Here is a 453,730-nt window from a genome sequence, read left to right as displayed (position 1 = left end):
TGTGGATTTAGGTATTATGGACGGAAGGGATTGGTTCGGTTTCAATATGCCATTCTATTATTTCTTCGATCATGGTGCCCAAATGGCAGGTGTTATTCAATGGCAGCATTTGCCAGTTGCCATTATAACAATGATTATTGTTATGTTTACAGTAATTATTGATTCAACTGGTACTTTTTTAGCTACGGCAGATATTGTAGGCAAAAAAAAAATAACTCAAAAAGAGTTTGCTAGAGGAATTGCAGCAGATGGTCTTTCATCAGTTATTGGCGGAAGCTTTAACTCATTACCCTATACTGCTTTTGCAGAAAACTTGGGATTGATTGCTTTAACTGGTGTTAAATCAAGGTGGGTAGTTGTTACAGCAGGTGGTATCTTAGTTGTCTTAGGTTCAATGCCGAAGCTGGCAGCTTTTGTGGAATCCATTCCTGTATTTGTAATTGGTGGAGCAGCATTTGTAATGTTTGCTACTGTTACAGGCGATGGTATCCGTATTTTGAAACAAGTAGATTTTGATAAAAACCATGGTAATATTTTAATTGTTTCTATTTCTTTAGGAATGGCACTTTTACCTTTGACAGGTAATTTGATTGTACCAAGTGCAACATTGGCTGCAACTAAAGAAGTTGTCTATAGACCATTCTTTGGTCTTTTATCAATGGGTGCTAATGGTGTAATCGATTTGAGTCCTATCTTGAGTTCTGGTATTTTTTAGCAGCAATGACAGCTGTTATTTTAAATCTTTTTTTAATGGTATTGCAAAAAAGGATGCTTATATTACATGGGAAGAATCACCTAAAAAAAGAAAATCTTCAATAAAATTAAGGTGGAAAAGGAGTAGAGAATAATGGAAAAATTAATAACTGTGTTAATGGAATGCATTGAAGCTGGAGGAGATGGCGAACGAGCAGCTAAAGAGACAAGAGAGTGGATTAATCAAGGTACTAATCCAATGAATATTATTAATAATGCCATATTACATTTAATGGATGATATAGGCGAAAGATTTTCTCGGTTGGATTTATTTCTTCCTGATTTGGTATCAGCAGCAGAAGTTGCAAAAGGGGTTAAGGATGAAGTTGCCATTGTGCTAAAGGAAAGAAATATTGTTACTGAAAAAATTGGAACGATTGTGATGGGTAAAGTTAAAGGGGATGTTCATGATATTGGGAAAAATATTGTAGCCACTTTACTTGAAGTTAATGGCTTTGATGTTGTTGATTTAGGCAATGATGTTGATCCCTATTTATTTATTGAAACTGCTCGTAAAGAAAAAGCTGAATTAATAGGTATGTCTTCTTTACTAACGACTTCTATGCTTTACATGAAAGAGACTATTGAAGGTTTAGAAGGATTAGGTCTTCATGGGAATATAAAAGTTATTGTAGGCGGTGGACCTGTATCCCATGACTGGGCGATGTCTATAGGTGCCGATGGTTACAGTGCAGATGCCAATGATGCTGTAAGTGCATGTATGGAACTACTTAATAAAGGAGGAAGTAATTATGAAAAGTAATGTGCGCTTATTAGATGTTTTAGATCGTGCTGAAGAAGGTCCTATAATGGACGAAAAAGAGTTTGATAAATTGGTTTCAAAAACAACTCGTGAAATATTAAAAAAATATGAGCTTAAATATAATAACGAAGATGCCATTTTAATGGATGATAATTTAGCGGATCGCTTTTTTAAAGCAGGATTAGAAATGGCGGAAATTCTAGGTATCTATTGCACATCAACTCATAGAAGAATGCTTTTTGCTAAGGAAGAAATTTTAGAGGCTCTTAAATGGACACTTAACCAAGTTACAGTTGGTTCTGGCCTAGACGCTACAACTATTGTGAAAAGAAGACCAGAAGATACAATCATATCTAAGAATGTTAGGGGTCCTTTTGGTACTCCCATTCCAGAAAAGCTTTACTCAGAGGTTATGGAAAGTTATATTAAGGAACCCATTATTGATACTGTTGTTGGTGGGAATTTAGAATTAGTTCATGGCAGACAACCTAAAACAAGTTCTCCTTGGGAAGTTTTACTCGCTTGGAGAGAAATTGAACTGTCAAAAGCAGCCGCTCAAAGAGCTGGTAGGCCGGGGAATTGGTTTTGGTGTTGTAGAAAACGCTGTTACTGAAATAGGTGAACTTTCAGGCACTTCTTTTGGAGGTTTTCCACAGGAAGATTGGCATCATGTCTGTTTTGTTAGTGAACTAAAAACCAATTATGGTCTTTTAATAAAAATTATTGCTCATTTAGTTAGAACGGGTTGCGTGATTCATAGTTTCTATAACCACCCTATCTTAGGCGGACATGCTGGTGGAGCAGATGGTGTAGCATTAATGGCTATTACGGGAGAAATTTTAGCTTGTGTTGTTAATATGGCCACAACTTTTTCTATGTGTCCAACTCATCCATTTTATAATTGTGATACTGCCCCAGAATTAGTTTGGGCCATTAGTACAGCACAACAAGCACTTAATAGAAATACGAACTTATTAACTACAGTGATGACATCACCTGTTTCAGGTCCATTAACGGAATCTTTGTTGTATGAATGTGCAACTCAAGCTACTAATGCTACTGTATCTGGTGCAGCTCGAATTGATGGTGTTCGTTCGGCAGTAGGGGTGAATTTAGCACATTGTAGTGGTTTAGAGGCTAGATTTAATGCTGAAATTGCTCACGCAGCTACTGGAATGACTAGAAAAGATGCTAATGAGTTTATTAAAATATTTCAAAGTAAATACGTGCCATTAATTGCTAAGAGTCCCATTGGAAAGCCATTCCAAGATGTTTATGATACTGTGAAAATAAAACCATTGCCTGTGTGGCAAGAAATGTACGAAAAGGTTAAAGAAGATATTAAAAGTTTAGGATTTCCATTAAAGTAAATTTATCAATTATAAGAGGATTTATCAGTTGATAAATCCTCTTATAAAAATAAATATAGTAAATACTAAATAGTGATTTTCTTTTGACTTATGTTTGGAAATAGGATACAATTTTATAAGAAATAACATGCTTTAAAAGGAGTTTACTATGATTAAAATATTAGCAGATAGTTCAGCTGATTATCCAGTGGATATGAAAGTTAGTTGTCTTGTAACAACCCTTCCTTTAATGATTAATTTCGGAGGTGAGACCTATCGAGATAAAGTTGACTTAACTGCAGATGATTTTTATGAAAAGATTAAGACCTCATCAGTTATGCCAAAGACTGCTCAAGTCTCAGAGAATGATTATAAAGAGGCTATGATAAAAATGCTTGATAGCAATGATGATGAGATTATAGTAATTACCTTAGCAGGGGCATTAAGTGGCACTTACAATTCTGCTGTAAAAGCAGCAGATGCTGTTGATAAAAAGAGAATTCATGTTATCGATGGCAGTGTTACAATGTTAAATTGTGTTCTTGTTGTGAAAGCGGTTGAATTAATAGAGGCAGGTAAAAATACCAAACAAGTGATAAAAGAGATTAAGGATACAATTCGTAATCAACATGCCGTATTTAGTGTTTATGATTTAGATTTTTTAAAAAGAGGTGGCAGAATAAGCTTCGTTCAAAGCGTAGTAGGAGGAATGCTTAATATTAAACCTATCCTGACTTTAACAAATGAACGAGGTTTGACATCTATTGACAAAGCCAAAGGGGACAAGCAATTAATTAAAAAACTTATTAAGTATGCCAAAGAAGGACGAAACAAGAAAAATCCGCTAATGCTGGTATATGCGGGAAAAGATATTTTACCTAAAGCTTTGGCGTTTCAAAAAGAACTAGAAGAAGCATTAGGTGAAAAAGTTGAGTTTTTCACAGAAGTGGGTGCTGTAATTGGAACCCATACAGGACCTGGTTTATTAGGTGTCGGTTATTAATAGAAATAAAACAGGCGATAAAAGAAGAGAAAGGCTTTAACCCTTTCTCTTTCTTTTGTATAATGAAGGTTAGGAATAAGATAAAATAAATATGAGGTGATCAAATGAAAATAACAGGCAATGCAGTTATCGCTCAAGGCGGTGGACCTACTGCTGTTATTAATCAATCGTTAGTAGGTGCTGTTTTGGAAATGCAACAGCACAGTGAAATTACAGGAATTTATGGAGCCCTTCATGGTGTAAAAGGAATAATTGATGAGGATTTTATTGATTTATCTTTTGAAACACCTGGCAATCTAGAGGCTGTAGCCAATACTCCATGTTCTGCATTATTTTCTACAAGGGATAAACCTAATGCAGAATATTGCGAACAAATATTTAAAGTATTTAAAAAGTATAATATTCGTTATTTTTTCTATATTGGTGGAAATGATTCATCTGATACTGTACGGATTGTTAATGAATATGCTGAAAAAGAGGACTATGATTTTAGAGCTTTTCATATTCCTAAAACAATTGATAATGATTTAGAATTAAATGATCACACTCCAGGGTATGGTTCAGCAGCTAAATTTGTTGCAGAAGCATTTATGGGTGCTAATTTAGAAACTAAAGCATTACCAGGTATTTATATTGGTGTTGTTATGGGCAGACATGCTGGCTTTTTAACTGCAGCAGCGGCTTTAGGAAGAACTTTGCCAGATGATGGACCGCATTTAGTTTATATGCCTGAAAGAGCTTTTGATATTGATGAATTTTTAAAGGATGTTAAGGTTGTATATGAGCGATTAGGTCGTTGCCTAATTGCTGTATCTGAAGGTATAATTGATAAAGAAGGAACACTAATAGCAGCTAAGCTTAAAGAAAATGTTACCCGTGATGCCCATGGTAATATTGAGTTAGCTGGTGGCGAACTAGGTGAAATGCTTTCAAAAAAAATAAAAGAAACCCTTCACATTAGTAGAGTAAGGGCGGATACATTTGGTTATCTTCAAAGAAGCTTTGCTGGTACTGTATCTGTAACAGATCAGATTGAAGCTAGAGAAGCAGGTGCTAAAGCTGTTATTTATGGCGTTAGTGGACACTATAAGAGTGGTTCAATTATTATCAAAAGAGTGGGAGATTACGATGTTGCTTATGAGTTAACTGATTTGGCTAATATTGCAGCTAAAACCCGTCATATGCCTGATTCCTATATTACAAAAGAAGGCAATCAGGTTACAGGAGCATTTATGAAATATGGCTTTCCATTACTTGGTTCTACATTTAAAAAGACTGCTACTTTAAAAGCTCAAAAAGTAGATAAGATAAAATAAGAAGTTGGTTTGAAAAAGGTTATTCCAGAAGACTGGAATAACCTTTTTTATGGAATAAGCAATTCAAATACTCATAGAAAATGCTTGTTTCATAAGAATAGTAATGGTACAATGGTAAAGGAATGCGAGAGTGGCGGAATGGCAGACGCGCACGCTTGAGGGGCGTGTGGGAGACCGTGTGGGTTCGACTCCCATCTCTCGCACCATAAAAGGGGATCAGTAAAATTACTGATCCCCTTTTTCTTATTTGACACTCTTATTGACACTTTATTCTATTTTAGTTGATCATATAGATGAAGTCTTTTAATTTTATCTATGTCTTTTTGCATGAAGATAGTACTTTTTACATATTCTTTTTGGGTAAAAAATGGATCAGAATGTCCAAGTCTAGTTTGAACCCCTTTTAACCCAATTAGATTATGTTCTTCAGCTAAGATAGTAGCATTCGTGTGTCCTTATACTATGAAAAGATAAATTACTATCTAAACCTAGTTTTTTAATTCTATAAAGAAATGCTTTGGAAATGTTTGATGGGTTTTGCATTTTTCCATCTTCGCGTGGAAAAACAAATTAACTTTTATTGGAATTCATCAAATTTACAATTATATCTAACAACTCATTAGATATAATTAAATTTCTTTTTGAATCAATTGTTTTTAAATTACCAAGAACTAAACCTGCTCTTGTTCTTTGAACACCTTGTCTAACTTTGATTATTTTATTATTTATGTCTACACAGCTTTTCTTTAATCCAGCTAATTCACCTTCACGCATTCCGGTTTCCCAAGCAGTGATAAGAAGTGCATAAAAATTTTATTTTTACTTTTTGTCACATCTTTAAGAATATTAATAAAATCTTGATCATTTCTAAAAATCACTTTTTCAGTTTTAATTGCTTTAGTACGTCTAACTTTTTCAATTGGATTATTTTCTAAAAACCCAGTGTACAAAGCTTCTTTTAATATTCTATTTATTTGACTATAAATAATTTGCAAGCTTCGTTCTGAAAGCCCTTTAGTTGTTCCATAGTTAAGTATTTGGTTTATATGGTTAGGTTTAATGATATCGACATTAGCTAAAATTAAAAATAATAGATTAAAATAAATCGGCAAAATGCCGGTTTGTTTTTTATTTAGGGAGGAAATTAATGTTATGAAAACAGCAAAACTAATTGGAACAATATTTTACTTTGTTTTAATGATAATAACAGGGATAGTTCTTTTTTATTATATTAAAGGAAACATATTTAAATGGATTGTCTAATGATATATATGTATGGAATAATCGCTTATATAGCTTTAACAATAGTAATTTATTATTACTTTATTGGATTATTTAAAAATAGAAAAATTCCCTCACTACCAGTAGAAAAATTTGGGGAAAATGTTGTTATTCCTTTAAAATCAAAAGAAAAACAACATGGGGATGCATGGTTTGTACCTGAAGAGGATTTTGAAAGACATTTTAAAAAATCAGAACTATTAAATGAAGATGGAGAAATTGAAGTTGGAGGAATAGTTTTTCATGTGAAAAAGGGCGAAGAGATTAAAGATACTGTTTATACAGTTGATGACGATATTCATACACTGATACTTGGAGCCACTCGATCAGGAAAGACAAGAGGACTTATTTTACAATTAATTATTAACCAAGCAATGGCCGGAGAGAATATAATCTGTTCTGATCCTAAAGGAGAATTATTTTTATACACATATCCATTTTTAAATAAAAAGGGTTATAATGTATTAACAATTAATTTAAAAGAACCGCTAAAATCCCATCATTATAATTACATGAATGATATTAACCAAGCAATTGAAAAAGGCGATATGAACTCAGCGCAGAAATTAACATCAACTCTAGTAAATATTCTAAAACCAAAGCAAGAAAAGGAATCAGATCCATTTTGGAGAAATGGAGAAGTATCTGTATTAAATACCACAATATTAACCATAGCCAAATATGCATCACCTGAATGCAAAAATTTATATAACGTGTTTTTATTTATTGCACAAATGGCCGAATATGTTTATCCTAGCAAAGCTAATAGCCCTATCTATGGCGGTGAGTTTTATAAAAGACTACCTGTCGGAGATCCATTAAGAACTGTTTTTGCTGTAGTTAATAATGAAAAGGATGATTACAAAAAACCTTCTTTTCCTCAGCGCTAGGAACACTGCAAAAATTCATAGATTTAGAAATTGCTGAAATGACAAGCAAACATGATACTGATATATCAAAAGTGGCAAAAGAAAAAACAGCTCTATTTTTAATTGTTCCTGATGAGGATTCAACAAACTACCCACTGGTAACTTTATTTCTAAAGCAGGCCTATATGAATTTAGTTAAAACAGCTGATCTAGAATATGGTGGAGGACTTCCAATACGTATTAATTTTAATCTTGAAGAATTTGGAAACTTTCCGGCAGTGCCAGACTTTGATAAAGCTTTAACAGTAGGGTGGTGGTAGAGGTATGCGTTTTAACTTAATTATACAAGGTTTTAATCAACTTAAAGCATTATATGGTGAAGATACAATGAATACTATTAAAGATAACTGTTTGTTTTGTATTTACTTAGCTTTAACCAATGATACAACCTTAAAAGAATTAAGTAGTCGTTTATGTACATATACTACAGAATCGGTTTCAATTGGCGACAGTTATCAAGTAGAGGCTGGAAGTCAAAAAGCATGAAGTGGATCAGCTTCAATTAATACATCCTTAATGAAACGCTCCTTATTGCTTCCAGAAGAAATAGGGAAATTAAGTTCACCAGATAGACTAGCTATTATGAGGGGACTAGATCCAATGATAGTTAGATTGCCTGATATCTCAACTATGCAAGGAAATAAATGGTTAGGATTAGGTGATAAAGAACATAATAAAAAAATACAACTAGAAAGAAACACCTGCGAATCATTAAAGGCACTTGGAATTGAAAAGAAAGAGATTAATTTATCTGTCTGGGACTTCTTAAAAAACATAAATAAGATAACTATGAAGAATTATTTGATGATGCCCTAGGACTTAATATTGATACCTCGAAAGTAGAATTTTCAGAAGAAGAAGGACTAGGTGATAAAATGAATGAACTCCTTAAAGAATTAGAAAAGGAAGCTGAAAAATAACGGTGGAAGATTTACTGGATTGATATCAGTACAATAATCACTCTAAAAATCGAAGGCAATAAAAACATAATAAATGCTTGACAAAAATATTTTTATATAATAAAATAATCATTTAACTAAATAAACAAATACAATCATAATGAAATGAAAAGGAACTGACTTTATGAATACTGAAATGGTGTTTAGCATATTCATAAAAAATCAGCAATTATTTAGGGTGAAGAAAAAGATTAAATTAATAAATCACAAGTGAGAGTTATTTCGCTTGTGATTTTTTTATTGTATAGTTTCAGGCAAGGTGATGTTAAACTGAATTTACAAAATATAAAAATATAATTCAAGGAGAAGGGTAAAATGAAAAAATAGGAAAATGTTAATGGGTGTTATAGGTGTAATGGCATTAAGTATAGGCTTAATGTATGGGGAGGTTCTGATGTAAAAGCCCTCTCTTCTAATATTGAGGGAAAGATTCCTGCTGGGGAATATTATATAATTTCACTTCAATCAGGTAAAGCATTAGATGCTGCAAACAATACCCTGTTGCAACCAGCCATTCAGTGGGGTTTCCATGGAAGTGCTTTACAACAATGGGAGTTAATAGACAAGGGGAACTACTATCTAATCAAGTCAGTTGCCTTTGGTAATGTGCTTCATACTATGGATGGCAGTAAGAATAACGGAGCTACTATTATGCGGTATACAAATTTTAATGGCGCCAATGCTGCTCAAAAATGGACCTTAGAGAAAGCAGGCTATAACGCCTTTGAAATTAAAAATGTATGGTCAGGAAAGTATTTGGATTTAAGCGGAAGCTCTTATGCAAATGGTGGAACAATGGCACAATGGGATAGAAATTTTAAAGACAATCAAAAATGGTTGTTCTATCCAGTATCTAACTAGAAAGCTAAGGGGTGTGAAAGATGTTTAAAGAAAAAAGAAATCTAATAAAATTATGTCTGTCCTTTGTTATTATGTTTAGTTTAATATTTAATTCAAGTATAATTCCTTTGCCTATCGATCGCTATATTAAAGCAACAGAAGCTGTTGGTTTAAATGATGTACCAGAAACAGCACCTTTAGAGATGACAGAAGAAGCACCACCAACTTCTGAAATGACAGATATGAATAGTTTAGAGGGAGAGGAAATTGTTGCTGATTCCATGGAGAAAGAATCTCCAATTATTGAAGAAGTAGAAGATTTAAGAGAAACCTCTGTTAAGCATTTTAGGAAAGATGATGGTACCCTTGTGGCTGAAATCTATCCTTATGCTGTCCATTATGATGCGAATAAAAATGAGGAAGAAGGAGCTAAAGATCCTTTAGCTAGGGCTACCGCTCTCGAAACTGAAAATGAAATAAAAAAATTAGCTGAATTCAATATACCTGAGGAAGCAAAAGATGCTATTCCAGATGATAAACCAGCTCTTGAAATCCATCCAGAGTCTGTGCCATTACCCGATGATTATGTAGCAAAAGATTATGAATCTACTGAAAATAAGCCTGTAATGAAGGAGATTAACAACAACTTAATAGATGGTACAGACGGGGAAATTAAGGAAGGTGTATTAAAGAACACAGAAAATGCCTTAAATGTTTCCTTTGCCAAAAATGCCAGTGATGAAAAGTTACTTAAAGTTAAGGATGGAAAATTTGGTTTTAGTTTTAGATTGTTTGAGCCTGGTTTTACCAGTTCAGATATTTTAGAGAATCATGAAACGGAGTCTGATCAAAAAATAGAAGCCGAAGTACCAGCATTACTAAGCATTACTAACTGGACATATACTAAAAAAGTAGACAGGAAAAAGTGAAACATGTTTTAAATAAGTAGACACATAAGAAAGGATAAAATTATGAATAATTACAAGAAATACGATGAAGAATTTAAAAAAAGTATTGTTAATTTACACCAAAACGGTAAAACTCAATCCCAACTTTCTAAAGAATATGGTGTCTCCATGTCTGCTTTACACAAGTGGATTAAACTTTATTCTCAGGTTAGAATTGATGATGATACTATTCTAACCGCTAAGCAGATTAAGGATCTTCAAAAGCGTAATGCTCGACTCTAGGAGGAAAATATCATTTTAAAAAAAGCAATTGCCATATTCACGCCTCACTCAGACAAAGATTAATGGCTGTTCATACCCTTCGTTTTCAGCACGCTATCTCTTTTCTTTGTCATGTCCTTAAAGTGAACCGCAGCTCCTATTACAAATACTTTTCGGAAAAACTTTCTCCTAGAACTATTGAGAATTAAAAACTCCGTCAGCTTATTCTCGGAGATTTGTCATCTTACTAAGAGACGTATTGGCCCATCTAAGATTAAGGCTCTTCTTTCCTATGACTATGGCATCAACATCAGTATTGGTAGAGCGAGCCGCCTGATGACTGACATGAATCTTCCTAAAATGCCTACTATCAAACTTCGGTTTATTCATCCGAGGTCTATTCCCAATTTTGATTGCCCTAACTACCTAAATCAAAATTTTAATGTTCCTCAGCCCAATCAAGTCTGGGCTAGTGACATTACCTATATTAATTTAAATGCCTCTTTTGCTTATCTCTGTGTTATTATGGATTTATTTTCTCGTAAAATTATTGCTTGGAAGCTCTCTCTTAAAATTGATACTTCTCTTGTTAAGGATACTTTTATCAAAGCCTTTTATTCTCAAAAACCTTCTACTTCTCTTATTTTTCATTCTGACAGAGGTTCCTAATATACTTCTTTTATCTTTAGAAAGCTCCTTGATTCTTTTGGTATCATTCAATCTTTTTCTAAGCTTTCTCATCCTTGGGACAATGCTGTCGTTGAGTCCTTTTTAAATATATGAAAAAAGAAGAAATTCTTCGTAGGTCTTTTTCTTCCTTTGCTCAAATTAAGCTTTCCTGCTTTGAACACATTGAGGGCTTCTACAACCCCCTATACGTCCCCACTCTGCTAATAACATTCTTTCTCCTAATTCCAAAGAAGACTATTTTTTCACTTCTATTAAAACTTAATTTCACTTTTTCTATCTACTCTATTGACATTCTTCCAAAAATCAATTAAAGATAGGGAATCATTAACGGAAAAAGAATATGTGTATGATGATAAATGGAAGGATTTGTTAGTTAAGTATGATGGAGAAACATTAACTTATGATGAAATTGGCAATGTTTTAGTTTTTGGTAACAAAGAACATATTCGGAAACAAGGAAGACGCCTAGCTTCTTTTAAGCAGGATAATCAATCGACAGTATACAATTATGATGCAGATGGAATTAGAACAAGCAAAAAAGTTGATTCTGAAGTTACGGAATATGCAACTTCAAATGGAGAAGTTGTTGGACAAAAAACTAATAATTCAATAATAATCTTTAATAGAGGCTATACAGGAGATCTAATTTCTATGGTGAAAGATGGTGATACCTATCATTACAAGTTAAATGCTCAGAATGATGTAGAAGGTATTCTTGACAATAATGGAAAAGAAGTAGTATCTTATGTCTATGATAGTTGGGGGAATATAAAGGAAATTAGCGGGGAATTAAAAGATACTATTGGGATTGAGAACCCACTTAGATATCGCTCTTATTTTTATGATGAGGAATCCGGATATTATTATTTACAACAAAGGTATTATAATCCTGAAATAGGTAGATTTATTAATGGAGATGTTTATGTAAATACTGGCGAAGGTGCATTCGATTCTAATATGTTTGCCTATTGTGGTAATAATCCTATTAATAATATTGATCGTGAGGGTAAGTTTTTTAATTGGTTAGGCCAAATGATTGAGAAGTGGTGGTTGAGCATATGGAAGTTACCACCAAATGAATATCAAAAACCTGCTAGTGTATCAAATAAAATTGATGTAAGAACAAGTGGAACAACTTATGACCCTATTAGTTTTGACTGCTATGGTACAGCTACTGGTAGACAAACTAGATATGATCTTAATAAAACTGGTAAGAGTTTCATTAATTCTATAGAAGATGATATTGGTAGTTCGAATATTTCGCTTCAAGATGATTTGGCAAAGTTGAAAAACTTGATTCTAGTTTATATAATAAAGTTATTGCAAAAAGAAATGAGCATAGATATCATTTTATTGTCCAAATTGACGGTATTTGGTATAGTAAAAGTGGTGCTGGGAATTTAACAGTAAATTTAGAATCTAGTGTTGCAGAAGCAAAATATTGGACGATTGATGGAAAAGGTAATCTTACTGGACCTTCAGATGATCCATTTGCTTTTGGCTTTTTTGGGGACGATGGATATGGCACAAAAGATACTTATTATTTTGGAATAAAAAAAGATTGGTAAAATTTCTTATGTTGGAATCATAAGAATAATTTACTAACAAGAGAAATAATGCTAGTTTTTAAACGTATTGGTAGTTAGCTTAATGATTGATAATTACTTATGGAATTGTATAGACAATTGTTTTAATTTTAAGAAGTGAAAAGAGAATTCTATCAAACTCTTTAACAATTGTAATTACAGTTATCTGTAAGATTTTAAGGCGTACTAATTTCTAGTAATTATATTATCGTTGACTCTTTAGTGAGTTGAAAACCAATCCTATAAGTTCTTGTTTTAGTATGTTTTATTTAATAGGATTGATTCCTTTCTATTCTATATTCAAATTGGCTAAACAAAGATACATTGTTATAAAAATTCTGATTATTAAGGAGGAGAAAAAATGAAAAAATATTTTGGATTTTTAAATGATAATAGAAAAATAATTTTAATTTCATTTATTTTCAATATGCTAGTTATTCTAATTAGCCGTTTATATTCGTTTTTATACTATAATGAAGTAAATAACTGGTTAATAGCTGTTCTTTTAATTTTTGCAATAACTGTTTTTTCTTTCATATTAAAAAGGTATTTGAATAAAAAATACCATCTCAATTGAAAATTTGTTTTGATAAAAAGTATCATATATATATTTTGCATTACAATATGTATTATTTTCGCATCGCTTTTTGTAAATATAACTATGATTATCCCTTTGACAGTCAGATCAGGTTATCCATTATTTTATTATTACGCTGTAATGTTGTTTTTACTATTATTCGTATTATTAATTTTCCCAATTGTATTTTCACTTGGATTTATGTTTGTTTTCAATAAGGCCAACTATAGAAAATCTCTAAAAATAACATTACAAAAAGTCTATGCTATCATAATAGTAGACATGCTTCTTTTTATCTTGTTAATTATCCTTCCAACATGTTTATCTATTATTTTAGGTTCAGTGCTAACATTTGTATTTAAAATAGTATTAGGTTTCATTGCTAGTATTTTAATTATTTTTCCATATTATGTTATCTTGAGTGCTTGGGAGTATCTAGAATGAAACAAATTTATTAGAAGTGAATAGAATTCTACTTAAAAGATTAAAAGTACAATTCTCAATCAATATATATATTTACTAAAAGCTGTAGTTGACGGCTTTGGATCAGCTATACTTTTGAATAAAATAACTGGGGAAGAAAAATTGCTTCAAATATAAATGGTAAAAGTATTTCAAGAAACATTTATGATTCTGTTTATCATAATATGCTATCTTCAACCTATGGCAATGGTACTGTAATTGATTTTTTTTACGATAAAAAGGATAGTTTAAAAATTGAAGTTTATAATATATAAGTAAGAAAGGATTGGTAAAGGCTAATCATAAGAGGAGTTTTCCCGTGAAGGCAATTGCAGGAATTTAAATATTAATTTTTATTTTAGTTTAATTTAATTAGTATTCCGATATTTCATAAATTAGCAATAGGTTATCTTGAAATGAATGGAATGTCTAATACTGCTCGAAGTTTTGGAGTGATTCCAGATGATATTATTATTTTAATGAAAAAGTCATTCAGGAAAAAAGCCAATTTGATTTTTATCAATAATGAGACTAGGCAAATGCCTAGTTGAGGTAAAAGCATTTACCAAAAGCAATATAGATATAGAAAAATACGTAGCAAAAAAGAAAGAATTTCTAAAAACAATATAGAATATGATAGATATTTTGTTACGAAAAAATCATTTAAAGAGTTTAATGACAATTTGTTAACTGATGGATTTATTTTAGCAGAATGTTACCTTGTTATACATACAGCAAGATAAGTAAAGGAGTATATTATTATATTGTCGTTGAAATTGATTTTATTTATTGTGATATGTATTCTTGTCATATCCATAAAAACAGATGACTGCATATCAAAAAGTTTATCCAAAATGCTAAATGTTTTTACAAATCATTTATTAGAATAATAGAAATCCCTTTCAGAGTGTCAAGATGTTTAATGACACTCTGAATGACACTTTAGAAAACAAAATAAAAGAAAAAGAAAGAAAATAAAATATGCAAATTAGCCATTTAATTATGTGTTTAGCTTGTAAATAGCTAGCTTTATGGCTTTGAGGGGCGTGTGAGTAACATTATGTGGGTTCAAGTCCCATCTCTCGCACCAAGAGGGTTTCGGTAATTTTATTGGAATCCTTTTTTAGTGCTTTGATGACTAGTTTGACGACCAAAAAATATTAAAAAAATAAGAGAGCAATAAATATTTTATTGATGCAGCCTTTTTTTGATTTTTAACAGTTTCCTTTATATAGTAGCAATCTGAGACAGCAATGTCTCCATGACCCAGTCTCTGTTTTATTTCCCTACTGCTAATATTGTTCTCGGCCATGATTGTTGCATTAGTTTTTCTAAGAGAGTGGAAGGTGGCCCTAGGATTTAAACCAAGACTGTCTCTAGCTGTTTTAAATTCTGTGTGAAAGGTTAGTTTTCAAAAGTTCATGTCCATTTAAGTATAACCCTTCCACGTTCTCACTCTTTTTTAGTATATATTAAAAGATGGTAGACGCAATCTTTTTGTGTCTACCATCTTTATATCACTTCAGATTGAGTTTCTCTAGGCTTTTTTCTAATGCAAATCGCTTGTGCCGCATTGAATATTCTTTTATTAAAAGGTATACTAGATTAACATATAAATATTTATTAAGGAGGAAGAACAAATGGAATTCATGACATTAAAAAATGGCAAAAATGCCCTCAATTGGCTTAGGAATATGGAAAAACTGTGATGATACTACTCGGATAGTTAGAGATGCTATAGAATTAGGTTATCGTTATATTGACACAGCAGCATTTTATTTTAATGAAGCTGAAGTTGGAGCGGGTATTAATGAATGTAGTATAGCTAGAGAAGAGATATTTTTAACTACAAAAGTGTGGAATGATGATCAGGGTTATGATAAGACACTTAAAGCTTTCGAAACATCGTTAAAAAAGTTAAATTTTAATTATGTAGATTTATATTTAGTACATTGGCCAAAACCTCATAGTAGTGACACATGGAAAGCCTTAGAAAAGCTCTACAGCGAAGGTCTTGTTAAGGCTATTGGCGTAGCTAATTTTTAGGTTCATCATTTGCATGAGTTAATGAAAACAGCTAAAATTATGCCAATGGTTAATCAAATAGAATTTCATCCTCGACTAGTTCAAAAAGAATTACTAAATTTTTGTAATAATGAAGATATTATTTTAACTGGTTGGGCGCCACTCATGCAGGGTCATGGATTTGAAATTCCTTTATTTCAGGAAATAGGTGAAAAGTATAAGCGTTGCATTTCTCAAATTCTTTTGCGTTGGGCTCATCAAATGGGCGTTATCCCCGTTCCGAAAACGGTTCATGAAAGTCGCTTAATTGAGAATTTAGAGATCTTTGATTTCCAGATTGAAGAAGCTGATATGAAGAGAATTGCTACTTTAAACGACAATCATCGTTTTGGGCCTGATCCAGATAATTTCGATTTTTAACTGGAGTAAACCTAAGAGCATTATGAATTAGAATAAAAGGGAATGTCTCAAAATAGTAAAAATTTGAGACACCCTCTTTTTATGTGTTTTATCAAAGCAGCTAAATCTCAGCACTTTGATTTAAGTGTTGCTTTATTATTGAGTTTTATAGAATCTTCTCATTAAAAAGTACCAAATCCAATAGATGTTATTGCATATATTTCAAATCTTTTGCAAAGCTATTTGTAAAATTTCTAAGCACATTGACTTATTCGCCTAACAACATTTTTTAGCTACCTCTTGAAGATATAATCAGTATCCAAGTTGTTAAAGGGACTTTAGTTACGAGCGGTTATATACAGTTCACTATAACTGGAGGAATTGAAGCAACAAAGGTATTATGAATGCAGCTAGAGATGAGAACACAATTATGTATACAAAAAAACATAATGATTTAGTGGGAAAAATAAAGCAGAAATTGGAAGAGCTGATGACTTGTAAAAAAAGTAATGTTACATCTGGAACAGTCAGTGTTGCTGATGAAATTAGAAAATACAAACTTTTATGCGACGAAGGAATTATCACTGAAGATGAGTTTGATGCTAAAAAGAAACAGTTGTTAGGTTAGTCAGAGCAAGAATAGTAAAAAGCCTAGGGGAGTGATTTCTCTAGGCTCTTTTTTGTTGTATAATTGGTTGATATATTATTGAATTATTTTTCAAATCAAGATATATTTTATTATAAGCTTATTTTATAGGGGCAAGCGAAAAGTATAAATAAATTTTACTAAAAAAGCATTGACATATTACAACAACAAATGTAATATAAAATAATAGAATATAAAGGCGACCCATAAATATTTTGTAAGAAATATTAGTAAGGAGATGAATTATGATGAAGAAAAAGATAATTATTATTTTATTGTTAGGTTTTGTATTTGAATTGGGAATGCTAGGGACACCGTTGAGAGCAGGAATAGCTGGTATTGGGGAAACGACTGTAAATGCTGAATTTCAACCTGATAAGTTAACGTTGGATTCAGTTCCTAAAATTTTTTCTTTTAAACCGATACCATTGACATTATATCCTGATATAATTCCCTTAGGCGAAAATGATACATATCAAATGATTGTTACTGATAATAGGGGAACGGATAGTGGGTACAATGTAACAGTTCAAGCTGAAAAAATGAGAACAAAAGAAGGTATTGCTTTAAGTGGTAATAATATTAAAATAGCTAATCCTAATGCAAATCCAGTAAAAAATAATGTTCCTAATGCAAAAAACCAGGTGTTAGCGACTCTCTTTATGTAGATGCTGTTGATTTAAATGGAAAGTCATTTCCAACAGTTGTGCAAAAAGCTGCAGCAAAAACTAAGGAGGGATTACTTGGTTGGTCAACAATTTGGAATGGTAGTAATATTAGTTTAAACGTGAATCCAGGTGAAGCTGTTATGGGAGCTTATCAAACTAAAATCATTTGGACTTTAAATGATATTCCGATTAATGAATAATTTCTTTATTTTTAGTGAAAGGTTATTGTGGAGAGTTTGACGAAGAAGATAATAATCTATTTAAGTTTGATTTTGTGTATATTTGGAATAATGACAATAACTATTTCTAGTGATGTTAAAGGTGACGAAACTGCATTTTTGTGGAAGCAGTATTACCAAGCAATCAAAGAAATTCTAAGGTTTCATATTTTGATTTAAATATTTCACCTAATTTCGAGCAAACGCTAGAATTAAAAATTCACAATAAAACGAATAAAACTATTTATTTGGAGTGTCATGTTACTGATGCATGGACTACAATGAATGGTGTTGTTGATTATTCTATGTCAGATTGTAAAAAAGATAGTACACAAAATGCTCGCTATCAGATATTTTAGTATTTGAATCAAATGAAATAGAAATACCTGCAAATGAAGATTATATATTAAAAGCTAAGCTGACAGTGCCAAATAATGTAGCTGAAGGTGTAATACTTGGGGGAATGCAAATTGGTGAGAAGGAAAGTGCATTAGAAGATTTTAATACAAATCAAGTTTTCAATTCTTATGCTTTTATTAAAGGTGTTAAACTTGTAAATGGAAATATTCCTGAACCAGAATTGGAAATAAGTAATGCAGTAGCAAATCAGTTTTTGAGAAAACCTGTTGTTACGATTAACGTTCAGAATACAAGAGCTACATTAATTAGTAACATGAGTATTAAGGCTGAATTTCGCAAGGAAAATTTTTCTCAGATTATTCAAGAATATCAAAAAGATGATTTAGAAATGGCACCTAATAGTAATGTTGATTTGCCTATATATTGGAACGAAGAAACTATAGAGCCGGGTATGTATACACTTTATGTTATAGCTGAATGTGGATCTAAAAAATGGGAAAAGGAACTTGCATTTACTGTTAATTCTATTACTTCAGAGAATATTAAAAATACAGAAGGAGTGAAAGAGAATTCATCTGTTGGATATGTAATTATTGGTTTACTTATAATTATAAGTTTATTTTTAGTATATATCATAATAATAAGGAAGAAAAGGAATTTTAAGTAAGGTTAATGATTTTAATAAGTAAACTAATTAAAAGAATTAGTAGAAGTGAGCTTTTGTGTTTGTGCAGCACTTGTCTTTTTAGTTGTAATTATTTCTTTTTTCATTGCAATGTATACTATATAAACAAAAAGAACAAATGTTATATGCCATGATATGATGTGAAACTATATGGCCAATGGACAAGATGGTGGTAATTGATAAAAAACTATTTATAAAAGTAATATTTAATATTGCTATTAAGTAGTAATTAAAATGATACTACGCTATCCAACTTTTAAATTTTAATAAATTTTTCATGGTAATACTCCCTAGGTAATGAGCTTGAGGAGTTTGACTATACAGATAAGCGACAAGCAAAAGAGTTAAATTAATTTCTAGCTCTTATTTTAGGCTTATTAACTAAATATTTTTACACCTATTTAAACGCATATCGCTTATCATTATTGACAGACAAACATAAATTATGATATGACGCATTGGTACAATATATTAACAAAAATGACAGTATTGATTTTAGGAAGAAGGTGAAATCATGAAAAGTAAGACTATTTCTGTGTCAAAGAAAGCTATTATTATAAGAATATTATTAATAACTATTTTATTAACTAGCTTAAGTTTAATCCAAAATAGCTTCTTAAAAGCAGAAGATGTAACTATTACTAATGGTCAAGTTACTTTTGCACAACAATTCCCTAATTCTCATACTGCAGAGGTTGTTGCAAATCAATTTGGGAAAACTGTTAATGATTTGATGGATAGTAATGTGTTAAATACTACATTTTGTGATTTTAATTCTCAAGGCTTAACAGATATTACAGGTATAGATATTTTAACTAATTTACAAAGTTTTTCTAACTTCTACAACTCTGCCTACAATTTTTACAGGCAAGCTCTCAACCTTTTCATAACTATAAAAGATTGGTTCAAAATCAACTATGTTCAATGGAATGGGTGTAATACCAGTTTTATCTATTTTAATTTTCTTAACAGTCCTTTCATTACCATTAATTATTGCAATGTTGTGAGGTGAATCTTTTTATATTTAGCTAAGCCGCCCGACTATTAAGACAGTAATAATGCTAATTATCCCTAAAAAAATTCCAACAATAGCTAAAGCTTTACTATCTTTCTTTTTAGCAATTGAAGTAACACCTAATATTATAGCCAGTATAGCTACAATAATACCTAGAACAAATGCTGAAATAGTTATGGTACTACCCAAATACTAAAAAATAGGTTGGCTGTATACTAGTCATTCCAAAACAGAAACTTCCAAGATCGATCAAATCTTAATTTTTTGTTTTTTGCATTTTATATCTTCTCCTTAAAACTTTACTTTCAATCCTCTTACCTCATCAATAACTATTCTTTAACAAAAATAGGAACGGTCAAACTGACTGGATGGTTTGAAAGACCAATACCAGCATAACCCACTGCATATCCAGTAAATTCATCACCGACTTCTATATCTTTCCAGTTTATGATATTTTTGTACAATGTTGTTTCAAATCCTCCGTTCCCCTTATTTTTTTGCATTGCGAGAATGTCTACGGAATCATAATTAGAAGAATGGATTTTTAGAATTTTGAACTGGAGTTTCATTTTTTAGGTTATTAGTATTTAACATAGAGTATTCTTCAAGATCATCGTACGCAATGGAGACTTTTTCTGACTTTTTACAGAGATTTTCCTATTCTTCGTAAGACTCATTTGTACCTGCAATATAATTATCTAACCCAGATTTGTAGTCAGTTTTTTTCACAGCCAACAAGTGATAAAGCTATTAAAACACCTAATAATATAACAATCTTTTTCATTTTATATTCCTCCTAATATAATTATATTTACAAAGTTTTTCTAACTTCCTCAACTCTACCTACAATTTGAACTGGCAGACTTTTAGCCTTTTCACAACTGTAAAAGATTGGTTCAAAATCAATCATATTTAATGGGATGAGTATAATGCCAGTTTCATCTATTTTGATTTTCTTAATTGTTTTATCATTGCCATTGACAATTGCAATTCCTGTTTCTCCGTTTTCAAAAGAAGGTTGTTTTCTTACAATTAACATATCACCATCTTCAATCTTAGGGTACATGCTATTACTAAATGCTTTTAATGCGAAGTATTCTCTGTTTTTACTCATTGCTTCCCAGCCAATAATTTTTCATGGGCTTCAATGGATATTCCTGTGGCTATTCTTCCTAAAGCTGGAATTTTGCTGCATCCTGCAATTTCAGATAGTTTTATTTGTGATAAATCCTCGTCAATCAGCAATGCTCTTATTTTTTATCACCTTTAAAAGCATTCTAAAAAAATGTGGAGAATTAACATTAATTGCAGTGGTAGATTTTGCACTCATGAAACTCAACATAAATCCAGGTACTGTTGGTCATGCTAGAGAAGTGGATATAACTTATGCCAAGTTAGCAAATGCCATAGCAAGACTAGGGGTGGAGATTATTTGTTTTAAAAGATGGTAATGATGAAAATACTGATTTATCAGTACCTGTCAATGAGGCTAATAGGTATGGCAAACCTTGGTTGCTTGTTAGTATACATGCAAATGAAGGAGGGGGCACTGGATATTTATACAAAATACTGGAGTAATAGTCCTACAGCAAGCTTAGGTCATGCAGTATACAATGCCTGTTCATCAGTAGCAAGCAAGAATGGATTAGCTAATAGGGGATTAAAAGCAGGAGACTTATATGTGTTGAGAGAAACGAATAATAGAACAGTATTGTTGGAGCTTGGATTTGTAGATAATAAAAAAGGATGCAGATTTAATGTCGAATGCTTCTTATAGAGCCGAGGCTTGTGAGTAGTTGGCAAGCGCTTTGATGCGTGAAAGAAGGCTGGTCAATTAATTAAGGAGCCTGTGGCACCTAAACATGAACCGCCTAAACCGACACCATAGCTATTCCTTTGTCAGCGCAGGTAGAAGAATTGTATATACTTCCAGATGGCTCATATATCTTGAAAAATCTAACTTCAGGAACGGTTATGGACTGTTCAAAGTCTAGGAATGTAGTGCATGGATGGGAAGAAAATGAGAGTGGAAGACAGATATTGAACTGGGCTAATGTTACTGAACACTGGACTACAACAAATGATGGTAAGAGAAAGTATTAGGCTTGCCAGAACCGTCTTTTAGAGAGGGAACACAATTCATATTTTGGAAAGAGGAACATGATAACCCTAGACAACAAGTTTGTACATAAGTATAGAGGAATGACAGACGGCTCCTATGTCCATATTCTTGATATAGGAGTCCTTTTTATTATGCAAGAATTTTATAAACCGATTGGGCAGGCAACAAAGCACAGTCCACATGAATTTTTACGATTATGAGTTTTAATGTATGCACTTCTCATTTTATTACAAAGGAAATAATCGATTAGATCATGACGAAGAGAATTAATATTCCACATATTACCTGTGAGGGCATGACAAGGACAAGCATTAATGCATTTAAAGCAGTCCTTTGGGCATTGACTTTCTAAGATTGGTGTACTGATAGGTAAATCACAATTGACCAAAACGGCAGACAGCCTAACACGTGGACCATATTTATTTATAATGAGGATATCATTTTTACCAATCCAACCTAAACTGGCATTTACAGCTGCATATTTAAAGGAAAAAGGTGCAAGAAGTGTTTCTTCACTTGATTGAGCAATAGGCGGGAATTCATATTGTACTTTGAACGAGTCAAAAAGAGTCTTTAAATTGTTGTTTATATTGTCAATGGTTTTGCGTGTTTCATTAATTAGTTTTTCGAAGTGCTTTTCAGAGTAGGAATTTAAAGTTAAAGATATTGAATGTGGTACAGCTAATACAATATAACTTTTGTATTGATCTTTATAATCGCTAAATGATGTGTGGGAAAATCCAAATAAAACATCTGGGTAACTATTACAAATTTTTATTAATTCACTATGTAGAGTATTCATAATTATCGGTCCAATCGCAAATAATTTTTATTTAGATTATATCATGGATTGTATTTGTAGCAAAGTATAGAAGGAGAGCAATTTATGGAAAGATAAAGCAGGACATAGGAAAAATTATAAGAAAGTTGTGTGCACAAAAAGGTGTAGAGATACTAGAAGCAAATGCCTGTCCAGATCATATCTATATTGCTGGTGAGTATCCCGCCGAAGCTGAGTGTATCTCAATTCATGGGTTATCTAAAGGGAAAAACATCCTTGATGATATTCGATCGTTATGCCAATTTAAAATATAAGTATGGCAGTCGAAAATAGGGGTATTACATAGACACAGTGGAACGGATTGAGGAATATATCCGGAATCAAATTCAAGAAGATATAGTGAGCGATTAGTTAAGTATCAAAGAATTTATAGATCTGTTTGGCCTAGAAAAAAGCTAGAGCCCCTCCCTTCAGGGGCAATCTGAAATGGCAAAGCAGTTGACGGACTTATTCAGAGTATCTTTTTAGACATTTTGCGGGCAAAATGCCCTTATAGGGCTAGTGCATACCACGCGTTTTACGTGTGGTTATGATTGTTTTTTGACTTAATCTTCAAGTGTTTTTTGAATTGTTTAATTTCTTTTTTGCTACCAAACATGTTGTTAATTTTTTCTTGTTCTAACTGTCGCGAATTCAAATGGGCATAAAGGGTTTCTCTTTGCAACTTTTGATAGTTTGCAAGCCGTTCTTTCGATAGAGTGCCATTGGCAATGGCTTCCTTTACTTTGCATTGTGGTTCATTTGTATGGGTGCAGTCATTAAATTTACATTGACCACTCAAGGATTCAATATCTTCAAAAGCTTTGGGAAGATTACTGTTATAAAGTTGCAATTCCCGCATTCCTGGTGTGTCAATAACAATACCACCATTGGGGAGTAGAAGTAGTTGGCGATGAGTGGTAGTATGGCGCCCTTTATCATCAGATTCCCGAATATTTTTTGTCGCCAACAAGCTTTTACCTAGCAAGGTATTAATTAATGTGGATTTTCCTACGCCAGAGGAACCAATAAAAGCACCTGTCTTTTCATTTTTAAAATAATCTTTTAAGTAGCAGTAGCCGTCATTATCTAGTGCTGAAAAAGCAACAATATCTACGCCTATAGCAACACTTTTAACTTCTGCAATTTTATTTTCTAAATCCTTACATAAATCTGACTTTGTCAATATTATTACAGGCATTGCTCCGCTATCCCACACTAATGAGAGGTATCTTTCCATGCGTCTTAAATTGAAGTTGGCATTTAGTGACATACAAAGGAATACTAAATCAATATTCGTTGCAATCACTTGTTTTCTATTAGTTGAGCCAGGTTCTTTTCTAGCTAAAATACTTTTTCGACTAAGTATATGGTTGATAATACCATTTCCTCCCTGATTGTGGTTTCTATCAATCATTACCCAGTCTCCGACTGCTGGAAAAGACTCAGAATTCTGTGCATTATGGATAAGCTTCCCAGATACTTGTGCAATTATCTCATTTTTTTCGCTCATTACCTTGTAAAGGCTACAATGTTGTTCTGTCACTCGAGCGAGATACATATTGTTATAAAGTGTGCTTTCTTGTTTCAAGCAGTCAGTAAGACCATATTCTTTTAATTTTAAATAGTTCATTTTTCCTCCAATGTTAATAGTAAGTCCATATTGGAGGGAGATTGATTTATTTAATTTTCAATGCCCTCCAGGAGCTTTACAATTGGCAGTTCTGTTTTATTCATCATCAAATCAAATTCTTTCTTAGATATAATAGATTAATTATAGCATGTAGTAGTGAAGATACAAAATAAATCTAGGAGACTTGAGTTGTAGAGCAATTTAATGTGAGAATAGTGTTGTGTTACATATATTTATATGCTACAATAGTATAAAGGTATCCATTTTATATCAATATTTCTACTATTAGAAAGACGGGTTAGAAGAGTGATCCAAATAATAGTGGAGGTAGTTAATATGGAAGATAAAAATTTAAAATGTTCTGATTGTGGCGCTGATTTTGTTTTTACTCAAGGCGAACAAGAGTTTTACGCTGAAAAAGGTTTTACAAACGAACCTAAGCGTTGCCCAGATTGCAGAAGACTGAACAAACAAAGACGTAACAATTACAACGGTTAATAATTGAAAATAAAGAGAGCGAAAGCTCTCTTTATTTGTTGGGAATAAGTCTGTGAGATAGACTTTATTAATTGGATATGTTAAAATTAATAAAATTTATGATGGAGGTTTGCTATGTTATTATTCGCTATTATTTTTATTACTGCAGCATTATTATTTTACACAGTTGGTGTATGGAGTGAACGTATTCAAAAAGTTCTAAAACCTTGGTATGTGGTCGTTTTTGGCTAGGTTTGTCTTGTGATACTACAGGGACCTTCTTATGTCTTTTATTGCAAATGAAAATGAAGGATTTAGTGGCATTCACGGTACAACAGGCGTTTTAGCTATTGTTTTAATGATTATTCATGCTGTATGGGCAACCTATGTTATTAAGAAAAACAATCAAAATTTCATAAGCTTAGTATAATTGTATGGCTAGTTTGGTTAATCCCTTATAGTATAGGTGGTTTCTATGGGAATGGGCATGTAAGATACTTTATAGAGGATTTTAATCAGAATATTGAGGATATTTTTAAAGGAGTATTTACAGAAATTTTTTCCTTTGTATTTATATAGTCCTTCTCAAATTGATGACTCTGTGGCTACTGAAGGTAAAGATGGTATTTATGCATTATTTCCTGTGCCAGAACTTTCAATGGGTTTATCGTAGGCTCAGGAAGTGACTCGGAAAATTAGAAAAAAATTCTAAAGCGAATTGCTTCTATTCTTAAAATTGATAATCTTGAAAGCTATATAATTTTCGAAGAATTGTGATGATATCAAAAAAGTTTAGAGATAACCATGCAATGCGTATAATGGCGATTGTTTTGGTTTAAAGCCAACATTACTTCAAAGCAATTGTTATAGACCTAAAAATAATTATTCCTATTTAGATAATTTATATTTCTCTGGTAGTTCTGTTTATTCCGGAGCAGTTGTTTCTATAGCTATTATATCAAGTACGACTAGCAGCGGAGGAATTATTAAGAGACTTTGTAGAATAAGTAAGTTAAAAGAACACTTCAAAATTGAAGTGTTCTTTGTTATTCTAAGTTGAAATATTTGTGTTTCTCTAAGATGGCTAATAGTTCATTTTCTGATAAAAGACCATTGTAATATTGTCCGTTTATTTCCACTGTTGGTATGTCTGTAATGTGTGGGTTTCTATTACTTTTGAAGTCTAGTTTTTCATAGGCATTAATAAAATCTTCTTCATTAACGAGTTTCTCCAACACAACGAGTTTCTCCAACACGAGAGACATTAGATAACAGAATGGTCATATTAAGTCACTATAAAGTTTTACTTTAATCATTATTTTCTCCAATCTAATTACTTATATTTTGTATGCAATTTAGCTAATGAATTGAAAATATTTCACTAAAGACAATATCAGTTGCATATTATTTTGGAAGTTATTATTGCTTGATGGCATATTGTTAAAAAATCTTTTTTGTAATTAGTTGGTTAATAAAGTAATAGGGGTCACCATTAAAGAAAATAATAAAAAATAGGGATAGTAAAATACCAATACAGCTGATTACTGTACCTCCTATAGCCAATCCACCTTGTTTTTTAACAATCCCTACTATGCCGAATATTAGACCTAACAATGATAAAGGGATTCCAAGTGTAAGATAGCCAAGAAAAAAGCCGAGAATGCCTAAAATTAAGCTGGCTGTAGAAAAACCAAATCTTGAATTATTATTTTTATTATGTTTATTCTCATTATGATTTGTGTGTTTGTTTTCCATAACACTGTCTCCTTTAGTCTATTTAAATGAGTCTAACTTATTATAACATATTCTTATAATAATAAATATTTTAAGGGTTAATTCACAATACTGTTTTTATCTTAAAATTATGAATATTTATTAAAACATGGTAAAATAAGAGGCATATTATGAATAGTTGTATAATTGAAGGAGACGTGAAAATGGCAATATTTGATAAGGATGCTTCCATTTATGATGCATGGTTTGATATGAAGCTTGGAAAATATGCTGATGTTGTAGAAACAGCAATTGCTTTTGATTTACTTAAACCTCAAAAAGGGATGCGGATACTGGATGTGGGATGTGGTACTGGAAACTTTTCAATAAAATTAGCTAAATTAGGTTGTGAGGTTACAGGTATTGATGTGTCGGAGGAAATGTTAAAAAAGCTAAAGATAATGCAGCTAAAGAGCATGTAAAAATTACATTTATTAACAAGGATATTTTAGAGCTTTCATTTAAAGATGCTTTTGATAGTGTTTGCTCAAATACAGTTCTTGAGTTTATGCAGGATAAAGAAACGGCAATTTCTTTAATGTTAGAAAGTGTAAAAAAAAGGGCCAGTTGTTTTTGGAACCATTAACAAAGATAGCTCGTGGTTTGATTTTTATGAAGAAGAATTGAAAAAAAGAAAGTAGTTTTTTTGCAATTTTTAAATATGCCACTTTTATCTCTGAGAAAGAAATGGAAAGAATTTGTAAGGATAATCTTGAAACAATAAGGAAGGGACTATTTATTCCCCCAAATATTGATGAATCTTTGCTTGATATAAACAATTTAGAAGAAAAAATTAATGGAGAAAGAGGCGGTTATATATGCGGATTATGGAGAAAGTGATTTCAGCGGAATTAAACTTTTCATCTATTGATTCTAAAGATTATTTGAAAGATATAGAGTCTGTTTTAGAGTTAATTAAGGACAGTGAATTAGAATATTCAATCGGTGTTATGTCTACAACAGTATTTGGTTCAAAAAATAAAATAATTGGATTGATTGACACTATTTATGAAAGCATGGATGAGCAATGTGGTTTTAGTTTCCATATTAATATTTCAAATTTATGTTTATCATGTGCTTCTGATAAGGGATAACAGGGAGGTTTCACAATGGAAATTAAAATGTTTGAAAAGAAGTATAAAGATGAAGTTATTCGTTTGATTTTAAAAATTCAAAATTCAGAATACCAAATGGGTTTGACCTTAGAAGAACAAAAAGATTTGTTAGATATTTATAATAATTACTTGGCAAATGGCTGTTTTTATATAGCAGTGGATAGTGAAGATCATGTGATTGGGACTGTGGGATTACAAATTAAGGATAATAGAGGTGTTTTTAGACGCTTTTTTATTATGAAGTCCTACCGAAAAGTTGGCATTGGTGGAATTCTTTACGGTAAAATATTAGAATTCGCTAGTCGCAATAAGTTGGATTAAATTATCATTAGTGCCCCTGATGAAGCAAAAGAATCCTATAATTTTTATATTAGAAATGGTTTTAGAGCTGTAGGGTTTGAAGATGTTTCCATAACCCTTAATCATCCCTATAAGGATGGTAGTATTTTTATTTTAGATTTAACTGATAAATGAAATAGAAGACTTTGGAATTAATCCAAAGTCTTCTATTTCATTTACAATGTATCATTTGCAAAAAAAATAAGGAAGTATCACCACTGGCTCCTCTAATTTTAATTGATTTTTTGTTGCATTTGAATTATTTAATTCACTACTAAAACCGCTGATTTTTTTATTATCAATGGATAATTTACCACTGACTATATCACTGTTAATATGGTAATCTTTTTCGCTACCTTCAATATTAAAAAGCTTTGTGTTGCCACTCACCATGTCAATATCCAAAGTATTAAATAATAATTTATCACCTATTAAATCACCAGAGGCAGAACTAAATTTAATTGCTTTAGCTTTTATATTGTTTTTGTAACATTACCACTAACAGAATTTATATTTAGGGAATCTGCTTCAATATTACTCAATACTTTGTCTCCATTGACTGATGATAATGTTAAGTTTGTTGTTCCGATATTTGTCAGTTTTATATTACCGCTTGCTACATCTAGAGCAAGGTCATTGGCTTTAACATTTTCAATAGAAATATCACCACTTGCTGTTCTGATTTTAATATTGTTTAGATTAGAATCTTTTGACAATGTTAATTCAACGTAAATCTTTTCTGTTCCGTTTTGTGTTGGAAAATTCATGAAACCTGAAATATCAACAAGAAATAAGCGCCACTTTTCTTGTTCTTTCATAGTTAGAGTATTGCCATCAATTTTTGAAGTGATTTTATCATCTTTAAAATAGCTGTACTTTAAGCTACCATTTTCATTAGTTCCTTCCTTGATTATTAAGTTTTTAGAAGCTAAGGCAATATCAATATCTTGAACTTGTTTTTTTGTAAATGACAAACTTTCTTCTTTATAATTACCAGCTCTATAGGGAGACAGAACATTATTTCCAAAAAAACTAAGCTGGTTAAAAGTAGTAGAAAACCAGTAATTGTTATAATAAGGGCAATAAAAGCAGCTTTTCTAATTGGTTTTTTCCATAATTAAGTTCCTTTCATTTTTTATTTTTAGAGTATTATTTAGAGTATTAATAGTAATTTGCATAAGAAAACTAGTTTACAATTAATTTGTTTTGTTTTTTATCTTTTCTTTTTATTGCACTGCTTAATTTATTACCTAAAAATGCAAAGAGCTTAATAGCCAAGTGAACTAATTTTACTAAAGCTGGTAATAGCAATATGCCAAGACCAAAGTTAATTAATGCCGGTGCAAATAAGGCTAGGCCATAGCCAGGTGCAATGACTAATGCTTGAACGGCTGTGACGATTAGGCCAATTGATGTAATCAGTAAAGCAATGGATGAAGCTAAGAAAGCAACAAGTATTGCGACAATTAGCAAAATAAATGCAAGTGCTAAAACAAATACGAAAATTACTAATGGAATAGTTAATGGTACGCTAAATAAGGCTAGTAATGCAATCAGCACTTTAAAACCGTTTGATAATGTAGGCTTTTCTTTTGCTTCAGTAAAAACCTTTTCTTTATCATAGTTTTCAAGTAGTTGTTCAGCAAGAGAGTCAATTGATCCAATTGCATTGATAACTTCCGCTTCTATCTGTCCAGCTTCAACAGCATCAGAAATATATTCATCATAGTAGAAGATCATTTTGTATTGTTCTTTTTTAGGAATTGATGTAATCTTTTGTTTTAAATTTTCTAAAAATACTTCTTTATTCATAAGGGCCTCCCTTCTCTAAAATATAGTCCATAATATGCGTTATATGCTCTGCTTCTTTTTTAAATTCATTTAGTTTTTTATTTCCAGTTGCTGTTAGTTGATAATATTTTCTCAGTCGGCCATTGTATTCTTTCGAATAAGTAGAAACTAGTTTTTTGTCTTCTAAGCGCCGTAAAACTGGATAAAGGGTTGATTCAGATGTTTTTATTAAAGGGGTTATCTCCTGAATAATCTTATAGCCATATGAATCTGCTTTTTTTAAATTAGCCAACACACATGTTTCGAGAAACCCTTTTTTAAGTTGATTATCCATATTGATTCTCCTTCCTAGACAATAGTATATAATGCATAGTATTATAAAGTCAATAGTATTGTTGATGATTTTCTAAAAGTTTCTTACATTATTGAAAGAAATATGGTAAAAAGTTGTCTTGTAGCACTGCTTTAGGAATGTTACAATGTATGATAGGTTGTTATTATTTACATAAATAACGTAGTATTTTATTTAGTATAAAAGAAATGGGGAATTGGAGAATGGTTGAAGTCCATTATCTATATCATGAATTTATTATGGGTAAATTGAAGGTGCCTATTTTACATGATATTAATTTCAAAATCGAACCAGGGGAATTTGTTTCTCTTTGTGGATCTTCTGGGTCGGGCAAATCTACTTTATTAAATTTGATTGCAGGTCTCATGAAGCCTACAAAAGGCGATATTTTTATTAATAGTAGTAAAATAAGCTCGATGTCTGAAAAAGAATTATGTTATTTTAGGCAGAAAATATTGGCTTTATTTTTCAATCCTATAATTTAATGAGTTATTTAACAGCAAAAGAGAATGTTGAGTTACCTCTTATTTTTTTAGGGATGGGGAAAAAAGAAAGAATGGAAAAAGCTGAAGCAACATTGGAGATTGTTGGCTTGAAAGACCGTATGAATCATAAGCCAACAGAGCTAAGTGGTGATCAACAACAAAGAGTTTCCATAGCTAGAGCATTAGCAGCTGATCCACCTGTAATTTTAGCAGATGAGCCTACAGGAAATTTAGATAGTAAGATTGGTAAGGATGTTTTAAGTCTTTTGAAAAAATTAATAAAGAGCAAAATACAACATTTTTAATTGTGTTACCCACGATAATGATTTAGCATCTGAATGTGACCGTATTTTTAATATGAGAGACGGTTATTTGTTAGGGGGGTGTTGAGCGTTGAAAGTAATAGAAAATGTTAAAATTGCTAGAAGAAATTTAAAAAAAGAAAAGGTAGAACCTTTTTAACAGCGCTTGGGGTAATAATTGGTATTGGTGCTGTTTTAACAATTATTTCATTGAGTACAGGTCTTCAAGATATTAATAAAGAAGCTTTCTCTAAAATGGGAGATATTAAGAGTATTACAGTAATGCCTTCTATGGCAATTAATAAGGTTGATTTAACAAAAAATGGTGTTAAAGAAAAAGATTTAGATTTGTCTCAGCTGTCTGGAGTTGTTGCTGTTTTGCTAAATATTCAATTAGCTGGCAGTGCTCGTCTTGGATTTAGTTACTATGAATCTAGTAGTAGTATTCTTGGCTATTTTAGAGACAAAGAAGCTAAATATGAATTTGATTTGTTAAGAGGACATTTACCAGAAAGAAACAATGAAATCTTAATTGGTGAAGAAGCTAATAAATCCTTTGAATTTACTCAAAGTGGAGAGCGACTAGAGGATTCGGGAAAAGATACAACAACGTTACCTTCTTCTTTTGATTTTATTGGAAGAAAGGTGACATTAACACAAGAAGAAAGTGTTAAGTCAAAAGAAGGGGAAAATCAACAAAGAGAAAATGCTCAAACCTTTACAGTTGTTGGTGTTTTAAAAAAATGATAGTGTAATGAATATGGGTTCTGGCTCAGGACCTAAAGTTTATATGATGAGCGATAGGGTTGAAGAACTAAACAATTGGTATAGCCAACTGGTTACACAAGAAAAAGATGGTGAAAAAACTTATGCTTCAGTTAATGTAAAAGTTGCTAATGAACAAGATGTTGATAGGGTTTCGAATGAAATTAAAACTATGGGTTATCAGGTTTTTTCTTTAAATAGCATTATTGAGCAATTTAACATGATGTTTTCTGCTGTCAAGGTTATTCTTGGTGGTATTGCTGCCATTGCTTTATTAGTTGCAACGATTAATATTATGAATACAGTGTATATGTCGGTTTTAGAAAGAAATAAGGAGATTGGTGTTATGAAGGTATTAGGAGCGCCTATTTCTGCAATAAGACAAATGTTCTTATGTGAAGCTGGATTTATTGTTTTTACTGGTGGTTTAATTGGAATAATACTAGGTGAGATTTTCACTTATGTACTTGGAGGTCTTTTAGAGAGTAACATTTCTGGTACAGGAGATCCAATTGCATTTCCATTTAAATTTGATCCAACATTAATTATTGGTTTATTAGTTATATCAACAGTTATTGGTATGATTGCAGGATTTTTACCAGCTAATAAAGCTGCTAGAATCAGTCCTTTAGAGGCAATTCGAAATGAGTAATAAGGGGAGAAAAACAGTGAGTAGAGATAAAGGTTCAGTAAAAAATAAAATTTGGTTTAGAATTCTAATTGCCGTTGTGGTTATTGGTGTTTTTAGTGGAGTAGGTTACTTAGCAGCAAATGTTCTATTAAAAAATAATCAACAAGCAGAAGTTGTTGCCCCTGTTAAACCTCAAAATGGGATTCCAGTAGAAATTGGAAGTGTATCAAAAACAATTAATGTGACAGGTAATTTATTACCTGCTCAACAGGAATCTATTTCCGCAGAAAATGGCGCTACAATTGACAAGGTATATTATGGGGTGGGAGATAGAATTGAAAAAGGTTGGAAAGTGATTGATATGACAACTGATGGAACAAAAAGCAATGTTACCAATGCAAGTAATCCTATCCAACAAAATAGCTCAGAGAAGGAATCTGTAACATTAAGAACTCATATTAATGGTAAAGTAGAAGAAGTTAATGTAATAAGCAAACAAGTAGTGACAGATGTTACAAAACCAGCTATACTTATAATAGATGATTCACCTTATACATTACGAACAACTATTAATGAAACAGATATTGTTAGTGTATTTTCTAATCAAACAGCTAATATAAGACTAAAAGCATTTCCGGATAGAGTTTTTACCGGCAAAGTAAAGCAAGTAGATGGAACTGGAACAGTTGGTACAAATGGTAAAACTTCTTATGATGTACAAATTGTCTTGGATGAAGTAGACTCTGATTTTAAAACGGGTATGACGGGCGAAGCTGATCTTTTTGCTGCTAATGTAGAGAATGTGCTCCGCTTACCATTGAATTCCATTGTCTTAACGGGTAATGGCAAAGGTGAGTTAATATAGTTGATGAAGCTGGCGCACTAGTAACAAAAGAAGTATCTGTAGGTACCGTTGGTAACGACTTTGTAGAGATTACTGAGGGATTAGTTGGAGGACAAGAAGTTTTTGTAGAAAAAGCTGAAAAAACGCAAATGAAATGGTGATGGTTTTTTAATAATCCATTAATAGATAAACGAGTAGCAAAAGCAGATTGATTAGTTTCAATCTGCTTTTATTTGAAGTGGGTGGTGTTTAAATGTTGTTTAAAAATGTTTTGAGGAGTATTTTAAAAAGAAAAGCACAGTTTATAAGTTTGATTGTTTTATTTTTTTATCTGTAGTTTTATTTGTTGTATTTAATACAACATCTTTTGTTTTAGGTAATGCTACAAATAATTACTTGAATGAAGAAAAAGTTGAAGATTTTATTTTTTCGCCTGTTCTTAATTCTCAAGGATTTAGCCTTGATAAAATTAGTGAAAAATATGGTTTTATCTATGAGGCCAGACAGGAAAAAGAATTGACTTTAAAGTTAATGGCCAAGATTTTGTTGTGCTAGCAGCAACTCCTAATGAGCACATTAGTAAGCCTTACTTACAAAAAAGGACGTTTACCAGAAAATGAACAAGAAATTTCTGTTGAAGAAACATTCGCAAATTTTAATAATATTGTAATTGGAGAGCATTACAGTATTGATGGTGTGGAAGTATAATGTGGTAGGATTTGCTTATATTTCTGACTACCTTTATCCTGTTTTTAACCCATCAGAGTTAGTGTATGGCTATAAGACTCAAACTGTTGCGTATATGACTGCAGATGGGCTAATGCGTGTCAATGGTATAGAATCAAAATACTACTTAGGACTGTTTAATAATAATGTAAATACTGCTGAAATTCAAAAAACAATGGAAGAGGATCTTTTCTTTGCAAATATTAGTTTTAGAGATAATCTATTAAGAATCAGTGGTGCTACATTAAAAATTCAATCAACAGGTGACATGGCTTATATTTTTATTACTTTTGTGTTAATTCTAACAGGATTTTTTATTAGTTTTAGTTACTAAAAAAAGAATTAATTTAGAAAGAAAGCAGATTGGTGTTTTAAAAGCTATGGGTTATTCTAGCAATAAAATTGCTAAAAGTTATATTATCTATGGAGCTAGTGTTGGATTTATTGGGTCATCATTAGGTGTTCTTATTGGTTACTTAGCCTATCCATCAATGATGAGCATTTATGCTCAGTTCTATAATATTCTTTTTAAAAATCAATCGCCAAATATGGTAATTTTATTTGGACTAATTATAGCAATTACCTTAATATTAGCCTTAGTAACATATTTCTTTGCTTTATCTATGAGTAAAAAGCTCCTTTGCGACTTCTTTATGATGTGGAAAGTATGGAGATAAGTTGGATTAGTAAAGGGGTTCATAAAATAACCAACAAGCTTTCTTTTAAAGGCCGTTTTAAGTATAATACAGCAAGTCGCTCAATTAGCAGAATAGCAGGGGTTTTCTTTGGGGTATTCAGTGCAGGTTTATTAATTATGTTATTTTTTGTAGGTACTACTATGGTTAATAGTTTAATTAATGAGGGTATTAAAGGCGCTAACTATAATTACGAGACTATTTATAGAACCAATATTGCTGAAAATCAATTGCCTTTGCAACAAGGATATGAACCTTTTCTTGTTTTAAATGCTGATCCTATTAAAATAACTAGACAGGGAAAAGATGTGCCTATTCCTTCATTGGTAGGGAATTCTTCTACAACAGAACGTCAAGTATTTGGATTGCAAGCTAATAGCCAACGCCTTGTTTTAGAAGATTTTGATGGAAATTCCTTAAATTATCTACTGACAAATGGGGTTGTAATAACCAAGAACTTTGCTATTACATATGGTTTGGAAATTGGAGATTTATTGACATTTTCACTTACAAGTTTAGATTAAACTGTAAAAAAGAAGTAACTTTACCTATTGAAAACGTATACGATAATTATTTGTCTCAGAATATATACTATGATAAAGATAAAATTAATAGTATAATGGAGTATAGTACAGGCACTTATAATGGGAAATATAGTATGGAACCTACTAGTGATAGCGAGGCTTCATATGTACTTATCTCTGCTGGAAAAACTACAAACGCTAATTTGGCTAACTATTTATCGTTAGCCAATCAGATGATGGGTGTCGTTATTTTCATTGCAGCTCTAATTGCTTTCATTGTAATATTTGTTGTTTCGAATTTAATTGTAGATGAAAATAAAAAAGTTATTTCACTTTTAAAGGTTTTAGGCTACAAAAATAAAGAAATGTCTTCTATGCTTATGAATGCGTATACTCCTATTGTAATCGTTGCTTATTTATTGTCTATTTGGTTAGGCTACTATTCATTTCAATGGCTTATTGTATATACAACACAGACTTTAGGTATGGCTTTTCCAGTTTCAGTAAATATTTGGCAAATACTGGGAGGATTAATACTGGTGTTGGTGATTTATCGTTTAGCCTTATTTTTTCCCAAGAGACATTTAAATAGGATATCATTATCTTAATCCTTAAAAGAGTATGAATAGGAGGATAGAATTTATGAGTTTAATTGAATTGCATAATGTTACTAAAGTATATAAAGTAGGCGAAATAGAAACCTATTTTCCAATTATTCCGATAATCAGTTGACACATTTTAGAAGAGATACTATTGGTTTTATTTTTCAATCCTACCATCTTTTACTTAATCTTAGTGTATATGAAAATATTGAAGTAGGCTCAAATTTATCAAAAGAAAAAGTTGATATTGATGCTATTTTAAAATCAGTTGAAATGTATGAAGAACGCAATAAATTTCCTTATCAGTTAAGTGGCGGACAACAACAGAGAGTTTCTATTGCCAGAGCCTTAGCGAAAAACCTAAAGTGCTTTTTTGTGATGAGCCTACAGGAGCTCTAGATGAAGAAATGGGTAAAAAAGTCCTTTCTATTCTTCAAAATGTAAATAAAGAATTCGGTACTACTATTTTAATTATTACTCATAATCCAGCAATTAGTGCGTTAGGTAATCAAGTTATTCATATGAATAGTGGTAGGATTGCAAAAGAGGAAAACAATCAAGTAATATTAAATACAGAAGATATAAAGTGGGCATAATTAGGAGTACAGAATGTTAAATGTTAATTAAAAATGTTTTAAGGGATGCTTTCAAAAAGAAAGTGCAATTTTACTAGGCGTAGTTTTGCTACTCAGCCTTTCTATTGCTATTTTTGTTGGTTTCAATATGAACTCTGATAGTATTAGAAATACAAGTGAATCCTATAGAGAAAATCAACAGGTGGCTGATTTAATATTCTACCCTAATTTAATTTTAACTGAAGATGAAATTAAGGAGATTGCTACCCAGTATCAGATTAATCCAATTGAATTAACTTCAATGCCTTTTAGCGAATTGATTTTAAAATATAATATAGATTTAAAGCCATATAGTGAGAAAAGAGCAGCTGAATTGGGAAAAGAATATGGTTTTAATTTTGAGTTAAGAAAAGAAGTTGAAACCGCTTTTAAAAAAGAAGGTGAAACATTTAATATTAAGGGCATTGAAATTAATAAGAATATTAATATTCCCTATTTAATGGATGGCCGTTTACCAGAAACTGGAACTGAAATTACTCTAACTGATTTATTTGCTGAAGCCAATAATCTAACAGTAGGGTCAAAGATTGAGATTAATGGTGTTAATTATACTGTTGTTGGATTAGCTTATGCACCCAACTATATATATCCTATTATTTCTATGAAAAGCCCCCTCTATGATTATAAAACTAAATCGGCAGCCTACTTAACAGAAGAGGGCATTAATACTTTCAAAGGGGATAAAGTTAGTTTCTTTATAGGTCATTTTATTGATGGCATTCCGTCAACAGATGTTTTAAAAGAAATGAAAAATGATGAAGCATTTAAATTTATTGCACTAGGAAGTGAAATTATTACTATAAGTTCAGTTGATTTAGAGATTAAAGCGGATAAAGTTATTTCTAATGTTTTTGTTACTTTTCTATTACTGATTACAGCTATAATAATTGTGTTAATAGTGCGGAAACGAATTAATGGCGAACGAAAACAAATTGGTGTTTTAAAAGCTTTAGGATATAGCCCATTTAAAATTGCCAATAGTTATTTAGTTTATCCAATTATTATTTCAATTACAGGATCAGTTATAGGTATAATTTTTGGTTACTTACTCTACCCGTATTTACTTAATTTTTACAGGGGTTATTTTAATATACCTTTTGTTAAGGAACCTCTTAATATTTACTATGTAATTATGGTAGTAAGTATTCCATTAATTGCTCTAGTTTTACTCACTTATTTATCCTGTATACAATTAATTAATAAAAACCTTTAGAGCTATTAACAGAGGGCAATCATCTTAAGGTTAACAGGTTTAGCAGATTGATTAATAAAATACTTAAACCCTTACCATTTAAAAGTAGATTTAAATACTCATTAGCATTTCGCTCTATAGGAAAGCTATTTGCTGTAGCCGTTGCTATTTTCAGTGTAGGTATTTTAATTACATTTAGTTTTATTGTTGCTACAATGTTTACCAAGGCTGTAGATGATACATTTCAAGGTTCTAATTTCAATTATGAAGTGACTTATAACCAAAAGGTCAATAAAGATAAGGTAATCCTAAAAGCTGGGGAAGAACCTATTACTAAAAGCAATTTAAAACCTGTTTTACTTACTCGAGGGAGTGAAGAAAGAATAATTGAAGTTCCTGATATTGAGACCCAAACTAAAAAACAGTTTATTACAGGCATTTTACCTGAAGGAGAATTGTTGGTCCTTAAAAATAGTAAGGGTGAGCCCTTAAATGGTTATCTTAAAGAAGGGCTAGTCATTAATGAAATGTATCAAATGCTCTATGATATTAAAATTGGGGATGCATTATCATTTGTAGTAGAGGTTAATGATAATACGGAAATTATTGAAATACCTGTTGTGGGCATAAATGCTTAATTTAATGGTCCTATTATCTACTATGATAAAGATAGAGTTAATGATATCCTCGGATTTGATGCTGATATTTTCAATGGAAAATATACATTGGATTATCCTAGTTCTGATGAAGACTCCTTAATTAAATCAGTTTTTAACATTGATGATTTAAAAGAGAATATGATTATTTTTATAAATATTACACAGCAAGTTGTGTTGGTCTTTGTAATTGTGGGCTCTGTGATTGCTGTAGCCATACTGATTATTATTTCTAATTTGGTTATTGAATAGAATAAAAGGATTATTTCCTTAATGAAAGTTCTAGGATATGAAGAAAAAGAAATTTCATCTATTCTATTAAATATATATACACCTATAGTAGTAGTTGTCTACTTCCTTTCAGTTGTAGCTGGTATATTTCTACTAAAAGGTTTGATGAGCTATTTAGCAAAAGTAATGAGTATTGCTTTTCCTGTGTCTATTACTTGGATTCAAGTAGTTATTGGTTTAGTTATACTGCTAATTGTTTATTTCGCTTGTCTATTCATTTCTAGAAGAAACTTAAGAAGAATATCTTTATCTGAAGCATTGAAGCAGGAATAGGAATTCTGCAAATGGAAATGACATTGCTGAAAATTGCAATATAGAGAATAATATAAGATTGGATGGGTTGCAAAATGAATATTAAAGACAGCCAAAGAAGAAAAGCTACGATTAAAGAAGTTGCAAAACGAGCAGGAGTTTCTGTTGCGACAGTCTCTAGAGTATTAAACAACCAGGAAGTAGTTAAAGAAGACAAAAAACAAAGAATATTAGAGGTGATTGCAGAATTAAATTATGTGCCTAATCCAGCTGCTCGTTCCCTAGGGAAAAAGCAGCTATATAAAGTTGCGGTTGTGGTACCTAATATTGTTAACTCTGCACTGGCGGAAGTAATTAGAGGGATTTTTGAAACATTATATGCAAATAAAATAGATATGATTTTATTTAATTCTAATGAAAATCCAGAAGTGGAAAAGAAGACTTTTTTAAGTTTATCGGATAAATTAGTAGAAGGGGCAATTTTTGTTGCTCAGTGTGGTTCTTTATTAGATTTTTCACAATTAGCAAGACGAATGCCTGTTGCTATAGTTGAACGTGCAGAAAAAACCAATACAGTTGATAAGTTTGAAATTGATGATTATGATGCTATGGATCAAATAGTTGATCATTTATATGCTTTAGATCATCGTAAAATTGCTCATATTTCAGGACTTCCCTATAGCTATAATTCTCAGTTAAGAACAGATGCTTTTCGCTTTGCATTGGAAAAGAAAAAATTACCAGTTATGGATAATTATTTTATTAACACAAGCTTTACTATTACTGGTGGTGCGGAAGGATTTAATCAGCTTTTGGAAAGAGGCGATGATTTTACGGCTGTAGTCTGTAGCTCTGACTTAATTGCGTTAGGTGCTGTATCCAGTGCTATTAGAGCAGGTTATACAATTGGTGAAAATATGTCAATAGTAGGCTATGATGGGTTCCCAGAAACAGAGCATATTTATCCAGCGGTCACAACAATTAATTATCCAGGATACCAAATAGGTGCGTTGGCAGCTGAAGCTATTATGGATAAATTTGAGAGAGGTAGTAAAATACCACCTAAGAGAATGACCCTCAAAGCAGAATTAGTTGTGAGAGAGACTACAGGAACAAATAAAGGAAAACGAAAATAAAGTTGTAGGAGAATGGTGCAGAGTATGGACAGAGGTATAGGCTTTTTAGGCTTTTTCAGCTTTTATTCGGAGGCGGGAGCCTTCTTTATGGTTTTGGAACATTAGGATTTTATATTTTGACTAATCCAGATATTTTACCAGTTGAATCATTGCCAGCTGTATGGAAGGATTTTTTAAATAATCCACTATTGAAATTTTTTTCAATGCCGTATTTAGCTCCGTATTTTTTCTAATTGGATTAATAGCAATTGTTGCAGGCATATTAATACTATTTATGGGCTATCAATTAAATAAGGCAACTAAATTATATTCTGGGATTTTTTCAGTAGAACAAAATATATGGAGTAATCGCGTAATGAATATTTTCTTATTATTTGCTTTCCTTTCTAGTGTGGTTTATTTACTACGTGGAATAGCCATACAGTTAGGAGGTCTATAGAATGAATGCTAAAGATTATTAAGAAAACACCATTGATTATGGTTCTTGTTATATTTTCTAATGTAGCTTTTACTTATATGAGAAGCCAAGAAGCTTTCTTTTTAGAGCGACAACTGCCAATTAATTCTCCTTATGCTGTTTCTCCCTATTTATTAATTATTGTGCTGTTAATAATTTTTGTGATTAGTTGGTATTTATCCTATTCAGCATTAATTGATTGTAAAATAGCTGTTGTTGCTATGGAAAATGGCAATGGAGTTAAGGAGTCTGTTGATAATCAAGATAAGTCATTCAGGTATTTGCGAAAGTTCTTTTTTATACAAGCATTTACATTTTTCTTTACACTGGTAGGCACAGAATTTTTTGTTTCTCTATTAGAATCAGTGGGAAATGTTTTTAACAAGGGTTGATAAATATAATCACTTGAAAATGATGGGCTTATTTATGTAAATAGAATAAGATATAATATGGAAAGAATTAATTCTTTCCATATTTTTCAGATGAAAAAGAAGCTGAATTCATGTATAATAGTTTATATATATTTAGATAAAGTATGAAGAATTACGCATAGTAACTTTTAAAAATAAAGGAGTGATATGAATGGGAAAATTTTTTGGAACAGATGGAATTAGAGGGATTGCCAATAAAGATTTAACACCTGAAATGGCTTTTAAACTTGGTCGTGCAGTTGCACACGTATTAGCAAGTGATTATGAAGATCCTGTAATTACAATTGGAAAAGACACTCGTATTTCTGGTGACATGTTAGAGTCAGCTTTGGCAGCAGGAATTTGTTCTCGTGGTGTAAGTGTTTATCATCTAGGTGTATTACCAACACCAGGAATTGCTTATTTAACACGACATTTGAAAGCTCAAGCAGGTGCTGTGATTTCTGCCAGTCATAATCCGATGCAGGATAATGGAATTAAATTTTTTAATCAATATGGATTTAAGTTATCAGATGAAATTGAAGCAGAAATTGAATCTTATTTATTAAATGATGAAGAAGATATTATGCCAAGACCAACTGGTAAAGATGTAGGTCATCTTATTTATTTACATAAAGGCAAAGGTATTTACGAAGCTTATTTAAAAAAAATATTCAATGATACTTTAGAGGGACTGAATATAGTTGTAGACAATGCTAATGGAGCTGCATCAAATGTAATGCCTAATATTTTAAGATCATTAGAACCTGCTTCTCTCATTTCTATTTCTGATGAACCTAATGGCATAAATATTAATGAGGACTGTGGCTCTACCCATATGGAAAACTTAAGAGATCGTGTTATTCAATGTAAAGCGGATATTGGAATTGCCCATGATGGTGATGCTGATCGAATGCTTGCTGTTGATGAGCTAGGTAGAGTAGTAGACGGAGATCAAATTATGGCAATTTGCGCTGGCTACTTAAAGGAAAAAGGCGAACTTAAAAATAATCTCCTTGTTGGTACAGTTATGAGTAATTTAGGATTGCGTAAGTTTTGTGAAGAAAGAGATATTGATTACTCAGCCACAGGCGTTGGGGATCGCTATGTACTAGAGGAAATGGTTAAAAGAGATGCAATCCTTGGCGGCGAACAATCCGGCCATATTATTTTTAAAGAATACAATACAACTGGTGATGGCTTATTAACTGCTTTAATGTTAATGAAAGTCATGAAAGAGAAAAAGCAAAAACTATCAACATTGGCGGACCAAATGAAAATCTATCCTCAAACACTGAGAAATGTTAAAGTAGCTAATAAAGAGGAAGCCTTAAATAATGTAGCCTTTAAAAAAGCAATAGAGGAAGCTGGTAAAACACTTGAGAATAGGAGTCGTATTTTAGTAAGACCATCTGGTACAGAATCTCTCATTCGCATTATGGCCGAAGGTGAAAACTTAGAAGAAATAGAGAGTATTGTAAAAGATTTAGCAAAAATAATTCAATAGTTTAGAACATATTACAAATATTTTTACATCTATTGTAATAGATAGTTAGATAAACTATAATGAGATTAAATAAAAATTGAATAGTAAAATTTTCAGTTTAAGGGAAAACGGTGTGAACCCGTTTCAGCCTCCGCTGCTGTAAGCATTGATGAAGTCTAATAAAACCACTGTTCTATTTGGAATGGGAAGGTAGATGAAAGATGATATGTAAGCCAGAAGACATACTGAAGATTATGCAATAAAATAATATTTAGGAAGGAGGTATTGTTGCAGTGAAGTGTAATTTTTTAAGGGTATAAAGTATACAATTTACACAATGTCACTTAAGCAAAAACCTCTTTTCATTTGAAAAGAGGTTTTTTATTTAGCTAATTTAAGGAGGATAAAATGAAAAAACACTATCAGAAAGAATTTGTATATTTTTATCAATTACCCTAGCATTATTTTTATTTTTACCAGGGAGTAATGTGTCAGCAATGCATATTATGGAAGGCTATCTTTCACCTGTATGGTGTATTAGTTGGTTTGCCTTATGTATTCCATTTATTGTAGCAGGATTTTTCTATTAAGCGTTCTTTGCAAGAAAACAGGAAGAATATTACATTATTGGCAATATCAGGAGCATTTATGTTTGTTTTATCAGCATTAAAGCTTCCTTCAGTTACAGGTAGTTGCTCTCATCCAACAGGAGTAGGTGTAGGATCTGTCATATTTGGACCATCAGCTATGTCTATTTTAGGCACTATTGTCCTTTTATTTCAAGCCTTTTTATTAGTTCATGGTGGTTTGACAACTTTAGGTGCTAATGTTTTTTCCATGGCTATAGTAGGACCATTTGTTGCTTACGGTGTCTATAAGCTTGTGAGGAAGCTCGGTGGCGGGTTTATAGGTATAGGTGTATTCTTCGCTGCTTTTGCTGGTGATTTGGCTACTTATGTAGTAACGTCATTGCAATTGGCGCTAGCTTTTCCAGATCCAACAGCTGGTTTTTTATTTTCATTAGGAAAATTTATGGGGATTTTTGCTTTAACGCAAATACCTATTGCAGTTTGTGAAGGCCTTTTAACAGTAGTGATTTTTAATTTATTGGCAAAATATAGCAATAAAGAATTAAAAGCATTAGGCTTAGTGCAGGAGTAGAAAAATGAAATTATGGTTAAAAAATACTTTGCTAATTTTGACAACAATTTTAATATGTTTAGTGCCTTTATTAGTTTTAAATAATAGTGCTTTTGAAGGAGCTGATGGTTTAGCTGAAGAAGCTATAATTGAAGTCAATCCAGATTATGAAGTTTGGTTTGAGCCAATTATTGAACCTGCTAGTGGAGAAATAGAATCTCTATTATTTGCCTTACAGGCAGCAATTGGCGCTGGTGTAATTGGCTATATAATTGGCAATATGGTGGGTCGACATAAAAAAGAAAAGGATGTTGAGTGATTAAAATGTTAGGAATAGATAAATACGCCTATGAATCTAAAATGTTAAGAGTTAACCCTCAGTTGAAGGTTTGTATTTGTCTTGTATTCTTAGTATTAGCTATTGGGTTTTCTTCTTTCATAGTTAGCCTTCTAACCTTGGCGACTATGATTTACATAACCTTATTTAAAGGTGGGATGAAGGGGAAAATTTATTTCCCTCTTTTCCTCATTCCAATGACTTTTTTGCTGATTGGTACATTAACCATTATGTTTACTCAAATTCCTTTTGGTTCACCTTATTTAGTAGGTGGTGTTATTGGTGGTAATGTATATGGTTTCACAGTAGATTCTTTGTTATCTGGTTTAAATTTAATCTTAAAATCTTTAGCTGCTTTAAGTGCTATATATTTTTTAGCATTGACGACTCCGTTAAAAGATATCTTATTCGTATTAAAAAAATGGAGAATTTCTTCTATTGTTATTGAGTTAATGGAATTTTAATGGAATTAATATATCGTTTTATTTTTATTGTTTATAGTGAATCCCAAAAAATTTATGTGGCTCAAGCTTCAAGAATGGGCTATAACACTTTTAGAAATAGTATAAAATCTTTAGGTACTTTAGGGAGTATGTTATTTCTAAGAGGATTTAAGCGCTCAGATAGGATTTTAATGCTCTAGAGTCTAGAGGCTATACAGGTAATATGGTTTTATTAGTAGGTGAATATGAAAGTAGTGGTCAGTCTTATATTTATTATATTTTCTGGGTTATTATAATCATTAGCGTTGGCTTAGTAGAGAAGGAATATTATTATGGTGGTTTTAGAAGCGCATGACTTAAATTATACATATGGTGAAGAAAAAGCCTTAGATAATGTAAATATTAAAGTAAATGAAGGAGAGATTACTTGCTTATTAGGTAGTAATGGGGCTGGGAAATCAACTTTATTTCTTAATCTTAATGGTATTTTAAGACCTGACTCTGGAGAGGTTTTTCTAAATGGACTGCCTATGAACTACAGTAAAAAAGCCATTAAAGATTTGAGAAGAAACATAGGTATTGTTTTTCAGGATCCCGATGATCAACTTTTTTCAGCCAGTGTGAGGAAAGATATTTCTTTTGGAGCTATGAATTTAGGACTAGATGAAGAGGAAGTAAAAATGGCCCGATACCTTCATTGGAGAATCAATTTTACTACAGCTATGATACTGTTGGAAAAATTATAGATGAAAGCCTAAAGGTTGGGGTTTCATCATTTATGTTATTTGGAATTCCCCTAAAAAAAGACAGCATAGGAACAGAGGCATATAAAGAAGATGGCATAATTCAAAATACTTTAAGAACAATAAAAGGGTTTTATGGAGATTCAGTTAATTTAATTTCAGATGTTTGCTTGTGTGAATATACAGATCATGGTCATTGTGGTATTATCCAAAAATCAAAATGTTGATAATGATGCTACTTTAGAGGTGTTATCTAGAGTAGCTCTTTCTCATGCTCAAGCGGGAGCGGATATAGTTGCGCCATTCGGATATGATGGATGGTCGTATTAAAGTACTCCGAGCTGACTTAGATAAACATGGTTTTAAAGAGTTGCCAATTTTAGCTTATACTGCAAAATACAATTCAGGTTTTTATTGTCCTTTTAGAGAGGCTGCTAAGTCTATGCCTTCCTTTGGTAATAGAAAAACTTATCAAATGGATTACCACAACAGTCGGGAAGCTTTAAAGGAGGTTCAAATGGATATAGAGGAAGGTGCAGATATGGTTATGGTTAAGCCTGCTCTTTCCTATTTAGATGTTATACGAGAAGTAAAAAATAATACAAATGTTCCAGTGGCTGCTTATAGTGTAAGTGGAGAATATGCTTTAATAAAAGCTGGGGCTGCAGCAGGGTTAGTAGATGAATATAGCTTAATGCGTGAAACAGCAACGAATATTTTTCGTAGTGGTGCTGATATTTTAATTTCTTATTATAGTAAGGAGTTGACTGAAGCCGTGAGAAAAGGAGATATTGGATAATGCTTAACAATAGAAATAAAGCACTGTTTATAGAAAGCCAGAAAGTCATGCCAGGTGGCTTTAATAGTCCTGTCAGAGCTTTTACCAATATGGATAGAGAACCACTTTTATTGAAAAAGCCTAAGGGGCTTATATTTATGATGCTAATGGAGAAAAGTATCTAGATTATGTTTTAAGTTGGGGTCCCATGATTTTAGGTCATCGTAATAAAATTGTTTAGGAAGCTGTTAGTCTGCAACTAAAAAAAGGACTATCTTTTGGAGCTCCTACAGCTCTTGAAGTTGAAATGTCTGAATTAATTAATTATTGAAATGGTGCCCAATATAGAAATGGTTCGCATGGTAAATAGTGGTACTGAAGCGGTTATGTCAAGTTTAAGACTAGCTAGAGGGTATACTGGTAAAAAGAAAATAATTAAATTTAAAGGCTGTGTTATCATGGCCATTGTGATAGTATGCTTGTAAAAGCAGGCTCAGGTCTTTTAACAGGAGGTATACCAAGTAGTTCTGGGGTACCAGAAGCTGTTACAAAGGATACATTTGAGGGGGGATTGCACCTACAATGATTTTGACAGTGCAAGAGCCCTATTTGAAGAGTATAGAAACGATATTGCAGCTATTATAGTGGAGCCTGTTGCCGCTAACATGGGAGTCGTATTGCCTAAAGTAGGTTCTTTAGAAAATCTTAGGTCTATTTGCAATAAGTAAGGTGCATTGCTTATTTTTGATGAAGTTATTACTGGCTTTCGTTTAGGAAAAGGAGGGGCTCAATCCTATTACAATGTAGTTGCAGATATAGTGGTTTTAGGAAAAATTATTGGTGGCGGGATGCCTGTTGGTGCCTACGGTGCTTCAAAGGAAAATTATGAAGGGGATTGCGCCATTGGGTTCCGTTTATCAAGCAGGGACTCTTTCGGGGAATCCTATTGCTATGACTGCAGGCTTAGCGCAACTGCATATTTTAAATGAAAATCCCCATATTTATGATAATTTAAATCTGTCAGGAACATTGTTAGGCAATGGGCTGAAAAGCCTAGGGGAAAGATATCAGATGAATATCTGTGTTAATCAGGTGGGTTCTTTAGTAGGTTTATTTTTATTGAAAGAACCACTTAATGAAGTAAGTGATTACAGTTATGTAGAAAAAGTGACAGTGTACTTTTTAAAAATTTATTTAAATTTTTATTAGATTATAAAATTAATATTGCGCCGTCGCCATTTGAAGCTATTTTTATTAATAATAGTCATAGCGAAAAAGATATTGAACATACAATAGGTGTTATTGAAATGTTTCTTGAAAAGATTAAGGAGGAAATTTAATTATGAAGGGCATTTTAATTATTGCTCATGGCAGTAGAGCCAAAGATACAGATAATACTTTACTGACTATAGCGGAAGGTGTAAAAAAATTTGCCAGAGGCTATGATTGAAACTGCATTTATGGAGTTTTCAGATTCGAATTTAGAAGCTGGATTAGATGCTTTAGTTACTAAAGGGGCTACAGAAATAGCTGTTGTTCCCTATTTCTTATTTAAGGGGATTCACATTAGAGAAGATATTCCCCAAGCTATTGGGGAATATCTAAAAAACCATGAAGGTGTGCAGGTTTTTATGAGTAATACACTTGGTGAAGATTCACGATTAGCAGATATTTTAACAGATAGAGTCAAGGAAGTAATGTAGGTTATGAAATGAAAAAACTATATTTAATTGGCTGTGGCATGGGGAATCCAGATTATTTGACAGTTAAAGCAAAACATTTAATTAAAGAATGTAATTGTCTTTATGGAACTCCCCGTTTAAAAGAAAATTTAAGTGAGTTAAATAACAATATCCAAATAGTTTCAGTAGGTGATTTAGTAGATTTAATAAAAGCGACCCCTGAAGAAAATATTGGGGTTTTACTTTCAGGCGATACAGGTTTTTTAGTTTAGCTAAAAGACTTGAAAAAGAATTTTCTAAAGTAATGATTGTAGAGAAGGTTGTGGGTATTAATTGCCTTCAGTATTTAATGAGTAAGACTAACTTAAGTTATGAAACAATTAAAATAGTGAGCTTACATGGAAGAGATAAGAGTATTTTAGGCGCTGTAAGTTATTCACCATGTACTTTTATTCTAAAAAGGGGACAGCACAAAGGACATACTATTTGTCAATCATTAGTTGAAGCTGGATTGGGACAGGTTATGGTTACAATTGGTGAGAATTTATCTTTAGAAGATGAAAGAATTATTGCAGGAACAGCAGAAGATTTGTCAAAATTTATTTTTTCAGATTTAACGGTTCTTTTAATTGAAAATCCCCAATATGTTAATAAGGATATTAATTTTAATGATGAAGATTTTAAAAGAGATTCTGTGGCTATAACTAAAGAAAATATTCGTCTAATTACGTTAGGAAAATTACAAATTAAGCCAAAGGATATTATTTGGGATATTGGTACAGGTACTGGGTCAATGGCTATTGAAATGGCAAAAAGCTTATGATGGTATGGTTTACGGTGTAGAAAAATAAGCTGGCCTATGATTTAAGTTTTGAGAACAAAAAGAATTTAGGGATTTATAATTTAGAAGTTTTTGAAGGGGAGGCTACGGAAGTAACTAAGGGTTTTCCTGTTCCTGATAAAGTTTTTATTGGGGGAAGCGGTAATACTTTAAATAATATTGTAAAAATTGCTATTGAGAAAAATCCTCGAGTAAGTATTTGCATTAATGCTATAACATTAGAAACTTTAAATGAAGGTGCCACTACTCTGGAGACATTGGGCTTGGAAGTGGAAGTTGTTCAAGTTTTGGTCAACAAGGGAAACAAAAAAGGGCGTTATCATTTAATGATGAGCGAGAATCCAGTTTATATAATAACAGGAAAGAAGGTCTGAAAATGGATAAAATTGAAATTGTTAAGCCTATGGCCATAGAAGAAGAGAGCTTTAGAATTATTGATAAAGAATTAGAAGATGCAGGGATTATTTTAGAGAAGGACAAAGCTCCCATTATTGTTGTGGGCAATGCGCCTGCTGCCCTTTTGTCTCTTTATGAACTTATTAGGGCAAAAAAATTAACCCTGCTTTAATTGTGGGGGGCTTCTGTTGGCTTTGTCAATGTTGTGGAATCTAAAGAATTGATTATTGAAGCTGATGTACCTGTTATTGTTGCAAGAGGCAGAAAGGGAGGCGGAAACGTTGCTGCTGCCATTGTTAATGCCCTTTTATACACTGCCTATCCTCGTAATTAATTGAGAAAGAAAACTGAATAGTTTAAAATGCTAGCAAATGCCACCCATAGAAAATAGGGTCCCGTTAGCCACATGGCAACTCTTAAATTTTTCATAAAATAGAGTTGAAGAATTAAGAGTAAAATTCATAATACTGTAATATCAATTACAGATAATAGCATCATTTTTCCTGAAAAGAAAAATGTAGACCAGAAGAAGTTTAAAATAAATTGAACAATAAATAGTGTGAACATAATTTTCTTCTGCTTTTTACTGTATGTTTCAAGATTTTATAAAGAGCCAACACCCATGAGTATGTATAGGACAACCCATACAGGGCCAAAAAGCCATCCAGGAGGCGCTAAAAGCTAGGAAGATTGGGGGGTGTTGGTTGTTCCCTTCCTCATAATATGCTCTAGCATTGACAGCGAAAATTCCAGATAGCATTCCTAAAATGAGTATTCCTAATGTGGAAAACCAAAATGTTTTATCTTTAAGCATTTTTATAGTCTCACATCCTTTCTAGTATATATAATATCATATATAGGGATGGGAGAACAATATATTAATCATGCAAACTTTTTTCCAGTTAACTATTAAAATAAGTATTCACTTATTTCAATAATAAAGCTTTTTATTCAAAAAAGTTATCAAATTATGGTTGACAAGTGCCTCTATTTTTTATACAATTACTATTGCACGATAGGGGAGGGGCGATTAGCTCAGCCGGGAGAGCGCTTGCCTTACAAGCAAGATGTCGGCGGTTCGATCCCGTCATCGCCCACCATATGTGTATATTTATATAAGTCTGCGGAAGTGGCTCAGTGGTAGAGCATCTCCTTGCCAAGGAGAGGGTCGCGGGTTCGAATCCCGTCTTTCGCTCCATTATTCCTGCCTGAGTGGTGGAATAGGTAGACACACAGGACTTAAAATCCTGCGGAGGTCAAAACTCCGTGCCGGTTCGATTCCGGCCTTAGGCACCATTTAAATAAGGTTTCTAGCGATTTGCTGGGAATCTTTTTATTTGTCTGACGGTAAAACTGACGGTAATTAAATTGATTTGATAAAGTTGATATTGGCGACTTTGCTCTCAAGGGTATCCTCTTTTTGAATATATGTATCTGTAGTGAAAGTAGCACTTCCATGTCCTAATCTCAATTGAATTGCTTTTAAAGGCACCTCATTCGAAGTCGATAGCAAAGTGGCATGGGTGTGTCTTAGTGATTTAAGAGTAACTTTTATGTTTAATATTTTACACGTCCTTGCAAACCTGCGTGAAACTTCCTCTAAATCAAGAAAAGAACCTTTATCATTAGAAAATATGTAGACGCTGTTTGAGGTCTTGCTAAATGCACTCAGCTTATGCAAAAGTTCAATAGGTAGTTTATATCTCTTTTACTATTGAAACTCTTTGTGCATTCAATTTTTGTACCAGATTTAGGCCTTTTAATTGCCTGATGTATTTTGAGAGTCGACTTCTTTAAGTCGATTGATTTTTTCATCAAAGCACAAACTTCCTGGGGTCTTATTCTAGAAGCTAGCATTGTTCTATAAATCAATTTGTATTTTAATTCTTTTTCACAATCAATTATCTTCTTGAAATCTTCTAAAGAAATTATTTCTACAGATGTTGTAGCTTTTTTGGCTTTTTAATCGATTGAATAGGAAAATACTGTATAAAGCCCATGAATAATGGTATAATGCAAGTAATAAAAGGGGCAAAGTTGATACACGAGTGGCTCGCATCCACGTGTCAGTATGTCTGCAATAAGAGAAGCCGGGTACGCCACACCGGTAGTCCATTTTTTATAAAGCCTATTATAATCAGCAGCGCAGAAAAGACTGCGTAAACCTCCAAAGTTGATTAAAATATAAAAAGATAATGGAGGTTTTGTTATGGGAAAAGCAAGGGAAAAGATAATAGTAAATTTAGGGAAATAATAGGAGAAGAAAAAATGGCATATAAACTAAATCAATTACAATTCGCACAAATAATACTACGATTGGAATAAAACAAATAGACGAAATCTGGAGAGATATTTCAAGCGGAAAATTACCCATACTATTCGACGGTGCACAGCAATTTTTGCAAGGCATATCTCCTGTTTCAAAATATAGTAATTATGAAAGCAATGAAAAAGGCTCTTATGACTTTAGTATTATGGCTGTAAAATCAGATTTTTTTCATGGGTTAGAACAGGCGGTAAGTACAGGGGAGTATAAGAAATATGATGTCTCTGATAATGACATGGTTGCAGCTGCTAAAAAAGCATGGAGCATAGTTTGGAATGAACAGAAAGAAGGTACTATTAAAAGAGCGTTTTCAGTGGATTATGAAAGTACTGTACCTGCTGAATATACTAAAGATGGATTAGCACGTTGCTATTTATATATAGCTATAAAATGAGTTTTTGAGGTTAATTCAAGTATAGAAGTTTCAGATGCCTTTTAAATTCTTCTTGGTGGCATATGGTTTACAGAATCTTGTGGATGGAATACAGAAGCAGATGGCAGTGTGGATTACAGTGGGATTTTAATAAAACAACAATGCTAGGTTATGATACAACCTTATATGCCCAATGGCAACAAAATAAGCATACAGTAAGCTTTAATGGAACATCAGGACAAGGAATAATGAACCTTATTACCCTTATTGAAAGAGAAAGTCAAAATTTACCAAAAAATGAATTTTTAAGTGATGAAAATACTTTTATAGGTTGGTCAACACAAGAAGATGGAAATATAGAGTATACTGATGAAGCACTATTTACAATGGGAACAAGTGATGTTACTTTGTATGCGGTATGGGAAAAAATTGACATAACATATACATTAGCTTGGAAGAATGTCAATAGAGTAGATAGAAAAAGTGAAATTAAGTTTTAATAGAAGTGAAAAAATAGTCTTCTTTGGAATTAGGAGAAAGAATGTTATTAGCAGAGTGGGGACGTATAGGGGGTTGTAGAAGCCCTCAATGTGTTCAAAGCAGGAAAGCTTAATTTGAGCAAAGGAAGAAAAAGACCTACGAAGAATTTCTTCTTTTTTCATATATTTAAAAAGGACTCAACGACAGCATTGTCCCAAGGATGAGAAAGCTTAGAAAAAGATTGAATGATACCAAAAGAATCAAGGAGCTTTCTAAAGATAAAAGAAGTATATTAGGAACCTCTGTCAGAATGAAAAATAAGAGAAGTAGAAGGTTTTTGAGAATAAAAGGCTTTGATAAAAGTATCCTTAACAAGAGAAGTATCAATTTTAAGAGAGAGCTTCCAAGCAATAATTTTACGAGAAAATAAATCCATAATAACACAGAGATAAGCAAAAGAGGCATTTAAATTAATATAGGTAATGTCACTAGCCCAGACTTGATTGGGCTGAGGAACATTAAAATTTTGATTTAGGTAGTTAGGGCAATCAAAATTGGGAATAGACCTCGGATGAATAAACCGAAGTTTGATAGTAGGCATTTTAGGAAGATTCATGTCAGTCATCAGGCGGCTCGCTCTACCAATACTGATGTTGATGCCATAGTCATAGGAAAGAAGAGCCTTAATCTTAGATGGGCCAATACGTCTCTTAGTAAGATGACAAATCTCCGAGAATAAGCTGACGGAGTTTTTAATTCTCAATAGTTCTAGGAGAAAGTTTTTCCGAAAAGTATTTGTAATAGGAGCTGCGGTTCACTTTAAGGACATGACAAAGAAAAGAGATAGCGTGCTGAAAACGAAGGGTATGAACAGCCATTAATCTTTGTCTGAGTGAGGCGTGAATATGGCAATTGCTTTTTTTAAAATGATATTTTCCTCCTAGAGTCGAGCATTACGCTTTTGAAGATCCTTAATCTGCTTAGCGGTTAGAATAGTATCATCATCAATTCTAACCTGAGAATAAAGTTTAATCCACTTGTGTAAAGCAGACATGGAGACACCATATTCTTTAGAAAGTTGGGATTGAGTTTTACCGTTTTGGTGTAAATTAACAATACTTTTTTTAAATTCTTCATCGTATTTCTTGTAATTATTCATAATTTTATCCTTTCTTATGTGTCTACTTATTTAAAACATGTTTCACTTTTTCCTGTCTACTTTTTTAGTATATGTCCAAGATTGAGAGAAATCCGAGATAGTATAAGGAATCAAAATGATTAAAAATATTACATATACAATTACAAAAAGTAGACGTCGACGTAACCTCGGTGTACAGGTTTCAAATGATGGCAGTGTTTTGGTTTCAGCTCCTTCTTTTTTAAACCAAAAAGAAATTAATGCCTATTTGCTGGAACAAGAGGATTGGATTGAAAGCCAATTAACTATTATTGAAAAGCGGAAAAAAGAAGAAGCAGAATTTATAAAGGAAAATGCTTTTTATTATCTTGGAGATGGCTATGAAAAAGCATATATCAAAGCGTTAAAAAAGAGGGTATTGAAGTTGGAGCTACAAGAGTGACTATTTATCTAAAAGATAGATCCAATGAAAAATTGGCTTTGGAAAAATTTTATAGAGCAAAGGGTGTTGAATGGATTGAGAAAATGAAAGAAAAATGGTATCCTCTATTTGAAAAAAGCCGATTTCTATTAAAATGAGAAGACAAAAATCTGTTTGGGGGACCTGTACACCTACAGGGTTAATTCATTTAAATATTCAGTTGATGAAAGGACCCATTGAAGTTTTTGAATATGTTTTTGTTCACGAAATGTGTCATTTAATTGAAGCCAATCATAGACTGGTTTTTTGGAAGGCTGTGGAAGGATTTATGCCTGATTATAAGCTGAAAAGAGAATGGTTAAAAACTAACGGACATCTCCTTTTTCTTTAAAGAAGAGAATGTTTATGGTAAAATAGAAGTAAGTTAGGTGGAGAGAATGAATGTTATTGCCATAGGGGCAGATATTGTCAAAGTTAGTAGAATGAAACCCTATTTAGAACGCCAATCTTTAAGAAATAAAACATTTACGGAAAAGGAACTGAGGTATGCTTTGAAACATCAGGATCCTCTTCCTTTTTTAGCTGCAAGATTTGCAGTTAAAGAAAGTGTTTTAAAGGTGCTGAAAAAGGGCTCTATAAAATTGCTTAATGAAATTGAAGTCTTAAAGGATGAAGATGAAAGTCCTTTTATTTTGCTTCGTGGTCTTTGTAAAGAAATAATGGAAGAAAAAAATATTAAGGAATGGCAGGTTTCTATTAGTCACGAAAGAGGCTACGCTATTGCCTTTGTAATAGGAGGTGCCTAATGGAAGCCATCAGTAACAAAGCCATGGGACAGTTAGATAATGAGATGATTGAATCCTATGGTATACCTTCAATGGTATTAATGGAAGAAGCAGCATTGAGAGTTGTTGAGGCTATTTGCGAGAGAATCAACCTTAAAAACCAAAAAGTTATCATTTTAGCTGGTTCAGGAAATAATGGGGGAGATGGTATTGCTATTGCCCGTTTATTACATACGTTAGGAATAGAGGTTTCCTGTTATGTATCTGGCAATGCTAAAATTGTAAGTGAAGAGTGTCAGCTACAAAAGGCCATAGCAATGAAAATGAATATTCCTTTTTACAGCTATAATCAGTTAGAAGGTTTTGGAGAAAAGCATTTCAATCAAGGGACTGTTTTTATTGATGGTTTGTTTGGGACTGGTTTTAAGGGCAGTTTAAGTGAAAGTGAAGCTGTTTTAATTGAACAAATTAATAATAGGGAAGGGTTTAAAGTTGCAGTTGATATCCCTTCAGGAATCAATGGAAATACTGGAAAAGGTGATTTATTTTTTGAAAGTGATTTGACAGTTACTTTTGCATATCCTAAATGGGCTCATATCTTAAGTGATAATTTAGGAGAGGTTTTAGTGGGTAAGATTTCTTTTGACCCAAATTTAAAACCACCGGAGACTCATGTTCTTTCTTATTTAAAGAAAAGAGAAGTTAAAAAATATTTTCTAAAGAGAAAATTAAACACTCATAAAGGTACCTATGGTCATATTGGTATTTTAGGAGGGGCTAAAACAATGGTTGGAGCCTCATTAATGGCAGGTAAAAGTGCTTTAAAAACTGGCGGTGGTTTAGTTACCCTTTGGGTGGAAGAAGAGGCGTTAACAAGTGCTCTTGGTAGAGAACCTGAGCTTATGTTATCTTCTTGGCAAAATTTTTTAAATAAAAAAACAGATGTTGTTGTTATTGGTCCTGGTTTAGGCGATTGTCTAGATTTTGATTTAAGAGCGCCTTTATTATTATATGATGGACCTGTTTTAATTGATGCAGATGGTCTTCATTTATTAAAACAAGGTATTATTAAAAGACAGTGGATAAGGGGACCTTTAGTGGTTACGCCTCATCCAAAAGAAATGGCATTTTTAATGGATTTCGATGTTGAATCAGTTAATGCCAGTCGAATAGCCGTTACTAAAGAATGTAGTAGAGTTTGGGATTGTGTAACAGTTTTAAAAGGCAACAAAACAATTATTACAGATGGTAATTCAGTGACTGTTAATTTAACTGGTAATCCTGGAATGGCAACGGCAGGTAGCGGTGATGTTTTATCAGGAATTATTGGCAGTTTAATTGCTCAAGGACTGGAAGCCTATGAAGGGGCACGGGTAGGGGCTTTTCTTCATGGACTAAGTGGTGATTATGGTGCTCAAGATTTAGGTGAGTTTTCTCTATCAGCCTTAGATATTATTGATTATTTACCTAATGCAATTAAGGCTATTTGTGAGATAAAAGATGATAATAAATTATTAGAGAAAATAAAGGAGTAAATGTAGAATGCGTGCTGTTTGGGCAGAAATAGATTTAAATAGTGTAGAACATAATGTGAGGGAAATAAAGAAAATATTAGCTCCTTCTGTAGGGATTATGGCTATTATTAAAGCCAATGGATATGGTCATGGCGCCAGCCCATTGAGTTTCGCTATAGAAAATGATGTGGATGGGTTTGGTGTAGCATTAATGGGGGAAGGTATTGCCTTAAGAGAAGGTGGTATTGGCAAACCCATTTTAGTTTTAGGCTATACAGATGAAATGGAGTATCCTTGGCTAATTGAAAACAATATTACCCAAACAATTTTTACTTTAGAACAAGCTATAGCCCTTAATAATATTGGTAAAAAAATGAATAAAAAAGGGAAGGTTCATTTGAAAATTGAAACAGGTATGAATCGTCTAGGTTTTTCTGATAATAAAGAGACTATTAAGGCTATTGAAGAAATGAAAAGTTTAGAATACTTAGAAGTGGAAGGAATTTTTTCCCATATGGCTAATGGTGGTTGCGAGGATTTAAGCTATAGCCAAAAACAGCTAGAACGTTTTAAGATTTTTGCTGAACAACTAGAAGCAATTTTAGAAAAACCCCTTACAAAGCATTTAGCTAATAGTGCTACTTTAATAGAAATGCCAGAAACTCATTTTCAAATGGTTAGAGCTGGGATTTTACTGTATGGCTCCTTTTCAACGAATCATTCCTATGCGAATAAGCTGAAATTAAAAAAACCTTTAACTTTAAAGGGCAAGATTGTTCAAATTAAAACTATGGAAAAAGGAGAGCCTATAAGTTATGAAGGCACTTTTGTAACAGAAAGAAAAACTAAAGTTGCTGTTTTACCTATTGGTTATGCTGATGGTATTTCAAGGCAACTATCGAACAAAGGCTGTTTTTTAGTTCATGGACAGAAAGCTAAAATTATTGGTAATGTTTGTATGGATCAATTAATGCTAGATGTTACAGATATTCCTAATGTAAAAGTAAAAGATGAGGTTATTCTTTATGGAGAGGATAATCCTGTTGAAACTTTTGCCGATATTTTAGGAACTATACCTTATGAAGTTTATTGTTCAATTAGTGAGAGAATTCCTAGAGTTTATATGAGAAAATAGAGGTTAAAATGATTAGTATTGAAGGTGAAATTTGGGTAAATCCCCAAAAAATTCTTGAAAATGGAGTTCTATTAATTGAAAATGGAAAAATTATTGCAGTGGGAGAAAGCTTGGTAATTCCAAGTCATTGCAGGCGTTATCTGTATGAAAATGGAGAGCAAATTTTACCAGGCTTTGTTGATCCCCATACTCATTTGGGTTTATATGAAGAGGTCTATAGTAGAGAGCTTTTAAATGAAGGGACTAACTTAGTGACTCCTTGGATTGAAGCCCATTATGGTATTCGATATTTTGATATGGGGTTTAAAGAAGCGCTTCATACCGGCGGTGTTACCACTGTAGGTGTTTTACCTGGTAGTTCAAATATTATTTCAGGGGTAGGCTGTGTTGTTAAGACAGGTGGCAAAAACCCTTTAATGAAAAAGCATGAGGGTTTAAAAATTAGTTTAGGTGATAATATATTAACTTGTCATTCTCAGAGGATTCAAACAAAAATGGCAATTGGAAGTATTTTAAATAATACTTTTAGCCAAGTTGCAAGTGGTGTCATGAAAGAAGGGGACGCCTTTATTGCGAAAGCTTTAAAAGGTGAATTAAAGGTACGGGTTCATTGCCATAGAGAAGAAGATATTAGAATTGCTTTAGATTTGAAAGAAGAATTTAACTTAGATATGGTCATTGAACATGGTACGGAAGGTCATTATTTAATTGATGAAATTAAGAATAGTAATGTTTCTTTTGTTGGAGGTCCCTTTTTTATCGGGCGTCCAAAAGTGGAAATGGCTAATTTAAATAGACAGTTACTGACAAAATTGAAAGACCATTCAGTTGAAGTATCTTTTATGACTGACTACCCATCCAATCCACCAGAAATGTTGAAAATTGCTTTATTGGAAGTTATTAAGCATGGTATTTCACCAATGGATGCTTTCGAGATGATTACATGCTCTGCTGCACAAATTTTAGGTGTTGAGGAACAAGTTGGCTCATTAGATGTTGGTAAAGATGGGGATGTGGTTATACATAGTCAGTCACCATTTGAGTACAATAGCTTTGTTAAAGATGTATTTATTAAAGGAGAAAAAATAGAGTGGACAGAAAACTACTATTAAGCCATTCTTCTGAGGAAACTATTTTATTAGGAGAACAAATAGGTAGACAATTAAAAAAAGGTACTGTTCTTGAATTAATAGGAGATTTAGGAGCTGGTAAAACCAATTTATCAAAAGGACTGGCTCTTGGCTTAGGTTCCAAGGATATGGTAACAAGTCCAACTTTTTCTCTGATGCAAATATATAGTGGTGATTCAATGCCAATTTATCATATTGATGGTTATCGTTTAGAAAATGAGGAAGCAGCCTATATGAGTGGTTTAGAAGATGCTTTTATGGGAGACGGCATTGCTATAGTGGAATGGGGCGATGTTGTACGTACACTATATGATGGTAATATTATTGAAGTTGAGATTAAAAAACTTAATGAAACAGAAAGAGAAATAGAAATAAGAGGGGATATTGATGGTTTTTCTTGGGATTGAAAGTAGCACAGATGTTGCTAGTGTTGCTTTAGTGAATGAATATGGTGTTATTGGCGAAATAACCTATACTATAAAAAAAGGTCATTCTACACAATTAATGCCTATGGTAATTCAGCTGCTGGAAGTAAGTGGTTATTCGTTAAAAACTATTAATGGTATTGGGGTTTCAGTGGGACCAGGGTCCTTTACTGGTATGAGAATTGGCATAACTTTAGCAAATATGCTTGCATATGCCAATAACTTACCCATAGTTGGGATTTCTTCTTTAAAAGCAATTGCCTACAATGGAAAAGGATTAGCTGATTATGTTTGTCCTTTAATATACAGTAGAAAAGAAGAGGTTTATGGTGCTTTATTCAATAGTAAATTAGAACTGCTAATGCATGAGCAAGTTATTTCTATTGAAAGTTTTATTAATAATTTACCTAAAGAACCTATTTTGCTTTTAGGTGATGGTTTTACAAAGTATGCTTCATTTTTTCAGGAAAAAAAGGTGCCTTTAATTAATTGCAATTCTGAAATTGGAATTCCAAAAGGATCTTCTGTAGCTTTCCTAGCTCTGGAATCCTTTGAAAATGGTGAAGCGGATAATCCTTTTACTTTAAAACCCGAGTACTTTAGGCCCTCAGAAGCTGAGATTCAATGGGAGCAAAAACATGGATGTAATCATTAAGCCCTTAGAAGAAGAACATTTAAATAATATTCTGGTTGTTGAGAATAATGCTTTTTCAACGCCTTGGTCTAAAGAGGCATTTAGAGATGAATTGGCTAATGATTTAGCTCACTATTTGGTAGCAGAAATAGATTCAAAGGCTGTTGGGTATTTTGGTATCTGGTATATTCTCAATGAGGGACATATTACCAATGTTGCTGTCCACAGTGACTATAGAGGTCAAGGAATAGGCAAAAAACTTTTAGAGTATGGCTTGAGACAAACCACTGAAAATGGTATTGATGCTGTTACATTAGAAGTGAGAACCAGTAATGAAGCGGCCATTGGGCTTTATACACAGTTTGGTTTCAAAGCTGCTGGTAAACGAAAAGATTATTATACAAATCCAGTTGAAGATGGCTTTGTTTTTTGGTTAAAATTAAGGGAGGCAAAGGAAAGGGATGCTTAAGAGTTTTGCTCAATACTATAAACCCCATTTAGGTTTATTTTTTTTGGATATGGTTTGTGCATTGTTAATTGCAGTTACTGATTTGATTTTTCCTCAGGGAAGCCGTTACGTAATTGATACAATTATTTCTGACAGAAATATTAATTTATTGATTATATTTGCTGTGATATTTTTAGTGCTTTATGGATTACGTTTTCTCCTTGAGTATATTGTGACTTATTTTGGTCATGTATTAGGTGTTCGCATTGAGTATGATATGCGAAAAAAGTTATTTTCACATATGCAGCGTTTTTCATTTAGATTTTTTGATGAGACTAAAATTGGTCAAATCATGTCTCGAATTGTCAATGACTTAAATGAAATAACGGAATTGGCTCATCATGGACCAGAAGACGTATTTATATCTATAATAACTTTAGTAGGTTCATTTATTCTTTTATTATTTGTAAATGTACCATTAACATTGATTATTTTTGCAATAATTCCTATTATGATTTGGTTTACTATAAAAATTAATACAAAAATAAAAAAGAACTTTAGAAGTATTAGGAAAATCATTGGCAATGTTAATAGTCAGATTGAAGAAAGTTTACTTGGAATCCGAGTAGTTCAATCCTTTACAAATGAAGAATACGAAAAAGAAAAGTTTGATAAAGGCAATCAATTTTTTAGAGATTTAAGAACGGAAGGCTTTAGATTACTAGGTTTGTTATCTGGAAGCATAACATTTTTTGCAGGTATTTTAACATTGACAAGTACAGTTTTAGGCGGTCTTTTTGTTATTAATGGTGCTATTACTATAGGGGATTTAGTTGCTTATATTATGTATATGAGTATTATGATTCAGCCTATTAAAAGAATTACTTTTTTTGCTGAAATCTATCAAAAAGGAATGGCGGGATATCATCGTTATGTTGAAATGATGGAAATTGAACCTGAAATCGAAGATAAACCTGATGCTATTTTATGGGAAAATCCTCAAGGTAAAGTATCCTTTAAATATGTATCATTTAGATATTCTGATGAAGGAGATTATGTTTTAAATCATATTAATCTTGAGGTTAAAGCAGGTGAAACCATTGCCTTAGTGGGGCCTAGTGGCGTTGGTAAAACTACTTTATGTCAGTTAATCCCTCGTTTTTATGAAATTAACGAAGGAGCAATATTAGTAGATGATCTTTCCATTCAAGATATTAAGATGGATTCCTTAAGGCAGCATATTGGCGTAGTTGCTCAAGATGTATTTTTATTTTCTGGTACAATTAAAGAAAATATTAAATATGGGAATCTTGAAGCTGAGGATAGTGCAATTGTAAAAGCTGCTAAGCTTGCATATATCCATGACTTTATTCTTTCTTTAGATGACGGTTATGATACCTATATTGGTGAAAGAGGGATTAAATTATCTGGAGGCCAAAAACAAAGACTCGCTATTGCGAGAATGTTTTTGAAAAATCCAGCAATCCTTATTTTTGATGAGGCTACATCAGCTCTTGATAACAGAAGTGAAAAAGTTGTTCAAGCTTCAATGGAAATACTCAGTAAGGGGCGCACAACTTTTATTATTGCTCATCGATTAAGTACAATTAGAAAAGCCAATAGAATTGTAGTACTGACAGAAAAAGGTATTGAAGAAGTTGGTAATCACAATGAATTAATGAAAAAACAAGGTGCTTATTATGGGCTCTATCAAGCTGCTTTTGAAAGCTAAATAAATTAATATAAATTCCATAAGCATATTGAATATAAATTCAATAATGTTATAATTGAAGAAAAAATAAAGATGAAATTAAGTCACCTGACGAATTAAAAGAAATAGTTGTCAGTCCAGTTGCTGAGACGCCTATTTAAGTCAAAGCAACTTTAATGGAACCAAGGAGCATTGTAGAAACAATTGACTGGAAGAATGTCAATAGAGTAGATAGAAAAAGTGAAATTAAGTTTTAATAGAAGTGAAAAAATAGTCTTCTTTGGAATTAGGAGAAAGAATGTTATTAGCAGAGTGGGGACGTATAGGGGGTTGTAGAAGCCCTCAATGTGTTCAAAGCAGGAAAGCTTAATTTGAGCAAAGGAAGAAAAAGACCTACGAAGAATTTCTTCTTTTTTCATATATTTAAAAAGGACTCAACGACAGCATTGTCCCAAGGATGAGAAAGCTTAGAAAAAGATTGAATGATACCAAAAGAATCAAGGAGCTTTCTAAAGATAAAAGAAGTATATTAGGAACCTCTGTCAGAATGAAAAATAAGAGAAGTAGAAGGTTTTTGAGAATAAAAGGCTTTGATAAAAGTATCCTTAACAAGAGAAGTATCAATTTTAAGAGAGAGCTTCCAAGCAATAATTTTACGAGAAAATAAATCCATAATAACACAGAGATAAGCAAAAGAGGCATTTAAATTAATATAGGTAATGTCACTAGCCCAGACTTGATTGGGCTGAGGAACATTAAAATTTTGATTTAGGTAGTTAGGGCAATCAAAATTGGGAATAGACCTCGGATGAATAAACCGAAGTTTGATAGTAGGCATTTTAGGAAGATTCATGTCAGTCATCAGGCGGCTCGCTCTACCAATACTGATGTTGATGCCATAGTCATAGGAAAGAAGAGCCTTAATCTTAGATGGGCCAATACGTCTCTTAGTAAGATGACAAATCTCCGAGAATAAGCTGACGGAGTTTTTAATTCTCAATAGTTCTAGGAGAAAGTTTTTCCGAAAAGTATTTGTAATAGGAGCTGCGGTTCACTTTAAGGACATGACAAAGAAAAGAGATAGCGTGCTGAAAACGAAGGGTATGAACAGCCATTAATCTTTGTCTGAGTGAGGCGTGAATATGGCAATTGCTTTTTTTAAAATGATATTTTCCTCCTAGAGTCGAGCATTACGCTTTTGAAGATCCTTAATCTGCTTAGCGGTTAGAATAGTATCATCATCAATTCTAACCTGAGAATAAAGTTTAATCCACTTGTGTAAAGCAGACATGGAGACACCATATTCTTTAGAAAGTTGGGATTGAGTTTTACCGTTTTGGTGTAAATTAACAATACTTTTTTTAAATTCTTCATCGTATTTCTTGTAATTATTCATAATTTTATCCTTTCTTATGTGTCTACTTATTTAAAACATGTTTCACTTTTTCCTGTCTACTTTTTTAGTATATGTCCAGTTTGAATATTGAAACTATGACTGATGAAGAAGCTATATAAGCAATAACAAAAAGCTATAAGTATTTATATAGACCTATTGCAGTTAGTAATACAGGTCATGTTGCTTTTGGTTTTAATGCAAAAAAATATGAAGAAATATTTTAGGAGAGAAAAAATGGATTTAATGGTAGTTTGGTTAGTTGTTATAATATCAACACTATTAATTGAGGTTATTACCCTTAACTTAGGGACTATTTGTTTTACATTTGGTGGTGTAACAGCCATAATTTTTATGCTTTAGGTTTTATCTTACTATACAGCTTATGGCTTTTATTATTGTCAGTGGTCTTTGCTTTGTTCTGTTAAGATCTATGGCTAAAAAAGCATTAACTAGAAAACGTGTGAAAACCAATGCAGATTCAGTAATTGGGGAAATAGCTGTTGTAACTGAAACTATTAAAAGCAATGAACAAGGGACTGTAAAAGTCCAAGGTAAAGAGTGGTCCGCTATTACTAAAGGTGAAAATATTACTTTTAAAATAGGGTCAGAGGTTAAAGTTATTGCTATTGAAGGTGTTAAATTATTGGTTCAAGATTGAAGGGAGAAAAAAATGATTTTATTTATTGTTCTAGCTGTTTTACTGTTGCTAATTTTAATTCTTAATGTGAAAATTGTACCGCAATCCAGATCCTATGTTATTGAGAGATTAGGTCGTTATAATGCTACTTGGGAGACTGGTCTTCATATTAAAATTCCTATTTTAGATCGAATTTCAAAAAAAGTTTCATTAAAGGAACAAGTTGTTGATTTTCCACCCCAACCTGTTATTACAAAGGATAATGTAACCATTCAAATTGACAACGACAACAACATTGCGTAATATTATTGGTGATTTAGAATTAGACCAATCTCTAACAAGCCGTGATGTTATTAACTCTAAAATGAGAATTATTTTAGATGAGGCTACTGATGTTTGGGGTGTTAAAGTAAATCGTGTGGAGCTAAAAAATATTTTGCCACCTGTCGGATATCCGGAATGCAATGGAAAAGCAGATGAGAGCTGAAGTTGAAAAAGAAAGTACAATTCTTAAGGCAGAAGCTCAAAGGGAAGCTGCTATAAGAGAGGCTGAAGGTGAGGCTCAAGCAATTTTAACTATTAATGAAGCTACTGCAAAAGGAATGCGTATGATTAAAGGGTGTTAATGCTGATGGACCTCTCCTTGCTATTAAATCTATGGAAGCTTTAACAAAGGTAGCTGACGGTAGATCTACAAAAATTATTATTCCTAGTGAACTCCAAAATATGGCTGGTTTAGTAACGACTATTGGTGAACTTTTAAAAGATGATAAAAAAAGAAATAGATTTGCTAATAAAAGAGGAAGTTACAGAATCGAGTAATTAATTTTTCAAATGATAATTGAGTAAACATCCTTACTTTATATAAAGTAAGGATGTTTTAAAGTGAGGTTTAAAGTGGTAGTTGTAATTGATAATTATGATTCTTTTACCTATAACATTGTGCAGTATTTAAAAATATTGGGGGCAGAAGTATCTGTATATAGAAATAATGAGATTACACTTAAAGTGTTAAAATCGTTACCAATGACTCATCTAATAATATCACCTGGACCTAAAACCCCAAAGGAAGCAGGTGTTACACTTGAGGCAATAGGGTGTTTTAAAACAAAGGTGCCTATATTAGGGGTCTGTTTAGGGCATCAGGCAATCTGTCAATATTTTGGTGGTTCTTTGAAAGAAGGGAATCCAGTTCATGGTAAGGTTGGATTAGTTCATCATAATGGTGAAAGTTTATTTAAAAACTTAAAGAATCCTTTAGAATTAACGCGATATCATTCTCTTTCTGTCAGTAGAGAGACTTTTCCATAGGATTTAGAAATAACAGGAACTCTTGAGGATGGTACCATCATGGCTATTTCTCATAAAACATTACCTTTGTATGGGGTGCAGTTTCATCCTGAAGCTATTTTAACAGAGGGCGGTCTTTCTTTATTTTCAGAATTTTTATAAAAGGTGGTAATGAGGGTCATGAATAGCATAAAGGTTAATTCATTTCTGACAACTGAAGCAGTTTTTTTATTGCTTCAAAATCATAAAGGATTTACATTTTTAGATAGTAGTTTAGCCAATAGTAATTTAGGGAGTATTCTTTTATGGGTGTTGAACCTTTTTTAACAGTTGCTTCTGATGGAGAAGGAACCATTTTAAAAGGAGTTGAGGAAGGTTATATCGATGAAAAACCTTATTTGATTTTGAGAAAACTATTGAAAAATATAAACGGACTTCTATTGGGGTGTTGCCTTTTGAAACGGGATGTATCGGCTATGTTTCTTATAATATGGGGAAAGCAAAGGACGTTCAGTACAAGAGTACAAAAGATTGTGTGGATTTGCCTCATTTATATTTTCAGTTTTATGATGTTATTTTATCTTATAATCATCAAAAAGAAGAATGGTTAATTTCTTGGGATGATTTATTTGAGAATAGCAAAGAGAAAGTATTGGCATTAAAAAGGGTGTTGGAGGAAGGACAGGAAATGAGGACGCCTATTTTAGACTAAATTATTGATTTTGACATTAAAAGCGATTTTAATAAGAGGGACTATAAAAAGCAAATAGAAAGAATCAGAGATTATATTTATAAGGGTGATGTTTATCAGGTGAATATGAGCAGGCAGCTTTCAGGAAGGACTTCATTAACAACTGGAGAATTATATTTGAGACTGAGAGAAACAAATAAAGCTCCTTTTTGTGCCTATATTCCAGTGAGGAATGGTTTTATTTTAAGTTCATCTCCAAGAGCGGTTTATGGAGGGGCGAAAAGGACTTTTAAGAACTCGCCCAATTAAGGGTACAATGCCTAGAGGGAAAACTGTTTTAGAAGATGAAATCTTAAAAAGCACTTTATTAAATAGTGAAAAAGATAGAGCGGAATTACTGATGATTGTTGATTTAGAAAGAAATGATTTGGGTATTATTTGTGAAACTGACAGTGTATCTGTGCCAGAACTTTTTATCATTGAGACTTATGAAACAGTCCATCATTTAGTGGCAACAGTTGAAGGTCAACTAAAAGATGGTTATGATGTAATTCATGTTTTGGAACATACTTTTCCAGGGGGTTCCATATATTGCTAAATTTAGAAAAAATCATTTAGATTTAAAATATCAATATAAAACAGTAGCTTATAAGGAGCAATTAGCTGCCCTTAGTGAGGCTAGAAAAGAAGGTTTTTTGAGACCCTTATTTTAAATAATCTGAGTCAAATAACAAGTGGTGCTATTTCCAATATATTTTGTTTGATTAATGGACAATGGTTTACACCTAAAATTTCTGCTGGGGTTTTAGGTGGGATAGTGCGGCAAGCACTTCGCCCTATCTTAAATTGGCAAGAAAGCACAATTAATTTGAAATTGTTAGAAGAAAGTGAAGCTATCCTAATATCTAATTCTCTATTGGGTATCTTGCCAGTTAAGGGGTTAAAAAGTGAAAAAGTAGAGATGAAAAAAAGGATGTATAGTGCTATAATGGAACAGTATAATAATTTAGTAATGGAGTCGTTAAGTGAAAATTGGTAATAGTGATTTTAACTTTCAAAAGAGAACGTATTACATGGGGATTTTAAATATGACACCAGATTCTTTTTCTGATGGTGGACTATATAATGAGGAGGAAAAGGCTGTTGCTCATAGTATGCTTTTAGAAAAAGAGGGTGCTGATATTTTAGATATTGGTTGTGAATCAACACGCCCTGGTTTTACAGTTGTTGAAGAGGCTGAAGAAATCAAGCGTTTGACAGGTTCTTTGAAGAAGATTTTAAAGTCAGTCAGTATTCCTATTTCTATTGATACTTACAAGGGAAAAGTAGCCGAAAAAGCCTTAGAACTCGGAGCCCATATGATTAATGATATTACAGGTTTGTGGCATGATCCTTATTTAAGCAAAGTGGTTGCTTATTATGGGGTGCCAATTTGTATTATGGTTAATAGACGTTTAATTAAATCTAGCGGAGATGTATTTAAGGATATAGCTATTTTTCTTAAAAAATCATTTTCCATTATCAAAAAAGCTGGCATTAAAGAAGAACAAATAATAATTGATCCTGGTATTGGATTTGGTTATTCTATAGATGAAAATTTTAAAATATTAGGAGCTCTTGAAAAAATGAAAGAAAGATATCCTTATCCAATATTACTAGGTACTTCGCGAAAAGGTATGATTTGGAAGACCCTTAATATAAAACCCAAGGACAGTGTTAATGGTACCTTAGCAACAACTGCTATTGGTATTCTGAAAGGTGCCAATATTATCAGAGTTCATGATATCAGAGAAAATAGAGAATGCGGTATCATTGCCGATTGTATAAGAAAATTACAGTAAGGAGACACCCGTGAAAAAAATTGTTTTAAAGGACCTAAAGTTTTATGGCTATCATGGTGCTTTTGAATTTGAACAAACTTATGGACAACGTTTTTTAGTAAATGTTGAGATGTATGGTGATTTACATGAGGCAAAGGATAGTAATAACTTAGAATACACTGTAAACTATGTTGAAGTATATGATTTAATTAAAGAGATTATGGAGGGTAAACCATTTAATTTATTAGAGGCATTGACGAGTCACATAGGACAATCTATAATTAAAACTCAGCCACTTGTTCAAAAAGTAGTTGTAGAGGTCAAGAAACCAGAAATACCTATTCCAGCTGTATGTGATTATTTTAGTGTAATAGTTACTACTAAAAGAGAAGTCACTGCTTATATTGCTTTAGGGAGTAATAAAGGTGATAAAAAAGGTTACCTTGATTCAGCGGTAAGACAATTACAATTTCATCCTCAAATCGATGTTGAAAAAATGAGTTCATATTATGTAACTGATCCAGTTGGTTATTTGGATCAAGATGAATTTTTAAATAGAGTTATTGAAATTAAGACTAGTTTAACACCTAATAAGTTACTTGAATATTGCCAGCATATTGAAACTAATTTATTTAGGGAAAGAATGATTCGTTTTGGTCCTAGAACAATTGATTTAGATGTTTTGCTTTATAATGAATATAAATCAGAAGATCCAATTTTAACGATTCCCCATCCTAGAATGTTAGAACGATCTTTTGTAATGATGCCTTTAAATGAGATTGCGCCTGATATTTTGATTAAAGGTAAAACTGTTAATAGCTATGTCCAAAAAATGGATCAATCTGGTATTAAAAAATATGAAGAAGAATAAGGGGGCCTATTTTATGAATGAAACAAGAGTCGATGTCAAAGTCGGAAAAGAATTTGAAGAATTAAATACTTTTTTAACATTTCATCAGTTTCCGTTTAAGTTAGGTGAAGAAAAAACATTTGATGTAGAAAAACTAGCAGAAGTAAAAGATCAATTTCTTCTAATTGAAAATGATAAGATAGAAGAATTTAAAGTGCTTTATTGCATTTTTAAAGATTTAAAAGCTAATTCAGGGGTTATTGAAGACAAGCCTGTGACAGAAAAAAGACCCATGGGTGATGATACTGCTTTGCGCTTAGTTAAAGAGGAGTTATTGTTAGCAGGCATAGAAGATTTAGAGGCGAAGCAAGAAGAGGAGAGCCCTTTTCAATTTAGGAAAGAGGAAGAAAAAGAAAATCAAGATAAGCCTTTAGAAGAAGCCTTTTATGATAAAAAGGGTAAGAAAAAGAAAAAAGAGAAGAAACAAAAAACAGCAAAGAAAGAGCGTAGCACTGGTTTTAAGGTGTTCCTTTTATTAATATGGATTATTATAGTAGTGATTTTAGCATTGATGTTTGTTTTAATTCGATAGGAGGTATATCATGAGTGATTGGCAATCAAGTTATGCAAAATGGCTGCAGGACCCAGGGATTTCTTCAGAGGATGTTGAAACATTAAAAGCCATGAGTGAAGAGGAAATTAAAGAGAATTTTTATGAGGATTTAGCATTTGGAACGGCTGGAATACGTGGTATAAGGGGTTTGGGAACTAATAGAATCAATAAATATGCCATTCGTAAAGTTACTCAAGGATACTGTGATTTTTTAATAGATACTATTCCTGATGCCAGGGCAAAAGGCGTTGCTATCGCTTATGATACTAGGCATATGTCTAGAGCATTTGCTGAAGAAGCAGCAAATGTATTCAGTGGTAATGGCATTTTAGTTTATTTATTTTCAACAATTCGTTCAACCCCTGAGCTTTCTTTTGCAATACGCTATTTAAAAGCTGCAGGTGGGTTAGTGTTAACTGCTAGCCATAATCCCCGAGAATATAATGGCTATAAAGTATACAATGAAACAGGTTGTCAGTTATCTACAGGGGAAACAGAACAACTAGTAGAAAAAATTAATAGAATTAAAACTTTTGATAAAGTTTTAATTGATGAAGAGGGTAGACGTATTCGTTTACTGACAAATGAATTAGAAACAGCTTATTTAAATCAAATTGAAAAATTGGCTTTAAATCCTTTCAATAAGGATTTAAGCATAATGTATAGTCCTTTACATGGCGTAGGCTTAAGTCCTATGAAAAAGCTTTTAGAGCAAGTTGGAGCTACTTTCAATCTTGTAGATGAACAGTGTATTCCAGATGGTGACTTTCCAACAGCCCAAAAACCCAATCCGGAAGAGCCAGAAGCCTTAAATTTAATTGTTGAAGAAGGTAAAAAGCACAAGTCCGAATTATTATTAGCAACAGATCCAGATGCTGACCGGCTTGGTGTAATGGTTTTACATCAAGGGGATTATATTTATTTAACAGGCAATCAAATTGGCGGTTTGTTAACAGAGTATATTTTAAAGCATAGAGAATATGATGCTAAAAATAGTTATTTGTTAACATCAATTGTGACCTCTAAATTCGGTGCTACCATTGCTAAGAGTTATGGTGTTGACACTGTAATTACTTTTACTGGTTTTAAAAATCTAGGTAAAAAAATGGAAGAGTTTTTAAATGAAGGTAAAGATGTTTTATTTACTTATGAAGAGAGCATAGGCTATTTGCCTGAGACCTTTATTAGAGATAAAGATGGCATCAGTACAAGCTTTTTAGTTGCCGAAATGGCTGGCGCTTTGAAAAAAGAAGGTAAAACATTAGTAGATCAGCTAAAAAGTCTTTATGAGAAACATGGTTATTTTAAGGAAAAACAAGTTTCATACACCTTAAAAGGCATTGAAGGACTTGAGGCAATTAGAAGCATTATGGCAGATTTAAGAGAGAGTGGACTAGGTCAGGGTCCAAAGGGTTTTAAATTAAAAGAGACAGTAGACTATTTAGAAACAACTATTGATTCTGATTATACTAACTTATTGTATTATACATTTGAAGATGGTTCTTGGATAGGTGTTAGACCTTCAGGAACAGAACCTAAATTGAAGCTTTACATCAATATTATGGCAGACAAACCAGGACAAGCAGATGCTAAATGTTCTATTCTTGAAAAATGGTTTAAGGAGAGAATTAGTAAATGGCTAGTTTAAAAAATACCGTTATTAGAGAGCAAACAACTTTAGGCTTATTATTTAAATGGTGATTTAAATGCTCTATTACTGGTTACTCGGAATGATGATTTTTTTTAAAACATAAAAGTTTTTCTTTTACCTGCTTTTTTGTCAGGTGATACGGCAGAGGCAGATCGCTTGCGAATTTTAGATATTTTTTGCAAATCTAAAGTCCTTAGATGTAAGGATTTTAGAACCTTTATTTTATGATAAAAATCCTTATATAAATAGAGGAATCCTAATGGTCCTTGCTAATATAGGGAGTGATGTAGCCTTAGAAATGATTTTGGATTTTGCTGCTTCTAATGAAGGCAGAATTCTTAAAAGGGAGCTTTTTGGAGAGGCTATTGGATTAATGTTAGGGCATAAGTCATGTCTAGAAACTGTTTTAAAAAGAAAAATTTCGGCTGACGAATCCCATTAGAGGATATTTAGCTGGCATGGGCTTTAAAACCGCCTAAAAATGAGGTTCTAAGTATTTATCCAGCACATGATTATTGGGCATTACTCTGTAAGGAAAATGGCTATGATTATCAGGAGTTTAAATACCATATACAATCTATGGCTGGAAAGAAATTTTAGAAAATGACTGTCATCTTCAATAGAAATATGAGATAATAGTATAAACGAAAAGAGGGATTAAATGATTGACTTTTCTTTTGAATTGTTTTCCAAGAATAAAAAATGTTTTATTTGTCAGAGAAAAACAACTGATTTTATTTGTCAATTGTGTAATAGAAACTTAAAAAGGTACCAGAGTCTTAGGGGAGTTAGTGGTTATTGTCACTACCATTTATACTTTCCATCGCCATATACAGGTGGATGTAAAGATTTAGTACACCGATTAAAGTATAGGGGAAAGACTTATTTAGCACAAAAAATGGCTTATATAATGCTTTCTTTTTATTTACAGAAAATAGTATCAATTCCTCAGCGTATTGTAGCAGTACCCATGAATGGAACTAAGGAAATTAAAAGAGGCTATAACCGTTGTGATTATTTAGGCAAAGCTATTGGTTCTATTTTAAAAATACCTGTAGTAAATCCTTTAGCTAGAAGTTCCGGTGTTTCATTAGTACAAAAAAGGCTCATTTTAGAGAAGTCAGTATTAAGGGCACGTTGAAACTTCGAAAGAATAATAGTATCAGAGGAAAAACATTTTAATTGTTGATGATGTGTATACAACAGGTGCAACCATTAGAGAAATGTTTAGAATATTGGAAAAGGCTGAACCTAAAACAATGAATGGGCTAATATTTGCAAAATATGAAAGTCAGGAAAATATGAAAAAGTGGTTTGAAGAAGATTTATTAAATAAAAGCCTATAAACAAAGGAAAAAGAGGGCTTTTCCGCAGAATCCACAAGAAAATACTATATTTGCTGTGGATACTGTGGAAAAATCTTGAAAATATAATAATAATGTGGAATAGGAGTTGAGAGTAATGAAAGTGTTGACTAGAACTAAAGGAATGGATATGACACAGGCTCTTGAAAATTATCTAGAAAGTAAGGCAGAATCATTTGTAAACAAGTATTTTCCTAATAATGATAATATTGAGGTTCAAGGTAGACTCAAATTAGAAAATGGCATGCATGTAGCAGAAGTTAGTATTTCTTTTCATAGCTATATTTTAAGAGGAGAATCAAGCTCAGATGATATGTATAGTTCTATTGATGAGGCTTTTCACAAAATAGATAATCAATACAGAAGACATAAAACTCGTTTAAGTAAAAAGAACGCAAGAAAATCTGGACTAAAAGAACTGACAATGGAAAGTAGCTTTATTGAAAATGAAAATGAAAATGAAATGCCATTGGAGGTTTTAAGACGTAAAACATTTATGCTAAAACCAATGCTTGAAGAAGAAGCTATTTTACAGATGGATCTTTTAGGACATAATTTCTATGTATATCTTGACGATAAAACTAGTAATATTCATGTAGTGTATAAAAGAAAAGAAGGTCATTATGGTATCATAGAAACTGAAAGATAAAAATCTGAATCTATATTCAGTAAAAAATGTTGCTCTTATACATGATTCATATGTGTATAGGGGCAACATCTTTTGTGGCTGGTTAAAATAATAAAAATAGGTTATAATTAAGACTAGATTAAAAAGGGTGGTGAGTGTATGTTGCAGACAAAGTTAGAGAAATTAGTAAGCACATTAAAAGAGGAAAATTTTATCCCCGCAGAAACATATAAAAAATATAATGTAAAGAGAGGTCTCAGAGACGTTCACGGGAAAGGTGTTTTAGTTGGATTGACTCGAATCTCAGAGGTACATGGATATTTAGTAGATGAGGTAGAACGAGTTTCTGACGAGGGTAGACTATTGTATAGAGGAATTGATATTTTTGATATTGTAAGAGGCTTTCAAAAGGACGGTCGTTTTGGCTTTGAAGAAGTTGCTTATTTAATTTTATTTGGTAATTTGCCAAAAAGAGAAGAACTAGAGTGGTTTCAACGTTATCAAGCAGAAAAACGTTTTTTAAGAAAAGGTTTTACTGAAGATTATATTCTTAAAAATGCCAGTCATAATATTATGAATGCTCTTCAAAGAGCTATTTTAAATTTATATGTATTTGATTCAGAAGCTGATGTAACAACTCTTGATAACGTTTTATTTCAGTCCCTGGATTTAATCGCTAAAATGCCTATTTTAATGGCTTATGCTTACCAAGCTAAAAAGCATCATTATGAGAAAAGAAGTTTTCATTTGTATCCACCAAAAGTGGAATACAGTGCAGCTGAAAATTTATTGTATATGATGCGTTCTGATGGTCAATTTACACATAAGGAAGCTGAAATTTTAGATTTAGCTTTAGTCCTTCATGCCGAGCATGGTGGTGGTAATAATTCATCATTTACAAATTATGTTATTTCGTCTAGTGGAACAGATACCTATTCAGCTATGGCTTCTTCAGTAGGTTCATTAAAGGGCCCCCTGCATGGTGGTGCTAATAAAAAAGTATTAGAGATGATTGCTTATATTGTTGAAGCCATTGGAGAAAATCCAACTGATGGAGCCATTAGAGATTGTTTAGTTTCCATCTTGAAAAAAGAAGGTTTTGATAAGAGAGGACTTATTTATGGCATGGGACACGCTGTCTATTCTTTATCTGATCCAAGAGCTATTTTATTTAAAGAAAAAGCTTTAGAATTAGCAGAAGAAAAAGGCGTTCTTGAGGCCTATAACTTACTACATCGCATTGAGTTAATTTCGAAAGAGGTTTTCAAAGAATTAAAAGGTGATGACTTTGCTATTTGCGCTAATGTAGATTTCTATTCTGGTTTTGTATATACCATGTTAGATATTCCAAAGGATTTATTTACGCCTTTATTTGCTGTTTCCAGAATGGTTGGCTGGTGTGCACACCGTTTAGAACAAATTGTTAATGACCCAAGAATTATTAGACCAGCTTATAAGTCAATTTATGGTGACAAACAATATACATCTATTTATGATAGATAGGAAGGAATTAAACATGGTAGAACATATTACAGATAATGATTTTCGAACAAAAGTATTAGAGGCTAAAGGACTAGTGCTTGTAGATTTTTGGGCAACTTGGTGTGGTCCTTGTCAAATGCTAGGTCCTGTTTTAGAAGATTTATCAGCAGAAATGGAAAATGATGTTTCAATTATGAAACTAAATGTAGATGAAAACCCTATTACAAGAGATAAGTATGAAATAATGAGTATTCCTACGATGCTTATTTTTAATGGTGGCAATATTGTAGATACTATTGTTGGTTTTGTTGGAAAGGACCAAATTAAAAATAGGCTATTAGCGGTAAAATAGAATGGAAAGCAATAAAAAACCATCATGGCATTTTGTAGATGTTTTCTTCGGGTTGGCATTATACTATCTTGTTATTACCTTATGGGATATGCTTTTAACAAAACTTAATATTACTGGCAATACTTTTTTTGTATTAATATCACTTATTGGTGGATTAGCATTAGTAGTTATTCTCACATTATTTTTAAATAGCAATAGAAATCAAGATAAAATGAGTTGGGATAGTAAAGAATTATCTCATAACCTATTTATTGGGATTGTAATAGGGGGAGTCATTGGTTTAATAAGCTCAATAAGCATTTTAGTTAATGGTACCTCTATTTTCTCATTATTTTCCCTAGAAGGCCTGGAAGCCAACTATGGTCATGGGACTTTTATGGATCATGTGTTTTTTTTAATTGCTTTTATTTTACTTATACCTATATCGGAAGAATTGTTTTTTAGAGGTTGGATGTTCAGTGCCTTGAAAAATAAATTCCATTGGGTTATTGCTGCTTTAATTACAGCATTATTTTCTAGTGTTTTTCTTGTTGGCAATATTAACTTTGTCTTTTTAATATTAATGGGAATTGTTTTTGCTGTTGCTTATGAAAAAACTGGATCGATTTTTACAAGTATAGTAAGTCATATGGTATGCAACTTAATTATAACTATCATGATTTGGATAAAAGGAGGTAGCTAATTAATGAAGAAGTATTTACTAATATCTTTATCAACTGGAGGTGGTCATGCTTCAGTTGCAGGTTCATTGGCTGAGAGACTAAAGGAAAAAGGACATGAGGTTTTAGTCATTGATTTATTTAAAAAAATTGATGCTAAAGGTTTAGATAGAATTATTTGTGGCGGCTATAACTTAATTGCTACAAAAATCCCCAAAGTCTATGGAACTGTTTATAGAACTGGAAATAGACCTACATTTGCAAAAAGTTCTTTTGATTTAACAAGACGAATTTGTCAGAAAAAAATTAGAGAGCTAATTTCTATATACAATCCTGATATTATTATTGCGGTTCACCCTATTGTTACAGATATTCTTGGAGGAATGAAGGAAAAAAGTTATTTAGGAAAAGAAAAAATAGTTTCTGTAATTACAGACTATTTATCTCATTATGTTTACATTAGAAAAAATCAGTTTATTGATGCTTATATTGTAGGCAGTGAGGTTACTGAAAAAGATCTTTTAAGAAAAGGCGTTTGCCCTGATAAAATTTATGCCTATGGCATTCCTATTAGAAAAGAGTTTTATTCTCCAAGAGCAAAGAGCGCCAATAATAATAAAATATTCACTATTCTAGTAATGGGTGGTAGCTTAGGTTCGAAGCATATGGACCGAGTTATTAAAGCTTTATTTTCTGTAAAGGAACCTCTTAAATTAAACATTGTATGTGGACGAGATGAGGAATTGAAAGCTAGAATGGAGAAATTTGTTAATGCTGATAAAAGTAAGGAAGTGGTAGCCTATGGCTTTACAGACCAAGTGTATTCACTTATGGATGGAGCCGATTTATTGGTTAGTAAGCCAGGTGGCGCCTCGGTAACAGAGGCACTTCTAAGAGGAATTCCCATGATTATTCCCTATTTAATCGGAGGTCAAGAAAAAGAAAATTTGGATTATTTAGTGGAAGAAGAAGTTGCTTTGTGGGTAGGTAATACTAAAAATATTCCTAGCATTGTTGAGGAATTATTAGCAAAACCGGAAATTCTTGAAAAAATGAAAAGGAATATGGCGCAACTATCTGAGAATTTTTCTATGGAAAAAGTTATCAACAAACTTGAAGAACTGTAGAAAAATAATTTTAGGAGGTACAATTGATGGAACATTCATTTACGTTCCTATTAGAACTATCCATCATTTACATCGGTAGTTTTTTATTTGCATTATTAGCAAAAAAATTCAAGCAACCAATCGTACTAGGGTACATTATAGGGGGTCTTGTTTTAGGGTTATTCTTGGGAGACCAAACACCGCTATCATTTTTTTCAGATGCTTTAGGTGGGTTTCAAATTAATGGAGATTCAGAAATTCTTTATGGTTTATCCCAACTTGGGGTAATACTATTATTATTCTCTGCAGGACTTGAGACCAATGTAAGAGAGCTGAAAAAGACTGGGATTAGAGCTGGGGCTACTGCCATAGGCGGTGTTATTGTTTCAGGATTTTTTATTGGTGGTATTTACTTCATCTTAAATGGCAATGCTGCAGAAGCTTTATTTATGGCTGTAATGGGAACGGCTACTAGTGTGAGCATTTCTGTTCAAACCTTAAGAGAAATGGGACAGCTTAAAAGCACTAATGGGGTAACCATTACAGGAGCGGCTATTATTGATGATATAATCGGCATTATGCTTGTGACTGTTTTAGGAGCTGTATTGGCTCCAGCAGCAGCAGCAGGTGATCCAATTTATATGGTATTATTAAGAATTGTATTATTTTTCATAATCACAATTGCTATTGGTTTTGTTGTGATTAAACTTTCTAAAAATAAAGCTGTTAGGAGAAGCATGTTAGGCTTATCCTATGAATTTATTATTGCAGCACTAATATTATGTTTCTTGTTGGCATTTATTGCAGATTCACTGGGTGTTGCAACTATCATCGGAGGCTATTTTGCTGGCTTAATTATTTCTATGACTAACTTTAGACATATTGTAGCATCTAAAATATCATTTATAACGCAGATATTCTTTGCACCAATTTTCTTTACATCTATCGGATTAACTTTAGATTTAACAAGTATTGAGGGCGTTTTAGTATTTGGTATATTCATTGGTATCATTGCTGTTGTTGGTAAGATTGTTGGTTGTGGGTTAGGTGCTAAACTTTCAGGATTTAAAACTAGAGATTCAATTAAAATAGGAACTGGGATGGTACCTAGAGGTGAAGTAACTTTAATTATTGCAGGCTTAGGTGTTCAGATGGGCATTTTAAGCGGAGCCAATGTGGCAGTTGGTGTTTTGATTGTAGTAATTACAGCAGTTGCTACTCCTATTCTATTAAAAACAGCTTTTAATAAGTTGTAAAAACAGGAGGAATAAAAATGGGACTCTATAGAAAAAGAGAAGGTGCAGTAATCGGTGGCGTTTGTATAGGCATTTCAGATAAGTATAGTATTGATTCTTTACTAATTCGAATTGCTGCTTTAATTCTACTATTTTTTACAGGCGGATTACTTGGTGCAGTTTATTTAGTTCTATGGGCTGTATTACCTGCATCAGATAGTGATACTACTATTAAAGAGGAATTAGTGGATAAGGTTCAAGAGCTAAACTTAGGTGCAAATAGTGTAAGTAAGCCTTTATTTTTAGGTGGTTTATGTATAGTATTAGGTATCTTTGTTTTGTTTGTCTTTATCTTTCCCTTTGATATTATATACAAAATTTTTATTCCCCTTATATTTATTGGAATAGGTATCTATTTTCTCATTACTTACAGACGAAAATAATTTATTGGTTTTTGAAGAACAGAGCTTTGCCTCTGTTCTTTTTTATAAAAATGTTTAACTGCGTTGACTTCTTTCAGGATTAAGTTTATACTAAAATGAAGAATATAAAAATTCTTAATGAAAGGAGTGTTTAATATGTTAGGAATTAATAGAAATGCACCGGATTTTAATGTATACACTGTTTTTGGAGAAGGCGAAGATTTTCATAAAGTCTCACTTAAAGACTATAATGGAAAGTGGCTTATTTTATTTTTTTATCCAAGAGACTTTACTTTCGTTTGATCTACTGAACTCGCTGTAAGTACTGATAGTACATTTGTTCATAAGGCCTGGATGGAAAAATATTGGCTGTTGGTAGAAATATAAGAGAATTAATTAGAATTTTATTGGCACTTAAAAATGGTGGACTAATGCCAGCTAATTGGGAAGAAGGTCAAGCAACTTTATAGGATTTATTAAAGAGAAGGCTAGTCCTTATCTTTTTTATTATAATATTATTGTAATTATTATAAAAATGTAACAATTGCTATTGACAAAGATCTTTATTTGTATTATTATTAAAACATCAAAGAAATTATTTAGGAGGTATTATACATGAGTACACTAGACAATCTAATGAGTGCCTTTGCAGGCGAATCACAAGCTAATAGAAAGTATCTAGCATTTGCTAAGAAAGCGGAAGCGGAAGGATATCATGCAGCAGCTAAAATGTTTAAAGCAGCAGCAGAGGCTGAAACTATTCATGCTCACACTCACTTAAATGCTGCTGAGGGCGTTAAGTCAACAGAAGAAAACCTAAAAGCAGCAGTAAGTGGTGAAACTTTTGAATTTGAAAAAATGTATCCACCATTTTTAGAAGAAGCTAAAAAAGAAGGCAATAAAAAAGCAACACTTTCATTTACATATGCTATGGCAGCTGAGAAAGTGCATGCTGATTTATTCCAGGAAGTTTTATCTAATTTAAGTAAAGATGACACTACAGAGTTTTATCTATGTCCAGTCTGTGGCTATGTTCATAAGAATGGAACACCTAATGCCTGCCCGATCTGTTCAACAGCTGGAAGCAAATTTATTAAAATAGATTAATCCCAACCTAATCAACCTATATATTATAATATAAAAAGAGACTAGCATACGCTAGTCTCTTTTTATTGGTAGCTGTTCTTTAATTATTTCCAGTTGTTTTAATTTCAACTTATGTAAGAGAATGCCTTCTCCGCTTTCTAATTCTCCCATTACATTACCCCATGCGTCAATAAGCATTGTATGTCCATAAGGGTCATAGTTGGCTTCAATATTAGAAGCTGTGGAGATTAAAGCTACAAAAGCTTTGAAAATCAACAGCACGGCTTCTTCCTAAGAGTTTAAAGTGAGCTGGCCCCGTTACTTTATTAAATGTTGAAGGGATAACATAGAGAAAAGGTTCTTTTTTATTCATTTCCAAAAAAATTTCTGGAAAACGGATATCAAAACAGATTGCAATTCCTATTGGACCAAAAGACGTATTGACTACAGTTGTTTCTTGTCCTGGTTTTAAATAATCTGACTCGTGCATTTTAATATTATTAAAATCAATATTAAAAAGATGGATTTTTCTATGTTTTCCAATTAGCTTTCCATTTTCAAAAATATAGGAAGTATTGTAACAGAAGCCTTCTTTGTCTTTTTCAGGTATATAACCTCCTATTAAAACAATATCTTTACTCATTTCTTCTAAAAGTTTAAATGTTTCTTCTCCTTCAAGTTCCGCAAATTTTCTAAAAGAGATTCCCTCATAGGGGCAATTAAACATTTCTGGTAAAGCAATTATATTGGCTTCCTTATCTTTGGCCATTTGTATAAATGCCTTTGCTTTTTGTAAGTTGAGTTGTTTATCACCTGCTGTTTGAAATTGACATAATGCTAAATTAATCATGGAGTTCTGGTATCTTTCTATCATAGTAAATATTTTTGCTATATGCGGAAACTGGGATTGCCATCATTAATTTACAGTCAGGTAAGTAATCACCTAGTTTTAGAGCTGCTTTTGCTACGCTAAAGAAGACTCTGTGATCTAATTGGTTAGTTGAGGCAACACTATAGGCTGCACCTATTGCGCCCGGGGGGGCGCAATTGCCTAGGTCAACTGTATCAAAGGTGCAGATGACCTTTTTTGCTGTTTGTAGCACAATCTATATTGCCACATAGACCAACAAGGGACAACACCTCTATAGCCCCACAGCCATAAGTTGTACCTATTAAAACTAGAGCTTGGGATTTTTCCAGAGACTCCGCATCTCTAAGGAAGTAGGCCATTTTATAATCATAAGCGGTTTTTTTCATTTCTTCAATAATTGGCATCATGTCATCTTCAGTTAAAACCAATGTATCAATACGATTGATGCCTAAGCCTTTTGGAGCAGTTTTTGCTGCACTGGCCATCATATTAACGATTTGTAATACGGATGCTTGTTCAGCATCATAGCTTGTAATTTTCATCATTAATGCCTCCTTTTTATTTATAGTATCATTATAGCAAAAAAGGCTTTCTTATGTAAGAAAGCCTTTTTTCTTAGTTGTTATTTTGTTTTGTGTAGTTGAGTAATCCACCTGCTAAAATTATTTCAATTGCTCGATTGGACAAGTCATATACCAATGGATAAGATTCATCTTTAGTTGCATTAAAGAGTATTAACTCTCCTTTTTTTATTAAAAGATCTTTAACGTTTTCTATTTCAAGATTATCACCTTGTTGTATCTTGTTATAGTCTTCTTCATTTTTAAAGGTAAGTGGTAATAATCCAAAATTTACTAGATTTGCTTTGTAAATTCTAGCAAAGGATTGTGTAATGACCCCTTTAATACCTAAATACATAGGGGCTAGGGCTGCATGTTCTCTGCTGGATCCTTGTCCGTAGTTGTGTCCACCTACGATGAAACCACCATTTTCTGCAATGGCTCTCTCGCTAAAAGAAGGGTCTATTTGAGAAAATGCATACTTAGATATTTCGGGAATATTTGATCTTAGTGGTAGCACTTTTGCGCCAGCAGGCATAATATGATCTGTTGTGATGTTATCTTCAACTTTTAGTAGTAAATTGCCTACTAAATTATTTTCTAACGGTTGGTTAACAGGTAGTGGCTTAATATTTGGACCTTTAATTATTTCTGCTGTTTCAGGACTATCTGATGGCTTTAAAATCATATTATCATCAATGAGAAAATGCGTAGGTGTTTCTACAGCATAACCATCAGTAATAGTTGTTGGATCAGTCATGTATCCTGTTAAGGCGCTTGCTGCTGCTGTTTCTGGACTGACTAAGTAGATTGATGCATCTTTTGTACCACTTCTGCCATAAAAGTTTCTATTAAAAGTTCTAAGTGAAATAGCACCTGAACTCGGAGATTGTCCCATACCAATACAAGGACCACAGGCTGACTCTAAAATTCTAGCACCAGAAGCTATTAATTTTTTAAGGGCGCCATTTTCTGCTAGCATTTCAAATACTTGTTTAGATCCTGGAGATATAACTAAGCTTACACTAGGATTAACTGTTTTACCCTCTAGTATATGGGCTACTTTAGTTAAATCAGTAAAGGAGGAGTTAGTACAACTACCAATAGCTACTTGATTAACTTTTAAATGGTTTAATTCCCTTACTGTTTGAATATTATCTGGGCTATGAGGCGCAGCTGTTAAAGGTTCAAGAGCATCTAAATCTATGATGATACGTTCATCATAAACAGCCCCTTCATCCGCTTTTAACTCCTTATAGTCAGAGCCTCTATCCTGAGCTTCAAGGAATGCTTTAGTTGTTTCATCACTTGGGAAAATTGAAGTAGTAGCTCCTAGTTCTGCACCCATATTTGTAATGGTTGAACGTTCAGGGACTGAAAGAGTTTTAAGGCCTTCACCAGTATATTCAATAACTTTACCAACGCCACCTTTAACGCTGAGGATTTCCAATACTTTTAAAATAATATCTTTTGCTGATACATAGGGTTTTAATTTACCTTTTAATTCAACATTAATGACTTTTGGAACCGTTAAATAAAAGGGTCCTCCAGCCATTGCAACGGCCACATCAAGACCACCAGCACCCATAGCTAACATACCAATGCCACCACCTGTTGGTGTATGACTGTCTGAACCAAGTAATGTTTTACCAGGAATTCCAAAACGTTCTAAATGAACTTGATGACAAATACCATTGCCGGGTCTTGAGAAATAGAGACCATATTTTGCTGCAATAGATTGGAGAAATAAGTGGTCATCTGCATTTTCAAAACCAGTTTGTAGTGTGTTGTGATCAATATAACTCACAGATAATTCTGTTTTAACTTTAGGAACACCAATGGCTTCAAATTGAAGATAAGCCATTGTGCCTGTTGCATCCTGTGTTAATGTTTGATCTATTTTAATACCAATTTCTTGTCCTTGAATCATTTCACCAGTTATTAGATGATTTGATAGGATTTTTTCTGTTAGTGTTTTTGTCATTTCCTCACCTCGAATTTTTTCTTATCTTAGTATTATAGCAAAAAACGCCTCTTGATTAAAGGTTTCTGCTAGTGTATAATAATTTAATTATATAAAAAGGGGTCGAAAAATGCATATTGTTTTGTATGAACCAGAAATTCCTAGCAATACGGGGGATATTGGGAGAAGCTGTGCTGTTACAGGCAGTTATCTTCATTTAATAAAACCATTGGGATTTAAGACAGATGATAAATCATTGAAAAGAGCAGGTTTAGATTATTGGAAATATATTAATGTCTATTACTATGATAATTTTGAAGATTTTATGAAAAAAATCCTTATGCTAATTGCTATTTTCTTTCAACTAAAGGTGAAGATTTCTATTCAGATGTAACCTATACAGAGGATGATTTTTTGATCTTTGGACCTGAAACTAGAGGTCTACCAGAATCCCTTTTAGAACAATATAAAGACAGAGTTGTGAAGATTCCTATGGAGGGGAGAATTTAATTAAGATCTTTAAATATCAGTAATGCGGTTGCTATTGTGCTTTATGAAAGCTTACGACAAAATAGCTTTAAAGGATTAAAATAGATGAAGAAAACTTTAGTTATTTCAGATACTCATTATCCAAAATATGAATTACCTAGTAAGTTATGGTCATTAGTTAAGGAGGCAGATGCTGTTATTCATTGTGGTGACTTTACTGCCTCGGAATTACTTGAGGATTTAAAATTAGTAAATGAAAATGTCTATAGCGTTTATGGTAATAACGATCAAATTTTAAGTGGCTCAATACCAGAAAAAGAATTATAATAATTGAAGGTTTTAAAATTGGAATTATTCATGGCTTTGGCTATAAATATAGTAAAAGTGCAAGACTTAATGCAGAATGGGATTAGGGGATTGCGACTGTCATTGTATTTGTTTTGGTCATAGTCATGAACCTTTAAATGAGCAACAAGATTCTATCTTATATTTTAATCCTGGAACAGCCAGTGGTGCAAGAACAGGAAAACAAACTGCAGGATTTCTAAAACTTTCCAAAGAAAATGGAATTATTAATGGAGAATTAATCAGTTTGTAACAGGAACATAACATAGTTGGAATAGAATAAATACTGACAGAGAATATGGGATAGTATATAGTATAACTATATTCTTTTTCTTTATTCTAGAAGATGGTATAATTGAGTAGGAAATACTTTTAAATAATTGGAGAGATAAAATAAGATGAATAACCAATTTGTACATTTGCATTTACACACTGAATATAGTTTGCTTGACGGTGCTATTAAGATAGATGAGTTAGCGGAAAATATAAAATCTAAAGGCATGGATGCTGTGGCTATTACAGACCATGGTTCTATGTATGGTATTGTAGATTTTTACAGGGCTTGCATCAAGGTCGGCGTAAAGCCTATTATAGGCTGCGAAGTTTATGTTGCAAAAGATAGTCGTTTCAGAAAAGAGCCAGGTGTAGATGACGGTCGTTATCATTTAATTTTATTAGCAGAAAACAATGTTGGTTATCATAACTTAATGAAAATTGTTTCTCAAAGTTTTACTGAAGGATTTTATTATAAACCTAGAGTAGATAAAGAGCTATTAGAAAAATACAGCGAGGGTATAATAGCAACCGGTGCTTGTATGGCTGGAGAAGTAGCTAGAAGAATCCGTGAAGATAATTACGAAGGGGCAAAAAAAGCTGCTCTTGAATATGAAGCTGTTTTTGGTAAAGGTAATTTTTTTATTGAAATACAAGATCATTTACTCGAGTATGAAAAAACTTTAAATTTGGGATTAATTCGTTTAGCCAAGGAGTTGGATATACCTTTGGTTGCAGCTAACGATTCTCATTATTTAGAAAGGGGAGATTCTTACGCTCATGAAATACTTATGTGTATTCAAATGGGGAAAACGATTAATGATGAACATAAAATGGAGTTTCCCAATAAAGAGTTTTATGTGAAATCTGCTACTGAGATGATTGAGCTTTTTAAAAATGTTCCAGAAGCTATTGAAAATACAGTGAAAATTAAAGATCGCTGCAATGTTAATATTGAATTTGGTGAAAGCCATTTGCCTGATTATAAGGTGCCGGATGGAGAAACATTAGAAAGCTATTTAGAAAAGCTTTGTCTTGAAGGCGTTATAAAAAAATATGGGGCAATGACAGAGGAAATTAGAGAAAGACTTTATTATGAACTAGGCGTTATAAATGAAATGGACTATCCTGGCTATTTCTTAATTGTCTGGGATACGATTGCTTTTGCTAAGGAAAAGGGGATTTATGTTGGACCAGGAAGAGGATCTGCTGCTGGTAGTATGGTTGCTTATGTGTTAGACATTACTACAATTGATCCTTTGAAATATGATTTGATTTTTGAACGATTTTTAAATCCTGAGCGTATTAGTTTACCTGATATTGATACAGATTTCTGCTATGTTCGACGAGAAGAGGTCATTGAATATTTAATAGAAAAATATGGAGAGGATCATGTTGCTCAAATTGTAACTTTTGGAACAATGGCCGCAAGAGCTGTTATTAGAGATGTAGGAAGAGCGATGGATATTCCATTAAAAGATGTGGATAAAGTAGCTAAAATGGTACCCAATGAGTTGAAAATAACACTTGAAAAAGCAATGGACACCAGTCTTGAATTACAGGCTTTTTGTAAAGAACGAAATGATATTGAAGAATTAATCAAAATTGCAAGACGTTTAGAAGGCATGCCAAGGCACACTTCTACTCATGCTGCTGCAGTTGTTATTACTCCAGAACCCCTGAAGGAATATCTACCTATTAAAATGGAAGGTGAGGAATATTTAACAACCCAGTTTCCAATGAATACAGTAGAAGATATTGGTCTTTTAAAAATGGACTTACTGGGGCTTCGAACATTAACTGTCATAGGAGAGACAGTGGAAAAAATCAAGGAAAATAGAGGGATAGCAATTGATATTGAAAAAATTCCTCTAGATGATAAAAAAACTTTTCAACTTTTAGCTACAGGGAATACCAGTGGTTTATTTCAATTGGAATCAAAAGGGATGCAGGCAATTATTAAACAATTAAAACCTGATGCCTTTGAAGAAATAATCGCTTTAGTAGCTCTCTATAGACCCGGACCAATTGGCAGTGGCATGATTGATGATTTTATTAAAAGAAAGCACAAGCAAATCGAAATTGAGTATCTCCATCCAATGTTAGAGCCAATTCTAAACGATACATATGGTGTTATCCTATATCAGGAACAAGTTATGCGTATTGCTAGCCAATTAGGTGGCTTTACATTGGCAGAAGCAGATAATTTAAGGAAAGCTATGGGTAAAAAAATACCTGAAATGCTTGAAAAAAGCAGACAAGGTTTTATTGAAGGCTGTAGAAAAAATGAAATTGAGGAGAAAACAGCAGAGGAAATATTTCGTTTAATGGAGTATTTTGCAGGCTATGGATTTAATAAATCCCACAGTGCTGCCTATGCAATGCTAGCTTATGAAACTACTTACTTAAAAGCCCGTTATCCAGTAGAATTTATGGCGTCTCTTTTATCAAGTGTAATTATGTCTTCAACAAAAGTTACTCAGTATATTCTTGAGTGTAAAAAAATGGGTATTTGTGTTTTACCTCCAGATGTTAACGAAAGTAAGGAAGGTTTTATTGTTAAAGAAAATACAATACGTTTTGGTTTAGGCGCTATTAAAAGTGTGGGTATTTCAGCAATAGAATCTATTTTAGAGGCACGTCGAGAAGGTCCTTTTCTGGATATTGATGATTTTTGTAGGCGCGTTGATTTAAGAACTGTAGGCAAGAAGATTATGGAATATTTATCCTTATCAGGTGCCTTTTCTTCTTTTCATATTCCCAGAAAAGCATTAATGGCTATTGTTGAAGATGCTGTAGACTTAGGACAGCGTTTTCAAAAAGAAAAAGATAGCAATCAGATTTCCTTATTTGATATTGACGATACTTTGGAAGAAGAAGAACCCACTATAGTGACAACACAGGAGGAATTCCCTCTACAGGAACTACTACAAAAAGAAAAAGAAGTTTTAGGATTTTATGTTTCAGCCCATCCTTTAGAAGAATACCCAGATTTAATGGAGGATCCAGATTTTTATAGTCTTGGAGATATTGAAGAAAATGATGATAAAAGAAAAGTAATTATCAGAGGGGTTTTAAATAATATTAAAGAAAAGAAAACTAGAAATAATGAACTAATGGTTACTTTTAGCCTAGAAGATGAGACGGATTCAATAGAGTGCTTAATATTTCCTTCTTTTTATGCTGAAGTAAAAGATTTAATTAAAGAAGGTGCTGTAGTAGCCGCAGGGGGGCGTTTGCAAATAACTGAGAGGGAAGATAAGTGTATTATTGAAAAGGTTGTTAAACCAGAAAATTATTTAACTATTAAAAGCTATGGAACTTATAATAAAAAAATGCAGACTAGAAAGAATGAAGGTGCTGTACAGGAAACTGTGACAGTATCCATTGAAGATAAGAGTGTTACTGGTTTGGATGCTTTAAAAAGGTGTCTGGTTTTCAATAAGGGGGATGTGCCAGTTATTTTAAAAATTAACAATAAAGTTATTCCTCTTGGCAATCAATATGCAATTAAAAATGATGAAAGAGCTATTGAGGCGCTGTCTCAATTTGGAGAGGTAATAGTAAAATGAGAGTAGCAATATATCCAGGAACATTTGATCCTGTAACCAATGGACATTTAGATATTTTAAAAAGAGCCAGCCTACTATTTAATAAAGTTATTGTAGCCATTGCTATAGATAATGAAAAAGAGTCTTTGTTTAAAATTGAGGAAAGAAAAAAATTCATGGAAGCTGTTGTAAAGGATATTCCTAATGTTGAAGTTGAAAGTTTTGATGGTTTGTTAATGCATTTTGTGCAAAAGAAAAAAGCCCATGCTATTATTAGGGGATTACGAGCTGTGTCAGATTTTGAATATGAATTCCAGTTAGCCTTAATGAATAAAAAACTTGAAAAAAATGTAGAAACTATTTTTTTAATGACCTCTTCAGAGTATGCTTTTTTAAGCTCAACTATTATTAAACAAGTAGTAAGTCTCAATGGCAATATTAATGGATTGGTTCCAGAGATTGTGGAGATTGCTTTGAAGAAAAAGTTTAATTGGGAGAAAGCGTGATAATAATGAGAAGAACAAAAATTATTTGTACACTAGGCCCTGCAGTTGATAATGAGAAAAAATTAGAAAGACTTATAAAAGCAGGATTTGATGTAGCTCGCTTCAATTTTTCTCATGGTTCTTATGAGGAACATGGAGAGAGAATGGATTTATTAAAAAGAGTGAGTAGAAATCAAAATAAAGATATTGCTATACTACTAGATACAAAAGGTCCTGAAATAAGAACAGGAGAAGTAGATGGGAAAATATTTCTTAAAAAAGGTAATTTAATTATTTTAACTACAAAAATAATTAAAGGCTCTACTGAAAAAATTTCTATCACCTATAAAGATTTGCCAAAAGAGGTAAAACCCCAAGACCGAATTCTTCTAGATGATGGTTTAATTGAATTGGAAGTAGTATCTATTAATAAAAATGAAATTTCCTGTATTATTAAAAACAGTGGAGAATTAGGCAGCCGCAAAGGCGTTAATTTGCCACATGTTCATATTAAATTACCTGGTATTAGTGAAAAGGACAGAGAAGACATTCTTTTTGGCTTAGAAAAGAATATTCATTTTTTGGCGCTTTCTTTTGTAAGAGAAAAAAAAGATATTGAGGAGGCTCGAAAAATATTAGGGGAAGCTGGAAAGCATGTCCAAATTATAGCTAAAATAGAGGCTGCTGTTGCTCTCAAGAATTTAGATGATATTCTTGAAGCTTCAGATGGTGTTATGATAGCCAGAGGTGATTTAGGTGTTGAAATACCTGCTATGGAAGTGCCTATCGTCCAAAAAATGATTATTCAAAAAGCGCGATTAGTAGGGAAACCTGTTATTGTGGCAACTCAAATGCTTGACTCAATGATGAGAAATCCGAGACCAACACGAGCAGAAGTGAGTGATGTGGCCAATAGTATTTTAGATGGCACTGATGCGATTATGCTATCTGGTGAAACGGCTGGGGGGCGTTATCCAATAGAGGCTTTAAAAATGATGAATGATATTGCAAAAGAAACAGAAAAAGATCTTCATTTACTAGAACCAATGCATTTTAAGGGTTTAAAAAAATCACCGAAACTTGTTGATATGGTTGCTTATTCTACAGTGGATATTGGTAAAAAAATTGGAGCAAAAGCTTTAGTAGTTCCAACTCATGGTGGTTCTACTGCTAGGAGAATTGCTAGATATAGACCTAATATTCCTATTCTTGCTCTTATTGAAAAGCCTGAGATTAAGTATAGTTTAAAATTGGTTTGGGGTGTAGAGTCTCTTTTGATTAGCTCATCTTATAAAAGTACGGATGATCTAATACATGAAGGGGAATTAACTCTGCTGAAGCAAAAGGGATACAAATTAAAAGATAAGGTTGTATTTACTGCAGGAATTCCCCTAAAAGTTCCTGGTACAACTAATATGATACGTGTTTTGGAGTTAGGCGAAGGCGGTGAACTGTAGTTGCTAAAAAGGGAATATTTAGATTCCTATGAGATTGAAAAAATCGTTATTTTAATTCGAAGCATATTTATTCTATTATGATTAGAGGGGATTTTGAACGATTAAAAAGAAGACATCTAATGCTTCTCTTTAAAAAATTTAATATTCCCTCAAACTATATTGAACCAATAATGAACTATACAGATACTATTGATTGTTTTATATATTATTTTCTTTTTCATTTTAAGGAAGACAAAAACTCATTTCAGAAATTAAAGGACTGGTTACTTGAAATATATGAAAAACATTACATCTTTACAAATGATTCAATATATCAACTCTTGATAATTCTAAGTTATCTATCTAAAATTTCTTATACATTATTTGCCAATTTAAGTTATTATTTTAAATTATCACACTATGCTGTTCGGGAGGAATTTATAAAACAGGGTGTTTCAAGGGAGTCGGAAGGCTATTATTACTTGGCGCCTTTTTTCAGAGAATTTCTAAAAAACAAAGGAATCAGTTTTTTCAAATAAACAAATAAGTGGTTTAGTAACTATTTTAATACGGAGGATTTTATATGAAAAAAATTTTCATTTCAAGCCATCTCTTAATTATCTTGTTAGTTCTTTTGCCAAACATCCTCTTTATAAATTAATGACACAGCGGTTAAACTTTATATTAGGTAAAGGTAGTTGTCAATTAATTGAGTCTATTGGCAATCAATGTGCTGAAAAAATATATTTTGATTGTATTAAATGCTGGTTGAAAGGCAAAAAAATTAATAAGTATATTCCTATGAGTTTTTATAGAACTTATGGTGTTTTTCATGTACCTAGTTTGTTTTGGATTAGATTAAATTATTCAGAGGATTCATTATCCTACTATAGTTTATTGAGCTTAGTTTACCATAGCTATTTGAAAAGTAGTGCTACGGAATCTGACCAGTATTTTTATAAATTGTTAAAGAAATACAAGGAAAGATTATTAACCAGAAATCTTGATTATTATTTCTTTTTGCTAAGCCACTACTTCTTTCAAAAAGAAAAATATGAAAAATGTTTATGGTATCTAGAACAGTGTTTTTAATTGTTAAAGAAAATAATGAACCTATATTTTTATTGAAAATATTCTCTCTTTTTTAAGAGTATATTATCAAGAAAAAATGAAAGAGGTCTTCAAGGCATTATAAGAAGATTGAAGAAATATTGCCCTAAAGAGATACCTTATGTGGGCTTTCTAAGAAAAGTTGAAGGTCTGCTTTTTTATTTTAAAGGAGATGGGTCTAAGGGACAATCAAAACTAGAGAAGGCCTTCAATTACTATTTATCCATTAAGGATAATTTAGGTACACTGGAATGTTATTTATTAATCTTAGCTTGGGGTAAAAAGGAAAATCAATTCCAGTTTAAGACTTTGAATAAGCAATTAGAGTTTATTCTAGATGAAAACTCTTTCCTTGTGTTTAAGCACACAAGTTTATTACACCAGCAATATTTTAAAATAAAAGCAATAAAAGCAATAAAAGCTAGTTTCTTGAATGCGACAAGCTTTAAAATTGAAGGACAGGATTATTCTGATTTTTCTTTAAATAGAAAAAAGATAAGGCGCATTCTATTTTTTCTTCTTTATGAATTTCCTGAACCCATTAACAGAGAGGAAATTAAAAGAACTTTTTGGAATGGCGTTGATTCAGACGGACGAGATGCAAATTTAAGAGTAGCTTTAAGTAAACTAAATAAACTATTGAATGAAGCTGGAATAGAGTCTTTTTACGAATCTCGCAATGGTTATATATACTTGAAAAGTGGCTATAAGATTTTAACAGATATCAAGGAATTTAATTTACTTTATAAAAGGGGGGGACAGTGTTATCAAAATGAAGAATTTGTTTTATGTCAAAAGTACTTTAAAACTCTTTTGGCTTGGATTAAGACTCCTTTTTCACCTGTTGGGAAGGAAGGGAGCTGGGAATGGCAAGTAGAGACTAAAGTTTTTAAAAATATTATTAATATGGAATCTATAATGCTTGATATAGCTATGAAGTATAATTGATGGGAAGAAGCAGAAGAATATTGTAGAATTTTGTATGAAAAAGATAGGAGTTATGGAGAGCAATTACAGTCAATTATTTTAAAAAATAAGAAGGAAGATTTCTTAAAATCAGATAAAGAAATAGTTTATGGAACAGAAACGAAAACTTTAGATTCTAAAGTTCTTGAAAAAATCATTTTTCCCTTTTAATCGCCTTTTATATGATTGCTCTTATAAATATAGTGTTATATAATTATTGGAAGGAGCAGTTTAAAAAGGAGAGAGAAGATGAAGGCTTACTTTGATCACATTAGGGAAATGGATCCAGCTGCAAGATCGGTAATTGAAATGATTTTATTATATCCATCAGTTCATATAATGTGGTTCTTTAGACCGTCAAATTTTATGTATAGAAATGGGTTGCGTTTTATTCCAAGATTACTATCTCAGTTGGGACGGTTTTTACTGGAATTGAAATACATCCAGGGGAAACAATTGGGAAAAATTTTTTTATTGACCATGGTATGGGTGTTGTAATTGGTGAAACTACAATTATTGGTAATAATGTTACTATTTATCAAGGTGTAACATTAGGAGGAACTGGTAAAGATGTAGGAAAAAGACATCCGACTATAGAAGATGGTGTAATTGTTGGGGCTGGCGCTAAAGTTTTAGGGCCTATCGTTATTTCTAAAGGTAGTAAAATTGGAGCGGGCGCTATTGTAATAAAGGATACAGAGGAAAATTCAACAACTGTTGGACATGCAGCAAGAACTGTTAAAATTGGAAATAAGACATTTAATAGATATACAAAAGTCAAAGAAAATGATCAGAAAGAAAAATAAAAAATGTGGAGATTGAAATGAAGAAAACGCTTTATCTTGTTATTCCTTGCTATAATGAAGAACCTGTTATTGAGGAAACTACGCGCCGATTAACTAAAAAATTAGATCAGCTAATAGCCGAGGATAGAATTGCTACTACCAGTAGAATTCTTTATGTAGATGATGGTAGTAAAGATAGAACGTGGATATTAATTGAATACCTTCATAAGGAAAATCCGTATGTTTGCGGATTGAAATTAGCTCATAATAAAGGACATCAGAATGCTTTGTTGGCTGGGCTAATGTATGCTAAAAATATTTGTGATTACAGTGTATCTATGGATGCAGATCTTCAGGATGATATTGGTGTTATAGATGGTTTTATTGAGAAATACAATGAAGGATGTCATATTGTTTATGGAGTTCGAAATAGCAGAGAAACCGATACTAAGTTCAAAAAAATGACTGCAATAGGCTTTTATAAGTTTATGGCAAAGCTTGGCGTAGATATAGTATATAACCATGCTGATTGTCGTCTTATGAGTAATCAAGCACTAGAAGCATTAGCCGAGTATAAAGAGATCAATCTTTTTTTAAGAGGACTAGTGCCTTTAATTGGCTATAAAAATGATACTGTTTATTACGACCGTAATGAGCGTTTTGCTGGAGAGAGTAAGTACCCATTAAGTAAAATGTTGAAATTTGCTTGGGAAGGGGTAACTTCTTTTAGTGTAAAGCCATTGAGAATGATTGCTAGTATTGGTATTCTTATATTTATTATTAGCTTTATTATTCTAATTGTGGCTTTGATTAATAAAATTCTTGGAAATCCAGTAGCTGGATGGACTGGTTTAATATCCTCTATTTGGTTATTAGGCGGTATTCAGTTATTTGCCTTAGGTATTTGTGGTGAGTATATTGGCAAAATCTATAACGAGGTTAAAGGGCGACCAAGGTATTTGGGAGAAACTTTTTTAAAGAAATAATTGTTCAAAACGGAGGAAAACAATGAGTGAAACATTAACAACCTGTGGATATTGTGGTTGTGGTTGTGGCTTAATTCTGACAGAAGAAAATGGTAAAGTTGTCAGTGCTAAACCACCTAGAAACCATATAGTGAATAGAGGTAAAATTTGTGCAAAAGGGTGGCATGGATTTAACTTTGTTCATAATAAAGATAGACTAAAGTCTCCATTAATAAAAGAAAATGGTGTTTTTAGGGAAGCTACTTATGAAGAAGCATATGATAAAATTAAAGAAGGTTTTAGTAAAATCATGGCAGAAGGTGATAACACTGAACATATTGGTATTTTAGCAAGTGCTCGCTGTACTAATGAAGAAAACTTTTTAACTTCAAAACTTGGTAGAGCAGCATTGCGAACGGCTACTATTGATCATTGTGCACGTCTTTGACACAGTCCCACTGTTGCTAGTTTAGCAACTGTATTTGGCAGTGGAGCCATGACCAATAGCATTGATGATTTTAGTAAAGCAGATTGCACTATTGTCATAGGATCTAATACAACAGAACAGCACCCTTTAGTTGCTACTCGTATAATTGAAGCTAAACTAAAAGGCGGCAAGCTTTATGTAATTGATCCAAGGAGAATTCAACTAGCAGATTATGCTGATGTTTACGCACTAATTCAACCTGGTACTAACTTAGCCTTAATTAATGCTATGATTTATGTGATATTTTCTGAGGGATTGGCTGATGAAAAGTTTATTCTTGAAAGAACTGAAGGTTATGAAGAGCTAATGGATTCAATTGATGAAGAAGATCTTCAGTTAGCTGTTGAAGTTACTGGATTATCTGAAGCAATAATTCGTGAAATGGCCAGAGGATATGCAACAGCTAAGAATGGCTCTATTGCTTATACCATGGGTGTAACGCAGCATATTACTGGCTCATCAACTGTTGCTGCATTAGCTAATTTAGCTATGATTACAGGTAATGTAGGAAAAGAAGGGGCTGGTGTTAACCCACTACGTGGACAGAATAATGTTCAGGGTTCCTGTGATATGGGGGCTGTTCCAGCTGAATTTCCAGGTTATCAAAAAGCATCTGATAAGAAAGTTCATGATAAATTTAAACAGAAGTGGGGACAACAGACCTCATGTAAAATCGGCTATAAATTAACTGAGATTTTTGGGCAGGTACTTAATGGTGAAATGAAAGGTCTTTATGTTATTGGTGAGAATCCTGTAATGTCTGACCCAAACCAGGCTCATGTTGTTGAGGCTCTTGAAGCAGCTGACTTCTTAGTTGTTCAGGATATTTTTATGACTGAGACTGCTGAGTACGCTGATGTTGTCTTACCAGGAGCAAGTTTTGTTGAAAAAGATGGTACATTTGCTAATACTGAAAGAAGAGTTCAACGGGTCAGAAAAGTAATTGACCCAGTTGGTAATGCAAAAGCAGATTGGGAAATTCTAAGAGATGTTATCAGCTTGTTTAATGTGGATGCAGCTTATGAGCACCCTAAAGATATTATGGAAGAAATAAATGAAATGACTACAATATATAGGGGTATTACTTATGATAGAATTGAAGATATTGGGATTCAATGGCCCTGTCCTTCAATTGATCATCCAGGAACACCTTATATGCATAAAGATACATTTTCTAGAGGCAAAGGCTTATTAACCATTAACCCGTATATTTCGCCATCTGAGTTGCCGACAGAGGAATATCCTTTCTTAATGACAACTGGACGAATTCATCATCATTACCATACAGGTACAATGACTCGTCGAGTATGGAATCTTGAAAGGGAAGCCAGCAAGAGTTTTATTGAAATTAATGAACATGATGCAAAGGAAATGGGGCTTTGGGATTTTAGAAAAGTACGAGTAGCTAATAAAAGAGGAAGCTTGGAAACAGAAGTCCGTATTACGAATAGAATTGGTAGAGGAATTGTCTTTATGCCTTTCCACTTTAAAGAAAGTTTAGTTAATGCATTGACTAATGATAAAGAACTTGATCCATTAGCAAAAATTCCCCAATTAAAATCTTTCGCAGTTAGAATAGAGGTGCTATAGATGTATTTTTTAAAAAAAGAAAAGTTGCATGACTTATTGTCAAAATGGAATGAGACAATGACTGTTTATGCACCAACTAAAAACTTAGGAGATGTTGAACTTCTTCCTTATAATAAAGAAAAATATACTGAGGATTTTATTAATTTCTCATTGCCTGTAAAAGAATATGTTTTTAATCCCAAAGAAGAGCTATTTCGCTGGGAAAAGCAAACAGATGGTAATGTTTCTATTAGCACACCTGAAAATGAAATAAACAGAGGGAAAAGAGTCTTTTTTGGGATTCGTTCTTGTGATACTTATGGCATGCTCTATATGGACCGCTTTTACCTAGGAGAGTTTGAAGATATTAACTACAAGGTTAGACGTGAGGATACTTTTTTAGTTCAAATGAATTGTCTGAAAGCTGGCAATTCTTGCTATTGTTCTTCTTTCGATTTAGGAGGACCTTTTGCTACAAATGGACAAGATATAGAAGTTACTCCAGTTGCTGACGGCTATTTATTTGAAGTATACTCAGAAAAAGGGGATTCCCTTATTAATGTAGCTAAGCCTTTACTTGAGAAAGTTGAAGATTCTAAATCATACTTAGAGACAAAAGAACAACTTAAGAAAAAAGCTGAAGAAACATTTAAGGTTCACTTACCACTTGATAAAATACAGTCAATTTTAACTAAAACATTTTCTTCACCAATCTGGGATGACGCAGCAAAAGGTTGTATTGCTTGTACAGGGTGTACTAATGTTTGTCCAACTTGTACTTGTTTTAATGTTGTTGAAGAGAATAAAAGTGCAGATGAAGGCACCCGTGTTCGTTATTGGGACAGCTGTCAAAGTTTAGCATTTACATTAAATGCAGGTAATCACAATACTAGAGATGTTGTTGCAAAGACACGTTTTCGTATTTATGATAAATTAAAATATATTGAAGAGCGTTTTGGCTATAAAGGTTGTACGGGTTGTGGCCGTTGTGTTGATGTTTGTCCAACTTATATTAGCATTATTGATATTGTTCAGAGGTTGGCCAAAGAAATGGAAGAGAATCCTGAATTAGAAGTGGATCCACGTCAAGTTAATGACGTTCGTTATGAAATATATGAAAGAGAAATACAAAACACAAAAGGTATGTATACTCCTGAATTAGCTACTATTGTATCTGTAATGGATGAAGGTAAAGATATGAAGCGTTTTTCATTTAAGTATGATGATGAAACACTGCATCATAGCTATGACTTTAAGGGTCAGTTTTTTGAAATTACAGTTTTTGGAGTAGGGGAAATAGCTATTTCTATTCCTTTTGGACCAAGTGAAACAAATATTCTCGACTTTGCTATTAAAAAAGTGGGTAAAGTTACAAGGGCTATTCATGATTTAAAGCCAGGGGATAAAGTTGGATTAAGAGGACCTTTTGGTAGTGCTTTCCCTTATGAGGAGATTAAAGGTCGAGATATTTTAGTTATTGGTTCAGGTGTTGGTTTAGCTCCTGTGAGAACTATGATTGCTCAAATTCTAGATCATCCAGAAGCTTTTGGACAGGTGGTCATTATTGCCAGTGGCGTAAGCTATGATGGTGTAATTTATAAAGAGGATTTAAAGAAATGGAGCCAGTTACCTAATGTGAGAGTGTTATATGCCTTAGCAAAACCAACAGATGAAGTAGATGCTTATGTAGGCTATATTAATGATTTGCTTCCAGATTTGGGGTTGAATTGGGAAAAGACAACAAGTGTTCTCTGTGCTTCTCCAAGCCGAATTAAAAAGGTAGCAAAAGATTTGCTTAAATTAGGACTAGATTCTGACGATATTCTTGTAACCTTAGAAACCCATATGCGTTGCGGTGCAGGCAAGTGCGGTCACTGTAAAGTCGGTTCACACTATATGTGTGTAGATGGACCAGTATTTAACTATACTCAAATGTTACAATTACCACCAGAATATTGATATTAATATTTTAAAATAAAAAGAAAGTTCTCTATTATGAGAGCTTTCTTTTATGTTATAATAAGAAAATAGAAGATTGAAAAACTTCTCTGATATATACATCAGAGGTGTTTTTGTTATAGAAAGGGGAATTTAATTGAAAATAGTAATGCAGTCACCTTATCGAGATAAAAAACTGTTAGTTTTTCTATTGGGGTTACTAATAGCAGTAATCTTTTTATTACCTTTCATTATTAGAGATGGGGGGCATTTATTTTTATGGAATGATTTTAATCACCAACAGATTCCTTTTTATATAACGGCTCATGAAGCAGTGCGAAGCGGTAGTTTTTTATGGAGTCGGACAACTGATTTAGGGGCTAATTTTATTGGTTCTTATAGTTTCTACTTATTGGGAAGTCCATTTTTTTGGCTAACAGTTCCTTTTCCTGTTGAGTGGATTTCATATTTAATGGGACCATTATTGATTCTTAAGTTTTCTTGTGGTGGTCTTACAGGATATTTGTTTATACGACGTTTTGTAAGAAATAAGTATAATGCAGTAATCGGCGGGTTACTCTATACTTTTTCAGGATTTTGCATTACCAGTATGTTTTTTAACCATTTTCAAGAAGCAGTAATTTTTTTTCCTCTTCTTTTAATTGCTTTAGATAAGCTGATGATTGAAGGTAAAAAAGGTTGGTTTATGGGTGCTGTTTTTGTAAATGCTATTGTTAATTATTTCTTCTTTATTGGCTCTATGATTTTCACTTTAATTTATTTAATTGTTCGCTGTAAGACTGGTGGTTACAAAATGACATGGACTAAATTTTGGACAGGTAGTATAGAAGTATTATTAGGATGCTTATTAAGTGCTTTTTTGCTGATTCCATCGGCATTAGTTCTGTTAGGCAATGATAGAACAGAAGAGGGAATTGGCCTTCTTAGTGGCTTGATTTATTTGAAAACACCAGGCAATTATTTAAGTATTGTTAGTGGTTTTTTCTTTCCGCCAGAAATTCAGGGGCAAATGGTATTTTTTAAGGGTTCTTCACCTTGGGCATCAATTGGTGGGTGGCTTCCGTTATTTGGTTTAACAGGTATCGTTGCATTTTGGACAATTAAGGAAAAGCGTTTTCAATTTATTAAGTGGCTATTAATAATATCAACAATTATTGCATTTATTCCGTTTTTAAATAGTATGTTTTATTTATTCAGAAGTGAATATTATGCTAGATGGTTTTATATGCCTATTCTTATTATGTGCCTAGGAACTGCAATTGCTTTAGAGCGTAGTCGTAGGTGGCGATATAGTATTAAGGTAATTCTAGGCTTAACAGCAATTATTGCTTTAGTTACGGCTTTTATACCAAGTCAAACCCTTGCAGGATGGCAGTTTGGGTTTTATGATTATTTAAAGCAGGATCGCTTTATTAGTATGGTGGTTATCGCTTTAATTTGTCTCTTTTTACTTTGGTTTTTATTTAAAATAAGGGCAAGTAAAAAATGGCAAAAATATTTTTACCAATTTACCTTGAGTATATTGTCTTTAGTTATTGGCCTTCATGGTATATATTTTATTTTCGTGGGGAAAAAATACACAAACAGTTTAGATGCAGCTGGCTTTATTGTGCCTAATTTGTTAGAGCATAAAATCCAATTGCCAGATAGTAATGGACAGCTAGAGAGGATTGATTCAGAAAATAAGCATTTTAATTTAGCTTTTTATTGGGATAAATCAAGTATAACTACTTTTCATAGTATTATATCTAATAGTGTTCATCCTTTGTATGAGAGTATTGGCGCTAAGAGAGCTATGGTTTCTAATCTCAGTGGAAAACAGTATGCTTTTCCAGCTTTTTTGTCTGTTAAGTGGTACTTTAATAGTACAGAAGAACCTAATGTTCATATGACAGAAAAAATGATGCTAAAAAGAAATCAAAAAATAGTTAATAAAGTGCCACCTTTGCCAGGTTTTTCATTTTACGAAAAACAATTGGATTACAATATATTCATTAATGATAATTATGTTCCATTTGGGTTTGTTTATGATAATTATATTGATGAAGAAGCTTATTTTAATGAATTAATGCCTCAACAAAGAGATAAGGCGTTATTAAAAGGTTTAGTATTAACTAAAGAGCAGATTAACAAGTATGATTCCATATTAAAGCCACTACCTCTTGAAACTATGAAGGATAGTTCTTACAGCGCTTTTGTAAAAGATGTAGAAAATAGAAGAACCGTAACAGGAACTGCATTTGAAAGAAATAATAAAGGTTTTAGTTTGAAAATTAATTTACCAAAAGAAAATTTAGTTTTTCTTAGTGTTCCTTATGATGCTGGTTGGACAGCAACAGTTAATGGACGCCCTGCCCCAATTGAACAGGTGCAAATCGGTTTAATGGCAGTAAAGGGAGAGGCTGGCATTAATGAGATATCATTTAGTTATTTTCCCCCAGGATTAAAGGTTGGACTATTGATAAGTGGTGGTGCTCTTATTGTGAGTGGCATTTACCTATTGGGGATAAGAAGAATCCGAACAAAGTTTAAAAAAATAAGTAAAGATTATTAAAACCAATAATTAAGGGCGAGGGAGGAAAACTATAGGCTCTGCCTCTTTATTTATAGGGAGAAAGATGGTATACTTGTTTGTAGATATATTTAATTTAAGGAGGTAGAGAATTATAATGTCTTTTGAAGAAAAAGTAAAAGAATTAGGTATAACCATCCCTACACCAGGAGTGCCAACAGCAGCATATGAGCCAGGTGTACTTGTGGATGGTCTTATTTATGTTTCAGGTCAATTACCAGTTATGGAAGGCGACGTGAAATATAAGGGAATCGTTAATAAAGATGTATCAGTTGAGGAAGGTTATGAAGCAGCAAAAATTTGTGCTATCAATGCTTTAGGTGTTGTTAAGAAGATTGCTGGATCTTTAGATAACGTAGAAAAAATTGTTCAAGTTCAAGGTTTTGTAAATTCAACAAATGACTTTACAGGGCAACCACAAGTAATCAATGGTGCATCAGATATTCTAGGCACTATTTTTGGCGATGCAGGTAAACATGCTCGTTTTGCTATTGGTAACAGCGGTTTACCATTAGGCGCTTCAGTAGAAGTTGGTATGATCGTTAAAATAAAAAAATAAATTTGATTTAAGGAGGAACATTCAATATGTCAATGCGTACACGTTTATTTATTCCAGGTCCTGTTGATGTATCGCCGGAAGTTTTACAAAAAATGGTTACACCTATGATTGGTCACAGAACTAATGATTCAAGTGTACTACAAAAAGGTATTCATGATAAAATGCAAAAGCTATTTTATACAGAAAACAGAATAATGCTATCTACTTCTTCAGGAAGTGGTTTTATGGAAGGGGCTATTCGCTCTTGTGCAAAAAAGAAAGCTGCTGTATTTTCAATTGGCGCATTTGGCGATAGATGGTATAAAATGGCTGTAGCAAACAATATTCCAGCAGATAAGTTTTCAGTTGAGCCTGGCCAACCAACATTGGCTGCTGATGTTGAAAAAGCATTGGCAACTGGGGATTATGACGTTGTTACAGTAACTCATAATGAAACTTCTGTCGGCATTCAAAACCCTGTAGAGGAAATTGCTGAGGTTGTCAAAAAGTATACTGACGTAATTTGGTTAGTTGATGCAGTAAGTTCTGCAGCAGGCGCTAAAATTGAAGTGGATAAATTAGGGATTGATGTTCTAATTACTTCAACTCAAAAAGCTTTAGGTTTACCTCCAGGATTAGCGATTTGTTCTTTTTCGGAGAAAGCGTATGAAAGAGCTAAAACTGTTGAAAACAGAGGCTTATATTTTGATATGGTTGAAATTTATGAAACTATTGAAAAGAAAAATCATCAGTATCCTTCAACACCAGCATTATCATTAATGTATGCATTAGATTACCAATTAGACCAAATCATGCTTGAGGGTATTGAAAACAGATTTGCTCGCCATACAGAAATGGCTAAATTTGTCCGTGCTTGGGCTAAGAAACATTTTGAATTACTTGCAGATGAAAAATACTGTTCAAATACACTAACTACTATTAAGAATACTAGAGACATTAGTGTAAAAGACTTAAACAAACGTTTAGCTATGAGAGGCTATGCAATATCTAATGGCTATGGTTCTTTAAAAGAGAAGACATTTAGAATTGCTCACATGGCTGATACAACTATTCAACAAGTTAAGGCTTTATTGGTTGAGATAGAAGATATTTTAGGTCTATAAGGTTTTACATTGAAATAGAAATGCAATATAGAACCAGGAATTATTTTCTGGTTCTATTGTTTTTAAGAATAAAAGTTTAGGAGGAGATTTATAATGATTAAAGTTTTAGCAAATGATGGTATTGATAAAAGTGCTGAAGAAGCATTAAAAGCAGCAGGCTGTGAAGTAGATACAAATCACTATGATGGTGCTGAATTAATTGCCAAGTTAAAAGAAGTAAATGCTGTTGTTATTCGTTCGGCAACTAAATTGACAGCGGAAATTTTTGAAGGTATAAATGGTGGTAACTTAAAATTAGCTATTAGAGCTGGAGTAGGTATTGATAATATTGATATTCCAGCAGGTGAAAAAGCTGGTGTAACAGTTACTAATACACCTTCAGCAAGCAGTGATTCCGTAGCTGAATTAGCCTTAGGACATATGTTTTCTGTAGCGCGTCACATTGGAATCACCAATGTAACAATGAGAGAAGGAAAATGGGAAAAGAAAAACTATAAAGGAGTTGAACTTGATGGTAAAACATTAGGTTTAATTGGCTTTGGTAGAATTGCTCGTTCTCTTGCAAAAAAAGCAGAGGCACTTGGTATGAAAGTTATTTATACAGATTTATTGGGTAAAGTTGCAGGTTATGATCAATTTAAGCATTGTGCCAAAGATGATGTCCTTAAGGATGCAGATTTTGTTTCTTTACACATTCCTTTTGACAAACAAGCTGGTGCAACAATTGGCTCAAAAGAGTTTGCTCAAATGAAAGATGGCGTTTATTTAATTAACTGTGCTAGAGGTGGCGTTGTTGATGAAGCAGCTTTAATTACAGCTTTAGACAATGGTAAAGTAGCTGCAGCTGGTATTGATGTATTTGAAAAAGAACCAACTGATAATACAGTTTTAATAAACCATCCTAAAGTTTCTGTAACCCCTCACATTGGAGCTTCAACTGGTGAAGCTCAAAAGAGAATTGGAGCAGAAGTTGTTGATTTAATTACAAATTTTTCATTTTAAATTTAGATAAAAATACGAGGAGGAATTTTTTTATGGCAGCAGTAAGACCTTTTAAAGGTGTACGTCCTAAAGATCAAAAAATGGCTGAAGAGATGATTTCTCTTCCTTATGACGTAATGAATAGAAAAGAAGCAAAAGAAATGGCAGAAGGGAAACCACATTCATTTTTAAGAATTGTTCGTTCTGAAATTGAATTGCCTGAGTCTGTAGATGCTTATTCTAAAGAAGTATACTTAAAAGCAAAAGACGTTTTAGATAAATGGCGTCAAGAGGGTATTCTGATTACTGATGAGAAATCTTGTTTTTACATTTATCGTCAAAAAATGGAAGGTAGAGTGCAAACTGGTTTAGTTGCATGTGCTTCTATTGATGACTATATGAATAATGTTATTAAGAAACATGAATTCACAAGAAAAGAAAAAGAATTAGATAGAATTAACCATTTTGATGTGTGTGATGCTAATACAGAACCTGTGTTCTTTACATATAGAAAAAAAGAAGAAATTAGCAAAATTATCAATGACTGGGTAGAGAGCCATGCAGCTACCTATGACGTAACTACTGAAGATGACATTACACATACTGTTTGGGTATTAGATGACGAAGCTTTAGTTGCTAAGTTAACAGAATTATTTGCATCTATTGATTATCTATACATTGCAGATGGACACCACCGTTCTGCTTCAGCAGCAGCTACAGGAATTAAGAGAAGAGAAGATAATCCTGACTATACTGACGAGGAAGAGTTTAATCGTTTCTTAACGGTTATTTTCCCTGATGAAGATTTATATGTAATGGACTATAACAGAGTAGTCAAAGATTTAAATGGACTTTCTTCAGAAGAATTCTTAAATAAAGTGGGCGAAAAGTTTACAATTACTGAAAGCAAAACGGCACCATTTAAGCCAGGAAAGAAAAATGAATTTGGTATGTTTTTAGATGGTAAATGGTATGTAATGTCAGCAAAACCGGGTACTTGTCCTGAGCAGGATCCTGTTGAGAGTTTAGATGCAGCAATTTTACAAAGTAACTTACTCGATCCAATTTTAGGAATTGAAGATCCACGAACAAATAATCGTATTGATTTTGTTGGTGGAATTAGAGGACTAGGAGAGCTTGAGAGACGTGTAAATGAAGATATGAAAGTTGCATTCTCATTATTCCCGGTGACTATTAAGGATTTAATGGCAGTTTCTGATGCAGACAGAGTTATGCCACCAAAATGCACTTGGTTTGAGCCTAAATTAAGAAGTGGATTATTTATTCACACATTAAGTTAAGTTTTTAGTAGAAGACTCTAATATTTATTAGAGTCTTCTTTTTTACAGAATCATTTCTCAAAAATGAATTTATAGTATTTTATTGACAAGATAGCTTTAAAAGGTTATTATTAGCTTATTAATGATAGTAGATATGTAATTGTTACAAATATGAAAGAGGTGGTTTTGTGGCTAAGAATAAAATGAAACAAGAAGAATTAGTAGTTCTTTTGAAGGATGCTGGTATAAAGCCCTCTGTACAAAGAATAATGATTCTAGACTACCTAGTTAAGAATCATACTCATCCTACAGTGGATATGATTTACCGAGCTTTATATACAGACATTCCAACATTATCAAAAACAACAGTATATAATACTCTGGATTTATTTACAGAGCATAATTTAGTTCAGAAGCTATTTATCGAGGAAAATGAAATAAGATATGATATAGATGCTGCTGTCCATGGACATTTTAAATGTGTAGATTGTGGATTAGTAACTGATTTTAATATTAATCGAATTGAGACAGAAGTTGATAAGCTAAATGAGAATAAAATTATTGCAAGAGAAGTTTACTATAGAGGAATCTGTAAAAAATGTCTTGCTAATAAATAATATATTAATTTTAAGGAGTGATTTACATGGTACAAAGAAATATTTATGTCTGTAAAAATGGTGCGATTGTTGAAGGGCTAACAAACCCTGTAGAAGCTGGCGACTGTGAAGGGCTTACTTTAGTAGAAGCAAACTCAGTAGATGCAGCAGTTGAGAAACATGTTCCTGTTATTGAGACTATTGATGGTGGTTATAAAGTAACTATTGGAAGTGTTTTACACCCAATGTTACCTGAGCATTATATTCAGTGGATTGAATTAAATGAAGGTAATAAGTGTCAAATTCAGTTTTTAAATCCTGGTGAAGAGCCAATTGCTACATTTAAGACTAATGCTAAAAAAGTATCTGCTCGTGAATACTGTAATCTACATGGTTTATGGATAGCAGAATAAAAAAAGTATAGATTAAGCCTACGCAAAATAGCGTAGGCTTTTTATTGCTTTAAATAATCAATAAAAAAAGGTATAATAGTAGTAGTTGTGGAAAGGATACTGAAGGTTGAATTTGCTTAATATATCAGAAAATTGCGTTAACAAAAATGATGTTTTTATAAAGCTGCACACTATCCTTATAGTCTATATGAAGTTAGAAGCGCAACATTAACTTATCTTCAAAATAATTGCCAAGGTATTGTTGCTATTGGTAATAAATGGTTGCTGGACTTTGCTACAGTTACAGCTCTCCTTTGTGGCAATAGTACTTCTTGGAGTCGTCTGTTATTTGATGAATCTGTTGCGCAAAACCTAGTTCCGGTAACTTATTATCCAGTGGATTTTTAGGCTTTTTAAATAGAGATACTATAGCTGTTATGGATTATTGTGATATGGATATTAAAAAGATTGTTGATGAAGCCTATAAAAGCATACCTAAAATTGCCAAAGAAAGCTATTATATAATGGAGGAAAATAAAAATCGGAGAATACTTTATTTTTTGGAGGCAATTGAAAATGACATTTTTGCTAAAGACGATGAAAGCTTGGAATTAGGGAAACAATATATTGAAGGACAATATAAAGCTTTTGAAAAACTTTTAGCAAAAGTTGATAGAAATTATTATTTGAAAACTAGTTGGATTTCTGAATTTATTTCTTTTTTAATGCCTTATGGCAAAAATTCTTATTATGATTGGTATCAATTTTTTATTACTGAAATATTCAACTATGAAGCAAACCCTCAAGTTATGAATATTTTACAGCAATTTGATAATCAGAATAAGCCTGAATTACTAGATAAAGTAGCTTTAATTGAAGACAGACATAAAATTATTTATTTATGTAGTAGGTGTAATAAGAGCATTGATGCAGATAGATTAAATTATTTATTTAACAAAATTTTGGAGGATTAATTATTCAATGGGTGTAATATTAACAGTGAGTGGAATATTAATACTATTATATGGTTTATGGATTGCTGCTTTTGTATTTTTACAGAGGAGGGATCCTGCAAGCACAACAGCTTGGCTACTTATTTTTGTAGCTTTACCAGGTATAGGCTTTATTGTTTATTATTTTTTTGGAAGAGACTTAAGTAAAAAGAAAGTATTTCATTTTGAAGATAGTGAAAAAAAGTTAATAATAAAAATAGCTAATCAAAAAAGAACTGAGAAAAAATGTAAAATTAGATGCGAAATTGAAGACCAGCGGGAAATTATTCGTTTAATTGGTCAGCTAGATAAGTTGCCTATTTCATATGATAACGAAGTCGATTTCTATATGAATGGTCATGATAAATTTAAAGCATTTATGGAAGATATAGAGAATGCCAAAGAAGAGGTCAATGTAATGTACTTCATTTATAAAAGGGGTATTCTAGGAGAAAGCTTTAGGGACTTATTAATTAAAAAAGCAAAAGAAGGCGTAAAAGTTCGTTTGCTGTTAGATGATCTGGGAGCAAGAAAAGTAAAAGGAAACTATTTTAAAGAACTAATTGCTACAGGAGGCAAAGTATCCTTTTCTTTTCCTGTAACATCAATTTATATTAGAGTTAATAATAGAAACCATAGAAAAATTGCTATTATTGATAGAAAGTATGCTTATATAGGTGGCTACAATATTGGCGATGAATATTTAGGGATGAAAAAGAAAATGGGATACTGGAGAGATACTCATGTGAGAATTCAAGGAACTAGTGTTCAAGCTCTTTTAGTACGCTTTATACTGGATTGGAGGCATGCTGGCAACAACGATATGGCAATTGATTACGATGTTTTTAGAGACCCTGAAAATCAAGGGGAAATAGGTGCCCAAGTATTATCAAGTGGTCCAGATTCTAAACTGGCTCAAATCAAATTAGCATATATGGAGATTATTAGTCACGCAAAAGAGTACATTTATATTCAAAGCCCATACTTTGTACCAGATGCTCCATTTTTAGAAGCTATGAAAATTGCTTTATTAAAGGGTGTAGATATTCATATTATGATTCCCAACAAGCAGGATCATATTTTTGTTTATTGGGCTACCTATTCATTTATTGGAGATTTATTACCATTAGGACTAAAGGCCTATACTTATAATAATGGCTTTCTGCACTCTAAAACAATCATGGCTGATGGCAAAGTTGGTAGTGTTGGTAGTGCTAATTTTGATGAAAGAAGCTTTAATTTGAGTTTTGAAACAAATGTATTTTTATATGGAAATAAGGTGGGGAAAGCATTTAAGGATATATTTGAAGAAGACTTAAAACACTGCACTCAGATTACCATGGAAATGTATAATAACAGGTCTATCATGGTTCGTATAAAGGAGCCTATTAGTCGTTTGATTTCTCCAGTATTGTAAGAAGGGATAACAATGATTGTCTTCTTGATACTTTTTATAGTTTTAGGAGCAGGTGTATTTTTTATTATCTGCGTTAGAGACGGATACCTAATCAATTAAATTTGTGCTTTTTTATTAGCTTTTTAACCTATTTTTGGGTTGAAAAGCTATCTCTTTAATTTTATTTATATTCTCTAACCTTCAAAAGTTGTTCTAACTGGACGTCCTTTTTCATTTAGGGTTACTTTTACGAGTTTTTTTAGTTTCTTAATATCATCAACTTTAGTGCACTCAGCCAGTTGGTAAATTTTAGAATTATCTCCAGTTGCTTTAAATACATATATTAAAACTTTCATAACTGAAAAGCTGTGCTCCGCATCCTTAATTGTAATAACAGATTTATCTTTAATAGAGAAGGCTTTTACAAGGGCTTCACTATAGTTTACATCTTTCAAATCTCCAATTAAAAAAACATCTGCATTTTCATCTTGAAGATCTGTGTCAATATTGCGTACAGGTTTTACAGAATAAAATTCTTTAGCTGTGGCACCTAGAGACGCCAATAAAGGTAAAATACCATGTCCTCTGTGACCAGAGATAATGATAGTATCGCCATCTTTAATTGCATCTGCAAGATAGTTGGCTTCATTTTCTGTCATAAATTCTTGGTCAATCAATTTTTGTAACATAGGATTCATTGGTTAATCCCCTTTCATATTGTTATTTTTTTCACTTATTATTATAGCATTAAAGTTAAGGGGATTAAAGTTTGAACAAGGAAAAAGCCAATAAAAGAATAATTATCTTCATATTTTTGCCGAAACAACTTGAAAATAAAAAAAGAATAATATATAATATTTTTAGGGAATGAATTTATCATTATTATTATAGCGAGGAGAGAAGAGAGCGATGAAAAGAGAAAAAATTCGTGAAGCCAGAATACGCTTTGGATATTCCCAAAAAGACTTGGCAGGCAGAATTGGTGTTACTAGACAGACCATTAATTTAATTGAAGCAGGAAAGTACAATCCTAGTTTAAGAATTTGCAAAGGTATTTCGAAAGAGTTAAATGCTACATTAGACGAATTATTTGGAGAGTAATTACTGCGCAAACATTTATGTCAATAAAGTAAAGATAAGAATGGATGAAGTATTTAAAATACTTCATCCATTCTTTTATAATTATTAAATATTTCTTGTACTTGTTCTTCCAAAGTTAAGTAATCAATATTCGGAATATCTTTTAAGGTTTCTTTTGTTAAATCAAAGTAGGATTCAAGCAGTGGCAAATAACCGATTCTATGTAAGGGGGTTGCCAACATTGAAACAATTTGAAAAGATGCTTGCTTTAGTTTCAAATAATGTTCTCCTTGAGTACTTAAGCCACGAAATGATTTTTTTAAATTTTCGTCTGTAGTTAAAAACTCTTGCTCCTTTTGTTGAATAATATTGTGGTGCAAGGAAAGCAGTGTTTCTATATAGGAACGTAGTGTGTAAAAAATAGTGCTTGCATATTCTTTTTTTCTCTCTTGAAAGATTGACATTACATTTGAAATTTTTGACTCATAAAAGAGTAATTCACTCAATGTGATTTCATTGTCTTTCTCGTAAGAGAAGAGAAGCTTTTTGATGAAAAAAAATTCCATCCATCCACTGTACTCTTTACCACAAAGTTGTAAGTACATAGGATATTTCAGAAGATAATCTAAACGCTTCTCTTTGTTTTTATACATTTTTTTTTGGGCAATTTGAAGCACCTGAGCTGCCATAGTAAAATGTTTACTGAATTTTAGTCGCTCTGCTTCCTGGATTAATTTAGGAACACTCAGAGCATCATAAAATTCAGTTAACGTATCATTATTCTGAAACACACCCCTATGTTTCTCTTCGACAATATGGTTGGATAATGGTTTACTATAGACAGTCACAGGTCTCCACCCCTTTCAATTCTAATTAATTTTTATAAAGTGTATATGTTCATCTAATTTACTGATTGTTTCTAATTCATCTGACAATATCATGTTGATGAAAAAGAAGTAGTCAGTTTTTTTCTGAGAATCTTTTGTATAAATTGCTAAGTCTTGTTTGATGATGTCAATGTCTTTCATTGTTGGTAGTCGCTTATAAAAAGCTTTGCCAGCTAAAACCCAATCATCATTGGTGAAACCAAATATTGGTATTTTAACTTTGTCATTCCAAGTATCACCAATTTGTTGATAGACATGAGGGAGTTTATTATTCCCATTTAATTCTTTTAAATGTTCAATAGCTATTTGTTGAAAATCCTCTTCAATGTAATTGTCTATATAAGGCATGATCCGCTTATTTAAAACTTCGTGGGTTGTGTCATTTTCTAGTAAGGATAAGTTTGGAACAATAAATCTAAAGTAGAATTTAAAATAGGGTTCCTTAAATAAGTACAGACTTCTATGTTGATTGACCTTCTCTTCTGGAAGTAGAAGGGGAACTTTTTTATAGAGGATGTTTAATTGAATTAGATTTTTTATATAGACATTTATTTTAGTTTTATCCAGTTGGGTTGTTTCGGCAATATCTCTAATTTTACTTGCGCCATTTGCTACAGCACCTAGGATGGCGTAGTAGGTAGATGGCTCTCTCAGTTCTTCTCGGATAAGAAAATCAATTTCTTGATATAGGAATGAGAACTTATTGAGAAATTGATCGTCGATATTTTCGCTGATTGATTTCTCTGGATTCATTCCTTTCAAATAGCGGGGAACTCCCCCTAGAAAGCTAAAATAGGCTATCTGCTCTTCAATATTAAATTGATTTAAAATGCCTTGACTTTCCTTGAAAGTAAGAGCATCTATTTTAATTGCGCCAGTAGTCCGACCGAAAAGAGGACTTTTTTCACTTAATATTTCATCTTCAATATAGGAAAGGGAAGAACCCGTTAAGATACACATTAGTTTTGTGTTATCTCCGTGATTATCCCAGACGCTTTGAAGTGTTGAAAGCACACTTTTATTGCTTTGGGCTAAATAAGGAAATTCATCGATTACAATCAATATTCTTTTCTCTTTGGCTTCATTGACTAAAAACATGAAAGCCTTTTCCCAATCATCAAATGTTGAAATAAAAGAACGTATGGGATGATCTTCGAGTATTTCTTCTGAAAATAATTTTATCTGCTCAGAATCAATAGTCTCACGACACATGTAGAAAAAGTGTTCTTTATCTTTAGAAAACTCTTTGAGAAAGGCAGTTTTACCCAGCCTTCTTTTTCCATAGACAACAATTAAGTGGCCTTTGTTTTCATCATATTTATCTTCTAGTGATTGTAGAGCATTTTTTCTTCCAATAAACATATTATAACCTAAATTACCTTAATTTTTATTAATATAATCAAGATAAGTATAATCAAGATTATATTAGTGATTATAGCGAATATATTAAGCAATGTAAAGGGAGTATTTGATAAATTAGAAAAAAAATATTATAATTGTAAAGTAATTAAACTAATCTAATATAAAAAGTTATTTATTTTACATAAAGGGGCATGTCAGTGAAAAAATGTAAGTATTGTGGAAAAGAATTTGAATCAACACCAGTTTATTGTGTTCGCTGTGGTGCAAGTGATGATTTTCTTATTCGAAAAACAGATAAAGTTACTAGTAAATATAGTAAAGAAAGCAAGAAGATTGAAAATTATGATGATCTGGTTAAGGAATTTTTGGGAGATGAACATACTAAAAACGATAAATGGGCAATCCCTAGAGATGAATTAAATCAAATAAAAAAGGAATCAGATGATGAGTATTATTCTTTCTTAAAAAAGAAGTTAGGCAATGAGCCTTTAAATAGCAGAAGTAAAGACGAATATTACAGTGCTTTAGAAGATGTATTGGAAGATCCTCTTCATTCAACAGAAGAAACAACATTCAATGGTATCTTTGATAAAGAAGATACCATTGAAAACACTTTTTTTAAGAGCAAAGAAAAAAAAGGAAGAGGAATTTCAAATAGGAAGATGAAAAGCCAGAGGGGAAAGGGGTCTAGGAGTCGCAAAAAAGATGACTATAATGTCTTAGATGATGCAACAATGGAAATGACAGCAAGAACAAAGAAAAATAAAAAAACTAGTAAAAAACTCTGGAAGATGATTTTTGGATTAATTGCTTTACTTGCTTTGCTTTTAGTTATAATGTTTACTTTGATTAATAATATTGTAAATGTAAATGATGTTGAAGCACCGTTGCCTACAGAAGCAGTAGCCATGTCTTTATTCAGCGAAATAAAAAATACAGATGAGGCCAGTTTTTTGAAGAGTCCTCAAGGTTTATATATTTCAAGTGACATGGATATAATGAACAGTACTAATCAAGCCTATTTAAAAGCTTTGTTTGACTTGGTTAATGGCAAAGATTATGAGATTAAAAGTGTCAAGAAAATTGAGGCAAAAGGAGCTTCAAGAGCAGTAGTAACTTATGAAGTAACTGGGGAAAGTTTGTCAGCTAAAGTTTTTGAATCTCTAATTTTCATAGATGCTGGTAATAATAATTTCAAACTGGACTTTGAAGAATTTATACTTAGGTATAATCGTTTGAACAGTACCAGCAAGGCAAATAACACTTAGCCTTTATATTAAGGCTGAGGAGAAGGAGATAGTTTAAATGAAAGATATAATGAAAAAATAACATTACCTGAAGAAACTCAATCTATATTTGAGTCAACAGAGATTATTTTCCCTAAAAGCAGAGAAGAGCTTTTTAATTTAGCTTTGGGAAATGATTGTAAATCCAATGATTTTTTTGAAGTTTACTATACAATTCCAGGTATTGGCAAAGTAGTGGAATGTACAGTTGCGCAGTGTAAAAATGGATTGGCTATTAATTATACAGATCGTTACATGAGACGGAGAGATCCTAATTGTATGGTGATTGCAGATGGACAGGCCTACCGATAAAGAAACTTTTGAACATCGTTTTGGTGAGTCTTTTGATCAATTAAGGCAAGATACTATTGAGTGGTTTAAAACATTAGATAGTGTGATTGCAATGCCATTTATATCTGGTGGGAAGAAATTTGGTTATCCTTCAATTCCTCTAGTACTTGCTAATGCTGCATTTTTTGCTGGGGCATTAGCCGACATCCAAGATTTTATTCCAGCAGATGAATTAGAAGATAATTTTGAACCTAAAGGGATTATGTATGTCGCTCCACCATTTAGACATACTTATTGCCATGGTAAGCAGGTTGTTGTCCACAATAGAGAAGAGGGCTTGCATGAAGTGTTTTCTTATAATCTTTACCCAGGTCCTAGTGCCAAAAAAGGTGTTTACAGTATTCTTTTGGATTTTGCTGAGAAGGAAGGGTGGAATACTCTTCATGCTTCTACGGTTCAAGTTACAACACCTTATGAAAATACCTATACTATTATGCATGAAGGTGCATCTGGTGGTGGTAAAAGTGAAATTGGTGGTAAAAGGTGAAATGCTTGAGCAAATAACTAGGGAGATTGATGGTAGCGTTCTTTTAGGAGAAGATCTTATAAATCATGATCGTATATATATTGATTTAAATGACAACTCAAAATTAAAACCTGTAACTGGATGATATGGCACTTACACCACCTGCTATTCAAAATGGCAAAAAAATGGTAGTTACTGATGCTGAATCCGGTTGGTTTTTAAAGAGTGGACCATATAAAAGAGTATGGCTCTGAGCCTGATTTAGAGCGCTTAACAATTCATCCAAAAGGCCCCATGATTTTTCTGAATATTGATGCAGCTCCAAAGTCTACTGCATTAATTTGGGAGCATATTATGTATGAGCCTGGCAAACCATGTTCCAATCCTCGAGTAGTAGTTCCAAGAGAATATTTTGGAGCGACTAAAGATGATATAGTGGAGGTTGACTTAAGAAGTTTTGGTTTGCGTACACCACCTACAACTAAAGATAGAGTAGGCTATGGAGTTGTTGGACTATTTCATGTTTTACCACCAGCTATTGCATGGCTCTGGCGTTTAGTTGCACCAAGAGGTTACGGAAACCCTAGTATTATTGAAACTACTTCTATGGGTAGCGAGGGGTCGGTTCCTATTGGTTGGCCATTTGCCAAAGGCAAACGTTTAGATTAGGCTAATATTTTGCTTCATCAAATGGTAAGCACACCAGAAACCCGTTATGTTTTAATTCCAAATCAACATATTGGTAGCTATAAAGTTGGCTTTAAAGCTGAATGGCCTTCAAGAGAATATTTATCTCGAAGAGGTCAAGCACCTTTCAAAAGAAGTTAGCTTCATGATCAGGGTCATCCTGTATTAGGATATAGTATGAAGCGTGTGAAACTTGACAGTAAAGAAATTCCAACAAGATTGTTAAATGTTGAAGAGCAGAAGTATAAGTATATTGGCGAAGATGGTTTTGAAAAAGGTGCCAGCATCTTGACTAATTTCTTTAAAGAAGAGTTAAGACCGTTTTTAACTGAAGATTTAGATCCTCTTGGAAAAGAGATTATAGAAGCTTTTATTAGAGATGAATCAATTGAGGTGCTAAATCAATTAATGCCTGCAACATATATTGTTGAAAAAAGTAAAATTAAAATAGTGGGCTAAAAAACTAAAACAGGATCAGAACCCTGGTCCTGTTTTTTGTATAAATAGGAGGAATAAAAAATGACTGTAATTGGCTATATAATTGGAGCGCTAATAGGTTATTTATTAGGTTCAATCCCATTTGCATTAATAATTGGCAAGGCTGTCAAAGGTATTGACGTAAGAGAGCATGGTAGCGGTAATTTAGGGGGCACAAATGTAGGTCGTGTCTTGGGCACTAAATGGGGCGTTTGCGTTATTGCATGTGATATGTTTAAAGGCTTTTTTGCTACATTAATGGGCTTCTATATTGGTGGAGAGATTGTAGCTTTAGTTGCAGGTCTTTTTGCTGTTGTAGGTCATGGTTATCCTCTTTTTGCTAAGTTTAAAGGAGGTAAAGGGGTTGCTACAGGTGCAGGTATTTTTATGTTTTTAGCGCCTATACAAATTGCTATTGTGTTAGTGGTTTTTGCGATATGTCTGTTGTTATTTAAGTATGTTTCTTTAGCCTCGATGACAGCTGCTGTTGTAGGGATTATTATTTTAATTATTCCTGAGTGGATTTCTGGACTTCATATTAACTTTATAGTGCGCTTAGCAGGTATTGGCGTTGCTTTATTTATCATTATCAAACATAGGAGTAATATTAAGAAGCTGTTAAAGGGTGAAGAGAATAAAATCACCCATAAAAAGAATAAGAAATAAGGATAATGAACATAGAAAAACTTTATGTAAATCCCTAAGAAAGCATTTACTTTTTATTGTAAATGTTACAATTGCAATTGAAGAAAAAATTACGATTCTATTATTAACAATGAACTTTCTTTCAAGTCATTTTTGCCTATGGAAAGGGAGTTTTATTTTTGAATTAGGTTGTAAAATAATTCACAAGGGTTTGATTATGATTAAAAAAGTTTTTATTGTAACGAATAATAAATTAGTTAAAGAGGCATATCCAGCCTACTTTGTAGAAGGAGATTTCGATAGTGTTTTAAACAGAGTTCGAGATTTTGTTCATGAAGGACATGCTTTAATCAGTCATCCTTTGACAGGGAGCGTTAAGCCCCATGAAACAGAGTACAAGTCAATTATTTTAGATATAAGTACAGGGCCAGTTAACTTTAATTCTCTAAAACTAATAGAGAATGCCATTGGTACAGCAGCAAAATTCAAGAAGCCTATTCGCCATTGGTACAGCAGCAAAATTCAAGAAGCCTATTCGCCATTGGTCTGAGGCTGAATTGGAGAAAATTGATTATGATTTTCAAACCATTGATTTGGGATTGCTTTAGACTGGACTAGAGGGTCTGAAGAACGGTCTGTACCGTTTAGTATATTACTAAATGTAAAGGTTTACAATACTTGAAAAAGCTGAGTATATATTAAATCTAAAGGAGGTGAAGGTTTTGCAACTGAATGTAGGAAATATTATGATTAAGGATGTTCAGTTTGGAAAGTCTACAGAAGTGAAGGATGGCATTCTTTTTATTAATGAGGAAGAGTTAATCCAAGTAGCTAAAGAAGATGAGAGAGTAGCTTCTGTGGAAGTTTACCTAGCAAAACCAGGCGAAAAGATACGCATTATTCCTGTTAAAGATGTTATGGAGCCCCGCATAAAAGTGGAAGGCGACGGAGGCATTTTCCCAGGATTTATGAGTGGCGTTGAACAAGTAGGGAATGGAACGACTCACGTTCTTAAGGGAGCAGCCATTGTGACTACCGGTCGCATCGTTGGATTCCAAGAAGGTATTGTCGATATGAGTGGCCCAGGAGCTGAATATACACCATTTTCTAAAACAAACAACATTGTGTTAAAAATAGAGCCTATTGATGGCGTAAAACAACACGAGCGTGAAGAGATTGTTCGACTAGCTGGTTTCAGAGCAAACATTTATGTAGGTAAAGCAGGTAAAGACGTCAAGCCTGATGAAATTAAAACCTATGAGACAAAACCGATTTTGGAGCAAGCGCAAATGTACCCAGATTTACCAAAGGTACTTTATGTGTATATGCTACAAACTCAAGGATTATTACACGATACTTATGTGTATGGTGTAGATGGAAAGAAGATTATGCCTACTTTCCTATATCCAACAGAAGTGTTTGATGGCGCTATCGTTAGTGGTAACTGTGTTTCTGCTTGTGATAAAAATCCTAGCTATGTGCATATGAATCATCCTATAATTGAAGAACTGTATAAGCGTCATGGTAAGGACTATAATTTCTTAGGATGTATCATTACAAATTTAAATTTTACACTTATGGATAAAGAACGTTCTTCAAATATGACGGCTAAATTAGTTGAATTTTTAGGAGCTGATGCAGTAATTATTTCTGAAGAAGGCTTTGGTAATCCAGATGCTGATTTAGTAATGAACTGTAATAAAATCACTAAAAAAGGTGTTAAGACAGTATTAATTACTGATGAATATGCTGGTCAAGATGGTGGTTCTCAATCACTTGCTGACTCTACACCTGTAGGCGATGCAATTGTGACTGGTGGAAATGCCAACGAGATTGTTCACTTGCCTGCAATGGATACTGTAATTGGATATCCAGAAGTAGCCAGAAGTAATTGCAGGTGGCTTCCAAGGAAGTCTAAGTAAAGATGGTAGTATTACTGCTGAAATCCAGGTAATCACTGGAGCAACAAGTGAAGTAGGCTACGGATATCTTTCTGCAAGAACATACTAACCAGAATAAATATTATAGAAGAGGAAATCAAAGGAGGAAAAGGCCGTGTTAAAAGGTAAAAAAGTGGCTATCCTTGGAGACCGTGATGGTGTTCCAGGAGATGCTATTGCTGAAATTGTTAAAACAGCCGGCGCTGACGTAGTACTAGCTACAACAGAATGCTTTGTTTGAACAAGCGCAGGTGCTATGGACTTAGAAAATCAAGCTAGAATCAAAGATTTAGCTGAAGAGTATGGTAAAGACTTAGTTGTTGTATTAGGTGCAGGAGAGGCAGAAGCTGCTGCTCTAGCTGCTGAAACAGTAACAGAAGGTGACCCCTCTTATGCAGGTCCATTAGCAGGAGTTCAGTTGGGACTTGAAGTATATCACATTTTTGAATTAAAAGATGGAGTTGATGCCGAAGTATATGATGAGCAAGCAGGTATGATGGAAATGGTACTTGATGTGGATACATTATGCGAAGCAGTAAAATCATTTAGAAAATAGGTAATCCAAAAATAAAAGGAGGGAGAACCTTGGGAGTGAAAATAGTCCATTACATTAACCAGTTTTATGGTGGTATTGGTGGTGAAGATAAAACAGATTATGCTCCGGAAAAAATAGCAGGTGTAAAAGGACCAGGAATGGGACTTCAAGCTGCTTTTGGAGATAAAGCAACCATTACATCTACCATTATCTGTGGTGATACTTACTTCAATGAAAATATTGAAGAAGCTACAGAAAAATATTGGGAATGATTAAAGAAGAAAATCCAGATATTTTTATTGCAGGCCCTGCCTTTAACGCTGGTCGTTATGGCGTAGCTTGTGGTGCTGTTTGCAAAGCAGTATCAGAGACCTTAAACATTCCGGTAATCAGTGGTATGTATGAAGAAAACCCTGGTGCTGATATGTATAAGAAAGATGCACTAATTGTAGCAACTGGTAACTCAGCTGCAACAATGAAAGATGCACTTAAAATTATGTCTGCTATTGTTTTGAAACTAGTAGTAGGTGAAACTCTTGGCACTCCAGCAGAAGAAGGTTAATTACCACGAGGTTTGCGTAAAAATTTATTCTGTGAAAAAAGGTGCTAAAAGAGCTGTAGATTTATTGGTGAAGAAATTAAAAGGTGAAGTTTTTGAAACAGAGTATGAAATACCTGTTTTTGATAGAGTTGATCCAGCACCGCCAATTAAAGATATTACAAAAGCAAAAATAGCAATCGTTTCATCTGGGGGACCAGTTCCGAAAGGGAATCCAGATCGTATTGAGGCGTCTAGTGCATCTAAATATGGTAAATATAGCATTGAAGGTATTGATGATTTAAATCCTTCAAATGGTGAAACTGCTCATGGTGGTTTTGATCCAGTTTATGCAAACGATGGCTTAGATAGAGTTATTCCAGTAGTACCAATTTCAATGACAGTTGGAGCTAATAGAATTGTTTCTACTGTAGCTATTCCTTACCCATTAGGCAATCCAGCTTTAGGTGAAAAAGAAGAAAAGGAATTGAGAAGAAAGTTAGTCAGAGAAGCACTAAAAGCACTTCAAACTGAAGTGACAGAACAAACAGTATTTGAAGATTAATACGTGATGTTTAAAGGGGAAACCAATTCAAATGATTGGTATCCCCTTATTTTTAAGAATAAAGGAGGAATCTTATAATGAGTTTTCCAGTAATCAAAAGTGCATCATATAGTTTGTTTAATGCACCAACTATGACAATTCATCAGGGTACAACACAAACAACAGAGTTGCTAAAACATCCTGATTCTGAGCATGTTAAAAATTTGAAGAAGTGTTTGAGAAACTACGACGAATTTGTTAAATATGTGCCAAATCAGGTTTATATAGGAAATGGAACACCATAACAATTAAGATGTCATAAACAACCTTGGTATGGTAATTCGTTATCAACTTCTTCAAGAGAAGGCCGTTTTGGTGCTATTTACTATGAAAATGAGTTAATAGGTTTAATGAAGGCTGTCGATGTATTTGGTTTAGTTCTCCTAGAGGATGGTTTCCAAGCGTCAACAAAAGCTAAGCTTTCGAAAAAAGAAGAATTTAATGTAATGGAAAAACATCTTGAAAAATTAGATGGCGAAGGTCTAAAATTTGAAGAAATCGAACGTTTAGTTAAAGAAGAAGATGCTGAAGGCATTTATTATGCTGGTCGTTTAGTTGGTTGTGTTAAAAAAGCTCATGAGTTTGATGCTGTTTTAACAAGTCATGTAATGTTTCAAAACCTTGCTAGTAAAGCATCTTGTGCAGCTAATTTATTACAGTTATTTAATAAGACTGACTTAAGACCTGAGCAAGTTGATTATATTATTGAGTGTTCTGAAGAAGCTTGCGGTGATATGAACCAAAGAGGTGGCGGTAATATTGCTAAAGCTATTGGTGAAATTTGTGGCTGTAATAATGCTACAGGTAACGACACAAGAAGTTTCTGTGCTGGACCAGCTCATGCTCTAGTTGAAGCTGCTGCTTTAGTTAAAGCGGGGAGTTTATAAAAATGTTGTTGTTGTTGCAGGTGGCTCAACAGCTAAATTAGGTATGAACTCAAAATCACATATTGAAAAAAATATGCCTGTTTTAGAGGATTGCTTAAGTACATTTGCTATTCATATCTCAGAAAATGATGGTGCTAGCCCAATTATTAGAACGGATGTTGTAGGTCGCCACACTATAGGAGCAGGATCTGCTCCACAGGCAGTAATGACAGCAATTGTAATTGACCCGTTAGATAAAGTAGGTATTTCTTTAAAGGACATTGATAAATTTTCACCAGAAATGCAAAATCCTGAGATTACAGTGCCTGCTGGTGCTTGAGATGTGCCATTAGCGAACTTTAAAATGATTGCGGCACTAGGCGTTAAAAGAGGGGATTTTGAGCGTTCTGAAATAGAAAAAGTAGTTATGGAAAAAGGCCTAGTTGGTTATGCACCGACACAAGGACATATTCCATATGGTGTTCCCTATATTGGATTTGCGGATGGAAAAAGTAATGATCATTGGTAAGGGTAGTCTTTTCCTTGGTCGTCTTACCAATTTATTTGATGGCGTTTCTTTCTTAATTGAAAGTAATCCTGGTGAAATTAAAGATACAAAGGAAAGGTTATTGATAAAGAGGAAGTGCGCAGCATGGTTGCTGATGCAATTCGCAAGTTAGCTGATAATATATAAAGGAGGTGGCTTTGTTGGAAAATGCAGTAAAGTCTCCTATTTGAAAGAAACCTTAGAATAGGTCGCCAGTGCCCTAGAAACAGCCCATCTCGGTAAAAAGGTTCGTATAGGTATTACTACTTTAGGCAGCGAACATGGTGAGAGTGAAATTGTCAGAGGTGCGGAACTTGCTAGCAGGAGAAACAGTCACATTGAAATATTTGTCATTGGCAATAATGTGAATACTGAGCTAGAAGTTGTTCGTGTTCGTTCAGAGGAAGAAGCTCATGAGACTATGGATCGTATGCTTGAAGAAGGAACCTTAGATGGTGCAGTAACAATGCACTATAATTTTCCTATCGGCGTGTCTACAGTAGGTCGTGTTATTACTCCTGGTAAAGGTAAAAAGATGTTTGTGGCCAATACTACTGGTACATCATCCATTAACCGTGTAGCAGCAATGGTTAAAAATATAATTGCTGGAATTGGAGTAGCAAAAACTTGTGGTATTAAAAATCCTCCAGTAGGTATTTTAAATATTGAAGGAGTAAGACAAGTCGAAAGGGTCTTAAAGCAATTAGAAGAAAATGGTTATCCACTGGATTTTGCTGAATCAGCAAGAAGCGATGGGGGCTTTGTAATGAGAGGCAATGATTTATTATTGGGCGTGCCTATTGTAATGACTGTGGATAGTTTAACAGGAAATGTATTGATGAAAATTTTTAGTGCTTTTTCCAGTGGTGGAGACTATGAAGCGTTAGGATACGGCTATGGACCAGGCGTCGGAGAAGGTTTTGTGATCGAATTATCTGTATTCTATCAAGAGCCAGTGGCGCCAATGTAGCAGCTGGAGCAATTGGTTATGCTGCTTTATGTGCTGAAGGTAATCTAACTGCTACTGTTGATGAAGAGTTTGCTAAAGCAAAAATTGCTGGATTGGATAAAATACTTCAAGGTCTTGAATCAAAAGTTGAGGAAAGCAAAGAGGAAGAACCAATTGTTGAACCACCTTCAAAACCAACTGCTTCTGATATTCCTGGCATTGAAATTTTAGATTTAGAAGATGCAGTTCATGCATTATGGAAGGAAAATATTTATGCTTCTAGCGGAATGGGATGTACTGGACCAATTGTAATGGTTGCTGATGAAGATTTAGACCAAGCCAGAGCTGTTTTAAAAGAAAAATGATATATTTAGCATTCGGATAAATTGAGAAAGTCTATTATATAATAGACTTTCTCTTTTATTTATGAAAAAACCAAAAGAAAATGGTTTCAGACTTCTCTTTTCTTCAAAAACCCCTTGTTTTATTGAAATAAAAATTTAAATTATATATAATGAAGGAAGTAAAAAATTAATTTATTAAAGGCGGTGCAGATATGAGACGTTTAAAAAACTATGACCCTGAAATATCCAGCGTATTAGATAAGGAAAGAGCTAGACAGACAGATAAAATTGAATTAATTGCATCTGAAAACTTTGTAAGCCCTGCAGTATTAGAGGCATTAGGCTCTGTTTTAACTAATAAATATGCTGAAGGATACCCAAGAAAACGCTACTATGGTGGTTGTGAATATGTTGATATTGCAGAGGATGCAGCAAGAGATAGAGCTAAAAAGCTTTTTGGTGCAGATCATGCCAACGTTCAACCTCACTCAGGAGCTAACGCTAATGAGGCTGTTTTCTTAGCAGCTTTAAAACCTGGTGATACTGTATTAGGAATGGATTTAACTCATGGTGGACACTTAACTCATGGTAGCCCAGTTAACTTATCTGGTTTATACTTTAACTTTATTCATTATGGTGTGACTAAAGATAAAGAAGTTTTAGACTATGATGAAATCGAGCGTTTAGCAGTTGAACATAAACCGAAAATGATTATTGCTGGTGCAAGTGCTTACTCTAGACAAATTGATTTTGTACGCTTTAGAGAAATTGCTGACAAAGTTGGTGCATATTTATTTGTAGATATGGCGCACATTGCAGGTCTAGTGGCTGCTGGATTACACCCATCACCAATTCCTTACGGTGATTTTGTTACAACTACTACTCATAAAACATTAAGAGGACCTCGTGGTGGTATGATTCTTTGTAAAGCGGAATATGCTAAGATGATTGATAAAGCAGTATTCCCTGGCTTACAAGGCGGACCATTAATGCACGTTATTGCGGCTAAAGCAGTTGCATTAAAAGAAGCTTTAGAACCTTCATTTAAAGATTACCAAGACCAAGTTAAAAAGAATGCTACAGTATTGGCAGCTGAATTACAAAAAGCAGGTGTTCGTATTGTATCTAATGGAACTGATAACCATATGATGCTTGCAGACGTTTCCGGTAAAGGATTAACAGGTAAGGAAGCCGAAGCTCGTTTAGATGAGATTTCTATTACTTGTAATAAAAATACAATTCCATTTGAAACGCAGAGCCCGTTTGTAACAAGCGGTATCCGTTTAGGAACACCTGCTGCTACAACAAGAGGATTTAAAGAGGAGCATATGGTTAAAATTGCTGACTTAATTGCAAGAGCATTAAGTGATGAGTACAACACAAATAAAGCAGGACTTTCTAAAGAAGTCGATGCTTTATGTAAAGAAGTACCATTATACTTAGACTATAAAGCTTACAATGAGCTTGTAGAAAAAGTAATGGCAGGTGGACCAGCAGATGCTGATCTATATGCTAAAACACAAGATCCAAGCCAAGAAAAATGGGTAAAATAAGCCTTTTTTAATTAAAAGCTGGACTTTTAGAAGTCCAGCTTTTTTGTGGAATGAATTTGGTGTATATGGTATAATTCAAATATGAATGGGAGGTATTTTATGAAGAGAACGGGAGAATTTGTACTAGGGATTATTGGAATTTTAATTACATTAGGTTTAGCTGGTTTGTCATTTTTAGGCATGGGTGTTTTTGATGATCCAAATCTTGTATCTATGATGGGGGGGCAGTTGATGTTGAAGCCTTAAAACATAGTGCTTTAATTTCAACAATTATCGGAGTTGTATTAAGTGTTGCTGCATTAGTACCAACGATTTTAATATTTAGAAATAGAAAACCAATAGTTGCAGGTATTCTATTTTAGCAGTTGGCGCGATTAGCATTCCTTTTAGTCAGTGGATTGGTGGTGCTTTATTTATTATTGCTGGATTATTATCATTATTAAGAATAGAAAAGAAGCAAGAGTATCATTATTCTGAGGAGTAAAGGAGAGTCTTTCATGAAAAGAAAAACTGAGTTTATTTTAGCATTAATAGGTGTTATTATATCTTTCTTATACGCTGTAATAGTTTTGGGTTTTTCTACAGAAGGTGCGTTGACAGGAATAGTTAGCGCCATTGCTTTAGGGGGAACAATCTTACTAGGTTTAAATAAGAAACGAAAATTAGCAGGAACTCTTTTATTGGTAGCAGCAATTATTGATTTCATTGTTTTGGGAAATATACTAACTTCTGCTCTGTTTACAGTAGCGGGTGTTATGTTGTTTATTAAAAAATAGGAATGGCAGGATAGATGAAAATTAGAGAAGAAAGAGTGCTGGCAACATTAGGATTGATTATGATAATCATAATGACCTGCACCATATATTTCGGATTGAATAATGTAGTAAATACAATTGATAATATGTTTGTAGTTAAGAATGCGAACTTACAACATATGCTTACAAATATGATGACGATTGAGCAATTTGACATGTGGACAAATGAGACGCAGATGCGAACAATTTATGGTATTATTATTTCATTTTCTGTCTTGGTTGGACTTGTTTTTGCTCGAAGAAATTCCTCGAAAATGCTTAAATTTTCAGGGGTTATTTTTCTCCTATCTGGGCTTGCTGAAATGATTCTTTTAGGGACAAGTATTATTGGGTGGACTGCAGGACCCATGCTGATGATAGCAGGGTTTTTATGTGTATATAATAGCAAAAATCATTTTTGATTAGCTCTATGGGAAAATTTGAAAACATTTTCATTTTTGGCTGGATTAATGAAAATGGTTATGCTATAATCAAATTGGTAAGTATGTGTAAAGGAGATGAGATAGTGTCAGATTACAAAGATTTAATGGCTAAAATCAGCGGATATTTAGAAGAACATAAAGATGAGATGATAGCATTTCTGCAAGAGTTCATTCGCATTGAAAGTGTTACTTACAATGAAAAGAAAGCTGTAGAGTTTTTAGCAAAGAAGATGAAAGAATACGGTTATGATGAGGTTAGAGTCGATGCAGTTGGTAACGTATTAGGACGTGTAGGTAATAGGCCTAAAGTTATTATGCATGACGCTCATATCGACACAGCTGAAATGGGAGACCTAGCTGAGTGGAAATATAATCCTCTATCTGTGCAGATTTAGTTGACGGCTACATTTGGGGTCTGGTACAGTAGATAATAAAGGACCATTAGCCGCTATTACATGGGCAGGCAAAGGGGCTTAAAGACTTAGGATTGGATAAAGATTTCACTATGTGGGTTTCAGGATCTCTTTCAGAAGAAGATGTTGAAGGATCTTGTGTAGAAGAAATGATGAAAGTTAATAGTGACATTAAGCCTGATTTTGTTGTAGTTGCTGAAGCCAGCGAAATGCACATAATGAGAGGTCACAAAGGCAGAGCCTTAATCAAAATTACTGTGCCTGGTAAAGCTGCACATGCAAGTGCTGCACATGTAGGCGATAATGCATTAATTAAGGCATTGCCAATTATTGAAGGCATTGATAAAATGACAGATTTAGGCGAGGATTCTGTTCTTGGAAAAGGCACAATTGAAGTGACTAAAGTGGATTGCAAAACTCCTTCACTGAATACGATTCCAGGGGAGGCGGTTATCTATGCTGATAGAAGAATATCTTGTGGGGAAACTAGAGAACAATTAATTGCGGAAGTACAACCGCTTCTTGACAAGGTTCCTGGTTCAAAGGCAGTTATCGATATGGAATACTATGATACATATACAGGATATCATGTTGAAGCGGAAGATTATTTCCCTTCATGGATTTTGCCAGAAGAACACCCACTTATTCAAGCTGGAGTTGAAGCTTTTGAAGCAACATTCAATCAAAAATGCGATTTAAGTGTTTGGGCTTTTTGTACAAATGCTTACAGCCCTTTGCGGAAGATAAGGTATTCCAGCAGTTGGATTTGGGCCATCTGTAGAGGAGTTATGCCATTCAACAGAAGAAAAAATATCTGTAGATGAGTATGTTGACGCAGCTAAAGTTTACGCCATGTTAGCAATAACTGCTAGTGGAAAATAGAATAATTTAATTTAGAAAGGAAGATTGAACAACAATGAAATCTTTATTAAAAGGAAAACATTTATTATCAACAGCAGACTGGTCTGATGAAGAAATTGAAACGCTAATGCTTACAACTGAAAAGTTGAAACTAGAATACACTTTAGGTATTCAACATGATGACATTTGTAGAGCTAAATCTCTATTTATGTTATTCTTTGAAGAATCTACAAGAACTCGCAACGCATTTGAGTGTGGTATTACACAATTAGGAGGACACGGTAACTACTTAACTCCTAAAGCTACTCAAATCGACCACGGTGAAACGCCTAAAGATACTATTGAAGTATTAGGTAGAATGTGACATGGTATCCGGCGTACGTCATACATTAGTTGGCGGACATGACTGGATGGCGGCTCTTGCAAAATACAGCCAAATTCCTGTTTACAACATGCAATGTGATATCTGGCACCCAACTCAAGCTTTAGCTGACTTATTCACAATTCGTGAAAAATTTGGCAGAGACTTAAGAAAGAAAAATTCGTTATTTCTTGAACATCAGCGCCAAACTACATCCGTCCATTATCAATGGCTAATAACCTAGTTGAGTTAATGACTCGTACAGGTATGGATGTTACTTTAACTCACCCGGAGAAATTCGACTTAATGCCTGAAGCTATTCAAATGGCTAAAGATAACGCTGAAGCACACGGTTCTAAATTTGAAATTGTTCACGATATGGACGAGGTTTGCAAAGATGCTGACGTTATTTATGCTAAAGGCTGGGGTCCAATCATGTTTACTGGTAACGACGAAGAAGCTGGTTTAAAGTTAATTGACGAAAATCCAGGCTGGATTGTTGACCGAAGAAGAATGGAACTAGGCAAGAAAAATGCTATTTACATGCACTGTATGCCTGCAGACAGAGACATTGAAGTAACATCAGAAGTTTATGGATGGACCTCAATCCGTTTTATTTGACGAAGCAGAAAATAGATTACATACAATTAAAGCTTTAATGGCTTTAACATTCGGTAACGTAGGCGGAATAAGATAGTTATTATTTGGCTTATGTTTATCCAAAGATATAAAACGGGGAATGGATTATATATTCATTTCCCGTTTCTTGTTAATCCAATTGTAAAGGTGGAGAAAAATGAATATATTAATTAAAAACACTTGTATTGTAACAATGAATAAAAAAGGGACATTCTTTACGATGGTGCAATCTACATAGAAGCTGATAGAATTGTAGATATTGGACCAAGTGAACTTCTTGAAGAACGTTGGTCCCGCTGCAATAAAGTTGTTGATGGCAAAGGTAAAATTGTTTTTCCGGGTCTTATTAATACCCATAATCACCTTTACCAAGTTCTCTTAAAAGGACTTGGGGATGATATGGTACTTAAGGATTGGTTAGAATTTATGACTTTTCCTAGTTCGCCATTTTTAACTGAGGAAAATTGCTATTATGCTGCTTTAAATGGATTAGCTGAAGGTGTTCATAGTGGTGTAACTCTACTTACTTTTGACTATATGTATCCTCATGCTAAGGGCATACATGATTTAGATGAGGGTGTTTTAGCAGCAATGAAGGATTTGAAAATCAGAGGAGTATTAGGTAGAAGATATATGGATACTGGCATTGAATTTGGTGTTCATCCTTCTATGATTGAAAAGCCAGATGATATTAAAGCCTCTGTTCGTAGACTTTATAGAGATTACCATGGTAGCGAGAGCGGTAGAATTACAATTGGTATGGTACCTGCAGAACTTTGGTCAAATTCTGATGCTTCTTTAAAAATGACTCAAAAAGTTAGTGAGGATTTAGATATTTTGGTTTCTATTCATGTCTCTGAGACCCCATTTGATAAATAAGCTACATTAACTGAACATGGTAAGTGGGAATTACCACTTCTAAAGGATTTAAAACTGTTAAATGATAAATTTGATTATGGGTTCACTGTGTTTACCTTTCTAAGGAAGATATGGACGATATTAAGGCTTATGGTGCAACCGTATCACATAATCCTATGATTAATATGTATTTATCCTCTGGTGTCGCGCCAATTCCGGAATTAAATAGAAAAGATGTACCAGTTGGTTTAGGGTTAGATGGGGCAGCTAGTAATAATAGTAATGATATGATTGAGCTATTAAAAGCCGCTGCATTATTACAAAAAGTAACCCATCGCAATCCTACTATTATGACGGCTGATAAAGTTTTAGAGATGGCTACCATTAAAGGTACTAAATGCCTTAAAATGGATAAAGAAATTGGTTCTTTGGAAATTGGAAAGAAAGCCGATTTATTTGTTTTTAATCCTCAGCTTGATTTGAAAGCAATCCCAACACATAATCCAGTTTCCACTTTAGTTTATAGTTCTGGGAACAAAAATATTGAAACTGTAATAATTGATGGTAACTTTATTCTTGAAGATAGTAAACTAAAAGTGTACAATGAAGATAAAATTGCTATGGAATGCCAAAGAGTAGCTGATGAGTTTAGTATTAATGCAGGCACGGACTACTTAAAGAAGCGTCCATGGGGGTTTAATGAAATAGAAAAATAGAAATGTAATTGAATATAGACTACTATTCCAGGGATATTAACGGAGATGGATTTGATTCCAGCTCCGTTTTTTTATTTAATATTTTGAGGAGGTAAAAAAATGATTGTTTCATTAATGGTCAACGAAAATCCAGTTTCTGTGGAGGTTGAAAGCAATACAACATTGCTTCAAGTATTAAGAGAACAGTTAGGTTTAACAGGCAGTAAGTTTGGATGTGGCACAAATGATTGTGGCGCTTGTAAGGTACTGGTGAATGAAGATGCGAAAAATTCATGTGTTTTATTGGCTAAAAATATGGTTGGCAAGCCAATCTATACTATTGAGTTTTTTCTAGTGGGGATTCGCTACACCCTGTACAAGAAAGCTTTTTTAGAAGCAGGAGCTATTCAATGCGGTTATTGCACACCTGGAATGGTTATTACAACAATTGCAATTATTAAATAAAAACAAATGTCCAAGTCGGAAAGAAGTTATTCAGGCTTTAGATGGGAATCTATGCCGTTGGACAGGTGTTGCACAGGTTATGAAAAAATTATTGATGCTGTTATTTTAGCTGGCAAAAAATGGAGGTGCTTTCATAATGAAATCTATTGGTATTGGAGAAGGAGTTGAAGACGGCTTTGCTAAAGTAACTGGCAGGAAAAAATATACTGAGGATATTGTTGTTCCAGGTATGCTTTATGGGCAAATTTTATTTAGCCCAATTGCCCATGGCATTATTAAAAGCATTGATATCAGTGAAGCAGAAGACCTCCCAGGGGTTCATGGTGTCGCGCGTAACTTATAAAGATAGCCCTGATGTATTTTACAATAGAATTATGCGGTTTGTAGATGATGATTTACCAGCAACAGAAAAAGTCTTTGATAACCGAGAGTTCGCTTTGTTAGTGATCGAGTAGCAGCAGTAGCAGCAGTAGCAGCTGAGACTAGGGAAATTGCCAAAAAAGCGCTAGCTTTAATAAAGGTAAAGTATGAGGCGTTACCAGCAGTCTTTGATGTAGAAGAAGCTGCTTCAGAAAAAGCTTACCCTATTTATGATGGGAGTAATATAATTGAGGAACTTCATCAATTATGTGGTGATACTGCAAAAGGTTTTGAAGAAGCCGACTTTGTTTTAGAACATAGAGTTGAGACACCGATTTTGCATCATGGTGCTATTGAGCCTTATCTGACTGTAGCGAATTGGACTAATGACTAATTGGTTGCTAGAGGTCCACAACAAGGAGTCTATTCGGCTCAAATTATGTTGAGTAAAATATTTAATTTGCCTTTTAATAAAATCAGAGTAATCAACACGTTTATTGGTGGTACATTTAGTGGCAAAGAAGGTATGACTTTGGAGCCTATTGCTGCTTTATTATCAAAAAAAACTAGGAGACCTGTACAAATACGTTTAGATAGGGAGGCTTCTATTGTTTCAACGACTACAAGACATGGCTAAGTTCTTTATTCCAAATTAGGTGTGAAAAAGGATGGTACTTTAACTGCTTTTTCTACAGATGTTTATTTAAATAGTGGTCCCTACTGTGGCTGTACTTTGAATATTTTAGGTGCCATGTGTGGTAAATTATTTAAACTCTATAAAATGCCCAATATTGAGTTTAATGGCTATCCAACCTATAAGAACTTACCTGTAGCTGGTGCAATGAGAGGTTTTGGCTCTCCTCAATTATTTGCCTCTTTGGAGCTACTAGTAGATAAAGCAGCAAAAGTTACAGGCGTTGATTCTTGTGAGCTTCGGGCAAAAAATATAGTTGATCCATATGATATAGATCCTATATCTAATTTAAGTTTAGGAAATGCAGCCATTAATAAGTGTTTAATAAAGGGTGCTGAAGCAATTGATTGGAATAGATTGAAGAAAAGACCTAAAGAAGATAGTGAATATTATTATGGACATGGAGTAGCAGTATCCTTACATGGCAATGGTATTGCGCCATTTGCACCTGATTTAAGCGTTATGACATTAGCATTAAATGAAGATGGTATTGCTATTTATTCCACAAGACTATGTGATCATGGTGGTGGAACTAATACACTTCTCAAAAAAATAGTTTCGGAAATTGTAGACATTGATAGAGATTTAATTAAGCTAATTACAACAGATACCTATTGCACCCCTTATGATTTTATTGCAGGAGCAAGTAGAAATACTTGGGTTGGTGGTAATTGTGCTATTAAATTATGTGAGCATATAAAAAATGAACTTTTAGAAACTGCTAGTATGTTGTTAGAGGTTCCGCAAAATACTATTATCATGGAAAATGGCTTTTTGTAACGGCTGACGGCAGTAAAAAAGCTTCTCGAAAGGAAGTTATTTACTATGGTTGTTTTAAAATGAAAAAGAAATTTTCAATTACAGAAAGATACAGTTCAGAGTCCAATGCTGGTTCATATGGAGCTTATTTTGTAGCACTTAAGAGTCACAAACAAACAGGTGATTAACATTAACAGACTATGTAGCAGCTTGTGATGTAGGAACTGCAATCAATCCTACTCTGCTAGAAGGGCAGATTCACGGAGGTATTTAAATGGGTCTTGGAATGGATTTGGCAGAAGAATTTATTTTTAATGATAAAGGAAAGGTTGTTAATGCTAATTTTAAGAAATATAAGATATCTAGAGCAAAGGATATGCCTGAAAATATGAAGGTGCTTTTTATTGAAGAAGGAGAGCCATAGGGGCCTTTTGGGGCTAAAAGTATTGGTGAGGCTGCTGTTAATCCTGTTGCTCCAGCAATTGTTAATGGTATTAACAATTGCCTTGGAAGTGAATTTGTAAAGTTTCCTGTTACAGCTGAAATGATTAAAGAGAAACTTGCAGAATTGTAAATTAGCTGTAAAAATGAAGCTAATATTAAGGAATGCTACCTCTTTTTTAGAAAGACTTTTTAATGAGAACTAGAAGGTCTTTCTGTTTCTCTAAAATAAAAGGAGGTAAAAAGAGGATGGTCAAAAGGCGGTGTTATTCTAACACTGATACTTTTTATAATGGGTGGGATTTTTGGTTTTTTCAAGTTATTAGGAGCTGATTATGGAGAAGTACAACCTATATGGACAAAGCTATCAGATGAGCTTACATATTTAAAAGATAGTAAAGGTCGTTTGCACTTATTTCCAATAAGGATGGGTAATGAAGGTTGGGCATATTGCGTCAACCCTGGTGCTTTAGGTCCTGAATCAGGGAGCTATAATGCTCGTGTAGAAGCTTTAGAAAAAGCTTTTGCCAATGAAGGACACTAGAAAGACCTTGAGGACTATGGTCATGGAAGGCTTTAGATTGGTGGAAGAAAAAGGTTGTAGAAGTGATTTTCAAAAATGGTATGTAGTTCAGATGGCAATTAGAGCCTACATCAAAAATGGATGCCAAACTATAGGAAGCTGTAGAAAAAGTGTGGGGAATCATAGCGATGCAGCAGTATACTATGGCTATCATCATATTTTAGATTATGTTTCTCAAACAGATAATTTAATTAGCTTTACAAAACCTAATATTCAATTAAGCGTTGATGATGAGGATACCTTAAAAAGCAATATCACGGGTTTGGGATGTTGTCTTTTTGGAAACGACCTATGGTAAACAGAATACTGTAACATCAACTAGCCCTATGGTTGAGGCCTCAAATAAGATTGGTGTTACTTATGAACCAGCCTATTCAGAGCTTAAGTTATTAAAACAAGATGAAGATACAGGAGAAGTTTTAGAAGGGGCACGTTTTCAGTTTTGGTACAAAAATCCTAAAGAACATGGTTGTGAAAATAATTCATTAGGTGTTTTTAGCACCGATGCTAAAGGTGAAATTATTGTAGCAGAATTATTGCCTGAAAAAGATCCAATAATTTATTACAAGGAGCTTGAAGCACCAGCAGGATATGAATTATCCAGTGACTCATCTGTAGAAGAAGTAAATATTGAAGATTATAATCAGGTGTATGAGATAGTTTATAATAATAAGAAAAAAGTTCCTAAGTTTGTTAAAAAAGATTTAGCTGAAAGCCAACTTTTAGCAGGGGCTGAATTTAAAATTTATAATGAAGATAACACTTAGCAGGGGCTGAATTTAAAATTTATAATGAAGATAACACTATTGCATCTGTATTTAAGAATGGAGGATTAATTGAGGAAGCGGCAGCCACTATTATCAGCAATGGAAAAGGCCAGCTTGCTTTACCATCTGGGTTGAAGTTTGGCAATTACCAGTTAATCGAAACAAAAGCACCGAAAGGCTATTTACCCAATGAGGAACCTTATGCTTTAAATTGGAATTGTAATATGGATTTTGAAAAAGACCATATTGAAAAAGACCATATTATTACTAATAGAAAAATAGAGCTGGGAACATTTGTCCAAAAGACAGGGGACAAAATTATTGAGACTAATGGTCCTTTTTCTTATGAGTTTAATACAATCAGAAATGCTAGCAATGTACCTTTAGGTTCTTTTACTTGGCAAGAAAAATTGCCTCATGAATATATTTCAGTAGAAAAAATGAAAACAGGAACATATTTTGAGCCTGAAGGTTATGAGTTGTTTCTCTTATCACAGGACGAAGGAAAGATACAGATTAAAAATTCTTTAGATGATAAGGATGACCAATTATCAATAGGCAATAATGGATTTGAATATGATCAGCATTTTACTGATTTAAATATTGGTAACTTAACAGAAGATATCCAGGATTGTTTAGATGGAGATATTGACTATGGGTTTGATGGCAGTTCCTATAGCAATATAGAAGCTATTGAATATGCTTTGCTAGAGACATCTAGGGTAACTAATTTTACAACAGGTGTATATAATAATGCTGGACTGTATGATTTAGTAGTTGAAACAAATAAAAGAAAGAATATTAAGGTGGCAGAAAATCTTGATTCCTCCATTTCTCATATTTTTAGCTCAGCCGTTCTGTCTTTAGCGGAAGACGAATTCATTAAAAAATATAGAGTTATCTTTAAAATACCAGCCTCCCCTGGCTCTTTTACCAGTGGTTATTTATAATACAATGAAAAAAATCGCCAGCCAAAGACCTATAATTTATATCTGGAAACTGATGAAAAGCCTTTATTTTTATGGAAACAAGGGTTATCATCAGAACAGAACTATGATATTTAATTTTTAGAATTAGGATTAGGAAAAGAAGAAACTATTAAGGCTATAAAGGTGCGTTTTGATGATACGGTTTTACCTGGTTTTAAAAATATTGAAAAACCTTTAATAGAGGGAAGGGTTAAGAATTTAGAGTTTTTAGCTAATAAATATTTTAAGGGAGAACTATAAAGCGTTATTTTTCCCAATCTAGTCTTTGTTTCTGGGGAATATAATGGGGAAATAGTGAGCAATGGTGATGAGTGGGATTCTTATTCATTTGCAGGGCAACTTAAAAAAGAAAAATTACCTTCAACAGGTAATGGGCAATTTATGTTATTAGGTTTAATTTCAGTTTGGCTATGTCTAATATTAATTGCTTTGATATTAAAAAAATACTAATTTATTTTGAAGTAAGGGAATAAAAGAGTATTCATCTTAAAGTGGTATCCCTTACATCGGGGATACCACTTTTATTCTATAGCAAAAACCGTTGGAATTATGATATAATATGAGTACTATATTTATAGAAAAATATGAGGAGTGACGTGTATATGAAAAATGTAAAATACTTACAATGTATTGAGTGTGGCAAAACCTTTAAGCCTGAGCCTGGTCGTTATATTTGCGACGTTTGTGGCCCAAAATTAGGCATTCTCGATGTAATATACGATTATGAGTATATTAAATCAAAAGCTTCTAAGGAGACTTTTGCTAATAATGCAGACTATTCAATATGGCGCTATGAGCCATTTTTACCAATTGAGGAAAATGGACCAAAACCTAAATTAAGAGTGGGTTGGTCTCCTTTATATAAACCTGAAAAGTTAGCAAAAGAGGTTGGCTTAAATAACCTATATGTTAAGGATGATGGAATTAATCCAACAGGTTCTATGAAAGACAGGGCATCTTGCGTAGCTGTTGCTAAAGCAATGGAAGAAAATGCTGATGTAATCTGTTGCTCATCAACAGGAAATGCTGCTTCTTCTTGTGCAGGTAATGCTGCAAGTGTTGGTATTAAAACAGTTATTTTTGTACCAGGTAGAGCGCCATTAGGAAAAGTATCTCAACTTAAAATCTTCGGTGCTAATGTAATGAGCGTTCAGGGATCCTATGAAGAAACCTTTAAATTATCAGCAGATGCAATTGAGCAAAATGGCTGGTACAATAGAAATGCTGCAATTAATCCTTACTTAGTAGAAGGTAAGAAAACAATTAGTTTAGAAATATGTGAGCAAATGAACTGGGAAGTTCCAGATTGGATTGTTTTCTCTGTTGGAGATGGATGTTCAATTGCAGGTGCTTACAAAGGTTTCTTAGATTTATATAATGCTGGTTTTATTAGTAAGATGCCTAAAGTAGCTGGCATTCAAGCTGAAGGGTGTGCCCCTCTTGCTCATGCTTGGCAAGAAAAAAGAGAGTGGCATCAAGAAGCAGAAAATACAATTGCAGATAGTATTGCAGTTGGTGTTCCAAGAAATGCTATTAAAGCCTTACGTGCAGTAAGTGAATCTGATGGCGTATGGGAAACTGTTACAGACGATGAAATTTTAGATGCAATGCGTTTTATGGGTAAAAATGCTGGTGTGTTTGGAGAACCTGCAGGTTGTGCTGGAATGGCTGGATTAAGAAAATTAGTAGCCAATGGTGTTATTAAAAAAGATGAAACAGTTGCCTGCGCTGTAACAGGGAATGGTTTAAAAGATACTGCTAATGCTATTAAGGCAGCTGGTGAACCAATGAAAGTTGAACCAACTGCTGAAGGATTGAAAAAAGCATTAAAAGAAATCGGCTACTAGGAGGTATAACATGGGAATCTTACTAAAAGGCGGTACCATAATAACTGAAGATAAAACTTTCGTGGGTGATTTAAGAATTGAAGGCGAGACAATTGAGGCAATTGGCGCTTCAATTACTCCTGTTTCTGGTGACGAAGTTATTGACGTAGCTGGCCAATATGTATTGCCTGGAATTATTGATGCTCATGTTCACTATAAAATGCCAATTGGTAAAGTTTACACAATAGATAATTTTGATACGGGTTCAAGAGCTGCATTGTGCGGTGGTGTAACAACTGTTATTGATTACGCAGAACCAGTAGAAGGTTGTGATATGTTAGGTTCCTTAGACCATCGAGTGAAGGAAGCGTCAGGGCATAACTTTGTAGATTATTCTATGCACATGACTTTATCGGGTGATACTCCGTATTCTTTAGATGATATTGAGAAATTTAAAGAATATGGCGTTAATAGTATTAAACTGTATACAACTTATGATTTTATTTTAGATTATAAATCTATTGAGGCTATTTTAATTAAAGCAGCTGAATTAGATATGGTTGTGACAATTCATTCAGAAGATAATGCTATTATTCAAGAAAAAATAGAGGAACTTAAAGCAGAAGGGAAAACAGCAATTTCTTACCATGCTGTTAGTAGACCATCTGTTTCTGAAACAAAAGCAGTAGAAGACCTTGTTGATATTTGTGAAAAAAATAATGTAGGCGTTCACATTGTTCATGTGTCTTCTGGCTACACAGCTGAACTAATTGAAGTTGCTAAAAAAAGAGGGGTCAAGATAACAGCGGAAACCTGCCCTCACTATTTAATGTTAAATAGTGAGGTGTATGAGGGTGAAGACGCACCATTATTTGTAATGCAACCTCCTTTAAGAACAGAAGCAGAACGTCAACTATTATGGGAGAAACTAATTAGTGGAACTTTTGACTTTATTACAACAGACCACTGTGCCTATGATCATCATCAAAAGTTTTTTAGTCATACTTTTTATGAAACTAATGGTGGTATTCCAGGAACAGAGACTTTATTGCCAGTTATGTGGAGTGAAGGTGTTTCTAAAGGGAAAATTACCCCAGAACATTTGATGAAGATGCTTTCTGAAAACCCAGCGAAAACATATGGTCTCTACCCTAAAAAAGGAACTTTAAAAGTAGGGTCTGATGGCGATATTGTGGTTATTGATCCCCTAAGAGAGGTTACTATTTCTAAAGACTTAATCCACACTGCAGCAGATTATTCAACCTTTGAAGGTTTGTCTTTAAAAGGCTATCCAGTATTGACAATCTTGAGAGGTAAAATCGCCTTTAATAAAGGAAAATTCTGCTTAGGTGATCCAGAAGGGCAATTTGTAAAAATACTTTAAGATAAAAAGAATTGAATTGAAATCTGTGAAAACATATTGCAAAATTCTGAAAACTGTGTATAATGAAATTAGAGAATGTGATAATAGTATCCTAGATCCAGGCACCGGGAACTGGAATCAAATTGTTTAGGATTAAAAGCATGTAGCCGGCTTTGTTTTTAAAATCGGATATATGCTTTTTTATAAGTAAATTTTAATTGGAGGAGAAGGAGTACATGAGTAAAACAGTAGTAGTTGCACTAGGCGGGAATGCTATTTTAAAGCCAAAGCAAAAAGGAACTATTGAAGAGCAAATGGCAAACGTTCTTGACGCTAGCCGAAACATTGTGAAATTAGTAAAGGCAGGTTACAAAGTGGTTGTAGCCCATGGCAATGGTCCTCAAGTAGGTAACATTCTATTGCAGAATGCTGCAGCTAGAGATCAGGTGCCAGCAATGCCACTTTATGTTTGTGGAGCAGAAAGCCAAGGTCAAATTGGTTTTATGATTCAGCAAAATATTAAAAATGAATTAGCTAGACAAGGGGTAGAGAAAGAAGTAGCTACAGTATTAACACAAGTTATTGTAGATAAAAATGACCCTGCATTTAAAAATCCAACAAAACCAGTTGGGGCCTTCTATACTGAAGAAGAAGCTAAAGCTGGAATTGCTAACGGTGAAAACTGGGTAGAAGATTCTGGTCGTGGATGGAGAAAAGTTGTTGCTTCTCCTAAGCCAACAGAAGTTGTTGAATTAGATGAAGTAAAAGATTTAATTAAAGCAGGCCGTATTGTTATCACAATTGGTGGTGGTGGTATTCCTGTTACTGAAGACAAGGGGATTTTAACTGGCGTTGAAGCAGTAATTGACAAAGACTTAGCTAGTAGCTTACTTGCTAAAGAGCTGGGTGCTGACTACTTAGTTATTGCTACTGATGTTTCACACGTTGCAATTAACTTTGGTAAACCAAATCAAGAAAATTTGAAAACAATTGACATGAAAACTGCACAAAAATATTTAGACGAAGGTCAATTTGGTGCAGGCAGCATGGGACCTAAAGTAGAGGCTATTATGTCTTTCGTAGACCATGGTGGAGAAGGTATCATTACATCTTTAGATTTCCTAACAGATTCAGTAACTGGAGATGCAGGAACTAAGATTGTAAAATAAAGTACAGAAAAGGTTAAAGAGGCGAACAGGGTGAATAACAGTATTAAAAGGCGCTTTTGTTATGACAGAAGAAGGACTAAAAAAAGATTATGGCCGTGCGTATTGAAGGGAACACCATTGTTGAGGTTAGGTTTAACAGTGAGTTGAATATTTCAGGCGCAGACAAAGTAATCGATGCAACAGACAAAATGATTGCCCCAGGTTTCATTAATGGACAAAATCACATGTATGGTGTTTTATCACACGGTATTACAACTGAGGCAATTGTAACAGAATTTTCTAGTTTCTTAGATGATTTCTGGTGGCCATATGTTGAGGATCGTGTTGACCATGAATTAGTGGAAAAAACAGCTAGACGGCTTGTATAGAAGCTATTGATATCCAGGTGTAACAACATTTGTTGACATTTTAGAAGGCCCTAATTCTATTCCAGGAGCCCTAAATATTGAGAAAAACATTGGAAGAAGCTGGCGTTAGAGGATACTTAACTTTCGAAGCCTGTCAAAGACAAAGCGAAGAAAATGCTCAATTAGGTTTAAAAGAGGACTATGATTTTTGTAAGGATAATAATAAAGACAATAGTTTAGTTCAAGGACTTATGTCTATTCATACTCTATTTACTGGAGATGAAGGATTTGTAATGCAATCGAAGAAGATGGCTGATGAAATTTGGTGCAGATATTCACATGCATATGTCTGAAAGCGTATTTGAACCTAACTGGCGTATTGATAAGTATGGTAAAAGAACAGTAGAAGTTTATGAAGACTTTGGTTTCTTAGACGAAAACGTTTGATGTTGAAAAAGTGATTTTGAAAAAGCTAAATCAGAAATGCCAGCATACAAAGAAGAAATTGAACACGCTAAATAAGAAGGCGTTGAATTTATTACATTAGCTGCCCCCAAGTGCTGTTGAAGGTAAAGGCAAAGTTGAAAAAACTTGTTTATACGCCAATGGAATTAGGTGAAGCTGATGCTGATGGCAGAAGAAAACCTGTAGCAAGTGAAGCAGCTAGATGTCTACATTGTGGATGTACAAACCGTCAACGTTGTGTTGAGGTTTGCTCCTATGATGCTAGAACACTTGACTTCCCAGTAATGAAAGTTGATAGAGATTTATGTAGAAACTTGTTGGCGCATGCTTAACTGTGTGTCCTACAGGAGCTATAACAGATGAAGTTGTAGAGAAATTTACAAAAACTGATAATGAGCAAAACTACTTAGGCCTGTTTAGCTAATATTAATTAGAATTAAAGTACTCCTTTAGATTGGGGCCTTTTAAGACATTGTCTTAGAGGCCCCTTCTTCTTTTATTCTTACTTTAATGACTTATTAGCATGGATATGGATAAAAATTCTTCATAAAATAGATTTAGACTACCCTAAAGGCTGAAAAATCACCTTTTAAAGCCATAGTACAGTCTCGTTTGTATTTGATAAACGAGATAATTATTAATTAAAAAAATAATATGTCTACTTTATTTAGAAGGAATAAAAAAATTTAAAAAATATAATCTTTTTTCCCAAAAACTCTTTACATTCAATCTTTTTTGTTATATAATTTCTTATGCGTTCGAAAATGCGGGTGTAGTTCAATGGTAGAATCCCAGCCTTCCAAGCTGGTTGTGTGGGTTCGATCCCCATCACCCGCTCCATTTTTTTTGTTAGGCCTGTGCCAGTAGCTCAGTTGGATAGAGCAACGGACTTCTAATCCGTAGGTCGGGGGTTCGAATCCCTCCTGGCACGCCAAGAAAAAGCCCTTAACCATAATGGTTTAAGGGCTTTTTTGATGTTTGTTAACTAGCAACTGTTTTGAAAGTATACCCAATAGTATACCCAATTATTTTACAAGTGTTAGTTTCTTAAGAATGCTTTCATCTTTCAATTCATTTTCATCAATTCTGAATGTATCATGAACATATGTTTTAAGTGTAAAATCAATACTGTGATGACCCATTCTGTTTTTAACAACCTCAAGATTAACATTGTTTCGAACAAGGTGGTTAGTAGCATAGGTGTGACGAAGTGAATAGAGGGTATATTTTAGTTTTGCTTTTTACAACTTTTTCTAAATACTTTAGTTAAGTTTTCTGTTGTTTCATATCCTCTAAATTTATTGAATATAACATATGTATCCTTTGGATAATCTTTAAGATATTGTTTTAGAAACGAAAGAAGGGGAAGTGAAAGAGGAAAAGGGCGGTTTGCATTAACTGATTTTACTTCATCCCAATAATATCCCCTATCTTTTGAGTAACTTAAAGCACGTTTTACAATACCGTAGCCTTTTAAAAAATTAATATCTTGCCTTTTGTAATCCAACAACTTCTTGAGGTCTGAGTCCTTTTTTGGATATATACTAAAAAAGTAGACAGGAAAAAGTGAAACATGTTTTAAATAAGTAGACACATAAGAAAGGATAAAATTATGAATAATTACAAGAAATACGATGAAGAATTTAAAAAAAGTATTGTTAATTTACACCAAAACGGTAAAACTCAATCCCAACTTTCTAAAGAATATGGTGTCTCCATGTCTGCTTTACACAAGTGGATTAAACTTTATTCTCAGGTTAGAATTGATGATGATACTATTCTAACCGCTAAGCAGATTAAGGATCTTCAAAAGCGTAATGCTCGACTCTAGGAGGAAAATATCATTTTAAAAAAAGCAATTGCCATATTCACGCCTCACTCAGACAAAGATTAATGGCTGTTCATACCCTTCGTTTTCAGCACGCTATCTCTTTTCTTTGTCATGTCCTTAAAGTGAACCGCAGCTCCTATTACAAATACTTTTCGGAAAAACTTTCTCCTAGAACTATTGAGAATTAAAAACTCCGTCAGCTTATTCTCGGAGATTTGTCATCTTACTAAGAGACGTATTGGCCCATCTAAGATTAAGGCTCTTCTTTCCTATGACTATGGCATCAACATCAGTATTGGTAGAGCGAGCCGCCTGATGACTGACATGAATCTTCCTAAAATGCCTACTATCAAACTTCGGTTTATTCATCCGAGGTCTATTCCCAATTTTGATTGCCCTAACTACCTAAATCAAAATTTTAATGTTCCTCAGCCCAATCAAGTCTGGGCTAGTGACATTACCTATATTAATTTAAATGCCTCTTTTGCTTATCTCTGTGTTATTATGGATTTATTTTCTCGTAAAATTATTGCTTGGAAGCTCTCTCTTAAAATTGATACTTCTCTTGTTAAGGATACTTTTATCAAAGCCTTTTATTCTCAAAAACCTTCTACTTCTCTTATTTTTCATTCTGACAGAGGTTCCTAATATACTTCTTTTATCTTTAGAAAGCTCCTTGATTCTTTTGGTATCATTCAATCTTTTTCTAAGCTTTCTCATCCTTGGGACAATGCTGTCGTTGAGTCCTTTTTAAATATATGAAAAAAGAAGAAATTCTTCGTAGGTCTTTTTCTTCCTTTGCTCAAATTAAGCTTTCCTGCTTTGAACACATTGAGGGCTTCTACAACCCCCTATACGTCCCCACTCTGCTAATAACATTCTTTCTCCTAATTCCAAAGAAGACTATTTTTTCACTTCTATTAAAACTTAATTTCACTTTTTCTATCTACTCTATTGACATTCTTCCAAGCCTTGGAAGATGAAAGACAAGGAAAAACAATTACTATCGTATCTCATAGAATGTTTTCTGTTTCTATAGCAGATAGAGTCTATGACATTAGTGAGGGGCATCTTTGCTAGTATTGTCCAGAAATAAGGAGTGAAATCAATGAAAGTTATATATGTTGCAGTAGGTTTTGTAAGTTTTGTTTTAGGTGCTATTGGCATATTTATTCCCATACTGCCTACAGTACCTTTTCTATTAGTAACTAGCTTTTGCTTTGTAAAAGGTTCAAATCGAATAAATAACTGGTTTTTATCGACAACAGTGTATAAAAAAGTATTTAGAAAGCTTTGCTAAAGATATATCTATGCTTTTAAAGACAAAAGTATTTATTTTGTCATTTGCTTCAATAATGTTATTAATTGCCTTTTTTATGATGAATAATATTTATGGGAGAATTACAATTGCCTTATTAATTGCTTTCAAGTACTATTATTTTATTTTTAAAATCAAAACTATAGAAGAAAAAGATTAATAAAGATTTCGTTGTAAAGAGAACTGTTTTCAAGATAATGAAGACAGTTTTCTTTTATAATAATTAAAAGAAAAATAACAAATGTCAAAACTTGATTAAGCAGTAAAGATGTGTCAATATTATATATAGACTATGGTCATATTGTAGTCTAGAGAAAAATATAAGAGGTGATAGAAAAAATGCCAAAATTAATATTAGCAATGAAAACGTATACTAAAAAGCAGTTTTTAAAAGATATTACGGCTTGGACTATTGTAGCAATTATTGCATTACCGTTATCTATTGCGTTAGCAATTGCTTCTGGTGTCAGTTCAGAAAGAGGTATTTATACTGCTATTGTAGCAGGCTTTTTCATTGCAATGTTAGGAGAGGAAGTAGAGTTCAAATTTCAGGTCCTACTGCTGCTTTTGCAACTATTGTTGCAGGTATTGTTGCTACAAAAGGTATTGAAGGCTTAGTTATTGCAACAATAATTGCAGGTTTCGTTTTAATCATTATGGGACTTTTTAAATTTGGTGCTTTGGTCAAATTTATTCCTTATACAATTATTACAGGTTTTACTAGTGGCATAGCAGTTACTATTTTCATCGGACAGATAAAAGATTTTTTAGGTCTTACATTTAAAACCATGCCCATTGAAACCTTTGGGAAATTAGAGCAAGTTTTTTATCAATGGGTACAATAAACTGGCTAGCAGTTATGGCAGGTGTAATTGCTTTAATCATTCTAATTGGTTGGCCTAAAATAAATGCTAAAATTCCTTCTTCTTTAGTTGCTATTCTAGTAACAATTGCTTTAGTAAAAATATTTAATCTTGAAGTAAATACTATTGGAAGCTTATTTACTATATCTAATGCTCTCCCTCAGTTTGCTATTCCAGTTTTTAATTTAGATTTAATTAAAAGCATTTTACCAGATGCTTTTATTATTGCATTTTTAGTAGCTGTTGAATCATTGCTTTCCTGTGTAGTTTCAGATGGTATGATTAAGGACAAACATAATTCTAATACTGAATTGGTAGCTCAAGGCATTGGCAATATTGCTTCAGGATTATTTGGAGGAATACCGGCAACAGGAGCGATTGCAAGAACAGCAGCCAATGTGAAAAATGGCGGTAGAACGCCAGTTTCTGGTATGGTTCATTCTATAGTGTTAATATTAATACTTGTAGTACTTATGCCATATGCATCATTAATTCCAATGCCAACAATTGCAGCCATTTTATTTGTTGTTGCATACAATATGTGTGGTTGGAGGGAATTTATAGAGTTGTTAAAGAAAGCGCTTAAAAGCGATATAATTGTTTTATTAATTACATTTATTTTAACAATAGTCTTTGATTTAGTTGTTGCGATTCAAGTAGGAATTATTATTGCAGCCTTTCTATTTTTAAAGAGAATGTCTGAAGTAGCCAATATTAGAGAATGGGATATTCCAGAAGACGATACTGATGAGGACTTACATCCAGTGCCTCAAGGAACCTTAGTTTTTGAAATTGAGGGTACTATGTTTTTTGCAGCTGTAGACCATTTTTAAGAGTTTCAATTGACAAAGATAGTAAGGTTGTAATTCTAAGAATGCAGAGAGTGCCAGCTATAGATATTTCGGCCTTGCTTAAGTTAGAGGATTTTAGAAAATATTGTGTAAAACATCATATTGTACTGATTCTTTCGCATGTAATGGAACAGCCCTTTAAAGCTATGGAAAAAGCAGGATTTGTTGATGATTTAGGTATTAACAATTTCAGTGATAGTATTGAAGAGGCTTTAAAAAGAGCGGAAGAAATATATAAAAGTTATAATAAAAGAAAACATTGTAACTAATATGCCAATAAATCTAGCAAAATTATAAAATGATTCATAAGATATTCTGATGTAATAAAGATTTATGAAAACAGAAAATTGAGAAAATGATTTTATTTGAAAAGCCTTAGACTTAAATGTTGAATACAACATTTTAATGCAATACAAAATAAAAATAAGGATTACGCTTTCTCGATTAGAATATAAGTTTCAATATAACATTAAACCAACCAAAGAAATAAGTATTCCTTAGGATAAAAAAGTTAGGTGCTTACCACATGATTTAAGTAAATAAATCATGTGGCCAAATCTTTTATAAAGGGTAAACCTATTTATTTTTCAATTTGCCAATACAAACTATTTAGGGCAAGATAAGCCATGATAAATTTTGAGAATTTCAGATATTTTGTTTAGAAAAAATTCACTATATGGATTTAATGACCTCTATGCTTTTCTATGCGTTTTTGTTGTTTTAATTTAAAAGAGCGTTTTTGTTCCTCTTTTTTGTTGGCGAGATTTCTTTTTGCAGGCTATTAGCATTTCAGATTGTTGTTTTTGTAGAGCTTGCTGTGCTTTTGTGCTGATATTCTTTTTAGATATTTGTTTTTTGATTATTCGTTGCATCCGTTTTGGATTTATTCTTATTTTTGTTTTACCATATGATTTAATTTGGGGACTGAATGATTTAATTTGGGGACTGAAAGATAGAGTATTCCAATGTGTAAGAAAATAATCATATATTTCATAATTTTTTGGTTCTGTGCCAAATGTAATTGCACACTTCTGGCATATCATCGTAAATATGCTCATATACAGCAATCCAGAACGGATTTTCAAAATATACTGTTAGTTTACTTTTTTGCATAATAAAAGCCTCCTTGTTAATTCGCAAAGAAGGGACAACCAAGGAAGGCAGGTTACTAACAGTTTAATGACTGTGTCTGGACTACCAGCCAGACTGTGTTTTCATCATTGCATGTAATTGATTTTTTAATTATTTTACCAAATAAACAATTTGCTTTCAAGGCTCATATTCAAAGTTTTTTAAGTACAACTGCAAATCAGAAGATTGTATGTACAATAAGACAGATTCAATATTAATGTAGAATGTTATAAAATAATTCAGGCTTAAATCATCCATAAAAATCTTATGGGGTGTTTTAAATAAGAATACTTCTCTTGGCAAGTGATTCAGATGAAAAAAGGTGTCTATTGCCCCTCCCTCAAAAGTACTTAAATGTTCAAATCTGCTTATTTTTGTGTTGGTTCATTTTTTATTTTAAAATCTAGGTATCGTTATTTTAATAGGTAAATGATATAATATATCTAATGCCTAATGCCCATTTTTAGTGAATGAGAATACGTATTATGAAAGGTGATTAGATGAAAATTAGTAGTGTAGGCGGTGTTATAGCCGCAGCAAGTAACTCAGCAGCCTATCCGTTGCTTCAATTGGGAACAATGACAAGCATAAGAAGGATTGTAGTCAGTTTAAAGCAGGCTGGTGTTTTTCCTATTGTTGTTGTAACTGGAGCTAATGAAGGAGAAGTGCGTTATCAGCTTTCTGCAAATGGAATAGTTTTTTTATTAAGTGAAGAAACTGAAGCACCAGAATTAATTGAGTCTGCTAGACTTGGTCTTTCATTTTTAGAAAATAAATGTGAAAAGGTTATTTTTGCACCTGTCAATATTCCATTGTTTTCTCCAAATACTCTTGATAGCTTAATTCAATCAAAAAAAAGAATTGCAACGCCTTCTTATCAAGGTAAAGGAGGACATCCTGTTTGTTTAGAAACAAGTATTATTTCTAAAATACTAGCTTATAAAGGGGTAGGTGGTTTGAGGCAAGCGATAGCATCTATGGAAGAGGAACGAGAATGGGTTAATGTAGAAGATCCCGGTATTTTGTTAACAATTCATAATAGAAAAGAATTAGAGGAATATACAGAAGTACATAATAAGGAAATTATTAGACCAATTGTGCAGTTAAATATGGAACATGATAGCATTCTTTTTAATACGAGAACAAAATTATTATTAGTTTTAATCGCTCATACACATTCTGTTCGAGGGGCTTGTAATCTAATGTCTATATCTTATAGTAATGGATGGGATATGCTGAATAGGATTGAACATGAGTTATGCTATTTACTAGTTGATCGAAAGCATGGTGGCAGTAAGGGTGGGAGAACCGACTTAACTAAAGAAGGGTATGATTTTTTAAAAGCATACCAAAAAATGGAAGAAAATGTTTCGAAATTTACTAAAGAGCAGTTTGAAGAACTATTGCTCAAACCAGGTATTGTATAATCAAAAGCAAGTTCCTTTTATAAAGTATTTGCAATCTGAAGATTTATTTTCTATAATGTAGAAAAACGAAGATAAAATTACTTGATTTTATCTTTGCAAAGTTATTGTTTGTATTATGGAAAAAGTCTTTTTTGTTAAGGGGAAAAAGCCTAAGTAATATAGATATGGTATGTGAAGCAAGATTAGAAATGGAGGTTAATAGAAAATGGATATTAGTAAATCAGTAAAAAAGAGAGACCATGAATTAAAGATTGCTGGTGAGGCAATTTATGTGGCTGATTATCCAACAGAGGGCATGTTATTTGGAAAAGTCTTACGTTCAATTCATCCCAGAGCAAGAGTATTAAATGTGGCATTACCTCAATTGCCAGAGGATTATTTATATATAGATCGAAATGATGTACCTGGTATAAATGAAGTCCATATTGTGCAGGATGATACACCCGTTTTTGCCAATGAAACAGTGGAGTACATTGGAGAACCCATTGGAATGATTATTGGACCAGATGAGGAGCGTGTGGATGCTTTATTAAAAGATATTGTAGTGAGTTATGAAGTGTTACCTTCTGTTTTAACTATAGAAGATTCTGATACAGTCTTTTTTAACTATAAGCATAGTAAAGGAGATGTAGATAAAGCTTTTAAAGAAGCTGATAAAATATATGAAGAGGTATTTGAAACAGGTTATCAAGAACATGCATATCTTGAAACTCAGGGAATGATTGCTGAACCTCAAAAAGATAGAATAATTATTCATGGTTCTATGCAATGTCCGTTTTATGTACATAACGCAGTTAAGAAAGTTTTAGGGATTGATGATAATCAAATTGAAGTGCAATTTGATACTACTGGCGGGGCTTTTGGTGGAAAGGAAGGGTATCCTTCAATTTTAGCATGTCAAGTTGCTGTGGCTGCTAATAAAGCGAAAAAACCTGTTTGCTTAATATTTAACAGAGAAGAAGATATGTCTTTTAGTAGTAAAAAACACCCTGGCAAATATACATATAAAGTAGCAGTCAAAAACAAGCAAGTAACTGCTATGGATATTAACTTAAAATTTAATAGTGGAGCTTATACTACTCTTTCACCAGTAGTATTACAAAGGGGCACTATATGTGCTAATGGCGTTTATAATATTCCTAATTTAAGGGCTGAAGGTAAGGCAATTAAAACTAATACAGTTCCTAATGGAGCATTTAGAGGTTTTGGTGCTCCTCAGGTTTTCTTTGCTTCTGAAATGATGATGAATCATATTGCAAAAGATTTAGGGATTGATCCTTTAGAGTTTAAAATGAAGCATATTTATAAATTAGGCGATGAAACTTCTACTCAAGGTAAGCATCATTTCCCAGTTCCATTAAATAGCATGGTAAAACAAGTTATTGAAAAAAGTCAATATAAAAGAAAGTATGATGAATATCAACATTTGAAGGGAAGGTTTAGAAAAGGAATCGGAATTTCAATGTTTTATCATGGTTGTGGTTTTACTGGTAATGGTGAAAGGGATTTAATAAAATCTATTGTTAAACTGCACAAATTTAGCAGTGGAAAAGTTGAGATACTTGTTGTAAATACAGATATGGGACAAGGTTTGAAAACAACTTTATCAAAAATTGTTGGAAAAGAATTGAATATTCCTGTTGATGAAATTATAATTAGAAATCCAAATACTACCAGAGTTCCTGATTCTGGTCCGACTGTTGCTAGTCGCTCTTTAATGATTGTAGGCGAATTACTACGCAAAGCTTCTATTCGTTTGAAAGACGAATGGGTTGATGGTAAAGAGCAATTAATTGAAGAACATTATAAGCATCCTGAGTTTTTAGTTCCATTTAGTCTCGAAAATTTTGTTGGTGATGCATATCCAGCTTATTCATGGGCAGTTAATGTTGTTGAAATTGAAGTGGACACTGTTACTGGTGTAAATAAGATTATTAATTCATATGGTGTTTATGATGTTGGGACACCAATTGATACAAATATTGTTATTGGACAAATGGAAGGTGGTCTTGCCCAAACTTTAGGGCACTCTTCTATGGAATTGATGCCTTATGATTTAAGTGGGAAAATAAGAAATAATACATATAGTGATTATATTATTCCAACTGCCATGGATATTCCAAATATGGAGTGCTCATTACATGTGGAAAAATATACTAATGGTCCATATGGCGCTAAAGGTGCAGGAGAGTTACCTGCAGTTGGAGGAACAGCTGCTTATTCTGCTGCGCTTGAACAAGCTTTAGGTAATATTTCAATTAACCATATTCCATTTAGTGCTGAAGATGCAATGAAAGTATTGCGAAAGGAGGCTAAATAATGAGTGAAATTAAATTTATATTAAATGATAAAGAAGTTGTATGGGAAGGCAACAAAGCAGCTCGTCTATTAGATGTTTTACGTGAAGAATTAGGTGATACAAGTGTGAAATGCGGTTGCAAAGAAGGTGAATGTGGTGCCTGTTCTGTGATTATTGATGGCAAATTAGCCAATTCTTGTATGGTTGCTATGGGGCGTATTGAAGGTAGTGAAATCATTACGGTTAAAGGCTATAAAAAGACCAAGCGTTTTAAAGTACTAAGCGATGCTTATGGAGAGGCCAGTGCTGTTCAATGTGGGTTCTGTATTCCTGGCATGATTTTAGCTTCTGAGTGTATTTTGAGAGAAAATCCGCATCCTACTGAAGCAGAAATTAGAGTAGGCATCTCAGGTAATCTTTGTCGTTGCACAGGTTATAATGCAATTGTAAAGGCTATAGATATTGCTGCAAAGGAAGGTGAGGGATTATGGTAAGCTATTTGCCAACAAATATTAAGGATGCTTTAGAGCTTAGGAGCCAGAAATCAGTAGTGCCTTATGGTGGTGGCACTGATTTAATGATTGAGGCAGAAAAAAATATTAGTTATCTTTTTCTCCATAAAGTTCCTGAAATGAAAAAAATTAAAGAAGCAGATGATTTTATTCATATTGGTGCATCTTGTACATTTACTGAAGTTGCTAAAAATCCTCTTTGTCCTCCTATTTTAAAGGATGCTATTGAACAAATAGCAGCGCCTGCTATACGAAACATGGGGACTATAGGTGGCAATATTGGCAATGGTTCACCAAAGGCTGATACAGCCTTAGTATTTTTTGCTACAGATGCAAAACTGCGTTTAATGAGTAAAGATAATGAGCGTATTATTCCTATAAAATCATTTTATAAAGGCAAGAAGCAGTTAGATTTAAAGTCTGATGAGTTAATTGTTGAAGTGCTTTTTCCAAAAGCTGCTCTTGGTAATTATTATTACCAAAAAGTAGGTGCCAGAAAAGCATTGGCTATTTCAAGAATATCTTTTGCTGGTTTATTAAAAATGGAGAATGATATTATTGTTAATTGTGCTACTGCTTTTGGGGCTGTCAGTGATGTTGTTATTCGCAGAGAGGATATTGATGCTTTGTTTATTGGAAAAACTATTAATGAAGCTAAGACTCTAAAAGAAGCTTATTTAAAAGCATATGATGAGGCTATTGTGCCTATTCGTGGACGTGTTTCAGAAGCATATAGAAAAGACGTCTGTATGAATTTACTCAAAGACTTTTTGAATATCAATGGTATTTAGATAATTTTTTAATTAATTAGTTGTCGCTGGAATTCAATCCTTTATTACACTCGAAAAGTCCTTAACCTAAATAACTCTGGTTAAGGACTTTTCAAATTGAGATATTACATCTGCCTTCTTCATTTGCGCGGACACTGTTAGGGATTACTCAGATAGACATCAATTTGACACTAGTAATTGATGCACTGTTATTAACAGTTAATATATTATTTACTCAAATCCTAAAATAGAAGAAGGGTGATATTCCAACTATTTCAGTTAGGTGGATAATAAATATTTTCATTTACATGTGATTTGCACCACCATTTGTATTCGAAAATGTTTGAAGAAGGCAGATGTAATATCTCATATACTGAATTAAAGAGGAATACAAGTTATGTATTCCTCTTTAATTGTAGTTGCTTAAATATTGATAACCCAAGTTGCATTTATATCATTAATGAATGGATTAGCAAAATAATCAATTTTAATCTTGTTGCTCTCAGCTGGCAGTCCATAGGAGACTATAGCCGTACGGGTTGGGTTGGTTAGAGCCTGTTGGAATTGTCTGAGCAACTTTAATTATATCAGAAGGATAGGTAGAACAAATAGTATTGTTGCTATCGTAGACTTTAAAGCCTAAGGAGCTGACTAGTAAATCAGTCGTATTATTAATATTTTCATAGGTGTATTCAATATCAATTACTTCACTAACGGTGCTGTCAGCATATGGAGTGCGGTAGTTGTTTTTACTGATATTCGTAATAGTAATTGTATAGAGAACATCTCCTTTTTTATTTTTAATTTCTACATGATCCCCAATGCCGTACTCGGTTTTCTGATTGTTCTTATCTCTTGGTTCTGTAGCTTTTTGGGTTATTGCAGAATCTGGCAGCTGATTTGTTGTTTGAATAGTATCTGCTGGCTTAAAAATAGTAGAGCTAATGGCTAGAGCAATTATTGATAGTATTAATCCTGCAATTGTCATTCCTCCTTGTTTTTTAAAGGGCAACTATGCCAATAATTAAACCAGGAATAGCTAATATAATTCCATATCCCATACAAAAAGAAAGGATTATTCCTAGAATTCCTAAAACCATACTAACAATTGTGAGACCTTTGTTTGAGTTAGTGTTTTTCATTATCTTACCTCCAAATTTTTTTACAAGGAAGTAAGCTGGTGTTTTAATTAGACTATCTGAGTAGTAAAAAATCCTAATTACTTCTTTGTTAAAAGTAGTATAAGATTTAATTATCAACTTTTTATCAACTTTTTGTTTTTTTATTCTATTGAAAATGAAACGGTAACAAGGAACTCAGAATTTAAATTGTTAATATGAATATTACCGCAGTGCTTTTTGCATAGAATTTCACTAATGGCCAAACCTAATCCGAAGGAACCCTTACTGTTTTTCCCTTGCTTACTGTTTTTCCCTTGATAGAAGGATTTGAAAATTTCTTTAATATTTTCATGATTAAATCCTAAGCCATCATCTTTCACTTGAAAACAGAGACTTCGCTCTTTAGTGTAAACAAAAATATCAACTTTGCTTTTTGCATAAGTAAGGCCATTGGTTATAATATTCTCAAGAACTCTATTAATTATATTTGGATCAACATTGACTATTTGCTGATTTAGCTTTTTTCAATATAAATATACTTATTATGCTGATTTACCAAATTTTGTATATTTGTTGTAAATAGTTCTATAAAATCAGTTAATTGAATTTTTTCTCTGATTATTGGTGTATCTTCAAGTTTTTGAATAGTATTCATCATTTCAACATAACTTTCAACTCTATTAATATTTTTTGACATAATTGTCAACGTATTATTGATTTCTTCTTTATCCAGATAATCGTGTTTGAGATAGGTATCGAGATAATCTAAGTAACCTTTTATGACTGTAATTGGTGTTCTTAAGTCATGAGAAAAAGCGCTATTAACTTCTTTTTGTTCTTCAGTCATTCTCCACATTTGTATATTGTTTTGATATAGGGCATTTCGCATTTTCTCAATAGAATTACAGAGTAACCTCATTTCATCTTCAATAGGATAACTGATTTTAAAATCAAGATTATTCTCAGCATTTTTTTGAACTATTAACAAGTAGATTTATAGGCTTTTTTAAACGTCTTTGAAAGAATATAAAGCTGGCTATTACAGAGAAGAATAATGAAAATATTAATAAGAAAACAAAAGCTAAGTAGTACCTATCAAAAGGTAAGAATTGGCTTATGCTATCTAAAAATCCTAAACTTATTCCGAATAAAGTGATTGTCAATAGTAATGAAACTGTAACAGACCAGGCAAAAGCATTTTTCAGGGATTTTCTTACAGGATAATCTTTGGTGTTCTCATTATTTCTCGTAGTCCAGCCATTATTGAGATAGTAGGATTCCAATGATTGACGCATTTGTTCTACTGATTGGATTAATAAACCAAATTCATCATTAATCAGATAATCAACTTTAAAATTTAATTCTTCTGACTCGATTTTTTGAAATGCTTCAATTAAAAGCTTTAGAGGCACTTTAATTCTCCGGCTATAAAATAGATACCCCACTAGCGTTCCAATGCCTAAAAGATTTATTAAAAAAGCAATAAAATAAAGAAAGCTACTTAGCAGGCTAGGTGTAATAATTTTAGTATTAGCCACAGTGACTATACTACCTGTTACTAAAAAACTAGAAAAACAACTAAAATGAAGTAAAGAGCACATGAAATCACAATGCTTTTTAGTATCGAATAATTTTTGTTTTTGTATTCTCTAGTTTTAATATTGCTTACTGCAAAAGAATGTTTTTTGCAAGGCTTTGTCTCATTTTTTCGAATGCGCCACAAGTCTGCCCTAATTCTCCTTTATAGGAATGTTTAAATTGAAAATCCAATTGACCATTTTCAATTTTTTGAATAGCTTTTTTCAGCTTCTTAATAGGCTTATTTAAATGCCAATAATAGAAAGCTAGACCCATCAGAATAGCAGCTATGAATAAAGAAAAAAGAGTAGGTAGGGACTGGATGCTGTCAACTGCCAGTGGGGGGGGGTATGATGGATTGAAAAAGTTTGAGGGTTTCAAAGGAGCATAATATAAGTATAAAGGATAAGATAATTAATAATAAAGTGAAATTAACAAAGGATCTAATAATTGAATATTTTAGTATGATTTTATTGTTTATTTTTTCCATTTGTATCCCATTCCCCAAATAGTTTCAATATAGGTTTCTGTTGTTAAGACGGATAATTTTTTACGGATACGACGAATATGTTCGGCTATTACCCTACTGTCTCCTTCACTATCATAATTCCAGAGTTTATCATAAATATATTCTTTATCAAATATTTGTCCAATGTTCAGAGTTATTAGTTCAATAATTTCAAAATTCCTTTTTAGGAAAAAATATTTGTTGATTTTTATAATGAATGGTTCTATCTGTATAGTTAATTTTCAAATTATCTATGATTTTAATGGCTTGTGAATTTATTAATCTTTTTCTCTTCTTAGGTGAGCCATAACCCTAGCTTCTAATTCATGAATATTAAAAGGTTTAATAATATAGTCGTCACCACCTACTCTTAAACCATTAATTTTATCAGTATCTTCAATTTTAGCTGTTAAAAATAGAATAGGACAGGATACTAAATCTCTGATAACTTTACAGACTTCAATACCATTTTTTCCTGGCATAGCAATATCAAGTAATATAATATCTGGATTAGAGTTGATTTTAGCAATTCCTTCTTCACCATTTTTTGCTGTAATTACCTGGTAATTTTTCATTTCAAAATAATCTTTTAAAAGATTAAGAATATCTTTTTCATCATCAATAATCAATATTTTTTCCATAATTACCCTCATTAATTAATACTTTTCATTTTTCTATCTTAAGTGTATTTTAGCATATTAAATTAGTTTAAATAATCAGTTTTGTTAAAATAAATTTATATATTAACAAATAAGACGTATGTTTCATAGCTATAATTTAAGAAAGCAAAAGCGACTAAGAGTGTTATAGTATGCCATAATAGTATTAACAAAAATAGGAGAATAGGAGGTGCTTAAGATGAAAAAGTTTATTAATACTGCATTTGTATATGTTGTCTTAGGAATTATTGGTGGTGTATTTTTTAGAGAATTTACAAAATTCAATGATTTTCCTGGCTTTACATCACTGTCTTTTGTTCATTTGCATTTATTTACTCTTGGGATGATATTTTTTTAATTGTAGCTCTTTGCATTAAGCAGTTGGCAATTGGTAAAAGCAAACTATTAAGCTGGTTTTTTGGGCTTTGTAATGTGGGCTTAATAATTACAATTGGCATTTTTTTATGGAGAGGTATAGCAGAAGTCAAAGGTATTGTTTTCACTAGTGGCTTAGATGCAACTATTTCTGGCATTGCAGGTCTTGGCCACATTTTACTAGGCGTTGTAGGTATCATCTTATTTTTTCTGGCCTTAAAAAGGGCAATAAAAGGGGAGAACACTAAAAAGTAGAGCCGTAATATGTATTTAATCCACAAAAGAATTTCTCAACCTAACAATCGGCGATAAAGTTGTTGCAATAAGGGAGATAAATCGTAAGTGATTTTTTCAATTGTAGTACCCCTTAAAATTAATTGTTATAGAAAAAATAGGTTGGTTTAACCAGCCTATTTTTATACTATTCTTTTAATATTTTATTTAATTATTTTTGTTTCCAAATATTGATTTTATCTTCTATGTTTTTGGTAGGAATTAAGTCTATTTTATCTAAGAGAATTTCAGTTCTTCCATTACTAATAGTGTCTCTTCCTTTTGACAGCGCACTGAAATTTGAGTCTCTTAAGCTTTTTTTGACTGATTTAGCTCCTGAGTAGAGGTTAGCAGCATGACTTGAGATATTTTCATGAGTTTCATAAAACCAATCTGGTGTTTCTAAATAATCTATATCTTCTGCAATACTTTGAATGGTTGTAAGTACCTCATCTGCTTTGTCTGTCCAATTTGTTGAGTAATTAGTTGCAGAATTGAAATTGTCAATTGCCGCTACCATTTCATCAATAAGTCTATTCATTTCATTAGTATAGTCTAATTCTTGCTGTTTAGATAATTCAATATTATTTTCATAAGTTGCTTCTGCTTCATTTAATGGGATTTGGTTTATAATAGTGTCTGTAATAGCAGAAGTAGTAGATTGGGCCATAAAAAATAAAACAATTATTGAGATAATTAAAGCAATGGATGAAAAAATAGTGCCTAAAATACCAATAATACTTTGTTTTTTAACAATAGCTATAATACCGAAAATAAATCCAGGTAAAGCAAGTACTAGGCCAACACTAAAGCAAAATGATAAAACAACAGCAAAAAAACCTAAATATATACTAGCTATAGCAAGGCCATTAGGTTGTTTGTTTTTACTAGGAACTATTGTAACATTATTTTTTTATTGTTGGTCATTATGTATTCCCCTTTTTAATAAATGCTTATGTGATGATATTACCAGTTTACATTGTAGTTAGTCAAGTTGACTGCTTAGAAATCTTAATTTTAAGCTATTTCTGATTCATGATATACTATGTACAAAACTAATTAATATTAAGGAGTGATTTAATGGATACATCATTACTCTTAAGAAAAAATATGATAGTGAATCTCTAATTACAGAAAAAGAAATAGTAAAATTGCAAAGGCATTCAGAATTGTTAAACAGTTTAACAGATGTATTTATTGAGAAGCCAATGTTTGCTATTTGGAGGATTATTGCATTATCAGAAATACCTTTTTCAATAAAATTAGAATACACAAAAAGGGTTGTAGATTATATAGAGGAATTTTTAGGCACATCTAGTGGTTTTACTTTGACTGGTAAGGGAACAGACTTATTACCTTGCTATAATGTGGGATGTTAATAGAAGCTTTTTTAAAAATTGGACTATCTGAAAATAAGTATGTGAAAAATGGCGTAGAATGGATAAAAGAATATCAGGTTTTTAATAGGGAAAGCACATCAAGCTGGAAAGGAAAAGGTATTCAAAAGCATGGAGGATGTCTTAAAAAAACACCTTGTTTTATAGGAATCGTAAAAAGTCTTAAGGCTCTAGTCGCCCTATAATCATTTTTTTGAGGGGGTTGATTTTAAAGTTAATTCATTGATTAATGAAGGCTTGAATTATGTTTTGAAACATGAGCTTTTTAAAAGGTTATCATCGGATGAGCCTGTTAATAATCATATTTTAGATTTAGCTTTTCCTCAATCTTATCAACTGAATATTATTGAACTTCTTGAATTAGTTTTTAATACAGGGAATATTGAAAACGAAGCCTGTAAAAGTGGGATTAATTATATAATGAGTAAACAAAAGAAAAATGGTGTTTGGCGGATAAATTATGTTTATAGAGGTGAGGGTTATATTACTTTTGATAAACGGGGTAAGGATGGAGAATGGCTAACTTATATTTTAAATAAAATTATAAAATAAAAGGGATACAGTTGTATCCCTTTTTGTCTATCTATATCATAATAATAGTATAGTTATCGTTTTGCTTCTGAAAACATATATCGAGTAAATGGCTTTCGCATAGCTTTTTCAATTAAGAAAATAACAATTACTTGAATAGGTAACATAATTAATTCCTTAACAACACGCATTGGCATAATAGCCATAAAACCTTTGTCATACATTAAGAAAAGCCAATAAGAATTAAGTAAGCCTCCTATAAGAATTAAGACGATTAGACTGCTTAATATTAAACGGATTAATAATGCCTTAGTTTCAAAAATACCATCTTTCTTATAAAGGAATAAGCCATAAATTAAGCCCGTTAAAAAAGCGCTTAAAGTAAAGCCGATGAAGAAAGCCCCAGATGGAAATAAAAAAACACCTATTAAGTCAGCAATGCCTGCAATAATTGTACTCCACGCAGGACCTAATAGGATAGCTGAAAGAATAATTGGAATAAATGAAAACCCTATTCTTAAAAATGGGGTTTGGATAGATAAAAATCTAGTCATAATAATTACTAGAGCTAACAGTACCGCTGCGGTTATTAATTTTTTGACATTAGACATAAAAAACTCCTTTCTTTTCTACAACAAAGAAAAAAGAAAGGATAGACACATTCTTACTCTATGTTATAGCGGAATGCAAAAACAAACAAGCAAAACAAATGTTTTTTCCCTTACTAACAATTTCCCGTCTAGTAAGTCTTTACCGAATGTTTCCTACTCTATAATTTGTTACTTTAATTATTATATTTTTTTAAGGTCAATATGTCAATGATAAATCTTTAAATAATCTTGTGAAAAAATATTCATGTTAAAGTTAGGATAGGTGAATTAACCTTAATATAAGGTAAGTATATAATTAACTTGGGAAGTAGGAAATGGAGTAATATGATTTGAATAAACAAATCCAAAAAAAAGAGGACAAAAGAGAACAGATTCTAGAAGTTGCCTTGGAACTTTTTGTCAAGAAAGGTTATTATCAAACTAAAATTACAGATATAGCTTCAGAAATGGGAATGAGTGTAGGACTTTTATTTCATTACTTTAAATCTAAAGAGGTTCTTTATGAGACTATAATTGAAATTGGCTGTGAAGCCTTTGAAACAATATTTGCTTGGCAAGAAAATACCCCTCTCAAAAGTTTCAATGAAAATAGCTTATAAATTGTTATTAGCCCATAAGCAAAAGCATCTATCAGCTTCTATTTTTGTATTTATTGAACAAGGTAGGCGTCAAAAATTTGAATCTAAACTAGTCTCTCATTTATTTGAAAAGCACAATGTAATTAAATTAAGCCTTCCATATATTGAGAAAGGACAACAACAGGGTGAGATTAAAGAAGGCAATCCTTTGGCTTTGGCTATATTGTTTTGGAAAGCTTTACAAGGTATTGTTGTTGAATTAGTATTTTATCCTAAATCTTCTTGTCCAGAAAAAGAATGGATCCTTGATATTTTGAAGAATAATGAGTAATAAAAAAGAAAGTCTATTTCAGACTTTCTTTTTTATTGGACATTTTTACTAAGATGTTACAAGAGCACCAGCAAATGTAATTGCCCAATAAATTGTAAAAATCAATGCTATTACACTAAGTATTACACCTGCAATAGCCATACCACCTTGCTTTTTAGTTAAAGCTATTATTCCCAAAATTAGCCCTACTACAGCAAAAACAATTCCAAAAATACCAATGCAGAAGTTTAAAATAACAGCTATAATACCTAATACTAAACTGGCAATAGCCAATCCTTTACTTTGGTTTTCCATAAACTACACCTCCAATACAATTATTTAGCAAATTAATAAATTAATTCCACTTCAGATTATACCTTAAATAAGTAATCATCTCAAATACTTTTCTTATGTTTTATTGCCTTCTTGGAGAATGAACGGTATACTTATAACTATAAGTTAATTATTATTTTGAAGAAGGCTAAATTGTGGAAATTGTATGGGAAATAATTGCATTAATAGCAATTCTAGGAGGATTAGTAGCTATATTTCTAGCCAGTTCAAAAAGAAAGCGAGGCGCATCCTTTGAAAACTATGTAGTTCTGAATATTCTTGGTTTTGGATTATGTTTTGTAAGTTCTCTGATTTTAGCATTAACAAGAGTTATGGATACAATAGGGTTACCGAGTTGGATTCTTTATATTGTTGTAGCATTTTTCTTTATTTTTTTTAATTTGGAATATAAAGAAATGGATTGATATAAAAAGAAGCAAATAAATAGATTAGCAAAGGGAGATTAAGGATGGAAAATGGATTTTTGTTGGAAGGCATATTATTAATTGTAACATATGCACTGTGGATTGTTGCCGCAATTATATTAGTATTAGCATTAGTAAAAGGTAAAAAGGATATGCAAAAATATCATTTCTTTAATATTATTGGCTTATCTTTTCTTGGATTAGGTGGAGTAGTCTATTTAATAAGGGACTATTTAGTTTATAGCTCAATTAGCATAATCGGCCTTTTATTATTTATATTAAATCTTAATTTTAATTGGTTCTAATATTTTTAAATTCAAAAAACAGTAAATTTTTATTAGGGAGGATGATTCTAATGGATACACAAGTGGTTTTAGGAATAGGTTCCTTTTTAGCCTTTATTATGGCGGCTATATTAATTATATTAGCTTTGGTTAAAGGTAGAAAAAGCATGAGAACATATTATCGTTTGAGTATTGCAGGATTAACTACCTTGCTCATTGGTGAAATTTTACAAATTGTAAATGATTATGTTTTTCTAAGTGGGATGATTAGTATGTTTAATGTACTATTTTTAGTGCTTACAATTGTCTTGATGATAATCATTATTAATCGCTATAGGAAATTATAGTTTTTCAATTAAATTTCCATGACTTATGAATGTTATTAGATTAAAATATAATGATGCTAAAGCATATAACCGATCTTTTAAACCTAAGATTTATTATGAATTATGGTTTTTAAGACAGGGGGTTGAGGGAAACCTTAACGCCTTCCACATTTGAAAAGGTTTTGTGGATAAAATAATAAGGATTCTATGGCAATAGAAATTAGTATTATGAAAATTCCTCTTTTCAAAAGAGGAATTTTTTATTTAAAGTTAATATTTAGTGTTTTACTTAGTTATAAAAGACTAGGAAAAATAAATAAAATGGTGGTTATTGGAGGTCGAAATGTTGAAAAAATTATTAGGTATTGGAAGTGTTTTGTTTTTTGCACTTCTGCTAGTTGTAGGCTGTGGTGGACAAGAGACGAAAACAAAGGAAGATTTTACTATTAAATTAGCAACAACAAGTACCCAAGATTCTGGTTTGTTAGATGTGTTATTACCGGAATTTACAAAGGATACAGGTATTAAAGTAGATGTGTTAGCCCAAGGAACAGGACAAGCCCTTAAGACAGCCGAAAGTGGTGATGCTGATGCTTTATTGGTACATGCAAAAGCAAAAGAAGAAGAGTTTATTGCTGCTGGCTTTGGAACTAAAAGACAAGAGCTAATGTATAATGACTTTATTATTGTTGGACCTAAAGCGGGATCCATTAGGAATAAAGTTAACAGCAGGCACGGATGCTAAAAAAAGGCGTTCACAATGGTGGCAGCTGCTAAGACTGCTACTTTTGTTTCAAGAGGTGATGAATCTGGAACAGATGCAAAAGAAAAAGCATTTGGAAAGCAGCAGCTATTACACCTGAAGGCCCTTCTTGGTATGTTTCTGCTGGTAAAGGAATGGCTCCTGTTTTAGAAATGGCTTTTGAAATGCAAGCCTATACTCTAACAGATAGAGCAACATTCTTAGCTTTGAAAAATCAACTAGATTTAGAAATTGTAACTGAAAAAGATCCTACTTTATATAATCAGTATGCAATTGTAACTCTAAACTATGAAAAGCTAGTTACTTCTGAAGCTCAAAAAAATGCTGCAGAAGAATGGATTAACTGGATGTTCAGTGAAAAAGCTATTAATTTAATTAAAAAGTTTGGTGTTACTGAATATGGTCAACCATTGTTTATTCCAAATCCAATTAAATAATATTTATGTTAAAAACAGGCCCTGTAAAGGGCCTGTTTTTTGAATTCAGAATTAGAGTAATATTATTTTTACTACTGCAAAAGAATAGTCTGTCTTATTGATGTTTAGCAACATTTTTAAACCAGAGTTTCATAGTTAGAAACTGGAATTCAGGGAATCTATATTATGATGAGATTGAAAAGAATACCTGTTTATTGTATACTTGAGAAGGTTGAAACTGGTAACTAAAGTAAATTAAAGAGAGTAACCTCTATTTATGAAGGTAGATAGAGGTTTATTTTATGTAAAGGAGAAAAAATGAACAATATTATTTTTGAGAAGGCAACAGAGCAAGAACTGCTTGAAGTAGCCTCTTTATTTAATATTTTTTTAAGTGAATTGAGAGATATTACTGAGGACTCTTATTTTGATTTTACTGATTTGCCTATTGAGGATAGAGAACAAAGGTTAAGAATGAATATGGAAGAACATAGTGGTTGTGTTTATCTTGCAAAGGATGGAGAATATATTGTAGGCTTTTTATCTGGTGTTGTTATTGATTGCTTTTTAGCGGTGTCTTAAATTGAAAAAGTTGGTTATATTGAAGGCGCTTATGTAAATGAAAATTATAGAGGACAGGGATTAATGTCTCAAATGGAAGCTAAAATGATTGATTATTTTAGAGGTCTAGGGCTAGTATATTGCGAGCTTTGTATTATTTCAAAAAATCAAATGGCTAGAGATTGTTGGGAGCATTTAGGATACAAAACATTTAGAGAGCAAATGAGAAAAAGTATTCTAGAGAGATAAAAAAATAAGCACCTTCAATATATTAGGATTTAATATATTAAAGGTGCTTGGGAAAGATAGAGAGAAAAATTAATATCTCGGTTATTTCTAATTAATAATATCTTGGAGTATCCTTCAAGACACCTATATGATATCATATGGGGTCTATGAAGTCAAAAATACATATATTTTAAATGGTTGTAATTTACTTGTATTAATAAAATTCTATATAATATGAAAAAATGAAAGGAGGAATAGTATGGGCAGACAGAGAAAAACAAAATCATTACTTAGAAGAGTTAATAGAAAAGGACATCCCGTAAAAGATTTTTTTAGAAAGTATCTTTTTCTATTTGTAACTTTATTCTTCCTTTTAATTGTTTTCATTTCTGGTGCTATTCTGATAGCTTTAAATCCAGAAACTAAAAATATTGTTATTATTCCTACTATTCCAAATGAAGTTTTATCCTATAAGGATACAGTGACAGAGGCCATGATTATCCATGGCGTCCCTATTGAATATGAATCATGGATATTAGCCCAGATGCAACAAGAGTCTAAAGGTAAGGGTGATGATCCTATGCAATCTTCAGAAAATAAATATGGAAAAGTTGGGGCTATTCAAAATCCTGAAGAATCTATTATTTGGGGCATTGGTGTTTGGCGTGAGCATATGGCAATCATACAGGAATTAGATTTAAAGGAAACCCTGGAATTATTGCTTCAATCTTATAACTTTGGAAAAGGATATTTGCATTGGCTAAAGAAAATGGGCTACGAAGGATTTACACCTGAAAATGCCTTAGAGTATTCTCTTATTATGAGTGCTGGCCTTGATGAAAGTTTATATAGAGGAGTTAATGAAAACAAAGAAGCCCGATATGGTGACTATTTATATGTAGAACATGTAAAACGATTTTTAAATTAAGTAAAGAGGTAATTTCCCTATAGGATTTGCCTCTTTTTTATTGTCCTGAATTATTGATTTAATAAATTTGACATTAGTACTTGCTCTAATAGAACATAATTGATATAATGACAAAAAGATATGTCAGTCATAAAATGTTTTATTAAGAAAATGGAGGTGTATATAGATGAGTAATCACAATGAAAAAGGTATTTCTAAAGATGCCTATGGATGTATAAAAGGAGTTGACTATGAACCCTATATCCCTACTTCAGAGGTCATGCCTGAAATTACGGGTTATTCTATTATTCTTGGTATTATTTTAGCTTGTTTTTTTACTGCCGCAAATGTATATTTAGGCTTAAAAGTAGGGTTAACAATTACCGCAGGTATTCCTTCAGCTATTTTAGGTGTTGGAATATTTAAAGCTTTATTTAAAAGAAATAATCTTTTGGAAGCTAATATAACTGCTTCCATGGGAGCTGTAGGTGAGTCCGTAGCAGGAAGCTTGATTTTTACAGTGCCAGCTTTAATTATTTGGGGGATGTCCATTAATTTTTTTCAAGCAGTAGTATTGGTTATTTTAGGTGGATTTTTAGGTATATTTTTAGTAACACCTTTTAGAATGCTACTGGTTGTTGAAGAACATGGTAAGCTTTTTTATCCTGAGGGTATGGCAGCAGCAGAAGTATTAGTCCATAGCAGTGAAGGTGGCAGTGGTTTTAAAACTATATTAACAGGAATTGGTGTAGGCGCTGCTTATAAATGGTTGTCTGGTGGATTTGGTTTATGGAATGAATCAGCTTCTATTTATCTCAAGAGTTATCAAGGAACTAAATTTGGTTTTGAGACATTGGCTTCTTTATTAGGACTTGGCTTTATTGTTGGCACAAAGACTGCTTCTTTGTTGTTTGGAGGATCCTTAATTGCCTGGTTTACTTTAATTCCACTAATTAAATATATTGGAGCAGATGCAGTTACGGCCATAGAACCTGCCACTACATTAATTGGCAATATGACATCTGATGAGATTTGGCAACAGTATATTCGTTATATTGGAGCAGGTGGCGTAATTGCTGGTGGTTTAATTTCTCTTGTTACCTCTTTGCCGAGTATTTTTAAAAGCTTTAAGTCTGCAATTACGGGGCTGGAAAAAAAAACAGCTATAGGTGGTACTACATTACGTTCTGATATGGAAGTTCCTATGTTCTGGGTTTTAATAGTAGTCATTGCTGTTTTTCTAATGACTTGGTTGTTGCCAATTGTAGGAAGTAATATGGTGGGAGCTGCTTTGGCCATAGTCTTTAGCTTTTTCTTTGCTGTTGTTTCAGCTAGGATGGTAGGGATTATTGGGGTATCAAATAATCCTGTATCAGGTATGACTATTGCAAGCTTATTAATTGTTACTTCCGTATTTAGGGCCATGGGTATGGTTGGAAATGAAGGTATGGTAGCTTCATTAGTCATTGGAACTATTGTCTGTGTTGCTATATCTGTTGCAGGTGGAGCTACACAGAATTTAAAAACAACCTTTGTTATAGGTGGAACTTCTAGAAAAGTACAATATTCTATGATTATCGCACTGCTTTTTACAACTTTTGTAGCAGTTGGTATTATGATTATCCTTACCTCCACCTATCAAATTGGAAGTGCTAATTTACAAGCGCCTCAGGCTACATTAATTGCGCTATTAATACAGGGAATTATCAATGCCCAGTTGCCATGGTTATTTGTGTTAGTTGGCGTATTTATTGCAATTGCTTGCTGGTTCTTGCGTTTACCGGTATTATCAGTTTCATTAGGTATTTACTTAAATATTACATTAACTGCAACTATCTTTCTTGGTGGTGTTATTAGAGAACTTGTTGAAAGACGCTTCAAAAAAGATCAAAAGCTTAAAGATAAGAAGGTTGAAAAAGGGATTCTCCTCTCTTCTGGTTTAATTGCAGGGGATGCATTAATTGGTATAATTGTAGCTGTTTTTGCATTTATAGGCGTGAAAACAGATATTTTCAGTAATGTAATTACATCACCAGTAGCAAAAAGTATTGTTACTTTTATAATATTTATTTTATTGGCTATTTGGATGTATTTTGTAACTGTTAGGAAAACAAAAGAAGATAAGCAGATAAGCGAGGAAAAGTAATGAAATATAATCCTAAGCATAATTTTTTAAGCTATGTACCTGTGATTATTCATAAGGATTATCAGCTGGTTGAGGATCATATTATTCTCTATTTTCATTATAAACAGCCGATACAACGTTTTTTTACTTGGCTATTTAAAAAACCTACAACAACAGATATTACATTAGATGATAACAGTACTCGCGTTTGGCTATTAATTAATGGTAAGCGGTCAGTTTATGATATTGCTAAGATAATGGCTGAAGATTTAAGGGATAGTGAAGAGGTAGCTATTGCCAGATTAATTCCATTTATGAGACATATTTTAAAACAGAGATATATTAAATTAGATCATATTAAGGAAGAGAGGGATTGGGATGAATTTTGATCAATTGGAAAGTAAAGATGTTTTTCATTTTTTTGAAGCTATTAGCCAGATACCCCGTTGTTCAAAAAAAGAAGGCAATATCAGTAACTATCTTAAAGGGTTTGCTCAAGAAAGAGACCTTTGGGCAAAACAAGATGAAGCTAATAATATTATTATTAAGAAGCCTGGCACAGGCTCCTTAAAGGATGGGCCTATTGTTATTCTTCAAGGTCATATGGATATGGTTTGCGAAAAAAAAGCTGACAGCAAACATGATTTTAGTAAAGATCCAATAAAATGGGTAGTTAATGGTGATGATTTATATGCTGATGGAACAACTTTAGGTGCCGATGATGGTATTGGAGTAGCTTTCTGCTTAGCCTTACTGGATAGCCAAGATATTGAGCATCCACCATTAGAGGTTTTATTTACGACAGATGAGGAAACTGGAATGACAGGTGCTCATGCATTAGATGCCAGTGTACTTGAAGGTAAGATTTTCATGAATATTGATACGGAAGAGGAAGGGAAGTTTTATGCTTCCTGTGCAGGTGGTAATACAAATGCTATTACGATTCCTATAAAATTTAAAGAGACTCAAGGTCTTCTGTTAAGTGTCAGAATATTTGGCTTACTAGGTGGTCATTCAGGGTTGGAAATTGCTAAAGAAAGAGCCAATGCTAATAAACTAATGGGCAGATTTTTAAATAATATGAGTGTTGCGAATATTAAATTTTCTTTAGGTGGCATATTTGGAGGAGCAAAAAATAATGCCATACCTAGGGAGTGTAGAGCTACCGTATTAATTGAAGCATCCAGCCTGGAGAAAGTAAATTCAATTATTGCTACTTTAGAGGAAGAATTACAAGCAGAATATACTCCTCAGGATTCTAATATTAAAATTGTAATAGAGGATTCAACACAAGGTATATTTAAAGTAATGTCTGTAGAGGATAGTCTCAATGTTGCAACTGTTTTAACATTAATTCCCTATGGTCCTTTAAGCCGCAGTCAATATATTGAAGGATTGGTACAGACCTCTATGAATAACGGTATTGTGAAAACAACAGAAAACCATGTATTGTTAGAATCTGCCTTAAGAAGTTCTATTAAGAGTCAGGGGATGGATTTAGTTAATAGTTTAAGCTGTTTAGCTGAAGCGGTTGATGGAACTGCAGAAAATTATGGTTTCTACCCAGCTTGGGCTTATGAAGCTCATTCAAAAGTAAGAGATTTATGTACGAAGTGCTATAATGCTAGGTTTGATAACAAAGGTGAAGTTGTTGCGATACATGCTGGTCTTGAATGTGGTATTTTTAAAGAAAAGATGCCAGATATTGATGCTATAAGTTTTGGACCTACTATTATCGGAGCCCATACTGCAGAAGAACATCTATCAATTTCATCAACAGAAAGAGTATGGAAGTTTATTAAGGCAGTGCTTCAAGATATTAAAAGTATTTAATTAAGCTATATTAATTATACGGAGGTGGAAAATGAATAAGAAAGACGCGGACAAAATCAGAAAATATCGTTTGGGAAAAGGCTATTCAATTCGTGAATTAGCCGATGCAGTAGGAATTACTAGGCAAAATCTTTATATGATTGAAGGTGGAACTGCTAATCCTTCAATTAAAACTTGCAAGAGTATTGCTCATGTTCTTGGGCATTCTCTAGATGATCTTTTTGATAACTAGTTAGGCATTATCTAAAAAAACAGTTGGAATTTATAATTCCAACTGTTTTTTATTGACAAAATATAGTTATAAGATTATAATAATAATCAAACTTAATTAATAATTGTTAAGAATTGATTATTATTGTCACGTTTTGATTTTTTTATATTAAAAATTAAGAGAGGATTATGAAAAAAATGAGTAAAACATTACTAAAAGCTATAAAGCTATAAAATGTGGTTTGCTTCTTTTAATCATAGGAATACTTTTATTAACAGTATGTCAGCAAAAAGAAGAACCTTCAACTTTAAATATTTCTGCAGCAGCAAGTTTGCAGGATGTCTTAGAAGAATTGAAGACCATTTACATTCAGCGACATCCGTCAGTTGCTATTCAATATAATTTTGGTAGTGCTGGTTCATTGCAACAACAGATAGAACAAGGTGCTGCTGCAGATATTTTTATTTCAGCATCTCCTAAGCATATGGAAGCATTAATTTTTGAGGATTTAGTTTTAACAGATACAAAGGTAAATCTCTTAAAAAACAAAATAGTATTAATTGTGCCAAAGGATAATTCGATAATTAACAGTTTTGAAGACTTGGGTGATTCAAATGTTTCTAAGGTTGGAATTGGAGACCCTGGTAGTACACCGCTAGGTGTTTATGGTACAGAAATAATGAACTATTATGGTATTTTTGATGCTGTTCAGGAAAAATTAGTTTTTGCGAAGGATGTAAGAGAAGTTTTATCCTGGGTAGAAACCCAAAATGCAGATGCAGGCTTTGTTTTTGAGACGGATGCTAAAGTGGGCAAAAATGTTCAAATTGCTGCAATTGCTCCAGAAGAAAGCCATAAGCCAGTTGTTTATCCAGCAGCTATTCTGAAAAATAATGAAAATAAAGAAGGTGCGGAAGTTTTTTAGCATTCTTACAAACTAGTGAAGCAAAAGAAATATTTACCAAGTATGGTTTTAGTACTGTACAATAAATCAGATTGATTAATATTTTGGAGGTATATAATGAAAAATATGTTATTTAAAAAGAGTAGGAGTATTGTTATTGGGTTATTGCTTTTGTTTAGCAGTTGTTTTTTACTAGTCGCTTGCGGTAACAATGGCACTGACACAAGTAAAGAACCATCAAAAATTACAGTTTCTGCAGCAGCCAGTTTGAAAGATGTAATGGAGGAAATTAAAACAGATTACATTAGTAAAAAAAAGAATGTGGAAATTGAGTATAATTTTAGTAGTTCAGGTTCTTTGCAGCAGCAGATAGAACAGGGAGCTCCTGCTGATTTGTTTATGTCAGCAGCCCCTAAACAAATGAACGCTTTGGAAGAAAAGGATTTAATTGTTAAGGGTACCAGAATAGACTTACTAAAAAATAGGGTTGTACTGATTGTTCCTAGTGATAATAATCAGGTGGCTTCTTTTGAAGATTTAACAAAAGACAGTGTAACTAAAATAGGCATGGGAGATCCAGCCAGTGTTCCTGTAGGGGTTTATACTAAGGACGTTTTAAATTATTTTAAGCTTTTTGAAAAAATAGAAAGCAAGCTTGTTTATGGAAAAGATGTAAGAGAAGTCCTTTCATGGGTAGAGACTAAAAATGCTGAGGCAGGTGTTGTTTATGAAACAGATGCCAAAGTAGCTAGTGGTGTAAAAGTTGCAGCAACAGCACCAGAAGACAGTCATAAACCAGTTACTTATCCAGCAGCAGTTCTTAAAGATGCACAAAACCAACAAGGGGCAAAAGATTTTTTAAACTATCTAAAAGGAGATGAAGCTAAAGCTAAATTTGAAAAATTTGGTTTTACTAAGATTCAATAAGTGATATATTAATAATAGAGTAAGTCAAGATTTCTTGAAAAAGCAGAATCATTTTGGTGCTGCTTTTTCTTGATGAAATAAGGAAAGCAAATTGAGGTAAGTAAATATGGATTGGTCTCCATTAATTGTTTCTATAAAGACGGCCTGTCTTTCTATAATTGTAACATTTTTTTTAGGATTGCTAGCAGCTTGGTTTGTAGCCAGATCTAAGAGTAAATTTAAAGGTGTCATTGATAGTATTTTAATGTTACCATTAATATTACCACCAACAGTGATTGGGTTCTTTTTGCTAGTATTTTTTGGTAAAAATGGTCCTATAGGTTCATTTCTTTTTGAGTCATTAAATGTTTCAGTTATATTTACATGGACTGCCACTGTTATTGCTGCAACTGTAGTTTCTTTTCCATTAATGTATAAGACTGCTAGAGGGGCTTTTGAGCAAGTAGATGATAGTTTGATTTATAGTGCTAGAATTTTAGGGGCAAAAGAGTGGCGTGTTTTTTGGAAGGTAGTAGTACCGGTAGCTTGGCCAGGCATTTGTGCTGGAGCAGTTTTAGCTTTTGCCCGTGGCTTAGGAGAGTTTGGTGCAACTTTAATGATTGCAGGAAATATTGTAGGAAAAACCCAAACTATTCCCTTAGCTATTTATTTTGCAGTTGAAGCAGGGGATATGAATAAAGCTTATTTATGGGCGGGATTGATTTTCTCAATCTCTTTAATTGGCATGATTTTAATGAATTACTGGACCCAGAGACAGCAGAAAAATCAATATGGAAGGGGTCGTTAAAATGGCTTTAAAGGTTAAGCTGAAAAAGAAATTTAAAGAATTTACCCTAGATGTTGATTTTATTTGCAAAGAAAAGATTACAGGGATACTCGGGGCATCTGGTTCAGGTAAGACTATGACTTTAAAAGGTATTTCTGGAATTGAAAAGCTCGATGAGGGACAAGTTATTTTAAATGATATGGTTCTTTTTGATAGTGATAAAAAGATTAATAAATTAGTTAGAGAACGGAAAATTGGCTATTTATTTCAGGATTATGCACTTTTTCCCAATATGACTGTAGTGGAAAATATTGGCTTTGGCCTTCATAAGTTAGCAAAGGAAGAAAGAAATGAATCTGTGGCTAAAATGATTTACCGGCTGGCATTAAGCGGTTTAGAAAATCGTTTTCCAAGTCAGCTTTCTGGAGGTCAGAAGCAGCGAGTAGCTTTAGGGAGAGCATTGGTACTAAATCCTGAGTTGCTTCTACTAGATGAGCCTTTTTCAGCTTTGGATAGCTATTTGAGGCATCAGATGATTGAGCAATTGAGGGAAAATCTTAGCTGGTATCAAGGTTACGCTATATTTGTGACTCATAATATGCGGGAAGCTTATCGTTTATGTAATGATATTATTGTTGTAGATAAAGGAAAAGTTGAAGCTTTTGGAGACAAGAAGACTATTTTCAAAAAGCCCCCTACTTTAAAGACGGGACAATTAACAGGGTGTAAAAATTTTTCTCAATGTAGGAAAATTGGTGAATACGATATTTTTGCTATGGATTGGGGTATCAATTTAAAAACTGAGGATAGGGTTTCAGATAATGTTACACATGTAGGTATTCAGGATCAATATTTACGTTTTGCTAGGGAAAATGAAGTAGCTAATAGGGTAGTTCTTTATCCTGTAAATGTTGTTGAAAACCCTTTTGATATGAGTATTTATCTCAGTGTATCAGAAAAAACAGAGGAAAACTTATTACGTTGGGAAATGAGCCGAAATTTTTGGCAAACTATTGAAAATAAGGGAGGCCCTTGGACAATTTATTTTGATCCAAAGGCTTTAATATTGGTAGATAAATAAAGCAGTTATTAGGTATATGAAAAGAGACTATCTCTAAGTGGAAATAGTCTCTTTTTTTGATAAGGTAACTTACCCTTTTCTAAAATGTTCTTTTGTCATACCACAAATTGGACAGAACCAATCTTCAGTCAGGCAAAGACTCGAATGGTGTTCCTGGCCCAATACCTGCTTTTGGGTCAACAACTGCAGGGTCAATATGTATACCAACAAACATTACAGATGTAACTATCCATTTTAATTCCTCCTGATTGTACTTTTCCTTATTATAATACATTTATATCATTTTTGAAATGATTATAGATAAAAACCATTAAAAATATTAATAAAATTTTGCCTTGGAATTCAGTAAATGTAAAGCATAAGAATATTAAAAAAATTGTGATTATATATAATGACATTGAAAACCAGGTTGGGTATATTTTAATTAACGAAGGGTTCCAGTCCCCCTACTAAAAAACTAGATTTTTTTAGTAGGGGATTTTTATTGATAGAGAAAGGAGGAAATTTAAGGGTAAGCCAGATAAAAGCAGAAGGAAGGAGTCTTTAAAATGAAAGGAAAATCAGACATTGATGGAATGCTTCCCTTTGGGGAAATGAGTATGCTCAGAATTCAGCAAGTTTTGGCCTTTTATTCAGGTGGTGTTGCTATTCCTTTAATTGTAGGTGCAGGTCTTGGACTTTCGCATCAAGAAATTGGCATTTTAATTGCAGCAGATTTATTCACTTGCGGTATCGCCACAATTATTCAGTCTTTGGGAATGGGAAAACATATAGGTATTAGGTTACCAGTAATTCTAGGGTGTGCCTTTGCACCAATAGCTGTTATTATTTCTACAGGGAATAATTTTGGAATAACAACAGTCTATGGATCGATTATTGTTGCAGGTGTTTTTATTTTTCTAATTGCGCCTTTGTTTGGGAAGATTTTGAAGTTGTTCCCACCAGTAGTGACAGGTTCTGTAGTTTGTATCATTGGTTTATCTTTAATTCCCAATAGTATTACGGATATTGCAGGAGGGGCTCAAGTTGTAGGAACGGATTTATATGGTGCTCCTCAATTTTTATTGTTGACAGGTATTACGTTACTGCTTGTGGTCATAATCAATCGTTTCACAAAGGTTTTTATGAAGTCAATTTCAATTTTAATTGGCCTTATTGCTGGTACTATAATTGCAGCTTTTATGGGATTAGTTGATCCAACACCTCTTTTTGAAGCCAGCTGGTTCCAATTTGTTAGACCATTTCATTTTGGCTTGCCTACTTTCAATATCCAGGCAATTATTAGTATGTGTGTTGTGATGTTAATTGTAATGATTGAATCAACGGGCACATTTTTTGTCATTGGTAATTATGTTGGCAAAGAAATTGGAGAAAAGGAAGTGACAAAAGGGTTACGAGCTGAAGGAATTGCTACAGTCCTTGGAGGAATTTTTAATTCTTTCCCATATACAACCTATTCAGGTAATGCAGGTTTAGTTGGTTTAACTAGAGTTAATAGTAGATTTGTAGTTGTACTAGCAGGTGTTTTTCTCTTTATTTTAGGATTACTGCCTAAATTTGCTGCTTTAGCAACTATGATACCGAGACCTGTTTTAGGAGCCGTTATGTTGATTATGTTTTCTATGATTGTAACATCTGGTTTTAATAAAGTTGATGATATTGAAGACATTGAAGAAGATGCAGTTGTAACTGGAAGAACATTAACTGAATAAGCTAATGATAGAAAGGAAGAGGCATTATGGAAAAACACTCTTATATTAGACATAGGGTGAAGAGAATTGATGCTTTTAATAAAGTCACTGGACAGAGTAAATATGTTGGCGATCTTAAAATGGTTGGAATGCTTTATGGGAAAATTTTAAGGAGTCCAGTGGCTCATGGCATTGTTAAAAAAATAGATATTAGCAAAGCTCAGAGATTACCTGGTGTTGTTTCAATACTAACCTATGATGATGTACCTATGATTCCTTACACAACAACAGGTCACCCTTATCCTGAAGATACCCCTTTAGATACGTTGATTCTGACACAACATGTACGCTATATTGGGGATCCCATTGCAGCTGCAGCTGTTGCAGCTGAAACAATTAGAAATAGCTGAAGAGGCAATTAGCCTCATTACAATGGACATAGAGCCTCTTCCTATTTATGTTACTCCAGAAGAGGCATTAAAAGAAGGAGCAGTGGATATTCATCCCGGGTACAGGCAACATTACTGATAGTCATAGCTATGAAGAAGGAGATATTGAAAAAGGTTTTCAAGAGTCTGATTTGATTTTTGAAAATGAAATCAAGGTACCAATTGTACAACATGTTCCTATTGAACCAGCTGTTTCTTTGGCTTATTTAGAAAATGATGGAACTTTAGTTGTGCATAGTGCTAATCAAGGTCCTCATATTTTAAGAAAGACAATTTCAAAAGCCCTTGGCTTGAATCTTGACTCAGTCCGAGTCATTAAGACATTAGTTGGAAGAGGTGGCTTTGGTGTAAAGCAGGATGCAGTTCTGGAACCTTTAAATGGCGCCTTAGCTTTAGCAGAAAAAGGCCTGTTCTCTTAGAATTTACAAGAGAAGAGTCAATTGAAGCTACTCGCACAAGGCATAGTATGGTTTTTAAACTTAAAACAGGGGTACAAAAAGATGGAGAAATTATCGTCCGTTCTATGGAAGTAATCTCCAATACAGGAGCTTATAGTGCTCATGGTCACAGTGTTTGTGGTAATATAGGGGGTCAGTTTTCTGTATTATATCCAGCACCAAATCTAAGCTATAAAGCGACTACAGTCTATATAAATCTCTTAATAGCAAGTGCTATGAGAGGGTATGGTATTCCTCAGCTAACATTTGCAGTAGAATCTCATATGGATAATATTGCTCAAGAAATGAAGTGGGATCCTATTGAATTTAGAGAGAAAAACTTATGTAAAATAGGGGACTATAATTCTGTTAATGGCTTTGCTATTAGGAGTTGTGGTTTGCCAGAAATTATTGCCAAAGGCAAATCCATTATTAAATGGGACGAAAAGAGAGCTCTGGATAAATTAGTGAGTGGAAAATATTATGGTGTAGGCATGGCTCTTTTTAGCTATTTTCAATCTACTTTTCCTCATAATGTGGAATTAGCTGGAGCTAGAATAATGATGAATGAAAATGGATCAGCAACTCTTTTTATCGGTTGTGCAGAAATTGGTCAAGGCACGGATACAACAATGGCTCAGATTGCAGCTGAAGCTATTGGTATAAAAGCCGAACAGATTAAAGTGATTGGTTCTGATACAGCGCTATCTGTCCTTTTGATTCAGGCGCTTATGCATCAAGACGAACCTATGTAAGTGGAATGGCGATAAAAAAGCGGAAAAAAATGTAAGAAAGCTATTTTGAAAAAGCAGCTATTGTGCTGGCAGAAGATAGAAAAAATTTAGATTTAAGAGATGGAAATGTTATTAATAAGACTAGAAGGGAAATAGTATGTACAGTAGAAGATATCACAATGAAACTATTCTACGATTATAAGAATCCTCAGACATTAACTAAGGAAGCCTACTATTCTCCTACTACAAATGCTTTAACATTTGGGGCAGCGTTTACTGAGGTTACTATAGATGCTAGTACTGGTAAGGTTGAAATAGAAAAAATTACAGCCATAATTGATTGTGGTAAAGTGATTAATCCTGATTTAGCAGAAGGCCAGGTTGAAGGTGGAACAGCTATGTCTGTAGCCTATGGTCTTTATGAAGAAATTTTGATTGATGAAAAACAGGTAGAGTCAGAAATGGCAATCTTTTGGATTATAAAATTCCTACTATGATGGATATTCCTGATGTGGAAGTTCATTTTATTGAAACAGAAGAACCTAGCAGTGCTTATGGTAATAAGTCATTAGGAGAGCCACCTAATATTGCCCCTGCTGCTGCTATTAGAAATGCAATTTTAAATTGTACAGATATCCAGTTTAATCAATTGCCTTTAACTGCCGAGAGAATTAAAATGGCTCTTATTAGAAAAAAGAAAGTGAGGTATAGTTATGGAGAATAAGACGCTGATAAAAAATGCACAATGTATTGTTACATGTGACGATAAAGGTACTTTATTTAAAAATGGAGATATTTTAGTAGAAGGTCCTATTATTAAAAATGGGAACTAATATTGAAGATAATGAAGCAAGGGTTATTGATGGAAAAGGAAAATTTATTTATCCTGGCCTTGTTAACAGCCATCATCATCTTCTTCAGGCATTTACTAGAAATATTCCAGAAATACAGTCTCTTCAACTTTTCGATTGGCTTATGTATTTATATAATGTTTGGTTAAAAGTTACACCTGATTCTCTTTACTATAGCTCCATAGTTGCTATGTCAGAATTTATAAAATACGGTGGTACAACTTTATTTGATCAACATTTTGTTTTTCCAAGAGGTGCTGGCAAAGAAATGTTAGATAGACAATTTGAAGCTGCTAAGTCCTTAGGACTTCGTTTTCATGGTGGTAGAAGTTCCTTTAATAGAGGTAAAAAGATGGTGGTTTACCACCAGATGATTTAATAGAGACTTGTGAGGAGACCCTTAGTGATTGTCAAAGACTAATTGATAAATATCATGATGCCAGTCCTTTGTCTATGGCACAAGTTGTTGTGGCTCCTTGTTCACTTTTTTCAGTGAATACAGAAATCATGATTGAGGCTGCAAAATTGGCTAGAGCCAACAAGGTTCGTTTGCATACACATTTAGTGGAAACTATAGATGAAGAAAACTATTGTCTAGAATTTTATGGCAAAAGGCCATTAGCATGGGCAGAGGAATGTAACTGGGTAGGTTCAGATGTCTGGTATGCTCATGGTATTCACTTTTCAGATGAAGAGTTAAAAGTTTTAGAGAATACGGGGACTGGGGTAGCACACTGTCCTGTTTCTAATATGAAACTATCTTCAGGCATTGCAAAAATACCTCAAATGCTAGAGGCAGGTATCCCTGTTGGTCTAGCCATTGATGGCTGTGGTAGCAATGACGGTTCTAATTTAATGGCGGAAATCAGAAGTGCTTATTTACTTCATCGTTTAAACAACAGTGTAACAGCACCAATAGGATTGGATATTCTTAAACTAGCCACTATTGGCAGTGCAAAACTATTAGGTCGAGAAAAGGATATTGGATCTTTAGAGGTTGGTAAGGCTGCATATTTATTTATGATTGATGTAAGTTATTTAGAGCAGGTAGGTGCTCTATTGGATCCTGAATCATTTTTAGCAACTGTAGGTTATTCGAGACCAGTAGAGTTAACAATGATTAATGGAAGTATTGTTTATCAAGATGGTAAAATGTTAACAATTGATGAAGAAAAAATTAAATTAGAAGCTAAAAAACATCTAATCAAATGTATCAAAATTAGTAGATGTTTCAATAGGGAAAGCCTCCTTAAAATTAGGGGGCTTTCCCTATGTTTAAAGCTTTTTAAATTGATTAACATCCCCATATATGTTACGATAAAATAGTAGATAAATTAGAAAAGGAGTGGTGAGATGAAACAATTAAAAGACAATGTATATTATACAGGTGTTTTAGATGCTGAATTAGAGTATTTTGATGTAATATTTGAAACAGAAGCTGGTACATCCTATAATTCATATTTAGTGCGAGGGGAAAAAAATGCAGTTATAGATTCTGTAAAGGCTGGATTTAGTGAGGAGTTTCTAACAAAAATAGAAAATATTACACCTCTTGAGTCTATTGATTATATAGTTATGAATCACACTGAGCCTGATCACAGTGGATCATTAAAGGCGTTTTTAGAAAAAGCACCAAATGCAAAGGTTGTGACTTCTAGATTTGCAGCAAATTTATTAAAAGAAATCTTAAATGAAGATATTGAGTGTATGATTGTTGGAGATGGAGATGTGTTGGATTTAGGGGGTAAAACATTAAGTTTTGTCTCAGCTCCATTTTTACATTGGCCTGATACTCAATTTACTTATTTAAAAGAAGATAAAATATTATTTCCATGTGACCTCTTTGGTTGTCACTATGGTAATAAAGACTATTTAGACTTTAAATCAGGTAAAGATACTTTAAGGCATTTTCAGCAAGTCTATTTAGATGGTATTATGAATCCCTTTAAAAACTATGCAATTGATGGAATTGAAAAAATTAAAGATTTAGACATTGAAATGATTGCACCTTCCCATGGTCCGATTTTAACTGAAGATATTGATGATACTATTACTTGGTATAAGAAGTGGGCAGAACAAAGTTTGAAAAAAAATGAACCTAAAGTAGTTTATGTTCACTACGTTAGTTGCTATGGCTATACGGCAATGTTAGCAGAAAAAATTGGAGAAGGTATTGAAAGTACAGGTTTAAAAGCTAATGTTGTTGATATTGGTACTTTACCAATTGATCATGTAGTTAAGGCTGCTGAAAAAGCAGATGGTTTGGCTCTTGGATCACCAACAATTAATAGAGATGTTCTAGAACCGATTTGGGAAGTTACACTTGGTTTAAGTCCCTATACTTCACGAGGCAAAAATGCTGCAGTTTTCGGCTCCTTTGGCTGGAGTGGTGAGGCATGTAAGTATCTTGAAGAACGTCTCACTAATTTAGGCTTTCAAGTTGTTGGCAGTACAAAAACGAAAATGTTTCCAAATGAAGAGGCTCTGAGAGCAGCTTATGATTTAGGTGTTAATTTAGGCAATGCAGTGAAAGCATAATGTGTGTTAAAAAAGTAGGGAAAACCACTTTTTTATCTTTTTTGATATTGAAAGGATTGTGTTTTGGAAGAATTATATATATATATAAATCATTTTATTAATTTCTTATCTGTTGAAAAAGATTATTCTCAACATACAATAGAAGCTTACAATAAAGATTTAATACAATGGACGAATTGGCTTGAATCATTAGATAGAAGGATTAACTTAAGTGAAGTTGACCACAAAGCTATTCGAGTTTATATTAATTATTTAAATAAGCATAATTATAGCAAGAGAACGCTGGCTAGAAAGATTGCTACTTTAAAATCTTTTTTTAAATTTTTAAATAGAGAAGCTTTTATTGAGAATAATCCAATGGTCTATATTCAAAGCCCTAAGCTAGATAAGCGATTGCCAAATTTTATGTATGAATACCAGATTGAAAAACTTTTATCAATACCAGACAAGGAAACCCCAAGGGGTTTGAGGGACTACTGCCTTTTAGAGGTTCTTTATGGAACCGGTCTTCGAGTAAGTGAATTAGTTAATTTAACTAGGGGGGATCTTCATTTAAAGGAAGGCTATATTAGAGTAATTGGTAAGGGCAATAAGGAAAGAATTGTACCAATTGGTTCCTTTGCCATTAAAAGTATTAATGCTTATTTAGATAAAGGCAGACCTGAATTTTATAAAGAAGGTATTTCTTTTGAGTTTTTATTCATAGGTGTAAGAGGAAAAGTATTAAATGACCGGATGGTGCGGAAAATTATTGACGACTGTATTGAAACAACGGCTCAAAATATTGATGTATCTCCTCATATAATTCGCCATAGTTTTGCAACCCATCTTCTTGAAAGAGGTTCAGATATTAGGGTGGTTCAAAGCTTTTTAGGGCATGAAAGTTTATCGACAACGCAAGTATATACTCACATAACTAAAAATCAACTAAAAAAAGTATATGATAATGCTCATCCTAGAGCAAAAAGGGAGAATTCCTAGAAGCACTAGCTACAACACTTTTTACCAATATTTTTATTTATACAATGAATGTATTTTTTTAATATACAAGTATTGACAGAAGAGCATATGCTATTGTAATATTGAAACGATGTAAATCAAAAACAGATTGAATGAAAGAAGGGTGTTTATGAGAGTCAAAAGACTATCTATTTTTAGGATAGCGATGATTTTTTACTAGTAATATTTATTAGTGCTTTAAGTATAATGACAACGAGCTTTTTAAAGGCCGAAGAGACAGTAACTTTTGCACAGCAATTTCCTAATGTACATACAGCAGAGGTGATAGCAGGAGAATTTGGAAAAAATGTTAATGATGTGATGGATCAAAGTGTGTTAAGTTGTACAGAATTTGATTTAGAACAAAAAGGACTGGCTGACGTTACAGGTATAGATGTTTTTACTAATTTACAATATTTAAACTTGAGTTCTAACCAAATAACAAGTATACTAGAAAGCATTGGTAAATTATCTGATTTACAAATTTTAAATTTATTGGATAACCAGTTAACAAATGTGCCGGAAAGCATTGGTAATTTAACTGGGTTAATAGGTATAGATTTATCAAATAATCATCTGTCAGTTTTACCTTTATCATTAATTAAGCTACAGTCTATTAATGAGTATTTGAATTTATCTAATCAAACAATCAGTTTATTGCCTAAAGATTTCATAACACAATCATTTACATTAACATCATCGATTACTGCAATGGGAGAAGTCGTACCACACCTACTAGCGGAACAGGTGATTGTGTGATTACAGGAAATGATATTGCGTGGAAATCATTAACAAAAGATACTAGTTCAGTTAGTTTTGTGTTTAATAAAACAATAACAATAGGTAATGGGAATTCTGATTTTTCAGGAACTGTTATACAGCCTTTAAATTATGCAGAACCGTTTTATAGATTATCTTTTGATTTAAAGGTGGTAGCGGAATTGCTCCAGAGAATCAAATGATTAAAATAGGAGGTTTAGCAAATCCTGTAGATAATCCACTAAGAGAAGGGTATACATTTAGTGGCTGGAATACAGCATCAGATGGAAGTGGGTTAACATGGAATTTTGCAACAACTATCATGCTAGATAGCGACATTACAGTATATGCTCAATGGATTCAAAACAAAAGGTCAGAATTATTAGATTCTGAAAATAAATCCGATAACCAAGCTAATGAAATTGGTAAAATTTCTAGAAAATCATTGCCTAAAACAGGTGGTTATGAAGTGCTATCAGTTGGTTTTTAATTATTGGAAGTGGACTAATTGCCAGTTTAACAGTATTTAGGAAAAATGGAAGAACGTATTAATACTATTTAGTAGTAATTAAAATGACTTTGGCAACTATTTTTATGAAAATAATATAAAAGTACATTATAGAACTCCTTGGGCAAAATGCTGGAGGAGTTTTATTGTATACAGATAAAAAAGATTACTTTATATATGTTTAGATGTTATGGAATGCTTCAAAATGGAAATGGTTTTTATGTTATGCTTATAAAGAATATCCTTCTTTTTATAATAGGGGAAATTTGCTATAATAATTAGATAGAAGAAAATCAGGAGATGACGTGATTGAAATATTTTATTGAAATATGGGGCTGTCAAATGAATGAGCATGATGCTGAAACTTTGGCAGGTTTAATAGAAAAGAAGGGTTTCACTAAAAGTGATACGATTGAAGAAGCAGATTTAGTGGTTTTATATACTTGTTGTATCAGAGAAAAAGCTGAGGCAAAAGTGTTAGGTCGAATAGGTGCTCTGAAGAAAATTAAGGATAAAAAAGAAGGGAATATGATTACTGCTGTAGGAGGCTGTATGACCCAACAAGAAGATGTAGCTACTATGATTCAAAAACGTTTTAAGCAAGTAGATATTATTTTTGGGACTCATAATCTAAATGATTTTGATATTTTTCTTGAACAGAAAATGGCTAACCATGAAGGGGTTTATGCAGTTTCAAAAGAAGATTCTATGATGATTAAAGATCAAGTGCCTATGCGCCGTGCAGATGATTTAAAAGCCTATGTAAATATTATTTATGGTTGTAATAATTTTTGTTCTTACTGTATTGTCCCCTATGTGAGAGGTCGGGAGAAAAGCCGGTCTATTAAAGCTATTAGAGAGGAAGTTCAGTCTCTTTTAGCTAATGGCTATAAGGAGATTACTCTTTTAGGCCAAAATGTTAATTCATATGGTAAGGATTTTAAAGATGGAACTGATTTTTCCATGCTTTTAAAGGAGTTAGATCAATTAGGTGATTACCGTTTGCGTTTTATGAGTTCTCATCCTAGAGATTTTAATGAGGCTCTTGTTGATACTATTAGCGAAAGTAAAAATGTTTGTCCTCAATTTCATTTACCAGTTCAAGGAGGTAGTGATTCTGTTCTTAAAAGCATGAATAGAGGTTATACTAGAGATAAATATTTATCTCTAGTATCCTATATCAAAAAAGTGTTTCCTGAAGGGACTATTTCAACAGATATGATTGTTGGTTTTCCTGGAGAGACTGAAGAAGATTTTCAAGATACTTTAGATTTAATGGAAAAGGTTGGTTTTGATCAAGCTTATATGTTTATTTATTCTGTTCGTGAAGGTACACGAGCAGAAAATATGCCAAACCATATTAATCCTGAGGTTCAAAAAGAGCGGTTTGATAGAATGCTAACTTTACAAAAAAGAAAAAGTCTTGAGCGAAATGAAGCTATGTTAGGTAAAGTTTATGAAGTATTAGTTGAAAACAAGACGGCTAAAGGTGCTATGACTGGCAGAACGTTGGGTAATAAGGTTATTAATTTTAGCGGTTCGGAAAGTTTAATTGGAGAATTAGTGAAAGTGAAAGTAACTGATGCAAATACTTGGTCACTTTTTGGGGAAATAGTGGAGTAGGAGAAGAAGATGGCTTTGACACCAATGATGCGACAGTATTTAACAATTAAAGAAGAGCATGAAGATTGTTTTTTATTTTTTAGATTAGGTGATTTTTATGAAATGTTTATGGAAGATGCTAAAAAGGCATCTGCTATTCTTGAAATTGCTTTAACTGGAAGAGACGCAGGATTAGATGAAAAAATTCCTATGTGTGGCGTTCCCTACCATTCAGCAGCAAAAACTATATCAACCGCCTTGTTTCTAAAGGATATAAGGTGGCTATTTGTGAGCAGGTAGAAGATCCTAAGTTAACTAAAGGCATCGGTGAAAAGAGAAGTTGTCAGAGTTATTACGCCTGGTACTATTTTAGAGGAAAGAATCTTTATTAAGCTGTATCCCTTCTTATAATGGGTATGTTTCCATGTCAAAAGGGGAACATGTTGGTGCTTTAAAGAAACTGATTATGGAAGATACTATTAAAGGTTATAAAAGCATTAAAAAAAGTGCTATGATTTTATATCATTATTTAGATGATACTCAAAAAGGCAATATTGATTATTTAAAATCCATAGAATATTATACTTTAAATGACTTTATGTTTTTGGATTACCAAACTAGGAAAAATCTTGAAATTACTGAAAATATTAGAAAAGGTACACGAGAGAATACTTTGCTTTCTATTTTGGATAAAACGAGGACTGCTATGGGAGGTCGTTTGCTTAAAAAATGGCTAGAACAGCCACTTTTAAATAAAGAGGAAATACTTTGGCGCCAATCTATAATATCTTATTTGAAAAATGATTTGTTTTTAACAGATTCCCTAGGGAAGCATTTAAAAGATATTTATGATATTGAAAGAATACTTGGAAAAATTAGCTATGGGAATGGCAATGGTAGAGATTTACTTGCTTTAAAAAACTCTTTAGTGAGTATCGAAGTTATAAAAAAAGAGTTAATGGAGAAAGCCTTTAAACCTTTAGTAGAAGTAGTTGAGGCACTTGGTAATCCGATTTCACTTGTTGAATTATTAGAAAATAGTATTAATGAAGAAGCACTATTAACTGTAAAAGATGGTTCTTTGATTAAGGAGGGTTATCATAAAGAGGGAGCTGAATTAAGAACTATTACAAAGGAAAGTAAATCACTTGTTTTAAAGTTAGAAGCTGATGAGAAGAAAAGAACAGGCATTAAGTCTATGAAAATAGGCTACAACAGAGTTTTTGGTTACTACATAGAGGTCATAAAAAGTAATGTTCATTTAGTACCAGATAATTATATTATAAAGCAAACTATTGCTAATGGAGAACGCTATATTAGTGAACCTTTAAAAGAATTAGAATACAAAATTATTCATGCAGATGAAAAATTGAAACAGCTAGAGTATGAAATATTCCTAGGCATAAGAGAACAGGTTTTAAGCCAGACAGTTTCTTTAAAAAATCTGCCTATCATATTGCAATTATTGATAGTCTTTTGAGTTTTTCAAAAGTAGCCAATCAATATAATTATGTGGCAGCTGAAATTGTAGATGAACCAAGCTTTGAAATAGTGGATGGCAGACATCCTGTTGTGGAACGATTAGTTGAGTTTGGAGACTATATTCCTAACTCTTTCACAATGAATCCCAATGACAAGAATTTAGCTATTATTACTGGGCCTAATATGGCTGGCAAATGAACCCTTGGCTATTGTTTACTATAATGGCTCAATGTGGCAGTTATGTACCCTGCTACAGCCTTTAAATTAAGTGTTGTTGATCGCGTATTTGCTCGAGTAGGAGCCAGTTGATGATTTAGCCAGCGGTCAGAGTACTTTTATGGTTGAAATGAATGAGGTGGCTACTATTATTAATAATGCTACCGATAAAAGTCTGGTTATTTTAGATGAAGTTGGCAGAGGAACCAGTACTTTAGATGGTTTGGCTATTGCCTGGGCTGTCAGTGATTATTTATTAACAGCTATTAAAGCTAGAACTGTATTTGCCACCCACTATCATGAGTTAATTAATTTGGAAAATGAATACGCCAATGTGTTGAATTTATCAATGGCTGTTCAAGAATACAAAGATGATGTTGTTTTTTAAGGAAGGTAGTTAATGGTGGTGCTAGCAAAAGCTATGGTATCCATGTTGCTAAAATGGCTGGATTGCCTGAACATTTAATTAAGAGAGCTGAAGTAAAAATGACTGAATTAGAAAATCATGTACCTCCAATAACAGGAATTAATGATGGATAGCAAATGACTTTAGAGTTTGTGGAAAAAGAAAATCCATTAAAAGAAATGTTGGATTCAGTAGATCCTAATGCTATGTCTCCAATGGAAGCCTTACAGTTTCTTTTTGAGTTAAAGAAGGGGAAAAGGTAAATGTATGGAAAATACAATAATATTATTAGATAATCATACTATAAATCAAATTGCAGCTGGAGAAGTTATTGAATCACCAACTGATGTTATTAAAGAACTTGTTGAAAATAGTTTGGATGCTAAGGCGACTATGATTTATATTACTATTGAAAATGGTGGCTTAGATAAAATTAAGATTATTGACAATGGTTATGGGATACCTAAAGGGAATATTAAAAAGGCATTTATGCGTCATGGAGCTAGTAAGCTTACGACAATTGACTGGAAGAATGTCAATAGAGTAGATAGAAAAAGTGAAATTAAGTTTTAATAGAAGTGAAAAAATAGTCTTCTTTGGAATTAGGAGAAAGAATGTTATTAGCAGAGTGGGGACGTATAGGGGGTTGTAGAAGCCCTCAATGTGTTCAAAGCAGGAAAGCTTAATTTGAGCAAAGGAAGAAAAAGACCTACGAAGAATTTCTTCTTTTTTCATATATTTAAAAAGGACTCAACGACAGCATTGTCCCAAGGATGAGAAAGCTTAGAAAAAGATTGAATGATACCAAAAGAATCAAGGAGCTTTCTAAAGATAAAAGAAGTATATTAGGAACCTCTGTCAGAATGAAAAATAAGAGAAGTAGAAGGTTTTTGAGAATAAAAGGCTTTGATAAAAGTATCCTTAACAAGAGAAGTATCAATTTTAAGAGAGAGCTTCCAAGCAATAATTTTACGAGAAAATAAATCCATAATAACACAGAGATAAGCAAAAGAGGCATTTAAATTAATATAGGTAATGTCACTAGCCCAGACTTGATTGGGCTGAGGAACATTAAAATTTTGATTTAGGTAGTTAGGGCAATCAAAATTGGGAATAGACCTCGGATGAATAAACCGAAGTTTGATAGTAGGCATTTTAGGAAGATTCATGTCAGTCATCAGGCGGCTCGCTCTACCAATACTGATGTTGATGCCATAGTCATAGGAAAGAAGAGCCTTAATCTTAGATGGGCCAATACGTCTCTTAGTAAGATGACAAATCTCCGAGAATAAGCTGACGGAGTTTTTAATTCTCAATAGTTCTAGGAGAAAGTTTTTCCGAAAAGTATTTGTAATAGGAGCTGCGGTTCACTTTAAGGACATGACAAAGAAAAGAGATAGCGTGCTGAAAACGAAGGGTATGAACAGCCATTAATCTTTGTCTGAGTGAGGCGTGAATATGGCAATTGCTTTTTTTAAAATGATATTTTCCTCCTAGAGTCGAGCATTACGCTTTTGAAGATCCTTAATCTGCTTAGCGGTTAGAATAGTATCATCATCAATTCTAACCTGAGAATAAAGTTTAATCCACTTGTGTAAAGCAGACATGGAGACACCATATTCTTTAGAAAGTTGGGATTGAGTTTTACCGTTTTGGTGTAAATTAACAATACTTTTTTTAAATTCTTCATCGTATTTCTTGTAATTATTCATAATTTTATCCTTTCTTATGTGTCTACTTATTTAAAACATGTTTCACTTTTTCCTGTCTACTTTTTTAGTATATGTCCAAAATTAACTGAAAAGAGAGAAAAAGCAGAAATTAGAGAAGAAAAGCCCTTAATTGAAGAACAAATTACCCTAACAGTTTCAGGTAAGGTGAAGCCATTGAAAAAATCCATTTGAGGAAGTAATGATTATTGGTGACGTATCCAAACTTATTTAATTGGTGTATTGGAAGATAATTTGTATTTATTTGATCAACATGCTTGTCATGAAAGAGTTCGTTTTGAAAGAATTAAAAAAACAGTTTTTAGAAGATGGTTTTAAAAGTCAGTTTTTATTAAAACCTGAACTAATTGAGGTTGGCCAAAGCGATTATTTAAAAATTGTTGAACATATTATGACTTTAGAAGGTTATGGTGTCTTGTTAGAAGCTTTTGGTGAAAATGGTTTTACTTTAAGAGGGCTACCCTTATCTATGCCAGGAGAAGAAGCAGGACGGGATTTTCTCCTGGAATTAGTTGATAAAATTGAAAATAAAGAACTTGAGATGATTGAAGATTTTATGATTGAAAAAGCAGCTTGTGTAGGCTCTGTGAAAGCCTGGCATGTTTTAACAGAAAGTGAGAATAAAAGTTTATTGCTCCAGTTGGGACAATGCGAATTTTCCTACACCTGTCCTCATGGCAGACCGACTGTAATTAAATGGCCTACGGATGATTTAGAAAAGTTATTTTTAAGGAGTTAGGAATGATAGGATGTGTTTTAGGTCCAACGGGAAGTGGTAAAAGCAGTTTTGCTATTGCTACTGCAAAAGCAGTTAATGGTGCTATTATTTCTTGCGATTCAGTGCAAATATATCAAGGCTTTAATATTGGTTCAGGAAAAGTGACAGCAAAGGAAATGGCAGGTATTCCCCACTATATGTTAGATATTGTAACTGCAAATGAACCCTTTACTGTGGCTGACTATGTTAAGGCATTAAAGGAATCCATTAAAATTGTCCAAGATTCAGGTTATTTTCCTATTATTGTTGGGGGAACAGGACTATACTTTAAAGCATTTGCCTATCAATATAGTTTTAAAGAAAAAGCAATAGATGAAGCGTATAGAAAAAAGTTATACCAATTAAAGGAAACCAATGGTTCTGCCTATTTACATAATATGTTAGAAAAGGTAGATGCTTATTCGGCAAAACGAATTCATCCCAATCATGTGACCAGAATCATAGGAGCATTAGAGGCTATTCATTTAACTGGAAAACCAATTTGGGAACAAGAAAATGAGAGTGGTGGATTAAGGGATGATCTTATTGCAGCGGCATTAGATGTAAATAGACTTGCTCTTTATGAGCAAATTGAAAAACGGGTAGACCAAATGATAGACGAAGGGCTGTTACAGGAAGTTGAAGTATTATTGAATGCAGGGGTTTCAGAGGATTCTGCGCCTATGAAGACAATCGGTTATAAGGAAATGGTTTTATTTTTAAAAGGTGAAATGACTTTTGCAGAAAGTGTTTTAAAAATGAAACAGTCTACAAGACAATATGCTAAGAGACAGTTAACTTGGTTTAGAGGACATTCTGAGATTACTTGGCTACCATATACAAATAATCATGATAAAAAAAATAGTTTAAAGTGGTTTATAAATGAAATAGAAAAAAAACAGCAATTGTAATATTGCTGTTTTTTATGTTATAGTGTTACTTGTACAATAGTCATGAAATCGAGAATTAAAGTAGCATCCTTAAAACGAACTTCATAAATTTCGAGTGCATCTCCTCCTTGTTTTATTGTCATTGCAAAATCAGGGGATTTTTTAATAAATTCATCTTTTATGTCATGAATAGTAAGATTGCTTTTTCTACAGTACCTCCATTAACTCTGATATGATTGTTTCCTGTTTCTGGAATAGTTGTAAAGGCAATAGTGTTATTTTCAGTAAATTCCTTAATCTTATTATTGCCTTTAAATGTTGAAAAGTAGAGGATGCCTTTATCCTCTGGTGGGTTGTAAAAGAAATTGACCATTCTTACATTTGGCGTAGCTACTGTAGCTGTTGCTAGAGCAACTGTCTTTCCCTCAGTCATAATTTTGTTGAATGCATGTAAATAATCCATGTTAATAACTCCTTTTCTTATTCTAGATTAAGTATAGCATGGCAACCTTGACATCTATCTGTCAGGGTTATAAAATTAATTTAGCTTAATAGAAATAAGAAAGGGTTTAAAATGAAAATAGATCGCTTAATTGTTATAATAATGGTACTCTTAGAAAAAGATAGAATCAGTGTTACTAAACTTGCTGAAATGTTTGAGGTATCGCCAAGAACCATCTATGGAGATGCTGATACGCTAGATTTAGCTGGAATTCCTATTATAACCTACCCTGGTGTTAATGGTGGGATAGGTATTCTGGAGAATTACAAAGTAAGTAAACAGTTTTTCACAGCAATTGATATTACAGCTCTTTTATCTGACTTAAGCAATATATCTGCTACGTTATCGGCTGAGGATATGGCAGGTACATTAGCGAAAGTGAAAAGCCTAATACCAGAAGGTAAAAGAGAAGATATTGAACAAAAAGCTAAGAAAGTTTATATTGATTTGACAATGTGGTCTGGCAATACCTATGCTAGTCCTAATTTAGAAAAAGTAAAGGAATCTCTAGAGGGAAACAAGCTCCTTACTTTTACGTATTCTAATAGTGGTAACAAAAATCAAGTCGCACAGTTGAACCTTATCGTTTCGTCTTAAAAGAGGGGAGTTGGTATCTCCAAGCTTATTGTAGATTGAGGGAAGAATTTAGAATATTTAAATTAAATCGCATGTTTGAGGTAAAGATTGTAGATTCATTATTTGAGCCTAGAGAATTTATTGAGGAAGATCTAAGTGGGAAAGGCTGGGTTGATCAAAGAATTGTCTATATCAAATTAAAAGTCCATAATGATATGAGAGAACGGGTTATTGAACGGTGTAAAGAAGCAGCAATTAAACCTGTAGATAGTGATTATTTTATTGTTGATTTTCCTTTTGTAGAAGATGAATTAGGCTATGGTATTTTATTGAGTTTTGGTGATAAATGTGAGTGCCTTGAGCCTCAGCATATTAGAAATGAGTTAAAAGAAAGAATTATTAAAATGATGGCAATCTATTAATTAGATTAAAGAGGGAAGAGGTTAAAATGATTGAATTAATTTTTAGTCCCAGTTGGGGCAGCTAGTTTGGGTCTGGCGAAAGCCACAGGGGATAAGTCTCAAATTATGGGAGTGGAAATTTCTGGGAATACTTATGGTAATGAAAAGATTACCAATACTGTAGTTAAACCCTATACAGGGCTTAAGATTTCTGGAGATTACAGATATAGTGCTTATTTGGCTTTTGGCATAATCAGGGGATATCTCTCAGGTTACTGATGTAGACTCTCATATGAAGATGGTAAAGGAGATTTATGAAATTCATAATATGAAAAAACAATTGGGTGGAAGAAGAGCGTGAGAGTTTTAAAACACAATTAAAACGCCTTTATAAGACAGGGGATATGGGAGAAGATATTAGAATCTGGTGGAGTGATGCACCAGCTGAAGCCTGTGGATTTTACTGGGCTATGCATATTTTGCAAGACTCTAAAAGTAGAATTACCAGTGTGAAAATACCCCCTTTTAAATTGGAGGGAGATAGTCTTAGGTTTATTAATGGGACAAGTGATTTATCTCCAGAGGATATTGTAGAGATTTCTGCTACTGAAAAAAATATCATTTTTGAAGAGCGGAAGGCTGTGGCTCTATTTTGGGAAAAACTAGTGACTGAAAATGCTCCTTTGCGAGCAGTTGTTAATGGTATTCCTTGTTCTTTAGAAGAAGATTTTTATGACTGGGTTTTATGGAAAATATTTCCCCAGAGAGACTTTCAGGTAGTAGAAGCAATTGGCTTATCATTAATTCAGGGGACCTATTGTGGGGTAACTGATTGGTGGTATGCCCAGAGAATTAAGGCTTTTATTAGAAAAACAGGTTAGAAATAGTAGAAGACAACCAGAACTTTTACTATTCAGTAGTTTGTATAGCAAAGTAAATAATATGTATTATAATTTAAAAAGCCGTGCAGAGGTTTTCTGTATGGCTTTTTAAATTTCTAAATTATATTTACTTTATGAATAAAATCTTTTTTATAGGGTCTGTGGGCAAGATTGAGACAATAATTACCAATTATGATTATATTTTCTTCTTTTGCAGTTGCGTAATTAAGGGCACTGGCATAACTGTTAACTTCTGGGATTGGATAAGGTTCCAACTCGATCATTTCAGTAGTTCGAAGACCATTGGTTTTACTTGACCACAGATATGGACTAGCCCTTTAATAAACCTTTTTTAGTGCTTCAAAAAAGGTTTATTAAAGAGTTGGTTCATTTGCTTGAAAAATTTTTGGCCACTATATTTAAATTACCACTGGGATCTCCGTAGGAAATTATGGAAACACTTTTTTCTAATGCTAAATCCACATAGTGAAGTAAATCATTTTTTAATCTTTTTAAAAAATCAACTATAGTTGGATCCTTTGTTAAAATAGCTTTATAAAACAGACTCGTAGACATTATAAATTCACAGATTATAAAGGGACCTTCTATTTTTAAAACAATAGGTGTTTCATATTTTTTCTTAATCTCTTCAATTGCTTACAATATCTCTTTAAGGATGCCTTTGCCAAAATTCATAGGAGGAATATTCTTTATATCGTCCATAGATGTATAGATTCCTTGGTCTTTTACAATAGGTCCTGTCATGTCTGCACCTAATTGAAAGGCGCCTCCTAAAGCTTCGCTTTCAATGTTGGTAGAGAAGGGGATTGTAATGGTATCTTTATTTTCAAAGTTTTTTAAAGCAATAGCCATTTTAGCCATGCCTTTTCCAGTCGTAAATATTTGCTGAGGGGACAGTTTTTCTTTTTCAATAAGTAGGTTTGGAAAGAAAATTTGATCATCACCACCACAGCTAAATAAAGGTAATTTATCCATCTGTTTAACCTCTTTCATTGGATTTAGTATAGCCATTAATTATTCTTTTAGCAATGGTGAAAATTAGCTTTTAGAGAATATCATATACAAATACTTTATGTATATTTATCTAATGATAGGAGCATCTGGAGATTAGTTTATTATGATTTAGAGCAAAAACAGCTACATTTTGAATCATGAAAAGCATGTATTTAGTGCCATGTCCAAATGTGCATACTAAAGCAATGGAAAGTATGTGAAATTATGCAATCAAATGAAATAGTTTTTGCTAAGATGATGCTATACAATCAAGTTAAGAGACAGGTAAATTTTTTCAAACGCAGAGGAGGATAGGGTATGAATAACAAATCTATTTTAATGGAAGCCTTAAATAATAGGGATCCTGAACGGATTCCTTGGTTACCTTACGTTGGCGTTCATAGTGGCTATTTAATTGGTGAAACAGCAGAAGATTTATTAAAGTCAGCAGATTTAATTTTTGAAGGATTTAAAAAAGCTAGAGAAGAGTATAATCCAGATGGTTTGCCAATTGCCTTTGATTTGCAACTAGAAGTAGAAGCTTTAGGGTGTGGTTTGCTGTGGAGTGATGAAAATCCACCAGCAGTTAAGGATCATATTTTAGATAGGGTTCCTCTATCAGAATTAAAGATGATTACTGAAGAAGATGGTAGAATACCTATTGTTTTGGAAGCAACAGAAAGAATTATGAAAGAATATGGTGATGATATTGGCGTATTAGGTCTTGTATGTGGTCCCTTTACATTGGGCTTACATTTACTGGGTAGTAATATGATAACAGCCATGATTAAAGATCCTGAAAGAGTGTTGGAAATTTTAGAGTTTTGTGATGAAGTTTGCCAAGAGATGATAAAAATGTATTTAAAAAGAGGGGTTGAAATTATTGCTATAGTTGACCCTATGACCTCTCAAATTAGCCCTCAATTCTTTGGTAAATTTGCAGCTCCATATTATCAGAAGAGTATTGATTTAATCAGAGAAGCAGGAGGATACTCATTGATTTTTGTTTGTGGCAATGCAACGAGAGTTATTCCCAATCTAGCTAAAGTAAATGCAGATGGCTTTGGCGTATATGAGAACTTAGATTTTGCTTATGTAGCAGAAGAAGCTAGAAAAGAGAAAAGGGTATTTGCTGGAAATTTACCACTGACAGTAGGCATCCTTTTCGGTGAAGTTGAGGATAATATTGCTTTTGCTGAAAAATGCATTGAAGAAGGCAAGGGACCAGGATTTATTTTAGCTCCTGGCTGTGATATTCCTTATAGCAGTAGTCCTGAAAATATAAAAGCAATTACAGATGTTGTTCATAGAAATGATTAAGGAGGGTCCTCATGAGTAAGAAGGTATTGATAGAATTATTTACATTGGATTCAGGTGGATGTGCTCCCTGTACTTATATGAAAGAACTAGCTTTAGATGTGAGCGGAAAAATAGATGGAGACATTGAAGTTATTGAGCATAAGATTAAAGAAAAGGCAGCAGTAAAATTAATGAAATAAAGAGGTGTCACTGCAATTCCTACATTATGCATTGATGGTGATATTATGTACGAAAGCATTATTCCTGGAGAAGACTAACTCAGAAATGAATTACTTAGACGATTACAAGGGTAATTGGCTATGGAATAAAAAGAATGGAGGCGTTATCTATGAAAGAAGAAATTTTAAAGAAACTCAGTTATGCAATTGCTGAAGGTGAAACCGATGAAGGAAAAGCATTGGTTAAAGAAGCTATGGCGGCAGGCATAAGCCCCTTGAAATCTTAAATGACGGTGCTTCAAAGGGTATGGATATTGTTAATTAACGCTACAATGAAGGGGAGGCATTTTTACCTGAATTAATTGTTTCAGATGACACAATGACAGAAGTCATTGCCCTTATTTTTGAATCTATGAATACTGAAGAAATTGCTTCAACAAAATTAGGTTCTGTAGTAATTGGACAAGCTAAAGGGGACGTTCATGATATTGGTAAAAATATTGTAGCAGCTCTTTTATCTGTCAATGGATTTGAGGTTCATAATATTGGTATTGATGTGCCAGTAAAATCATTTATTGAGAAAGCTGAAGAAGTTAATGCCGACATAATTGGTATTTCTACTTTGCTGACTACTTCTCTACCTTATCTAAAGGATATTGTAAGCTATTTAGATGATTCAGGTACAAGAGATAAGTACTTTTATGTAGTAGGGTGGAGGACCGGTTACTGCTGATTTTGCTAAGGGTATTAAAGCTGATGGTTGGTCCAGAACTGGTTTTGATGCTTTAGAAATGTGTAAGCAGTTAATTAAGCAATGTAAACCTGTTGCTCAGGATACACTCATTGTTGACTCAGAATTAAATTAGGAGGATAAGGAAATGCATGATATTAAAGTTCAAAAATTACTAAATAATTTAGACAAAGCATATAGTGGTCCTCTATGTACAGTTAAGGAGTGGGATACTAAAGTAGTACCAGGCGCTATACGTTCCAAATTAAAGGAGCATGGACTAGAAAAAACCTATGATCCTGAAAATCCTATTAACTGTGATGATAGTTTGGCAGATCGTTTCTTTAAAGCTGGCTGGGAGTTGACTTTGGAACTGGGAATACTTTGTGAAGATACTGAGAGAATTATTAAAATTGACGAAAGTGAGCTTTTAGAGTGTATTCGGGATTATCAAAAAGTGAATATTTTAGGAGAAGGTCAAGATCAGGTTGTTATGCATCCTAGAAAACCAGAAGATCCTATTGAACCTCTTTTATGCGTATCTTTAGGGATTGCTTGCTCAGAAGATTTGTATATGCCTTTAGTCGAGGGTATTGTTAAATACAATAAGTTAGTTGATGTCCTGCACGGGCCTACTTTAACAACGGTTTTTGGTAGAACTATTAGAGCAGGTACACCCTACGAAACATTAATGGGAGATTATGAATCAAAGCTTAAACAAGAAGCACTTTGGAGAGCGGGTAGACCTTGGAATGGCTTGTACTGGAGTTGCAGGGGCTTGTAATGGAGTTGCAGGGGCTTGTACTGAGTTTGGGCATTTAGGAGGCGCTGGCCAGACTTGCAGGAAAAGGCAATGTTACTATGTCTCTAACACCAGTTGAGCTTAAATGTACTTTCAGTAATTTCCATAGAATTATTCATGGTTTAAATAATGGGCATAAAATTAGAGCAGGAGGCTTTTCTTACATTGGTAGTTATGCAGGTCCACCAGAAGGTACTATTTTAGCTAATATTGCTACAGACTTGTTGTTACCAACTATTTTACAGGCAAGATTACACAAGTTCTTATTTCTATGATATTCAATTATTTGGTAACTGTGGTAGAAAAGCAATTTTGGCAAACAGTGTAGCAATTCAGGCAGTAAGTAGAAATACAGGGTTTATGAGAAATAAGATTGTTAATGAGACCGCTGACCATGTACTGAAATGTTCTTATATGAAGCAGCAATGGGCCTAATGAATCACTGTGTATCAGGGTGCTTCTAAAACAACACAGCATCGTTCCGCAGGTGGCCGTTATACAGACTCTATATTACGCCTTTAGAAGCGTGTTGGTGTGGAGAAACATTTAAATCTTCAGCAAGGTATGACTAGAAAACAAGCTAATGAAATTATGAAGAAAGTACTACCTAAATATGAAGAGCAATTGTTGGCACCACCCAAAAGGCAAGTCCGTTCAAGAATGCTTTGACTTAAAGAAAATGGAGCCATCACCTGAGTATAAAGCAATCTACAATAAAGTAAAAAATGAATTAATGGACTTAGGAATGCCTTTAAATAAAGTGTATGGAGAAATGGTATGCTTCCTATGTTAAATATGCAATAATAAAGAATAAGGGAGGATTTGTCAGAGGTAGAGTTAAACTAGCTTGAGCATAAATCCTCCTTTTTTCATATTTGGGAAGGGGATGACGAGAATGGAGCTTAGATTAGAGGAGTTGCTTAGTTGTAAATTTTTGTCAGAATCAAAATTTTTAACTGCCGATAAAAATAGTTATGATGCTGTAGTGAAATCTGTAGCTATAATGGATACCCTTAATGGTCATCATTATTTAAAAGGCCATGAAATGGTATTAACCTCAGGTTATTTTTAGCCCATGATATAGAACGACAAAAAACAATTATTAAGGATTTAAAAGAAAAGAATGTTGCCTGTTTGGCAATGAAACTATATTTTTTTGATGGTAAATTACCTCCTATTTTAGAGGAGGAGGCCAATCGCTATAAATTTCCCATTATTAATTTGCCAAATTATGCTGTTTATACAGAAATTGCAAATTTTATTGAATCAAATTTAATGACGAAAGAAACTAAGGAAATAAAAAATATTAGTCAAATTCAAGAAGAGATTAGTGATTCATTTATGAGCCATGGTTTTCAAGGTATGGCTGAATCTGTTTATAAGTGGACGGGATTAAAAACTATTATTACTATTAGTGACGATTACTATGCCGCTCCTTACCAGGAAGAAGCATTTCCTTATCAAGTTGGATTATGGAAAAAACCTCTCCAAGCTGGCTACTACACAACAGCTCAAGCATACTATATCAATAAGGAAAATAGGCATATTGAATGGTTTGCTTCAGAAATTCAGGTGAATTCAGATGTTTTAGGACATATAATTTTAATAAAAGATAGCAGAGTCCCTCATAGGGAAGTCTTTCAAATTCTAGATTATTGCATTCTTTTAACTAAAATAGAAATGCGAGCTAATATTAAAATTTTGGAAATTAAGAGAAAACATAAAAGAAATTATTTAAGAAAGTTTTTGTTTGAAAAAACGTCTCTTGAGAAAATGCGTAACCAGTCTTTAGGATTGAATTATTACTTATGTCCTGAAGGTCATGTTGTTTTAATTAAAGGTAAGCTTAGAGCAGAGACACTTGAGAGAGTTGTAGGGAAACATTGTGTAAAAGGTACATTAAAATAATCAAAGTTAATCAATCTGTTTCCCCTTAGAAAATATTACAGTGGAATCTATGGAGGATACTGTATTAAAAAAAGTTTTAAAAGCAGCTAATATTCCTACGGATTATCCATGTGGTGGCGGGGTCATGTCATAAATGTAAGATTTTAGTACGGTCTCTTGGCTTAGAGGCACCTTGGGAAAAGCAATTAGCCTGTAAATATAGAGTGTCGGAAGCAATAGAAGTACAGGTTTTGAAGAAAGTGAAAACATTGGATAAAAAAGTAATTTACACAAAACTAAAGAGGTTTTAAAAGACAGTGAGGCCAATGTAGTTAAAACTGTATTTTCTTTAAAGGCTTATGAAGAAAATTGAAAAAGTCTTCAAAAGCAACTTGTCAATGTTTTATAGGATCACAATTTCTATGTAACTATGGATATAGAAACTCTGAAAGCTTTGAGTAAAGTTTCTAGAGAATATGGAACTAGTGAAATTACAATTGTAACTTCTGGGGATAGGATTATTGCTTTAGAAGAGGGAAATACAGCAAATATTCTATATGGCATCGCTTTTGATATAAGGACTACCTCTGTGGTAGGTTCTTTAATTGATTTGAAAACCGGAGAATATATAGCAGTAGTTTCAAAAGAAAATCAACAAAAGGAGTTTGGCGCAGATGTAATTTCAAGAATTAGCTATACATTGGAAAATAAGCATGGACTTTCTTTACTTCAAGAAAAATTGTTAATACTATAAATGAACTTATTGAAATTTTAGAAAGTGAAAGTGGTATAAAGAAAGAATCAATTTATGAATGTACCCTTGTTGGGAATAGTACTATGAGCCGTTTGCTTTTAGGTGTTTCACCTGAGTGTTTAGCTAAGGTTCCTTATCGGGGCGTATTTAAATATCCACCTTTAGTAAGGGCAGAATCTCTCCATGTGAATATTCATCCAAAAGGCCTTTTAAGGATAGCGCCTTGTATAGCTGGACAAAAAGTAGTGGGTGGTGATACAGTAGCGGCAGTCTTAGATACCCAATTTTTAAAGAATAAAGATATTAATTTACTCGTTGATATAGGGACTAATGGGGAAATTGTCTTAGGTTCTAAAAAAGTTGGTTTTTTAACAACGTCAGCAGCGGGCCCTGCTTTTGAGGGCGCTGAAATTCTATGGGGTATGCGAGGTATTAAGGGTGCTATTGAAAAGGTATTTGTTGAGAATAATCGATTGAATGTTAGCGTTATTGGTGAAACTGCTCCTGAAGGCATCTGCGGTTCTGGGCTAGTGGATGCCATTGCCGTTATGTTAAAGGAGGGCGTGTTAAGTAAAGGCAGCTCTTTAATTAAAGCTGAAGAAGCTACTTTTTTGAAAGAAGATATTCGCAGAAGAATAACTGACCAAGGCTTTGTATTGAGTTTTCCAGAAGAAAATAAGTTAGGAGAGGCAATTTATATCAGCAAGAATGATGTAAGGCAAATGCAGTTAGCAAAAGCAGGAATATTAGCGGCGATTACTCTTTTAAAAGAGACCCTAGGTGTCAAGGGAAAAGAGATTCAATCTGTTGTTTTAGCTGGTGCTTTTGGTTCATATATTGATAAAAATAGTGCCATTACAATTGGTTTGTTTCCTAAATCTGTTAAAGCAGAACAAATAAAGATTGCTGGTAATTCTGCTGGTTTAGGGGCTAGAAAACTTCTTTTTACAGAAGGGGTTTTGGAAGGAGAAAAAAATTGCCAAAAAAATAAATTTCTTAGATATTGCAATGAAAAAAGACTTTCAAGAAGTTTTTATGAGGGCAATTCAATTTCCTTAAAATGAGGAGGAGCATGATTAAACTCTATCTTTTTAGTGGTTTTTTAGGATCTGGAAAAACTACTTTAGTAACGACATTGGCAAAAAAATGGTAATGGAAGAACATAAAAAATAATGTTAATTGTTAATGATGTTGGGGATGTTGGCATTGATGGAAGCTTAATGAGATAACTGGATACAGATGTTTATGAAATTTTTTGGGGCTGTATTTGTGGACAAATGGGTAATTTAAATTCCCTTACTGAAAGTTGTTGGCACAAAATACGATGTTCAAGATATTCTTCTAGAGGTATCAGGCATTGCCCGACCTGAAAAGTTTTTGCAAGATATTTTAAAATTTGCACCAGAAGGTATGGATTTAAAAATAATAACATTAATTGATGTAACTCGATGGTTTATTTTAAAACAAGTAATTGGCGAACTTTTGTTCAATCAGATAAAAACAGGAGACTTGTTAATTATGAATAAAATTGATTCAGCATCTGAACAAGAAGTTCAGAATATAATAAATGATATTCAAGCTGATTTTCCTGACAAAAAAGTTATTAAAATGGCTACTGATAAGGAAGAATCAATTATGGCTCATTATGAGGAGGTTCTCAATGGATAGCGAAGCAGCGTTAACCGCTTATGCAGCATCGGTTACTATTTCTTTGGAAAAACCATTGAATGCTAATGGCTGGAAAGCCTTTGTAGAAGAGGTTTTTAATGGAATTGTGCAAGAGACTACAGCATCAGGTGAAGCAGTTATAAAGGTGATTTAAATGGTGAAAAAGCTATTGCAAAACTAGACTATAATGTGTTATTATATGGATTGTCGATTGAAAAAGTTGGCAGGCTTGCTTCTGAAATACTAAAAAATCTGGGGATCAGAGAGCTTTAGAAAAACTGGAAGTAATGCCGTTAAATAAAAATAAAAAGGAATGATAATATTTTTAAAAAGCCATTGACATTTAATTGCATTATGATATAATTATTCTTGCGTTCAGGTTCGGGGCGTAGCGCAGTTTGGTAGCGTATCTGGTTTGGGACCAGAGGGTCGGGGGTTCAAATCCCTCCGCCCCGACCAGTAATTTTTATTAAATTAATATTCTAGATGGCCCGTTGGTCAAGCGGTTAAGACACCGCCCTTTCACGGCGGTATCAGGGGTTCGATTCCCCTACGGGTCACCAACATCTAGGCCCCGTGGTGTAGCGGTTATCACGCCTGCCTGTCACGCAGGAGATCGTCGGTTCAAATCCGATCGGGGTCGCCATGTAAGCTGGTGTAGCTCAATTGGCAGAGCAGCTGATTTGTAATCAGCAGGTTGCGGGTTCAAGTCCCATCACCAGCTCCATTTATTTGGGGAGATTCCCGAGAGGCTAAAGGGGGCAGACTGTAAATCTGCTGTCGACGACTTCGCAGGTTCGAATCCTGCTCTCCCCACCAAACGCTGGGGTATGGCCAAGTGGTAAGGCACCGGTTTTTGGTTCCGGCATGCGTTGGTTCGAATCCAGCTACCCCAGCCATATTTTAAAACAAACATCTATAAAGAAAAGTATTAAACTTTTTTATGGAAGGTGAAAATGACTCAAAACCGATTAAAGAACCAGGCGATAAAAGCTAGAAATTTTTTTATTAAAATTCTAAATGGTATGGCGTATGGTTTATTTGCTACTCTAGTAACAGGTTTAATTCTTAAACAACTGGCTCTATTATTTAGTTTGCCAATATTAAATGAAATAGGTATGGTTGCTGGTTTATTCTTAGGATCAGCTATTGGTGTAGGTGTAGCTTACGAATTAAAAGCACCGCCACTTGTCCTTTACAGTTCTATTGTTACAGAAGCCTTTGGAGCTGGGGCTGTAGTTATCGACAGCGGTGTGCGCAAAAAAACACGGCTATATTAAAATCCAATGAGCCTGTAGGTGCTATTGTAGCAGCTACAGTGGGTATCCTAATAGGTCGTCTAGTAAATGGAAAAACTAAATTAGATTTAATTGTAGTACCTTTTGTAACAATTTTAACGGGAGCATTAACCGCTTATTTAATAGCGCCTCCTATTGGTGCTTTTATGACATTTTTAGGTAGCTGTATTAATGGAGCAGCTGAACTTCAACCTATTCCTACTGGTATCCTTTTAGCAGTTATTATGGGGATTATTATGGTTTTACCAACCAGTAGTGCAGCATTATCAATTGCTTTAGGAATTAATGGTCTTGCTGCAGGCGCTGCCTTAACAGGTTGTTGCTGTTCAAATGATGGGTTTTGCAATTTTAGGCTACAGAGACAATGGTATTTCAAGTTTTATGACTCATGGTATTGGCACGCCTAAATTACAGATGGGTAATATTCTTAAAAAGACAATTATTTGGTTGCCTAATTTAATTTTAGATGGTATTTTAGGCCCTATTTCTATTCTGGTTTTTAAAATGGAAACTAGTTCTATTGGAGCAGGCATGGGAAGCAGTGGTTTAGTTGGTCAAATTGGCCACTATTGATGTAATGGGGTGGGTGGAATCCATACCTAAAATCTTAGCAATTCAGTTTCTTATACCATTGTTACTAATTGGTCTTGTAGGTTTTCTTTTTAGAAAAAAGGCTGGATAAAAGATGGAGATTTAAAATTAGAGGAATAAATAGTATCACATTTATATTATTTAATAAAACGAGGATAATAAATTGTATTATCCTCGTTTTATTTATTATTAAATACACACAAAGCTAATTTTTATCAGCTGCATAAGGGGTTTAATGGTTAGAGCCCCATTGTAAAAGAGCATAAAATTTGGTAGAATGTAACAATTAGGAGGTAGGTAGATTTGAAACAATATAATCCAAATGAAATTGAAAAAAAATGGCAGAATATCTGGGAAGAAAAAGGCGTTTTTCAGGCTGAGGATCAGAGTGATAAACCAAAGCTTTACCCTTTGGTTGAGTTTCCATATCCTTCTGGTAAAGGCCTTCATGTAGGTCATCCAAGACCTTATACGGCCTTGGATATTGTGGCGAGAAAAAGAAGATTACAGGACTATAATGTGCTGTTTCCAATGGGCTGGGATGCCTTTGGGCTACCTACAGAGAACTTTGCAATTCAAAATAAAATGCATCCAAGAGAAGTGACAATTCAAAATATTGCTCGTTTTAAAAAACAATTGCAAGCTTTAGGATTTTCTTTTGACTGGTCGAAGGAAATAGATACAACAGATCCAGAGTACTATAAATGGACACAATGGATTTTTATTCAAATGTTTAAAAAAGGCTTAGCCTATAAAAAAGAATTTCCAATTAACTGGTGCCCCAATTGTAAAGTTGGTTTAGCCAATGAAGAAGTTGTCAATGGAGGATGTGAGCGCTGTGGCAATGAAGTTGTCAAGAAAATTAAAAATCAATGGATGCTTAAAATAACAGCTTATGCAGATCGTTTAATTGATGATTTAGATGATGTTGACTATATTGAGCGTGTAAAAACACAACAAAAAAATTGGATTGGTCGTTCCTATGGTTGTGAAGTTGATTTTAAAATTGAGGGTACTGATGAATCCTTGAAAGTATTTACAATGAGAGCAGATACATTATTTGGTGCAACCTATATGGTTATTGCTCCTGAGCATTCAATTATTAATACTCTTAAAGATAAAATTAAAAATGGAACAGCCTTAGATAACTATAAGGAGGCGGCAGCTAAAAAATCTGATATTGAAAGAACTGAGTTAGATAAAGAAAAGACTGGGGTAGAAATTGAAGGGATAAGAGCAATTAATCCTGTTACTGGAAAATCCATTCCAATTTTTATTTCAGATTATGTTTTAAGTGGTTATGGAACAGGGGCTATAATGGCTGTGCCTGCCCATGATACGAGAGACTATGCATTTGCTAAAGCTTTTGATTTACCTATTATTGAAGTTGTTTCTGGTGGCGATATTGGTAAGGAAGCCTATACTGATAATGAAAAAGGCCTGTTAGTTAATTCAGATTTCCTTGATGGCTTAACTGTTCCAGTAGCAATTGAAAGAATGAGTGAGTTTTTAGAAGGTAAAGGTATTGGGAAGAAAACTACTAATTATAAATTAAGAGACTGGGTATTTTCAAGACAGCGTTATTGGGGGGAACCAATTCCTTTAGTTTATTGTGAAAAATGTGGTTGGGTTCCTGCGCCAGAAGAATCTTTGCCTGTTGAGTTACCAGAAGTTGAAACTTATGAACCTACTGATAATGGAGAATCACCGTTAGCCTTAATGGATGATTGGGTGAATACTGCCTGTCCGATTTGTGGAGGAGTAGCTAAGAGAGAAACTGATACAATGCCTCAGTGGGCTGGATCTTCTTGGTATTTTATCCGTTATATTGATTCTCAAAATAAAGAAGCTATGGCTAGTGAAGAAAAAATTGAATACTGGCTACCTGTAGATTGGTATAATGGGGGAATGGAGCATACTACCCTTCATCTTCTTTACTCAAGGTTCTGGCATAAGTTTCTTTATGATATTGGCGTAGTTAACACAAAAGAACCTTATCAAAAAAGAACGTCGCATGGTATGATTTTAGGTGAGAACAATGAGAAGATGTCAAAATCCAGAGGCAATGTAATTAATCCAGATGATATTGTCAATGAATTTGGAGCAGATACTTTACGCATGTATGAAATGTTTATTGGAGATTTTGAAAAAAGTGTGCCTTGGTCCCAAAATGGGGTTAAAGGTTGTAGACGTTTCTTAGATCGAGTTTGGAAAATGGCTTCTAATTTAACTGAGGGAGAAACTTATTCTAAGGAAATGGAAGTTAAAATCAATCAAACGATTAAGAAGGTTAGTGAAGATTTTGAAACATTGAAATTCAATACAGGTATTTCTGCATTAATGGAATTAACCAATGAATTTCTACATAGAGGAACTATTAATAGAAAGGAAATGGAGACATTTTTAATTTTACTCAATCCAGTAGCCCCTCATATTACAGAGGAGTTATGGGTAGAGTTGGGGTATCCTGCCATGTTAAATCAACAACAATGGCCAACATTTGATGAGTCAAAGACTCTGGAGGATGAAGTGCAATTACCAATTCAAATTAATGGTAAATTGAGAAGTACTATTTCAATTAATAGAAATAGTACTGTGGAAGAAGCAAAGGAAATTGCTTTTAAAGAGGAAGGTGTTTTACGCCATCTTGAAGGGAAGACCATTGTTAAGGAAATTTATATTCCTGGCAAGATTTTCAACTTGGTTGTAAAATAAAAGGTGACTAATTATGGACTATAGTAAATTTGTATCTGAGGGCGTTAAGTCCTTAAAGCCCTCTGGTATTAGGAAGTACTTTGAAAATGCTGAGGGGGTTATTTCATTAGGGGTCGGTGAGCCGGATTTTGCTACTCCTAAGGCTATCAGTGATGCTGCAGTGCAATCTATTTTCAATGAAGAAACCTATTATACTAGTAATTGGGGATTAGAATCATTACGTGAAGCAATTAATGAATATTTAAATAAGCGCTTTAATCTATTCTATAATCCCGAAAATGAAATATTAGTAACTACAGGGACAAGTGAAGCTTTAGATTTAGCTTTGAGAACTCTTGTAAATCCTGGTGATGATGTTTTAATTCCGAAACCAAGTTATGTTGCTTATGAACCTGAAGTTATATTAGCTGGTGGTAAACCTGTATTAGTTAATTTAACAGCTGAAAACAAGTTTAAATTGAGAAAAGAAGATATTCTTAATCATTTAACTGACAAAACAAAAGTATTGCTAATGCCTTACCCAATGAATCCAACAGGGGCTATTATGACAAAAGAAGAAATGATGGAAATTAGTGAAGTCGTTAAAGAGCATGATTTATTTGTAATTTCAGATGAATTATATGGTGAGCTAACTTATAATGGTAAAAAACATGCAAGCTTTGCTTCTTTGCCAAATATGAGAGAACGTACTCTTGTTATTAATGGTGTATCAAAAGCTTTTGCTATGACTGGTTGGAGATTGGGTTATGTTTGTGGTCCTTCAGAGGTAATGACTCAATTGGTTAAGATTCATCAATTTACAATGCTCTGTGCGCCAATTATGGCTCAAGTTGCAGCGGAACATGCTCTAAGATTCGGTGTTCCTGCTATGGAAGAAATGGTTAAAATTTATGATAAGAGAAGACGTTTTATTGTTGATAGATTCAATGAAATTGGCCTAACTTGCTTTGAACCTGAGGGTGCATTTTATGCATTCCCAAGTGTTGAGAGTACAGGACTTGATGGGGAACAGTTTGCTGATAGACTCCTTGCTGAAGAGGAAGTTGCTGTTGTTCCAGGTATTGCCTTTGGTGAAAATGGGAAATATTTCTTAAGAATTTGCTATGCTTATTCTATTGAAGAAATAGAAGAAGCTTTAGTCAGAATTGAACGTTTTGTTAAAAAATTACAGGAGCAGTTATGATCAATACCTATTTAGAATTTTTAGAATCAATGTTAGGGAAAGGAATTGTTGCATTGCCAAAAGTTCTTTTCACTAAATTTCGTGAGTTGAATTTAACTATGGATGAATGTTTTTTGTTAATGGAACTTTGGTATTTTAAGTACGGGGAAGACAATGAGTCTCCTGCTGAAGATCTTTTGTGTAAAACTATGGGTATTGATGAGGGTCAATTGTTCTTATTATTATCTAATGTAATTCAAAAAGGAATGGTTACTCACGAAGAAAACAATGGTTCTATTAGCTATTCATTAACCCCTTTACTTGAAAAATTATTTGAGCTATGGAGCAAAGAAGAAAAAGCAGATAAACAACATAATATAGAAGAAAAAAAAGAAGTTGTTGCTGATGAAGCCATTATTAGCCAAGGCAATATGTATCAGTTATTTGAAGGGGAGTTTGGCAGAATTCTTTCTCCTATTGAAATTGATAATATTCAGGAGTGGTTACATGAAAAAATGTATTCGGAATCAATGATTAAAGAAGCTTTAACTGAAGCTGTTCTCATAGGTAAATTGAATTTCAAATACATAGACAGAATTCTTTTAGACTGGGAGAAAAAAGGAGTTAATTCAGCATATGAAAATGAAGCTGTAAAAAAAAACAAGACTGAAGTTAAAAATAAAAAAACTAAGAAGAAGTCTACGAATAAGAGTAAATACGATGATGTTTATTTAAATTAGAAACAGGGAGATTATTTTGGATAATAGTGTAAAAAAGCAATTAGATGCTTTGCTTAGTAAGTTAACAATTTCAGATGAGAAGACTTATGTTTGCGAAAAATGCAAGGATACTGGTTATTCTGTTGTTGATGGCAAAGCATTTCCATGTACCTGTGATAGTTATAAAAGGGAAGTTAGGCTGCCTAAAAAGCTAGATGGTGTTTCTTTAGATGATTTTAAAATTAAGTATTACCCTAATAAAGTCATTGATGCTACAGTTAGTGGTGAAACCTATGAGGATAAAGCAGCAAAAGTATTAGTAGCTTGTGAGTCCTTTGTAGTAGAAATTATGGAGGGTAAAAAAAACCTTAAAGGTTTATTTATTACTGGACCAGTCGGTTCAGGAAAAACCTTTATTTCCGCTTGTATTTATAATGAGCTGAAGAATCAAGGGAGAGATGTTGTTTTTTATGTAGTTCCGGAATTACTGGGAAAAAGTAAGGAAGCGATGTTTGATGATAGCCGTAAGGATAATTTTATGGATGGTGTTAAAAATGCTTCTGTTTTAATTTTAGATGATTTAGGTGCTCATAATTATACAGCTTGGACGACGAATCAACTTTATTTGTTATTAAATTACAGACTTAATCATATGCTTCCTACTGTGATTACAACAAATTTAGACTTTAATGATATTGAAATGTATCTAGATGAGAGAATCGCATCTAGAATTTTAGAGCTATGTAAAGTCTATAATTTAAAAACAGATAAAGATATTCGCTATAAAAAGTTAAAGGAAAAATAGGGATTTATTGACAGGGTAAGTAAAATGTCCTATAATTAATTATAGTTGAATTGAATATGAGCTTCATCGAAGTAGAGGTCGCAAGGACCATTAGTACTATTCCAGAGATGGAAGCAAAGAAGGAATAGAAAAGGGGAACTTGCCGAAGTCAAATAAGCCCGAGCTTATTAGGCTGGTTATGAGTTTAATAGATTTATAACTGTCACAGGAATGTGGAGTGCTAACTCAGATGAGCATTTTAGTTAAGGTTTAATAGGTCGTAAGCAAAATGCTTATGACCTTATTTTTATATTAAAATTGAGGAGTATGAATATGAAAGTATGTGTTTGCGGTGCGTGTGGTAAAATGGGCAGTGAAGTAGTCAGAACCCTTAAAAAAGAAAATGATATGGTTCTTGCGGGAGCTGTTGATGCTTTTCATGTAGGCGAATCTATTGGTGATATTGCTGGAACAGATGATGCTATTGTAGTATCAGATAATTTAAAAAAAGTATTGGAAGAGTCAAAGCCAGATGTAATGGTTGAATTGACATCGCCAAAAAGTGTTTATAATAATGCTAAGACTGCTTTAGAATGTGGTGTACCTGTTGTTATTGGCGCTACTGGCCTAACAACTGAACAAGTAGCAACATTAGGGAAAATAGCTGCTGAAAAAGGTATTGGTGTTCTTTGGGCAACTAATTTTGCTATTGGCGCAATCTTAATGATGGAGTTTGCTGCTAAAGCTGCTAAATACTTTAAAAATGTAGAAATTATTGAATATCATCATGATAATAAATTAGATGCTCCTTCTGGAACTTCTTTAACAACTGCTGGTTTAATAGAAAAAGTTAGAGAAAGCCATAAGCAGGGTAATCCAGAAGAAAAAGAGCTTATTCCTGGTGCTAGAGGTGCCGAGGTAGATGGCTTTAGAATTCACAGTGTTAGACTACCAGGTTTTATAGCCCATCAAGAAGTGATTTTTGGGGATATCGGTCAAGTTCTTACAATTCGTCATGATAGTATGAGTAGAGAATCATTTATGCCTGGTGTTATGATGGCATGTAGAAATTTAATTGGTAAAAAAGGCTTTATTGAAGGCTTAGACAAACTAATATAAGAGATAGGAGAAAGGATTAAAAATGAGACAGTATAACATAGCTATAGTAGGGACTGGAGCAGTTGGCTCTACTTTACTTCAAATATTAGAGGAGAGAAACTTTCCTATTGGTAGCTTAAAATTATTAGCTACCGAGCGTTCAGCAGGTCAAAAAATGACTTATAAAGGGGAAAAATATACAATTGAGGCGACTACAATAGATGCTTTTGATGGCGTGGATATTGCTTTTTTTGCAGGTGGCAAGGCCAGTGAATTGTATGCTAGAGAAGCAGTAAAAAAAGGTGTAATTGTTATTGATAATGGTAGCTTTTTCCGTTTAGATGATGATGTGCCACTAATTGTACCAGAAGTGAATCCTGAAGCCATTCGCAATCATAATGGTATTATTACTAACCCTAACTGTTCAACTATTCAAATGTGTGTGGCATTAAAACCATTCTATAATAAGTCAAGAATTAAAAGAATAATTGTTTCTACTTATCAAGCAGTAAGTGGTGCAGGTCAAGAGGCTATGGACGAATTAGTTGAACAAACTAGAGAAGTACTTGCAGGAGAAAGTCCAACTGTTGAAATGTTTCAACATCAGATTGCTTTTAACTTAATTCCTCATATTGATATTTTCATGAACAATGAATATACAAAAGAAGAAATGAAAATGACTTTGGAAACACAAAAAATATTTAATGACTATGATATGAAAATATCAGCTACAGCTGTAAGAGTACCTATTTTAAGAAGCCACTCTGAATCAGTAACTATAGAAACTGAAAATAAAATTACAAGAGATGAAGCGTTAGAATTATTATCGGATGAAAAAGGCATTGTACTCCAATATGATCCTCAAAATAACATCTATCCTATGCCTTATTTTACTTCTGATACAGATGAGGTCTATGTAGGTCGAGTGAGAGAAGATTTAGCTTTTGATAATGGCATTAGCTTTTTTGTAGTAGCTGATCAATTAAGAAAAGGTGCTGCAACTAATGCTGTGCAAATTGCAGAACTGCTTCTTGAAGAAGAATTAGTTTAGGAGGAGAAAATCATGTTTGGAAAAGTTATGACGGCAATGGTTACACCGTTTAGAGGAGACCAAGTTAACTATAAAGAGGCTCAACGACTTGCGCAATTTCTAGAAAAAAATGGTAGTGATTCTATTTTGCTTTGTGGTAGCACAGGTGAAAATCCTACTATGTCAAAAGAGGAAAAAATTGAACTTATTAAAGCTGTTAAAGATGTGATTTCTGTTCCTATTATGGTGGGAACAGGCTCATTTAACACAAGAGGGTCTATGAGCTTTACAAAAGAAGTTCATGATTTAGGTATTGATGGTTTTCTTTTAGTTACCCCTTACTACAATAAGCCAAATCAAAGAGGTATTTTTGAACACTTTAAAGCAGTTGCAAGTGTAACAGATAAGCCTATTATGCTTTATAATATTCCAGGTAGAAGTGTTAAGGAAATTGAAGTGGATACTATTACTGCTTTAAGTAAAATACCTAATATTAGCTCTTTAAAAGCAGCCTGTGGAAATTTAGAAAAAATCAGTTTAACTAGAAGAAATACTGATAATAATTTCTTAATCTATAGTGGTGATGATGGCTTAACATTACCAATTCTTTCAATAGGTGGTTGCGGTATTGTCAGTGTTGCTTCTCATATTATTGGAAAAGAAATTAATGAAATGGTTACATCATTTTTAGCTGGTAATCAAGACAGGGCTAGAGAGCTACATTTAGAATATTTTGATGCATTTAAGGATTTGTTTTGTGATAGTAATCCTGTGCCAGTGAAGTATGCACTTTCAAGAATGGGATTTGATACCGAAGAAGTTCGCTTACCATTAGTACCATTGGATTTACAAGGTAAGAAAATAGTGGATACTCTCTTAAAAAACATAATTTAGTTTAGATTTTAATATATACAAAAAGCCTAGCTTGATAAATCCCAGCTAGGCTTTTTTGGCTATTTAAGAACTAAATAGCAGTATAATTCGCCTTACTTCAACAAGTAATATTTTAGTAATAATTATAAACATTAAAAGATAAGATCCGTATTGAAAAATTTGGAAATCAGTGCTATGAGACCAATAATGAATGCAAGTGCACCTAATCCGCACAAGATTAGAAATAGAGTGCCTTGGGTAGGAAAGCCAGTAAGCGTACCAATGGCGTCTCTAGTTCCAGAAATTATAGACAGCGCTAAACCTAAGAAGAATAAAATAATAAAAGTGTGTTCCCGAAGAACTTCTATATTAAGATTTTTTAAAATGTATATAAAATAAATAATGGATCCCAGTATTAAAAGTGTTGATATTATTTTTAGATGGATTCCTAAATATGAATTAAACATAATCTAAATTCTTTCTAATTTAATTGATAATATAATTGAATAAACTGCTCAATATGATTTTTTAAATTTTCTTGTGCTTCGCTTTTTAAAAGAAAACCCTTTTCACAGTTTATTATGAGCATATATATTGGTGAGAAAAATTGGAGGGCTACTATACTAGGGTTACTCTGATGAATAATTTTATTTTTAACCAGTTCTTTAAAAATAATTGTTTGGTATTTAATTGGTTCTAAATAATAACGTTTAAACAATAAATTAGCTGCTTCCTTATTTTGGAATTGCTCAATTGTTAATAAATGTCGAAATTTCTTTTCTTTTTCATTGTCTAAAAAATATTCAAATAGGCCTTCGCTAATCTTAAATAATTCTTCAGGTGTAACACCTTTGTAGAAGTCAATTGCTTTTTATTGTTTTGAGGAATATTAAACCTAATTTCCTTATCTTTATAACTTTTATCCATCATTGTAATAATACCTTCTAAAATAGCTTGTTTGCTTCTAAAATGTTTATAGATTGAACTTGCTTTGATGCCTACTCTTTGAGCAATTGTTTCTACGGAGACTCCCTGGTATCAATGGATTGAGAAAAGAGTTAGGGATTCATCTAATATTTTTTCAGCTGTTGATAGTTTTAATTTACTATTCATTTTCCATTTAACCTCCTAGGCTAATAAAAAGTTAAAATGAATAATCTAAGCTAACGATACATTTATTTAGATTTATACATTTAACGTTCCTTAACAAAATTCTTATTTGTTTAATAAATAATTAATACGCCCATAATCAAGCTATAAAATTAAGGTCATATAATGATTATAAAAAGATTGATAAGGAGGAACTATTATGAAAAAAATATTTTTAGGTTTAGTATTAATAGTGAGTTCAGTGTTTTTAGTTGTAGGTTGTAGGTTGTAGCAGTAGCGGAGGCGCAAGCACAGGGTTAAAAATATCTTTAGTAGGTTCGACTTCTATAGCACCTTTATGAAAAAGAAAGTGCTTCATTTGAGGCAGAAAATCAAGGGCGTAAAATTGATATTCAAAGTGTAGGTTCCTCAGCTGGGATTAAGGCAGCTGAAGATGGCACTGTGGATATTAGTATGTCTTCACGTTATCTAAAAGAAGGTGAAGGAGAAGATTTAACTGAAACAATTATTGCTTTAGATGGCATTGCCCTGGTCATTAAAGAAAAGAACCTAGTTAATAATTTAACAAAGGAACAGATAAAGGGAATTTTTTCAGGCGCAATTACTAATTGGTCTTAAGTAGGTGGCAATAATAAACCTATTGTTGTAATCAGTTGAATTAGGAGGATTTATGAATAAAGTAAGTCATAAAATTATTGAAAAACTATTTATTCTAGCGGCAGCAATTTGCATTTTGTCTTTGTTTCTGATTATGTTTTTCATATTTTTTAGAGGAACACCGGCAATTTTTGAAATTGGTTTTGGCAATTTTGTTTTTGGTACTGATTGGAAGCCAACAGGTGGCTTATTTGGTATCTTGCCTATGATTGTATCAATTTTGCTTTCTACACATTAAGGGCAGCCCTGATTGGTGGACCTATTGGTGTTTTAACTGCAGTATATATGGTTTATATCGCACCGCCAAAGTTAGGTCGTATTTTAAGGATTGCTGTTGATGTTTTAGCCAGTATTCCATCTATTATTTTTGGCTTTTTTGGTTTGATGATTTTAATTCCTCTAATTGATAATACAATTGGTGCTGGTACAGGAGGGAATAGCCTCCTAGCTGTTATTATTGTTTTATCTATTATGATTTTACCTACTGTAATCAGCATTATAGAAACATCCCTAAGAGAAGTTGAAGGCAACTTTAAAGAGGCTTCTTTGGCTTTAGGAGCAACTGAAATTACAACTATCTTTAAAGTACTAGTTCCAGCTGCATCTTCAGGTATATTATCTGCTGTGATTTTGGGGGTTGGGTAGAGCATTAGGAGAAGCTATGGCAGTTATCCTAGTTTCAGGAAATGCAGCAAAGCTTCCAGATTCTATCTTATCACCAGTGAGAACTTTAGCTGCTAATAGTGCTCTTGAAATGTCCTATGCCACTGGTCTACATCAAGACGCTTTATTCGGCACTGGAGTTATTCTCTTTATATTTATTTTTGTTTTAAACTTATTGTTTCAAGTATTTAAAATGAGAGTAGATAAGAAAAATGGGTAAAGTAAAAGATACCATTTTGAAATTACTTATTTATTTTTCCGTCTTTGTAACTGCTGGGGCACTTCTTCTCATAATTGGCTATATTCTGTGGAATGGTTTTGGTGCTTTGAATTTTAAATTTTTTGCTGACTTAACGCCGAGTATTGTAAGTACTCTCATGATTATTTTTCTTTCAGTTTTAATTGCTGTACCTATTGGATTATGTACTGCTATTTATCTAACAGAATATGCTAAAAAGAAAAAAGTAGTGGCATTTATTAATTTTGCTATTGATAGCCTGGCAGGTATACCTTCTATTTTATGTGGTTTGTTTGGATTAGTTTTTTGTAACAAACTTAAACTTTAAATGGTCATTGTTATCTGGTAGTTTAACATTAGCTATTATGATTTTACCTGTTATTGTTAGGGTTACTCAGGAGTCTTTATGTTCAGTACCCATTAGTTTTAGAGAAGGTTCTTATGCTTTAGGTGCTACTAAAGTTTCAACAATAGGACGTATTGTAATTCCGACAACTATGAAAGGCATTATTACAGCTGCTATTTTGGCAATTGGCAGAATTGTTGGTGAAACAGCTGCAGTGTTTTTAACAGCAGGAACTGTAGATAGAATGCCAGGTGGTTTCCTTGATTCAGGAAGAACCTTATCTGTTCATTTATATTTGCTAGCTAAAGAAGCAGTTGGTGAAAATGCTTTTCAAGATGCCTTTGGTACTGCTACAGTTTTAATTATAATTGTTTTAATACTGGTACTGGCAACGCAACTAATTTTTAAGGAGAAAAAGACTAATGTATAATAACAGTGTAATAGAAACAAAAAACTTAAATTTATACTATGGCGATGTCCATGCCCTAAAAGATATTAATTTAGGTGTTAAAAAAATGAAATCATGGCTCTAATTGGTCCTTCAGGATGTGGTAAATCCACTTTTTTAAAAACACTGGATCGTATGAATGATTTGGTAGATAGTTGCCGTATAGAAGGTGAAGTTTTTTTGATGGCGTAAATATTTATAGTGATAAAATTAATGTTGTTGAATTGAGAAAAAATAGGGATGGTCTTTCAAAAACCAAATCCTTTTAAAATGTCTATTTATGACAATGTTGCATATGGACCTAGAATCCATGGTATTAAAAAGAAAAGTGAGCTAAACAGTATTGTGGAAAGCTCATTGAAAAAAGCTTTTATTTGGAAAGAAACAAAGGATCGTTTAAAGAAAAGCGCTTTGTTTTTATCAGGAGGGCAACAGCAGCGCTTATGTATGGCTAGAGCAATAGCTGTTGATCCAGAGGTCCTTTTAATGGATGAGCCAACTAGTACTTTAGATCCTATTTCTACTCTTAAAATTGAAGATTTGATTATGGAATTAAAGAAGAACTATACTATTATTATAGTGACCCACAATATGCAACAAGCGGCTCGAGTCTCCGATAGAACGGCTTTCTTTTTACAAGGAGAAGTAGTAGAATATAATCAACAGAAATTATTTTCAAGCAACCTAAGGAGCAGAAAACTGAGGAATATATTACAGGTCGTTTTGGATAGAAGGGAAAACAAAGTGAAACAATTAATTTATGTTGTCGATGATGAAAAGAACATAAGGGAACTGTTGACTTATAATTTGGAAGCTAATGGCTATGAAGTTATGGCATTTGAAAATGGCAAAACATTTTTAGATGCTTTAAAAATTAGGAAACCCATATATTTTGTTTAGATATTATGTTAGGGGATTATAGTGGTTTAGAACTATGTAAAATTATTAGGGATGATGAAGAAACAAAGCATATTCCTATAATAATGATTACTGCAAAAACTACAGAGTTTGATACAATTGTAGGCTTAGAATCAGGAGCTAATGATTATCTAAAAAAGCCTTTTTCAATTAATGAGCTGATTGCTCGAGTAAGAGCACTTTTAAGACAATTTGCACCTAAAACAGAGGTGCCTAAGAGTAGCTTATTCTAGATTAAGAATCTTATATTTGATATGAATAAGAGAGCGATTAAAAAAGATGGGAAGATTTTGAAATTAACATTGAAAGAATATGAACTCCTTAAACTTCTAGCTTTAGGAAATGGCAAAGTTTACTCTAGGGAAAGCCTTCTTAATGAAGTTTGGGGATATGATTATTATGGAGATGGCAGAACAGTTGATGTTCATATTCATAATTTAAGAAAAATATTAAGTGATGAAGCTGAAGCATATATCGTAACGATTAGAGGCGTTGGCTATAGATTTAATAATGGGTAGGAGAATGTAATGAAAAGGAAGATTTTTTAAGTTTTTTTATATTAAGCTTTTCAATTATTTTAGTGTGTGTAGGCTTAATGGGTTTTGTTGCAACTAAAATATATGTTCAAGAAAGAGAAAAAGAACTATTTACTGCTACTGAACTAGTAGGAGCTGATTTAGTTAATCGAGATTCCTATTCAGAATTAGGGGTACGCTATAGTGCTTTAGGCCGTTTAACATTAATGGATTTAAATGGCAGAGTCCTCTACGATTCTAGTGTTAAGGATATACTTTTTAGCCATAAAGATAGACCTGAAGTATTATCTGCTTTAAATTCAGGCAGTGGTTCAAGTATTCGTTATAGTGATAGCAATGCAACTTATTATTTATATGCAGCAGAAAAATGGTGACTATATTATTCGTTTTGCTACTCCTATTGATAGTTTAAGTTCCATTTTTTTAAAATTGGTATTTATACTGGGATTGCTTTAGCTGTTACTCTTTTAATTACAATACCTTTAACTTTTTTTATAAAATGAATATGAAACCAATAAAACGCTTAATAGGCTATATTGAAGGTGTTGATAAAGGGGATAAGGTGGGAGATTTAGTCGTATCTAAACTGCCTAAAGAATATAGGGCATTAGCAATTTTGTTTAAAGATAAGACACAAAAGCTTTAAAGAGGAGTGCTTCCTTAGAGGAAGAAAAAACAGTTATTTAAAAAATACAATTGATGCTATGGAAAACGGTTTTATTGCTGTTAATAGAAATAACAAGGTTACTTTAATTAATAAAGAAGCCCGTAAAATATTTTCTATTGAAGGTGAAATAGAGCCATTAGAAGACTTTCTTGTGATTACCCATAATATGGAACTACTAAATAGTTTGAATAGGCTTAATGCAAAGAGTCGCACTAAAGAATTAACTTTAAACAATTTATCTTATAAAATTAACTTTTATCCTATTAAGAATCAAAATAAGAAAGTCATTGGTACTATTATTTTCTTTTATGATGTAACAGAAATTAGAGCTTTAGAGAATATTAGAAAAGAGTTTGTAGCAAATGTAAGCCATGAATTGAAAACCCCATTGACATCAATAAGAGGATTTATAGAAACTTTGAAGAATGGTGCAATTTCAAACCCAGAAGTTGCTCAGCGTTTTTTGGATATAATTGAAGTGGAAAGTGTTCGCCTAGAAAATTTAATTAGCGATGTCTTAAATCTTTCAGATATTGAGGAAAGAAAAGAAGATCAAGTTAAAGAACCAATTATTTTAGAAGTTGTAGTAGCTGAGTTAGTGTCACTTCTCAAGTCTTCTGCTGTAGAAAAAAAGTAACTTTAAAAGTTTCTGTTAAAGAAAATACAATATTTTTTGGACATCCCTATTGGCTGAAACAACTTCTTTTAAATTTATTTACCAATAGCATTGAATACAATGAAGAAGGTGGGTCTGTTATTGGTAATGTCTATATTGAAAAGAGTAACCTTATTATTGAAGTAAAAGATACTGGAATTGGTATTTCAGAGGAAGACCAAGAAAGAGTTTTTGAACGTTTCTATAAAGTAGATAAAAGCAGAAGCAAAAATCCTAACAGTACTGGACTTGGATTATCCATTGTAAAGCATATTGTAGAGCTTTATAATGGACGTATTGAAGTAAGTAGCGCACTCTGGGTAAGGGTACTTTTACAATTAAAATAACATTACCAGTCAATGAAGGGGGGGGGGAGAAATTAATGAGTAGGAAGTCATTTGATCAAGTTTTAAGTGAGTTAAATTATGATGTAGTTGAGCTAGGGGCTTTAACTATTCAGGTTCTTGAGGAGTCTAAAGATGCATTAGAAAATATAAATGTAGCTCTTGCTAAAAAGACTATTAAACGAGACGAGTTAATTGATCAAAAGGAAAAAGTTTGATTGAACTCTTTGATTTAACAATTGATATTGTAAAGAAAGTAATGCGTAGCTACAGTGATGGCAATATTGAGGACGCAAAAGCAGTCTATTTAGAGGACGATATTCTTGATAATAGCTATAAAAGTGTGGTTAGATGGTTAAAAAATGAAATGAGTTCTAATCCTGACGATATTAAAGAATATTTAGACTATGTATTTATTAGTAAATATTTTGAGAGAATTGGAGACAGGGCAAATGCTATTGCTAAATGGACTGTTTATAAAGAAACTGGTTCTACTTTAATTGATGGCGATAATGATGATTTAGGAGATTAATTTATTAATACTAAAATAGAGTGTCAGGAAATTGGCGCTCTATTTAATTTCTTGAAAGGTGTATTTAAATTGGCTCTTAAAAAATTTAGTGATAGGCTATTTTATTATCTACATGAGACTACTACTGATAGGCCTATGCTAGCTTATTATAAAAGAAAAGGAGAAAAATATATACTTGCTATTGATGCGGGCAATTCTGCTAGTCATGTTGAAGATTTCTATGCTTCTTTAGAAGTGGAACAATTCCTTAAACCTGATTATACTGCCATTACCCATTGGCATTGGGATCATACATTTGGTATGCATCAGATTCATGGAGTCTCTATTGCCCATAAAAGGACCAATGGGTTTTTGAGAAGGGAAAAGAACAGATTAAAGGAAGAGTCCTATAGTAGTCATTTTCTAAAAAGCGATGACCAGTGTTTAGCGAAGGAATATGAAGATTGTGATATTATAGAAGTTCATTTCAATGCTACTTTTATTTGAATGAGAAGTTGAAATAATACAGTAACGGAAAAACTATTATATTGTTTAAAAACTGATCAAATAATTTATCTCTAATAAGTATTTGTAAAAATTTATATTGTTCTTGCCAAAATTGGAAATATATTTTAATGCGTAGAAAGTTGTTGTTTTTTTCTTCATGGAATATTTTTATATATTCATTTTAAAAAATCTATATAATTATTTAAAACATCATCTTTAGATTTAAAATTATTATAAAAACTCTGTTTCTTAATTTTAGCAAAAGTAAAGACTTCTGTAACAGTAATAGTTTTATAGGGATTAAGTAACAGTAATATTAACAAAGTATTAATTATTAGATTTCTGGTTTTGATAGTAAAAAAATTATATTTTTTATTCATTTTAAAAGACGATTTAATATGAGTTTAGTTGAAAAGCTGTATTGAAGATAATAAATTTGATAGATATTAGTTTGATGTATATGTGATTTAATATAAATAAATAATGAATACAAATTTATTGTTTTTGCAAAAATATAAGCAATATGTTACAATAAATATATGTCAAAAAAAGGAGGCATTAAATTGAAGAAAAAAATTATTGGGTTAGTGTTTATTAGTGTATTGGCAGTTTGCGGCTTATCCTCAAAACCAATAGAGGCAGCAAATCCAACATTTGCTGAGCAATTCTCAAATGAGCATACTGCTCAGGTTATTGCAAATTATTTTGGGAAATTAGTAACAGATGAAATGGATGCAACTGTATTGAACGCTTCAACGTTGGACTTAAGTCGATAGAGATTTTTGATAAGCTTGAAAATCTAAGATTAGGCTATAATGAAATAGCTGAATTACCAAGTAATATTGGTGATTTAAGCATGTTGAAATCACTGGCCTTAAATAGTAATAACATTACTAGCTTGCCAGATAGTATTGGAAATTTAAGTAACTTAACTTTTTGTTCTTTAGATACTAATAAGCTTGATGATTTACCAAACAGTATAATGAATTGGAGTAAATTATCAACTTTAAATTTAGCAAACAATCAATTTAAAACAATACCAACAGGTTTATTACAATTGAACAATTTAAATTGGCTTACTTTGAGCAATAATTTATTGACTTTTTTGCCAGATGAATTTAGTCAGTTGATAAATCTAATTGACTTGCAAATCCAAGCAAATAGATTAACAAGTTTGCCTGAAAGCTTTGGACAATTAAATAAATTGAAACACCTTCATATTGGTTGGAATCAATTAACAAGTTTGCCAACTAGTTTTAAAAACCTAACAAATTTGGAGTTGTTAGTGGCAATTAGTAACATGCTTCCTACGGGATACGCAGATACATTGAATAATTTAGGGTTTACAAATTTTAGTTTTGAGGGGCATAAGCAAGAAAATTTATCGATTGAGAATATTCCAGAGCCAATGTTAATTTTAAAAGAGACAGATCTTGATTCTATTGATCATATGTCAATTTTGAAAAAAGTGGTGTCCATTCACTATCTTCAGCACATAATTTCATTTTAACAAACCACATGGATGATTCACAGAATGCAGTTAGTATTAATGATTATATTCGTAATGGCGTTGTAATAAAAATGGAAAGGTTTTTGTTCAAATTAGAGCAACAGGGGAGGGGCTTTTTTCAAATGCAAGTGACAATGCTATTACGGCTGAAAAGCTAGAATTGAATTTTGAGGTGACCTATTATAAGGTATCATTTGATTTAAATGATAATACAGGAACATAGCCTCTATCTCAATCCCTATACTAAGGAGATAAAATTATAGAGCCGATGTTACCAACTAGACTAGGTTATACATTTGTTGGTTGGAATACACAAAAATATGGAAGTGATGCAATGTGGGATTTTGAAAACTCAACAATGCCTAGTAATGATATTATTTTATATGCTCAATGGGAGAAAAATAGCAGTGAAGGTAGTAACGAAAGTAACGAAAGTAGTCAAGGTGGTGAACGTAATATTTTTGAGGAAAAATCAGTTACTGATGATTCAGTGAAAAAGCTTTCACAAACTGGGGGATTAACAGTAATATATGGTTTGATAGTAATGATAGCAGGATACTTATTTATAGGATATTACTTAAAAAAGGAATAGACAAATAGGTAATATGAATATATTTATAGATATTAAGCATTATGAGATATTGACTATAAGGTAGTTTTTATTAAAAAACAAGACATTTTTTATTTAGAATTTGTCTTGTTTTTTGATAAAGATAAGAATGAGCAGGGTATACCTTTACCAGCTGGAAAACAACAGAAGATGGAAATGTAACAGCGTGGCAATTAGGAACAACTCCAATGGCAAATAGTGATGTGAAGTTATATGTGCAACGGAAAAAATAGTTTATTATGAATTAAGCTTTGAATTAGTAGTTTAGCCAAAAAGCTACTTGGCTTAAAAAGAACAAACCATAAAGTTTGTAGGTTGGAATACACACGCTGATGGGAAAGGTACAAAATAGGATTTTAATAAAAGCAAAATGCCTGTAAATAATATTAAATGATATGCTCAATGGTCAATTGGTGAAATGATATATTATAATATATATATTTTAGAAATTGAATAGGGCTGTGAATAATACAAAACTTAATAACTTTTACATTAATTACGGTGATTTGGATATGTAGTAATTTTTATCTCTATGATTTTCTATTTGCAATTTTGAATTAACAGCAGGTGTTTTATTTGTTGAAGTATAGTTATTATCACTAGTTTCCTTATCAATTTTTTCCCCTAAAAAATCAGTTTTGAATAATTAGATAGTCTTTAAAGGAGATGAATTGATGATTACTAAAATAATCTTAATTATCCTTATTATTGTTCTTTTAATTATGAGTATTATATTATTAAGGGGGAAAGGTGGTATATTAATTGCTGGCTATAATTTAATGTCAAAGGAAAAAAGAAACAATATAATGAAAAAGCTCTTTGTAGATTTATGGGAAAGTCTCTGTTGTGTTTACGCTAGTCTATGCTAATAAGGGAAACCATTTTAAAATTACTGAAGACGAAGATTAGGACACACTAAGAAGAAAGTCTATGGCATTCATTTGCTATAGACTTTTTTAATTAGCTATTTTTTAGTATAATAGATGGGTAAGAAAAATTTTAAGATATATAAGATGAATATAGAGTTGGAGGATTTAAATGGTATCATTAGATTTATCTCAACACAATAAAATAGATTTTAATAAATGGCAACCAGCAATAGATTCAATTCATGAGCAAATAGAAGTATTAAAAGATTCAGAAAATAATTTCTTAGGATGGATTGATTATGTTGAAAAAGAACAAGCTTATATTGATTATATAATTGCTTTAGGGAAGTCATTGCAACATTATGAATTAATGGTAGTTATTGGTATTGGTGGCTCTTTTTTAGGTGCTAAGAGTGCCTATGAATTACTTAAAAACAGAGATGGTGATAAAGGTTGTGAACTCTTATTTGTAGGAACAGACTTATCCGGACACTATTTAGAGGCTACTTTAGAGCTTCTTAAGAAGAAAGATTTTTGTGTTAATGTTATTTCCAAATCTGGAGGCACTTTGGAAACAGCAATTGCGTTTCGTTTTATTAAAGCTCTTTTGAGTGAAAAATATGGTGAAAAAGCAAATGAGAGAATTTTTATTACAACGAATCCCAATAAAAGTTCATTAGGATGTTTTGGTAATAAGTCTGGCTTAAATTGCCTTGAAATTCCAGAGAATATTGGAGGAAGGTATTCTCTTTTTACAGCAGTTGGTTTATTGCCTTTAACAGCGTCTGGCGTTAATATAGAGGCAATGATAGAAGGTTTTAAAGATGGCAAAAAATTATATGAGAAGCCTTTACTTAAGGATAATTTAGCTTATCAATATGCTGTGGCAAGACGGGTTGCTAACATGGGTTCAAAAGAAGTTGAGATTTTTACTGCTTATGAGCCGAGTATGTGCTTTTACTTAGAGTGGCTAAAACAATTGTTTGGAGAAAGCGAAGGCAAAGAGGGTAAAGGCATTTATCCAATAAGTGTTGTAAATACTAGAGACCTTCATTCATTAGGGCAATTTTTTCAAGAGGGTACCCAAAAACATTTTGAAACTATTATTTTTATTGAGGAAGGTTTAGGTTTAAAAGTGCCAAACCATGATTCGAATTTTGATGGTTTAGATTATCTAGCTGGTGTAACTATTGATACGCTTAATCAAGTAGCAATGGAAGGAACGCGAAATGCTCATCATAAAGGTGGTATACCGAATATTCTAATAAAAACTAAGGGAATGAATGGCAGAGTTTTTGGTCAACTTTCCTATTTTTTTATGAGAGCTTGTGCTATGACATGTTATTTATTAGGTGTTAATCCATTTAATCAACCAGGAGTAGAGCAGTATAAAAAAGAAGTGAAAAAATTATTGGAGGCTTTTTAGTAATGTTTAAAACAGCAATTGAAGTAGAGTCATTTATTTATAGTTCTTATGTAAATAAATATAAAATGATTCCTGGAGGTAGTGATAAGTTTGCCCGGAAACCTCAATTCACAAGACAATTATTAGATGGACTAGGAAGCCCAGATAAATTACAAAAGAATATACTGATTACTGGAAGTAAAGGAAAGGGTTCTCTCTCAATTCTGCTAGCTAAAATATTAGAAGGAGAGGGGCTTGAAAGTAGGTTTGTTTACTAGCCCTCACTTACAAAATTATCGTGAACGCATTCGGATTAATGGTAAAGCTATTGAGGAAAAGCGTTAGTTCTTTGTGGTAATCGTCTTAAACCATTTTATGAATCTATTGAAAAGGATTTAAAAAGTTATGAATATATAGGTCCAGTTGGTGCTACTAGTGTTATGGCAATGGACTATTTTTTAAGAGAGCAAACGGATATTAATATAGTTGAGTGTGGTCGTGGCGCTAGATATGATGATGTGAATCAAATTGTGGGATTTATGGCTGGTATTAATAAAATATTTATAGAGCATAGAGACGCTTTAGGTCATACTATTGATGAAGTTGCTTATCATAAAGCAGGCATTCTGAAAAAAGGCATGAAAAGGGCTTATACTGCAGAGCAAAGCAAATATGCTGATCGAGCTTTGCGCTATGAGAGTCGTAAAGTTGGGGTTCCTCTATTCCATTATGGCATGGATTTTAAAACTGTTAAGATTCGTTTAGAATCTAGTGGCACTTGTTTTGATGTTCATACACTATATGGTGATTACAGGAATCTTGAGTTATCGATGCTGGGGTATCACCAAGGGGAAAATGCAGGTTTAGCAATTGCTATGGCTGAAGGGGTTCTTGGGAGACAACTTGAAATAGCAATTTTAAAAAATACTCTAAAAAAATTCACTGGCCAGGACGTATGGAAATTATTAAGCAGACTCCTCTTACAATATTAGATGGTTGCATTACTGTAGAATCATTGGAGGAAGTTAATAAAGTGCTAGATGGATTTAGTGAAAGAAAAATCGTTACTGTTTTAGCGATTCCTGAAGATAAAGATTATTTAGGAGTTTTAAAAGGAGTTAGTGAATTCTCTAAGGATATTGTAATTACTTATACTGAAAATGATTATTTAAAGTTTTCAAAAAATCAGGTTGAAGAAAGTAATAAAGTTATTCCTGTACTGTTTAGAGAAAAAATATCTGAAGCAATTGCATTAGGGAAATCGCTATTAAAAAGCAAAGAGGATATTCTCTTGTTTTTAGGAACACAATCATTTATTAGAGATGTAGAAAGTTTATATGGCTTAGATACATTAAATGTTTAGGAGGGGAATTGTTTGAATAATAAAAAAAATGTATTCATTTCTATCCTAATTGGTTTAGATACATTAGGAACTCTTTTCTTTTTCTTAGATGATATTGTTTTTTATTTAAGAAGTGTTTTAAGTTTCTATATGCCATTTGAAACATTAGATATATTAATGATTTATATTAAATGGATTATAATAATTATTATTGGTGGGGGAATGGCTGTTTTTTGTTATTATTTTGTTTTTTTAAGATTGCCTAAAGCTTATAAATCTCTATCTAAGAAAAAGAAAATAGCTAGTATTTTCTTTTCTGTGATCTTTTCATTATATATTACGTTGAGCTTGGTACTAAGTGCAGGTAATTTACTTACTAAGCCTCTTTTTACTTGGTATAATATAGCATTGTTTTTTTTACTTCTGTTATTGTTTTTTACAATCTTTATCCTATTTGTAGCAGTTGATGGATTTGAGAGTTACAATAAGGAGAAAAAAATATCTATTAAAAGATTATTTGTATATAGTTTACCAATTATGATAATATGGGTTATCTATTTGTTAGGCTCTTTACCTGCAAATGCCAGTTCAGATACTTTTTATCAATGGTCATTGATTCATTCGAATCCTGTAATCTTAGATAATTGGCATCCTCTTATACATAGTATGTTTTACAAAGCTATTACTTATATTTGGAATTCCATGACTGCCCTAGCGCTGGTGCAAATTTTAATATTAAGTTTAATTTATGGCTATGGTTTATATTCTCTTGAGAAAACAGGGTTCAATAAAAAGTGGTTATGGTTTATTGCTTTTGCTGTTGGCATTAGTCCCTTAAATGGATTTTTTGTAAATACTTTATGGAAAGATATACTTTATAGTGGTTTTGTATTATTATTAATGATTTATATTTTTAATATTATTGTTACCAAAGGCCTTTGGTTAAAGAATAAAGGTAATGTAATTTTATTTGCTTTTGTTTTATTTTTAACGGCTTCTTTTAGAAATAATGGTATTGTTCCCGCAACATTAGTCGGTTTATTTTTATTTGTTTTTATTTGTGTAAATTGTAGAAAATATTTAGGACGAGTTATTGTAATTGGGACATTATTCACAGTTGTTTTTTTAGGATACTCTATAGGTATTATGAAAGCTTTTAATGTTGTACAGCCACCTTTTTCCAATGGGGTTGGACTCCCGTTACAAGTTGCTGCTGGTGTTATTAATAATGGTACAATTACTGAAGAGGAAAGAGATTTTTTTAGAAAAATTAAAACAGATGAGGACTGGCAAAGCTATTATCCCTATTTAGCAGATAATATTAAAAATGTAACGCCCCTTGATAATGATTATTTAGAAGAAAATGTTGGTGAGTTTTTAAAGAAAACCATTGCGGTTTCATTAGCAAATCCACGTCAAGCCATTGTTGCTTATTTAAATCAAACAGATTTATTATGGTCCTATGTTGATAAAGGGCGTTTTTTCACCTTTTTATATAATCCTGACAATGGAGAGAAGATAATTAATGCTTTTAAAGAAGGAAGACCAGGATTTTCAGCGCAACATCCTCATGGTTTTGACTATGTGGATATTGATGCTATTAGTCACAGAACTACTATTTTAACGCCTATAGTAGGTGGGCTCTATTTATTAGCTGAAGCTTTACTAAGAGCAACTTTATTATACAATCCTGCTTTTTATTTGGCACTACTTACTTTTTTAAGTTTTGCATTTATGGTTAAAAGAGGTAGAAACAGTATTTTGCCTATTCTATTTTTAATGATTACTATTTTTGGTAATGTGTTAAGTCTTTATATGTCAATTGTGGCGCATGACCTAAGATATGCTTATCCAATTTTATTTGCAATGCCATTTTTAGTGGCTGCATTATGGGTGAATCCAAGTAAGGAGATATCAAATGTTAAGACAGAGGAAGGATGTGTATAACCTATGCCAGATTTAACGACTATAATTTTAGTAACCTTAATTGTTGTATTATTGACTGTATTTATTCTGGGCAGAGTCGTAATATCTAAAGAAAATCAAAAAGTAGAAGAACTATATGATGAGTATTTACATGGTGGGTATGAAAAAATATTAGCTGAAGTAAAGGGGCGTTCCGACAGAGGTTACTTGTTAAGAGGATTAGCCTTAATGCAACTGGATAGAATTGAGGATTATGTTAATAATCTTTCAAAAGTTGGGTTTAAGGAAATGAATATGGAACCCTTATTTTTTGAGGCAATAATACTTGCGCATCATAAGAAACAAGAGGAAATTTATAAGTTTTTGTTAGGAGAATACAGGCGTTATCCAAAACTGAATAAAACTTCTGTATTAATTTTTACTGCAATGGATGCTTATGATAAAGAAGATTTTGAGAAAGTAAAAACTGTAGTAGAACAAATTAGTATTATAAATGAAATGTATCCTGCTCAGAGGGATTATGTAGAGAAACATTATAAGTCATAATGTTAATTATTTTAAAATTGACATTATCTTTAAAGTGTATTAAACTAGAGATTATAAAGAAAAAAGCTATGATTAGGAGGAGTATTTTCAGATTCCCTTTATAGAGAGGAAAGTAGGGTGTAATCTTTCCAAGGAGATGAAAAGAAGGTAGCCTAGGAGCTGGTGTTGGGAATTATGAGTACTAACCATTCGGGATAAGCCCGTTATAGCTTTTGAGTAATAAATTAAGGTGGTACCGCGATCTGTCGCCCTTTTAGTGAGGGCGACAGATTTTTTTTATAAAAAAGGAGGGTTATTTGTGACTAGTGAAATGTCATCTAAATATAATGCAAAAGAAGTAGAATCTAAATGGTATCCGTGGTGGGAAAAAAATGGTTACTTTCATCAAGAGGTTGATGAAAGTAAAGAACCATTTTGTATTGTAATGCCACCCCCAAATGTAACAGGACAACTACATTTAGGTCATGCCATGGATAATACTTTACAGGATATACTCATTCGCTTTAAAAGAATGGAAGGTTATAATACATTATGGGTACCAGGTACAGACCATGCTGGTATTGCAACTCAAGCAAGAGTTGAAGAAGAACTTAAAAAAACGGAAGGACTTACTCGCCAAGACTTAGGTAGAGAAGCTTTTCTTGAAAAAGTTTGGAACTGGAAAGCATTATACCATAAAAGAATAACCAGCCAACTGAGATTATTAGGTAGTAGCTGTGATTGGCAACGAGAGCGCTTTACGCTAGATGATGGTTGTTTAGATGCCGTTAAAGAAGTTTTTATTCGTTTATATGAAAAAGGCTTAATTTATAGAGGGAAGTACATTGTTAACTGGTGTCCGAGTTGCTTAACAACGATTTCGGATATTGAAGTAGAACATGAAGATGATGAAAGTTCGCTCTGGCATATTCGTTATCCAATTGATGGTACTAGAGACTATATTACTATTGCTACTACACGACCAGAAACCATGCTAGGTGATACAGCTATTGCAGTTGCTCCTGATGATGAGCGCTATCAAGACTATATTGGTAAGTTTGCTATTTTACCTTTAATTAATAGAAAAATTCCAATTATTGCTGATGATTATGTAGACAAGTCTTTTGGTACTGGTGCTGTTAAAATTACGCCAAGCCATGATCCAAATGACTTTGAAATTGCCGGCCGTCATAACCTACCTCAAATTGTTGTTATTGATCAAAAGGGAAATATGACAGGAGATGTTGGGAAGTATCTTGGTATGGATAGAGATTCATGTCGAGTAGCAATTGTTGAGGATTTAGAAAAAGCAGGATTTCTTATTTCGATTGAACCTCACACCCATGCTGTTGGTAAATGTTACCGCTGTGGTACCATTATTGAGCCTTTGGTTTCAAGTCAATGGTTTGTGAAAATGGACAGTTTAGCTAAGAGAGCTTTAGAAGAAGTTAAAAAAGGAGAAGCTAAATTTATTACTGAACGCTTCACCAAAGTCTATACAAGTTGGTTAGAAAATATTAAAGATTGGTGTATTTCAAGACAACTATGGTGGGGACGTCGGATACCTGTATGGTATTGTGAAGATTGTGGCGAAATGATGGGCTCAAAAGAATCTTTAGAAAAATGTACGAAATGTAATAGTACAAATATTTATCAGGACCCTGATGTTTTAGATACTTGGTTCAGTTCAGCATTGTGGCCATTTTCAACATTAGGATGGCCTGAAAAAACTAAGGAGTTAGAACAGTTTTATCCGACTAGTGTTTTAGTTACTGGGAGGGATATTATTTTTTTCTGGGTAGCTAGAATGTTGTTTATGGGATTAGAATTTATGGATAAAGTGCCATTTAAGGAAATATTTATTCATGGCTTGATTTTAGATAGTAAAGGCCGGAAAATGAGTAAATCATTAGGTAATGGTATTGATCCTATAGAAATTATTGAAAACTATGGCGCGGATACACTGCGTTTTATGCTAGTGACAGGTAATACACCTGGAAACGATATTAGTTTCCAAAAAGACCGTTTAGAAGGGGTACGCAATTTCTGTAATAAGATCTGGAATGCGTCACGTTTCTTAATGATGAATTTAGAAGGTTGCAATGGTGAAATGCCTAATAAATCATTATTCACATTAGCTGATAAGTGGATTTTAAATGAATACAATGAAACCATAAAAAAAGTAACCCATAATTTTGATGAATACGAATTAGGTGAAGGTGCTGATACAATTTATGATTTCATTTGGAACTCTTTTTGTGACTGGTACATTGAAATTGCTAAGAATCGTTTATATAATGGCACGGCAGAGGAAAAGATTGTAGTTAAGTGGATTCTCAATAAAGTATTAATTGGTTCAATGAAGCTATTGCATCCATTTATGCCATTTATTACTGAAGAAATTTGGCAACACTTGCCTCATAAAGGAGAAACAATTATGTTGGATTCATGGCCAACTGTTAATGAAGAAGAGTGCTTTATAACTGAGAAAAATCAGATGGAGAGTATTATGGAAACTATTCGTTTAGTAAGAAATATTCGAGCTGAAATAAATGTGCCTTTAGGCAAGAAAGCATCTATATACTTGTTTGTAAAAAATGAAAATGAAGAACTGGCAAAGTTGGCTATCCCTTATTTAGAAACGATGGCTAATAGTGAAGCAGTTACGATTGGTTTTGAAGGGGATGATAAACCAGCTAAGGCAGCTACTGGTATAACTAAAAAATTTGAAGTCTATTTACCATTAGAACATTTAATTGATATGTCTGCTGAAAGAAAACGTTTGGAAAAAGAGTTAGCTCATTTAGAAAAAGAAGTTCAGCGCATTGAAAAAAAATTAAATAATGAGGGCTTTGTAAAAAAAGCGCCAGCAAAAGTAATTGAAGGTGAAAAAGAGAAGCTAGCAGGTTATAGGGAACAATATAATGCTGTGAAAGAGAGATGGGAAGATTTATAAAATGAAAGATAATAAAATAGATGAATATGATGAGGCAATTGCTTATTTAGAGAGCCTTGAAACATTTGGCTGGCAGCCAGGTCTTCAACGTATTGAAAAACTATTATCCATTTTAGGGAGTCCTCAAAATGACTATCAGTCTATTCATGTCGGAGGAACAAATGGAAAAGGGTCTGTAACAGTTACACTGGCGAAAATTTTAAAAGATCAAGGTTATAAAGTTGGTCAATTTATATCCCCTGATATGTTCGATTTTAGAGAGCGAATTCAATTTAATGGTAATTGGACTGAGAAAGCTTCTCTTGTTAAGCAAATTAGAAAAATAAAAGAGGCTATTAGCCAGATGGTAGCAGCTGGAGATGAGCATCCTACTAATTTTGAAGTATCAACAGCCTTGGCATTTCTTTATTTTAGTGAGAAAAATATTGATATAGCAGTTGTGGAAGTTGGATTAGGTGGAGCCATTGATTCTACGAATGTAATTACACCTTTAATTTCTGTTATTACAAATGTAACTATGGATCACAAGGAATACTTGGGCAATACTGAGGAGGAAATAGCTAAAGTTAAAGCAGGCATTATTAAGAATGGTGTTCCTGTTGTGACAGGGAGCCTTGATTCTGATGTTTTGAAAGTCATTGAAGAAAAGGCAAAGTCATGTGGTTCGAAAGTTTATCGCATTGGCTATGAATTTTCTGCATTGCCTAAATCATTTTCTAAAAGAGGGTCTTACTTTATTTTTCAAAATAAGGATTGGGAGAAAAGAATCTTATTTTCTTTAGTAGGTCATCATCAAGTGAGAAATGGTGCTTTGGCGTTGGAAACAATTTGGTGTTTGAAAGAAAATGGCCTTATTATTGATGAAGAGAAAATGAGAGGAAGTATGGAGCATGTTCTCTGGCCAGGGCGCTTAGAGTTAATCGAGTACAAAGGGAAAAGAATACTCTTAGATGCTGCCCATAATGTAGATGGAGCCAAACATTTAGGATTAGCTTTAAAGTCAATTTATCCTTTTCGAAAGTTTGTATTCGTGCTAGGCATTTTAGGTGATAAACAGCGTCAGGAAATGATGCAGTATCTAGGACCAGTAGCTGATGCTATCGTAGTTACAAAGCCTAATAGCCCTAGAGCAGGAGACTACGAAATTATTGCAACTTTAGCTAAAGAATATGTTTCTGATGTTATTTTAGAACCCAATATTGAAGAGGCTGTAGCTATAGGTTTATCTAAAGCCAATGAAAATGATATTGTCTGCATTACAGGCTCTATCTATATGATTAAGGAAGCAAGACATTACTTTAAAGGAGGTTTACTAAAGTGAAAACCGCTAAAATTCCTGAAGTAACCATTATGCGCTTAACAACTTATTCTAGATATTTACTTCATTTAAAAGAGACTGGAAAAAAATTACTTCATCAAGAGAAATTGCTGAGATTACAGGTTCAACATCTGCTCAAGTTAGAAAGGATTTTGCCTATTTTGGAGAATTTGGTGTTAGAGGAGTTGGCTATGATGTAGATAAACTCTATGAAGTAATTTCTGATATTATTGGCCTTCATAGAAATTGGCAATTGGCAATTATTGGAGCCGGACATTTAGGTGGAGCATTGTTGGCTTATTCTGGTTTTGGTGACAGAGGCTTTTATACATCAGCTATATTCGATGCTGATAAAAGTAAAATTGGTACTGAAATTGGTGGGTTAATTGTTGAAGATATTAGTAATTTCAAGACTATAACTAAGCGAGAAAAATAGATATTGCAGTTATAGTGTAGTACCGGATGATAGGGCTCAGAAAGTTGGAGATATTGTTGTAGAAAGCGGTATTAAAGCTATTTTAAACTTTGCACCTATTGTTTTAAATGCAACTCAAGACGTTGAAGTTAGAAATGTAGACTTTTCAATATATCTTGAGATATTATCTTATAATATGTTGGTTAAGGGGTTATAGATGATTAATATAATTTTAGCATCAGCTTCTCCGAGACGAAAAGAAATACTAGAAAATGCTTTAGCAATAAAACCGGAAATAATTATTTCAGGAATTGAAGAATCAGTAGATATTACTAAGTCTCCAGGAGATTTGGTATTGGATTTAGCCTTTCAAAAAGGAGAAGCTGTAGCAGAAGCTTATAAGGAGTCTCTTGTTATCAGTGGTGATACTATTGTTTCTTTAAAAAGAAATATTTTAGGAAAACCTAAAAATGAAAGTGATGCCATAGCTATGCTTAAATCGTTATCCGGGCAGTGTCATCGAGTTTATACGGGACATTGTGCTTTTTTATGAAGGAAAAGTTGTTAAGGGTCTGTCAACATCCAATGTATATTTTAAAGAGTTAAGTGATCAAGAAATCTTTAAATATGTTGCTACAGGTGAGCCTTTAGATAAAGCAGGATCTTATGGTATTTAAGGACCAGCCAGTGCTTTTATAAAGCAAATTGAAGGGGATTTCTATGGCATTATGGGATTATCACCTTATATAGTCAATGAATTATTTCAGCGTTTATCAATTGAAGTGTAATGAAGAGGAGGATGGATAATATGAAAAAATTAGTTTTGTATGAACCTGCTAAGGATGCTTTATCAGAAGGCATGTCTTTGGGAGATGAAGCCCTTTTTAGAATTTTAATTTTTATTAATGAAATGGCACAAAATGAGGATATAGCAATTGAGCGCTATAATATTAAAGATGATCCTAGAGCTTTTGTTATTAATAAAACAGCAAGCAACTTAGTAAAAGAAAAAGGTCATTCTGTATTGCCTTTAGTACTTTTAAATGATTTTGTAATTAAAGAAGGTGGCTATCCAACAGATGAAGAATTAACAGAGGCTTTAAAAAGAATTGCAAACTAAATAATAATGTAAAAATAGAATTAAACTAAAATAAACTTCCTTTACTATGGAGAATAATTTACTATGGAGAATAATTAGTAAGTAAAGGAAGTTTTTGTATGTCAAATATTACAATGAAGGAGCGACCTATAAGTATACATCCTCGAGAGAGAAGTGTAGCTGTTGGCATAGCAAACTTAACGGACCAGGAATTAATAGCTATTGTTTTAAGAAGTGGTTATCAAAAAATAAAATAAGTGAATTATCTGTTAAAGAACTATGCCAAATTAAAGGTATAGTAAAAGCAAAAGCTATTACTTTATTAGCTGCTTTAGAATTAGGCAAAAGGTGCCTTTTATTTGAAGAACTAACAACACCAATTATTACTTCGTCAAAAAAGCTGCACAGGTTCTGGAAAAAGAACTCATGGGATTGAAGAAAGAACATTTTTTAGTCATTCAGTTAAATACTAAAAATCATATCTTAAAAGTTGAGACAGTTTCTATCGGTAGCTTAAATGCTTCAATTGTACACCCCCGTGAAGTTTTTAAAGATGCTGTAAAAAATAGTGCCGCCTCAATTATATTAGGGTATAATCATACTAGTGGTGATCCTCATCCCAGTCGGGAAGATTGCCAAGTTACTGAGAGAATTGTCAAAGGAGGTATTTTGCTTGGCATAGATGTTATTGATCATGTAATTATTGGAAAAGGCAATTATTTTAGCTTTAAGGAAGAAGGAATGATATAGTCTATGGTATAATGATATGTGGTATCTTTTCAAGTTTAAAGAATGTGTAAAAAGTAAGAGTTGAGGATATCCCCAACTCTTTTTTTATGTTATAATAAAGGATGGCTAATGGTCGGAAAATATCAGCAAATTTTGAAATTAAATCCTGTTTTTAACAGGAGAAATATAAATCAAAAAAAGGAGTGGAAACATGTTTGGTTTCGGAGTAAAGGATTTAGGGATAGATTTAGGAACAGCTAATATATTAGTGTATATCCGCGGAGAAGGCGTCGTAATGCAGGAACCTTCCGTTGTAGCTGTTCAGCAGCACACAAAGGAGATTGTTGCTGTTGGTGAAGAAGCAAAACAAATGATAGGTAGAACACCTGAGAATATTACAGCAATTCGCCCATTGAAAGATGGTGTTATTGCTGATTTTGATGTAGCGCAGGCAATGCTTCGCTATTTTATTGATAAAGCTAGAGGACGTTTTAGCTTTTTTAAACCTGTAGTTGTTGTGGGAATTCCTTCTGGCATTACAGCCGTTGAAGAACGTGCTGTCAAAGAAGCAGCTTTACAGGCAGGTGCTAAAGAAGTTCAATTAATTAGAGAACCTATGGCTGCTGCAATTGGTGCTGGTCTTCCTGTTGAAGAAGCAACAGGCAATATGATTGTGGATATTGGGGGAGGTACTACTGAGGTAGCTGTAATATCCTTAGGTGGTATTGTTACCGATCAGTCCATCCGTGTTGGTGGTGATGGTATGGATATTTCTATTGTGAATTATCTCAAGAAAAAATACAATCTAATGATTGGTGAAAGAACAGCAGAAGAAATTAAAATTAATTTTGGTAGTGCTTATTTTCTAGATACGCCAGAAGATTTAGAAAGAAGACATTCACGTTATGCTGTTAGAGGTAGAGATTTACTTGAAGGATTGCCAAAAACCATTGAGATTACTGGCGATGAAGTCAGAAGTGCTCTGGAAGAGCCTCTTGCCAGAATGGTAGAAGGCATTCGTTACTGTTTAGAAAATACACCACCTGAATTGTCTGCTGACTTAATTGATAGAGGCATCATTTTAGCTGGTGGTGGCTCACAATTATATGGTTTTGATCGCTTAGTTAGAGATGTTACAGGTATGCCTGTTTATGTGGCTGAAGACCCATTATTGGCTGTAGCCAAAGGCACAGGGTTAGTAGTTGATAATTTATCAGAATGGAAGAATATAATAGGTAGCGATAAATAAAAATGGACAAGAAAATTAAAAAGGGCACTGGAGACTTCAAAATAAAGGTAGTCATCAGTGTCATTGTCATTATTTTTGTAATTATTATGAGAATAACAAGTACAACTCAGTTAGGATTAGGTCCTGTTGAAAGTATTATGAGGGAAGTATTTAACCCTGCTCAAACAGCTTCCTATTCGGCCGGGAACGGTATTGTTAATTTTTTTAAGGGTTTAGTAGATTATAAAAATGTTAAAGATGAAAATGATGAAATAAAAAAAGATTTAGCTCGCTTGGAAACAGAAAACAACATACTCCAAGAATACAAAGTTGAAAATGAGACTTTGAAAAAAACATTAGATTTACAGAAAAGTAATAAAGAGTTGCAAATTGTAACGGGTGAAGTAGTTGGAAGAAGTATTAAGGAATGGTATAAAACTATTTCCATTAATAAAGGATCCAATGACGGTATTAAGGAAAATATGCCAGTAATTACCTATAAAGGTTTAGTTGGCCGTGTAACATCTGTCACAAATAGTACTGCAGAGGTTACACTTATTACTGATTCTAAATATGGAGCTGTAGCAGCTCTTGCGAAAGAAATCAGGTATCCTGGTATTGTAATTGGCGAGGATGATGGTTCCAATCAATTAAAGATGATTCAAATTCCCTCAGATGCACCTATCCAAGAAGGCTTTGAGATTATTACCTCAGGTTTAGGTGATATGACCTATAAAAATTTAAAAATAGGAAAAGTAAAGTCTATAGAAAACGCTTCTGATGGCTTAATGAAAGAAGCTATTATTGAGCCTTATGAAAATTTAAATAGTTTAGATTTTGTAATGGTTATTACTAGTCAAGAGTAAAGGTACTAGGAAAGGAAAGAGGCCAGTGAAAAAATTATATATTCCCATTTATATTCTGCTAGTAGCTTTTTTTCTTATTTTGGAATCAACCTTTTTTTCCAGACTGGATTTTTTTGGAGCCCAGCCTAACTTATTATTGATTTTTACTATAACACTTACTTTTTTTATAAGCAGAGAATCTAGTATTGTTTGCGCCTTAATCGCTGGTGGGATTGAAGATTTTTATATTGGTAGAATGATTGGCAGCAATGTAATTGCTATGGTTTTGACTATCTTTATAATTAGTCGTTTTACTTCTAGAATTATTAAAGAAAATGTATTGACACCTATTGCAGTTATTTTTATTGGCTCCATTATAAATGGTATAGTAATGGCAGTCTTAATGGTCTTAGCAGGCAATGGGGGATTACTTAATTTAATGTATGTAAAAAATATGTTATTAGGTAGTGTTTATAATGTATTAGTTTCTTTAGTTATTTATCCTATAACCTATTTGATTCTCCATAAATTTAAAGGGGAAGAAAACAAATGAACAAAAAAAAAGATAATGAAGGTAATGTTCATGGCTATTTAATTTTTATTGCTGTTGTGTTCCTCATTTTAATAGGTCGTTTATTTCAAGTCCAAGTTATTAATGGCGCGAATTATCAGACTCAATCATCAAATAATACACTGAGATTAATTGATATTCCAGCTAAACGAGGAGATATTATAGATCGCAATAATGAACCTTTAGCAGTTAGTAGGCCAATGGCTTCAATAGCAATAGACATTAATGCTCCAAAAGACGACTATGAAAAAACCATCTATAACTTAAGCGAATTACTTAAACCTTTAGGTTTTGATGAAGAAAAAATAAGAAAGAAAATTGAAGACAAAGGTGCCACTGGCGCTTATGGTGTAATAGAGATTGTGAAAGTGCCTTATGACCAAGGGGATGGCATGCAAATTATTAGTAAAATCTATGAGAGAGCTGCCATTTTGCCGGCAGCGAAAGTGCAAATAATACCTACCCGCTATTATCCTCAAGAAAGTGTTTTAGGAGTAACCTTAGGTTATGTTGGGGCCATTAACCAAGAAGAGTATGAAAAAAATAAAAGTATTTACAAGCAAACTGATTCAATTGGTAAAATGGGACTGGAAAAGTCTCTAGAGCAATTTAAAAAAGAAGGTACTGATTTAAGAGGGCTTTATGGTATTAAGGGAACTCAAGAAGTGGAAGTTGATATGGAGGGGAAAACCATTAAAACCAAAGGGGAAATCAATCCTTCTAAGTCAGGTGATAATTTTCAATTGACTATTGATTTAAGGTTGCAAAAAGCATTAGAAACAGCTTTAGATGAGCAAATTAAGATTAGCCAAGGTTCAAATCCTAAAGCAGGCAGTGGCTCAGCAGTAATAATGGATGTTAAAACTGGGGAAATTTTAGCTATGGCCTCAAAACCTTATTTTGATCCTAATGACTTTGTTAATGGTTTAAGTGAAGATAAAGCCGATTATTATATTAGAAGTTTACAAACACCTATGGTGAACAAAGTTTTAAATACACCTTACCCACCTGGTTCTGCATTTAAAATGACTACTGCTCTTGCTGGATTAACTTATGGTAATTTAACACCAAACTCTCAATTTACTTGTAACGGTAAATTTTGGGAACCGCCTTATATTCCGTGTACAGGTGTTCATGGAACCATTAATCTTGAAACAGCTTTGAAAGTATCATGTAATGTTTATTTTCAAGCAGTATCTCAGCAAACTGGAATAGATAATATTTCTAAAACAGCAAGACAATTAGGCTTAGGTGTTGATACTGGATTTACAGATATGTCAGGTGTATCAAAAGGATTTTTGCCAACACCAGATTCTAAATCTGCTTATGAAAAAGAGTATTTAGAAGGCATTAAGGAAAATTTAAATGGTGCTGCAGCTGATAAAATTGTTGCAATTAATCAAAATAGTAACTTAAGTGAAGCTGAAAAACGAAAACAAATTGAAGCAGTTGAAGGGGAAAGAGATGAGACTATTAGTGCCGCCACATCTAATTATGAATGGGCAAAAAGTTGGTATCCTTATGATACATATAATTTATCAATTGGACAAGGTATGAATAACTATACCGTATTACAATTGGGTCAATATGTTTCAACTATTGCCAATGGCGGAACCCGCTATAAACCTATATTAGTTAAAAAAGCTGTAACTGGTGCCGGAGAAGTTGCCGAAGTTGCCTATGAAGCTCAGCCAACAGTATTAAATAAATTAGAAGTAGCTAAGGCTGATTTAGATTCTATTAAGGCAGGTATGTATCAAGTAACTCAATCTGGTGGTACAGCTGGGTCGGTATTTAGTGACTATAGTATTCCTGTTGCAGCTAAAACAGGGACAGCTGAGACCGGAAGAGCAACGGATAATGCGAAAACAGACTATTATGGCGTTTTTGTTGCTTTTGCGCCTTATGATAATCCGCAAATTGCTATTGCAGTTATTGTAGAATATGGTAAGGGTAGTTCAACCTCGGCGGCTTGGGTTGCTAAAGGAGCATTTGACGCTTACTTTAATAAATAAAAGAGGAAAAGATGAATAGAGACTTATGGAAAAAAACAGACTGGATTTTTTTTGGTCTAACAATGCTTTTAGTTGCAATGGGTTTTGCACTAATATTTTCTTCAGCTAAAGGTTTAGCTGAAGATGCTAACTTAATTATTATTAAATCCATCTTTTTTCTGATAGTTGGACTGATTATTATTTTTATAGTAGGTTCAGTTGATTATTTAAAATACATGGAAATGGAAAAACTTTTATATGCTATTATGATGATTATGCTGTTAGCTGTCTTGGTTTTTGGACAGGATATTAATGGAGCAAAAAGCTGGTTTTCATTAGGTGTATTCGGTATCCAACCTGCGGAGTTTAGTAAGATTCTTTTGATTTTGTGTCTTGGGGGATTTTTTAATAGAAATTTTGATAATCTCAATACCTGGACACAAATGTTTAAAGCTTTCCTTTATATATTGCCACCTTTTGCATTGATTATGCTTCAGCCTGATTTAGGGACTGCAATGGTCTATATTTTTGTTGTTTTTGGGATGTTGTTTTTTTCAAATGCGAATAAAAAAATTGTTTGTATTATTTTATTCAGTGGATTAGGATTAATTGTAGGTTGGTTAGCACTACACTTGATTTTTGGAGTGCCTATTCCTTTAGCAGAATACCAAATACAGAGATTCACTGTATTTTTAGACCCATATAATGATGGTAAAAACGGATTAGGAGCAGGCTATAATATTGTTCAAGCGCTTATTGCATCTGGTTCAGGTGGCCTTTTTGGCAAAGGTTTTGGCAATGCCGCTCAGATTAATTTTTTGCCTGAGCATCATACAGACTTTGCTTTTTCAGTTATTGGTGAAGAATTTGGATTTATTGGCGGGGTTGTTCTCTTGGTCATTTATTTCTTCTTTCTTTTAAAGGCTTTGTCTATTGCTCATGAATGTTTAAATCACTATGGTTTTATTGTAATTATTGGTTTTGTTAGTATGTTTATGTTCCATATTGTTGAGAATATAGGTATGAACATTAGTTTAATGCCTGTAACAGGTATTCCGTTGCCCTTCATAAGTTATGGAGGTAGTAATTTATGGACAAATTTAATGGCCTGCGGTATTATTATCAGTATTAGTATGCGGCGAACCAAGGAGATATTTTAATAGAGGGGTAGAGTAGTATTGTGAAGCAAGATAATTTAAAAAATAAAATTGAAAAAAAACTGTTGCCAAAGGTTGAAAAGCCAGGTCGCTATATTGGTGGTGAGTGGCACAGTACAGATAAAAGTTTTAAGGAAACAAAATGTCAAATGGCATTTTGTTTTCCTGATGTTTACGAGATTGGAATGTCTCACTTAGGGATGCAAATACTTTATGGCTTAATTAACGAAGAAACAGATTTTTTAATGGAACGGGTATTCTGTCCTTGGCCTGATATGGCCTCTTTAATGGAAGCTGAAAGTATACCACTTTTTTCTTTAGAATCTTATACACCTTTAGCTCAATTTCCTATTGTGGGATTTACTTTGCAATATGAGATGAGCTATACTAATATTCTTAAAATGTTGTCATTAGGCAATATTCCAGTGACAAGAGCAGAACGAAAGAAGGGGATTTATCCAATAATTATTGGAGGAGGACCTTGTGCTGTAAATCCAGAGCCAATTAGTGATTTTTTTGATCTTTTTTTAATTGGTGACGGAGAAGAACTTTTACCTCAAATTTTAGAAGCAGGAGCAGCCTTTTTAAAAGAAGGCTTTATTGAGGACCGAGAAGGTTTTTTTAAGGCAATTGCTCATTTAGATGGTGTTTATATTCCAGAGTGGTATGAGGCTCAATATGAAAATAGTGTTTATAAAGGTACTTTTCCTACTAATAATGAAGCTAATGAAAAAATTAGGAAAGCTATTGTTAAAAATCTAAATCAAGCCTACTTCCCTACAAAGCCTGTAGTTCCTTTTGTAGATGCTGTTCATGATAGAATGATGCTTGAAGTACTAAGAGGTTGTACTCATGGTTGTCGTTTTTGTCAAGCTGGCATGATTTATAGACCAGTAAGAGAAAAAACAATAAAAACTTTAATGGAACAGGCCCATCAATTAGCCCTTAATACAGGCTATGACGATATTTCCTTAACATCCTTGAGTACGGCTGATTATACAGGTGTAGAACCTTTAGTAAGTCAGCTAATGGCTGATTTTGAGAAAGAGAAAATAAGTGTTTCTTTACCATCATTAAGAGTGGATACATTTTCAATTAATTTAGCAAAAATGATACAGACTGTTCGTAAAACAGGCTTTACTTTTGCGCCAGAAGCCGGGACTCAGAAAATGCAAGATGTAATTAATAAAGGGGTTACAGAAGAAGATTTAATTGAAACAGCTACAGGTGCTTTTAAGGCTGGCTGGAAAAGAATTAAGCTTTATTTTATGATTGGGTTACCTGAGGAAACTGACAAAGATATAATAGGGATTGCTGAATTAGGTAAAAAAATTCTTGCATTAGGAAAAAGTTTAGGAGTTAGAGGATTGACGATTACTGTTAGTGTAGCTTCTTTTGTACCAAAGCCATTTACACCATTTCAGTGGTTTGGCCAAAACAGTCAATCTGAGCTGGAGAGAAAACAGAGACTACTTCGAGAGCATATTCAGGGAAAAGGTCTTAAATTTAACTATCATAGTGCGCCTTTAAGTGTTTTAGAAGGTATGTTAGCTAGAGGGGATAGACGATTGAATAAGCTATTGTTAAAACTTCATGAAAATGATTGCTACCTTGACAGTTGGGATGAGTGGTTTAAGCAAGATGCATGGAATGAGGCATTAGCAGAAACTGGAATTAATATTACAGAATATAGTGAACATTTTTTTGCTAAGGAGGAGCCTTTATACTGGGACCATATTAATATAGGCGTTGCCAAGGACTATTTGTGGAAAGAGTATAAAAATGCAAAAAAAGAAACTCTAACAAGAGATTGTAGAAAAGGATGTACAGGCTGTAGTCTTTGTAATGAAGAGGAAGGCTTAAAATTAGATTTAAAAGGAGCATACCGTGGTTAAGTATATTATGTTATTTAAAGTGGAAGGCTCATTAAAATATTTATCTCATTTAGAGTTAATGAAGTTATTCCGCCAATGTTTTAAAAGAGGTCAACTTCCAGTAGCTTTTAGTGAAGGTTTTAATCCTCATATGAAGCTGTCTTTTGCTTTAGCAAAAGGCGTAGGCCTTGAAAGTGAAGGGGAGTTATTAGAATTAGAAGTTGAATCAACATTAAATATGAAAAAAGCTTTAAAATTGGTTAATAATAATCTGCCTAAAGGTATAAAAGTTTTAGAAATAGAAGAAAAAACTGAAACCAACAAATCATTAACGGCTCTTTTGGAAAAAGCGGAATATGATATTGTTTTTGCTTGTATGGATGAGAACAGAAATGAAATAATGAATAAAATCGATTCATTTTTAAGTCATCCTTCAATTTTAATAACTTTAAAAACAAAAAAAGGCATTAGAGTAAAAGAAGTTAAAGAGGAGATTATAACGTATAAATTAAGTAAGAAAAAGGGCATTGTTGATTTAAAAATTCTCACGACTTGTGGAAGTGAGAGAACGCTTCGTATTGAACCTCTAATTAAAACTTTAGTTCAAGCTATTGGTTTTAATGGAGAGTATACTATAAAGAGGTTGGCTTTATATGGAGCTGATAAAATACTAATCCATTGTATTTAGAAAGGAAATTATTATGGCATCAAAAGTATTTTGGGGACTGATTTTTATTGCAGCAGGTGTAATTATAGCATTAGACTTATTTAATATTGTACCTTTTAATCAAGGCTTTTTAGGGGTTATACTTCCTGTGATATTTATCATTTATGGTATTTTTAATATTATTCAAAATAAGAAAATTTTCTTTGGTGGATTCACTATTGTTTTATCACTTATTTTCTTATTAGGTAATTGGTTTGTCTATTTCTGGAAAATTTTATTTCCAGCAATTCTAATTCTCTTAGGACTCCAGATTATTTTCGGCAAAAAGACTAATTACAATAGTAATTGTGATAACCAAAACAACGATAATAGCAACAATAATAAATAAAGGTGGTAAAAATGAAAAGTAAAATTATTATAGGTTTAATATTAATCATAGGCGGGTATTTTAATAGCTTTATCAAGTCTAAATATTATGCCATTGGCAAACTATGTCATTAAAATTGCAATTGCAGTCTTATTTGCAATTTATGGTTTATATCAATTGATTTTTAGAAGAAGTATTTTCTGGGGAGGTTTAGTTACTTCTATAGCTGCTATGTTTATTTTAAGTTATTTTGTTGAAAATGCTTGGAATTTCTTGGTGCCTTTAATTTTAATTTTTTTAGGTTTAGAATTTATATTTATTAAAACTGGAATTATTAAGATAAAAAACATGATAATATGACAAGAGAAGATTCTCAAGGAGATACTATTTATGTAAGTTCTATTTTATCAGGTAATGGAAAGCGTGTTGTTTCAAGTCATTTCAAAGGTGGATCTGTTTCAGCTTATTTAGGTGGATCTGAGGTAGACTTAACAAGTGCTACTATAGCTTCTGAAGGTGCAGTTATTGATGTTAATTGTATTATGGGTGGTATTGAATTTAAATTACCTGCTAAAATGAAGTTGCAAAATGAGGTGACTGCAATTTTAGGCGGTTCTGATGTTGAAGGAAGTCCTTCATCTGTCACTGAAGGTTCTACACTAATTGTAAGAGAGGTACTTGTGCTTTTGGAGGCATTAGCTTCAAGTATATATCCTAGCCTTGACATTACCCTAATAGTGGGTTAAGATTAAGTTAGTTTTCTAGGGTTCCGCACAAAAGTGGTCTGGTCCGAGGTAAAACCCCAACAAATAAGTTGGTCACGGAAGGATAAAAGCCTGGGAGAGTAATCTCCTAGGCTTATTTTTTGTAGAAAATGAGGTGTAAAAAATGAGTTGGCTTATTTTATTAATAGCAGGAATCTTTGAAGTAGTTTGGGCAACAGGACTTAAATTTTCAGAAGGCTTTAAAAAGCTAATTCCCCCTATCATTACTATTGCAACAATGGTTGTTAGTGTCGTTTTACTATCTTTTGCAATGAAAACACTACCTTTAGGGACTGCTTATGCAGTTTGGACTGGTATTGGTGCAATTGGTACAGTAATTTTTGGTATTTTTGTATTTAAAGAACCAGCAACTATACCAAGATTAACATTTGTTGCTTTTATATTAGTAGGCATTATTGGTTTAAAAATAACTTCTGGAAGTTAGGCGTTATAAGCATAAAATTAATTAATAAATGGGTCAGTAGCATACTATAGTCCGTTGGTCCATTTTAATTTGGTTTAGATAATTTCTGATATTGATTTTCTCATTAATCTTAAAAAACTAAAAAGTGCAATAACAAGTCCGAAAACTAGTACTATTCACATTAATAGAAGTATATGGTTTATAAAATATTAGATTTTAGGATTGGCAATCGTTATAAAAATGATATAGTAATTCAGATAGTATAAGTGTCTTCAAGAAAAATAAACTTGCGAAAATATTAAAATGAATTTTTCAGGGAAGTTAGTGCTATTTTATTGCATAATAGTTAAAAAAAAGGTATAATAATAATGTTCGTTTACAACCCCGTGGAAAAGGTTTTAAAAGAGTTGAATCTCTACCTAATCAGGGAGTCTTTTGCGGAGGAGGTGCAAATAGTATGTACGCAGTAATAGAAAATGGCGGTAAGCAATATAAAGTTTCTGAAGGCGATGTTTTACGTCTTGAGAAAATCGAAACTAAAGTTGGTTCTTTAGTAGAGGATTCTAAAGTGTTGCTTGTTAGCGATGGAAAAGAAACAAAAATTGGTACACCAGTTGTTGATGGTGCAAAAGTTACTTTAAAGGTAACCGATCATGGCAAAGGTGAGAAAATTATTGTTTATAAAATGAAACCCAAAAAAGGCTACAGAAGAAAGCAAGGTCATAGACAACCTTATACTGAAGTAACTGTAGAGAAAATTCAAGGCTAATGAATAGTATTGTAATCTATAAGGATAAACAGGGTAATTGGTGTGGTTTTGAAAGTTGTGGTCACATTGGTGAATATGATGAAGAAGCAGGTCAATACAGTTTAGTCTGTTGTGCCTTATCTATGCATTTACAGACAATTGCTTATTCTTTGGAGAAGCATATGGATTTAGTCAAGTTAATAAGAGATGATGAGGCAGGTTATTTAAAAGTGATTTTTAAAGGAGATTCTCCTTTATTGCTAGGCATTGAAACTGTATTTTTAAATGGCTTAACCTTACTTAAAGAAGATTATAAGAAATATCTTAAGGTCCACGAAGAGGAGGTGGAGTATCATGTTTAAATTAAACCTTCAACTATTCGCTCACAAAAAGGGGCAAGGTAGTTCAAGAAACGGTCGTGACAGTAATGCCCAAAGATTAGGTGTTAAAAGAGGCGACGGCTGTGTTGTCAAGGCAGGGAATATTTTGGTACGCCAAAGAGGAACTAAAATTCACCCAGGCAATAACGTAGGATTAGGCAAAGATGACACTTTGTTTGCATTAATAGATGGTGTTGTGCGTTTTGAAAGAAAAGGCAGAGATAAAAAACAAGCCAGCATATATGCAGTCCAATAAAAAAATGATTTAGAAGACGACTCCCCTTAATTATATTAAAGGGGAGTTTTTTCACTTAAAAGGAGTGTGCTCAATGTTTTATGATAAAGTAAGAATATTTATAAAAGGCGGTTACGGCGGTAATGGCATGGTCTCTTTTCGAAGAGAGAAATATGTTCCTGAAGGAGGACCTAGTGGCGGTGATGGTGGTCTTGGAGGATCAGTTTTTTTAGTTGGGGATAAAGGCGCTACTACTATGATTGACTTTAAATATAAGAAACATCATAAAGCAGCAAAAGGGGAAAATGGTAAAACCAGTAATATGCATGGTAGAAATGGACAAAACCTCTATTTGAAAGTACCATTAGGCACTATTGTAAAAGATGAATTAGGAAATGTATTGGCGGATATTATTGAAGATGGCCAAGAGGTGTGTGTGGCTGCTGGCGGCCGAGGTGGCCGAGGCAATGCCCGTTTTATGTCCAATAAAAACAAGGCTCCGAGAATGGCTGAAAATGGTGAGCCAGGAGATGAAAAAACGATTTATCTCGAATTAAAACTACTGGCGGATGCTGGGATAGCAGGTTATCCTAATGCAGGAAAATCAACTTTAATCAGTAGCGTTTCCAATGCTAGACCAAAGATTGGAGACTATCCTTTTACAACCCTTAATCCACATTTAGGCGTTGTTTCATTAGGCGATAAAAGTTTTGTTTTAGCTGATATTCCTGGCTTAATTGATGGCGCAAGTGAAGGGATTGGTTTAGGACATCAGTTTCTTAAACATTTAGAAAGAACTAAAGTTATTGTTCATCTTCTCGATGCTGGCGGCTTTGATGAGGAAAGAGATTTATTTGAAGATTACACAAACATTAATAAGGAGCTAGCACTTTTCAATGAAGCATTAGGAAGGAAAAAGCAAATTATTGCTGTTAATAAAATAGATGCATCAGGTGCGGAAGAAAAAGCTGAGATATTTATCAAGAAACTTAGAGAATCAGGGGTAGAGGATCCCGTATTTAAAATATCGGCTGTTACTCGACAGGGTTTAGAACCATTTTTATATGAAGTATTAAAATGGGTTAAAGAAATTGAAGCACCAATCATTGCAACTGTAAACCATAAAATTACCCAGTTGGAAGATGATTTGATTTCGGTAGAAATTGAGCCATTAACAGGTATTTTTATTCTTAAAGGATATGCTGTAGATCGTGCTTTTAAAATGGCTTACTTAGCCAGTGATGAAGGCATCAGGCATTTTCATCAACAGTTAGTGCGAATTGGTGCCATTGAATTATTAAAAGAAAAAGGTGTTCAAGCTGGAGATGCAGTTAGAATTGGTAAAACAGAATTTGATTATGTAGACTAAAATGCTATAATCAAGAGAAGATAGAATGAGGAGTAATAGAATGTTAACAGGGAAACAAAAACGTTATTTAAGAGGACTTGGTAGCTTAATGAACCCCGTAGCTTACGTCGGTAAAGAGGGTTTTGTCAGAAGCAGTTATTAAAGAAGTATCTCAGTCCATAGATTCTCTAGATCTAGTGAAGGTTAGAGTTGGTAAAAATGGGGCTGAAGATATTAAAAAAGTAGGAGCTGACCTTGCTGAAGAAGTAAAGGCTGAATTGGTGCAGGTGATTGGAAGAAACTGTTTATTATTTAAGTAAAAAAAAGAAAAGAGTCAATATATAAATTACCGTAGGATGTGAAGATATGATTGTAGAGTTTCAGAGGGATATCAAAAGGATTATAGTAAAAGTTGGAACCAGTACATTAACCTATAAAACAGGGGAAATCAATATTGATAGAATGGAACAATTAGTGCGAGGCATTGATGATTTAAGCAATAGAGGGTATGAAGTTCTATTAGTTTCTTCTGGAGCAGTTGGTGCTGGTGTTGGTCGTTTACACCTTAAAAAAAGACCTGACACACTACCTAAAAAGCAGGCTGTTGCAGCTATCGGTCAAGTTGTATTAATGCATATGTATGAGAAATTATTTGCTGAATATGGTAAAACCGTGGCTCAAATTCTTTTAACTAAAGAAGACTTTTCTATTAGGAAGAGAAATTTAAATGCTAAAAATACACTATCAACATTATTGCAGATGGGTGTAATTCCTATTATTAATGAAAATGATACAGTTGCTGTTGATGAAATGAAAGTTGGAGATAATGATCATATAGCAGCATTAGTATCCTCTTTAATTGATGGAGATTTACTGGTATTATTATCGGATATTGATGGTTTTTATACTGAAAATCCAACAACGTCCTGTAATGCAAAATTATATGAAACTATTGATAAGATAACGCCTCAAATTGTAGAAGCAGCTGGGGCCAAAGGTTCTTTATTAGGAACAGGAGGCATGGCAACTAAGATTCAAGCAGCAAAAATTGCTATGGCTGCTGGTGTTTATATGGTTATTGGCAATGGAGAAAAAAAAGGACTCTTGTCTGATATTGTTAATAGACGCTTTGAGGGAACACTTTTTATTCCCCAGAATAAAAAGATCCATACAAAAAAGAAGTGGTTGCTTTTATCATCTAGACCTAAAGGGAGTCTTGTAGTTGATAATGGTGCTGCAGATGCATTAGTAAATAAAGGGAAAAGTTTACTGGCTACTGGAATAGCAGAAGTTGTTGGTGATTTTGATGATGATATGGTAGTTAGTATTTTAAATACAAATGGAAATGAAATAGGCAGAGGCATTGTGCTTTACGATAGCAATGCTATTAGAAAAGTTAAAGGACTGAGAACTAAAGAAATGGCTCGTCTATTAGGAGAAGAATATATTTACGAAACAATTATCCACAGAGATAATATGTCTGTAAGAAAGGGTTAGGGAGTAAAATGCTAAAAGAAACAATTTACGCGCAAGGCGTTTTAGCAAAAAAAGCAGCTGATGAAATGAGAAATATGTCTGTTATTAAAAGAAACAGAGCTTTAAAAGAAATGGCTGATGCTTTAAGAAGACAAGAAAATGCTATTTTAATGGAAAATAAAAAAGATATGGAAAAAGGGCGTGCCAGTGGTCTTTCAAGAGCAATGTTAGATCGTTTACTGTTAACAGGTAATCGGATTGAAGCCATGGCAGCAGGTCTTGAACAACTGATTAGCTTAGATGATCCAGTTGGTTCAATGACCAAAGCTTGGAAAAGACCCAATGGCATTGAAATTGGTGTTGTTAAGGTACCACTAGGCGTTATTGGTATGATTTATGAAGCCAGACCTAATGTAACATTAGAGGCGGCAGGATTGGCTGTTAAAACTGCTAATACGGTTATCCTAAAAGGCAGTTCAACAGCTCATAATTCTAATAAAATTTTAGTCTATATTCTAGATAATGCAGCTAGAAATGCTGGCTTGCCTGATGGAACCATTCAGCTTATTGATAGTTTAGATAGAGAGGCTGTTCAAGTTATGCTAACAATGAATGACTATTTAGATGTCCTAATTCCACGGGGTGGAGCAGGTCTAATTGAAACAGTTATCAAAGGTTCAACTGTTCCTGTTATTGAAACAGGAACAGGCAATTGTCATGCTTATGTAGACACAACAGCGGATCTCGAGATGGCTTTGAAAATTGTAATCAATGGCAAAACCCGAAGACCAAGTGTGTGTAATGCCTTGGAAACTTGTTTAGTTGCGGAAGATATGATGGCTGAATTTTTACCATTATTAGCCCTTGCTTTAGAAGATAAAAAGGTTGAAGTTAGGGCTTGTGAAAAAAGTAGAGAATTCTTTAAGGATGCTAAATTAGCAACTGAGGAAGATTATGCTACAGAATTTTTAGATTATATTTTAGCAGTGAAAAAAGTTAAGGATGTTAATGAAGCAATTGCTCATATAAATAAGTATGGTACGATGCATTCAGAAGTTATTATCACGGATGATTATGAAAATGCAAGAACATTCCAAAAAGGAGTTGATGCAGCTTGTGTTTATGTTAATGCTTCAACCTGTTTTTCAGATGGTGAAGAGTTTGGGTTTGGAGCAGAAATTGGTATTAGTACGCAAAAGCTACACGCTAGAGGTCCGCTGGGACTAGATGCATTAACATCTATTAAATATGTTATTAATGGAGACGGACAAATAAGAGAATGAAAAAAGTTGGTATTTTAGGAGGAACTTTTAATCCCATTCATAGAGGTCATGTTGCCCTTGGGGAAGCTGCCTTAAAGGTGTTTGATTTAGATAAAGTTTTCTTTATTCCAGCTGGAGAGCCTTATCATAAAAAGGATGGTAACACTGTAAGGGGAGAAGAACGTCTAAAACTAGTGAGTTTGGCTTTGGAAAATGCCCCAAAGCTTATTCCCTTGGGAATTGATGTGGAAAGAAAAGGTCCTACCTATACAATTGATACTATTAATGAGTTGAAAATAATGGAACCTGATAGTCAATTTTATATTATTTTAGGTTCAGATGCCTTTAAATACATTGAACAATGGAATGATATTGAAGCCTTGGCGGAAAAAGTGTTTTTCATAGTTGCTGTTAGAGCTTGCGAAGATGAAATAGCTTGGCGTTCCTTTGTTAAAACAATGCCTGAATATATTAGTAATAAGACACTTATTATGCCTCTCAAACCTTATTTTATTAGCTCAACTGATATTCGCTATAAAGGAATTAGAAAAAGCAAAAGAAAGCTAGATAAAAGAGTCTATAATTATATTCTAGCAAAAGGATTATATAAATAATGACGTATAATGATTATCTGGAACAAATAGATAAAGAATATGCAGCATTAGCTACTACCATGAAGAAACAGTTATCTAGAAGAAGATGGCAACATGTGGCGGGAACTGCAAAAAAAGCTTATGAATTAAGTAAGCAGTATGGAGTAAATACTTATCAGGCAGTTTTAGCTGCTTATTTTCATGATTACTTCAGAGAAGTAAATAAAAAAGCAATGATTGCTATGGCGAAAAAATATTTGTTGGCTGTAAGTGATTCAGAATATGAAAAGCCGAGTTTGCTCCACGGCAAAATTGCTGCTACTTATTTTGAGATGGAAAAATTAATTAGTGACCCAGTAGTATTGTCGGCAATTAGGTGTCATACACTGGGCAAACCAGGTATGGATTCAGTAGCTAAAATTCTTTATATAAGTGACGCAATTGAAGAAACAAGGGATTATCCTAGTGTTGAAGCATTACGAGATTATGTTTCTAGGCATTCATTAGAAAAGAGTTTTCTCTATGTGATTAAAGATTTAATTATAGAATTAATAAAGGATAATCAAAAGGTTTATTTCGAAACAATAGAAACCTATAATAAAGAGGTGTAGGTAAACAGATGATAAGTTTAGAAAAAGGAAAAAAATTAAGGAAGTGCTTCTTAATAAAAAAGCAATTGATGTTATATTATTAGAGGTAACGGATGTTACTGTACTAACAGATTATTTTGTTTTAGCTACAGGTATGAATAAAAAGCAGGTTGAGCAGTTGTTTGCTCATTACTGTGAGGAAGCTCTGGAAGAAGAAGGGATTTTTAAGTTAAGAAAAGAAGCCAGTGAGGATTGGGTCTTAATTGATTATGGCGATGTAATTGTGCATTTATTCTTAGAAGAAACTAGAAGCCGATACGGCTTGGAAAAAATTTGGCATAAAGGTAAAGTTATTGAGTCTTAATGTAAAAAAATATAAAATTAAAGAAATAGAACCTTCTTGTGTAAACGAAACACAAGGAGGTTTTTTATGTGGGAAAATTTATGTCTCTTGAAAAAGAACATCAGAGAATTTTAATTGTAATTGTAGTATTAATAATTATTGGAAGTGGGTTTTTTAGGTTTTCAGGTTAAGCATATTAATGGCAAAGAGGGAGGGACGTACTTGTTGTTAATACTGCTCCAAAGGAGGAAATTATTCTGGAAGAAGAAACAGAGAAGGGAGTTATTGTTTATGTTAGTGATGCAGTTAGGTCTCCAGGTTTTTATGAATTATCGGAAAAGGATCGAGTCTTTCAGGCGTTGGAGAAAGCGGATCCTTTAGCGGAGGCGGATTTGGAAAGCCTTAATTTAGCCGAGTACGTAAAGGACGAAGATAAAATTCATGTTCCTAAGAAAGGTGAGCAGGAAGTATCCATTAAATATAAAGAAAGAAAAGTCTGATTTCAAAGAAGCCAAAGTAAGTATTAACAAAGGAAGTCAAACTGATTTAGAAACGATTCCTGGTGTAGGACCGCAAACGGGCTAGACGAATTATTGAACATCGTAAAGCTAATGGTCTGTTTAAGTCCATTGAAGGTCTTCTTGAAATAAGTGGTATTGGGAAAAACTTTAGAAAAAATTAAATCCTACATTACCCTATAATGGTTATTAATGAAAAATTAGGGACTCTCTTATTTTCGAGGGAGTATTCTGTTTAATGTATTTGAGAGTAATTTTGGAGAAGTGAGGGAGTATAAAGGATTAATAGAGATTACTGATATGTGGGATGAAAAAGAAACTTTTACTTATATTTTTTTATTAAAGGATTTGTCTTTGAAAAAAGCAATAATATATTCTGAAAAGTCATTTGAGGTTGGTGAAATCATTGATATTGAAGGTTTCATAGATGTTCCTAAAAGAGAACAGAATAAAGGAGGATTTTCTCAAAGGGCATATTTAAAAGGTCAAGGAATAAACTTTATCTGTACTCTGAAGAAAGAGGAGATAATTAATAAAAAAGATACTATTTATAGCTGGCTTTACAACTATAAAATGGCAATGAAAAATCAAATTTCTAAATATTTAGAAGAAGATACAGTATTATTTACTTCCTTTTTTCTGGGTGATAAAAAAGGATTAGATGATGGTTTAAGGGAACTGTGGCAAAATTTAGGCATTAGTCATCTGTTAGCTGTTTCTGGAACTCATATGAGTTTGCTTATGGATATTTGTATTTTTTTACACTTGTTATACCAGGTGGTAGCACTAGAAAAAGAATTGTTTTTATTGGTTTCTTGCTTTTATATACACTAATTACATTTTCCCCTTCTGTCTCGCGGTGCTTTGTCTTTTTTGTTGTATCTATTATATTTAAAAGATTTAAGATTGAAAGTTCAGCTCTTTTTAAATTAGGGTTAACCTCAGTTATTTTGCTGATTTTTAACCCTTACTATTTAATTAATATAGGGTTTCAGCTTTCATTTACTATTGTAGGTGGCTTATATTACTTTTCTTTTTTATTTAAAAAATGGGGTTTTCTTAAGAAATTTTTTTATTTTGGATTTGTTTCCTTTATATGTAGTTTTCCTATTTTATTATTTTATTTTCAAAAAACTTCTTTGGCTAGTATACTTGTAACCCCTTTAATTATGCCAATTATTGAGATTGTTCTTATCATTGGAAGTCTTTTTCTATTTTCCTTTTCTCGATCAGTTGTTGTTGCCTTTTGGTTATAGTTTAAAGCTTATAATAGGCTTTTTAAATGCTGTTACTGAGTCTCTTAATCAATTTAACCTTCCTTACCTCAACCAGATGTTTTTCTTATTTTTTGTTTTTATAGTTTGCTAATTGTATTAGGTTTATCAATAAAAAATAAAAAGAGGGGATTGATTGTATTATTGAGTAGTATTTTATTGTTATTTTCCTTGTTTTTATTATTGCCAAAAAAACAATCGAGGATTGACTATTCATTTTATTAATGTAGGTCAAGGTGATAGTATTCTAATTACAACACCAAGCAGTCACAAGAGAATATTATTAGATGGCGGTAGAAAAAGTATTTATGTTGATATGGGTAAAAAAGAAGTAATTCCCTATTTGGAGAGACAGGGCTATTTTTCAGTAGATTTAATAATTAGTTCTCATGGAGATGAAGATCATAGAGGGGGATTAGAGACCGTATTAGAGAGAATTCCTGTTTCTTTAGTTTTATTGCCACCTTTAGTATATGATGAGAAAAATGATTATCAATGGATGAAAAAGGAATACAACAATCTTTTGCAGGAGGTAGGGATTGGTGATGAATTTACAATTGATGGTATTACTTTTAAAATCAGAAATCCTTTGAAAACAGGAGGCGGTAAGGGTAGTAATGAAAATTCTTTAGTAGTTGCCTTTGAATACGAAGGTCAAAAAATACTTTTAACTGGAGATTGCGAATTAAATGTTTTATCTGATTTAGTAGCTAATAAGGAGTTTTTTGATTATGTGATTGTGCGCCCCATCATGGTAGCAGAAAATCCTTTAGAAAAGGAATTTACAATGATTTAAAAACTAAGGCAGTCTTTTTTCTGTAGGTAAAAATCCTTATGGAAATCCTGAACCTGAAATTATAAATGATTTATTAGAGAACAATATTTGTTATTTTAGGACAGACGAAAATGGCACCATTATTTTAAAAATTGATAACGGGGTTACTATAGAATCAACTTATGAATTATGGTAAAATAAGGGTTAGGAAAATTACTGGAGGCGTTATGTTTAAACCATTATATTTTTTCCATGGGGAAAATGAATTTCAGATAAATAAAAAGATTCATGAAATTAGTGAGAAATATAACTTAACTGAGAAAATTATGCTTGATGAAATGGGCTTTCCAGAAGTTATTATGAATCTCAATACACCTTCTTTGTTTGAAGGCCAACTACTTTATATTGTGAGAGATGAAGCTATTTTAAAGGATGATGAAGGATTAGATGTGTTGATAAACTATATTAATAATCCTTCACCGTTTGCTTGTCTTGTTTTAGCTTTTCCTAAAAAAGTGGATATGCGGAAAAAAATCCCTAAGTATTTGAAAAAAGAAGGCTTTGAAACTGTCTTTTCATTAATGAAGCCAAGAGAATTAGAGAAATGGATTAAAGAATATTTTTGGAAAAAAGGATATGACATTACAGAAGATACTCGCTATTTTTTAATTGAAGCTCTTGGTGATGATCAAATTTTGTTAGAAAGTGAAATGGAAAAAGTATGTCTGTATGGTCCAGAAGAAAAAAAACTTACAATAGATAGTCTTAAAGATGTGATTGCTTATAGTATAAAAGGGAATGTATTTCAAATATTAGATGGGCTAATGGAAAAAAATGGTAGCAAAATGATTCAATCGTTAGATGCTTTATATAAACTTAAAGAACCGGAAGTTAAAATAATATTTATGGTTATTAGGGAGTTTAGGTTAATGCTATTAGCCAAATGGTTAGTTGAAAGAAGAGGGTCTAAAGATGATCTTATAAAATCTTTGAAAGTCCATCCTTTTGTAGGTGGACGATTATATACGAGAACCAAACAATTTTCCTTTACCGTTATTAAAAGCTATCTAAACCGATTATATGAACTTGAAGAGAAAATTAAAACAGGAAAAGGTGATTCTAAAATATTATTGACAAGTACTTTAATGGCTTTTTGCAATCACTAGGGGGATTTATATGTATGATATTATAATTGTTGGATTAGGACCTGCTGGTTCAGTTCTAGCACAATATTTTAGATAAAAAATTTAATGTATTAGCGTTGGATAAAAAGCTGAGAATCCTTTAGATGATGGTTTTCAAAAGCCCTGTGGCGGTCTTTTAGCACCTGATGCTCAAAAAGTATTGGGGCTCGTTTTGATTTAACATTACCGGTAGATGTTTTGGCGGATCCACAGATTTTTTCAGTAAAAACCATAGATATGCCTGCCAAGGCAACTCGTTATTATCAACGTTTTTATTTGAATTTAAATCGTCATAAGTTCGATTTATGGTTAAAATCCCTTATACCATCATCAGTTGAAGTAGAGCATAGAGCTACAGTTGTTGCTGTTAAGAAGAACAGGTAGTAATTTTGAAGTTACTTACAGGGTTAATGGTATGGAAAAAACCGTTTTAACTCAGTATTTAGTTGGGGCTGATGGCGCTAAGTCCCATGTTGCCAAACAAATGGGATTAAGAAAAAATACCTACTTATATTTCCATCCATATTTCCATCCAACAATGGTTTAAAAATACTCACAGCACACCTTTCTATTCTTGTTTTTTGATAATGATATTACAGATTGTTATTCTTGGGGCTTATCTAAAGATGAATATTTTGTCTTTGGAGGAGCATTTCCAAAAGACTATGCTATGGAGAGATTTAAACTTCTTAAAGAAAAAGCAGAAGATTTCGGATTTGTTTTTGGTGACGTTGTGAAAACTGAAATTTGCCAAGTACTGAGACCGAGAGGCATTAGGGATTGTAACAGTGGGGATAATGGTGTTTTCCTAATTGGAGAAGCAGCTGGCTTTATTAGTCCTAGCTCTCTTGAGGGGATTAGCTATGCTTTAGAAAATGCATTTATACTCAGTCAGGTTTTTAATTCTGGCCAAACAGGTTCAATCCTTGATAAAACTTATCATAGAAAAACCCGTAAGTTGAGAGGGAAAGTATTTTCAAAAAATTTAAAACTGCCTTTTATGTATACTAAGCATTTAAGATATTTGGTACTGAAAAGTGGTATGAATTCTGTTAAAATAGTTGAATAATAGGCAATAAAAAACCTTCTGTATAGAAGGTTTTGTTTTATTCTTATTTAGAAGCCACATTGTATTTCTTTTGCAACTGAGAGATTTTTCTATTGGCTGTTTTATCGTGAAGAATTCCTTTTTGTGCCATTTTAGCAATGGTACTAATGGTTTCATTTAAAACAACTTCTTTTTGTTGATCTTGATTTTCAATTGCTGCTTCACATGTTTTCACTTGGTTTCTCATACGAGCACGTTGTTGTGAATTTACTACATTACGTTCAGCTGCTAAAAGCGCACGTTTTTTTGATGATTTAATGTTTGCCATTGTTTCACCTCCTCAGTTTTTTATATTGCTTTAAAAGTATATCATTTTATAATAATAAAATCAACAAGAAGTTTATCTAAATCCTTTTAGTTATCCTAAATAGTAGTCAGTTTCTTGGTAGACATAATAGTTAATCCAATTGGCATAAAATAAGTGAGCATGGCTTCTCCAATTTACCATGACACCTTTATCAGGCTTATTATCCAGATAATAGTTTTCAGGCATTGTAATATTAAGACCTTTTTTTAAATCTCTTAGATATTCATTGCCTAGTGTTTCCTCATCATATTCTGGATGGCCAGTTACAAATATTCGTTTCCGATCTGTTGATGCTAAAATACTTGAGCCTGCTCTTCCAGAGGCTGCAACTACTTCTAAATCGTCAATGCCTTCAAGTACTTCTTCAATTATTTCAGTATTTCTTGAGTGCGGCATATGGAAGCGATCATCAAAACCTCTCATTAGTTTTGCAGTTTTGTTTAGTGCGCTATGTTTATAAATACCAGAAAGTTTTTTCTAATTTTCTTTTTTTGAATATTATAGTAATGATATAGAGCTGCTTGAGCTCCCCAGCAGATAAATAGGCTGGCATGTAATTGGCATCTGCCTAGTCTAAGATAGAGGTTAGCTCTTGCCAATAGTCTACCTCTTCAAAAGGGAGGAGTTCAATAGGAGCACCTGTTACTATTAAAGCATCAAATCTCTTGTTTTCAATGGTCTTGAAATTAGTATAAAAAGAGTTCAGATGGGCTTTTAGGCGTATTTTTAGATTAATGTGTTGCCATATGTAAAAAGGTTAATTCCAGTTGTATTAAGTTGTTACTCAATAAGCGCAGTATTTGAGTTTCTGTTACAATTTTTGTTGGCATCAGATTTAGAATAACTACATTTAAGGGTCGAATATCTTGAGCAATGACTCTTTTGGCATTCATAATAAAGATATTTTCTTTTTGTAGTTGTTCTGATACAGGTAAATTTTCTGGTATAATAACGGGACTCATAATAACCCTTCTTTCGTTATTTATTAAAAAATCCCCTTTCCGTTTTGGAAGGAGACTATTAAAAGAAATGTTTTCTTTTAATCATCTCCCAGTCAGAGATCGTAGGAGTTAGCACCTTACATTATTGTAGGTTGCTGAGGTGTCATTGGGCCTATTCCTTAACCTCTCTTGATGACTACGTTAAATTATAACAAATTGAAGTTGAAAAGTAAATTGATAGAATAGGAGTACTTTCATATTTCTCTGATTTCAAGTTAGCAAATTGAGTAATAACAAGTTTATGCAAAAATGATAAACTGAAATCAGTTACAATGAATTTGAAGAGGTGAGCTATGTTAGATATAATTTTAAGGTCAGGGAGAGTAGAAGGCTATGAAAATCTAGTAGATGTTGGCATTAATAATGGGAAAATTGTTTCTATTGAAAGTAGGATTCAAGAGGAAGGCCAAGAGGTAATTGTGGAAGAATGTCATGAAATTAAGTTTTAATAGAAGTGAAAAAATAGTCTTCTTTGGAATTAGGAGAAAGAATGTTATTAGCAGAGTGGGGACGTATAGGGGGTTGTAGAAGCCCTCAATGTGTTCAAAGCAGGAAAGCTTAATTTGAGCAAAGGAAGAAAAAGACCTACGAAGAATTTCTTCTTTTTTCATATATTTAAAAAGGACTCAACGACAGCATTGTCCCAAGGATGAGAAAGCTTAGAAAAAGATTGAATGATACCAAAAGAATCAAGGAGCTTTCTAAAGATAAAAGAAGTATATTGGGAACCTCTGTCAGAATGAAAAATAAGAGAAGTAGAAGGTTTTTGAGAATAAAAGGCTTTGATAAAAGTATCCTTAACAAGAGAAGTATCAATTTTAAGAGAGAGCTTCCAAGCAATAATTTTACGAGAAAATAAATCCATAATAACACAGAGATAAGCAAAAGAGGCATTTAAATTAATATAGGTAATGTCACTAGCCCAGACTTGATTGGGCTGAGGAACATTAAAATTTTGATTTAGGTAGTTAGGGCAATCAAAATTGGGAATAGACCTCGGATGAATAAACCGAAGTTTGATAGTAGGCATTTTAGGAAGATTCATGTCAGTCATCAGGCGGCTCGCTCTACCAATACTGATGTTGATGCCATAGTCATAGGAAAGAAGAGCCTTAATCTTAGATGGGCCAATACGTCTCTTAGTAAGATGACAAATCTCCGAGAATAAGCTGACGGAGTTTTTAATTCTCAATAGTTCTAGGAGAAAGTTTTTCCGAAAAGTATTTGTAATAGGAGCTGCGGTTCACTTTAAGGACATGACAAAGAAAAGAGATAGCGTGCTGAAAACGAAGGGTATGAACAGCCATTAATCTTTGTCTGAGTGAGGCGTGAATATGGCAATTGCTTTTTTTAAAATGATATTTTCCTCCTAGAGTCGAGCATTACGCTTTTGAAGATCCTTAATCTGCTTAGCGGTTAGAATAGTATCATCATCAATTCTAACCTGAGAATAAAGTTTAATCCACTTGTGTAAAGCAGACATGGAGACACCATATTCTTTAGAAAGTTGGGATTGAGTTTTACCGTTTTGGTGTAAATTAACAATACTTTTTTTAAATTCTTCATCGTATTTCTTGTAATTATTCATAATTTTATCCTTTCTTATGTGTCTACTTATTTAAAACATGTTTCACTTTTTCCTGTCTACTTTTTTAGTATATGTCCAGTTTGAATGTCAGGGGAATGTTATCTCTGAACCATTTGTAGACCTTCATACTCACATGGAGAAAACATATTTGAATAACTTGACAGATGAAGGCACTTTAATGGATGCTATTGAAGCTTTTTTTGAATATGCTGAACATAGTTTTACGAAAGATGAAGTAAAACTAAGGGCGCGGAAAATGCTTGAGAAATGTATTGAAAATGGTACCGGATTTTTACGAACCCATATTGTTGTTGATGAAATAGTAGGCACAGGGTTTTTAGAAAGTATTTGCGAAATCAAAGAAGAATACAAAGCTTTTATAGATATTCAGATAATTGCTATGATGGGTACCTTATGCTTAACAGAAGGACAGAATAAAAGCTTAAAAAGGGCAGCGGATTATGATATAATAGGATATAGAGGCGCTCCTACTTTATGTGAAAATCCATTTGCCGTAGTTGACTTTCTTTTTGAGCTTGCCCTTGAAAACAATAAGCTTATTGATTTACACATAGATGAGTCGGATGATGCCAATGTCGATGTTTTAGAATACGTTATAAAAAAAGCAAAAGCTTTAGATTTTGAAAATGAGACAACTGTTGGTCATATTACTGCATTGTCTGCCGTTAGCGAAGAACGAAGCAACGAAATTATCAATCAATTGAAGAACAGTGAGATTAATGTAGTTACATTACCATAGAGACCCTTTTAGACCTTTTGGTAATGGTAATTTACTTGAAGAGGCTTTACTGACTGTTCAAGTTATACAAAGAGGAACGGATTGTGATTTAGAAGAGGTCTATAATATGATAACAAAATATCCTATGAAGGCTTATGGCATAAAAAATATGGTATTCGTTGTGGCTATCCAGCAAATTTAATTTTAATATATGCACCCTCAAAAAAAGAAGCTGTTTTGTCTCAGGGTAGTATTTTAGCAGTGATTCATAATGGAAATCTTATTTTCAAAAAAAAGAAATCAATATTGCATATTTGGGAGGGTATCGTAGTGAAACAAATTGATGCTCGAGGTTTAGAATGTCCTAAACCTGTTATTTTAACAAAAAAAGCATTAGAGGAAACAAATAGTATATCTATTCTTGTTGACAATGAAGTAGCGAGAGACAATGTGAGGCGATTTGGTGAAAATGGTGGCTTTGATGTGACTATTTTAGAAAATAGTAAGGGTATCGAACTATTTTTAAAAAAAATCAAGGGTCTTGAAAAGACAACGAATAATAGTCCGGTTGTTGTCTTAATAAAAAAAGATGTTTTTGGTGATGGAGAAAGAGCCCTCGGTGAACTATTAATGAAGAATTTCCTTACTAGTTTATTGGAGAGTGACGATAAAATAGGTAGTTTAATCTTTATGAATAAAGGGGTTGTTTTAACAACAACTTCAGAAGATGCGATACCTATTTTAAAAGATTTAGAAGCACAAGGCACTAGAATTTTTAGCTGTGGTACTTGTCTTGATTTTTATGAGCTCAAAGACCAATTGAAAATTGGTGAAATTACCAATATGTACAGTGCTACAGAACTATTACTGAAAAAAAATATAAGAACAATCATAATTTAAAGGAGTAAGTGATGGAAAAAGAAAAAGAAAAGGTCTTAAATGTCACCTTAAGTCAGATAGAAAAACAATTTGGAAAAGGTAGTATTATGCGTCTTGGAGAGTCGAGCAGAAATAGATCCATAGAGGTAACATCAACAGGTATTTTACCTCTAGATATAGCTGTTGGCATCGGTGGCTACCCAAAAGGTAGAATTATTGAAATTTATGGACCAGAGTCTTCTGGCAAAACAACTGTGAGTTTACATGGTATTGCAGCCTCTCAAGCAACAGGTGGAACAGCCGCTTTTATTGATGCTGAACATGCTTTAGATCCTGTTTATGCAAAAAATTTAGGTGTTAATATTGATGATTTATTAGTTTCTCAACCTGACACAGGAGAACAAGCTTTAGAAATTGTTGAGGCCCTAGTTAGAAGTGGAGCAGTTGATTTAATTGTTGTTGACTCCGTTGCTGCATTAGTGCCAAGAGCTGAAATTGAAGGGGATATGGGAGATTCTCATGTAGGCTTGCAAGCTAGATTAATGTCCCAGGCTTTAAGGAAACTAGCAGGTGTTGTTAGTAAATCTAATGCTACAATTATTTTCATTAATCAACTTAGAGAAAAAGTTGGCATTATGTTTGGAAATCCAGAAGTAACTACTGGCGGTAGAGCTTTAAAATTCTATTCTTCTATTAGACTTGAGGTTAGAAGACAAGAAGCTATTAAAAAAGGTGTAGATATTATTGGTAATAGAACAAAAGTAAAAGTTGTTAAAAATAAAGTAGCACCACCATTTACAATTGCAGAATTTGATATTCTCTATGGAGAAGGCGCTGTTAAAGATGGTTGTATTTTAGATTTAGCTGCTGAGTTTGAAGTTGTTCAAAAAGCTGGATCTTGGTATTCCTATGGTGAGGAACGCATGGGTCAAGGTAGAGATAGTTCAAAAGCATTCCTCAAAGCTAATCCTGAGCTTTCAAGTGAAATTGAGCATAAGGTATTAATTGCTTCAGGAATTATTGAAACAGAAGAAAATGATGAAGCTAGTGTTGAAAATGAAAAGCCAGCTGTAGCGGATAAAGGCGATGAAAGCTAGAGAATACGGTTTATACTTACTAAATAAAAGAGCTTATACAAGAAAAGAGCTTGAAAATAAATTATTTAAAAAAGGATTTCAGTGTGAGGAAGTTACTGAAGTCCTTAATGAATTTATGGAACTAAAATGGATTAATGATTATGTATATGCCGAAACATATATTTTAAATCAAATTGAATATGGTTTTAAAAGCAAAATGCAAATTCAGTATAAGCTAATGGAAAAAGGTATAGATAAAGACCATATAATGGCGCTTATGGAACAATATTATACTAGAGAAAAAGAAGAAAAGAATATAAAATATCTTATTGAAAAATACAGTCGAACAGGAAGCTTGCCAAGGGAAAAGTTAATTGCTCGGCTAGGGCGCAAAGGCTTTTCAATCAGTTTTGTTGTTTCTGTGTTAGATGAAGAATAAGGGCTGACCAAGTATTGTAATGCCCTATTTTTCTATTGACAGTATAAAAAAATTTAATTACAATTAAATAAAATGAACTAGGAAATTATCACTTAGTGAAAAAGTAACCCTTTGAAATAGATTGACATCATATACAAGCTGACATACATGAATAAAGATGTATAATGATTACAGTGTATATAATGAAAATTGAATATAAGTGTGCTTTTTACCTAAGTACATGTCATAAACATGTTTATATTAGGTTAGGAGGGGAATACCATGACAACAACACCACTATTCGCAGTACTGATAGCTATTGTTACAGCCATTGTTGGTATTATTTTAGGTTATATTCTAAGAAGAGTGTTATCGGAAGGCAAATTAAAGAATGCTGAAATGCTATCGAAAGATATTGTAGAAAAAGCGGAAAAGGAAGCTATTACTAAGCAAAAAGAAGCTATCATTGAAGCAAAAGAACAAATTCAAAAAATGAAAGAAAAAATGCATGGCGAAATTGAGAAAGAACAAAGAGAAAGAAAATTTGAATGGCAACAAACAGAAAAACGTCTACACAGTAAAGAAGAAAGCATTGATAAAAAACAGCAAAATCTAGAAAAAAAAGAAGATAAAATTCATCATAAAGAGCAGGAAGTATGTCGCTTAAAAGAGTCTGCTAAAGCAGTTTACTATGAACAAATGGCTAAACTACAAGAAGTTTCCAATATGACGTCTGATGAAGCAAAAGAGTTTTTACTAGAAAATGTTGAACAGGAAATTCGCCAAGAAACAGCTGTTTTAGTTAGAGATATGAGAGATAAGGCAAAAGAAGAAGCGGATAAGGAAGCTAAAGAAATTGTTGTAAGAACAATTCAAAAATGTGCAACAGATCATGTTGCTGAAGCAACTGTATATGTTGTATCATTGCCCAATGATGAAATGAAGGGCAGGATTATTGGTCGTGAGGGCAGAAATATTAGGGCTCTAGAAACTGTAACTGGTATTGACTTAATTATTGATGATACGCCAGAGGCTGTAATTCTTTCAGGGTTTGATCCTGTGAGAAGAGAAATTGCTAGAATTACATTAGAAAAATTAATAACTGACGGCAGAATACACCCAGGTCGTATAGAAGAAATGTATGAAAAAGCAAAAACAGAAGTTGAAAAAGAGATTAGAGAAGCTGGAGAACAAGCTGTTCTTGAAACAGGTATTACACGTATTCACCCAGAATTAATTAAATTAATTGGACGTCTGAAATACAGAACCAGCTATGGTCAAAATATATTAAAACATTCTTTGGAAGTTGCTCATTTATCAGCTACAATGGCTTTTGAATTAGGTGCTGATCCAAATATTGCAAGACGTGCAGGATTACTTCATGATATTGGTAAAGCAGTGGATCACGAAGTTGAAGGTACGCATGTTGAGATTGGTGTTAATTTGCTTCAGAAGTATAAAGAAACACCAACAATTATTCATGCAGTTGAAGCCCATCATGGTGATGTTGAACCAGAAACAATGGAAGCAGTAATTGTTCAAATTGCTGATTCTTTATCAGCAGCAAGACCTGGAGCAAGACGTGAAACTTTAGAATCCTATATTAAGCGTCTTCAAAAACTTGAAGAAATTGCTGATGGATTCGAAGGTGTTGATAAATCATTTGCTATTCAGGCTGGTCGTGAAGTTCGTATTATGGTTAAACCGGATAAAATTGATGATTTAGAAACCATTAACTTAACACGTGCAATTGTAAAAGAAATTGAATCTGAAATGGACTATCCAGGACAGATTAAAGTTATGGTTATCAGAGAGACTCGCTCTGTTGATTACGCAAAATAGATGAAAATACTTTATTTTGGCGATTTAATTGGAAAAGCAGGCATTAGGGGACTTTCTCTTTATTTAAAAAAACAAATTGAGGAGAAAAAACCTGATTTTATATTTATCAATGGCGAGAATCTTGCTGGTGGCAAAGGGATAACCGAAGAAGTTTTTAACGAGGTTAAGGACTTAGGGGTTGATGGCTTTTCAACAGGGAACCATGTGTTTGATAAAAGAGAGGTTATTTCTTTATTACGAGAAACAGGAGAGATTATTAGACCTTTAAATTACCCCGTAGGAATTCCTGGTAAGGGATACCAAGTCTTTAAAAAAAATAATCTTAAAGTGGCAGTTATTAATCTTTGTGGTCGTGTATTTATGAAACCCTTAGATTGTCCCTTTAAAAGAGTAGAAAGTGCTATTAAGGCTATTAAAGAAGAAACTGATATTATTTTAGTGGATTTTCATGCAGAAGCAACAGCTGAAAAACAAGCCCTTGGCCATTTTTTAGATGGACAAGTAACAGGGGTTTTTGGCACTCATACCCACACCCAAACCAATGATTTGCAATTACTTAAAAAAGGCACTCTTTACCTCACTGATTTAGGTATGGTAGGAGCAAATGATAGTATATTAGGAAGCAAAAAAGATACCATTATTAATCACTTTTTAACTGGCATGCCATTTAGAGTTGAAGTTGAAGTATTTGGTTCTATACGTATTAATGGTGTAGAATTCGATATTGATGTTGATGGCTCTATAAACTCTTTCCAACTAATAAATGAACTCATTTAATGGAACTAGATAAATAAAGGAGGCATCATAATGGAAGTATTAAAGGTTTCAGCTTCATCGAAGCCGGGATTAGTAGCAGGGGCATTAGCAGCTGTTATCAGAGAAGAAGGCACTGTTGAAATGCAAACAATAGGAGCTGGTGCATTAAATCAGGCTATTAAGGCCATTGCAATAGCAAGAGGATTTGTAGCCCCCAGCGGTATTGATATCTATTGTATCCCCGCATTTACAGATATTGAAATCGGAGGGGAAAAAAGAACGGCCATTAAGTTAATTGTTGAATCAAAAAAGTAAAATGCAATATAAAAAACTGTAGGTTTCCTACAGTTTTTTATAGTGTAAATAAATGTTATATAAAGTGTGTCTCTAACTGGAAAGGAATTACCATTATAAAACTTTTTCTTAATTTTGATTATGCTTTTATCTAGGGAATAGCTTATTCGTCAGATAAACATAGTTATAAATATGTTTATGTTAGGCATACCTTTATACCACACGGCATCTGTTTGATTCCTGCAAAAATTATAAATTGCCTAGCACTCTCATTCCAATAGAACAAAAATAGTTTGTTGGTATGGCGAAAAAGAATTAAATGATTATAGCTGAGATATTAAGTATCTGAAAAGCATTTGCCTAAAGTGCTTTTTGCGGAATTATTGATATTAATTATGGAGAATATACCATTATGTATCCAGAAAATTGTTTAGAGGATATTATTTTCACTATGTCTTCAGAAATAATGTTGTAAACTGATTTAAACTGTAGGTTTCCTGCAGTTTTTAGGCAAAAGAAGATTTATTTTTTTAGCTATATTATAAGATAAAATAAGAACATTTAACCTATATTTAATGACGAATAAAAAAATGTTACAATTGTAGTGAATGTAAATTAGAGGGAGAACTATTTTAATGTATACTACTGACCAAATTAGAGAAAAAGTTTTAAGCTATTTCGAATCAAAAAATCATAGACGAGTTGAAAGTTCATCTTTAGTACCTGCTGAGGATCCAACTTTATTATTTGTTAATGCAGGTATGGTACAATTTAAAAATGTCTTTCTGGGATTGGAAACTAGAGACTATAAAAAGGCTACTTCTTCTCAGAAGTGTGTCCGTATTAGTGGCAAGCACAATGACTTTGAGGTTGTAGGTAGAACCCCTAGACATCATACTTTTTTTGAGATGCTAGGTAATTTTTCTTTTGGTGATTATTTTAAAAAAGAAGCTATTATGTATGCATGGGACTTTATAACAAATGAGTTAGGATTAACTAAAGATAAGCTTTGGGTTACAATTTTTGAAGAGGATGATGAGGCTGGTGCTTTATGGCAAGCCCATACAGATATAAATGTTGATCATATTGTAAAGCTGGGAGAAAAAGATAATTTTTGGTCTATGGGAGACATTGGTCCATGTGGTCCCTGTACTGAAATTCATTTTGATAGAGGCGAAGAATTTTCCTGTAGCCCTGAATGTGGTTTAGATTATTGTGAATGTGACCGTTTTATGGAAATTTGGAATCTTGTATTTATGCAATATAATAGAGATGAGGCAGGTGTCTTGACACCTTTGCCTAAACCGAGTGTTGATACAGGTATGGGTCTTGAAAGAATTGTATCTATTATGCAAGGGGTAAACAGTAATTATGATATTGATATTTTTACACCTTTATTAAGTCAAGTAAGTCAATTATCGGGACTACCTTATGACCAAGGGGATAATGGATTTCCATTTAGAGTAATTGCGGACCATGCTCGTTCAGCATCATTTCTCATTGCTGATGGTGTTTTACCTTCAAATGATGGTAGAGGCTATGTTTTGAGACGTATTTTAAGAAGAGCATTGCGCTTTGGAAAGGGTATTGGCTTAAATGAGCCATTTTTATATAAAATTGTAGGGACTGTAGTTGATACAATGGGGACAACCTACCCTGAACTGGAAGAAAAACAAGCTTTCATAGAAAAGGTAGTGAAAATTGAAGAAGATCGTTTTCTTGAAACATTGTCTGATGGTTTAAATATTGTAGCTTCAATTATTGAGACTATGGAAGCTGAAAAAAGAGCTACTATGAGTGGGGAGGAAGCATTTAATCTATATGATACTTATGGTTTTCCTGTGGAATTAACAGAAGATATTTTGACAGAAAAAAATTATACTTTAGATAAAGAAGGCTTTAAAATAGCCATGGATAAGCAAAAAGCTTTAGCTAAAAAAAATAGTAAGAAAAATGAATTTGCTAAAAGTGTTGCTTTAGCTAATGTGTTAAGTACATTAGAAGCTACAGTTTTTGTAGGGGACGAAACATTAGAAACAGAAGCTCAAGTATCGGCAATCTGTGATTTAGAAGGTAATCTTATTGATCATATCGGTATTGATGAAGAGGCAATATTAGTGACCGATAGAACACCATTTTACGGCGAGAGTGGTGGACAAGTTGGAGACTTAGGTTCTGGTTACAAGGAGGACTTTCTTGTTTTCGAAGTTAAAGATACTCAGAAAACTCAAGATGGTAGAATTTATCAACTTATTAAATGTAAAGATATTTTAGAGACTGGTGATACTGTAGTTTTAAAAGTAGATGTTGAGAGAAGAAAGACTATAATGCGTAGCCACTCTGCAACTCACTTGCTTCATAGAGCCTTACAAGAGGTCCTAGGGAAACATGCTTCACAGAAAGGATCTTATGTGGATGAGCATTACTTGCGTTTTGACTTTTCTCATTTTGAATTACTATCTAATGAAGAGTTAATTGAAATAGAAGATTTAGTCAATGATTACATACTTTCATTTAGCCCAGTTACTATTGAAGTGCTATCAATTGCTGAAGCTAAGAATAAAGGTGCTATGGCTATTTTTGGAGAAAAGTATGGTGATCAAGTAAGGGTAGTTACTATGGGCGATATATCAATGGAATTTTGTGGAGGCACTCATATTGACAATACAGGAGAAATTGGTGCTTTTAAAATTCTGTCTGAAGGCAGTGTAGGTTCAGGATTAAGAAGAATAGAGGCTATAACAGGCAAAAATGTAATAAAGTATATGCAGAAAAGAGAGCAATTTTTAGAAGATATAAAAAATAAGCTTAAGGTACCTGAAAAAGAAATAATTGTTAAAATTGAAGGCTTACAAAAGGAGCTCAAAGAGACTCACCAATCCCTCCAAAAGTTAACAATGAAGTTAGCTGAAAATGCAGCAAGTTCAGTTGCTGACAATGTGGTAGTCATTAATGAAATTCCTGTTATAATTGAGAAACTTGAGGAGCGTTCTATGGATGACTTAAAAATGTTGGCAGATACTTATAGGGATAAGATTGGAACAGTATTAGTAGTGCTCGGTTCAAAAGAGGGTAATAAAGTTCATCTATTAATTGCAGCTAGTAAGGATTTAAAAGACAAGGTCCACTGTGGACAGCTGATTAAGTCAATTGCACCTATTGTCGATGGCAGTGGAGGCGGTAGACCGGATAGAGCTCAAGCAGGAGGTAATAACATAAAGAAAATTGATGAAGCCTTGGCAAAGGTGAAAAGCCTATTATAAATATAACATGGAGGTGTTATTATGAGTTCAGTTGATAATACAATGCGTATTACAGGAGAAGAAGTTGAAGAAGCTACTATTAAGGCAATGCTAACAAAGGTATACGAGGCCTTAGAAGACAAAGGGTATAACCCAATTAATCAAATTGCAGGTTATTTACTGTCAGGTGACCCTGCTTACATTACAAGTCATGGCAATGCTAGAGCCCTTATTAATCAAATTGATAGAGATGAAATTATTAGACATTTGGTGAGAGGATACTTAAGGTAAGTGCGTTATTTAGGGCTTGATTTTGGGCTGAAACGTATTGGTCTTGCAAAAAGCGATCCATCAGGGTTAATTGCTCAATTTTATAAAACTATTTATGTATCTAGAAATCAAGAAAAAATTTTCTCAGAGTTATCAACAATTGTTGATGCCGAAAAAATTGAGGCTATTGTTATTGGGTTACCCTATCACATGAATGGTGAGAAGGGTGAAAAAGGTCAGATGGCAGAATCTTTTGGAGAAAAATTAAAAGACTATATTTCCATCCCTGTTTTTTATGAAGATGAACGATTAACAACTGTTTCAGCTGAAAGAATACTAATAGAAGGAAATATGAGTCGCAAGAAGAGGCGAGATAAAATCGACAGTCTTGCAGCTACTTTTATATTACAAAAGTATTTAGACCGAAAAAAGATAAAGATGTGCTATAATAGTTAAGATAAAAAAGGAGGGCATAATTATGTCTAATGAAGAAAAAGATTTAATTGAAGAAAAAGATATTGTTGTATTAAATGATGAAGAAGGTAATGAACATCAGTTTATTATTATTGATATGGTAGAGCTAGATCAAGGGGTTTATGCTGTTTTAATGCCTTTGGAAATTATGGAAGAAGAAACAGAGGATGACGAATGTTGTATTCTTTTAAAAGTAGTTAAAGATGGCGATGAAGAAGTATTAATGACTATAGAAGATGACGAAGAATATGATAAAGTTTCTGCAGCTATAGAAGCTTTATACGAAGATGAAGGCATTTAATAAAGGAGAAACTACTTGATGGAAACCAAAGCAGGAAGACGTAGCAGTCGAGGGGCCAAGAAAAAAAGTGGCATCAAAAAATATTTTGTTTTTGTATTACTTATGTTAGGTATTTTAATTGGCGCTACTTTTTATGTTTATTTCTTACCTCCCAATGTAAATGGTGAAGTAAGTATAATGATTAATGAAGGTGATTCCTTGGATACAATAGGCACCACATTAATGGATAATGATGTAATTAAATCAAAACAAATGTTTATTTTATATAGTCGTATGAAAGGCGATTCAGCAGATTTTAAATCTGGTACATTTATCATCAAAAGGCCGATTTCTTTAGAGAGTTTAAATAAACAGTTAAAAGAAATTCCAGCAGCTGAACAAGGGGTTAAAATAACTATTCCTGAGGGTTATTCTATTAGTCAAATTAGCAAGCCTTTTGCCAATAGTGGCCTAATGGATAAAGATACTTTTCTAGCTATTGCAGATAAAGGGGATTTTGATTATAAGTTTTTAAAGTTCGCAAAACCTGAAAATGTGAAATATAAGTTAGAAGGATTTTTATTCCCTGATACTTACTATTTCGATAAAGGAGAATCTCCAAAATCTATGTTTGAAAAAATGCTAAATCGTTTTGATGAAGTTGTTGGAACTCAATTAATGAGTAAAGCTCAGTCTTTAGGAACAACACCTTTAGCGTTAGTAACAATGGCTTCGGTTATAGAAAAAGAAGCAGTAATATCAAAGGAAAGACCTATTATTTCTGGCGTTTTTTATAATAGAATTAAAGAAAATATGAAATTAGAATCCTGTTCTACTGTGCAGTTTGCATTAGGTAAAGAAGAATATAAACCAGTTGTAACATTAGAGGATATCAAAATTAATAGCCCTTACAATACTTATATGTATGGCGGTTTACCACCAGGACCTATTGCTTCTCCAGGCAAAGAGTCATTAGAAGCAGCTTTTAGTCCAGAAACAACAGCATATTTGTATTTTGTTGCTAAAGGCGATGGTTCTCATATATTTAATACAAGTTATGAAGAGCATTTAAAAGCAACTGAAGAATATGTAAATTAAGGAGTACTATGAATAAGATAGAAGTGCTGACACCAGCAGGTAATTTAGAAAAATTAAAAATTGCTTACTTATATGGAGCAGACGCAGTATATATAGGCGGTAAGGGTTTTAGTTTAAGAACTAGGGCAGGAAACTTTTCTTTGCCTGAAATTGAAGAAGCCAGAGGGATTAGTCAAGTCTTAAATAAGAAGCTTTATGTTGCTTTAAATGTTTTTCTGCACAACAGTGAGGTTAAGGAAGCAATAGCTTATTTAGAAGCTCTAAATAAGATTAAAGTTGATGCTTTAATTATTGCAGATCCAGGGGTTGTCTACTTAGCAAAAGAGTATGCTCCAGATATACCTATTCATTTAAGTACCCAGGCTAATACACAAAATTGGCCAGCTTGTGCATACTGGCAAAAACAAGGTGTTGAGAGAATTGTACTGGGGAGAGAAGTTGGCTTAAAGGAGATTAATGACATTCATCAACAAGTTGATGTTCCCTTAGAAGCTTTTGTTCATGGTGCTATGTGTATGGCTTATTCAGGACGATGTATGCTCAGTATGCATATGACTGGCAAAAGCGCTAATTCAGGCGCTTGTACTCATCCATGTAGATGGGAATATTATGTAATTGAGAAACAGAGACTTGAAGATGCCATGCCAATAGAAGAAGATGAGTTTGGCACCTATATATTCAATTCAAAAGATTTATGTATGTTACCTTATTTGCCAGATTTAATAAAAAATGGGGTAATGAGTTTGAAAATAGAAGGTAGAATGAAAAGTATTCATTATGTAGCTACTGTAACTAAAATTTACAGAGAAGCCGTGGATTTAATTGAAGCAGGTGCTGATTTTTCAGAAGCAATGCCAGCGTTGATGGACGAATTAAATGGGATAGGGGAAAGAGACTATACAACTGGTTTCTATTTAGGAACTCCTGATGCTACAATACAGCAATATTATCCAAGAAAAACAACAGATAATATTCGTTTTATAGGTCAGGTCCTTGGGCATAGTGACTCAGGCTTATTGAAAATTGAGCAGAGAAACAAGTTTGTTTTAGGTGATACTATTGAAGTATTAATGCCTACAGTAGAGAATAAGACATTAGTAGTTGAAACACTAATTAATGAAGCTGGCGAGGCTGTTAATGAAGCACCTCGTCCTAAGGAAATACTTTACATCAATGGCTTAGATTCAATTGTACCTGGTGCCCTATTACGTTTAAGGAGTTAGTAAAATATGTTTCATCCTGAATATTTTGTAGATACTGTTTTTAATATTGATTATGAACAATTGAAATCAATTGGCGTTAAACATATCTTAATCGATATTGATAATACTATTGTACCTTTTAAAAATCAACTGCCTACAGACAGAATTAAGGACTTCATTGAGGAAGGTAAGTCCAAGGGCTTAGATTTTTGTATTGTTTCCAATACCTTTTTAGATAGAGTAAAGAGAATTGGTGATTGCCTTGATATTCCCTATATTTCTGGGGCAAAAAAGCCTTCAAGCAAAGGAGTTATTAAGGGGATGAAATTATTGAATGGAACAGTTAATAATACTATTTTAATAGGAGATCAATTCTGTACAGATATTATAGCAGCTAAAAGAGCAGGAGTACGCTGTATTTTAGTTGAACCTATTACCACTAGTGATTTTTTTATGACAAAAATATATAGGCTTATTGAATGGTTTTTTAAAAGAAATTTTACAAAGGAAAATATGAAGGATGAGAAATAGATTAGGTGTAATTGGCTACCCTTTAGGACATAGTCTTTCTCCGGAAATCCAAAATGGGGCTATTAAAGAATTAGGATTGAATTTAACCTATGAAAAATGGCCTCTAAAAGAGGCTGATTTAAAAGAGTTTGTCACTTCTGTCAAAAAGGAGTATAGTTCTATTCTGGGGTTTAATGTAACAATCCCTTATAAAGAGACTATTCTAAAATATTTAGATGAGATTTCTGAAAGAGCGCAAGTAATAGGTGCTGTTAATACAGTTCATTTAAGAGCAGGTAAATTAGTAGGTGAAAATACTGATGGTATGGGATTTATTGAAAGCTTAAAAAGACAAGGTATGAAAATAGAAAACAAAAGTGTTTTAATTATTGGAACAGGCGGTGCAGCTAAAGGAATAAGTATTTCTTTAGCTTTTTCTGGTTTAAAGACCATAGATTTTGTTGGTAGAAATAAGAAAGCAGCCTCTTTACTGGTAAATGCAGTTAAGAGGCTGTCGGGGAAAAGTAACTGGTATTCTTTTTCAGAGCTTGCAACAATGTCCCTTTCAAAATATGATTTTATTGCGCAAACAACACCTCTTGGTATGAAGGGTATAAAAGGGAAATTAGAATTTCCCTATAATCATCTTAGAGAAAATCAAGTTTTAGTCGATATTATTTACAATCCATTAAAAACTGATTTTTTACTTGAAGGTGAAAAAAGAGGTACCCCTATTGTTAATGGTGTAGGTATGTTAGTATGTCAGGGGGCAGAAGCCTTGGCTTTATGGACTGGTAAAAAACCTAATAAAGATTTAATGGAAAAAATATTAATTGCTAACTTAGTGGAGGCAAAGAATGAATAATATTGTATTAATTGGATTTATGGCAGTTGGAAAGACTACTGTAGGTAAAAGTTTAAGTTATTTAATGCACTATCAATTTGTTGATACAGATATGTATATTAAAAAAAAAGAAGGAAAAAAAATAGCCACTATTTTCAAAGAAGATGGTGAGCCTTATTTTAGAGAGTTAGAAAGAAATGTATCCAAGGGGTTATTGAAAAATCCTAGAAAAGTCATTAGCACTGGTGGAGGGCTTTTTATGGATGATATTAGTAGAGGTTTATATTTAAAAGAAGATTTTGTTGTATTTTTAAAACTGCCTATGGATACTATCTATAAACGTTTAATGAAAAATAATAAAAGACCTTTAGCGCAAAGTGTAACAAAAGAAGAATTAACTAAACGCTACCAGCAGCGTTTGCCTATTTATAAGAACGCTCATTTAGAAGTTGATACAACAGGTAAAACTGCTTTTGAAATTGCTAAAGAAATAAAAAAAGCCTACTATGATTGGCTTACAAAAGGAGAACAAAATGGTAAAAGAAGAAATACTAAAAAAAGTAATTGATACTTTAGTTGGAAATGGTGCTTCCTTTGCAGATGTTTTTATAGAGCGTAAGAAAACACTATTAATTAATATGGAAAATAAGAAACTTGAAAAAATCACCACTGGAACTCAAATTGGTGGTGGACTTAGAGTTCGCTATGGCGATAAAACTTTTTTTGGCTATACAGAGGATTTATCAGAGAAAGCATTACTTGCTCTAGCCAAAAATCTTTCTAGTAAAGAAAAAGGGAATTGTGAGGCTACTTCGTATAACTATGCATTAAAGGCAGCCCCTACTACCTATATTGAAGAGGGCGTAAAGGGAGATAATATTTTAAAAGAAAAAATTGATTTAGTATTAGCTTTAAATGATGTAGCTTGGAAAAGAAGTTCAGCTTTAGTCCAAGTTATGGTAGCTTATGGGGAAGCGGAACAAGAAATATATGTAATGAATTCTAAGGGTATTTATGTTAAGGAATTTAGACCAAGAACAAGAGTCGTTTCTGAAGGCTTGGCTGAAAAAAATGGCTTATTACAAAGAGGCTATGACGCAATGGGAGGACTAGGTACTTTTTCCTGGCTTAAAAATGAAGATGTTACAGGACTGGTAACAGGAGCTATGGACAAGGCTGCAAATTTATTGTTAGCCAGTGAAGCACCAAGTGGCACAATGGATGTTGTATTATCTGGAGAAGCTGGTGGTACAATGGTTCATGAGGCTTGTGGTCATGGCTTAGAAGGGGATATTGTAAAAAAGGGAATGTCAGTTTATGGTGGAAAAATTGGAGAAAAAGTTGCTTCCTCCCTAATTACAGTTGTTGATGATGGCACAATGAAAGGCAAATATGGCACTTCTTATTATGATGATGAAGGTACTAAAACTAATCAGAATATATTAATTGAGAAGGGCATTTTAAAAGGCTACATGTGCGATTTAAAATCTGCTGAAGACTTAGGCTTGAAGGCTACAGGTAATGGTAGAAGAGAAGGTTATTCTGTTCCGCCAATTACGAGAATGACAAATACCTATATAGCCCCTGGTGACATGGATAAGGATACTATTTTAGCTTCAGTTGATCAAGGACTTTTTGTTAAAAAAATGGGTGGTGGACAAGTTAATACAACTACAGGGGATTTTGTATTTGAAGTATCAGAAGGCTACTTAATTGATAAAGGTATTATTAAGGAACAAGTTAGAGGAGCTACTTTAATTGGCAATGGACCAAATGTTTTAAATAAAATTGATATGGTAGGTAGTGATTTTGGTTATTCTCTAGGTACTTGTGGTAAAGATGGTCAAAGGGTACCTGTAGCAGATGCTCAACCAACATTAAGAATTCCTGCATTAACAGTAGGAGGTACTAAATAATGGATTTTCAAAAATTATTAAATTACGGAGAAAAACAAGGTTGTCAATTAGTAGAATTTTATATATCTAAAAGCAAAAATCTATCTTTGAAATTAAGAGAGGGTATTTTAGAAAATATTACTGAGTCAATGGGACAAGGCATTGGTATTCGGGTTATTAAAGATAATCGACAGAGTTTAGTTTATGCTACTGAAATTAGTGATGAGAGTATTAAAAAAGCTATTGATGATGGTTTAACTATAGCGCCCTATTTAGATGAAGAAAAAGAGTTGTCTTTTGAAACTAATGTTGTTTTTGAAGACGTTTTAGAAGCAGATAAAATAAAGGCAATTGAGGATACTGAGTTAGCTGAGAAAATAAATTATCTTCATGAGATGGAGAAAACTGGGAAAGAAAATAGTAAGTATCCTGTTACTATTGAATCAGCAAGTTACGAAGAAGCTATTTATGAAAGTTGTATTTTAAATTCTCAAGGCTTATCAAAAAAAGAAACAGGAGCTTATTGTGGTAGCTATGTTGCTATGGCGTTAGCTAATGAAGGCGTTCAAGAAACAGGGGATAGTTACTGCTATACAACGGATATTAAAGAGTTGTTCAATAGAAATATTGGTAAGGAGGCTTATAGTAAAGGCGCTTCTATGATTGGTGCTACTGGACTTAAAACAGGAACCTATACAGCTATATTTAATACAGAAGCAACTATAGATTTTCTATCTTTATTGGGGGTTTCTTTTAATGGTGAAAATATATATAAAGGAAAATCTTTGTTTAAGGATAAGTGGAATCAAGCATTAATTTCACCGCTTATTTCTATTGTGGATGATGGTACTTTAAAAGGTAAAATGGGGACCAGCTATTTTGATGGTGAAGGTGTTGAAACTAGAAGAACCCTTCTAATGGATAAAGGGGTTTTTAAAGAGGGCCTTTATAATTTAACAATGGCTAAACTCAGTGGACGAAGCACTACGGGAAATTGTGCGCGAAGTTATCAGTCATTACCAAGTATTGGCGTTAGTAATTTTTATATTGAAAATGGAGAAACACCTAAAGGTGATTTGCTTAAAGAAATGCACAATGGTTTAATTATTAAAGATTTAATGGGACTACATATGGCAGATCCAATAACTGGAGATTTTTCTCTTGGGGCTACCGGCTTAATTGTAAAAAATGGTCAAGTAGAAAAAGGCTTTAGAGGCGTTACAGTATCTGGAAATTTAATGGATTTATTTTCCAATGTACTTAAAGTTGGAGATGATTTAACATTTAAAATTACTAAAGGAGCTCCATCTTTATTGGTTAAAGATGTGATTATAAGCGGTAGTTAATTGTTTTCTCTTATGCTAAAATAAAAGGAAGAGGTTGAAGATGAACATACATATTATTAATGGTCCTAATTTAAATTGGTTAGGTCAGAGAGAAGTTAACATTTATGGTAAAAAAACACTTGCTGACTTGAAAAAAGATTGGCAAGATTATGGTGTTAAAAATAATCTTAATGTTAAAACCTTTCAGTCAAACTGTGAAGGTGCAATTTTAGACTATATTTACAGTACAGTAAATGATGCTGATGGTTATATCCTTAATGCAGGTGCTTTTACCCACTATAGTTTTGCTTTAAGAGACTGTATTAGCGGTATTGATAAACCTGTTATTGAGGTTCATATTTCTAATCCAGAAAGTCGTGAATCCTTTAGGCATACCTCTGTAATTACCCCTGTTGTCCAAGGGAAAATATGTGGATTTGGTGTTAAGAGTTATACATTAGCATTAGCAAGTTTTTTAGAGGACTAACTAATTGATGGAAATAACTAGGATTAAACTTTTTCAAAAACAATTAATTAAGGAAAATATAGAGAGTTTCTTAATTTCTAATCCTCTCAATTGCAACTACTTAGGTGGTTTAGAGGATGCAGAAGGTTTTTTATTGGTATTAGCTGATAAAAGCTATTTCTTAACGGATTTCAGATATGTTGAAGCTTTAAATACTTTAGATTCGGGGATAGAGGTAGTCGATTGTAAAGGGAGTGTCCGTGAAATATTAGTTGAACTTTTAAAAGCTCAAAAAGTATCTTCGTTGGCTTTTGAAGAGAGCATAATCTATAGTCTATACCAACGTTTTAATGATTATTTGGAAGATTTTCAGATTGATTTTTTCATGGGACCTCAAATATGTGAGACTCTGAGAATGGTTAAAACAGAAGACGAATTAGCTTTAATTAGGAAAAGTGCTGAAATTAACGATGCCATTTTAAAGCATACCATTGGTAAAATAAAAGTTGGTATGACTGAGCTTGATTTAAAGAATGAATTGGAATTTGCTTTGCGAAAAGAGGGCGCAACAAGTAGCAGTTTTGACTTAATTGTTATTAGTGGAAAACGCACCAGCCTCCCTCATGGTATAGCCAGTAAAAAGAAAATAGTGTATAATGAATCTATTCTTTTTGATATTGGTGTAACCTATAAAGGCTATGCTTCAGATATGACTCGCATGGTCTATCTAGGCGACCCTAGTGAAGCATTTTTAAAGATTTATAATATTGTTAAAACCAGTCAAGCTATTGGTCTTAAAACTATTAAGTCTGGTCTTAAGGCTCATGTAGTCGATGATTCAGTAAGAGACTATATTAGTAAAGCAGGTTATGGTAAGGCGTTTGGTCATAGTACAGGTCATGGGGTTGGTTTATACATTCATGAAAGACCTAATATTAGTATTAAAAGTGACAATGTTTTAAAACCAAATATGGTTTTTACTGTAGAACCTGGAATTTATTTAGAAAATAAGTTTGGTATTCGCATTGAAGATTTAGTCGTTTTAGGTGATGATTCAGTGGAAGTGTTATCTAAAACAAGTAAAGATTTGTGTATTATATAGAGTAGGAAAGGGGATCATAACGTGATTTCAACAAGTGATTTTAAAACAGGACTAACAATCGAATTTGATGGTGCTATTTATACAATTGTAGAGTTCCAGCATGTTAAACCAGGAAAAGGAGCTGCTTTTGTTAGAACTAAACTAAGAAACAGAAGAACAGGGGCTACCGTTGAAAAAACTTTTAGAGCAGGAGAAAAAGTAGGCAAAGCACATATTGAGAAAACTGAAATGCAATACCTTTACAATGAAGGAGATGATTATGTATTCATGGATACATCAACCTATGATCAAGCATCTATTTCTGCTGTTCAATTAGGAGAGGAATCAATCCAATTTTTAAAAGAAAACATGAATATTGCAGTTATGTATTATAAAGATGAAATTATTGGAGTAGAATTACCTAATACGGTTATTTTAGCTGTTAAAGAAACAGAACCAGGTGTAAAAGGTGATACCGCTTCAAATGTTACTAAAAATGCTACAATGGAAACAGGAGCAGTTGTGAAAGTACCATTGTTTGTTAATGAAGGAGACGAATTAGTTATCGATACTCGTACGGGTGAGTATGTTTCCCGTAATTAAATATATTGTTTTAGATACAATTTAGAGGAGGATTTTAAAATGAGTGAATCAGTAACAGGAAATAGTGTAGGTAAAATTAAAATTGCTGACAATGTGGCTGCAGCTATTGCCAACATTACAGCTCAAGAGGTTGAAGGTGTAATCAGAGTAACTGATAGTTCAACATCATCAATCGGTGAAATTTTCGGTAAAAAAAACTACTCAAAAGGTGTTAAAGTTAGCATGGAAGAAGAAGGTACAAATGTTGAATTAGCTTTAGTAATTGAACATGGCGTTAACATTGTAGCTTTAGCTCAAAATGTTCAAAATAGTGTTAAAGATGCTGTTGAGTCAATGACAGGCATTAATGTAAAGGAAGTCAATGTAACAATTAGCGATATTGTTTTTGAAGATAAAAAACAACAGGAAGAGAATAAGGAGCAATAAGATGGCAAGAAGAATACTAGCTATTCTATTTACCTTAGCTATAATTGTTCTTTCAGTTTCTGAAGGTGTTTTATGGGTTATGGGTTCTACAGTTATGGTATCACCATACCTATTGAATATTGCTGTTTTTATTGTTGCTTTACTGACATTAATTATGTTATTAGGTGACGGACAAAAAAATCATAGACATAAAAAAATATTTGTAAAAAACGATAGTGATACAATTGCTATTACTGAAGAGGCAATTATACAGCTAGCGAAAAATACATTAGGAAAAATAAATGATATCAACAATACAGTTGTCAGAGTAGGTTATACTAAAGATGAAAAAATCATTTTAGAAATTGGTTTAACATTAGAAGTAGGTAGCAATATTGTTAAAGTAACAGAACATGTAAGTAAGCAAATAAAAGAGGTGTTTGAGAGCACTGTTGGCGATAACCTTGAGGATGTCAAAGTTACCGTTAATGGTTTCACAAATTACAGTAAATAATCTGAGGTGAAATATTGAGTCGACATGAAGCAAGAATCTACAGTATGGAGTGGATGTACCAGTTAGAGTTAGGCACCTTAGATAAAGATGCACTTAAATTCCAATTAGAAGACAAAGAGTTGATAAAAGGGGAGAAAGCTTTCGTAGGAGAGCTTCTTTCTCTTGTCTTTGATAATGAGGAAACTTTAAAAACACTGATACAACCAGTTTTAAAAAAATGGACATTTAATCGCTTAGGAGTTCTAGAGAGAAGTATTCTTCTTTTAGGTTCTGGCGAGATGATGAATTGTGCAACAATTCCTTTAGCTGTCTCTATTAACGAATGGGTTGAGGTTACAAAAGAATATTGTGGCGAACAATCAAAGAAATTTGTTAATGGTGTGTTAAATGGAGTTATGAATCAGTTGATTAAACAAGGCATTAGACAAGTTGAAAAACAAAAGGGAATAGATAATATAAAATTCGAGGAGGAAGTAATGTATAAGATTATTAGAAGAGAACAGCTTGGTTCTCAAATTGTTGCAATGGATGTATTCGCTCCTAAAATTGCAAAAAAATGCAATCCGGGACAATTCATCGTACTACGCATTGATGAAAAAGGAGAAAGAATTCCACTGACTATTGCTGATTTTGATAGAGAAAAAGGTACTATCACAATTATTACACAAGCAGTAGGCTATTCCAGTAGAAAAATTTGTGCTATGCAAGAAGGTGAAGCATTTATTGATTTCGTTGGTCCACTAGGACAGGCAACTGAAATTGAAAATTATGGTAAAGTTTTATGTGTTGGTGGTGGTGCTGGAATTGCACCTGTTTATCCAATTGCTAGAGCCTTAAAAGAAGCGGGTAACAAGGTAATATCTGTTATAGGAGCTAGAAACAAAGATTTATTAATTTGGAAAGATAAAATGGGTGAAATTAGTGACGAGCTATATGTAACTACAGATGATGGTAGTGATGGCGAAAAAGGGTTAGTAACCGATGTAATTAAACGTCTTGCAGATCATGGTGGTATTAATAAAGCTTGGGCAATCGGTCCAGTTATTATGATGAAATTTGTAGCCTTATTAACTAAAGAATATAATTTGCCAACTATTGTTAGTATGAATCCAATTATGGTAGATGGCACCGGTATGTGTGGTGCCTGTCGTTTAGAAGTAGATGGTAATGTTAAATTTGCATGTGTTGATGGTCCTGAGTTTGATGGACATAAAGTAAACTGGGATTTATCATTAAGAAGAATGAATATATATAAAGCAAAAGAGGCTATTGCGTTGGAAAAAGCAGAAAAGGGGGGTTTAAAATGGCTTTAAATTTAAATAGAGTTGATATGCCTAACCAAGATCCTGAAGAGAGAAGTAAGAATTTTAAAGAGGTTTCTCTTGGGTTTTCTGAGGCAATGGCTAAAGAAGAGGCAGAAAGATGCCTTAATTGCAAAAAACCAAAATGCCGTGAAGGTTGTCCTGTCCATATTGATATTCCTAAGTTTATTCAAGAAATTAAACATGGGGAGTATGATGATGCCTATACGACACTAAAACAGTATAATCTTTTACCAGCTGTTTGTGGTAGAGTGTGTCCACAGGAAAACCAATGTGAAGGTGCTTGTATTCTTAATCCAAAGGGCGGAGCTATTGGCATTGGTCGTTTAGAAAGATTTGCTGCAGATACCTATATGAATAGTGGTAAAGCTTTACCAATTGAAGATGTAAAGAAAACTGGTAAAAAAGTGGCTATTTTAGGAGGGGGACCAGCTGGACTTGCCTGTGCCTATGAATTAATTAAAATGGGTCATGATGTAACTATTTTTGAAGCTTTACATACTATGGGTGGGGTTTTGATGTATGGTATTCCAGAATTCCGTTTGCCTAAATTAATTGTTCAACAAGAAATTGACCACATGAAAAAAATGGGTGTGAAAATGGAAGTTAATAGTGTTGCGGGAAGCATTAATTCTGTGGAAGAATTAATGAAAGAGGAAGGCTTTGATGCTGTCTTTATTGCAACTGGTGCAGGACTGCCTTATTTCTTAAATATTCCTGGCGAAACCTATAATGAAGTGTATGCAGCTAATGAATTTTTAACACGTGTAAATCTAATGAAAGCTTATGATTTTCCTAACTATGATACACCGGTTGTAGTCGGTGAGAAAGTAGCTGTAATTGGAGCTGGAAACGTAGCTATGGATGCTGCTAGAACAGCTAAGAGAATAGGCGCTAAAGAAGTTCATATTGTCTATAGACGTTCAAGAGATGAAGTGCCAGCTCGTTTGGAAGAGTTAGAACATGCTGAAGAAGAAGGTATTATTCTCAGTCTGTTAACAAGTCCAGTGGAAATTTTAGGTAATAATGAAACAGGACAGGTTACTGGTTTAAAGTGCTTGAAATATGAATTAGGTGAACCAGATGAAGGTGGCAGAAGAAAACCTGTTGCTATTGAAGGTTCTGAGTTTGAATTACCAATTGATATGGTAGTTATGGCTATTGGTCAAGGACCTAATCCATTATTACTGGAAAGCACAAAAGGTTTGGAATTAAATAAGTATGGTAATATTGTTGCTGATGAAAAGGGACAAACATCTCTTGATGGCGTATTTGCTGGAGGAGATATTGTAACTGGAGCAGCAACTGTAATATTAGCTATGGGCGCTGGTAAAAGTACGGCGACTGCAATTAATGATTATTTATTATCTAAACAAAAGGAGGATATGGTATGTCAGGACAATTACTAGATGGAAAAGCAATAGCAAAAGAAATTAGAGCAGAAGTAAAAGAAGAGGTTGCAGCTTTAAGAGCGCAAGGCATTGCTCCTAAAATGGCAGTCATCTTAGTTGGAGATGATCCTGCAAGTGTTTATTATGCACAAAGTAAAGAGAAAGCAGCAAACAATGTAGGTATTGATTTTGATTTTCATAATCTACCAACTGACACAAAAGAGAGTGATTTACTTGCATTAATTGAAAAATTAAACCAAGATAAGGGCGCTCATGGCATTATGGTTGAGTTGCCATTACCAGGCCAAATTAGTACAGATAAAGTAATGGAAGCTGTATTACCTGCAAAGGATGTCGATGGTATTCATCCTATGAACAGAGGTTATATTTTAAGTAATGGACCTGGACTATTTCCAGCAACACCACAAAGCTGTATTGAATTAATGCTTAGAAGTGGTGTGGAAATTGAAGGCAAACATGCTGTTATTGTTGGCCGTGGAGAAACAGTTGGTAAACCACTTGTTTTCTTATTACTACAGCACAATCCAACGATTACAATTTGTCACTCAAGAACAAAAGACCTAGCTTCTTTTGTTAAACAAGGTGATATTGTAATTGCTGCCGTAGGCAGACCTAACATGATTACAAAAGAAATGGTTAAACCTGGGGCTATTGTTGTTGATGCTGGTATTAATGAAGTTGAAGGTGGCGGTTATTGTGGAGACGTTGATTTTGAAGGGTTAAAAGAAGTAGTAAGTTTAATTTCACCTGTTCCAGGCGGTGTTGGTTCATTAACAACTTCTTTAATTTTTAAAAACCTTTTAAAAGGTATTTCTATTCAACAAAGTAAATAGGAGGAGTCATTATGAGTAACAAGTATTTTGATAAAAGCTATAGAGAAATTTTAGCTGAAGCGTGTTCTGATGCCCCTACACCAGGTGGTGGCAGTGTAGCAGCTATGGTGGCTTGCCTAGGTAACGGTATGGTTGCTATGGTTGGTAGTCTTACAAAAGGCAAGGAAAAGTATGCTGATGTCCAAGCAGAAACAGTAGCATTATTAGATAAAACACAAGATATTATGGTGCGTTTAGAAGGTCTTGTTAATGAAGACATGGCAGTATTCAACCAATTTATGGATACTTTAAGAATGCCAAAAGACAATGATGATGAGAAAAAAGCAAGAAGTGAGGCTATGCAAAAAGCTTATATTGCAGCAACTGAAGTTCCATTGACAATAGCTGAAACTTGCTTGGAAATTATTGAATTAGCTGCTGAAATTTGTGCTTATGGTAATAAAACAGCAATTAGTGATGTTGGTGTTGGTGCTTATGTTGCGGAAGCTTCCCTACACGGAGCTCTTTTAAGTGTTGATATTAATTTAGGTGGCATTAAAGATAAAGAATATGTTGACAGAGCAAGTGCGAGAAAAGCGATTCTCATTAATAAAGCTAGAGAAGCTAGAGAGAAAGCAATTGTTATTGTCAAGGAAAGAATGTGATGGTAAAATTATCGGTTTCTGAAGTTAATAACTATGTAAAGGTCCTTCTTGAGAAGGACCTTTATTTATCAAATATTTGTATTAAGGGTGAGGTGTCTAATTTTAAAAGAGCTATGTCAGGGCATCTTTATTTTACCCTTAAAGATAATAAAAATGCTATTCAATCTGTTATTTTTAGAAGCCATGCTGAACGTATGAAAATGCCTATCAAAGAAGGTGTGTCTATTTTAATTAAAGGTAAGGTATCTCTGTATCCTGTTACAGGACAATATCAATTTTATGGTGAAAAAGTTGTGATGACTGGTGTAGGCAATATTTATTTAGAAATTGAAGCTTTAAAGAAAAAGTTTCAGCAAGAAGGTTTATTTGAAATTGAGTATAAAAAACAATTACCTGAGGCTATAGAAACTATTGGAGTCGTAACTTCATTAAAAGGGGCAGTTTTACATGATATCAAGACAGTAGTCGCTAGTAGAAATCCTAGTGTTAAGCTTGTTTTAATACCAGTTGGTGTACAAGGGGAAAAGGCACCTTTTGAAATTGCAGAAGCAATTGAATCATTTAATGAATATGGAAAAGTAGATGTTTTAATTGTTGGTCGTGGCGGTGGTTCAGTTGAAGACTTAATGGCTTTTAATACAGAACCAGTAGTCAGGGCAATTTTTAATTCAAAAATTCCAGTTATTTCAGCTGTAGGTCATGAAACTGATATTACATTAAGTGATTTTGTCGCAGATGTTAGAGGGGCAACACCTTCTCAGGGAGCAGAAATTGCCACTGAAAATATTTGGCAAAAAATGACTTATTATAAAAATAGACTCATTAAAGAAAAAGCTAATGTTGAAAAGAATATTGATAATTATTATCAACAATTAGATCCAATCTATGAAAAACTTAAGAATTTTAAAGGGGACATTGAGAATCTTAATAAATCTTTGGATACTTATTATGGTAAGCTAATACGGGAAATAAGTGTTCATCTTGAAATTGAAAAAAATGCATTGAATCATAAAGGGGAAAAACTTCATTTAATGAGCCCTTTAGCTTTGCTGAATAAAGGCTATAGTATCACCTATAATGATGAAAAAAATATAGTAAAAAAAGTGAATGATGTTTCGATAAATGATATAATAAAAACAGCGCTGTCTACAGGTGTGTTAACTTGTAAAGTAATTGGAAAGGAAGAAGAAAATGGCTGTTAAAAAAAGCTTTAAGGAACTTATGGATGAGCTAGATCAAAGCGTCAAAGCTCTTGAAGAGAATGATTTAGATATTGAAGTAGGTTTGAAAGAATTTGAAAAAGGCATTAAACTTTTTCAACAGTGCAAAAAAAGACTAGAATCAATTGAGAAAAAAACACAAATACTAATTGCTGAAAATGGCGCATTTTTCCTTGAAGAAATAGATGAGGAAAATTAATGACAATAGATTTTTTAAATACCTATATTGAAAAAATTAATAGATGGTTGCCAGAGGTTATGCCTGAAAGAGCTAAACGAGCTGCTGTAATTTATGAGGGTATGGAATATGCATTAATGGCTGGAGGAAAAAGAATCCGAGCTGTCTTTAATTTAATTGGTTCCGAAATTGCCGGTGTTAAAAGGGATATTGTAAAGCCTTTTGCCTGTGGTATTGAGTACATACATACCTATTCTTTAGTACATGACGATTTACCAGCAATGGATGATGATACTATGAGACGTGGTCAGCCAAGTTGTCATATTGCATTTGGCGAAGCTGAAGCAATTTTAATTGGTGATAGCCTATTAACCCATGGTTCCTATCTTTTATTAGAGTCTATGCCAGGTATTGATGAGAAAAATCAGCTTAATGCAGCTCGCTATTTGCTAGAAGCCGTAGGGGTTCATGGGATGATTGGTGGCCAAGCTGAAGATGTTGATATTGATAAGAATCAAAGTGTAATGGATGAGGCTAAATTAGCCTATATTCACCGTCATAAAACGGGTAAATTTCTAACGGGTGCTTTAGTCAGTGGTGCTTTATTAGGAACGGAAGATGAATCTATTATAAATGATTTAACAGTTTATGGTGAATCTTTTGGATTAGCCTTTCAAATTACAGATGATATTTTAGATATAACTGCTGATGAGATTACTTTAGGTAAACATACAGGAAGTGATGCCAATAATGGCAAACTTACCTATCCAGCAATCTATGGTCTAGATAAATCTAAAGAAATGGTTTTAAAAGAAATAAAAAAAGCAAAGAACGCTGTAGATAAATATGGTGTCCTAGGTAAACAGTTAGCTGACTTAGCAGATTATTTAATAGATCGAAAATATTAAAGGGGATAGAAAATGGAGTTTTTTGCGCAAATTGTTGACTTTATAGTTCATTTAGATAAATATATTGGAATGATTATTGATTGGTTTGGGAATTGGACCTATGTGATTCTGTTTGTTGTTGTTTTTTGCGAAACAGGTTTAGTGGTTACCCCTTTCTTACCAGGGGATTCCTTGCTGTTCATTGTAGGTGCTTTAGCAGCAAAAGGGGAGCTGAATTTATGGATTGCTTTAGCTATTTTTTGGACAGCAGCTGTTCTTGGTGATGCTGTTAATTATCAAATAGGTAAATTTTTCGGACATAAATTATTTACTAAACCTAATGCTCGTTTTTTAAAGAAAGAAAACCTAGAGAAAACCCATCAATTTTATGAAAAGTATGGAGGCAAAACAATTATTATTGCCCGCTTTGTGCCAATTATAAGAACATTTGCACCATTTGTTGCAGGTATGGGTAGTATGACCTATAAGCGTTTTTTTATGTTTAATGTTATAGGCGCTACTTTATGGGTGATAATTGCTCTATTTACAGGCTTCTTTTTTGGTAATATTCCTGTTATTAAAGATAATTTTACATTTGTAATTTTTGCAATTATATTTATTTCTTTACTACCTGTTATTATTAGTTGGATAATTGAGAAAAGAAAAAGTAAAAAAGAAAATAAAGAAGAGAAATAAGGAGTCAGGTAATGATTAAATTAGCTTTAGATGCTATGGGTGGTGATTTGGGTTACCCAGCCATGGTAGAAGGTGCTGTTATGGCAGCAAATGAAGAATTGCAAGTTATTCTTGTAGGCAATGAAGCAGTTCTGAAAGAAGAGTTAAATAAATATCCTAATAATCCCAATTTATCCATTTATCATGCCAGTGAAATGATTGAAATGGAAGAAGAACCTGTTATGGCTTATAAGAAGAAAAGAGATGCTTCAATAACAGTTGCTACAAAATTAGTTAAGGATGGCTTAGCCGATGCAGTGGTTTCAGCTGGCAGTACAGGAGCTCAAATGACTGCGGCAATATTTGTGTTAGGGCGTTTAAAAGGTATTACTCGCCCAGCAATTGTAACTTACTATCCAACACCTAATGGTGTGAAAATTCTTTTAGATGCAGGTTCAACACCAGATTGTGATAAAGAAAACCTACACCAATTTGCTTCGATGGCAACTGTTTTTGGAAAACATTATTTGAAAATGGATAAAACGTCAGTAGGTTTATTGAATATTGGTTCTGAAGAAAAAAAAGGTAGTGTCCTCTATAAAGAGACTCATCAGGTTTTAAAAGAGGATAAAAATCTTAACTTCGTGGGTAATATTGAAGGTAGAGATATTCCCAAGGGAGTTGTAGATATTGTAGTCTGTGATGGTTTTGTAGGTAATGTTGTTCTTAAGCTAATGGAAGGCTTAACAGAAACCCTAATTGGGGAAATTAAAAATACAATTTATAGTAGATTTAAATATAAGATTGGTGGCTTATTTTTAAAAAGCGCTTTTAAAGAAATTAGGTCTGGTCTAGATTATTCTGAATATGGTGGGGCACCATTATTAGGGGTGAAAGGCCTTTCTATTATTTGTCATGGCAGTTCAGATGCTAAAACTATGCGTCAAGCATTATTTGCTGTAAAAAAAGCTGTAGACAGTGGCTTTCAAAGTGAAATGACTGCCTATTTTAAAGGAGGAACAGTTGAGTAATTATCAACGGAGTACAATCGAGTGTCAGAAGTACTTAGAAGAATTTAATATTTATTTTCAGCAATTAGATACTTTAGAAAAGGCTTTGACTCACCCTACTTATGCTTATGAAAATAATCTAAAGGACAGTAATCAGCGTCTAGAGTTTCTTGGAGATACAATTTTAGGCTTTATTGTAGCTGAGTATTTATTTCAAACTTACACTGATAAAAATGAAGGAGATCTTTCAAAAATTAAAGGAGCTTTAGTATCTGGCGAGTCATTGGCAATTGTAGGTAGAGATATTTTTCTCTATAAATACTTGCTTATGGGTAAAGGCGAGGACAAAATTGGTGGTCGCTATAAAGACTCTGTTATTAGTGATGCCTATGAATCCCTTCTAGCTGCTATTTATTTAGAATTAGGCTATGAAGTTGTAAAGCAATTTATTTATAGAACACTAATGCATAAAATTGCTGAATTACTGGAAAATGGCATGATGGATTTTAAAACTATTTTACAGGAATTAGTGCAAAAAGAATATAAAAAGAATGTGGAATATAAGATTCTTGAAGAAAATGGACCTGATCATGATAAAAGCTTTACAGCAGGCATATTCTGGGAAGATAATTTAGTAGCTATTGGTGTTGGTAAAAGTAAAAAGGAAGCAGAAAGGAATGGGGCAAAACTGGCCATTAGCTATTTTGAAAATGAAAAATTTAAAAAGGAGCAGTAACTATTGTTTTTAAAACGATTTGATTTACATGGATTTAAATCCTTTAAAGATAAAACCTCTCTGGATTTCAATGAAGGTATTACCACTATTGTAGGACCAAATGGCAGTGGTAAAAGTAATATTGCCGATGGTTTTCGTTGGGTTTTAGGAGAACAAAGGGTCAAGGCTTTAAGAGGTAAAAAAGGTGAAGATGTTATTTTTAATGGTACCACAACCCATAAACCATTAGGGGTTTCATCTGTTGTGATGCATATTGATAATAGTGATAGACATTTAAATACACCTTATGAAGAAATGAAAATAGGCAGAAAAATATACCGTTCTGGAGAAAGTGAATATTCAATTAACGGTGCTGTTTGTCGTCTTAAAGAAATTCATGATCTTTTCCATGATACAGGTTTAGGTAAAGACTCCTTTTCCATTATTGGACAAGGAGAAATTGATAATGTTCTAAATGCAAAACCAGAAGACCGAAGAGGAATGATTGAAGAACTTGCTGGGATTGTCAAATATAGGAATAGAAAAGACGAGTCTTTAAAGAAAATAGCTTCTGCAGAACTAAATTTAACACGTGTTTTAGATATTTTAAATGAACTTAAAAGCAATTATGATTATTTAAAAAATGAGTCAGCAAAGGCTGAGCGCTTTTTAGAATTAAAGGAAAAAGCTGACCAACTAGAGCTTTCTTTAATTGTTGCTGATATTACTGAAAGAGACAGCGAGCTTTCTGTTTTAGAGGAAGAATTAAGCAATTTAAAGGATTCTGTGGCTGGACTTTTAAATCAATTAGAAGAAAAAGAAGTAACCTATGAGCAAAATAAGATGACCCTTTTATCTCTGGAAGATATTTTAGGAGAGAAAAGGGAACACATGCTATCCTTAAAAGATTTAATTGCTTCTCTTAATACAGAGATTATTAAAGATGAGACACTTTTAACAAGTCTAGAAGAAAAAAGCGAAACTATTAGTACTGAAATTAATGAGTTGGCTAATAAGAAGGAGACTCTTGCCACTATATATGAGGATAAATTAGTAGAACAAAAAAAGTGGCAATCTTTGATCAATAATCAGAAAATTGAAATTAAAGAGATGGAGTTAAAACTAAAAAATGAAGTGGATAATAAAGATCGATTATACAACGAGGAGCAGAGTATCCATCATGATTTAATTGACCTATTTCAGACAATAGCTGTTTTAAATAATGAAATTAAGTCAGCTGAAGAAGATCAAGAACAGCTTCATAAAAAATCCCTTTATTTTGTTGAAAATAAACAGCAATTAGAAGATCAATTAGGCGCATTTAGTAAGACTATAGAAACTACTAAGGAAGCATTGGCTAAACTTGAAAAAGAGCTTCGTCAAATGAATGCTGCTATTGAAGAAAAACAACATAGAAAAAAAGCTTTGGAACATGAAAAAGCCCTTTTAGAAGAAGACTATAGAAAAGAGAATAGAGTTTACCAAGAAGTCAATTCAAAATACAGTGCCTTAAAAGATATTGATAGAGAGTATCAAGGCTACTATAGCGGTGTTAAAAATATTCTAGTGGAAAAGGAAAATGGTCATTTTAAATCTATTTATGGTGCAGTTGGTCAATTAATTGAAGTTGATAAAAATTATGAAAAGTCCATTGAGGTAGCCTTAGGTGGGGCCTTACAAAATGTAGTTGTAGCAACCAGTCAGGAAGCTAAAAAAGCTATTTCATTTTTAAAGCAAAACCATAAAGGTAGATGCACCTTTTTACCTCTAGATGTAATTAAGGAGAGGCAACTAGGTAATAACTTTAAACCTCTTTTACAAGAAAAAGGGGTTATTGGTTTAGGCAAAGATTTACTAAAAGTAGATTCTAAATTTCAATTAGTAGTGAACCACCTATTAGGCAATGTCTTAATTGTAGATACTGTAGATACAGGCATTGCTGTAGCTAAAAAAGCCAATCATCAAATTAAAATTGTTACCCTTGAAGGTGAACAATTTAATCCAGGTGGTTCCTTAACAGGGGGAAATAATGGTAAAATCAGTAGTCTTTTATCCAGAAATAGAATGATTAATGAACTTGAAGTAACTGTAGCAGAAAAGAAAAAAGTATTGAATGCTATAGAAACTAAGGGAGACAGTATTAATAAAGAGCTTTACCCATTAGAAGGTTCTATTGCAGCTTCTTTCATTCGCAGAAAAGATTTAGAAAATGAAGTTGGGGCTCTGAATCAGAAGTTAGCTTTAATGAAACAAGAAGAAGCAGGTAAAGTTGATAAAATAGCTTCCATGGATTTTGATGTAGCGAACACTAGAGACGAAATTGAAGGTCTAGATAAGGAAAAAGATCTTTTAAATAAACGACTTTTAGAGGAGTCAGAGAGAAAAGAAACATTAGGTGAATTAAGAGAATCTAAGAAAACTGAAGGGGAATCTCTTAAATCTATAATTGAAAAAACGCAAACAGTAATCTTAAATGAAAAAATGGCTCTAGCAACATTAGAAGAAAAGGAAAATGCTCTAGGAGAGTTTTTAGCTGCCTACTATTTAGAACAAGATGATATGGTTTCTTTAAATGAACGAAAGACTACACAATTAAATGAAATAGAAACTGCTGAAAAAGAAGCAAAAGTTCGTTTAGACGAAAATCAGCTTCTCAAAAAAGATAAAGAAAATGAGTATGAGTCTTTAATTGTATTTATTCAAGAAAGAGATACAGGAAAAGATAATCTGCGTATTGAAAATATGAGTCTTGAGAAAGAGATTAAAAATCTCAATGGCGCTGTTAAAAAAGAGGAAACTGTGCTTCATGAAAAAGAGATTAAAAAAGCCAAACTGGAAACAGATAAGCAAAATAAATTAGCGATTTTACAAGAGAAGTTTGAGCTATTGCCTTTTGAAGCTATGGAGAAGGCTATTCCTTTAGAGAATAAGGAAGAACAGCGAAAAGAGCAGGAGAAATTAGCGGGAGAAATTAGCCGTTTAGGGGCAGTTAATATTGGGGCTATTGATGAATTCCAGAGAGTTAGCGATAGACTTTTATTCCTTCAAGATCAAGAAGGAGATTTAAGAGAGTCTATAGATAGTCTTCAAACTATTGTCAATGATATTGACCAGATTATGATTAGTCGTTTTAAAGAAGCATTTACTGAATTAAATGCTGCCTTTAAGGAAACCTATAATGCATTATTTAACGGCGGAGAAGCTTTTATGGAATTAACAGATAAAGAAGATATTTTAAACTGTGGTATTGAAATATTTTCTAAGCCTCCAGGCAAAACACCTAAAAGTCTTTCCTCTTTATCTGGTGGAGAGAGGGCCTTGACAGCCTTAGCACTTCTATTTTCATTTTTGAAAATTAAACCGAGTCCACTTTGTATTATTGATGAGGCAGATGCTTCTCTTGATGAGAGAAATGTCATAAACTTTGCTAACTATTTAAAAACATATGCGGATAAAACTCAGTTTATTGTTATTTCACACCGTCAGGGAACAATTGAAGGTTCTGATACTCTTTATGGTGTAACTATGGATAAGACAGGTATTTCCAAAATGATATCTGTTTCAATGGATAAGAAGTAAAAGAGGAGAATTGAATGTTTAAAAAATGGATTAAAGGTTTTAAGAAGACTAAAGATAATTTACAGGAAAAATTAACAGCTTTAATTACTGGCTATAAAGGTCTGGAAGATGATTTTTATGATGACCTAGAAGAAATTCTCATTACCAGTGATATGGGTGTGGCTACTTCTATGAATCTTATTGAAAAATTAAAGGTAACTGTCAAGGCTAAAAGATTAGAAACTCCTGCAGAAGCTTTAGCACAGCTTAAAGAGGAAATGACTGCTATTTTAGAAAAAAATGATGGTGCTTTAAAATACAATAGTGATAGCTTAACTATTTGGGTAGTCGTAGGTGTTAATGGCGTTGGTAAAACTACTTCTATTGGGAAATTAGCCCATGAACAAAAAGCCAATGGTAAGAAAGTTTTCTTAGCAGCTGCAGATACTTTTAGAGCAGGAGCTATTGATCAACTCAAAGTCTGGGGTGAACGTGTTGGGGTTCCTGTTATTGCTCACCAAGAAGGGGGAGACCCAGGTGCTGTTGTCTTTGATAGTATTGAATCGGCAAAAGCTAAAGGAGCAGATCTTTTAATTATTGATACAGCAGGAAGACTCCATAATAAAGATAATTTAATGGAAGAAATGAAAAAGATTGGTCGTATTATTGAAAAAGTTAATGGTGGCCCAGCAGATGAAATATTGTTGGTTTTAGATGGCGGTACTGGCCAGAATGCTATTGCTCAAGGTGAAGCATTTAATGAAGCCTTATCTGGTTTAACAGGCTTAATTATTACCAAGTTAGATGGTACAGCTAAAGGAGGGGTTATTATTCCCCTGATTAATCAACTGTCAATTCCTGTTAAACTTGTAGGTATTGGTGAAGGTATTGATGATCTTGAACAATTTTCAGCTTCTGACTTTTTAGAAGGCTTATTAGGGGAGGAGGACTAATGGGTTATCTATTTAAAAATATTCATATTGTAAGTATGGATGAAACAAAACCAGAAATATTTTTTGGTGATGTTTTAGTAGAAGATAAAATAATAACTAAAGTAGGTATAGATTTACCAAAAGTTGCCCATAAAGTAATTGAGGGCAAAAACAGACTATTAATGCCTGGCTTAATTAATACCCATACCCATGTGGCTATGACTCTTCTAAGGAGCTATGGTGATGATAGAAGCTTATTTGGTTGGCTAGAGAATATGGTTTGGCCAATGGAAGAAAAAATGACTAAAGAAGATATTAAAGTAGGGACAGAATTAGGCATAGCTGAAATGCTTTTGTCAGGGACTACAACATTTTTAGATATGTATGCAGAAATGGATCAGGTAGCATTAGCAGTAGAAGAAACTGGGATTCGTGGACATTTGTCTAAAGGGATGATTTTTAGAGATGATGAGAAGATAGACCAAAAGAATTTAGAGGAAACAGAAGCTTTAATTAAAGAATTCCATAATAAAGCTGATGGTAGAATCCAGTTTTTAGTTGGTCCTCATGCTATTTATACTAATTCAAAAGAATTTTTAGAAGCTCAATTAGCAATTGCTAAAAAATTTAATGTAGGTGTTCATATTCATGTGTCTGAAACAAGGGCAGAAGTGGATACTGCTCTTAAAAATTATGGGTTGTCACCAGTAGCTTATTTAGAATCTCTTGGTATTTTTTCAGTCCATCCAGTTATAGCAGCTCATTGTGTTCACTTAGTAGAAGGGGATTTAGAAATCTTAAAGAAACATAATGTCTCAATTACTCATAATCCTCAGAGTAATTTAAAGTTAGCTTCAGGTATTGCATCTGTAAAAACCTATTTAGATTATGGCGTCAATGTAGGACTTGGCACAGATGGCGCTTCTTCAAATAATAATCTAGACTTACTTGAAGAACTGCAATATGCTTCATTTTTACAGAAGGGTATTTTAGAAGAGCCAACTGCATTGAAAGCTTACGAGGCCTTAAAAATGGCTACTGTAGATGGTGCAAAAGCATTAGGGATAGACCATAAGGTTGGCATGATTAAGGAAGGCTATGAAGCTGATTTAATTGTTTTAGATTTAAATAAGCCTCATTTTTATCCATTACAACATAATAAAATAAGTAATTTAGCTTATAGTGCCCAATCCTCGGATATTATATTAACAATGGTTCAAGGTAAGATACTTATGGAAAATAGAGAGTTAAAAACAATAGATTTAGAAACCCTTTATAGTAGGGTTAATGAATCGGTGCAAGGCCTCTTAAAAGGCCACTAAAAAGGAGTCAAAAATGAAAGAAATTTTAATGGTCATCGATATGGAAAATGATTTTTTAAGAAAAGGTGGCGCATTGTATAGTGGTGATAAAGCAAGACAGATTATTCCTTTTATAAAAAAGAAAATTGATGCTCAGCTGAAAAAGAAACAGCCTATTATTTTTACAAGAGATTATCATAATGAAAATGATAAGGAGTTTCAAATATTTCCTTCTCATTGTATTAAGGAAACAGAAGGTTCCAGAATTATTAAAGAACTAACTTATGCCCTACAAAAGCCTAATGTCTATCTAATTGAAAAGACTCGTTTTAGTGCTTTTCATAATACGGAATTAGAAAATTTACTTCAGTCAATTGCAAAAGGTCAGGATTTGAAGTTTACTGTATTAGGGGTCTGCACTAATATTTGTGTTTATTTTACAGCAGAAGAATTAAGAAATAGAGATTATGAGGTCACTGTCTATGAAAATGGTGTAGCATCTTTTGATGAATATGCCCATCATCATGTCTTGGAGCAAATGGCTTCTGTCTTAGGAATCAAGGTAATTCCTTATGAATAAAAAAATTGTAGAAATTACTGATTTAACGGAGCAAGGACAAGGAGTAGCGAGAGGGGAAGATGGTAAAGTTTTCTTTATTAAAAATGGTCTTCCTCAGGAAAAAGTAGAAGTAGCTATAAAGAAAGACAAAAAGAAGTTTGCTCTCGGAGAAGCAACTTCTTTTTTAAGTACATCTAAAGAGCGACAAGAACCATTCTGTCCCCACTATAAAATATGTGGTGGTTGTAATCTCCAACATCTTAAATATAAAAGTACTTTAGAGTATAAGAGTAAGTGGATTGTAGATACTTTTAAAAAAATTGCTAATTTAACAATTAAGGCACCAACTATTGAAGGGATGGAAACACCATATAACTATAGAAATAAGGTAGTTTTTCATGGTAAATATTATAAAGGGGACTATATTCTTGGTTTTAATGAAAAGAACTCCAACTTTCTTTTTAAAGTAAAAGTCTGTCACTTAATTCCTAAAGCATTTATGGAAATTAAGGAAACCTTGGAAACTCTTTGTTATCATCATCATATTTTTCCAGATGATGTCATGATTAAAACCAATGGTAAAGACTATTTACTCTATTTAAATATCTTAAATTCCTATCCTTATGAGGATATGCGAAAACTCATCCATTCAATGTTAGAAGCTTATCCAGCCATTAAAGGTATTAGTCATCGTCTCCAAATAGGAGCGGAATTAGAAACTATAACAATGGCTCTTAATAATTTTAACTATGAAGTAAACAGTAAATCATTTTTCCAAGTCAATACTAAAGAAGCAGAAGTCCTCTATGATAAATTAGAAAAAATGATAGAACCATTAGCCATTAACACCCTTTACGACTTATACTGTGGTGTAGGTTCTATTGGCATCTATTTGGCCCATAAAGTTAACCAGGTTTATGGTATTGAAGCTGTTGCAGAATCCATTAAAATGGCAAAGAAAAATGCTACTTTAAATAATATTCAAAATATTGGTTTTCACCTAGGTAATGTAGAAATATCTCTTGCCTATTTAACGGATGATGATAGTTGTGTTCTCTTAGATCCGCCAAGAGGTGGTGTAGAGGAAGCTGTTATTGAGCATCTCCTTACTCTAAAACCTAAGTATATTCTTTACGTTGGGTGTGATTTAGGAAAGGCTGCAAGGGATATTAAAAGGTTTACTGAAGATGGTGATTATGCGGTTAGTAGCGTTGATGGTGTGGATATGTTTCCTTGGACGGGGCATGTGGAGACGGTAGTACTATTGTCCAAACTACATACCGACCACCATATTAACGTTACGCTGGAAATGGATGACCTTGATTTAACTGCTACAAAGATTAGTGCACCCTGGAAGAATGTCAATAGAGTAGATAGAAAAAGTGAAATTAAGTTTTAATAGAAGTGAAAAAATAGTCTTCTTTGGAATTAGGAGAAAGAATGTTATTAGCAGAGTGGGGACGTATAGGGGGTTGTAGAAGCCCTCAATGTGTTCAAAGCAGGAAAGCTTAATTTGAGCAAAGGAAGAAAAAGACCTACGAAGAATTTCTTCTTTTTTCATATATTTAAAAAGGACTCAACGACAGCATTGTCCCAAGGATGAGAAAGCTTAGAAAAAGATTGAATGATACCAAAAGAATCAAGGAGCTTTCTAAAGATAAAAGAAGTATATTAGGAACCTCTGTCAGAATGAAAAATAAGAGAAGTAGAAGGTTTTTGAGAATAAAAGGCTTTGATAAAAGTATCCTTAACAAGAGAAGTATCAATTTTAAGAGAGAGCTTCCAAGCAATAATTTTACGAGAAAATAAATCCATAATAACACAGAGATAAGCAAAAGAGGCATTTAAATTAATATAGGTAATGTCACTAGCCCAGACTTGATTGGGCTGAGGAACATTAAAATTTTGATTTAGGTAGTTAGGGCAATCAAAATTGGGAATAGACCTCGGATGAATAAACCGAAGTTTGATAGTAGGCATTTTAGGAAGATTCATGTCAGTCATCAGGCGGCTCGCTCTACCAATACTGATGTTGATGCCATAGTCATAGGAAAGAAGAGCCTTAATCTTAGATGGGCCAATACGTCTCTTAGTAAGATGACAAATCTCCGAGAATAAGCTGACGGAGTTTTTAATTCTCAATAGTTCTAGGAGAAAGTTTTTCCGAAAAGTATTTGTAATAGGAGCTGCGGTTCACTTTAAGGACATGACAAAGAAAAGAGATAGCGTGCTGAAAACGAAGGGTATGAACAGCCATTAATCTTTGTCTGAGTGAGGCGTGAATATGGCAATTGCTTTTTTTAAATGATATTTTCCTCCTAGAGTCGAGCATTACGCTTTTGAAGATCCTTAATCTGCTTAGCGGTTAGAATAGTATCATCATCAATTCTAACCTGAGAATAAAGTTTAATCCACTTGTGTAAAGCAGACATGGAGACACCATATTCTTTAGAAAGTTGGGATTGAGTTTTACCGTTTTGGTGTAAATTAACAATACTTTTTTTAAATTCTTCATCGTATTTCTTGTAATTATTCATAATTTTATCCTTTCTTATGTGTCTACTTATTTAAAACATGTTTCACTTTTTCCTGTCTACTTTTTTAGTATATGTCCAAAAAATACAAAATATCAGTCTATAGCCACATCTCCTAAGTGGTACCTGAAATATTTTGGAGGCAATTATATTAAAAAGATGTTAATGGGTAGGATTCTTAAAGAAGTGGGTATTAATAAAGCTAGATGGCATCATATTGCTAATATCAAAGGTATATCAAATGAGCAAAGACAGGCTTTTTTAAGAAAGATTAGAAAGGTAATTAATTGATTTTATTCAAATAAAATTAAAAAAAGATAGTATGTATTAAGGCGTTTCTTTTCGAGACGTCTTTTTCTAAAGCACCAGTAAAAAATACTAATTTAGTTTCCATATTATAAGTACGGGTTATTGCTTTTATTATTGCATCAATATTATTTTTCTTTGTTCCTAATTTTGCTAGTAAAGTTATCAATAAAATTAGGAAATCGTTACTACCACATATGTGTGATAACTTGAACCACTAGGGATAGAGAGGCAACAACAATCCAACAGCCTAAACCTAGGAGAATTGGATGAATACCATTGCCTATTAGATCTTTAATATGGGTGCTGAGACCAATAGCAGCCATAGCCATAACAATAAAGAACTTTCCCATATTGCCGAGAGGAAAGAGGAGAGTACTATAGGAATAGGCAAAAATGTATTAATAAGTGCTGCAATAATAAAGCCTAAAATAAAGAGCTGAACTTGCAGCAACTACAGAAGAGGTATCATTAATAGCTGTTCCTGCCCACATTCCAAATCCTATATCGCCCATACCTAATAAATGTCCGAAGGCTGGGAAGAGAAACACAGCTAAAATATTGAAAAGAAAAATTGTGGAGATACTCTGGGAGATTTCCTTAGTATTTGCATCAATAACAGGTGCAGTTGCTGCAATAGCAGAGCCACCACAGATGGCGGCACCTACCCCAATTAAAGTATTGGTTTTACCTTCTATCTTAAGGGCTTTTCCTAAAAAAGTATGCTGTTAAGAATGCTCCTGATAGAGTGAATACCATAATAATAAGGGATTGACTACCTACGGCAATAATATTGTAAAGGTTCATTTCAAACCCTAAGAAGATAATGGCATATTGAAGGAGTTTTTTGCTGTAAAATTAATACCCTCTTTAATAGCTGGCAATCTTTTAATAGAGGTGGAAATAATAATACCTATTAGAATGGCAAAGACAGGTCCTCCAATAATTGGAAATATTAGTCTTAGGAACCAAGCAGGTATAGCAATAGCTAAACTGAGTCCTATTCCAGGTAGTAGTAGTTTTAATTTCTCCATGTTTTGCTCCTTTTTCTATCATTCAATAATATCAGTTACTTTTTTATTTGTAAATAATAGATTAGCAGAAAATAATTTTATCAGTACTTTTATATTATTTCATAATATGGTATAATGTTCCCTGAAGTTAAGAAAATGCGGAAGTGGCTCAGTGGTAGAGTATCTCCTTGCCAAGGAGAGGGTCGCGGGTTCGAATCCCGTCTTCCGCTCCAAAAATACCTCGGCATTTCCGAGGTATTTCTAATATAGATTAGGTTGTTCCTTACGGGAATCTATTGTATAATAAAGATTAGAATAATTTGGAAATTGAAAGGAGTTATACGATGGGATCAAAAATCGACAAGCAAGAAAATAATGTCATAGTCCTAGAAATAACAGTAGAATCAGACGATGTAAAGAAAGCATACAAAGAGGGAGCTAAAAAATTAGCAGACCGTGTAAATATACCTGGCTTTAGAAAAGGAAAAGTGCCTGCAGGTGTATTAGAAAAACATGTAGGCGAAGGTGCAATTATTGAAGAAGCAATTGATTTGCTTTTACCAGAAGCATATGGAAGAGCTTTAGATGAGCATGACCTTGAGCCAATTGATAAACCAAATATTGAAGTTGTATCTATTAAGAAAGAGGGGCCTTTTGTACTTAAAGCAGAAGTGACTCTAGTTCCAGAAGGAAAGCTTGGAAAATATAAAGGATTAAAACTCGAAAGAACATTAGTAGACTTAGATGAGACTTATGTTGAAAATGAACTAGAAGGCTTAAGAACAAAAAATGCTAAAATTGAAGAAGTTGAGACTGCAGCTGAGAATGGAGACACTGTAGTAATTGATTTTACAGGATTCATTGGTGATGAGCCATTTGAAGGTGGTGCTGGAACAGGTTACCCACTTGAGTTAGGTTCTCAAACATTTATTCCTGGATTTGAAGAACAGTTAGTTGGTATTAAAAAAGGCGATGAGAAAGAAATTAACATTACTTTCCCAGAAGAATATCATAGTGATGCTTTAAAAGGTAAAGATACTGTATTTAAAGTGGTAGCACATGAAGTCAAAAGAAAAAATCTAGCTGATTTAGATGATGAATTTGCTAAGGATGTAAGTGATTTTGATACTTTAGAAGAACTAAAAACGGATATTAGAAAAAATTTAACTGAACAAAAACAAAAAGCAGCTGAAAATGCAGTGAAAAATCAAGCTTTAGATTTTGGTATTGAAATTATTGAAGTTGAAGTACCAGAATCAATGATTAGCGACAAAACAGATCAATTCTTAAAAGATATTGAAATGGATATGTCTCAACATGGGATGACATTAGAAAAATATTATGAAACTACAGGCATGACTGAAGCAAAGGTTAGAGCAGACTACAGAGATAATGCAATCAAACATATTAAAAGAGATATTCTTTTAGATGCAGTTGCAAAGGCAGAGGGTATTACTGTAACTGATGCTGAAGTAGATGCTGAAATTGAAAATATGGCCAAAGCTTATGGTCAACCAAAAGAAAATTTAGAAGCATACTTTAAAGCTGGCAGTAATTTAAAAATGTTGCAAAGAGGTTTAGCTCGTGAAAAAGCTTTAGAAAAAATGGTAGAATTAGCAGATGTTAAAGAAGTAAAAGCAACTGAGAAAAAAGAAGAAAAACTGCTGCTAAAAAAAGCGACAACAACAAAGAAACTAGCAGCTGAAAAAACCAGTAGCTAAAAAAGCTACTGCAAAAAAAATCGCCAGCTAAAAAGACAGCTGCTTCTAAAACTGAAAAAGACGAAAAATAGAAGGAGTGATGGGTATGTCTATGTTAATACCGATGGTAGTAGAGCAAACTAACAGAGGTGAAAGATCCTTTGATATTTACTCTAGACTATTAAAAGATAGAATTATATTTTTAGGTTCTGCTATTGATGATAATGTAGCGAACTTAGTTATTGCCCAGTTATTATTTTTAGAAGGTGAAGATCCTGATAAAGATATTAGCTTATATATTAATAGCCCTGGTGGTTCAATTACTGCTGGAATGGCAATTTATGATACAATGCAATTTATTAAAGCTGATGTGTCAACAATTTGTATTGGCATGGCTGCTAGTATGGGTGCTTTCTTATTGAGCTCTGGTACGAAAGGAAAACGTTTTGCTTTGCCTAACGCTGAAGTTATGATTCATCAGCCATTAGGTGGTACTCAAGGTCAAGCTATTGATATTGATATTCATGCAAAAAGAATTATGCAAATGCGTAAGTATTTAAATGAAATTTTAGCAACTAATACTGGTCAAACCCTTAAAAAAATTGAAAAGGACACTGACCGTGATCATTTCTTTACTGCTTCAGAAGCTAAAGGATATGGCTTAATTGATTCAGTAATTAAGAACAAGGAAGATAGATAGGAGCCATTTAAATGGATGAAACAAAAGATAATGGTCTTTTTTGTTCTTTTTGTGGAAAACACAGAAATGAAGTGGATCAGTTAATTTCAGGACCAGGTGTATTCATTTGTAATAACTGTGTAGAATTGTGCATGGATATTGTTGAAAGTGAAAAAGAAGTGCCTGAAGTTAGTCTTGATTTAGCATATGATACACTTCCAAAACCAAAAGAGATTAAGAATTATTTAGATGAGTATGTAATAGGACAAGAGGATGCAAAAAAAACATTGGCAGTAGCTGTTTATAATCATTATAAGCGGTTATTGTCCATGGAAGATGCCGAACAGGAAGTGGAACTTGATAAGTCTAATATTTTGTTAATTGGACCAACAGGTAGTGGCAAAACTTTACTTGCTCAATCTCTTGCCCGCTATTTAAAAGTGCCTTTTGCTATTGCAGATGCAACCACTCTGACTGAAGCAGGCTATGTTGGAGATGACGTAGAAAATATTCTATTACGTCTTATTCAGGCTGCAGACTTTGATGTTTCTGCAGCTGAAAAAGGCATAATCTATATTGATGAAATTGATAAGATTGCTAGAAAATCCGAAAATCCATCAATTACTCGCGATGTATCAGGAGAAGGTGTGCAACAAGCTTTACTGAAAATGATTGAAGGTACAACTGCTTCAGTGCCACCAACAGGTGGCAGAAAGCATCCACAACAGGAAATGATTGAAATCAATACTAAGGATATTCTCTTTATCTGTGGTGGTGCTTTTAATGGATTAGAGAAAATTATTGAAAACCGTACAGGAAAAAATTTAATAGGATTTGGTGAAGATGCAAAAAGTAAAAAAGATTTTCTAAAAGACAATCCTTTCAGACTTATTGAAACTGAGGATATATTAAAATTTGGTTTGATTCCTGAATTTATTGGTAGAGTACCAATTTTAACAACATTAGATCCCTTAGATAAAGAGGCTCTAATTAGAATTTTAACTGAACCAAAAAATGCTTTATTAAAGCAATTTCAATTACTATTATCCTATGATGGGGTAACCTTAGAAATTGATGATAAGGCTGTTAAGGCAATTGCTGATAAAGCTATAAAGAGAAATACTGGTGCTAGAGGATTAAGAAGTATCCTAGAAAAGATAATGACTAATTTCATGTATGATATTCCTTCAGAAGAGAATGTTATTAAGTGTACAATTACAGAAGACGTTATTTTGAATAATGCTGGTCCTATTTTAACAAAGAAGAAAATTTCTAAAAAAGCAGCAGTCTAACTGTTGCTTTTTCTTCATGGAGGTGGAGTAAATGGATGATGTAACAACAGACAATCAATCAAAAAATGAATTATATAACTATGTAAGTCAAGAAGCTTTGCCCATATTACCTTTAAGAGGCATGGTTCTTTTTCCTGATGTTGTTACCCATTTAGATGTGGGAAGACCAAAATCAGTAGAAGGATTAAATAAAGCGATGGAAGAAGGCAAAAAAATATTTTTAGTCGCTCAAAAAGATCCATTATGTGAAGAGCCAAATGAAGATGATTTATATAGAGTGGGTATTATTGCTCACATAAAACAGGTGATGAAATTACCTACAGGCATTGTAAGAGTTTTAATTGAAGGAGAAAGAAGAGGCCGTCTAAAAGTATTTTACAATAGAGAGACTTTTTATGAAGGCTTTATTGAATCTATGGCGCCTTTAGTTGCTGATAAAGAGCTTGAAACAAAAGCCTTACTGAGGCTTATTATTCATGAATTTATGGATTATGCTGAGATTAATCCAGGTATTAATCCGGAAACTGCAATGAAAGTACAAAATATAGATGATCCAGAGATTGTAACTAATTTAATTGCCAGTCAACTTGCTGTAGATTTTAAAGAAAAGCAAAATTTACTTGAGATAAATACTTTCAATGCTAAAGCTGAAAATATTTTAAAATCTCTGACTGTTGAAAAAAGTTTAATAAAACTTGAACAAGAAATTGGAGAAAAAGTCAAAGGTAATATTGATAAAGCCCAGCGGGAATATTTTTTACGTGAACAGATTAAAGTAATCCGTAAAGAGTTAAATGAATCAGTTGATTATGAAGAGGAAATTGATAATTTAAGAAGTCGTGTAAAGGCAGGGAATTATCCTAATAATGTTATAGCAAGATTTGAAAAAGAAATTAATCGTTTAGAAACAATGCCTCCAAATATGGCAGAAAGCCCTGTTTTAAGAACGTATATTGATTGGTTATTGGATTTACCTTGGTTTAAGAAAACAAAAGAAGATATTGACCTTGTTAAAGTAAGGAAAAAATTAGATAAAGGTCATTATGGTCTTGAGGATGCTAAAGAGAGAATTACAGAACATTTAGCAGTAAAAAAGCTTGTTAAAGATAAAAATAAATCACCTATTTTATGTTTAGTTGGTCCTCCTGGAGTTGGTAAAACTTCTTTGGCCAGTAGCATTGGAGAGGCAATTAATAGAAAATTTGTGAGAATGTCTTTAGGTGGCGTTAGAGATGAAGCAGAAATTAGAGGACATAGAAGGACTTATGTTGGTTCAATGCCTGGTCGTTTAATTCAGAGCATGAAATCAGCAGGTACTAAAAATCCTATTATATTATTAGATGAAATAGATAAACTAGGTGCTGATTATAAAGGGGGTCCTTCATCAGCATTATTAGAAGCACTAGATCCAGAGCAAAATTATATGTTTAGCGATCACTATATAGAGCTACCTTATGATTTAAGCGACGTGTTTTTTATTACAACAGCTAATACTTTAAGTACAATTCCAGCGCCTTTGAGAGATCGAATGGAAATTATTCACTTAAGTAGTTACACAGAAAAAGAAAAATTAGAGATTGCTAAAAATCATTTATTTAAAAAACAAATAAAAGAGAATGGTTTAGAAGATTATAATATTAAAATAGATAATAAATCTCTTTTAACAATTATTAGATTCTATACTCATGAATCAGGTGTGAGAAATCTTGAAAGAGAAATTGGTAGATTACTTAGAAAAATTGCTGTTGATGTATTAGAAGGTAAACTAACGGAACTACAGATTAAAGAAAACCATGTTTTTGAGTATCTAGGCGTTCCAAAAGTAAGTAATTATAAAGTAAAGAGAAAGCTTGAAGTTGGTGTCGTTAATGGTTTAGCTGTTACTAGTCTAGGTGGTGATTTATTAACTATTGAAGGAGCCTTGTATTCAGGTAAAGGAAAATTATTGCTAACTGGACAATTAGGAGATGTTATGAAAGAATCTGTTAATGCAGCCATGAGTTATTTGCGTTCTAAGAATATTATGGAAGATGACTTAGAGACGCTTAAAAAGGATATTCATATTCATGTACCTGAAGGGGCTATTCCCAAAGATGGACCTTCTGCTGGGGTTGCAATGACTACTGTTTTAGCATCTTTATTTTTGAACAAGAAAGTTAAGAAAGATATAGCGATGACTGGTGAAGTAACTATTAGGGGACATGTATTGCCTATTGGCGGTGTTAAGGAAAAGGTTTTAGCAGCTTTTGCTAATGGCATAAAGACTGTGTATTTACCAAAAGGAAATGAGCAGAATATTGAAGATATTCCTAGTGATGTACGAAATAAAATTGAGCTTATTCTCGTTGATGACGTAGAGACAGTGTTAAAAGGAGCTTTAGAAGAATAATGAGAATAAAAAAAGCGGATTATATTTTAACTGCCGTTAACCCGACGCAGTATCCTGAAGCTAATAAAAAAGAAATTGCTTTTGTTGGTCGTTCAAATGTAGGCAAATCCTCTTTAATTAATTTGTTAACGAATAATAAAAAGTTAGCAAAAACCAGTGGTAAACCAGGTAAAACAAGAACAATTAATTTCTTTTTAATTAATGAAGATTTTTACTTTGTTGATTTGCCTGGGTATGGATATGCCAGTGCTCCAAAAGCTGTTCAGGCTACATGGGGACAGATGATGGAGGAGTATTTACAAAAAAGAGAGACTCTAGTTGGTGTGGTTCTCTTATTAGATATTAGACATTTACCTTCAAAAGATGATAAATTAATGATGGATTATTTAAAATATTATCAAATTCCTACAATTTTAACATGTACTAAAAGTGATAAAATTAGTAGAGGTAAAAGACCTCATTATATGAAAAAAATAAAAGAGGCCTTAGATGCCAAAGATTATCCTATTATTCCATGTTCTACTTTAGAAAAAAATGGAATTGGACCTTTGTTATCAGAAATGGAAACGTTACTTTAGAAAAGGATGAGGCTAGAAATGGAAAAAATGCCTTTATATGAAGCATTGAGAGCTTATATTAATCAAAATACAATACACTTTGATGTGCCAGGTCATAAACGGTACCCTAAAGAGAATATTTTAAAAGAGTTTATGGAACATTCAATGTTAGATTTAGATGTAAGCTCTGCAAAACCCATTGACTCAATTGGAAATCCTAAGGGGCCTATTAAAGATGCTTCACAACTTATGGCAAGAGCTTTTTTTAGTGACACTGCTTTTTTTATGGTTAATGGCACTACATCTGGTGTGCAGAATATGATAACAGCAAGCGTGGAACCTAGAGATAAAATTATTTTGCCACGAAATATTCATAAATCAGCTATGAATGCCCTTATTCTAAGTGGCGCAGAACCCATTTATATGGAACCTGTCATTGATGAAGCGTTAGGGGTTTCCCATGGAGTTACTATGGAAACTGTGAAGAATACTATTTATCATAATAAAGATGCAAAAAGTATTCTTATTATTAATCCTACTTATTATGGTGCAGCATCAGACTTAGAAGAGATTACCCGTGTTGCTCATGATAATGAAATGACTGTATTATGTGATGAAGCACATGGTGGTCATTTTTATTTCAATAAAAATCTTCCTATTGGTGGCATGGAAATTGGTGCAGATATGTCTGCTGTTAGTCTTCATAAAACCTGTGGTTCATTGACTCAGAGTTCAGTTTTACTCTGTCATAAAAAATATTTAGATATTTCTAAAGTCAAGAAAATGGTTGATTTAACGCAAACTACTAGTCCTTCTTACCTCTTACTGAGTAGCTTAGATGTTGCTCGCTATTTGTTAGAGGAAAAAGGCGAAGAACTACTTGAAGAAGCTCTCCAATTAGCCAATTATGGCAGACAAAAAATTAATGAAATTGGTGGTTACTATGTTATTGGAAAAGAAGTGGTTGGAAGGCCAGGTTTTTTTGATTTAGATGAGACTAAATTATCTATTCATGTTTCAAGTATTGGATTAACTGGAATTGAAGTATATGATATATTAAGAGATGAATACAATATTCAAGTAGAAATAGGGGAAGTTCATACTATTATGGCTATTGTAAGCATTGGTGATAAAAAGGAGTGGATAGATGCCTTAGTATTTGCTTTAAAGGATATTAAAGAACGTTTTGCCACTAATAAAAAAATAAAGTCAGCCTTCTTATTTAGTCGACCACAAATGGTGGTATCACCGAGGGAAGCTTTCTATGCAAATAAGAAGACAATTCCATTAAAGGATAGTGTGGGAGAAATTTCTGGTGAATCAGTAATGGCTTATCCGCCAGGTATTCCAATAGTAGCCCCAGGAGAAAAAATTACAATGGAAATTTTAAATCATATTGAATTTTTAAAAAATCAAGACTGTATTTTAACGGGATTAGAAGATCCGAGGATTGAATATATCTATATTTTAGGAAATTAGGAGAAGTGTTATGGAAAAAATGAAAGAAAATGTTGAAACTTTTATGGCTTTTGATAAGGACTTTAATGATGCCAATATAATTTATTTTGGCGCACCTTATGATGGAACGGTTTCATTTAGACCAGGGACACGTTTTGCTCCAGAGGCCATCAGAAGAGATTCTTATGGTCTTGAAACCTATAGCCCTTATTTCAGACTGGATTTAGAGAAAGATACAGCAGTTTTTGATGCTGGGGATTTGCTTCTGCCCATAGGCAATAGAGAAAAAACTCTGGAACTAATTTATGGTTTTACAAAAAGAATATTAAGACATAAGAAAATTCCTTTTATGGTTGGTGGTGAACACTTAATAAGTTTATCAAGTATTAAAGCAGTTTTTGAAGCCTATAAGGATCTTCATATTATTCATTTTGATGCTCATGCAGATTTAAGAGACACTTATATGGGAGAGAGTTTATCTCATGCCACTGTTTTAAGAAGGATATGGGAAGTGGTAGGTGATAACAGGATTCACCAGCTGGGCATTCGTTCTGGTCTAAAGGAAGAATTTATGTTTTCTAGAAATCATTGTAGTATTGAGCTCTATAGAATGGATTCTATAGAAGATTTAGTTGAAGAACTAGGTAGTAAACCAGTTTATATTACATTTGATTTAGATATACTTGAACCAGGTTTGTTTTCTGGTACAGGAACACCTGAACCAGGAGGTGTTACTTTTAGAGAAGTTATTGAGGCATTTAAAAGCATGATATCTTTAAATATTATTGGTGTTGATGTAGTGGAATTGTCCCCTAATTATGATCAAAGTGGTGTTTCAACTTTATATGCTTGTAAAATTATTAGAGAATTAGTTTTAGCTATGAATTCTTAAATATAAAATGCTATTATCTATTGCTATTTTAGCTATTTAAAAATATAATAATTAAGGTAATAATTTCAAGGAGCGTACTAGAAAATGGCAAATAGAAAAAAACAATTATATGGATTTAACAATTTAACTAAGACACTTAGTTTTAATATTTATGATATATGTTATACTCATACTGAAGAAGAGCAAAAAAAATATACTGAATATATTGATGAACAATTTAACTCAGAACGACTTACTAATATATTAGAAAATGTAACGGAGATTATTGGGGCATCAGTGTTGAATATAGCTAAGCAAGATTATGAGCCACAAGGTGCTAGTGTAACATTATTAATATCTGAAGATGAAGTACCAGAGGATTCTATTGATCCTTCATGTAATAAAGGTATTATTCTACCTAAAGATATAGTTGGTCATTTAGATAAAAGCCATGTTACTGTCCATACCTATCCAGAAACACATCCGAGAATTGGCGTATCTTCATTTAGAGTGGATATTGATGTATCTACGTGTGGGAAAATATCTCCTCTGAAAAGCTTAGAATATCTTATTGACAGTTTCGATTCAGATATTATTAATGTAGATTACCGAGTTCGTGGCTTTACTAGAGATTTAAGAGGTAAAAAGTGTTTCATTGACCATAATATTTCTTCAATTCAGGATTTTATTCCTAGAAGACTTGAGAGCCAGTATCAAATGATTGATGTAAATGTTTATCAGGAAAATATTTTCCATACTAAAATGTTATTAAAAAATTTCATTTTAGATGAATATTTATTTGATGTAGATGCAGCTGATTTAGCTGAAAAACAAAAAAACAAAGTAATTAAAGAAATTAAAAAAGAGATGCAAGAAATTTTTTATAGCAAAAACATGTAATTTTAAATCATGAGATTTAAGTCTCGTACTTTTTTATTATTGACAGGATATAGTTAGGGCATAGATAATGTGATATAATATCTCTGTAACTATATTTAGGGGGGTAATGTTATGGAACTATGGTTTTCTGAAATGCACACAGAAAATACGAAATTTTCAATTAAGATAAAAGAACAATTATTTCATGCTAATAGTCCTTTTCAAGAAATCGATTTTTTTGATTCAGAGGACTTTGGGGTTTTCTTTACTTTAGATGGATTAATGATGGTTAATGAAAAAGATGAATTTATTTATCATGATATGATTACCCATGTACCTATGGCTGTTAACTCGAATATTAAAAAAGTATTAGTAATCGGTGGTGGTGATGGAGGAACCGTAAGAGAATTAACGCGTTATCCTTCTATTGAGACTATTCATATGGTGGAAATTGATGAAATGGTAGTGAATGCTTGTAGAGAATATTTACCATTAACAGCTGAAAATCTAAATGAACCAAGAGTTTCTTTGTTTTTCGAAGATGGAGTAGCTTTTATGGAAAGGCAAAAAGATGCCTATGGTTTAATTTTAATTGATTCAACAGATCCTATTGGACCTGGCGAAGGATTATTTACAAAAACTTTTTACCAAAGTTGTTATGACGCTTTAAAGGAAGATGGTATTCTCATTAACCAACATGAGAGTCCATACTATACCAGAGATAGGGAAGCTATGATTAGAGCACACCAGAGAATTAAGGAAAGTTTTCCAATAGCTAAAGTATATCAGTTTCACATGCCAACTTATCCTTCAGGACATTGGTTATTTGGCTTTGCGTCAAAAAAATACGATCCGATAGAGGATTTAGATGTAGCAAGTTGGAATAGATTTAATTTACAAACTAAGTATTATAATACAGATTTACATAAAGGTGCTTTTGCGTTACCAAATTATGTAAAAAATGCACTTGAAGCCTAGTGTCTTTAAGAAGCAATTAAGTAATTACTTGCTTCTTTTTTTATTTTCAATTTCTTTATAATAAAGGATTTGTAATCACTTACACCTTTAAAATACTAAATAGAAGTAATATAATGAAGATAGTTGAAATTTGAATAATAAGTAGAATAAGGGGGACTATTAGTGTATTTAAGTGTAGAATTGCCACAAGCAGTTAAAATGATTTTAAAAGAAGTAAAACCTAAAGAAATTGAGTATATTCCATTATTGGATAGTTTAAATAGGGTTGTTGGAAAACCCATATATGCAGAAAGTTGCATTCCTCACTTTAGAAAATCACCTTTTGATGGCTATGCTTTAAAGAGTAGCCAAATTAAGGGAGCCAGTGATATTAATCCGATTACCTTTAAGGTTATTGGTCTGGTTAAAGCTGGCGATAATTTAGATCATATAATTGAAGCTGTAAAAATTATGACTGGTGCACCAGCACATCCATTTTATGATGCTGTCGTTAAAAAAAGAAAAAACTGATAAAGGGGATTGTGAAGTAAAAGTCTTTGCTGAAGTACCTCCTAACAGAAATGTTATTGGTATCGCGGGGAAGATGTGAATAAAGGCGAATTAGTGGTAGCTGAATCAGTTAAAATTCATCCTAATATGAGATTGCTATGTTCAGTAATTTGGGAATGGCTCAAATACCAGTCTTTAAATAATGCTATTATTAAAGGTATAGCAGAAAATGATTTATTGATTACAACTGGGTGGTGTGTCTGTCGGGGATTTTGACTTTTTAGGCAGGGCTTATTCGGCTTGTAATGTAAAAAAAATATTCTGGGGTGTGCGCATGAGACCGGACTCACCAATTTTAGCAGGAAAGAAAGATGGCAAGTGTATTATTTCTTTACAAGGAAGTCCAGCAGCATCCATGATTACTCTATGAAAAAATAATAGTACCTGTTATTAGAAAAATAAGAGGTTATAAAGATTATTACAAAAAGACATTACATGGTGTTTTAATGAATACTTTTGACAAAGGAAGCCCAGTGAAACGCTTTTTACGTGTATTAGTTAAACCGACTGATAAAGGGTATGAGTTGTTTTTAACAGAAAAGCAAAATGCAGGTGTTTTATTATCTATGGTTTATTGCAATGGATTGGCCGAGGTGGCTTCTTCAGACACATCAATAAAAAAGGATCTGCACTACCTTTATATTTACAGATGAAGGAGGCTTTTAGGCGCTACCTATTTTGAGTTTTGCTGGTTATAGTAACTCTGGTAAAACTACTTTGATTAAAGAGGTAGTGAAGCAGTTAAGTAAGAAAAATATTAGGGTAGGTGTTATTAAACATCACCATCAACTTTTGGAACTGCCACCTGATAAAGATACTACTTTTTTCAAGGAGTGGAGCAAAAAGGTTGCTTTAGTTGGTAAGAATGGCTATCAATTAACTGTTTTAGATGAAGAAGAACCAATTATAGAAGTTGCTTTAGCAGAATTCAAAGATATGGACTTAATTATTATAGAAGGATATAAAAAGCAAGGATTTTCAAAAATTGAAGTTATTGGTTTTGGCGATAGTCGATTAGATATATCAGAAAATGATTTAGTAGCTTTAGTAAGCGCTTAAGATTTGGAAGCAAATGTGCCTGTCTTTCAACGCAATGATGTAACTTCTCTGGTAGCATTTATAGAAACATTATACTTTAAGGAGGATACAAGAAAAAATAGTATTGTAGTTTTAATTATGTGAAAAAGTAAAAATATGAAAAGGAGAAGATGAATGATTTCTATGACTCTTAATGGCAGAAACATTGAAGTTTCTGAAAATGAAAATTTAGTAGAAATTGCTAAGGCACATGGCTTTCATATACCAACATTTTGCTATGATAAACAGCTAAAAGCTTTTTCATGTTGTCGTATTTGTGTTGTTGAGGTAAAAGGCAGAAAAAATTTAGTTGCTGTTTGTTCAACTACCCCTACAGAAGGAATGGTAGTAGAGACCCATTCTGAAAGAGTAATGAAAGTGAGAAGAGATATACTATCTCTTTTAATTGCTAACCATCCTAAAGATTGTTTAACTTGCTCTAAGACAGGTGATTGTAAACTAACAGGAGTATTGCTTTGAGTATGGTGTTAAAGATAGCCTTTATGTAGGGGATTCTAAATGTTATGCCATTGATGATAGTAACCCAGCATTTGTTAGATACATGAATAAATGTATTCTCTGTGGAAAATGTGTTGCAGTCTGCCGGGATATTCAAGTAACAGGAACTATTGATTTTATAGGCAGAGGATTTGATACAAAAGTAACTACAGCATTTGATGAAGATATTAGCACAGAAAACTGTAGACTATGTGGTCAATGTGTTAGTGTCTGTCCTACTGGTGCCTTAATGAATAAACAATTAGAGCATATCCGTCCTTGGAATATTAAAAAAGTTAGAACGACTTGTCCTCTTTGTGGTGTAGGCTGTAATTTTGATTTAAATGTTGCTGATAATAAAGTAATTGGTGTTACACCAGAAGAAGCAACTGTAAATAAAACTTTTCTTGTGTAAAAGGACGTTATCACACGGATTTTATTAATAATCCTGAGAGAATAACTAAACCCTTAATTAAAAGAAATGGTGTTTTTGAATAAGCTACTTTTGAAGAGGCCTATGATTATATTATACCAAAAACTAAAGGCAATTAAAGCTGCAAATGGTCCAGATGCTATTACTGGCTTAAGTTCTGCTCGTTGCACCAATGAAGATAACTTTGTTTTTCAAAAATTGTTTAGAGTGGCTTTAGGAACAAACAATATTGACCATTGCGCGCGAACCTGACATGCTCCTACTGTTGCAGGTCTTGCAACTACACTAGGTAGTGGTGCTATGACAAATTCTATTAGTGAAATTACAGATGGTTATGATGTATTTTTTATAATAGGTTCAAACACTACGGAAGCACACCCGATTATTGGTAATAAAATGAAGCAGGCTATTAAAAATGGCACAAAAGCAATTGTTATTGACCCAAGGAAGACAGAGTTGGCCAAAATGGCTGAGTATTGGCTACCTTTAAATTCTGGTACTGAAGCAGCTCTTGTCAATGGCTTAATGCATATTATTATTAAAAATAATTGGCATAAAAAAGATTATATTAAAGAGAGATGTGCGGGATTTGATGCTATTGAAGAAATAGTTAAAAATTATACACCAGAAAAAGTAAGTGCATTTACAGGCTTATCAGAAGATATGCTTTATAAGGTTGCAAAATTATATGCAACAACTGAAAAAGCTGGCATTTATTATACATTAGGTATTACAGAACATACAACAGGAACAGCTAATGTTATGAACTTAGCTAATTTGGCTATGATTACAGGTCATCTAGGTATTAAAAATGGTGGCATTAATCCATTACGAGGACAAAATAATGTTCAAGGTTCATGTGATATGAGTGCTTTGCCAAACTATTATCCTGGCTATCAAGATATTAATAATGAAGATAAGAGAAAATTGTTTGAAAGCAAATGGGGTGTAGCCCTCAATCCAAATAAGGGTCTAAAGATTCCAGATATGTTGGATAAAGCCATTACAGGTGAATTTAAAGCCATGTACGTAATGGGTGAGGATCCTGTACTGACAGATCCAGATGCTAACCATGTTAAGAAGGCCTTAAAGAGTTTAGATTTATTAATTGTTCAAAACCTCTTTATGTCAGAGGCTGCAAAAGAAGAAGATGTTATTTTACCAAGTAATTGCTATGCTGAAAAAGATGGTACATTCACTAATACAGAAAGAAGAGTGCAGAGAGTTAGAAAAGCAGTAGACTATCCAAAAGGGTGCAAAAATGAATGGGATATTTTAGTGGATATTGCTAAACAATTAGATGTTAAGGGATTTGACTATGAAAAATCTGAGGATATTATTTTTAATGAAATAAAAGAAACAACATCACAATATGCTGGTATTACTTATGAGCGAATTAATCAAGACGGGATTCAATGGCCTTGTCCATCAGAAGACCATCCAGGAACGCCTATTCTGCATATAGGGCAGTGTTAACTCAAGGAAAAGGGGTTTTATATGTGGTACCTGTTGACTATGAGCCACCTGCAGAACTAGTAAATGAAGAGTATCCTATTCTATTAAATACTGGACGTATGCTTTATCACTATAATGTTTCAACAAGAACCTCAAAAGTTTTAAATGAAATCAGACCTTATGAAGAAGCAGAGATTAATCCGAAGGATGCGTTGGCTTATGGTTTAGATAAAGATAGTGTCATTCGCGTAACTTCCAGAAGGGGTTCTATTACTACTAGAATTAAAATTACGGACCGAGTTAGTCATGGGAGTATTTTTATGACCTTTCACTACAAAGAGTCTCCTGTAAATGAATTAACCAATGCTGCAGCTGATCCAATTACAAAAACGGCGGAATATAAAGTTGCAGCTGTGAGAATTGAAAAGGAGGAAGCATAATGGAAAGTCAATTCAAGAAAGAACATGAAAAAGAGTTGAGTATTCTAAATCCCTATATTGATTGTAAGAAAACAGAAAAAGGGTCGCTGATGTCTATTCTTCATAAAACTCAGGATTTATTTGGCTATATTCCAGAACTAATTCAAAAATAAATTACTGAAGCCTTGAAGATTCCTGTTTCTAAGGTTTATGGCGTTGTTACTTTTTATTCTTATTTTATTCTGGAACCAAAAGGTAAGTATATTGTTAATGTTTGTATGGGAACTGCTTGTTCTGTTAAAGGCTCTGATGCTATTTCTGACCGCTTTAAGCAAGAACTGGGAATTAACAATGGAGAGACAACGGAAGATGGCTTATTTACTTTAGAGGATGTTCGTTGTATTGGTGCTTGCGGTCTTGCTCCTGTTATTATTGTAAACGGAAAAGTCTATGGTAATGTAAAGGCAGCTGATGTCCCAAATATTATTAAAGAATATGCTGGGGTGAATCATGAGTAGAATAAACACAATGGAAGCCTTAGAGGCTATAAGAAATACACAGCAAGAAACACTAAAAATTAGAGATGATCATTCAGTATATGAAACAGATAAAAAACATGTCATGATTTGTGGTGGTACAGGTTGCCTTTCTTCAGAAAGCCAGGAGCTAATGGATACAATGAATGCACTTTTAGAAGAAAAGAATTTAGCAGATAAAATCAGTGTTGTTAAAACGGGTTGTTTTGGATTTTGTGGTCAAGGCCCTATGCTTTTGGCGGTTACGGCGCATTAGGTAAAAGCCTTTTAGCTATGACTAAAGAGGCTGTTATTGCTGAAGTCAAAGATAGTGGCTTACGGGGCCGTGGTGGTGTTGGATTCCCAACAGGTTTAAAGTGGGAGCTTACAGCTAAAAATGAAAGTGACCAAAAGTATGTTATTTGTAATGCTGATGAAGGTGACCCAGGGGCATTTATGGACCGTTCCATTTTAGAAGGTGACCCCTCATGTTGTAATTGAAGCTATGACTATAGCAGGCTATGTTATTGGAGCCAACAAAGGCTATATTTATATAATAGCAGAGTATCCTACAGCAGTTGAACGGTTACGAATAGCCATTGCTCAATGTAAGGAATATGGTTTTTTAGGAAATAATATATTTGGAACTGATTTTTCTTTTGATTTGGAAATTTGTTTAGGTGCAGGTGCTTTTGTCTGTGGTGAGGAAACTGCCCTCATTGCCTCAATTGAAGGTGAAAGAGGTATGCCGAAAAAAAGCCACCTTTTCCAGCTCAATCTGGGCTTTGGGGTAAACCAACTTTAATTAATAATGTGGAAACTTATGCAAACATTCCTCAAATTATCTTAAATGGAGGAGCTTGGTTTAGAGAGAAAGGTACTGAGGGTTCTCCAAGCACTAAAGTTTTTGCTCTCGGTGGCAATATAAACACAGCAGGTTTAGTAGAAGTACTTATGGGCACAACTATCAGAGATGTTATTTTTGAAATTGGTGGTGGCATTCCAGATGGTAAAGGATTTAAAGCAGTTCAGACAGGTGGTTCATCTGGCGGTTGTATTCCTAAGGAATATTTAGATAGCCCTATTGATTTTGATGTTTTAGCTAAATTATGGTCAATTATTGGATCAGGTGGCATGATTGTAATGGATGATGAAACTTGTATGGTTGATATTGCTCGTTTCTTTTTAGACTTTACAGTTGATGAATCTTGTGGCAAGTGTACGCCTTGCCGTGAAGGCACGAAAAGGATGCTTGAAATCCTTGAAACTATTACAAGAGGCGGGGGGAAGGTACTCCGGATGATGTTAAGATGCTGGAAAGCCTATCTGATACGATTCAGAGTGCTTCTTTATGTGCTTTAGGTCAAACAGCATCTAACCCAGTTTTATCAACACTAAAGTATTTTAGATATGAATATGATGCCCATGTTAATGAAGGTGAAAAAACATGTCCAGCAGGAACTTGTAAGGCATCATTAGAATACTTTATTACAGATAAATGTATTGGATGCACAAAGTGTGCTAGAAATTGTCCTGTATCCTGTATTGAAGGTAAAGTTAAGGAGAGACATGTTATTAGAACAAAAGACTGTATTAAATGTGGCAACTGTGCCACTGTATGTCCTATTCAAGCAGTCTTTAAGCAATAAAAAAGTTTAAAATATAAATAAAACCAAGTATTGGAATTAGCAATACTTGGTTTTTATTGTAAAATACTTAACTTTTATTCGTGGAAAAACAATTAGATGGAAAAGAGCTATATTATAAAAAAGTAATGATTAAGTCATTGCTTTTTTATTTTGGAAAAGTAGTTTTAACCTCAATTGCCTTGCCAAGAATTTGAAAATCATTTTTATTAAGATAGATAAAAGACTCATAGTCAGAATTTTCTGCTTTGTAAGTGTTGTTTGTTTTATCTTCACAACTAAGACCTAATAGGTAATCTGTAGATACATTAAAGTAAGAGGCATAGGCTGCTAGTGTTTTAAAGTCTGGCATTCTTATGCCTTTTTCATATAGTGCTATGGATGATTGAGAAAGATTGAAAATAGAAGCTAGTTCTTTTTGTGTTAGGTTTTTTATTTTATTACTAAACATGATAGTGTCTCCTTTTTATTTAACTAAAAGTTGTTTTATATTACAAATATTACTAAAAGTAATTGACATTATACTTTTTACACTATATCATTAGGTTAAATATTCTCATTTGTAATATTACTTAATGTGATATATCAATAATAACATAATATCACATAATGTCATAGTTTTTTTATTGAAATAAATAAGAAGGAGGGAAAAATGTGTTAAATGCGCTCCGTATTTTTAGGCAAAAAAAGAAAAAACACAAAAAGAAATGGATGCTGAGTTGGGGATTTCCTATTCATTTTATAGAAGTGTTGAGTATGGTTATAGAAATCCATCTCATTCATTTGTGAAACAACTCAAAATTACATATCCAGAGTTTGATATTAACCAATTATTTATATGTCAGGAAAATGATTAAAGTATAAGCACCTAAAAAGCCACTGATTTATCAGTGGCTTTAAACTTATATTTTAAAAATGTAGTTTTATAATTCCTTTTCAACTTGGATAACTTTACCAATAATAATGTAATCTTTTTGATTTGTAATAACCAATGGATCATATGCATGATTTTCAGGTTTTAGTATAGTCATGTGGTCTTTAAAGAGTATTTTGCGAACTAAGGGTTTTTCTTCTTTTTTATCTAGAATAAGGAGAATATCCTCATGCTTATATGCTGCATCTTTTTCCAGGAGTATTATAGCTCCATTAATAATACCTGCATCTTTCATACTATCATCAGTAATTTTATAAAGAAAAAGTTCTTGCTCATTTTCCAGTAATGTTTTTGAGGGAATATAAGGATAGGATGTTTCATTAACTAAAAGGTTGGTTTCTCCTTTTGAATATTGAATATCATCAATAAGAGGTATAGATATTCTATGATTGCTGTTTGGGGTAAAAGATATTCCCAGTAAATAGTCAGCTGATACATTAAAAAAATCAGCGAATTTAATTAATGTGGCAAAATCTGGTTCACGTTCACCTTTTTCATAAAAAGCTATAGACGATTGAGATAAGTTGAAGTGCTTCCCTAGTTCTCGTTGGGTTAGCTTTTTATCTTTTCTCAAACTTTTTAGGCGTTGACTAAACATCATATTATCCTCCTATATGTTACTTATAGTATAATTGTAAACAATATAAAGGTATAAAAAAACAATATATAACAAAAGGGCATAATATTTCTAGATATAATTGATAAAAGCTAAAATATTATATACGATAATACTCTGTGTAATAATATTATGTTTTGTAATAAATAATTAAGCTTCATGTCTGCTATATGCAATAATGGAGTTTTGTTATATAATAAATAAGATTAGAGTTCGGTACAATAATTAAAAATACAAAGGAGGAAATGCCTAATTGGGAAATCAAGAAAAACCTAATACGGTGCAGATTATTCCTTTAGGTGGTGTCGGAGAAGTAGGCAAGAATATGACTGTAATTCGTTATAATCATCAAATGATTGTGGTGGATGCAGGGTTAATAATGCCAGAAGATGAAATGCTGGGCATTGATACTGTGATTCCTGATATTAGTTTTTTAAGAGAAAACAAACATCAGCTTATGGGTATAGTACTTACTCATGGTCACGAGGATCATATTGGAGCTTTACCTTATATTTTGGACGAATTAAATGTTCCTACTTATGGAACAAGATTGACTATAGGACTTGTTAAAAGGAAACTTAGAGAAAGAAGACTTAAACGGAAACCTAAGTTACATGTCATTTCACCAAGAGGTGAATTTAAGATAGGGCCTTTTAAAATTGAGTTTATTAAAGTCAGTCATAGTATTCCTGATGCAGTGGCATTGGCAATTCACACCCCAGTTGGTGTGATTGTACATACTGGAGATTTTAAAATTGATTTAACTCCAATAGACGGACAAGTAACAGACTTCTATAAATTCGCTTCTTTAGGTGAAAAAGGAGTACTTGCTTTAATGTCCGATAGTACAAATGCTGAAAAAAAAGGCTATACCAAATCCGAAAAAATAGTAGGAAAAAATATTGAAGCAATATTTCAGGAAACAAAAGGTAGAATTATTATTGCTAGTTTTGCCTCAAATGTTCATAGGTTACAGCAAATTATTGATGCAGCCAAAATCTGCAAAAGAAAAGTTTCCGTTATGGGACGAAGCATGGTTAACATGGTAGAAGTTTCACAACAACTGGGGTATTTAAAAATACCTAAGGGTTTACTTATGGATATAGATGAAGTTCTTCGACTACCTAAAGAGAAAGTCTGTGTTATTTCAACAGGCAGCCAAGGGGAGCCAATGAGTGCTCTTTCAAGGATTGCTGCAAAAGGACATAGAAAAATAGAAATTATTAATGACGACACAGTAATAATTTCAGCAATGGCAATTCCAGGAAATGAGAAGTATGTATCAAAATTAATTGATCATCTCCTAAAGTTAGGAGCTAACGTTGTTTATGGAAAAGCTGTGGATATTCACGTATCCGGTCACGCAAGTGAAGAAGATTTAAAACTAATGTTGACTTTGGTTAAACCAAAGTTTTTTATACCTGTACATGGGGAGTATAGAATGCAAATGGCTCATAGAGGCCTAGCCTTGGATATTGGTATGAAGAAAGAAAATATTTTTGTGCCAGAGAATGGCAATGTTATTGCTCTCAGTAAGCAAAAGGGCGGCATTGTTAATCGAGTTCATGCTGGTTCAGTGCTAGTCGATGGACTAGGAGTGGGCGATGTAAGTAATATTGTTTTAAGAGACAGAAAAATACTGTCAGAAAATGGCATAATTATTGCAGTTATCAGTATGGATAAAAAAGGTCAGATAGTAGCAGGACCTGATATTGTTTCAAGAGGATTTGTCTATGTGAAACAATCAGAAGAGCTACTGGATGAAATCAAGGAGAAAAGCTATCAAATTATTGAACAGCTTAAAAAAGAAAAAGTGAAGGACTGGTCCACTATAAAAACCAGAATGCGGAATGAGTTAGACAGTTTTGTCTATGGAAAAATTAAAAGAAATCCAATGGTCATTCCAATGATTATCGAAGTCTAAGAGAAATAAGGAGAAGAGTAATCTTCTCCTTATTTTATTGCTTTAAGAAAATATGCTATAATTGTTAAATAGCTGGAGGTGAAATAATGGGGTTGAGTTTACTGGGTGTAATGAATGTTTGTAGTAATTATTTTACTACCGAATATTTTATTTTTAATATTTAAATCTGTAAAACTGCCTACAACAGAGGCAAAGATTCCTTTTGATGTAGTAATATTAGAAAATATTAGCAGAATTGGTTGTTTGGTTTTACCCATTATATTTGGTGTAGATATTTTAAATAGTCCTTTTAATTTTTATTCAACATTGATGGTTTGTGCAGCAATTCTATACTATATTTGTATTTGTTGGATCAGATATTTTTCTATGGGCAGAGAGTACTATTTTTTATTTGAAACACTAGGGCCTATTTCTATTCCTCTGGCAGCATTCCCCTCTTTATATTTTTTGTTACTTGCTTTTTGGATACAGTCGATACCTTTAGGCTTGTTTGCTACAGTGTTTGCTATTAGCCACTTGTACAGTAGCTGGCAGAGTTATAAGCTTTTAGTTAATTAGTTTAGGAGGAAAGTAGAATATATGGAAGAACAATTATTAGAAATATTTCAGAGAATTGAGAATTGTGAAGGGTGTACACTTTTTAAAACTAGAACAAAAGTTGTTTTTAACGGTGTACCAGCAAAGAAGCCTCTTATTCTTTTAGGGGAAGCGCCGGGTGGTCATGAAGATACTATTTCTGGTATTCCCTTTTCAGGGCAGGCTGGGCAGTATTTAACTAATTTTCTAGAAGGTGTCTCTATTGATAGAGATAAATGTTATATTACAAATGCAGTTAAATGCAGACCAACTAAATTTTCCAAAAGACCTAGGTATGGCAATTACGCCAATCGTAAACCCACTGCAGGGGAAATTAATAGTTGCTATCATTTTTTAAAGGAAGAAATGGAGGCATTGGGAAGCCGAATAATTGTTACATTAGGGATTGTACCCTTCCAAATATTTTCTAAAAAGCTACAGCTAAAGGAAGTGCATGGCACTCCTATTGATTTTGAGGATAAAATTGTTTTTCCGCTTTATCATCCAGCTAGTGTTATCTATAACGGCAGTTTAAAGGAAATATATGAAGAGGATTTAAGAAAATTAAGAATATTTTTAGAGGAGCATAATGAATATTTATAGTATTGGTGATTTCCATTTATCTTTTGCAAAACCAAAACCTATGGATATGTTTGGCGATAATTGGCAGAATCATCCAGAAAAAATTAAGGACAGTTGGCTATCCCTTGTTGGCGAAGATGATGTTGTGCTATTACCTGGAGATTTATCTTGGGCAATGAATTTAGAAGAGGTAGCTGAAGATATAGAGTTTATTGAAAATCTACCTGGAAAAAAAATATTGGTTAAAGGCAATCATGATTACTGGTGGCAGAGCTTAAGCAAAATTCTAAAAAAAGAATATAAAGAGTGTTACTTTATACAAAATAATGCTTTTACTTTTGGAGACTATGTATTTTGCGGTACTCGTGGTTGGATGTTGCCAGAAGATAATGGTTTAACAGCTGAGGATGATAAAATATATAAAAGAGAATTATTGCGTTTGAGAATGTCTTTAGAAAACGCAGAAAAGAATAAGCCTATTGTTGTTTTACTTCATTATCCACCATTTTTTAAAGATGGTAGATCAAGTGAATTTATAAAAATTATAGAAGACTATCCTGTAATAGCATGTGTGTATGGTCATATTCATGGTTATTTTGGAGATAGAAAATTTTTAACTGGAATGTATAATAATATTGATTATCATTTAGTATCCAGTGATTATTTAGAATTTACTTTGAAAAAGATTGTTTAATGGTTTCTTTAAAATAGATAAAATGATATAATTTAATGATAAATAATAAGAATCAAGGAGGATTAAACCTAATGTATGATATTGGTATTTTAGGTGGTGGCCCTGGTGGATATGTAGCTGCTATTAGAGCTGCCCGTTTAGGCGCAAAAGTAGTATTAATTGAAAAGGATACTATTGGTGGTACATGTCTTAATAGAGGGTGTATTCCTACAAAAGCTATGCTAGCTAGTACTGGCGTGCTTGCTAATATTAAGAGAAGTAGTGAATTTGGTATTAATGTTGATAGCTACCAAATTGATTTTGGTAAAATAATGGAGAGAAAAGATGCAGTTGTTAAGCAATTAACTGGTGGCGTCTCCTCTCTTTTAGATTTTCATAAAGTAACAGTAATTAAAGGCGATGGTAAATTAACTTCAACAACAGAAATTACAGTTAACAAAGAAGATGGTTCTGTAGATAAAGTTGAGGCTAAGAATATTATTATTGCAACTGGTTCTGAATCAGCTACTATTGCGGCTTTAGGCTACAATGGTAAAACTGTTGTAACAAGTAAAGAAATTCTTGAATTAAAAGAGATGCCATCTTCATTATTAATTGTTGGTGCAGGTGTTATTGGCTGTGAATTTGCTATGATTTATGCTGAGTTAGGTATTCCCGTTACTATGGTTGAGGCAGAAGCGAGAATCTTACCAATGATTGATGAAGAAATTTCAAAACGCTTCGCACTTTTACTTAAAAAGAAGAAAATTGGTATTCAAACAGGTGTTATGGTTGAAAAAGTTACTGATGGACCAAATGGTGTTGATGTTAGCCTAAATAACGGTAAAACTTTAAATGCTGGTATGGTATTAATTGGTATTGGACGCACTTTAAATTCTAAAGGTATTGGTCTTGAAAATGTTGGTGTAGAAGTTGGCCCAAGAGGTGAAGTCGTTACTGATGAATATTTACAAACTTCTGTTTCCAATATTTATGCAATTGGGGATGTTGATAATAGAGTGTTACTAGCTCATGCTGCCAGTGTTCAAGGTAACCAAGTTGTAGAAAATATTATTAAAGGTACAAAAGGCATTCCTGATATTGTTGACGTACCTAGCTGTATTTATACTTCACCTGAAATTGCTTCAATTGGTTTAACTGAAAAAGAAGCAGCTGAAAAAGGACCTATTAAAGTTGGTAAGTTTCCATTTAGTGCATGTGGTAAAGCATTATGCATCGGTGAAAAAGATGGTTTTGTAAAAATCATTACTGATGCAAATACAGACAAAATATTAGGAGCTCATATTCTTGGACCTCATGCTACTGACTTAATTGCTGAATTAGTATTAGCTGTAAGAAAAGGCCTAACAGCTGAAGATATTGCTAAAACAATTCATGCACATCCAACAATTTCAGAATCTATTATGGAAGCTGCAGAAGCTGTTCATGGCTTAGCAACACATACATTATAGATTATATTTTTAGGAAAAGAGGAACCTGATGATTCAACAGATTAGAGAAAAAATGAATTGTCCTCAATGTGGTACTGAAAGAGAAGTTATTTTATGGGAAAAGGTCAATGTTAAAATGAACCCAGATTTAAAAGAAAAGCTTTTTGATGGTACATTGAATATGCTGAAATGTAAAGATTGTGGTTATGGAGCTCGCATTTACATTCCTTTAATTTACCACGATATGGATAAAAAGTTTTTTATCCACTTTGCCCCAGATTATCCTGTTGGTGAAGAAAAAACTTTAATTGAAAATCTAGACAAAGAAACTGCAACACTTTTTGATGATTCTTATAATAATAGATTGCGCGTTGTTTTTGATTATAAAAGCCTTCTTGAGAAAATTCGGATTTTTGATGAAGATTTAGACGATCGAACAATTGAAGTCTGTAAACTATTAGCAAGAACTCAATTAAAGTTGAAAGAAGGCATAGCCTTTTACTCAGAGACAAAAAATAATGAACTAGAGTTTGTATTTTTTGAAAAAGAAGATACAAGTGCCCGTCATAGTTTTAGTATTCCTAAAGCAATGTGTGATGAAGTACTAAATTTAGTTAAAGAGAAAGATCAGGACGAAGGTAAAGGATTTAGAGTTATCGATCTTACTTTTGCAGTTTCAGTAGCAAGTTTATAAAAGTAAGGTCCACTTCGCCTTTGAAGCAGGTCTTTTTGGATATGATGTTTGATATGTTAATGATAATATGGTGCTGAGGATTATCTTCAATTTACTGATAAAGTACTTGTTGAAGAAAATAAAAATAGTATACCATTTTTTTAATAGTATGTGGCAATCATTATCAGTTTGGAAACTATGGTTTTCAAATGGGCGACGGAAAAGGGCTTATTGCAAATAAAACCGTTTCATTTTTAGAAACTTTGAAATAAAATGAAGTTTACTTCATAAATATTGGAACAATATGAGAAAATCATATGTTAGCTATAGCCAAAACGCCCTTTTTAAGGTAGAATGTTAGGTAGGTGCCTTTTTGGCGCTAAATTGTAGCTTTTACCTTAATGAGGCGACAAAAAATAAGATATATAAATATTATGTTTATTATTAAAAAATAGGAGGACAAACATGAGACAATTAATCGACCTAACAATTAATGAGAAACAGTTAGAAAAAACTGTTGAACGTGCTAAGGAAAGAAACATTATTGTTCCTACACTAGCACAAATGAAAAACCCAGATTTAATTCCAGATTCTATTAAGGAGCAGCTTAAGTCTGTGAATACAGAAGATTTAAACCCTTTAAACCTATTCAGAATTAGCTGGAAAAACCAACCAACAAGAGAAGGTGGACTTTATAATAAGCTACCTAATTATGTTGAATTTCCTTCTGAAATTACTGGTGTAAAAGCTAGAATCATTGCTCTTTCTGGTAAATATTTCCCAGTTGGTGCACACAAAGTAGGACCAGCGTTTTCATGCTTAGTTCCACGTTTATTAACAGGTCAATTTGACCCATCAACTGACTCAGCAGTATGGCCATCAACTGGTAACTATTGCCGTGGTGGTGCATATATTTCTAAATTATTAGGCTGTAAGTCAATTGCAATTCTTCCAGAAAACATGAGCCAAGAGCGTTTTGACTGGTTAAAAAAAGTTACTGATGAAATTATTGCTACAACTGGTTGCGAAAGTAACGTTAAAGAAATTTATGATGAAACATGGAACTTAAGAAGAACTAGACCTGAAGCTAAAATCTTCAACCAATTTGCTGAATTAGCTAACACATTATGGCACTATGAAGTAACTGGTAATGCTATGCAAACAGTTATTGAAGAAGAAATTGGTGCTAATGGTAGAGTGGCTGGTGTAAGCCTTTGCTCTGGATCTGCTGGAACTTTAGGTTCTGGAGACTTTATTAAAGATCAGTATCCAGGTGCTAAAATTGTTGTTGGTGAAGCACTTCAGTGTTCAACACTATATGACAATGGATTCGGTGACCACAGAATTGAAGGTATTGGCGACAAACACGTTCCTTGGGTTCACAATGTGAAAAACACTGATTTTATTACAGCTATTGATGACAACGATGCTATGGCTTTATTCCGTCTATTCAATGAAAAAGCTGGTCAAGATTACCTTCGTTCTTTAGGTGTATCTGAAGATGTAATCAGCAAGTTAACTTGGTGTGGAATCTCCGGAGCAGCTAATATTATCGGAGCTATCAAATTTGCTAAATCACAAGAATTAACTGAAGACGATATTATTTTAACTGTGTTTACAGATGCAGCTGAAATGTATGGTTCAAGACTAGAAGAGCTTAAAGAAGAAAGAGGCGGAAGAGAGTATAACTCTGAAGATGCTGCTATCGACTTAGAAAAAAGCGTTCACGGTATTAGAACTGACCACTTCTTAGAGTTATCTCTAGAAGGTAAAAAACGTATTCATAACTTAAAATACTATACATGGGTAGAGCAACAAGGTATGGATGTTGAGGAGTTAAATGCACAATGGTATGATTATGACAATTATTGGAACAAACTTCATACAATGGCTCCTGAAATTGATGCTTTAATTGAAGAATTCAATGATAAAACTGGCCTTTTAAAATAGTATTTAAGAAGTTATCTTATTAACGAATAATAAAAGCACTTTCTATATAATAGAAAGTGCTTTTATTATAGTTAGCGCCTTTAGTATTTAAATCCTGTAGGGCTGTAAATGTTGAAAATTGATAAAATCTGTTGGCTATCATTACGATGAGAACCTTTAACCTTTACATTGTACCTAAGTGTTCTAGGGGGAATGGTTTCATGTAATCAGAATCTAAATGATGTTATGAAATTTGCAAGTAGTGAATAATGACGGAAATATAACCATAGTATCATTAAACGATTGAAGAGACCATTGATGGTATTATACACAAACTTATCCAAAACTTTTAAGAGGAATTGTTTTTTCAAATCAAATCTTCCGATTTTTGTGAATACAACTGTTCACTAAAATTTGTTCGCATTTTTATCCATATTCTATATTATATAGGAGTTAATGGATTACATTATCACAGATGACAATAAAATCCTGTGATAATTAAATAACCGCCATGTACAGAACCGTGTGCACAGTGGTGTGAGAGAAGGTCGTTAGCATGGAGCTCCCAACAATCCATACAAAAATAATTTATGCAAATGCTCTAAATTTAATTTCTCATTGCTATCAGTACTTGTATCTGCTATAGTGCCTAATGCACCAATAAAACGCAAATATGTTTCTGTTGGAATAGTCGTATCAATACAGTTTTCTTGTTTCCCCAACTCAATATATTGACGATATATCATGTTCTTGCTTTCACTGAAGTTTTTCACTAACAATTTAACTAGTTGTTTGTCCTGTAAAGCTTTTTCGCTAAAGTACTCTGAAATAGAGTGATTTAAACCGTCGTTGCATATTGCTAGAACTTTATTTATTTTATCTAAATAGCTTATTTCTAAGTGTAATATTTCATTTGCTTGTATAAGGGTGTCTTTCATTACTGCTTTCGCACACTCGGAAACCAAAGTTTCTTTGCTGCCGAAATAGTTATAAATAGACGCTTGTGACACACCGGCTTTATCTGCAATTTTTTTCATGTTTACATCAGAAACACCTTCATTCTTAAATAGAGTTTGTGCCGTATAAATAATTGCGGCCTTTTTCTTTTTTGTGGTTAATTCATACTTGTTCAAATCCGTCACCTCCTACATGCTAGTATACCATACAATATAAAACTTTGGAATTATTCCATATATATTCCAAACACCATTGACAAACGATGAATAAGAGAGTAGAATAACTTTAGAATTCTTGCAGGAATATTCTAAAGTTATGGAGGGCGTCAATATTGAAAAATATTATTTTTTATTTTAGCGGAACCGGAAATTCGTATTTTGTAGCAAGGGCAATTGCTTTGAAATTGGGAAACACAGTAGTTAACCCCTTACTAAAAGCCAATGATTTTAATATCGGAGAATATACTACCGTAGGATTTGTTTTTCCGGTTTATTATATACATGCACCAGAAATTGTGATTAGAATGATAAGTATGATTCCTCTAACTTACAGCCAAAAAGTATTTGCAGTGGCCACGCGAGGAGGCTCTTGGAGATATGCTTTAGCAGATATAAGGGCTGCTTTGGCTGATAATATATGTTTACAGGAATACCATGTCAAAATGCCTGGTAATTATATATTGGAATATAGTGCGTTTACAAGGTATTTACAAAAACAAATTTTCAAGAAATCAGAAAAACAAATTGGGTCTATGGTTGCTTCTATAAAGGGTTAACCAACCTGTTATTGTGAAACCCGACATAATGGCCAAAATTGCAAAAAATATGGCGGATGAAAAAATACAGTCATTTTCAAAACTAGGTACAGCGTTTTTTCAACTGATAAATGCACTTTCTGTATGCAATACACTCAAATATGCCAAGTAAATAACATTACATTAAAAGAAAAAAAGATGGTTTGGGGTATATTATGCACTCAATGCATGGCATGTATTCAATGGTGCCCACAAAATGCAATATCCCACGCACTTATTAAAAATAAGCGTAGTCGGTATATTCATCCATATGTAACGGCAAAACAAATTGGCATACAGAATGCAAAAGTCAAAAAAAATAGTAAAGTGATAGTAATTAGTTTGGTGGTGATCATAATAATGAGTATCTTTGGATACCAGCCATTGATTCAATATCTCACAGGACAAGCTGCAAACCCACATGGTTTTGTGGGCAAGGTCATAACTAGAATATGGTCAAATTATTTTAAAAATCTAAGCGAATGGGGTTTAGCAACTATTAATTTAAATGAATATGGAAAATATTTGATATAGGTTTTGGCGGTGGCAGAAATATCGAAAACATGGCAACTAAGACTAAAAAAGCAAAATTTTTGGAATTGATATTTCAGAAGAATCTCTAAGAGCGGCTAATGATTTTAATCGTGAATTTATAGAAGATGGCAGAGTAGTTTTATGCCTCGGAAATGTTGCCGATATTAAATTTGAGGATAACTTTTTCGACTTAGCTGTAGCAGTGCAAAATCATATTTATTGGTCACGACTTGAAGCAGGGTTGAGTGAATGTTACAGGGTGTTGAAAAAGGACAGAATTTTTCTTATAATTTATGAAGTAGATAAGATAGATTATCATTTACCTAAATATAAAGACACTGCAATATTTTCGGATTTACTTTACAAAACAGGATTTAACAGTGTGGAGATAATTAGAGAAGGAAATCACATTGCATTTATTAGTGTAAAGTAGCAATCATCAATACAAATACAAATTAAATATTTTCTATATCTGAATGTATTAAAAAAAGTAAATGTTGTTTATTTAATCGGATATAGTCAAAATAATGGAATTGAAAATGATTAAAGTTAAGAATATGTCTTAGATATATATAAGATATTTTTTGGAAAGTATTAACTTTGAAGTATAAAGAGATGGATTAGGTAATAATACACATAATAACAAAAAAAGAGGTTAGTGCAATGATTATGATTCTAGAATTAGTGGTTATAGTTGTCTTAATTATATTGTTAGTCTTACGCATTATTTTACTGAAAAGGGTAGGCATTCAAGCGGTAAGATTTGGGGGAGACTAACAAGAGTGACTTTTTAATTCCTCCATTTGTGATATTTTATTTTTACATAATTTTAGCAAGTGTTTTTCGGTGGCCTTTAGGGCATCTATTATTATTTAATAATACTATTATTGCTTGGCTAGGATTTATTATTAGCTGCTTAGGTTTATTATTATTTGGATATGGCTTAATATCTTTTGGCAAGAGTTTTCGTATAGGTATTGATCAATTAGATGAAGGGGCCTTGGTAACTTCTGGTGCTTTTGCTTTTTCACGGAACCCTCTTTATACGTAGCTTTTGGATTTATTTTTGACTATTCCTAATGTATTCTGCCTTTTGTTTTTAATTGGTGGTGGCTTGTTAGTTCACTGTCAAGTGTTGAGAGAAGAAGCATTAAAAAAATTATATGGGAATGAATACTTAGAGTATTGTAAAAAAGTTAGGCGTTACTTTTAGAGTGAAAAAGTAAGAAAATTAAATTGCACCCCAAACATTGGACAAATGTTTGGGGTGCAATTTAATTATATTTTGCTTCCTTTTTTATTTATCATAAATAATTTTTTCAAAATCATATTCGTCATCTGCAACTTCAATAGGGAATAGCTTGTCGTGGGTTACGAATATAATAGTACCTTCAAATTCTTTAATGGCCTTTTTAAGATGATTAATTGTTGTCACATCTAAATGGTTTGTGGGCTCGTCTAAAATAATCATAGAGTAGGGAACCATAGTAAGCTTACAGAGTTTTATTTTAGCTTGTTCACCACCGCTTAAGGTTTTAATAGGCTTCATTGTCAGTTCATTTTTTAGTGCACAGCTAGCCAGTGCAGTTCTGATTTCTTTATCACTTAACTTTGGAAAATCCTCTCGGATTTCCTTAATGGCAGTCCAATCGGGATTTCTCCATATATTTTCCTGTTCATAATAGCCTACAGTTGCTTTTTCGCCATAGGTAAAAGTGCCTGACAAAGGCGGAATAATTCCGTAGATTGTTTTTAAAAAAGTAGTTTTTCCAATGCCATTGAAACCTGAAATAGAGATTTTATCACCATTTTTCACTTCCATATTAAGATGTTCAATTAGGGGATAGTTATAGCCAATTGATAAGTCGTTAACTTTTAACATAATGTCGCTACCTACTGATTTATATTTAAATGAGAATGTAGGTTTAATTACTTTTGTAGGTCGATCCATAACTTCAATTTTATTTAATTTTTTCTGTCTACTTTTGGCCATTTTTGAAGTAGATGCTCGGGCTATATTCCGTCTAACATAATCTTCTAATTGTCCAATTTCTTTTTGTTGACTGGCATAATCTTTTTGATACTGTAATTGTCGTTCTTCTTTTTGCTTTTTAAAGCTATCGCAGTTTCCTCGATATTTTGTGATTGTTGAAAATTCAATATCACAGACACAGTTTACAACATTGTTAAGAAAATTGTAGTCGTGGCTGACAATTAGAAAAGCTCCTTTAAAGCCATTTAAATACTTAATTAACCACTCTATATGGATTGTGTCTAAAAAGTTAGTTGGCTCATCTAGAAGAAGTAAATTTGGAGCTTGAAGCAAGAGCTTAGCGAGAATTACCTTGGTTCTTTGTCCACCACTTAAGTTCTTAATTGGCGTATCTAAACCGAATGCTAGGATACCTAAGCCAGAAGAAACTTTTTGGATATTGCTTTCAAGAGAGTAGAAGTCTTTTCTTTCTAACTCTTCTTGAAGGCTATGGAGTCTATTGACTAGTTTTTCTTGTTGCTTTACAATTGTTTCAGTTTCTAATTCTTTTCCAATTTGATTAACCTGCTCTTCAACTGTATAAAGTTTAGTAAAAGCTGATTTTAAATAGTCGAAAACAGATAGACTGTTGTCAATAGATACTTTTTGGTCTAGATAGCCTATTTCAATTTTAGGATTCCATTTAATTTGTCCTTCATCAGGTAAAACGTTGCCGATTAAAATGTTGATTAAGGTTGTTTTACCAACACCATTGAGGCCGGTTATCCCTGCTTTATCAGTTGGGTATATTTTTAAGTTTGCTTTATTAAATAGTCGCTTATCCCCAAAGTTATGGGATAAATTTTTGATTTCTAGTGTGCTCATTATTTTTTCCTTTTCTATAGATCTTATGTCATTTAAAAAGAGTCCTGACATTTGCCAAAACTCTTTTTATTATCATTAAAATCCGATTGTAAATCCTTTAAGTAATAATGTGATTATGGCACCGATTATAACGGTAATTGGAATTGTAAGTATCCAAGCACCTACAATGCTTTTAGCTATTAACCATCTTACGGCACTGGTTCTTTTAGCTGCTCCTACACCCATAATTGAGGTAGAAATAACGTGAGTCGTGCTTAAAGGCATTCCTAGCTGAGATGCAGTTTCAATTACAATAGCTGCTGATGTTTCAGCTGCAAAACCACCGATAGGTTGTAGGCGAATCATGTTAACACCCATGGTTTTAATAATACGCCAACCACCAATAGAGGTACCGAGACCCATGGCTACAGCACAGCCTAATTTGACCCATAGTGGAATACCAGCATCATTGGCTAAATAGCCTCCAGCAACTAATGCCAATGTTATAATACCCATTGATTTTTGAGCATCGTTGCTTCCATGAGCAAAGGCCATAAACCCTGCTGAGAGTATTTGTAGTTTTGAAAAGCCTTTGTTAACTGTTTTCTGTGATAGTCCTTTTAAAATAAAATATAAAAATTTCATGAAAACAAATGCTATAAAAAATCCTAGGACTGGTGATGCAAATAAAGGAATAATTACTTTCTTAAGTACGCCAAACCATTCCACAACATTAAGGGAACCTGAAAATGCAATGGAAGCACCAATTAATCCTCCAATTAAGGCATGGGACGAACTACTTGGGAGGCCTTTTTTCCAAGTAATTAAATTCCAAATAATCGCTGCAATTAAGGTTGCCATTACAACATATTGAAAAGCTTCTGTATCAATTGAGTCTTTGGCGATAATGCCACTAGAAATTGTTTTAGCTACATTTTCACTTGCTAAAGCACCGACGAAATTCAGTGTAGCAGCCATAATAATAGCTACTCTAGGTGGTAATACCCGAGTGGATACAGTTGTCGCAATTGAATTGGCAGTGTCATGAAATCCATTTATAAAATCAAAGGATAAAGCCAATAGAACTACTAAGATAATAGCCAAACTAAACATGTTTAATAACCACGCCTTCCACAATGTTTGCCACTTGTTCACATTGGTCTAAGGTGTTTTCAAGATATAAGAAGATGTCTTTCCATTTAATGACTTCAATTGGATTTTCTTCTTCTTTAAATAGTTCTGAAATTACACGAACATAAAGAGAATCTCCTTTATTTTCAATATCGTTAATTTTTATAACACAATCATTAATTTCTTTAGTGTTACTTTTCATATTGACAAGCAGATTCATTAATTTCTGTAATTCTTCTAGAATCTGGATGGTCAAAAAGGAAAACTCAGTTATGCCTTCTCTAAGTTTTTCTACATTGTACATTTTAAGAGCTTGAGCAGTATCATCAATTGTATCAGTAATGGTGTCTAATTCTTTTATAATTTCGTCAATATCTTCTCTATCAATTGGTGTTATAAAAGAACGATTTAACTTATTTAGTGTATCATGTACGATACAATCACATTCATGTTCAATTGTAGAAATTTTGTCCAGTGAACTTAAGTCACCATTGTAGTTAAATAACATTTCATTTAATTCTTGAGCTGCTTCCAGAGCCTTTTCTGTTGTTTGGCTAAATAAAAAAAAGAAGGCACCTTCTTTTTTTGACATTCTAAACATAGTTACCCCACCTTTAATCTAATTTTTAATACTATTCTTTAGTATAAAGAAAAGAAAACGAAAAAACAAGATTTTGATTCAAGTATTTTAGTAAAAAATTTGATATAATATGGTTAGTAACATTAAAAGAAGAGGTGGCATCATGGTAAACATTAAAGTTAATGAAGAAAGATTAATAAAAATTGTTCAAGATATTGTGAAAATTAAAAGTCATTATTTAATTCCACAAGGCGAAACTATGGTCGGGAACTATTTGAAAGAATTAGTAAAGCCTTACGGTTTTGACGTTGAAATGGAAGAAATTAAGGATGGGCGAAAAAATATTTATATTACACTAAAAGGTGAAGTGCCAGATGGATACTGTTAGACCTGATAATATGACATTACCACCTTTTGATGCTTATATCGAAGATGGCAAAATTTGGGGCAGAGGCAGTGTTGATATGAAAGGTGGCATAGAGGTGCTATGGTCTATGCTTTTATTTACGCTAAAGAAAACAATATGCAAATTAATGGCAATGTAGTTTTTGCAGGTACTATAGGTGAAGAATGTCCAGATGCTAGTTAAGGTGGTATGGCGCTAGGTTCTAAAAAAGATTTTGCAGATATGGCAGTTATTGGAGAGGCTACAGACTTAAATATAGTTGTTGCTCATAAAGGTAGTATGGGTATAAAAGTTGAATTAGCAGGTCAAGCAGCTCATGGTAGTATGCTTCATTTAGGTGATAATGCTATTTATAAGTGTACGGAATATATTGAAGCTTTGAGAAGAGACCTGTTACCTGTTTTAGGTAATAAAAGTCACCCTTATTGTGGGAAACCAACATTAAATGTAGGTCGGATTGAAGGAGGTATGCAGAATAATATTGTTCCAGATAGTTGTTTTTTCATATGATAGACGCTACATTCCAGGTGAGACTAAAGAAGATTTATTTGAGGAAATCATTAATGTGGGTGAAAATATGGGCTTAAAAAAGGAGGATATTAAAGTTACTCTTATGGCAGAAACTGCTTTTAGAGGGCCTATGGAAACGGATGATCAAGGATCCATTAGTATTAGCCTTAAAAGAAGTCACAACTGAAATGGGGGCTGAAGAGTAAAGTATGTGGTGTAGACTATTGGACAGATGGTTCTCATTTAAGTAAAAATGGTATTCCAATTTTAGTATTTGGCCCAGGTAATATTAAAGAAGCTCATGCAGCAGAAGAATTTATATCCATAGATAGCCTAGTCAAAAGTGCTTACTGTTATATTGATTTAATAGATAAACTTTTAGGTTCATAAATATGGATGTAACTTTTTTATGTGTTGGTAATTTAAAGGAATCTTATTTTAGAGATGGTGTTAAGGAATATGAGAAACGCTTAAGCCGTTTTGCAAAAATAAATATTATAGAAGTAAGTGAAGTTCAAATTCCTAATAATGCTTCTGTTAGTGATGAATATAAAATAATGGATAAAGAAGGTCAATTAATTTTAAGTAAATTACCAAAAGATTGTTATATTTTTGTTTTGGATAGGAAAGGCAATTTTTTATCTTCAGAAGAACTAGCAGGTAAAATAGAGGAAATAATGACCTATGGCAAATCCCGCATAGTTTTTATTATAGGGGGGTATTTAGGTCTATCAGATGAAATAAAGAGGAAAGCTCAGTGCCCTCTTTCTTTTTCTAAAATGACTTTTCCCCACCAGCTAATGCGCTTAGTTTTATGTGAACAGGTCTACCGAGGTTTTAAAATTATGAATCATGAAACTTATCATAAATAAATAAGCATCTTATTATTGTCACTTGTATCATAATAAGGTACAATAAGAAGGAAGATAGGAGGCGGTAACGATGGTAGATAAAATGATTGTGACCTTTCCAGGAGGCGCTCAAACAAATGTTTCTTTCAGAAATCAAAATGTGATAAGCGATCAACCACCAGAAGATGGTGGCGAGGATTCAGCACCGACTCCTTATGAACTTTATTTTGCAGCCTTAGGTGTTTGTATTTGTAGTAGTACAGTGGTATTAGAGTTTTTGCAACATAGAAATATTGATTTGAGAGATGTTTATGTTGAAGTAAAAATGAATTATAATGAAACCAGTCAATTAGTTGAGGCTGTTGATTTAGTCGTTAATGTACCGGATTCATATCCAGAACAATATCGTAAAGCATTAGTTGCTGCGATGAATGTGTGTCATGTTAAGAGACAGATTCAAAATCCTTCAAAAGTGTGGAAGCCTATTTGAAAGTTAAAGGAGAATAAAACAGTGGCAGATAACAGTAGCGTAGAAGCATATTTAGTTACTTCTAGGAATTATATAAGAGAAGATGTTGGGGATTATGAGATTATTTCAGTTGAAAATCCAATTATTCAGTTGAAAATTAAAGGTAAAAAAATAAACCCCGTTCAAGAGAAAATTTAAAAGTATTAGTTGAGTATGCTTTGAAGAAAAAGTATTCTGAAGATAAATGGTCTGTGGAAATGACTGAATGGATTGTGCCTGATTCAGATGGCAGAATCAAAACCACATTGAAGAATGCGAATAAAAAAATAAAAGGTTTGTTTAATAAAGGAGGTGAATAAAGTGGAGGAGCAAGTAAAGGAAGCTTTAGAATTAGTCCGACCATCATTGCAAGCTCATGGAGGCGATGTAACAGTAATTGAAGTCGCTGAAAATGAAGGGGAAGTATATGTGGAATTACAAGGTGCTTGTCAAGGATGTAAAGGCGCTTTAATGACCTTAAAAATGGGGATTGAGAGAATCCTGAAAGAAAAAGTACCTGGCGTCCAAGAAGTGATTGCCGTTAATATGTAAAAGGAGGGTTTTGTATGTTACCAGATACAGGACAATATATTATTTGGATTTTCGGCATTATCATTGTTATTGTAGCTATTATTGCAATTATTATTGGAATCAGGAAGAAAAAATAAGTTTTTTGTTAGATGATAGCGCAAGTCTTGATTGAGAGTGAGGTAAAAATGTATAAAGGTTATGTAGAGAAGGATGATTTAAAAGCCCTATTTGAAGCCATTTTATCTTTAGAAACCACTGAAGAATGTAAAGCGTTTTTTGATGATCTCTGCACCATTGCAGAAATCAAATCAATGGCACAGAGATGGCTAGTAGTTGAAATGTTAGACAAAAATGCAACATATGCTGATGTTGTAGAAAAGACAGCAGCAAGTTCAGCAACAATCAGTCGTGTTAAAAGATGTTTGCATTATGGTGCTGATGGTTACAAAAATACATTGTTAAAATTAAAAAAGAAAAAGTAAAAACAAGGGAGTATAAACTCCCTTGTTTTTTTAAAGAGGTCTTGCAAAATTTTTTATTTTATAGTACAATGGTTTTATTAAGCTAAAGTGTTAAAATAAGAAGAGGAGAAATAAATGAAAAAAAGAATTATTAATACCTGAAGTTATGAGAAACTACTTACCAGCAGAAGCTTATACACAAAGAGTAATTGTTGATGATTTATTATATAATTTTTCTTTGTGGGGATATGATGAGGTAAGAACACCTATTCTTGAAACATGGAATATAATTGGCAAAGAAAAAGAAGAAGAAAGAGATTATATTACTTTAATCGATAATACAGGAGATTTGTTGGTATTAAGACCAACAAATGACAGCACCTATTGCTCGTTTAGTTGGTACCCACCTTAAGGGCAACGCAGCCTATCCTTTGCGACTTTGTTACGCAGGCGAAGTCTTTAGTCAAAAAGTTTTAAAGAAGGTAAAAAAAGACAGCGCAAGCAAGTGGGAATTGAATTAATCAATGAAAAAGACTCCTTAAACAGTATTATGAAAGCTGAGGATTCAGATAAAATAATAACATTGGCAAGACAAAATGGCGTTCAAGGATTTATTGAAAAAATCAGAGATTTTTCCAGTCAGACTGAGTATAAAAAGCCATTGAAAGACTAGAAAAATACTATCTATTCTTAGAGGTATGGGCTATGAGGAAAATGTTTTTTTGATTTTAGTCTTCTAGGAGATTTTAGTTACTATACTGGTCTTGTATTTGAAGGATATGGTGAAGGTGCTGGTGTACCTTTATTAACAGGTGGTCGTTATGACCATCTACTAGAAACTTACTATAAGCCCTTATGTGCTGTTGGTTTTGCAATTGATGTAGATGTTTATATTAGTACTCTGGTTCAGAGAGAAGCAAGTAGGGCAGTTGAAAAAGTTATGATTACTGATAATCCTCTTCAAGATTTTAAAAAAGCAGATCAATTAAGAAAAAAGAACAAACGTGTCTCTATTGATTTGGAAGGGGAGGAATAATATGATTAAAGATGAATTAACAATAGCTTTACCTAAAGGAAGGTTAGGAGCTAAGTCATTAGAGCTTTTGGCTAAAACTGGATTACCAGTGGGTGGTGTTGAACCTGAATCAAGAACCCTTAAATTTTCTTTTGGATACGTACGCTATTTAATTTGCAAGCCAACAGATGTGCCTATTTATGTAGAGTATGGTGTAGCAGATATTGGTATTGTAGGCAAAGATACTATTGAAGAAGAACAACGAAATGTTTTTGAATTATTAGATTTAGGTTTTGGTAAATGTAATTTTGCTGTTGCAGCACCTAAAAGTCTTGTTGAAAAATATGAAGGCATTGATCCGTTTACTCTTCACTTGTTAAATCATAAGAGAGTTGCGACTAAGTTTATCAATGTTGCACATGCATTTTTCTACAGGAATGTTTACAAATGGAGCTTATTCATTTACATGGTAATATTGAATTAGCTGCTTGTATTGGTTTAGATGACATGATTGTCGATATTGTTTCTACTGGAACTACTTTAAGAGAAAATGGGTTAGTAGAAGTGTGTTCTATATTTCCAGCAACAGCACGTTTAATTGCTAATAATGTAAGTTATAGAGTAAAAAATGAACAAATATTTAATTTAGTTGAAAAAGTAAATACTATTTTAAAAAAATGGGTAGAGAGGAACCGACAATGAGAAAAATATACTATAGTGACCAGGCTGCCATTAATGGTCTAATAAATAAAAGCCACTCTCTTTGTGAAGATGAAAAATACAGTCAAGTAAATACAATGATTCAGAATATAAAAAAAGATGGCTATGAGGCTGTTAGAAACTATACAAAGACTTATGATGGTCCCAATTTAAATGAAAATCAATTTAGAGTTTCTGAAAAAGAAATAGAAGAAGCATTTAATAAGGTAGATGATGAATTTTTAAAGGCTTTAGATTTAGCCATCAATAATGTTGAAATTTTCACCAGAAACAGCTAATCGGGTCTACAATTAGATACTAGAAAAGATGGTATTGTTATTGGTCAATTAATTAAACCATTAAAAAGAGTTGGATTGTATGTACCTGGAGGCACTGCTGCTTATCCGTCGTCTGTTTTAATGACAGCAATTCCTGGTAAAGTTGCAGGTGTGAAAGAGCTTGTAATGATTTCTCCACCAGGAGCAGATGGTTCTATGAATCCTTACACCTTAGTAGCTGCTAAATTGTGTGGGGTAAAAGAAATCTATAAAGTAGGTGGGGCTCAAGGAGTTGCAGCGCTGGCTTATGGGGCAGGAACTTTGAAAAAAGTAGATAAAATTGTGGGACCTGGAAATATCTATGTTACAATTGCTAAAAAGATTGTGTATGGTGATGTTGATATTGATATGTTGGCGGGTTCTAGTGAAATATTAGTTATTGGTGATGAAGGTGCAAAGCCTCAGTATCTTGCAGCTGATTTATTGTCTCAAGGCGAGCATGATACTTTAGCATCAGCTATTTTTGTAACAGCTAGTGAAGCTTTAGCAGATGCTGTAGCAATTAAGGTGGAAAGACAGTTACAGGTTCTTTCAAGAGAAGCCATTGCTAGGAAATCTCTAGAAACTAATGGAGCTATCATTGTTACGAAAAACTTAGAAGAAGCTATTGAGTTTGCCAATGCTTATGGGCCAGAGCACCTAGAACTAGCAATTGAAAAACCATATGAGGTAATGGGGAGTATAACTTCTGCAGGAGCAATTTTCTTAGGGCACTATACCCCTGAACCAATTGGAGATTATTTTGCATGACCTAATCATGTATTACCTACAGGAGGAACTGGACGATTTTATTCACCTTTAAATACTCATATGTATTTAAAGAAGACAAGTGTTATTAACTATTCTCAGGATGCCCTCAATAAATATGGCAAGTACGCTGCAAAACTCGCAGCAGTTGAGGGATTTGATGGGCATGAAAATGCAATTTTAGTGAGGTTAAATGATGGAAGAAAGAATTTGTAGAAAAACACGCAATACCAATGAAACAGCAATTAATTTATCTATAAATATTGATGGAAATGGTGTTTTTTGAAGGCGGAACTGGCATTGGTTTTTTTGATCATATGCTTAACCTATTTGCAAAACATGGCGGATTTTCATTAATGGTAGATGTTGAAGGTGATTTGGAAATTGATGGGCATCATACAGTTGAAGATGTTGGTATTGTCTTAGGAGAAGCTTTTAAAACTGCTTTAGGCGATAAAAAAGGTATTGTTAGATATGGGGATATTATATTACCAATGGATGAAGCACTAATTATGGTTGCCCTTGATTTAGGGGGTAGGCCTTATTTGAATTTTAAGGCTGAAATGCCAATTCCTTTACTGGGAAATTTTGAAACAGAATTAGTTGAGGAGTTTTTAAGAGCTTTTACTATGAGCTGTGGTTTGAATTTACATGTGAAGCTTTTGGAAGGTAAAAATACTCACCATATTGTTGAAGGTATTTTTAAAGGGTTTGCACGTAGTTTGAAAAAAGCTGTGATGGATACTGGAAGCAATGAAATTCCCTCTAATAAAGGTTCTCTCTAATGATTGGTATTATTGATTATGGTATTGGCAATTTAGTCAGTGTTGAAAAAGCTTTAAATAAAAATGGTTTTACCACTGTTATCAGTGATGATATCTCAGCTTTAGATAAATGTAAAGGGTATATATTACCAGGGGTTGGTGCCTTTGCTGATGGTATGAAAGCTTTACATGAAAGAAATATAATTATTTTTTTAGAGAAAATTGTAGCAGACAATAAACCACTATTAGGTATTTGTTTAGGGATGCAACTCTTATTCGAGAGTGGTGAAGAAGATGGTCATAACAAGGGACTAGGCTTTCTTAAAGGCACCGTTGAAAAGATTAGAACTGGCTACAAGATTCCTCATATGGGTTGGAATAATATTTGCATTAAAAAACATTCTATTCTTTTAGACGGTCTCAATAATAATGAAGATTTTTATTTTGTTCATAGTTATCAGGCTTACCCAGATAATAGTGAATATGTAATTGCAACTTGTGAATATGGTCAAACTATTCCTGCTATTGTGGCTTCTAATAATGTATTTGGCATTCAATTTCATACAGAGAAAAGCTCTGATAAAGGTTTAATAATATTAAATAATTTTGGAAAGTTGGTGGACAAATGGTATTAGTACCAGCTATTGATATGCAAGACGGCCAATGTGTCTGTTTGTATAAAGGGGATTTTGACAAGACTACTGTCTATGGGAATCCTGTTGAAATTGCTAGAAAATGGAAAGCCTTAGGTGCGAAAAGAATTCACCTAGTAGACTTATATGGCGCTTATAAAGGGGATACAACCCATTTGAAAATCGTTGAAGCAATTGTTAATGAAGTTGATGTACCTTTAGAAATAGGTGGTGGTATTAGAGATATGAAAACCATTGCCCGTTATTTAAATATGGGTGTTGATCGAGTTATATTAGGAACAGCGGCTATTGAAAATATGGCTCTAGTTGCCTGCTCTGCAGCTGTTTATGGTGAGCGTATTGCTGTAGGTATTGATGCTTTAAATGGAATTGTAAGGACAAAAGGTTGGCTAGAAGATACAAAAAAAGAAGCCATTCAGCTAGGACTTGAAATGAAAGAGTTAGGTATTGAACGAATCATTTATACAGACATTAGTAAGGATGGTACTTTAACTGGTCCAAATTTAGAAGAAACTAAAGGTTTTGCTGAGGCAACAGGCTTGAAAGTCACTGCTTCTGGTGGCATGGCAGTGCTAAAAGATGTTAAGGATGTTTGTAAGCTAGAGGCTTTTGGCGTAGATGAAGTTATTTTAGGTAAAGCTCTTTATGAAGGTTCTATAAATTTCAGTAAAGCTCAAGTTATTGTAGGGGAGAAATAGAATGTTAAAAAAGAGAATTATTCCTTGTTTAGATGTTAAAGAAGGTCGAGTTGTAAAAGGAACTAATTTTGTCCATATTAAAGATGCTGGCGATCCAGTTGATATGGCAAAATTTTATGATAAAGCTGTAGCAGATGAACTTGTATTTTTAGATATAACGGCTTCTCATGAAAACAGAGATAAATATTATTGATGTTGTGAAAAAGACTGCTGAGGAAGTCTATATACCTTTTACAGTTGGTGTGGCGGTATTAAGACTATAGAAAGATATTAAAAAAATTTTAAGAGCTAGTGCAGACAAAATTTCAATTTGCACACCAGCTATTGAAAATCCTAGTTTGATTACAGAAGGAGCTAAAAAGTTTGGTTCTCAATGCATTGTTGTGGCTATTGATGCAAAAAGAAAAGAGGATGGTACTGATGTTGGCCTATATGTCTCTTGAATCTCTGGTCAAAACCCTTGAAATTGGTGAAGCTGTTTACTATTCAAGAAGCAGGCAAGAATTATGGCATAAAGGCGAAACCAGTGGTCATTTTCAAAAGGTTAAGAAAATTGCTTATGATTGTGATAAAGATACTCTTTTAATTAAAGTTAAACAAATAGGTTGTGCTTGTCATGAGGGCGAGAAAAGCTGCTTTCACTATGATTTAAATAAATATTTAAATACGAAAGTAGATGTTAATATGGGTGATGAAGATCGTAGCGATGTGCTATTTGGGAAAAGAATGGGTATTTTAGCTGCTGTTATTGAAGAACGCTATAAGAATATGCCAGAAGGTTCCTATACTACATATCTTTTTGAAAAAGGCATTGATAAGATTTTGAAAAAGGTAGGCGAAGAAGCATCAGAGGTTATTATAGCTTCAAAAAATGATGGCAATTATGAATTGATTTATGAAGCCAGTGACTTACTTTATCATTTAATGGTATTGTTTAAAGTTAAAAATGTGAAGCTCAAGGATATTGAGGAAGAATTAATTAAAAGAAGTTAATATTAGATATAGTCCCCTTAAAGTATTACGCATAAATTATTCTATAACAAGATAACGTCAAAAACTTTTAAATTATTCAAAATATTTAATTACTTAATCTCATTTATTATACTTGAATTCACTATGTAAATTATGATATATTAATCGGTGAATAGAATGATATAATGCAAATAAGATGAGAGAGGTGTTATGTATGAAAAAAATACACTAAATAGATGCTTGCAAATAATATCAGCGATTATTGTTATTGGTACAATTTCCATAGGGTTGATAATAGGAAAGCAAGGATTAGTTAGTGGACAAAGATGTAACTTTTCAGCAACAGTTTCCTAATACAAATACTGCACAAGTAATGGCTGATTATTTTGGATGCTCTGTAACAGATGTTATAAGCACAGACATATTAAAAACGAAAACACTTAATTTGCAAGAGAAAAATTTAACAGATGTTACAGGAATTGAAATATTTAGCCAATTAACTAAGTTGAATTTATGGAAAAATCAGTTGACTTCTTTACCTGAAAACATTGGTAATTTAAGTAATTTACATACATTATCTGTTGAATGGAATGAAATTACTACATTTCCAGATTCAATTGGTAATTTAGTTAACTTAGATTCGATTTATTCATCTGATAATAAAATAACTATTTTACCAGATAGTATTTGTAATTTAACAAATTTACAATCATTAGTTTTAACAAATAATTTTTTAGCAGCATTACCTGCAAATATTGGTAATTTAACAAATTTAAATTATTTGTATTTAGAGAATAATAAATTATCAAGACTTTCTGATAATTTTGATAACTTACAGAATTTGGAAGGATTAGATATTTCCTACAATTATTTTTCAGTTTTGCCTAGTAGCCTTAGTAACTTATCACAAATGTCTTATTTAGTGCTAGAAGGACAAGAAATTTTATTGGATAATGCTCCTTGTGGTCAATCTTTTAAATTATTATCTCCTATTAAGGATGAAAATGGAATGACCGTGCCCCTAAATGATTCAACTGGAAATTATGCTATTAATGGAAATTATATTACATGAAGTAATTTATTGCCAACAACTACTTCAGTGAATTTTTCTTTTAAACAAACAATTTCAATTGGTAGTGCTAGTGCGCCTTTTTCAGGAAATGTTGTTCAGCCATTAGTATATACAACTCGAGCATTGTCCTTTGATTTAAATGGCGGAAATGGTTCTTTACCTGGGACTCAAATATTAGCATTAGGTGGGATTAGCAACATCTGTACTTGATCCTAGTTACACAGGATATATTTTCAAAGGTTGGAATACAGCAAAAGATGGAACTGGTGTCACTTGGGATTTTAATACATCACTTATGCCTAACAATGATGTTACTTTATTTGCTCAATGGAAAGGAATTTCCCACAATTTAGTATTTAATATAAATGGTGGAGACAGGAGTACTCCAAATTCCCAAATAATTGCTACAGATGATTTTGCAACCTCTGTTTCTAATCCGATTCGTAATGGCTATTCTTTTGTTGGCTGGAATACTGCGCCGGATGGAAGTGGTATTGCTTGGGATTTTTCCAATACCAAAATGCCTAATCAGGATATTATGCTATATGCTATATGGAAATTAAGTAATAATTCAATAGCAAATACTTTTTCAGATTATTCATTAGCACTAGCTATAGCTGATGCTATAGCAGATGGAGATGTTAATGCTTCTTTAACAGATGATATGATAACAAATTGTACAATTTTAAATTTGGAATCAAAAGGTATTGTTGATTTAAGAGAAATTGGTAAACTAGTTAACTTAAGGCAGCTTTTATTAAAGAATAATGAAATAATGATATTGCCACCTGAAATGAGAAATTTAATTAATTTAGATTATTTAACACTAGATAATCAAAATATATTTTTACCAACTATTCAATATTGTTCTTTTTTTAAATTAGTTTCGCCTATAAAAAATCAAAAAGGTGAGATAGTTCCACCTAAGAATTCATCTGGAAACTATAGTATTAATGGTAATGAGATTATTTGGTATAATCTTGATGCACAAATAAAATTATTAAGTTTCACTTTTGAAGATTCTGTAGTGATTGGGAATGCAACTGCTAATTATTCAGGGACAGTAAACCAACCCTTAACATTTGAAAAATCAAATGATAGTTTATCTATTTTAAATATTTCATCTTTGCCAAAAACAGGGCATTCTGTGTTTATGTTTTCTAGTATTATTTTACTTACAGTTGGGAGTTTACTTAGTGGAATAGGGTTTTTAAAAAGAAAAAATAATAAAGATACAAATAAATAACGTTGATTGATACAAAAAGGCAAATGCAAAAAATGCATTTGCCTTTTTTATTAAGTGCTAATAACGATAAGATATGAGAGGAATAACTATACATTTAGTAAAACTGTAGACATAAGTATAAATAAGGTATACAACGAAAAATGGGAGGTGTATAATATATGGATAAATTATTAATAAAAAATTTAGAAACCATTTATACATTTAATGATGAAGAAGCTGTTTATCATAACTCGGATATTTTAATTGAAGGTCCAGCTATAACAAAAATTCAAAAAAATATCATCATAGAAGAAGGCGTAAAAGTTATTGACGGTTCAAATCTTGTTGCTTTACCAGGTTTTGTCAATACGCATCATCATCTATATCAAACCATGTTTAGAGGTATTAAAGAAGTTCAAGAAATGCCTTTATTTCCTTGGCTAAAAGGTTTTATGAATTTTGGAAACATTTGACTGATGAAACAGTCTACTACGGAGCAATGGTTGGCTTTAGTGAACTTCTGAGAACAGGATGTACATTTACAGCAGATCATCATTACGTATTCCCAAGACAAGCAAAAAAGATTTAATTGATACCCAGATTAAAGCAGGAGAAGAAATTGGCATACGTTTTCATGCTACCCGTGGCTCTATGTCTCGGGGCGTAGATGATGGCGGGTGTTACCACCTCAATCTGTTGTACAAAAAGAATGGGAGATTCTAGAGGACAGTGAACGCTTAATTAAAAGTTTTCATAAAACAGATCGTTTTTCAATGACTCAAGTTGCCCTTGCACCCTGTTCACCATTTTCTGTTACTGAAAAACTAATGATAGAATCAAGAGAAATGGCAACAAAGTTTGGTGTTATGCTTCATACTCACTTAGCTGAGACCATGGATGAAGAGCGTTTTTGTTTAGAAACTTATGGAAAGCGTCCTTATGAAGTTATGGACGACATGGGTTGAATTGGTCCTGATGTTTGGTTTGCCCATGGCATTTATTTTAATGATTATGAAATTAAAAATTTAAGAGGAAGCGGTATAGCACATTGTCCATCATCTAATATGAAACTAAATAGCGGTATTTGTAGAACTAGTGAATTGTTTAATGCTGGTGCAAAATTGAGTATTGGTGTTGATGGCAGTGCTTCTAATGATGGTTCCAATATGTGGGAAGAAGCAAAAAGAGCCTATTTATTGAATCACTTGAAGTATGGAACAGAAGGTCTTAATGCCTATAATATTCTCAAAGTGGCTACTCGCGGAGGCACAGAGGTTCTGGGTAGAATAGATGTGGGTTATCTAGCAGCGCCACGAATGGCTGCTGATATATTGTGCTATATGATTTAAATGGTATTGAGTATGCTGGTTGTCATGATCCACTTGTTAGTCTTGTTTCATTAGGAAACAGTAGCTTAGTGAATCGTAAAATTGTTATTGAAAATGGACGTTTACTAACTGTTAATCAAAATGAAATGTCCATTAAGGCGAGAAGCTTTAGCTGAAAAAAACGTAGAACAAGAAAGAAAAAATTCTTAAGATTTTTTTAAATAAATATGGTATACTAGTAAAAAGGATTTTTAACTAGAAGGAGAAACTATGCATATTATATTAAATTGGAATGAGAAGCTAGCAAGTGTTATTTCACAATATATTAGAGGCCCTTTGGGTATTGTTGTTCATGCTATAATATTAGCTCTTATTTTTGGAGTAATTGGTTTTGTTGTAAATTGGTTAATCCATATTTTGCTAACTTCACTTGTGTGGTTAATACCAATCATTATTGCTGTACTCCTTTTAATACTCTTGATTTACTTAGTTATAAAAAGTTCTAATGACTTTAAACAATATTAATTAATATTGTTTCTTTAAAGAAGATTTACTTTAATTGTAAATCTTCTTTTTTTCGTTAAATTCACATTGACAAAGTATTTCTAACATGATATTCTTATTTTAGCACTTGAGTTAATAGAGTGCTAAAGGGGACTGAAAAATGCAACTAGATGAACGAAAAAAAATGATATTAAAGGCTATTATTAATAAGTATATTGAAGAGGCTGAGCCTATTAGTTCTAAGACTATACTTGCTGACTATAATCTACAGGTAAGTTCTGCAACTATCCGAAATGAAATGGTTGCTTTAGGGAATTTAGGCTATATTAAACAGCCCCATATTTCTAGTGGACGGATTCCATCTTCTCCAGGTTATCGATATTATGTTGATTATCTTATGGATTATGGTGTGCTGGATATATCAGAGAAAAGACTTTTAATTGACTCCATTCAAGGTGAGTTAAAAAGAGTAGATAACTATTTGCAAAAAATTGGTTCTGTAGTCGCTTCTTTAACGAATTATACAGTTTTTGTAACAGAAGAAGCAGAAGGCAATGATCGTGTAAATTTAATTAAGTTAATTGGCTTAATTCAAAATAAAGTGCTATTAATTATAGTACTTACTTCAAAAAGGACTAAGGATTTCCTTTTGAATTTTGCTCAAGTAGTTCAAGAAGAAAAACTAGAGCATTTGTCAAAGTTATTGACAGAAGCCTTTAAGGATAAAACATTAGAATCCATGACACCAGAGCTTAGAAGTAGTATTCAGGATTTATTTCCTGAATTACCAGAGCTTACAAAAGAAATATTTAAGCTTGTTGAAGATACGCTTATAAAGGAACGTGATGTAGAGCTTGTTGTTGAAGGTATTTGCAATATTTTTAAACAGCCAGAGTTCAATCAAGTTAATGTTATTGAGTCATTTCTTTCCACTGTAGAAGAAAAGAATCTTATTTTAAGTACTTTAGATAATGTGCTTGGAACACCAGAGGATATTGATATAAGAATTGGTGAAGAAATTGGTGTTGATTCCCTTAAGGATTATGCCTTAATCTCAACATCCTATAAGTTTGTAGATGGCATTTCAGGGAAAATAGGTATAATTGGACCTACTAGAATGTCTTATAAAAAGAGTGTTCAATTGTTAGAAACAACACTAGAGGCCTTAGGTCAAAGAGAAGAATAATTTTAAGGAGGATATAATGGCTGAAGAAAAAGAGATGGATACTGAGGAAATTATAGAAGAAAATGTAGACATCAAAAAAGAAAAAGAAGTTAAGAAAAAACCTCGTTTGAAAAAGACGGACAAGAAAGATAAGGTGATTGCTGAACTTGAAGAAAAATTACTTCGTGTTCAAGCTGAGTTTGAAAACTTTAAGAGAAGATCAAAAACAGAGCTAGAAGAAATGGCTCGATTTGGTGCAGAAAATATGGTTTTACAAATATTGCCTGTTTTGGATAATTTTGAAAGAGCTTTAAAAATAAAGCCAACAAAGGAAACTGTTGATAATTTTTATGTTGGCATGGATATGATTGAAAAACAGCTTTTAGAGGCCTTAAATTGTCAAGGTTTGGAAAAAATTGAGGCTGTAGGACAAGAATTTGATCCAAATTTTCACGATGGTGTTATGAATGAACCTGTAGTTGACGATGCATTGGCAAATACTGTAATAGACGAGCTTCAAACAGGTTATTTATTAAATAAAAAAGTAGTAAGACCGAGTATGGTCAAAGTTGGGATAAAAGAATAAGGAGGAAATACAATTATGAGTAAAGTAATTGGAATTGATTTAGGAACAACAAATTCATGTGTGGCAGTTATGGAGGGCGGCGAAGCCGTTATTATTCCTAACGCTGAAGGTAATAGAACAACACCTTCAATTGTCGCATTTACAAAAGATGGTGAAAGATTAGTAGGGCAGCTTGCAAAAAGACAAGCTATTACAAACCCTGATAATACAATTGCATCTGTTAAAAGACATATGGGTACAGATTATAAAGTTAAAGTTGAAGGTAAAGATTATACACCACAACAAATTTCAGCTATTATTCTTCAAAAGCTCAAGAAAGATGCCGAGGCATTTTTAGAACAAACTGTTAATGATACTGTAATTACTGTACCAGCTTATTTCACTGATAGCCAAAGACAAGCTACAAAAGATGCTGGCTCTATTGCTGGCTTAAATGTACTGCGTATTATTAATGAGCCTACTGCAGCAGCTCTTTCTTATGGTTTAGACAAAGGAAATGACCACACAATTTTAGTTTATGATTTAGGTGGTGGAACATTTGATGTTTCTATCCTTGAGTTAGGTGATGGTGTATTCCAAGTTAAAGCAACTCATGGGAATAACAAGTTAGGTGGAGATGATTTTGACAATAGAATTATTGACTATTTAGTTGAAGAATTTAAGAAAGCAAATGCTATTGATTTAAAAAGTGATAAAATGGCTATGCAGCGCTTAAGAGAAGCAGCTGAAAAAGCAAAATGTGAATTATCAAGTGTTACAAGCACTTCTATTAACTTACCATTTATTACTGCTAACGATCAAGGACCACAACACTTAGATATTGCCCTTACAAGAGCTAAGTTTAACGATTTAACATCTGATTTAGTCGAAGCAACAATGGGACCTACTGAGGCTTCTTTAAAAGATGCTGGTTTATCTGCTAAGGATATTGACAAAGTAATTCTTGTGGGAGGATCTACACGTATTCCAGCTGTTCAAGAGGCTATTCAAAAGAAATTAGGTAAAGAGCCATATAAAGGCGTAAATCCTGATGAGTGTGTTGCATTAGGTGCAGCTATCCAAGGAGGGGTATTAACTGGTGATGTAAATGATATTCTTTTACTAGATGTAACACCACTATCATTGGGTATCGAAACTCTTGGTGGCGTTGCAACAAGAATAATTGAAAGAAATACAACAATCCCTACATCTAAAAGCCAAGTTTTCTCTACTGCAGCAGACAATCAACCAAGTGTTGATATCAATATTGTGCAAGGTGAGAGACAAATGGCAGTAGATAACAAAAGCTTGGGACGTTTTATGCTAGACGGTATTCCACCAGCAAGAAGAGGTGTTCCTCAAATTGAAGTAACCTTTGATATTGATGCCAATGGTATTTTAAATGTATCAGCTAAGGATAAAGGAACTGGCAAAGAACAAAAAATTACTATTACTGGAAGCACAGGTCTATCTGATGAAGAAATCGATAAAATGGCTAAAGATGCTGAAAAGTATGCTGAGGAAGATAGAAAGAAAAAGGAATCAATTGAATTGAAAAATGAAGCAGATTCTTTAATTTATCAAGGGGATAAATTATTAGCTGATAATGGTGATAAAGTTAGTGATGAAGATAAAACTAAATTTGAAGAAGCTAAAAAATCACTTCAAGAAGCATTAACTAAAGATGATGCAGAAACTATTAAATCCGAAAAAGAGAAAATTCAAAAAGTTCTTGAAGATATTGGTGCAAAAATCTATCAACAAGCTGAAAAAGATAGCCAAGGTCAAGAAGGAGCTAAACAAGAAGAAGATGTTGTTGATGCTGAGTATACAGCAGAGGACAAAGATAAGAATTCCGATAAGTAAGCAGTTCTTATATATTAGGAAAAGACCTGGCATGCCGGGTCTTTTCCTAGTTTAATCTACAAAGGGGATGGAGGAAAACTTTGAGTAAGAGAGATTATTATGAAGTCCTAGGCGTCAGTAAAGATGCCTCTGAGGACGATATAAAAAAAGCCTATAGAAAACTATCTAAAAAATATCATCCGGATTTAAATAAAGAGGCAGAAGCCCCAGAGAAGTTTAAAGAAATTCAAGAAGCTTATGATGTTGTTGGAGACGCTTCAAAAAGAAGCCAATATGATCAATATGATCATATTGATTTTAATAATGCAGGTGGTTTTGGCGGCGCTGGAGATGCTGGCTTTGAAGACTTTAACTTCGGAGGTTTTGGTGATATTTTTGAAAATATCTTTGGTGGTGGAGGACGTCGCGGTGGTCGTCGCCAACAAGGACCAATTAGAGGTGATGACCTAACCTACCAAATGACTATTAGTTTTATGGATGCTGCTTTTGGAACTGAAAAAGATTTTGTAATTCATAGGGAAGATACCTGTGATGTTTGTAATGGCTCTGGGGCAAAACCTGGCACAAGTAAAGAAACGTGTCCTACCTGCGGTGGTATTGGGCAAGTTATGTCATCAATGGGCTTTTTTCAGACTATGAGAACCTGCCCAACCTGTCATGGTACAGGTGAAATAATTAGTGACCCTTGTACAAACTGTAGAGGTAAAGGCAGAGTCAAAAAAGAAAGAACTATACATGTTACCATTCCAGCAGGAATATTTGATGGAGCAAGAATTCGAATTTCTGGAGAAGGTGATGCAGGTATAAACGGCGGTAGCTATGGTGACTTGTATGTGCTAATTAGAATTCAAAACCATAAAACATTTAAGAGAGATAGTAATGATGTCTATTCAGAGATCAAAATAAATATGGTTCAAGCGGCTCTAGGAGATGAAATTGAAGTGGAGACTATTCATGGAATGGAACCACTTACTATTCCAGAAGGTACTCAATTTGGCTCTACTTTCCGTTTAAAAGATAAAGGTATTCAAAAAATGAAGAGTGGTTCTTTTGGTAGTCATTATGTATATGTAAAAGTAGTTGTACCAACTCATTTAAACAAAGAACAAAGAAGTAAAATGAAGGAATTAGGGGATTTAATATTAGATAAACCTCTTAATTACAAACCTAAAAAAGAGAAAAAAGTTTTTGATAAAGTTAAAGACTTCTTTTCAGGAGATTTAAATGAATAATTTAAAGTTAAAGATGGTAGATACAAAATTGTGTCTACCATTATTTTATTACTTAACTTGAAGGAGTAAAAACAGTATAGTATAATATATGCATGCTAAATTGATGTATGGAGGTGGTATTATGCGTGTACTGGTTGGTGCTTTTAGTGTGATTTTAGCATTTGTAGCAATGATTCAATCCTGTGCCTCAGGAGTTATGACAGTAGTTGATTTATCAAACTTCGGATCAGCTATGGCCATTATGATTCTTTGTATATTATTTGTTATTGCTGGTATTTTAGCTTTAGCAGGGAATAGCAGTCGAGTAGCTTTAACTTTTGCAGCAATTTTTTATACGATTGCAGGTGTTGTTGTTTTAATAGCAGGTAATTGGATTTGGGCAATTATTTCATTTGTTTTTGCTATTATTATGATATATTATGTTGCTAAACCAATAAACAATTAATAGTGGTGAAAAGGGAAAAGAGACTAAAAGTGTTTTCTTTTAGTCTCTTTTGTATTAAATAAAATTTATAATAATGAAAACATTATCATATTATTTTATAACAGTAATAAATTAAAGGGTTCATATTGTAATAAGACCTAATATGGCATATAATTGCATGAGAGTAAATTTTAGGAGGAAAGTTGGTCAACAAGAGATTTTGTAGTAGTCGCATTAATAGGTGTAGTTTTCGGTGTATTCTTTCTGGCTCTAGACAGTCTATTATAACTTTTGGCTTATATTGTCTATCTGCCTTAGTTCCAATGTGTGTTGTTAGAAAACCTGGTTCAGCAGTTTTAGGCAGTGTAATTACGGCAGTAGTTAACATTCTAGTAGGTAGCCCTTATGGTATTAACATTGTAGTAGCAGGCTTATTACAAGGGGCTGGTGCTGAAGTTGGTTTTGGCATTAGAAAATACAATAACTTCGGGATTGGATCCTTTACTTTAAGGGCTCTTTTCATTACATTATTTGTAACAATCAGAGATTACTTTATATTTGGATATAACTTATTGCCTATTGGAACTTTGTTAGTCGTTATTATTATTCGTATTCTAAGTGCTTTAATAATCGGTGGGGGCTTAGCTATGTTAATAGCAAAGGGATTACGTAAAGCTGGAGTGGTTAAAACAGAAGAGCATTAGGAGCTTAATGTGAGTATAAAAATCAGAGATTTATCATTAGGATACTCTAAAAACAAACTGGTTTTAAAAAATATATCTTATACCTTTAATACAGGTGAAGTAAATCTACTACTTGGTCCAAGTGGTTGTGGTAAAAGCAGTCTTATGTATATTTTAAAAGGCCTTATACCCCACTCTATAAGTGGACATGTAGCAGGAGATATTTCAAATAATAATATATCAATCAAGGGGCTAGAACCAAGTGTTTTAGCCCCTCAAATTGGTTTAGTGTTTCAAGATCCAGATACTCAGTTTGCTACTTTCACAGTAGAAGATGAGTTGCTTTTTGGTATGGAAAATTTGAAATTTTACCATGATATGGATAAGAGTATCGATGAAACTTTAAAAATTTTAGAAATTGAGCATTTAAGACATCGAAGCTTAAATGCATTATCTGGTGGTGAAAAACAGAGAGTAGCAATTGCTTCAGTATTGTCTTTAAATCCAGAGATTCTTATTTTTGATGAACCAACATCAAATTTAGATGTACACTATCGCAAAATGATTTTTAAGTTAATCAAAAAACTTAAGGAAGAACATAATAAAACAATTATTATTTTAGAGTTTTTAATTGAAATTATTGATAATATTGTTGTTTTAAATACAGATGGTGAAATTAGTGCTAAAGGTAGTAAGGAAGAAGTTTTAAAAGAACTATTAAAAAATAAAAGCTCTGAGGGTATTTATTTACCTAAGGGATTAGAACTTCTCCAGTATTTAAAACATGAAGATGAAAAAAATATACCTTTAACTCAGGGAGAAATAGTAGCCTATATTAAATCCCATCCAGCACATGCCTTAAAAACGTGTATTAACAATCAAAATATAGATTTAAAAAACCTATATTAGAAGCGGAATCCCTTTGTTACTCTATTAAGAACAAGCCTATTTTGAAAGATATTTCATTTACTGTAAATAGAGGAGATTTTATGGCTATTTTAGGACCAAATGGTGCAGGAAAATCAACTTTATCTCATGTAATGTTGCATTTATATAGAAATTATGAAGGCTCCATTAGGTTAGATGGCAAACCAATTAAATCTTATAAAAAGAAAGATTTCTTTCATAAAGCTGGTTTGGTTTTTCAGAATACAGAGTGGCAGTTTGTTAGCTATGTTGTAGAAGAAGAGCTCTACTATAGTCTTAAAAAATTTAAAATGTCAAAAGAAGAAAAAGTTGCTAAAGTAGATAATTTTATTAAACAATTTAATTCGGAAAATCAAAGAAAAGCCAATCCATATTTATTAAGTCAAGGTCAAAAAGAAGATTAAGTGTTGCGGCAATGTTAATTACAGGTCAAGAATTGCTAATTTTAGATGAGCCTACTTTTGGACAGGATGAAGAAAATCAAAATGAACTTTTAGACTATATGAAGTTTATAAATGAAGAGCTGGGTGTTACAGTTATTGTAATAACTCATGATATGGAATTAGTAGGCAGTTTTTGTAATAGAGCTTTAGTTCTTAATCAAGGTTTAAAGGTATTTGATGGTCCAATAGAAGCTTTATTTTTTGAAGATGATTTACTTCGGAAAGTCACTTAGAAAAGCCTTATTGGTATTAAATTAAGGATTTATTGGGGGTTTCAGAGAATAACCAGAAATCTATTGTAAGTTTGCAACAGCTTTATCAATATTTGAAGGAGGCGGAATGCTATGGGATATATTAATGCTTCTTTCTTAAAAGAGGTAAACCCAACTATCAAAATTGTAATTATGATATTAATGACAGTAGTTATAACCATTACTCATGGCTTATTTATCCCTATTGTATCTTTAATGTTTTTTAGTTATTGTTATTTTAGGAAATATTAATACAGTAAGATTATTTAAAAGGTTGTTACCTTTTTTACTCTTTGGTATTTCATTAGCTTTTTTCCTTTGGTTTGCAAATGGTTTTTCGGAAAGTCAAATGATTCCTTGTATTTCAATTGGCTTAAGAATTATTAATTTTTCATTAATGTCAGTTGGATTTGTTCTGACAACTGAACCTCGGGATTTTGTAATGAGTATGATTCAGCAATTTAGGGTGCCTTATGTTATTGGATATTCATTTTTAGCAGCCTACCGTTTTTTACCTACTTTTAGTGATGAATTAAAAAAATAGCTTTAGAGAAGGAAATGAGAGGAGAAGGTATTGGCCATACCTTCTTATCTACACTTAAGAACTCTCCTTCATACTTGATTCCCCTCTTAGCCTCTGCCATGAGCCTTAGCAATGGATAGTAGGGGTTTAGAGCCTACAAGGATAGCGCGCTTAACTATCAAAAAAAAGATTATGCTGTCCTTTTTGCAGTTATAATATTTATAACAATCATTTTATTTATAGCAATAAATTTTGAAGGTTTGGGATTTAGCTTAGGATTGAAAGGAGGCAAATAAAATGCCGTATAAAAAGGGAACAGGGAAAATTGAAGTTTATAACAAGAAAGAAGCATTAGATGGAATTGAAGATGTTACATTAGCGCTGGACTTGAAAAGAGAGCCAGTGGGCATTCGTTTTCTATTTACAGAAGAAGAATATGGGAAAAGTAAGTTAAATGAAGTTATTGGTCATTTGTCCTATTGCATGATGATAGAGAAATCCAGTAGAGGTTGAGGTTTCAAATCTATGCTTTGTCATCACAGTTGTGATGGGGCTACAACTGCTTTAGGTTCAGAGGCAAGTACTGATAGAATTGAATCTGGACTTGAATATTATTCCTATAATTTATATAAGAGTAGAAGCGCTGCTAGAAGAATGAGAAGTAATATTATAAAAGTATGTATGATGAGCATAATACCTATGGTATTGAAGTAAATGCTTTAAAGAACTTTACTGAAGCACCTGATGTAGTTATTTTAGTGGGTAATCCTTATCAAATTATGCGTTTAAACCAAGGCATAGGTTATCATAATGGTCTTAACCTAATATTGATTACGGAGCAATGCAAGCTATTTGTTCTGAATTAACAGTAGTGCCATATTTAACTGGAGGCGTAAATATTAGTGCTTTTTGCCCAAGCACAAGTTTGCTTTCAAGATGGAAAGATGATGAAATGGCTATGGAGCTACCTTTTGATTTATTTCTTAATACGGTTGAAGGGGTTATGGCAACTATAGACGGAACTGATATTAAGAAGAGAAAAAGAGAAATAAAGAATCGTTTTGATGAAAAAGGTAAATCCTTAAATTTAAATTTAAATGGACCTTATTAAATGGCGTTAAAATTAATTTCTTATTTAGGGGGATTCATTTGATTTTCATAATATTTTTAGCATACATAATCAGTTGAACCAGGCATGATAACTTTACTATAATCAAGCCATGCTACAATTGAGAAAAGCCTTCGAACTCATCACGAAAGATATGTAGGATAATATTTTTTAAAGCCCAAAATCAACAGATAAAGGAATAGGGGGCGCTGGTGTTATTGGTGCTCCTTTAACAATTGTCGTTAACTGAAAATTCGCTTCTACGTAAGTCATTGCAGAATTTATAGCATTACTAAAGCATTTAAACATTATAATACCTAATACGATATACACTAGATGATTAAGTTCCAGAACATGAAATCTAAAAATCTTAGAAAATACAACTGTCATACTGATTTTTTATACTTTATTTTAAAGCGAAGTCCAATTATTTGGTTCAAAAGGTATGAATAAGCTTTAAAGTTGTTGAAAATATTTTTATGAACATATTTGCTTCCTCTCGGCTTTCAATTTGTTTTAATAAAACGCTTTTGCCATTACAAGATTATTAGAAACTTTGAATTTTTTTATAGTATATTATTTATATAGGAGAAAATTGTATAATAATATAGATATTATTTTGCAAGAGGTGATAGTTTGAATGCTGTTATTACTTTATTTTCCTTATTATTAATTGTTTTATCTACTATCTTAAATAGAATATTTCCTAAAGTTCCTTTGCCTGTATTTCAGATTATATTAGGGTTATTGGTTTCAATGTCACCGTTACCTTTAACACTAGATTTTGAACCTGAAATTTTCATGATAGTTATAATTGCGCCTATTTTATTTTGGGGTGGATATAATGCATCAAGAAAAGCTTTGTGGCGTTACAAAAGACCCATCGGTTTAATGGTAGTTGGTCTCGTTTTAGTAACAGTAATTGGCTTGGGTTTTTTATTCATGAACTTTTACCTATGATGCCATTAGTTTTAACATTTGCTCTATCTGCTATCTTATCGCCTACTGATGCAGTTTCCGTAAAATCTATTGTAAGGGGTATGTCTTTGCCACGAGGATTATTACCTATACTTGAGGGAGAATCCTTATTAAATGATGCAGCAGGGCTAGTGGTTTCTAAAGTTGCTGTAGGCGTATTATTAACTGGTTTTTTCTCACCAATTGATGCTTCAGGAGAGTTTATGTTAATGTCTATGGGGGGGTATTCTTCTAGGAATTGTTTTAGGTTATCTTTTTGTTAGTGGTCGACTTCTGCTTAGGCGACATGGATTTGAAGAAGTTAATTCTTTGGTAGCAATTCAATTGATTACTCCTTTTCTTATTTATATAGCAGGAGAGTTTTTAGGCTTATCAAGCATATTAACTGTTGTTACTGCTGGGATTATTCATGGTATCGAAAGAGATAGATTACAACAAACTACAACAAAGTTACAAATAGTTACAAATAATATGCGCTCAGTTTTAGGCTATTTATTAAATGGATTAGTTTTCGTACTTCTTGGATTTTTATTGCCTTCTGTTTATGTAGGATTATATAAAAGTGGTGAAATTCCAGTTTGGCAAGTTGTTACACTTATCTTTATTATTATGGCTTTCTTATTTATAATACGTTTCTTGTGGGTATTTTTATTATATAGAAAATTCATTTCGCCCAGTTGTAAATATAATAGGAGTCATATTGATTTTTTTGCTGGTAAACATGCAAGATCACGTTATTCATTTATTGCTGCCTTGGGAGGAATCCATGGTACCATTACCTTAGCGACTGTATTATCCTTACCTTTTCTCTTAAATGATGGGACACCATTGCCCTTTAGAAATACTATAATTTTTATTGCTACTGGTGTGATTCTCTTGAGTTTTATAATGGCAATATTTCTAATACCACTTTTTTGTTAAAAAAGAGGTTCATAATCCAGTTGAATCAATGTCACTAGATGTGGCTAATCATTATATTACAGAGAGAGCCATCGATATTCTTTTAAAACAAGCAACTAAGGAAAATCACTTAGCTACTAATATTGTTGTAAAAAATTTAGATGAACAACTAGTTTATATTGAACAAGGTGTTGGAAAGAGTTCCTCACGAAAAGTATTGAATCATCTTCAACGAGTAGGTATTGAGGCTGAGGAAAAAAATTATATGAATTAGTCAAAGAAGGCAAAGTGTCTCCTCAAGTAGAAAAAATTTTAAATTTTATTTCAAAGAAAGAATTACCCATTCTTTTGCATCATTCATTAGGAGGATTTGGGGAGGTATAAAGCTATTATTTACTGGCAAAGGGATTAAAAAGGCTATTGAAAATAATGTGGTGAGAATTGATGATCTTCTTAAAAAACATCATAAACTCTTTGGTGAATTTAGAGCAACAGATATTATTTTAGCTCAAGAAGGTATTGATGCTATTAAAAAAATAGAAACTGAGAAAAATAGAAAAGAAGCTTTAATTAGTATTAATCATTATACAAAAAGAACTGAATTAATTAAGAATAGAAATATTGAGGATAAAACTTTCAAAAATCAAGTTAAAGCACTTCAATTGAAAGAGACGGCGTTCAAATACTTTTGGAAAAAGGTGAAATTACTCATAAAATAGCTTATTCTTTAAAACGGTTAATCAGTTGATGAAATGATTTTATTAGATGAAGATGATATTTAAAAATAAACTGATAAAAGGATTGATATAGCCTATCAGTCCTTTTTTAATAAGCTGATATATGATAAAATTAAGAAAGTTATGGGAGGGGTTGAGATTGAATATTTATAATGAATTAATACTGACTACAAATAAAATAGATAAAGATGTATTAATCGATGAATTATATAATTATGGGATAGATGGAATTGAAATTATTGAATCATTAACTTCTGATGAAATAAATTTAATCGATGGAGATTATATTGATTACCAACGTTTGACACAAACTACATCTAATAATGTTACCTTAAAAGCCTATATAAAAAAAGACAAGTATCTAGAAAATGAAAAAATTCTTAATAAACTTTTTCCAATAGATTCAGTAAAAACAATAAAAGACTATTCTTTCTTAACGGCTTACAAGGAATATTTTCATACGAGTAAAGTTGGCAATCGTTTTGTAGTTGTGCCCTCATGGGAAGTTTATAGTCCCATAGATGATGAACTGGTTATTGAAATTGATCCTGGAATTGCTTTTGGTACTGGTACTCATGCTACTACAAAAAATATTTTAAAATTAATGGAAAAATATGATTTTAAAAATAAAAAAGTGGCTGATATTGGCTGCGGTTCAGGTATTCTTAGTATTGGCGCTTTAAAGCTAGGAGCAGGGTATCTTTTAGTTTTAGATAATGATCGACAAGCCATTAAAACAGCTGAAGAAAATTTATTCTATAATTTTATTGGTGAAGAACAAAAAGTTGAATTCAAAGTTAATAGTTTATTAGATAATATAGATGAAAAATTCGATATTTTGTTAGCGAATATTGTAGCTTCAATTATTATGGACCTCAGCAGTGAGGGCTATCAGAAGCTTGCAGAAAATGGTCTGCTTTTTGCTTCTGGTATTATTTTAGATAAGTGGGAAGAAACAAATAATAAACTCCAAGCTGATGGATTTTTATTGCTAGAAAAAATAGAAGAAGACGGTTGGGTTGCCGCTGTATATAGAAAGGGTTAAAATGGAGCGATTTTTTGTATCAGAAAAAGTAGTAAAGGATACTTGTTTGCTTACAGGAGATGAACATCATCATCTTAAAAATGTATTGAGAAAAAACAAATAGTGAAGTGGAGGTTATTGATTCAGAAAACAGACTATTTAAAGGCAGAATAAAGGATATTAGTAGTAACACTACTTTGATTGCTGAACCACAAGTATTACCCTCAAGGGAACCGGATATTTTAGTAACTCTGTATCAAGGCTATCCTAAGGGGGATAAGCTAGAATTAATTATTCAAAAGTGCGTAGAATTAGGGGTTAATAAAATTGTACCCTTTTTATTAACCAACTCAGTTGTTCGCATAGATTCGAAAAAAGCCAAAAATAAGAAGGAACGCTGGCAGAAAATAGCTTTAGCTGCAGTTAAGCAATGTGGTCGCAATAGAGTGCCTACTATTGAAGCCCTAAAAACTTTGGAGGATTATTTAAAAAATAAAAATAAAGAGAATAGCACTCTAGTACTCTATGAAAAAGAAGGACCAAAGTTTAGCACCCTTCTTGAAAATTTAAAAAATCAAGGCATTAAAGCTGTTGATTTAATTGTCGGTCCAGAAGGTGGACTCACGGAAGAAGAGGTTAATGCAATACAAAATAATGGAGGCTATTCTGTATCTTTGGGACAAAGAATTTTAAGAACTGAAACGGCTTCAATTGCCGCTGTAAGTATTGTAATGTATGAACTGGGGGATTTAGAATAATGAAGAAAAAAGTAGCCATGATTGCCCTAGGTTGTAGAGTTAATCAAAGTGAGGGAGAAGGTCTATTAGCTTGTTTTAGTAGTGATGGATATGAGATTGTGAACTTTCAAGAGAAGGCTGATGTATATATAATCCATACTTGCACTGTGACAAGTAAAGCGGATAGCAAATCTAGACAATTAATTAGAAAAGCAAAAAAAGATAATCAGGATGCAATTATTGTAGTAACTGGTTGTTATGCTCAAACAGCTCCTGGTGATTTATTAGGAATGTCTGAAGTTAACTTAGTACTAGGTATGAAAGATAGAAATCAAGTGGTTTCTTTAGTTGAAGGACTGGAATTAGGTGAGAGAAAATCTGTTGTTTCTAATGTATTTAAAGAAAGAGATTTTGAAGGACTTCCCTTTGTATCTACTGAGAAAACTCGGGCTTTTATTAAAATTGAAGAAGGTTGTGAAAGCTTTTGCACTTATTGTATTATACCAATTGCTAGAGGACCTATTAGAAGTAGAAAAGAAAAGGATATTATAAATGAGATAATGAAGCTTTCTCAAATGGGTTACCAAGAAGTTGTTTTAACGGGAATTCATACAGGAGCCTATGGCAAGGATTTTAATAATAAAGCTACTCTGGCTACTTTAGTTAATAAGATTATTGAGATTAAGGGTATTAAAAGAATTCGCTTTGGATCACTTGACCCCAATGAAGTAAGTGATGAATTTCTAGCTGTATTTGCCAGTGCTAAAGTAATGCCACATCTACATCTTTCACTTCAAAGCGGTGATGATACTATTTTAAAATTAATGAAGAGGCCTTATGAAAAAGACCTTTATGAGAAGGTGGCATTGAAAATAAGGGTTATTAAAAAAGATGTTTCATTGACAACCGATATCATGGTAGGATTTCCATATGAAACTGAGTTAGAGCATAGAAACAGCATGGATTTTATTTCAAAAATAGGTTTAGATAATTTACATATATTCAAATATTCTAAAAGAAAAGGAACTAAAGCTGCTGCTTTTCCTGAGCAAGTAGACGAAGTAGTTAAAAATAAAAGGGCTTCTGAGATGAAAGTTCTTAAAGATAGACTTCATGGAATGTTTTTAAAAAAAATGGTGGGTAAAACCCTTTTAGTATTAGTCGAAGAAAATAATGATGGTTTAGCAACAGGCTATAGTGAAAATTATTTACGTGTTAAATTTTCCAGTAAGCAGTGTAAAGTGAATAAAATAATACCTGTAAAAATTATTAATGTTAATGGAAATTATTTAGTAGGAACTGAGGAGGTATAGAAAATGTCTTGTATTTTTTGTAAAATTGTAAATAAAGAGATTCCGAGTACTATACTTTGGGAAAATAATGATTTGCTGGCAATTGAAGATATTAATCCAGTTGCTCCTGTGCATTGTTTAATTATTCCTAAAAGTCATGTGACAACTGTTGCAGAAGTGGATGGCAATCAATTAAAGAGTTTGCCACAGTGTATAGAAGATTTAATAATTGAAAAAGATCTTAAAAAACATGGTTATCGATTAGTAACTAATGCAGGATTTGATGGAGGTCAGGAAGTTGACCACATTCATTTTCATCTGTTAGGTGGTAAAAAATTAGGCAAAATGGGATAAAAATTTAAAGGAGTGTCTAAATTTATGAGAGAAGTAAGAACACGATTTGCACCTAGTCCTACTGGCTATATGCATATTGGTAATTTAAGAACTGCTTTATATGAGTATTTAATTGCTCGTAGAAATAAAGGTAAGTTCATTTTGAGAATCGAAGATACAGATCAGGGACGTTTAGTGGAAGGTTCACTAGATGTTATTTATAATACTTTGAAGCTAGTAGGTATGAATTATGATGAAGGTCCTGATAAAGAAGGTGCTTATGGCCCTTATGTCCAGAGTCAACGCCTTTCTTTGTACTTACCATATGGAAAAGAATTAGTAGACAATGGAGATGCATATTATTGTTTTTGTACTAGAGAGAGTTTAGATGAACTTAGAGCAGAGCAGGAGTCAAAAGGCATATTCCCTCGCTATGATAGCTGTTGTGAAACTCTATCTGCAGAAGAAATAGAAGCAAAAATTAAGGCTGGTATTCCTTATGTAATTCGACAGAAAATGCCTAAAGTTGGTGAAACAACTTTTTGTGATGCTGTATTTGGCAATATAACAGTTGACAACAGAGAATTGGAAGATCAGATTTTAATAAAATCTGATGGCTATCCAACCTATAATTTTGCTAATGTAATTGATGATCATTTAATGGCTATTACCCATGTTATTAGGGGCAGTGAATACTTATCCTCTACATCTAAGTATAATTTATTATATGATGCTTTAGGTTGGGAAAAACCAACTTATATTCACTTGCCATTGATTTTAAATGAAGATGGTCATAAATTGTCTAAAAGACATGGCGATATGTCTTTTGAGGATTTAGTGGAGGAAGGATACTTAGTGGAGGCAATCACAAATTTTGTTGCACTGCTAGGTTGGAGCCCAGGAGATGAGCGTGAATTTTTCACTCTTAAGGAATTAGAAGATAATTTTACTGTAGAAGGTATAAGTAAGTCACCATCTGTATTTGATAAAACAAAGTTAAAATGGATGAATGGTGAATATATTAGAAGAATGTCTATAGAAGATTTTCATGCTAGAGCTTTATCTTATATAAAAAAAGGTTTGTCTGTTAATCTCAATACTATGAAAATTGCTAAAATACTTCAAAAAAGAACTGATATACTCACTGAGATTCCAAGCCAAGTAATATTTTTAAACAATTTGGAAAATTATAATACTGATTTATATAAACACAAAAAAATGAAAACCAATAAGGAAATTGCTCTTCATAGTTTAAAAAAAGGTCTTGAATTTTTAGAAAGCTTAAATGATTTTAGTGAAGACGCTATTCATAATGGACTTATAGAACTAGCAAAGACAATGGAAATTAAAAACGGACAGCTTCTTTGGCCTTTAAGGGTTGCTGTGACCGGTCAGAGTATGACACCAGGTGGTGCAATTGAAATTATTGATATTTTAGGTAAAGAAGAAAGCATTAGAAGAATAATAAAAGGTATTGAGTTATTAGATAAAGAGGTAGGAGGCGCATAATGGAAAGCTTTGAAAATGTATCTTTTGGTTTTTTAGATAATATTATTGAAGATGATCTAGCAAAAGGTGATATCAAAAAAATACATACACGTTTTCCTCCAGAACCTAATGGCTTCTTACATATTGGTCATGCAAAGGCAATTAGCGTTAACTTTGGAATAGCAAAAAAATATGATGGTATTTGTAATTTACGCTTTGATGATACGAATCCAAGTAAAGAAGAGGAACACTACATTGAGGCTATTAAAGAAGATATTGAGTGGTTGGGGTTTGATTGGGAAAATCGCTTATTTTATGCTTCAGAATATTTTGATCAAATGTATAATTATGCATGTAAACTCATAAAAATGGGGAAAGCTTATGTCTGTCAATTGTCAGCAGAAGAAATTAGGGAAAATAGAGGTACCTTAACTGAAAAAGGAATAAATAGTCCTTATCGTAACCGTAGTGTTGAGGAAAATAGTATGTTATTTGAAGCTATGAAAAAAGGTGAAATACCTGAAGGAGAAATGGTTTTAAGAGCTAAGATTAATATGGGTTCTCCTAATTTAAATATGAGAGATCCTGTTATTTATAGGGTGATGAAAGCTCACCATCATAATGCAGGTAATGATTGGTGTATTTACCCTATGTATGATTTTGCTCATCCTATTGAAGATGCACTAGAAGGTATCACTCATTCTTTCTGTAGTTTGGAGTTTGAAGATCACAGACCTCTTTATGAATGGGTATTAGAGGAATTTGAAACTCCTTATTTACCAAAACAAAGAGAATTTGCAAGACTTAATATTAATTACACTGTTATGAGTAAACGTAAATTACGTTATTTAGTTGAGCATAATATTGTGTCAGGTTGGGATGATCCTAGAATGCCTACAATTCAAGGATTGAGAAAAAGAGGTTATACACCTAAATCTATAAGAAAATTTGTGTTAGAGGCAGGTATTGCCAAGAACAACAGTATTATTGACATGAACCAGTTAGAAGCAACCATTAGAGAAGATTTAAATTACGAAGCTAAAAGAGCTATGGCCGTTTTAGATCCACTTAAAGTAATTATTAATAACTTTAATGAGACGGAAACTCTTTGGTTAGAAGGAGATATTAATCCAGAACAAAAAGAGTTAGGTAAAAGAAAGATACCTTTTACTAAAGAGCTGTATGTGGAAAAAGATGACTTTTTTATTGAACCTCCTAAAGGTTTTCGTCGTTTATATCCAGGTAATGAAGTGCGTTTAAAAGATGCATTTTATGTAATGTGCAATAGTTATGACTTAGATGAAAACGGTAATGTTATTGCTATTCACTGCACCTATGACCCTAAATCAAAAGGAGGCTGGAGTGATGATGGTAGAAAGGTTAAAGGCACAATTCATTGGGTGTCCGTTCCTCATGCTGTCAAAGGCACTGCTATGCTTTATAACCGATTGTTTAATGTAGAATTGCCTGAAGATGGTGCTTATGAAGCTGCTATTAATGAAAATTCGCTTATTGAGCGAACTGTTTATTTAGAACCTTATCTTTTAGAATCTCAGCCAGAAGAACATTTTCAATTTTTAAGAAAAGGCTATTTTGTCAGGGATAGAAATTCCGATGAAAATGAACTGATTTTTAATAGAATTGTTTCCTTAAAAGAGTCTTTTAAAGTGAAAAAATGATTGACGAAAAGAAGAAAATTAGTTATAATAAAGACTAAGAATTTGGTGCTATGATTAGAATATCACCCATCCTTAATGTGGAGGGAGGGATGCAAATGAGTGAAATAAAAGTTGGTAAAAATGAGAGTTTGGACGTTGCTCTACGCCGTTTTAAAAGATCCTGTCAAAAATCAGGTGTTTTATCGGAAGTTAGAAAAAGAGAGCATTATGAAAAGCCAAGCGTAAAGAGAAAAAAGAAGTCAGAAGCTGCGCGTAAGCGTAAATTCAAGTAAACAAAAATTAAGATTCTTATTAGGTCTGCTTTTAAAGCAGACCTAATTTATTTAGGAGGATTAAATGAAAGCTATTATTAGTCTAGGAGGTCAGCCATTATCCATTGAACGTTTTAACAGCGTTTATGAAAATGGGGATTATATTATAGGTGTAGATAGTGGATGTCAGTTTTTATATAATCAGAACATTATGCCAGATTTAATATTAGGTGATTTTGATTCAATTGAAAAATCTCTTTTAAGTTATTATAAAAGTCAGAATATTCCTATTAAAATTTTTCCAGTTATTAAAAATGAAACTGATGGCGAATTAGGATTTATTGAAGGGAGTAAGATTGCCAATGAATTATTGATTATTGGCACAGGTGGTTTATCTGAAATTGATCATTTTTTAGGTAATGTTTTTTTATTAACACGCTATCCTAATGCTACAATAGTTCTTGAAGAAGAGTGGATTAATGTCCTTGAGAAAGGTAAACACATGGTTAATAAGGAGAAAGGCGATTCCATCTCTTTTTTACCTTTAGAATCAACCCATTTAATTTTAATTGGGTTTGACTACGATGGCAACATTAAGACTGAAGTAGGACACATCATTACATTAAGAAATAGAATTAAGGAATTTGAGGCAAAAATTGAAATCCTAGAAGGAAAAATGTTATTAATACAAGGAAAAAAGTAGTTAAAACATGATATAATAGTAAAGATAATGATTCATGGAGGTTTCTTATTTGAATAAAGAAGTTGAATACTCAATCTTACCATTAATGGCAGTGGCAATATTGTGAATATTAAAGGCACTGAAGCTAATTTTGATATCTGTGTAATGTTATTTGATGTTTTAATTCCACTTATTGATAAAGGGGTAACAATAGATAAAAATCGAATTCTCTATTATATTGGGGAGGGACAAAATGGTTCTTTGAAAGATGAGGAAAATGCCCGTCTTGAAGCAATCATTGGAACGACAGCAAAAAAGAAACCCATTCGGGCTAAGAGTATAGGACAAAATAAATACGTTGATGCTATTAAACACAATGATGTTGTTTTTGGTATCGGACCAGCTGTTACAGGTAAAACCTTTCTAGCTGTAGTGTTAGCTGTCAATACATTAAAGAAAAAAAGAAGTTAATAAAATTATATTAGTAAGACCAGCGGTTGAAGCAGGTGAACAACTAGGATTTTTACCTGGAGATTTACAAGAAAAAATTAACCCTTACCTAAGGCCTTTATATGACGGACTTTATGATATGTTAGGTTTTGAAGGCACAGAGAAGTTAATTGAAAGAGGTATTATTGAAGTAGCCCCACTCGCCTATATGAGAGACAGAACACTTGACGAGTCGTTTATAATTTTAGATGAGGCTTAGAATACAAGCATTGAACAGATGAAATTTTTTTAACGCGTTTTGGGTTTTATTCTAAAGTAGTTATTACCGGAGACCCAACACAAGTTGATTTAAAAAAAGATGAAACATCTGGATCTGCCCATGCTGTCCAGTTACTAAAGGATGTCAAAGGTATTAAGATGATTCATTTAGATAGTAAAGATGTGGTGAGACATCCACTAGTTAAAGAAATTATTAAAGCCTATGAAAAGGGAGGAAAATAATAATGGATATTATTATTGATAATGATCAAAAAAAGATAGCAATAGATGATAACTTATTAGAAAGAATGGAACAAGTTGGTATTTTAGCATTGAGCACTGCTGGAGCAATTGATGATTATGAGGCTTCGGTCCTTATTTGTGATGATGAATTTATCCAAACTATTAATAAGCAATACCGTAAAGTTGACAGACCAACAGATGTTTTAAGTTTTGTACTACTTGAAGATGAAGAAAGTGATGAACCTTTGTATTTTAGCGAATCCGATAAAATAATTTTAGGAGATATTGTAATTTCAGCTGAAAGAGCTAAAGAACAAAGTGAAGATTTTGGTCACTCTTTTACTAGAGAAATGTGTTATCTATTAGTCCATGGAATCTTACATTTATTAGGCTATGACCATGAAACGGATAATGACAAACAAGTTATGCGTAAAATGGAAGAAAAAGTACTAATGAAAATGGATATAAGCCGTGAAAATGAGCAATAGAGAAGTACTTAAAGCAGCAGCATATTCAGTTTTGGAAAATGCTTATAGCACTTATTCATCTATTAAAGTAGCTGCAGCTGTAATGGATAGAAACGGCAGTATATTTAAGAGTATCAATGTAGAAAATGCAGGTTATTCTCCAACGATATGTGGTGAAAGAAATGCTATTTTTACTGGTATAACTGAAGGTTGTAAAGATTTTACAGAAATGGTTGTTGTGACAGATAGCAGTTTGGTAAAAAGTCCTTGTGGCACTTGTAGACAGGTTTTATCTGAGTTAGCACCTGAGCTTAAAATATATTTTTATGGACCTAATAATTATTACCATGAATTTACAATAGAAGAATTATTGCCAGTTGCATTTACTTTGAAAGAGGAAAAATAATGGATAAAAATTTTAAATCTGGTTTTATTGGTATTATCGGAAGACCCAACGTAGGTAAATCGACTCTTTTAAATACTATTTTAGGAAAAAAAATAGCTATTATGTCTTCAAAACCTCAGACTACTAGAAATCAAATAACTGGCGTTCATACAACAGAAGATTACCAAATGGTTTTTTTAGATACACCAGGTATTCATAAACCTAAAAATGCTTTAGGGGAATATATGGTGAATACAGCATTGAATACTTTATATAATGTGGATTTTATTCTTTATGTTGTGAGTTGCGATATGCCTATGGGGACAGGTGAAGCTTACGTGATATCCCAATTAGAAAAAGCAACATGCCCAGTTATCTTATTAATTAATAAAAGTGATTTGTTACCTAAAGAAGAACTTTTACCGATCATAGATGCTTATCAAAAAGCTTTTCCTTTTAAAGCTATTATTCCTATTTCAGCACTTAAAAGCGAAAATATAGATTCCCTAATGGAAATAATGGAAAATCTTTTACCAGATGGTCCTATGTACTATCCAGAGGAAACTATTACAAATCAACCTGAAAAACAAATTGTCAGTGAGATTGTGAGAGAAAAAATCCTTTTCCATACAGAAGAAGAAGTTCCCCACTCTGTAGCAGTTGTAACAGATTATATTGAAGAAGATGGTAATTTAGTCAATGTTTATGGCTCCATTTATGTTGAAAGAAAATCTCAAAAAGGTATTTTAATTGGCAAAGGTGGAAAAATGCTTCAAAAAATTGGCAAACAGAGTAGAGTAGAACTTGAAAAAATGTGGGGTATGAAAGTATATCTTGATCTTCGTGTAAAAGTGAAGGAACAGTGGAGACGTAAAGATATTCATTTAAGAAATTTTGGCTATGAAGAAAGAACATAATGAAAAAACAAAAGAATCTATTGTTAGTGGTATTATTATTGGCAACCGAGTATATAAAGAAAATGATAAATCTGTTACTTTATTTTCTAAAGAAATTGGTAAGATGTCTTTTGTGGCTAGAGGCGTTCGTAAGCTAACTAGCAAAAATAAGAGTAGTACAGATTTATTTGTATATGGCAATTATCATTTAACTAAGGGGACGGCTTATCAAATATTAACCCAAGGAGAAGTTGTTGATAGCTTTTTGTATTTAAGAAAAGATTTAGATAAAATGGGTGTAGCAATGGCTATGGGTACATTTTTAAATGATGTATTGCCAGACCATATGCCTCACGATAGTGTTTTTGATTTGTTTTATTGGTGTCTCAACAGATTGAGAAAAACAGAGGATCCATTATTTTTAATGCGTTATTTTTTAATAAAGTCTATTTATTATTTAGGTTATAGCCCTGATTTAGGTGGCTGCAGTATTTGTGGTAATGTAAGTGGTCCTTTTTATTTCAAATTTCAAGATGGACAGATTACGTGTACTAATTGCACTAATGAAGGTTTTTATTTAGAACCTGAACTGGTTAATTTTTATCGTTGTTTAGAACTTGATTTATTTAAAGAAATTAAAGGAATTAATTTGGAAAAAAATAATTTTGATAAGTTTGACGCATTTCTTGAAAGATGGATTGAATGCATTCTTGAAAGAAAATTTAATGGATTTGTATTTTTAAAAAAACTAAAATTTTAACGGAGGAAGTTTAATGAAGAGAATTACATTAAAAGAACAGGTTCGGATTATGTCTGTTGATAAAATTAATGAACTTAAGTTATAGATTGAAGTAATTAAAGATAGTATGCTTTTAGCCTATACTAGAAATTCTCTTCAGCCTTTTTTAGCTTGTAAAACAGAATATAATAAGAACAAACTTTTGCAAGAAAAAATTTACCTATAGAGTATTCTATAGAAGATACATTTAAAAAAGAGTTTATTAAAATTGGTAACACTGAACCCCCTTTAGGGGATTTTTGCCTAAGAAAGGCTTGGAAAAATACAATTCATTTCAGAATTTAAGAAATAAGAACTGGCAATATCATCTCTACCAAAGAGATGAAAAAACTGGCTATAATTGTCTTTCTTTTATTAATGAAAAAAACTGCTTGTTGGGATTTCTGGTTCAGATGAAGCTAGGGCTGATTGGATGGACAATAATATTCGTTTAGTTGTTCCAAAAGGCATTTTAACTCCTAGTCAATTTACAATTTTAAAAGTAGCAATGAAAGAACAGATTGATAGTTTTATCAGCAAGGCCGTTTCATACCCAGACAGTATAATTATTACTGGACATTCTCTGGGAGGCGCAGTTGCAACAATGGCTTATGGTGAGCTTTATTTTCAAGCTATTGATAATAATTGCAAAATATAATTGGTAACTTATAACAGTGCACCCTTACGAGTTGAGCAATTTGAAGAATTATTAACTCGGAGAGCCCAGGAACGCAATAAAGACACGAGTGATGAAGAAGTTTCTCTTGCTCTCGAAACAATGTATCAGATAATTAAATTAATAATGGAGATTTATTAAACAACTTACTCTATGGTTTGACAAGCACTATTGAAGGATTCAATCATATTGGGTATTGACTTATTATTGATAGTATAACAGGTGATGACAAAAATGATACATCCATTCGCTATTATGCTGAGGAACACATTGATTTACCTGCTCTGCTATTGTTAAAGCCTGTAAAAGAACAAAAACTAAAACCTTATGTAGATAAAATGCTTAAAATGGGGGTAAAGATATACCTAAGGAATTAAAAAAATCCCTTAGCAAACAGACAAAAACAATAAAAAAAGAATTTTTCTAAAAAAATATGCAATAGTTCCCCCGCAAAGGAATAAAAATAATGATTAATATTAATGATCGAATTACAGGTGGTTTCTTCAGATTATCTTTAGGCGATAGCTATGGTACATTACTTGATGAAAACAAAGAATGGCGGGATTTTAATGGTTCCCTTAGCGACGATACTTATTTATCAGTAGCTGTTACTAAAGGTATTCTAGACAATCCAGCTAATCCATTTGAAGCCATAGGAAAATATTTTATAGAATGGCTTCATGACAATCCAGTTGGTATTGGCCATATAACTAAACTTGCATTTGAAGGTTATGAGCTGAAAAATAATTGGGGCTATGCTGTACAGTATGCTGATGATAGTGTGCTGGCTTTAGGAGTGCAGGGAATGGCTCTCTAATGAGAACTTTGCCTGTTCCATTATTTTATGATGATTTTAAGGAAATGCTTTTTGTGGCTGGAGAACAATCCTACTTAACTCATTTTGATCCTAGGTGTCGGGAAGCTTGTCAACTTTATTATTAAAAAATAAGTCTAAAGAAGAGAGCTTAAATGAAGTTTTTGGTAGCCATTTGTTTTATGGCAACTATAAAAATGCAGGTTTTGATTCTCTAAAAACAACTGCTTATATTGCAGATACACTATTAGCAGCCTTGACTATTTTTTATAAAACTCGGACATTTGATGATGCTTTAAAAATCAGTGTTTCCCTTGGTGGAGATCGAGATACTATTGGGGGTCCGTAACCTGGCGGTTTAGCATGGGTTTATTATGGCATTAAGGGATTGCCTGAAAAGCCAATAAAAAAATTAAGTGAATATAATACATTATGGCAAATTAGCTATAAGTTTGCTAATAAAAGAAATGAAAATAAGGAGGCTTAAGAAATGTTAACATTTCAAGAAATAATTTCAAAGTTAAATGATTATTGGGGAAAAAAAGGTTGCATTATTCAAATGCCTTATGATATTGAAAAGGGTGCAGCAACAATGAATCCTAATACATTTTTAAAAGCATTGGGACCTGAGCCTTGGGCTACTGCTTATGTAGAGCCTTGTAGAAGACCTACTGATGGACGTTATAGTGAAAACCCTAATAGACTACAACATTATTATCAGTATCAGGTAATTATTAAACCTAGCCCAGACAATATTCAGGATCTCTATTTAGAAAGTCTAAAATTAATTGGACTTGATTTACTGGTTCATGATATTCGTTTTGTTGAAGATAATTGGGAATCACCAACACTTGGCGCCTGGGGTCTTGGCTGGGAAGTTTGGCTCGATGGTATGGAAGTGAGTCAGTTCACTTATTTTCAGCAATGTGGAGGGATAGACTGTAAACCTGATTCAGTTGAAATTACTTACGGCTTAGAAAGATTAGCTACTTATATACAAGAAAAAGATAGTGTTTACGATATTGTATGGGTAGATAATATTACCTACGGCGATATTTTCAAACAAAATGAAATCGATTTTTCAACTTATAATTTTGAGGTTTCAAATAGTGATACGCTTTTTAATTTATTTAATCTATATGAAAAAGAAGCCTATAGTTGTATGGTAAAACAATTAATCGTTCCAGCTTATGACTATGTATTAAAATGTTCTCATTCTTTTAATTTATTAGATGCTAGAGGTGCTATTAGTGTAACTGAAAGAACAGGCTATATTACACGTATTAGGAATATGGCTAAAGAATGCGCTAAAGGGTATGTTGAACAAAGAGAAGCCTTAGGTTTTCCATTACTGAAAAATAAGGAGGGGAAATAGATGGCTAATTATTTACTGGAAATTAGAACTGAAGAAATTCCTGCTCGTTTTATGAAGGGTGCTTTAAATGAGCTCTTAGAGAAAACAAAAAAGCAATTGGATAAAGATGGTATTCCTTGGGATGTTATTAAGATGATGGGAACACCTAGAAGATTGACTATGATTATTACTGGCTTGGCTTTAGCAACAGAACCTGTCCATGTTGAAATTAAAGGTCCTAATGTTAAAGCAGCTTACAATGAAACTGGAGAGCCAACAAAAGCTTTATTAGGATTTTGTAGAGACCAAGGCATTAGTTCAGAAGAGTTATCTACAAAAATCATTAAAGATATTGAATATATTTATATTGAAAAGACTATTCCTGGCGTTGAAACAAAAACTTTATTACCTTCAATTATTGAAAAAGTATTGAAGAGTATGCGTTTTCCTAAAATGATGCATTGGGGTAATGAAGAAACAGCATTTGTTAGACCTGTACGCTCCATCATCTCGACTTTTGATAATCAACCGTTAACTATTGAATTTGCTGGTATTAAAAGTAGTAATACAACAGTTGGTCATCGCTTCTTATCAAAAGGTAATATTGAAATTACTAATGATGGACTATATGAATCTACTCTTGAAAAAGAATATGTAATATGTGATATTGAGAAAAGAAGAGAGCTAATATTGAAGGGAATTAGTGAGGAAGAAAAAAAAGTTGGCGGAAAGTTTGTGCCTTCAGATAATTTACTTGAAGAGGTTCTTTTCTTAGTTGAGTATCCTACTGTTTTTACAGGGTCATTTAATAAAGAGTATTTAAAATTACCTAAAGAGGTAGTCATGATTACAATGGCAAAACATCAAAAGTATTTCCCTTTGGAAAATAATAATGGTGATTTATTACCTAATTTTATAGGGGTTCGTTGTGGTGATGATTATGCTCTTGATACAGTTATTAAAGGTAATGAGAAAGTTTTAATTGCACGTTTGGAGGATGCTAAATTTTTCTTTGAAGAGGATCAAAAAACCCCTCTGAATTCTTTAATTGAGAAATTGAATCGCGTAGTATTTCAAGAGAAATTAGGAACTATAGGTAATAAAGTTCAAAGAATAACTGAATTATCTGAATATATTGGCAATCAGCTTAATTTCAAGGAAATTGCTGAAATCAAAGAAACTGCGATTCTTTGTAAATGTGATTTAGAGACTCAAATGGTTTACGAATTTCCTGAATTGCAGGGTAAAATGGGACGTTATTATAGTGAAATTGAAGGTGCAAAACCTCTTGTTTCAATTGGAATTGAAGAACATTATAAACCTATTTTTGCAGGAGATAGCGTAGCTAAAACTACAACGGGTATAGCCGTAGCAATTGCAGATAAAATAGACACTATTATAGGCATGATTGGTATTGGTTTAATGCCAACGGGTAGTCAAGATCCCTACGCTTTAAGAAGGCATACTTTAGGTATTGTTAGAACCTTAATTGAAAATAAACTGCACTTATCCTTGAGAGATTTAGTGTCTAAAGTAAAAATACTATATGGATCTACTATTACAGAATTGCTTGTAGAAGATGTACTTGATTTTTTTAAATTGCGCTTAAAAGTTATCCTTGAAAAAGAATTATCTTATGATTTAGTTGATAGTCTTTTGAAGGGTGATATTGATGATATCTATAGTGTTTACTTAAAAGCCTTAGATTTAAAGAATTTTAGTCAAAGTGAATCTTTTGAAGATTTAGTTGAAGTTCTAAAAAGAGCTAAGAATATTCTTAAAAAGCAAAAAGTAGTATCTGTTATTTTTTCCGAAAACTTATTTAAAGATGACTCTGAAAAAGCCTTAGGCAGAAAAGTAGCTTCAATTGAAAGAGATTTTACTGAAGCTTTAAAGAAACAAGATTATAGAGAAGCAATGACAATTTTTGTTACTCTGAAAAAAGAAATGGCTGAATTTTTTGAAAATGTTATGGTTATGGCTGATGAAGAAGCAGTAAAAAACAATAGACTTGGTTTATTAGGGACTATTTTAAAAATGGGTGATCAATTATTTGATGTTGAATCTGTGGTAATTTAATTTGCTGTTTTAGGTATGAATAAAATTTTTCATGTTATAATAAATAGTAGTATTTAAAGGAGGTATAATTGATGGTAACAAAATTTGTTTACATGTTCAGTGAAGGCGACGCTTCAATGAGAAATCTTTTAGGAGGTAAAGGGGCTAACTTAGCAGAAATGACTAAGCTAGGTATGCCTATTCCCCAAGGATTTACCGTTACAACAGAAGCGTGTAATGACTATTATGATAAAGGAAGAGTAGTTGATGATGGCGTTATTAAAGGCATCGAGGATGGCATTGAAAAATTAGAGGCTATTTCAAATAAGAAATTTGGGGATAAGAATAATCCTTTACTGGTTTCAGTACGCTCAGGATCTAGAGCATCAATGCCAGGGATGATGGATACAGTCCTAAACCTAGGTTTAAATGATGCTTCTGTTGAAGGATTGAAAAATAAAACCGGAAATATGAAATTTGCTTATGACTCTTACAGACGTTTTATTCAAATGTTTGCAGATGTAGTAAAAGAAGTTAATAAAGAGTTTTTTGAAGAAGAACTTGTTAAAATGAAAGAATTAAAAGGTGCTGCTTCTGATATGGATTTAACTGGAGAAGACTTTAAGAAGCTTGTCAGTACATTTAAAAAAATATACAAAGAAAAAACAGGAGCTGACTTTCCTCAAGAACCTAAAGAACAATTAATGGAATCTATTACTGCTGTATTTAGATCATGGGATAATCCTAGAGCCATTGTTTATAGAAGGATGCATGACATTCCAAGTTCATGGGGTACAGCTGTTAATGTTCAAATGATGGTATTTGGGAATATGGGTGATACTTGTGGCACAGGAGTTGCATTTACTAGAAACCCAGCAACAGGCGAGAACTTAATATTTGGAGAATATTTAATTAATGCTCAAGGTGAGGATGTTGTAGCTGGTGTTAGAACACCTAATCCAATTGCTGTTTTGGAAAGAGATATGCCAGAAGTTTATAAAGAATTTATGGATATTACTACAAATCTAGAGAATCATTATCAAGATATGCAAGATGTTGAGTTTACTATTGAAAATAAGAAGCTTTACTTCTTACAAACCCGCAATGGCAAAAGAACCGCTCAAGCTGCTCTCAAAATTGCAGTTGATTTAGTAGCTGAAGGCATGGTAACTGAAGAAGAAGCTATTATGAAAGTTGATCCAAAACAATTGGATCAATTGCTTCATCCTATGTTTGATGTGAAGGTATTAGATAACGCTACGCCAGTAGCAAAAGGTTTACCAGCCTCTCCAGGAGCTGCTGCAGGACAAGTCTATTTCACTGCTGAAGCTGCCAAAGAAGCTAAGGATAAAAGAGATGAGAGAGTTATTCTTGTCCGTCAGGAAACCTCACCAGAAGATATTGAGGGAATGGCTGCTGCCAGAGGTATTTTAACTGTTCGTGGTGGTATGACTTCTCATGCAGCTGTCGTTGCAAGAGGCATGGGCACATGTTGTGTAGCTGGATGTGGTGATATTGTTGTAAACGAGAAAGAAAAATATTTTACAGTTGGCAGTTATACAGTTAAAGAAGGTGACTTTATTTCATTAGATGGTACTACTGGTAAAGTCTACATTGATGATATTAAAACAGTATCTCCTGAAATTTCAGGAGATTTTGCCACATTTATGGCTTGGTCTGATAAAATCAGAACATTAAAAGTGAGAACCAACGCTGATACACCTAAAGATGCTATAAAAGCAGTAGAATTTGGTGCTGAAGGAATTGGCTTGACAAGGACAGAGCATATGTTCTTTAATGACACTCGAATTACGTCAGTGCGCAAAATGATTTTAGCTGAAACTGAAGAAGCGAGACGTGCTGCTTTAAATGAATTATTACCAATGCAAAGAGAAGATTTTATTGGTATTTATGAAGCTATGGAAGAAAAACCAGTTACTATCCGTTTATTAGATCCACCGTTGCATGAGTTTTTGCCACAAGATGAAAAGTCAATTGTCAAAATTGCTAAAGAAATGAATGTAACAGTAGAAAAACTAAAAGCAAAAATTGAATCTTTACATGAGTTTAACCCTATGATGGGTCATAGAGGCTGCCGCTTAGCTATTACATTTCCTGAAATTGCGGAAATGCAAGGTAGAGCAATTATTGAGGCTGCCCTTGAAGTGAAAAAAACTAAAGGATTCAATATTATTCCTGAAATTATGGTACCTTTAGCTGGGGAAGCTAGAGAATTTAAATATGTTAAAGATGTAATTACTAATGTTGCAGATACGTTAATTAAGGAATCAGGTATTGAACTCGACTATATGGTAGGTACAATGATTGAGATTCCTAGAGCAGCATTGTTGGCTGATGAAATTGCTAAAGAGGCAGCGTTCTTTTCCTTTGGTACAAATGATTTAACTCAGATGACATTTGGTTTTTCGAGAGATGATGCTGGTGGCTTCTTAGATGATTATTACACTAAGCAAATTTATGAGTTTGACCCATTTGCTAAACTTGACCAAGAAGGTGTAGGGCAATTGGTTAAAATGGCAGTTGAAAAAGGTAAATCTACAAGGCCTAATATTAAGTTAGGTATTTGTGGGGAGCATGGTGGCGATCCATCTTCCGTTGATTTCTGCTATAGAGTAGGCTTACATTACGTAAGCTGTTCTCCTTTTAGAGTACCAATTGCTAGATTAGCAGCAGCTCAGTCTGTTTTAATGAATAAATAAGCTCTAGATTTTAAAAGAGTTATATATAATTACATAACTCTTTTTTAATAATTAAATATTAAATACAAGAAATTTTGCTTTAAAATTACTATCCAAAATTAGTGATTAATTAATATATATCAATAAATATCTTTGGTTTAAAGGACTTGAAATAGAATTTTATTATAGTAGCTTAAAGAGTAATGTTAGGTCCATTATATATAAGTAAATCTAGTGATTTAACAAGAAAAATAAATAGTAATTAATTGTGAATAATTTAACAATGTTTTTTATAATATTTTACAAAAATACATAAAAATAGGTTGTACAATCAGAATTGTTGTGTTACTATACTTATATGAATGGAATCTTTTTTTAATTCGGCCCTTCACTATTATTATATGAAGACAGAATAAAAAGACAGGTCCAAATCAAGTAATAGTGGAGGTAGTAAAAATGGAAGACAAAACATTATCCTGTTCTGACTGTGGCGCTGACTTTGTGTTTACACAAGGCGAGCAAGAGTTCTATGCTGAAAAAGGGTTCACAAACGAACCTAAACGTTGTCCTGAATGTAGAAGACAAAGAAAACAACAAAGAAGAAACAACAGTTACGACAGCCAAGACTAAAAACAAAAGATGCTCTTAATAGAGCATCTTTTTTTGTGGTTATATAAAGAAGCGTATTCTCTTTTTAAATTTATTTACTTTCGAAAACCTAATTTATACTTACCACTATTCTAATATCTGAAACGATAGACTTTTTTACCTATTTACTTGTTTCATCTACAATAGTGATTTTAGTATTGGGTTTAGCAACTCTAATCATTTCTTCGATAGCAGCTTTCTTGTCATTAAAAAATTTATGCCTCCTACATGAAAAACACTATCAAATGAATTAGCCTTGTAAGGGAGTGCTTCTGCATTAGCTTGGACTAAAAAACTGGTTGCTTGTCAAGATCTTTTGGTATTGTTTAAGCATTCCAGAAGAGATATCAAGTCCATACAATTCTAGATTTTGATATTTTTTAACTAAATATTTCAAATTATGTCCAGTTTCTGCTGAGACTTCTAAAAACCTATCATTATTGCTAATTTCTAAGTCATCTAGTAATTCTTTCATTTTTTTGAGTTATAAATTTAGCACTAAGTCGATAAAGAAAAGCGATTTTGTTGTAGAAATCCATATATTTTTTATTAAAACCATTAATATTTTCAGGAGAAAAGAAGATAGGGTTCATTCTCTGCAGTTAGTTTTTCTAAACTGTTTTCATCAATATTTAAGGTTAAAGGTTTTTGATATGGGGCTATAGGGGGGATTCATTATAGTCACCGCTCTGAATAAAATTTTCTAAATATTGAAAAGTTACTGATGGCACTGAAAGACTTTTTTCAGTTAATTCTTGAAAAACTTTTAAATGTTCAAAATAACGCTGGTAGTTGGTTTTAAATTCCCCCTTTTTAATGCCTTCTCGCAGAACGGTAGCCATTATAGGGGAGCTTATTGTCTCAATGCTCCTTGCTAAAGATAGGAGATAGGCTTGCAACTTAATTGCCAAAAAAGCTATAATAAGGGATAGATATTTTAAAGAATGAGGAAAATGATGAAAGTTCAATTATTTGATTATTATTTGCCTGAATCACTAATTGCTCAAAAGCCAATGACGCCTAGAGATAGTAGCAGACTGTTAGTGGTTCATTCTAAAGAAAAAAAGTGGGAACATCAGCATTTTTATAATTTAATTGATTATTTACAAGCAGGTGATGTTTTAGTACTAAATCACACAAAGGTTATACCAGCCAGACTTTTTGGAAAAAAAGAAACGGGTGCTATAATTGAAGTACTTTTACTAAAAAAGAAAGAAATAGATATCTGGGAAGTTTTAGTAAAGCCCGGTAAAAAAGTTAAAATTGGAGACCGAATCTTTTTTGGTGAGAATCAAGAATTAAGAACAACCTGTATTGATATAACCGAAGAAGGTAGCCGTATTATCCAATTTTATTATGAAGGTGTATTTGAGGTTATTTTAGATTTTTTAGGAGAAATGCCTCTACCGCCATATATTACCGAAACATTGAAAGATAGTTCTAGATACCAGACTGTTTACAGCAAAGATGGTGTTTCAGTGGCAGCACCAACAGCGGGTTTGCATTTTACTGAGGAACTTTTAGTTAAGATTAAGGAAAAAGGTATTATGGTTACATCTTTATTATTAAATGTAGGTTTAGGTACTTTCAGACCAGTTAAAGAAGAGAATCTTGAAGATCACCCAATGCATGAAGAGTATTATGAGTTAAGTGAAGAATCAGCTAATATTATTAATAAAGCTAAAAATATGAATCAGCGTGTTATTGCAGTTGGCACAACATCTGTGAGAGTCTTAGAAACTATTTTTTTAAAATATGGTAAAGCAGTTTCAGACAAGGGGTGGACTAATATTTTTATTTACCCCGGCTATCAGTATAAATGTATTGATGGATTAATTACTAATTTTCACTTACCAAAGTCTACATTATTAATGTTAGTATCAGCTTTAATAGGTAGGGAATTTACCTTGGCAACATATGAAGAAGCAGTTAAACAGGGCTATCGCTTTTTTAGTTTTGGTGATGCCATGTTTATAGAATAAGGGGAAAACAATTGATAAAATATGAATTAATCAAGATGAGTAACAATTCCAGAGCCAGAAGAGGTCGTGTTTCTACAACTCATGGTACTATTGAAACACCAGTATTTATGCCAGTAGGAACTTGTGCAACTGTGAAGGCCATGACTGTTGAAGAGATGAAAACTATAGGTGCAGAAATAATTCTTAGCAACACCTATCATCTATATTTAAGACCAGGTCATGAGCTTATTAAAAAAGCTGGAGGCCTTCATAAATTTATGAATTGGGATAGAGCTATTTTAACAGATAGTGGGGGTTTCCAAGTTTTCAGCTTAGACAATTTAAATAAGATCGCTGAAGATGGTGTTTGCTTTTCATCACATATTGATGGCTCTAAACATTTTTTAACACCTGAAAAATCAATGGAAATCCAAATGGATTTAGGATCGGATATTGCTATGGCATTTGATGAATGTACTACTTATCCTGCAGATCGTCAATACACAATTGATGCTTTAGAGAGAACAACGCGATGGTCTAAGCGTTGCAAAGAATTTCATCATCATGAATACCAAGGATTATTTGGCATTATTCAAGGCGGAATGTATCCAGAATTAAGAAAAAGAAGTGCTGAAGAAATTATTGCGTTTGATTTTGATGGCTATGCAATTGGTGGATTAAGTGTTGGAGAACCTAGAGATTTGATGATTGAAATGTTAAATGAAACTGCCCCGTATTTACCGTATAATAAACCACGCTATATTATGGGCGTTGGTACCCCGGATTATTTAATTGAAGGGGTTCGTGCTGGTATAGATATGTTTGATTGTGTCTTGCCTACTAGACTAGGTCGCAATGGTGGTGTAATGAGTCATAATGGTTATTTTACAATAAGAAACGCCAAGTATTTTGATGATTTTTCGCCTTTAGATCCAGAATGTGATTGCTATGTTTGTCAAAATTATACAAGAAGCTATATTAGGCATCTAATTAAATCCAATGAGATTTTAGGATTTCGTCTTTTAACCTGGCATAATCTATATTTTTTAATCCAATTAATGGAAAATATTCGTAAATCTATTGATGAAGACTGTTTTGAAACATATGCTCACGAATTTCTTAAAAAATATTATAAGAATCTATATTAATATTAGAAGAAAAATGTTAAGATAGTAGGGAATCGTAAAAAAATAACAATTGAAAGAGGTGTATTCCATGGACCAAGGCATAACACAAATGCTGTTGTTAATTCTTCCTTTAGTGGCTATATTTTATTTTTTAATATTACGTCCACAGAAGAAACAAAAAAATGAGAAAATATTATTGTTAAAGAATTTGCAAAAAGGTGATAAAATTATTACCTATAGCGGCATCCACGGGGAAGTTACCAAAGTTCCTGAAGATAGCAGTACCATAACAGTTAAAATTTCCGATACAGTTGAATTTGTAATGGAAAAAGAAGCAATTTTCAAAAACCTATCTAATGAACAAAGAATTGCCAAACAAAAAGAATTAGAACAAGAAGCAAAAAAGAAAAAATAAACCAAAGAAAGAAAGGACTAGATTGGATGAAAATTCGTAAACGTAGTCTTCTCCTTCTAGCGCTTATTTGTGTCTCAATTCTTATTATAGCAGGTATTAGTTACACCCCTCTTAGAGACAATCTTCAATTAGGATTAGATTTAAGGGGGGGTGTTCATGTTATGCTGGAAGCACAGGAAAAGGACGGACAACCAGTTACAGCTGATGACATGGCTAAACTTCAAGAAATTATGCGTAAGAGAGTTGATACATTAGGCGTTAGTGAGCCAATTATTCAAGTAGTAGGTAACAATCGATTAATTGTTGAAATTGCTGGAATTAATGACCCCGATGCTGCCATAAATTTAATAGGCAAGACAGCTGAGCTGAAATTTATTGCTGGTGATGTAAAAACAAATGATGGAGCAAATATAATACCTATTTTAACGGGCGCTGATTTACAAAAGGCATATGCAGCTAAAAGCAATAATACAAATAAATATTCAGTTGTATTAGAATTTAATGAAACTGGGAAAGCGGCATTTGCTGAAGCTACAGGTCGCTTGTCTACAAAGTGTCCTGAAGGTGATCCAAGAAGAAAAATTGCAATTCTTTTAGATAATGAGTTAATTACTAACCCTAATGTCAAAGAGGCAATTACTGATGGTCAAGCTACTATTTCTGGTGGATTTGCTTCGTTTGATGAAGCAAATAATATTGCTAAATTATTAAATTCAGGTGCTTTACCTGTTGGCCTACAAATAGTAGAAAAATCTACTATTGGACCAACTCTAGGTGCTGAATCACTTAATAAAAGTTTAATAGCAGTAGGTGTTGGTTTAGCATTACTAGCATTATTTTTAATTTTGCTATACCGTTTGCCAGGTGTAGTAACTACTTTTAGTTTAATTGCTTTTACTAACCTTTTATTGGCAGTTATGGTAATGATTAAAGCTACTCTGACGCTGCCAGGTATTGCCGCTTTGATTTTAACAATTGCAATTGCAGCAGATGCCAATATTATTTTAATTTGTCGAATACAGGATGAGTTAAGAAGTGGAAAATCTTTACAGGCTGCAATTAACGGTGGTTATAAAAAGGCCTTTATTACTATTTTAGATACTAATATTACAACAATGTTAGCCGGTGTTATTATTTTAGTTATTGGTTCAGGTTCAATTCAGGGATTTGCTGTAATTCTTTTAATTGGTATTACAATTAATTTAATAACTTCATTAATGCTAAGTAGAATAATGTTACAATTGGCAGTGAAGGTTAAATTCTTCCAAAAGAAATCTTTTTATGGTTTTAGGATTTCTCCAAAAGAAAAGGAGGAAAACTAAATGAAAATTATTAATTTTATGGGTAAAAAGAAAATAATTTATATAGTTACTGTTGTATTGCTATTAGCAAGTTTTATAGCCATGTTTACTAAAGGATTTAACTTGGGACCGGACTTTGCTGGTGGTACTTTACTTGAAATTAAATTATCAGAACATATAGCAACAGATGATATTAAGGCAATTTTTAAAGAAAGTGATATTCAAGAAACTGAAGCTAATCATTATATTATTAAAGGTTCTGCTTTATCTGAAGAAGAATATAATAATAAAATGAATCAGTTAAAAGAAAAATTTGGACAAATTGAAGTAGTAAAAAATGATACCGTTAGTGGTGTTATAGGATCTGAATTGTCCCAAAAAGCAATTTTGGCATTAGCTTTGGCTTCACTAGGAATTATTATCTACTTAACAATCCGTTTTGAATTGTTTTTTGGTATTGGAGGGATTTTATCTTCACTCCATGATATTATAGTCCTCTTAGGTATTTTTGCTCTCTTCCAAATTCAGATTGGAATGTCTTTTATTGCAGCTATCTTAACAATTGTTGGTTACTCTATCAACGATACAATTGTTATTTATGATAGAATCCGAGAAAATTTGAAAGTGCCCTCTTATCAAAAGGACTCAAAAGAGCTAATTGTTAATAGAAGTATTACCCAAACTTTAGGACGATCAATTACAACAGTTGTTTGTGTGTTAATTGTATTAATCTCACTGTATTTCCTAGGTAGTTCATCTACCCATGAGTTTACACTAGCTATGATTATAGGTACAATAATTGGAATGTACTCATCAATAGCAGTGGCAAGTCCATTATGGCTTGATTTATCAAGAAAATTTAGTGGCAAAAAGTTTTTAAATAATAATTAATAGGGCATATAAATAAATAATTTATATGCCCTATTTTAATGTATTTAGAGGGATAAACGCCTTTTATTTCATGGCTATTTTTAGTATAATTAAAAGACACGGTAAAATGTAAAAGGGGGAGTCCACTTGCCTATGACGATTGATAAAATTATTTTAGAAGTGAAAGAATATGATAGCAGTCTAAATGAAAAAAAACTGCGTTCAGCCTATGCCCTTGCTGAAGAAGCCCATAAAGGCCAGTATAGACGTTCAGGTGAACCTTATATAACTCACCCATTAGTGGTTACGGAGATTTTAGTTGAACTTAGAATGGATGAGGCAGCATTAATTGCTGCTTTGCTTCACGATGTCGTAGAAGATACAGGAGTAGAACTTAGCGATATTGAAAAATATTTCGGTGAGGAAGTAGCTTATATTGTTGATGGTTTAACTAAACTGAAAAAAATCAAGATATCTAATAAGGACACATTACAAGTTGAAAATTTACGTCGAATGTTTTTAACAATGTCAAGAGATATTCGTGTAGTACTTATTAAGTTGGCAGATAGACTCCATAATATGCGTACCCTTAAATATATGCCACGAGAAAAACAAGTTTATATTTCTGAAGAAACTCTAGAAATTTACTCACCTATTGCCCATCGTCTTGGTGTTTTTCAAATAAAGTGGGAATTAGAAGATTTGGCTTTAAAGTATATTGATCCTGAAGGGTATCAGGAACTAATGGAACAGATTGCCATGAAGCGTAATGAAAGAGAAGATTATGTTCAAGAAGTTATTTCAAAAATCAGAGACAATTTAGAACAATTAGGTATTGAAGGTGATGTTACTGGCAGACCGAAGCACTTCTATAGCATCTACAATAAAATGAAGAAAAAAAATCATACTTTAGATGAAATTTATGACTTAACTGCAGTTCGAATTATTGTTAAAACAGCGAAGGACTGTTACAGTGCAGTTGGTGCAATTCACACTCTTTATAGGCCTATTCCTAATCGCTTTAAGGATTATATTGCTATGCCAAAACCCAATGGTTATCAATCTATTCATACTACTTTATTAGGCAGTAATGGAGAACCTTTTGAAGTTCAAATTCGAACCAAAGAAATGCATCGCATTGCTGAATATGGTATTGCTGCCCATTGGAAATATAAAGAAGGCAAGTCTTTTTCTTACCAGGAGTTTCAAAAAGAAAGTTCTTTTATTAGTCAGATAAGAGAGCTTCAATCAGAAGCAGATAATGCAAGTGATTTTATTGATTCGTTGAAAAAAGATTTATTTACTGACCGCTTGTATGTTTTTACACCTGGCGGAGATGTTATTGAACTTAAATCTGGTTCTAATCCTCTTGATTTTGCGTATAGAGTTCACTCTGATGTTGGCAATCAGTTTTCTGGTGCTCGTGTAAATAATCATATTGTACCCATTGACTACAAACTTCAAAATGGAGATATTGTTGAAATATTAACCAATAAAAATGGTAAGCCAAGTCTTGATTGGTTGAAAATCGTTCAGACCAAAAATGCCCAGCACAAAATCAGAAATTGGTTTAAAATGCAGAATCGAGAAACCAAAGAAGATGAAGGTCGAGATATATTTAACAAGGAAGTTAAGCGAGAACAATTTGATAAAAAATATTTAACACCAATCTATTTAGGACGATTAGCTAAATCCTACGGTATGCAGGATATATCAGATTTATATTCAGCTGTTAGTGATGGTGGCTATAGTGTCAAACAGGTTATTCGACGATTAAGAGAATATGTTAAAGAAGAAATTGAAGATACAGTTCCTAAAGATCAAATTATTAAACCTTGGGAAGGTTATGGCTCTAGTACACAAGGTATTCGAGTTCAAGGATTTGAAGACGTTGATATCCGAATTTCCAAATGCTGTAATCCAATGCCTGGTGATGATATTTCAGGCTATATTAATAGAGGTAAAGGCATTTCTATTCATAGAATTGATTGTCCAAATTTTATCTATTTAAATAACAAGGAACCTTATAGGATTGTTGATGTAATTTGGGAAACAAAAGAAGTGAAGAATTTAATTGCTAATTTAGAAATTACAACAACAGATAGAAAAGGCATTACACCTGATATAATTAGTTTACTTCATGAGTTAAAAGCTGATGTAATTGAAATAAACTCAAAAGTTTCAGGTGGTGTTGTAACAATGAAAATAAAAGTAGGTATTAATAAACCCGAACATTTAGAGAGGCTTTTTGCAGCTTTTAATAGAAATCCAGAAATTTTAAATGCCAAGCGTTTAGTACCTAGAAAGAGAGTATTTAAAAAAGATGAAAACAGTAATACAAAGAGCAAAGACTAGTTATGTAACTGTTGATGGAAAAGATGAAGACTTTAACTACCTAGTTACAAAAATTCCTAATTTAAGGATTTTTGAAGATGGATTTTTGAAGATGAAGAAGGTAAAATGAATAAATCATTAATAGATATGAATGGAAGTATTCTCCTTATTTCTCAATTTACGCTTCTTGGAGATACGAGAAAAAGTAATGGACCAGTAACTATTATGATGGATAGTAAAGATCGATAAAGGAGCGCAAAAAGTATGCTTAAGAATCAAGTTTTTATAAATGGAGCCTTACTCGAAAACTGTTATTTAGTTTGGGACGAGGATTCAAAAGAAGGTATTATTGTTGACCCTGGATACGTCGATGTTGAGAAAATGGGGAGCTTAATAGAAAAAGAGCATATCCATATTAAGGCTATTGTTAACACACATGGTCATCGGGACCATGTTTATGGCAATCAAGCTGTAATGACTTTAACAAAGGCCCCTTTGATTATCCATGAGGCGGATGCTGGTTATTTAACTGATCCAGTTTATAATTTAAGTCATAACTACAGCAATGATTTTACTTCACCAGTACCTAATCAAACAATTGCCGAAGGTGAAGGTGATGTAATTAAATTAGGCAATATTGTTTTAAAAGTAATTGAAACACCAGGACATACACCTGGTAGTATAGTAATATACAACGAAGAAATTGCACTTACAGGAGATACCTTGTTTTTTGGTTCTGTAGGCAGAAGTGATTTTTTGGGTGGTAATAAAGATGATATGGTCAAAAGCCTAGAAAAGCTAAAAAAAGAAATCCCCAAAACTGCCGCTATTTTGTCAGGCCATGGCAAGGTTCAGACTACATTTGGTGAACAGTTAGAAATGAACCCATTTTTAACTGGACAGATGCAACCTAAATAAGATATTAACTAGGAGGAAATACGATGACCATAAAGAGACCAAAAGGTGCTAATGATATTATGTCTGATACAATTAGGCAGTGGCACTATATTGAAGAAGTCGTAAGAAACTTAATGCTAGTTTATAATTATGAAGAAATTAGAACACCAATATTTGAACATACTGAATTGTTTTTAAGAGGTGTTGGCGATACAACTGATATTGTTGATAAAGAAATGTACACCTTTTTAGATAAAGGAAATAGAAGCATTACCTTGCGACCAGAAGGTACAGCGTCAGTAGCTAGAGTTTTTGTGGAGCACCATATTTATGCTAACCCCTTACCTGCAAAATACTACTATATGGGACCTATGTTTCGTTATTCAAGACCTCAAGCAGGTCGTTACCGTCAATTTCATCAATTTGGCGTTGAAGTCTTAGGTTCTGTAGATCCTAATCTCGATGGAGAAGTTATTGGATTAGCTATGGATTTTTTTAAACGCTTGGGAATCGAGGATTTGACTTTGCTAATTAATAGTGTAGGTTGTCCAAAATGCAGACCCCTTCATAATGAAGCTTTGAAAAAATATTTAGAACCTAGATTTAAGGAGCTTTGTCCAACTTGTCAAAATCGTTATGAGAAGAATCCGCTGAGAATTTTTGATTGTAAAAGTGAGACTTGTCAAAAAATTATTAAAGGAGCACCGACTATTACTGAATGTCTTTGCGAAGAATGTAAAGAACATTTTGAAGGTGTAAAAAGTTATTTGGAACTCCTTTATATACCTTATGAATTAGATGAAAAAATGGTCAGAGGACTAGACTACTATACAAAAACTGCTTTTGAAATTGTTGTCGGTGGCATTGGTGCCCAAAGCTCTATTGGTGGTGGCGGACGCTATGATGGACTGATTCAAGAAATTGGAGGGCCAGATATTCCTGGTATTGGTTTTGCCATAGGCTTAGAAAGAGTACTATTAACCTTAGCTAGCCAAAATGTACCCCTTAAGAGCATACTGAAACCCAAAGTATTCGTCGCGCTTTTAGATACTGAGCTTATACCTCAAGGTATTGAATTAGTGGCTATTCTAAGGGAGAATAATATACCAGCAAGTTTAGATGTTATGGGCAGAAAATTTAAAGCTCAGTTTAAATATGCAAATAAAATTGGGGCTACCCATGTGATTACAGTAGGAGAAGATGAAGTGAGAGATGCTCTTTACCCTCTGAAGAATATGGACACTGGGGAAGAAGAAAAACAAACACTATTATCCATTATTGAGGAGTTGAAAGGGGAATAAAAATGGCAATAGAAGAAAGAAGAGCATGTGGACTCGTAACTGAAAAGGAAATTAGTGAAACCATTAAAGTTTCAGGCTGGGTCAATAGAAGAAGGGACCATGGTGGACTAATTTTCATCGATTTAAGAGATAGAAGTGGATTATTGCAAATTGTCTTTGATGAACAATTCAATGATTTTGAAACTGTTGAAAAATTAAGAAATGAATATGTTGTAGAGGTTATTGGCACCTTAAGAAAAAGAAGTGAAGAAGCAATTAATCCTAAATTACCAACTGGCTCTATTGAGTTATTGGGTATTTCCATTAAGCTTTTAAATAAGGCTAAAACACCTGTTTTTGATGTTAATGAAGAAACACCTGTTGACGAAAACATCCGTTTAAAATACCGTTATTTAGATTTAAGAAGATCTGAAATGCAAAAAAATATAATTTTACGTCATCATGTCACAATGGCTATGCGTCGTTTCTTAGATGAGAGAGGATTTCTTGAAATTGAAACCCCAATGTTAGCTAAAAGTACACCTGAAGGTGCTAGAGACTATTTAGTGCCAAGTAGAGTGCATCCAGGTAACTTTTTTGCATTACCACAATCACCACAACAGTATAAACAAATTCTAATGGTGGCAGGGATGGAAAAGTATTTTCAAATTGCACGTTGCTTTAGAGACGAGGATTTAAGAGCTGATAGACAGCCAGAGTTTACGCAACTGGATATGGAAATGTCTTTTGTTGATAGAGAAGATATTATGGCTTTAGTAACTGATATGATGGGTTACCTTTTTAAAGAAACTTTGAATAAGGAGTTACCTGCAGAGTTTCCTCGTATTACATATGATAAAGCCATGAATCGTTATGGTTCTGATCGACCTGATTTGCGTTTTGATTTACCTCTCTATGATATTGGACCTATTGTTGCTAACACAGACTTTAAAGTATTTAAAAGCATTTTGGACAAAGGTGGAATGATTAAGGGGATTAATGGTAAAGGTTGTAGTGATGCGCTTTCAAGAAGAGATATTGATAGTTTAACAAGCTTTGTAAATGTTTATGGAGCAAAAGGATTGGCATGGATTGCAATTACAGAAGACGGTATTAAATCTACAATAGCTAAATTTTTATCTGAGGAAGAATTAGCAGGCATTGTCAATGCAATGGGTGGCGAAAAAGGCGATTTGTTAATGTTCGTTGCTGATAAAAAAGAAGTTGTTCATGATAGTTTAGGTGCTTTGAGAATTGAAATTGCAAAACGCTTAGACTTAATCGACGAAAATGAATTAAACTTTGTTTGGGTAACTGATTTCCCTCTTCTTAAGTATGATGAAGATGAGAAAAGATATGTAGCTATTCACCATATGTTTACACATCCAAATCCTGAAGATATGGATAAACTTGAAAGTGATCCTCTATCTGTTAGAGCTTTAGCTTATGATCTTGTCTTAAATGGTACTGAGCTAGGTGGTGGGAGTATTCGTATTCATGAAAAAGAATTACAAGAAAGAATTTTCAAGTTAATTGGCTTTAGTGAAGAAGAAGCTGAAGAACAATTTGGATTTATGCTAGAAGCATTCTCATATGGAGCACCATCTCATGGGGGTGTAGCATTCGGTCTTGATAGAATGATTATGTTAATGAGAAATAGACAGAGTATTAGAGATGTAATTGCATTTCCTAAAACCCAAAGTGCTGCTGACTTAATGAGCGTAGCACCTTCTTCAGTTACAGAAAAGCAACTTGAAGAATTGTCTATTGAATTAAATCTTCCAGAAGAAAAGGAAGAGGAAGAATAAAGGCTAAAATATGGATTTATTTTCCCAAAATTTTGAAACACAGCAAAAAGTTGGTGCTCCATTAGCTGAAAAAATGCGTCCAACAACTCTCGAAGAAGTTGTTGGACAACCTCAATTAATAGGACATGGAAAGCCCTTAACTGTTGCTGTTACAAAAGATAGAATTCCTTCAATGATTTTATACGGCCCACCTGGTTGTGGCAAAACTTCATTAGCAAAAGTAATTGCAAATTATACCCATGCCCATTTCGAAATCATTAATGCAGTAACTGACGGTATACCACGAATTAAGGAAGTTGTAAAAATTGGTGAAGACAACTTAAAATTTCATAATCAAAAAACAATTGTTTTTATTGATGAGATTCATCGTTTCAATAAAGCCCAGCAAGATGCATTATTGCCTTTTGTTGAAAACGGTCTACTGACCTTAATTGGCGCTACTACAGAAAATCCTTATGTGGAGCTTAACAGAGCCCTTTTATCAAGGCTTTTAATATTTCCGCTAAAAAAAATTAGTGAAAAGGATATTATTACTATTCTTGAAAGTGCTTTAATAAATCCTCAAAAAGGATATGGCAATTTAAAAATCTATATTGATGATAAAGAAGCTCTTTTTGAGTTTTTTGTACATATTGCTACAGGTGATATTAGACGAGCTTTAAATGGTTTAGAAAATCTCATAGCCATTACACCTATAAATGAGGATGGTTCATTAACATTGACACTTGCAAGAGCGGAAGATAGCGTTATGGAGAAAGCCCTTAACTATGATAAAAAAGGGGATAATCATTATGATGTAATTTCTGCTTTTATCAAAAGTGTTAGGGGTTCTGACACCAATGGGGCTGTTCACTACTTAGCCCGGATGATTGCCGCTGGGGAAGATCCTATGTTTATTGCTCGAAGATTAGTAATTTTAGCAAGTGAAGATATTGGATTAGCAGATCCTAATGGTCTTATAGTTGCTACGAATGCCATGATTGCTACAGAAAAAATTGGCTTGCCTGAGGCCCGAATTATATTATCAGAGGCTACTATTTATTTAGCTAAAGCAAAGAAAAGTAACAGTGCTTATTTAGCAATTGATGCTGCTCTTCGAGATATCAAAAACGGTGATTATGGGGAAGTGCCTTATCATTTAAGGGATCACAGTTTTCCTAGACCTGATGAAAAAGGTCAAGAAACAGTTGCCTATCAATACCCTCATGATTATCCAGAAACAGATTTTGTAATTGAGCAACAGTATTTACCTGATGTTTTGAAGGATAAAAAATATTATAAAGAAAAAAAGTTGGATAAAAATTAAAAATAGCTGTTGCAAATATAAAATAACTATGCTAGTATTGGAATGTAAGTGAATACATAAAACGTTGATTGAGAAGAGTAATTATTAACGGAAACAATAGAGAGTCACTAGTTGGTGGAAATGTGATATGGAAGTTATTAATGAATGGGCTCATGAGTTGCAAACCGAAATTATAGTAGGGCTTTGACGGGGAATCCTATCCGTTACCAGTAGGACGTGTATGTTAGTACATTGTAACTAAGTGGGTATTTTTATACCAATTAGGGTGGTACCGCAGGAATATGATTTTATACTTCTTGTCCCTTTATAGGGATGAGAAGTTTTTTATGTACAAAAAAGAAAGTGAGGAAATTAGAAAATGACCATTAAAGTAGAGCGCAAGCAAATTAATATTGAAAAAGAGAATATCAAACTACAATTATTGATAAATTAAATACAGCAAAAGGTGCTTATTTATGTAGTAGTTTTGAATACCCAGGGCGCTATACAAGACGGGATATTGGATTCTATAATCCTCCAGTTGAAATAAGAAGTAGTTTCTATCATGTTGAGATTGAAGCACTTAATGAAAAAGGACTGCTTTTAGTTAGTTGAGTATATTTACAGTCTAATTGCAACAGGAAACTATATTGAATCCATTAATTATGAAGAAGATGTTTTAATAAAAGGAGAAATAAAAAATCTAGTTGCTGAATTTACGGAAGAAATGAGAAGTAAGCAGTCTTCAATTTTTTCTTTATTAAGAGGATATCCAAACTGGTTTTTATAATAAAGAGGATAGCTTTATTGGTCTCCTCTATGGTGCTTTTGGCTATGACTTGATTTTTCAGTTTGAAAAAATGGATTTTACTAATTTACTAAATTTACTAATAAGAAGAAAAGAGATCAAAACAAAAGCGACTTAATACTGTTCATACCACCAGATGAGCTTTTTATTATGGACCATAGAAAAGAAAGACCTTTTCTTCTATCCTATGATTTTAGTTTTAATGGTTAACAGTACTAAAGGCACCTGTAGAGAGCCTTTTAAAAGCAATCTTCAAGTTAACCCCTGGGTTCCCTTGAACTTGAAAAACACACATGTACCAGGGGAGAATATGCAAAAGGAGTTAAACTTGCTAAAAAGCATTTAAAAATGGAGATCTTTTTGAAGTGGTTCCTTCACAAGTATTTCAGCAAAAAATAAATGAAAAACCAAGTGTACTTTTTAAGAGATTGAAAAAAATTAATCCTAGTCCTTACGGTTTTTTATTTAATATGGGGTCAGAAATATTAATTGGTGCTTCACCTGATTCACCTGAAATGTATGTCAGGAGTGAGAGTGGAAGATGGTATTTTAGAAACTTGTGCCCTATTTCTGGAACCATTAAAAGAGGTAAGGATCCTATTGAAGATGCAATACAAATTAAAGCTATTTTGAATTCAAAAAAAGAAGAATCTGAATTAAATATGTGTTCTGATGTAGATCGCAATGATAAATCAAGAATTTGTAAGCCTGGAACTGTTAAGATTTTAGGAAGAAGACAGATTGAAATGTACTCTCATTCAAATCCATACAGTTGACCATATTTCAGGAGAATCAGCTGATGGTTTTGATAGTTTTAGATGGCTTTATGGACCCATATGTGGGCAGTAACTGTTACAGGGTTGCATCAAAAAGAGCTGCTATTAGCTCTGGATTGAAAATCAGGAACCAAAGGCCTAGAAAAGATGGAATTGCTAATGTGCGAGTTGGAGCAACGTTGTTGTATGATTCAATACCAGAAGAGGAGGAAAAAGAAACTGAAATAAAAGGTGCGGCATTAATGGCTGTTTTGAATAATAGTGAAGCTTTAAAAAAATCAGAATTGTCTAGGTACAGCCCTGTGGCCCTTATCCATTTCCTGAACTGGTTACTTTTTTCCAAAGAATTTTGTTGGACTAGAGGCTGGGGATGACAATGGCCAGATGGAAGAAAACCTGTAGCATTGCTGCTGGCTTAGACTATACAGGTATTTCACCATTATTGGCTTATTTAGATATTAGTTGTGTTGATTTAATACAGAAAAAGTAATTGAAGCCTTTAAACTTATTTTGCAAAAAGAAGGTATCATTCCTGCATTAGAATCTTCTCATGCTTTTGCAGGTCTTTTTAGCCAAATAGACAAAATTACAAAAGATGATTTAATTATTGTTAATTTATCCGGAAGAGGTGATAAAGATATATTCAATGGGATTTTTGATTTTATGGAGAAAGCTAAAGAAATCGGTGTTGCTGGTTTAATTGTTCCAGATGTGCCTGTGGATTATGGTCCTCATTTTTATGATATTGCCCCCCGTAGCAAAAAAGGACTAGACGCTGTACCAATTGCCACAGCCTATAATTCTGTGATGATAGACTAGAATTAATCAGTAAATAGTACAGATGCTTTTTGTCTATATTATGTACCTAGAAAAGGTGTTACAGGCACTAAAACTCAATTTTCTGAAGAAATTTGCTAAGACATTTGAAAAATCTATCAGGATTCTGTGAGATAGCTATTATGGGAAGTAAAATATTAGAGTTACTTGAAGGCGGAATGATTAAAGAAGCAATTTTTAAATTAGCAAAGAAAAAACATTGACTATAATATAATATATATGATATATGGCTGAGGAAGTAGAAGTTAATGGATGAAATTACTGCCTCAGCAGCGCTGGTATGAGAAAAACATTGTATTAAATTGCTTCATGATGTAGAAGCGCATTAGAAATTGTAGACACGGGAGGAGATGGGTCTAACTCCTTTAATATAATAATATTTCTACAACAGCTGCTCTTTTAATTGCAGCTGGAGGTAATGTATCTCCCAAAAAGAGTTCTGAGCTACTTAAAAAAATTGGCATCTGCTTCTTTTATTTGCTCAAAACTATCATATTTTCATTGCGTTATGCGGCCCCTGTGAGGCGCGAACTAGGCATTCGTACTATAATTAAATATAAAATCGGACCTTTGGCAAATCCTGCAGGTGCAAAAATGGAACTTATGGGGGTTATGATGAAGAGCTAGTAGAGCCACTAGCCCAAGTATTGTTAAATTTAAGTGTAAAAAATGCAATGGTAGTCTATGGCTTGGCTTGGAAGGCTTATTAGATGAAATATCTATTTGTGGTCCAACAAAAGTCTGTGAAGTCAGAGATGGAATTCTAAAAACTTACGAGATTACTCCTGAGAGATTTGGTCTTAAATGGATAAATTAAATCAGTTCATTAATTGCAGCAAGCAACTACAATTAATATAATACCAAGAATAACGGTATTAGAAGTTTTATTCATAATTTTTTTCCTCTCATACTCATATATGATTACTTGCTATAGTTAAATTTAGTTTAAATAATTTTAAATAATTATGAGGTTTTTGTCAAGTAGAAGCAGTATAACATTAAATTGTGATTTTAAGCAATTGTTGTAAACTTATTTAATTCTATAAAAAAGTTTACATAATACATATTATCGGATTATTGTTTGGAAAAATAAAAAGGATTCTTCATTGCCGAATTAATACCAGCTTCATATCCTTTATATTCATTGTCTCCTAAAGCATTTTCTCTAACGCCAGCATATTTAAGGATTTTGTCTCTAAGAATTAACCTAAAAATAGCAAAAGTGTTTAAGATTTCAGCTGTTTGACAATATCCTTTGATTTTCAATAGGAGTTCCTGGAATTGGATTCAAAATATTAATAGGACACAATCAATAGGCAAAGCACTGATTTCAAAAGCTAAATCAATTCTATCTTCCAGTGACTCACCTAAAGAAATAATTCCTCCAGAACAAATTTTTAAACCTGCTTCTTTTGCTGTAAATATAGTTTTGATTTTATCTTCACAAACCAACATTGACAATTTGAGTAGCTCTCTGAGGAGTCAGTTTACCCAATGAACCACATAAAGCATAAAGCTATATTAGAACTATTTTTTATTGCTTCGTAATTTCGTAATATTTAAGTAAAAGATTAAATTCTTTATTTATTTATTTATTAGATAATATTTCTCCACTAGTTACAAATAGTTACAAATGAAAAAGAACTAACACCGTATTCTTCTAATTCCTTTATTGTTGAAAGTACATCTATATCTATATTGATGGATTCAATACTTTTTAGTTGTAGATAAGGTATATTGCTTCTACTAGTAGATTGAGCACACAAAAAGCAACAATCTGCGGGGAACAAGCTCCTACCCCCTTGCAGGCATAATACTACATAGTGTTGTTATCGTATTGTGTGTTATCGTATTGTCAAAATACTTTTTAGTGAGAGGCTGTTGGCAATATCCATTAATTCATTTATCAAAGCTAATAATATCTAATAAATCCTGTTTAGTAATTGCATATACATTTTTTGCTTAAGAGACTTATAGTTTTTCCATTACATTTACCTGGTGTTTTCTGAAACAAATATATTTAGCCTTTTTCGAATAGGGAGAATGAAAAATATGGCAATTACCATTTTAATTAAGTCTGCAATAATGAAAGGATATACTGCAACAATTAACCCTTGAACAAATGAGATATTTGATAAAATGCTAAGCCATATTGTACCAATTATATAACAGACTAGTTGAGCGATAATGAGTCCTAATAAAGTCCGAATTATCTTTTTATAAAAAAGTTTTTGAGTATTTCCCTTTCCTTTCTTTTCATAAGAATAAATAAAATAGGAAATAATAAAAGCCATAATTGGACAAGCAATAAGATAACCACCTGTTGGTCCAGCTAAGACGCTAAAACCACCTCTGAAGCCTCCAAAAACAGGTGCTCCTGCCATACCTAAAAGGAGATAAATAACTTGGGAGAGAAGAGCATATTTAGGATTTAATAAAATACCTGTTATATAGACAGCTAAAATACCAAAAGATACTGGTACTGGTGTAAATGGCAAAGGAATAATAATTTGGGCTAAAATAGCTGTAACAGCAGCGAAAATTCCAATAAAGCACATACCTCTAATATCTAGTTTTTTATTCATCTTTCACTCCTTCAAGTTTGAGGCTAATTTCTCCTGTTCTTAAATGAATAACTTCATTTTTATCATTTCTCACTACTAAAGATCCTTCTTTATCAATATCTAAAACAGTAACTAAATATTCCATTTTATTATCAATTATCCATACCTGATGCCTTACTAAAAAGAGTCTCTTTTTATATTCATTCAATATATATTCTTTACCTTTATTTACCCGGCTTTGTAAAAGTTCATAAATAACTTCAAAATAATTTAGTATTTCACTGACTAAATGGTTTCTAAATCCTTTTTTGCCAGTTATTTCCTCAACAGATGTAGCAATAGTTGCAACATTTTTATTAACGGTTCCAGTATTAATGCCTACGCCAATAACTACCCCATCAATTGCATTGTTTTCCGTACTCAAAGTCGCTTCCGTAAGAATACCGCAAATCTTCTTATAGTTATAATAAAGATCATTAACCCACTTAACTTGAGGCCTAAAACCACAGACTTTTTCAACAGCCTTTGCAACAGCAACAGCTATTCCCAAAGTTAAAAAATGCAGATCTGAAATAGGAAAAGTGGGCTTTAAAAATAAGCTGAGATAAATACCTTCTTTTTTAGGAGAGCAAAATATTCTTCCTCGCCTCCCTTTACCTGCTGTCTGTTCATTAGCAAGAACAATGTAACCTTCATCTATTAATAAGAAATTCATTTTTTTAAGGTATTGATTTGTTGAATCTACTGTTTCTAAAATTTCAAAAGTATTCCCTAAAAAATTTGTAGTAAGAGCAGACTTAATTAAATATTCTGATAATACATCATTATTTTGATTTAATCTATAGCCTTTATTTTTTAAGGATTCAATTGCATAACCTTCAAATTTTAAAGTATTAATGGCTTTCCAAACTGCTGTTCTACTAACTGAAAGTTCTTTAGCTAATCCTCCACCAGTAATAAGTCTTCCAGGATTTTTTTCAAGTTTTAGTAAAATATCATCTTTTAACATTTTCTCCTCCTGTGACTATTTTCCTTACAAAAACAATCATAAATCATGGGAAAGTTTTTGTCAACTAATTTCAAATTACAGGTTAACACTAATAATTAAAAAGCATCCATTCTTCTGACGGACACTTTTTAATTATAATAGAAGTAGACTATTGATCTTTCCAAGCAGGCTGTCTTCTTTTAAGCATTTCAATAGCTAAAGTTCTAGCATGCTCCTCTTCTAGCCCATGTGAAGCAATTTAAAAATTTTATCATACCAAGCTAACATCTCTTCATATGATTTCATTGAACCATCAAGTCTAGCACAGTGTATACAATAATTCATATCTGTTTTATCTTGATAATAGTCAGATTTTTCTTTTAACGGCATCCCACAGGATATACAATATTTATACTTCTCAGAATTCATAATAAATCTCCTTTTGAAGCAAATGTAATAGCCATACCCATGATAATAGTAAATCCAATAACATAAGTAACATTATCAGAAAAAGCATCAAAAAGAAATCCATTAGAGAACTAACTTTTCCTAATAGCTCATTAAGCGTTTCACATTGTATAGTTTTACATTGTATATAAGTAAGCATATGAATGCTGAAAGCTGAAAAATGAGACGAAAATCATACATACATAATTAAGAAGGAACATACGGTCATGATACTGTATGCAACTATTGGTACAACTCCAACTGAAAGAGCAATGACAAGAGGAATCATCACAATAAAGCGCTGGCTACTAAGTCCTAATGTGAGTCCTAATGTGATTTTAATAATAAAAGGCAATCCAACAAATTAGCATTGAAGATAAAAAAGATTAAAAGCAGTCACAACAAGGCAAATTTTCAATATTAATGGTTTATATAACCTTCACAATAAAATTTAAGCCTTATTTAAAGTCATTTCCTATCGTTCTAATTATATTACTTTCAAGTTTACGCTTGATATAAGGGATTTTTAAAAATAATTCAATTACTGCCGCAATAACAAAGCCAATAATACTTATCATTACTACATTAGATAATGCATTTATCTGTTGAACCATAGCATTTGATTTAATTAAATAATTCTTTATTCTTTATAGTAAAATAGCTTCTCAAAATATTTTGAGAAGCTATTTATAAATCAACTTTAAAGCCATAAATTTTTAAAATTAGTAATAAAATTTTCCATAGATTCTTTTTCTAATTCATAATAAATTTTTCCATTCTTTTTTGTAAATTTTACAAAAAAGCAATTAAAGAGAGTGCTCATATGGTGGGAAACAGTTGCTGCAGATAATGAAAGTGCTTCTGCTATTTCTAAATTATATTTAGGTTGATTTTTAATCAACAACAAAATTTTTAATTTACTAGAATCGCCTAAAACCTTAAGTTGAAGCTGTAATAAATTATTAGCATTTTTATTTATTTTATTTATTAGTAAGCTCTTTAATTAATTCATAACTATTAAGTCCACAATAACCACTATCTTCTATAAAACAAATACTACAGTTTTTAAAATGGTTGTGCTACTGCTTATTTTTTGATATTCTTCCATCCAATAATTTAAAAATATTATTATTTGAGGCATCTCTATAATTTAATGCTAAATCGTATGGGCAATAGCCATGAATTGCTACATTAGCCCCATATTTTAAAAAACGTTTTGTTAAGCTATGGCCAATACCCAAGGGCCTACTTGCCCCAGTAATAATAATATTCTTACTTTCCAAGGATAAACTATCATTAACCATTATATTATCCGTCTCCTTTTAAATCAAATTATAATTTTAAAAACCTAAATTTACATCTATTAAAATTATTTCTACATCCATAACATCATAACATTCATTTTTAGATAGAGAATAATTAATTCAATACAATTTTTTTCTGGACTATTACTTTTATTGCTACTAAAAATAAATAATCCATTTTAATTTCACTTGTCTACTATGCTAATAATACCATAAAAAAATAAGCAAACATATCTGTTTGCTTATTTTTTTAAACTGGAAATATTTATTGTGCCAATAGCTCAGCATAAGGCCACCCTTTTTGACCATTTTCTAAAATTAAAAGTCTGCTTTCATCAATAATCAATACCTTAGTTCTAGTTGCTCCTTTGCCCCCTCCAGGACAAATAATAATAGGATTTTTACTTGCTTTTAACTCTGGAAGTACAGCATCCAACATGGATTTTTGTTCATCTGTCTCTACTGGATAAGCATAAGTATTTGGAATAGTATTCTTAAGATGAACATCATAGTCTGCCTCTACTTGAATATCCGGTAGTATTATTTCTTTATTGCTTTCGATGTCATTTTTTAGATTTTCAGCTGTAATATAGTTATATGTCGACTCAGCTGTTTTTATTGCTATTATTGGAACACCCAAAAAATCCCATGCTACCTAACATTAACAGAAACAATAAAATTAAACCTTTAATTTTTTTCATTTTCTTCTCCTATTCTAAAATTTCATATCTAAAATTTCATACTAATAAAATTATAGAATACAAACCACTAGTTGTCAAATAAATTTTATCTATCATTATAGCTATCCTATAGGATTAATTGATAATAGCTGATTAAAAATAAATAGCCACCAATTCTTTTTAATTTTAATTGGCGGCTATACTCTCAACACGGTTAAAAGGCAATTACAATACCTTGTTCAGCTAAATTATTTTGAATATATTCCTTAACTTCATCTGAATGTAATGCATCAACTAATACTTTAACATATTCTTTATCTTTATCTTCTGTTCTTACAACAATAATATTTGCGTAAGGTGAATCCTTGTCCTCCATTACTATGGCATCTTTAATAGGATTAAGTTTAGCTGCTAAAGCAAAGTTCGTATTAATAACAGCAGCATTAATTTTAGGATCATCTATTGTTGCCGGCAATGACGCAGCATCAACCTCAACAAATTTAATATTCTTAGCATTCTTTGTTATGTGATTGAGACTTGGCACCTCTACCCCATCTTTTAACTCAATGATATTGTATTTCTCAAGTAACAGTAAAGCACGGCTGCCATTTGATTCATCATTAGGTATAGCAATTGAATCCCCATCTTTTAGCTCTTTTAAGCTTTTAATAGTTTTTGAATAGACTCCCATTGGTTCAATATGAACTTTACCAACATCGGATATTTGGTAACCATGATTTTTAATATCGGCATTTAAAAATGGTTCGTGTTGGAAAAAATTAGCATCTAGATTTTTATCATTTACAGCACCATTCATTAATGTATAATCACTAAATTCCTGAATTTCGAGTTTGTAGCCTTTTGCTTCGATTAAAGGTTCAGCTACTTTTAGAATCTCTACATGAGGAAAGGCAGTTGCCCCAATTTTAATGGTTTTTTCATCTTTAGCAGTACTGCAACCTACAATAAGCAATGCTACAACACCTAAAGTTAATAATGTTAGAATAATTTTTTTCATTTATTTTTCCTCCCAAATTTTTAATATTTTAGCGAATCGATTTTTTATAAAGATAGTTTCCTGTAGATTGAATAATTTGTACAATAATTACAAGAGAAATTACTGTATAAAGTAGCACAATTGGATTGTTTCTTTGGTAACCATAACGAATTGCATAGTCACCGATACCACCACCTCCTACAACGCCAGCCATTGCTGAATAGCCTAAAATTACAATAATAGTTAAAGTTAATCCAGAAATTAAAGCAGGCACGGCTTCTTTAAAAAGCACTTTTGAAAATACCTGTCTCTTATTAGCACCAAAAGCTCTGGCTGCTTCAACAACACCTTTGTCTACTTCATTTAAGGCATTTTCAATAATTCTAGTAACAAATGGTGCAGCGCCAATAACCAAAGGTACGATAACGGCATTGGTACCAATGGAGCTTCCTGTAATAAAACGAGTAAGAGGAATGAGTACAGTTATTAAAATAACAAAAGGAAAACTTCGAAGTGTATTTACAATGAAGTCCAAAATACCAAATACAGCTTTATTAGGCTTTAAGCCATCTTTTTTAGTCATTAATAATAGAATTGCTGGAATGACCCCTAAAATTACAGCTCCAACTGTTGAAATAAATACAATATAAATGGTCTCAAGTAAAGGAGTTGGTAAACTTTTAAAAACTTCTAATGATTCATTAATAAAGCCATCCATTATTTTAGCACCTCCCACTGAATTTTTTCTTCTTCAAGATACGTAACAACATCCTCTAGAAATTTTGATTCAATATTAATAATTAAAGAACCTAATACTTTATCCTTAAAAGACTCTAATTCTCCCCATACAATCGATATATCTAAGTCTAAAGCTCTGGCCATTCGAGCAATGATAGCTCTTGTACTTGTATCATCATTAAATAAAAGCTTAATATTAGTGCCTGTTTTAGGTAATAATTCATTTTCATCAAAGAAACTATCTAGCACATGGGGTTTTTTTAGAAATAAATTTTCTGTCAAATCAATACCTTTAATATGTCCAGATTCAAGAACCAAAGTTCTACTACAGCTATTTTTAATAACCTCCATTTGATGTGTAACAATTACAATAGTAATTCCCAGTTCTTTATTGATTTTATCTAGTAAATCGAGAACTCCGGTAGTTGTTTTCGGATCTAATGCTGAGGTAGCTTCATCACAAAGTAGAATCTGGGGATTTAAAGCCAGTGCTCTAGCAATACCCACTCTCTGTTTTTGTCCGCCACTAAGCTGGCTAATATACTGATTTCTTTTATCTTCAAGTTCCACTAATTTTAAAAGTTCAGTTACTCTCTCTTTTATAGCATCTTTCTTAACTTTATGAATTTCCATTGGAAAAGCAATATTATCAAAAACCGTTTTTCTTTCCATTAAATTAAAGTTTTGGAAAATCATTCCCATATCTTTCTTAAACTCATTTAAGTCTTTTTCCTTTAAATCTTTAATTTCTTTTCCCAAAACTTTAATGGAGCCATCCTGATAGTGCTCTAATCCATTTAAACACCTTAATAGAGTGGATTTTCCTGCCCCACTTCGGCCTACAATACCAAATATTTCCCCTTTATTTATTTCAAAAGAAATATTTTTTAATATTGTCGTTTCACCATAGGATTTAATTAAGTCTTTTACTATAATCATGATAACCTCCTAGGATATTAAAAAAGCTCAAGGAAACCTTGAGCTTGAATCAACATTTCCTTATCTCTCCAACTAGAAAATCTACTTGGCCGGATTTAGCACCTAGTATTTAATACTGGTTGCTGGACTTCATAGGGCCGTACCCTCCATCACTCTTGATAAGTTCATTATTCAATTTTACTGCTAATGACTATTATAGATAAACTTATAATATTTGTCAACTACTTTATCATTATTAACAAGTTTTATTATTTTTAATAAAAGAAGATATACTTTAAAAATTATAAACTATTTGCTAGAGTTTTTTTTGTTTTCTTTAAGAAAATAAGGTATAATAATAGAGTCGCAGCTTAATTAAGATTGGAGATTAGAATATAATGTTTGCAAAAATAAAGCAATTTATTATTGAATATATATTGCCTCTATTAATCGTATTACTGCTTCTATGGCTTGGTGAGCTACTGGCTAAATTTATTCCAGTGCTGCCAGGTAACTTAATTGGCATGTTTCTACTGCTAATACTTTTACAGCTTAAAATAATTCCCTATGAATTTATTAAGAAATTTGCAAAGTTTTTTATCCGCCACATTAGTTTTTTCTTTGTTCCTGCTGGAGTTTCAATTCTCACAACCCTAGGCATTCTAGGAGACTATATTCTGCAAATTGTTATTGTTATTGAAATCGGTGTCCTAGTAGTTTTTGTTGGCGTAGGAAAGGTAGTACAGTGGATGACAGGCAAAGCAGGTGATGGCAATGAATAATATTGTTCAAATAATTATTAGTATTTTATTCACCTTAGCTCTATATGTATTATTTTATTATATTTACAAGAAAAAACCATTATCTTTTATATACCCTAATATTATGACAATGGCCGCAATTATTATCTTACTTTTGATTTTTAATATTCCCTATGAATTATATGAAGGTGGTGGTAAAGTAATATCCTCATTTTTAGGACCTACAGTGGTTATTCTTGCAGTACCTTTATATGAAACACTAAATATTCTATTTAAAAATTTAAGAGTGATATTAATCGGGAGCTTTTTAAGTGTCTTTTTAGCTTTCAGTACAACATTTTTACTTTGCAAAGCATTTGTAATTCCAAAAGATATTTTTGTAAGTCTAATTCCTCGTTCCATTACAACTCCAATGGCCATTGAAGCTGCAGGCATTTTAGGAGCAATTCCATCAATTACAGTTACGTCAGTAATTATTACAGGTATTACAGGTGCTATTCTTGGTAGCCTTTTAAGCAGAGTATTTAAAATAACAAATTTTTTTGCCCTTGGTAGTGCATTTGGCACCAGTAGCCATGTAATAGGAACAACTCAGGCATTAGAAAAAGGGCAACTTATAGGTTCTGTCAGTGCAATTTGTATTCCAATTACAGGTATTCTTACCATATTGTGTCTCCCCTTATTTAATTGGATTATTACAAATTATTATTAAAATAAAAAACGGCTAAATCAGCCGTTTTTTATTTTAAACAATTTGCCATTGGTTAATATTTTCTAAATACCAATCAGCATAATATCGAATTTCGTCCTCTTCATCAGCTGCACTCTCATCAAAAACTGTTACTACAGGAAAACCTGCTTTTTTAAAAGTAATCTGCTATCCCCAATCGATTCACAGCATTTTCCACTAAATACTTATCTGTTGCAGTTGCAATAACCATGGGGATTTCTTTTTTATATAAAGTATTAAGAAAATCTATGACCCCTTCTTTTCTTTTAAGGGAATTCTAAGTTGATAATCTTCTTCTGCAAGCTCATTTAATTCATTGATTATTTTGAATTTCTATTTCTTTTAATCCATAGACATTATGAAAGTATTTAGCAACCTCAAAAATACTCATTGTTTTGGTATTATTCCAAAGATTCTCATCAGGTCTATAACCTTTTCCGATTAAATAACGATAACCCAGTGAATGCCCATGTTTTCATTGAATCCACTAAAGTACCATCAAAATCAAAAATTGCTCCTTTAATTTTCATTCTATACTTCCTTTATTTATTAATATTTTTATTATTAAACCATAGTAATTTTAGTAGTATAAATATCCTCTCTACTTATATTACTTTCATTAATATCTGCTCCTATTTCAGCTTCTTTATCTCCTAAAAATATTTTATAATATTATCTAAAGCATACTTTGAATAATGGAAACTAATGCCTCCTTGTAGATAGGCTGCGTAAGGTTCTCTAATAGGACCATCTGCAGATAATTCAGATGAACTACCAGAAATAAATGAACCAGAAGCCATGATAACTTCATGGTCATAACCAGGCATTAACCAAGGGATGGGTTGAACAAAACTATCTACTGGAGAATGCGCTTGAATAAGCTGGCAGAATTTAATAAGCTTTGCTTTATCCTTAAAAGCAATTGCTTGTACAACATCTGTTCTTTTATCCCAGCTTTTGGGATAAGTTCCATAGCCTAGAGCTTCAAATAGCAGGCTTGCATAGAGGCTACTATAAAAAGCTTCTTCTACAGCCTTAGGCGCTAAATATAATCCCTGAAACATTAAGCGTAAAGTAGTACCATCTACTGCCCCAATTTCCTGTCCAATACCTGGCACAGTAAAATTATCAGCAATCATATTGACTAATTTTTCACTGCCAATGAGATAACCACCAGATGATACTAAAGTGCCACCAGGGTTTTTTATTAGAGAGCCTGCTATAACATCGGCTCCTACTTCAAGTGGTTCTCGCTCTTCTACAAATTCTCCATAACAGTTATCTACAAAAAGTATTGTGTTAGGAGTTTTTTCCTTAAGTATAAAGGCAACCTCTTTTATTTCATCTATTGAAATAGAGGGACGCAAACTATAACCTTTTGAACGTTGCAATAGTACAAGTTTATAATCAGTCAAATTTCTCCTTTTGAATCCGTCAATATCTAATCTCAGGCTATTATTTAAAGCTAGAATATCTAAGTCAATATTTCTTTTATTAATAAAACTATTTTTATCTGTAAAAGCTTTATACAATGTATCATATGGATTGCCTGCAATTACCAGTATTTTATCACCTATGTTAACTAAGCTATTTAGTCCAGTGTAAATAGTATGAGTGCCAGAAGCAAAATGGCTACTGACAAGAGCTGCTTCTCCTTTAAATATTTGAGCATATACCTTATTTAATACTTCTCGACCTGAATCATTATAGCTATAACCCGTTGAGCCTCTAAAGCACTCATCTGTTACTTGATTATTTCTAAAAGCTTCTAAGACCTTAATATGATTCTTTTTAAAAACATCATTGTATTGTTGAGTAAATTGAGACAGCATTTCCATAGCTATCTCAATTATTTTTTCTATATTATGCATTTATTTTTGGCTCCTGTTTATACCATTAATAACTGCTTTAAGAGAAGCAGAAGTAATATTTTTGGAGATACCTATGCCGAACATCTTTCTATTAGTTGATTTAGTTGATTCTATTTCAATTTGCACATAGGTAATTGCTTGTGAATCTTCACCTTCTTCTCTAGCATGTTGTTCATAAGCAGTAATTGTATAGTCCGGTAAGCCGATTTTTTTAATAGCATCTAAGAAAGCTGATAACGGGCCACTGCCAGATCCTATAATTTCTTCCTCTTTTCCTTTATAGCTAACAGTACCTGTAAAAGTAACTGTGCCATCTTCATCTGAAGTTTCTTCATTAATCTTATAACCTTTCGAAATAAGATTGCCGTCAACGTCAATATATTCTCTTTTGAAGATATCAAAAATCATTTCTTTTGAAAGTTCACTCCCAGACTCATCTGTAGCCTTTTTAATCATTGCCCCTAACTCAGGATGCATTGATTTAGGAATTTTAAAACCATATTCCCTTTCAAGAATAAAAGCAACGCCACCTTTTCCTGATTGACTATTAATACGAATAATAGCTTCGTAACTTCTGCCTAAATCAGCAGGATCAATTGGCAAATATGGTACTTCCCAAATATCTTCTATATTATTATCTTTAAGGTATTTAAGACCTTTGTTTATTGCATCTTGGTGATGAGAACCACTAAATGCAGTATGGACAAGCTCTCCAACATATGGATGACGAGGATGGACAGTTAATTTTGTAGTTTCTTCATAAACTCTTTGAATTTCATTTACATCAATAATATCAATTTCTGGATTAATACCTTGAGAATACATATTCACCATTACATTTAAAATATCAGCATTCCCAGTTCTTTCATCATTTCCAAAAAGAGTACCCTCAACTCTGTCTGCCCCAGCTAAAATACCTAATTCAGTTGCAGCAACAGCTGTGCCTCTGTCATTATGAGCATGGAGGCTAATTAATATAGTCTCTCTGTTTTTAATATGTTTTGCAAACCATTCAATTTGATCTGCATAGACATTAGGAGTAGCCATCTCTACAGTGGAAGGTAGATTAATAATTGCCTTTTTCTCTGTCGTAGGCTGCCATACATCAAGAATCGCATCACATACTTCAACAGCATAGTCCAATTCTGTTCCTGTAAAGCTTTCAGGCGAATACTCTAATACTACATTTTCTCCCCGTGTTGCAGCTTCTTCAGCAAGTTCTTTAACAAGCTTCACGCTTTCTATTGCAATTTTCTTAACAGCTTCTTTATCTTTATTAAAAACAACTTTTCTTTGTAATGTAGATGTTGAATTATAGATATATACAATAGAGTTTTTAATGCCTTTAATGGCTTCAAAAGTTCTTCTAATCAAATGTTCACGAGCTTGTGTTAATACTTGAATTGTCACATTATCTGGAATAAGATTTTGCTTAACCAAAGATCTTAAAAATTTAAATTCAGTCTCAGATGCTGAAGGAAAACAAACTTCAATTTGTTTAAAACCCATCTTAATTAATAGCTTATATAAAGCTAGCTTTTCCTCAACTCCCATTGGAATTGGTAAGGCCTGGTTACCATCCCTTAAATCGACGCTACACCAAATAGGTGCTTTTGTAATAGTGCTGTTTGGCCATGTTCTTTCTTTAAAATCAATACTAGGAAACGCCTTGTATTTTTTGTGGTTCATTGCCATAATGATTACTCCTTTCATTTAGTAAATTTTTTATAAAAAAATCTTCCATCTCTATCTAGAAACGAAAGATCGCGGTACCACTCTAATTTATTAATTAAATATAATTAATACACTTAATTCAGATAACGGTGAAAACCGGCTTTTCCTACTTGATTTCAGAAAAACAATTCAAAGGCGAGTTCACTATTTCCTTCACGTTGTTTTCCACCACTCAACAACTCTCTATCATCAGGATGAATAATTACTACTCCTCATCAATATTTTTATTTTATTGAATTAAGCTAATTCTAACACACTTTATTCAAATAAGCAATAAGAATCTAGTTAGCTTTTAGAATAAAACCTTCAATGGAATAGATATCTCTTTTTTTACTAACCATTAGCTTTTTTGCCCACAGAGTATTGAGTTTTCGCAAGTCCTCATTAGAAAATAATTTAATTTCAGTAATTATAATTCCTGCATTATTATAATATGGTATTAAAGTATTTTCAATATATGAAGTTGATAACTCAGGTAATGTTCTTCTTTCTATCTCACCAGATTCATGAAGCTCTGTATAAGAAAAAACAGCTCTAAAAGAGCAATTTTTTTTTGCCATTTTGACAATGGCATTTAAAATAAAATTTTCTCCCTTTACTATTCCTTCTAAAAGAGAACCCCATGGCAAATTCACTGTAATCTTATCGCCAATATCCGCTAGTTCCTCAGGAATAGATTCAATAGCAGCTACACAATAAAGTACATTGTCAAGGCCTCCCTTACTTGGTTTTCTTTGACTTTTAACACTGTACTCAATCATCATATTATTGCCAGCTGGATCAATCCCTATAGCCAATGAATTTGGATTTTTTTTAGCATACTGGTAAGGGTATCGACCATTGCCAGTACCAATATCAATTAGTACTTCAGAATAGCAACTAAGAAGTTCTTTAAAGTTTAATAATTCTATTATTTTCTTACCTTTTAAAATTTCCATGAATAAAAGATTCTCCTTCAATAAAATAGGCATCCCAAATAGCGTCAGTCACCACTAGGGGTCTTTTCAGTTTCTAAAAAAGAGTTGATAAAGTAATAGCTTTGGTGGAGGATAATTTCAAACTTTTCTTCTGAACGCAACTGATTAAATAAGGGAATATCTCTATGTATAGAGTCATAATCATAGAGAATATGAAAAAAATATTGCTTCATTAATGGATGAATAAAATAATTAAGTAAAACCTGTTCAGCTCTTTCAAGAATTTTATGATACGCTGCTCCTGAATTTAAATAAAATTCTGAACTTTGAAGGTATCCATTTAAAGTAATCTGGTCTCCTGCCCCATAGTTGCCTTTACAATAGTTAGTTTTTTGGAAAAAACTGATTTTCTTTATGAGCAATCTTTATGAGCAATAGGAAATAATCTACAATTAAGTGAACGATTTGGATGAATACTACACCGATTATCTTTTCTAAATACACACCAATCCCTGTTTTACATCTTTTAAAACAGGGATTAATAAATGCTGTTGCTTTAAATCTAAAAAGCACATATCGATCTATAAAATCCATAGTACTTAATTGTAAATAATCACTCATCTTTAAGATATCATAAGGTGTCAATCTTATTTCTATACCATTACAACAGGCACCACAATTAGTACACTGAAATGAAAATTCATCTTCTAATTTTATAGGAGACATTTTATTTTTATTCATCTTTAAATGAAACTACCTTTCCTATTCTAATTGGCTTATCTAAAGCAATATTGCAGTTATAGCAAAGCACTTTTACACCTGCTTTTATAGCCTTGGTTACTAAATTAGCAAATTTTAGATCTTGTCCACTATTAGGAGTAAAGGAACATACTAGAGGATGCTGTATTAAAAAAATAACACATTGATAGCCTGCTTCCTTTAATTCAATTAAAGTCTCTATGTGTTTGCTACCTCTTTCAGTTGGAGCATCATCAGGAAAAAGAGCTACCTGTTTATCATCAACTAATGTAACGCCTTTAACTTCCACATAGCAACCTTTAATATCCCCTTCATTGGATAAATAAAAATCTATTCTAGAATCCATAATACTGGCTTCTTTTTTTATTTTCCCATAAGCAGATAATTCTTTAATTTTTTTGAGCAACTAATCCATCATAAACGACTTTATTGGGCAACTGTGAATCTATAGAAACTAGTTTACCTCTATTTTCAACAATAACTAAAGAGTACTTAGTTTTGCGATTTGGATTATTGCTTCTTGTTAAGTAAATAACTGTATTAGGGACAAGAAGTTCTTTACAGCGTCCTGTATTTGGTACATGGGCAATTTCTACAATGCCATCAATTAAAACTTCAGCAATAAAGCGATTAGGTCTTTTAAGAAAAATACCCTTAACATATGGCTCCATTACCTTATTTTTCAACCTCTAGTAATGCCTTTTCATATTTTTCCAAAGGAAAGTCCTTACCATCTGCCATTTCAATAATTAATTGAATAAGCTCAGGAAAATCAATACCAATTACTTTTGCAGCATCAGGTACTAAACTCATATCTGTCATGCCAGGAATAGTATTAATATCTATCATATAGATGTCATTGCCTTGAACCATAAAATCCACTCTAGCAAAACCACTACACTGGAGCAATGTATAAGTTTCAACAGCTACTGCTTGGGCTTTCTGACGCACACTTAGTGGCAATCTTGCGGGAATAATATGTTCACACATACCATGAGTATACTTAGTTGTATAATCAAAATAACCAGTTGCTGTAGTAATTTCTAAAGTTGGCAAAGCTACAGGTCTCTGGTTACCTAACACAGATATAGTAATTTCAGTACTTGGAACAATCATGGCTTCAATTAATAGAATATCCTCAAGTTTAAAAGCATTTTCTATACCATATGTTAATTGTTTTGTATAGTCTTCATTAGGATTATTAATAAAGTAAATACCCAGAGTTGACCCTTGGCTCGGTGCCTTAACAATTGCAGGGAAACCAAAAGATTCTTCAATTTTTTTCCGAATACCTGTAGCACCTAAAACATTATACTCTTCCTTAGTAACTGTAAAAAATTCAGGTACTAAAATATTATTAGCCTTTAAAATATTCTGAGTAAATATTTTATTCATACAAAGTGCGCTTGCTAATAAACTATTGCCTGTATATGGTATTTTTAAATAATCTAAAAAACCCTGAATAGTACCATCTTCTCCCCCTTGACCATGGAGAGCAATAAAAGCCATATCAGGCTTTTCATTAGTTAAAATACTATAAACATCATCTAATTTAGGATCTATTTTAAAAGCATTATAACCTTTTTTTAATAAACCTTCATAAACTGCATGGCCACTTCTTAATGAAATATCTCTTTCAGTTGAGGTTCCCCCAAGAATAACTGCAACTTTTTCTATACTCATTTCATTAACCTCTTTCTTCCACAATTTTATACCAATCATTTCCCTGCGAATCGTTAATTACTGTAACTGGGAAATCTTCCACTTCTAAGGCCACAATAGCTTCAGGTCCTAACTCAGGAAATGCCACTGGAGAAGCCTTTTTTACCTTAGAAGCCATAAGGGCACCTGCACCGCCGTAAGCAGCGCAATAGAGGCCTTTAAATGTTTTTAAATCCTTAACAACATTATCACTACGGCTTCCCTTACCAATAGTTATAGCAACACCTGCTTCTAATAGCTGAGGCGTATACTTATCCATTCGGTAACTAGTCGTCGGTCCAACAGAACCAATAACATGGCCTGGTTTAGTTGGCGCTGGTCCAGCATAATAAATAATTGAACCTTTTACTGGAAAAGGCAAGACCTTGCCTTCATCTAACAACGTAATTAGTTTTTTATGAGCGGTATCCCTTGCTGTATATATAGTGCCAGTAATATAGAGCATATCACCAGCGCGAGTTTTCTCAATTAATTTAGGATCTACAGGGGTCTTAATCATATATTTATTCATTCTTAAATTCCTTAAAATATTATTCTCGTGTGACGTGAGACATGACAGTTAATATTGACAGCTACTGGTAAAGAAGCAATGTGGCAAGGAGCCATTAAAGAATGGACTTTAAAAACAGTTGTTTTGCCCCCCAAACCTTGAGGACCAATACTTAAGTTGTTTAATTTTTCTTCCAGTTCTTTTTCCATATCTGCTAATTCTTTACTTAGATTACAGGAATTAAAAGGCTCTAGCAAAGCCTTTTTAGCCAATAAAGCAACGCCTTCAAAATTACTGCCAATGCCAATACCAACAATAATAGGCGGACAAGGATTTGGTCCAGCTTTTTTGACAGTCTCCACAACAAAGCTCTTAATGCCATCCATGCCATCAGCAGGAGTAAGCATTTTTAACGCTGACATATTTTCACTGCCACCACCTTTGGCAGCTACATCTATCATAAAAGTATCACCTTTTACTAATTCAATATGAATAACAGGTGGTAAATTATTACCAGAATTATGACGTGTTAGAGGATTATCAACAATGGATTTTCGCAAATACCCTTCCCTATATCCTTTTTCAACACCTTCAAAAATTGCATCATTTAAGAAGCCATTTTCAATAATAACATTAGCACCTAAAGTCACAAAAATAACAGCCGTACCTGTATCCTGACAAATAGGCACTTGCTCAATATGAGCTAAAAGTACATTATCTTTCAGAATAGATAAGACTGTCTTACCAACATCACTTTCATTTTGAATACTTTTATCATAAGCTTCCAGAAGCTCCTTACTTGCATTATAATTAATATCAATACAAGCATTTTTTATTTTATCAACAATATCATTATAGTGAATTTTTTTCATAACTATCCTTTACAATTCATTTTCTTTTCTGTATAATTGCATATACTATTGTGCCTGTAGCTCAGGGGATAGAGTATTGAACTCCGGATTCAAGGGTCACAGGTTCGAATCCTGTCAGGCACACCAAAAAAAGGTTTAGGTATTAAAATACCTAAACCTTTTACTTTTTTAGGCTTCTTCGTTAGTACTATTTAAGACATCACCTAATGTCATCGTATCATCTTCCTCATAAGCAACCTCTGTATTATCAGCAACATAGGCTTCTTTTTTGGGAGGAGCTTCTAATGCTTTTTTAGATAAGGATACTTTTCTATTATCTTCATCAATATCTAAAATTTCCACTTCTACTTCATCACCAACTTTAAGCACATTCCCTACTTTATCAACATGGTCGTAGCTTATTTCTGAAATATGAAGTAATCCTTCAACACCTTTACTAATCTCCACAAAAGCGCCGTAATCAACAACACTGGTTACTTTACCTTTGACAATATGTCCTGGCGCATTTTCTCTAATGAAAACAGACCAAGGTTCTTCTTCTAAGGCTTTTAAACTTAAACTAATTCTATTTTTTTCAGAATCTAAATCAATTACTTTTACCTGAATTTCATCGCCAACAGAAAGCAAGTCATTTAAGCGTGCTCTTTTATCCCATGATAATTCAGAAATATGTAAAAGACCGTCTAAATAACCGAGATTAATAAATGCACCAAAATCAGTAAGCTTTCTCACTTCACCTTTTAGTACTTTACCTACGGTTACATTTTCCCAGAAATCAGATTCTTTTTCTTTACGTTCTTCTTCTAAAATAACTTTTTGTGAAAAAACAATTTTAGGAAGACGTTTTTTTAAATCTAAATCAATAATGCGCATTCTTACTTGTTGCCCTACATACTTATCAAGGTTTTTTACAAAACCATTAATAATTTGTGAAGCAGGCATAAAACCTTCTACATCTCCAGTTTGAACTATAAGTCCATTTTTTGTTGTACGAACTACAACACCTTCTATTTCTTCTTTATTTTCAAAAATTGAAGGAAGCGTTTTTAAAGCTTCTCTTTGACGCTCTCTTCTTTCTCTATCTTCAAGTTTTCTTTTGGATAAAACTGGGATGCCTTCTGAATTAGACTTTTTTAAAAGAACAGCAGTTACTTCTTCACCAACTTCTGGTAATGGCTCCTCGCCATAATCTTCAATAGGTAAAATCCCTTCTGCTTTAAGACCAATGTCAACGATTAGGTTTTCCTTTCCTACTTGAATAACTGTTCCTGTAACAATTTGACCTGCATGGATTTCATTATCCATATCCACAAACAGGGATTCCATTGTTTCTTCAGTTTCCACATTTGTGTCCTTTTTTTCTTCCATCATCTTATGTACGACCTCCTCAATAATCCAGTCAGGAGTAGATGCTCCTGCTGTTATTCCTATTTTATTCTTGTCCTTATACCATTTTGAATCTAAGTCATATTTAGTCTCAACCAAATAGGTATTGCTATTAATGTTCTTTGCAATAGTATATAATTTATTAGTATTCGAGCTTAACTTGCTTCCGATAACTATCATTGTATTGACTTGGCCAGCAAGTACAGACGTTTCTTTTTGTCTGCTTCTTGTAGCACTACAAATAGTATTCTTATATATAATTTGATTAGTTTTAGAAAATAATATTTCTTTTATTTCTTCAAATAGGCTCTCAGGTTGTGTTGTCTGAGCTAATAAGAATATCGGTTTATCCAAAGGGACTTTTTCAGCTTCGTCAGAAGAAAGAATCGCCATGCTATTTTCTCCAGCCCAATCTAAAATCCCTATTACTTCAGGATGTTTCTTATCACCAATTACAACAACTCTTTCACCCATTTCACCATGTTCTTTGGCAAGTTTCTGTGCAACAATAACCATGGAACAGGTACCATCCTCAATTAAATGAGAATTCTGATATTTCTCAAAAAATGTCTCTCCCACACCGTGAGAACGAACTAAAACAGGTTGATCTTTGTCTATATTTTTTAATTGGTCCTCATCAATTGCAATTATACCTTGGCTTTCTAAGCGCTTAATTTCATGTTGATTATGAATCAAAGGACCAAAAGTATAGATTTTTTTATCTGGATATTCTGACTTAAGTTCTTGAGCCTTTTTTAAGGCTCTTTTAACACCATAACAAAACCCAGCATTTTTTGCGATTATTATTTCCATTTTACTCTACCTTTTTATTATAGCAATAAAAGAAGTGCTTTTAAATTACTTCTTGATAATTCTTTCTATAATCTTTTCTCCAACGGCTCCAATTGATAAACCATCCGTAACAATTAATATAGCATCATCCGCTTTTTTAAGAGGTCCTACGGCCCTATTCATATCATTTTGGTCCCTTTGTGCAATTTGCTCAATAAGCGTTTCTAAATCAATTGATTCACCTTTATCTAATAATTCCTTTAATCTTCTGTGAGCTCTTTCTTTAATAGATGTTTCTAAATAAATTTTAAGATCAGCATAGGGCAATACAACTGTTCCTATATCTCGACCATCTAGGATTCCATTTGTCATTTTATTTGCTATATTCTGCTGTTTTTTCACTAAAATTTCCCTTACATAAGGCAATGCTGCTACAACAGAAACATACTCTGATATTTTGTTTTTACGTATTTCTTTTTCAAGGTTTACACCATTTATAGATAAACCATTTTCATCAAATGAGAATAGACTATTATTAACTAACTTAATAATAGCAGTCTTATCCTCTAAAGACAATTTGTTTTTCAAAATCAAATAGGTAATCCCTCGATACATAGCCCCAGTATCAATATATGGAAAATCTAATTTATGACTAAGATATTTTGCTACAGTGCTTTTACCTGAGCCAGCTGGCCCATCAATTGCTATTTTCATTACTATTAAACCTCTTCTCCATACAATCCAGCAACATAGCCTGTTGAAAATGCTGCCTGTAAATTATAGCCTCCTGTAAAACCATCAATATTGAGAACCTCGCCGCAAAAATAAATATTATCTATAATTTTAGAAGCCATTGTTTTAGGATTGATTTCTTTTAAATCAATCCCGCCTCTTGTTACAATTGCTTCCTCATACCCTTTATGTCCATTAATAATAAAAGATATTTCCTTAAAAATACTCACTAATTTTTTACGTTGCTCTTTAGTGACAGAATAGCCTTTTTGATAGGGATCAATATTGGATAGCTCAAGTAAAATAGGAATAAGTTTTTTAAGACTTCTTTTTTCCAGTAGATTGTTTAAATTCTGTTGCCTGTGTTCATCAAGAAGCCTTAAAAGGCTTTTATCTAGTTGCTCGCTAGATAAAGCAGGTTTTAAATCTATTTTAATCTCTACCAAATCTTTATTTTCAAGAGCAGGAACACATAATCGGCTGAGACTTAAAATAATTGGACCTGAAAGACCATAATGAGTAAAAACCATTTCTCCAAAAAAAGAAGCCATTTTCTTTTTATTAATAAAGGCGGAAGCTTCAACATTTTTTAGGGAAAGACCTTGAAGACTCTTAGCTCTTTGACGTTCAACAACTTCTAATGGAACCAATGATGGAAAAGTAGAAATAATTTTATGACCAATTGACTGAGCTAGCCTGTAGCCTGTACCCGTTGAGCCAGTTTTAGGATATGACAAGCCACCAGTAGCAATAACTACAGCGCCTTTAAAGTCCCCCTTATTTGTTTTAATCCCAAAGACTTTCTGTTGGTCATCTATTATTAACAACTCAATTGCTTCAGTATCAGTATGTAGCGGTATTTTTTCCTTTTCTAATGCTTTGTAAAAGCCATCCACTATATCTAATGCATTATCAGAAACCGGGAAAACTCTGCCGCCTCTTTCTACTTTTGTTTCGATACCTAAATTTTCGAAAAAAGAAATTAAATCTTGATTAGAAAATGAATTAAGGGCACTCATTAAAAATTTTTTATTTTCAGAAAAAGCTGACATAATATTATTCTTGTCAGCAATATTAGTTAAATTGCAACGACCTTTACCGGTAATGCAAATTTTTCTTCCGATTTTTTTATTTTTTTCTAAAATTATTACTTCTTTTCCAGCTCTTTTTGCAGCTAAGGCACAAATGAGGCCTGCTGCACCGCCACCGACAACTATGATCATTTTTCCCTCACAAGGAAAAAAGAAAGGTAATCTGCCTTTCTTTGCCTTTATATTATAAAATTATTTTGCTTTTTGCCAATCCAAGGCATCATTTTTCTTAAGTTTTCTCCAGTAGTCTCAATCAAGTGTTATTTGTCTTGATTATAAAGACCATTAAAGTTTGGACGACCAGCTTTATTTTCTAAAATCCACTCTCTAGCGAATTGACCCGTCTGAATCTCTTTTAGAGTCTTAGCCATTTCTTTTTTGGTATCTTCATTAACAACACGAGGGCCTCTAGTTAAATCGCCATATTTAGCTGTATCACTAATTGAGTAACGCATATTACTGATTCCACCTTCGTACATTATCTACAATTAACTTAAGCTCATGTAAACACTCAAAATATGCCATTTCATGTGCATAACCAGCTTCAACTAATGTTTCATCAAAGCCAGCTCTTTAACAAAGAGCCACTAGCACCACCACAAAGAACTGCTTGCTCTCCAAATAAGTCCGTTTCAGTTTCTTCTTTAAATGTTGTCTAAATTACACCTGCTTCTAGCTAAGTGTCCAGGTCCTTTTGGAGCAGCCATAATTACATCTACATCTGCTGGTGGTTGAATTAATCCAAAGTGAATATTGAATCCGTGAGCAAACATTAATACTTTGCCACTTGTTAAATATTCTTTAATATCTTCATTGTAAATAGCTTCTTGTTTTTCATCAGGAAGTAAACACATAATAACATCAGCATAAACACAAGCGTCTTTTAATGTACTAACTTTTCTTTTAGTCCATCTGCTTCCTTCCAACGTTTACTATCTTGACGTAAACCAACAACAACATCAACACCGCTTTCTTTCAAATTTAACGCATGTGCATGTCCTTGGCTACCATACCCTAAGATTGCTACTTTTTACCTTGAATAATGCTTAAATCAGCATCATTATCATAATACATTTTTAACATGAGTAATTTCCCTCCAATAATATTGCAAATAATTCTTTTATTTCCCCCTAATTCTATCATAAAATAGGGTCGTTTACTATTTATAACGGGCTTTTTTACAGAAATTTTTAAGTTTATCAACTTCTGTCTTTTTCAAAAAACGATAGGAACCACTTTTTAAATCCCCAACTTTCATATCTCCTATTTTTATTCTAGTCAATCGGGTTACAGGATGACCTACACTTTCAAACATCTTTCTAATTTGTCTATTTTTACCTTCATAGATAGTAACTTCAAGAAGGCTATTTTCTTTATTGAGCTCTATAACATAAACTTCAGCTTTCTGTGTTTTATATCCATCATATAAAATTACACCGGAGCGCAAAGAATCGATAGCTACTGAATCTACAGTCCCTTTGCACCTCGCCTTGTAAGTTTTACTAATTTGATGTTTAGGGTGGGTTAACCCAAAGGTTAAATCTCCATCATTTGTTAGAAGTAGTAATCCCTCAGTATCATAATCTAAACGACCAACTGGATAAACTCTTTCAGGCACTTTTTTGATTAAATCTAAAATTGTTTTTCTACCTTCAGGGTCATTGGTTGTTGTAACATAGCCTCTTGGTTTATTTAATAAAATATAAATTTTCTGCCTTTCAGCAATAACCAATTTTCGATCTACATAAACCTTATCAGTATCTGGATCCACCTTATCTCCTATGACAGCTTTTTTTCTGCCAATAAAAACTCGACCAGCGGCTATTAACTCTTCACCTTTTCTTCTCGAACAGATTCCATATGTGCTTAAATATTTTTGTAATCTCATTTTTGTTTAAACCTCTTTAAAAATGTTTCTCTATGAAAAAGTGATTGTCCATAGGCTTCTAAAGCCTCATAGTGAGCTTTAGTTCCATATCCCTTATGTTTATCAAAAGCGTATTCTGGTACAGTTTTGTGAATAAAGGTCATTATTTCATCTCTTTTAGTTTTTGCTAGAATTGAAGCTGCAGCAATTGAAGGCATTAATAAATCGCCTTTAACAACTGCTTTTCCATTGCAATTCATAGCTTCTGGTAATAGATTCCCATCTACTAAGCAATAATCAGGAACAACAGGACATTTTGCCATAGCTCTAGACATAGCTAACATAGTTGCATTTAAAATATTAAGATTATCAATTTCTTTAACACTACTATAGCCATAAGTATAAAAAAGAGCTTGCTCTTTTATTTCAGTGGCAATAAGATTTCTTTTTTCTTCACTCATTTTTTTAGAGTCATTTAATCCATTAATAAAAATACCAGTAGGTAAACAGACACAAGCCGCATATACAGGTCCTGCTAAAGGACCTCTGCCGGCTTCATCAACGCCTACTAGAATTGGATAATCATCTTTTAATTCTCTCTCCTGTTTATGAAAGTCATAAAGACGTTTTCTCTCTTTTTCCTCTTTTAAAAAATTTTTAATCAATTGGTTCATTTTTAATTACCTGGAGGCATTTCCAATGGAAAATGGCCAATTTTACCTTCTCTATAGTCTTTCATAAATAAAATAGCGCCTTTATTAATGTCAACAATACCGCCTGTATTTAATAAACCTCTTTTTTTACTAAATGCTTTTAAAAAAGTGTGAGAATTCCCATTATAAAAATCATATTTACCTTTTAGAAGCCTTCGCTCTCCCAACATATCAATTAATAAAAGTGTTGCCTCCACCGTATCATAAACTAAATCAGATACTGCCCCAGTAACAGCTAGATAAAAGCCTGAGTTATGTTCGAACTTAGGCCAAAGAATACCTGGGGTATCAAGAAGTTGTACTTTATCCGTAACTGTAATCCATTGATTACCTTTTGTAACCCCTGGTTTATTACCTGTACGAGCCATTTTTTTGCTGGCTAAGGAATTGATAAAAGATGATTTTCCAACATTTGAAACCCCTACTACCATACAGCGTAAAGGTCTATTTAAAAGACCTCTATTTTGCCTCTTAGAAAAAATAGTATTGACCATATTATCCAGTATTGGCAATATTTTCTTAACGCCTTTTTTATCAGTACCTTTTATTGCTAAAGCTTTAATATTCTTTTTTTCAAAGTAATTGAGCCACTTTGCAGTGGCTTCATTACTACTTAAATCCATTTTATTTAAAACAATGATATGTCCTTTATTTCCTATGATTTTTTTAATCTCAGGATTATCTGAACTTTTAGGTATCCTCGCATCGCGAAGCTCAATTACTACATCAATTGTTTTTATTTGCTCTTCTAATTTTCTTTTTGCCTTAGTCATATGGCCAGGATACCATTGAACCTTTAACATACAATCATCCTTTAAAAAATCTGAAATGATCAAAAGGAAAATAAAGCATAACTGGTTTACCTATTATATTTTTTTCAGGTACAGGACCCCAATAACGAGAATCAAAACTGTTCTCTCTATTATCTCCTAAGACAAAATAAGATTTGTCAGGAACTGTATATGGGAAATTAATAGAGCCAAGTGATTCTGTTCTTACATTACTTGGAATGTAAGATGATTCATCTAATTGGCTACCGTTTACATACACTTTACCATTTCTTATATCTATCACATCGCCAGGGGTACCAATAACCCTTTTAACATATTCAACTTCTCCATTATCAGGCCATTTAAACTGTATAAAACTATTAAAAATAGTTCCTAAATAATCACCAGTTGTCTGTCTGATTATTGGCTTGTTAGGATCTTTTCCTGGAAACACAAAAACAACAATGTCATCTCTCTGAGGCTTTGAAAAATAACCAGTTACTACCTCAGCAAAGACTTTATCATTAACCATTAGTGTTGGTTCCATAGAACCTGAAATAACTGTATAAGGTCGCAAAAGAAATGCTTTTATAGCTGCATTAATAATAAGTGCAATAGCAATAATTTGAAGTAGCGTAATTAAAGTGCTAAGAAAGGATTTTCCCCCTTCTTTTTCTTCATATATTGCTGTATCTGTATCGTTACTGTGCATTCTATTTCCTCCTATATAGATAGAAGGACTAGTAAATACCAGTCCTTATTTTTTATCTTTAATTCTTGCGGCTTTACCTACTCTATCTTTTAAGTAGTTTAGTCTAGCTCTTCTAACACGTCCGCGACGGACAACATCTACTTTATCAATACGCGGTGAATGTACAGGGAATACTCTTTCAACAGCAACGCCATAAGAAATACGACGTACAGTAAACATTTCGTTAATACCAGCGCCACCTCTCTTAAGTACAGTTCCTTCAAAAATCTGAATTCTCTCTTTTTCTCCCTCAACAACTTTAGCGTGAACTTTAACTGTATCTCCAGGGCCAAAATCAGGCGCATCAGTTTTTAAATATTTTGCATTAATTGAATCAATGACATTCATTTATTTCCCCTCCTTTTTTAATTTATTATTATAGGATGCCCATAAATCAGGGCGTTTATTTTGCGTTCTTCTAAGAGATAACTCTCTGCGCCAATTTTCAATATTTTTATGATGTCCAGAAAGTAATATTTCAGGTACTTCTTCACCTCTAAAACTTCTAGGCATTGTATACTGTGGGTATTTTAACAAACCATCTGATAAAGAATCTTCTTCAACAGAAGTCTTGCTTCCAACTACCCCATCAATATGTCGACTGATGGCATCAATTAGTACTAAGGCAGGTAACTCTCCACCAGTTAAAATATAATCACCAATAGAGATTTCTTCATCAACAATTAAATTAATGGCTCTTTCATCAACACCTTCATAATGGCCACATAACAATATAAGCTGATCATATGCTGCTAAATCTTTAGCTTTTGCCTGAGTGAGAAGTTGTCCTTGAGGTGAAAGAAAAATAGTTTTACTATTTTTCTCCTTCGGTATAGATTCATAAGCTAGTACAATTGGCTCTACAGCCATAACCATTCCTTGTCCTCCGCCATAAGGATAATCATCAACTTTGTGATATTTATTTTGAGAAAATTCTCTAATATTAATTCTATTAACTGATAGTAAGTCCTTATCAATTGCTTTTTTTAGTAAGCTTTCATTTAAAGGTGATGAAAAAAATTCTGGAAAAAGTGTCAGAACATCTATTTTCATATTAATCTACTAAGCCAGGTAGTAAGTGAACTACTAACTTTTTTTCCTCCATATTTTTTTCTAAAATTACTTCAGGGATTCCTGGGAGCAAATATTCCTTATTTTCATAATCTTTAACAACATAAACATCATAGGCACCTGTGTTCATAACATCACACAATTGTCCAAGTTCCATGCCATCATCTGTCCAAACACTAGCACCCACAAGCTCATAAACATAATGCTCATCATTATCTAGGTTAGGTAGCACTGAAGTTGGCACCCATAGTTTCAAGCCTTTTAAAGGCAAAACTGATTCAATAGTACCTTTGTCTTTAAATTTGCAAACTATAATATTTTTATGCAGTCTAATTCTTTCAACTAGGAGAATACCTTCTTGATGTTTGTCTTGGTATTGAAATTCCTTAAATGTTAAAAACATCTCTTTTTCATTAGTGAGTGGATAAATCTTCGCTTCGCCTTTAATACCGAATACACCAATAATTTCTCCTATTTCTATTTTTTCATTATCCATCTTTTGAAACAATATTGACATAAACTTTTTTAGAATTTTTATTCGTTTTAACATTGGCAATTAAACGAATAGCTTTAGCAATTCGACCATTTTTACCAATAACTTTACCCATGTATATTTCTGGCACTTTCAAAGTAACTTCTTGGCAATTCGGTTCTTCATTGCATTCAATATCTATGGTTTCTGGTTCATCTACAATATAGCTGGTAATGAGTCGCATAAGCTCTTCCATAACGATCATTCTCCTTAACCATTTTGTTTCTGTAAAATACCTGCTTTTTTAAACAATGCTTTTACAGTTTCAGATGGTTGAGCTCCTGTACCAATCCAGTATAAAGCTCTCTCCTCATCAATTTTTAAAGTTTGTTCTGCTTGAATAGGGTTGTAGTATCCAATTTCCTCGATACATTTTCCATCTCTTGGAGAGCGGGAATCTGCAACGACTACTCTATAAAAAGGCGCTTTCTTCGCACCCATTCTACGCAGTCTAATTTTTGTTGCCATTTGTATGTCACCTCCTGAATTATTTAAATCTATAAAAGGACTAGAAAAATTTCGGCATAAAACCTTTTTTCTTCTTACCCATATTACCCATTTGTTTCATCATTTTCTTTGAACTTTCAAATTGTTTTAGCAAGCGATTAACATCTTGAACTTCTGTACCACTGCCTAAAGCAATTCTTTTTTTTCTACTACCATTCATAATTTCTGGTCTTTTTCTTTCTTCCACTGTCATTGAAAAAATAATGGCTTCAATTTTATTTATATCTTTATCACTAACTTTTAAGTTTTTCATGTTGCCCATACCTGGCAATCTACCTAATAAATCTTCAATAGGCCCCATGTTTCTCAGCTGTTTAATTTGACTTAAAAAATCTTCAAATGTAAAAGAAGCATCCATTAATTTCTTTTGCATTTCTACTGCTTCTTTTTCATCAATTTGATCTTTTGCTTTTTCAATTAAAGAAAGAATATCTCCCATACCAAGAATTCTACTAGCTATTCTATCTGGATGGAAAAATTCTAACTGATCTAGTTTTTCCCCCATACCAATTAATTTGATAGGTTTACCAGTAACAGCTCTAATAGAAATAGCAGCACCGCCTCTAGTATCACCATCCATTTTAGTTAATACAATACCATCTATGCCGACCTTTTCGTTAAATTCCTTGCCAATATTTACAGCATCTTGACCGGTCATACCATCAACAACCAGTAGTATTTCCTGAGGATTAACTGTTTTCTTAATATCCTCAACTTCAATCATCATAGCTTCATCTAAATGCAGTCGTCCAGCTGTATCAATAATAATAACATCTGAGCCTGCTTTAGTAGCAACTTCAACGCCAGCTTTTGCAATAGCGACTGGATCTTTGCTACCATTAATAGAAAAAACAGGCACATCAATTTTCTTACCTAAAGTTTTTAATTGATCAATTGCAGCAGGTCTATAAATATCTCCAGCTATCAGATAAGGCTTTTTATTCTGTCGTCCTTTTAGCAAATAAGCAAGTTTACCACCTGTGGTCGTTTTTCCAGCCCCTTGAAGGCCGATTAACATAATAATACTAGGAGGTTTACCGGCAATATTTAAATAGGTAATTTCGTCACCTAAAAGATGAACTAACTCCTTATTTACAATATCAATAACTTGTTGTCCCGGTGTTAAACTTTCAAGAATATTAGCACCAAGAGACTTTTCTTTAACACTCTTAATAAAATTTTTGACAACTTTAAAATTAACATCAGCCTCTAAAAGTGCCATTTGCACTTCTTTTAAAGCAATGTCAATTTCTTTTTCTGTTAATCTGCCTTTGCTTGTTAATTTTGCAAAAGCACTTTGTATTTTTTCCGTTAAACTGCTGAAAGCACCCATTGGTTACTCCTCATAATATATTAAACGGCTAAGGGTTTGTTTAATATCCTCATCATCAATTTGATTTACTACACTTCTCAAAATTTTATCTTGTTCTAAATTTTGAGACAATATTTTAAGATTTTTTTCATAATGATATAAGCTTTTCTCTCCTTGAACCAATGCATCTCGTACACCTTGTTTAGTAATTCCTAAAAAATCAGCAATTTCTTGAAGAGAGTAATCCTCATTATAATATAAACTTAATGTTTGTTTTCTTTTATCTGTCAGTAAATTACCATAAATATCTAATAGCAACATAACTTCTATAAATTTCTCCATTACTACCTCGTAAAGTTATTTTGCTTTACTTTAATATAATACACTGTTTTTTCTACTGTGTCAATGTTTTTTAATCACCTATATGGTCGAAAAAAATAAAGGGATAACGCCTATTAAGAACCATTTTATTAAACTGTTTAAATGTAAAAGTATATATTTTATCATAGAGGGTATAGACGTATTCATTTAACTGAAAACGAGTTTCATATCTTTAATGGACAACTTCTGATGGATTTTTAGCTCCATTATAGACAACGATTCCTACTTTTGGTAATTTTGAAAAAGCAGCCTTTGTTAAATAAAGCTTTTTTCTCTAAAAATACGAACTAATATAATATAGGGACCTTCTGCAAAATTAAGCCTTAGACTTCTTTTCTTATCTTGAGTATCCAGCTTACCATTTTTAAATTCAATGAAATAAAAAGCGCATCTGGAGAACAGGGCATTAAGTCGCGACCTATACCGTATGTATACTCAGCTATCCTATCAAAATTAAACATTCTTTCCTCTAGATGACTGGGGTATTCATCATTTGCAGAATCATAGGCAATAGATTTAATAGGTTCATAAAAATTAGAAAATGATTTAAATAAAATGTTTTGTATATCAGTTAACATTCTAATAATCACCATCCTGTTCTAATCTAATATAATCCAACTCTTCAAAATCAGATAAAAGACTATTATAGTTTTTTTGCATATCCTCTTTTTCATCAAAAAAAGTAAACCCCTTCTTCTGTTCTATTACTTAAATAAAAATGGCTGCCATCTCTTATCCCATAATATTTAGAAAACATATCTAACGCCTCAATAAAATAAAGACTGGAAGTATCAACTAGAACAGTTAATCCACAGTGCTTTATTAACAATGTAAGGATTCTAGCATATCTGAGCTGCCATGCCAGGATAAAGAAAGATTTCCGTTTCATCTAACATTAAAATTGTTCCTTTTTTAAGTAACCATTATTAAGTAGTGCCTTGATTAATAAGAGGGTTTTCAGACCATTAGGCGTATTAATAGTTTCAACTAATACGCTATCACTTCTTTCATAATATAAATAATTCCTATTTTCAACTTGAACAAGATTGCCAGTCAGCATTGTATCAAGAATTTTTACAACTTCATCTATAGCATAACAATTAGAAGTATTAGGCGTGATTAATTTATGCTTTAAATCATCTTTATACCACATAGATGTAGGTTCCATTGGTAACTTCTCATTTAAAATCAATGGACTATCAACATAAATACAATCTTTTAAAGCAGTTTCATTATCATTAATAGTTACTTCAAAGGGATTGAATTTAACAGATGATATAGGAAATTCGCCATCCATAAGGGTTAAAGAACTTTTGCAATTTTCACAAACAAATAACTCTGGATTAAAAACATTATCTTTTAAAAACTGCTCTGTTTCTATTTTTTCCATCCAGTATTATTATCGCCAACTAATACTGTCAATTGATTTAAATCAATTTTGCAATTAGTTATTGGACCTATATTCTCTAATAGTAACTGAACTGACATTTAATTTATCCTCCTAATGTTTAAAATGACAAATATTCGTCAAAACCATTGAGAGACCAAACTTATTACAGGCTTCAATTGATTGTTGATCTTGAATTGATCCCCATGGTTGAATAATACCTACAATACCTTTTTCATAGGCAAGTATAACACAATCATCAAATGGAGAAAACCATCAGAGGCCATAATAGCCCCTTGAAAATTCTTATCCTTATTGTTTAAGAGACCATCTTGCAAAGAAAAATACGGGCAGTTTGTCCACCACATAATGCTAGAGCTTGTTTATCTTTAACAATAGCTATAGCGTTGGATTTTAAATGTTTAGCAATTTTCATTGCAAAAACCATATCCTCTAAATCTTTTGCACTTGCTACAGCATTTGTCACATTTTCAAGATTCTCATATAAAATATCATCTCTATCCTGAGACAACAAATAACCATCTAAAAGTACTTCATATCAATTTTAGATTGAATGCTGGTATGAAGAGTTTTTGAAACACGAACATTTTTCTTTTCTTTAAATATAGCTAATGCATCTTCTGTATAACCAGGGGCACCGATAACTTCTAAAAAATACTATTGAGCGCTTTTGCAGTATCACCATATACAATATCATTGAATACAAGAATTCCCCCGAAAATAGAAATAGGATCACAAGCCATAGTTTTTTTCAAAAGATTCAAAAGCAGTTTGTCCAACAGCTACACCACAAGAAGCACTATGTTTTACTGCAACACAAGTTACCTTATCGTCTTTAAATTCTGTAAGGAGAGATAAACCTTCAAAAAGATCGTTAATATTATTAAAAGAGATTTCTTTCCCTTGTAATTGTTCATAATCTAAAATACTCTCGTCTTTATAGGCAGTTTCATAAAGGTAACCTTCTTGATGAGGATTTTCGCCGTATCTCAACTTACTTTTTAGTCGTAATGGTAAAGCCAATCTGTTAGGGTATTTTTCATCTTTAGTAAAATAATAGGCAATTAAATCATCATACTCTGCAATAGCTGCAAAAGCTTTAGTGTTTTGATTATTTTTTAAAGTTTCAATAACATAGCCATAATCTTTTGGATCGGTTACAACCATTACGTGGTAAAAGTTCTTAGCAGCTCCTCTAATTAAAGTAGGTCCTCCAATATCAATAGATTCAATCATGGATTTTTCATCTTTGCCAGAGCGTAAAGTTTTCTCAAATTCATAGAGATTAACGCAAACTAAATCTATATCGTCGATATTTTCAACTTTTGCAGTATCAAGGAAAGAACATCGGTCTTATCAGTAACACTGATGAGGGCTTTCTTTTTCTGCATTTTTTATCTCACCTTTCCAATATTTTTTATGAATTAAAAAGAAGCAATTTCTTTTAGAAACTACTTCTTTTTAATTATAATTTTTCTTTTAAAAGAGCAAAAAAATCATCTTTAATATCTTCTCGTCTTAAAGCAAAGTCCACAACTGCTTCTAAATAGCCTAATAAATAGCCTGTATCATAGCGTTTTCCATTAAAAATATAGCCATACATTTTTTCAAAAGCAGTTAGTTTCTTCATAGCATCTGTTAATTGAATTTCTCCACCTTTTTCCGGTGGTGTCATTTCAATCATTTCAAAAATCTTCGGTGTAAAAACATAACGACCCATAACTGCTAAATTACTAGGAGCTTCAGCAATAGATGGTTTCTCAACTAAATCATCAATATTGTATAAGCCTTCATCCACTTTATGTCCACTAATTACACCATACTTATCTACATGCTCTCGAGCTACGTTTAATAAAGCAAAGACACTAGCTTCATGCTTTTCATATTGTTCAATAAGTTGCTTAATACAAGGCTTTTCAGAACAGTGAAAAAGGTCATCACCTAATAAAACTGCAAAAGGTTCATCACCAACAAAATCTTTGGCACAGCCGACAGCATGGCCTAATCCTTTAGGCATCCTTTGTCTTACAAAATAGATATTCGCCATATGACTTAATGGTTGAATTATTTGTAACAATTCCTTCTGTTCTTTTTTTTCTAGAGTATCTTCTAATTCATAGGATATATCAAAATGGTTTTCAATAGCCTCTTTGCCTCTCCCAGTAATAATTAAGATTTCTTCTATACCAGAAGCAACTGCTTCTTCAACAATATATTGAATAGCTGGTTTGTCTAGCAGAGGGATCATTTCCTTCGGAACTGCTTTAGTAGCAGGTAAAAAACGAGTACCCAAGCCTGCAGCTGGAATAATTGCCTTTCTCACTTTCATACTATTGTCCTCCTTTATATTTTAATCCTCATCTCCTAGTCTAAATTTATCATGAATAACTTGAACTGCTTTTTTACTTTGATCTAACTCAACTAAACAAGAAATTTTAATTTCAGATGTTGTTATTAATTCAATATTAATGTCTGCTTCTGCAAGAGCTTCAAACATATTAGCTGCAACACCAGCATTTGATTGCATCCCAGCACCAACAATGCTAATTTTAGCTAAATTGTCTCTTAAAGTTACACCTTCAGCACCTAATTTAATTTTTAAATCCTCCATTAATTCCATGGCTCTATTTCTATCATCTAGACCAACTGTAAATGAAATATCATTGCGATCACCCTTAGGATTACTCTGCACAATCATATCAACATTAATTGCAGCTTCAGCTAAAGACTTAAATACTCTTTGAGCAATACCAGGAATATCTGGCACACCATAAATTGTAACTTTTGCTACATCTAAATCATGGGCTACCCCACTTACTAAACGTGTTTTTTTCATTAAAGATGCCTCCTCAACTATTGTACCTTTATTATGATTAAAACTAGATCTTACACAAATTCTAACATTGTGTTTTTTTGTGTATTCAACAGCTCTTGTTTGTAAAACTAAAGCGCCCAAACTAGCCAATTCAAGCATTTCATCATAAGAAATGGAATCCAGCTTTCTCGCATTTGAAACAATTCTAGGATCTGTTGTATAGACACCGTCTACATCTGTATAAATTTCACAGACTTCTGCACCAACTGCAGTGGCAATTGCCACTGCAGTTGTATCCGAACCACCTCTACCAAGCGTTGTTATTTCGCCAGCTTCTGTCTTACCCTGAAAACCAGCTACAATTATAATTTTGCCACTATCCAGTTCTTTTTGAAGTCTATCATTATCAATGCGGGTAATTTTAGCTTTTTTATGTATATCATCTGTATAAATGCCTGCTTGTGCCCCAGTTAGAGAGACTACATTATAGCCTCTTTCTTTTATAGCCATAGATAAAAGAGAAATTGAAACCTGTTCGCCAGTTGCAAGTAACATATCCATTTCTCTATGAGGTGGATTTTTCGTTATAGCATTAGCTAAGGCTAATAAATCATCTGTAGAATCCCCCATAGCAGACACAACAGTAATGACCTGATTACCTTGCTCTTTTGTTTCAATTATTCTTTGTGCTACATTTTTAATATGCTCTGGCGATGCTACCGAGCTACCACCAAATTTTTGTACAACAATACCCATTTTATTTTTACACCTCTTGTCTAATTTTCTTTTTCTGACCTTAGAATAGAAGTAACACTATCCACAGTAATTAAACTTTCAATTCCTACTTTAGCTTTCATAAAATTATCTTCTTCAACTCGATCAGTTAATAAAACTAATTCAGCTTTTTTATTTGCTAACTTCTTCTGTATAACAGAGTCAATACTCACATTATTTTCAGCAAATACACTAGCTATCTTTGAAAGGACACCTGTTTCATCTGCTACAATCATTCTAATATAATAGTGGGATTCAACTTGCTTAATTGTCTTAATTGGTAAATCTAAATAACAAGTACAATTCTTGATTTTACTTACTGGATTCAAAATATTTTTGCCAATAGTCAATATATCACCAACGACTGCACTTGCAGTTGGAAATCCTCCTGCTCCTTTTCCTAAGAATGTTAAATCACCAAATGCATCGCCTTCTAAATATATAGCATTGTAAACATCATCTACTTTAGCTAAAGGATGATTTAATGGAATAAGTGTCGGGTGGACCCTAACTTCTACTTTGCCATCATTAACAATTGCAATTCCTAATAATTTTATGGTGCTTTTAAATTGTTTAGCATATTCAATATCATCTGTAGCTATTTTTGAAATACCTTCTACATAAACGTCATCTAAGACAACTCTAGTATTGAAGCTAATTGATGCTAAAATAGCAATTTTTCTCGCCGCATCTAAGCCTTCCACATCTGCTGTAGGATCAGCCTCAGCATAGCCAAGATCTTGTGCTTCCTTTAACACTAAATCTAACGGAAGTCCTTCATCAAACATTTTAGTTAAAATAAAGTTAGTGGTACCATTAATAATACCCATGACTTTATTAATTTTATTACTAGCTAAATCATTTTTTATAGTACCAATTACTGGTAAAGCACCAGCAACGCTGGCTTCAAATAAAACAAGTTTTTGCTCTTGATCCCCTAATTCAAATATAGGTTGGCCATAAACTGCCATTAAATCTTTATTTGCTGTAACAACATGTTTTTTATTCTTCAAGGCCTTTAAAACATAATCCTTAGCATCTGTAATACCACCCATAACTTCAACTACAACATCAATGTCCTGGTCTTCTAACACTTCATTAGGATCAAGGGTTAAAAGCTGATTTGGAATAGAAGGCCTTTTCTTATCTAAAGAATGAACTACAATTTTAACTACTTCTATTTCAGCGCCTAATAAAGCATAATACTTATCTTGATTCTTTTGAATTAATTCATATACACTGGTTCCCACTGCGCCACAGCCAAGTAAACCAACTTTAATTTTTTTCAATGTCAATTCCCTCAATTTCCATTTTCATTTCTCTATTCATTAAATCCTTAAAACTTTTCAAAGGGCTTTTGTTCTCATAAATTACATGATATACTTCATTGGTTATAGGCATTGTAATATCTAGCTTTTCAGAAAGCATATAAATAGCTTTTGTAGCATAAACTCCTTCAGCTACCATATCCATTGAATCACTAATTTCTTGAGGAGTTTTGCCTTTTCCTAAGGCTTCTCCATAAGCTCTATTTCGGCTGTGTTTACTGGTACAGGTTACAACTAAATCCCCCATGCCAGTGAGTCCGGTAAAAGTAGACATCTGAGCCCCCATAGCTTTGCCAAGAGCCATCATTTCATATAATCCTCTTGTAATAATAGCTGCTTTTGCATTATCACCAAATCCCATACCATCAATAAAGCCTGCAGCGATTGCTATAATATTTTTTAAAGTACCACCTAATTCAACACCGACAACATCGCTGCTCGTATAGGTTCTTAATGTTTCAGAATTAAAGTAAATTTGCACATCTTTAGCAAATTTCATATTTGAACTCGCTGCTACAATTGCAGCAGGCATATTTCTGGCCACCTCTTCTGCATGAGTGGGTCCAGATAAAATACAATACTCATAATTGCCTTTTGAAACATCATTAATAACTTCAGATAAACGCTTACTGGTAGTCATTTCCATACCTTTTGCAACATTAATAATGTATTTTTTTGCTGGTGCAATTGCGACAATTTTCTCTGTAATTTCTCTTACAAAGGGAGAAGGAACAGCCAAGACCAAAATCTCATTTTTAACTGCAGTCTTTAAATCCAAAGTTAAATTAATAGACTCAGGTATAGCAATGCCTGGTAAAAATGGATGCTCTCTAGTATTATTAATAAGCTTAAATTGATCTTCTATACGACCATACAAAGTTACTTTGTTATTATTTCTATCTAAATGTAAAGCTAAGGCTGTACCCCAGCTGCCTAAACCAATAACTGATATATTCGTCAAAGTACTATTCCCCTTTTTTATTTCTTAAATAAATTCGGATTGGCGTCCCTGTAATATCAAAAGCCTCTCTAAATTTATTTTCTATATGTCTTTTATATGAAAAGTGCATTAATTCCACATCATTTACAAATAGCGCAAATGAAGGCGGAGCAACTTTAATTTGAGTGCCATAGTTAATTTTAAGTGGTCTACCCTTATCACTTGGCGGAGGATTAAATGCTACAATCTCTCTCAACAATTGATTAATAGTTGACGTCTCAATTTTTCTGTGAGCATTAGTATAAACTAAATCAGCCAACTTATATAAATCACCAATTCTTTGACCAGTTAATGCAGAAATAAATACAATAGGTGCATAATTCATAAAACTCATTTTATCTCTTAAGTCTTCTTCAAAAGTAGCCATTGTTTTACTATCTTTCTTAATTAAATCCCATTTATTAACAACTAAAACAGTTGCTTTCCCATTTTCTTCGGCAGTACCTGCAATGCGCTTATCCTGCTCTGTTAGGCCTTCAACGGCATCTATTAAAACAAATACCACATCAGCTCTTTCCATTGCTCTAACAGATCGAATTACGGTGACCTTTTCGATAAACTCTCCAACTTTTGACTTACGGCGAATTCCTGCAGTATCAATTAAGGTATAATCTTTGCCGTAATAAGTAACTTTCTCATCAATGGCATCTCTTGTTGTCCCTGCAATATCGCTGACTATAACTCTTTCTTCATTACATAATTTATTTAAAAGAGAAGATTTTCCTACATTAGGTCTGCCTACTAATGCAATTTTGACACTATCATCATCTTCTTCCTCATCTTCTTCCTCTATTTCAATATTATCAAAATAAGATACAATAGCATCTAATAAATCACCCATATTAGTGCCATGAGCAGCTGAAATAGGAATAGGATCACCAAGGCCTAGGGTATAAAACTCATAAGCATTATCCTTAGCAAAATTATCAACTTTATTGACAGCTAGAACAACTGGCTTATTATTTTTCTGAAGAATTCGAGCGACCCGTTCATCTTCAATTGTAGCTCCAGTTCTGCTGTCAACAACCATTAAAATAACATCAGCTTCATCAATAGCAATATTAGCTTGTTTAGCTATTGACTCACTAAAGTCTTCACCAGCCCACTGTATACCTCCAGTATCAATTAACATAAAGCTATGTTTAAGCCATTGAGCATCTCCATAGAGTCTGTCTCGGGTAACTCCTGGTGTATCATCAACGATTGCAGTGCTCTGGCCAATTATTCTATTAAAAATAGTAGACTTCCCTACATTAGGTCGTCCTACAATTGCTACAACAGGCTTCATCTATTCATCCTCCTATTATTCATACCCTATTATTATAGCATAATTTTTTTTTTTTTGATATATTTATCTGCTAGCTATAGCCACAGCAATTCTGAAGAAATAGATATAAAAATGGGATTGAAATCTTCAATCCCATTCATATTAATTCATCTTAATAATTAGCTTAATTCTTTCTTTTTTGCTTGCTGTAATAAACCACAAAGCAACCACTCACAAATACTATACCAGCTATAATACTAATAAGTTTCATCCCTGTTTGAGGCAAACCACTTAAATCCCCAGTACTATTGTCACCAGGCTTAGGTGACACAGGAGGTATTGGTGTGGTTCCGGAGGCAATTGCTCCCACAAAGCATAAACTGTCATACTCCCATTAACAACTGTATTTTGATTAAATTGAGTACCAGCCCCATCCATCTCAGTATACCAACCTAAAAATTTATAGCCACTTCGCAAAGGTATTTGAGGTATTAATGCTCCTAAGCTACTGCCTTTCTTTGTTGAAGCTTGTAGTATTCTAGGTGAACCACCTACAGAATCAAATGTTACAGTAACAAGAGGAATACCTTCTTGATATGAAATATCATCATTATTATACGCATATGTAAAAGCAGGTGCACCACTAGGAGGTAATGTAAACGCAGTAGTAAAAATATGACTTTGATGGATAGCGACATCAGGTGAAGAATCTAACATAAAGTAAGCTTGAACCGATTGATTTTTCTCAAATACAACTGTTCCAGCAGCAGTAATTTTATTTAAATGAGGTTGTGGTACCCAAATACCACCACCATAAAAATCAGCAATATTACCACTTATTTTGCTATTATTTTCTAGACTGATAGTTGGAATGTTATCAGGCATTTCCAATGACCAGCCACTAATACCGCCTCCATTACTAGCACTATTACCACTAATAATAGCATAATCTTTAATTGTAATTAATGTATCCGTTCCAGCAACTGAACCAGTATGACTATAAATGCCACCTCCAAAAGAGCCTGCCAGATTATTATTGACACTACCATTATCCTTTATAGTAATACTTTTAGCTTGAGCCCCTGCAATACCACCACCGTATTCAGTGGCTTCATTGTTAAAAAGACTTGTTTCATTTTCAATATTTAAAACGGTGTTCCCAGATAAATAAACACCACCTCCAGACTTTTCAGTTTTATTAGAAGCAATTTGTGAATTACCTGATACTGTTCCAATAGTTCGTGTTAATAAAAATATAAGCCACCACCTGATTGGGTTGCTGAATTATTTAAAATAGTACTTGTATCAGCATTTAAAATATTATCATTAAAAGCAATTATTGCACCACCATAATCACCTACATTGCCAGTTACACTGGTTCTATTTAAATTAATTTTATTAAAATAACCTGAACAAATTCCACCGCCTTGACCATTATTAGATGAAACTGAAGCTCTATTATTACTCATGGTCGAATCATTTAAGTAAGGTAAGGGTTGTTGCTGTTCCTGTATTTTCAGCAGAGCCTATATAGACAGCCCCTCCATACTGTGCATCATTGTTATTTAAAAGGCAATTACTTAATGAAAGTATATTTTGAGGATAAGTATAAATTGCTCCATCAGATGTTAGACTACTATTATTTAGAATATCAGCGCCATTAATCATTATTGTAAAACCTCTGCCAAAATCAAGTCCAGCCCCAAAATTCGCCGTGTTATTTTCAATTATAGCTGCACCTATACTGATTGTGCCTGCACCTAGATAGGTTCCTGAGCCAAAGTATAAGCCACCGCCACTGGATACAGCAGTATTATTACGGATAATAGTGCCATCTTGAATAATATTAGATGTCTTATATTCGGTTCTGCCTCCAGCTCCATACTTTGCTTTATTATTTGAAATTATTGTACCATTTTTAATTTCTAGATTAGCTCCAGCAGCTGTATAAATACCGCCACCATAGCCAAATGTCGGACTTGCTGATAAATCATTATTATCTATGAATCCGCCATCAACAATTAATGTACTATTCCAATGTACTAAAATACCTGCACCAAAATTTGCAGCTTTATTATTAATCACTGTACAATTAATTATATTGACATAAGACCCTTCCCAAGCACCAATACCGCCGCCACAACAAGGCCTCTATTGTCAGTAGCATCACCTGTATTACTATTACCAGTAACAATACAATTATTAGCTACTAAACTGCTTCCATAGCCTACACCAATACCACCCGCAAAACCCGAATCTCCAGCTGCAGTGTAGTTAGCTTGATTGTTTCTTACTTCTTTTCCAATTTTCCAACAACGGTTAAGGATTTACTACCAGCACCCATAATTCCACCACCACGGATAGCCTTATTATTGGTGATATGTCCACCTTCTACCCGAACAATACCATTGGCATAAATTCCACCGCCTTCAATATTAGCAGAAATAAAACAGTTGTTAATTGCAGGATTATTAATCGTTTCATTGCCAGTAGCTTGAATGCCTCCACCAGCCCCAACATTATCAAATGTAAGATGTAAAACACCTGTTGCATTAATATTAAAATGTCGTTGTCCCCTGATGCAGCCTTTAATGATATCAATGTACCAGGTCCATCAATATCGTTTACAACCGCATTAGAAACCGGTGCCATATAAATAATTTTTGGTGCTTGAGCTCCGGGTACTGTAGGCACCGGTTTAGAAATAAAGTTATTCCCTTCGGATTCTACTACTGCTGTGTCATTAGCTCCAAAGCTATCATTTGAAGCAGATTGAAATTGAGCTTCAGCAAAAGTAGCACCAAAGGTTGTGTTTGGAGCAATCAATAAAATACCAGCTAAAAAAATCGAAGTCAAAATGGCTAAAATACTTTTGTTTTTTTCATTTGATCCTCCTATATTAGGTTATAAAATTATTAGCTGCATTTAATCAGATATCTATAGTAGTATTTAATTTATATTTTAACGATTATAACATATATCATATATATTATCAACTTATCCCAAGTAACTATACACATCAAATAGAAATTATTTCAAAAAATTCCCTTAATTCTTTTTTCTATCACTGGATAAATAATGCCATCGAATATTTTCAACAGCACCTTCAAGGGCAAATAAATTACTTAAACAAGTTTCTAATCCGTTTTCTGATAAAAGAATAAAAGCTTTTTTTGCTACCTAAATTAATTAATTCCTCTCCACTTTTGATGCCCAACCTTTAATAATTTTACCATTAATATAGGGCCAATATTAGGCATCGTATCTAACGCGATCAATTAAAGTCACTCCTTTGTCCTTGAACCACATCAATTATTAAGTTCTTAGTTTCTATTGGCTTATGACCTATACCATACCCTTCTCTAATAGCTTTTACTAGCTTCTCCTTATTAACCTTTTTCACTCCAATAGCAACTACAAAGATTTCCCCTACCTTAACATAGTCACCTATTTTCTTATTTAAATAAATACCAGTAGACAAATCTATTGGGGGGTCCCCCTAATGTTTCCCGACCAGCGCCTAATGCCATTGAAGCTAGTCCTATGGCCTCAGCCTTTAGACTAGTCACATAGCCTTCAACTTTAGATGTAATAGAAAATGTATTTTTGCTTTCTGGGAAAAGACTAAAGTCATCAATAACCCTACTATTACCCCCTTGAAAAGCAATCATTTCCCTGAATTTTTCAAGAGCACTTCCATTTTCAATAACATTATTAATTAATTTAAGGGCTGCTTCCTTTGTTTCCACAATTCTAGAAATTAACAAAAGTTCTACTGCTAAAGCCTTTGAAACATCTATGACATCATATGACATCAGAAGGTCCTTTACCTTTTAAAATTTCTATAGCTTCCATCACCTCTATACTATTACCTATAGCATAACCTAGTGGCTCTTCCATTCTTGTTAAAACTGCTATTCCCTGTCCACCGAATCGATTTATTAAACTAACCATAGCTAAAGCAAGTAAATAGCCATCTCTTTCATTTTTCATAAAGGCGCCATCGCCTACTTTAACATCAAATACAATATTTTTGTTACCAGAGGCTATTTTTTTGAGACAATACTTGAGGCAATCAAAGGAATACTTTCCACAGTTGCAGTAACATCACGAATAGCATACAGCTTTTTATCAGCAGGCGCTAAATGACCGGTTTGCTGAATCAAGCTTAAGCCAATAGAATTAATTTCTTTTAAAAATTCTGTTTTACTTAATTCTGTTGAAAAGCCGGGAATACTTTCAAGTTTATCGATTGTACCCCAAGTATGACCTAAGCCTCTACCAGACATTTTAGGCATCTTAACGCCACAAGCAGCAACTATTGGCGCCACTACTGATGTCACTTTATCACCTACACCACCTGTGCTATGCTTGTCACAAAAAAGCCATCTATTTCAGAAAAATCAATTGTATCACCAGAAAATACCATAGCTTTTGTAAAATGATAAAGTTCTTCATCACTCATACCTTTAAAGTAGGCGGCCATTGTAAAAGCAGAAAGTTGATAATCAGGAATAGATTCTTCTACTATACCTTTTATTAAAAAAGCTATTTCTTCTTCTGTCAAAGAAAACCCATCTCTTTTTTACGGAGTATTTCAACCATCTTAAATCTCCTCTATGATTTTTTTAGAAGTCTTTTAAATGAATCGCCCACTTGTTTCGTTACTTTAATGACTTCTTGGTGACTTAAAGGGTTTCCAGTAATTCCCGAAGCCATATTAGTTACACAGGAGAAATACCCATGACTTTCATTTTTCCGTGAGCCGCAACTATTGCTTCAGGAACAGTTGACATTCCAACGGCATCCGCACCTAATATTTTTAAGGCTCTAATTTAACTTGGTGTCTCATACATGGGACCCTTCATGTAGCCATACACGCCTTCATTAAGAATATATCTTCTTTTTTGCTATTCCCTTAACTAATGTTCTCAGCTCTCGTGAATAAATATTGGTAGCATCTGGAAAACGATTACCAAAATCATCTAAATTTTCACCAATCAATGGACTAGGGCAGAAAAAGCTTAGATGATCCTCAATTAGCATTAATTGGCCAATCTGACCAATTAAGCCTCCAGCAGCATTTGTTAAAATTAAATTCTTTATACCAAGCGCCCTTGAAAAAGTCGGATAGGGTATGTTACATCCTTCATAGAATTCCCCTCATAATAGTGAATTCTACCATTCATTAATAAAACAGGTTTTTTATTAATGAATGGCCTATACTTAACTCTTTCTTATGACCAACAACATTACCTGATTGTATATGGGGGATAACGCTAAATGAAAAAGTTTTTAATATTTCTAAATCTTCAACAAAATCACCTAAACCAGAGCCTAATACGATAGCAGTTTCTGGTTTCAAATCACCAAGTTGGTTTTTCAAATAGGCAAGACCCTCATTTATTTTTCTAAATATGTCATTTATATCTCCTAAGCTCTTGGATGAGTTTCATCATAGACTTTTTTAATATGCTTAACAGTCAAATGGGTGTAAATTTGGGTTGTTCCAATATCAGAATGGCCAAGCATTTCTTGAACACTTCTCAAATCAGCCCCATTTTCTAGTAAATGGGTTGCAAATGAATGCCGTAAAGTATGTGGTGAAAATTCTTTTTTAATTCCTGCCTTATTACCATAATTTTTTAGTATTTTAAAAAAACCTTGACGGCTCATTGAATTGCCTCTATTATTTAAAAATAAGGTTTTTTCCCGTATATTTCCTTTTAATAAAAGAGGCCTTGTTGTTTCAATATATTCCTCAATAAACTCTAAAGCAATTTCACCTAAGGGGATTATTCTCTCCTTATTGCCTTTACCAAAACAACGAATAAATCCTAACTCTAAATTAACATCAGTAAGAGACAAAGAAATAAGCTCACTAATTCGCAAGCCAGAACCATAAAGCAACTCTAACATACAGCGATCTCTGAAACCTAAGGGCTTTTCCAAATCAGGGATTTCTAAAAACCTCTCCACTTCCTTTAGAGATAAAATCACAGGTAATGTCTTCCTTTGTTTCGGCGGATCTAAAATAGCTGTTGGATCACTGCTAATTTTTTTTTCTCTTAATAAAAAATGAAAATAACTTTTAAGGGAAGCAATATACCGACTTTGTGAAGTAGCTTTTTTGCCATCTTTTTTCAAATGGCAAAAATAGCCTAGAATAACTTCTTTGTCAATGCTTTCATAGTTATTTTCATCTATAGCATATTTTATTTTAGCATAATCATAAAAGGCAATTAAATCCCGCAAATAATTTTCAATAGTATTATCCGCTAAGCCTTTTTCAATTGCCAAATAGTGAGTATAATCTTCAAAGAACATATCAGTCATTTTTTTGTTCCTCTACTTTATTATCATTGATTTTTTCAAAAACCATAGCTTCATCATCAAAAGCCAAAACCTCTTCTAAATCTTCATTTTCTAAAACTCTTTTTTCTTCTAAAGGTGGTAAATCCTCTAAAGAGTCAATGCCTAAGTCCATTAAAAACTGAGAACTTGTTCCATAAAGTATAGGTCTACCAGGTACTTCTTTTCTGCCAACTTCGTAAATAAGTTCTTTTTCCACTAGCTTTAAGAACATACTATCGACACCCACGCCTCTAATTTTCTCTACTTCACTCCTTGTAACAGGTTGTTTATAAGCAACGATTGCTAATATTTCGAGAGCTGCTCTACTAAGTTGTCCACCTTGTGGTTTAACAATAGATTCAATTAAGCTATCGTATTCCTTTTTTGTCTGAAGTTTATACCCACCTGCAACTTCTTTTAATTCAATACCTCTACCAGGAGTTGCTAAGCTCTCACCATAACTTTCGATTAAATCTATTAATTCTTCTTTATTTACACTGAGTAACTGAGATAATGTTTCAATAGACAATGGATCGTTGGAAACAAACAAAGCGCATTCAAGTGAAGCAATTAAGTCCTCTTTAAAAAGCATTTTAAGCCCCTTCTTTCAATATGATTTTTACAGGTGAGAAATTAGCTTCTTGAAGAAAAGACACTTTCTCTTGTCTAAATAAGTCAAGTAAAGCTAGAAAACTCACAACAATATCGCTTTTACTAACTTCATCAATCATATCATGAAAATAAATACTCTTTTTTTCATAAAGTAATTTAAGAAGACTATTAATTTTTTCTGTTATTGTAATTTGTTTTGCCTGTACTTTGTAAGGTTTCATTTTCTTCTCTTCCACACGACTTAAAGCAAATGTAATCAAATTATATAAATCCTCAGGCAAAACATCTGCTAAAGGGTTAACATCCTTGGCAATAGTTTCATATAATTTCTCGTCTTTTGGTCGAAAATAACTTTTACCTTGATTTTCTATAAGTTCACGGAATATTGCAGTAGCAATTTTATAGCGTTCATATTCCAATAAACGTTCAACTAATTCAAGACGAGGATCTTCTTCTCCAGTCTCCTCATTAATCTCCTTAGGTAAAAGCATTTTTACTTTAATAGAAATCAATGTTGAGGCAATTAGCAAAAACTCACTGGCTACCTCAATATTAAATTTTTCCATACCTTTTAAATAAGCCAAATATTGATTTGTAATACTGGCAATAGGAATATCATAAATATTTACCTTGTCTTTTTGTATTAAATGCAACAAGAGATCTAAAGGACCATCAAAAGCTTGTAAATGAATATTGTAATCCATCTCTTTATGCCATATTCATAACAGACTTCACAGCATTGAGGGTTTCGTCTGCTTGCTTAGAGGCCTGAATCTGTCCTTCTCTTAAAACATCCTCTACATAACTTGGTTTTTTAAGAATTTCTGCTCTTTTTTCTCTAAATGGAGAAAGTAAAATATCTAAAGCACTAATAAGCTTCTTTTTACAATCCATACAGCCAATAGTGCCTTTTCGGCAATTAGATTCTAGTTTCTCAATAATTGGCGCATTATATATTTTTTGATAGTTAAAGACTGTACAGACATCAGGATTTCCTGGATCTGTTTTATGGATTCTACTTGGATCAGTAATCATACTTCTCACTTTTTTATTCAGCTCTTTTTCATCGCTCATTATATTAATTTGATTATGATAACTTTTAGACATTTTCCTTCCATCAGTACCTACAATTAAAGGAATTTCTGAAAGCTTACCTTCAGGTTCCACAAAAATCTTTTTATTATAAATATGATTGAAACGTCTGGCTATTTCTCTTGTCATCTCTACATGAGGCAACTGATCTTTACCAACAGGAACTCGATTAGCATTATATAAAAGAATATCACCAGCTTGGAGTACTGGATAACCTAAAAATCCGTAGGTTGTTATATCCTTACCTTGGTTTACCTTAAATTGCTCAATTTGAGCCTTATAAGTTGGACATCTCTCTAGCCAAGACAATGGCGTAAGCATCGAAAGAAGTAAAAATATTTCAGCATGCGCTTGTACCTTAGATTGCACAAAAAGAGTGCTTTTTTCAGGATCAATACCTACTGCCATCCAATCGATAACCATATTTTTTATATTCTCTTGTAAATCAGCAGTATTCTCATACCCTGTTGTTAGAGCATGATAATCTGCAGCAAAGAAATAACATTTATATTCTGCTTGCAGTGACACCCAGTTATTCAAAACACTTAAATGCCCTATATGAAGGGTTCCTGTTGGGCGCATACCACTTAAAATTGTTTCTTTCATTTTTCAACCTCACCTCTATCTTAAAAACATTTGCATGACTGCATCTGATGTAAATGTAATTTTAGATCCTACTATTACTAAAAAATTAAAAACAGGAGTCCAAATAAAAGATAAAACTCTTGTTAATATTAAAATTAATAAGATGATAATGCCATATCTTCTTTCAAAAGCAAAAGCCTTATCATAAATCGAGTCTGGAAATAATCGCATAATAACCTTAAAGCCGTCTAATACTGGCAGTGGCAGAATATTAAAAGCAGCCAACATAAAATTAATCTGAATAAATACTGTTAAAAATGTAATAATTACGCCAGGGACTGGAAATATATAGACAAGCTTAAAAAGCAATAAACCAATTATAGCCATTACAAAATTTGCTAAAGGGCCTGCTACAGCTGTTAATGCAATACCATCTTTATAGTTTTTAAAATTATAAGGATTCATCATTACAGGCTTAGCCCAACCAAATCCAACAAGAATCATCGATATAAAGCCTATAGGATCAATGTGTTTTAAAGGATTTAAAGAAAGGCGCCCTTGTTCTTTTGCTGTTTTATCCCCTAACAAATAAGCTGTATAGCCATGAGCTATTTCATGAAATGTTAAACCTATTAAAATAGCTGGAATAATATAAAGTAAGGAAAGTGGATCCATTCCAAATAACATCTGCTTTACCTATCTAGAAGAATATGATTCTTCATCATATCTTCATGGCTTTCTCTCTTAATAACCAGTTGGCTTTCTCCATCTTTCACAAAGACAACGGCAGGTTTACCCAGTACATTATAGTTACTAGCCATTGAATACCCATAGGCTCCTGTAGAACTCATAACCAATACATCTCCTGCTTTTGCAACTGGAAGGGCAATATCTCTAGCTAATATATCTCCTGATTCACAGCACTTGCCTGTTACTGTAACAACATCTGTGCCAATTTCATCCATTCGGTTACCTAAAGCAACTTCATACTTGGCATCATAAAGTGCTGGGCGAATGTTATCAACCATGCCACCATCAATAGAAACATATTTACGAACACCAGGAATATTTTTAACGGAACCAACAGTATATAAATTAGACCCTGCAGGTCCAATAATGGAACGGCCTGGTTCAACAAACACATTAGGCATTAATAATCCTTTTTCTTCAATTAAACTTTCAAGAGTATTTAAGATGTTTTCACTATATAAAGCAATTGTACTTGGATTGTCTTCCTCAGTATAGTAAATACCAAAGCCTCCACCCATATCTAAATCTTCAACAACAATATTTAAAGTTTTTTTAATTTCTTCAATAAAATTAACCATAACTCCGACAGCATCTTTAAAAGACTGCATCTCAAAAATCTGTGAGCCAATATGACAATGTAAACCTTTAAATTTAATATTTTCTAATGAATAAGCTTTTTCCACACCTTTTAAAGCATCACCATTAGGTAATGTAAAGCCAAATTTAGAATCTACACTACCCGTTCTAATAAAAGCATGGGTAGCAGCATCAATACCTGGTGTTATTCTTAAAAGCACATTGGCTTTAACACCTTTGTCTCCAGCAACCCGATTTAACTTTTCTAACTCATCATCATTATCAATAACAATGCGACCAACACCTGAATCAAGAGCCATATTTAATTCTTCCGAGCTTTTGTTATTACCATGAAAGAATATTTTTTCTGCTGGGAACCCTGCTTTTAAGGCCATGAAAAGCTCTCCACCAGACACAACATCTAATCCAAGTTTTTCTTTATTTATAATTTTACAAAGGCTTGGTGTCATAAATGCCTTGCTAGCATAAAGGACAATAGCCTTTCCATTGGTTTTTTCAGTAAAGTTTTTATAGTAGTCTTTACATATTGAGCTTACATGAGTCTCATCAACAACTACTAAAGGTGTGCCATATGTTTTTTGTAAGTCAACAACATCACAACCACCAATTTCTAAATGATTCTGTTCATTAACTTTCATTGTTCCAATTAATTTCATTCTCTCAATCTCCTTCAATTCATGTTTTCATACAAAGCATAATACCATCTTCTATGTTTAGTAAAGAATTAATTACTCTTTTATCATTAATAATTTTTTCATTAAAAGCGCCCATAACTTCTCTTTGTGCTTTCCTTTTGCCAGTACAAGCAAATAACACATCTTCAAAAACCAATAGGCCACCGGTCCTTAATAAAGATAAACTTTTTTCATACAAAACATCATAACTTTTAGTAGCGCTATCAATAAATATGAAATCGTAATTACAACTCAATGTATCCAGTACTTCTTCTCCAAGACCTTCATAAAAACTTACATATTCCTTTAGTCCAGCACTATTTATATTATTCTCAGCTTCAGTTTTAAGTCTTTTACTTGCTTCTATTGTATGAACACTACCTTCATTTTCTTTTGCCCCTATTGCCAGCCATATTGTTGAATAGCCAATACTTGTTCCTATTTCTAAAATTCTCTTACTTTTAGTTAAACAAATAAGAAAGTAGAGAAAGTTGCCTATTTCCTTGCCCACTGATGGACAAATATCATTTCTAACGCCCTCGGATTCTCTGATAAATTTTTGTAGTACTAAGGGCTCAATAATATAGTTTTCTGTGTATTTTTCTTTATTAATCATGCTATTTTAATAACTCTCTGCCTTGATAAATATATTCCACTCCTGAAATAACTGTAGCAACTACAGCAATCCAATATACAATAATGCCAATTGATAATATTGTGGCATTAAGTGGTGATAAAAGTAAAAAAACAATAGCAACCATTTGTGACATAGTTTTCACTTTACCTAAAAAACTTGCTGAAATAACAATCTTCTTTTCTGCTGCTATAAAACGTAAACCATTTACTATGAATTCTCTAGCTAATATTAAAACAACTGACCAAGCTGGGATCAAACCAGTTGTCGCCAACAATACAAATGCTGCCATAGTTAAGATTTTATCAGCTAAAGGATCTAAAAAAGAACCTAATGTTGTTACTTCGTTTCTTTTTCTGGCAATATAACCATCAAAAAAATCAGTTAAAGCTGCAACTATAAAAATAAAACCACTAATAATTACTCCTGTAGACCCTAAATAAAATATAATAACAAAAACAGGAATTAATAACAGACGTAAATAAGTTATTTTATTTGCAAAATTCACTTTTAACCACTCCTATCAAATCATATATATCTACAGACTCAATAACTACTTCAACAAAAGATCCGACCTCTTGGTCTGCAGTACTTTTTATATAAACCAAGCCATCAATATCCGGAGCTTGGAAATAAGTCCTTCCTAAATAAAGACCATCCTCAACTTTTTCTTCAATTAGACAAAGGATTTCCTTGTGAAGATAAGTTGTATTTAAAGCCTCACTAATATCTTTTTGCTTACCCATGAATATATCCAGTCGTTCTTCTTTAGTTTCCTTTGGTACTTGGTTTTCCATTTTACTTGCTGGTGTACCGTATTCCTGAGAATATGTAAAGGCTCCTGCCCACTGAATTTTGTTATTCAAAACAAAATCGCATAGTCCTTCAAAGTCTTCTTCTGTTTCACCAGGGAAACCTAAAATAAATGTAGATCTAAAAACAATTTCTGGTATCTCATAACGAATAAAGCTTAATAATTTATTTAAAGAATCTCTGTCCTCAATTCGACCCATAGTTTTTAAAATATGATTTTCACTATGCTGCATAGGTATATCTAAATATGGCACTATGTTTTTATTTTCTTTTATTACATCAAGTAGCTCAGCTGTAATCCCACTTGGATATACATATAAGAGGCGAATCCAGATATAAGGAATCTCAGCAATTTTTGTTAACAAAGCAGGTAAACTCATTTTATTTTCTAAGTCTTTACCATAGTCAGTAATATCTTGAGCAACAATAACAAGTTCTCTTACACCGTTGTTATATAGATTTTGAGCTTCAGATACTATTGACTCTGCCTCACGGCTTTTATAAGGTCCTTTAATCGAAGGAATTGTACAGTATGTACAATGATTATCACAGCCATCTGCAATTTTAAGATAGCCCGTAGCACTTCCAGGCAAAGCCTCCTGAATATCTACTTTTTCATCAGTAATATCCTCTAAGCCCATTAATGAAAAAAGTTTATGAATATTGTTATCATCAAATCCATAAACACCAATTAAGCCATCTAATTCTGGTATAGAAGATTCAATTGCTTCCATGTGCTGTTCGATTAAACAGCCAACTGCAATAATTTTCACTTCAGGATTTTGCTTTTTGATTGTCGTTAAATCTAATATAGTACCAATTGATTCCTCTTTTGCTGGTACTATAAAACTACATGTATTTATAAAAACAAAATTAGCTTCATTAGGATTTTCCACTTCTATCAATCCTTTTGACACTAATTTTTCAGTATAAGCTCTTGTATCTGCTGTGTTTTTATCACAGCCTAAAGTTTCAAAATAAAATGTTTTCATAATTCTCCTTGTATGTTTTTACGATAAAAGTGCAGTAATAATAATGTAAATCAATAAAAGAAAAGCTACTACTAATAAGACAATAACCATAATTGTAGGTCCTTTTTTTCCTGTGTCTCGCATATTTCTAAAGATATCTTTTTTCATAGAACGTGTTTTTTGAATATTTTCTTCCATTAATTTCTTTCTTATTTTTTGGGTTTCAAAACGTTCTTCTTCACGAATTAATGCTTCAAACTCCATGACTATCTTAGAAGTTGGAAAATCCTTTTCAGCTTCTTCTTCAGCTTCTTTTTCTATCTTATCTTTTAAATCTTGTAGCTCCTCGTCTTGAATAAAGCTATCTTTATAATTTTCTAAACTGGCTTTGCCAGCATGTTTATTCTTAGACGCCTCAGCAACTCCTTCATTATTCTTTTTTATTAAAGAATTAATATAGTCCATGGATGATTCAGTATCTTTAGAGTCATCATCCAATGACAATCGTTTTACACGATCAAGAGATTCTTTACCTTCAGCTGGAATCTGACTTCTACTTCTCAATTTAAATCCTTTACTCTCTTTTTTAGGTGTTGCAAAATTTGCATTTAAAGCATCAAAAGCTGTTATCAATTCATCTGCAGGTAGTTGATAAAGCGCAGCTAAATTTTGAATAAAACCAATTGTGTAAACCCTTGGAGGTAAATCATCAATTGCTTCATCTTCTAGTGCTCTAATATAACATTCTTTTATTTTTGTGGTTTGGGCTACTTCTTGTACAGTTAAAAATTTACTTTCTCTTTTGTCTCTTAAGCTTAGGCCTAAATTAAGCATTAAGTATTCCTCCTAATTAAATTCCCTTACCAGGCTTTTAATGCAATCATCAAAAGCATCTGAAGAAAACGTATTTTCATATTCTTTTTCTTTTTTTCTATTCTTTTCATACAATACATCATAATACTCTAAAAGCAACCGCTTTATTGCTTCTTTAACTTCTTTATTAACTAGTAATGTCTGTATCTCTTTAATTGTATTCTTTCCAAGGCGAATCGTCAAATAATTTAATGCTTCATTAATAATTTCTTTGTCAGATTCAAAGTGGCCAGCATACTCCTTATTTAATCTTTTAACTCGCTCATTAATAGAACAATTAATGAGATAGGGCTTTCCATCTAATAATTGATTATAAAAAGAACAGGGTATTGATATTCTTCCTATCTTCTTACTTTCACCTTCAACAATATAGAAATTTTTTTTATCAACTAATTTAAAGTAGAGTAATGTTTCAAAACGTTTTTGAGTAGGCTGCTTATTTAACCCAATATGACCAAAAACTGACCCTCTGTGGTTGGCTAACCTTTCTAAATCAATAACAGGTAAGCCTTCTTTTTCTAAAGCTAATAAGATATCCGTCTTGCCTGCTCCAGTCAAGCCATATAAAACATAGACTGAAGGCATTTCTTCTTCATTGAAAAAACGAACAATTTCTTTTCTAAAAGATTTGTATCCTCCTTCAAGTCGGTAAATACTACCTCTTTCAAATGCTAGCAGAGTAGCCATGATCTTACTTCTATCGCCACCTCTAAAGCAATAAACTAAACATTTTTTATTGGTCTGATCTATTGCTTTATGTATTGCTTCTAATTTTTGACTTAATTTTGGAAAAACTAACTGTCGAGCTTTTTCTTTAGCACTCCGCATACCTTCTTCTTTGAATATAGTACCTATTATTTTTCTTTCATTATTATCCAGTAAAGGAATATTAATGGCTCCTTCAATATGGTCTTCCTGAAATTCTAAAGGGCTTCTTACATCAATTAGTAGATATTTATCCCTATTTTCCAAATAATTATCTATTTTAATATCCTTATATTGACACTTCATTAATGCTCTCCAAACTGATTACCAAAATCTTCCCAATTGCCAATAACTTCTCGACCCTTTGCACCTTCTGAAGGGCCTACAAATCCTTTTTCTTCCAATAAGTCAATTAGGCGTGCCCCTCGACTGTAGCCTACTCTTAATTTGCGCTGTAACATAGATATAGATGCTTGACCTGTTTCCAAAATTAAATGAGCAGCATCTTTTAATAACTCATCTTCTGCTTCAGTTTCAACACCTTTATCCCCTTCATCTAAAACAGCAGTTTCAATAGTTTCTGAGCCTTCTAAATATTCTGGTTCTCCTTGATTTTTAAGATATTCTGTAATACTTATAATTTCCTCCTCGGAAATATAAGCCCCTTGAACTCTTAATAGTTTTCCGCCCTTTTGAGTAAAAAGCATATCCCCTTTACCAAGAAGTTTTTCAGCTCCACTGGCATCTAAAATAGTTCTAGCATCAATTTGGGAAAAAACTGCAAAGGCAATTCTTCTCGGAATATTAGATTTAATATCTCCTGTAATAACTTGAACTGAAGGTCGTTGTGTTGCGACTACTAAATGAATACCAGCGGCTCTCGCCTTCTGAGCAATTCTACAAATTGATGTTTCTACATCAACAGGTGCCGCCATCATTAAGTCTGCTAATTCGTCAATAATAACTACTACGTAAGCTAATTGCTCTTCTTTAGATACAATTTCATTATAGCTTTTAATATCTTTTACACCTAAATTAGCCAATTGTTCATAACGGCTTTCCATTTCAGAAACCATCCACCTTAGGGCAACTGCTGAACGTTTAGGATCTGTTACAACTGGTGCAACTAAATGGGGAATATCATTATAGGGTGTTAATTCAACCTTTTTAGGATCAATTAACAAAAACTTTAATTCATCAGGTGTATATCTAAATAACAAACTGCAAATCAGTGTATTTAAACAAACACTTTTACCTGACCCAGTAGAGCCTGCAATCAACAAGTGAGGCATTTCCCCTAAGCTTGTAGCAACACTTCTTCCAGTAATATCTTTTCCCAGTCCAATAGTTAAAGGAGCTCTACCTTCTTTAACATTGTCACTAGCCATAATTTCTTTAAAGGACACAGGTGATACCTTCTTATTTGGAATTTCAAACCCTACTGCTGATTTCCCAGGAATAGGTGCTTCAATTCTCACACTTGTTGCAGCTAATGCTAATGCAATATCCTCTCCAAGATTCTGAATTTTACTAACTTTTGTCCCTGGGGCTAACACAGCCTCATAACGAGTTAAAGAAGGTCCACAACTAACTTCTGTTACTTGAATTGAAACCCCAAAACTTTTTAGGGTTTCCTCTAAAAGAGTAGCTGTTTTTTCAATTTCCGTTTTTTTATCTTTATCATTCTCTTTTTTCAAAGTAGTAAGTAAGCTAAGAGGTGGAAGCTTCCACCCATGCTTCTTCTGTCCTGGTATTATTGTAGACCAATCCTTTTCTGGAGTTGGGTTTACCTCTTCATTTATACTGTTGTCTTTAATACCAGCTACAGGTGCTGAGTCAACTATAGATTCTAGCTCTTCCTCTAAGCCAAAAGTTGGCAAAGGTTCTTCCTTAATATCAATAACTGGTTTAGGCATTTCTGCTGAGTGTTGGCTATGCTTGCTAATTTTTTCTTTAGGCTTTTTACCATAATCTTCCGCATTGAGCATATTCTGCCTAATCTTGCTGGCCTCTAACATTTCTTTGTTTTTTTGCGCTCTTTTTCGGGCTTTTATTTTCTCCTTTTCTTGCTTCAGAATCTTCTTTTTAGCATCTCTATCCTTAATAATCTCATCAAGTTTTTGTGAAGAAGCTACTTGAAGATTTTTTAATGGCGTTAAGCCATTTATCAACAACACTATACTAACAATATACAAAGCAAATAAAAACATATACAATCCAATAGCCCCTACAATACTGAACAAAACTGAAGTGAAAAATGCACCTACAATGCCACCACCACTTTTATCTAAAAAGCTAGTCATTAAACTTTCTGTGGAAAGAGGTCCTGTATAAGGCAATTGAAAGGATATTAAAATGGCAACAAAAAAAAGAAATATACTTATGTATACTTTTTTCTTTTTCTCTTTTTTACTCAACAAACCATATAGTCCTACTACCAATACTAAAAAAGAAACAAATGGAATTGCTCCGCCAAATAAACCACCAAGTCCATTAATAATTAATGTACCCATAATGCCTACTTCTGTTGAAAAAAAATATCCTAAAAGAAAGAATATTCCTAGTATTATCAGAATTATATAATAAATTGATTGTTTGTTTTCAGAAACTTTTTTCTTATTTTTTTTTCTTGCCATTTACATCAATCTCTCCTTAAAATTAAACACTATTATTATACCAAAAAAAATGCTTTTCTACTAGCTTCTAAGCTAATCTTTCTCATTTCTATCAATGAATTTTCCCTTAAAATTAATGCTGATTTATGTTATGATAGAGTATATTAGATTTTTATTTTGGAGGAAAAAAATGAATGATAAAACCGAAAAGATGTTAGAGCCAGACTTGCTTTATTTTATCTCAAAAAAAGACCATGACGAAACATCTTTAAAATCCCTACTTCTATCCCACCCAGAAATACAATTTGTTTCTTTGGTAGGTGTTGATTTAGGCGGTAATGACACAGATGAAAAAATTCCTATTTCAGTATTTTTAGATAGTATTAATGAATTTATTGAAAATGGTATACAAACTGATGGATCAAGTGTTGTTTTACCAGGCATTGCAACTCTTAATAATGGGAAAGTTGATTTAATTCCTGACACTGAAGCTAAGTGGTTCATTGACTACAACTACGAAAATATTGATTGTGTTACTGAAAAACCAATTGGAACTTTAAGAATTCCTTGTTTTTTAAAACACAATAACAGTTATATTGACTCCCGCTCAATCTTGAAACAAGTGAGCAAGCATTTCCAAGCTGAGATTATTAAACTATTTGACTCAAAAGAATTATGCCAGCAAATGGGCTTTACTAAAGAAGACATTGCATCTGTTGATTTAACAGCTGCAACAGAACTTGAGTTTTGGGTTCGCTCTCCAGAAAACAATAGTGTTAAAGCTTCTGAGCTTTCTGCATCAGAAGTTATGCGGGAACAATATTGGAAAAGAACAAAGCATTCTGTAAGAACTGCTCTTGAACGTTCTTTAACGCTCCTTGAAAATTATGGTTTAAAACCTGAAATGGGTCATAAAGAAGTGGGTGGAGTTAAAGCAAAATTAACCAGTGATGGTACAACAACAGACATACTAGAACAATTAGAAATTGACTGGCTATATTCAGAAGCACTTCAGGCAGCCGATAATGAGCTTTTAGCCCGTACTTTTGTTAAAGAAATTTTCCAAGGACATGGTCTTGATGTATCCTTTAAAGCTAAACCTATCGACGGTGTGGCAGGCAGTGGTGAACACACTCATGTAGGCGTATCAATTCTCTTAAAAGATGGACAAAGAAAAAATCTATTTAATCCCCAGAACAAGTATGAGAACTTCCTATCTGTACCTGGTTGGGGTGCATTAATGGGTATTCTCAAAAATTATGAGGTATTAAACCCATTTATCAGTGCCACTAACGACTCCCTTGAACGTTTAAAACCAGGGTTTGAAGCACCCATATGCATTGTAGCATCTATTGGTACTGATGTTAAGACTCCATCAAGAAATAGAACAGTTTTAATGGGCTTAATCAGAGATCTTGATTCTCCATTGGCTACACGATTTGAAGTCAGATCTCCAAACCCTCATAGTAACACCTATTTAGTTATTGCTACTATTTACCAAACAATGCTCGATGGAATTTACTATACTGTTAATTCAGGAAAAACAATGGCTGAACTTGAAGCAGAATTTAAAAAAGGCTACGGAGAACCAGCTGATTATCTTGAAAATGATAGAGTTTACCATAGTGAATTAGATGTTTTTGAAGCTTATTCAGAAGAAGAAAGAGAAAAATTCTTTGGTCAACATCCAGCAACTGTATGGAAAAATTTAGAAGGACTATCCCAATATCCAGAAAAACTAAACACCCTTTTATCCTCAGGGATTTTTACAGAATTAATCATTTATTCCTATTGTATTGGTGTACAAAAACGTTGGTTAACTGAAATTACCAATCGCATTATTCCCCAAACAGCAAAACGTTTTTCAAGCATTGTACCGTTACACTATGATTTAGAAAGTACAAATAGTTTAGATGAAAAGCGCTGGGAAGAAATTAAAATTTTAAAAATGAGTCTCTTAAAAGATTCCGAAGATAATCTTTCCCTTTTCACTCAGATTAGAATAGCTATTGAAGATGAAGCTTACAGTGAAGTATCTCGTCTCCAGCTAGCAATTCAAGACACTATCAGAGAAGTACAGGATAAATACATTGTGTATAAAAGAAATATTGTTGAATTTTAATATTTAGTAAATAAATGTTTTATTTTAATAAAAAGACTTCCTTATTTTAATAAAAAGACTTATAATGACATTGAGATAATTATTACAAGCAAGGAGGTGTATAAAAATGTATATCATTACTGATAAGTGTATATCTTGTGGTGTTTGTGCTGATGAGTGTCCAGTAGAATGCATTAGCGAAGGTGATTCTATTTATGAAATCAACCAAGATGAATGTATTAGCTGTGGAACATGCCAATCATCTTGTCCAAACGACGCTATTTACGAGCAATAAATTAAAATATAAAAAAGCCTTTTGTATTGATTACAAAAGGCTTTTTTATTTATTTAATTATTAAAACATATTCTTTTTACGCATAATATATAAAGTTACTGCTGCAATAATTATTGTAACGATTACAATAACTAATCCCGTAAAAGGCCAATCGGCACCAGGTAGTGCAACGTTCATACCATAAAAACTGAATATCATAGTTGGAATAGTTAAGATAATAGTTATTGAAGTTAGAATTTTCATAACCACATTCAAGTTATTGGATATAATAGACGCAAAAGCATCCATCATGCCACTTAAAATATTGGTGTTGATTTCAGCCATATCAATTGCTTGGTGAACTTCTGTTAAGACATCTTCCAGTAAATCTTCATCCTCTTCATACATTGGTAGCAAATTTACTCTAAAGATTTTCCTCATTACAATTTCATTGGCTTTTAAGGAAGTCATAAAATATACTAAACTTTTTTCAAGACCTAATAATTTTATTAAGCGTTCATTTTTCATGGCCCTATGTAAAGATCTTTCTATTTCATTAGTTTTTCTATCTAACTGTTTTAGAAATTTCAAATAATAAGTGGCTGTTTTATAAAAAATCTGTAAAGCAAATCTCGTTTTCTTTAAGGTAGAGGTAGATCTTAAAGGTCTATTAATAAAATCCTCCAATACATCAACATCCTCTAAAGAAATAGTGATAAAATGATTTTCAATTATCAACAATCCTAAAGGAATCGTATCATAGCTTGTCTGATTTTCCCCTTCATCTGCTTCTATAGGCACGTTAATAATAATTAATGTTTGTTCATCTTCAGTATCAATTCTTGAGCGCTCTTCTGGGTCTAAAGGCGCCTCTAAAAATTCTAGTAAAGCACCTGTTTTTTCTGCTACAGTTTCTAAGTCTTGCTTACTTGGGTTTACTAAATTAATCCAATTGTGAGGTTCTGAAATATCAACAGAGCTCAATGCTCCATCCATTGTTTTATAAGCAGTAATCATTATAAACCTTCCTTTCTAGGATCGTCTATAATATGACAACCCAATTTTTTTAATAAATAATTTACAATAATACAACTGACTCGGATCGTCCATTACCTGTCACCTCCATAAAATTTATAATTTTTCACCTAACGTTCATTTTACACTTTTTTGTTCCATTGCAAATAAAATCATTTCCTCCCCTTGATCTTTAGCCAAATTTAAGTGTTCTGTACCGCCTAGCATTCTTCCTAGTTCTTCACTCCTTGCATCCTTATCTTCAAGGGGAATTACGCTAATTTTTGTACGTTCATCAATTACATCTTTTCTGATTCTAAAATGACTATCCGCAAAAGCGGCTATTAAAGGTCCATGAGTTACACAAATAACTTGTCTCTCTCTACTGATGTCATATAAACTCAAAGCAACTTTTAGTAAAGATTCTCCTCCAACCCCTGTATCTATTTCATCAAAAACCATAGAGGGTACATTATCTAAAGATACAAAGACCTTTTTAAAAGCTAACATTATTCTTGACACTTCACCACCTGAAGCAATTTTCTTTAAAGGTTGAGCACCTTCCCCTTTATTTGGACTGAAATAAAACTCTATTTTTTCTCTACCAATTTCAGTTGGCATTTCATTATCAATAAAGTGAACTTTAAAACTATCACCATAAATCCCCAAATTTTCTAAGTTTTCTTTAATTAAAGCCTCAACTTTAGCAGCACTTTCCCGTCTTCCTAGAGAAAGCTTCTCAGAAAATTGATTGTATAATCTCAGAGCTTCTTCTTTTTCTTTTTCATATTGCTGTAAATAAGCATCCTTATTTTCGACTTGTTCAATTACCAGCTTCATCTCCGTTTGTCTTTCTAGAATAGCTTCAATTGAATTACCATATTTTCTCTTCAGACTATTTATAATTTCCAATCTGCGTTCAATTTTATTTAAAGTATATTCATCATATTCTAAACTATCAAAATAAGTCCTAAAATCATTAGCTACCTCTTCTAGATTGTAAAGAACTTCAATACTTTTGTCTTTAACTGATGTAATAATGTCATCCAAAAGACTCATTTCCTTTAAAAGAAATGTTACTTCCTCATAAGATGGGACACAGCCTTGTGCACCCCATAGTCTACTATAAATCTGTTCTCCTTTCTTGCTTAGTTTTTCTCCATTTACAATCCTATTACGTTCTTCTCGTAATTTATCTTCTTCTGCAACTTCTAATTCAGCTTTATTTATTTCATCAATGGCAAATATATAGTAGTCAACCATTTCGTTTTTCTCTTCATTTTCATTTAAAATTTTATCTATCTTATTTTTAGCTTCTTCCCACTTTAAATAACTTTCTTTGACTTTTTTTAAATATACTTTTTGCGTATTATCTAAAAAGCCGTCTAAAAGAGTAAGCTGTTTTTCAGGCAATAAAAGACTCTGTTCCTGGTTTTGTCCATGAATATCAAATAGGAATTTTCCAATAATCTGATAAATAGTATGAGGAACAGTCTTATAATTAATTTTACATTTATTATTGCCACTTACAGAAATTTCTCTAGAAAGAAATAACTCATTATCACAATCAACTAAGTCTAAATCATTTATTTTATTTTTCAAATCATCTGTAATAATAAAATAACCTTCTACTTTTGCTTTGTCTTCACCTTTTCTGATAAAGTTCAGACTGGCTCTTTTACCACAAAGCAAGCCAATAGCATCTAACACAATCGACTTACCAGCACCAGTCTCACCTGTTAAAACATTGAGTCCTGTTGTTAGTTCAACTGTAATCTCGTCAATTAAAGCAAAGTTTTTGATTGTTATCTCCTTTAGCATTAAACCTCCTACAAATAACCTTTAAATAGTTCTAATATGTTGTTCACTTTTTCCTTATTGTCTAGAATAACTAAAATAGTATCATCACCAGCAATAGTTCCTAAAATGCCAATATTTTCTTCACTGTCTAAATGAAATGCAACTGTAGAAGCCGCCCCAGGCAAAGTATGAATTACAATAAAATAATCAACGCCTACTACTTTAGTTACTGAATTCTCAAAAATAGTAGATAATGATAGTGTTTTTTTATGTTCTCCTCCAAACTGAAGGTTCTTACTTCTATAAACTGACCCCATGTCTGTTGAAACTTTCTCTAATTCTAAAGCTTTAATGTCCCTTGAAACAGTTGCCTGAGTTACATGATAGCCTGCTTCATGTAAAGCATAAACTAGTTGATCTTGTGTTCCTATAGGTTTTTCATTTATTAAAGATAATATAAATGATTGTCTATTTTCTTTTTTCATAATTACTCATCCTTTATTTTTTCAATTACAATTGGATAAGGAGGATCCTCTGGTCGATTCAGATGATTTAAGACCACAACATTGTACTCTTTTTGTGATAGTGTTTTAAGAAAATTCTTAACAGCTTCCTCTTCTTCACTGCCACCCTCGTAACCATTATATACCATTATTCCGATTAGTCCTCCTGTTTTGAGAAAAAACAAACCCTACTTTAAACTTTCGACAGTTGAATATGATTTCGTTACAAAAGTTTTAATACTGGGTTTCACATAAAAGTAACTTCTCTGTAGCAGCAATAGCAAAAGGTTGAATATCAAAACAAAACAAATGTCCGGCTCCTTTTAGAGCCTTAGCAAGAAAAAGACTGTCATAGCCGTTGCCACAGGTTGCGTCAATATGAATGCCCTTATTATTAAGTCGTTCCTTGAAAATCCCATGAATAAAAGTGATACCACTTTTAAAATCAACCATCTTTAACCTCGCGAACCAATTTTTCAGCTAAAACTTCAAAAAAGCTCCTATCCTTGAAGCGAATAATTTTGGCATATATCTCTGAAGCTTCTACTAAAAGCTCTTCGCCTTTTGTTAATTTTGTTCTTCTTTGTCCATCAATTGTAACAACATTTTCATCAAATGCTTCATTTAAATACAATTTAACCTTTTCTTTTGCAGAAACAACCATAGGTCTGGCATACAGGGTATGAGCGCAGATAGGAGTCAAAGCAACTGCTTCCATTTGAGGAGTAAGTATCGGCCCGCCAGCCGATAGAGAATAAGCTGTCGAGCCTGTAGGCGTAGAAATAATAAATCCATCGGCATAATAATTGCCAATAGGATTATCAGATACCTCTATGCAAAAATTCAGAATTCTAGAAAGAGAACGCCTAGAAAGTACGATGTCATTTAAAGCCGTATCTTTCCAAATACATACATTATCTTTGCAAATACTAACATCTAACATCATTCTTTTCTCAATTAAATAATTGCTATCATCTAATGCTTGTTCTAAATAATAGTCAATATTATTTTTTTCTATAGCTGTTAAAAAACCTAAATTACCTAAATTTATCCCTAGCAAAGGTATTGAGTATGGATGCATTCTTTTAACAGTATGTAAAATAGTTCCATCTCCGCCTAAAACAATAATAAAGTTTAATTCTTCTGTAAACATATTATCTTCATTTACTAAAATTGGAATATTCCTTTTTGTAAACCACTTTACAATATAATCAGCTAATACTTCAGCTCCATCTTTTTTTGAATTCCAAACAATGCCTATCACAATTATATCTTCCTTTTCTTTAATTATTATTTATTTTTTCTTTTATCAAGAAAAGCAATAATTCGGTCTTTAAATATTAATCCAATTGCTACTACAATAATAGCAAATATTGAAATACCAATAGCTATGGAGAGATTGTTATTGGCTAAGTTTGCCCCAATAAGTGCAGAGCCAATAATGGTTGGTGTTCTAGCAATCACTACTATAGAAAAAAGCGTTTTGCCTGAATATCGGTAATTTCCATTAAATAAAATAGAAAGTCTTTTGGCAATCCAGGAATTAATAATAAAATAAATAATATGCCTTCACCTTTTGTACTATTTAAAAGATTAGAAAATTTTTCATACTGTTCTTTTTTTTATTACTTTTTTTACAAAATCATGACCGAGAATTCTTGCAATGTAAAATGTAATCGCTGCTCCAATAAATAAACCCACTAGTGAAATAAGCGACCCTTGAACAGTACCAAACAAATAACCTGCAGCAATTTGCGTGATTTCACCAGGAATAAAAGCCACTACTATTTGAAGGGCTTGTAATCCCACCATAATAAGACTGCTAAATAAACCATATTTTTAAACGGTGGCTTCTAGGAGCTCACGATTCTTAAAAAGATTCCAAATATGTTGCCATTGACTAACCAATCCAATAATCAATCCTATTAAAATTACAAGAACAATAACTTGTAAGATTCTTTTGCCTGTCTGTTTTTATTATTATGCATAAAATTTTATTCCTAACTTTATTTTTCTGTAAAAATATGTTCTGTAATTAAATTCTTTCTCATTTTCCATAAGGACAATGATAAATCTACAAAGTAAGGTTGAGGTCTTTCTAAACGTAATATTTCCTCCCAAAAGCTATTGAGTTCCTCTTTACAATAATCTCTAATTTCAGCCAATGATTTACGCTTATATACGCACTTGCCTTTGTCAAATACTGGCTCCAGTAATTGTCTAGCAGTAAAGTCAGCAATCAGTTTTTGTTTCCATGTATGATCTGGATCAAACAAATGATAAGGTTTTGATGTATCAATAAATTCATCAGCCAAAGTTAGAACATCAGCAATAGCCTTATTGGTTTTTTTATCATATAAACGCCAAACATTTTTATAGCCGGGATTTGTAATTTTCTCTACATTCTCACTGAGTTTAATTTTGGGAATCATTTCTCCTTTTTCATCTACGGCAGATAATTTATAGACGCCTCCAAAAACTGGGTCAGATTTTGAAGTTATTAAACACTCTCCTACGCCAAATGAGTCAATTTGAGCATTTTGATTATTAATCAAATCATTAATTACAACCTCATCTAAAGAATTTGAAGCAAATATAATACAATCATTAAATCCAGCTTCATCTAACATAACCCGAGCTTGCCTAGATAAATAGGCCATATCACCACTATCGATTCTAACGCCTTTTGGTCTAAAGCCTTTAGGTATTAGAATTTCATTAAACACTTTAATAGCATTTGGGATACCAGAATTAAGAACATCATAAGTGTCCACTAAAAGAATTGCATTTTCAGGATAGATTTCGCAATACCGCCTAAAAGCTTCTTCTTCCTTTGTAAAAAGTTGAACCCAGCTATGGGCCATTGTACCAAGAGCTGGCACTTTGAATAATTGATCTGCAAGGGTACAAGCGGTACCAGAACAACCACCAATATATGCTGCTCTTGCTCCTAAAAGTGCACCGCTTGACCCCTGAGCTCTTCTTGAACCAAATTCAACAACATTTCTACCTTTTGCGGCTTTTACTAGACGGCGAGCTTTTGTTGCAATTAAACTTTGATGATTAATATGCATTAAAAGCATTGTTTCAATAAACTGTGCTTGAATCAAAGGTCCCTTAACGCGAACAATTGGTTCTTGTGGAAAAATAGGAGTGCCTTCTGGAACAGCATCAATATCGCAAGTAAACTCAAAATCTTTAAGGTAGCCTAAAAAATCTTCACTAAAAATCCCTCGACTGCTCAAATACTCAATATCTTCATCTGCAAAATGTAAGTTTTCAATGTATTCTATAACTTGTTCTAAACCAGCCATAATTGCAAAACTACCATTGTCAGGAACTTTTCTAAAAAACATATCAAAAACAACTTTTTTATCAGCAAGACCACTAACAAAATAACCATTAGTCATAGTAAATTCATAGAAATCAACAAGCATTGACTCATTTACTTTATTAATATTCATTTTCCCTATCCTTTAAAAATTATTTTAAACTTTATTAAGCCTACTAACAAATAATCAGTAGGCTTAATAAAGTTTAGCTACTTAATTGAAATGGCTTCAACAGGACAGACCTCTTCTACTTCTGAGGCCTTTTCTAATAATACCCCAGTTAACTCAACATCTTTAGCTTCAGCTAGTCCCTCATCATCCATAAAAAATATTTCAGGACACTCATTTACACAGCTTTCACAACCAATACATGTACCCTTATCTACATATGATTTCATAAGTAATTCTCCTTTCTATTCTACTATCTATATTGTATAAAACGCCACTCTTTTTTGCAACTAAATCTATCAATTACCTACCCTATCTATCTATTTACTGCTATTTTTGCTAAACTTATTAAGAAGATTAATATTAACTTGCAAAAATTCATTATTAGAAAGGCTTAAAAAATGACAGACTTTAGAAATGTAAAAACCCCACTATGGACAAAAGACTTTATTATTATTTTATTAACTAACTTATTCTTATATTTTTCTTTTCAATTACTTTTACCAACTCTACCTGTTTACATTCAATCATTAGGAGGCTCTGATGGAATTATTGGACTTGTTACAGGTATTTCTACTATTGCTGCTATTATTTCAAGACCTTTAGCAGGAATTTTTTTAGATAGGATAGGTAAAAAAGGTATATTTTTAACTGGATTACTTATTTTTATTGTTGCTGTATTAGCTTATCGTTGGCTACCAACAGTACTATTAATACTTATTTTTAGATTTATACATGGTTTTGGTTGGGGAATTTCAACAACCTCTATAAGTACTGTTGTTTCAGATAAAATTCCTAGAAAACGATTTGGTGAAGGAATAGGCTACTTTAGTCTCACCGGAAGGAAGTCTAGCCATGGCTGCTGCTCCAGCAATTGGCTTATTTATTATAAGTACGTACTCATTTAATCTTCTTTTTAATATAGCTTATGTGCTTTCAATAATCGCCATAATCCTTGCTTTTTTATCCATTATGTAAAAGTTGACAATAAAAATAAACTAGGGAAAATTATAGTTTTTGAAAAATCTGCAAAACATGCCACCATTGTTATGACACTGGTTACTATAACTTATGGCTCAATTCTTGGTTTTTTACCAATTTACGCTGTTAATAGAGGCGTTGCCGACGTAGGTTTATTCTTTACAGTATTTGCAATATCCTTATTAATAGTAAGACCTATATTCGGAAAACTAACAGATATTTTAGGCTTTGATTACGTAGTCATTCCCTCACTCATCAGTGTCTTAATTGGTATGATTGCACTATCAACAGCTACTTCATTAGGCAGTTTCTTACTTGTAGGTCTCATTTATGGTATCGGTTTTGGTGGTTGTCACTCTAGTCTCCAGACTATGGCTATCCTTAATACCCCTAGAGAAAGGCTTGGTGCCGCCAATGCAACCTTCTTTACTGGCTTTGATTTAGGTATTGGATTAGGTTCGATACTATTTGGTATTTTTGCAGCTCAGTTAGGCTATCAGCTCATGTATGGCTTAACAACTATAGCTATCGTTGCTGCCCTAATCTACTATTTAATAGTAAGGAGAAACAAATAGGATTATTCTTGACTATGTAAATAACCAATTGCTTCTTCTAAAATCATCTGGCTACCTTCCATAACCCCTAATTCCTTAAGTGGAAGGCTAGCCTCATATTTTGAAAAATCCTATGACTTCACCTAAACACTGGGAAATAGCTAAAACTTTTTTACCAGCTTTTCTATATTCCTTAATTCTATTTATAATGTCACTTCTATGTAAAAAAAGTTCCACTTCCATATATAACTAATAATAAACTATCTCCTAAGCAATTCTTGTTTTGAAAAAGGCGTAAAACCAGTTATTACTAAAACTTCAATTTCTTTTTCAGTTAAAAAATCAAATGATAGCTTATTTCTGTTATCTGCTATTTGTCTCCAAAGAGTATTTTCAGTTGAATAAACACTATAAGGCATTTTTGAAGTCAATGATACTTTTGTAAGACTAGAAAGCCATTATAAGAGGAATAATTGGTTTTTAAAATTAAAATTATTTCATTTATCTCTTTAAAGGTAATTTGACTTGAATCTACATTTTTTTAATTGGAAGGATAGTGGCAGTAAATTTTTTACGAGCTAAATACTGCTGAAGCTTCTTCTGAAACGCCTTTTTATTGACTGTTCCGCCATCACTTCCAGCTTCCATGCTAATGGTTCCTCCAGAATAAATAATTAAATATTGATTCATTTCTTCTCTTCTTTCATTTTTACTATTGACTATAGACTACAAAATAGATATAATTTTCAATGTAGCCTAGTTCTAGGGGAGTGGCTCAATTGGTAGAGTAGTGGTCTCCAAAACCATTGGTTGCGGGTTCGAATCCTGTCTCCCCTGCCAAATAGGATTAAAGGACTATCATTTTATGATAGTCCTTTTTGTTATCTTTTATTATTTGAACTTAATATTACGCGCTCTAATAACTGAAATAATAGTTGCTATTGCTGCAGTTCCTAAAAGAATGGCAATCATAACGCCTGTAGTAACTTCCATATCATTAAAAGTAACTGTAACACCATAATCATTTTCATAAGCAATTCTTAGGTGTTCTGGAACCCCATTAAAGACTCTTCTCATGGGTTCTTCCATAAAAATTTGTCGCGTTAAGACAGCGCCATAGGACAAGGGAAAAAGCTTAATAGCAGTCTGGGCTATAGTAGGCAAAGTACCAATGGGTACAAATATTCCAGCTAAAAATCCAATAATTGTCCCTACAACTGTACTCAAAATAGAAAATACATTCATTTTTTTGACAAATGAAATAACAAAATAGAGAATAGTTGTTGATACCAACAAGCAAAGCAATATTACAAGAATTGCTTTAATCATGGAAACAGGCACTAATAATGCACCACCTCTTAAGACAATATATATTTCCGCTAAAATAAAATTAATGAATGTCAATATACCCCCAATTATAAAGGCCGCTAAAGTATAGCTTAAAACGAGGCGTCTTCTTCTCAAGGGAGCACACAGAAAATCACTAATATTTTCATTTTCGTAGTCAGCCACCATCACTGCATAAAAACCTAATGGCAAAGTAATCGTACTAACTAATATAACGCCAGCCATCATCCAACTATTAGTTAAAAACTGTATATCCACTCGTGCTGCATCTGGTGCATAAGCTTCGAGTAAATTAATCTGCAGTTGACCTAGAAAAAAAACATACAGCAAAATAATTATTAAAATCGATAGAAAAGAAAAGAAAACATTAGATTTATTTCTTATAAAATTCTTTAAGTTACGCCTAGTTAATGCCCATACTATCATTATATCCCCCCTTCTCCTCTTAATGCTTCTCCAGTAATATTTAAAAATACGTCATCCATATTTCCCTTTAAAACTTCAAAAGATTCAATATAACATTCTGATTCTTTGAGGAGTATTAAAGCATCTGTACTATTTTTTACTGGAATAATAACTTGATCAGCTACAACATCGTGTTTTAGTCCTTTATCATTTATGTATAAAATATAAGCAGTCATATCAAAGGGTGTGATTTTAACTGTATCAATACTGTATTCATCTTTAAGCTGAGAAGGTGTACCCTCCCCAACTATTTGTCCTTTATTAATAATAACAACCTCATCTGCTCCAGCAGCCTCTTCCATATAATGGGTAGTCAGAAAAATTGTTATCTGTTTTTCAACTTGTAATTTCTTAATTGTTTTCCAAACCTGTATTCTCGTTTTAGGATCTAGTCCTGTTGTTGGCTCATCTAAAAATAGGATAGTTGGATAATGAATAAGGGCTCTGGCAATATCTGATTTTCTTTTTTGCCCACCGGATAATTTTCCATACGGACGATCTAAAATATCATTTAAGCCAATGTATCCATGCATTTCTTCAAGTCTTTTTTCGCATTCTTTTTTGGATATTTTATACAGTGCAGATCTCAATACAATATTTTCTCTT

Annotated in this window: 548 protein-coding genes, 15 tRNA genes, 71 pseudogenes, 7 riboswitches and 3 other annotated features (2 of these 644 cut by a window edge); of the genes and pseudogenes, 483 read left to right on the top strand and 151 right to left on the bottom strand. The window is 32.8% G+C overall.

What is annotated here, in order from left to right; translation table 11 throughout:
• The 7 genes from AZF37_RS07490 to AZF37_RS07460 form a co-directional block, all read left to right on the top strand.
• Window positions 1–715 carry the 3' portion of a solute carrier family 23 protein gene (locus AZF37_RS07490; protein WP_162473994.1) on the top strand. The gene continues 122 nt to the left of window position 1, outside the view, so the window shows 715 of its 837 coding nt (coding positions 123–837); the start codon falls outside the window, past its left edge; the stop codon is at window positions 713–715.
• A 132-nt stretch (window positions 716–847) separates the two neighbouring features.
• Window positions 848–1,516, top strand: a complete 669-nt coding sequence (locus AZF37_RS07485; protein WP_088370241.1) for a cobalamin B12-binding domain-containing protein — start codon at window positions 848–850, stop codon at window positions 1,514–1,516.
• On the top strand, window positions 1,506–2,129 hold the full coding sequence (locus AZF37_RS07480; RefSeq protein WP_088370240.1) for a monomethylamine:corrinoid methyltransferase: 624 nt from the start codon (window positions 1,506–1,508) through the stop codon (window positions 2,127–2,129). The genes AZF37_RS07485 and AZF37_RS07480 overlap by 11 nt, the downstream gene beginning before the upstream one ends.
• A complete protein-coding gene (locus AZF37_RS07475; RefSeq protein ID WP_162473993.1) occupies window positions 2,050–2,886 on the top strand; it encodes a monomethylamine:corrinoid methyltransferase in 837 nt (278 codons plus the stop codon). The genes AZF37_RS07480 and AZF37_RS07475 overlap by 80 nt, the downstream gene beginning before the upstream one ends.
• Before the next feature lie 148 nt (window positions 2,887–3,034).
• Window positions 3,035–3,868: a DegV family protein gene (locus AZF37_RS07470; RefSeq protein WP_088370238.1), complete on the top strand. Its 834-nt coding sequence runs from the start codon at window positions 3,035–3,037 to the stop codon at window positions 3,866–3,868.
• A 104-nt stretch (window positions 3,869–3,972) separates the two neighbouring features.
• On the top strand, window positions 3,973–5,184 hold the full coding sequence (locus tag AZF37_RS07465; RefSeq protein ID WP_088370237.1) for a 6-phosphofructokinase: 1,212 nt from the start codon (window positions 3,973–3,975) through the stop codon (window positions 5,182–5,184).
• 124 nt (window positions 5,185–5,308) lie between these two features.
• Window positions 5,309–5,390, top strand: a tRNA-Leu gene (locus tag AZF37_RS07460).
• A gap of 364 nt (window positions 5,391–5,754) precedes the next feature.
• On the opposite strand, the gene AZF37_RS07455 is transcribed toward AZF37_RS07460, so the two are convergent.
• Together AZF37_RS07455 and AZF37_RS07450 are read right to left on the bottom strand one after the other, a co-directional pair.
• Complete coding sequence (locus AZF37_RS07455; RefSeq protein ID WP_088370236.1) at window positions 5,755–5,958, bottom strand: site-specific integrase; 204 nt, start codon at window positions 5,956–5,958, stop codon at window positions 5,755–5,757.
• Window positions 5,940–6,296 (bottom strand): hypothetical protein, encoded by a 357-nt coding sequence (locus tag AZF37_RS07450; RefSeq protein WP_088370235.1) that lies wholly within the window; start codon window positions 6,294–6,296, stop codon window positions 5,940–5,942. The genes AZF37_RS07455 and AZF37_RS07450 overlap by 19 nt, the downstream gene beginning before the upstream one ends.
• A 138-nt stretch (window positions 6,297–6,434) precedes the next feature.
• Here AZF37_RS07450 and AZF37_RS12475 point away from each other — a divergent pair, with 138 nt between their 5' ends.
• From AZF37_RS12475 to AZF37_RS07410, 8 genes and pseudogenes are all read left to right on the top strand, one after another.
• Complete coding sequence (locus tag AZF37_RS12475; protein WP_088370234.1) at window positions 6,435–7,355, top strand: type IV secretory system conjugative DNA transfer family protein; 921 nt, start codon at window positions 6,435–6,437, stop codon at window positions 7,353–7,355.
• Between the two features lie 38 nt (window positions 7,356–7,393).
• The gene (locus AZF37_RS12470; RefSeq protein ID WP_088370233.1) at window positions 7,394–7,654 is read left to right on the top strand and encodes a type IV secretory system conjugative DNA transfer family protein; all 261 of its coding nucleotides are present in this window, start codon (window positions 7,394–7,396) and stop codon (window positions 7,652–7,654) included.
• Window positions 7,655–7,658: 4 nt separating this feature from the next.
• Window positions 7,659–7,880 (top strand): TraM recognition domain-containing protein, encoded by a 222-nt coding sequence (locus tag AZF37_RS12465; protein WP_088370232.1) that lies wholly within the window; start codon window positions 7,659–7,661, stop codon window positions 7,878–7,880.
• Window positions 7,881–7,925: 45 nt separating this feature from the next.
• Window positions 7,926–8,210, top strand: a complete 285-nt coding sequence (locus AZF37_RS07430; protein WP_162473991.1) for a hypothetical protein — start codon at window positions 7,926–7,928, stop codon at window positions 8,208–8,210.
• A 503-nt stretch (window positions 8,211–8,713) separates the two neighbouring features.
• Window positions 8,714–9,214, top strand: a complete 501-nt coding sequence (locus tag AZF37_RS07425; RefSeq protein WP_088370230.1) for an RICIN domain-containing protein — start codon at window positions 8,714–8,716, stop codon at window positions 9,212–9,214.
• 20 nt (window positions 9,215–9,234) lie between these two features.
• Window positions 9,235–10,122, top strand: coding sequence for a hypothetical protein (locus AZF37_RS07420; RefSeq protein ID WP_088370229.1), 888 nt, complete (start codon window positions 9,235–9,237; stop codon window positions 10,120–10,122).
• A gap of 42 nt (window positions 10,123–10,164) precedes the next feature.
• A pseudogene (locus AZF37_RS07415) lies at window positions 10,165–11,314 on the top strand (IS3 family transposase).
• A 23-nt stretch (window positions 11,315–11,337) separates the two neighbouring features.
• Complete coding sequence (locus tag AZF37_RS07410) at window positions 11,338–12,456, top strand: RHS repeat domain-containing protein (protein WP_162473990.1); 1,119 nt, start codon at window positions 11,338–11,340, stop codon at window positions 12,454–12,456.
• Between the two features lie 2,359 nt (window positions 12,457–14,815).
• Here the strand turns inward: AZF37_RS07410 and AZF37_RS13415 are convergent.
• Window positions 14,816–15,070: pseudogene (locus AZF37_RS13415) on the bottom strand (tyrosine-type recombinase/integrase); the annotation flags it as partial.
• 269 nt (window positions 15,071–15,339) lie between these two features.
• On the opposite strand from AZF37_RS13415, the pseudogene AZF37_RS07395 reads away from it, so the two are divergent.
• The 7 genes and pseudogenes from AZF37_RS07395 (at window position 15,340) to AZF37_RS10625 (ending at window position 19,690) form a co-directional block, all read left to right on the top strand.
• A pseudogene (locus AZF37_RS07395) lies at window positions 15,340–16,122 on the top strand (aldo/keto reductase).
• Between the two features lie 409 nt (window positions 16,123–16,531).
• Window positions 16,532–16,729 (top strand): SHOCT domain-containing protein, encoded by a 198-nt coding sequence (locus AZF37_RS07390; RefSeq protein ID WP_245611936.1) that lies wholly within the window; start codon window positions 16,532–16,534, stop codon window positions 16,727–16,729.
• 263 nt (window positions 16,730–16,992) lie between these two features.
• Window positions 16,993–17,415 (top strand): WxL domain-containing protein, encoded by a 423-nt coding sequence (locus AZF37_RS12460; RefSeq protein ID WP_088370224.1) that lies wholly within the window; start codon window positions 16,993–16,995, stop codon window positions 17,413–17,415.
• A 38-nt stretch (window positions 17,416–17,453) separates the two neighbouring features.
• Entirely contained in the window at window positions 17,454–17,615 is a 162-nt protein-coding gene (locus tag AZF37_RS12455) for a WxL domain-containing protein (protein ID WP_162473989.1), read from the top strand.
• Between the two features lie 140 nt (window positions 17,616–17,755).
• Window positions 17,756–17,992 carry a WxL protein peptidoglycan domain-containing protein gene (locus AZF37_RS07380; RefSeq protein WP_162473988.1) on the top strand — a complete coding sequence of 79 codons (237 nt, stop codon included), beginning with the start codon at window positions 17,756–17,758 and terminating at the stop codon, window positions 17,990–17,992.
• A 65-nt stretch (window positions 17,993–18,057) separates the two neighbouring features.
• Window positions 18,058–18,660: a DUF3324 domain-containing protein gene (locus tag AZF37_RS07375; protein WP_088370222.1), complete on the top strand. Its 603-nt coding sequence runs from the start codon at window positions 18,058–18,060 to the stop codon at window positions 18,658–18,660.
• A gap of 532 nt (window positions 18,661–19,192) precedes the next feature.
• A complete protein-coding gene (locus AZF37_RS10625; RefSeq protein WP_162473987.1) occupies window positions 19,193–19,690 on the top strand; it encodes a hypothetical protein in 498 nt (165 codons plus the stop codon).
• A gap of 12 nt (window positions 19,691–19,702) precedes the next feature.
• Here the strand turns inward: AZF37_RS10625 and AZF37_RS07365 are convergent, their stop codons facing one another.
• From AZF37_RS07365 to AZF37_RS07355, 3 genes are all read right to left on the bottom strand, one after another.
• Window positions 19,703–19,882, bottom strand: coding sequence for a hypothetical protein (locus tag AZF37_RS07365; protein WP_088370220.1), 180 nt, complete (start codon window positions 19,880–19,882; stop codon window positions 19,703–19,705).
• 140 nt (window positions 19,883–20,022) lie between these two features.
• Window positions 20,023–20,262: a hypothetical protein gene (locus tag AZF37_RS07360; protein WP_088370219.1), complete on the bottom strand. Its 240-nt coding sequence runs from the start codon at window positions 20,260–20,262 to the stop codon at window positions 20,023–20,025.
• A 242-nt stretch (window positions 20,263–20,504) separates the two neighbouring features.
• Window positions 20,505–20,807, bottom strand: coding sequence for a LexA family protein (locus tag AZF37_RS07355; RefSeq protein WP_088370218.1), 303 nt, complete (start codon window positions 20,805–20,807; stop codon window positions 20,505–20,507).
• 106 nt (window positions 20,808–20,913) lie between these two features.
• Here AZF37_RS07355 and AZF37_RS07350 point away from each other — a divergent pair, with 106 nt between their 5' ends.
• The 3 genes from AZF37_RS07350 (at window position 20,914) to AZF37_RS12450 (ending at window position 21,796) form a co-directional block, all read left to right on the top strand.
• Entirely contained in the window at window positions 20,914–21,144 is a 231-nt protein-coding gene (locus tag AZF37_RS07350; RefSeq protein WP_172793097.1) for a hypothetical protein, read from the top strand.
• A gap of 47 nt (window positions 21,145–21,191) precedes the next feature.
• Window positions 21,192–21,470 (top strand): N-acetylmuramoyl-L-alanine amidase, encoded by a 279-nt coding sequence (locus tag AZF37_RS07345; RefSeq protein WP_162473985.1) that lies wholly within the window; start codon window positions 21,192–21,194, stop codon window positions 21,468–21,470.
• 197 nt (window positions 21,471–21,667) lie between these two features.
• Window positions 21,668–21,796, top strand: a complete 129-nt coding sequence (locus AZF37_RS12450; RefSeq protein ID WP_281178853.1) for a hypothetical protein — start codon at window positions 21,668–21,670, stop codon at window positions 21,794–21,796.
• A gap of 161 nt (window positions 21,797–21,957) precedes the next feature.
• Here the strand turns inward: AZF37_RS12450 and AZF37_RS07335 are convergent, their stop codons facing one another.
• On the bottom strand, window positions 21,958–22,617 hold the full coding sequence (locus AZF37_RS07335) for an epoxyqueuosine reductase (protein ID WP_088370214.1): 660 nt from the start codon (window positions 22,615–22,617) through the stop codon (window positions 21,958–21,960).
• A 35-nt stretch (window positions 22,618–22,652) separates the two neighbouring features.
• On the opposite strand from AZF37_RS07335, the pseudogene tnpA reads away from it, so the two are divergent.
• A pseudogene (gene tnpA / locus AZF37_RS07330) lies at window positions 22,653–23,007 on the top strand (IS200/IS605 family transposase).
• Between the two features lie 166 nt (window positions 23,008–23,173).
• Here the strand turns inward: tnpA and rsgA are convergent.
• Window positions 23,174–24,268, bottom strand: coding sequence for a ribosome small subunit-dependent GTPase A (gene rsgA, locus AZF37_RS07325; protein WP_088370213.1), 1,095 nt, complete (start codon window positions 24,266–24,268; stop codon window positions 23,174–23,176).
• A 336-nt stretch (window positions 24,269–24,604) separates the two neighbouring features.
• Here rsgA and AZF37_RS07320 point away from each other — a divergent pair, with 336 nt between their 5' ends.
• Both AZF37_RS07320 and AZF37_RS07315 read left to right on the top strand, forming a co-directional pair.
• Window positions 24,605–24,766: a zinc-ribbon domain-containing protein gene (locus AZF37_RS07320; RefSeq protein ID WP_088370212.1), complete on the top strand. Its 162-nt coding sequence runs from the start codon at window positions 24,605–24,607 to the stop codon at window positions 24,764–24,766.
• Between the two features lie 114 nt (window positions 24,767–24,880).
• Window positions 24,881–25,225: pseudogene (locus tag AZF37_RS07315) on the top strand (HsmA family protein); the annotation flags it as partial.
• A 566-nt stretch (window positions 25,226–25,791) separates the two neighbouring features.
• On the opposite strand, the gene AZF37_RS07310 reads toward AZF37_RS07315, so the two are convergent.
• Window positions 25,792–25,983, bottom strand: a complete 192-nt coding sequence (locus tag AZF37_RS07310) for a hypothetical protein (protein WP_088370211.1) — start codon at window positions 25,981–25,983, stop codon at window positions 25,792–25,794.
• Between the two features lie 202 nt (window positions 25,984–26,185).
• Window positions 26,186–26,500 (bottom strand): DUF4190 domain-containing protein, encoded by a 315-nt coding sequence (locus AZF37_RS07305; protein WP_088370210.1) that lies wholly within the window; start codon window positions 26,498–26,500, stop codon window positions 26,186–26,188.
• A 149-nt stretch (window positions 26,501–26,649) separates the two neighbouring features.
• On the opposite strand from AZF37_RS07305, the pseudogene AZF37_RS13410 reads away from it, so the two are divergent.
• From AZF37_RS13410 to AZF37_RS07285, 3 genes and pseudogenes are all read left to right on the top strand, one after another.
• Window positions 26,650–27,104: pseudogene (locus AZF37_RS13410) on the top strand (class I SAM-dependent methyltransferase).
• A 232-nt stretch (window positions 27,105–27,336) separates the two neighbouring features.
• Window positions 27,337–27,612 carry a hypothetical protein gene (locus AZF37_RS07290; protein ID WP_162473983.1) on the top strand — a complete coding sequence of 92 codons (276 nt, stop codon included), beginning with the start codon at window positions 27,337–27,339 and terminating at the stop codon, window positions 27,610–27,612.
• 15 nt (window positions 27,613–27,627) lie between these two features.
• Window positions 27,628–27,954: a GNAT family N-acetyltransferase gene (locus tag AZF37_RS07285; protein ID WP_088370207.1), complete on the top strand. Its 327-nt coding sequence runs from the start codon at window positions 27,628–27,630 to the stop codon at window positions 27,952–27,954.
• Window positions 27,955–28,158: 204 nt separating this feature from the next.
• Here the strand turns inward: AZF37_RS07285 and AZF37_RS12445 are convergent, their stop codons facing one another.
• The 4 genes from AZF37_RS12445 to AZF37_RS07265 all read right to left on the bottom strand — a co-directional run bounded on the left by AZF37_RS12445 (window position 28,159) and on the right by AZF37_RS07265 (window position 30,097).
• On the bottom strand, window positions 28,159–28,404 hold the full coding sequence (locus AZF37_RS12445; protein ID WP_281178961.1) for a hypothetical protein: 246 nt from the start codon (window positions 28,402–28,404) through the stop codon (window positions 28,159–28,161).
• A gap of 41 nt (window positions 28,405–28,445) precedes the next feature.
• The gene (locus AZF37_RS12440; protein ID WP_162473981.1) at window positions 28,446–28,946 is read right to left on the bottom strand and encodes a DUF4097 family beta strand repeat-containing protein; all 501 of its coding nucleotides are present in this window, start codon (window positions 28,944–28,946) and stop codon (window positions 28,446–28,448) included.
• Window positions 28,947–29,157: 211 nt separating this feature from the next.
• Window positions 29,158–29,784 (bottom strand): DUF1700 domain-containing protein, encoded by a 627-nt coding sequence (locus tag AZF37_RS07270; protein ID WP_088370204.1) that lies wholly within the window; start codon window positions 29,782–29,784, stop codon window positions 29,158–29,160.
• On the bottom strand, window positions 29,777–30,097 hold the full coding sequence (locus AZF37_RS07265; RefSeq protein WP_088370203.1) for a PadR family transcriptional regulator: 321 nt from the start codon (window positions 30,095–30,097) through the stop codon (window positions 29,777–29,779). The genes AZF37_RS07270 and AZF37_RS07265 overlap by 8 nt, the downstream gene beginning before the upstream one ends.
• Before the next feature lie 221 nt (window positions 30,098–30,318).
• Between AZF37_RS07265 and AZF37_RS07260 the strand changes: the two are divergent.
• The 32 genes and pseudogenes from AZF37_RS07260 to AZF37_RS07130 all read left to right on the top strand — a co-directional run.
• Window positions 30,319–30,990: pseudogene (locus AZF37_RS07260) on the top strand (ABC transporter ATP-binding protein).
• A 74-nt stretch (window positions 30,991–31,064) separates the two neighbouring features.
• A pseudogene (locus AZF37_RS07255) lies at window positions 31,065–31,649 on the top strand (ABC transporter permease); the annotation flags it as partial.
• 7 nt (window positions 31,650–31,656) lie between these two features.
• Window positions 31,657–32,319, top strand: a complete 663-nt coding sequence (locus AZF37_RS07250) for an ABC transporter permease (protein WP_088370202.1) — start codon at window positions 31,657–31,659, stop codon at window positions 32,317–32,319.
• 16 nt (window positions 32,320–32,335) lie between these two features.
• Entirely contained in the window at window positions 32,336–33,163 is an 828-nt protein-coding gene (locus tag AZF37_RS07245) for an efflux RND transporter periplasmic adaptor subunit (protein ID WP_162473980.1), read from the top strand.
• Between the two features lie 375 nt (window positions 33,164–33,538).
• Window positions 33,539–33,697 (top strand): hypothetical protein, encoded by a 159-nt coding sequence (locus tag AZF37_RS10620; protein ID WP_162473979.1) that lies wholly within the window; start codon window positions 33,539–33,541, stop codon window positions 33,695–33,697.
• 12 nt (window positions 33,698–33,709) lie between these two features.
• The gene (locus AZF37_RS10615; RefSeq protein WP_162473978.1) at window positions 33,710–33,850 is read left to right on the top strand and encodes a hypothetical protein; all 141 of its coding nucleotides are present in this window, start codon (window positions 33,710–33,712) and stop codon (window positions 33,848–33,850) included.
• Complete coding sequence (locus tag AZF37_RS07240; protein ID WP_162473977.1) at window positions 33,831–34,202, top strand: hypothetical protein; 372 nt, start codon at window positions 33,831–33,833, stop codon at window positions 34,200–34,202. The genes AZF37_RS10615 and AZF37_RS07240 overlap by 20 nt, the downstream gene beginning before the upstream one ends.
• A 7-nt stretch (window positions 34,203–34,209) precedes the next feature.
• Complete coding sequence (locus AZF37_RS07235) at window positions 34,210–34,545, top strand: FtsX-like permease family protein (protein ID WP_088370199.1); 336 nt, start codon at window positions 34,210–34,212, stop codon at window positions 34,543–34,545.
• Entirely contained in the window at window positions 34,527–35,087 is a 561-nt protein-coding gene (locus AZF37_RS07230; protein WP_162473976.1) for a DNA binding protein, read from the top strand. The genes AZF37_RS07235 and AZF37_RS07230 overlap by 19 nt, the downstream gene beginning before the upstream one ends.
• A 50-nt stretch (window positions 35,088–35,137) precedes the next feature.
• Window positions 35,138–35,695, top strand: a complete 558-nt coding sequence (locus AZF37_RS07225) for an ABC transporter permease (RefSeq protein ID WP_088370197.1) — start codon at window positions 35,138–35,140, stop codon at window positions 35,693–35,695.
• Window positions 35,696–35,815: 120 nt separating this feature from the next.
• The gene (locus tag AZF37_RS11820) at window positions 35,816–36,088 is read left to right on the top strand and encodes an ATP-binding cassette domain-containing protein (protein WP_245611934.1); all 273 of its coding nucleotides are present in this window, start codon (window positions 35,816–35,818) and stop codon (window positions 36,086–36,088) included.
• Window positions 36,089–36,096: 8 nt separating this feature from the next.
• Window positions 36,097–36,285: a hypothetical protein gene (locus AZF37_RS11815; protein WP_245611933.1), complete on the top strand. Its 189-nt coding sequence runs from the start codon at window positions 36,097–36,099 to the stop codon at window positions 36,283–36,285.
• A 127-nt stretch (window positions 36,286–36,412) separates the two neighbouring features.
• On the top strand, window positions 36,413–37,537 hold the full coding sequence (locus AZF37_RS07215; protein WP_172793095.1) for an ABC transporter permease: 1,125 nt from the start codon (window positions 36,413–36,415) through the stop codon (window positions 37,535–37,537).
• Window positions 37,538–37,584: 47 nt separating this feature from the next.
• Window positions 37,585–38,154, top strand: a complete 570-nt coding sequence (locus tag AZF37_RS07210; protein WP_088370195.1) for a hypothetical protein — start codon at window positions 37,585–37,587, stop codon at window positions 38,152–38,154.
• Window positions 38,155–38,241: 87 nt separating this feature from the next.
• Window positions 38,242–38,424 carry a hypothetical protein gene (locus AZF37_RS07205; RefSeq protein ID WP_088370194.1) on the top strand — a complete coding sequence of 61 codons (183 nt, stop codon included), beginning with the start codon at window positions 38,242–38,244 and terminating at the stop codon, window positions 38,422–38,424.
• Between the two features lie 9 nt (window positions 38,425–38,433).
• The gene (locus AZF37_RS07200; protein WP_342668713.1) at window positions 38,434–38,736 is read left to right on the top strand and encodes an FtsX-like permease family protein; all 303 of its coding nucleotides are present in this window, start codon (window positions 38,434–38,436) and stop codon (window positions 38,734–38,736) included.
• Between the two features lie 74 nt (window positions 38,737–38,810).
• Window positions 38,811–39,851 carry a LacI family DNA-binding transcriptional regulator gene (locus AZF37_RS07195; protein WP_172793094.1) on the top strand — a complete coding sequence of 347 codons (1,041 nt, stop codon included), beginning with the start codon at window positions 38,811–38,813 and terminating at the stop codon, window positions 39,849–39,851.
• 444 nt (window positions 39,852–40,295) lie between these two features.
• Window positions 40,296–40,700, top strand: coding sequence for a hypothetical protein (locus tag AZF37_RS07190; protein ID WP_088370191.1), 405 nt, complete (start codon window positions 40,296–40,298; stop codon window positions 40,698–40,700).
• 190 nt (window positions 40,701–40,890) lie between these two features.
• Window positions 40,891–42,225, top strand: a complete 1,335-nt coding sequence (gene glmM / locus AZF37_RS07185; RefSeq protein ID WP_088370190.1) for a phosphoglucosamine mutase — start codon at window positions 40,891–40,893, stop codon at window positions 42,223–42,225.
• 76 nt (window positions 42,226–42,301) lie between these two features.
• Window positions 42,302–42,468: riboswitch (cobalamin riboswitch) on the top strand.
• Window positions 42,469–42,641: 173 nt separating this feature from the next.
• Window positions 42,642–43,365 (top strand): annotated as a pseudogene (locus tag AZF37_RS07180) (energy-coupling factor ABC transporter permease).
• A gap of 4 nt (window positions 43,366–43,369) precedes the next feature.
• Window positions 43,370–43,663 carry an energy-coupling factor ABC transporter substrate-binding protein gene (locus AZF37_RS07175; protein WP_088370189.1) on the top strand — a complete coding sequence of 98 codons (294 nt, stop codon included), beginning with the start codon at window positions 43,370–43,372 and terminating at the stop codon, window positions 43,661–43,663.
• Window positions 43,664–43,668: 5 nt separating this feature from the next.
• Entirely contained in the window at window positions 43,669–44,145 is a 477-nt protein-coding gene (locus AZF37_RS07170; RefSeq protein WP_245612092.1) for a CbiQ family ECF transporter T component, read from the top strand.
• A complete protein-coding gene (locus AZF37_RS13405; RefSeq protein ID WP_088370187.1) occupies window positions 44,145–44,324 on the top strand; it encodes a CbiQ family ECF transporter T component in 180 nt (59 codons plus the stop codon). The genes AZF37_RS07170 and AZF37_RS13405 overlap by 1 nt, the downstream gene beginning before the upstream one ends.
• Window positions 44,325–44,347: 23 nt before the next feature.
• Entirely contained in the window at window positions 44,348–44,479 is a 132-nt protein-coding gene (locus AZF37_RS12435; protein WP_281178852.1) for a hypothetical protein, read from the top strand.
• Window positions 44,457–44,870 carry an energy-coupling factor ABC transporter ATP-binding protein gene (locus AZF37_RS07160; protein ID WP_088370186.1) on the top strand — a complete coding sequence of 138 codons (414 nt, stop codon included), beginning with the start codon at window positions 44,457–44,459 and terminating at the stop codon, window positions 44,868–44,870. Before AZF37_RS12435 ends, AZF37_RS07160 begins: the two co-directional genes overlap by 23 nt.
• Window positions 44,822–45,197 (top strand): annotated as a pseudogene (locus AZF37_RS12430) (hypothetical protein). The gene AZF37_RS07160 and the pseudogene AZF37_RS12430 overlap by 49 nt, the downstream one beginning before the upstream one ends.
• Entirely contained in the window at window positions 45,163–45,666 is a 504-nt protein-coding gene (locus AZF37_RS12420) for a hypothetical protein (RefSeq protein WP_281178849.1), read from the top strand. Before AZF37_RS12430 ends, AZF37_RS12420 begins: the two are co-directional and overlap by 35 nt.
• Window positions 45,666–46,985 (top strand): annotated as a pseudogene (hemL, locus tag AZF37_RS07150) (glutamate-1-semialdehyde 2,1-aminomutase). Before AZF37_RS12420 ends, hemL begins: the two are co-directional and overlap by 1 nt.
• Window positions 46,986–47,075: 90 nt before the next feature.
• Window positions 47,076–47,348 (top strand): sirohydrochlorin chelatase, encoded by a 273-nt coding sequence (locus AZF37_RS07145; protein WP_342668638.1) that lies wholly within the window; start codon window positions 47,076–47,078, stop codon window positions 47,346–47,348.
• Between the two features lie 8 nt (window positions 47,349–47,356).
• Window positions 47,357–47,599, top strand: coding sequence for an SAM-dependent methyltransferase (locus tag AZF37_RS07140; protein WP_088370185.1), 243 nt, complete (start codon window positions 47,357–47,359; stop codon window positions 47,597–47,599).
• A 32-nt stretch (window positions 47,600–47,631) separates the two neighbouring features.
• Entirely contained in the window at window positions 47,632–48,150 is a 519-nt protein-coding gene (locus AZF37_RS07135; protein ID WP_162473975.1) for a bifunctional cobalt-precorrin-7 (C(5))-methyltransferase CbiE/decarboxylating cobalt-precorrin-6B (C(15))-methyltransferase CbiT, read from the top strand.
• A 505-nt stretch (window positions 48,151–48,655) separates the two neighbouring features.
• Window positions 48,656–48,898: pseudogene (locus tag AZF37_RS07130) on the top strand (precorrin-8X methylmutase); the annotation flags it as partial.
• Here AZF37_RS07130 and AZF37_RS11810 read toward each other — a convergent pair.
• Window positions 48,895–49,188: pseudogene (locus AZF37_RS11810) on the bottom strand (TspO/MBR family protein). The pseudogenes AZF37_RS07130 and AZF37_RS11810 overlap by 4 nt on opposite strands.
• Window positions 49,189–49,588: 400 nt before the next feature.
• On the opposite strand from AZF37_RS11810, the gene AZF37_RS07120 reads away from it, so the two are divergent.
• The 3 genes from AZF37_RS07120 (at window position 49,589) to AZF37_RS07110 (ending at window position 49,860) form a co-directional block, all read left to right on the top strand.
• Window positions 49,589–49,664: transfer RNA gene (locus AZF37_RS07120), tRNA-Val, on the top strand.
• Between the two features lie 23 nt (window positions 49,665–49,687).
• Window positions 49,688–49,762, top strand: a tRNA-Gly gene (locus AZF37_RS07115).
• 8 nt (window positions 49,763–49,770) lie between these two features.
• Window positions 49,771–49,860, top strand: a tRNA-Leu gene (locus tag AZF37_RS07110).
• Between the two features lie 67 nt (window positions 49,861–49,927).
• Here AZF37_RS07110 and AZF37_RS13400 read toward each other — a convergent pair.
• Window positions 49,928–50,245, bottom strand: coding sequence for a tyrosine-type recombinase/integrase (locus tag AZF37_RS13400; RefSeq protein ID WP_162473974.1), 318 nt, complete (start codon window positions 50,243–50,245; stop codon window positions 49,928–49,930).
• A gap of 587 nt (window positions 50,246–50,832) precedes the next feature.
• Between AZF37_RS13400 and AZF37_RS07100 the strand changes: the two are divergent.
• Window positions 50,833–51,284, top strand: a pseudogene (locus tag AZF37_RS07100) (AraC family transcriptional regulator).
• A 62-nt stretch (window positions 51,285–51,346) separates the two neighbouring features.
• The gene (locus AZF37_RS07095) at window positions 51,347–51,763 is read left to right on the top strand and encodes an InlB B-repeat-containing protein (protein ID WP_088370181.1); all 417 of its coding nucleotides are present in this window, start codon (window positions 51,347–51,349) and stop codon (window positions 51,761–51,763) included.
• Here AZF37_RS07095 and AZF37_RS07090 read toward each other — a convergent pair.
• Window positions 51,753–52,902 (bottom strand): annotated as a pseudogene (locus AZF37_RS07090) (IS3 family transposase). The gene AZF37_RS07095 and the pseudogene AZF37_RS07090 overlap by 11 nt on opposite strands.
• Before the next feature lie 115 nt (window positions 52,903–53,017).
• Here AZF37_RS07090 and AZF37_RS07085 point away from each other — a divergent pair.
• From AZF37_RS07085 to AZF37_RS07040, 11 genes are read left to right on the top strand one after another with little or no spacing between them, the layout of a single operon-like run.
• Window positions 53,018–53,323, top strand: coding sequence for a YgjP-like metallopeptidase domain-containing protein (locus AZF37_RS07085; protein ID WP_088370180.1), 306 nt, complete (start codon window positions 53,018–53,020; stop codon window positions 53,321–53,323).
• Window positions 53,320–53,460 carry a hypothetical protein gene (locus AZF37_RS10610; RefSeq protein WP_162473973.1) on the top strand — a complete coding sequence of 47 codons (141 nt, stop codon included), beginning with the start codon at window positions 53,320–53,322 and terminating at the stop codon, window positions 53,458–53,460. Before AZF37_RS07085 ends, AZF37_RS10610 begins: the two co-directional genes overlap by 4 nt.
• On the top strand, window positions 53,457–53,693 hold the full coding sequence (locus tag AZF37_RS07080) for a M48 family metallopeptidase (RefSeq protein WP_088370179.1): 237 nt from the start codon (window positions 53,457–53,459) through the stop codon (window positions 53,691–53,693). Before AZF37_RS10610 ends, AZF37_RS07080 begins: the two co-directional genes overlap by 4 nt.
• A 46-nt stretch (window positions 53,694–53,739) precedes the next feature.
• Window positions 53,740–54,108, top strand: a complete 369-nt coding sequence (gene acpS / locus AZF37_RS07075; protein WP_088370178.1) for a holo-ACP synthase — start codon at window positions 53,740–53,742, stop codon at window positions 54,106–54,108.
• Window positions 54,108–55,622 (top strand): NAD(P)H-hydrate dehydratase, encoded by a 1,515-nt coding sequence (locus AZF37_RS07070; protein ID WP_088370177.1) that lies wholly within the window; start codon window positions 54,108–54,110, stop codon window positions 55,620–55,622. Before acpS ends, AZF37_RS07070 begins: the two co-directional genes overlap by 1 nt.
• A 7-nt stretch (window positions 55,623–55,629) precedes the next feature.
• On the top strand, window positions 55,630–56,736 hold the full coding sequence (gene alr, locus AZF37_RS07065) for an alanine racemase (protein ID WP_088370176.1): 1,107 nt from the start codon (window positions 55,630–55,632) through the stop codon (window positions 56,734–56,736).
• 8 nt (window positions 56,737–56,744) lie between these two features.
• Complete coding sequence (locus AZF37_RS07060; protein ID WP_088370175.1) at window positions 56,745–57,848, top strand: amidohydrolase family protein; 1,104 nt, start codon at window positions 56,745–56,747, stop codon at window positions 57,846–57,848.
• Window positions 57,827–58,273 carry a tRNA (adenosine(37)-N6)-threonylcarbamoyltransferase complex ATPase subunit type 1 TsaE gene (gene tsaE, locus AZF37_RS07055; protein WP_088370174.1) on the top strand — a complete coding sequence of 149 codons (447 nt, stop codon included), beginning with the start codon at window positions 57,827–57,829 and terminating at the stop codon, window positions 58,271–58,273. The genes AZF37_RS07060 and tsaE overlap by 22 nt, the downstream gene beginning before the upstream one ends.
• Window positions 58,254–58,946 carry a tRNA (adenosine(37)-N6)-threonylcarbamoyltransferase complex dimerization subunit type 1 TsaB gene (gene tsaB, locus AZF37_RS07050; protein ID WP_088370173.1) on the top strand — a complete coding sequence of 231 codons (693 nt, stop codon included), beginning with the start codon at window positions 58,254–58,256 and terminating at the stop codon, window positions 58,944–58,946. The genes tsaE and tsaB overlap by 20 nt, the downstream gene beginning before the upstream one ends.
• Window positions 58,930–59,394 (top strand): ribosomal protein S18-alanine N-acetyltransferase, encoded by a 465-nt coding sequence (gene rimI / locus AZF37_RS07045; protein ID WP_088370172.1) that lies wholly within the window; start codon window positions 58,930–58,932, stop codon window positions 59,392–59,394. Before tsaB ends, rimI begins: the two co-directional genes overlap by 17 nt.
• On the top strand, window positions 59,387–61,105 hold the full coding sequence (locus AZF37_RS07040) for an ABC transporter ATP-binding protein (protein WP_088370171.1): 1,719 nt from the start codon (window positions 59,387–59,389) through the stop codon (window positions 61,103–61,105). Before rimI ends, AZF37_RS07040 begins: the two co-directional genes overlap by 8 nt.
• A 225-nt stretch (window positions 61,106–61,330) precedes the next feature.
• Here the strand turns inward: AZF37_RS07040 and AZF37_RS07035 are convergent.
• A pseudogene (locus tag AZF37_RS07035) lies at window positions 61,331–62,480 on the bottom strand (IS3 family transposase).
• 195 nt (window positions 62,481–62,675) lie between these two features.
• Here AZF37_RS07035 and AZF37_RS10900 point away from each other — a divergent pair.
• From AZF37_RS10900 to AZF37_RS06920, 25 genes and pseudogenes are all read left to right on the top strand, one after another.
• Entirely contained in the window at window positions 62,676–62,840 is a 165-nt protein-coding gene (locus AZF37_RS10900; protein WP_172793093.1) for a hypothetical protein, read from the top strand.
• Window positions 62,841–62,862: 22 nt separating this feature from the next.
• On the top strand, window positions 62,863–63,138 hold the full coding sequence (locus AZF37_RS07030; RefSeq protein ID WP_088370170.1) for an NfeD family protein: 276 nt from the start codon (window positions 62,863–62,865) through the stop codon (window positions 63,136–63,138).
• A gap of 12 nt (window positions 63,139–63,150) precedes the next feature.
• Window positions 63,151–63,939: pseudogene (locus tag AZF37_RS07025) on the top strand (SPFH domain-containing protein).
• Window positions 63,940–64,014: 75 nt separating this feature from the next.
• Window positions 64,015–64,569, top strand: a pseudogene (locus tag AZF37_RS07020) (anthranilate synthase component II).
• An 18-nt stretch (window positions 64,570–64,587) separates the two neighbouring features.
• Entirely contained in the window at window positions 64,588–64,734 is a 147-nt protein-coding gene (locus tag AZF37_RS10605; protein WP_162473972.1) for a hypothetical protein, read from the top strand.
• An 88-nt stretch (window positions 64,735–64,822) separates the two neighbouring features.
• Window positions 64,823–65,119 (top strand): hypothetical protein, encoded by a 297-nt coding sequence (locus AZF37_RS07015; protein ID WP_088370169.1) that lies wholly within the window; start codon window positions 64,823–64,825, stop codon window positions 65,117–65,119.
• Window positions 65,120–65,407, top strand: coding sequence for a chorismate-binding protein (locus tag AZF37_RS13395; RefSeq protein ID WP_088370168.1), 288 nt, complete (start codon window positions 65,120–65,122; stop codon window positions 65,405–65,407).
• Window positions 65,367–65,696 (top strand): chorismate-binding protein, encoded by a 330-nt coding sequence (locus AZF37_RS07005; RefSeq protein WP_088370167.1) that lies wholly within the window; start codon window positions 65,367–65,369, stop codon window positions 65,694–65,696. The genes AZF37_RS13395 and AZF37_RS07005 overlap by 41 nt, the downstream gene beginning before the upstream one ends.
• Before the next feature lie 99 nt (window positions 65,697–65,795).
• Window positions 65,796–66,137, top strand: a pseudogene (locus AZF37_RS07000) (aminotransferase class IV); the annotation flags it as partial.
• A complete protein-coding gene (gene folP / locus AZF37_RS06995; RefSeq protein ID WP_245611932.1) occupies window positions 66,124–66,939 on the top strand; it encodes a dihydropteroate synthase in 816 nt (271 codons plus the stop codon). The pseudogene AZF37_RS07000 and the gene folP, both read left to right, overlap by 14 nt.
• A gap of 10 nt (window positions 66,940–66,949) precedes the next feature.
• On the top strand, window positions 66,950–67,789 hold the full coding sequence (gene folK / locus AZF37_RS06990) for a 2-amino-4-hydroxy-6-hydroxymethyldihydropteridine diphosphokinase (protein ID WP_088370165.1): 840 nt from the start codon (window positions 66,950–66,952) through the stop codon (window positions 67,787–67,789).
• Between the two features lie 13 nt (window positions 67,790–67,802).
• The gene (locus AZF37_RS06985) at window positions 67,803–68,360 is read left to right on the top strand and encodes a hypothetical protein (RefSeq protein ID WP_162473970.1); all 558 of its coding nucleotides are present in this window, start codon (window positions 67,803–67,805) and stop codon (window positions 68,358–68,360) included.
• A gap of 10 nt (window positions 68,361–68,370) precedes the next feature.
• Window positions 68,371–70,029: a phospho-sugar mutase gene (locus AZF37_RS06980; RefSeq protein ID WP_088370163.1), complete on the top strand. Its 1,659-nt coding sequence runs from the start codon at window positions 68,371–68,373 to the stop codon at window positions 70,027–70,029.
• Window positions 70,030–70,291: 262 nt separating this feature from the next.
• On the top strand, window positions 70,292–70,474 hold the full coding sequence (locus AZF37_RS06975) for a hypothetical protein (RefSeq protein WP_088370162.1): 183 nt from the start codon (window positions 70,292–70,294) through the stop codon (window positions 70,472–70,474).
• A gap of 219 nt (window positions 70,475–70,693) precedes the next feature.
• Window positions 70,694–71,173, top strand: coding sequence for a ComF family protein (locus AZF37_RS06970; protein WP_088370161.1), 480 nt, complete (start codon window positions 70,694–70,696; stop codon window positions 71,171–71,173).
• Window positions 71,174–71,207: 34 nt separating this feature from the next.
• Window positions 71,208–71,378, top strand: a complete 171-nt coding sequence (locus tag AZF37_RS06965) for a phosphoribosyltransferase family protein (protein WP_088370160.1) — start codon at window positions 71,208–71,210, stop codon at window positions 71,376–71,378.
• A gap of 115 nt (window positions 71,379–71,493) precedes the next feature.
• On the top strand, window positions 71,494–72,045 hold the full coding sequence (gene hpf, locus AZF37_RS06960; protein ID WP_088370159.1) for a ribosome hibernation-promoting factor, HPF/YfiA family: 552 nt from the start codon (window positions 71,494–71,496) through the stop codon (window positions 72,043–72,045).
• A 138-nt stretch (window positions 72,046–72,183) separates the two neighbouring features.
• Window positions 72,184–73,527: a citrate synthase gene (locus AZF37_RS06955; protein ID WP_088370158.1), complete on the top strand. Its 1,344-nt coding sequence runs from the start codon at window positions 72,184–72,186 to the stop codon at window positions 73,525–73,527.
• 13 nt (window positions 73,528–73,540) lie between these two features.
• Window positions 73,541–73,858 carry a thioredoxin gene (trxA, locus tag AZF37_RS06950; protein ID WP_088370157.1) on the top strand — a complete coding sequence of 106 codons (318 nt, stop codon included), beginning with the start codon at window positions 73,541–73,543 and terminating at the stop codon, window positions 73,856–73,858.
• Window position 73,859: 1 nt separating this feature from the next.
• Entirely contained in the window at window positions 73,860–74,540 is a 681-nt protein-coding gene (locus AZF37_RS06945) for a CPBP family intramembrane glutamic endopeptidase (RefSeq protein WP_088370156.1), read from the top strand.
• 3 nt (window positions 74,541–74,543) lie between these two features.
• Window positions 74,544–75,644, top strand: coding sequence for an MGDG synthase family glycosyltransferase (locus AZF37_RS06940; RefSeq protein ID WP_088370155.1), 1,101 nt, complete (start codon window positions 74,544–74,546; stop codon window positions 75,642–75,644).
• A 26-nt stretch (window positions 75,645–75,670) separates the two neighbouring features.
• The gene (locus tag AZF37_RS06935) at window positions 75,671–76,879 is read left to right on the top strand and encodes a cation:proton antiporter (RefSeq protein ID WP_088370154.1); all 1,209 of its coding nucleotides are present in this window, start codon (window positions 75,671–75,673) and stop codon (window positions 76,877–76,879) included.
• Window positions 76,880–76,896: 17 nt separating this feature from the next.
• Entirely contained in the window at window positions 76,897–77,301 is a 405-nt protein-coding gene (locus AZF37_RS06930) for a PspC domain-containing protein (RefSeq protein ID WP_088370153.1), read from the top strand.
• Window positions 77,302–77,436: 135 nt separating this feature from the next.
• Window positions 77,437–77,750, top strand: a pseudogene (locus AZF37_RS10600) (redoxin domain-containing protein).
• A 145-nt stretch (window positions 77,751–77,895) separates the two neighbouring features.
• Window positions 77,896–78,387 carry a rubrerythrin family protein gene (locus tag AZF37_RS06920; protein ID WP_088370151.1) on the top strand — a complete coding sequence of 164 codons (492 nt, stop codon included), beginning with the start codon at window positions 77,896–77,898 and terminating at the stop codon, window positions 78,385–78,387.
• A 51-nt stretch (window positions 78,388–78,438) separates the two neighbouring features.
• Here AZF37_RS06920 and AZF37_RS06915 read toward each other — a convergent pair whose 3' ends face one another.
• The 5 genes from AZF37_RS06915 to AZF37_RS06895 form a co-directional block, all read right to left on the bottom strand.
• The gene (locus tag AZF37_RS06915) at window positions 78,439–78,642 is read right to left on the bottom strand and encodes a nitrilase-related carbon-nitrogen hydrolase (RefSeq protein ID WP_088370150.1); all 204 of its coding nucleotides are present in this window, start codon (window positions 78,640–78,642) and stop codon (window positions 78,439–78,441) included.
• A complete protein-coding gene (locus AZF37_RS06910; RefSeq protein ID WP_088370149.1) occupies window positions 78,599–79,240 on the bottom strand; it encodes a nitrilase-related carbon-nitrogen hydrolase in 642 nt (213 codons plus the stop codon). The genes AZF37_RS06915 and AZF37_RS06910 overlap by 44 nt, the downstream gene beginning before the upstream one ends.
• Entirely contained in the window at window positions 79,209–79,469 is a 261-nt protein-coding gene (locus tag AZF37_RS13390; RefSeq protein ID WP_162473967.1) for a ferredoxin domain-containing protein, read from the bottom strand. The genes AZF37_RS06910 and AZF37_RS13390 overlap by 32 nt, the downstream gene beginning before the upstream one ends.
• A complete protein-coding gene (locus AZF37_RS06900; RefSeq protein WP_162473966.1) occupies window positions 79,432–79,782 on the bottom strand; it encodes a hypothetical protein in 351 nt (116 codons plus the stop codon). Before AZF37_RS06900 ends, AZF37_RS13390 begins: the two co-directional genes overlap by 38 nt.
• A gap of 70 nt (window positions 79,783–79,852) precedes the next feature.
• Window positions 79,853–81,781: an aconitate hydratase gene (locus AZF37_RS06895; RefSeq protein ID WP_088370146.1), complete on the bottom strand. Its 1,929-nt coding sequence runs from the start codon at window positions 81,779–81,781 to the stop codon at window positions 79,853–79,855.
• Between the two features lie 109 nt (window positions 81,782–81,890).
• Between AZF37_RS06895 and trmL the strand changes: the two are divergent.
• The 24 genes and pseudogenes from trmL to cls all read left to right on the top strand — a co-directional run bounded on the left by trmL (window position 81,891) and on the right by cls (window position 106,072).
• Window positions 81,891–82,354, top strand: a pseudogene (gene trmL, locus AZF37_RS06890) (tRNA (uridine(34)/cytosine(34)/5-carboxymethylaminomethyluridine(34)-2'-O)-methyltransferase TrmL).
• On the top strand, window positions 82,355–82,576 hold the full coding sequence (locus AZF37_RS06885) for a metallophosphoesterase family protein (protein ID WP_088370145.1): 222 nt from the start codon (window positions 82,355–82,357) through the stop codon (window positions 82,574–82,576). It abuts the pseudogene before it with no gap.
• Window positions 82,577–82,652: 76 nt separating this feature from the next.
• Window positions 82,653–82,847 carry a metallophosphoesterase family protein gene (locus AZF37_RS06880; RefSeq protein ID WP_088370144.1) on the top strand — a complete coding sequence of 65 codons (195 nt, stop codon included), beginning with the start codon at window positions 82,653–82,655 and terminating at the stop codon, window positions 82,845–82,847.
• Window positions 82,848–82,992: 145 nt separating this feature from the next.
• A complete protein-coding gene (locus tag AZF37_RS06875) occupies window positions 82,993–86,439 on the top strand; it encodes a DNA polymerase III subunit alpha (RefSeq protein ID WP_088370143.1) in 3,447 nt (1,148 codons plus the stop codon).
• Window positions 86,436–86,924, top strand: coding sequence for a pantetheine-phosphate adenylyltransferase (gene coaD, locus AZF37_RS06870; protein ID WP_088370142.1), 489 nt, complete (start codon window positions 86,436–86,438; stop codon window positions 86,922–86,924). The genes AZF37_RS06875 and coaD overlap by 4 nt, the downstream gene beginning before the upstream one ends.
• A gap of 5 nt (window positions 86,925–86,929) precedes the next feature.
• Window positions 86,930–88,360 carry a pyruvate kinase gene (gene pyk / locus AZF37_RS06865; protein ID WP_088370141.1) on the top strand — a complete coding sequence of 477 codons (1,431 nt, stop codon included), beginning with the start codon at window positions 86,930–86,932 and terminating at the stop codon, window positions 88,358–88,360.
• A 77-nt stretch (window positions 88,361–88,437) separates the two neighbouring features.
• Window positions 88,438–88,878 carry a hypothetical protein gene (locus AZF37_RS10975; RefSeq protein WP_216634011.1) on the top strand — a complete coding sequence of 147 codons (441 nt, stop codon included), beginning with the start codon at window positions 88,438–88,440 and terminating at the stop codon, window positions 88,876–88,878.
• Between the two features lie 121 nt (window positions 88,879–88,999).
• Entirely contained in the window at window positions 89,000–89,431 is a 432-nt protein-coding gene (locus AZF37_RS06855; RefSeq protein WP_088370139.1) for a hypothetical protein, read from the top strand.
• Between the two features lie 141 nt (window positions 89,432–89,572).
• On the top strand, window positions 89,573–90,397 hold the full coding sequence (locus AZF37_RS06850) for an AfsR/SARP family transcriptional regulator (RefSeq protein WP_088370138.1): 825 nt from the start codon (window positions 89,573–89,575) through the stop codon (window positions 90,395–90,397).
• 30 nt (window positions 90,398–90,427) lie between these two features.
• On the top strand, window positions 90,428–90,586 hold the full coding sequence (locus AZF37_RS10595) for a hypothetical protein (RefSeq protein WP_162473965.1): 159 nt from the start codon (window positions 90,428–90,430) through the stop codon (window positions 90,584–90,586).
• A gap of 78 nt (window positions 90,587–90,664) precedes the next feature.
• Window positions 90,665–91,221 (top strand): annotated as a pseudogene (epsC, locus tag AZF37_RS06845) (serine O-acetyltransferase EpsC).
• A gap of 17 nt (window positions 91,222–91,238) precedes the next feature.
• Complete coding sequence (locus tag AZF37_RS06840) at window positions 91,239–92,186, top strand: glycosyltransferase family 2 protein (protein WP_088370137.1); 948 nt, start codon at window positions 91,239–91,241, stop codon at window positions 92,184–92,186.
• 22 nt (window positions 92,187–92,208) lie between these two features.
• Window positions 92,209–94,242: a formate dehydrogenase subunit alpha gene (gene fdhF, locus AZF37_RS06835; RefSeq protein ID WP_088370136.1), complete on the top strand. Its 2,034-nt coding sequence runs from the start codon at window positions 92,209–92,211 to the stop codon at window positions 94,240–94,242.
• Entirely contained in the window at window positions 94,243–96,180 is a 1,938-nt protein-coding gene (locus AZF37_RS06830; protein WP_088370135.1) for a 4Fe-4S dicluster domain-containing protein, read from the top strand.
• 136 nt (window positions 96,181–96,316) lie between these two features.
• Window positions 96,317–98,734, top strand: a complete 2,418-nt coding sequence (locus AZF37_RS06825; protein ID WP_088370134.1) for a YfhO family protein — start codon at window positions 96,317–96,319, stop codon at window positions 98,732–98,734.
• 115 nt (window positions 98,735–98,849) lie between these two features.
• On the top strand, window positions 98,850–99,311 hold the full coding sequence (locus tag AZF37_RS06820) for a RidA family protein (RefSeq protein WP_088370133.1): 462 nt from the start codon (window positions 98,850–98,852) through the stop codon (window positions 99,309–99,311).
• A gap of 32 nt (window positions 99,312–99,343) precedes the next feature.
• Window positions 99,344–100,414: a pyridoxal-phosphate-dependent aminotransferase family protein gene (locus tag AZF37_RS06815; protein WP_088370680.1), complete on the top strand. Its 1,071-nt coding sequence runs from the start codon at window positions 99,344–99,346 to the stop codon at window positions 100,412–100,414.
• Between the two features lie 93 nt (window positions 100,415–100,507).
• Window positions 100,508–101,416, top strand: a complete 909-nt coding sequence (locus AZF37_RS06810) for a D-2-hydroxyacid dehydrogenase (RefSeq protein ID WP_088370132.1) — start codon at window positions 100,508–100,510, stop codon at window positions 101,414–101,416.
• Window positions 101,417–101,448: 32 nt separating this feature from the next.
• Window positions 101,449–102,696 carry a DUF1015 domain-containing protein gene (locus tag AZF37_RS06805; protein WP_088370131.1) on the top strand — a complete coding sequence of 416 codons (1,248 nt, stop codon included), beginning with the start codon at window positions 101,449–101,451 and terminating at the stop codon, window positions 102,694–102,696.
• A gap of 167 nt (window positions 102,697–102,863) precedes the next feature.
• Window positions 102,864–103,292, top strand: a complete 429-nt coding sequence (locus tag AZF37_RS06800) for a Fur family transcriptional regulator (RefSeq protein WP_342668637.1) — start codon at window positions 102,864–102,866, stop codon at window positions 103,290–103,292.
• Window positions 103,293–103,318: 26 nt separating this feature from the next.
• Window positions 103,319–103,684, top strand: a complete 366-nt coding sequence (locus AZF37_RS06795; protein ID WP_088370130.1) for a desulfoferrodoxin family protein — start codon at window positions 103,319–103,321, stop codon at window positions 103,682–103,684.
• A 261-nt stretch (window positions 103,685–103,945) separates the two neighbouring features.
• Window positions 103,946–104,071, top strand: coding sequence for a hypothetical protein (locus AZF37_RS12415; protein WP_281178848.1), 126 nt, complete (start codon window positions 103,946–103,948; stop codon window positions 104,069–104,071).
• Window positions 104,072–104,100: 29 nt separating this feature from the next.
• Window positions 104,101–104,637 (top strand): hypothetical protein, encoded by a 537-nt coding sequence (locus AZF37_RS06790; protein WP_088370129.1) that lies wholly within the window; start codon window positions 104,101–104,103, stop codon window positions 104,635–104,637.
• A gap of 7 nt (window positions 104,638–104,644) precedes the next feature.
• The gene (gene cls, locus AZF37_RS06785) at window positions 104,645–106,072 is read left to right on the top strand and encodes a cardiolipin synthase (RefSeq protein WP_088370128.1); all 1,428 of its coding nucleotides are present in this window, start codon (window positions 104,645–104,647) and stop codon (window positions 106,070–106,072) included.
• Between the two features lie 173 nt (window positions 106,073–106,245).
• Here the strand turns inward: cls and AZF37_RS06780 are convergent, their stop codons facing one another.
• Entirely contained in the window at window positions 106,246–106,749 is a 504-nt protein-coding gene (locus tag AZF37_RS06780) for a hypothetical protein (RefSeq protein ID WP_088370127.1), read from the bottom strand.
• 211 nt (window positions 106,750–106,960) lie between these two features.
• Here AZF37_RS06780 and AZF37_RS06775 point away from each other — a divergent pair, with 211 nt between their 5' ends.
• Window positions 106,961–107,152, top strand: a complete 192-nt coding sequence (locus AZF37_RS06775) for a helix-turn-helix transcriptional regulator (protein WP_088370126.1) — start codon at window positions 106,961–106,963, stop codon at window positions 107,150–107,152.
• Between the two features lie 53 nt (window positions 107,153–107,205).
• Here AZF37_RS06775 and AZF37_RS06770 read toward each other — a convergent pair whose 3' ends face one another.
• Window positions 107,206–107,979, bottom strand: coding sequence for a hypothetical protein (locus AZF37_RS06770; protein ID WP_088370125.1), 774 nt, complete (start codon window positions 107,977–107,979; stop codon window positions 107,206–107,208).
• Window positions 107,980–108,000: 21 nt separating this feature from the next.
• Window positions 108,001–109,380 (bottom strand): ATP-binding protein, encoded by a 1,380-nt coding sequence (locus tag AZF37_RS06765; protein ID WP_088370124.1) that lies wholly within the window; start codon window positions 109,378–109,380, stop codon window positions 108,001–108,003.
• A gap of 197 nt (window positions 109,381–109,577) precedes the next feature.
• On the opposite strand from AZF37_RS06765, the gene AZF37_RS06760 reads away from it, so the two are divergent.
• From AZF37_RS06760 to AZF37_RS06600, 40 genes and pseudogenes are all read left to right on the top strand, one after another.
• A complete protein-coding gene (locus AZF37_RS06760; RefSeq protein WP_088370123.1) occupies window positions 109,578–110,648 on the top strand; it encodes a hypothetical protein in 1,071 nt (356 codons plus the stop codon).
• A 57-nt stretch (window positions 110,649–110,705) separates the two neighbouring features.
• A pseudogene (locus tag AZF37_RS06755) lies at window positions 110,706–112,629 on the top strand (DUF4914 family protein).
• Between the two features lie 60 nt (window positions 112,630–112,689).
• Complete coding sequence (gene plsY, locus AZF37_RS06750; protein ID WP_088370122.1) at window positions 112,690–113,313, top strand: glycerol-3-phosphate 1-O-acyltransferase PlsY; 624 nt, start codon at window positions 112,690–112,692, stop codon at window positions 113,311–113,313.
• On the top strand, window positions 113,273–113,842 hold the full coding sequence (locus AZF37_RS10970; RefSeq protein WP_088370121.1) for a GrdX family protein: 570 nt from the start codon (window positions 113,273–113,275) through the stop codon (window positions 113,840–113,842). Before plsY ends, AZF37_RS10970 begins: the two co-directional genes overlap by 41 nt.
• A gap of 172 nt (window positions 113,843–114,014) precedes the next feature.
• Window positions 114,015–115,302: pseudogene (locus tag AZF37_RS06740) on the top strand (glycine/sarcosine/betaine reductase component B subunit).
• A gap of 45 nt (window positions 115,303–115,347) precedes the next feature.
• Complete coding sequence (gene grdA, locus AZF37_RS06735; RefSeq protein ID WP_088370120.1) at window positions 115,348–115,788, top strand: glycine/sarcosine/betaine reductase complex selenoprotein A; 441 nt, start codon at window positions 115,348–115,350, stop codon at window positions 115,786–115,788.
• A gap of 29 nt (window positions 115,789–115,817) precedes the next feature.
• Window positions 115,818–116,870: pseudogene (locus AZF37_RS12410) on the top strand (glycine/betaine/sarcosine/D-proline family reductase selenoprotein B).
• 77 nt (window positions 116,871–116,947) lie between these two features.
• Window positions 116,948–118,469 (top strand): annotated as a pseudogene (grdC, locus tag AZF37_RS06725) (glycine/sarcosine/betaine reductase complex component C subunit beta).
• Between the two features lie 61 nt (window positions 118,470–118,530).
• A pseudogene (gene grdD / locus AZF37_RS06720) lies at window positions 118,531–119,636 on the top strand (glycine/sarcosine/betaine reductase complex component C subunit alpha); the annotation flags it as partial.
• Between the two features lie 191 nt (window positions 119,637–119,827).
• A pseudogene (locus AZF37_RS06715) lies at window positions 119,828–121,060 on the top strand (serine hydroxymethyltransferase); the annotation flags it as partial.
• A gap of 207 nt (window positions 121,061–121,267) precedes the next feature.
• On the top strand, window positions 121,268–121,414 hold the full coding sequence (locus tag AZF37_RS10590) for a hypothetical protein (protein ID WP_162473963.1): 147 nt from the start codon (window positions 121,268–121,270) through the stop codon (window positions 121,412–121,414).
• 251 nt (window positions 121,415–121,665) lie between these two features.
• Window positions 121,666–121,944 (top strand): hypothetical protein, encoded by a 279-nt coding sequence (locus AZF37_RS06710; protein ID WP_088370118.1) that lies wholly within the window; start codon window positions 121,666–121,668, stop codon window positions 121,942–121,944.
• Between the two features lie 14 nt (window positions 121,945–121,958).
• Entirely contained in the window at window positions 121,959–122,384 is a 426-nt protein-coding gene (locus AZF37_RS06705) for a hypothetical protein (protein WP_088370117.1), read from the top strand.
• Window positions 122,385–122,488: 104 nt separating this feature from the next.
• Window positions 122,489–122,800 carry a hypothetical protein gene (locus tag AZF37_RS11790; RefSeq protein WP_245611930.1) on the top strand — a complete coding sequence of 104 codons (312 nt, stop codon included), beginning with the start codon at window positions 122,489–122,491 and terminating at the stop codon, window positions 122,798–122,800.
• 92 nt (window positions 122,801–122,892) lie between these two features.
• Window positions 122,893–123,642, top strand: a complete 750-nt coding sequence (locus AZF37_RS11785) for a peptidase dimerization domain-containing protein (protein ID WP_245611929.1) — start codon at window positions 122,893–122,895, stop codon at window positions 123,640–123,642.
• A 92-nt stretch (window positions 123,643–123,734) separates the two neighbouring features.
• Window positions 123,735–124,043 (top strand): hypothetical protein, encoded by a 309-nt coding sequence (locus AZF37_RS12405; RefSeq protein ID WP_281178846.1) that lies wholly within the window; start codon window positions 123,735–123,737, stop codon window positions 124,041–124,043.
• A 1-nt stretch (window position 124,044) separates the two neighbouring features.
• Window positions 124,045–124,284, top strand: a complete 240-nt coding sequence (locus AZF37_RS12400) for a hypothetical protein (protein ID WP_281178845.1) — start codon at window positions 124,045–124,047, stop codon at window positions 124,282–124,284.
• Window positions 124,269–124,661 (top strand): hypothetical protein, encoded by a 393-nt coding sequence (locus AZF37_RS11775; protein WP_245611928.1) that lies wholly within the window; start codon window positions 124,269–124,271, stop codon window positions 124,659–124,661. Before AZF37_RS12400 ends, AZF37_RS11775 begins: the two co-directional genes overlap by 16 nt.
• Window positions 124,633–124,737, top strand: coding sequence for a hypothetical protein (locus AZF37_RS13385; RefSeq protein WP_425425423.1), 105 nt, complete (start codon window positions 124,633–124,635; stop codon window positions 124,735–124,737). The genes AZF37_RS11775 and AZF37_RS13385 overlap by 29 nt, the downstream gene beginning before the upstream one ends.
• 152 nt (window positions 124,738–124,889) lie before the next feature.
• Window positions 124,890–125,558: an amidohydrolase family protein gene (locus tag AZF37_RS12395; RefSeq protein WP_088370116.1), complete on the top strand. Its 669-nt coding sequence runs from the start codon at window positions 124,890–124,892 to the stop codon at window positions 125,556–125,558.
• A gap of 110 nt (window positions 125,559–125,668) precedes the next feature.
• Entirely contained in the window at window positions 125,669–126,253 is a 585-nt protein-coding gene (locus tag AZF37_RS12390; protein WP_088370115.1) for an amidohydrolase family protein, read from the top strand.
• A gap of 99 nt (window positions 126,254–126,352) precedes the next feature.
• Window positions 126,353–126,697: a (2Fe-2S)-binding protein gene (locus AZF37_RS06680; RefSeq protein ID WP_245611927.1), complete on the top strand. Its 345-nt coding sequence runs from the start codon at window positions 126,353–126,355 to the stop codon at window positions 126,695–126,697.
• 136 nt (window positions 126,698–126,833) lie between these two features.
• Window positions 126,834–127,040 carry a hypothetical protein gene (locus AZF37_RS06675; protein WP_088370114.1) on the top strand — a complete coding sequence of 69 codons (207 nt, stop codon included), beginning with the start codon at window positions 126,834–126,836 and terminating at the stop codon, window positions 127,038–127,040.
• Window positions 127,018–127,152 (top strand): hypothetical protein, encoded by a 135-nt coding sequence (locus AZF37_RS12385; protein ID WP_281178844.1) that lies wholly within the window; start codon window positions 127,018–127,020, stop codon window positions 127,150–127,152. Before AZF37_RS06675 ends, AZF37_RS12385 begins: the two co-directional genes overlap by 23 nt.
• Window positions 127,153–127,187: 35 nt before the next feature.
• A pseudogene (locus AZF37_RS12805) lies at window positions 127,188–127,994 on the top strand (xanthine dehydrogenase family protein molybdopterin-binding subunit); the annotation flags it as partial.
• A 9-nt stretch (window positions 127,995–128,003) separates the two neighbouring features.
• Window positions 128,004–128,531: a molybdopterin cofactor-binding domain-containing protein gene (locus AZF37_RS12800; RefSeq protein ID WP_342668712.1), complete on the top strand. Its 528-nt coding sequence runs from the start codon at window positions 128,004–128,006 to the stop codon at window positions 128,529–128,531.
• Window positions 128,532–128,709: 178 nt separating this feature from the next.
• Window positions 128,710–128,934: pseudogene (locus AZF37_RS10580) on the top strand (molybdopterin cofactor-binding domain-containing protein); the annotation flags it as partial.
• 309 nt (window positions 128,935–129,243) lie between these two features.
• Window positions 129,244–129,495, top strand: a complete 252-nt coding sequence (locus AZF37_RS06655) for a hypothetical protein (RefSeq protein WP_088370111.1) — start codon at window positions 129,244–129,246, stop codon at window positions 129,493–129,495.
• Between the two features lie 37 nt (window positions 129,496–129,532).
• Window positions 129,533–129,832 (top strand): hypothetical protein, encoded by a 300-nt coding sequence (locus AZF37_RS06650; protein ID WP_172793090.1) that lies wholly within the window; start codon window positions 129,533–129,535, stop codon window positions 129,830–129,832.
• Window positions 129,813–130,301: an MSCRAMM family protein gene (locus AZF37_RS06645; protein WP_088370109.1), complete on the top strand. Its 489-nt coding sequence runs from the start codon at window positions 129,813–129,815 to the stop codon at window positions 130,299–130,301. Before AZF37_RS06650 ends, AZF37_RS06645 begins: the two co-directional genes overlap by 20 nt.
• A gap of 17 nt (window positions 130,302–130,318) precedes the next feature.
• Window positions 130,319–131,251 (top strand): SpaA isopeptide-forming pilin-related protein, encoded by a 933-nt coding sequence (locus AZF37_RS06640; RefSeq protein WP_172793127.1) that lies wholly within the window; start codon window positions 130,319–130,321, stop codon window positions 131,249–131,251.
• A gap of 333 nt (window positions 131,252–131,584) precedes the next feature.
• Entirely contained in the window at window positions 131,585–131,740 is a 156-nt protein-coding gene (locus AZF37_RS10575) for an LPXTG cell wall anchor domain-containing protein (RefSeq protein WP_162473960.1), read from the top strand.
• A 152-nt stretch (window positions 131,741–131,892) separates the two neighbouring features.
• Window positions 131,893–133,137 carry a threonine synthase gene (locus AZF37_RS06635; RefSeq protein WP_088370107.1) on the top strand — a complete coding sequence of 415 codons (1,245 nt, stop codon included), beginning with the start codon at window positions 131,893–131,895 and terminating at the stop codon, window positions 133,135–133,137.
• Window positions 133,138–133,147: 10 nt separating this feature from the next.
• The gene (hydA, locus tag AZF37_RS06630) at window positions 133,148–134,500 is read left to right on the top strand and encodes a dihydropyrimidinase (RefSeq protein WP_088370106.1); all 1,353 of its coding nucleotides are present in this window, start codon (window positions 133,148–133,150) and stop codon (window positions 134,498–134,500) included.
• A gap of 215 nt (window positions 134,501–134,715) precedes the next feature.
• Window positions 134,716–135,648: a carbamate kinase gene (arcC, locus tag AZF37_RS06625; protein ID WP_088370105.1), complete on the top strand. Its 933-nt coding sequence runs from the start codon at window positions 134,716–134,718 to the stop codon at window positions 135,646–135,648.
• Window positions 135,649–135,737: 89 nt separating this feature from the next.
• A complete protein-coding gene (locus tag AZF37_RS06620; RefSeq protein WP_088370104.1) occupies window positions 135,738–136,016 on the top strand; it encodes an amidohydrolase family protein in 279 nt (92 codons plus the stop codon).
• A gap of 77 nt (window positions 136,017–136,093) precedes the next feature.
• Window positions 136,094–136,348, top strand: a complete 255-nt coding sequence (locus AZF37_RS06615) for a hypothetical protein (protein ID WP_088370103.1) — start codon at window positions 136,094–136,096, stop codon at window positions 136,346–136,348.
• A gap of 228 nt (window positions 136,349–136,576) precedes the next feature.
• Window positions 136,577–136,792 (top strand): hypothetical protein, encoded by a 216-nt coding sequence (locus tag AZF37_RS06610; protein WP_088370102.1) that lies wholly within the window; start codon window positions 136,577–136,579, stop codon window positions 136,790–136,792.
• Window positions 136,793–137,226: 434 nt separating this feature from the next.
• Window positions 137,227–137,300: transfer RNA gene (locus AZF37_RS06605), tRNA-Gly, on the top strand.
• Between the two features lie 17 nt (window positions 137,301–137,317).
• Window positions 137,318–137,394: transfer RNA gene (locus AZF37_RS06600), tRNA-Arg, on the top strand.
• Window positions 137,395–137,485: 91 nt separating this feature from the next.
• On the opposite strand, the pseudogene AZF37_RS12380 reads toward AZF37_RS06600, so the two are convergent.
• Window positions 137,486–137,671: pseudogene (locus AZF37_RS12380) on the bottom strand (tyrosine-type recombinase/integrase); the annotation flags it as partial.
• Window positions 137,672–137,688: 17 nt separating this feature from the next.
• Entirely contained in the window at window positions 137,689–138,054 is a 366-nt protein-coding gene (locus tag AZF37_RS06590; protein WP_162473959.1) for a hypothetical protein, read from the bottom strand.
• 18 nt (window positions 138,055–138,072) lie between these two features.
• Here AZF37_RS06590 and AZF37_RS06585 point away from each other — a divergent pair.
• From AZF37_RS06585 to AZF37_RS06575, 4 genes and pseudogenes are all read left to right on the top strand, one after another.
• A pseudogene (locus tag AZF37_RS06585) lies at window positions 138,073–139,222 on the top strand (IS3 family transposase).
• A 23-nt stretch (window positions 139,223–139,245) separates the two neighbouring features.
• Window positions 139,246–139,371 carry a P-loop NTPase family protein gene (locus AZF37_RS12375; RefSeq protein ID WP_281178842.1) on the top strand — a complete coding sequence of 42 codons (126 nt, stop codon included), beginning with the start codon at window positions 139,246–139,248 and terminating at the stop codon, window positions 139,369–139,371.
• A 28-nt stretch (window positions 139,372–139,399) separates the two neighbouring features.
• Window positions 139,400–139,769 (top strand): annotated as a pseudogene (locus AZF37_RS06580) (YbaN family protein).
• A 179-nt stretch (window positions 139,770–139,948) separates the two neighbouring features.
• Window positions 139,949–141,592 (top strand): annotated as a pseudogene (locus AZF37_RS06575) (SulP family inorganic anion transporter).
• Between the two features lie 456 nt (window positions 141,593–142,048).
• On the opposite strand, the pseudogene AZF37_RS06570 reads toward AZF37_RS06575, so the two are convergent.
• Window positions 142,049–142,361 (bottom strand): annotated as a pseudogene (locus AZF37_RS06570) (DUF2992 family protein).
• Between the two features lie 593 nt (window positions 142,362–142,954).
• On the opposite strand from AZF37_RS06570, the gene AZF37_RS06565 reads away from it, so the two are divergent.
• From AZF37_RS06565 to AZF37_RS06550, 4 genes are all read left to right on the top strand, one after another.
• On the top strand, window positions 142,955–143,881 hold the full coding sequence (locus AZF37_RS06565) for an NTP transferase domain-containing protein (RefSeq protein ID WP_088370099.1): 927 nt from the start codon (window positions 142,955–142,957) through the stop codon (window positions 143,879–143,881).
• Between the two features lie 205 nt (window positions 143,882–144,086).
• Entirely contained in the window at window positions 144,087–146,201 is a 2,115-nt protein-coding gene (locus tag AZF37_RS06560) for a xanthine dehydrogenase family protein molybdopterin-binding subunit (protein WP_088370098.1), read from the top strand.
• Window positions 146,201–146,674, top strand: coding sequence for a (2Fe-2S)-binding protein (locus AZF37_RS06555; RefSeq protein WP_088370097.1), 474 nt, complete (start codon window positions 146,201–146,203; stop codon window positions 146,672–146,674). The genes AZF37_RS06560 and AZF37_RS06555 overlap by 1 nt, the downstream gene beginning before the upstream one ends.
• Window positions 146,665–147,483 (top strand): FAD binding domain-containing protein, encoded by an 819-nt coding sequence (locus tag AZF37_RS06550; RefSeq protein WP_088370096.1) that lies wholly within the window; start codon window positions 146,665–146,667, stop codon window positions 147,481–147,483. Before AZF37_RS06555 ends, AZF37_RS06550 begins: the two co-directional genes overlap by 10 nt.
• Window positions 147,484–147,964: 481 nt before the next feature.
• Here the strand turns inward: AZF37_RS06550 and AZF37_RS06545 are convergent, their stop codons facing one another.
• The 8 genes and pseudogenes from AZF37_RS06545 to AZF37_RS13370 form a co-directional block, all read right to left on the bottom strand.
• Complete coding sequence (locus tag AZF37_RS06545; protein ID WP_088370095.1) at window positions 147,965–148,450, bottom strand: hypothetical protein; 486 nt, start codon at window positions 148,448–148,450, stop codon at window positions 147,965–147,967.
• Window positions 148,451–148,463: 13 nt separating this feature from the next.
• Complete coding sequence (locus AZF37_RS10565) at window positions 148,464–148,604, bottom strand: hypothetical protein (RefSeq protein WP_162473958.1); 141 nt, start codon at window positions 148,602–148,604, stop codon at window positions 148,464–148,466.
• A gap of 140 nt (window positions 148,605–148,744) precedes the next feature.
• Complete coding sequence (locus AZF37_RS13380; RefSeq protein WP_425425467.1) at window positions 148,745–149,065, bottom strand: ATP-binding protein; 321 nt, start codon at window positions 149,063–149,065, stop codon at window positions 148,745–148,747.
• Window positions 149,066–149,097: 32 nt separating this feature from the next.
• Entirely contained in the window at window positions 149,098–149,571 is a 474-nt protein-coding gene (locus AZF37_RS06535; RefSeq protein ID WP_088370093.1) for a histidine kinase dimerization/phospho-acceptor domain-containing protein, read from the bottom strand.
• Window positions 149,546–150,121, bottom strand: a complete 576-nt coding sequence (locus AZF37_RS06530) for a HAMP domain-containing protein (protein ID WP_162473957.1) — start codon at window positions 150,119–150,121, stop codon at window positions 149,546–149,548. Before AZF37_RS06530 ends, AZF37_RS06535 begins: the two co-directional genes overlap by 26 nt.
• 127 nt (window positions 150,122–150,248) lie before the next feature.
• On the bottom strand, window positions 150,249–150,437 hold the full coding sequence (locus AZF37_RS06525) for a HAMP domain-containing protein (protein ID WP_088370091.1): 189 nt from the start codon (window positions 150,435–150,437) through the stop codon (window positions 150,249–150,251).
• Window positions 150,438–150,638: 201 nt separating this feature from the next.
• On the bottom strand, window positions 150,639–150,806 hold the full coding sequence (locus AZF37_RS13375) for a winged helix-turn-helix domain-containing protein (protein ID WP_425425466.1): 168 nt from the start codon (window positions 150,804–150,806) through the stop codon (window positions 150,639–150,641).
• Between the two features lie 153 nt (window positions 150,807–150,959).
• Window positions 150,960–151,310 (bottom strand): annotated as a pseudogene (locus tag AZF37_RS13370) (response regulator transcription factor); the annotation flags it as partial.
• A 217-nt stretch (window positions 151,311–151,527) separates the two neighbouring features.
• On the opposite strand from AZF37_RS13370, the pseudogene AZF37_RS13365 reads away from it, so the two are divergent.
• Window positions 151,528–151,958: pseudogene (locus AZF37_RS13365) on the top strand (DUF2871 domain-containing protein).
• 190 nt (window positions 151,959–152,148) lie between these two features.
• On the opposite strand, the gene AZF37_RS06510 reads toward AZF37_RS13365, so the two are convergent.
• Complete coding sequence (locus AZF37_RS06510) at window positions 152,149–152,646, bottom strand: hypothetical protein (RefSeq protein ID WP_088370090.1); 498 nt, start codon at window positions 152,644–152,646, stop codon at window positions 152,149–152,151.
• Window positions 152,647–152,680: 34 nt separating this feature from the next.
• Between AZF37_RS06510 and AZF37_RS06505 the strand changes: the two genes are divergently transcribed.
• The 4 genes from AZF37_RS06505 (at window position 152,681) to AZF37_RS06490 (ending at window position 153,925) form a co-directional block, all read left to right on the top strand.
• The gene (locus AZF37_RS06505) at window positions 152,681–152,965 is read left to right on the top strand and encodes a hypothetical protein (protein ID WP_162473956.1); all 285 of its coding nucleotides are present in this window, start codon (window positions 152,681–152,683) and stop codon (window positions 152,963–152,965) included.
• A gap of 180 nt (window positions 152,966–153,145) precedes the next feature.
• On the top strand, window positions 153,146–153,355 hold the full coding sequence (locus AZF37_RS06500) for a hypothetical protein (RefSeq protein WP_088370088.1): 210 nt from the start codon (window positions 153,146–153,148) through the stop codon (window positions 153,353–153,355).
• The gene (locus AZF37_RS06495; RefSeq protein ID WP_088370087.1) at window positions 153,349–153,558 is read left to right on the top strand and encodes a hypothetical protein; all 210 of its coding nucleotides are present in this window, start codon (window positions 153,349–153,351) and stop codon (window positions 153,556–153,558) included. The genes AZF37_RS06500 and AZF37_RS06495 overlap by 7 nt, the downstream gene beginning before the upstream one ends.
• 37 nt (window positions 153,559–153,595) lie before the next feature.
• On the top strand, window positions 153,596–153,925 hold the full coding sequence (locus AZF37_RS06490) for a hypothetical protein (RefSeq protein ID WP_088370086.1): 330 nt from the start codon (window positions 153,596–153,598) through the stop codon (window positions 153,923–153,925).
• Between the two features lie 53 nt (window positions 153,926–153,978).
• On the opposite strand, the gene AZF37_RS06485 is transcribed toward AZF37_RS06490, so the two are convergent.
• Window positions 153,979–154,515: a folate family ECF transporter S component gene (locus AZF37_RS06485; RefSeq protein WP_088370085.1), complete on the bottom strand. Its 537-nt coding sequence runs from the start codon at window positions 154,513–154,515 to the stop codon at window positions 153,979–153,981.
• A gap of 64 nt (window positions 154,516–154,579) precedes the next feature.
• Window positions 154,580–154,678: riboswitch (THF riboswitch) on the bottom strand.
• A gap of 166 nt (window positions 154,679–154,844) precedes the next feature.
• Here AZF37_RS06485 and AZF37_RS06480 point away from each other — a divergent pair.
• Window positions 154,845–155,114, top strand: coding sequence for a TetR/AcrR family transcriptional regulator (locus tag AZF37_RS06480; RefSeq protein WP_088370084.1), 270 nt, complete (start codon window positions 154,845–154,847; stop codon window positions 155,112–155,114).
• Window positions 155,098–155,424 carry a hypothetical protein gene (locus tag AZF37_RS06475; protein ID WP_088370083.1) on the top strand — a complete coding sequence of 109 codons (327 nt, stop codon included), beginning with the start codon at window positions 155,098–155,100 and terminating at the stop codon, window positions 155,422–155,424. The genes AZF37_RS06480 and AZF37_RS06475 overlap by 17 nt, the downstream gene beginning before the upstream one ends.
• A gap of 48 nt (window positions 155,425–155,472) precedes the next feature.
• Here AZF37_RS06475 and AZF37_RS06470 read toward each other — a convergent pair whose 3' ends face one another.
• Window positions 155,473–155,718, bottom strand: coding sequence for a hypothetical protein (locus tag AZF37_RS06470; RefSeq protein ID WP_088370082.1), 246 nt, complete (start codon window positions 155,716–155,718; stop codon window positions 155,473–155,475).
• Between the two features lie 173 nt (window positions 155,719–155,891).
• Here AZF37_RS06470 and AZF37_RS06465 point away from each other — a divergent pair, with 173 nt between their 5' ends.
• From AZF37_RS06465 to AZF37_RS06395, 17 genes are all read left to right on the top strand, one after another.
• Window positions 155,892–156,161, top strand: coding sequence for a hypothetical protein (locus tag AZF37_RS06465; protein WP_088370081.1), 270 nt, complete (start codon window positions 155,892–155,894; stop codon window positions 156,159–156,161).
• Window positions 156,162–156,205: 44 nt separating this feature from the next.
• Entirely contained in the window at window positions 156,206–156,466 is a 261-nt protein-coding gene (locus AZF37_RS06460; RefSeq protein ID WP_088370080.1) for a hypothetical protein, read from the top strand.
• Between the two features lie 50 nt (window positions 156,467–156,516).
• Window positions 156,517–156,792 (top strand): hypothetical protein, encoded by a 276-nt coding sequence (locus AZF37_RS06455; protein ID WP_088370079.1) that lies wholly within the window; start codon window positions 156,517–156,519, stop codon window positions 156,790–156,792.
• Window positions 156,793–156,847: 55 nt separating this feature from the next.
• Window positions 156,848–156,969, top strand: a riboswitch (molybdenum cofactor riboswitch).
• A 145-nt stretch (window positions 156,970–157,114) separates the two neighbouring features.
• The gene (locus AZF37_RS11765) at window positions 157,115–157,516 is read left to right on the top strand and encodes a substrate-binding domain-containing protein (protein WP_245611926.1); all 402 of its coding nucleotides are present in this window, start codon (window positions 157,115–157,117) and stop codon (window positions 157,514–157,516) included.
• Window positions 157,517–157,531: 15 nt separating this feature from the next.
• Window positions 157,532–157,684, top strand: coding sequence for a hypothetical protein (locus AZF37_RS11760; RefSeq protein ID WP_245611925.1), 153 nt, complete (start codon window positions 157,532–157,534; stop codon window positions 157,682–157,684).
• A complete protein-coding gene (locus AZF37_RS11755; protein ID WP_342668711.1) occupies window positions 157,624–157,971 on the top strand; it encodes a substrate-binding domain-containing protein in 348 nt (115 codons plus the stop codon). Before AZF37_RS11760 ends, AZF37_RS11755 begins: the two co-directional genes overlap by 61 nt.
• Window positions 157,972–158,268: 297 nt before the next feature.
• Window positions 158,269–158,532: a hypothetical protein gene (locus AZF37_RS06445; RefSeq protein ID WP_088370078.1), complete on the top strand. Its 264-nt coding sequence runs from the start codon at window positions 158,269–158,271 to the stop codon at window positions 158,530–158,532.
• Window positions 158,533–158,760, top strand: a complete 228-nt coding sequence (locus tag AZF37_RS06440; protein ID WP_088370077.1) for a GNAT family N-acetyltransferase — start codon at window positions 158,533–158,535, stop codon at window positions 158,758–158,760.
• Between the two features lie 238 nt (window positions 158,761–158,998).
• Window positions 158,999–159,667: a lysozyme family protein gene (locus tag AZF37_RS06435; RefSeq protein ID WP_088370076.1), complete on the top strand. Its 669-nt coding sequence runs from the start codon at window positions 158,999–159,001 to the stop codon at window positions 159,665–159,667.
• A gap of 166 nt (window positions 159,668–159,833) precedes the next feature.
• Window positions 159,834–161,792: an OPT family oligopeptide transporter gene (locus AZF37_RS06430; protein ID WP_088370075.1), complete on the top strand. Its 1,959-nt coding sequence runs from the start codon at window positions 159,834–159,836 to the stop codon at window positions 161,790–161,792.
• Window positions 161,792–162,160: a PqqD family protein gene (locus tag AZF37_RS06425; protein ID WP_088370074.1), complete on the top strand. Its 369-nt coding sequence runs from the start codon at window positions 161,792–161,794 to the stop codon at window positions 162,158–162,160. Before AZF37_RS06430 ends, AZF37_RS06425 begins: the two co-directional genes overlap by 1 nt.
• The gene (locus AZF37_RS06420) at window positions 162,150–163,604 is read left to right on the top strand and encodes an aminoacyl-histidine dipeptidase (RefSeq protein WP_088370073.1); all 1,455 of its coding nucleotides are present in this window, start codon (window positions 162,150–162,152) and stop codon (window positions 163,602–163,604) included. Before AZF37_RS06425 ends, AZF37_RS06420 begins: the two co-directional genes overlap by 11 nt.
• Before the next feature lie 31 nt (window positions 163,605–163,635).
• The gene (locus AZF37_RS06415; RefSeq protein WP_088370072.1) at window positions 163,636–163,836 is read left to right on the top strand and encodes a helix-turn-helix transcriptional regulator; all 201 of its coding nucleotides are present in this window, start codon (window positions 163,636–163,638) and stop codon (window positions 163,834–163,836) included.
• Window positions 163,837–164,056: 220 nt separating this feature from the next.
• A complete protein-coding gene (gene modA, locus AZF37_RS06410) occupies window positions 164,057–164,740 on the top strand; it encodes a molybdate ABC transporter substrate-binding protein (protein ID WP_245611922.1) in 684 nt (227 codons plus the stop codon).
• Window positions 164,741–164,836: 96 nt separating this feature from the next.
• Entirely contained in the window at window positions 164,837–165,646 is an 810-nt protein-coding gene (modA, locus tag AZF37_RS06405; protein WP_245611921.1) for a molybdate ABC transporter substrate-binding protein, read from the top strand.
• 106 nt (window positions 165,647–165,752) lie between these two features.
• A complete protein-coding gene (modB, locus tag AZF37_RS06400) occupies window positions 165,753–166,433 on the top strand; it encodes a molybdate ABC transporter permease subunit (RefSeq protein ID WP_088370071.1) in 681 nt (226 codons plus the stop codon).
• Window positions 166,417–167,493 carry a sulfate/molybdate ABC transporter ATP-binding protein gene (locus AZF37_RS06395; RefSeq protein ID WP_245611920.1) on the top strand — a complete coding sequence of 359 codons (1,077 nt, stop codon included), beginning with the start codon at window positions 166,417–166,419 and terminating at the stop codon, window positions 167,491–167,493. Before modB ends, AZF37_RS06395 begins: the two co-directional genes overlap by 17 nt.
• Window positions 167,494–167,617: 124 nt before the next feature.
• On the opposite strand, the gene AZF37_RS12785 is transcribed toward AZF37_RS06395, so the two are convergent.
• A complete protein-coding gene (locus AZF37_RS12785; protein ID WP_425425422.1) occupies window positions 167,618–167,767 on the bottom strand; it encodes a hypothetical protein in 150 nt (49 codons plus the stop codon).
• A 274-nt stretch (window positions 167,768–168,041) separates the two neighbouring features.
• On the opposite strand from AZF37_RS12785, the gene AZF37_RS06390 reads away from it, so the two are divergent.
• The 20 genes and pseudogenes from AZF37_RS06390 to AZF37_RS06295 all read left to right on the top strand — a co-directional run bounded on the left by AZF37_RS06390 (window position 168,042) and on the right by AZF37_RS06295 (window position 180,738).
• Window positions 168,042–169,205 carry a nucleobase:cation symporter-2 family protein gene (locus AZF37_RS06390; RefSeq protein WP_088370069.1) on the top strand — a complete coding sequence of 388 codons (1,164 nt, stop codon included), beginning with the start codon at window positions 168,042–168,044 and terminating at the stop codon, window positions 169,203–169,205.
• A 26-nt stretch (window positions 169,206–169,231) separates the two neighbouring features.
• Complete coding sequence (locus AZF37_RS06385) at window positions 169,232–169,594, top strand: hypothetical protein (RefSeq protein ID WP_088370068.1); 363 nt, start codon at window positions 169,232–169,234, stop codon at window positions 169,592–169,594.
• Window positions 169,566–169,712, top strand: a complete 147-nt coding sequence (locus tag AZF37_RS10560) for a hypothetical protein (protein WP_162473955.1) — start codon at window positions 169,566–169,568, stop codon at window positions 169,710–169,712. Before AZF37_RS06385 ends, AZF37_RS10560 begins: the two co-directional genes overlap by 29 nt.
• Window positions 169,713–169,764: 52 nt before the next feature.
• Window positions 169,765–170,354 (top strand): annotated as a pseudogene (locus AZF37_RS13595) (molybdopterin cofactor-binding domain-containing protein); the annotation flags it as partial.
• Window positions 170,355–170,825, top strand: a complete 471-nt coding sequence (locus AZF37_RS13590; RefSeq protein ID WP_342668710.1) for a molybdopterin cofactor-binding domain-containing protein — start codon at window positions 170,355–170,357, stop codon at window positions 170,823–170,825.
• 59 nt (window positions 170,826–170,884) lie between these two features.
• Window positions 170,885–171,301 carry a molybdopterin cofactor-binding domain-containing protein gene (locus AZF37_RS12360; RefSeq protein WP_088370065.1) on the top strand — a complete coding sequence of 139 codons (417 nt, stop codon included), beginning with the start codon at window positions 170,885–170,887 and terminating at the stop codon, window positions 171,299–171,301.
• Window positions 171,277–171,528, top strand: coding sequence for a hypothetical protein (locus AZF37_RS06365; protein ID WP_088370064.1), 252 nt, complete (start codon window positions 171,277–171,279; stop codon window positions 171,526–171,528). The genes AZF37_RS12360 and AZF37_RS06365 overlap by 25 nt, the downstream gene beginning before the upstream one ends.
• Window positions 171,518–172,834, top strand: a pseudogene (locus tag AZF37_RS06360) (amidohydrolase family protein); the annotation flags it as partial. The gene AZF37_RS06365 and the pseudogene AZF37_RS06360, both read left to right, overlap by 11 nt.
• Window positions 172,835–173,008: 174 nt before the next feature.
• Window positions 173,009–174,193: an FprA family A-type flavoprotein gene (locus tag AZF37_RS06355; RefSeq protein WP_088370063.1), complete on the top strand. Its 1,185-nt coding sequence runs from the start codon at window positions 173,009–173,011 to the stop codon at window positions 174,191–174,193.
• 63 nt (window positions 174,194–174,256) lie between these two features.
• Window positions 174,257–175,174 carry a tyrosine recombinase XerC gene (xerC, locus tag AZF37_RS06350; protein WP_088370062.1) on the top strand — a complete coding sequence of 306 codons (918 nt, stop codon included), beginning with the start codon at window positions 174,257–174,259 and terminating at the stop codon, window positions 175,172–175,174.
• Between the two features lie 225 nt (window positions 175,175–175,399).
• Window positions 175,400–175,951 (top strand): leucine-rich repeat domain-containing protein, encoded by a 552-nt coding sequence (locus AZF37_RS06345; RefSeq protein WP_088370061.1) that lies wholly within the window; start codon window positions 175,400–175,402, stop codon window positions 175,949–175,951.
• Window positions 175,948–176,154 carry an Ig-like domain-containing protein gene (locus tag AZF37_RS06340; protein WP_162473953.1) on the top strand — a complete coding sequence of 69 codons (207 nt, stop codon included), beginning with the start codon at window positions 175,948–175,950 and terminating at the stop codon, window positions 176,152–176,154. Before AZF37_RS06345 ends, AZF37_RS06340 begins: the two co-directional genes overlap by 4 nt.
• A complete protein-coding gene (locus AZF37_RS06335) occupies window positions 176,151–176,441 on the top strand; it encodes an InlB B-repeat-containing protein (protein ID WP_088370059.1) in 291 nt (96 codons plus the stop codon). Before AZF37_RS06340 ends, AZF37_RS06335 begins: the two co-directional genes overlap by 4 nt.
• Before the next feature lie 327 nt (window positions 176,442–176,768).
• Window positions 176,769–178,082, top strand: coding sequence for a tRNA (N6-isopentenyl adenosine(37)-C2)-methylthiotransferase MiaB (gene miaB, locus AZF37_RS06330; RefSeq protein ID WP_245611919.1), 1,314 nt, complete (start codon window positions 176,769–176,771; stop codon window positions 178,080–178,082).
• Between the two features lie 9 nt (window positions 178,083–178,091).
• Window positions 178,092–178,427, top strand: a pseudogene (locus AZF37_RS06325) (MutS N-terminal domain-containing protein); the annotation flags it as partial.
• 58 nt (window positions 178,428–178,485) lie between these two features.
• Entirely contained in the window at window positions 178,486–179,541 is a 1,056-nt protein-coding gene (locus AZF37_RS06315) for a MutS family DNA mismatch repair protein (RefSeq protein ID WP_088370056.1), read from the top strand.
• Window positions 179,538–179,741, top strand: a complete 204-nt coding sequence (locus tag AZF37_RS06310) for a hypothetical protein (protein WP_088370055.1) — start codon at window positions 179,538–179,540, stop codon at window positions 179,739–179,741. Before AZF37_RS06315 ends, AZF37_RS06310 begins: the two co-directional genes overlap by 4 nt.
• Before the next feature lie 139 nt (window positions 179,742–179,880).
• Window positions 179,881–180,200 (top strand): annotated as a pseudogene (locus AZF37_RS06305) (MutS-related protein); the annotation flags it as partial.
• A 102-nt stretch (window positions 180,201–180,302) separates the two neighbouring features.
• The gene (locus tag AZF37_RS12355; protein WP_281178839.1) at window positions 180,303–180,428 is read left to right on the top strand and encodes a hypothetical protein; all 126 of its coding nucleotides are present in this window, start codon (window positions 180,303–180,305) and stop codon (window positions 180,426–180,428) included.
• 4 nt (window positions 180,429–180,432) lie between these two features.
• Entirely contained in the window at window positions 180,433–180,738 is a 306-nt protein-coding gene (locus AZF37_RS06295; RefSeq protein ID WP_088370052.1) for an ATP-binding protein, read from the top strand.
• Here the strand turns inward: AZF37_RS06295 and AZF37_RS06290 are convergent.
• Window positions 180,728–181,877: pseudogene (locus tag AZF37_RS06290) on the bottom strand (IS3 family transposase). The gene AZF37_RS06295 and the pseudogene AZF37_RS06290 sit on opposite strands and share 11 nt — an antisense overlap.
• A gap of 18 nt (window positions 181,878–181,895) precedes the next feature.
• Between AZF37_RS06290 and AZF37_RS10555 the strand changes: the two are divergent.
• The 4 genes from AZF37_RS10555 to miaA are packed head-to-tail and all read left to right on the top strand — an operon-like array spanning window position 181,896 to window position 183,563.
• Window positions 181,896–182,069 (top strand): hypothetical protein, encoded by a 174-nt coding sequence (locus AZF37_RS10555; RefSeq protein ID WP_162473952.1) that lies wholly within the window; start codon window positions 181,896–181,898, stop codon window positions 182,067–182,069.
• A 48-nt stretch (window positions 182,070–182,117) separates the two neighbouring features.
• Entirely contained in the window at window positions 182,118–182,213 is a 96-nt protein-coding gene (locus AZF37_RS13350; RefSeq protein WP_425425421.1) for a hypothetical protein, read from the top strand.
• Window positions 182,173–182,634 (top strand): DNA mismatch repair MutL family protein, encoded by a 462-nt coding sequence (locus AZF37_RS06280; RefSeq protein ID WP_162473951.1) that lies wholly within the window; start codon window positions 182,173–182,175, stop codon window positions 182,632–182,634. The genes AZF37_RS13350 and AZF37_RS06280 overlap by 41 nt, the downstream gene beginning before the upstream one ends.
• Window positions 182,635–182,636: 2 nt before the next feature.
• Complete coding sequence (gene miaA, locus AZF37_RS06275; protein WP_088370049.1) at window positions 182,637–183,563, top strand: tRNA (adenosine(37)-N6)-dimethylallyltransferase MiaA; 927 nt, start codon at window positions 182,637–182,639, stop codon at window positions 183,561–183,563.
• A gap of 157 nt (window positions 183,564–183,720) precedes the next feature.
• Here the strand turns inward: miaA and AZF37_RS06270 are convergent, their stop codons facing one another.
• A complete protein-coding gene (locus AZF37_RS06270; protein WP_342668632.1) occupies window positions 183,721–184,005 on the bottom strand; it encodes a pyridoxamine 5'-phosphate oxidase family protein in 285 nt (94 codons plus the stop codon).
• Window positions 184,006–184,116: 111 nt separating this feature from the next.
• Here AZF37_RS06270 and AZF37_RS11740 point away from each other — a divergent pair, with 111 nt between their 5' ends.
• The 3 genes from AZF37_RS11740 to AZF37_RS06255 all read left to right on the top strand — a co-directional run bounded on the left by AZF37_RS11740 (window position 184,117) and on the right by AZF37_RS06255 (window position 185,902).
• Entirely contained in the window at window positions 184,117–184,641 is a 525-nt protein-coding gene (locus AZF37_RS11740) for a helix-turn-helix transcriptional regulator (RefSeq protein WP_245611918.1), read from the top strand.
• A gap of 71 nt (window positions 184,642–184,712) precedes the next feature.
• On the top strand, window positions 184,713–185,042 hold the full coding sequence (locus AZF37_RS11735; protein WP_483855410.1) for a WCX domain-containing protein: 330 nt from the start codon (window positions 184,713–184,715) through the stop codon (window positions 185,040–185,042).
• Window positions 185,043–185,365: 323 nt separating this feature from the next.
• Window positions 185,366–185,902, top strand: a complete 537-nt coding sequence (locus tag AZF37_RS06255) for a DUF3658 domain-containing protein (protein ID WP_088370047.1) — start codon at window positions 185,366–185,368, stop codon at window positions 185,900–185,902.
• A 116-nt stretch (window positions 185,903–186,018) separates the two neighbouring features.
• Here AZF37_RS06255 and AZF37_RS10550 read toward each other — a convergent pair whose 3' ends face one another.
• Together AZF37_RS10550 and AZF37_RS06245 are read right to left on the bottom strand one after the other, a co-directional pair.
• Window positions 186,019–186,186, bottom strand: coding sequence for a hypothetical protein (locus AZF37_RS10550; protein WP_162473950.1), 168 nt, complete (start codon window positions 186,184–186,186; stop codon window positions 186,019–186,021).
• A gap of 373 nt (window positions 186,187–186,559) precedes the next feature.
• Complete coding sequence (locus AZF37_RS06245; protein ID WP_088370045.1) at window positions 186,560–186,898, bottom strand: uroporphyrinogen decarboxylase/cobalamine-independent methonine synthase family protein; 339 nt, start codon at window positions 186,896–186,898, stop codon at window positions 186,560–186,562.
• A 336-nt stretch (window positions 186,899–187,234) separates the two neighbouring features.
• Here AZF37_RS06245 and AZF37_RS06240 point away from each other — a divergent pair, with 336 nt between their 5' ends.
• From AZF37_RS06240 to dapA, 29 genes and pseudogenes are all read left to right on the top strand, one after another.
• A complete protein-coding gene (locus AZF37_RS06240; protein WP_088370044.1) occupies window positions 187,235–188,236 on the top strand; it encodes a uroporphyrinogen decarboxylase family protein in 1,002 nt (333 codons plus the stop codon).
• A gap of 11 nt (window positions 188,237–188,247) precedes the next feature.
• Entirely contained in the window at window positions 188,248–188,415 is a 168-nt protein-coding gene (locus AZF37_RS10545; RefSeq protein ID WP_162473949.1) for a hypothetical protein, read from the top strand.
• A gap of 358 nt (window positions 188,416–188,773) precedes the next feature.
• Window positions 188,774–189,127 carry a cobalamin-dependent protein gene (locus AZF37_RS06235; RefSeq protein ID WP_088370043.1) on the top strand — a complete coding sequence of 118 codons (354 nt, stop codon included), beginning with the start codon at window positions 188,774–188,776 and terminating at the stop codon, window positions 189,125–189,127.
• A 145-nt stretch (window positions 189,128–189,272) separates the two neighbouring features.
• Entirely contained in the window at window positions 189,273–189,908 is a 636-nt protein-coding gene (locus AZF37_RS06230) for a monomethylamine:corrinoid methyltransferase (protein ID WP_088370042.1), read from the top strand.
• 77 nt (window positions 189,909–189,985) lie between these two features.
• A complete protein-coding gene (locus tag AZF37_RS06225; protein ID WP_088370041.1) occupies window positions 189,986–190,201 on the top strand; it encodes a hypothetical protein in 216 nt (71 codons plus the stop codon).
• A gap of 259 nt (window positions 190,202–190,460) precedes the next feature.
• Entirely contained in the window at window positions 190,461–190,595 is a 135-nt protein-coding gene (locus AZF37_RS12350; RefSeq protein WP_281178837.1) for a hypothetical protein, read from the top strand.
• Window positions 190,540–190,719 (top strand): monomethylamine:corrinoid methyltransferase, encoded by a 180-nt coding sequence (locus AZF37_RS13345; RefSeq protein ID WP_162473947.1) that lies wholly within the window; start codon window positions 190,540–190,542, stop codon window positions 190,717–190,719. The genes AZF37_RS12350 and AZF37_RS13345 overlap by 56 nt, the downstream gene beginning before the upstream one ends.
• 102 nt (window positions 190,720–190,821) lie before the next feature.
• The gene (locus AZF37_RS10535; protein ID WP_162473946.1) at window positions 190,822–190,998 is read left to right on the top strand and encodes a hypothetical protein; all 177 of its coding nucleotides are present in this window, start codon (window positions 190,822–190,824) and stop codon (window positions 190,996–190,998) included.
• Complete coding sequence (locus AZF37_RS06220; protein ID WP_483855413.1) at window positions 190,977–191,834, top strand: PucR family transcriptional regulator ligand-binding domain-containing protein; 858 nt, start codon at window positions 190,977–190,979, stop codon at window positions 191,832–191,834. The genes AZF37_RS10535 and AZF37_RS06220 overlap by 22 nt, the downstream gene beginning before the upstream one ends.
• A gap of 409 nt (window positions 191,835–192,243) precedes the next feature.
• A pseudogene (locus AZF37_RS13340) lies at window positions 192,244–192,794 on the top strand (ASKHA domain-containing protein); the annotation flags it as partial.
• A gap of 18 nt (window positions 192,795–192,812) precedes the next feature.
• The gene (locus AZF37_RS06210) at window positions 192,813–193,631 is read left to right on the top strand and encodes an ASKHA domain-containing protein (RefSeq protein WP_425425465.1); all 819 of its coding nucleotides are present in this window, start codon (window positions 192,813–192,815) and stop codon (window positions 193,629–193,631) included.
• A gap of 226 nt (window positions 193,632–193,857) precedes the next feature.
• Window positions 193,858–194,235 (top strand): GTP-binding protein, encoded by a 378-nt coding sequence (locus AZF37_RS06205; RefSeq protein ID WP_088370037.1) that lies wholly within the window; start codon window positions 193,858–193,860, stop codon window positions 194,233–194,235.
• Window positions 194,228–194,389 carry a hypothetical protein gene (locus AZF37_RS10525; protein ID WP_162473943.1) on the top strand — a complete coding sequence of 54 codons (162 nt, stop codon included), beginning with the start codon at window positions 194,228–194,230 and terminating at the stop codon, window positions 194,387–194,389. The genes AZF37_RS06205 and AZF37_RS10525 overlap by 8 nt, the downstream gene beginning before the upstream one ends.
• Before the next feature lie 228 nt (window positions 194,390–194,617).
• A tRNA-Pro gene (locus AZF37_RS06200) sits at window positions 194,618–194,694 on the top strand.
• Between the two features lie 29 nt (window positions 194,695–194,723).
• Window positions 194,724–194,798: transfer RNA gene (locus tag AZF37_RS06195), tRNA-Glu, on the top strand.
• A 7-nt stretch (window positions 194,799–194,805) separates the two neighbouring features.
• Window positions 194,806–194,881, top strand: a tRNA-Asp gene (locus AZF37_RS06190).
• A gap of 5 nt (window positions 194,882–194,886) precedes the next feature.
• A tRNA-Thr gene (locus AZF37_RS06185) sits at window positions 194,887–194,962 on the top strand.
• Between the two features lie 7 nt (window positions 194,963–194,969).
• Window positions 194,970–195,054 (top strand) — tRNA-Tyr (locus AZF37_RS06180).
• Between the two features lie 5 nt (window positions 195,055–195,059).
• Window positions 195,060–195,134 (top strand) — tRNA-Gln (locus tag AZF37_RS06175).
• A 126-nt stretch (window positions 195,135–195,260) separates the two neighbouring features.
• Entirely contained in the window at window positions 195,261–195,515 is a 255-nt protein-coding gene (locus tag AZF37_RS11730) for a PTS sugar transporter subunit IIC (protein ID WP_245611916.1), read from the top strand.
• Between the two features lie 38 nt (window positions 195,516–195,553).
• On the top strand, window positions 195,554–195,940 hold the full coding sequence (locus AZF37_RS11725; protein ID WP_245611915.1) for a PTS sugar transporter subunit IIC: 387 nt from the start codon (window positions 195,554–195,556) through the stop codon (window positions 195,938–195,940).
• The gene (locus AZF37_RS11720; protein ID WP_425425420.1) at window positions 195,915–196,106 is read left to right on the top strand and encodes a PTS sugar transporter subunit IIC; all 192 of its coding nucleotides are present in this window, start codon (window positions 195,915–195,917) and stop codon (window positions 196,104–196,106) included. The genes AZF37_RS11725 and AZF37_RS11720 overlap by 26 nt, the downstream gene beginning before the upstream one ends.
• 321 nt (window positions 196,107–196,427) lie before the next feature.
• The gene (gene leuS / locus AZF37_RS06165) at window positions 196,428–198,839 is read left to right on the top strand and encodes a leucine--tRNA ligase (protein WP_088370036.1); all 2,412 of its coding nucleotides are present in this window, start codon (window positions 196,428–196,430) and stop codon (window positions 198,837–198,839) included.
• A 13-nt stretch (window positions 198,840–198,852) separates the two neighbouring features.
• Window positions 198,853–200,022 carry an aminotransferase class I/II-fold pyridoxal phosphate-dependent enzyme gene (locus AZF37_RS06160; RefSeq protein ID WP_088370035.1) on the top strand — a complete coding sequence of 390 codons (1,170 nt, stop codon included), beginning with the start codon at window positions 198,853–198,855 and terminating at the stop codon, window positions 200,020–200,022.
• A complete protein-coding gene (locus AZF37_RS06155) occupies window positions 200,019–200,741 on the top strand; it encodes a DnaD domain-containing protein (RefSeq protein ID WP_088370034.1) in 723 nt (240 codons plus the stop codon). Before AZF37_RS06160 ends, AZF37_RS06155 begins: the two co-directional genes overlap by 4 nt.
• A gap of 16 nt (window positions 200,742–200,757) precedes the next feature.
• Complete coding sequence (locus tag AZF37_RS06150) at window positions 200,758–201,525, top strand: ATP-binding protein (RefSeq protein ID WP_088370033.1); 768 nt, start codon at window positions 200,758–200,760, stop codon at window positions 201,523–201,525.
• Between the two features lie 64 nt (window positions 201,526–201,589).
• Window positions 201,590–201,756, top strand: a riboswitch (Lysine riboswitch).
• Between the two features lie 81 nt (window positions 201,757–201,837).
• The gene (gene dapB, locus AZF37_RS06145; protein WP_342668630.1) at window positions 201,838–202,623 is read left to right on the top strand and encodes a 4-hydroxy-tetrahydrodipicolinate reductase; all 786 of its coding nucleotides are present in this window, start codon (window positions 201,838–201,840) and stop codon (window positions 202,621–202,623) included.
• A 22-nt stretch (window positions 202,624–202,645) separates the two neighbouring features.
• Window positions 202,646–203,653 carry an aspartate-semialdehyde dehydrogenase gene (locus tag AZF37_RS06140; protein ID WP_088370031.1) on the top strand — a complete coding sequence of 336 codons (1,008 nt, stop codon included), beginning with the start codon at window positions 202,646–202,648 and terminating at the stop codon, window positions 203,651–203,653.
• 12 nt (window positions 203,654–203,665) lie between these two features.
• Window positions 203,666–204,526 carry a 4-hydroxy-tetrahydrodipicolinate synthase gene (gene dapA, locus AZF37_RS06135; protein WP_088370030.1) on the top strand — a complete coding sequence of 287 codons (861 nt, stop codon included), beginning with the start codon at window positions 203,666–203,668 and terminating at the stop codon, window positions 204,524–204,526.
• Window positions 204,527–205,297: 771 nt separating this feature from the next.
• Here dapA and AZF37_RS11715 read toward each other — a convergent pair.
• Together AZF37_RS11715 and AZF37_RS13330 are read right to left on the bottom strand one after the other, a co-directional pair.
• Complete coding sequence (locus AZF37_RS11715) at window positions 205,298–205,435, bottom strand: hypothetical protein (protein ID WP_245611914.1); 138 nt, start codon at window positions 205,433–205,435, stop codon at window positions 205,298–205,300.
• A gap of 24 nt (window positions 205,436–205,459) precedes the next feature.
• Window positions 205,460–205,531, bottom strand: a pseudogene (locus AZF37_RS13330) (TetR family transcriptional regulator); the annotation flags it as partial.
• Window positions 205,532–205,981: 450 nt separating this feature from the next.
• On the opposite strand from AZF37_RS13330, the pseudogene AZF37_RS06115 reads away from it, so the two are divergent.
• From AZF37_RS06115 to AZF37_RS06065, 16 genes and pseudogenes are all read left to right on the top strand, one after another.
• Window positions 205,982–206,233, top strand: a pseudogene (locus AZF37_RS06115) (PstS family phosphate ABC transporter substrate-binding protein); the annotation flags it as partial.
• Between the two features lie 52 nt (window positions 206,234–206,285).
• Entirely contained in the window at window positions 206,286–206,510 is a 225-nt protein-coding gene (locus AZF37_RS11710) for a hypothetical protein (RefSeq protein WP_245611913.1), read from the top strand.
• 47 nt (window positions 206,511–206,557) lie between these two features.
• Window positions 206,558–206,917, top strand: a complete 360-nt coding sequence (locus AZF37_RS11705) for a PstC family ABC transporter permease (RefSeq protein ID WP_245611912.1) — start codon at window positions 206,558–206,560, stop codon at window positions 206,915–206,917.
• Window positions 206,910–207,155, top strand: a complete 246-nt coding sequence (locus AZF37_RS11700) for a hypothetical protein (protein WP_245611911.1) — start codon at window positions 206,910–206,912, stop codon at window positions 207,153–207,155. Before AZF37_RS11705 ends, AZF37_RS11700 begins: the two co-directional genes overlap by 8 nt.
• Window positions 207,148–207,501, top strand: coding sequence for an ABC transporter permease family protein (locus AZF37_RS12765; RefSeq protein ID WP_342668629.1), 354 nt, complete (start codon window positions 207,148–207,150; stop codon window positions 207,499–207,501). The genes AZF37_RS11700 and AZF37_RS12765 overlap by 8 nt, the downstream gene beginning before the upstream one ends.
• Window positions 207,502–207,508: 7 nt before the next feature.
• Window positions 207,509–207,949 (top strand): ABC transporter permease subunit, encoded by a 441-nt coding sequence (locus AZF37_RS12760; protein WP_342668628.1) that lies wholly within the window; start codon window positions 207,509–207,511, stop codon window positions 207,947–207,949.
• Window positions 207,950–208,042: 93 nt separating this feature from the next.
• Window positions 208,043–208,867, top strand: a pseudogene (locus AZF37_RS06100) (ATP-binding cassette domain-containing protein).
• 5 nt (window positions 208,868–208,872) lie between these two features.
• A complete protein-coding gene (locus AZF37_RS13325) occupies window positions 208,873–209,118 on the top strand; it encodes a response regulator (RefSeq protein WP_425425419.1) in 246 nt (81 codons plus the stop codon).
• 21 nt (window positions 209,119–209,139) lie between these two features.
• Entirely contained in the window at window positions 209,140–209,403 is a 264-nt protein-coding gene (locus AZF37_RS13320) for a winged helix-turn-helix domain-containing protein (protein ID WP_425425418.1), read from the top strand.
• A 77-nt stretch (window positions 209,404–209,480) separates the two neighbouring features.
• Window positions 209,481–209,795 (top strand): hypothetical protein, encoded by a 315-nt coding sequence (locus tag AZF37_RS06090; RefSeq protein WP_088370026.1) that lies wholly within the window; start codon window positions 209,481–209,483, stop codon window positions 209,793–209,795.
• Between the two features lie 125 nt (window positions 209,796–209,920).
• Window positions 209,921–210,067, top strand: a complete 147-nt coding sequence (locus AZF37_RS10520) for a hypothetical protein (protein ID WP_162473942.1) — start codon at window positions 209,921–209,923, stop codon at window positions 210,065–210,067.
• Window positions 210,068–210,125: 58 nt separating this feature from the next.
• Entirely contained in the window at window positions 210,126–210,725 is a 600-nt protein-coding gene (locus AZF37_RS06085; RefSeq protein ID WP_088370025.1) for a sensor histidine kinase, read from the top strand.
• Window positions 210,726–210,754: 29 nt separating this feature from the next.
• Window positions 210,755–211,090, top strand: a complete 336-nt coding sequence (locus AZF37_RS13315) for a sensor histidine kinase (RefSeq protein ID WP_088370674.1) — start codon at window positions 210,755–210,757, stop codon at window positions 211,088–211,090.
• Between the two features lie 35 nt (window positions 211,091–211,125).
• On the top strand, window positions 211,126–211,305 hold the full coding sequence (locus AZF37_RS06075; RefSeq protein WP_088370024.1) for a PhoU domain-containing protein: 180 nt from the start codon (window positions 211,126–211,128) through the stop codon (window positions 211,303–211,305).
• Complete coding sequence (locus AZF37_RS06070) at window positions 211,302–211,619, top strand: phosphate signaling complex PhoU family protein (RefSeq protein WP_088370023.1); 318 nt, start codon at window positions 211,302–211,304, stop codon at window positions 211,617–211,619. The genes AZF37_RS06075 and AZF37_RS06070 overlap by 4 nt, the downstream gene beginning before the upstream one ends.
• A 69-nt stretch (window positions 211,620–211,688) precedes the next feature.
• Entirely contained in the window at window positions 211,689–212,105 is a 417-nt protein-coding gene (locus AZF37_RS06065; RefSeq protein ID WP_162473941.1) for an MBL fold metallo-hydrolase, read from the top strand.
• A 176-nt stretch (window positions 212,106–212,281) separates the two neighbouring features.
• Here the strand turns inward: AZF37_RS06065 and AZF37_RS10515 are convergent, their stop codons facing one another.
• On the bottom strand, window positions 212,282–212,485 hold the full coding sequence (locus AZF37_RS10515; RefSeq protein ID WP_162473940.1) for a hypothetical protein: 204 nt from the start codon (window positions 212,483–212,485) through the stop codon (window positions 212,282–212,284).
• A gap of 183 nt (window positions 212,486–212,668) precedes the next feature.
• Between AZF37_RS10515 and AZF37_RS06060 the strand changes: the two genes are divergently transcribed.
• The 46 genes and pseudogenes from AZF37_RS06060 to AZF37_RS05845 all read left to right on the top strand — a co-directional run bounded on the left by AZF37_RS06060 (window position 212,669) and on the right by AZF37_RS05845 (window position 248,495).
• The gene (locus AZF37_RS06060) at window positions 212,669–212,881 is read left to right on the top strand and encodes a hypothetical protein (protein WP_088370021.1); all 213 of its coding nucleotides are present in this window, start codon (window positions 212,669–212,671) and stop codon (window positions 212,879–212,881) included.
• Window positions 212,848–213,615, top strand: a complete 768-nt coding sequence (locus tag AZF37_RS06055; protein ID WP_425425464.1) for a leucine-rich repeat domain-containing protein — start codon at window positions 212,848–212,850, stop codon at window positions 213,613–213,615. The genes AZF37_RS06060 and AZF37_RS06055 overlap by 34 nt, the downstream gene beginning before the upstream one ends.
• Before the next feature lie 256 nt (window positions 213,616–213,871).
• Complete coding sequence (locus AZF37_RS06050) at window positions 213,872–214,207, top strand: InlB B-repeat-containing protein (protein WP_342668709.1); 336 nt, start codon at window positions 213,872–213,874, stop codon at window positions 214,205–214,207.
• Window positions 214,208–214,350: 143 nt separating this feature from the next.
• Window positions 214,351–214,458 (top strand): annotated as a pseudogene (locus AZF37_RS13585) (hypothetical protein); the annotation flags it as partial.
• A gap of 441 nt (window positions 214,459–214,899) precedes the next feature.
• Window positions 214,900–215,094: a DUF3784 domain-containing protein gene (locus tag AZF37_RS06045; RefSeq protein WP_088370018.1), complete on the top strand. Its 195-nt coding sequence runs from the start codon at window positions 214,900–214,902 to the stop codon at window positions 215,092–215,094.
• A gap of 169 nt (window positions 215,095–215,263) precedes the next feature.
• Window positions 215,264–216,520 carry a glucose-6-phosphate isomerase gene (locus AZF37_RS06040; RefSeq protein ID WP_088370017.1) on the top strand — a complete coding sequence of 419 codons (1,257 nt, stop codon included), beginning with the start codon at window positions 215,264–215,266 and terminating at the stop codon, window positions 216,518–216,520.
• A 2-nt stretch (window positions 216,521–216,522) separates the two neighbouring features.
• The gene (locus tag AZF37_RS06035; protein WP_088370016.1) at window positions 216,523–216,777 is read left to right on the top strand and encodes a hypothetical protein; all 255 of its coding nucleotides are present in this window, start codon (window positions 216,523–216,525) and stop codon (window positions 216,775–216,777) included.
• Window positions 216,778–216,945: 168 nt separating this feature from the next.
• The gene (locus tag AZF37_RS06030; protein ID WP_162473939.1) at window positions 216,946–217,491 is read left to right on the top strand and encodes a Mur ligase family protein; all 546 of its coding nucleotides are present in this window, start codon (window positions 216,946–216,948) and stop codon (window positions 217,489–217,491) included.
• Window positions 217,455–217,862 (top strand): hypothetical protein, encoded by a 408-nt coding sequence (locus AZF37_RS06025; protein WP_088370014.1) that lies wholly within the window; start codon window positions 217,455–217,457, stop codon window positions 217,860–217,862. The genes AZF37_RS06030 and AZF37_RS06025 overlap by 37 nt, the downstream gene beginning before the upstream one ends.
• Before the next feature lie 12 nt (window positions 217,863–217,874).
• A complete protein-coding gene (locus AZF37_RS06020) occupies window positions 217,875–219,788 on the top strand; it encodes a hypothetical protein (RefSeq protein ID WP_088370013.1) in 1,914 nt (637 codons plus the stop codon).
• A gap of 3 nt (window positions 219,789–219,791) precedes the next feature.
• The gene (locus AZF37_RS06015; RefSeq protein WP_088370012.1) at window positions 219,792–220,313 is read left to right on the top strand and encodes a hypothetical protein; all 522 of its coding nucleotides are present in this window, start codon (window positions 219,792–219,794) and stop codon (window positions 220,311–220,313) included.
• A gap of 59 nt (window positions 220,314–220,372) precedes the next feature.
• Window positions 220,373–220,569: a binding site (T-box leader), on the top strand.
• A gap of 54 nt (window positions 220,570–220,623) precedes the next feature.
• Window positions 220,624–223,248 (top strand): valine--tRNA ligase, encoded by a 2,625-nt coding sequence (locus AZF37_RS06010; protein ID WP_088370673.1) that lies wholly within the window; start codon window positions 220,624–220,626, stop codon window positions 223,246–223,248.
• Window position 223,249: 1 nt separating this feature from the next.
• Window positions 223,250–224,569: a bifunctional folylpolyglutamate synthase/dihydrofolate synthase gene (locus tag AZF37_RS06005; protein WP_088370011.1), complete on the top strand. Its 1,320-nt coding sequence runs from the start codon at window positions 223,250–223,252 to the stop codon at window positions 224,567–224,569.
• A 29-nt stretch (window positions 224,570–224,598) separates the two neighbouring features.
• A pseudogene (locus AZF37_RS13580) lies at window positions 224,599–224,660 on the top strand (hypothetical protein); the annotation flags it as partial.
• A 12-nt stretch (window positions 224,661–224,672) separates the two neighbouring features.
• Window positions 224,673–225,002, top strand: coding sequence for a redox-sensing transcriptional repressor Rex (locus tag AZF37_RS11690; protein WP_342668708.1), 330 nt, complete (start codon window positions 224,673–224,675; stop codon window positions 225,000–225,002).
• Window positions 225,003–225,198: 196 nt separating this feature from the next.
• Window positions 225,199–225,534, top strand: coding sequence for a Maf family protein (locus AZF37_RS11685; RefSeq protein WP_245611909.1), 336 nt, complete (start codon window positions 225,199–225,201; stop codon window positions 225,532–225,534).
• Window positions 225,521–225,658, top strand: coding sequence for a Maf family protein (locus tag AZF37_RS11680; protein WP_245611908.1), 138 nt, complete (start codon window positions 225,521–225,523; stop codon window positions 225,656–225,658). The genes AZF37_RS11685 and AZF37_RS11680 overlap by 14 nt, the downstream gene beginning before the upstream one ends.
• 131 nt (window positions 225,659–225,789) lie before the next feature.
• Entirely contained in the window at window positions 225,790–226,101 is a 312-nt protein-coding gene (locus tag AZF37_RS05990; RefSeq protein ID WP_162473938.1) for an arsenic metallochaperone ArsD family protein, read from the top strand.
• Window positions 226,102–226,199: 98 nt separating this feature from the next.
• Window positions 226,200–226,337: a UPF0758 domain-containing protein gene (locus AZF37_RS10510; RefSeq protein WP_162473937.1), complete on the top strand. Its 138-nt coding sequence runs from the start codon at window positions 226,200–226,202 to the stop codon at window positions 226,335–226,337.
• A 169-nt stretch (window positions 226,338–226,506) separates the two neighbouring features.
• Window positions 226,507–226,830 carry a JAB domain-containing protein gene (locus AZF37_RS05980; RefSeq protein ID WP_088370008.1) on the top strand — a complete coding sequence of 108 codons (324 nt, stop codon included), beginning with the start codon at window positions 226,507–226,509 and terminating at the stop codon, window positions 226,828–226,830.
• Between the two features lie 190 nt (window positions 226,831–227,020).
• Window positions 227,021–228,058, top strand: a complete 1,038-nt coding sequence (locus AZF37_RS05975) for a rod shape-determining protein (RefSeq protein WP_088370007.1) — start codon at window positions 227,021–227,023, stop codon at window positions 228,056–228,058.
• 2 nt (window positions 228,059–228,060) lie between these two features.
• The gene (gene mreC / locus AZF37_RS05970) at window positions 228,061–228,903 is read left to right on the top strand and encodes a rod shape-determining protein MreC (RefSeq protein WP_088370006.1); all 843 of its coding nucleotides are present in this window, start codon (window positions 228,061–228,063) and stop codon (window positions 228,901–228,903) included.
• A 25-nt stretch (window positions 228,904–228,928) separates the two neighbouring features.
• Window positions 228,929–229,435, top strand: coding sequence for a rod shape-determining protein MreD (gene mreD, locus AZF37_RS05965; RefSeq protein WP_088370005.1), 507 nt, complete (start codon window positions 228,929–228,931; stop codon window positions 229,433–229,435).
• Window positions 229,432–231,468: a penicillin-binding transpeptidase domain-containing protein gene (locus AZF37_RS05960; RefSeq protein ID WP_088370004.1), complete on the top strand. Its 2,037-nt coding sequence runs from the start codon at window positions 229,432–229,434 to the stop codon at window positions 231,466–231,468. Before mreD ends, AZF37_RS05960 begins: the two co-directional genes overlap by 4 nt.
• A gap of 11 nt (window positions 231,469–231,479) precedes the next feature.
• Window positions 231,480–232,607 carry a rod shape-determining protein RodA gene (rodA, locus tag AZF37_RS05955; RefSeq protein ID WP_088370003.1) on the top strand — a complete coding sequence of 376 codons (1,128 nt, stop codon included), beginning with the start codon at window positions 231,480–231,482 and terminating at the stop codon, window positions 232,605–232,607.
• Window positions 232,608–232,627: 20 nt separating this feature from the next.
• On the top strand, window positions 232,628–234,499 hold the full coding sequence (locus AZF37_RS05950) for a TIGR03960 family B12-binding radical SAM protein (protein ID WP_088370002.1): 1,872 nt from the start codon (window positions 232,628–232,630) through the stop codon (window positions 234,497–234,499).
• On the top strand, window positions 234,492–235,166 hold the full coding sequence (locus AZF37_RS05945) for a TIGR03936 family radical SAM-associated protein (RefSeq protein WP_088370001.1): 675 nt from the start codon (window positions 234,492–234,494) through the stop codon (window positions 235,164–235,166). Before AZF37_RS05950 ends, AZF37_RS05945 begins: the two co-directional genes overlap by 8 nt.
• Window positions 235,167–235,179: 13 nt before the next feature.
• Complete coding sequence (locus AZF37_RS05940; RefSeq protein ID WP_088370000.1) at window positions 235,180–235,533, top strand: LiaF transmembrane domain-containing protein; 354 nt, start codon at window positions 235,180–235,182, stop codon at window positions 235,531–235,533.
• Window positions 235,534–235,620: 87 nt separating this feature from the next.
• Entirely contained in the window at window positions 235,621–235,872 is a 252-nt protein-coding gene (locus AZF37_RS05935; protein WP_088369999.1) for a hypothetical protein, read from the top strand.
• Window positions 235,869–236,258 (top strand): LiaF domain-containing protein, encoded by a 390-nt coding sequence (locus tag AZF37_RS05930; protein ID WP_088369998.1) that lies wholly within the window; start codon window positions 235,869–235,871, stop codon window positions 236,256–236,258. The genes AZF37_RS05935 and AZF37_RS05930 overlap by 4 nt, the downstream gene beginning before the upstream one ends.
• Before the next feature lie 4 nt (window positions 236,259–236,262).
• A riboswitch (guanidine-I (ykkC/yxkD leader) is annotated at window positions 236,263–236,357 on the top strand.
• A 43-nt stretch (window positions 236,358–236,400) separates the two neighbouring features.
• On the top strand, window positions 236,401–236,721 hold the full coding sequence (gene sugE / locus AZF37_RS05925) for a quaternary ammonium compound efflux SMR transporter SugE (protein ID WP_088369997.1): 321 nt from the start codon (window positions 236,401–236,403) through the stop codon (window positions 236,719–236,721).
• Window positions 236,722–237,157: 436 nt separating this feature from the next.
• Window positions 237,158–237,469, top strand: coding sequence for a 50S ribosomal protein L21 (rplU, locus tag AZF37_RS05920; RefSeq protein ID WP_088369996.1), 312 nt, complete (start codon window positions 237,158–237,160; stop codon window positions 237,467–237,469).
• Entirely contained in the window at window positions 237,469–237,810 is a 342-nt protein-coding gene (locus tag AZF37_RS05915; protein ID WP_088369995.1) for a ribosomal-processing cysteine protease Prp, read from the top strand. Before rplU ends, AZF37_RS05915 begins: the two co-directional genes overlap by 1 nt.
• A complete protein-coding gene (rpmA, locus tag AZF37_RS05910; protein WP_088369994.1) occupies window positions 237,803–238,084 on the top strand; it encodes a 50S ribosomal protein L27 in 282 nt (93 codons plus the stop codon). Before AZF37_RS05915 ends, rpmA begins: the two co-directional genes overlap by 8 nt.
• A gap of 73 nt (window positions 238,085–238,157) precedes the next feature.
• Window positions 238,158–239,432, top strand: coding sequence for a GTPase ObgE (gene obgE / locus AZF37_RS05905; RefSeq protein ID WP_088369993.1), 1,275 nt, complete (start codon window positions 238,158–238,160; stop codon window positions 239,430–239,432).
• 122 nt (window positions 239,433–239,554) lie between these two features.
• Window positions 239,555–239,731: a YhbY family RNA-binding protein gene (locus tag AZF37_RS05900; RefSeq protein WP_245611907.1), complete on the top strand. Its 177-nt coding sequence runs from the start codon at window positions 239,555–239,557 to the stop codon at window positions 239,729–239,731.
• Window positions 239,732–239,777: 46 nt separating this feature from the next.
• Window positions 239,778–240,908, top strand: coding sequence for a glutamate 5-kinase (gene proB / locus AZF37_RS05895; protein ID WP_088369992.1), 1,131 nt, complete (start codon window positions 239,778–239,780; stop codon window positions 240,906–240,908).
• Window positions 240,909–240,916: 8 nt separating this feature from the next.
• A complete protein-coding gene (locus tag AZF37_RS05890) occupies window positions 240,917–242,170 on the top strand; it encodes a glutamate-5-semialdehyde dehydrogenase (protein ID WP_088369991.1) in 1,254 nt (417 codons plus the stop codon).
• Complete coding sequence (gene nadD / locus AZF37_RS05885; RefSeq protein ID WP_088369990.1) at window positions 242,167–242,763, top strand: nicotinate-nucleotide adenylyltransferase; 597 nt, start codon at window positions 242,167–242,169, stop codon at window positions 242,761–242,763. The genes AZF37_RS05890 and nadD overlap by 4 nt, the downstream gene beginning before the upstream one ends.
• On the top strand, window positions 242,763–243,353 hold the full coding sequence (gene yqeK, locus AZF37_RS05880) for a bis(5'-nucleosyl)-tetraphosphatase (symmetrical) YqeK (protein ID WP_088369989.1): 591 nt from the start codon (window positions 242,763–242,765) through the stop codon (window positions 243,351–243,353). Before nadD ends, yqeK begins: the two co-directional genes overlap by 1 nt.
• Before the next feature lie 34 nt (window positions 243,354–243,387).
• Window positions 243,388–243,696, top strand: coding sequence for a ribosome silencing factor (gene rsfS, locus AZF37_RS05875; protein WP_088369988.1), 309 nt, complete (start codon window positions 243,388–243,390; stop codon window positions 243,694–243,696).
• Window positions 243,697–244,261: 565 nt separating this feature from the next.
• Window positions 244,262–244,357: pseudogene (locus AZF37_RS13310) on the top strand (helix-hairpin-helix domain-containing protein); the annotation flags it as partial.
• Window positions 244,358–244,493: 136 nt separating this feature from the next.
• Window positions 244,494–245,449 (top strand): annotated as a pseudogene (locus tag AZF37_RS13305) (ComEC/Rec2 family competence protein).
• A 223-nt stretch (window positions 245,450–245,672) separates the two neighbouring features.
• Complete coding sequence (locus AZF37_RS05855) at window positions 245,673–246,263, top strand: ComEC/Rec2 family competence protein (protein ID WP_088369985.1); 591 nt, start codon at window positions 245,673–245,675, stop codon at window positions 246,261–246,263.
• A gap of 206 nt (window positions 246,264–246,469) precedes the next feature.
• Entirely contained in the window at window positions 246,470–247,408 is a 939-nt protein-coding gene (gene holA, locus AZF37_RS05850; protein ID WP_162473934.1) for a DNA polymerase III subunit delta, read from the top strand.
• Between the two features lie 4 nt (window positions 247,409–247,412).
• Window positions 247,413–248,495: pseudogene (locus AZF37_RS05845) on the top strand (FAD-binding protein).
• A gap of 43 nt (window positions 248,496–248,538) precedes the next feature.
• On the opposite strand, the gene rpsT reads toward AZF37_RS05845, so the two are convergent.
• Both rpsT and AZF37_RS05835 read right to left on the bottom strand, forming a co-directional pair.
• The gene (rpsT, locus tag AZF37_RS05840) at window positions 248,539–248,802 is read right to left on the bottom strand and encodes a 30S ribosomal protein S20 (RefSeq protein ID WP_088369983.1); all 264 of its coding nucleotides are present in this window, start codon (window positions 248,800–248,802) and stop codon (window positions 248,539–248,541) included.
• 90 nt (window positions 248,803–248,892) lie between these two features.
• Window positions 248,893–249,803, bottom strand: a pseudogene (locus tag AZF37_RS05835) (homoserine O-succinyltransferase).
• Between the two features lie 78 nt (window positions 249,804–249,881).
• Window positions 249,882–249,981, bottom strand: a riboswitch (SAM riboswitch).
• A 154-nt stretch (window positions 249,982–250,135) separates the two neighbouring features.
• On the opposite strand from AZF37_RS05835, the gene AZF37_RS10500 reads away from it, so the two are divergent.
• Entirely contained in the window at window positions 250,136–250,291 is a 156-nt protein-coding gene (locus AZF37_RS10500; RefSeq protein ID WP_162473933.1) for a hypothetical protein, read from the top strand.
• Here AZF37_RS10500 and AZF37_RS05830 read toward each other — a convergent pair.
• Window positions 250,281–251,430 (bottom strand): annotated as a pseudogene (locus tag AZF37_RS05830) (IS3 family transposase). The gene AZF37_RS10500 and the pseudogene AZF37_RS05830 sit on opposite strands and share 11 nt — an antisense overlap.
• Window positions 251,431–251,578: 148 nt before the next feature.
• Between AZF37_RS05830 and AZF37_RS05825 the strand changes: the two are divergent.
• From AZF37_RS05825 to rlmD, 39 genes and pseudogenes are all read left to right on the top strand, one after another.
• Complete coding sequence (locus AZF37_RS05825) at window positions 251,579–252,190, top strand: amidohydrolase family protein (protein ID WP_088369982.1); 612 nt, start codon at window positions 251,579–251,581, stop codon at window positions 252,188–252,190.
• Window positions 252,191–252,499: 309 nt separating this feature from the next.
• On the top strand, window positions 252,500–253,069 hold the full coding sequence (yedF, locus tag AZF37_RS05820) for a sulfurtransferase-like selenium metabolism protein YedF (protein ID WP_162473932.1): 570 nt from the start codon (window positions 252,500–252,502) through the stop codon (window positions 253,067–253,069).
• A gap of 11 nt (window positions 253,070–253,080) precedes the next feature.
• Window positions 253,081–254,145, top strand: coding sequence for a recombinase RecA (gene recA, locus AZF37_RS05815; protein WP_172793087.1), 1,065 nt, complete (start codon window positions 253,081–253,083; stop codon window positions 254,143–254,145).
• On the top strand, window positions 254,135–254,563 hold the full coding sequence (locus AZF37_RS05810) for a regulatory protein RecX (RefSeq protein ID WP_088369979.1): 429 nt from the start codon (window positions 254,135–254,137) through the stop codon (window positions 254,561–254,563). Before recA ends, AZF37_RS05810 begins: the two co-directional genes overlap by 11 nt.
• Before the next feature lie 261 nt (window positions 254,564–254,824).
• Window positions 254,825–256,384, top strand: coding sequence for a ribonuclease Y (gene rny / locus AZF37_RS05805; RefSeq protein WP_088369978.1), 1,560 nt, complete (start codon window positions 254,825–254,827; stop codon window positions 256,382–256,384).
• A complete protein-coding gene (locus AZF37_RS05800; protein ID WP_088369977.1) occupies window positions 256,385–257,161 on the top strand; it encodes a TIGR00282 family metallophosphoesterase in 777 nt (258 codons plus the stop codon).
• A gap of 30 nt (window positions 257,162–257,191) precedes the next feature.
• Window positions 257,192–257,455: a stage V sporulation protein S gene (locus AZF37_RS05795; RefSeq protein WP_088369976.1), complete on the top strand. Its 264-nt coding sequence runs from the start codon at window positions 257,192–257,194 to the stop codon at window positions 257,453–257,455.
• Between the two features lie 614 nt (window positions 257,456–258,069).
• Entirely contained in the window at window positions 258,070–260,697 is a 2,628-nt protein-coding gene (gene alaS, locus AZF37_RS05790; RefSeq protein ID WP_088369975.1) for an alanine--tRNA ligase, read from the top strand.
• Between the two features lie 21 nt (window positions 260,698–260,718).
• Window positions 260,719–260,967, top strand: a complete 249-nt coding sequence (locus tag AZF37_RS05785) for an IreB family regulatory phosphoprotein (RefSeq protein WP_088369974.1) — start codon at window positions 260,719–260,721, stop codon at window positions 260,965–260,967.
• Window positions 260,968–261,402 carry a Holliday junction resolvase RuvX gene (ruvX, locus tag AZF37_RS05780; RefSeq protein ID WP_088369973.1) on the top strand — a complete coding sequence of 145 codons (435 nt, stop codon included), beginning with the start codon at window positions 260,968–260,970 and terminating at the stop codon, window positions 261,400–261,402. It begins immediately after the preceding gene.
• Between the two features lie 22 nt (window positions 261,403–261,424).
• A complete protein-coding gene (locus AZF37_RS05775; RefSeq protein ID WP_088369972.1) occupies window positions 261,425–261,721 on the top strand; it encodes a DUF1292 domain-containing protein in 297 nt (98 codons plus the stop codon).
• A gap of 18 nt (window positions 261,722–261,739) precedes the next feature.
• Window positions 261,740–262,798, top strand: a complete 1,059-nt coding sequence (gene mltG, locus AZF37_RS05770) for an endolytic transglycosylase MltG (RefSeq protein ID WP_088369971.1) — start codon at window positions 261,740–261,742, stop codon at window positions 262,796–262,798.
• Window positions 262,799–262,806: 8 nt separating this feature from the next.
• Window positions 262,807–264,021: a peptidase U32 family protein gene (locus AZF37_RS05765; protein ID WP_088369970.1), complete on the top strand. Its 1,215-nt coding sequence runs from the start codon at window positions 262,807–262,809 to the stop codon at window positions 264,019–264,021.
• 6 nt (window positions 264,022–264,027) lie between these two features.
• Entirely contained in the window at window positions 264,028–264,531 is a 504-nt protein-coding gene (locus tag AZF37_RS05760) for a YqeG family HAD IIIA-type phosphatase (RefSeq protein ID WP_088369969.1), read from the top strand.
• Window positions 264,521–265,375: a shikimate dehydrogenase gene (gene aroE / locus AZF37_RS05755; RefSeq protein WP_088369968.1), complete on the top strand. Its 855-nt coding sequence runs from the start codon at window positions 264,521–264,523 to the stop codon at window positions 265,373–265,375. Before AZF37_RS05760 ends, aroE begins: the two co-directional genes overlap by 11 nt.
• Window positions 265,368–265,922, top strand: a complete 555-nt coding sequence (locus tag AZF37_RS05750; protein ID WP_088369967.1) for a shikimate kinase — start codon at window positions 265,368–265,370, stop codon at window positions 265,920–265,922. Before aroE ends, AZF37_RS05750 begins: the two co-directional genes overlap by 8 nt.
• Entirely contained in the window at window positions 265,888–267,270 is a 1,383-nt protein-coding gene (locus AZF37_RS05745; protein WP_088369966.1) for a TldD/PmbA family protein, read from the top strand. The genes AZF37_RS05750 and AZF37_RS05745 overlap by 35 nt, the downstream gene beginning before the upstream one ends.
• Entirely contained in the window at window positions 267,270–268,595 is a 1,326-nt protein-coding gene (locus AZF37_RS05740; protein ID WP_088369965.1) for a TldD/PmbA family protein, read from the top strand. The genes AZF37_RS05745 and AZF37_RS05740 overlap by 1 nt, the downstream gene beginning before the upstream one ends.
• Before the next feature lie 40 nt (window positions 268,596–268,635).
• Window positions 268,636–269,061, top strand: a complete 426-nt coding sequence (aroQ, locus tag AZF37_RS05735; protein WP_088369964.1) for a type II 3-dehydroquinate dehydratase — start codon at window positions 268,636–268,638, stop codon at window positions 269,059–269,061.
• A 7-nt stretch (window positions 269,062–269,068) separates the two neighbouring features.
• Window positions 269,069–270,142, top strand: coding sequence for a M24 family metallopeptidase (locus tag AZF37_RS05730; protein WP_088369963.1), 1,074 nt, complete (start codon window positions 269,069–269,071; stop codon window positions 270,140–270,142).
• A 21-nt stretch (window positions 270,143–270,163) separates the two neighbouring features.
• Window positions 270,164–270,724, top strand: a complete 561-nt coding sequence (efp, locus tag AZF37_RS05725) for an elongation factor P (RefSeq protein WP_088369962.1) — start codon at window positions 270,164–270,166, stop codon at window positions 270,722–270,724.
• Between the two features lie 39 nt (window positions 270,725–270,763).
• Window positions 270,764–271,150, top strand: coding sequence for an Asp23/Gls24 family envelope stress response protein (locus tag AZF37_RS05720; RefSeq protein WP_088369961.1), 387 nt, complete (start codon window positions 270,764–270,766; stop codon window positions 271,148–271,150).
• A gap of 1 nt (window position 271,151) precedes the next feature.
• The gene (locus AZF37_RS05715) at window positions 271,152–271,643 is read left to right on the top strand and encodes an Asp23/Gls24 family envelope stress response protein (protein WP_088369960.1); all 492 of its coding nucleotides are present in this window, start codon (window positions 271,152–271,154) and stop codon (window positions 271,641–271,643) included.
• Window positions 271,644–271,657: 14 nt separating this feature from the next.
• Window positions 271,658–272,035 (top strand): annotated as a pseudogene (gene nusB, locus AZF37_RS11675) (transcription antitermination factor NusB); the annotation flags it as partial.
• An 84-nt stretch (window positions 272,036–272,119) separates the two neighbouring features.
• Entirely contained in the window at window positions 272,120–272,956 is an 837-nt protein-coding gene (locus AZF37_RS11670) for a sulfide/dihydroorotate dehydrogenase-like FAD/NAD-binding protein (protein ID WP_245612083.1), read from the top strand.
• Window positions 272,947–274,374 carry an NADPH-dependent glutamate synthase gene (gene gltA / locus AZF37_RS05705; protein WP_088369958.1) on the top strand — a complete coding sequence of 476 codons (1,428 nt, stop codon included), beginning with the start codon at window positions 272,947–272,949 and terminating at the stop codon, window positions 274,372–274,374. Before AZF37_RS11670 ends, gltA begins: the two co-directional genes overlap by 10 nt.
• Window positions 274,356–275,210: a bifunctional 5,10-methylenetetrahydrofolate dehydrogenase/5,10-methenyltetrahydrofolate cyclohydrolase gene (locus tag AZF37_RS05700; protein WP_088369957.1), complete on the top strand. Its 855-nt coding sequence runs from the start codon at window positions 274,356–274,358 to the stop codon at window positions 275,208–275,210. Before gltA ends, AZF37_RS05700 begins: the two co-directional genes overlap by 19 nt.
• Window positions 275,211–275,221: 11 nt before the next feature.
• On the top strand, window positions 275,222–275,854 hold the full coding sequence (locus AZF37_RS05695) for a cyclodeaminase/cyclohydrolase family protein (protein ID WP_088369956.1): 633 nt from the start codon (window positions 275,222–275,224) through the stop codon (window positions 275,852–275,854).
• Window positions 275,854–277,056, top strand: a complete 1,203-nt coding sequence (gene xseA, locus AZF37_RS05690; protein ID WP_088369955.1) for an exodeoxyribonuclease VII large subunit — start codon at window positions 275,854–275,856, stop codon at window positions 277,054–277,056. The genes AZF37_RS05695 and xseA overlap by 1 nt, the downstream gene beginning before the upstream one ends.
• Window positions 277,046–277,273 carry an exodeoxyribonuclease VII small subunit gene (gene xseB, locus AZF37_RS05685; protein WP_088369954.1) on the top strand — a complete coding sequence of 76 codons (228 nt, stop codon included), beginning with the start codon at window positions 277,046–277,048 and terminating at the stop codon, window positions 277,271–277,273. Before xseA ends, xseB begins: the two co-directional genes overlap by 11 nt.
• Window positions 277,273–278,160 carry a polyprenyl synthetase family protein gene (locus AZF37_RS05680; RefSeq protein WP_088369953.1) on the top strand — a complete coding sequence of 296 codons (888 nt, stop codon included), beginning with the start codon at window positions 277,273–277,275 and terminating at the stop codon, window positions 278,158–278,160. Before xseB ends, AZF37_RS05680 begins: the two co-directional genes overlap by 1 nt.
• Window positions 278,161–278,172: 12 nt before the next feature.
• Window positions 278,173–278,835 carry a DedA family protein gene (locus AZF37_RS05675; protein ID WP_088369952.1) on the top strand — a complete coding sequence of 221 codons (663 nt, stop codon included), beginning with the start codon at window positions 278,173–278,175 and terminating at the stop codon, window positions 278,833–278,835.
• Between the two features lie 11 nt (window positions 278,836–278,846).
• Entirely contained in the window at window positions 278,847–279,845 is a 999-nt protein-coding gene (gene plsX, locus AZF37_RS05670) for a phosphate acyltransferase PlsX (RefSeq protein WP_245611905.1), read from the top strand.
• Window positions 279,838–280,560 carry a ribonuclease III gene (gene rnc, locus AZF37_RS05665; RefSeq protein ID WP_162473929.1) on the top strand — a complete coding sequence of 241 codons (723 nt, stop codon included), beginning with the start codon at window positions 279,838–279,840 and terminating at the stop codon, window positions 280,558–280,560. The genes plsX and rnc overlap by 8 nt, the downstream gene beginning before the upstream one ends.
• A 3-nt stretch (window positions 280,561–280,563) precedes the next feature.
• Window positions 280,564–284,118 carry a chromosome segregation protein SMC gene (gene smc / locus AZF37_RS05660; RefSeq protein WP_088369950.1) on the top strand — a complete coding sequence of 1,185 codons (3,555 nt, stop codon included), beginning with the start codon at window positions 280,564–280,566 and terminating at the stop codon, window positions 284,116–284,118.
• 14 nt (window positions 284,119–284,132) lie between these two features.
• Window positions 284,133–285,050: a signal recognition particle-docking protein FtsY gene (ftsY, locus tag AZF37_RS05655; RefSeq protein ID WP_088369949.1), complete on the top strand. Its 918-nt coding sequence runs from the start codon at window positions 284,133–284,135 to the stop codon at window positions 285,048–285,050.
• A complete protein-coding gene (locus tag AZF37_RS05650; protein WP_088369948.1) occupies window positions 285,050–286,351 on the top strand; it encodes an amidohydrolase in 1,302 nt (433 codons plus the stop codon). Before ftsY ends, AZF37_RS05650 begins: the two co-directional genes overlap by 1 nt.
• 13 nt (window positions 286,352–286,364) lie before the next feature.
• The gene (locus AZF37_RS05645; RefSeq protein ID WP_088369947.1) at window positions 286,365–286,910 is read left to right on the top strand and encodes a cysteine hydrolase family protein; all 546 of its coding nucleotides are present in this window, start codon (window positions 286,365–286,367) and stop codon (window positions 286,908–286,910) included.
• Window positions 286,903–288,288 carry a 23S rRNA (uracil(1939)-C(5))-methyltransferase RlmD gene (gene rlmD / locus AZF37_RS05640; RefSeq protein ID WP_088369946.1) on the top strand — a complete coding sequence of 462 codons (1,386 nt, stop codon included), beginning with the start codon at window positions 286,903–286,905 and terminating at the stop codon, window positions 288,286–288,288. The genes AZF37_RS05645 and rlmD overlap by 8 nt, the downstream gene beginning before the upstream one ends.
• A gap of 272 nt (window positions 288,289–288,560) precedes the next feature.
• Here the strand turns inward: rlmD and AZF37_RS13300 are convergent, their stop codons facing one another.
• Both AZF37_RS13300 and AZF37_RS13295 read right to left on the bottom strand, forming a co-directional pair.
• Window positions 288,561–289,031 (bottom strand): DDE-type integrase/transposase/recombinase, encoded by a 471-nt coding sequence (locus AZF37_RS13300; protein WP_425425417.1) that lies wholly within the window; start codon window positions 289,029–289,031, stop codon window positions 288,561–288,563.
• A gap of 176 nt (window positions 289,032–289,207) precedes the next feature.
• Window positions 289,208–289,426 carry a transposase gene (locus AZF37_RS13295; RefSeq protein ID WP_088369221.1) on the bottom strand — a complete coding sequence of 73 codons (219 nt, stop codon included), beginning with the start codon at window positions 289,424–289,426 and terminating at the stop codon, window positions 289,208–289,210.
• A gap of 18 nt (window positions 289,427–289,444) precedes the next feature.
• Here AZF37_RS13295 and AZF37_RS10885 point away from each other — a divergent pair, with 18 nt between their 5' ends.
• Window positions 289,445–289,714, top strand: a complete 270-nt coding sequence (locus AZF37_RS10885) for a hypothetical protein (protein WP_172793086.1) — start codon at window positions 289,445–289,447, stop codon at window positions 289,712–289,714.
• Between the two features lie 16 nt (window positions 289,715–289,730).
• On the opposite strand, the gene AZF37_RS10495 is transcribed toward AZF37_RS10885, so the two are convergent.
• Window positions 289,731–289,898 (bottom strand): hypothetical protein, encoded by a 168-nt coding sequence (locus tag AZF37_RS10495; protein WP_162473928.1) that lies wholly within the window; start codon window positions 289,896–289,898, stop codon window positions 289,731–289,733.
• Window positions 289,899–289,917: 19 nt separating this feature from the next.
• A pseudogene (locus AZF37_RS05630) lies at window positions 289,918–290,763 on the bottom strand (YeiH family protein).
• Between the two features lie 137 nt (window positions 290,764–290,900).
• Here AZF37_RS05630 and AZF37_RS05625 point away from each other — a divergent pair.
• From AZF37_RS05625 to AZF37_RS05550, 18 genes and pseudogenes are all read left to right on the top strand, one after another.
• Window positions 290,901–290,975 (top strand) — tRNA-Gly (locus AZF37_RS05625).
• Window positions 290,976–291,086: 111 nt separating this feature from the next.
• Entirely contained in the window at window positions 291,087–292,463 is a 1,377-nt protein-coding gene (tig, locus tag AZF37_RS05620) for a trigger factor (protein WP_088369945.1), read from the top strand.
• 85 nt (window positions 292,464–292,548) lie between these two features.
• On the top strand, window positions 292,549–293,142 hold the full coding sequence (clpP, locus tag AZF37_RS05615) for an ATP-dependent Clp endopeptidase proteolytic subunit ClpP (RefSeq protein WP_088370670.1): 594 nt from the start codon (window positions 292,549–292,551) through the stop codon (window positions 293,140–293,142).
• An 11-nt stretch (window positions 293,143–293,153) separates the two neighbouring features.
• A complete protein-coding gene (clpX, locus tag AZF37_RS05610) occupies window positions 293,154–294,413 on the top strand; it encodes an ATP-dependent Clp protease ATP-binding subunit ClpX (protein WP_088369944.1) in 1,260 nt (419 codons plus the stop codon).
• Between the two features lie 31 nt (window positions 294,414–294,444).
• Window positions 294,445–296,802: an endopeptidase La gene (lon, locus tag AZF37_RS05605; RefSeq protein WP_088369943.1), complete on the top strand. Its 2,358-nt coding sequence runs from the start codon at window positions 294,445–294,447 to the stop codon at window positions 296,800–296,802.
• Window positions 296,802–297,380, top strand: a complete 579-nt coding sequence (gene yihA, locus AZF37_RS05600; protein WP_088369942.1) for a ribosome biogenesis GTP-binding protein YihA/YsxC — start codon at window positions 296,802–296,804, stop codon at window positions 297,378–297,380. The genes lon and yihA overlap by 1 nt, the downstream gene beginning before the upstream one ends.
• Window positions 297,381–297,386: 6 nt before the next feature.
• Complete coding sequence (locus AZF37_RS05595; RefSeq protein WP_088369941.1) at window positions 297,387–298,838, top strand: aminotransferase class I/II-fold pyridoxal phosphate-dependent enzyme; 1,452 nt, start codon at window positions 297,387–297,389, stop codon at window positions 298,836–298,838.
• Between the two features lie 19 nt (window positions 298,839–298,857).
• Complete coding sequence (gene speB, locus AZF37_RS05590) at window positions 298,858–299,709, top strand: agmatinase (RefSeq protein ID WP_088370669.1); 852 nt, start codon at window positions 298,858–298,860, stop codon at window positions 299,707–299,709.
• Between the two features lie 84 nt (window positions 299,710–299,793).
• On the top strand, window positions 299,794–300,588 hold the full coding sequence (gene speD / locus AZF37_RS05585) for an adenosylmethionine decarboxylase (RefSeq protein ID WP_088369940.1): 795 nt from the start codon (window positions 299,794–299,796) through the stop codon (window positions 300,586–300,588).
• A 111-nt stretch (window positions 300,589–300,699) separates the two neighbouring features.
• Window positions 300,700–301,545 (top strand): polyamine aminopropyltransferase, encoded by an 846-nt coding sequence (gene speE / locus AZF37_RS05580; protein WP_088369939.1) that lies wholly within the window; start codon window positions 300,700–300,702, stop codon window positions 301,543–301,545.
• 162 nt (window positions 301,546–301,707) lie between these two features.
• Window positions 301,708–302,055, top strand: a complete 348-nt coding sequence (locus AZF37_RS05575) for a MoeA family protein (protein ID WP_088369938.1) — start codon at window positions 301,708–301,710, stop codon at window positions 302,053–302,055.
• A 75-nt stretch (window positions 302,056–302,130) separates the two neighbouring features.
• Window positions 302,131–302,310: a hypothetical protein gene (locus AZF37_RS10490; protein WP_162473927.1), complete on the top strand. Its 180-nt coding sequence runs from the start codon at window positions 302,131–302,133 to the stop codon at window positions 302,308–302,310.
• Window positions 302,311–302,540: 230 nt separating this feature from the next.
• Window positions 302,541–302,747: a hypothetical protein gene (locus AZF37_RS05570; protein WP_088369937.1), complete on the top strand. Its 207-nt coding sequence runs from the start codon at window positions 302,541–302,543 to the stop codon at window positions 302,745–302,747.
• A 25-nt stretch (window positions 302,748–302,772) separates the two neighbouring features.
• The gene (gene mobB, locus AZF37_RS05565) at window positions 302,773–303,153 is read left to right on the top strand and encodes a molybdopterin-guanine dinucleotide biosynthesis protein B (protein WP_162473926.1); all 381 of its coding nucleotides are present in this window, start codon (window positions 302,773–302,775) and stop codon (window positions 303,151–303,153) included.
• A 153-nt stretch (window positions 303,154–303,306) separates the two neighbouring features.
• Window positions 303,307–305,997 (top strand): annotated as a pseudogene (fdhF, locus tag AZF37_RS05560) (formate dehydrogenase subunit alpha).
• Window positions 305,997–306,149, top strand: coding sequence for an NADH-quinone oxidoreductase subunit NuoE family protein (locus tag AZF37_RS12750; RefSeq protein ID WP_342668624.1), 153 nt, complete (start codon window positions 305,997–305,999; stop codon window positions 306,147–306,149). Before fdhF (AZF37_RS05560) ends, AZF37_RS12750 begins: the two are co-directional and overlap by 1 nt.
• Window positions 306,150–306,161: 12 nt before the next feature.
• Entirely contained in the window at window positions 306,162–306,494 is a 333-nt protein-coding gene (locus tag AZF37_RS05555) for an NADH-quinone oxidoreductase subunit NuoE family protein (protein ID WP_342668623.1), read from the top strand.
• A pseudogene (locus AZF37_RS05550) lies at window positions 306,487–308,140 on the top strand (NADH-ubiquinone oxidoreductase-F iron-sulfur binding region domain-containing protein). The gene AZF37_RS05555 and the pseudogene AZF37_RS05550 overlap by 8 nt, the downstream one beginning before the upstream one ends.
• 145 nt (window positions 308,141–308,285) lie before the next feature.
• Here the strand turns inward: AZF37_RS05550 and AZF37_RS05545 are convergent.
• A complete protein-coding gene (locus tag AZF37_RS05545; protein ID WP_088369935.1) occupies window positions 308,286–308,588 on the bottom strand; it encodes a helix-turn-helix domain-containing protein in 303 nt (100 codons plus the stop codon).
• Window positions 308,589–308,835: 247 nt separating this feature from the next.
• On the opposite strand from AZF37_RS05545, the pseudogene AZF37_RS13290 reads away from it, so the two are divergent.
• Window positions 308,836–308,994 (top strand): annotated as a pseudogene (locus tag AZF37_RS13290) (helix-turn-helix domain-containing protein); the annotation flags it as partial.
• 66 nt (window positions 308,995–309,060) lie between these two features.
• Here AZF37_RS13290 and AZF37_RS05540 read toward each other — a convergent pair.
• Window positions 309,061–309,672, bottom strand: a complete 612-nt coding sequence (locus tag AZF37_RS05540) for a helix-turn-helix domain-containing protein (RefSeq protein ID WP_088369934.1) — start codon at window positions 309,670–309,672, stop codon at window positions 309,061–309,063.
• Between the two features lie 268 nt (window positions 309,673–309,940).
• Between AZF37_RS05540 and AZF37_RS05535 the strand changes: the two genes are divergently transcribed.
• The 8 genes from AZF37_RS05535 to AZF37_RS05505 all read left to right on the top strand — a co-directional run bounded on the left by AZF37_RS05535 (window position 309,941) and on the right by AZF37_RS05505 (window position 317,516).
• Window positions 309,941–311,611 carry a ribonuclease J gene (locus AZF37_RS05535; protein ID WP_245611904.1) on the top strand — a complete coding sequence of 557 codons (1,671 nt, stop codon included), beginning with the start codon at window positions 309,941–309,943 and terminating at the stop codon, window positions 311,609–311,611.
• Between the two features lie 114 nt (window positions 311,612–311,725).
• Window positions 311,726–312,169, top strand: coding sequence for a hypothetical protein (locus AZF37_RS05530; protein WP_088369933.1), 444 nt, complete (start codon window positions 311,726–311,728; stop codon window positions 312,167–312,169).
• A 21-nt stretch (window positions 312,170–312,190) separates the two neighbouring features.
• Window positions 312,191–312,790: a uracil-DNA glycosylase gene (locus AZF37_RS05525; RefSeq protein WP_088369932.1), complete on the top strand. Its 600-nt coding sequence runs from the start codon at window positions 312,191–312,193 to the stop codon at window positions 312,788–312,790.
• A complete protein-coding gene (locus AZF37_RS05520) occupies window positions 312,777–313,463 on the top strand; it encodes a metallophosphoesterase (RefSeq protein ID WP_088369931.1) in 687 nt (228 codons plus the stop codon). Before AZF37_RS05525 ends, AZF37_RS05520 begins: the two co-directional genes overlap by 14 nt.
• Before the next feature lie 71 nt (window positions 313,464–313,534).
• Window positions 313,535–314,914 carry a dihydrolipoyl dehydrogenase gene (lpdA, locus tag AZF37_RS05515; protein WP_088369930.1) on the top strand — a complete coding sequence of 460 codons (1,380 nt, stop codon included), beginning with the start codon at window positions 313,535–313,537 and terminating at the stop codon, window positions 314,912–314,914.
• 28 nt (window positions 314,915–314,942) lie between these two features.
• Window positions 314,943–315,587, top strand: a complete 645-nt coding sequence (locus AZF37_RS05510) for a CpXC domain-containing protein (RefSeq protein ID WP_088369929.1) — start codon at window positions 314,943–314,945, stop codon at window positions 315,585–315,587.
• A gap of 134 nt (window positions 315,588–315,721) precedes the next feature.
• Entirely contained in the window at window positions 315,722–315,838 is a 117-nt protein-coding gene (locus AZF37_RS13285) for a hypothetical protein (RefSeq protein WP_425425463.1), read from the top strand.
• A 193-nt stretch (window positions 315,839–316,031) separates the two neighbouring features.
• Window positions 316,032–317,516, top strand: a complete 1,485-nt coding sequence (locus AZF37_RS05505; protein WP_088369928.1) for a pyridoxal-phosphate dependent enzyme — start codon at window positions 316,032–316,034, stop codon at window positions 317,514–317,516.
• A 530-nt stretch (window positions 317,517–318,046) separates the two neighbouring features.
• On the opposite strand, the gene AZF37_RS05500 is transcribed toward AZF37_RS05505, so the two are convergent.
• Window positions 318,047–318,628, bottom strand: a complete 582-nt coding sequence (locus AZF37_RS05500) for a TetR/AcrR family transcriptional regulator (RefSeq protein WP_162473924.1) — start codon at window positions 318,626–318,628, stop codon at window positions 318,047–318,049.
• Window positions 318,629–318,783: 155 nt separating this feature from the next.
• On the opposite strand from AZF37_RS05500, the gene AZF37_RS05495 reads away from it, so the two are divergent.
• The 4 genes from AZF37_RS05495 (at window position 318,784) to AZF37_RS11665 (ending at window position 320,992) form a co-directional block, all read left to right on the top strand.
• A complete protein-coding gene (locus AZF37_RS05495) occupies window positions 318,784–319,227 on the top strand; it encodes an EFR1 family ferrodoxin (RefSeq protein WP_088369926.1) in 444 nt (147 codons plus the stop codon).
• A 123-nt stretch (window positions 319,228–319,350) separates the two neighbouring features.
• Window positions 319,351–319,779 carry a hypothetical protein gene (locus AZF37_RS05490; RefSeq protein ID WP_088369925.1) on the top strand — a complete coding sequence of 143 codons (429 nt, stop codon included), beginning with the start codon at window positions 319,351–319,353 and terminating at the stop codon, window positions 319,777–319,779.
• 55 nt (window positions 319,780–319,834) lie between these two features.
• A complete protein-coding gene (locus AZF37_RS13280) occupies window positions 319,835–320,212 on the top strand; it encodes a class I SAM-dependent methyltransferase (protein WP_088369924.1) in 378 nt (125 codons plus the stop codon).
• 621 nt (window positions 320,213–320,833) lie between these two features.
• On the top strand, window positions 320,834–320,992 hold the full coding sequence (locus tag AZF37_RS11665; protein WP_245611903.1) for a hypothetical protein: 159 nt from the start codon (window positions 320,834–320,836) through the stop codon (window positions 320,990–320,992).
• 84 nt (window positions 320,993–321,076) lie between these two features.
• On the opposite strand, the gene AZF37_RS05475 is transcribed toward AZF37_RS11665, so the two are convergent.
• From AZF37_RS05475 to AZF37_RS05465, 3 genes are all read right to left on the bottom strand, one after another.
• The gene (locus tag AZF37_RS05475; RefSeq protein WP_172793084.1) at window positions 321,077–322,636 is read right to left on the bottom strand and encodes an ABC-F family ATP-binding cassette domain-containing protein; all 1,560 of its coding nucleotides are present in this window, start codon (window positions 322,634–322,636) and stop codon (window positions 321,077–321,079) included.
• 75 nt (window positions 322,637–322,711) lie between these two features.
• The gene (locus AZF37_RS05470) at window positions 322,712–323,728 is read right to left on the bottom strand and encodes an inorganic phosphate transporter (RefSeq protein WP_088369922.1); all 1,017 of its coding nucleotides are present in this window, start codon (window positions 323,726–323,728) and stop codon (window positions 322,712–322,714) included.
• Window positions 323,721–324,347 carry a DUF47 domain-containing protein gene (locus tag AZF37_RS05465; RefSeq protein WP_088369921.1) on the bottom strand — a complete coding sequence of 209 codons (627 nt, stop codon included), beginning with the start codon at window positions 324,345–324,347 and terminating at the stop codon, window positions 323,721–323,723. The genes AZF37_RS05470 and AZF37_RS05465 overlap by 8 nt, the downstream gene beginning before the upstream one ends.
• A gap of 142 nt (window positions 324,348–324,489) precedes the next feature.
• Here AZF37_RS05465 and AZF37_RS05460 point away from each other — a divergent pair, with 142 nt between their 5' ends.
• The 68 genes and pseudogenes from AZF37_RS05460 to AZF37_RS05150 all read left to right on the top strand — a co-directional run bounded on the left by AZF37_RS05460 (window position 324,490) and on the right by AZF37_RS05150 (window position 368,604).
• Window positions 324,490–324,714 carry a hypothetical protein gene (locus tag AZF37_RS05460; RefSeq protein WP_088369920.1) on the top strand — a complete coding sequence of 75 codons (225 nt, stop codon included), beginning with the start codon at window positions 324,490–324,492 and terminating at the stop codon, window positions 324,712–324,714.
• Window positions 324,701–324,871 (top strand): M20/M25/M40 family metallo-hydrolase, encoded by a 171-nt coding sequence (locus AZF37_RS05455; protein WP_088369919.1) that lies wholly within the window; start codon window positions 324,701–324,703, stop codon window positions 324,869–324,871. Before AZF37_RS05460 ends, AZF37_RS05455 begins: the two co-directional genes overlap by 14 nt.
• A 50-nt stretch (window positions 324,872–324,921) precedes the next feature.
• Window positions 324,922–325,242, top strand: coding sequence for a peptidase dimerization domain-containing protein (locus tag AZF37_RS05450; RefSeq protein WP_088369918.1), 321 nt, complete (start codon window positions 324,922–324,924; stop codon window positions 325,240–325,242).
• Window positions 325,214–325,429: a hypothetical protein gene (locus AZF37_RS05445; RefSeq protein WP_088369917.1), complete on the top strand. Its 216-nt coding sequence runs from the start codon at window positions 325,214–325,216 to the stop codon at window positions 325,427–325,429. The genes AZF37_RS05450 and AZF37_RS05445 overlap by 29 nt, the downstream gene beginning before the upstream one ends.
• A complete protein-coding gene (locus AZF37_RS13275) occupies window positions 325,426–325,632 on the top strand; it encodes a M20/M25/M40 family metallo-hydrolase (RefSeq protein WP_162474084.1) in 207 nt (68 codons plus the stop codon). Before AZF37_RS05445 ends, AZF37_RS13275 begins: the two co-directional genes overlap by 4 nt.
• Window positions 325,633–325,634: 2 nt before the next feature.
• Window positions 325,635–326,114 (top strand): 23S rRNA (pseudouridine(1915)-N(3))-methyltransferase RlmH, encoded by a 480-nt coding sequence (rlmH, locus tag AZF37_RS05440; protein WP_088369916.1) that lies wholly within the window; start codon window positions 325,635–325,637, stop codon window positions 326,112–326,114.
• A gap of 70 nt (window positions 326,115–326,184) precedes the next feature.
• On the top strand, window positions 326,185–326,583 hold the full coding sequence (locus tag AZF37_RS05435) for an OsmC family protein (protein ID WP_088369915.1): 399 nt from the start codon (window positions 326,185–326,187) through the stop codon (window positions 326,581–326,583).
• Between the two features lie 21 nt (window positions 326,584–326,604).
• Entirely contained in the window at window positions 326,605–326,760 is a 156-nt protein-coding gene (locus AZF37_RS10475) for a hypothetical protein (RefSeq protein WP_162473923.1), read from the top strand.
• A gap of 20 nt (window positions 326,761–326,780) precedes the next feature.
• Complete coding sequence (locus tag AZF37_RS10470) at window positions 326,781–326,921, top strand: hypothetical protein (RefSeq protein WP_162473922.1); 141 nt, start codon at window positions 326,781–326,783, stop codon at window positions 326,919–326,921.
• A 1-nt stretch (window position 326,922) separates the two neighbouring features.
• On the top strand, window positions 326,923–327,153 hold the full coding sequence (locus AZF37_RS05430) for a NifU family protein (RefSeq protein WP_088369914.1): 231 nt from the start codon (window positions 326,923–326,925) through the stop codon (window positions 327,151–327,153).
• 14 nt (window positions 327,154–327,167) lie between these two features.
• Complete coding sequence (locus AZF37_RS05425) at window positions 327,168–327,269, top strand: LPXTG cell wall anchor domain-containing protein (RefSeq protein WP_088369913.1); 102 nt, start codon at window positions 327,168–327,170, stop codon at window positions 327,267–327,269.
• A 48-nt stretch (window positions 327,270–327,317) separates the two neighbouring features.
• Window positions 327,318–327,614: a YerC/YecD family TrpR-related protein gene (locus tag AZF37_RS05420; RefSeq protein WP_088370667.1), complete on the top strand. Its 297-nt coding sequence runs from the start codon at window positions 327,318–327,320 to the stop codon at window positions 327,612–327,614.
• A gap of 145 nt (window positions 327,615–327,759) precedes the next feature.
• Window positions 327,760–328,005 carry an ATP phosphoribosyltransferase regulatory subunit gene (locus tag AZF37_RS05415; RefSeq protein ID WP_088369912.1) on the top strand — a complete coding sequence of 82 codons (246 nt, stop codon included), beginning with the start codon at window positions 327,760–327,762 and terminating at the stop codon, window positions 328,003–328,005.
• 93 nt (window positions 328,006–328,098) lie between these two features.
• Window positions 328,099–328,266 (top strand): hypothetical protein, encoded by a 168-nt coding sequence (locus AZF37_RS10460; protein ID WP_162473920.1) that lies wholly within the window; start codon window positions 328,099–328,101, stop codon window positions 328,264–328,266.
• A 54-nt stretch (window positions 328,267–328,320) separates the two neighbouring features.
• A pseudogene (locus AZF37_RS13270) lies at window positions 328,321–328,467 on the top strand (ATP phosphoribosyltransferase regulatory subunit); the annotation flags it as partial.
• A gap of 163 nt (window positions 328,468–328,630) precedes the next feature.
• Window positions 328,631–329,310, top strand: a pseudogene (gene hisG, locus AZF37_RS05405) (ATP phosphoribosyltransferase).
• Window positions 329,286–330,608, top strand: a pseudogene (hisD, locus tag AZF37_RS05400) (histidinol dehydrogenase). Before hisG ends, hisD begins: the two co-directional pseudogenes overlap by 25 nt.
• A pseudogene (gene hisB / locus AZF37_RS05395) lies at window positions 330,589–331,177 on the top strand (imidazoleglycerol-phosphate dehydratase HisB). Before hisD ends, hisB begins: the two co-directional pseudogenes overlap by 20 nt.
• Window positions 331,177–331,791 carry an imidazole glycerol phosphate synthase subunit HisH gene (gene hisH / locus AZF37_RS05390; protein WP_088369911.1) on the top strand — a complete coding sequence of 205 codons (615 nt, stop codon included), beginning with the start codon at window positions 331,177–331,179 and terminating at the stop codon, window positions 331,789–331,791. Before hisB ends, hisH begins: the two are co-directional and overlap by 1 nt.
• Window positions 331,782–332,507 carry a 1-(5-phosphoribosyl)-5-[(5-phosphoribosylamino)methylideneamino]imidazole-4-carboxamide isomerase gene (gene hisA / locus AZF37_RS05385; RefSeq protein WP_088369910.1) on the top strand — a complete coding sequence of 242 codons (726 nt, stop codon included), beginning with the start codon at window positions 331,782–331,784 and terminating at the stop codon, window positions 332,505–332,507. Before hisH ends, hisA begins: the two co-directional genes overlap by 10 nt.
• A gap of 1 nt (window position 332,508) precedes the next feature.
• Window positions 332,509–332,911, top strand: a pseudogene (gene hisF, locus AZF37_RS05380) (imidazole glycerol phosphate synthase subunit HisF); the annotation flags it as partial.
• Window positions 332,912–332,927: 16 nt separating this feature from the next.
• Entirely contained in the window at window positions 332,928–333,500 is a 573-nt protein-coding gene (gene hisIE / locus AZF37_RS05375; protein ID WP_281178834.1) for a bifunctional phosphoribosyl-AMP cyclohydrolase/phosphoribosyl-ATP diphosphatase HisIE, read from the top strand.
• A 295-nt stretch (window positions 333,501–333,795) separates the two neighbouring features.
• Window positions 333,796–334,551 carry a leucine-rich repeat domain-containing protein gene (locus AZF37_RS05370; RefSeq protein WP_088369908.1) on the top strand — a complete coding sequence of 252 codons (756 nt, stop codon included), beginning with the start codon at window positions 333,796–333,798 and terminating at the stop codon, window positions 334,549–334,551.
• A 9-nt stretch (window positions 334,552–334,560) separates the two neighbouring features.
• A complete protein-coding gene (locus AZF37_RS05365; protein ID WP_088369907.1) occupies window positions 334,561–334,761 on the top strand; it encodes an Ig-like domain-containing protein in 201 nt (66 codons plus the stop codon).
• Window positions 334,736–335,797: an InlB B-repeat-containing protein gene (locus AZF37_RS05360; protein WP_088369906.1), complete on the top strand. Its 1,062-nt coding sequence runs from the start codon at window positions 334,736–334,738 to the stop codon at window positions 335,795–335,797. The genes AZF37_RS05365 and AZF37_RS05360 overlap by 26 nt, the downstream gene beginning before the upstream one ends.
• Before the next feature lie 158 nt (window positions 335,798–335,955).
• Window positions 335,956–336,249, top strand: a complete 294-nt coding sequence (locus AZF37_RS13575; RefSeq protein ID WP_483855409.1) for a hypothetical protein — start codon at window positions 335,956–335,958, stop codon at window positions 336,247–336,249.
• Window positions 336,250–336,549: 300 nt separating this feature from the next.
• Window positions 336,550–337,125, top strand: a pseudogene (locus AZF37_RS13570) (amidohydrolase family protein).
• Window positions 337,110–337,280 (top strand): hypothetical protein, encoded by a 171-nt coding sequence (locus AZF37_RS13565; RefSeq protein ID WP_483855408.1) that lies wholly within the window; start codon window positions 337,110–337,112, stop codon window positions 337,278–337,280. The pseudogene AZF37_RS13570 and the gene AZF37_RS13565 overlap by 16 nt, the downstream one beginning before the upstream one ends.
• 94 nt (window positions 337,281–337,374) lie before the next feature.
• Window positions 337,375–337,629 (top strand): hypothetical protein, encoded by a 255-nt coding sequence (locus tag AZF37_RS05350; RefSeq protein WP_088369905.1) that lies wholly within the window; start codon window positions 337,375–337,377, stop codon window positions 337,627–337,629.
• A gap of 139 nt (window positions 337,630–337,768) precedes the next feature.
• Window positions 337,769–338,794, top strand: a complete 1,026-nt coding sequence (gene hrcA, locus AZF37_RS05345; protein ID WP_088369904.1) for a heat-inducible transcriptional repressor HrcA — start codon at window positions 337,769–337,771, stop codon at window positions 338,792–338,794.
• A 16-nt stretch (window positions 338,795–338,810) separates the two neighbouring features.
• Window positions 338,811–339,359 (top strand): nucleotide exchange factor GrpE, encoded by a 549-nt coding sequence (grpE, locus tag AZF37_RS05340; protein ID WP_088369903.1) that lies wholly within the window; start codon window positions 338,811–338,813, stop codon window positions 339,357–339,359.
• A gap of 15 nt (window positions 339,360–339,374) precedes the next feature.
• A complete protein-coding gene (gene dnaK, locus AZF37_RS05335; RefSeq protein WP_088369902.1) occupies window positions 339,375–341,204 on the top strand; it encodes a molecular chaperone DnaK in 1,830 nt (609 codons plus the stop codon).
• 80 nt (window positions 341,205–341,284) lie between these two features.
• Window positions 341,285–342,436: a molecular chaperone DnaJ gene (dnaJ, locus tag AZF37_RS05330; RefSeq protein ID WP_088369901.1), complete on the top strand. Its 1,152-nt coding sequence runs from the start codon at window positions 341,285–341,287 to the stop codon at window positions 342,434–342,436.
• Window positions 342,437–342,557: 121 nt separating this feature from the next.
• On the top strand, window positions 342,558–342,881 hold the full coding sequence (locus tag AZF37_RS05325; protein WP_162473919.1) for a hypothetical protein: 324 nt from the start codon (window positions 342,558–342,560) through the stop codon (window positions 342,879–342,881).
• A 182-nt stretch (window positions 342,882–343,063) separates the two neighbouring features.
• Window positions 343,064–343,564, top strand: coding sequence for an ECF transporter S component (locus tag AZF37_RS05320; protein ID WP_088369899.1), 501 nt, complete (start codon window positions 343,064–343,066; stop codon window positions 343,562–343,564).
• Between the two features lie 9 nt (window positions 343,565–343,573).
• The gene (locus AZF37_RS05315; RefSeq protein WP_088369898.1) at window positions 343,574–344,452 is read left to right on the top strand and encodes an energy-coupling factor ABC transporter ATP-binding protein; all 879 of its coding nucleotides are present in this window, start codon (window positions 343,574–343,576) and stop codon (window positions 344,450–344,452) included.
• A 41-nt stretch (window positions 344,453–344,493) separates the two neighbouring features.
• The gene (locus AZF37_RS05310) at window positions 344,494–344,874 is read left to right on the top strand and encodes an ABC transporter ATP-binding protein (RefSeq protein WP_281178833.1); all 381 of its coding nucleotides are present in this window, start codon (window positions 344,494–344,496) and stop codon (window positions 344,872–344,874) included.
• 11 nt (window positions 344,875–344,885) lie between these two features.
• Window positions 344,886–345,146, top strand: coding sequence for an ATP-binding cassette domain-containing protein (locus tag AZF37_RS05305; protein ID WP_088369896.1), 261 nt, complete (start codon window positions 344,886–344,888; stop codon window positions 345,144–345,146).
• A 111-nt stretch (window positions 345,147–345,257) separates the two neighbouring features.
• Entirely contained in the window at window positions 345,258–345,416 is a 159-nt protein-coding gene (locus AZF37_RS10455; protein ID WP_162473918.1) for a hypothetical protein, read from the top strand.
• The gene (locus AZF37_RS05300) at window positions 345,394–345,708 is read left to right on the top strand and encodes a CbiQ family ECF transporter T component (protein ID WP_088369895.1); all 315 of its coding nucleotides are present in this window, start codon (window positions 345,394–345,396) and stop codon (window positions 345,706–345,708) included. The genes AZF37_RS10455 and AZF37_RS05300 overlap by 23 nt, the downstream gene beginning before the upstream one ends.
• 276 nt (window positions 345,709–345,984) lie before the next feature.
• Window positions 345,985–346,200, top strand: coding sequence for a DUF169 domain-containing protein (locus AZF37_RS05295; protein WP_088369894.1), 216 nt, complete (start codon window positions 345,985–345,987; stop codon window positions 346,198–346,200).
• A 164-nt stretch (window positions 346,201–346,364) separates the two neighbouring features.
• On the top strand, window positions 346,365–346,553 hold the full coding sequence (locus tag AZF37_RS12345) for a DUF169 domain-containing protein (protein ID WP_088369893.1): 189 nt from the start codon (window positions 346,365–346,367) through the stop codon (window positions 346,551–346,553).
• A complete protein-coding gene (locus tag AZF37_RS12340; RefSeq protein ID WP_088369892.1) occupies window positions 346,529–346,798 on the top strand; it encodes a DUF169 domain-containing protein in 270 nt (89 codons plus the stop codon). The genes AZF37_RS12345 and AZF37_RS12340 overlap by 25 nt, the downstream gene beginning before the upstream one ends.
• 633 nt (window positions 346,799–347,431) lie before the next feature.
• Window positions 347,432–348,036: pseudogene (locus tag AZF37_RS13265) on the top strand (cation:proton antiporter domain-containing protein).
• Window positions 347,999–348,694 (top strand): cation:proton antiporter domain-containing protein, encoded by a 696-nt coding sequence (locus tag AZF37_RS05270; protein WP_088369889.1) that lies wholly within the window; start codon window positions 347,999–348,001, stop codon window positions 348,692–348,694. The pseudogene AZF37_RS13265 and the gene AZF37_RS05270 overlap by 38 nt, the downstream one beginning before the upstream one ends.
• A gap of 28 nt (window positions 348,695–348,722) precedes the next feature.
• Window positions 348,723–348,947, top strand: a complete 225-nt coding sequence (locus AZF37_RS05265) for a hypothetical protein (protein ID WP_088369888.1) — start codon at window positions 348,723–348,725, stop codon at window positions 348,945–348,947.
• A gap of 160 nt (window positions 348,948–349,107) precedes the next feature.
• Window positions 349,108–349,392 carry a hypothetical protein gene (locus AZF37_RS05260; RefSeq protein WP_088369887.1) on the top strand — a complete coding sequence of 95 codons (285 nt, stop codon included), beginning with the start codon at window positions 349,108–349,110 and terminating at the stop codon, window positions 349,390–349,392.
• Window positions 349,393–349,549: 157 nt separating this feature from the next.
• Window positions 349,550–350,455 (top strand): 50S ribosomal protein L11 methyltransferase, encoded by a 906-nt coding sequence (gene prmA, locus AZF37_RS05255; RefSeq protein ID WP_162473915.1) that lies wholly within the window; start codon window positions 349,550–349,552, stop codon window positions 350,453–350,455.
• A gap of 107 nt (window positions 350,456–350,562) precedes the next feature.
• Window positions 350,563–351,192, top strand: a complete 630-nt coding sequence (locus tag AZF37_RS05250) for an RsmE family RNA methyltransferase (protein WP_088369885.1) — start codon at window positions 350,563–350,565, stop codon at window positions 351,190–351,192.
• Window positions 351,192–352,484, top strand: a complete 1,293-nt coding sequence (mtaB, locus tag AZF37_RS05245; RefSeq protein ID WP_088369884.1) for a tRNA (N(6)-L-threonylcarbamoyladenosine(37)-C(2))-methylthiotransferase MtaB — start codon at window positions 351,192–351,194, stop codon at window positions 352,482–352,484. The genes AZF37_RS05250 and mtaB overlap by 1 nt, the downstream gene beginning before the upstream one ends.
• A 3-nt stretch (window positions 352,485–352,487) precedes the next feature.
• Window positions 352,488–352,817, top strand: a complete 330-nt coding sequence (locus tag AZF37_RS05240; RefSeq protein ID WP_088369883.1) for an HIT family protein — start codon at window positions 352,488–352,490, stop codon at window positions 352,815–352,817.
• Between the two features lie 24 nt (window positions 352,818–352,841).
• Entirely contained in the window at window positions 352,842–354,305 is a 1,464-nt protein-coding gene (gltX, locus tag AZF37_RS05235; protein WP_088369882.1) for a glutamate--tRNA ligase, read from the top strand.
• The gene (locus AZF37_RS05230) at window positions 354,305–355,963 is read left to right on the top strand and encodes a glutamine--tRNA ligase/YqeY domain fusion protein (RefSeq protein WP_088369881.1); all 1,659 of its coding nucleotides are present in this window, start codon (window positions 354,305–354,307) and stop codon (window positions 355,961–355,963) included. The genes gltX and AZF37_RS05230 overlap by 1 nt, the downstream gene beginning before the upstream one ends.
• A gap of 95 nt (window positions 355,964–356,058) precedes the next feature.
• Window positions 356,059–356,235: a 30S ribosomal protein S21 gene (gene rpsU / locus AZF37_RS05225; RefSeq protein WP_088370666.1), complete on the top strand. Its 177-nt coding sequence runs from the start codon at window positions 356,059–356,061 to the stop codon at window positions 356,233–356,235.
• A 64-nt stretch (window positions 356,236–356,299) separates the two neighbouring features.
• Window positions 356,300–356,917, top strand: coding sequence for a thiamine diphosphokinase (locus tag AZF37_RS05220; RefSeq protein ID WP_088369880.1), 618 nt, complete (start codon window positions 356,300–356,302; stop codon window positions 356,915–356,917).
• A gap of 66 nt (window positions 356,918–356,983) precedes the next feature.
• A pseudogene (locus AZF37_RS12335) lies at window positions 356,984–357,847 on the top strand (PhoH family protein).
• Between the two features lie 2 nt (window positions 357,848–357,849).
• Complete coding sequence (gene ybeY / locus AZF37_RS05210) at window positions 357,850–358,335, top strand: rRNA maturation RNase YbeY (RefSeq protein WP_088369879.1); 486 nt, start codon at window positions 357,850–357,852, stop codon at window positions 358,333–358,335.
• Complete coding sequence (gene cdd / locus AZF37_RS05205) at window positions 358,325–358,720, top strand: cytidine deaminase (protein ID WP_088369878.1); 396 nt, start codon at window positions 358,325–358,327, stop codon at window positions 358,718–358,720. The genes ybeY and cdd overlap by 11 nt, the downstream gene beginning before the upstream one ends.
• Window positions 358,720–359,616 carry a GTPase Era gene (gene era / locus AZF37_RS05200; protein ID WP_088369877.1) on the top strand — a complete coding sequence of 299 codons (897 nt, stop codon included), beginning with the start codon at window positions 358,720–358,722 and terminating at the stop codon, window positions 359,614–359,616. Before cdd ends, era begins: the two co-directional genes overlap by 1 nt.
• On the top strand, window positions 359,600–360,355 hold the full coding sequence (gene recO, locus AZF37_RS05195) for a DNA repair protein RecO (protein ID WP_088369876.1): 756 nt from the start codon (window positions 359,600–359,602) through the stop codon (window positions 360,353–360,355). Before era ends, recO begins: the two co-directional genes overlap by 17 nt.
• Window positions 360,356–360,806: 451 nt before the next feature.
• The gene (locus AZF37_RS05185) at window positions 360,807–361,031 is read left to right on the top strand and encodes a lipase family protein (RefSeq protein WP_088369874.1); all 225 of its coding nucleotides are present in this window, start codon (window positions 360,807–360,809) and stop codon (window positions 361,029–361,031) included.
• Window positions 361,032–361,515: 484 nt separating this feature from the next.
• On the top strand, window positions 361,516–361,866 hold the full coding sequence (locus tag AZF37_RS05180; RefSeq protein WP_088369873.1) for an ADP-ribosylglycohydrolase family protein: 351 nt from the start codon (window positions 361,516–361,518) through the stop codon (window positions 361,864–361,866).
• Window positions 361,866–361,991, top strand: a complete 126-nt coding sequence (locus tag AZF37_RS05175; protein WP_088369872.1) for an ADP-ribosylglycohydrolase family protein — start codon at window positions 361,866–361,868, stop codon at window positions 361,989–361,991. Before AZF37_RS05180 ends, AZF37_RS05175 begins: the two co-directional genes overlap by 1 nt.
• A complete protein-coding gene (locus AZF37_RS05170; protein WP_088369871.1) occupies window positions 361,973–362,212 on the top strand; it encodes an ADP-ribosylglycohydrolase family protein in 240 nt (79 codons plus the stop codon). The genes AZF37_RS05175 and AZF37_RS05170 overlap by 19 nt, the downstream gene beginning before the upstream one ends.
• Window positions 362,213–362,353: 141 nt before the next feature.
• Window positions 362,354–363,238, top strand: coding sequence for a glycine--tRNA ligase subunit alpha (glyQ, locus tag AZF37_RS05165; RefSeq protein ID WP_088369870.1), 885 nt, complete (start codon window positions 362,354–362,356; stop codon window positions 363,236–363,238).
• The gene (gene glyS / locus AZF37_RS05160) at window positions 363,239–365,296 is read left to right on the top strand and encodes a glycine--tRNA ligase subunit beta (RefSeq protein WP_088369869.1); all 2,058 of its coding nucleotides are present in this window, start codon (window positions 363,239–363,241) and stop codon (window positions 365,294–365,296) included.
• Between the two features lie 71 nt (window positions 365,297–365,367).
• On the top strand, window positions 365,368–367,995 hold the full coding sequence (gene ppdK / locus AZF37_RS05155; RefSeq protein ID WP_216634010.1) for a pyruvate, phosphate dikinase: 2,628 nt from the start codon (window positions 365,368–365,370) through the stop codon (window positions 367,993–367,995).
• Window positions 367,996–368,430: 435 nt separating this feature from the next.
• A complete protein-coding gene (locus AZF37_RS05150) occupies window positions 368,431–368,604 on the top strand; it encodes a zinc-ribbon domain-containing protein (RefSeq protein ID WP_088369867.1) in 174 nt (57 codons plus the stop codon).
• A gap of 195 nt (window positions 368,605–368,799) precedes the next feature.
• Here AZF37_RS05150 and AZF37_RS13260 read toward each other — a convergent pair.
• The 3 genes and pseudogenes from AZF37_RS13260 to AZF37_RS05145 all read right to left on the bottom strand — a co-directional run.
• Window positions 368,800–368,871 (bottom strand): annotated as a pseudogene (locus AZF37_RS13260) (hypothetical protein); the annotation flags it as partial.
• A 28-nt stretch (window positions 368,872–368,899) separates the two neighbouring features.
• Window positions 368,900–369,097: a class I SAM-dependent methyltransferase gene (locus AZF37_RS10450; RefSeq protein ID WP_162473914.1), complete on the bottom strand. Its 198-nt coding sequence runs from the start codon at window positions 369,095–369,097 to the stop codon at window positions 368,900–368,902.
• A gap of 184 nt (window positions 369,098–369,281) precedes the next feature.
• Window positions 369,282–369,533, bottom strand: coding sequence for a hypothetical protein (locus tag AZF37_RS05145; protein ID WP_172793082.1), 252 nt, complete (start codon window positions 369,531–369,533; stop codon window positions 369,282–369,284).
• 45 nt (window positions 369,534–369,578) lie between these two features.
• Between AZF37_RS05145 and queA the strand changes: the two genes are divergently transcribed.
• From queA to AZF37_RS12740, 15 genes and pseudogenes are all read left to right on the top strand, one after another.
• Window positions 369,579–370,604, top strand: coding sequence for a tRNA preQ1(34) S-adenosylmethionine ribosyltransferase-isomerase QueA (queA, locus tag AZF37_RS05140; protein WP_088369865.1), 1,026 nt, complete (start codon window positions 369,579–369,581; stop codon window positions 370,602–370,604).
• Window positions 370,605–370,639: 35 nt separating this feature from the next.
• Window positions 370,640–371,731, top strand: coding sequence for a tRNA guanosine(34) transglycosylase Tgt (gene tgt, locus AZF37_RS05135; RefSeq protein ID WP_088369864.1), 1,092 nt, complete (start codon window positions 370,640–370,642; stop codon window positions 371,729–371,731).
• 67 nt (window positions 371,732–371,798) lie between these two features.
• Complete coding sequence (yajC, locus tag AZF37_RS05130) at window positions 371,799–372,125, top strand: preprotein translocase subunit YajC (protein ID WP_088369863.1); 327 nt, start codon at window positions 371,799–371,801, stop codon at window positions 372,123–372,125.
• Window positions 372,126–372,151: 26 nt separating this feature from the next.
• Complete coding sequence (gene secD / locus AZF37_RS05125; RefSeq protein ID WP_088369862.1) at window positions 372,152–373,447, top strand: protein translocase subunit SecD; 1,296 nt, start codon at window positions 372,152–372,154, stop codon at window positions 373,445–373,447.
• On the top strand, window positions 373,448–374,317 hold the full coding sequence (secF, locus tag AZF37_RS05120) for a protein translocase subunit SecF (protein WP_088369861.1): 870 nt from the start codon (window positions 373,448–373,450) through the stop codon (window positions 374,315–374,317).
• A gap of 132 nt (window positions 374,318–374,449) precedes the next feature.
• On the top strand, window positions 374,450–376,651 hold the full coding sequence (locus tag AZF37_RS05115; RefSeq protein ID WP_088370665.1) for a RelA/SpoT family protein: 2,202 nt from the start codon (window positions 374,450–374,452) through the stop codon (window positions 376,649–376,651).
• Window positions 376,620–376,846, top strand: a pseudogene (locus AZF37_RS13255) (D-aminoacyl-tRNA deacylase); the annotation flags it as partial. The gene AZF37_RS05115 and the pseudogene AZF37_RS13255, both read left to right, overlap by 32 nt.
• Window positions 376,847–376,894: 48 nt before the next feature.
• Window positions 376,895–377,548, top strand: coding sequence for an MBL fold metallo-hydrolase (locus AZF37_RS05105; protein WP_088369859.1), 654 nt, complete (start codon window positions 376,895–376,897; stop codon window positions 377,546–377,548).
• Between the two features lie 23 nt (window positions 377,549–377,571).
• Entirely contained in the window at window positions 377,572–378,828 is a 1,257-nt protein-coding gene (gene hisS / locus AZF37_RS05100) for a histidine--tRNA ligase (RefSeq protein ID WP_088369858.1), read from the top strand.
• A gap of 2 nt (window positions 378,829–378,830) precedes the next feature.
• Window positions 378,831–380,615 (top strand): aspartate--tRNA ligase, encoded by a 1,785-nt coding sequence (gene aspS, locus AZF37_RS05095; protein WP_088369857.1) that lies wholly within the window; start codon window positions 378,831–378,833, stop codon window positions 380,613–380,615.
• Between the two features lie 10 nt (window positions 380,616–380,625).
• Window positions 380,626–381,921: a replication-associated recombination protein A gene (locus AZF37_RS05090; protein ID WP_088369856.1), complete on the top strand. Its 1,296-nt coding sequence runs from the start codon at window positions 380,626–380,628 to the stop codon at window positions 381,919–381,921.
• Window positions 381,922–381,976: 55 nt separating this feature from the next.
• Window positions 381,977–382,228, top strand: a binding site (T-box leader).
• Between the two features lie 845 nt (window positions 382,229–383,073).
• Window positions 383,074–383,484 (top strand): chorismate-binding protein, encoded by a 411-nt coding sequence (locus AZF37_RS13250; protein WP_425425416.1) that lies wholly within the window; start codon window positions 383,074–383,076, stop codon window positions 383,482–383,484.
• Window positions 383,485–383,507: 23 nt separating this feature from the next.
• Window positions 383,508–383,858 (top strand): hypothetical protein, encoded by a 351-nt coding sequence (locus AZF37_RS13245; RefSeq protein ID WP_425425415.1) that lies wholly within the window; start codon window positions 383,508–383,510, stop codon window positions 383,856–383,858.
• Window positions 383,859–383,994: 136 nt separating this feature from the next.
• Window positions 383,995–384,303, top strand: a complete 309-nt coding sequence (locus tag AZF37_RS05080) for a tryptophan synthase subunit alpha (RefSeq protein WP_088369855.1) — start codon at window positions 383,995–383,997, stop codon at window positions 384,301–384,303.
• A 495-nt stretch (window positions 384,304–384,798) separates the two neighbouring features.
• Window positions 384,799–384,948, top strand: a complete 150-nt coding sequence (locus tag AZF37_RS12740; RefSeq protein ID WP_342668622.1) for a hypothetical protein — start codon at window positions 384,799–384,801, stop codon at window positions 384,946–384,948.
• A 447-nt stretch (window positions 384,949–385,395) separates the two neighbouring features.
• Here the strand turns inward: AZF37_RS12740 and AZF37_RS05070 are convergent, their stop codons facing one another.
• The 6 genes from AZF37_RS05070 to AZF37_RS05055 form a co-directional block, all read right to left on the bottom strand.
• Window positions 385,396–385,587, bottom strand: a complete 192-nt coding sequence (locus AZF37_RS05070) for a hypothetical protein (protein WP_088369854.1) — start codon at window positions 385,585–385,587, stop codon at window positions 385,396–385,398.
• 21 nt (window positions 385,588–385,608) lie between these two features.
• Complete coding sequence (locus AZF37_RS10440) at window positions 385,609–385,776, bottom strand: hypothetical protein (protein ID WP_172793081.1); 168 nt, start codon at window positions 385,774–385,776, stop codon at window positions 385,609–385,611.
• A 158-nt stretch (window positions 385,777–385,934) separates the two neighbouring features.
• Window positions 385,935–386,111 carry a hypothetical protein gene (locus AZF37_RS10435; protein ID WP_162473911.1) on the bottom strand — a complete coding sequence of 59 codons (177 nt, stop codon included), beginning with the start codon at window positions 386,109–386,111 and terminating at the stop codon, window positions 385,935–385,937.
• A gap of 201 nt (window positions 386,112–386,312) precedes the next feature.
• A complete protein-coding gene (locus AZF37_RS05065) occupies window positions 386,313–386,906 on the bottom strand; it encodes a biotin transporter BioY (protein ID WP_088369853.1) in 594 nt (197 codons plus the stop codon).
• Window positions 386,899–387,894 carry a biotin--[acetyl-CoA-carboxylase] ligase gene (locus AZF37_RS05060; protein ID WP_088369852.1) on the bottom strand — a complete coding sequence of 332 codons (996 nt, stop codon included), beginning with the start codon at window positions 387,892–387,894 and terminating at the stop codon, window positions 386,899–386,901. The genes AZF37_RS05065 and AZF37_RS05060 overlap by 8 nt, the downstream gene beginning before the upstream one ends.
• Window positions 387,895–388,113: 219 nt before the next feature.
• A complete protein-coding gene (locus AZF37_RS05055; RefSeq protein WP_088369851.1) occupies window positions 388,114–388,302 on the bottom strand; it encodes a zinc ribbon domain-containing protein in 189 nt (62 codons plus the stop codon).
• Between the two features lie 245 nt (window positions 388,303–388,547).
• Between AZF37_RS05055 and AZF37_RS10430 the strand changes: the two genes are divergently transcribed.
• Window positions 388,548–388,688, top strand: a complete 141-nt coding sequence (locus tag AZF37_RS10430; RefSeq protein ID WP_162473910.1) for a hypothetical protein — start codon at window positions 388,548–388,550, stop codon at window positions 388,686–388,688.
• Between the two features lie 90 nt (window positions 388,689–388,778).
• Here AZF37_RS10430 and AZF37_RS10425 read toward each other — a convergent pair whose 3' ends face one another.
• The 7 genes from AZF37_RS10425 to AZF37_RS05025 form a co-directional block, all read right to left on the bottom strand.
• Complete coding sequence (locus tag AZF37_RS10425; RefSeq protein WP_162473909.1) at window positions 388,779–388,934, bottom strand: hypothetical protein; 156 nt, start codon at window positions 388,932–388,934, stop codon at window positions 388,779–388,781.
• An 86-nt stretch (window positions 388,935–389,020) separates the two neighbouring features.
• A complete protein-coding gene (locus tag AZF37_RS05050) occupies window positions 389,021–389,299 on the bottom strand; it encodes an ArsR/SmtB family transcription factor (protein WP_281178952.1) in 279 nt (92 codons plus the stop codon).
• Window positions 389,300–389,399: 100 nt separating this feature from the next.
• The gene (locus tag AZF37_RS05045) at window positions 389,400–389,624 is read right to left on the bottom strand and encodes a hypothetical protein (RefSeq protein ID WP_088369849.1); all 225 of its coding nucleotides are present in this window, start codon (window positions 389,622–389,624) and stop codon (window positions 389,400–389,402) included.
• A 265-nt stretch (window positions 389,625–389,889) separates the two neighbouring features.
• Window positions 389,890–390,264, bottom strand: coding sequence for a hypothetical protein (locus AZF37_RS05040; RefSeq protein ID WP_088369848.1), 375 nt, complete (start codon window positions 390,262–390,264; stop codon window positions 389,890–389,892).
• A 254-nt stretch (window positions 390,265–390,518) separates the two neighbouring features.
• Window positions 390,519–391,322, bottom strand: coding sequence for a MetQ/NlpA family ABC transporter substrate-binding protein (locus tag AZF37_RS05035; protein WP_088369847.1), 804 nt, complete (start codon window positions 391,320–391,322; stop codon window positions 390,519–390,521).
• Window positions 391,323–391,350: 28 nt separating this feature from the next.
• Window positions 391,351–392,019 carry a methionine ABC transporter permease gene (locus AZF37_RS05030; RefSeq protein ID WP_088369846.1) on the bottom strand — a complete coding sequence of 223 codons (669 nt, stop codon included), beginning with the start codon at window positions 392,017–392,019 and terminating at the stop codon, window positions 391,351–391,353.
• Complete coding sequence (locus AZF37_RS05025) at window positions 392,019–392,978, bottom strand: methionine ABC transporter ATP-binding protein (protein WP_088369845.1); 960 nt, start codon at window positions 392,976–392,978, stop codon at window positions 392,019–392,021. The genes AZF37_RS05030 and AZF37_RS05025 overlap by 1 nt, the downstream gene beginning before the upstream one ends.
• 57 nt (window positions 392,979–393,035) lie before the next feature.
• A riboswitch (SAM riboswitch) is annotated at window positions 393,036–393,143 on the bottom strand.
• A 212-nt stretch (window positions 393,144–393,355) separates the two neighbouring features.
• On the opposite strand from AZF37_RS05025, the gene AZF37_RS05020 reads away from it, so the two are divergent.
• Together AZF37_RS05020 and AZF37_RS05015 are read left to right on the top strand one after the other, a co-directional pair.
• Window positions 393,356–393,739, top strand: coding sequence for a CidA/LrgA family protein (locus AZF37_RS05020; protein ID WP_088369844.1), 384 nt, complete (start codon window positions 393,356–393,358; stop codon window positions 393,737–393,739).
• On the top strand, window positions 393,732–394,430 hold the full coding sequence (locus AZF37_RS05015; protein WP_162473907.1) for an LrgB family protein: 699 nt from the start codon (window positions 393,732–393,734) through the stop codon (window positions 394,428–394,430). The genes AZF37_RS05020 and AZF37_RS05015 overlap by 8 nt, the downstream gene beginning before the upstream one ends.
• Before the next feature lie 671 nt (window positions 394,431–395,101).
• Here the strand turns inward: AZF37_RS05015 and AZF37_RS05010 are convergent.
• The 10 genes from AZF37_RS05010 to AZF37_RS04970 all read right to left on the bottom strand — a co-directional run bounded on the left by AZF37_RS05010 (window position 395,102) and on the right by AZF37_RS04970 (window position 402,813).
• Window positions 395,102–396,319, bottom strand: coding sequence for a methionine gamma-lyase family protein (locus AZF37_RS05010; RefSeq protein WP_088369842.1), 1,218 nt, complete (start codon window positions 396,317–396,319; stop codon window positions 395,102–395,104).
• Window positions 396,320–398,008, bottom strand: a complete 1,689-nt coding sequence (leuA, locus tag AZF37_RS05005; RefSeq protein WP_088370664.1) for a 2-isopropylmalate synthase — start codon at window positions 398,006–398,008, stop codon at window positions 396,320–396,322.
• 60 nt (window positions 398,009–398,068) lie between these two features.
• Window positions 398,069–398,281, bottom strand: a binding site (T-box leader).
• Window positions 398,282–398,334: 53 nt separating this feature from the next.
• Window positions 398,335–398,991, bottom strand: coding sequence for a class I SAM-dependent methyltransferase (locus AZF37_RS05000; protein ID WP_088369841.1), 657 nt, complete (start codon window positions 398,989–398,991; stop codon window positions 398,335–398,337).
• A 44-nt stretch (window positions 398,992–399,035) separates the two neighbouring features.
• Window positions 399,036–399,392, bottom strand: a complete 357-nt coding sequence (locus AZF37_RS04995; RefSeq protein ID WP_088369840.1) for a hypothetical protein — start codon at window positions 399,390–399,392, stop codon at window positions 399,036–399,038.
• Window positions 399,355–399,711, bottom strand: a complete 357-nt coding sequence (locus AZF37_RS04990) for a YkgJ family cysteine cluster protein (protein WP_088369839.1) — start codon at window positions 399,709–399,711, stop codon at window positions 399,355–399,357. Before AZF37_RS04990 ends, AZF37_RS04995 begins: the two co-directional genes overlap by 38 nt.
• On the bottom strand, window positions 399,704–400,135 hold the full coding sequence (locus tag AZF37_RS13240) for a DNA/RNA nuclease SfsA (RefSeq protein WP_425425448.1): 432 nt from the start codon (window positions 400,133–400,135) through the stop codon (window positions 399,704–399,706). Before AZF37_RS13240 ends, AZF37_RS04990 begins: the two co-directional genes overlap by 8 nt.
• Window positions 400,119–400,400, bottom strand: coding sequence for a PDDEXK family nuclease (locus AZF37_RS13235; protein WP_425425447.1), 282 nt, complete (start codon window positions 400,398–400,400; stop codon window positions 400,119–400,121). The genes AZF37_RS13240 and AZF37_RS13235 overlap by 17 nt, the downstream gene beginning before the upstream one ends.
• Before the next feature lie 4 nt (window positions 400,401–400,404).
• Complete coding sequence (locus tag AZF37_RS04980) at window positions 400,405–401,412, bottom strand: D-alanine--D-alanine ligase (protein WP_162473906.1); 1,008 nt, start codon at window positions 401,410–401,412, stop codon at window positions 400,405–400,407.
• 4 nt (window positions 401,413–401,416) lie between these two features.
• Window positions 401,417–401,962, bottom strand: a complete 546-nt coding sequence (locus tag AZF37_RS04975) for a FumA C-terminus/TtdB family hydratase beta subunit (RefSeq protein ID WP_088369837.1) — start codon at window positions 401,960–401,962, stop codon at window positions 401,417–401,419.
• Between the two features lie 11 nt (window positions 401,963–401,973).
• The gene (locus AZF37_RS04970) at window positions 401,974–402,813 is read right to left on the bottom strand and encodes a fumarate hydratase (RefSeq protein WP_088369836.1); all 840 of its coding nucleotides are present in this window, start codon (window positions 402,811–402,813) and stop codon (window positions 401,974–401,976) included.
• Between the two features lie 50 nt (window positions 402,814–402,863).
• On the opposite strand from AZF37_RS04970, the gene AZF37_RS04965 reads away from it, so the two are divergent.
• Window positions 402,864–402,939: transfer RNA gene (locus AZF37_RS04965), tRNA-Arg, on the top strand.
• 42 nt (window positions 402,940–402,981) lie between these two features.
• Here AZF37_RS04965 and AZF37_RS04960 read toward each other — a convergent pair.
• The 50 genes and pseudogenes from AZF37_RS04960 to AZF37_RS04745 all read right to left on the bottom strand — a co-directional run bounded on the left by AZF37_RS04960 (window position 402,982) and on the right by AZF37_RS04745 (window position 440,606).
• A complete protein-coding gene (locus AZF37_RS04960) occupies window positions 402,982–405,012 on the bottom strand; it encodes a bifunctional 4-hydroxy-3-methylbut-2-enyl diphosphate reductase/30S ribosomal protein S1 (RefSeq protein ID WP_088369835.1) in 2,031 nt (676 codons plus the stop codon).
• 45 nt (window positions 405,013–405,057) lie between these two features.
• Window positions 405,058–405,705, bottom strand: coding sequence for a (d)CMP kinase (gene cmk, locus AZF37_RS04955; RefSeq protein ID WP_088369834.1), 648 nt, complete (start codon window positions 405,703–405,705; stop codon window positions 405,058–405,060).
• Window positions 405,706–405,710: 5 nt separating this feature from the next.
• Entirely contained in the window at window positions 405,711–406,946 is a 1,236-nt protein-coding gene (locus tag AZF37_RS04950) for a BaiN/RdsA family NAD(P)/FAD-dependent oxidoreductase (RefSeq protein WP_088369833.1), read from the bottom strand.
• 47 nt (window positions 406,947–406,993) lie between these two features.
• Window positions 406,994–407,897 (bottom strand): annotated as a pseudogene (locus AZF37_RS04945) (NADP-dependent ketol-acid reductoisomerase).
• A gap of 76 nt (window positions 407,898–407,973) precedes the next feature.
• Complete coding sequence (locus tag AZF37_RS04940) at window positions 407,974–408,702, bottom strand: pseudouridine synthase (RefSeq protein ID WP_088369832.1); 729 nt, start codon at window positions 408,700–408,702, stop codon at window positions 407,974–407,976.
• Window positions 408,699–409,355 carry a ribonuclease HII gene (locus AZF37_RS04935; RefSeq protein WP_088369831.1) on the bottom strand — a complete coding sequence of 219 codons (657 nt, stop codon included), beginning with the start codon at window positions 409,353–409,355 and terminating at the stop codon, window positions 408,699–408,701. Before AZF37_RS04935 ends, AZF37_RS04940 begins: the two co-directional genes overlap by 4 nt.
• A gap of 2 nt (window positions 409,356–409,357) precedes the next feature.
• A complete protein-coding gene (gene ylqF, locus AZF37_RS04930; protein ID WP_088369830.1) occupies window positions 409,358–410,197 on the bottom strand; it encodes a ribosome biogenesis GTPase YlqF in 840 nt (279 codons plus the stop codon).
• Between the two features lie 4 nt (window positions 410,198–410,201).
• Window positions 410,202–410,876 (bottom strand): signal peptidase I, encoded by a 675-nt coding sequence (gene lepB, locus AZF37_RS04925; protein WP_088369829.1) that lies wholly within the window; start codon window positions 410,874–410,876, stop codon window positions 410,202–410,204.
• A 45-nt stretch (window positions 410,877–410,921) separates the two neighbouring features.
• Window positions 410,922–411,263, bottom strand: coding sequence for a 50S ribosomal protein L19 (gene rplS, locus AZF37_RS04920; RefSeq protein WP_088369828.1), 342 nt, complete (start codon window positions 411,261–411,263; stop codon window positions 410,922–410,924).
• Window positions 411,264–411,968 (bottom strand): tRNA (guanosine(37)-N1)-methyltransferase TrmD, encoded by a 705-nt coding sequence (gene trmD / locus AZF37_RS04915; protein WP_088369827.1) that lies wholly within the window; start codon window positions 411,966–411,968, stop codon window positions 411,264–411,266. It abuts the gene before it with no gap.
• Window position 411,969: 1 nt separating this feature from the next.
• A complete protein-coding gene (gene rimM / locus AZF37_RS04910; RefSeq protein ID WP_162473905.1) occupies window positions 411,970–412,482 on the bottom strand; it encodes a ribosome maturation factor RimM in 513 nt (170 codons plus the stop codon).
• Window positions 412,475–412,714, bottom strand: coding sequence for a KH domain-containing protein (locus AZF37_RS04905; protein WP_088369825.1), 240 nt, complete (start codon window positions 412,712–412,714; stop codon window positions 412,475–412,477). Before AZF37_RS04905 ends, rimM begins: the two co-directional genes overlap by 8 nt.
• Before the next feature lie 14 nt (window positions 412,715–412,728).
• Complete coding sequence (gene rpsP / locus AZF37_RS04900; RefSeq protein WP_088369824.1) at window positions 412,729–412,986, bottom strand: 30S ribosomal protein S16; 258 nt, start codon at window positions 412,984–412,986, stop codon at window positions 412,729–412,731.
• Between the two features lie 40 nt (window positions 412,987–413,026).
• The gene (gene ffh, locus AZF37_RS04895) at window positions 413,027–414,358 is read right to left on the bottom strand and encodes a signal recognition particle protein (protein ID WP_088369823.1); all 1,332 of its coding nucleotides are present in this window, start codon (window positions 414,356–414,358) and stop codon (window positions 413,027–413,029) included.
• A gap of 3 nt (window positions 414,359–414,361) precedes the next feature.
• Window positions 414,362–414,679, bottom strand: coding sequence for a sigma factor-like helix-turn-helix DNA-binding protein (locus tag AZF37_RS04890; protein WP_088369822.1), 318 nt, complete (start codon window positions 414,677–414,679; stop codon window positions 414,362–414,364).
• A 362-nt stretch (window positions 414,680–415,041) separates the two neighbouring features.
• Window positions 415,042–415,296: a hypothetical protein gene (locus AZF37_RS04885; protein WP_088369821.1), complete on the bottom strand. Its 255-nt coding sequence runs from the start codon at window positions 415,294–415,296 to the stop codon at window positions 415,042–415,044.
• Window positions 415,297–415,613: 317 nt separating this feature from the next.
• Complete coding sequence (locus tag AZF37_RS04875) at window positions 415,614–416,108, bottom strand: hypothetical protein (protein ID WP_088369819.1); 495 nt, start codon at window positions 416,106–416,108, stop codon at window positions 415,614–415,616.
• Between the two features lie 316 nt (window positions 416,109–416,424).
• Window positions 416,425–416,637, bottom strand: coding sequence for a hypothetical protein (locus tag AZF37_RS12325; RefSeq protein WP_162473904.1), 213 nt, complete (start codon window positions 416,635–416,637; stop codon window positions 416,425–416,427).
• 11 nt (window positions 416,638–416,648) lie between these two features.
• A pseudogene (locus tag AZF37_RS13230) lies at window positions 416,649–416,869 on the bottom strand (hypothetical protein).
• Window positions 416,859–417,362: a hypothetical protein gene (locus AZF37_RS12320; protein WP_088369817.1), complete on the bottom strand. Its 504-nt coding sequence runs from the start codon at window positions 417,360–417,362 to the stop codon at window positions 416,859–416,861. The pseudogene AZF37_RS13230 and the gene AZF37_RS12320 overlap by 11 nt, the downstream one beginning before the upstream one ends.
• A gap of 229 nt (window positions 417,363–417,591) precedes the next feature.
• Window positions 417,592–418,455: a UTP--glucose-1-phosphate uridylyltransferase GalU gene (gene galU, locus AZF37_RS04860; protein WP_088369816.1), complete on the bottom strand. Its 864-nt coding sequence runs from the start codon at window positions 418,453–418,455 to the stop codon at window positions 417,592–417,594.
• 21 nt (window positions 418,456–418,476) lie between these two features.
• The gene (locus tag AZF37_RS04855) at window positions 418,477–419,697 is read right to left on the bottom strand and encodes an aspartate kinase (RefSeq protein WP_088369815.1); all 1,221 of its coding nucleotides are present in this window, start codon (window positions 419,695–419,697) and stop codon (window positions 418,477–418,479) included.
• 20 nt (window positions 419,698–419,717) lie between these two features.
• On the bottom strand, window positions 419,718–421,004 hold the full coding sequence (locus AZF37_RS04850; RefSeq protein WP_245612064.1) for a homoserine dehydrogenase: 1,287 nt from the start codon (window positions 421,002–421,004) through the stop codon (window positions 419,718–419,720).
• Window positions 420,991–422,004, bottom strand: a complete 1,014-nt coding sequence (locus tag AZF37_RS04845; RefSeq protein WP_088369813.1) for an NAD(P)H-dependent glycerol-3-phosphate dehydrogenase — start codon at window positions 422,002–422,004, stop codon at window positions 420,991–420,993. The genes AZF37_RS04850 and AZF37_RS04845 overlap by 14 nt, the downstream gene beginning before the upstream one ends.
• Window positions 422,005–422,008: 4 nt before the next feature.
• Window positions 422,009–423,331, bottom strand: a complete 1,323-nt coding sequence (der, locus tag AZF37_RS04840; RefSeq protein WP_088369812.1) for a ribosome biogenesis GTPase Der — start codon at window positions 423,329–423,331, stop codon at window positions 422,009–422,011.
• A 270-nt stretch (window positions 423,332–423,601) separates the two neighbouring features.
• Window positions 423,602–424,195 carry an InlB B-repeat-containing protein gene (locus AZF37_RS04835; protein WP_245612079.1) on the bottom strand — a complete coding sequence of 198 codons (594 nt, stop codon included), beginning with the start codon at window positions 424,193–424,195 and terminating at the stop codon, window positions 423,602–423,604.
• 359 nt (window positions 424,196–424,554) lie between these two features.
• Window positions 424,555–424,779 (bottom strand): hypothetical protein, encoded by a 225-nt coding sequence (locus AZF37_RS04830; RefSeq protein WP_088369810.1) that lies wholly within the window; start codon window positions 424,777–424,779, stop codon window positions 424,555–424,557.
• Between the two features lie 7 nt (window positions 424,780–424,786).
• Window positions 424,787–425,395: a hypothetical protein gene (locus tag AZF37_RS04825; RefSeq protein ID WP_088369809.1), complete on the bottom strand. Its 609-nt coding sequence runs from the start codon at window positions 425,393–425,395 to the stop codon at window positions 424,787–424,789.
• Window positions 425,396–425,701: 306 nt separating this feature from the next.
• On the bottom strand, window positions 425,702–426,136 hold the full coding sequence (locus AZF37_RS04820) for a hypothetical protein (RefSeq protein WP_162473901.1): 435 nt from the start codon (window positions 426,134–426,136) through the stop codon (window positions 425,702–425,704).
• Window positions 426,137–426,358: 222 nt separating this feature from the next.
• On the bottom strand, window positions 426,359–426,472 hold the full coding sequence (locus tag AZF37_RS11630; RefSeq protein WP_088370663.1) for a TfoX/Sxy family DNA transformation protein: 114 nt from the start codon (window positions 426,470–426,472) through the stop codon (window positions 426,359–426,361).
• A gap of 112 nt (window positions 426,473–426,584) precedes the next feature.
• Entirely contained in the window at window positions 426,585–426,791 is a 207-nt protein-coding gene (locus AZF37_RS11625) for a hypothetical protein (protein WP_281178921.1), read from the bottom strand.
• Window positions 426,766–427,125 carry a hypothetical protein gene (locus tag AZF37_RS12315; RefSeq protein WP_281178920.1) on the bottom strand — a complete coding sequence of 120 codons (360 nt, stop codon included), beginning with the start codon at window positions 427,123–427,125 and terminating at the stop codon, window positions 426,766–426,768. The genes AZF37_RS11625 and AZF37_RS12315 overlap by 26 nt, the downstream gene beginning before the upstream one ends.
• On the bottom strand, window positions 427,115–427,303 hold the full coding sequence (locus tag AZF37_RS11620; protein ID WP_245612063.1) for a hypothetical protein: 189 nt from the start codon (window positions 427,301–427,303) through the stop codon (window positions 427,115–427,117). Before AZF37_RS11620 ends, AZF37_RS12315 begins: the two co-directional genes overlap by 11 nt.
• Window positions 427,304–427,356: 53 nt before the next feature.
• Complete coding sequence (locus tag AZF37_RS11615) at window positions 427,357–427,653, bottom strand: hypothetical protein (protein WP_245612062.1); 297 nt, start codon at window positions 427,651–427,653, stop codon at window positions 427,357–427,359.
• A gap of 8 nt (window positions 427,654–427,661) precedes the next feature.
• Window positions 427,662–427,883, bottom strand: a pseudogene (gene deoA, locus AZF37_RS11610) (pyrimidine-nucleoside phosphorylase); the annotation flags it as partial.
• Window positions 427,884–428,034: 151 nt separating this feature from the next.
• Complete coding sequence (locus AZF37_RS12310; protein ID WP_281178951.1) at window positions 428,035–428,106, bottom strand: hypothetical protein; 72 nt, start codon at window positions 428,104–428,106, stop codon at window positions 428,035–428,037.
• Window positions 428,107–428,197: 91 nt separating this feature from the next.
• A complete protein-coding gene (locus tag AZF37_RS12305; protein ID WP_281178950.1) occupies window positions 428,198–428,368 on the bottom strand; it encodes a hypothetical protein in 171 nt (56 codons plus the stop codon).
• A gap of 130 nt (window positions 428,369–428,498) precedes the next feature.
• Window positions 428,499–428,696 (bottom strand): hypothetical protein, encoded by a 198-nt coding sequence (locus tag AZF37_RS11600; RefSeq protein WP_245612060.1) that lies wholly within the window; start codon window positions 428,694–428,696, stop codon window positions 428,499–428,501.
• A 47-nt stretch (window positions 428,697–428,743) separates the two neighbouring features.
• A complete protein-coding gene (gene xerD, locus AZF37_RS04800) occupies window positions 428,744–429,646 on the bottom strand; it encodes a site-specific tyrosine recombinase XerD (protein WP_088369807.1) in 903 nt (300 codons plus the stop codon).
• Window positions 429,639–430,256, bottom strand: a complete 618-nt coding sequence (gene scpB / locus AZF37_RS04795) for an SMC-Scp complex subunit ScpB (protein WP_088369806.1) — start codon at window positions 430,254–430,256, stop codon at window positions 429,639–429,641. Before scpB ends, xerD begins: the two co-directional genes overlap by 8 nt.
• 1 nt (window position 430,257) lies before the next feature.
• Complete coding sequence (locus AZF37_RS04790) at window positions 430,258–430,980, bottom strand: segregation and condensation protein A (protein ID WP_088369805.1); 723 nt, start codon at window positions 430,978–430,980, stop codon at window positions 430,258–430,260.
• Between the two features lie 4 nt (window positions 430,981–430,984).
• Window positions 430,985–431,974 (bottom strand): tryptophan--tRNA ligase, encoded by a 990-nt coding sequence (gene trpS / locus AZF37_RS04785; protein ID WP_088369804.1) that lies wholly within the window; start codon window positions 431,972–431,974, stop codon window positions 430,985–430,987.
• Between the two features lie 15 nt (window positions 431,975–431,989).
• Entirely contained in the window at window positions 431,990–432,640 is a 651-nt protein-coding gene (locus tag AZF37_RS04780; RefSeq protein ID WP_216634033.1) for a site-2 protease family protein, read from the bottom strand.
• Between the two features lie 5 nt (window positions 432,641–432,645).
• Window positions 432,646–433,956 carry a diaminopimelate decarboxylase gene (gene lysA, locus AZF37_RS04775; protein ID WP_088369803.1) on the bottom strand — a complete coding sequence of 437 codons (1,311 nt, stop codon included), beginning with the start codon at window positions 433,954–433,956 and terminating at the stop codon, window positions 432,646–432,648.
• 19 nt (window positions 433,957–433,975) lie between these two features.
• Window positions 433,976–434,590, bottom strand: a complete 615-nt coding sequence (locus tag AZF37_RS04770) for an O-methyltransferase (RefSeq protein WP_088369802.1) — start codon at window positions 434,588–434,590, stop codon at window positions 433,976–433,978.
• A gap of 1 nt (window position 434,591) precedes the next feature.
• Complete coding sequence (pgsA, locus tag AZF37_RS04765; RefSeq protein WP_088369801.1) at window positions 434,592–435,116, bottom strand: CDP-diacylglycerol--glycerol-3-phosphate 3-phosphatidyltransferase; 525 nt, start codon at window positions 435,114–435,116, stop codon at window positions 434,592–434,594.
• The gene (rimO, locus tag AZF37_RS04760; RefSeq protein WP_088369800.1) at window positions 435,100–436,413 is read right to left on the bottom strand and encodes a 30S ribosomal protein S12 methylthiotransferase RimO; all 1,314 of its coding nucleotides are present in this window, start codon (window positions 436,411–436,413) and stop codon (window positions 435,100–435,102) included. The genes pgsA and rimO overlap by 17 nt, the downstream gene beginning before the upstream one ends.
• An 18-nt stretch (window positions 436,414–436,431) precedes the next feature.
• A complete protein-coding gene (locus AZF37_RS04755) occupies window positions 436,432–437,226 on the bottom strand; it encodes a helix-turn-helix domain-containing protein (RefSeq protein ID WP_088369799.1) in 795 nt (264 codons plus the stop codon).
• Window positions 437,227–437,238: 12 nt separating this feature from the next.
• Complete coding sequence (gene mnmH, locus AZF37_RS04750; protein ID WP_088369798.1) at window positions 437,239–438,276, bottom strand: tRNA 2-selenouridine(34) synthase MnmH; 1,038 nt, start codon at window positions 438,274–438,276, stop codon at window positions 437,239–437,241.
• A complete protein-coding gene (locus AZF37_RS04745; RefSeq protein ID WP_245612059.1) occupies window positions 438,276–440,606 on the bottom strand; it encodes a DNA translocase FtsK in 2,331 nt (776 codons plus the stop codon). Before AZF37_RS04745 ends, mnmH begins: the two co-directional genes overlap by 1 nt.
• Window positions 440,607–440,775: 169 nt before the next feature.
• Between AZF37_RS04745 and AZF37_RS04740 the strand changes: the two genes are divergently transcribed.
• Together AZF37_RS04740 and AZF37_RS04735 are read left to right on the top strand one after the other, a co-directional pair.
• A complete protein-coding gene (locus AZF37_RS04740) occupies window positions 440,776–442,707 on the top strand; it encodes a type I glutamate--ammonia ligase (RefSeq protein WP_245612058.1) in 1,932 nt (643 codons plus the stop codon).
• A 106-nt stretch (window positions 442,708–442,813) separates the two neighbouring features.
• Window positions 442,814–442,981, top strand: a complete 168-nt coding sequence (locus AZF37_RS04735; RefSeq protein WP_088369797.1) for a DUF362 domain-containing protein — start codon at window positions 442,814–442,816, stop codon at window positions 442,979–442,981.
• A gap of 60 nt (window positions 442,982–443,041) precedes the next feature.
• Here AZF37_RS04735 and AZF37_RS04730 read toward each other — a convergent pair whose 3' ends face one another.
• The 10 genes from AZF37_RS04730 to AZF37_RS04690 all read right to left on the bottom strand — a co-directional run bounded on the left by AZF37_RS04730 (window position 443,042) and on the right by AZF37_RS04690 (window position 450,007).
• Window positions 443,042–443,977, bottom strand: coding sequence for a magnesium transporter CorA family protein (locus AZF37_RS04730; protein ID WP_088369796.1), 936 nt, complete (start codon window positions 443,975–443,977; stop codon window positions 443,042–443,044).
• 135 nt (window positions 443,978–444,112) lie between these two features.
• Window positions 444,113–445,795 carry a DNA repair protein RecN gene (gene recN, locus AZF37_RS04725; protein WP_088369795.1) on the bottom strand — a complete coding sequence of 561 codons (1,683 nt, stop codon included), beginning with the start codon at window positions 445,793–445,795 and terminating at the stop codon, window positions 444,113–444,115.
• Window positions 445,796–445,803: 8 nt separating this feature from the next.
• Window positions 445,804–446,259: an arginine repressor gene (locus AZF37_RS04720; protein WP_088369794.1), complete on the bottom strand. Its 456-nt coding sequence runs from the start codon at window positions 446,257–446,259 to the stop codon at window positions 445,804–445,806.
• Between the two features lie 2 nt (window positions 446,260–446,261).
• A complete protein-coding gene (locus tag AZF37_RS04715; RefSeq protein ID WP_281178915.1) occupies window positions 446,262–446,462 on the bottom strand; it encodes an MnmM family RNA methyltransferase in 201 nt (66 codons plus the stop codon).
• A gap of 49 nt (window positions 446,463–446,511) precedes the next feature.
• A complete protein-coding gene (locus tag AZF37_RS04710; protein ID WP_088369792.1) occupies window positions 446,512–446,730 on the bottom strand; it encodes a hypothetical protein in 219 nt (72 codons plus the stop codon).
• Window positions 446,723–447,541 (bottom strand): NAD(+)/NADH kinase, encoded by an 819-nt coding sequence (locus AZF37_RS04705; protein WP_088369791.1) that lies wholly within the window; start codon window positions 447,539–447,541, stop codon window positions 446,723–446,725. Before AZF37_RS04705 ends, AZF37_RS04710 begins: the two co-directional genes overlap by 8 nt.
• 26 nt (window positions 447,542–447,567) lie before the next feature.
• The gene (locus tag AZF37_RS10405; RefSeq protein WP_162473900.1) at window positions 447,568–447,741 is read right to left on the bottom strand and encodes a hypothetical protein; all 174 of its coding nucleotides are present in this window, start codon (window positions 447,739–447,741) and stop codon (window positions 447,568–447,570) included.
• A 141-nt stretch (window positions 447,742–447,882) separates the two neighbouring features.
• Entirely contained in the window at window positions 447,883–448,089 is a 207-nt protein-coding gene (locus tag AZF37_RS04700; RefSeq protein ID WP_088369790.1) for a VTT domain-containing protein, read from the bottom strand.
• Window positions 448,090–448,283: 194 nt separating this feature from the next.
• Window positions 448,284–449,741, bottom strand: a complete 1,458-nt coding sequence (locus tag AZF37_RS04695; protein WP_088369789.1) for a nicotinate phosphoribosyltransferase — start codon at window positions 449,739–449,741, stop codon at window positions 448,284–448,286.
• A 77-nt stretch (window positions 449,742–449,818) separates the two neighbouring features.
• Window positions 449,819–450,007 carry a ferredoxin gene (locus AZF37_RS04690; protein WP_088369788.1) on the bottom strand — a complete coding sequence of 63 codons (189 nt, stop codon included), beginning with the start codon at window positions 450,005–450,007 and terminating at the stop codon, window positions 449,819–449,821.
• 171 nt (window positions 450,008–450,178) lie between these two features.
• On the opposite strand from AZF37_RS04690, the gene AZF37_RS11595 reads away from it, so the two are divergent.
• Together AZF37_RS11595 and AZF37_RS11590 are read left to right on the top strand one after the other, a co-directional pair.
• On the top strand, window positions 450,179–450,685 hold the full coding sequence (locus tag AZF37_RS11595) for an MFS transporter (RefSeq protein WP_245612057.1): 507 nt from the start codon (window positions 450,179–450,181) through the stop codon (window positions 450,683–450,685).
• Between the two features lie 141 nt (window positions 450,686–450,826).
• Window positions 450,827–451,333, top strand: coding sequence for an MFS transporter (locus AZF37_RS11590; protein ID WP_245612056.1), 507 nt, complete (start codon window positions 450,827–450,829; stop codon window positions 451,331–451,333).
• 239 nt (window positions 451,334–451,572) lie between these two features.
• Here the strand turns inward: AZF37_RS11590 and AZF37_RS10400 are convergent, their stop codons facing one another.
• Both AZF37_RS10400 and AZF37_RS10395 read right to left on the bottom strand, forming a co-directional pair.
• Window positions 451,573–451,731, bottom strand: coding sequence for a hypothetical protein (locus AZF37_RS10400; RefSeq protein WP_172793079.1), 159 nt, complete (start codon window positions 451,729–451,731; stop codon window positions 451,573–451,575).
• Window positions 451,732–451,843: 112 nt separating this feature from the next.
• Window positions 451,844–452,002 (bottom strand): hypothetical protein, encoded by a 159-nt coding sequence (locus tag AZF37_RS10395; RefSeq protein ID WP_162473898.1) that lies wholly within the window; start codon window positions 452,000–452,002, stop codon window positions 451,844–451,846.
• Window positions 452,003–452,076: 74 nt separating this feature from the next.
• Here AZF37_RS10395 and AZF37_RS04680 point away from each other — a divergent pair.
• Window positions 452,077–452,152, top strand: a tRNA-Trp gene (locus AZF37_RS04680).
• Window positions 452,153–452,203: 51 nt separating this feature from the next.
• Here AZF37_RS04680 and AZF37_RS04675 read toward each other — a convergent pair.
• Window positions 452,204–453,085: an ABC transporter permease gene (locus AZF37_RS04675; RefSeq protein WP_088369787.1), complete on the bottom strand. Its 882-nt coding sequence runs from the start codon at window positions 453,083–453,085 to the stop codon at window positions 452,204–452,206.
• On the bottom strand, window positions 453,085–453,730 hold the 3' portion of the coding sequence (locus AZF37_RS04670) for an ABC transporter ATP-binding protein (protein WP_088369786.1). 281 nt of this gene lie beyond the right edge of the window; 646 of the gene's 927 nt are visible here — the last part of the coding sequence; its start codon lies beyond the right edge, outside the window; the stop codon is at window positions 453,085–453,087. Before AZF37_RS04670 ends, AZF37_RS04675 begins: the two co-directional genes overlap by 1 nt.

This window comes from endosymbiont 'TC1' of Trimyema compressum, assembly GCF_001584725.1.
Lineage (GTDB): Bacteria > Bacillota > TC1 > TC1 > TC1 > TC1.
This window is presented reverse-complemented; position numbering and strand designations above follow the sequence as displayed.

Excerpts from the sequence above, each read along its gene's own strand:
- rplS (WP_088369828.1), bottom strand. The coding sequence starts at position 411,263 with ATGAATGTCATTGATTCAATTAATGCAAAATATTTAAAAACTGATGCG.
- AZF37_RS05695 (WP_088369956.1), top strand. The coding sequence starts at position 275,222 with ATGAGTAACAAGTATTTTGATAAAAGCTATAGAGAAATTTTAGCTGAA.
- AZF37_RS06525 (WP_088370091.1), bottom strand. The coding sequence starts at position 150,437 with ATGGGTCTAGCTTTCTATTATTGGCATTTAAATAAGCCTATTAAGAAG.
- queA (WP_088369865.1), top strand. The coding sequence starts at position 369,579 with ATGAAAGTTCAATTATTTGATTATTATTTGCCTGAATCACTAATTGCT.
- AZF37_RS11715 (WP_245611914.1), bottom strand. The coding sequence starts at position 205,435 with ATGATGGATAAAAGTTATAAAGATAAGGAAATTAGGTTTAATATTCCT.
- AZF37_RS06680 (WP_245611927.1), top strand. The coding sequence starts at position 126,353 with ATGATTGTTTCATTAATGGTCAACGAAAATCCAGTTTCTGTGGAGGTT.
- AZF37_RS05030 (WP_088369846.1), bottom strand. The coding sequence starts at position 392,019 with ATGGATGGCTTTATTAATGAATCATTAGAAGTTTTTAAAAGTTTACCA.
- AZF37_RS06315 (WP_088370056.1), top strand. The coding sequence starts at position 178,486 with ATGTCAAAAGGGGAACATGTTGGTGCTTTAAAGAAACTGATTATGGAA.
- AZF37_RS05810 (WP_088369979.1), top strand. The coding sequence starts at position 254,135 with ATGAAAGCTAGAGAATACGGTTTATACTTACTAAATAAAAGAGCTTAT.
- AZF37_RS06045 (WP_088370018.1), top strand. The coding sequence starts at position 214,900 with ATGATTACTAAAATAATCTTAATTATCCTTATTATTGTTCTTTTAATT.
- AZF37_RS11740 (WP_245611918.1), top strand. The coding sequence starts at position 184,117 with ATGAAAATAGATCGCTTAATTGTTATAATAATGGTACTCTTAGAAAAA.
- AZF37_RS06790 (WP_088370129.1), top strand. The coding sequence starts at position 104,101 with ATGGATTATTGTGATATGGATATTAAAAAGATTGTTGATGAAGCCTAT.
- sugE (WP_088369997.1), top strand. The coding sequence starts at position 236,401 with ATGAGTTGGCTTATTTTATTAATAGCAGGAATCTTTGAAGTAGTTTGG.
- AZF37_RS11670 (WP_245612083.1), top strand. The coding sequence starts at position 272,120 with ATGTATAAGATTATTAGAAGAGAACAGCTTGGTTCTCAAATTGTTGCA.
- AZF37_RS06140 (WP_088370031.1), top strand. The coding sequence starts at position 202,646 with ATGAGACAGTATAACATAGCTATAGTAGGGACTGGAGCAGTTGGCTCT.
- AZF37_RS06355 (WP_088370063.1), top strand. The coding sequence starts at position 173,009 with ATGAAACAATTAAAAGACAATGTATATTATACAGGTGTTTTAGATGCT.
- AZF37_RS06875 (WP_088370143.1), top strand. The coding sequence starts at position 82,993 with ATGAATAACCAATTTGTACATTTGCATTTACACACTGAATATAGTTTG.
- AZF37_RS04675 (WP_088369787.1), bottom strand. The coding sequence starts at position 453,085 with ATGATAGTATGGGCATTAACTAGGCGTAACTTAAAGAATTTTATAAGA.
- AZF37_RS06820 (WP_088370133.1), top strand. The coding sequence starts at position 98,850 with ATGTCTTTTGAAGAAAAAGTAAAAGAATTAGGTATAACCATCCCTACA.
- speE (WP_088369939.1), top strand. The coding sequence starts at position 300,700 with ATGGAACTATGGTTTTCTGAAATGCACACAGAAAATACGAAATTTTCA.
- gltX (WP_088369882.1), top strand. The coding sequence starts at position 352,842 with ATGAGAGAAGTAAGAACACGATTTGCACCTAGTCCTACTGGCTATATG.
- AZF37_RS11815 (WP_245611933.1), top strand. The coding sequence starts at position 36,097 with ATGGGTAAAAAAGTCCTTTCTATTCTTCAAAATGTAAATAAAGAATTC.
- AZF37_RS10500 (WP_162473933.1), top strand. The coding sequence starts at position 250,136 with ATGTTAGATATAATTTTAAGGTCAGGGAGAGTAGAAGGCTATGAAAAT.
- AZF37_RS05000 (WP_088369841.1), bottom strand. The coding sequence starts at position 398,991 with ATGGAAATTTTAAAAGGTAAGAAAATAATAGAATTATTAAACTTTAAA.
- ylqF (WP_088369830.1), bottom strand. The coding sequence starts at position 410,197 with ATGTTAAAGGTTCAATGGTATCCTGGCCATATGACTAAGGCAAAAAGA.
- AZF37_RS10430 (WP_162473910.1), top strand. The coding sequence starts at position 388,548 with ATGATACTGTATGCAACTATTGGTACAACTCCAACTGAAAGAGCAATG.
- AZF37_RS10615 (WP_162473978.1), top strand. The coding sequence starts at position 33,710 with ATGAGCACATTAGTAAGCCTTACTTACAAAAAAGGACGTTTACCAGAA.
- AZF37_RS05425 (WP_088369913.1), top strand. The coding sequence starts at position 327,168 with ATGTTACCAGATACAGGACAATATATTATTTGGATTTTCGGCATTATC.
- rimM (WP_162473905.1), bottom strand. The coding sequence starts at position 412,482 with ATGGATAATGAAAAAATAGAAATAGGAGAAATTATTGGTGTATTCGGT.
- AZF37_RS05720 (WP_088369961.1), top strand. The coding sequence starts at position 270,764 with ATGAGTGAATCAGTAACAGGAAATAGTGTAGGTAAAATTAAAATTGCT.
- mreC (WP_088370006.1), top strand. The coding sequence starts at position 228,061 with ATGGACAAGAAAATTAAAAAGGGCACTGGAGACTTCAAAATAAAGGTA.
- coaD (WP_088370142.1), top strand. The coding sequence starts at position 86,436 with ATGAGAGTAGCAATATATCCAGGAACATTTGATCCTGTAACCAATGGA.
- AZF37_RS05740 (WP_088369965.1), top strand. The coding sequence starts at position 267,270 with ATGGATTTTCAAAAATTATTAAATTACGGAGAAAAACAAGGTTGTCAA.
- glyQ (WP_088369870.1), top strand. The coding sequence starts at position 362,354 with ATGTTAACATTTCAAGAAATAATTTCAAAGTTAAATGATTATTGGGGA.
- AZF37_RS12385 (WP_281178844.1), top strand. The coding sequence starts at position 127,018 with ATGGTGTCGCGCGTAACTTATAAAGATAGCCCTGATGTATTTTACAAT.
- trxA (WP_088370157.1), top strand. The coding sequence starts at position 73,541 with ATGGTAGAACATATTACAGATAATGATTTTCGAACAAAAGTATTAGAG.
- AZF37_RS05065 (WP_088369853.1), bottom strand. The coding sequence starts at position 386,906 with ATGAATAAAAAACTAGATATTAGAGGTATGTGCTTTATTGGAATTTTC.
- AZF37_RS10425 (WP_162473909.1), bottom strand. The coding sequence starts at position 388,934 with ATGGTTCAACAGATAAATGCATTATCTAATGTAGTAATGATAAGTATT.
- AZF37_RS05230 (WP_088369881.1), top strand. The coding sequence starts at position 354,305 with ATGGAAAGCTTTGAAAATGTATCTTTTGGTTTTTTAGATAATATTATT.
- AZF37_RS04990 (WP_088369839.1), bottom strand. The coding sequence starts at position 399,711 with ATGAATAAAAATAAAATGTCTCCTATAAAATTAGAAGATGAATTTTCA.
- AZF37_RS13385 (WP_425425423.1), top strand. The coding sequence starts at position 124,633 with ATGGATGGACCTCAATCCGTTTTATTTGACGAAGCAGAAAATAGATTA.
- AZF37_RS07305 (WP_088370210.1), bottom strand. The coding sequence starts at position 26,500 with ATGGAAAACAAACACACAAATCATAATGAGAATAAACATAATAAAAAT.
- AZF37_RS07455 (WP_088370236.1), bottom strand. The coding sequence starts at position 5,958 with ATGCGTGAAGGTGAATTAGCTGGATTAAAGAAAAGCTGTGTAGACATA.
- AZF37_RS06235 (WP_088370043.1), top strand. The coding sequence starts at position 188,774 with ATGACAGAAGTCATTGCCCTTATTTTTGAATCTATGAATACTGAAGAA.
- AZF37_RS05975 (WP_088370007.1), top strand. The coding sequence starts at position 227,021 with ATGTTTGGTTTCGGAGTAAAGGATTTAGGGATAGATTTAGGAACAGCT.
- AZF37_RS05305 (WP_088369896.1), top strand. The coding sequence starts at position 344,886 with ATGTTAATTACAGGTCAAGAATTGCTAATTTTAGATGAGCCTACTTTT.
- AZF37_RS04780 (WP_216634033.1), bottom strand. The coding sequence starts at position 432,640 with ATGTTATTTGGAATGGATCCACTTTCCTTACTTTATATTATTCCAGCT.
- AZF37_RS05675 (WP_088369952.1), top strand. The coding sequence starts at position 278,173 with ATGGAGTTTTTTGCGCAAATTGTTGACTTTATAGTTCATTTAGATAAA.
- hrcA (WP_088369904.1), top strand. The coding sequence starts at position 337,769 with ATGCAACTAGATGAACGAAAAAAAATGATATTAAAGGCTATTATTAAT.
- AZF37_RS10515 (WP_162473940.1), bottom strand. The coding sequence starts at position 212,485 with ATGAATAAAAAATATAATTTTTTTACTATCAAAACCAGAAATCTAATA.
- AZF37_RS11705 (WP_245611912.1), top strand. The coding sequence starts at position 206,558 with ATGGTTTATATCGCACCGCCAAAGTTAGGTCGTATTTTAAGGATTGCT.
- AZF37_RS05890 (WP_088369991.1), top strand. The coding sequence starts at position 240,917 with ATGCTAAAAGAAACAATTTACGCGCAAGGCGTTTTAGCAAAAAAAGCA.
- AZF37_RS05525 (WP_088369932.1), top strand. The coding sequence starts at position 312,191 with ATGGAAGAACAATTATTAGAAATATTTCAGAGAATTGAGAATTGTGAA.
- hisA (WP_088369910.1), top strand. The coding sequence starts at position 331,782 with ATGGTATTAGTACCAGCTATTGATATGCAAGACGGCCAATGTGTCTGT.
- rpsU (WP_088370666.1), top strand. The coding sequence starts at position 356,059 with ATGAGTGAAATAAAAGTTGGTAAAAATGAGAGTTTGGACGTTGCTCTA.
- AZF37_RS12320 (WP_088369817.1), bottom strand. The coding sequence starts at position 417,362 with ATGATTGAATCTATTGATATTGGAGGACCTACTTTAATTAGAGGAGCT.
- AZF37_RS06765 (WP_088370124.1), bottom strand. The coding sequence starts at position 109,380 with ATGTTTATTGGAAGAAAAAATGCTCTACAATCACTAGAAGATAAATAT.
- AZF37_RS07135 (WP_162473975.1), top strand. The coding sequence starts at position 47,632 with ATGATTGTAGAGAAGGTTGTGGGTATTAATTGCCTTCAGTATTTAATG.
- cdd (WP_088369878.1), top strand. The coding sequence starts at position 358,325 with ATGAGCAATAGAGAAGTACTTAAAGCAGCAGCATATTCAGTTTTGGAA.
- AZF37_RS11765 (WP_245611926.1), top strand. The coding sequence starts at position 157,115 with ATGTTGAAAAAATTATTAGGTATTGGAAGTGTTTTGTTTTTTGCACTT.
- AZF37_RS07270 (WP_088370204.1), bottom strand. The coding sequence starts at position 29,784 with ATGAATAAAGAAGTATTTTTAGAAAATTTAAAACAAAAGATTACATCA.
- yihA (WP_088369942.1), top strand. The coding sequence starts at position 296,802 with ATGAGAATAAAAAAAGCGGATTATATTTTAACTGCCGTTAACCCGACG.
- alaS (WP_088369975.1), top strand. The coding sequence starts at position 258,070 with ATGTATACTACTGACCAAATTAGAGAAAAAGTTTTAAGCTATTTCGAA.
- AZF37_RS06385 (WP_088370068.1), top strand. The coding sequence starts at position 169,232 with ATGGAAAAACACTCTTATATTAGACATAGGGTGAAGAGAATTGATGCT.
- AZF37_RS13325 (WP_425425419.1), top strand. The coding sequence starts at position 208,873 with ATGTTAGGGGATTATAGTGGTTTAGAACTATGTAAAATTATTAGGGAT.
- clpP (WP_088370670.1), top strand. The coding sequence starts at position 292,549 with ATGTCTATGTTAATACCGATGGTAGTAGAGCAAACTAACAGAGGTGAA.
- AZF37_RS04935 (WP_088369831.1), bottom strand. The coding sequence starts at position 409,355 with ATGAACCAATTGATTAAAAATTTTTTAAAAGAGGAAAAAGAGAGAAAA.
- AZF37_RS04720 (WP_088369794.1), bottom strand. The coding sequence starts at position 446,259 with ATGAAAAAAGAAAATAGACAATCATTTATATTATCTTTAATAAATGAA.
- AZF37_RS06780 (WP_088370127.1), bottom strand. The coding sequence starts at position 106,749 with ATGAATCCTATGTTACAAAAATTGATTGACCAAGAATTTATGACAGAA.
- hisH (WP_088369911.1), top strand. The coding sequence starts at position 331,177 with ATGATTGGTATTATTGATTATGGTATTGGCAATTTAGTCAGTGTTGAA.
- AZF37_RS13235 (WP_425425447.1), bottom strand. The coding sequence starts at position 400,400 with ATGGAGCCATATGTTAAGGGTATTTTTCTTAAAAGACCTAATCGCTTT.
- AZF37_RS07190 (WP_088370191.1), top strand. The coding sequence starts at position 40,296 with ATGCTAAAGATTATTAAGAAAACACCATTGATTATGGTTCTTGTTATA.
- AZF37_RS06025 (WP_088370014.1), top strand. The coding sequence starts at position 217,455 with ATGGAAATTATTAAGCAGACTCCTCTTACAATATTAGATGGTTGCATT.
- AZF37_RS10440 (WP_172793081.1), bottom strand. The coding sequence starts at position 385,776 with ATGTTGGTTTGTGAAGATAAAATCAAAACTATATTTACAGCAAAAGAA.
- AZF37_RS04960 (WP_088369835.1), bottom strand. The coding sequence starts at position 405,012 with ATGGAAATAATAATCGCAAAAAATGCTGGGTTTTGTTATGGTGTTAAA.
- modB (WP_088370071.1), top strand. The coding sequence starts at position 165,753 with ATGGATTGGTCTCCATTAATTGTTTCTATAAAGACGGCCTGTCTTTCT.
- AZF37_RS04710 (WP_088369792.1), bottom strand. The coding sequence starts at position 446,730 with ATGGTTGATTTTAAAAGTGGTATCACTTTTATTCATGGGATTTTCAAG.
- AZF37_RS06795 (WP_088370130.1), top strand. The coding sequence starts at position 103,319 with ATGGTACAAAGAAATATTTATGTCTGTAAAAATGGTGCGATTGTTGAA.
- AZF37_RS05650 (WP_088369948.1), top strand. The coding sequence starts at position 285,050 with ATGGGTTATCTATTTAAAAATATTCATATTGTAAGTATGGATGAAACA.
- AZF37_RS07215 (WP_172793095.1), top strand. The coding sequence starts at position 36,413 with ATGAACTCTGATAGTATTAGAAATACAAGTGAATCCTATAGAGAAAAT.
- AZF37_RS06545 (WP_088370095.1), bottom strand. The coding sequence starts at position 148,450 with ATGACAATTGCAGGATTAATACTATCAATAATTGCTCTAGCCATTAGC.
- AZF37_RS06270 (WP_342668632.1), bottom strand. The coding sequence starts at position 184,005 with ATGGATTATTTACATGCATTCAACAAAATTATGACTGAGGGAAAGACA.
- AZF37_RS04730 (WP_088369796.1), bottom strand. The coding sequence starts at position 443,977 with ATGATTACTGCTTATAAAACAATGGATGGAGCATTGAGCTCTGTTGAT.
- AZF37_RS06245 (WP_088370045.1), bottom strand. The coding sequence starts at position 186,898 with ATGGATAAATTACCTTTATTTAGCTGTGGTGGTGATGATCAAATTTTC.
- AZF37_RS05540 (WP_088369934.1), bottom strand. The coding sequence starts at position 309,672 with ATGATGTTTAGTCAACGCCTAAAAAGTTTGAGAAAAGATAAAAAGCTA.
- ppdK (WP_216634010.1), top strand. The coding sequence starts at position 365,368 with ATGGTAACAAAATTTGTTTACATGTTCAGTGAAGGCGACGCTTCAATG.
- AZF37_RS07290 (WP_162473983.1), top strand. The coding sequence starts at position 27,337 with ATGCGGATTATGGAGAAAGTGATTTCAGCGGAATTAAACTTTTCATCT.
- AZF37_RS12765 (WP_342668629.1), top strand. The coding sequence starts at position 207,148 with ATGGGTAAAGTAAAAGATACCATTTTGAAATTACTTATTTATTTTTCC.
- xseA (WP_088369955.1), top strand. The coding sequence starts at position 275,854 with ATGGTAAAATTATCGGTTTCTGAAGTTAATAACTATGTAAAGGTCCTT.
- AZF37_RS05530 (WP_088369933.1), top strand. The coding sequence starts at position 311,726 with ATGTTTGTAGTAATTATTTTACTACCGAATATTTTATTTTTAATATTT.
- AZF37_RS05415 (WP_088369912.1), top strand. The coding sequence starts at position 327,760 with ATGAGAAACTACTTACCAGCAGAAGCTTATACACAAAGAGTAATTGTT.
- rpsP (WP_088369824.1), bottom strand. The coding sequence starts at position 412,986 with ATGGCAACAAAAATTAGACTGCGTAGAATGGGTGCGAAGAAAGCGCCT.
- era (WP_088369877.1), top strand. The coding sequence starts at position 358,720 with ATGGATAAAAATTTTAAATCTGGTTTTATTGGTATTATCGGAAGACCC.
- hisIE (WP_281178834.1), top strand. The coding sequence starts at position 332,928 with ATGTTGGCCTATATGTCTCTTGAATCTCTGGTCAAAACCCTTGAAATT.
- galU (WP_088369816.1), bottom strand. The coding sequence starts at position 418,455 with ATGAAAGTGAGAAAGGCAATTATTCCAGCTGCAGGCTTGGGTACTCGT.
- AZF37_RS05760 (WP_088369969.1), top strand. The coding sequence starts at position 264,028 with ATGTTTCATCCTGAATATTTTGTAGATACTGTTTTTAATATTGATTAT.
- AZF37_RS07195 (WP_172793094.1), top strand. The coding sequence starts at position 38,811 with ATGAATATTAAAGACAGCCAAAGAAGAAAAGCTACGATTAAAGAAGTT.
- AZF37_RS04980 (WP_162473906.1), bottom strand. The coding sequence starts at position 401,412 with ATGAGTATAGAAAAAGTTGCAGTTATTCTTGGGGGAACCTCAACTGAA.
- AZF37_RS06345 (WP_088370061.1), top strand. The coding sequence starts at position 175,400 with ATGACAACGAGCTTTTTAAAGGCCGAAGAGACAGTAACTTTTGCACAG.
- AZF37_RS06090 (WP_088370026.1), top strand. The coding sequence starts at position 209,481 with ATGGGTTTTGTTGCAACTAAAATATATGTTCAAGAAAGAGAAAAAGAA.
- hpf (WP_088370159.1), top strand. The coding sequence starts at position 71,494 with ATGAAAGTGTTGACTAGAACTAAAGGAATGGATATGACACAGGCTCTT.
- AZF37_RS06240 (WP_088370044.1), top strand. The coding sequence starts at position 187,235 with ATGAATAACAAATCTATTTTAATGGAAGCCTTAAATAATAGGGATCCT.
- glmM (WP_088370190.1), top strand. The coding sequence starts at position 40,891 with ATGGGAAAATTTTTTGGAACAGATGGAATTAGAGGGATTGCCAATAAA.
- speB (WP_088370669.1), top strand. The coding sequence starts at position 298,858 with ATGAAAGAAAATGTTGAAACTTTTATGGCTTTTGATAAGGACTTTAAT.
- AZF37_RS05475 (WP_172793084.1), bottom strand. The coding sequence starts at position 322,636 with ATGAGCACACTAGAAATCAAAAATTTATCCCATAACTTTGGGGATAAG.
- AZF37_RS06830 (WP_088370135.1), top strand. The coding sequence starts at position 94,243 with ATGTATTTTTTAAAAAAAGAAAAGTTGCATGACTTATTGTCAAAATGG.
- AZF37_RS06075 (WP_088370024.1), top strand. The coding sequence starts at position 211,126 with ATGAGTAGGAAGTCATTTGATCAAGTTTTAAGTGAGTTAAATTATGAT.
- AZF37_RS05545 (WP_088369935.1), bottom strand. The coding sequence starts at position 308,588 with ATGTTTAGTAATAAAATAAAAAACCTAACACAAAAAGAACTAGCTTCT.
- AZF37_RS10510 (WP_162473937.1), top strand. The coding sequence starts at position 226,200 with ATGTCAAATATTACAATGAAGGAGCGACCTATAAGTATACATCCTCGA.
- AZF37_RS11595 (WP_245612057.1), top strand. The coding sequence starts at position 450,179 with ATGACAGACTTTAGAAATGTAAAAACCCCACTATGGACAAAAGACTTT.
- AZF37_RS06815 (WP_088370680.1), top strand. The coding sequence starts at position 99,344 with ATGCGTACACGTTTATTTATTCCAGGTCCTGTTGATGTATCGCCGGAA.
- AZF37_RS06930 (WP_088370153.1), top strand. The coding sequence starts at position 76,897 with ATGGGACTCTATAGAAAAAGAGAAGGTGCAGTAATCGGTGGCGTTTGT.
- AZF37_RS06920 (WP_088370151.1), top strand. The coding sequence starts at position 77,896 with ATGAGTACACTAGACAATCTAATGAGTGCCTTTGCAGGCGAATCACAA.
- AZF37_RS05570 (WP_088369937.1), top strand. The coding sequence starts at position 302,541 with ATGAATACTTTTGACAAAGGAAGCCCAGTGAAACGCTTTTTACGTGTA.
- AZF37_RS10565 (WP_162473958.1), bottom strand. The coding sequence starts at position 148,604 with ATGAAAAACACTAACTCAAACAAAGGTCTCACAATTGTTAGTATGGTT.
- AZF37_RS05795 (WP_088369976.1), top strand. The coding sequence starts at position 257,192 with ATGGAAGTATTAAAGGTTTCAGCTTCATCGAAGCCGGGATTAGTAGCA.
- modA (WP_245611921.1), top strand. The coding sequence starts at position 164,837 with ATGAAAAATATGTTATTTAAAAAGAGTAGGAGTATTGTTATTGGGTTA.
- AZF37_RS06775 (WP_088370126.1), top strand. The coding sequence starts at position 106,961 with ATGAAAAGAGAAAAAATTCGTGAAGCCAGAATACGCTTTGGATATTCC.
- aspS (WP_088369857.1), top strand. The coding sequence starts at position 378,831 with ATGGCAATAGAAGAAAGAAGAGCATGTGGACTCGTAACTGAAAAGGAA.
- AZF37_RS05935 (WP_088369999.1), top strand. The coding sequence starts at position 235,621 with ATGCCATTGGCAAACTATGTCATTAAAATTGCAATTGCAGTCTTATTT.
- rimO (WP_088369800.1), bottom strand. The coding sequence starts at position 436,413 with ATGAAAACATTTTATTTTGAAACTTTAGGCTGTGATAAAAACACAGCA.
- AZF37_RS06705 (WP_088370117.1), top strand. The coding sequence starts at position 121,959 with ATGAAAATTAGAGAAGAAAGAGTGCTGGCAACATTAGGATTGATTATG.
- pyk (WP_088370141.1), top strand. The coding sequence starts at position 86,930 with ATGAGAAGAACAAAAATTATTTGTACACTAGGCCCTGCAGTTGATAAT.
- AZF37_RS06085 (WP_088370025.1), top strand. The coding sequence starts at position 210,126 with ATGGAAAACGGTTTTATTGCTGTTAATAGAAATAACAAGGTTACTTTA.
- acpS (WP_088370178.1), top strand. The coding sequence starts at position 53,740 with ATGAATGTTATTGCCATAGGGGCAGATATTGTCAAAGTTAGTAGAATG.
- AZF37_RS06945 (WP_088370156.1), top strand. The coding sequence starts at position 73,860 with ATGGAAAGCAATAAAAAACCATCATGGCATTTTGTAGATGTTTTCTTC.
- AZF37_RS06420 (WP_088370073.1), top strand. The coding sequence starts at position 162,150 with ATGAATTTTGATCAATTGGAAAGTAAAGATGTTTTTCATTTTTTTGAA.
- AZF37_RS04835 (WP_245612079.1), bottom strand. The coding sequence starts at position 424,195 with ATGCCTGATAACATTCCAACTATCAGTCTAGAAAATAATAGCAAAATA.
- AZF37_RS10395 (WP_162473898.1), bottom strand. The coding sequence starts at position 452,002 with ATGAATCAATATTTAATTATTTATTCTGGAGGAACCATTAGCATGGAA.
- AZF37_RS04745 (WP_245612059.1), bottom strand. The coding sequence starts at position 440,606 with ATGGCAAGAAAAAAAAATAAGAAAAAAGTTTCTGAAAACAAACAATCA.
- AZF37_RS06390 (WP_088370069.1), top strand. The coding sequence starts at position 168,042 with ATGAAAGGAAAATCAGACATTGATGGAATGCTTCCCTTTGGGGAAATG.
- AZF37_RS04735 (WP_088369797.1), top strand. The coding sequence starts at position 442,814 with ATGTATATCATTACTGATAAGTGTATATCTTGTGGTGTTTGTGCTGAT.
- AZF37_RS05450 (WP_088369918.1), top strand. The coding sequence starts at position 324,922 with ATGGCGCTAGGTTCTAAAAAAGATTTTGCAGATATGGCAGTTATTGGA.
- AZF37_RS04950 (WP_088369833.1), bottom strand. The coding sequence starts at position 406,946 with ATGATCATAGTTGTCGGTGGCGGTGCAGCAGGCCTCATTTGTGCCTTA.
- mnmH (WP_088369798.1), bottom strand. The coding sequence starts at position 438,276 with ATGAAGTGTCAATATAAGGATATTAAAATAGATAATTATTTGGAAAAT.
- AZF37_RS06675 (WP_088370114.1), top strand. The coding sequence starts at position 126,834 with ATGAAATCTATTGGTATTGGAGAAGGAGTTGAAGACGGCTTTGCTAAA.
- lpdA (WP_088369930.1), top strand. The coding sequence starts at position 313,535 with ATGTATGATATTGGTATTTTAGGTGGTGGCCCTGGTGGATATGTAGCT.
- AZF37_RS12405 (WP_281178846.1), top strand. The coding sequence starts at position 123,735 with ATGAAATCTTTATTAAAAGGAAAACATTTATTATCAACAGCAGACTGG.
- AZF37_RS05730 (WP_088369963.1), top strand. The coding sequence starts at position 269,069 with ATGGAAATAACTAGGATTAAACTTTTTCAAAAACAATTAATTAAGGAA.
- AZF37_RS06160 (WP_088370035.1), top strand. The coding sequence starts at position 198,853 with ATGGACTATAGTAAATTTGTATCTGAGGGCGTTAAGTCCTTAAAGCCC.
- AZF37_RS05025 (WP_088369845.1), bottom strand. The coding sequence starts at position 392,978 with ATGATTATAGTAAAAGACTTAATTAAATCCTATGGTGAAACGACAATA.
- AZF37_RS06485 (WP_088370085.1), bottom strand. The coding sequence starts at position 154,515 with ATGTCTAATGTCAAAAAATTAATAACCGCAGCGGTACTGTTAGCTCTA.
- AZF37_RS07070 (WP_088370177.1), top strand. The coding sequence starts at position 54,108 with ATGGAAGCCATCAGTAACAAAGCCATGGGACAGTTAGATAATGAGATG.
- AZF37_RS10535 (WP_162473946.1), top strand. The coding sequence starts at position 190,822 with ATGGAGCTTAGATTAGAGGAGTTGCTTAGTTGTAAATTTTTGTCAGAA.
- AZF37_RS06425 (WP_088370074.1), top strand. The coding sequence starts at position 161,792 with ATGAAATATAATCCTAAGCATAATTTTTTAAGCTATGTACCTGTGATT.
- AZF37_RS13575 (WP_483855409.1), top strand. The coding sequence starts at position 335,956 with ATGGATAAATTATTAATAAAAAATTTAGAAACCATTTATACATTTAAT.
- AZF37_RS06225 (WP_088370041.1), top strand. The coding sequence starts at position 189,986 with ATGTCTCTAACACCAGTTGAGCTTAAATGTACTTTCAGTAATTTCCAT.
- AZF37_RS12315 (WP_281178920.1), bottom strand. The coding sequence starts at position 427,125 with ATGTCATATGATGTCATAGATGTTTCAAAGGCTTTAGCAGTAGAACTT.
- AZF37_RS04885 (WP_088369821.1), bottom strand. The coding sequence starts at position 415,296 with ATGTTAACTGATATACAAAACATTTTATTTAAATCATTTTCTAATTTT.
- AZF37_RS06900 (WP_162473966.1), bottom strand. The coding sequence starts at position 79,782 with ATGATGAAAATTACAAGCTATGATGCTGAACAAGCATCCGTATTACAA.
- AZF37_RS04905 (WP_088369825.1), bottom strand. The coding sequence starts at position 412,714 with ATGGAAGAGCTTATGCGACTCATTACCAGCTATATTGTAGATGAACCA.
- AZF37_RS05510 (WP_088369929.1), top strand. The coding sequence starts at position 314,943 with ATGATTCAACAGATTAGAGAAAAAATGAATTGTCCTCAATGTGGTACT.
- AZF37_RS05045 (WP_088369849.1), bottom strand. The coding sequence starts at position 389,624 with ATGGTTAATGATAGTTTATCCTTGGAAAGTAAGAATATTATTATTACT.
- AZF37_RS04740 (WP_245612058.1), top strand. The coding sequence starts at position 440,776 with ATGAATGATAAAACCGAAAAGATGTTAGAGCCAGACTTGCTTTATTTT.
- AZF37_RS06510 (WP_088370090.1), bottom strand. The coding sequence starts at position 152,646 with ATGGCCCAATCTACTACTTCTGCTATTACAGACACTATTATAAACCAA.
- AZF37_RS05240 (WP_088369883.1), top strand. The coding sequence starts at position 352,488 with ATGTCTTGTATTTTTTGTAAAATTGTAAATAAAGAGATTCCGAGTACT.
- mltG (WP_088369971.1), top strand. The coding sequence starts at position 261,740 with ATGGAAACCAAAGCAGGAAGACGTAGCAGTCGAGGGGCCAAGAAAAAA.
- AZF37_RS04975 (WP_088369837.1), bottom strand. The coding sequence starts at position 401,962 with ATGAATAAATATATGATTAAGACCCCTGTAGATCCTAAATTAATTGAG.
- AZF37_RS07485 (WP_088370241.1), top strand. The coding sequence starts at position 848 with ATGGAAAAATTAATAACTGTGTTAATGGAATGCATTGAAGCTGGAGGA.
- ftsY (WP_088369949.1), top strand. The coding sequence starts at position 284,133 with ATGTTTAAAAAATGGATTAAAGGTTTTAAGAAGACTAAAGATAATTTA.
- AZF37_RS07040 (WP_088370171.1), top strand. The coding sequence starts at position 59,387 with ATGCTTAAGAGTTTTGCTCAATACTATAAACCCCATTTAGGTTTATTT.
- AZF37_RS12750 (WP_342668624.1), top strand. The coding sequence starts at position 305,997 with ATGGAAAGTCAATTCAAGAAAGAACATGAAAAAGAGTTGAGTATTCTA.
- AZF37_RS11620 (WP_245612063.1), bottom strand. The coding sequence starts at position 427,303 with ATGAAAAATGAAAGAGATGGCTATTTACTTGCTTTAGCTATGGTTAGT.
- AZF37_RS13345 (WP_162473947.1), top strand. The coding sequence starts at position 190,540 with ATGAAGAGCAATTGTTGGCACCACCCAAAAGGCAAGTCCGTTCAAGAA.
- AZF37_RS06710 (WP_088370118.1), top strand. The coding sequence starts at position 121,666 with ATGAAAAGAAAAACTGAGTTTATTTTAGCATTAATAGGTGTTATTATA.
- AZF37_RS06855 (WP_088370139.1), top strand. The coding sequence starts at position 89,000 with ATGACACAGCGGTTAAACTTTATATTAGGTAAAGGTAGTTGTCAATTA.
- hydA (WP_088370106.1), top strand. The coding sequence starts at position 133,148 with ATGGGAATCTTACTAAAAGGCGGTACCATAATAACTGAAGATAAAACT.
- AZF37_RS06505 (WP_162473956.1), top strand. The coding sequence starts at position 152,681 with ATGGATGAAAAAATAGTGCCTAAAATACCAATAATACTTTGTTTTTTA.
- AZF37_RS06035 (WP_088370016.1), top strand. The coding sequence starts at position 216,523 with ATGTTTAAAACAGCAATTGAAGTAGAGTCATTTATTTATAGTTCTTAT.
- AZF37_RS04770 (WP_088369802.1), bottom strand. The coding sequence starts at position 434,590 with ATGATTAATAAAGAAAAATACACAGAAAACTATATTATTGAGCCCTTA.
- lon (WP_088369943.1), top strand. The coding sequence starts at position 294,445 with ATGGATGATGTAACAACAGACAATCAATCAAAAAATGAATTATATAAC.
- proB (WP_088369992.1), top strand. The coding sequence starts at position 239,778 with ATGATTGTAGAGTTTCAGAGGGATATCAAAAGGATTATAGTAAAAGTT.
- xseB (WP_088369954.1), top strand. The coding sequence starts at position 277,046 with ATGGCTGTTAAAAAAAGCTTTAAGGAACTTATGGATGAGCTAGATCAA.
- arcC (WP_088370105.1), top strand. The coding sequence starts at position 134,716 with ATGAGTAAAACAGTAGTAGTTGCACTAGGCGGGAATGCTATTTTAAAG.
- AZF37_RS12785 (WP_425425422.1), bottom strand. The coding sequence starts at position 167,767 with ATGTATTATAATAAGGAAAAGTACAATCAGGAGGAATTAAAATGGATA.
- AZF37_RS06230 (WP_088370042.1), top strand. The coding sequence starts at position 189,273 with ATGCATGATATTAAAGTTCAAAAATTACTAAATAATTTAGACAAAGCA.
- AZF37_RS06895 (WP_088370146.1), bottom strand. The coding sequence starts at position 81,781 with ATGACAAAAACACTAACAGAAAAAATCCTATCAAATCATCTAATAACT.
- AZF37_RS06415 (WP_088370072.1), top strand. The coding sequence starts at position 163,636 with ATGAATAAGAAAGACGCGGACAAAATCAGAAAATATCGTTTGGGAAAA.
- AZF37_RS06470 (WP_088370082.1), bottom strand. The coding sequence starts at position 155,718 with ATGGAAAACCAAAGTAAAGGATTGGCTATTGCCAGTTTAGTATTAGGT.
- AZF37_RS04855 (WP_088369815.1), bottom strand. The coding sequence starts at position 419,697 with ATGGGTATTGTTGTACAAAAATTTGGTGGTAGCTCGGTAGCATCGCCA.
- AZF37_RS11710 (WP_245611913.1), top strand. The coding sequence starts at position 206,286 with ATGAATAAAGTAAGTCATAAAATTATTGAAAAACTATTTATTCTAGCG.
- AZF37_RS06155 (WP_088370034.1), top strand. The coding sequence starts at position 200,019 with ATGATCAATACCTATTTAGAATTTTTAGAATCAATGTTAGGGAAAGGA.
- AZF37_RS05940 (WP_088370000.1), top strand. The coding sequence starts at position 235,180 with ATGGCATCAAAAGTATTTTGGGGACTGATTTTTATTGCAGCAGGTGTA.
- AZF37_RS07005 (WP_088370167.1), top strand. The coding sequence starts at position 65,367 with ATGGAGGGGCGAAAAGGACTTTTAAGAACTCGCCCAATTAAGGGTACA.
- AZF37_RS10550 (WP_162473950.1), bottom strand. The coding sequence starts at position 186,186 with ATGATCGAGTTGGAACCTTATCCAATCCCAGAAGTTAACAGTTATGCC.
- AZF37_RS05775 (WP_088369972.1), top strand. The coding sequence starts at position 261,425 with ATGTCTAATGAAGAAAAAGATTTAATTGAAGAAAAAGATATTGTTGTA.
- AZF37_RS05105 (WP_088369859.1), top strand. The coding sequence starts at position 376,895 with ATGCTTAAGAATCAAGTTTTTATAAATGGAGCCTTACTCGAAAACTGT.
- AZF37_RS07080 (WP_088370179.1), top strand. The coding sequence starts at position 53,457 with ATGAGAAGACAAAAATCTGTTTGGGGGACCTGTACACCTACAGGGTTA.
- AZF37_RS05490 (WP_088369925.1), top strand. The coding sequence starts at position 319,351 with ATGCAATACACTCAAATATGCCAAGTAAATAACATTACATTAAAAGAA.
- AZF37_RS05930 (WP_088369998.1), top strand. The coding sequence starts at position 235,869 with ATGACAAGAGAAGATTCTCAAGGAGATACTATTTATGTAAGTTCTATT.
- AZF37_RS06335 (WP_088370059.1), top strand. The coding sequence starts at position 176,151 with ATGATTAAAATAGGAGGTTTAGCAAATCCTGTAGATAATCCACTAAGA.
- rsgA (WP_088370213.1), bottom strand. The coding sequence starts at position 24,268 with ATGAACTATTTAAAATTAAAAGAATATGGTCTTACTGACTGCTTGAAA.
- AZF37_RS06980 (WP_088370163.1), top strand. The coding sequence starts at position 68,371 with ATGAGTGATTGGCAATCAAGTTATGCAAAATGGCTGCAGGACCCAGGG.
- AZF37_RS04875 (WP_088369819.1), bottom strand. The coding sequence starts at position 416,108 with ATGGAAAAAATAGAAACAGAGCAGTTTTTAAAAGATAATGTTTTTAAT.
- gltA (WP_088369958.1), top strand. The coding sequence starts at position 272,947 with ATGGCTTTAAATTTAAATAGAGTTGATATGCCTAACCAAGATCCTGAA.
- AZF37_RS06445 (WP_088370078.1), top strand. The coding sequence starts at position 158,269 with ATGAACAATATTATTTTTGAGAAGGCAACAGAGCAAGAACTGCTTGAA.
- AZF37_RS06295 (WP_088370052.1), top strand. The coding sequence starts at position 180,433 with ATGGAAAATACAATAATATTATTAGATAATCATACTATAAATCAAATT.
- AZF37_RS05465 (WP_088369921.1), bottom strand. The coding sequence starts at position 324,347 with ATGTTTAGAATGTCAAAAAAAGAAGGTGCCTTCTTTTTTTTATTTAGC.
- AZF37_RS07060 (WP_088370175.1), top strand. The coding sequence starts at position 56,745 with ATGATTAGTATTGAAGGTGAAATTTGGGTAAATCCCCAAAAAATTCTT.
- tsaB (WP_088370173.1), top strand. The coding sequence starts at position 58,254 with ATGGTTTTTCTTGGGATTGAAAGTAGCACAGATGTTGCTAGTGTTGCT.
- AZF37_RS04755 (WP_088369799.1), bottom strand. The coding sequence starts at position 437,226 with ATGCTTAATTTAGGCCTAAGCTTAAGAGACAAAAGAGAAAGTAAATTT.
- yajC (WP_088369863.1), top strand. The coding sequence starts at position 371,799 with ATGGACCAAGGCATAACACAAATGCTGTTGTTAATTCTTCCTTTAGTG.
- obgE (WP_088369993.1), top strand. The coding sequence starts at position 238,158 with ATGTTTTATGATAAAGTAAGAATATTTATAAAAGGCGGTTACGGCGGT.
- rpmA (WP_088369994.1), top strand. The coding sequence starts at position 237,803 with ATGTTTAAATTAAACCTTCAACTATTCGCTCACAAAAAGGGGCAAGGT.
- AZF37_RS05055 (WP_088369851.1), bottom strand. The coding sequence starts at position 388,302 with ATGAATTCTGAGAAGTATAAATATTGTATATCCTGTGGGATGCCGTTA.
- AZF37_RS06555 (WP_088370097.1), top strand. The coding sequence starts at position 146,201 with ATGAGTGAAATTAAATTTATATTAAATGATAAAGAAGTTGTATGGGAA.
- AZF37_RS06560 (WP_088370098.1), top strand. The coding sequence starts at position 144,087 with ATGGATATTAGTAAATCAGTAAAAAAGAGAGACCATGAATTAAAGATT.
- AZF37_RS07085 (WP_088370180.1), top strand. The coding sequence starts at position 53,018 with ATGATTAAAAATATTACATATACAATTACAAAAAGTAGACGTCGACGT.
- AZF37_RS05800 (WP_088369977.1), top strand. The coding sequence starts at position 256,385 with ATGAAAATACTTTATTTTGGCGATTTAATTGGAAAAGCAGGCATTAGG.
- trpS (WP_088369804.1), bottom strand. The coding sequence starts at position 431,974 with ATGAAAGAAACAATTTTAAGTGGTATGCGCCCAACAGGAACCCTTCAT.
- AZF37_RS07175 (WP_088370189.1), top strand. The coding sequence starts at position 43,370 with ATGAAATTATGGTTAAAAAATACTTTGCTAATTTTGACAACAATTTTA.
- ffh (WP_088369823.1), bottom strand. The coding sequence starts at position 414,358 with ATGGGTGCTTTCAGCAGTTTAACGGAAAAAATACAAAGTGCTTTTGCA.
- AZF37_RS12465 (WP_088370232.1), top strand. The coding sequence starts at position 7,659 with ATGCGTTTTAACTTAATTATACAAGGTTTTAATCAACTTAAAGCATTA.
- rodA (WP_088370003.1), top strand. The coding sequence starts at position 231,480 with ATGAATAGAGACTTATGGAAAAAAACAGACTGGATTTTTTTTGGTCTA.
- AZF37_RS11775 (WP_245611928.1), top strand. The coding sequence starts at position 124,269 with ATGGCTAATAACCTAGTTGAGTTAATGACTCGTACAGGTATGGATGTT.
- scpB (WP_088369806.1), bottom strand. The coding sequence starts at position 430,256 with ATGCTTTTTAAAGAGGACTTAATTGCTTCACTTGAATGCGCTTTGTTT.
- AZF37_RS13245 (WP_425425415.1), top strand. The coding sequence starts at position 383,508 with ATGGTTTTGATAGTTTTAGATGGCTTTATGGACCCATATGTGGGCAGT.
- AZF37_RS05220 (WP_088369880.1), top strand. The coding sequence starts at position 356,300 with ATGAAAGCTATTATTAGTCTAGGAGGTCAGCCATTATCCATTGAACGT.
- AZF37_RS05295 (WP_088369894.1), top strand. The coding sequence starts at position 345,985 with ATGCCGTATAAAAAGGGAACAGGGAAAATTGAAGTTTATAACAAGAAA.
- trmD (WP_088369827.1), bottom strand. The coding sequence starts at position 411,968 with ATGAAAATAGATGTTCTGACACTTTTTCCAGAATTTTTTTCATCACCT.
- nadD (WP_088369990.1), top strand. The coding sequence starts at position 242,167 with ATGAAAAAAGTTGGTATTTTAGGAGGAACTTTTAATCCCATTCATAGA.
- AZF37_RS06955 (WP_088370158.1), top strand. The coding sequence starts at position 72,184 with ATGTTGCAGACAAAGTTAGAGAAATTAGTAAGCACATTAAAAGAGGAA.
- AZF37_RS06880 (WP_088370144.1), top strand. The coding sequence starts at position 82,653 with ATGGGATTAGGGGATTGCGACTGTCATTGTATTTGTTTTGGTCATAGT.
- AZF37_RS05435 (WP_088369915.1), top strand. The coding sequence starts at position 326,185 with ATGGTAGATAAAATGATTGTGACCTTTCCAGGAGGCGCTCAAACAAAT.
- AZF37_RS12435 (WP_281178852.1), top strand. The coding sequence starts at position 44,348 with ATGGTTTTATTAGTAGGTGAATATGAAAGTAGTGGTCAGTCTTATATT.
- secD (WP_088369862.1), top strand. The coding sequence starts at position 372,152 with ATGAAAATTCGTAAACGTAGTCTTCTCCTTCTAGCGCTTATTTGTGTC.
- AZF37_RS11730 (WP_245611916.1), top strand. The coding sequence starts at position 195,261 with ATGGCGTATGGTTTATTTGCTACTCTAGTAACAGGTTTAATTCTTAAA.
- rny (WP_088369978.1), top strand. The coding sequence starts at position 254,825 with ATGACAACAACACCACTATTCGCAGTACTGATAGCTATTGTTACAGCC.
- AZF37_RS10590 (WP_162473963.1), top strand. The coding sequence starts at position 121,268 with ATGAAGAGAACGGGAGAATTTGTACTAGGGATTATTGGAATTTTAATT.
- AZF37_RS12355 (WP_281178839.1), top strand. The coding sequence starts at position 180,303 with ATGACTTTAGAGTTTGTGGAAAAAGAAAATCCATTAAAAGAAATGTTG.
- AZF37_RS06010 (WP_088370673.1), top strand. The coding sequence starts at position 220,624 with ATGTCATCTAAATATAATGCAAAAGAAGTAGAATCTAAATGGTATCCG.
- plsX (WP_245611905.1), top strand. The coding sequence starts at position 278,847 with ATGATTAAATTAGCTTTAGATGCTATGGGTGGTGATTTGGGTTACCCA.
- mtaB (WP_088369884.1), top strand. The coding sequence starts at position 351,192 with ATGAAGAAAAAAGTAGCCATGATTGCCCTAGGTTGTAGAGTTAATCAA.
- AZF37_RS10625 (WP_162473987.1), top strand. The coding sequence starts at position 19,193 with ATGAAAAGTAAGACTATTTCTGTGTCAAAGAAAGCTATTATTATAAGA.
- AZF37_RS04695 (WP_088369789.1), bottom strand. The coding sequence starts at position 449,741 with ATGAATATTAATAAAGTAAATGAGTCAATGCTTGTTGATTTCTATGAA.
- AZF37_RS06940 (WP_088370155.1), top strand. The coding sequence starts at position 74,544 with ATGAAGAAGTATTTACTAATATCTTTATCAACTGGAGGTGGTCATGCT.
- AZF37_RS13405 (WP_088370187.1), top strand. The coding sequence starts at position 44,145 with ATGGAATTAATATATCGTTTTATTTTTATTGTTTATAGTGAATCCCAA.
- AZF37_RS05035 (WP_088369847.1), bottom strand. The coding sequence starts at position 391,322 with ATGAAAAAAATTATTCTAACATTATTAACTTTAGGTGTTGTAGCATTG.
- AZF37_RS11760 (WP_245611925.1), top strand. The coding sequence starts at position 157,532 with ATGGTGGCAGCTGCTAAGACTGCTACTTTTGTTTCAAGAGGTGATGAA.
- AZF37_RS05180 (WP_088369873.1), top strand. The coding sequence starts at position 361,516 with ATGATTAATATTAATGATCGAATTACAGGTGGTTTCTTCAGATTATCT.
- ybeY (WP_088369879.1), top strand. The coding sequence starts at position 357,850 with ATGGATATTATTATTGATAATGATCAAAAAAAGATAGCAATAGATGAT.
- AZF37_RS06430 (WP_088370075.1), top strand. The coding sequence starts at position 159,834 with ATGAGTAATCACAATGAAAAAGGTATTTCTAAAGATGCCTATGGATGT.
- AZF37_RS05265 (WP_088369888.1), top strand. The coding sequence starts at position 348,723 with ATGTCACTAGATGTGGCTAATCATTATATTACAGAGAGAGCCATCGAT.
- AZF37_RS04970 (WP_088369836.1), bottom strand. The coding sequence starts at position 402,813 with ATGAAAAAAATTCACTATAATGATATTGTTGATAAAATAAAAAATGCT.
- AZF37_RS07320 (WP_088370212.1), top strand. The coding sequence starts at position 24,605 with ATGGAAGATAAAAATTTAAAATGTTCTGATTGTGGCGCTGATTTTGTT.
- AZF37_RS11735 (WP_483855410.1), top strand. The coding sequence starts at position 184,713 with ATGTTTGAGGTAAAGATTGTAGATTCATTATTTGAGCCTAGAGAATTT.
- AZF37_RS06910 (WP_088370149.1), bottom strand. The coding sequence starts at position 79,240 with ATGATAGAAAGATACCAGAACTCCATGATTAATTTAGCATTATGTCAA.
- AZF37_RS06495 (WP_088370087.1), top strand. The coding sequence starts at position 153,349 with ATGTTAATAGAAGCTTTTTTAAAAATTGGACTATCTGAAAATAAGTAT.
- AZF37_RS04700 (WP_088369790.1), bottom strand. The coding sequence starts at position 448,089 with ATGGTGGGATTACAAGCCCTTCAAATAGTAGTGGCTTTTATTCCTGGT.
- AZF37_RS06460 (WP_088370080.1), top strand. The coding sequence starts at position 156,206 with ATGGAAAATGGATTTTTGTTGGAAGGCATATTATTAATTGTAACATAT.
- AZF37_RS07465 (WP_088370237.1), top strand. The coding sequence starts at position 3,973 with ATGAAAATAACAGGCAATGCAGTTATCGCTCAAGGCGGTGGACCTACT.
- leuA (WP_088370664.1), bottom strand. The coding sequence starts at position 398,008 with ATGAACCACAAAAAATACAAGGCGTTTCCTAGTATTGATTTTAAAGAA.
- AZF37_RS05700 (WP_088369957.1), top strand. The coding sequence starts at position 274,356 with ATGTCAGGACAATTACTAGATGGAAAAGCAATAGCAAAAGAAATTAGA.
- AZF37_RS12340 (WP_088369892.1), top strand. The coding sequence starts at position 346,529 with ATGCAAGCTATTTGTTCTGAATTAACAGTAGTGCCATATTTAACTGGA.
- recO (WP_088369876.1), top strand. The coding sequence starts at position 359,600 with ATGAAGAAAGAACATAATGAAAAAACAAAAGAATCTATTGTTAGTGGT.
- dapA (WP_088370030.1), top strand. The coding sequence starts at position 203,666 with ATGTTTGGAAAAGTTATGACGGCAATGGTTACACCGTTTAGAGGAGAC.
- AZF37_RS10605 (WP_162473972.1), top strand. The coding sequence starts at position 64,588 with ATGAATAGCATAAAGGTTAATTCATTTCTGACAACTGAAGCAGTTTTT.
- AZF37_RS05980 (WP_088370008.1), top strand. The coding sequence starts at position 226,507 with ATGGGATTGAAGAAAGAACATTTTTTAGTCATTCAGTTAAATACTAAA.
- AZF37_RS06805 (WP_088370131.1), top strand. The coding sequence starts at position 101,449 with ATGGCAGCAGTAAGACCTTTTAAAGGTGTACGTCCTAAAGATCAAAAA.
- alr (WP_088370176.1), top strand. The coding sequence starts at position 55,630 with ATGCGTGCTGTTTGGGCAGAAATAGATTTAAATAGTGTAGAACATAAT.
- AZF37_RS12450 (WP_281178853.1), top strand. The coding sequence starts at position 21,668 with ATGGACTGTTCAAAGTCTAGGAATGTAGTGCATGGATGGGAAGAAAAT.
- AZF37_RS12400 (WP_281178845.1), top strand. The coding sequence starts at position 124,045 with ATGGTATCCGGCGTACGTCATACATTAGTTGGCGGACATGACTGGATG.
- dapB (WP_342668630.1), top strand. The coding sequence starts at position 201,838 with ATGAAAGTATGTGTTTGCGGTGCGTGTGGTAAAATGGGCAGTGAAGTA.
- AZF37_RS05990 (WP_162473938.1), top strand. The coding sequence starts at position 225,790 with ATGAAAAAATTAGTTTTGTATGAACCTGCTAAGGATGCTTTATCAGAA.
- AZF37_RS05715 (WP_088369960.1), top strand. The coding sequence starts at position 271,152 with ATGGCAAGAAGAATACTAGCTATTCTATTTACCTTAGCTATAATTGTT.
- AZF37_RS05020 (WP_088369844.1), top strand. The coding sequence starts at position 393,356 with ATGTTTGCAAAAATAAAGCAATTTATTATTGAATATATATTGCCTCTA.
- xerD (WP_088369807.1), bottom strand. The coding sequence starts at position 429,646 with ATGACTGATATGTTCTTTGAAGATTATACTCACTATTTGGCAATTGAA.
- miaA (WP_088370049.1), top strand. The coding sequence starts at position 182,637 with ATGATAGGATGTGTTTTAGGTCCAACGGGAAGTGGTAAAAGCAGTTTT.
- AZF37_RS11720 (WP_425425420.1), top strand. The coding sequence starts at position 195,915 with ATGACTCATGGTATTGGCACGCCTAAATTACAGATGGGTAATATTCTT.
- clpX (WP_088369944.1), top strand. The coding sequence starts at position 293,154 with ATGGATGAAACAAAAGATAATGGTCTTTTTTGTTCTTTTTGTGGAAAA.
- AZF37_RS07420 (WP_088370229.1), top strand. The coding sequence starts at position 9,235 with ATGTTTAAAGAAAAAAGAAATCTAATAAAATTATGTCTGTCCTTTGTT.
- recN (WP_088369795.1), bottom strand. The coding sequence starts at position 445,795 with ATGCTAAAGGAGATAACAATCAAAAACTTTGCTTTAATTGACGAGATT.
- rplU (WP_088369996.1), top strand. The coding sequence starts at position 237,158 with ATGTACGCAGTAATAGAAAATGGCGGTAAGCAATATAAAGTTTCTGAA.
- AZF37_RS07095 (WP_088370181.1), top strand. The coding sequence starts at position 51,347 with ATGGTTTACAGAATCTTGTGGATGGAATACAGAAGCAGATGGCAGTGT.
- AZF37_RS11590 (WP_245612056.1), top strand. The coding sequence starts at position 450,827 with ATGACACTGGTTACTATAACTTATGGCTCAATTCTTGGTTTTTTACCA.
- AZF37_RS13590 (WP_342668710.1), top strand. The coding sequence starts at position 170,355 with ATGGATAATATTGCTCAAGAAATGAAGTGGGATCCTATTGAATTTAGA.
- AZF37_RS10455 (WP_162473918.1), top strand. The coding sequence starts at position 345,258 with ATGGGATATATTAATGCTTCTTTCTTAAAAGAGGTAAACCCAACTATC.
- grpE (WP_088369903.1), top strand. The coding sequence starts at position 338,811 with ATGGCTGAAGAAAAAGAGATGGATACTGAGGAAATTATAGAAGAAAAT.
- glyS (WP_088369869.1), top strand. The coding sequence starts at position 363,239 with ATGGCTAATTATTTACTGGAAATTAGAACTGAAGAAATTCCTGCTCGT.
- AZF37_RS06455 (WP_088370079.1), top strand. The coding sequence starts at position 156,517 with ATGGATACACAAGTGGTTTTAGGAATAGGTTCCTTTTTAGCCTTTATT.
- AZF37_RS07345 (WP_162473985.1), top strand. The coding sequence starts at position 21,192 with ATGGCAAACCTTGGTTGCTTGTTAGTATACATGCAAATGAAGGAGGGG.
- holA (WP_162473934.1), top strand. The coding sequence starts at position 246,470 with ATGTTTAAACCATTATATTTTTTCCATGGGGAAAATGAATTTCAGATA.
- AZF37_RS11685 (WP_245611909.1), top strand. The coding sequence starts at position 225,199 with ATGATTAATATAATTTTAGCATCAGCTTCTCCGAGACGAAAAGAAATA.
- AZF37_RS05090 (WP_088369856.1), top strand. The coding sequence starts at position 380,626 with ATGGATTTATTTTCCCAAAATTTTGAAACACAGCAAAAAGTTGGTGCT.
- lysA (WP_088369803.1), bottom strand. The coding sequence starts at position 433,956 with ATGAAATTAATTGGAACAATGAAAGTTAATGAACAGAATCATTTAGAA.
- AZF37_RS05455 (WP_088369919.1), top strand. The coding sequence starts at position 324,701 with ATGGATACTGTTAGACCTGATAATATGACATTACCACCTTTTGATGCT.
- AZF37_RS06935 (WP_088370154.1), top strand. The coding sequence starts at position 75,671 with ATGGAACATTCATTTACGTTCCTATTAGAACTATCCATCATTTACATC.
- AZF37_RS05015 (WP_162473907.1), top strand. The coding sequence starts at position 393,732 with ATGAATAATATTGTTCAAATAATTATTAGTATTTTATTCACCTTAGCT.
- AZF37_RS06005 (WP_088370011.1), top strand. The coding sequence starts at position 223,250 with ATGAAAGATAATAAAATAGATGAATATGATGAGGCAATTGCTTATTTA.
- AZF37_RS06030 (WP_162473939.1), top strand. The coding sequence starts at position 216,946 with ATGGACTATTTTTTAAGAGAGCAAACGGATATTAATATAGTTGAGTGT.
- AZF37_RS07140 (WP_088370185.1), top strand. The coding sequence starts at position 47,357 with ATGAAAAAACTATATTTAATTGGCTGTGGCATGGGGAATCCAGATTAT.
- AZF37_RS07470 (WP_088370238.1), top strand. The coding sequence starts at position 3,035 with ATGATTAAAATATTAGCAGATAGTTCAGCTGATTATCCAGTGGATATG.
- AZF37_RS06840 (WP_088370137.1), top strand. The coding sequence starts at position 91,239 with ATGAAGAAAACGCTTTATCTTGTTATTCCTTGCTATAATGAAGAACCT.
- AZF37_RS10450 (WP_162473914.1), bottom strand. The coding sequence starts at position 369,097 with ATGAAAGAATTACTAGATGACTTAGAAATTAGCAATAATGATAGGTTT.
- AZF37_RS05470 (WP_088369922.1), bottom strand. The coding sequence starts at position 323,728 with ATGTTTAGTTTGGCTATTATCTTAGTAGTTCTATTGGCTTTATCCTTT.
- hisS (WP_088369858.1), top strand. The coding sequence starts at position 377,572 with ATGACCATAAAGAGACCAAAAGGTGCTAATGATATTATGTCTGATACA.
- AZF37_RS07250 (WP_088370202.1), top strand. The coding sequence starts at position 31,657 with ATGAATATGGGTTCTGGCTCAGGACCTAAAGTTTATATGATGAGCGAT.
- AZF37_RS06885 (WP_088370145.1), top strand. The coding sequence starts at position 82,355 with ATGAAGAAAACTTTAGTTATTTCAGATACTCATTATCCAAAATATGAA.
- AZF37_RS07265 (WP_088370203.1), bottom strand. The coding sequence starts at position 30,097 with ATGGATAATCAACTTAAAAAAGGGTTTCTCGAAACATGTGTGTTGGCT.
- AZF37_RS06655 (WP_088370111.1), top strand. The coding sequence starts at position 129,244 with ATGGGTGGGATTTTTGGTTTTTTCAAGTTATTAGGAGCTGATTATGGA.
- AZF37_RS10545 (WP_162473949.1), top strand. The coding sequence starts at position 188,248 with ATGAGTAAGAAGGTATTGATAGAATTATTTACATTGGATTCAGGTGGA.
- AZF37_RS06970 (WP_088370161.1), top strand. The coding sequence starts at position 70,694 with ATGATTGACTTTTCTTTTGAATTGTTTTCCAAGAATAAAAAATGTTTT.
- AZF37_RS07390 (WP_245611936.1), top strand. The coding sequence starts at position 16,532 with ATGTATACAAAAAAACATAATGATTTAGTGGGAAAAATAAAGCAGAAA.
- AZF37_RS05595 (WP_088369941.1), top strand. The coding sequence starts at position 297,387 with ATGAGGCTAGAAATGGAAAAAATGCCTTTATATGAAGCATTGAGAGCT.
- AZF37_RS05460 (WP_088369920.1), top strand. The coding sequence starts at position 324,490 with ATGGTAAACATTAAAGTTAATGAAGAAAGATTAATAAAAATTGTTCAA.
- recA (WP_172793087.1), top strand. The coding sequence starts at position 253,081 with ATGGAAAAAGAAAAAGAAAAGGTCTTAAATGTCACCTTAAGTCAGATA.
- AZF37_RS07480 (WP_088370240.1), top strand. The coding sequence starts at position 1,506 with ATGAAAAGTAATGTGCGCTTATTAGATGTTTTAGATCGTGCTGAAGAA.
- AZF37_RS12390 (WP_088370115.1), top strand. The coding sequence starts at position 125,669 with ATGGACGATATTAAGGCTTATGGTGCAACCGTATCACATAATCCTATG.
- AZF37_RS05350 (WP_088369905.1), top strand. The coding sequence starts at position 337,375 with ATGCATATTATATTAAATTGGAATGAGAAGCTAGCAAGTGTTATTTCA.
- AZF37_RS04940 (WP_088369832.1), bottom strand. The coding sequence starts at position 408,702 with ATGAGATTACAAAAATATTTAAGCACATATGGAATCTGTTCGAGAAGA.
- AZF37_RS07355 (WP_088370218.1), bottom strand. The coding sequence starts at position 20,807 with ATGAGTAAAAACAGAGAATACTTCGCATTAAAAGCATTTAGTAATAGC.
- AZF37_RS05960 (WP_088370004.1), top strand. The coding sequence starts at position 229,432 with ATGAACAAAAAAAAAGATAATGAAGGTAATGTTCATGGCTATTTAATT.
- aroE (WP_088369968.1), top strand. The coding sequence starts at position 264,521 with ATGAGAAATAGATTAGGTGTAATTGGCTACCCTTTAGGACATAGTCTT.
- AZF37_RS07285 (WP_088370207.1), top strand. The coding sequence starts at position 27,628 with ATGGAAATTAAAATGTTTGAAAAGAAGTATAAAGATGAAGTTATTCGT.
- der (WP_088369812.1), bottom strand. The coding sequence starts at position 423,331 with ATGAAGCCTGTTGTAGCAATTGTAGGACGACCTAATGTAGGGAAGTCT.
- rlmD (WP_088369946.1), top strand. The coding sequence starts at position 286,903 with ATGAATAAAAAAATTGTAGAAATTACTGATTTAACGGAGCAAGGACAA.
- AZF37_RS06395 (WP_245611920.1), top strand. The coding sequence starts at position 166,417 with ATGGAAGGGGTCGTTAAAATGGCTTTAAAGGTTAAGCTGAAAAAGAAA.
- AZF37_RS06810 (WP_088370132.1), top strand. The coding sequence starts at position 100,508 with ATGATTAAAGTTTTAGCAAATGATGGTATTGATAAAAGTGCTGAAGAA.
- AZF37_RS07360 (WP_088370219.1), bottom strand. The coding sequence starts at position 20,262 with ATGAAACTCCAGTTCAAAATTCTAAAAATCCATTCTTCTAATTATGAT.
- AZF37_RS12470 (WP_088370233.1), top strand. The coding sequence starts at position 7,394 with ATGACAAGCAAACATGATACTGATATATCAAAAGTGGCAAAAGAAAAA.
- AZF37_RS12460 (WP_088370224.1), top strand. The coding sequence starts at position 16,993 with ATGATGAAGAAAAAGATAATTATTATTTTATTGTTAGGTTTTGTATTT.
- AZF37_RS05325 (WP_162473919.1), top strand. The coding sequence starts at position 342,558 with ATGCGTGTACTGGTTGGTGCTTTTAGTGTGATTTTAGCATTTGTAGCA.
- AZF37_RS07170 (WP_245612092.1), top strand. The coding sequence starts at position 43,669 with ATGTTAGGAATAGATAAATACGCCTATGAATCTAAAATGTTAAGAGTT.
- AZF37_RS05175 (WP_088369872.1), top strand. The coding sequence starts at position 361,866 with ATGAGAACTTTGCCTGTTCCATTATTTTATGATGATTTTAAGGAAATG.
- AZF37_RS10400 (WP_172793079.1), bottom strand. The coding sequence starts at position 451,731 with ATGCCTTATAGTGTTTATTCAACTGAAAATACTCTTTGGAGACAAATA.
- AZF37_RS04890 (WP_088369822.1), bottom strand. The coding sequence starts at position 414,679 with ATGGAGAAATTTATAGAAGTTATGTTGCTATTAGATATTTATGGTAAT.
- AZF37_RS05150 (WP_088369867.1), top strand. The coding sequence starts at position 368,431 with ATGGAAGACAAAACATTATCCTGTTCTGACTGTGGCGCTGACTTTGTG.
- tgt (WP_088369864.1), top strand. The coding sequence starts at position 370,640 with ATGAGTAACAATTCCAGAGCCAGAAGAGGTCGTGTTTCTACAACTCAT.
- AZF37_RS07160 (WP_088370186.1), top strand. The coding sequence starts at position 44,457 with ATGGTGGTTTTAGAAGCGCATGACTTAAATTATACATATGGTGAAGAA.
- AZF37_RS12345 (WP_088369893.1), top strand. The coding sequence starts at position 346,365 with ATGTATGATGAGCATAATACCTATGGTATTGAAGTAAATGCTTTAAAG.
- AZF37_RS05765 (WP_088369970.1), top strand. The coding sequence starts at position 262,807 with ATGAATAAGATAGAAGTGCTGACACCAGCAGGTAATTTAGAAAAATTA.
- AZF37_RS06435 (WP_088370076.1), top strand. The coding sequence starts at position 158,999 with ATGGGCAGACAGAGAAAAACAAAATCATTACTTAGAAGAGTTAATAGA.
- AZF37_RS04690 (WP_088369788.1), bottom strand. The coding sequence starts at position 450,007 with ATGAAATCATATGTAGATAAGGGTACATGTATTGGTTGTGAAAGCTGT.
- AZF37_RS07335 (WP_088370214.1), bottom strand. The coding sequence starts at position 22,617 with ATGAATACTCTACATAGTGAATTAATAAAAATTTGTAATAGTTACCCA.
- AZF37_RS05505 (WP_088369928.1), top strand. The coding sequence starts at position 316,032 with ATGAGACAATTAATCGACCTAACAATTAATGAGAAACAGTTAGAAAAA.
- AZF37_RS05185 (WP_088369874.1), top strand. The coding sequence starts at position 360,807 with ATGGACAATAATATTCGTTTAGTTGTTCCAAAAGGCATTTTAACTCCT.
- lepB (WP_088369829.1), bottom strand. The coding sequence starts at position 410,876 with ATGCACAGTAACGATACAGATACAGCAATATATGAAGAAAAAGAAGGG.
- dnaK (WP_088369902.1), top strand. The coding sequence starts at position 339,375 with ATGAGTAAAGTAATTGGAATTGATTTAGGAACAACAAATTCATGTGTG.
- AZF37_RS05420 (WP_088370667.1), top strand. The coding sequence starts at position 327,318 with ATGTATAAAGGTTATGTAGAGAAGGATGATTTAAAAGCCCTATTTGAA.
- AZF37_RS10520 (WP_162473942.1), top strand. The coding sequence starts at position 209,921 with ATGAATATGAAACCAATAAAACGCTTAATAGGCTATATTGAAGGTGTT.
- AZF37_RS05915 (WP_088369995.1), top strand. The coding sequence starts at position 237,469 with ATGAATAGTATTGTAATCTATAAGGATAAACAGGGTAATTGGTGTGGT.
- AZF37_RS12475 (WP_088370234.1), top strand. The coding sequence starts at position 6,435 with ATGGATTGTCTAATGATATATATGTATGGAATAATCGCTTATATAGCT.
- AZF37_RS06620 (WP_088370104.1), top strand. The coding sequence starts at position 135,738 with ATGGCCGTGCGTATTGAAGGGAACACCATTGTTGAGGTTAGGTTTAAC.
- AZF37_RS04830 (WP_088369810.1), bottom strand. The coding sequence starts at position 424,779 with ATGAGTAATAATAGAGCTTCAGTTTCATCTAATAATGGTCAAGGCGGT.
- AZF37_RS05010 (WP_088369842.1), bottom strand. The coding sequence starts at position 396,319 with ATGCATAATATAGAAAAAATAATTGAGATAGCTATGGAAATGCTGTCT.
- rimI (WP_088370172.1), top strand. The coding sequence starts at position 58,930 with ATGGATGTAATCATTAAGCCCTTAGAAGAAGAACATTTAAATAATATT.
- AZF37_RS05680 (WP_088369953.1), top strand. The coding sequence starts at position 277,273 with ATGACAATAGATTTTTTAAATACCTATATTGAAAAAATTAATAGATGG.
- rlmH (WP_088369916.1), top strand. The coding sequence starts at position 325,635 with ATGGATGTAACTTTTTTATGTGTTGGTAATTTAAAGGAATCTTATTTT.
- AZF37_RS05060 (WP_088369852.1), bottom strand. The coding sequence starts at position 387,894 with ATGTTAAAAGATGATATTTTACTAAAACTTGAAAAAAATCCTGGAAGA.
- AZF37_RS05745 (WP_088369966.1), top strand. The coding sequence starts at position 265,888 with ATGGTAAAAGAAGAAATACTAAAAAAAGTAATTGATACTTTAGTTGGA.
- AZF37_RS05750 (WP_088369967.1), top strand. The coding sequence starts at position 265,368 with ATGAATAATATTGTATTAATTGGATTTATGGCAGTTGGAAAGACTACT.
- AZF37_RS07030 (WP_088370170.1), top strand. The coding sequence starts at position 62,863 with ATGGCTTTTATTATTGTCAGTGGTCTTTGCTTTGTTCTGTTAAGATCT.
- rpsT (WP_088369983.1), bottom strand. The coding sequence starts at position 248,802 with ATGGCAAACATTAAATCATCAAAAAAACGTGCGCTTTTAGCAGCTGAA.
- AZF37_RS13320 (WP_425425418.1), top strand. The coding sequence starts at position 209,140 with ATGAATAAGAGAGCGATTAAAAAAGATGGGAAGATTTTGAAATTAACA.
- AZF37_RS05645 (WP_088369947.1), top strand. The coding sequence starts at position 286,365 with ATGAAAGAAATTTTAATGGTCATCGATATGGAAAATGATTTTTTAAGA.
- AZF37_RS06040 (WP_088370017.1), top strand. The coding sequence starts at position 215,264 with ATGGTATCATTAGATTTATCTCAACACAATAAAATAGATTTTAATAAA.
- tig (WP_088369945.1), top strand. The coding sequence starts at position 291,087 with ATGGGATCAAAAATCGACAAGCAAGAAAATAATGTCATAGTCCTAGAA.
- AZF37_RS06985 (WP_162473970.1), top strand. The coding sequence starts at position 67,803 with ATGAATGAAACAAGAGTCGATGTCAAAGTCGGAAAAGAATTTGAAGAA.
- cls (WP_088370128.1), top strand. The coding sequence starts at position 104,645 with ATGGGTGTAATATTAACAGTGAGTGGAATATTAATACTATTATATGGT.
- AZF37_RS04790 (WP_088369805.1), bottom strand. The coding sequence starts at position 430,980 with ATGGATTACAATATTCATTTACAAGCTTTTGATGGTCCTTTAGATCTC.
- AZF37_RS06015 (WP_088370012.1), top strand. The coding sequence starts at position 219,792 with ATGCCAGATTTAACGACTATAATTTTAGTAACCTTAATTGTTGTATTA.
- AZF37_RS10525 (WP_162473943.1), top strand. The coding sequence starts at position 194,228 with ATGGATAGCGAAGCAGCGTTAACCGCTTATGCAGCATCGGTTACTATT.
- plsY (WP_088370122.1), top strand. The coding sequence starts at position 112,690 with ATGACTGTAATTGGCTATATAATTGGAGCGCTAATAGGTTATTTATTA.
- cmk (WP_088369834.1), bottom strand. The coding sequence starts at position 405,705 with ATGAAAATAGCAATTGATGGGCCAGCTGGCTCAGGTAAAAGCACTGTA.
- AZF37_RS05115 (WP_088370665.1), top strand. The coding sequence starts at position 374,450 with ATGACGATTGATAAAATTATTTTAGAAGTGAAAGAATATGATAGCAGT.
- AZF37_RS05785 (WP_088369974.1), top strand. The coding sequence starts at position 260,719 with ATGAGTTCAGTTGATAATACAATGCGTATTACAGGAGAAGAAGTTGAA.
- yqeK (WP_088369989.1), top strand. The coding sequence starts at position 242,763 with ATGACGTATAATGATTATCTGGAACAAATAGATAAAGAATATGCAGCA.
- AZF37_RS10900 (WP_172793093.1), top strand. The coding sequence starts at position 62,676 with ATGCAAAAAAATATGAAGAAATATTTTAGGAGAGAAAAAATGGATTTA.
- AZF37_RS05520 (WP_088369931.1), top strand. The coding sequence starts at position 312,777 with ATGAATATTTATAGTATTGGTGATTTCCATTTATCTTTTGCAAAACCA.
- aroQ (WP_088369964.1), top strand. The coding sequence starts at position 268,636 with ATGAACATACATATTATTAATGGTCCTAATTTAAATTGGTTAGGTCAG.
- AZF37_RS06475 (WP_088370083.1), top strand. The coding sequence starts at position 155,098 with ATGAAAATAGCTTATAAATTGTTATTAGCCCATAAGCAAAAGCATCTA.
- AZF37_RS06565 (WP_088370099.1), top strand. The coding sequence starts at position 142,955 with ATGAAAATTAGTAGTGTAGGCGGTGTTATAGCCGCAGCAAGTAACTCA.
- AZF37_RS06635 (WP_088370107.1), top strand. The coding sequence starts at position 131,893 with ATGAAAAATGTAAAATACTTACAATGTATTGAGTGTGGCAAAACCTTT.
- AZF37_RS06975 (WP_088370162.1), top strand. The coding sequence starts at position 70,292 with ATGGTCCTTGCTAATATAGGGAGTGATGTAGCCTTAGAAATGATTTTG.
- AZF37_RS10975 (WP_216634011.1), top strand. The coding sequence starts at position 88,438 with ATGATTAGAGGGGATTTTGAACGATTAAAAAGAAGACATCTAATGCTT.
- speD (WP_088369940.1), top strand. The coding sequence starts at position 299,794 with ATGGCAAATAGAAAAAAACAATTATATGGATTTAACAATTTAACTAAG.
- AZF37_RS13295 (WP_088369221.1), bottom strand. The coding sequence starts at position 289,426 with ATGAATAATTACAAGAAATACGATGAAGAATTTAAAAAAAGTATTGTT.
- secF (WP_088369861.1), top strand. The coding sequence starts at position 373,448 with ATGAAAATTATTAATTTTATGGGTAAAAAGAAAATAATTTATATAGTT.